385 protein-coding genes, 1 tRNA gene, 3 pseudogenes and 1 riboswitch (1 of these 390 only partly in view) are annotated in these 461,373 nt (G+C 61.9%); of the genes and pseudogenes, 203 read left to right on the forward strand and 186 right to left on the reverse strand.

Annotation, left to right across the window (positions count from 1 at the left end; genetic code table 11):
* The 4 genes from BOH68_RS07875 to BOH68_RS07890 all read right to left on the reverse strand — a co-directional run.
* Window positions 1-617 carry the 5' portion of an AzlC family ABC transporter permease gene (locus BOH68_RS07875; RefSeq protein ID WP_258038268.1) on the reverse strand. Its footprint begins 196 nt before the window's first position, so the window shows 617 of its 813 coding nt (coding positions 1-617); the start codon lies at window positions 615-617; its stop codon lies beyond the left edge, outside the window.
* A gap of 458 nt (window positions 618-1,075) precedes the next feature.
* Window positions 1,076-1,483, reverse strand: coding sequence for a DUF2069 domain-containing protein (locus BOH68_RS07880; protein WP_077376570.1), 408 nt, complete (start codon window positions 1,481-1,483; stop codon window positions 1,076-1,078).
* Complete coding sequence (gene wrbA, locus BOH68_RS07885) at window positions 1,484-2,131, reverse strand: NAD(P)H:quinone oxidoreductase (protein WP_077376567.1); 648 nt, start codon at window positions 2,129-2,131, stop codon at window positions 1,484-1,486. It abuts the gene before it with no gap.
* A gap of 24 nt (window positions 2,132-2,155) precedes the next feature.
* A complete protein-coding gene (locus BOH68_RS07890) occupies window positions 2,156-2,515 on the reverse strand; it encodes an ArsC/Spx/MgsR family protein (protein WP_077376564.1) in 360 nt (119 codons plus the stop codon).
* A gap of 99 nt (window positions 2,516-2,614) precedes the next feature.
* On the opposite strand from BOH68_RS07890, the gene BOH68_RS07895 reads away from it, so the two are divergent.
* The 6 genes from BOH68_RS07895 (at window position 2,615) to smrA (ending at window position 8,982) form a co-directional block, all read left to right on the forward strand.
* Window positions 2,615-3,913, forward strand: coding sequence for a YihY family inner membrane protein (locus BOH68_RS07895; RefSeq protein ID WP_077376561.1), 1,299 nt, complete (start codon window positions 2,615-2,617; stop codon window positions 3,911-3,913).
* A 358-nt stretch (window positions 3,914-4,271) separates the two neighbouring features.
* A complete protein-coding gene (gene potA / locus BOH68_RS07900) occupies window positions 4,272-5,399 on the forward strand; it encodes a spermidine/putrescine ABC transporter ATP-binding protein PotA (RefSeq protein WP_077376558.1) in 1,128 nt (375 codons plus the stop codon).
* Window positions 5,396-6,277, forward strand: coding sequence for a spermidine/putrescine ABC transporter permease PotB (gene potB / locus BOH68_RS07905; protein WP_077376555.1), 882 nt, complete (start codon window positions 5,396-5,398; stop codon window positions 6,275-6,277). The genes potA and potB overlap by 4 nt, the downstream gene beginning before the upstream one ends.
* A complete protein-coding gene (gene potC, locus BOH68_RS07910; protein WP_077376552.1) occupies window positions 6,274-7,056 on the forward strand; it encodes a spermidine/putrescine ABC transporter permease PotC in 783 nt (260 codons plus the stop codon). The genes potB and potC overlap by 4 nt, the downstream gene beginning before the upstream one ends.
* Window position 7,057: 1 nt before the next feature.
* The gene (locus BOH68_RS07915; protein WP_205632690.1) at window positions 7,058-8,134 is read left to right on the forward strand and encodes an ABC transporter substrate-binding protein; all 1,077 of its coding nucleotides are present in this window, start codon (window positions 7,058-7,060) and stop codon (window positions 8,132-8,134) included.
* A 206-nt stretch (window positions 8,135-8,340) separates the two neighbouring features.
* Window positions 8,341-8,982 carry a DNA endonuclease SmrA gene (gene smrA / locus BOH68_RS07920; RefSeq protein ID WP_308457333.1) on the forward strand — a complete coding sequence of 214 codons (642 nt, stop codon included), beginning with the start codon at window positions 8,341-8,343 and terminating at the stop codon, window positions 8,980-8,982.
* A gap of 140 nt (window positions 8,983-9,122) precedes the next feature.
* Here smrA and BOH68_RS07925 read toward each other — a convergent pair whose 3' ends face one another.
* Window positions 9,123-9,650, reverse strand: coding sequence for a hypothetical protein (locus BOH68_RS07925; protein ID WP_077376549.1), 528 nt, complete (start codon window positions 9,648-9,650; stop codon window positions 9,123-9,125).
* A 267-nt stretch (window positions 9,651-9,917) separates the two neighbouring features.
* Between BOH68_RS07925 and BOH68_RS07930 the strand changes: the two genes are divergently transcribed.
* From BOH68_RS07930 to BOH68_RS07940, 3 genes and pseudogenes are all read left to right on the forward strand, one after another.
* Window positions 9,918-11,939 carry a BCCT family transporter gene (locus BOH68_RS07930; RefSeq protein WP_077376546.1) on the forward strand — a complete coding sequence of 674 codons (2,022 nt, stop codon included), beginning with the start codon at window positions 9,918-9,920 and terminating at the stop codon, window positions 11,937-11,939.
* Between the two features lie 520 nt (window positions 11,940-12,459).
* Window positions 12,460-14,103 (forward strand): annotated as a pseudogene (locus BOH68_RS07935) (BCCT family transporter).
* 652 nt (window positions 14,104-14,755) lie between these two features.
* Window positions 14,756-16,423, forward strand: coding sequence for an AMP-binding protein (locus BOH68_RS07940; protein ID WP_077376544.1), 1,668 nt, complete (start codon window positions 14,756-14,758; stop codon window positions 16,421-16,423).
* A 169-nt stretch (window positions 16,424-16,592) separates the two neighbouring features.
* Here the strand turns inward: BOH68_RS07940 and BOH68_RS07945 are convergent, their stop codons facing one another.
* Window positions 16,593-17,840 carry a dicarboxylate/amino acid:cation symporter gene (locus BOH68_RS07945; protein WP_077376541.1) on the reverse strand — a complete coding sequence of 416 codons (1,248 nt, stop codon included), beginning with the start codon at window positions 17,838-17,840 and terminating at the stop codon, window positions 16,593-16,595.
* A 768-nt stretch (window positions 17,841-18,608) separates the two neighbouring features.
* On the opposite strand from BOH68_RS07945, the gene BOH68_RS07950 reads away from it, so the two are divergent.
* From BOH68_RS07950 to BOH68_RS07965, 4 genes are all read left to right on the forward strand, one after another.
* A complete protein-coding gene (locus BOH68_RS07950; RefSeq protein ID WP_077376535.1) occupies window positions 18,609-19,811 on the forward strand; it encodes a thiamine pyrophosphate-dependent dehydrogenase E1 component subunit alpha in 1,203 nt (400 codons plus the stop codon).
* An 83-nt stretch (window positions 19,812-19,894) separates the two neighbouring features.
* Window positions 19,895-20,863 carry an alpha-ketoacid dehydrogenase subunit beta gene (locus BOH68_RS07955; RefSeq protein ID WP_077377378.1) on the forward strand — a complete coding sequence of 323 codons (969 nt, stop codon included), beginning with the start codon at window positions 19,895-19,897 and terminating at the stop codon, window positions 20,861-20,863.
* 174 nt (window positions 20,864-21,037) lie between these two features.
* Window positions 21,038-22,717 carry a dihydrolipoyllysine-residue acetyltransferase gene (locus BOH68_RS07960; RefSeq protein WP_077376533.1) on the forward strand — a complete coding sequence of 560 codons (1,680 nt, stop codon included), beginning with the start codon at window positions 21,038-21,040 and terminating at the stop codon, window positions 22,715-22,717.
* A 28-nt stretch (window positions 22,718-22,745) separates the two neighbouring features.
* On the forward strand, window positions 22,746-24,695 hold the full coding sequence (locus tag BOH68_RS07965; RefSeq protein ID WP_077376530.1) for a serine/threonine protein kinase: 1,950 nt from the start codon (window positions 22,746-22,748) through the stop codon (window positions 24,693-24,695).
* 248 nt (window positions 24,696-24,943) lie between these two features.
* Here BOH68_RS07965 and BOH68_RS07970 read toward each other — a convergent pair whose 3' ends face one another.
* A complete protein-coding gene (locus BOH68_RS07970) occupies window positions 24,944-26,398 on the reverse strand; it encodes an aspartate ammonia-lyase (RefSeq protein WP_077377375.1) in 1,455 nt (484 codons plus the stop codon).
* A gap of 265 nt (window positions 26,399-26,663) precedes the next feature.
* Between BOH68_RS07970 and BOH68_RS07975 the strand changes: the two genes are divergently transcribed.
* A complete protein-coding gene (locus BOH68_RS07975) occupies window positions 26,664-27,596 on the forward strand; it encodes a LysR substrate-binding domain-containing protein (RefSeq protein WP_077377372.1) in 933 nt (310 codons plus the stop codon).
* Window positions 27,597-27,675: 79 nt separating this feature from the next.
* On the opposite strand, the gene BOH68_RS07980 is transcribed toward BOH68_RS07975, so the two are convergent.
* The 3 genes from BOH68_RS07980 to BOH68_RS07990 form a co-directional block, all read right to left on the reverse strand.
* Complete coding sequence (locus BOH68_RS07980) at window positions 27,676-28,803, reverse strand: bifunctional nicotinamide-nucleotide adenylyltransferase/Nudix hydroxylase (RefSeq protein WP_258038301.1); 1,128 nt, start codon at window positions 28,801-28,803, stop codon at window positions 27,676-27,678.
* A 387-nt stretch (window positions 28,804-29,190) separates the two neighbouring features.
* A complete protein-coding gene (locus BOH68_RS07985; protein WP_077376524.1) occupies window positions 29,191-30,144 on the reverse strand; it encodes a nucleoside hydrolase in 954 nt (317 codons plus the stop codon).
* 119 nt (window positions 30,145-30,263) lie between these two features.
* Entirely contained in the window at window positions 30,264-31,184 is a 921-nt protein-coding gene (locus BOH68_RS07990; RefSeq protein ID WP_077376521.1) for a ribokinase, read from the reverse strand.
* Window positions 31,185-31,354: 170 nt separating this feature from the next.
* Between BOH68_RS07990 and BOH68_RS07995 the strand changes: the two genes are divergently transcribed.
* Entirely contained in the window at window positions 31,355-33,286 is a 1,932-nt protein-coding gene (locus BOH68_RS07995; RefSeq protein ID WP_170877427.1) for a PDC sensor domain-containing protein, read from the forward strand.
* 177 nt (window positions 33,287-33,463) lie between these two features.
* Here the strand turns inward: BOH68_RS07995 and BOH68_RS08000 are convergent, their stop codons facing one another.
* Window positions 33,464-34,414 carry a D-2-hydroxyacid dehydrogenase gene (locus BOH68_RS08000; RefSeq protein WP_258038300.1) on the reverse strand — a complete coding sequence of 317 codons (951 nt, stop codon included), beginning with the start codon at window positions 34,412-34,414 and terminating at the stop codon, window positions 33,464-33,466.
* 389 nt (window positions 34,415-34,803) lie between these two features.
* On the opposite strand from BOH68_RS08000, the gene BOH68_RS08005 reads away from it, so the two are divergent.
* From BOH68_RS08005 to BOH68_RS08065, 13 genes are all read left to right on the forward strand, one after another.
* Window positions 34,804-35,028 carry an FmdB family zinc ribbon protein gene (locus tag BOH68_RS08005; RefSeq protein ID WP_077376513.1) on the forward strand — a complete coding sequence of 75 codons (225 nt, stop codon included), beginning with the start codon at window positions 34,804-34,806 and terminating at the stop codon, window positions 35,026-35,028.
* A gap of 143 nt (window positions 35,029-35,171) precedes the next feature.
* A complete protein-coding gene (gene aspS, locus BOH68_RS08010) occupies window positions 35,172-36,959 on the forward strand; it encodes an aspartate--tRNA ligase (protein ID WP_077376510.1) in 1,788 nt (595 codons plus the stop codon).
* 249 nt (window positions 36,960-37,208) lie between these two features.
* Window positions 37,209-37,787 carry a crossover junction endodeoxyribonuclease RuvC gene (ruvC, locus tag BOH68_RS08015; RefSeq protein WP_077376507.1) on the forward strand — a complete coding sequence of 193 codons (579 nt, stop codon included), beginning with the start codon at window positions 37,209-37,211 and terminating at the stop codon, window positions 37,785-37,787.
* Window positions 37,788-38,207: 420 nt separating this feature from the next.
* Complete coding sequence (ruvA, locus tag BOH68_RS08020) at window positions 38,208-38,822, forward strand: Holliday junction branch migration protein RuvA (RefSeq protein WP_077376504.1); 615 nt, start codon at window positions 38,208-38,210, stop codon at window positions 38,820-38,822.
* A gap of 204 nt (window positions 38,823-39,026) precedes the next feature.
* Complete coding sequence (gene ruvB, locus BOH68_RS08025) at window positions 39,027-40,070, forward strand: Holliday junction branch migration DNA helicase RuvB (RefSeq protein WP_077376500.1); 1,044 nt, start codon at window positions 39,027-39,029, stop codon at window positions 40,068-40,070.
* The gene (ybgC, locus tag BOH68_RS08030) at window positions 40,067-40,516 is read left to right on the forward strand and encodes a tol-pal system-associated acyl-CoA thioesterase (protein WP_077376497.1); all 450 of its coding nucleotides are present in this window, start codon (window positions 40,067-40,069) and stop codon (window positions 40,514-40,516) included. Before ruvB ends, ybgC begins: the two co-directional genes overlap by 4 nt.
* Window positions 40,517-40,694: 178 nt before the next feature.
* Window positions 40,695-41,372 carry a protein TolQ gene (tolQ, locus tag BOH68_RS08035; protein ID WP_077377369.1) on the forward strand — a complete coding sequence of 226 codons (678 nt, stop codon included), beginning with the start codon at window positions 40,695-40,697 and terminating at the stop codon, window positions 41,370-41,372.
* A gap of 14 nt (window positions 41,373-41,386) precedes the next feature.
* Entirely contained in the window at window positions 41,387-41,833 is a 447-nt protein-coding gene (gene tolR, locus BOH68_RS08040) for a protein TolR (RefSeq protein ID WP_077376494.1), read from the forward strand.
* Window positions 41,834-41,836: 3 nt separating this feature from the next.
* Complete coding sequence (gene tolA / locus BOH68_RS08045) at window positions 41,837-43,033, forward strand: cell envelope integrity protein TolA (protein WP_077376491.1); 1,197 nt, start codon at window positions 41,837-41,839, stop codon at window positions 43,031-43,033.
* Window positions 43,030-44,322 (forward strand): Tol-Pal system beta propeller repeat protein TolB, encoded by a 1,293-nt coding sequence (gene tolB / locus BOH68_RS08050; protein ID WP_077376488.1) that lies wholly within the window; start codon window positions 43,030-43,032, stop codon window positions 44,320-44,322. The genes tolA and tolB overlap by 4 nt, the downstream gene beginning before the upstream one ends.
* Window positions 44,323-44,392: 70 nt before the next feature.
* Entirely contained in the window at window positions 44,393-44,902 is a 510-nt protein-coding gene (gene pal / locus BOH68_RS08055) for a peptidoglycan-associated lipoprotein Pal (protein WP_065392600.1), read from the forward strand.
* Window positions 44,903-45,040: 138 nt separating this feature from the next.
* Window positions 45,041-45,811: a tol-pal system protein YbgF gene (gene ybgF, locus BOH68_RS08060; protein WP_077376485.1), complete on the forward strand. Its 771-nt coding sequence runs from the start codon at window positions 45,041-45,043 to the stop codon at window positions 45,809-45,811.
* Between the two features lie 151 nt (window positions 45,812-45,962).
* Window positions 45,963-46,727, forward strand: a complete 765-nt coding sequence (locus BOH68_RS08065; RefSeq protein WP_077376482.1) for a YciK family oxidoreductase — start codon at window positions 45,963-45,965, stop codon at window positions 46,725-46,727.
* 136 nt (window positions 46,728-46,863) lie between these two features.
* Here BOH68_RS08065 and BOH68_RS08070 read toward each other — a convergent pair whose 3' ends face one another.
* A complete protein-coding gene (locus BOH68_RS08070) occupies window positions 46,864-47,550 on the reverse strand; it encodes an HAD-IA family hydrolase (protein WP_077376479.1) in 687 nt (228 codons plus the stop codon).
* Entirely contained in the window at window positions 47,547-48,308 is a 762-nt protein-coding gene (ubiG, locus tag BOH68_RS08075; RefSeq protein ID WP_077376476.1) for a bifunctional 2-polyprenyl-6-hydroxyphenol methylase/3-demethylubiquinol 3-O-methyltransferase UbiG, read from the reverse strand. Before ubiG ends, BOH68_RS08070 begins: the two co-directional genes overlap by 4 nt.
* A 226-nt stretch (window positions 48,309-48,534) precedes the next feature.
* On the opposite strand from ubiG, the gene mtnA reads away from it, so the two are divergent.
* The 3 genes from mtnA (at window position 48,535) to BOH68_RS08090 (ending at window position 52,059) form a co-directional block, all read left to right on the forward strand.
* Complete coding sequence (gene mtnA / locus BOH68_RS08080; RefSeq protein ID WP_077376473.1) at window positions 48,535-49,653, forward strand: S-methyl-5-thioribose-1-phosphate isomerase; 1,119 nt, start codon at window positions 48,535-48,537, stop codon at window positions 49,651-49,653.
* A 231-nt stretch (window positions 49,654-49,884) separates the two neighbouring features.
* Window positions 49,885-50,769 (forward strand): UTP--glucose-1-phosphate uridylyltransferase GalU, encoded by an 885-nt coding sequence (gene galU, locus BOH68_RS08085; protein WP_077376470.1) that lies wholly within the window; start codon window positions 49,885-49,887, stop codon window positions 50,767-50,769.
* Window positions 50,770-50,772: 3 nt separating this feature from the next.
* The gene (locus BOH68_RS08090) at window positions 50,773-52,059 is read left to right on the forward strand and encodes a nucleotide sugar dehydrogenase (protein ID WP_077376466.1); all 1,287 of its coding nucleotides are present in this window, start codon (window positions 50,773-50,775) and stop codon (window positions 52,057-52,059) included.
* A gap of 103 nt (window positions 52,060-52,162) precedes the next feature.
* Here the strand turns inward: BOH68_RS08090 and BOH68_RS08095 are convergent, their stop codons facing one another.
* On the reverse strand, window positions 52,163-53,287 hold the full coding sequence (locus tag BOH68_RS08095; RefSeq protein WP_219815810.1) for an alcohol dehydrogenase family protein: 1,125 nt from the start codon (window positions 53,285-53,287) through the stop codon (window positions 52,163-52,165).
* A gap of 261 nt (window positions 53,288-53,548) precedes the next feature.
* A complete protein-coding gene (locus BOH68_RS08100; RefSeq protein ID WP_065392414.1) occupies window positions 53,549-54,133 on the reverse strand; it encodes a superoxide dismutase in 585 nt (194 codons plus the stop codon).
* A 606-nt stretch (window positions 54,134-54,739) separates the two neighbouring features.
* Here BOH68_RS08100 and BOH68_RS08105 point away from each other — a divergent pair.
* The 3 genes from BOH68_RS08105 to tamB all read left to right on the forward strand — a co-directional run bounded on the left by BOH68_RS08105 (window position 54,740) and on the right by tamB (window position 62,493).
* On the forward strand, window positions 54,740-55,879 hold the full coding sequence (locus BOH68_RS08105; RefSeq protein WP_077376463.1) for a coiled-coil domain-containing protein: 1,140 nt from the start codon (window positions 54,740-54,742) through the stop codon (window positions 55,877-55,879).
* 187 nt (window positions 55,880-56,066) lie between these two features.
* Window positions 56,067-58,154 carry an autotransporter assembly complex protein TamA gene (gene tamA, locus BOH68_RS08110; protein WP_170877426.1) on the forward strand — a complete coding sequence of 696 codons (2,088 nt, stop codon included), beginning with the start codon at window positions 56,067-56,069 and terminating at the stop codon, window positions 58,152-58,154.
* A gap of 160 nt (window positions 58,155-58,314) precedes the next feature.
* Window positions 58,315-62,493, forward strand: coding sequence for an autotransporter assembly complex protein TamB (tamB, locus tag BOH68_RS08115; RefSeq protein ID WP_170877425.1), 4,179 nt, complete (start codon window positions 58,315-58,317; stop codon window positions 62,491-62,493).
* Between the two features lie 185 nt (window positions 62,494-62,678).
* Here the strand turns inward: tamB and BOH68_RS08120 are convergent, their stop codons facing one another.
* Entirely contained in the window at window positions 62,679-63,155 is a 477-nt protein-coding gene (locus BOH68_RS08120) for a YchJ family protein (protein ID WP_077377363.1), read from the reverse strand.
* 49 nt (window positions 63,156-63,204) lie between these two features.
* Between BOH68_RS08120 and msrA the strand changes: the two genes are divergently transcribed.
* The gene (gene msrA, locus BOH68_RS08125) at window positions 63,205-63,843 is read left to right on the forward strand and encodes a peptide-methionine (S)-S-oxide reductase MsrA (protein ID WP_077376454.1); all 639 of its coding nucleotides are present in this window, start codon (window positions 63,205-63,207) and stop codon (window positions 63,841-63,843) included.
* Window positions 63,844-63,992: 149 nt separating this feature from the next.
* On the opposite strand, the gene BOH68_RS08130 is transcribed toward msrA, so the two are convergent.
* The 11 genes from BOH68_RS08130 to can form a co-directional block, all read right to left on the reverse strand.
* On the reverse strand, window positions 63,993-65,213 hold the full coding sequence (locus BOH68_RS08130; RefSeq protein ID WP_077377360.1) for an MFS transporter: 1,221 nt from the start codon (window positions 65,211-65,213) through the stop codon (window positions 63,993-63,995).
* Window positions 65,214-65,440: 227 nt separating this feature from the next.
* A complete protein-coding gene (locus BOH68_RS08135) occupies window positions 65,441-66,607 on the reverse strand; it encodes a dicarboxylate/amino acid:cation symporter (protein WP_077376451.1) in 1,167 nt (388 codons plus the stop codon).
* A gap of 243 nt (window positions 66,608-66,850) precedes the next feature.
* Complete coding sequence (locus BOH68_RS08140; RefSeq protein ID WP_077376448.1) at window positions 66,851-67,909, reverse strand: hydrolase; 1,059 nt, start codon at window positions 67,907-67,909, stop codon at window positions 66,851-66,853.
* A 188-nt stretch (window positions 67,910-68,097) separates the two neighbouring features.
* A complete protein-coding gene (gene pepQ, locus BOH68_RS08145; RefSeq protein WP_077376445.1) occupies window positions 68,098-69,462 on the reverse strand; it encodes a Xaa-Pro dipeptidase in 1,365 nt (454 codons plus the stop codon).
* A gap of 53 nt (window positions 69,463-69,515) precedes the next feature.
* The gene (locus BOH68_RS08150) at window positions 69,516-70,442 is read right to left on the reverse strand and encodes a LysR family transcriptional regulator (protein ID WP_077376443.1); all 927 of its coding nucleotides are present in this window, start codon (window positions 70,440-70,442) and stop codon (window positions 69,516-69,518) included.
* A 379-nt stretch (window positions 70,443-70,821) separates the two neighbouring features.
* Complete coding sequence (locus BOH68_RS08155; RefSeq protein WP_077376441.1) at window positions 70,822-71,889, reverse strand: ABC transporter ATP-binding protein; 1,068 nt, start codon at window positions 71,887-71,889, stop codon at window positions 70,822-70,824.
* Window positions 71,886-72,917, reverse strand: coding sequence for an ABC transporter ATP-binding protein (locus BOH68_RS08160; protein ID WP_077376438.1), 1,032 nt, complete (start codon window positions 72,915-72,917; stop codon window positions 71,886-71,888). Before BOH68_RS08160 ends, BOH68_RS08155 begins: the two co-directional genes overlap by 4 nt.
* A gap of 20 nt (window positions 72,918-72,937) precedes the next feature.
* Window positions 72,938-73,918 (reverse strand): ABC transporter permease, encoded by a 981-nt coding sequence (locus BOH68_RS08165; RefSeq protein WP_077376435.1) that lies wholly within the window; start codon window positions 73,916-73,918, stop codon window positions 72,938-72,940.
* A complete protein-coding gene (locus BOH68_RS08170) occupies window positions 73,915-74,961 on the reverse strand; it encodes an ABC transporter permease (RefSeq protein WP_077376432.1) in 1,047 nt (348 codons plus the stop codon). The genes BOH68_RS08165 and BOH68_RS08170 overlap by 4 nt, the downstream gene beginning before the upstream one ends.
* 330 nt (window positions 74,962-75,291) lie before the next feature.
* Window positions 75,292-76,887, reverse strand: a complete 1,596-nt coding sequence (locus BOH68_RS08175) for an ABC transporter substrate-binding protein (RefSeq protein ID WP_077376429.1) — start codon at window positions 76,885-76,887, stop codon at window positions 75,292-75,294.
* A 735-nt stretch (window positions 76,888-77,622) separates the two neighbouring features.
* Window positions 77,623-78,279 (reverse strand): carbonate dehydratase, encoded by a 657-nt coding sequence (gene can, locus BOH68_RS08180; protein ID WP_077376424.1) that lies wholly within the window; start codon window positions 78,277-78,279, stop codon window positions 77,623-77,625.
* Window positions 78,280-78,557: 278 nt separating this feature from the next.
* Between can and gorA the strand changes: the two genes are divergently transcribed.
* From gorA to BOH68_RS08200, 4 genes are all read left to right on the forward strand, one after another.
* Window positions 78,558-79,946, forward strand: a complete 1,389-nt coding sequence (gene gorA / locus BOH68_RS08185) for a glutathione-disulfide reductase (RefSeq protein ID WP_258038267.1) — start codon at window positions 78,558-78,560, stop codon at window positions 79,944-79,946.
* Window positions 79,947-80,352: 406 nt separating this feature from the next.
* On the forward strand, window positions 80,353-81,336 hold the full coding sequence (locus BOH68_RS08190) for a TAXI family TRAP transporter solute-binding subunit (RefSeq protein ID WP_217622094.1): 984 nt from the start codon (window positions 80,353-80,355) through the stop codon (window positions 81,334-81,336).
* A gap of 462 nt (window positions 81,337-81,798) precedes the next feature.
* Window positions 81,799-84,381: a TRAP transporter permease gene (locus BOH68_RS08195; protein WP_077376421.1), complete on the forward strand. Its 2,583-nt coding sequence runs from the start codon at window positions 81,799-81,801 to the stop codon at window positions 84,379-84,381.
* A gap of 395 nt (window positions 84,382-84,776) precedes the next feature.
* Window positions 84,777-86,177, forward strand: a complete 1,401-nt coding sequence (locus tag BOH68_RS08200; protein ID WP_077376418.1) for a PhoH family protein — start codon at window positions 84,777-84,779, stop codon at window positions 86,175-86,177.
* A 122-nt stretch (window positions 86,178-86,299) separates the two neighbouring features.
* Here BOH68_RS08200 and BOH68_RS08205 read toward each other — a convergent pair whose 3' ends face one another.
* Window positions 86,300-87,265, reverse strand: coding sequence for a DNA-binding protein (locus BOH68_RS08205; protein WP_077376415.1), 966 nt, complete (start codon window positions 87,263-87,265; stop codon window positions 86,300-86,302).
* A 328-nt stretch (window positions 87,266-87,593) separates the two neighbouring features.
* Here BOH68_RS08205 and BOH68_RS08210 point away from each other — a divergent pair, with 328 nt between their 5' ends.
* Window positions 87,594-88,862 (forward strand): tyrosine-type recombinase/integrase, encoded by a 1,269-nt coding sequence (locus BOH68_RS08210; RefSeq protein WP_258038266.1) that lies wholly within the window; start codon window positions 87,594-87,596, stop codon window positions 88,860-88,862.
* 112 nt (window positions 88,863-88,974) lie between these two features.
* Window positions 88,975-89,406 carry a SufE family protein gene (locus BOH68_RS08215; RefSeq protein WP_077376412.1) on the forward strand — a complete coding sequence of 144 codons (432 nt, stop codon included), beginning with the start codon at window positions 88,975-88,977 and terminating at the stop codon, window positions 89,404-89,406.
* Window positions 89,407-89,561: 155 nt separating this feature from the next.
* Here BOH68_RS08215 and BOH68_RS08220 read toward each other — a convergent pair whose 3' ends face one another.
* The 9 genes from BOH68_RS08220 to BOH68_RS08260 form a co-directional block, all read right to left on the reverse strand.
* A complete protein-coding gene (locus BOH68_RS08220) occupies window positions 89,562-90,272 on the reverse strand; it encodes an RES family NAD+ phosphorylase (protein WP_258038265.1) in 711 nt (236 codons plus the stop codon).
* The gene (locus BOH68_RS08225; RefSeq protein ID WP_077377345.1) at window positions 90,269-90,670 is read right to left on the reverse strand and encodes an MbcA/ParS/Xre antitoxin family protein; all 402 of its coding nucleotides are present in this window, start codon (window positions 90,668-90,670) and stop codon (window positions 90,269-90,271) included. The genes BOH68_RS08220 and BOH68_RS08225 overlap by 4 nt, the downstream gene beginning before the upstream one ends.
* Window positions 90,671-90,782: 112 nt before the next feature.
* On the reverse strand, window positions 90,783-91,058 hold the full coding sequence (gene yidD / locus BOH68_RS08230) for a membrane protein insertion efficiency factor YidD (protein ID WP_205632688.1): 276 nt from the start codon (window positions 91,056-91,058) through the stop codon (window positions 90,783-90,785).
* 67 nt (window positions 91,059-91,125) lie between these two features.
* A complete protein-coding gene (gene hisI / locus BOH68_RS08235) occupies window positions 91,126-91,572 on the reverse strand; it encodes a phosphoribosyl-AMP cyclohydrolase (protein WP_374700414.1) in 447 nt (148 codons plus the stop codon).
* A 123-nt stretch (window positions 91,573-91,695) separates the two neighbouring features.
* Window positions 91,696-92,520 carry a metal ABC transporter permease gene (locus tag BOH68_RS08240; RefSeq protein ID WP_077376406.1) on the reverse strand — a complete coding sequence of 275 codons (825 nt, stop codon included), beginning with the start codon at window positions 92,518-92,520 and terminating at the stop codon, window positions 91,696-91,698.
* Window positions 92,521-92,598: 78 nt separating this feature from the next.
* Window positions 92,599-93,429, reverse strand: a complete 831-nt coding sequence (locus tag BOH68_RS08245) for a metal ABC transporter ATP-binding protein (RefSeq protein WP_077376403.1) — start codon at window positions 93,427-93,429, stop codon at window positions 92,599-92,601.
* Between the two features lie 115 nt (window positions 93,430-93,544).
* Window positions 93,545-94,684 carry a metal ABC transporter solute-binding protein, Zn/Mn family gene (locus BOH68_RS08250; protein ID WP_170877423.1) on the reverse strand — a complete coding sequence of 380 codons (1,140 nt, stop codon included), beginning with the start codon at window positions 94,682-94,684 and terminating at the stop codon, window positions 93,545-93,547.
* 76 nt (window positions 94,685-94,760) lie between these two features.
* Window positions 94,761-96,098, reverse strand: a complete 1,338-nt coding sequence (locus BOH68_RS08255; protein WP_077376398.1) for a dihydroorotase — start codon at window positions 96,096-96,098, stop codon at window positions 94,761-94,763.
* A gap of 59 nt (window positions 96,099-96,157) precedes the next feature.
* On the reverse strand, window positions 96,158-96,625 hold the full coding sequence (locus tag BOH68_RS08260; RefSeq protein ID WP_077376395.1) for a Fur family transcriptional regulator: 468 nt from the start codon (window positions 96,623-96,625) through the stop codon (window positions 96,158-96,160).
* Between the two features lie 353 nt (window positions 96,626-96,978).
* On the opposite strand from BOH68_RS08260, the gene BOH68_RS08265 reads away from it, so the two are divergent.
* Entirely contained in the window at window positions 96,979-97,635 is a 657-nt protein-coding gene (locus tag BOH68_RS08265; protein ID WP_258038264.1) for a DUF1826 domain-containing protein, read from the forward strand.
* A gap of 74 nt (window positions 97,636-97,709) precedes the next feature.
* On the opposite strand, the gene BOH68_RS08270 is transcribed toward BOH68_RS08265, so the two are convergent.
* From BOH68_RS08270 to BOH68_RS08280, 3 genes are all read right to left on the reverse strand, one after another.
* A complete protein-coding gene (locus BOH68_RS08270) occupies window positions 97,710-98,726 on the reverse strand; it encodes an alpha-L-glutamate ligase-like protein (RefSeq protein ID WP_258038263.1) in 1,017 nt (338 codons plus the stop codon).
* Between the two features lies 1 nt (window position 98,727).
* Window positions 98,728-100,290 carry an inactive transglutaminase family protein gene (locus tag BOH68_RS08275; protein WP_077376389.1) on the reverse strand — a complete coding sequence of 521 codons (1,563 nt, stop codon included), beginning with the start codon at window positions 100,288-100,290 and terminating at the stop codon, window positions 98,728-98,730.
* 99 nt (window positions 100,291-100,389) lie between these two features.
* Window positions 100,390-101,220 carry an ATP-dependent zinc protease family protein gene (locus BOH68_RS08280; RefSeq protein ID WP_077376386.1) on the reverse strand — a complete coding sequence of 277 codons (831 nt, stop codon included), beginning with the start codon at window positions 101,218-101,220 and terminating at the stop codon, window positions 100,390-100,392.
* Between the two features lie 882 nt (window positions 101,221-102,102).
* Between BOH68_RS08280 and BOH68_RS08285 the strand changes: the two genes are divergently transcribed.
* A complete protein-coding gene (locus BOH68_RS08285) occupies window positions 102,103-102,669 on the forward strand; it encodes a DUF3833 domain-containing protein (protein WP_077376383.1) in 567 nt (188 codons plus the stop codon).
* On the opposite strand, the gene BOH68_RS08290 is transcribed toward BOH68_RS08285, so the two are convergent.
* The 6 genes from BOH68_RS08290 to nfuA all read right to left on the reverse strand — a co-directional run bounded on the left by BOH68_RS08290 (window position 102,666) and on the right by nfuA (window position 110,564).
* On the reverse strand, window positions 102,666-104,486 hold the full coding sequence (locus BOH68_RS08290) for an EAL domain-containing protein (protein WP_170877422.1): 1,821 nt from the start codon (window positions 104,484-104,486) through the stop codon (window positions 102,666-102,668). The genes BOH68_RS08285 and BOH68_RS08290 overlap by 4 nt on opposite strands.
* Window positions 104,487-104,802: 316 nt before the next feature.
* Complete coding sequence (locus BOH68_RS08295) at window positions 104,803-105,195, reverse strand: ectoine synthase (protein WP_065392486.1); 393 nt, start codon at window positions 105,193-105,195, stop codon at window positions 104,803-104,805.
* Between the two features lie 232 nt (window positions 105,196-105,427).
* Entirely contained in the window at window positions 105,428-106,690 is a 1,263-nt protein-coding gene (gene ectB / locus BOH68_RS08300; protein WP_065392487.1) for a diaminobutyrate--2-oxoglutarate transaminase, read from the reverse strand.
* A gap of 259 nt (window positions 106,691-106,949) precedes the next feature.
* Window positions 106,950-107,507 carry a diaminobutyrate acetyltransferase gene (ectA, locus tag BOH68_RS08305; protein WP_077376377.1) on the reverse strand — a complete coding sequence of 186 codons (558 nt, stop codon included), beginning with the start codon at window positions 107,505-107,507 and terminating at the stop codon, window positions 106,950-106,952.
* Between the two features lie 403 nt (window positions 107,508-107,910).
* The gene (locus BOH68_RS08310) at window positions 107,911-109,716 is read right to left on the reverse strand and encodes a diguanylate cyclase domain-containing protein (protein WP_077376374.1); all 1,806 of its coding nucleotides are present in this window, start codon (window positions 109,714-109,716) and stop codon (window positions 107,911-107,913) included.
* A gap of 257 nt (window positions 109,717-109,973) precedes the next feature.
* Entirely contained in the window at window positions 109,974-110,564 is a 591-nt protein-coding gene (gene nfuA, locus BOH68_RS08315) for a Fe-S biogenesis protein NfuA (RefSeq protein WP_077376371.1), read from the reverse strand.
* Between the two features lie 360 nt (window positions 110,565-110,924).
* On the opposite strand from nfuA, the gene metH reads away from it, so the two are divergent.
* The 7 genes from metH (at window position 110,925) to BOH68_RS08350 (ending at window position 124,054) form a co-directional block, all read left to right on the forward strand.
* A complete protein-coding gene (gene metH / locus BOH68_RS08320) occupies window positions 110,925-114,653 on the forward strand; it encodes a methionine synthase (RefSeq protein ID WP_077376368.1) in 3,729 nt (1,242 codons plus the stop codon).
* Between the two features lie 319 nt (window positions 114,654-114,972).
* Entirely contained in the window at window positions 114,973-116,301 is a 1,329-nt protein-coding gene (locus tag BOH68_RS08325; RefSeq protein ID WP_077376365.1) for an MATE family efflux transporter, read from the forward strand.
* 396 nt (window positions 116,302-116,697) lie between these two features.
* Window positions 116,698-117,798: an ABC transporter substrate-binding protein gene (locus BOH68_RS08330; RefSeq protein WP_170877421.1), complete on the forward strand. Its 1,101-nt coding sequence runs from the start codon at window positions 116,698-116,700 to the stop codon at window positions 117,796-117,798.
* Between the two features lie 232 nt (window positions 117,799-118,030).
* A complete protein-coding gene (locus BOH68_RS08335; protein WP_258038296.1) occupies window positions 118,031-119,161 on the forward strand; it encodes an ABC transporter substrate-binding protein in 1,131 nt (376 codons plus the stop codon).
* Window positions 119,151-121,622, forward strand: a complete 2,472-nt coding sequence (locus BOH68_RS08340) for a putative bifunctional diguanylate cyclase/phosphodiesterase (RefSeq protein WP_077376356.1) — start codon at window positions 119,151-119,153, stop codon at window positions 121,620-121,622. The genes BOH68_RS08335 and BOH68_RS08340 overlap by 11 nt, the downstream gene beginning before the upstream one ends.
* Window positions 121,623-121,854: 232 nt before the next feature.
* A complete protein-coding gene (locus tag BOH68_RS08345; protein WP_077376353.1) occupies window positions 121,855-123,507 on the forward strand; it encodes a nitrite/sulfite reductase in 1,653 nt (550 codons plus the stop codon).
* A complete protein-coding gene (locus BOH68_RS08350; RefSeq protein WP_077376350.1) occupies window positions 123,500-124,054 on the forward strand; it encodes a DUF934 domain-containing protein in 555 nt (184 codons plus the stop codon). The genes BOH68_RS08345 and BOH68_RS08350 overlap by 8 nt, the downstream gene beginning before the upstream one ends.
* A 139-nt stretch (window positions 124,055-124,193) precedes the next feature.
* On the opposite strand, the gene BOH68_RS08355 is transcribed toward BOH68_RS08350, so the two are convergent.
* A complete protein-coding gene (locus BOH68_RS08355; protein ID WP_077376348.1) occupies window positions 124,194-124,367 on the reverse strand; it encodes a DUF2970 domain-containing protein in 174 nt (57 codons plus the stop codon).
* 229 nt (window positions 124,368-124,596) lie between these two features.
* On the opposite strand from BOH68_RS08355, the gene BOH68_RS08360 reads away from it, so the two are divergent.
* Entirely contained in the window at window positions 124,597-124,956 is a 360-nt protein-coding gene (locus BOH68_RS08360) for a hypothetical protein (protein ID WP_077376345.1), read from the forward strand.
* 154 nt (window positions 124,957-125,110) lie between these two features.
* Here BOH68_RS08360 and BOH68_RS08365 read toward each other — a convergent pair whose 3' ends face one another.
* On the reverse strand, window positions 125,111-125,392 hold the full coding sequence (locus BOH68_RS08365) for a hypothetical protein (protein WP_077376342.1): 282 nt from the start codon (window positions 125,390-125,392) through the stop codon (window positions 125,111-125,113).
* Between the two features lie 399 nt (window positions 125,393-125,791).
* Between BOH68_RS08365 and BOH68_RS08370 the strand changes: the two genes are divergently transcribed.
* The 10 genes from BOH68_RS08370 to BOH68_RS08415 all read left to right on the forward strand — a co-directional run bounded on the left by BOH68_RS08370 (window position 125,792) and on the right by BOH68_RS08415 (window position 140,091).
* A complete protein-coding gene (locus BOH68_RS08370; RefSeq protein ID WP_170877419.1) occupies window positions 125,792-128,035 on the forward strand; it encodes a cache domain-containing protein in 2,244 nt (747 codons plus the stop codon).
* 341 nt (window positions 128,036-128,376) lie between these two features.
* Window positions 128,377-129,102, forward strand: coding sequence for a FadR/GntR family transcriptional regulator (locus BOH68_RS08375; RefSeq protein ID WP_167593009.1), 726 nt, complete (start codon window positions 128,377-128,379; stop codon window positions 129,100-129,102).
* Between the two features lie 66 nt (window positions 129,103-129,168).
* Window positions 129,169-130,317 carry a galactonate dehydratase gene (gene dgoD / locus BOH68_RS08380; protein ID WP_077376333.1) on the forward strand — a complete coding sequence of 383 codons (1,149 nt, stop codon included), beginning with the start codon at window positions 129,169-129,171 and terminating at the stop codon, window positions 130,315-130,317.
* A gap of 96 nt (window positions 130,318-130,413) precedes the next feature.
* Window positions 130,414-131,211: an SDR family NAD(P)-dependent oxidoreductase gene (locus BOH68_RS08385; RefSeq protein ID WP_077376330.1), complete on the forward strand. Its 798-nt coding sequence runs from the start codon at window positions 130,414-130,416 to the stop codon at window positions 131,209-131,211.
* Complete coding sequence (locus BOH68_RS08390) at window positions 131,208-132,203, forward strand: 2-dehydro-3-deoxygalactonokinase (RefSeq protein WP_077376327.1); 996 nt, start codon at window positions 131,208-131,210, stop codon at window positions 132,201-132,203. The genes BOH68_RS08385 and BOH68_RS08390 overlap by 4 nt, the downstream gene beginning before the upstream one ends.
* A gap of 28 nt (window positions 132,204-132,231) precedes the next feature.
* Window positions 132,232-132,846: a 2-dehydro-3-deoxy-6-phosphogalactonate aldolase gene (locus BOH68_RS08395; protein WP_077376324.1), complete on the forward strand. Its 615-nt coding sequence runs from the start codon at window positions 132,232-132,234 to the stop codon at window positions 132,844-132,846.
* Between the two features lie 40 nt (window positions 132,847-132,886).
* A complete protein-coding gene (locus BOH68_RS08400; RefSeq protein ID WP_077376321.1) occupies window positions 132,887-133,843 on the forward strand; it encodes an SMP-30/gluconolactonase/LRE family protein in 957 nt (318 codons plus the stop codon).
* Window positions 133,844-133,887: 44 nt separating this feature from the next.
* A complete protein-coding gene (locus BOH68_RS08405; RefSeq protein WP_077376318.1) occupies window positions 133,888-136,116 on the forward strand; it encodes an alpha-galactosidase in 2,229 nt (742 codons plus the stop codon).
* A gap of 44 nt (window positions 136,117-136,160) precedes the next feature.
* Window positions 136,161-138,149 carry a beta-galactosidase gene (locus BOH68_RS08410; RefSeq protein WP_077376315.1) on the forward strand — a complete coding sequence of 663 codons (1,989 nt, stop codon included), beginning with the start codon at window positions 136,161-136,163 and terminating at the stop codon, window positions 138,147-138,149.
* A gap of 556 nt (window positions 138,150-138,705) precedes the next feature.
* Window positions 138,706-140,091, forward strand: a complete 1,386-nt coding sequence (locus BOH68_RS08415) for a GntP family permease (RefSeq protein WP_077376312.1) — start codon at window positions 138,706-138,708, stop codon at window positions 140,089-140,091.
* 121 nt (window positions 140,092-140,212) lie between these two features.
* Here BOH68_RS08415 and BOH68_RS08420 read toward each other — a convergent pair whose 3' ends face one another.
* From BOH68_RS08420 to BOH68_RS08450, 7 genes are all read right to left on the reverse strand, one after another.
* Complete coding sequence (locus BOH68_RS08420; RefSeq protein ID WP_139345462.1) at window positions 140,213-140,533, reverse strand: type 2 periplasmic-binding domain-containing protein; 321 nt, start codon at window positions 140,531-140,533, stop codon at window positions 140,213-140,215.
* 155 nt (window positions 140,534-140,688) lie between these two features.
* Window positions 140,689-142,917, reverse strand: a complete 2,229-nt coding sequence (locus BOH68_RS08425) for an FUSC family protein (protein ID WP_170877418.1) — start codon at window positions 142,915-142,917, stop codon at window positions 140,689-140,691.
* A gap of 3 nt (window positions 142,918-142,920) precedes the next feature.
* Complete coding sequence (locus BOH68_RS08430; RefSeq protein WP_077376306.1) at window positions 142,921-143,838, reverse strand: efflux RND transporter periplasmic adaptor subunit; 918 nt, start codon at window positions 143,836-143,838, stop codon at window positions 142,921-142,923.
* Between the two features lie 220 nt (window positions 143,839-144,058).
* The gene (locus BOH68_RS08435) at window positions 144,059-144,298 is read right to left on the reverse strand and encodes a DUF1656 domain-containing protein (RefSeq protein ID WP_240499517.1); all 240 of its coding nucleotides are present in this window, start codon (window positions 144,296-144,298) and stop codon (window positions 144,059-144,061) included.
* 386 nt (window positions 144,299-144,684) lie between these two features.
* On the reverse strand, window positions 144,685-145,980 hold the full coding sequence (locus BOH68_RS08440; protein ID WP_077376303.1) for a TRAP transporter large permease: 1,296 nt from the start codon (window positions 145,978-145,980) through the stop codon (window positions 144,685-144,687).
* A complete protein-coding gene (locus BOH68_RS08445) occupies window positions 145,970-146,470 on the reverse strand; it encodes a TRAP transporter small permease (protein ID WP_255317572.1) in 501 nt (166 codons plus the stop codon). Before BOH68_RS08445 ends, BOH68_RS08440 begins: the two co-directional genes overlap by 11 nt.
* 218 nt (window positions 146,471-146,688) lie before the next feature.
* A complete protein-coding gene (locus BOH68_RS08450) occupies window positions 146,689-147,678 on the reverse strand; it encodes a DctP family TRAP transporter solute-binding subunit (RefSeq protein ID WP_258038294.1) in 990 nt (329 codons plus the stop codon).
* 753 nt (window positions 147,679-148,431) lie between these two features.
* Between BOH68_RS08450 and BOH68_RS08455 the strand changes: the two genes are divergently transcribed.
* The gene (locus BOH68_RS08455; protein WP_077376297.1) at window positions 148,432-150,033 is read left to right on the forward strand and encodes an MFS transporter; all 1,602 of its coding nucleotides are present in this window, start codon (window positions 148,432-148,434) and stop codon (window positions 150,031-150,033) included.
* 200 nt (window positions 150,034-150,233) lie between these two features.
* Here BOH68_RS08455 and BOH68_RS08460 read toward each other — a convergent pair whose 3' ends face one another.
* Window positions 150,234-150,980 carry an RNA polymerase sigma factor FliA gene (locus BOH68_RS08460; protein ID WP_077376294.1) on the reverse strand — a complete coding sequence of 249 codons (747 nt, stop codon included), beginning with the start codon at window positions 150,978-150,980 and terminating at the stop codon, window positions 150,234-150,236.
* Window positions 150,981-151,417: 437 nt separating this feature from the next.
* Between BOH68_RS08460 and BOH68_RS08465 the strand changes: the two genes are divergently transcribed.
* Window positions 151,418-152,554: a FliC/FljB family flagellin gene (locus BOH68_RS08465; RefSeq protein WP_077376291.1), complete on the forward strand. Its 1,137-nt coding sequence runs from the start codon at window positions 151,418-151,420 to the stop codon at window positions 152,552-152,554.
* A gap of 205 nt (window positions 152,555-152,759) precedes the next feature.
* Here BOH68_RS08465 and fliE read toward each other — a convergent pair whose 3' ends face one another.
* A complete protein-coding gene (gene fliE / locus BOH68_RS08470; protein WP_077376288.1) occupies window positions 152,760-153,119 on the reverse strand; it encodes a flagellar hook-basal body complex protein FliE in 360 nt (119 codons plus the stop codon).
* Between the two features lie 249 nt (window positions 153,120-153,368).
* On the opposite strand from fliE, the gene fliF reads away from it, so the two are divergent.
* The 13 genes from fliF (at window position 153,369) to fliR (ending at window position 165,083) form a co-directional block, all read left to right on the forward strand.
* Window positions 153,369-155,126 carry a flagellar basal-body MS-ring/collar protein FliF gene (gene fliF, locus BOH68_RS08475; RefSeq protein ID WP_077376285.1) on the forward strand — a complete coding sequence of 586 codons (1,758 nt, stop codon included), beginning with the start codon at window positions 153,369-153,371 and terminating at the stop codon, window positions 155,124-155,126.
* Window positions 155,119-156,117: a flagellar motor switch protein FliG gene (gene fliG, locus BOH68_RS08480; protein ID WP_077376282.1), complete on the forward strand. Its 999-nt coding sequence runs from the start codon at window positions 155,119-155,121 to the stop codon at window positions 156,115-156,117. The genes fliF and fliG overlap by 8 nt, the downstream gene beginning before the upstream one ends.
* On the forward strand, window positions 156,110-157,009 hold the full coding sequence (locus BOH68_RS08485; protein ID WP_077376279.1) for a FliH/SctL family protein: 900 nt from the start codon (window positions 156,110-156,112) through the stop codon (window positions 157,007-157,009). Before fliG ends, BOH68_RS08485 begins: the two co-directional genes overlap by 8 nt.
* Window positions 157,006-158,364 (forward strand): flagellar protein export ATPase FliI, encoded by a 1,359-nt coding sequence (fliI, locus tag BOH68_RS08490; RefSeq protein WP_077376276.1) that lies wholly within the window; start codon window positions 157,006-157,008, stop codon window positions 158,362-158,364. The genes BOH68_RS08485 and fliI overlap by 4 nt, the downstream gene beginning before the upstream one ends.
* A 55-nt stretch (window positions 158,365-158,419) precedes the next feature.
* Window positions 158,420-158,869 carry a flagellar export protein FliJ gene (gene fliJ / locus BOH68_RS08495; protein WP_127735356.1) on the forward strand — a complete coding sequence of 150 codons (450 nt, stop codon included), beginning with the start codon at window positions 158,420-158,422 and terminating at the stop codon, window positions 158,867-158,869.
* 58 nt (window positions 158,870-158,927) lie between these two features.
* Entirely contained in the window at window positions 158,928-160,328 is a 1,401-nt protein-coding gene (locus BOH68_RS08500) for a flagellar hook-length control protein FliK (RefSeq protein WP_077376271.1), read from the forward strand.
* A 181-nt stretch (window positions 160,329-160,509) separates the two neighbouring features.
* Window positions 160,510-160,998, forward strand: coding sequence for a flagellar basal body-associated FliL family protein (locus BOH68_RS08505; RefSeq protein ID WP_077376268.1), 489 nt, complete (start codon window positions 160,510-160,512; stop codon window positions 160,996-160,998).
* Between the two features lie 6 nt (window positions 160,999-161,004).
* On the forward strand, window positions 161,005-162,015 hold the full coding sequence (fliM, locus tag BOH68_RS08510) for a flagellar motor switch protein FliM (protein WP_077376265.1): 1,011 nt from the start codon (window positions 161,005-161,007) through the stop codon (window positions 162,013-162,015).
* Window positions 162,008-162,499, forward strand: a complete 492-nt coding sequence (gene fliN, locus BOH68_RS08515; protein ID WP_077376262.1) for a flagellar motor switch protein FliN — start codon at window positions 162,008-162,010, stop codon at window positions 162,497-162,499. Before fliM ends, fliN begins: the two co-directional genes overlap by 8 nt.
* A gap of 12 nt (window positions 162,500-162,511) precedes the next feature.
* Entirely contained in the window at window positions 162,512-163,072 is a 561-nt protein-coding gene (fliO, locus tag BOH68_RS08520) for a flagellar biosynthetic protein FliO (RefSeq protein WP_077376259.1), read from the forward strand.
* A gap of 80 nt (window positions 163,073-163,152) precedes the next feature.
* Window positions 163,153-163,851, forward strand: coding sequence for a flagellar type III secretion system pore protein FliP (gene fliP / locus BOH68_RS08525; RefSeq protein ID WP_103751439.1), 699 nt, complete (start codon window positions 163,153-163,155; stop codon window positions 163,849-163,851).
* 157 nt (window positions 163,852-164,008) lie between these two features.
* Window positions 164,009-164,278: a flagellar biosynthesis protein FliQ gene (fliQ, locus tag BOH68_RS08530; RefSeq protein ID WP_077376253.1), complete on the forward strand. Its 270-nt coding sequence runs from the start codon at window positions 164,009-164,011 to the stop codon at window positions 164,276-164,278.
* 13 nt (window positions 164,279-164,291) lie between these two features.
* Window positions 164,292-165,083, forward strand: coding sequence for a flagellar biosynthetic protein FliR (gene fliR / locus BOH68_RS08535; protein ID WP_077376250.1), 792 nt, complete (start codon window positions 164,292-164,294; stop codon window positions 165,081-165,083).
* A gap of 1 nt (window position 165,084) precedes the next feature.
* On the opposite strand, the gene flgL is transcribed toward fliR, so the two are convergent.
* The 11 genes from flgL to flgB form a co-directional block, all read right to left on the reverse strand.
* Window positions 165,085-166,338 carry a flagellar hook-associated protein FlgL gene (gene flgL / locus BOH68_RS08540; protein ID WP_077376247.1) on the reverse strand — a complete coding sequence of 418 codons (1,254 nt, stop codon included), beginning with the start codon at window positions 166,336-166,338 and terminating at the stop codon, window positions 165,085-165,087.
* 10 nt (window positions 166,339-166,348) lie between these two features.
* Complete coding sequence (flgK, locus tag BOH68_RS08545) at window positions 166,349-167,992, reverse strand: flagellar hook-associated protein FlgK (RefSeq protein WP_077376244.1); 1,644 nt, start codon at window positions 167,990-167,992, stop codon at window positions 166,349-166,351.
* A gap of 109 nt (window positions 167,993-168,101) precedes the next feature.
* The gene (gene flgJ / locus BOH68_RS08550) at window positions 168,102-169,511 is read right to left on the reverse strand and encodes a flagellar assembly peptidoglycan hydrolase FlgJ (RefSeq protein ID WP_077376241.1); all 1,410 of its coding nucleotides are present in this window, start codon (window positions 169,509-169,511) and stop codon (window positions 168,102-168,104) included.
* Window positions 169,511-170,647 (reverse strand): flagellar basal body P-ring protein FlgI, encoded by a 1,137-nt coding sequence (locus BOH68_RS08555; RefSeq protein WP_077376238.1) that lies wholly within the window; start codon window positions 170,645-170,647, stop codon window positions 169,511-169,513. Before BOH68_RS08555 ends, flgJ begins: the two co-directional genes overlap by 1 nt.
* Before the next feature lie 69 nt (window positions 170,648-170,716).
* Window positions 170,717-171,355: a flagellar basal body L-ring protein FlgH gene (locus BOH68_RS08560; RefSeq protein WP_127736814.1), complete on the reverse strand. Its 639-nt coding sequence runs from the start codon at window positions 171,353-171,355 to the stop codon at window positions 170,717-170,719.
* 112 nt (window positions 171,356-171,467) lie between these two features.
* Window positions 171,468-172,250, reverse strand: a complete 783-nt coding sequence (gene flgG / locus BOH68_RS08565; protein ID WP_077376232.1) for a flagellar basal-body rod protein FlgG — start codon at window positions 172,248-172,250, stop codon at window positions 171,468-171,470.
* Window positions 172,251-172,279: 29 nt separating this feature from the next.
* A complete protein-coding gene (locus BOH68_RS08570) occupies window positions 172,280-173,047 on the reverse strand; it encodes a flagellar basal body rod protein FlgF (RefSeq protein ID WP_077376229.1) in 768 nt (255 codons plus the stop codon).
* Window positions 173,048-173,171: 124 nt separating this feature from the next.
* Window positions 173,172-174,431, reverse strand: coding sequence for a flagellar hook protein FlgE (flgE, locus tag BOH68_RS08575; protein ID WP_077376226.1), 1,260 nt, complete (start codon window positions 174,429-174,431; stop codon window positions 173,172-173,174).
* Window positions 174,432-174,560: 129 nt separating this feature from the next.
* On the reverse strand, window positions 174,561-175,253 hold the full coding sequence (locus BOH68_RS08580; protein WP_077376223.1) for a flagellar hook assembly protein FlgD: 693 nt from the start codon (window positions 175,251-175,253) through the stop codon (window positions 174,561-174,563).
* A 69-nt stretch (window positions 175,254-175,322) separates the two neighbouring features.
* The gene (gene flgC, locus BOH68_RS08585; RefSeq protein ID WP_077376221.1) at window positions 175,323-175,811 is read right to left on the reverse strand and encodes a flagellar basal body rod protein FlgC; all 489 of its coding nucleotides are present in this window, start codon (window positions 175,809-175,811) and stop codon (window positions 175,323-175,325) included.
* Window positions 175,811-176,233 carry a flagellar basal body rod protein FlgB gene (flgB, locus tag BOH68_RS08590; protein WP_077376218.1) on the reverse strand — a complete coding sequence of 141 codons (423 nt, stop codon included), beginning with the start codon at window positions 176,231-176,233 and terminating at the stop codon, window positions 175,811-175,813. The genes flgC and flgB overlap by 1 nt, the downstream gene beginning before the upstream one ends.
* A 320-nt stretch (window positions 176,234-176,553) precedes the next feature.
* Between flgB and flgA the strand changes: the two genes are divergently transcribed.
* The 3 genes from flgA to BOH68_RS08605 all read left to right on the forward strand — a co-directional run bounded on the left by flgA (window position 176,554) and on the right by BOH68_RS08605 (window position 178,271).
* Window positions 176,554-177,330, forward strand: a complete 777-nt coding sequence (gene flgA, locus BOH68_RS08595; protein ID WP_170877417.1) for a flagellar basal body P-ring formation chaperone FlgA — start codon at window positions 176,554-176,556, stop codon at window positions 177,328-177,330.
* 198 nt (window positions 177,331-177,528) lie between these two features.
* Window positions 177,529-177,801, forward strand: coding sequence for a flagellar biosynthesis anti-sigma factor FlgM (flgM, locus tag BOH68_RS08600; RefSeq protein WP_167593006.1), 273 nt, complete (start codon window positions 177,529-177,531; stop codon window positions 177,799-177,801).
* Window positions 177,798-178,271, forward strand: coding sequence for a flagella synthesis protein FlgN (locus tag BOH68_RS08605; protein WP_077376210.1), 474 nt, complete (start codon window positions 177,798-177,800; stop codon window positions 178,269-178,271). Before flgM ends, BOH68_RS08605 begins: the two co-directional genes overlap by 4 nt.
* A gap of 204 nt (window positions 178,272-178,475) precedes the next feature.
* On the opposite strand, the gene BOH68_RS08610 is transcribed toward BOH68_RS08605, so the two are convergent.
* From BOH68_RS08610 to fliD, 18 genes are all read right to left on the reverse strand, one after another.
* Complete coding sequence (locus tag BOH68_RS08610; protein WP_139345461.1) at window positions 178,476-178,982, reverse strand: flagellar protein FlhE; 507 nt, start codon at window positions 178,980-178,982, stop codon at window positions 178,476-178,478.
* Window positions 178,983-179,052: 70 nt separating this feature from the next.
* Window positions 179,053-181,149 carry a flagellar biosynthesis protein FlhA gene (flhA, locus tag BOH68_RS08615; protein WP_077376204.1) on the reverse strand — a complete coding sequence of 699 codons (2,097 nt, stop codon included), beginning with the start codon at window positions 181,147-181,149 and terminating at the stop codon, window positions 179,053-179,055.
* Window positions 181,146-182,474: a flagellar biosynthesis protein FlhB gene (flhB, locus tag BOH68_RS08620; RefSeq protein WP_077376201.1), complete on the reverse strand. Its 1,329-nt coding sequence runs from the start codon at window positions 182,472-182,474 to the stop codon at window positions 181,146-181,148. The genes flhA and flhB overlap by 4 nt, the downstream gene beginning before the upstream one ends.
* A gap of 128 nt (window positions 182,475-182,602) precedes the next feature.
* Window positions 182,603-183,304 carry a protein phosphatase CheZ gene (gene cheZ / locus BOH68_RS08625; RefSeq protein WP_170877416.1) on the reverse strand — a complete coding sequence of 234 codons (702 nt, stop codon included), beginning with the start codon at window positions 183,302-183,304 and terminating at the stop codon, window positions 182,603-182,605.
* Window positions 183,305-183,350: 46 nt separating this feature from the next.
* A complete protein-coding gene (gene cheY / locus BOH68_RS08630) occupies window positions 183,351-183,740 on the reverse strand; it encodes a chemotaxis response regulator CheY (RefSeq protein WP_077376199.1) in 390 nt (129 codons plus the stop codon).
* A 194-nt stretch (window positions 183,741-183,934) separates the two neighbouring features.
* A complete protein-coding gene (locus BOH68_RS08635) occupies window positions 183,935-185,212 on the reverse strand; it encodes a protein-glutamate methylesterase/protein-glutamine glutaminase (protein WP_258038257.1) in 1,278 nt (425 codons plus the stop codon).
* A 160-nt stretch (window positions 185,213-185,372) separates the two neighbouring features.
* The gene (locus BOH68_RS08640) at window positions 185,373-186,239 is read right to left on the reverse strand and encodes a CheR family methyltransferase (RefSeq protein ID WP_077376196.1); all 867 of its coding nucleotides are present in this window, start codon (window positions 186,237-186,239) and stop codon (window positions 185,373-185,375) included.
* A 77-nt stretch (window positions 186,240-186,316) separates the two neighbouring features.
* Entirely contained in the window at window positions 186,317-188,125 is a 1,809-nt protein-coding gene (locus BOH68_RS08645) for a methyl-accepting chemotaxis protein (protein WP_077376193.1), read from the reverse strand.
* Window positions 188,126-188,358: 233 nt separating this feature from the next.
* Window positions 188,359-188,892 carry a chemotaxis protein CheW gene (locus BOH68_RS08650; RefSeq protein ID WP_077376189.1) on the reverse strand — a complete coding sequence of 178 codons (534 nt, stop codon included), beginning with the start codon at window positions 188,890-188,892 and terminating at the stop codon, window positions 188,359-188,361.
* A gap of 54 nt (window positions 188,893-188,946) precedes the next feature.
* Complete coding sequence (gene cheA / locus BOH68_RS08655; RefSeq protein ID WP_077376186.1) at window positions 188,947-191,082, reverse strand: chemotaxis protein CheA; 2,136 nt, start codon at window positions 191,080-191,082, stop codon at window positions 188,947-188,949.
* A gap of 74 nt (window positions 191,083-191,156) precedes the next feature.
* Window positions 191,157-192,098: a flagellar motor protein MotB gene (motB, locus tag BOH68_RS08660; RefSeq protein WP_077376183.1), complete on the reverse strand. Its 942-nt coding sequence runs from the start codon at window positions 192,096-192,098 to the stop codon at window positions 191,157-191,159.
* A 53-nt stretch (window positions 192,099-192,151) separates the two neighbouring features.
* Window positions 192,152-193,021, reverse strand: coding sequence for a flagellar motor stator protein MotA (gene motA / locus BOH68_RS08665; RefSeq protein WP_077376180.1), 870 nt, complete (start codon window positions 193,019-193,021; stop codon window positions 192,152-192,154).
* 234 nt (window positions 193,022-193,255) lie between these two features.
* The gene (gene flhC, locus BOH68_RS08670) at window positions 193,256-193,819 is read right to left on the reverse strand and encodes a flagellar transcriptional regulator FlhC (RefSeq protein ID WP_077376177.1); all 564 of its coding nucleotides are present in this window, start codon (window positions 193,817-193,819) and stop codon (window positions 193,256-193,258) included.
* Window positions 193,816-194,148 (reverse strand): flagellar transcriptional regulator FlhD, encoded by a 333-nt coding sequence (flhD, locus tag BOH68_RS08675; RefSeq protein ID WP_077376174.1) that lies wholly within the window; start codon window positions 194,146-194,148, stop codon window positions 193,816-193,818. The genes flhC and flhD overlap by 4 nt, the downstream gene beginning before the upstream one ends.
* Window positions 194,149-194,932: 784 nt before the next feature.
* Window positions 194,933-196,492 (reverse strand): hypothetical protein, encoded by a 1,560-nt coding sequence (locus BOH68_RS08680; protein ID WP_077376171.1) that lies wholly within the window; start codon window positions 196,490-196,492, stop codon window positions 194,933-194,935.
* A gap of 99 nt (window positions 196,493-196,591) precedes the next feature.
* Window positions 196,592-196,942: a flagellar protein FliT gene (locus tag BOH68_RS08685; protein ID WP_077376168.1), complete on the reverse strand. Its 351-nt coding sequence runs from the start codon at window positions 196,940-196,942 to the stop codon at window positions 196,592-196,594.
* Complete coding sequence (gene fliS / locus BOH68_RS08690) at window positions 196,939-197,340, reverse strand: flagellar export chaperone FliS (protein ID WP_077376165.1); 402 nt, start codon at window positions 197,338-197,340, stop codon at window positions 196,939-196,941. The genes BOH68_RS08685 and fliS overlap by 4 nt, the downstream gene beginning before the upstream one ends.
* A 90-nt stretch (window positions 197,341-197,430) precedes the next feature.
* Window positions 197,431-198,867 (reverse strand): flagellar filament capping protein FliD, encoded by a 1,437-nt coding sequence (gene fliD / locus BOH68_RS08695; protein ID WP_077376162.1) that lies wholly within the window; start codon window positions 198,865-198,867, stop codon window positions 197,431-197,433.
* Window positions 198,868-199,206: 339 nt separating this feature from the next.
* On the opposite strand from fliD, the gene rbsD reads away from it, so the two are divergent.
* The 8 genes from rbsD to BOH68_RS08735 all read left to right on the forward strand — a co-directional run bounded on the left by rbsD (window position 199,207) and on the right by BOH68_RS08735 (window position 208,556).
* A complete protein-coding gene (rbsD, locus tag BOH68_RS08700) occupies window positions 199,207-199,626 on the forward strand; it encodes a D-ribose pyranase (protein WP_077376160.1) in 420 nt (139 codons plus the stop codon).
* A 5-nt stretch (window positions 199,627-199,631) separates the two neighbouring features.
* Window positions 199,632-201,266, forward strand: coding sequence for a sugar ABC transporter ATP-binding protein (locus BOH68_RS08705; RefSeq protein ID WP_077377323.1), 1,635 nt, complete (start codon window positions 199,632-199,634; stop codon window positions 201,264-201,266).
* The gene (gene rbsC / locus BOH68_RS08710) at window positions 201,266-202,243 is read left to right on the forward strand and encodes a ribose ABC transporter permease (RefSeq protein ID WP_077376157.1); all 978 of its coding nucleotides are present in this window, start codon (window positions 201,266-201,268) and stop codon (window positions 202,241-202,243) included. Before BOH68_RS08705 ends, rbsC begins: the two co-directional genes overlap by 1 nt.
* A gap of 154 nt (window positions 202,244-202,397) precedes the next feature.
* Window positions 202,398-203,291: a ribose ABC transporter substrate-binding protein RbsB gene (rbsB, locus tag BOH68_RS08715; RefSeq protein ID WP_077376154.1), complete on the forward strand. Its 894-nt coding sequence runs from the start codon at window positions 202,398-202,400 to the stop codon at window positions 203,289-203,291.
* Between the two features lie 165 nt (window positions 203,292-203,456).
* On the forward strand, window positions 203,457-204,482 hold the full coding sequence (locus BOH68_RS08720) for a LacI family DNA-binding transcriptional regulator (protein ID WP_077376151.1): 1,026 nt from the start codon (window positions 203,457-203,459) through the stop codon (window positions 204,480-204,482).
* Window positions 204,483-204,620: 138 nt separating this feature from the next.
* Window positions 204,621-205,841, forward strand: a complete 1,221-nt coding sequence (locus BOH68_RS08725; RefSeq protein WP_258038256.1) for an MFS transporter — start codon at window positions 204,621-204,623, stop codon at window positions 205,839-205,841.
* 226 nt (window positions 205,842-206,067) lie between these two features.
* On the forward strand, window positions 206,068-207,273 hold the full coding sequence (locus BOH68_RS08730) for a dicarboxylate/amino acid:cation symporter (protein WP_077376148.1): 1,206 nt from the start codon (window positions 206,068-206,070) through the stop codon (window positions 207,271-207,273).
* 248 nt (window positions 207,274-207,521) lie between these two features.
* Window positions 207,522-208,556 (forward strand): substrate-binding domain-containing protein, encoded by a 1,035-nt coding sequence (locus BOH68_RS08735; protein ID WP_077376145.1) that lies wholly within the window; start codon window positions 207,522-207,524, stop codon window positions 208,554-208,556.
* Window positions 208,557-208,688: 132 nt separating this feature from the next.
* Here BOH68_RS08735 and BOH68_RS08740 read toward each other — a convergent pair whose 3' ends face one another.
* The 4 genes from BOH68_RS08740 to BOH68_RS08755 all read right to left on the reverse strand — a co-directional run bounded on the left by BOH68_RS08740 (window position 208,689) and on the right by BOH68_RS08755 (window position 213,386).
* Window positions 208,689-209,228, reverse strand: coding sequence for a hypothetical protein (locus tag BOH68_RS08740; protein ID WP_077376142.1), 540 nt, complete (start codon window positions 209,226-209,228; stop codon window positions 208,689-208,691).
* 306 nt (window positions 209,229-209,534) lie between these two features.
* A complete protein-coding gene (locus BOH68_RS08745; RefSeq protein WP_205632757.1) occupies window positions 209,535-211,076 on the reverse strand; it encodes a c-type cytochrome in 1,542 nt (513 codons plus the stop codon).
* 2 nt (window positions 211,077-211,078) lie between these two features.
* Window positions 211,079-212,692, reverse strand: a complete 1,614-nt coding sequence (locus BOH68_RS08750; RefSeq protein ID WP_077376139.1) for a GMC family oxidoreductase — start codon at window positions 212,690-212,692, stop codon at window positions 211,079-211,081.
* A gap of 109 nt (window positions 212,693-212,801) precedes the next feature.
* Complete coding sequence (locus BOH68_RS08755) at window positions 212,802-213,386, reverse strand: sugar dehydrogenase complex small subunit (RefSeq protein ID WP_077376136.1); 585 nt, start codon at window positions 213,384-213,386, stop codon at window positions 212,802-212,804.
* A 320-nt stretch (window positions 213,387-213,706) separates the two neighbouring features.
* Here BOH68_RS08755 and BOH68_RS08760 point away from each other — a divergent pair, with 320 nt between their 5' ends.
* From BOH68_RS08760 to BOH68_RS08775, 4 genes are all read left to right on the forward strand, one after another.
* Window positions 213,707-214,249 (forward strand): hypothetical protein, encoded by a 543-nt coding sequence (locus BOH68_RS08760; RefSeq protein WP_077376133.1) that lies wholly within the window; start codon window positions 213,707-213,709, stop codon window positions 214,247-214,249.
* A gap of 74 nt (window positions 214,250-214,323) precedes the next feature.
* On the forward strand, window positions 214,324-215,055 hold the full coding sequence (locus tag BOH68_RS08765; protein WP_077376130.1) for a helix-turn-helix domain-containing protein: 732 nt from the start codon (window positions 214,324-214,326) through the stop codon (window positions 215,053-215,055).
* A gap of 176 nt (window positions 215,056-215,231) precedes the next feature.
* A complete protein-coding gene (locus BOH68_RS08770) occupies window positions 215,232-216,467 on the forward strand; it encodes a DMT family transporter (RefSeq protein ID WP_077376127.1) in 1,236 nt (411 codons plus the stop codon).
* A gap of 200 nt (window positions 216,468-216,667) precedes the next feature.
* On the forward strand, window positions 216,668-217,687 hold the full coding sequence (locus BOH68_RS08775) for a DMT family transporter (RefSeq protein ID WP_077376124.1): 1,020 nt from the start codon (window positions 216,668-216,670) through the stop codon (window positions 217,685-217,687).
* An 84-nt stretch (window positions 217,688-217,771) separates the two neighbouring features.
* Here BOH68_RS08775 and BOH68_RS08780 read toward each other — a convergent pair whose 3' ends face one another.
* From BOH68_RS08780 to BOH68_RS08795, 4 genes are all read right to left on the reverse strand, one after another.
* Window positions 217,772-218,101 carry a HigA family addiction module antitoxin gene (locus tag BOH68_RS08780; protein WP_077376121.1) on the reverse strand — a complete coding sequence of 110 codons (330 nt, stop codon included), beginning with the start codon at window positions 218,099-218,101 and terminating at the stop codon, window positions 217,772-217,774.
* A 37-nt stretch (window positions 218,102-218,138) separates the two neighbouring features.
* On the reverse strand, window positions 218,139-218,453 hold the full coding sequence (locus BOH68_RS08785; RefSeq protein WP_258038255.1) for a type II toxin-antitoxin system RelE/ParE family toxin: 315 nt from the start codon (window positions 218,451-218,453) through the stop codon (window positions 218,139-218,141).
* A gap of 125 nt (window positions 218,454-218,578) precedes the next feature.
* Window positions 218,579-219,880, reverse strand: a complete 1,302-nt coding sequence (gene codB, locus BOH68_RS08790) for a cytosine permease (protein WP_077376118.1) — start codon at window positions 219,878-219,880, stop codon at window positions 218,579-218,581.
* Between the two features lie 547 nt (window positions 219,881-220,427).
* A complete protein-coding gene (locus tag BOH68_RS08795) occupies window positions 220,428-222,878 on the reverse strand; it encodes an FdhF/YdeP family oxidoreductase (RefSeq protein ID WP_077376115.1) in 2,451 nt (816 codons plus the stop codon).
* A 341-nt stretch (window positions 222,879-223,219) separates the two neighbouring features.
* Between BOH68_RS08795 and BOH68_RS08800 the strand changes: the two genes are divergently transcribed.
* Window positions 223,220-223,660 (forward strand): hemerythrin domain-containing protein, encoded by a 441-nt coding sequence (locus tag BOH68_RS08800; RefSeq protein ID WP_077376112.1) that lies wholly within the window; start codon window positions 223,220-223,222, stop codon window positions 223,658-223,660.
* Window positions 223,661-223,805: 145 nt separating this feature from the next.
* On the opposite strand, the gene BOH68_RS08805 is transcribed toward BOH68_RS08800, so the two are convergent.
* A complete protein-coding gene (locus tag BOH68_RS08805; protein WP_219815807.1) occupies window positions 223,806-224,609 on the reverse strand; it encodes a spermidine synthase in 804 nt (267 codons plus the stop codon).
* A 658-nt stretch (window positions 224,610-225,267) separates the two neighbouring features.
* On the opposite strand from BOH68_RS08805, the gene BOH68_RS08810 reads away from it, so the two are divergent.
* The 4 genes from BOH68_RS08810 to BOH68_RS08825 all read left to right on the forward strand — a co-directional run bounded on the left by BOH68_RS08810 (window position 225,268) and on the right by BOH68_RS08825 (window position 229,359).
* A complete protein-coding gene (locus BOH68_RS08810; RefSeq protein WP_077376109.1) occupies window positions 225,268-225,627 on the forward strand; it encodes a hypothetical protein in 360 nt (119 codons plus the stop codon).
* Between the two features lie 222 nt (window positions 225,628-225,849).
* On the forward strand, window positions 225,850-226,704 hold the full coding sequence (locus BOH68_RS08815) for an SDR family oxidoreductase (RefSeq protein ID WP_077376106.1): 855 nt from the start codon (window positions 225,850-225,852) through the stop codon (window positions 226,702-226,704).
* 333 nt (window positions 226,705-227,037) lie between these two features.
* Window positions 227,038-228,060, forward strand: a complete 1,023-nt coding sequence (locus BOH68_RS08820; RefSeq protein WP_077376103.1) for a patatin-like phospholipase family protein — start codon at window positions 227,038-227,040, stop codon at window positions 228,058-228,060.
* 111 nt (window positions 228,061-228,171) lie between these two features.
* Window positions 228,172-229,359 carry a hypothetical protein gene (locus tag BOH68_RS08825; RefSeq protein ID WP_219815805.1) on the forward strand — a complete coding sequence of 396 codons (1,188 nt, stop codon included), beginning with the start codon at window positions 228,172-228,174 and terminating at the stop codon, window positions 229,357-229,359.
* Window positions 229,360-229,411: 52 nt separating this feature from the next.
* Here the strand turns inward: BOH68_RS08825 and BOH68_RS08830 are convergent, their stop codons facing one another.
* Window positions 229,412-230,887: an aminotransferase-like domain-containing protein gene (locus BOH68_RS08830; RefSeq protein ID WP_077376100.1), complete on the reverse strand. Its 1,476-nt coding sequence runs from the start codon at window positions 230,885-230,887 to the stop codon at window positions 229,412-229,414.
* 416 nt (window positions 230,888-231,303) lie between these two features.
* Between BOH68_RS08830 and BOH68_RS08835 the strand changes: the two genes are divergently transcribed.
* The 9 genes from BOH68_RS08835 to BOH68_RS08875 all read left to right on the forward strand — a co-directional run bounded on the left by BOH68_RS08835 (window position 231,304) and on the right by BOH68_RS08875 (window position 242,661).
* A complete protein-coding gene (locus tag BOH68_RS08835) occupies window positions 231,304-232,728 on the forward strand; it encodes an APC family permease (RefSeq protein WP_077376097.1) in 1,425 nt (474 codons plus the stop codon).
* Window positions 232,729-232,886: 158 nt separating this feature from the next.
* A complete protein-coding gene (locus BOH68_RS08840) occupies window positions 232,887-234,380 on the forward strand; it encodes an NAD-dependent succinate-semialdehyde dehydrogenase (RefSeq protein ID WP_077376094.1) in 1,494 nt (497 codons plus the stop codon).
* Between the two features lie 124 nt (window positions 234,381-234,504).
* Entirely contained in the window at window positions 234,505-235,791 is a 1,287-nt protein-coding gene (gene gabT / locus BOH68_RS08845) for a 4-aminobutyrate--2-oxoglutarate transaminase (protein ID WP_374700411.1), read from the forward strand.
* Between the two features lie 365 nt (window positions 235,792-236,156).
* Entirely contained in the window at window positions 236,157-237,524 is a 1,368-nt protein-coding gene (locus BOH68_RS08850) for an amino acid permease (protein ID WP_258038293.1), read from the forward strand.
* On the forward strand, window positions 237,514-238,509 hold the full coding sequence (gene mmuM, locus BOH68_RS08855) for a homocysteine S-methyltransferase (protein ID WP_077376090.1): 996 nt from the start codon (window positions 237,514-237,516) through the stop codon (window positions 238,507-238,509). The genes BOH68_RS08850 and mmuM overlap by 11 nt, the downstream gene beginning before the upstream one ends.
* A 297-nt stretch (window positions 238,510-238,806) precedes the next feature.
* Window positions 238,807-239,460, forward strand: coding sequence for a DsbA family oxidoreductase (locus tag BOH68_RS08860; RefSeq protein ID WP_077376087.1), 654 nt, complete (start codon window positions 238,807-238,809; stop codon window positions 239,458-239,460).
* A 165-nt stretch (window positions 239,461-239,625) separates the two neighbouring features.
* On the forward strand, window positions 239,626-240,561 hold the full coding sequence (gene rihA / locus BOH68_RS08865) for a pyrimidine-specific ribonucleoside hydrolase RihA (protein WP_077376084.1): 936 nt from the start codon (window positions 239,626-239,628) through the stop codon (window positions 240,559-240,561).
* Window positions 240,562-240,577: 16 nt separating this feature from the next.
* Window positions 240,578-242,263 carry a GMC family oxidoreductase gene (locus BOH68_RS08870; RefSeq protein ID WP_077376081.1) on the forward strand — a complete coding sequence of 562 codons (1,686 nt, stop codon included), beginning with the start codon at window positions 240,578-240,580 and terminating at the stop codon, window positions 242,261-242,263.
* Window positions 242,264-242,433: 170 nt separating this feature from the next.
* Complete coding sequence (locus BOH68_RS08875; RefSeq protein WP_077376078.1) at window positions 242,434-242,661, forward strand: glutaredoxin family protein; 228 nt, start codon at window positions 242,434-242,436, stop codon at window positions 242,659-242,661.
* Window positions 242,662-242,806: 145 nt separating this feature from the next.
* On the opposite strand, the gene BOH68_RS08880 is transcribed toward BOH68_RS08875, so the two are convergent.
* The 3 genes from BOH68_RS08880 to BOH68_RS08890 all read right to left on the reverse strand — a co-directional run bounded on the left by BOH68_RS08880 (window position 242,807) and on the right by BOH68_RS08890 (window position 245,018).
* Complete coding sequence (locus BOH68_RS08880; RefSeq protein ID WP_139345460.1) at window positions 242,807-243,118, reverse strand: hypothetical protein; 312 nt, start codon at window positions 243,116-243,118, stop codon at window positions 242,807-242,809.
* A 77-nt stretch (window positions 243,119-243,195) separates the two neighbouring features.
* A complete protein-coding gene (locus BOH68_RS08885; protein ID WP_077376075.1) occupies window positions 243,196-244,212 on the reverse strand; it encodes an IS30 family transposase in 1,017 nt (338 codons plus the stop codon).
* Window positions 244,213-244,352: 140 nt separating this feature from the next.
* Window positions 244,353-245,018, reverse strand: a complete 666-nt coding sequence (locus BOH68_RS08890; protein ID WP_077376072.1) for a GntR family transcriptional regulator — start codon at window positions 245,016-245,018, stop codon at window positions 244,353-244,355.
* Window positions 245,019-245,438: 420 nt separating this feature from the next.
* Here BOH68_RS08890 and BOH68_RS08895 point away from each other — a divergent pair, with 420 nt between their 5' ends.
* From BOH68_RS08895 to madM, 4 genes are all read left to right on the forward strand, one after another.
* A complete protein-coding gene (locus BOH68_RS08895; RefSeq protein WP_077376069.1) occupies window positions 245,439-246,920 on the forward strand; it encodes a malonyl-CoA decarboxylase in 1,482 nt (493 codons plus the stop codon).
* Between the two features lie 163 nt (window positions 246,921-247,083).
* Complete coding sequence (locus BOH68_RS08900; protein WP_077376066.1) at window positions 247,084-248,643, forward strand: malonate--CoA ligase; 1,560 nt, start codon at window positions 247,084-247,086, stop codon at window positions 248,641-248,643.
* A gap of 334 nt (window positions 248,644-248,977) precedes the next feature.
* Window positions 248,978-249,451, forward strand: a complete 474-nt coding sequence (gene madL, locus BOH68_RS08905; RefSeq protein WP_077376063.1) for a malonate transporter subunit MadL — start codon at window positions 248,978-248,980, stop codon at window positions 249,449-249,451.
* Between the two features lie 10 nt (window positions 249,452-249,461).
* Window positions 249,462-250,223, forward strand: a complete 762-nt coding sequence (gene madM, locus BOH68_RS08910) for a malonate transporter subunit MadM (protein ID WP_077376060.1) — start codon at window positions 249,462-249,464, stop codon at window positions 250,221-250,223.
* Window positions 250,224-250,365: 142 nt separating this feature from the next.
* Here the strand turns inward: madM and BOH68_RS08915 are convergent, their stop codons facing one another.
* Together BOH68_RS08915 and BOH68_RS08920 are read right to left on the reverse strand one after the other, a co-directional pair.
* A complete protein-coding gene (locus tag BOH68_RS08915; RefSeq protein WP_170877415.1) occupies window positions 250,366-251,241 on the reverse strand; it encodes an alpha/beta hydrolase in 876 nt (291 codons plus the stop codon).
* A 155-nt stretch (window positions 251,242-251,396) separates the two neighbouring features.
* Window positions 251,397-253,568: a TonB-dependent siderophore receptor gene (locus BOH68_RS08920; protein WP_077376054.1), complete on the reverse strand. Its 2,172-nt coding sequence runs from the start codon at window positions 253,566-253,568 to the stop codon at window positions 251,397-251,399.
* Between the two features lie 808 nt (window positions 253,569-254,376).
* On the opposite strand from BOH68_RS08920, the gene BOH68_RS08925 reads away from it, so the two are divergent.
* On the forward strand, window positions 254,377-254,622 hold the full coding sequence (locus BOH68_RS08925; RefSeq protein ID WP_258038292.1) for a helix-turn-helix transcriptional regulator: 246 nt from the start codon (window positions 254,377-254,379) through the stop codon (window positions 254,620-254,622).
* 47 nt (window positions 254,623-254,669) lie between these two features.
* Here BOH68_RS08925 and BOH68_RS08930 read toward each other — a convergent pair whose 3' ends face one another.
* Window positions 254,670-255,476 carry an alpha/beta fold hydrolase gene (locus BOH68_RS08930; RefSeq protein ID WP_258038252.1) on the reverse strand — a complete coding sequence of 269 codons (807 nt, stop codon included), beginning with the start codon at window positions 255,474-255,476 and terminating at the stop codon, window positions 254,670-254,672.
* 258 nt (window positions 255,477-255,734) lie between these two features.
* Here BOH68_RS08930 and BOH68_RS08935 point away from each other — a divergent pair, with 258 nt between their 5' ends.
* The 8 genes from BOH68_RS08935 to BOH68_RS08970 all read left to right on the forward strand — a co-directional run bounded on the left by BOH68_RS08935 (window position 255,735) and on the right by BOH68_RS08970 (window position 265,812).
* Window positions 255,735-257,042: an O-acetylhomoserine aminocarboxypropyltransferase/cysteine synthase family protein gene (locus BOH68_RS08935; protein WP_077377308.1), complete on the forward strand. Its 1,308-nt coding sequence runs from the start codon at window positions 255,735-255,737 to the stop codon at window positions 257,040-257,042.
* Between the two features lie 352 nt (window positions 257,043-257,394).
* Entirely contained in the window at window positions 257,395-258,387 is a 993-nt protein-coding gene (locus BOH68_RS08940; RefSeq protein ID WP_077376043.1) for a TRAP transporter substrate-binding protein, read from the forward strand.
* Window positions 258,388-258,389: 2 nt separating this feature from the next.
* Window positions 258,390-258,983: a TRAP transporter small permease gene (locus BOH68_RS08945; RefSeq protein ID WP_225346708.1), complete on the forward strand. Its 594-nt coding sequence runs from the start codon at window positions 258,390-258,392 to the stop codon at window positions 258,981-258,983.
* Window positions 258,980-260,269: a TRAP transporter large permease gene (locus BOH68_RS08950; RefSeq protein WP_054556959.1), complete on the forward strand. Its 1,290-nt coding sequence runs from the start codon at window positions 258,980-258,982 to the stop codon at window positions 260,267-260,269. The genes BOH68_RS08945 and BOH68_RS08950 overlap by 4 nt, the downstream gene beginning before the upstream one ends.
* A gap of 3 nt (window positions 260,270-260,272) precedes the next feature.
* The gene (locus BOH68_RS08955; protein WP_077376040.1) at window positions 260,273-261,076 is read left to right on the forward strand and encodes an aldolase/citrate lyase family protein; all 804 of its coding nucleotides are present in this window, start codon (window positions 260,273-260,275) and stop codon (window positions 261,074-261,076) included.
* Between the two features lie 125 nt (window positions 261,077-261,201).
* Complete coding sequence (locus BOH68_RS08960) at window positions 261,202-262,935, forward strand: thiamine pyrophosphate-binding protein (protein WP_077376038.1); 1,734 nt, start codon at window positions 261,202-261,204, stop codon at window positions 262,933-262,935.
* 1 nt (window position 262,936) lies between these two features.
* Window positions 262,937-264,283 carry a Zn-dependent hydrolase gene (locus BOH68_RS08965; protein WP_077376035.1) on the forward strand — a complete coding sequence of 449 codons (1,347 nt, stop codon included), beginning with the start codon at window positions 262,937-262,939 and terminating at the stop codon, window positions 264,281-264,283.
* Window positions 264,280-265,812 carry an aldehyde dehydrogenase gene (locus tag BOH68_RS08970; protein WP_077376032.1) on the forward strand — a complete coding sequence of 511 codons (1,533 nt, stop codon included), beginning with the start codon at window positions 264,280-264,282 and terminating at the stop codon, window positions 265,810-265,812. The genes BOH68_RS08965 and BOH68_RS08970 overlap by 4 nt, the downstream gene beginning before the upstream one ends.
* Before the next feature lie 149 nt (window positions 265,813-265,961).
* On the opposite strand, the gene BOH68_RS08975 is transcribed toward BOH68_RS08970, so the two are convergent.
* Complete coding sequence (locus tag BOH68_RS08975) at window positions 265,962-266,966, reverse strand: LysR family transcriptional regulator (RefSeq protein WP_077376029.1); 1,005 nt, start codon at window positions 266,964-266,966, stop codon at window positions 265,962-265,964.
* Window positions 266,967-267,154: 188 nt separating this feature from the next.
* On the opposite strand from BOH68_RS08975, the gene BOH68_RS08980 reads away from it, so the two are divergent.
* The 5 genes from BOH68_RS08980 (at window position 267,155) to BOH68_RS09000 (ending at window position 272,811) form a co-directional block, all read left to right on the forward strand.
* Complete coding sequence (locus BOH68_RS08980; protein WP_170877414.1) at window positions 267,155-268,582, forward strand: sodium:solute symporter family protein; 1,428 nt, start codon at window positions 267,155-267,157, stop codon at window positions 268,580-268,582.
* Between the two features lie 678 nt (window positions 268,583-269,260).
* Window positions 269,261-270,250 carry a TRAP transporter substrate-binding protein DctP gene (gene dctP, locus BOH68_RS08985; RefSeq protein WP_077376024.1) on the forward strand — a complete coding sequence of 330 codons (990 nt, stop codon included), beginning with the start codon at window positions 269,261-269,263 and terminating at the stop codon, window positions 270,248-270,250.
* A gap of 10 nt (window positions 270,251-270,260) precedes the next feature.
* Window positions 270,261-270,812, forward strand: coding sequence for a TRAP transporter small permease (locus BOH68_RS08990; protein ID WP_077376021.1), 552 nt, complete (start codon window positions 270,261-270,263; stop codon window positions 270,810-270,812).
* A gap of 3 nt (window positions 270,813-270,815) precedes the next feature.
* On the forward strand, window positions 270,816-272,120 hold the full coding sequence (locus BOH68_RS08995) for a TRAP transporter large permease (protein ID WP_077376018.1): 1,305 nt from the start codon (window positions 270,816-270,818) through the stop codon (window positions 272,118-272,120).
* A 22-nt stretch (window positions 272,121-272,142) separates the two neighbouring features.
* Window positions 272,143-272,811 (forward strand): RraA family protein, encoded by a 669-nt coding sequence (locus BOH68_RS09000; protein WP_170877413.1) that lies wholly within the window; start codon window positions 272,143-272,145, stop codon window positions 272,809-272,811.
* A gap of 183 nt (window positions 272,812-272,994) precedes the next feature.
* Here BOH68_RS09000 and BOH68_RS09005 read toward each other — a convergent pair whose 3' ends face one another.
* The gene (locus BOH68_RS09005) at window positions 272,995-273,492 is read right to left on the reverse strand and encodes an OsmC family protein (protein ID WP_077376015.1); all 498 of its coding nucleotides are present in this window, start codon (window positions 273,490-273,492) and stop codon (window positions 272,995-272,997) included.
* A 157-nt stretch (window positions 273,493-273,649) separates the two neighbouring features.
* Here BOH68_RS09005 and BOH68_RS09010 point away from each other — a divergent pair, with 157 nt between their 5' ends.
* Window positions 273,650-274,741: a hypothetical protein gene (locus BOH68_RS09010; protein WP_077376012.1), complete on the forward strand. Its 1,092-nt coding sequence runs from the start codon at window positions 273,650-273,652 to the stop codon at window positions 274,739-274,741.
* Here BOH68_RS09010 and BOH68_RS09015 read toward each other — a convergent pair.
* From BOH68_RS09015 to BOH68_RS09025, 3 genes and pseudogenes are all read right to left on the reverse strand, one after another.
* The gene (locus BOH68_RS09015) at window positions 274,738-275,688 is read right to left on the reverse strand and encodes a DUF2971 domain-containing protein (protein WP_139345459.1); all 951 of its coding nucleotides are present in this window, start codon (window positions 275,686-275,688) and stop codon (window positions 274,738-274,740) included. The genes BOH68_RS09010 and BOH68_RS09015 overlap by 4 nt on opposite strands.
* 135 nt (window positions 275,689-275,823) lie before the next feature.
* Window positions 275,824-276,780, reverse strand: a complete 957-nt coding sequence (locus BOH68_RS09020; protein ID WP_139345458.1) for a hypothetical protein — start codon at window positions 276,778-276,780, stop codon at window positions 275,824-275,826.
* Between the two features lie 161 nt (window positions 276,781-276,941).
* Window positions 276,942-277,553: pseudogene (locus tag BOH68_RS09025) on the reverse strand (AAA-type ATPase lid domain-containing protein); the annotation flags it as partial.
* On the opposite strand from BOH68_RS09025, the pseudogene BOH68_RS09030 reads away from it, so the two are divergent.
* Window positions 277,550-277,879 (forward strand): annotated as a pseudogene (locus BOH68_RS09030) (transposase); the annotation flags it as partial. The pseudogenes BOH68_RS09025 and BOH68_RS09030 sit on opposite strands and share 4 nt — an antisense overlap.
* A 54-nt stretch (window positions 277,880-277,933) precedes the next feature.
* Here BOH68_RS09030 and BOH68_RS09035 read toward each other — a convergent pair.
* The 3 genes from BOH68_RS09035 to BOH68_RS09045 all read right to left on the reverse strand — a co-directional run bounded on the left by BOH68_RS09035 (window position 277,934) and on the right by BOH68_RS09045 (window position 280,750).
* On the reverse strand, window positions 277,934-278,512 hold the full coding sequence (locus BOH68_RS09035) for a hypothetical protein (protein ID WP_077376003.1): 579 nt from the start codon (window positions 278,510-278,512) through the stop codon (window positions 277,934-277,936).
* A gap of 273 nt (window positions 278,513-278,785) precedes the next feature.
* Window positions 278,786-280,444, reverse strand: coding sequence for a sigma-54 interaction domain-containing protein (locus tag BOH68_RS09040; RefSeq protein ID WP_258038251.1), 1,659 nt, complete (start codon window positions 280,442-280,444; stop codon window positions 278,786-278,788).
* Window positions 280,445-280,609: 165 nt separating this feature from the next.
* The gene (locus BOH68_RS09045; protein ID WP_170877412.1) at window positions 280,610-280,750 is read right to left on the reverse strand and encodes a hypothetical protein; all 141 of its coding nucleotides are present in this window, start codon (window positions 280,748-280,750) and stop codon (window positions 280,610-280,612) included.
* A 58-nt stretch (window positions 280,751-280,808) separates the two neighbouring features.
* Here BOH68_RS09045 and speB point away from each other — a divergent pair, with 58 nt between their 5' ends.
* From speB to BOH68_RS09065, 4 genes are all read left to right on the forward strand, one after another.
* Window positions 280,809-281,759, forward strand: a complete 951-nt coding sequence (gene speB / locus BOH68_RS09050; protein WP_077376000.1) for an agmatinase — start codon at window positions 280,809-280,811, stop codon at window positions 281,757-281,759.
* Between the two features lie 308 nt (window positions 281,760-282,067).
* Entirely contained in the window at window positions 282,068-283,384 is a 1,317-nt protein-coding gene (locus BOH68_RS09055) for a YjiH family protein (protein WP_103751438.1), read from the forward strand.
* A gap of 131 nt (window positions 283,385-283,515) precedes the next feature.
* Window positions 283,516-285,168, forward strand: a complete 1,653-nt coding sequence (locus BOH68_RS09060; protein ID WP_077375993.1) for a 5-guanidino-2-oxopentanoate decarboxylase — start codon at window positions 283,516-283,518, stop codon at window positions 285,166-285,168.
* Between the two features lie 84 nt (window positions 285,169-285,252).
* On the forward strand, window positions 285,253-286,719 hold the full coding sequence (locus BOH68_RS09065; protein ID WP_258038250.1) for an aldehyde dehydrogenase family protein: 1,467 nt from the start codon (window positions 285,253-285,255) through the stop codon (window positions 286,717-286,719).
* Window positions 286,720-286,874: 155 nt separating this feature from the next.
* On the opposite strand, the gene BOH68_RS09070 is transcribed toward BOH68_RS09065, so the two are convergent.
* The 3 genes from BOH68_RS09070 to BOH68_RS09080 form a co-directional block, all read right to left on the reverse strand.
* The gene (locus BOH68_RS09070) at window positions 286,875-288,704 is read right to left on the reverse strand and encodes a SulP family inorganic anion transporter (protein ID WP_077375987.1); all 1,830 of its coding nucleotides are present in this window, start codon (window positions 288,702-288,704) and stop codon (window positions 286,875-286,877) included.
* Window positions 288,697-290,010 (reverse strand): NAD(P)/FAD-dependent oxidoreductase, encoded by a 1,314-nt coding sequence (locus BOH68_RS09075; RefSeq protein ID WP_077375984.1) that lies wholly within the window; start codon window positions 290,008-290,010, stop codon window positions 288,697-288,699. Before BOH68_RS09075 ends, BOH68_RS09070 begins: the two co-directional genes overlap by 8 nt.
* Window positions 290,011-290,089: 79 nt before the next feature.
* Window positions 290,090-290,968, reverse strand: coding sequence for an MBL fold metallo-hydrolase (locus tag BOH68_RS09080; RefSeq protein ID WP_077375981.1), 879 nt, complete (start codon window positions 290,966-290,968; stop codon window positions 290,090-290,092).
* Between the two features lie 233 nt (window positions 290,969-291,201).
* On the opposite strand from BOH68_RS09080, the gene BOH68_RS09085 reads away from it, so the two are divergent.
* From BOH68_RS09085 to BOH68_RS09135, 11 genes are all read left to right on the forward strand, one after another.
* Window positions 291,202-292,674: a sugar porter family MFS transporter gene (locus BOH68_RS09085; RefSeq protein ID WP_258038249.1), complete on the forward strand. Its 1,473-nt coding sequence runs from the start codon at window positions 291,202-291,204 to the stop codon at window positions 292,672-292,674.
* Window positions 292,675-293,074: 400 nt separating this feature from the next.
* On the forward strand, window positions 293,075-294,076 hold the full coding sequence (locus BOH68_RS09090) for a substrate-binding domain-containing protein (protein WP_170877411.1): 1,002 nt from the start codon (window positions 293,075-293,077) through the stop codon (window positions 294,074-294,076).
* Window positions 294,077-294,131: 55 nt separating this feature from the next.
* Window positions 294,132-295,400 (forward strand): ABC transporter substrate-binding protein, encoded by a 1,269-nt coding sequence (locus BOH68_RS09095; protein ID WP_103751427.1) that lies wholly within the window; start codon window positions 294,132-294,134, stop codon window positions 295,398-295,400.
* A 205-nt stretch (window positions 295,401-295,605) separates the two neighbouring features.
* Window positions 295,606-296,454: a carbohydrate ABC transporter permease gene (locus tag BOH68_RS09100; protein ID WP_077375970.1), complete on the forward strand. Its 849-nt coding sequence runs from the start codon at window positions 295,606-295,608 to the stop codon at window positions 296,452-296,454.
* On the forward strand, window positions 296,454-297,359 hold the full coding sequence (locus BOH68_RS09105) for a carbohydrate ABC transporter permease (RefSeq protein ID WP_219815803.1): 906 nt from the start codon (window positions 296,454-296,456) through the stop codon (window positions 297,357-297,359). Before BOH68_RS09100 ends, BOH68_RS09105 begins: the two co-directional genes overlap by 1 nt.
* 87 nt (window positions 297,360-297,446) lie before the next feature.
* On the forward strand, window positions 297,447-298,472 hold the full coding sequence (locus tag BOH68_RS09110) for an ABC transporter ATP-binding protein (RefSeq protein WP_077375967.1): 1,026 nt from the start codon (window positions 297,447-297,449) through the stop codon (window positions 298,470-298,472).
* Window positions 298,473-298,581: 109 nt separating this feature from the next.
* Window positions 298,582-299,925, forward strand: a complete 1,344-nt coding sequence (locus tag BOH68_RS09115) for an MGH1-like glycoside hydrolase domain-containing protein (RefSeq protein WP_077375964.1) — start codon at window positions 298,582-298,584, stop codon at window positions 299,923-299,925.
* Window positions 299,925-301,187 (forward strand): AGE family epimerase/isomerase, encoded by a 1,263-nt coding sequence (locus BOH68_RS09120; RefSeq protein WP_308457331.1) that lies wholly within the window; start codon window positions 299,925-299,927, stop codon window positions 301,185-301,187. Before BOH68_RS09115 ends, BOH68_RS09120 begins: the two co-directional genes overlap by 1 nt.
* Before the next feature lie 358 nt (window positions 301,188-301,545).
* Window positions 301,546-302,841: a DUF3100 domain-containing protein gene (locus BOH68_RS09125; RefSeq protein ID WP_077375961.1), complete on the forward strand. Its 1,296-nt coding sequence runs from the start codon at window positions 301,546-301,548 to the stop codon at window positions 302,839-302,841.
* Window positions 302,842-302,926: 85 nt separating this feature from the next.
* Window positions 302,927-304,087, forward strand: coding sequence for a M20 aminoacylase family protein (locus tag BOH68_RS09130; RefSeq protein WP_077375958.1), 1,161 nt, complete (start codon window positions 302,927-302,929; stop codon window positions 304,085-304,087).
* Between the two features lie 119 nt (window positions 304,088-304,206).
* Window positions 304,207-305,286, forward strand: coding sequence for an NAD(P)-dependent oxidoreductase (locus BOH68_RS09135; protein WP_077375955.1), 1,080 nt, complete (start codon window positions 304,207-304,209; stop codon window positions 305,284-305,286).
* A gap of 49 nt (window positions 305,287-305,335) precedes the next feature.
* Here BOH68_RS09135 and BOH68_RS09140 read toward each other — a convergent pair whose 3' ends face one another.
* Window positions 305,336-306,256: a LysR family transcriptional regulator gene (locus BOH68_RS09140; RefSeq protein ID WP_077375953.1), complete on the reverse strand. Its 921-nt coding sequence runs from the start codon at window positions 306,254-306,256 to the stop codon at window positions 305,336-305,338.
* A 427-nt stretch (window positions 306,257-306,683) separates the two neighbouring features.
* On the opposite strand from BOH68_RS09140, the gene arfB reads away from it, so the two are divergent.
* The 4 genes from arfB to BOH68_RS09160 all read left to right on the forward strand — a co-directional run bounded on the left by arfB (window position 306,684) and on the right by BOH68_RS09160 (window position 308,678).
* A complete protein-coding gene (gene arfB / locus BOH68_RS09145; protein ID WP_077375950.1) occupies window positions 306,684-307,097 on the forward strand; it encodes an alternative ribosome rescue aminoacyl-tRNA hydrolase ArfB in 414 nt (137 codons plus the stop codon).
* Between the two features lie 105 nt (window positions 307,098-307,202).
* The gene (locus BOH68_RS09150) at window positions 307,203-307,910 is read left to right on the forward strand and encodes an SIMPL domain-containing protein (protein ID WP_077375946.1); all 708 of its coding nucleotides are present in this window, start codon (window positions 307,203-307,205) and stop codon (window positions 307,908-307,910) included.
* A gap of 73 nt (window positions 307,911-307,983) precedes the next feature.
* Window positions 307,984-308,286, forward strand: a complete 303-nt coding sequence (locus BOH68_RS09155; RefSeq protein ID WP_077375943.1) for a winged helix-turn-helix domain-containing protein — start codon at window positions 307,984-307,986, stop codon at window positions 308,284-308,286.
* An 83-nt stretch (window positions 308,287-308,369) separates the two neighbouring features.
* Window positions 308,370-308,678, forward strand: a complete 309-nt coding sequence (locus BOH68_RS09160; RefSeq protein WP_077375940.1) for a hypothetical protein — start codon at window positions 308,370-308,372, stop codon at window positions 308,676-308,678.
* A 101-nt stretch (window positions 308,679-308,779) separates the two neighbouring features.
* Here the strand turns inward: BOH68_RS09160 and BOH68_RS09165 are convergent, their stop codons facing one another.
* The 3 genes from BOH68_RS09165 to BOH68_RS09175 form a co-directional block, all read right to left on the reverse strand.
* On the reverse strand, window positions 308,780-309,115 hold the full coding sequence (locus BOH68_RS09165; RefSeq protein ID WP_103751426.1) for a hypothetical protein: 336 nt from the start codon (window positions 309,113-309,115) through the stop codon (window positions 308,780-308,782).
* Between the two features lie 338 nt (window positions 309,116-309,453).
* Entirely contained in the window at window positions 309,454-309,984 is a 531-nt protein-coding gene (locus BOH68_RS09170; protein WP_170877410.1) for a DUF1090 family protein, read from the reverse strand.
* Between the two features lie 380 nt (window positions 309,985-310,364).
* A tRNA-Pro gene (locus BOH68_RS09175) sits at window positions 310,365-310,441 on the reverse strand.
* Between the two features lie 211 nt (window positions 310,442-310,652).
* Here BOH68_RS09175 and BOH68_RS09180 point away from each other — a divergent pair.
* Both BOH68_RS09180 and BOH68_RS09185 read left to right on the forward strand, forming a co-directional pair.
* Window positions 310,653-310,928, forward strand: a complete 276-nt coding sequence (locus BOH68_RS09180) for a hypothetical protein (RefSeq protein ID WP_077375930.1) — start codon at window positions 310,653-310,655, stop codon at window positions 310,926-310,928.
* A 319-nt stretch (window positions 310,929-311,247) separates the two neighbouring features.
* Window positions 311,248-312,351 carry a GGDEF domain-containing protein gene (locus tag BOH68_RS09185; protein WP_127735216.1) on the forward strand — a complete coding sequence of 368 codons (1,104 nt, stop codon included), beginning with the start codon at window positions 311,248-311,250 and terminating at the stop codon, window positions 312,349-312,351.
* Window positions 312,352-312,529: 178 nt separating this feature from the next.
* On the opposite strand, the gene BOH68_RS09190 is transcribed toward BOH68_RS09185, so the two are convergent.
* The 4 genes from BOH68_RS09190 to BOH68_RS09205 form a co-directional block, all read right to left on the reverse strand.
* Window positions 312,530-313,069 carry a YaeQ family protein gene (locus BOH68_RS09190; protein WP_077375924.1) on the reverse strand — a complete coding sequence of 180 codons (540 nt, stop codon included), beginning with the start codon at window positions 313,067-313,069 and terminating at the stop codon, window positions 312,530-312,532.
* A gap of 160 nt (window positions 313,070-313,229) precedes the next feature.
* Window positions 313,230-314,480 carry an S-methyl-5-thioribose kinase gene (gene mtnK / locus BOH68_RS09195; protein WP_077375921.1) on the reverse strand — a complete coding sequence of 417 codons (1,251 nt, stop codon included), beginning with the start codon at window positions 314,478-314,480 and terminating at the stop codon, window positions 313,230-313,232.
* Window positions 314,481-314,693: 213 nt separating this feature from the next.
* Complete coding sequence (gene cls / locus BOH68_RS09200; RefSeq protein ID WP_077375918.1) at window positions 314,694-316,121, reverse strand: cardiolipin synthase; 1,428 nt, start codon at window positions 316,119-316,121, stop codon at window positions 314,694-314,696.
* A 171-nt stretch (window positions 316,122-316,292) separates the two neighbouring features.
* The gene (locus tag BOH68_RS09205) at window positions 316,293-317,798 is read right to left on the reverse strand and encodes a fumarate hydratase (RefSeq protein ID WP_077375915.1); all 1,506 of its coding nucleotides are present in this window, start codon (window positions 317,796-317,798) and stop codon (window positions 316,293-316,295) included.
* A gap of 463 nt (window positions 317,799-318,261) precedes the next feature.
* On the opposite strand from BOH68_RS09205, the gene BOH68_RS09210 reads away from it, so the two are divergent.
* Window positions 318,262-319,023 (forward strand): N-acetylmuramoyl-L-alanine amidase, encoded by a 762-nt coding sequence (locus BOH68_RS09210; RefSeq protein WP_258038248.1) that lies wholly within the window; start codon window positions 318,262-318,264, stop codon window positions 319,021-319,023.
* A gap of 207 nt (window positions 319,024-319,230) precedes the next feature.
* Window positions 319,231-319,587: a hypothetical protein gene (locus tag BOH68_RS09215; RefSeq protein ID WP_077375910.1), complete on the forward strand. Its 357-nt coding sequence runs from the start codon at window positions 319,231-319,233 to the stop codon at window positions 319,585-319,587.
* A gap of 154 nt (window positions 319,588-319,741) precedes the next feature.
* Here BOH68_RS09215 and BOH68_RS09220 read toward each other — a convergent pair whose 3' ends face one another.
* From BOH68_RS09220 to BOH68_RS09255, 8 genes are all read right to left on the reverse strand, one after another.
* Window positions 319,742-320,443 carry an ABC transporter ATP-binding protein gene (locus BOH68_RS09220; protein ID WP_077377287.1) on the reverse strand — a complete coding sequence of 234 codons (702 nt, stop codon included), beginning with the start codon at window positions 320,441-320,443 and terminating at the stop codon, window positions 319,742-319,744.
* 74 nt (window positions 320,444-320,517) lie between these two features.
* The gene (livG, locus tag BOH68_RS09225) at window positions 320,518-321,273 is read right to left on the reverse strand and encodes a high-affinity branched-chain amino acid ABC transporter ATP-binding protein LivG (protein WP_255304507.1); all 756 of its coding nucleotides are present in this window, start codon (window positions 321,271-321,273) and stop codon (window positions 320,518-320,520) included.
* Between the two features lie 82 nt (window positions 321,274-321,355).
* A complete protein-coding gene (locus tag BOH68_RS09230; RefSeq protein ID WP_077375907.1) occupies window positions 321,356-322,681 on the reverse strand; it encodes a high-affinity branched-chain amino acid ABC transporter permease LivM in 1,326 nt (441 codons plus the stop codon).
* A complete protein-coding gene (livH, locus tag BOH68_RS09235) occupies window positions 322,681-323,601 on the reverse strand; it encodes a high-affinity branched-chain amino acid ABC transporter permease LivH (RefSeq protein ID WP_043336883.1) in 921 nt (306 codons plus the stop codon). The genes BOH68_RS09230 and livH overlap by 1 nt, the downstream gene beginning before the upstream one ends.
* A 230-nt stretch (window positions 323,602-323,831) precedes the next feature.
* Window positions 323,832-324,932, reverse strand: a complete 1,101-nt coding sequence (locus BOH68_RS09240) for a branched-chain amino acid ABC transporter substrate-binding protein (protein WP_308457337.1) — start codon at window positions 324,930-324,932, stop codon at window positions 323,832-323,834.
* Between the two features lie 641 nt (window positions 324,933-325,573).
* Complete coding sequence (gene uvrB / locus BOH68_RS09245; RefSeq protein ID WP_077375901.1) at window positions 325,574-327,601, reverse strand: excinuclease ABC subunit UvrB; 2,028 nt, start codon at window positions 327,599-327,601, stop codon at window positions 325,574-325,576.
* 74 nt (window positions 327,602-327,675) lie between these two features.
* A complete protein-coding gene (locus tag BOH68_RS09250) occupies window positions 327,676-328,110 on the reverse strand; it encodes an OsmC family protein (RefSeq protein ID WP_077375898.1) in 435 nt (144 codons plus the stop codon).
* Between the two features lie 62 nt (window positions 328,111-328,172).
* A complete protein-coding gene (locus tag BOH68_RS09255) occupies window positions 328,173-328,364 on the reverse strand; it encodes a hypothetical protein (RefSeq protein WP_077375895.1) in 192 nt (63 codons plus the stop codon).
* A 272-nt stretch (window positions 328,365-328,636) separates the two neighbouring features.
* On the opposite strand from BOH68_RS09255, the gene ygfZ reads away from it, so the two are divergent.
* A complete protein-coding gene (ygfZ, locus tag BOH68_RS09260; protein ID WP_077375892.1) occupies window positions 328,637-329,710 on the forward strand; it encodes a CAF17-like 4Fe-4S cluster assembly/insertion protein YgfZ in 1,074 nt (357 codons plus the stop codon).
* 255 nt (window positions 329,711-329,965) lie between these two features.
* Here ygfZ and BOH68_RS09265 read toward each other — a convergent pair whose 3' ends face one another.
* The 5 genes from BOH68_RS09265 to BOH68_RS09285 form a co-directional block, all read right to left on the reverse strand.
* Window positions 329,966-332,722 carry an EAL domain-containing protein gene (locus BOH68_RS09265; RefSeq protein ID WP_170877409.1) on the reverse strand — a complete coding sequence of 919 codons (2,757 nt, stop codon included), beginning with the start codon at window positions 332,720-332,722 and terminating at the stop codon, window positions 329,966-329,968.
* 133 nt (window positions 332,723-332,855) lie between these two features.
* A complete protein-coding gene (locus BOH68_RS09270; RefSeq protein WP_077375886.1) occupies window positions 332,856-333,623 on the reverse strand; it encodes a TatD family hydrolase in 768 nt (255 codons plus the stop codon).
* 135 nt (window positions 333,624-333,758) lie between these two features.
* On the reverse strand, window positions 333,759-334,241 hold the full coding sequence (gene mscL / locus BOH68_RS09275; protein ID WP_077375883.1) for a large conductance mechanosensitive channel protein MscL: 483 nt from the start codon (window positions 334,239-334,241) through the stop codon (window positions 333,759-333,761).
* A gap of 329 nt (window positions 334,242-334,570) precedes the next feature.
* On the reverse strand, window positions 334,571-336,160 hold the full coding sequence (locus BOH68_RS09280) for a peptide chain release factor 3 (RefSeq protein ID WP_077375880.1): 1,590 nt from the start codon (window positions 336,158-336,160) through the stop codon (window positions 334,571-334,573).
* Window positions 336,161-336,294: 134 nt separating this feature from the next.
* A complete protein-coding gene (locus BOH68_RS09285) occupies window positions 336,295-336,762 on the reverse strand; it encodes a MerR family DNA-binding protein (RefSeq protein WP_258038246.1) in 468 nt (155 codons plus the stop codon).
* A gap of 122 nt (window positions 336,763-336,884) precedes the next feature.
* On the opposite strand from BOH68_RS09285, the gene BOH68_RS09290 reads away from it, so the two are divergent.
* Window positions 336,885-337,667 carry a cation transporter gene (locus tag BOH68_RS09290; protein WP_077375874.1) on the forward strand — a complete coding sequence of 261 codons (783 nt, stop codon included), beginning with the start codon at window positions 336,885-336,887 and terminating at the stop codon, window positions 337,665-337,667.
* A gap of 139 nt (window positions 337,668-337,806) precedes the next feature.
* Here the strand turns inward: BOH68_RS09290 and maiA are convergent, their stop codons facing one another.
* From maiA to hmgA, 3 genes are all read right to left on the reverse strand, one after another.
* Window positions 337,807-338,466, reverse strand: coding sequence for a maleylacetoacetate isomerase (maiA, locus tag BOH68_RS09295; protein ID WP_077375871.1), 660 nt, complete (start codon window positions 338,464-338,466; stop codon window positions 337,807-337,809).
* 136 nt (window positions 338,467-338,602) lie between these two features.
* Window positions 338,603-339,622, reverse strand: a complete 1,020-nt coding sequence (locus BOH68_RS09300; RefSeq protein ID WP_077375868.1) for a fumarylacetoacetate hydrolase family protein — start codon at window positions 339,620-339,622, stop codon at window positions 338,603-338,605.
* A gap of 75 nt (window positions 339,623-339,697) precedes the next feature.
* On the reverse strand, window positions 339,698-341,011 hold the full coding sequence (gene hmgA / locus BOH68_RS09305; RefSeq protein WP_077375865.1) for a homogentisate 1,2-dioxygenase: 1,314 nt from the start codon (window positions 341,009-341,011) through the stop codon (window positions 339,698-339,700).
* Window positions 341,012-341,259: 248 nt separating this feature from the next.
* On the opposite strand from hmgA, the gene BOH68_RS09310 reads away from it, so the two are divergent.
* From BOH68_RS09310 to BOH68_RS09330, 5 genes are all read left to right on the forward strand, one after another.
* Window positions 341,260-341,778, forward strand: coding sequence for a MarR family winged helix-turn-helix transcriptional regulator (locus BOH68_RS09310; protein WP_077375861.1), 519 nt, complete (start codon window positions 341,260-341,262; stop codon window positions 341,776-341,778).
* A gap of 117 nt (window positions 341,779-341,895) precedes the next feature.
* Complete coding sequence (locus tag BOH68_RS09315) at window positions 341,896-342,063, forward strand: DUF2256 domain-containing protein (protein ID WP_077375858.1); 168 nt, start codon at window positions 341,896-341,898, stop codon at window positions 342,061-342,063.
* Window positions 342,050-343,618: a DASH family cryptochrome gene (locus BOH68_RS09320; protein ID WP_170877408.1), complete on the forward strand. Its 1,569-nt coding sequence runs from the start codon at window positions 342,050-342,052 to the stop codon at window positions 343,616-343,618. The genes BOH68_RS09315 and BOH68_RS09320 overlap by 14 nt, the downstream gene beginning before the upstream one ends.
* Before the next feature lie 113 nt (window positions 343,619-343,731).
* On the forward strand, window positions 343,732-345,003 hold the full coding sequence (locus BOH68_RS09325; RefSeq protein ID WP_077375852.1) for an ATP-binding protein: 1,272 nt from the start codon (window positions 343,732-343,734) through the stop codon (window positions 345,001-345,003).
* Window positions 345,004-345,034: 31 nt separating this feature from the next.
* Complete coding sequence (locus BOH68_RS09330; protein ID WP_371861073.1) at window positions 345,035-345,571, forward strand: response regulator transcription factor; 537 nt, start codon at window positions 345,035-345,037, stop codon at window positions 345,569-345,571.
* Here the strand turns inward: BOH68_RS09330 and BOH68_RS09335 are convergent.
* The 7 genes from BOH68_RS09335 to BOH68_RS09365 all read right to left on the reverse strand — a co-directional run bounded on the left by BOH68_RS09335 (window position 345,568) and on the right by BOH68_RS09365 (window position 352,143).
* The gene (locus tag BOH68_RS09335) at window positions 345,568-346,356 is read right to left on the reverse strand and encodes an enoyl-CoA hydratase-related protein (RefSeq protein ID WP_258038245.1); all 789 of its coding nucleotides are present in this window, start codon (window positions 346,354-346,356) and stop codon (window positions 345,568-345,570) included. The two genes, BOH68_RS09330 and BOH68_RS09335, sit on opposite strands and share 4 nt — an antisense overlap.
* 316 nt (window positions 346,357-346,672) lie before the next feature.
* Window positions 346,673-347,446 (reverse strand): 3-hydroxybutyrate dehydrogenase, encoded by a 774-nt coding sequence (locus BOH68_RS09340; protein ID WP_077375843.1) that lies wholly within the window; start codon window positions 347,444-347,446, stop codon window positions 346,673-346,675.
* Between the two features lie 245 nt (window positions 347,447-347,691).
* Window positions 347,692-349,119, reverse strand: a complete 1,428-nt coding sequence (locus BOH68_RS09345) for an ATP-binding protein (protein WP_077375839.1) — start codon at window positions 349,117-349,119, stop codon at window positions 347,692-347,694.
* Window positions 349,116-349,778: a response regulator gene (locus BOH68_RS09350; RefSeq protein ID WP_077375836.1), complete on the reverse strand. Its 663-nt coding sequence runs from the start codon at window positions 349,776-349,778 to the stop codon at window positions 349,116-349,118. The genes BOH68_RS09345 and BOH68_RS09350 overlap by 4 nt, the downstream gene beginning before the upstream one ends.
* A gap of 97 nt (window positions 349,779-349,875) precedes the next feature.
* Entirely contained in the window at window positions 349,876-350,760 is an 885-nt protein-coding gene (locus tag BOH68_RS09355; RefSeq protein ID WP_077375833.1) for a hypothetical protein, read from the reverse strand.
* A 163-nt stretch (window positions 350,761-350,923) separates the two neighbouring features.
* Window positions 350,924-351,652 (reverse strand): LrgB family protein, encoded by a 729-nt coding sequence (locus BOH68_RS09360; RefSeq protein ID WP_077375830.1) that lies wholly within the window; start codon window positions 351,650-351,652, stop codon window positions 350,924-350,926.
* Window positions 351,649-352,143: a CidA/LrgA family protein gene (locus BOH68_RS09365; RefSeq protein WP_077375827.1), complete on the reverse strand. Its 495-nt coding sequence runs from the start codon at window positions 352,141-352,143 to the stop codon at window positions 351,649-351,651. Before BOH68_RS09365 ends, BOH68_RS09360 begins: the two co-directional genes overlap by 4 nt.
* A 256-nt stretch (window positions 352,144-352,399) precedes the next feature.
* Between BOH68_RS09365 and BOH68_RS09370 the strand changes: the two genes are divergently transcribed.
* Window positions 352,400-355,576, forward strand: a complete 3,177-nt coding sequence (locus BOH68_RS09370; RefSeq protein WP_170877407.1) for an EAL domain-containing protein — start codon at window positions 352,400-352,402, stop codon at window positions 355,574-355,576.
* A 184-nt stretch (window positions 355,577-355,760) separates the two neighbouring features.
* Here BOH68_RS09370 and BOH68_RS09375 read toward each other — a convergent pair whose 3' ends face one another.
* Complete coding sequence (locus tag BOH68_RS09375) at window positions 355,761-356,201, reverse strand: arsenate reductase/protein-tyrosine-phosphatase family protein (protein ID WP_077375822.1); 441 nt, start codon at window positions 356,199-356,201, stop codon at window positions 355,761-355,763.
* A gap of 345 nt (window positions 356,202-356,546) precedes the next feature.
* Between BOH68_RS09375 and BOH68_RS09380 the strand changes: the two genes are divergently transcribed.
* Window positions 356,547-357,929, forward strand: a complete 1,383-nt coding sequence (locus BOH68_RS09380) for an NAD-dependent succinate-semialdehyde dehydrogenase (protein ID WP_077375819.1) — start codon at window positions 356,547-356,549, stop codon at window positions 357,927-357,929.
* Between the two features lie 187 nt (window positions 357,930-358,116).
* Here the strand turns inward: BOH68_RS09380 and BOH68_RS09385 are convergent, their stop codons facing one another.
* Window positions 358,117-358,956: a cation diffusion facilitator family transporter gene (locus BOH68_RS09385; RefSeq protein ID WP_258038244.1), complete on the reverse strand. Its 840-nt coding sequence runs from the start codon at window positions 358,954-358,956 to the stop codon at window positions 358,117-358,119.
* 386 nt (window positions 358,957-359,342) lie between these two features.
* Here BOH68_RS09385 and BOH68_RS09390 point away from each other — a divergent pair, with 386 nt between their 5' ends.
* From BOH68_RS09390 to BOH68_RS09400, 3 genes are all read left to right on the forward strand, one after another.
* Window positions 359,343-360,272: a DMT family transporter gene (locus BOH68_RS09390; protein ID WP_077375814.1), complete on the forward strand. Its 930-nt coding sequence runs from the start codon at window positions 359,343-359,345 to the stop codon at window positions 360,270-360,272.
* Between the two features lie 94 nt (window positions 360,273-360,366).
* Complete coding sequence (locus BOH68_RS09395; RefSeq protein ID WP_077375811.1) at window positions 360,367-361,473, forward strand: endonuclease/exonuclease/phosphatase family protein; 1,107 nt, start codon at window positions 360,367-360,369, stop codon at window positions 361,471-361,473.
* Window positions 361,474-361,660: 187 nt separating this feature from the next.
* Window positions 361,661-362,161 carry a YehS family protein gene (locus BOH68_RS09400; RefSeq protein WP_077377281.1) on the forward strand — a complete coding sequence of 167 codons (501 nt, stop codon included), beginning with the start codon at window positions 361,661-361,663 and terminating at the stop codon, window positions 362,159-362,161.
* Window positions 362,162-362,269: 108 nt separating this feature from the next.
* Here the strand turns inward: BOH68_RS09400 and BOH68_RS09405 are convergent, their stop codons facing one another.
* Both BOH68_RS09405 and BOH68_RS09410 read right to left on the reverse strand, forming a co-directional pair.
* Window positions 362,270-363,133: a PA4780 family RIO1-like protein kinase gene (locus tag BOH68_RS09405; protein WP_077375808.1), complete on the reverse strand. Its 864-nt coding sequence runs from the start codon at window positions 363,131-363,133 to the stop codon at window positions 362,270-362,272.
* A 150-nt stretch (window positions 363,134-363,283) separates the two neighbouring features.
* Window positions 363,284-364,354, reverse strand: coding sequence for an NAD(P)-dependent alcohol dehydrogenase (locus BOH68_RS09410; RefSeq protein ID WP_077375804.1), 1,071 nt, complete (start codon window positions 364,352-364,354; stop codon window positions 363,284-363,286).
* 264 nt (window positions 364,355-364,618) lie between these two features.
* On the opposite strand from BOH68_RS09410, the gene BOH68_RS09415 reads away from it, so the two are divergent.
* Both BOH68_RS09415 and BOH68_RS09420 read left to right on the forward strand, forming a co-directional pair.
* Window positions 364,619-364,807, forward strand: coding sequence for a hypothetical protein (locus tag BOH68_RS09415; protein WP_077375800.1), 189 nt, complete (start codon window positions 364,619-364,621; stop codon window positions 364,805-364,807).
* Between the two features lie 418 nt (window positions 364,808-365,225).
* Window positions 365,226-365,720 (forward strand): LabA-like NYN domain-containing protein, encoded by a 495-nt coding sequence (locus tag BOH68_RS09420; protein ID WP_255317561.1) that lies wholly within the window; start codon window positions 365,226-365,228, stop codon window positions 365,718-365,720.
* A 150-nt stretch (window positions 365,721-365,870) separates the two neighbouring features.
* Here the strand turns inward: BOH68_RS09420 and BOH68_RS09425 are convergent, their stop codons facing one another.
* Entirely contained in the window at window positions 365,871-366,641 is a 771-nt protein-coding gene (locus BOH68_RS09425) for a UTRA domain-containing protein (protein WP_077375794.1), read from the reverse strand.
* Between the two features lie 574 nt (window positions 366,642-367,215).
* Between BOH68_RS09425 and BOH68_RS09430 the strand changes: the two genes are divergently transcribed.
* From BOH68_RS09430 to BOH68_RS09460, 7 genes are all read left to right on the forward strand, one after another.
* Window positions 367,216-368,304 carry an ABC transporter substrate-binding protein gene (locus tag BOH68_RS09430; protein WP_258038243.1) on the forward strand — a complete coding sequence of 363 codons (1,089 nt, stop codon included), beginning with the start codon at window positions 367,216-367,218 and terminating at the stop codon, window positions 368,302-368,304.
* Window positions 368,305-368,396: 92 nt separating this feature from the next.
* Entirely contained in the window at window positions 368,397-369,221 is an 825-nt protein-coding gene (locus tag BOH68_RS09435) for an alkaline phosphatase family protein (protein WP_077375791.1), read from the forward strand.
* On the forward strand, window positions 369,218-370,069 hold the full coding sequence (locus tag BOH68_RS09440) for an ABC transporter permease (RefSeq protein WP_077375788.1): 852 nt from the start codon (window positions 369,218-369,220) through the stop codon (window positions 370,067-370,069). Before BOH68_RS09435 ends, BOH68_RS09440 begins: the two co-directional genes overlap by 4 nt.
* Complete coding sequence (locus BOH68_RS09445; protein ID WP_219815801.1) at window positions 370,053-371,018, forward strand: ABC transporter permease; 966 nt, start codon at window positions 370,053-370,055, stop codon at window positions 371,016-371,018. Before BOH68_RS09440 ends, BOH68_RS09445 begins: the two co-directional genes overlap by 17 nt.
* Window positions 371,018-372,217 carry an ABC transporter ATP-binding protein gene (locus BOH68_RS09450; protein WP_077375785.1) on the forward strand — a complete coding sequence of 400 codons (1,200 nt, stop codon included), beginning with the start codon at window positions 371,018-371,020 and terminating at the stop codon, window positions 372,215-372,217. The genes BOH68_RS09445 and BOH68_RS09450 overlap by 1 nt, the downstream gene beginning before the upstream one ends.
* Window positions 372,218-372,224: 7 nt before the next feature.
* Window positions 372,225-372,926 carry an HAD family hydrolase gene (locus BOH68_RS09455; protein ID WP_170877405.1) on the forward strand — a complete coding sequence of 234 codons (702 nt, stop codon included), beginning with the start codon at window positions 372,225-372,227 and terminating at the stop codon, window positions 372,924-372,926.
* A 91-nt stretch (window positions 372,927-373,017) separates the two neighbouring features.
* The gene (locus BOH68_RS09460) at window positions 373,018-374,274 is read left to right on the forward strand and encodes a GAK system CofD-like protein (RefSeq protein ID WP_077375779.1); all 1,257 of its coding nucleotides are present in this window, start codon (window positions 373,018-373,020) and stop codon (window positions 374,272-374,274) included.
* A 117-nt stretch (window positions 374,275-374,391) separates the two neighbouring features.
* Here BOH68_RS09460 and chrA read toward each other — a convergent pair whose 3' ends face one another.
* From chrA to BOH68_RS09480, 4 genes are all read right to left on the reverse strand, one after another.
* Window positions 374,392-375,600: a chromate efflux transporter gene (chrA, locus tag BOH68_RS09465; RefSeq protein ID WP_258038242.1), complete on the reverse strand. Its 1,209-nt coding sequence runs from the start codon at window positions 375,598-375,600 to the stop codon at window positions 374,392-374,394.
* Between the two features lie 162 nt (window positions 375,601-375,762).
* On the reverse strand, window positions 375,763-377,082 hold the full coding sequence (gene arsJ, locus BOH68_RS09470) for an organoarsenical effux MFS transporter ArsJ (protein WP_077375773.1): 1,320 nt from the start codon (window positions 377,080-377,082) through the stop codon (window positions 375,763-375,765).
* A gap of 1 nt (window position 377,083) precedes the next feature.
* Complete coding sequence (locus BOH68_RS09475) at window positions 377,084-378,187, reverse strand: ArsJ-associated glyceraldehyde-3-phosphate dehydrogenase (protein ID WP_077375771.1); 1,104 nt, start codon at window positions 378,185-378,187, stop codon at window positions 377,084-377,086.
* Between the two features lie 104 nt (window positions 378,188-378,291).
* Complete coding sequence (locus BOH68_RS09480; protein ID WP_077375768.1) at window positions 378,292-378,741, reverse strand: ArsR family transcriptional regulator; 450 nt, start codon at window positions 378,739-378,741, stop codon at window positions 378,292-378,294.
* A gap of 390 nt (window positions 378,742-379,131) precedes the next feature.
* Here BOH68_RS09480 and trxA point away from each other — a divergent pair, with 390 nt between their 5' ends.
* The 6 genes from trxA (at window position 379,132) to dkgB (ending at window position 385,249) form a co-directional block, all read left to right on the forward strand.
* On the forward strand, window positions 379,132-379,455 hold the full coding sequence (gene trxA, locus BOH68_RS09485) for a thioredoxin (RefSeq protein WP_077375765.1): 324 nt from the start codon (window positions 379,132-379,134) through the stop codon (window positions 379,453-379,455).
* 192 nt (window positions 379,456-379,647) lie between these two features.
* Window positions 379,648-380,766, forward strand: coding sequence for an L-dopachrome tautomerase-related protein (locus BOH68_RS09490; RefSeq protein ID WP_077375762.1), 1,119 nt, complete (start codon window positions 379,648-379,650; stop codon window positions 380,764-380,766).
* Between the two features lie 212 nt (window positions 380,767-380,978).
* Window positions 380,979-382,160, forward strand: coding sequence for an MFS transporter (locus BOH68_RS09495; protein WP_024952175.1), 1,182 nt, complete (start codon window positions 380,979-380,981; stop codon window positions 382,158-382,160).
* A 108-nt stretch (window positions 382,161-382,268) separates the two neighbouring features.
* Window positions 382,269-383,183: a TIGR03571 family LLM class oxidoreductase gene (locus BOH68_RS09500; protein WP_077375759.1), complete on the forward strand. Its 915-nt coding sequence runs from the start codon at window positions 382,269-382,271 to the stop codon at window positions 383,181-383,183.
* Between the two features lie 73 nt (window positions 383,184-383,256).
* The gene (locus BOH68_RS09505) at window positions 383,257-384,267 is read left to right on the forward strand and encodes an alcohol dehydrogenase catalytic domain-containing protein (RefSeq protein WP_077375756.1); all 1,011 of its coding nucleotides are present in this window, start codon (window positions 383,257-383,259) and stop codon (window positions 384,265-384,267) included.
* Window positions 384,268-384,442: 175 nt separating this feature from the next.
* Window positions 384,443-385,249: a 2,5-didehydrogluconate reductase DkgB gene (gene dkgB, locus BOH68_RS09510; protein ID WP_077375753.1), complete on the forward strand. Its 807-nt coding sequence runs from the start codon at window positions 384,443-384,445 to the stop codon at window positions 385,247-385,249.
* A gap of 122 nt (window positions 385,250-385,371) precedes the next feature.
* Here the strand turns inward: dkgB and cydC are convergent, their stop codons facing one another.
* From cydC to BOH68_RS09535, 5 genes are all read right to left on the reverse strand, one after another.
* Window positions 385,372-387,087 (reverse strand): thiol reductant ABC exporter subunit CydC, encoded by a 1,716-nt coding sequence (gene cydC / locus BOH68_RS09515; protein ID WP_077375750.1) that lies wholly within the window; start codon window positions 387,085-387,087, stop codon window positions 385,372-385,374.
* A complete protein-coding gene (cydD, locus tag BOH68_RS09520; RefSeq protein WP_077375747.1) occupies window positions 387,068-388,852 on the reverse strand; it encodes a thiol reductant ABC exporter subunit CydD in 1,785 nt (594 codons plus the stop codon). Before cydD ends, cydC begins: the two co-directional genes overlap by 20 nt.
* Complete coding sequence (gene cydB, locus BOH68_RS09525) at window positions 388,845-389,843, reverse strand: cytochrome d ubiquinol oxidase subunit II (protein WP_077375744.1); 999 nt, start codon at window positions 389,841-389,843, stop codon at window positions 388,845-388,847. Before cydB ends, cydD begins: the two co-directional genes overlap by 8 nt.
* A gap of 4 nt (window positions 389,844-389,847) precedes the next feature.
* On the reverse strand, window positions 389,848-391,254 hold the full coding sequence (locus tag BOH68_RS09530) for a cytochrome ubiquinol oxidase subunit I (RefSeq protein WP_077377272.1): 1,407 nt from the start codon (window positions 391,252-391,254) through the stop codon (window positions 389,848-389,850).
* A gap of 626 nt (window positions 391,255-391,880) precedes the next feature.
* Window positions 391,881-393,164, reverse strand: coding sequence for a pyridoxal phosphate-dependent aminotransferase (locus tag BOH68_RS09535; protein ID WP_258038240.1), 1,284 nt, complete (start codon window positions 393,162-393,164; stop codon window positions 391,881-391,883).
* A 536-nt stretch (window positions 393,165-393,700) separates the two neighbouring features.
* Between BOH68_RS09535 and BOH68_RS09540 the strand changes: the two genes are divergently transcribed.
* From BOH68_RS09540 to BOH68_RS09560, 5 genes are all read left to right on the forward strand, one after another.
* The gene (locus tag BOH68_RS09540; protein WP_139345456.1) at window positions 393,701-395,893 is read left to right on the forward strand and encodes a TonB-dependent siderophore receptor; all 2,193 of its coding nucleotides are present in this window, start codon (window positions 393,701-393,703) and stop codon (window positions 395,891-395,893) included.
* 131 nt (window positions 395,894-396,024) lie between these two features.
* A complete protein-coding gene (locus BOH68_RS09545; protein ID WP_258038239.1) occupies window positions 396,025-397,089 on the forward strand; it encodes an iron-siderophore ABC transporter substrate-binding protein in 1,065 nt (354 codons plus the stop codon).
* On the forward strand, window positions 397,049-398,101 hold the full coding sequence (locus tag BOH68_RS09550) for a FecCD family ABC transporter permease (protein ID WP_077375737.1): 1,053 nt from the start codon (window positions 397,049-397,051) through the stop codon (window positions 398,099-398,101). Before BOH68_RS09545 ends, BOH68_RS09550 begins: the two co-directional genes overlap by 41 nt.
* Complete coding sequence (locus BOH68_RS09555; RefSeq protein ID WP_077375734.1) at window positions 398,098-399,255, forward strand: FecCD family ABC transporter permease; 1,158 nt, start codon at window positions 398,098-398,100, stop codon at window positions 399,253-399,255. The genes BOH68_RS09550 and BOH68_RS09555 overlap by 4 nt, the downstream gene beginning before the upstream one ends.
* Entirely contained in the window at window positions 399,252-400,076 is an 825-nt protein-coding gene (locus tag BOH68_RS09560; protein ID WP_077375731.1) for an ABC transporter ATP-binding protein, read from the forward strand. The genes BOH68_RS09555 and BOH68_RS09560 overlap by 4 nt, the downstream gene beginning before the upstream one ends.
* Window positions 400,077-400,205: 129 nt before the next feature.
* Here the strand turns inward: BOH68_RS09560 and BOH68_RS09565 are convergent, their stop codons facing one another.
* Together BOH68_RS09565 and BOH68_RS09570 are read right to left on the reverse strand one after the other, a co-directional pair.
* On the reverse strand, window positions 400,206-400,895 hold the full coding sequence (locus BOH68_RS09565) for a DUF6998 domain-containing protein (RefSeq protein WP_077375728.1): 690 nt from the start codon (window positions 400,893-400,895) through the stop codon (window positions 400,206-400,208).
* 52 nt (window positions 400,896-400,947) lie between these two features.
* On the reverse strand, window positions 400,948-401,490 hold the full coding sequence (locus BOH68_RS09570; RefSeq protein ID WP_139345455.1) for a hypothetical protein: 543 nt from the start codon (window positions 401,488-401,490) through the stop codon (window positions 400,948-400,950).
* Between the two features lie 158 nt (window positions 401,491-401,648).
* On the opposite strand from BOH68_RS09570, the gene BOH68_RS09575 reads away from it, so the two are divergent.
* Window positions 401,649-402,638 carry an IS481 family transposase gene (locus BOH68_RS09575; protein ID WP_456821144.1) on the forward strand — a complete coding sequence of 330 codons (990 nt, stop codon included), beginning with the start codon at window positions 401,649-401,651 and terminating at the stop codon, window positions 402,636-402,638.
* A 171-nt stretch (window positions 402,639-402,809) separates the two neighbouring features.
* Here BOH68_RS09575 and BOH68_RS09580 read toward each other — a convergent pair whose 3' ends face one another.
* Window positions 402,810-403,205 carry a hypothetical protein gene (locus BOH68_RS09580; RefSeq protein WP_139345412.1) on the reverse strand — a complete coding sequence of 132 codons (396 nt, stop codon included), beginning with the start codon at window positions 403,203-403,205 and terminating at the stop codon, window positions 402,810-402,812.
* Window positions 403,206-403,426: 221 nt separating this feature from the next.
* A riboswitch (guanidine-I (ykkC/yxkD leader) is annotated at window positions 403,427-403,532 on the forward strand.
* 53 nt (window positions 403,533-403,585) lie between these two features.
* Between BOH68_RS09580 and BOH68_RS09585 the strand changes: the two genes are divergently transcribed.
* The 7 genes from BOH68_RS09585 to atzF all read left to right on the forward strand — a co-directional run bounded on the left by BOH68_RS09585 (window position 403,586) and on the right by atzF (window position 413,962).
* Window positions 403,586-404,743: a putative urea ABC transporter substrate-binding protein gene (locus tag BOH68_RS09585; RefSeq protein WP_077371318.1), complete on the forward strand. Its 1,158-nt coding sequence runs from the start codon at window positions 403,586-403,588 to the stop codon at window positions 404,741-404,743.
* A 109-nt stretch (window positions 404,744-404,852) separates the two neighbouring features.
* Window positions 404,853-405,677, forward strand: coding sequence for an ABC transporter permease (locus BOH68_RS09590; protein ID WP_077371317.1), 825 nt, complete (start codon window positions 404,853-404,855; stop codon window positions 405,675-405,677).
* Entirely contained in the window at window positions 405,674-406,570 is an 897-nt protein-coding gene (locus tag BOH68_RS09595; protein WP_077371316.1) for an ABC transporter ATP-binding protein, read from the forward strand. The genes BOH68_RS09590 and BOH68_RS09595 overlap by 4 nt, the downstream gene beginning before the upstream one ends.
* The gene (locus BOH68_RS09600) at window positions 406,554-407,312 is read left to right on the forward strand and encodes an urea amidolyase associated protein UAAP1 (protein WP_077371314.1); all 759 of its coding nucleotides are present in this window, start codon (window positions 406,554-406,556) and stop codon (window positions 407,310-407,312) included. The genes BOH68_RS09595 and BOH68_RS09600 overlap by 17 nt, the downstream gene beginning before the upstream one ends.
* Window positions 407,313-407,403: 91 nt before the next feature.
* Complete coding sequence (locus tag BOH68_RS09605) at window positions 407,404-408,114, forward strand: urea amidolyase associated protein UAAP2 (protein WP_077371312.1); 711 nt, start codon at window positions 407,404-407,406, stop codon at window positions 408,112-408,114.
* A gap of 194 nt (window positions 408,115-408,308) precedes the next feature.
* A complete protein-coding gene (gene uca / locus BOH68_RS09610) occupies window positions 408,309-412,130 on the forward strand; it encodes an urea carboxylase (protein WP_077371310.1) in 3,822 nt (1,273 codons plus the stop codon).
* Entirely contained in the window at window positions 412,130-413,962 is a 1,833-nt protein-coding gene (atzF, locus tag BOH68_RS09615; RefSeq protein WP_258038142.1) for an allophanate hydrolase, read from the forward strand. Before uca ends, atzF begins: the two co-directional genes overlap by 1 nt.
* 205 nt (window positions 413,963-414,167) lie before the next feature.
* Here atzF and BOH68_RS09620 read toward each other — a convergent pair whose 3' ends face one another.
* Together BOH68_RS09620 and BOH68_RS09625 are read right to left on the reverse strand one after the other, a co-directional pair.
* On the reverse strand, window positions 414,168-414,851 hold the full coding sequence (locus BOH68_RS09620; protein WP_077371308.1) for a type 1 glutamine amidotransferase domain-containing protein: 684 nt from the start codon (window positions 414,849-414,851) through the stop codon (window positions 414,168-414,170).
* A gap of 210 nt (window positions 414,852-415,061) precedes the next feature.
* Complete coding sequence (locus tag BOH68_RS09625) at window positions 415,062-415,766, reverse strand: SDR family oxidoreductase (protein ID WP_077371306.1); 705 nt, start codon at window positions 415,764-415,766, stop codon at window positions 415,062-415,064.
* A 169-nt stretch (window positions 415,767-415,935) separates the two neighbouring features.
* On the opposite strand from BOH68_RS09625, the gene BOH68_RS09630 reads away from it, so the two are divergent.
* Window positions 415,936-416,877 carry a LysR substrate-binding domain-containing protein gene (locus BOH68_RS09630; protein WP_077371304.1) on the forward strand — a complete coding sequence of 314 codons (942 nt, stop codon included), beginning with the start codon at window positions 415,936-415,938 and terminating at the stop codon, window positions 416,875-416,877.
* 112 nt (window positions 416,878-416,989) lie between these two features.
* On the opposite strand, the gene BOH68_RS09635 is transcribed toward BOH68_RS09630, so the two are convergent.
* Window positions 416,990-419,182, reverse strand: coding sequence for an OsmC domain/YcaO domain-containing protein (locus BOH68_RS09635; protein ID WP_077371302.1), 2,193 nt, complete (start codon window positions 419,180-419,182; stop codon window positions 416,990-416,992).
* Window positions 419,183-419,534: 352 nt separating this feature from the next.
* Here BOH68_RS09635 and BOH68_RS09640 point away from each other — a divergent pair, with 352 nt between their 5' ends.
* From BOH68_RS09640 to BOH68_RS09650, 3 genes are all read left to right on the forward strand, one after another.
* On the forward strand, window positions 419,535-419,774 hold the full coding sequence (locus tag BOH68_RS09640) for a hypothetical protein (protein WP_077371300.1): 240 nt from the start codon (window positions 419,535-419,537) through the stop codon (window positions 419,772-419,774).
* Window positions 419,775-419,784: 10 nt separating this feature from the next.
* On the forward strand, window positions 419,785-421,311 hold the full coding sequence (locus tag BOH68_RS09645; protein ID WP_077371298.1) for a sodium:solute symporter family protein: 1,527 nt from the start codon (window positions 419,785-419,787) through the stop codon (window positions 421,309-421,311).
* A gap of 92 nt (window positions 421,312-421,403) precedes the next feature.
* The gene (locus BOH68_RS09650; protein ID WP_077371296.1) at window positions 421,404-422,822 is read left to right on the forward strand and encodes an amidase; all 1,419 of its coding nucleotides are present in this window, start codon (window positions 421,404-421,406) and stop codon (window positions 422,820-422,822) included.
* A gap of 101 nt (window positions 422,823-422,923) precedes the next feature.
* Here the strand turns inward: BOH68_RS09650 and BOH68_RS09655 are convergent, their stop codons facing one another.
* A complete protein-coding gene (locus BOH68_RS09655; RefSeq protein ID WP_258038141.1) occupies window positions 422,924-424,150 on the reverse strand; it encodes a glutamate carboxypeptidase in 1,227 nt (408 codons plus the stop codon).
* Window positions 424,151-424,206: 56 nt separating this feature from the next.
* On the opposite strand from BOH68_RS09655, the gene BOH68_RS09660 reads away from it, so the two are divergent.
* Window positions 424,207-424,503, forward strand: a complete 297-nt coding sequence (locus BOH68_RS09660) for a DUF4113 domain-containing protein (protein WP_139345411.1) — start codon at window positions 424,207-424,209, stop codon at window positions 424,501-424,503.
* Window positions 424,504-424,608: 105 nt separating this feature from the next.
* Here BOH68_RS09660 and BOH68_RS09665 read toward each other — a convergent pair whose 3' ends face one another.
* Complete coding sequence (locus tag BOH68_RS09665) at window positions 424,609-425,445, reverse strand: hypothetical protein (RefSeq protein WP_139345410.1); 837 nt, start codon at window positions 425,443-425,445, stop codon at window positions 424,609-424,611.
* 227 nt (window positions 425,446-425,672) lie between these two features.
* Between BOH68_RS09665 and BOH68_RS09670 the strand changes: the two genes are divergently transcribed.
* A complete protein-coding gene (locus tag BOH68_RS09670) occupies window positions 425,673-426,257 on the forward strand; it encodes an NAD(P)H-dependent oxidoreductase (protein WP_077371290.1) in 585 nt (194 codons plus the stop codon).
* A 154-nt stretch (window positions 426,258-426,411) separates the two neighbouring features.
* Here the strand turns inward: BOH68_RS09670 and BOH68_RS09675 are convergent, their stop codons facing one another.
* From BOH68_RS09675 to BOH68_RS09690, 4 genes are all read right to left on the reverse strand, one after another.
* Entirely contained in the window at window positions 426,412-428,508 is a 2,097-nt protein-coding gene (locus tag BOH68_RS09675; RefSeq protein ID WP_170877337.1) for a TonB-dependent receptor domain-containing protein, read from the reverse strand.
* Between the two features lie 74 nt (window positions 428,509-428,582).
* Window positions 428,583-430,100, reverse strand: a complete 1,518-nt coding sequence (locus BOH68_RS09680) for a PepSY-associated TM helix domain-containing protein (RefSeq protein WP_077371286.1) — start codon at window positions 430,098-430,100, stop codon at window positions 428,583-428,585.
* Window positions 430,101-430,211: 111 nt separating this feature from the next.
* Window positions 430,212-430,685 carry a hypothetical protein gene (locus tag BOH68_RS09685; RefSeq protein ID WP_077371284.1) on the reverse strand — a complete coding sequence of 158 codons (474 nt, stop codon included), beginning with the start codon at window positions 430,683-430,685 and terminating at the stop codon, window positions 430,212-430,214.
* The gene (locus BOH68_RS09690) at window positions 430,682-431,365 is read right to left on the reverse strand and encodes an SCO family protein (RefSeq protein ID WP_077371282.1); all 684 of its coding nucleotides are present in this window, start codon (window positions 431,363-431,365) and stop codon (window positions 430,682-430,684) included. Before BOH68_RS09690 ends, BOH68_RS09685 begins: the two co-directional genes overlap by 4 nt.
* 255 nt (window positions 431,366-431,620) lie before the next feature.
* Here BOH68_RS09690 and BOH68_RS09695 point away from each other — a divergent pair, with 255 nt between their 5' ends.
* Complete coding sequence (locus BOH68_RS09695; protein WP_077371280.1) at window positions 431,621-432,043, forward strand: VOC family protein; 423 nt, start codon at window positions 431,621-431,623, stop codon at window positions 432,041-432,043.
* A gap of 52 nt (window positions 432,044-432,095) precedes the next feature.
* Here the strand turns inward: BOH68_RS09695 and BOH68_RS09700 are convergent, their stop codons facing one another.
* From BOH68_RS09700 to BOH68_RS09740, 9 genes are all read right to left on the reverse strand, one after another.
* Window positions 432,096-433,262: a hypothetical protein gene (locus BOH68_RS09700; RefSeq protein ID WP_139345409.1), complete on the reverse strand. Its 1,167-nt coding sequence runs from the start codon at window positions 433,260-433,262 to the stop codon at window positions 432,096-432,098.
* 50 nt (window positions 433,263-433,312) lie between these two features.
* Window positions 433,313-434,194, reverse strand: a complete 882-nt coding sequence (locus BOH68_RS09705; protein WP_077371276.1) for a type II secretion system F family protein — start codon at window positions 434,192-434,194, stop codon at window positions 433,313-433,315.
* Window positions 434,191-435,054: a type II secretion system F family protein gene (locus BOH68_RS09710; protein ID WP_167592994.1), complete on the reverse strand. Its 864-nt coding sequence runs from the start codon at window positions 435,052-435,054 to the stop codon at window positions 434,191-434,193. The genes BOH68_RS09705 and BOH68_RS09710 overlap by 4 nt, the downstream gene beginning before the upstream one ends.
* A gap of 1 nt (window position 435,055) precedes the next feature.
* Window positions 435,056-436,492 carry a CpaF family protein gene (locus tag BOH68_RS09715; RefSeq protein WP_077371272.1) on the reverse strand — a complete coding sequence of 479 codons (1,437 nt, stop codon included), beginning with the start codon at window positions 436,490-436,492 and terminating at the stop codon, window positions 435,056-435,058.
* Window positions 436,489-437,256, reverse strand: a complete 768-nt coding sequence (locus BOH68_RS09720; RefSeq protein ID WP_077371270.1) for a tetratricopeptide repeat protein — start codon at window positions 437,254-437,256, stop codon at window positions 436,489-436,491. Before BOH68_RS09720 ends, BOH68_RS09715 begins: the two co-directional genes overlap by 4 nt.
* A 10-nt stretch (window positions 437,257-437,266) precedes the next feature.
* A complete protein-coding gene (locus BOH68_RS09725; RefSeq protein ID WP_077371268.1) occupies window positions 437,267-439,204 on the reverse strand; it encodes a pilus assembly protein N-terminal domain-containing protein in 1,938 nt (645 codons plus the stop codon).
* Between the two features lie 131 nt (window positions 439,205-439,335).
* Window positions 439,336-440,082 (reverse strand): SAF domain-containing protein, encoded by a 747-nt coding sequence (locus tag BOH68_RS09730; protein WP_077371266.1) that lies wholly within the window; start codon window positions 440,080-440,082, stop codon window positions 439,336-439,338.
* Between the two features lie 80 nt (window positions 440,083-440,162).
* Window positions 440,163-440,543 (reverse strand): hypothetical protein, encoded by a 381-nt coding sequence (locus BOH68_RS09735; RefSeq protein WP_077371264.1) that lies wholly within the window; start codon window positions 440,541-440,543, stop codon window positions 440,163-440,165.
* A gap of 270 nt (window positions 440,544-440,813) precedes the next feature.
* A complete protein-coding gene (locus BOH68_RS09740) occupies window positions 440,814-441,584 on the reverse strand; it encodes an extensin-like domain-containing protein (RefSeq protein ID WP_077371262.1) in 771 nt (256 codons plus the stop codon).
* 232 nt (window positions 441,585-441,816) lie between these two features.
* On the opposite strand from BOH68_RS09740, the gene BOH68_RS09745 reads away from it, so the two are divergent.
* Window positions 441,817-442,827: an LLM class flavin-dependent oxidoreductase gene (locus BOH68_RS09745; protein ID WP_077371260.1), complete on the forward strand. Its 1,011-nt coding sequence runs from the start codon at window positions 441,817-441,819 to the stop codon at window positions 442,825-442,827.
* A gap of 102 nt (window positions 442,828-442,929) precedes the next feature.
* Here the strand turns inward: BOH68_RS09745 and BOH68_RS09750 are convergent, their stop codons facing one another.
* Window positions 442,930-444,561 (reverse strand): BCCT family transporter, encoded by a 1,632-nt coding sequence (locus tag BOH68_RS09750; protein ID WP_077371258.1) that lies wholly within the window; start codon window positions 444,559-444,561, stop codon window positions 442,930-442,932.
* Window positions 444,562-444,950: 389 nt separating this feature from the next.
* On the opposite strand from BOH68_RS09750, the gene BOH68_RS09755 reads away from it, so the two are divergent.
* Entirely contained in the window at window positions 444,951-445,382 is a 432-nt protein-coding gene (locus BOH68_RS09755; RefSeq protein ID WP_258038139.1) for a hypothetical protein, read from the forward strand.
* A 233-nt stretch (window positions 445,383-445,615) separates the two neighbouring features.
* Here the strand turns inward: BOH68_RS09755 and BOH68_RS09760 are convergent, their stop codons facing one another.
* Together BOH68_RS09760 and BOH68_RS09765 are read right to left on the reverse strand one after the other, a co-directional pair.
* A complete protein-coding gene (locus tag BOH68_RS09760; RefSeq protein ID WP_077371256.1) occupies window positions 445,616-446,668 on the reverse strand; it encodes a capsular polysaccharide synthesis protein in 1,053 nt (350 codons plus the stop codon).
* Window positions 446,669-446,898: 230 nt separating this feature from the next.
* Window positions 446,899-447,627, reverse strand: a complete 729-nt coding sequence (locus BOH68_RS09765; RefSeq protein ID WP_077371254.1) for an HAD family hydrolase — start codon at window positions 447,625-447,627, stop codon at window positions 446,899-446,901.
* 262 nt (window positions 447,628-447,889) lie between these two features.
* Here BOH68_RS09765 and BOH68_RS09770 point away from each other — a divergent pair, with 262 nt between their 5' ends.
* Window positions 447,890-448,660 (forward strand): OBAP family protein, encoded by a 771-nt coding sequence (locus BOH68_RS09770; protein WP_077371252.1) that lies wholly within the window; start codon window positions 447,890-447,892, stop codon window positions 448,658-448,660.
* 206 nt (window positions 448,661-448,866) lie between these two features.
* On the opposite strand, the gene BOH68_RS09775 is transcribed toward BOH68_RS09770, so the two are convergent.
* On the reverse strand, window positions 448,867-449,061 hold the full coding sequence (locus BOH68_RS09775) for a DUF3008 family protein (RefSeq protein ID WP_077371330.1): 195 nt from the start codon (window positions 449,059-449,061) through the stop codon (window positions 448,867-448,869).
* 242 nt (window positions 449,062-449,303) lie between these two features.
* On the opposite strand from BOH68_RS09775, the gene BOH68_RS09780 reads away from it, so the two are divergent.
* On the forward strand, window positions 449,304-450,752 hold the full coding sequence (locus tag BOH68_RS09780; protein ID WP_077371250.1) for an amidase: 1,449 nt from the start codon (window positions 449,304-449,306) through the stop codon (window positions 450,750-450,752).
* A gap of 191 nt (window positions 450,753-450,943) precedes the next feature.
* Here BOH68_RS09780 and BOH68_RS09785 read toward each other — a convergent pair whose 3' ends face one another.
* Window positions 450,944-452,776, reverse strand: coding sequence for a dipeptidase (locus tag BOH68_RS09785; protein ID WP_240704312.1), 1,833 nt, complete (start codon window positions 452,774-452,776; stop codon window positions 450,944-450,946).
* Between the two features lie 267 nt (window positions 452,777-453,043).
* Window positions 453,044-453,934: a LysR family transcriptional regulator gene (locus BOH68_RS09790; RefSeq protein WP_077371248.1), complete on the reverse strand. Its 891-nt coding sequence runs from the start codon at window positions 453,932-453,934 to the stop codon at window positions 453,044-453,046.
* 134 nt (window positions 453,935-454,068) lie between these two features.
* On the opposite strand from BOH68_RS09790, the gene BOH68_RS09795 reads away from it, so the two are divergent.
* The 3 genes from BOH68_RS09795 to BOH68_RS09805 all read left to right on the forward strand — a co-directional run bounded on the left by BOH68_RS09795 (window position 454,069) and on the right by BOH68_RS09805 (window position 458,583).
* The gene (locus BOH68_RS09795; RefSeq protein ID WP_219815735.1) at window positions 454,069-455,184 is read left to right on the forward strand and encodes a 4-oxalomesaconate tautomerase; all 1,116 of its coding nucleotides are present in this window, start codon (window positions 454,069-454,071) and stop codon (window positions 455,182-455,184) included.
* A gap of 206 nt (window positions 455,185-455,390) precedes the next feature.
* A complete protein-coding gene (locus tag BOH68_RS09800) occupies window positions 455,391-456,524 on the forward strand; it encodes a Bug family tripartite tricarboxylate transporter substrate binding protein (RefSeq protein WP_077371246.1) in 1,134 nt (377 codons plus the stop codon).
* Between the two features lie 79 nt (window positions 456,525-456,603).
* Window positions 456,604-458,583, forward strand: coding sequence for a tripartite tricarboxylate transporter permease (locus BOH68_RS09805; RefSeq protein ID WP_077371244.1), 1,980 nt, complete (start codon window positions 456,604-456,606; stop codon window positions 458,581-458,583).
* 132 nt (window positions 458,584-458,715) lie between these two features.
* Here BOH68_RS09805 and BOH68_RS09810 read toward each other — a convergent pair whose 3' ends face one another.
* Complete coding sequence (locus tag BOH68_RS09810) at window positions 458,716-459,780, reverse strand: helix-turn-helix transcriptional regulator (RefSeq protein ID WP_077371242.1); 1,065 nt, start codon at window positions 459,778-459,780, stop codon at window positions 458,716-458,718.
* A gap of 395 nt (window positions 459,781-460,175) precedes the next feature.
* Here BOH68_RS09810 and BOH68_RS09815 point away from each other — a divergent pair, with 395 nt between their 5' ends.
* The gene (locus BOH68_RS09815) at window positions 460,176-461,288 is read left to right on the forward strand and encodes a CNNM domain-containing protein (RefSeq protein WP_077371240.1); all 1,113 of its coding nucleotides are present in this window, start codon (window positions 460,176-460,178) and stop codon (window positions 461,286-461,288) included.
* The last annotated feature ends 85 nt before the right edge of the window (window positions 461,289-461,373 follow it).

Genomic DNA, 461,373 nt, shown 5'->3' on the forward strand with positions numbered 1-461,373 from the left:
ACGACGAACAGGGCGGTGAGGGCAAATTCGATGCCGCTGCTGTCGAAGGTAAGCTGGCCGGCCGCCAGTCCCAGTGCGGTCCCCAATACCCACCACAGCTGGTTGAGCGCCGTAATGCGCAGCATCAGACGCTGATCATTGCGCCTGGCGGCCTTGTCATCCCGCTCACCGCTGCGCGGCAGGCTGGATAGCAGCGAGTAGGTCTCGTCGGTGAGACCGAAGATGAGATAGAGCTTGGCGATTCCGGCCTCGCGGAAACGCTCCAGCAATGACAGGCCATAGAACAGGTGGCGTGAGTTGAGCAGCAGGGTGGCGACGGCTACCTCCGTGACACCCGCTCCAGCGCCCAGCAGAGCGACCGCCAGGAACTGCCCGGCACCCGCCAGGATGATCACCGACATCAAGAGTCCCAGCCAGGGGCTCAGGGGTAACTGGGTGAACAGCACCCCGAAGGCGGCTCCCAGCGGGATATAGCCGAACATCACCGGTAGCGTCTGACGCAGCGCCTCACGCCATGCGCTGGCCGTGGTGATCGATTCAGGCTCGGCCATCTCCAGGGAGTGCGCACCGTCGTCGAGGGTGCGTGTCACGCCATCGGTGGTGGGTGTCGTAGGCATGAGGCGTACGGGGTTCCTGTCGGCTCAATGGGCATTGGCATCACGCAAGGCTGCGTGACGACCCGATCCCGAAGGGGGTCAGACGCATCAGCATAGCGTGACGATGATGGTGTGGCGATGCGGCCAAGGTGGCACTCTGCAGTGCAATCCTCTGGATTCTAGCGCCAATTGCCCAGCAAGCCACCGTCGAGCGCTGATCTGTCATTGGAATCCTCCGCCCATCTTCAAGGGATAAGCGCTGAGGTCGAGGAGAAAGGGGGAGAGGAAAAAGAGAAGCGGGAAGTTGGAAGCGGAAAGAGACAGGGACAGGGACAGAAATGAGCGAAGGGACAGGAACATCGAATGAATCGCCGGTCGTGCAGACAGAGCGCCAGGCCTGATGACAGATAGCGCCCAGGGGGCGCTATCTGTCAGGTCCTCGTCGGCGGCCTTTTACCCCATGGGGGCGCCGGCCCGCATCACGACTGAGGCTGACGCTTCAGATTGCGCGAGCGAAAGCGAGCATACGCCATGCTGGCGAGGAACAGGCCAAGTGCCGCCAGCGCCTCCAGTATGCCGACCACCCCATGGCCGGGTACGCTGGCCAGCATCACGCCCTGCATGAGATAGAGCAGACTGACGAAGGCCAGCCAGACGTGGCCGCGGGCGCGACGAGTCAGCACGGCGGGCAGGAAAAGGGCAATGGGCAGCAGGCGAATCAACAACGGCACCAGGCCGGTATTGTCACTCTGGGCCATCAACTGGATGCCACCTACCAGCAGGATGACGGCCAGGGCCGCGAAGCTCACGATCACGCCGCGGCGGCTCTTGGCCTCGAGGGTGTCGAGGCCCTGTTCACGTTCCATTCGTTCAAGCCAGGCGCGCATCTATCGGTTCTCCCTGAGGGGTTGCATGGCGAGGGCCAGACGCGCAATGCGCTTGCCTTGTGCGACGGCCAGGCGTCTCTCATGGTCGTTCACGTCATTGTCACCGCGCTTGCCGCTGACATGGGTGGTGCCATAGGGCGTGCCGCCCTGGGTGGTTTCCAGCAATTCAGTGGCACTGTAGGGCACACCCGCATAGACCATGCCGTGGTGAAGAAGAGGCACCAGCATGGTCATCAAGGTGGTTTCCTGACCGCCATGCAGTGAGCTTGAGGCACTGAAGGCGGTGGCGGGCTTGTCGATCAGTGCCCCGTTCATCCACAGCTCGCTGGTGGAGTCGAGGAAGTACTTCAGCGGAGCGGCCATGTTGCCGAAACGGGTCGGGCTGCCAAGTGCCAGGCCTGCACACTGACGCAGGTCATCGAGGGTGGCATACATGGCACCGCTGTCGGGGATTTCCGGCGTGGTCTGCTCGCAGGTCGTCGAGACTTCGGGGACACGGCGCAGGCGGGCCTGGATTCCCGGAATGGACTCGATGCCAGCGACGATCTGCTCCGCCAGGGTCTGGGTCGCACCGTGACGCGAGTAATAAAGCACGAGCACATAGGGTGTCGTATCGGGGGACGTACTGGAATGGGTGTCAGCTGACATGGGCGTCCTCAGGTCACGAAGGGATCAGGCGTCGTCGAGCAGGGCGAGTACATCCTGCGGTGGTCTGCCGATGATGGCGCGCTTTCCGTCATCGAGAATCGGGCGTTGCATCAACCTGGGCGTGGCAGCGATGGCGTCCAGACGTCGTGCATCATCGGGTCCCTCAAGGGCGAGCGCCTTCCAGTCACTCTCGTTCTCTCGCGTCAGGGCTTTCGCCCCGCCTTCGAGTCGAGCGGCCAGCGCACTCAGCTGCTCACGGCTCAACGGGGTGTCCAGGTAACGAATGGTCTCGAATTCGTCGCTTTTCAGGCGTGACTCCAGCAACGCGAGGGTTTCGCGTGACTTGGAGCAGCGCGGGTTGTGATAGAGTTTCAGCATTGGCATGACTGTCTCCGTTTCCGGACAGGCGGTAAGGCGAATGGACTGTGCCGTCAGTGATTCCTGACGGCAGCTTCACATCAGGGATGCATTGTAGAGGGGCGCATGAGAATGCCACAACTGCCACAACTCAAGCGGATGACGCCTGCCATCGGGGTCGTCCTCAAGCTGGTCTCACGTTTCAACTATCACGATGGCAAGAAGACTGCCTCCGCCTTGACCTATACCACCCTGTTCGCGGTGGTGCCTCTGATGACGGTGATCTACTCGATGTTCGCCGTCATCCCGAGCTTTGACGGTGTCGGGCAGCAACTGCAGACCACCGTCTTTGCCCAGTTCCTGCCCTCCACCGGCGAGACGGTGCTTGAGTACCTCAATGAGTTCTCGGGCCAGGCTCGCAATCTGACCTCCGTGGGCCTCATCTTTCTGTTCGTCACCTCGGTGTTGATGATGATCACCATCGAAGGGGCGTTCAATGCCATCTGGCAGGTACCGGAAGGGCGCAAGGGGCTGTCGAGCTTTCTGATGTACTGGGCGGTACTGACACTCGGGCCGCTGATGCTGGGGTCCGGTTTCCTGCTGTCTTCCTATCTGACTTCGCTGTCGTTCTTCGATTCAGCGGCCTCGATGTTGGGCGGCAAGGCGGTATTGCTGCGCCTGTTGCCACCATTGTTGAGCGCGGTGGCCTTCACCTTCATCTACGCCGCGGTACCCAATTGCAAGGTGCGCCTGCGCGATGCGGCCGTGGGAGCGGTGACGACAGCTTTGGCACTGGAACTGGCCAAGGCCGGGTTCTCGTTCTACGTCACGCAGTTCCCGTCCTATCAGGCCATCTATGGTGCCTTTGCGGCAGTGCCACTGTTCCTGCTGTGGGTCTTCCTGTCCTGGTGCATCGTGTTGCTGGGGGCGGAAGTGGCGGCCTGGATGGGGGAGCGCTCCAACGCTGACTGGCATCGCTGGCCACCGTTCTGGCAGACCCTGGGGGCCGTGATGCTGCTCAAGGATGCGCATGAACGGGGCGAGCCGCTCTCGGATGACAGCCTGACCGAGGTATTGGGCAGCCGCTATCGTCGTGTACTCAAGCCCTTGATTGAGGAGAACATCGCCAGCCAGACCCAGGATGGTCAGTGGGTGCTGGGACGTGATCTCAATCACTATACGCTCTGGGAGCTGGCGCGAGCGCTGCCCTGGGATCTGCCGGCAGGCGAGGCCGGCGAAGCGCCGCACCCTCGTCTGGAGCCGTTGCGAGAAGCGTTGGCTCAGGCGCGTCAGGCCGAGAAGGAACGCATGGACTGTGGGCTGGTGGAGGTTCTGCCCAGTGTCGGTGAGGTCGAATCTGGCTCTGCCCACACCGGCGACCCCCTTCCGACGAATCCGTCATCCACCTCCTCCATGGCGACGTGAGTTGTTCTTGGGTGAATGCGAGATGACAGCAGGCCCTCGAGTGGGCAGAATGCGCACCTCACGACCTGCCTGAGGCTGGAGGATGCAAGCTGCCAGGCAATGCAAAAGGCCCGACTCCGGTACGGGCCTTTTCATGTTTCGTCGCTCAGGATTTCTTGCCGCGCGCATCGCCATGACGGCATGGACAACGGCTTGCATGACCGCCGTGGCGCAGCGGTAAAGATCCTGAGCTGGACCTTCTGCGTGCAGGTCGCGCAGGAACTGAAGAAGACTCGACAGTGTGGCGCATCATTTCCGGCGCGCCATTTCATGTATCAGGGAGGCGCGCGCGTTTCCCGCTGGAGGTGACCCCCTGCCGATGAATAGCTCTGCTCCTGAGACGACCCCACTGGTCAAGTTGCGCTCCATCACCAAGACGTTTGGCGAGCGCAAGGTGCTCGACAGCCTGGATCTGGATTTGAAGGATGGTGAGTTCGTGACCCTGCTAGGCCCCTCAGGGTGTGGCAAGACGACCGTACTGCGCTTGATCGCAGGCTTCGAGGACCCTGATGCGGGTACCATCACGCTCGAGAACGCGGCATTGCAGCACACGCCTGCGCACCTGCGTCCGGTCAATACCGTCTTCCAGAGTTATGCGCTGTTTCCGCACATGAATCTTTACGACAACGTGGCCTTCGGGTTGCGCATGGAGAAGGTGCCCAAGGCCGAGATCCACGAGCGTGTGCGTGAAGCGCTGGAAATGGTGCAATTGGCGCATCTGTCCGACCGTCGTCCGGACCAGCTCTCCGGTGGCCAGCAGCAACGTGTCGCCATTGCCCGCGCCGTCATCAAGCGCCCGCGTGTCCTGTTGCTGGATGAGCCGCTCTCGGCATTGGACTATAAGCTGCGCAAGCAGATGCAGAATGAACTGAAGCGTCTTCAGCGCCGTCTGGGCATCACCTTCGTCTTCGTCACCCACGATCAGGAGGAAGCGCTCTCCATGTCCGATCGTGTGGTCGTGATGCGGGAAGGGGGGATCGAGCAGATCGGCACGCCGCGTGAAGTCTATGAGTCGCCGAGCACGTTGTTCGTGGCGCGCTTCGTCGGCGAGATCAATCAGCTGGCGGCACGCGTCGAGCGGCCTTCCACAACGCCGGGGCGCATCCACGTCGAGGTGCTGGGAAAGTCGCTGGAGCTGAGCAGCCACGGCCGCGAATACCTGGGTGGCGAGGCAGTGCAGGTGCTGCTGCGCCCGGAGGACATGCGACTCAAGTCCGCCGAGGACAGCGAAGGCTTCGCGGCCCGTGTCATCGAGCGCAACTACAAGGGCATGACGCTGGATACGGTGCTGGAGCTCGACAGTGGTCAGCAGCTGCTGGCCAGCGAGTTCTTCGATGAGGATGATCCGGACTTCGATTATCGTCTCGGTGAGCGCGTCAAGGTCAGCTGGGTGCCGGACTGGGAAATCATCCTGCCGGATGATGCCCCCGTGGAGGCGGGGGCATGAGTGTGGTGCGCAATCCCTTCAAGACGGCCACGCTGACCATCATCTGGGGCTGGCTGATCGTGCTGGTACTGGCGCCCACCTTGCTGGTGGTACTGGTCAGCCTGATGCCCGAGGGCAGTGGGCAGCTACTGAGTGGCGACATCTCGCCTGCCACGCTCTGGCAGGGCTTGCTGACCAATTACGGCCAGATGATCAGTCCGGTCTATCTGGGAGTGTTTGGCCATTCGCTGTGGATCGGACTGGTCACGACCCTGATCTGCCTGGTGCTCGGCTATCCGTTCGCCTGGATGATCTCGCGTGCCAGCCCCCGGATGCAGCCGCTGCTGCTGCTGCTGGTGATCATCCCGTTCTGGACCAACTCGCTGATTCGCATCTATGCCCTGCGCACGCTGATCGCGACCCGTGGGCTGCTCAATGATGTGCTGATGACTCTGGGGCTGATCGATACTCCCCTGCGGCTTCTGTATACCGAGGAGGCGGTGATCATCGGGCTGGTCTACATGCTGTTGCCCTTCATGATTCTTCCGCTCTACGCGGTGTTCGAGCAGCTCAGCCGTCCGACCCTGGAGGCGGCACGCGATCTCGGCGCCAATGGTCTGGCCACCTTCCGTCATGTGGTGTTGCCGCTGACCATGCCTGGCATCATCGCTGGCGTGCTGCTGGTGTTCCTGCCGGCGATGGGCATGTTCTATGTGTCGGATCTGCTGGGTGGCTCGCGTCATCCCTTGATCGGCAACATCATCAAGGGACAGTTCTTGGAAGCCAACAACTGGTCCTTCGGGGCGGCCATCAGCGTGATGCTGACACTGGTGATGGCCTTCCTGCTGCTTGCGTATTACCGCAGCGTGAAGCTCTTCAAGCGGGAGGTGACACTATGAGCCTGAGCCGCCCCCTGCGCGTGTTCAGTCGTTGCTACATGACGCTGATCTTCACACTGCTGTACGTGCCGATCCTGGTGTTGATCGGGATTTCCTTCAATGATTCGCGCAATCCATTCCTCTGGGGTGGCTTCAGTCTGCGCTGGTACGACAAGCTGCTGGGCAACGCCAATCTGATGGATGCTGCGCTCAATACCCTGTGGCTGGGCGTGACGGCGGCGACTCTCGCCACGCTGATCGGCACCCTGACCGCCACGGCGCTGTACCGTTATCGCTTCCGGGGAAAGCCGCTGCTCAACGGCATGCTGTTTACCGTGATGATGATGCCGGACATCGTGATGGCGATCGCGTTCCTGGCGCTGTTCATCGCCTTGGGTATCCAGCTTGGCTACCTCTCGTTGCTGGTCTCTCATGCCACCTTCTGTCTGCCCTTCGTGGTGATCACGGTGTATTCGCGCCTGTCGGGGATCAATCCGCAATTGCTGGAGGCCGCACGTGATCTGGGGGCCAGCGAAGCACGAGCCGTCTGGCATGTGCTGGTGCCAGCGTTGATGCCGGCGATAGCCTCGGGTTGGCTGCTCAGTTTTACCCTGTCATTGGACGATGTCGTGATCTCGACCTTCGTCACCGGTCCGACCTTTGAAGTTCTGCCGCTGCGTATCTATTCCATGGTGCGCCTGGGGCTCAAGCCTGAAGTGAATGCACTGGCAACTCTGCTGCTTGGATTGTCACTCTGTCTGCTGGTGATTTCCCAGTGGTTGATCAAGGAGAAAAAATAACATGCAAGGTTCCCGTTTCCCGCTGCGCGCCGCTGGCCTGATGGCTGCCGTCAGCCTGGCATCCGTGGCGACATCCGCCCCCGTTCTGGCCGCGGATGACAGCGACAAGGTGCTATACGTCTACAACTGGACGGAGTACATGCCCGATGAGGTCATCGAGCGCTTTGAAGAACAGACCGGTATCGATGTCATCTACTCCACCTTCGATTCCAACGAAGCGATGTACGCCAAGCTGAAGCTGCTGGACAGCGACAACAGCTACGATCTCGTCTTCCCGTCGACGTATTACATCGACAAGATGGCGCGCGAGAATCTGCTGCAGAAGCTGGATGTCAGCAAGCTCAGCCATTTCAAGGATCTCGATCCCAACCTGGTCGACCGCGACTTCGACAAGGGCAATCAATATAGCGTGCCTTACATGTGGGGCAGCGCCGGGATCGGTTACAACCCGGACTATGTCGAAGAGGGCGCGCTGACCAGCTGGAACGATCTGTGGGATGACAAGTATCGTGACAAGCTGCTGCTCTCCAATGACATGCGCGAGGTCTTCCATGTCGCGCTGGCAAGCCTGGGCTACAGCGGCAATACCACGGACCCGGACGAGATCAAGGCGGCGTACGAGAAGCTGACCGAGTTGATGCCCAATGTTCGCGCCTTCAACTCCGATGCGGCGCGAGTGCCGTTCATGCAGGGCGAGGTCGATGCCGGTCTGATCTGGAACGGTGAGGTCTACCAGGCCAATGAGGAAGGCGTACCGGTGAATTACGTCTATCCCGAGGAAGGCATCATTCTGTGGATGGACACCATGGCCATCCCGTCCAATGCGCGTCACGTCGATGCGGCCTATCAGTTCATCGATTATCTGATCAGCCCGCAAGTCAGCAAGGAGATCAGCGAATACGTGGGTTACACCACGCCGAGCCTTGCCGCCAAGGAGATGATGGACCCCGAGGTGCGTGACAACCCGGTGGTCTTCCCGACGCAGCAGGATCTCGCACGTGGCGAGTTCCAGACCGATGTCGGCGATGCGCTGTCGATCTATCAGAAGTACTGGGAACAGCTCAAGACGGGTCACTGATCCTGTCATGACGCCAGACGTGTGAACGCACGAATTTGGCATGGACGCTTGAGCTTGGCTGACGCCCCGAGGCATTCTCTGTCTCGGGGCGTCGTCGTTTGCGTCCTCTGCGCCCCCGGGTGGCCAACCATCGCCCCGGGCGCTGGCAGGTCTTGATGACGACCTGCTCCCTGATTGCCACGTCCTGGTGAAGACTGGAGGGTGCCATGTCACGTTTTTCCCCTGCAATGATGTCGGCAGCGCATTCGCGCGAGATCACCCCTGATGAAGCGGATGCGCTGTTCAGTCGTGAGATGCAAGGTGTTGCTCCTCTGACGCGTGGCAAGGATCGCGCGGATGTGGCCACGGGGCCCAAGGCACCGAGCGAAGCACAGCTGGCCCGTCGGGAAGAGGCCCAGAAGGCGCTGGGCAATGAGCTGGATGGGTTGTCAGACAGTTACGTGGAGCATCTGTCGCCGCATGATCCGGTCGAGTATCGGCGTGATGGCATTCAGGTGGGCGTGCTGGACCGTCTGCGTCAGGGCGGCTACCCCCCTGAGGCACAGCTCAATCTGATGGGTCGGCCCTTGATCGAGTGTCGTCGAGAGGTCCATCGCTTCATTCAGGATGCCTGGGGCAGTGAATTGCGCTCGCTGCTGGTGATCCATGGCAAGGGGCGTGATGGCGAATCGCATGCTGCCTTGATTCGCTCCTACCTGGTGCATTGGCTGCAACAGATGCCGGAGGTGCAAGCCTGGAGCAGTGCTCCGCAGCGTCATGGTGGCCTAGGGGCAACGCTGGTGATGTTGCGCAAATCCCGTGCGGCGCGTGACAACAACCGCGAACGTCACCAGAAGCGTCGCGGCTGACGCTTCGCTTCAGGGCTCACCACGCAGAACTCACGTCACCAGGCCTTCAGGTCTTCTGCGAGCAGGCAAGCAAAGGCCCGCCACGATGAGGTGGCGGGCCTTTTTGCATGCATGCGGAGGGGGGACTCGCGCCGGCTGACTCATTGCACGCTGTAGCCGCGTCCGCTGAAGCAGGCACTCAATGCGCGACGATAGGTGTCGGCATTGCCGGCGGTCACCGGGGGGGCGGCGGAATTGGCATCCGCGCCACTTTCCTGATTGGCCCAGCGATGACACTCGTAGCGATCCCTGGCCTGCTGGTCCTGGCTCTGCCCCTTGGAGGGATAGGCGATGACATCCACCGCGGGGGCGGAGAGCGTCGCCGGAGCAGGGGCCTGGACCGGCAGGTACTGTTGCTGGCTGGCCTCCCAGAGGTAATAGGTGCCCGCCGCCAGGTAGTAGAGAGTGGCGCCAACCCAGATGCCGCGAGCGCCTGCCGGCAGTCCATGCCCGTGGCCGGGGCCGCCCGGGGCCCAGCGTACCAGCGGCCCAGGGCCACTATGCCCGATGAAGATATCCGGGCCATCCAGACGTGGGTGCCCCGGACCGGCCATTGCCGATGCGGCCGGCAGGGCAGTCAACAGGGCAAGTGACAGCGCGAGGCTGCGCGTGGATCCTTTTCTGCTCATGCATTCAACTCCTCTGCATCAATCCGTCACGCCGATTATGCGCCTGCTGCGCTCGTTCAGTGTGCAAGCAACCCGCAAAGAAATGATATCTGATGATGTCGTGATACCCCGCAATGGCGTGTCCATGGCGTTGGGCGTGTTGCCATCAAGTGGTATTATCCGCGCCGCCATTGATGACGACTTTTCATTATGGATATGCGCGTTGAGGCGGCCAGGGGACATCAAGTGCCCACGCTGTCTCGCCAATACACCCACTAGGAAATGCCCATGCGTTCAACCCCTGCTGCGGGTGGCGGAGAGCCCGGCAAGGAGTCTCGTTCAGGCCTGTTTGCCAAGGTCAATCCGCCAGTCTTCTTCTGCGCCAACGCCATCATCCTGCTATTGGTGATCTTCACGGCAGTGTTCTCGGACACGGCCATGTCGGTATTTGACTCGGTCCAGCATTGGATCACCAATACCGTCAGCTGGTTCTATATCCTGTGTGTCGCGATCGTTCTCATTTCCGTGATCTACGTCGGTTTCTCGCGCCACGGCGAGATTCGTCTTGGTCCGGATCACTCGCTGCCGGACTACAGCAACGTCACTTGGTTCGCGATGTTGTTCTCGGCTGGCATGGGCATCGGACTGATGTTCTTCGGTGTCGCCGAACCGGTGATGCATTTCCTGAATCCGCCGACCGGAACCCCTGAAGAGGTGGAGACCGCCCGCGAAGCGATGAAGCTGACCTTCTTCCACTGGGGACTTCACGCCTGGTCCATCTATGCCATCGTCGCGCTGATTCTGGCCTACTTCAGTTATCGCCATGAACTGCCGCTGACGTTGCGCAGCGCGCTGTATCCGCTGATTGGTGAGCGTATCCATGGGCCGATCGGCCATGCGGTGGACATCTTCGCCATCGTCGGCACTGTCTGCGGGGTTGCCACCACGCTGGGCTACGGCGTGGCACAGGTCAACGCCGGGCTCTCGCACCTGACCGGCATGCCCAACAATGACTGGACCCAGGTGGCGATCATCGTCGTGATCACCGGCCTTGCGACCATCTCGGTGGTGACCGGGCTCGACAAGGGCATCCGCATCCTGTCCGAGGTCAATCTCGGGCTTGCCGTCGTGCTGTTGCTGTTCGTGTTGCTGCTCGGGCCGACCGCCTTCCTGCTCAAGGCCTTCGTGCAGAATTCCGGTTTCTACATGGCCGATATCGTCGGCAAGACCTTCGAACTCTACGCCTATGAGCCCAACGACTGGATCGGTGGCTGGACGCTGCTGTACTGGGGGTGGTGGATGTCCTGGTCTCCGTTCGTCGGCATGTTCATCGCGCGTGTCTCGCGCGGTCGCACCATCCGGGAATTCGTGATCGGCGTGCTGTTCGTGCCGGCCGGCTTCACCCTGCTGTGGATGACCATCTTCGGCAACACGGCCATCTCGATGATCATGGAGCAGAACGTCACGGCGCTGGTCGATACCGTCAACGACAACTATTCGCTGGCCCTGTTCACCTTCCTCGAGCAGCTGCCACTGGCGTCCATCACCTCGGTGATCGCGCTGGTGATGGTCATCGTGTTCTTCGTGACATCCGCGGATTCCGGCTCGATGGTGGTCGACATGCTGGCCTCCGGCGGGCGGGAAGATACCCCGACCTGGCAGCGTATCTACTGGGCCTTCGCGGTGGGCATTCTGGCGATCGTCCTGATGCTGGCCGGTGGGCTGGGCGCACTGCAGACGGCCACCATCGCCACTGCCTTGCCCTTCGGGATGATCCTGCTGGCGTCGATCTTCGGGCTGCTGCGCCAGCTCAATCTCGAGTCCGTCAAGCGGCGTTCACTGTCCGTCAACACGGCAGCGGCGACCCCGATGGGCGAGAAGGGCAACTGGCGCAAGCGTGCCCAGCACCTGATGAGCTTCCCGACGCGCGCCATGGTGCGGGGGTTCCTGCGTGGTACCGTCGCGCAGGGCATGCAGGAGCTGGCGGAAGAGCTGCGTGGTCAGGGGCTGGAGGTAGAAGTCACCATCAGTCGTGATCGCGTCTACTTCAATGCGCGCCATGGCGAGGAAGATGACTTCATCTACGGCGTGCGCATTCGCTCCCACCTACGTCCGGACCTCAATCTGGATCAGGAAGACGAAGGCGATGAAGAGGATTACTGTCGTGCCGAGGTCTTCCTCAAGGAGGGCGGCCAGTCCTATGATCTGATGGGCTACAGCAAGGACCAGGTCATCAATGATCTGCTCGAACAGTACGAGCGCCATATGCACTACCTGCACCAGCTGCGCCTGACCCAGTCTGCCGGCTGATAGCGAGTCTCTGCGCGAGACCGTCAGACCCCAAGCCCCCGTGAGTTGACTCGCGGGGGCTTTTGTCTGTCTGGATGAGCCGGACTGGATAGTGCATCTGTCGAGAGACGCCGTGACCTGAGGCCTCGTCTTCTCAGTTCAGGCATTAGCTCTGCTTATCCAGACGACGTCGAGATCTTATTTTTCTCGCGAGCGGGGGCCCTCTAGCATGGATTCTCCCCACAAAGTCGCATACCGGCGGGGGCCAGATGACATGCCGTGGTGGTGTCTCCTGCCAGGGTTCTCGCCCATGACTGACCGAAGGTGAACTCGGTCTGCCCGCAATGTCGCCATGACGCCTGAGGTTCCCTGAGCCCCAGTATCCGCTGTCATGAACCACGATACCGGTGTCATGAACAACGATAATAACAACCCGTCACGAGGTAGAAACATGCTGAAAGGAAAGGAACTGGATGCACTGATCGAGCAGCGAGGTGTCCTGAAGGGACTCAACTCGACGCTCGGTATCACCGCGATCACCATGACCGTGTTTTTCATTCTTTATGCGATTCTGTTGGGCAAGACGGCCAGCGATCAGTTTCTGGGTATCAAGTCCTGGATAGAGAGCACCCTGGGCTGGTACTACGTGCTGGTCATGTTCTCGACCTTCGTGGTCTGTCTTTACGTGATGTGTTCGCGTGTCGGCAAGATCCGGCTGGGGCGTGACGATGAACGTCCGGAGTTCAGCAATTTTGCCTGGTTCTCGATGCTGTTCGGCTGCGGTACCGGCGCGGGCATGCTGTTCTTCTCGATGTCCGAGCCCATGATCCATTTCGCGAGTGACTGGAGCGGGGGCAATCCGTTTCTGAGTGCTGACATCAAGGCGGCCGTCGCCGTCTTCTTCGAGGCCAAGCAGGCAGCCTTGGCGAGTGGGCTCATGCCGGGGGACGAAGGCTTCCCGGTGCCTGACAGCCGCGTCGCGGAAGCGGCGGCCGGTGGCATCAAGCTCACCGTCTTCCACTGGGGTACGATCGCCTAGACCATGTATGCCATCGTCGGACTGTCACTGGCCTATTTCGCCTTTCGCAAGGGCTTGCCGCTCTCGATGCGCTCGGCCCTCTATCTGCTGATCGGCAATCGGATCTACGGGCCCATCGGACATACCGTCGACATCCTGACCGTGTTCGGCACCATTTTCGGCATCGCCACCACGCTCGGCCTGGGCGTCGAGCAGATCGGCTCTGGCCTGATGTCACTGGGCCTCATCGAAGAGAAGTCGCGCATGGTGACCGTGGTCTCCATCCTGCTGATCAGCGCCATCGCCACTCTGTCAGCGACCAGCGGCGTGGCACGTGGCATCAAGCTGCTTTCCACCTTCAATACCTGGGTATGCCTCGGCATCCTTGCCTACTTCCTGCTGGTGAGCGATGCCAACTATCTGATCGCGAGCTCCATCACCGCGCTCGGGGATTACCTCACCGATGGCGTCTCGATGACACTGTGGACGGCGCGCACGCCGGACGAGCGCATCTGGCAGGGCGGCTGGACCATCTTCTACTGGGGCTGGTGGATCGCCTGGGCCGGATTCGTCGGCATGTTCATTGCCCGCATCTCGCGCGGCCGAACTATCCGTGAATTCATTCTCGGGGTGATGGTGATCCCCTCCATCGTGGCGCTGGTCTGGTTTGGCGTCATCGGCTCGGCGGGCATCTATCAGTCCCTGTACGGGGCCGACATGGGCATCTATACGGCTGCGGTCACCAACTGGGACTACGCCGGAACCCTCTACCACTCGTTCGAGGTGCTCACCCCCGGCAGCGCCGCGACCATAGCCAAGGTGGCGGCGCTGCTCGTGGTGATCATCTTCTTCGTCACGTCTGCGGATTCCGGCACCCTGGTGCTGGGACGTCTGCTGGCCTTCGGTCGTCGTCCTCCGGTTCAGCAACGCATCATCTGGGGCATGATGCTGGGCGCCGTGACCTTGATCCTGCTGTTGCTGGGGGGAGATCAAGCGCTCAAGTCCCTGCAGGCTGCCTCGATCGCCGGCGCCTTGCCGTTCACCTTCGTGTTGATCGCCATGATGATCGGGTTGTTGAAATCGCTGCGCGAGGACGGCGAATCGATGATCGAGAACGAAGAGCATATCCGCAAGATGATCGAGAACGAGGTCCGCGACCTCTCTTGAGTTGCCTGTTCCTGGCGTACGCGCCAGACGTATGCGCCTTACGTGTGCGTCCGGTGTGCAAGACATGAGGCCTCTGCCCCCTAGGCAGGGGCCTCGTTGTTTCTTGCGTTTAGATGAGAAGGCGAGGTCTCGCTCATCCATGTCAGCGATTTTCCGGCTTTAGGTCAGGGCTGTTTCCTCCCTGGGCTCAGGGCTGTTTCCCTGCTCCAGAGCCAGCCTGCGCATGTCACCAAGGTCGCAAGGCAATATCAAACGTACGTATGTTCCAATGCTGGCAGGTCCATCGATTCCACCAACGGCGCGCAGCATGGGTTTGCGGCTATGCTGTCGAAAGTGAAGGGCCCACAGGCTGACACCCACCCGACGGAGCCCCAGCAGCGCCTCACCACGATGTCTTACGACGTAGTCGCGCGACGACGTTTTACAACAACGTTTTACAACAACGTCTTACAACAACGTCTTACAACAACAAGGTAGCGGGGGCAGTGACGCCGAGCGCCCCACGTACTGTTCAAGGAGCAACGCCATGCATGATCCCCTAGCGGCTCGACCCGATGAGTCAGGCAAGTCCACTAACGACGTGACTACAGATCCTTCCCACGTGGCAGATGCCTCGCCCGACGCTTCGAGAGCACAGCCAACGACAGGCGACATGAGCGGCATGTCGTGCCTGCGCTCCTCGCGGGAAGTGGACTTCACCGGCCTTGATTCCCTGATGGACATGTTCGAGAACGCCTGTCGCACCCACGCCCAGCGGCCGGCCTTCACTTGCATGGACCGCACCATGAGCTTTGAAGAGCTCGAAACTTCCAGTCGCCAGCTGGCGGACTGGTTCCAGCACGAGACCGATCTCAAGCCGGGCGATCGGGTCGCCATCCAGTTGCCCAATACCTTGATGTTCCCGGTGGTGGCCTTCGCCGTCATTCGTGCGGGGCTGGTGCTGGTCAATACCAATCCGCTGTATACCGAGCGCGAGATGGAGCATCAGTTCAATGACTCCGGCGCACGGGCGTTGGTGGTGCTGGCCAACATGGCCGACAAGGTGGAGCGGGTACGCGAGCGTACCGGCCTTGAGTACGTGCTGGTCTGCGAACTGGGCGACATGCATCCACCGCTCAAGCGCCTGTTGATCAATGCCGTGGTCAAGCACGTCAAGAAGCTGGTGCCGAGTTATCGCTTGCCGGATGCCATCCCGCTGCGTCAGGCCATCTCGCAGGGCAAGGCCGAGCGTTGGGAGCGGCCGACACTGGCACTCGATGATGTCGCCGTCCTGCAATACACCGGAGGCACCACAGGCGTCGCCAAGGGGGCGATGCTTACCCATCGCAACCTGCTGGCCAACATGCTGCAGGGCAAGATGGCGCTGACCCAGGGGCTCTCGGCCGGGAATGAGACGCTGGTGGCACCTCTGCCGCTCTATCACATCTATGCCTTTACCATTCATCTGGCCTGCATGCTCAGCGAGGGCAACCATTCACTGCTGATTCCCAATCCGCGGGACATTCCGGGCTTCGTGAAGACGCTGCAAAAGCATGATTTCACCATGTTCGTGGGGCTCAACACCTTGTTCGTGGCACTGTGCAACAATCCCGGCTTCCAGGCACTGGATTTCTCTAAGCTCAAGATCACCACCTCGGGAGGCGTGGCGCTGACGCGCAAGGCGGCAGAAGAGTGGAAGCGGGTCACCGGCAGTGATATCTCCGAAGGCTACGGCATGACCGAGACCTCGCCGATCGTGTCGTTCAATCCGTTGGACGCCATCCAGCTGGGCACCATCGGGTGTCCGATGCCCTCGACGGAAGTGCGTCTCTACGATGAAGAGGGCGAGCTTGTCGCGATGGGGGAGCCCGGTGAGCTGTGCGTGAAGGGGCCGCAGGTGATGAAGGGATATTGGCAGCGTGAGCAGGCGACCAAGGATAGCTTCACTGCCGATGGCTTCCTGCGCACCGGTGACATCGCGGTCTTCCAGGACGATGGCTATATGCGCATCGTCGATCGCAAGAAGGACATGATCATCGTCTCCGGCTTCAACGTCTATCCCAACGAGGTCGAGGACGTGATCGTGCGGCATCCGGATGTCCTGGAGGCCGCTGCGGTATCGGTTCTTGATGAACGTAGCGGGGAAGCCATCAAGCTGTATGTGGTACTCAAGGACGGTGCGGAGCTTGAGGCGGATGCGCTGAGAGAGTGGTCGCGCAAGGAGCTGGCCAGTTACAAGGTGCCACGCCATGTGGTGTTCATCGATGATCTGCCCAAGACCAATGTCGGCAAGGTGCTGCGGCGTGAGCTGCGCGATTCCCCGCCGGAGGCGACAGTCTGAGAGGAAAAGGCGAGAGACTCCTGACGAAACAAGAAGCCCCGCTCGATGAGCGGGGCTTCTTCGTGTCAGCCACTGATCGTACGGCTGGGGTGTCTCATGAGTGGCATGTCCTATGTGACATGTCACCTGAGCCATCGGACGAAAGACGTCGCAAGCACTTCTGGTGGCGTCACTGCTTGTGCGGCGCGTTGTAGATCTCCAGATCCAGTTCCTTCTCGGACTTGCCGACGAGGGTGGTGACCATCAGGTCGCCCGCGACGTTGACGGTGGTGCGCGCCATGTCGAGGATGCGGTCGATGCCGGCGATCACGGCGATCGCTTCCAGCGGCAGACCTACCTGGCTGAGCACGATGGAGAGCATGATCAGCCCGGCACCGGGAACGCCCGCCGTGCCGATGGAGGCCAGGGTACCGGTCAGCACGATCATGCCGTAATCCATCACCGACAGCTCGATCCCGGTCATCTGCGCGATGAACAGCGCCACGACACCCTGATAGATGGCGGTACCGTCCATGTTGATGGTGGCGCCTACCGGCAGTACGAAGCCAGATACGCCTTCCGAGACGCCCAGATTCTTCTGGGCACAGCGAATCGAGATCGGCAGGGTGCCGGAGCTTGAGGCCGAGGAGAACGCCACGACCAGCGCATCGACGATGCCACGCAGGTAGCGCATCGGGTTCAGCTTGCCCAGTGTCGCCAACAGGCCGGAGTAGACCACCAGCACATGCACGATGCTCGCCAGATACGCCACGGCGATGACCTTGGCCAGCGGCAGCAGCACATCCATGCCGTAGTTGCCGGAAACATGCGCCATCAGGCCGAAGACCCCGAACGGGGCGAAGGCCATCACGAACTCGGTCAGCTTGTACATCACTTCCGCGAAGCTGTCGAAGACACGCACGACCGGTTCGCCCTTGTCGCCGATCATGATCAGCGAGACACCGATCCCGATGGCGAAGACGATGATCTGCATGATGTTGCCATTGGCAAGCGCATCAATGGGGTTGCTGGGCACCAGATCCACCAGGATCTGCACCAGAGACGGTGCTTCCTTGGTTTCCATGGCCTTGTCGAAGCTGAATTCGAAACCGGCACCCGGCTGGAAGATGGCAGACGCCAGCATGCCGATGGCAATCGCGAAGGCCGTGGTCAGCAGGTAAAGCGCGATGGTCTTGCCACCGATGCGCCCCATCTTCTGGGGGTCACGCATCGAGGTGATACCGACGACGAGGGTGCTGAATACCAGAGGTACGATCAGCATCTTGATGGCATTGATGAAGATATCGCCCAGCGGCTTGAAGACACTGGCGTTCTCACCCATGAGGGCGCCGGCAAGGATACCCAGCGCCAGGCCACCGAGGATCTTCTGCCATAGCGGCAGGCGGCGCCAGAGATTGGGACGTGAAGTGTTACTCATGTGGTTGTCCTTATTCGAGGTCGCGATCTCGATCGCTCATTGCACACAGGAGAACCCGAGCGCTGCTTGATAGGGGATGTCGCAAGTTGAGGCACCGTTTTAGTGCGGGAAGATTACCAGTCCACCTGAGTGGTCCCCTTGCATCTTTAGTCGTAATTTTGCGGTCCCATTGCAGGATTCTGCGTTTCCATACCAATCCTGCATAAGCTCATGCCGCGAATCGTTCCACCAAAGATGTAGCGCTCAGGCAGTACTATTCACTGCAATCACCTATCTTTTACGTTAACGTCAACTTTCTAGCGCTGGCTGGACAACCTTGACTACGCTGACAGCAACGAGGCATGACGGAAACCACGTCGCATCGGCGATTGCCGGAGAGCGTATTGCATCGCGAGTCCTCCTCGCAGCGCTTCTCTCTGCATTCCCGGGGTGGCTCAGCCAGACCATCTGCCTGCTCGCTCTCAAAAGGAGCGGGCGGGGGCCTCAGGCACCTGATCGGTAAAGAGGATGATGCGCATGTCCCATACAAGAACCACCGGCTCCTGCAAGGGCGATGGCTCCACCAGTGAGCCCGCCACTCGTGAACAGGCCCCCGCGGCCGCCTCTACATCGTCTGCGAGTGCAGCCAGGGCCTCAGCCTCGGACGCAGTGAAGGCTGACACGATGGCGTCGGGCTCTGAACCGACCGCACATCCCGAGTTGACGTCACTTCCCACTTCCCACCAGTTGGCGCCTGAAACCACGAATGTCCTGCATCGCATCGCCTTCATGACCGGTGATGAGCTCTGCATCCCTCTCTTCCAGCGTCTGCGCCAGGATGGCTCGCTGCATGAGGGAGGCGAAGAGGTCAGTTTCACGCGCGAGAAAGCGCTCAGGATCTATCACACCATGCTGTTCATCCGGGTATTGGATGAGCGCATGCTGGCTGCCCAGCGTCAGGGGCGTCTGAGCTTTTATATGCAATGCACGGGTGAGGAAGCCACGGTGATCGGCAGTGCGGCCGCGCTGCAGGATGACGACATGATCATGGCCCAGTATCGCGAGCAGGGCGCATTGGCGTGGCGTGGGTTCAGCTGTGACGAATTCATGAACCAGATGTTCGGCAATGAACGCGACTACGGCAAGGGACGCCAGATGCCGATCCACTACGGCTCGCGTGATCTGAACTACATGACCATCTCATCACCGCTGGCGACCCAGATTCCCCAGGCGACCGGCTACGCCTATGGTCAGAAGCTGGCGGGCAAGGGGCAATGCACCATTACCATCTTCGGAGAGGGTGCCGCGTCGGAAGGGGATTTCCACGCGGCCCTCAACATGGCCTCGGTACATCGTGTGCCGTGCATCTTCCTGTGCCGCAACAATGGCTACGCGATTTCCACACCGTCCTGCGAGCAATTCGCCGCAGATGGCATCGCGCCGCGCGCCTTCGGTTATCACATGCAGTGCATCCGCGTGGATGGCAACGATGTGATTGCCGTCTACGAAGCCACCCAGGCGGCGCGCAAGATCGCCGTCGAGACGAATCAGCCGGTATTGATCGAGGCGATGACCTATCGCCTGGCCGCGCATTCCTCCTCTGATGACCCCTCGGGCTATCGCAGCAAGAAGGAAGAGGCCATCTGGCGCGACAAGGACCCCATCCTGCGCATGCGACACTGGCTTGAGGCCCAGGGCTGGTGGAGCGAGGAGGAGGAGAAGGCTACCGGCGATCAATTGCGCCGAGAGGTGCTCGAGTCGATGAAGCGCGCCGAGAAACTGGCTCCGCCTCCGCTGGAGAGCCTGATCACTGATGTCTATGACACGCCGCCCCCCTTGCTGGAAGCGCAGATGGAAGACCTCAAGCAGCATATCCGCAAATATCCGCATGCCTATCCCAAGGGGGCCAGCAGCATGGGGTTCAGTGCCGATGAGATCGAGCAGAGCCGCAAGGCCCATCAGCAGCGCCAGCAGGGAGGCCAGCCGGCATGAGCGATTCGACCCCGACCACTGCCCGTCACGACGTCACTCCCGCATCGGGTGAGACAGCCGGCGCGAGCTCAGGCAAGAAGCAGATGAACATGCTGCAGGCCATCAACAACGCGCTGGACATCGCGATGGCGGCCAATCCACAGGTGGTGCTGTTCGGTGAGGACGTCGGCGTATTCGGCGGTGTCTTCCGTGCCACCAGTCATCTGCAGGACAAGTACGGCCGTGAGCGTTGCTTCAATACGCCCTTGACGGAACAGGGCATCATCGGCTTCGCCAATGGACTGGCGGCGCAGGGCTCGACCCCGGTCGCCGAGATCCAGTTCGCCGACTACATCTTCCCGGCGTTCGACCAGATCGTGAACGAGGCGGCCAAGTTCCGTTACCGCTCCGGGGATCTCTTCAATGTCGGCGGACTGACCATTCGAACTCCCTATGGCGGGGGCATTGCCGGCGGGCTCTACCACTCCCAGTCACCTGAAGCCTATTTTGCGCATACCCCCGGGCTCAAGATCGTGATCCCGCGCAACCCCCATCAGGCGAAAGGTCTGCTGCTGGCGGCGATCCGTGACTCCAATCCCGTGCTGTTCATGGAACCCAAGCGTCTCTATCGCGCTTCCGTGGGCGAGGTGCCGGAAGCGGATTATGAGCTGCCGCTGGGCGTCGCCGAGGTCATCCGTGAAGGCCGCGACATCACGCTTCTGGGCTGGGGAGCCCAGATGGAGGTCATCGAGAAGGCGGCCGCATTGGCCGAACAGGACGGTATCGACTGCGAGGTGATCGACCTGCGCAGCATTCTGCCCTGGGATTTCGAGACCGTATGTCAATCCGTGCTCAAGACGGGTCGCCTGGTGGTCAGTCATGAAGCACCGCTGACGGGAGGTTTCGCCAGCGAGATAGCGGCAACCGTGCAAGAGCGTTGCTTCCTGTATCTGGAAGCGCCCATACGTCGCGTCACCGGTCTGGACACACCGTTCCCACTGGTGCTCGAGAAGGAGCACCTGCCGGACGAGCTCAAGATATACGAAGCCATCAAGCAGAGCCTGAATTACTGAGCCCGAATGATGGAGCTCGAATGACTGAGCCTGAATGACAGAGCCTGAATGACAGAGCCTGAATGACTGAGCACGGACCTGGAATTGCTGACGGAGGCTCGATGATGTCGAGACCGCTCATGTCCAGGTGACGGCTTGTGTTTACGTGATGAGTTGCAGGGAGTGACGTGTGCCATGAATGATTTCATCCTGCCCGATATCGGCGAGGGGATCGTCGAGTGCGAGCTGGTCAAGTGGTTGATCAAGGAAGGCGATGTGATCGAGGAAGATCAGGCGGTCGCCGAGGTAATGACGGACAAGGCATTGGTGGAAATTCCCGCGCCTCACGCAGGTACCGTGGTTCGTCTGTATTGTCGGGAGGGCGAGATTGCCCGGGTGCATGCACCGCTGTTTGCGGTGGATGAGGCGGGTGAGTCGGATGGACAAGCAGCGCCAGCTGGCGATCACGCCCCGTCCGGAGCGAAGGCGCCGGGCACCGACAGCGCGGATCAGGCCGCTGGAGAGGCTGTCAGTGAACGACGTTCGCGTGATTTCATCCTCCCTGACATCGGGGAAGGCATCGTCGAATGTGAGGTGGTCACCTGGCATGTGGCCGAGGGTGACAAGGTCGAGGAAGACCAGACGATCGTCGATGTGATGACAGACAAGGCGCTGGTCGAGATCACGGCCTCCGAGCCCGGGCGTATCGTGCGCTTCCATTACGCTCAGGGGGAGAACGCCCGTGTCCATACCCCCTTGTACGCTTATGTGCCTGACAGCGATGACACGGCCGACGAGGCATCTGGCGTGGCGCACGAGGCAGTCACGGAGGCAGGGATGGCGCCGGCTGCAGCACAGCACGCTCCGTCTGGCTGTGCCTCAGGCATGTCCCCGGCCCAGGCACGCATTCCTGCCACGCCGGCGGTTCGTCGTCTGCTGCGCGAGCATGCGCTGGACATCAGCGCCATTGCGGGCTCTGGTCGCAACGGCCGGGTATTGAAAGAGGATGTGCTCGCCTATCTCGCGCGTGATTCCGCGACAGATCGCCCGACAGCATCTCCTGCAGATCAACGCCATCGGGACGTGGACCCCGCGGCTGCGGGGTCCTCCGATGTGGCGGTGGCCGAGCCGGTGGCGTGCGAGTCGCACGAGCCGCGTGCAGCGCGGCTGGAAGCCAGGCAGGTCCCCCTCAAGGGCGTGGCGGCCGTCATGGCCCGACGCATGGTGCAATCCAGCACCCAGATCCCCCATTTCCATTACGGAGATGAGCTCGATGTGACGGAGCTGCTCGCGCTGCGCGCGCGTCTCAAGTCACGGGCCGACAAGGAGGGGACTCGCCTGACGCTGATGCCTTTCATCATGAAGGCGATGGCATTGGCGGTGCTCGAAAAGCCGATTCTCAATGCAAGTCTCAGTGACGATGAAAGTCAGGTGCTCTATCACGCAAGCTGCAATATCGGCATGGCTGTCGATGGGGCCGCCGGCCTGATGGTGCCCAACGTCAAGGGCGTCGAACGCCTGAGCATCCTCGAGATCGCGCGTGAGGTGGCCAGACTGACCGAGGCGGCACGCAATGGTCGTGTCCCGCAGGCGGATCTCAAGGGTGGCACGCTGTCGATCTCCAACATCGGTGCTCTGGGCGGCACCTATGCGGCCCCGATCATCAATCAGCCCGAGGTCGCCATCGTGGCCCTCGGTCGTACCCAGCGGCTGCCGCGCTTCGATGTCGATGGCAATGTCTGCGCGCGCGACATCATGACGATCACCTGGGCCGGGGATCACCGCATCATCGATGGCGGTACCATCGCTCGCTTCAGCAATCTGTGGAAGCACTATCTGGAGCATCCGGATGAGATGCTGCTGTCGCTGGCATGACGGGGTTCGATGAGGGAGGCGCTTGTCCATGAGTGACACGCGCGCTCATGAGCGCCTGCAACAGTTCTATATCCCGGAAGAGCAGTCCATCTACCTGCTCTCGCATCATGATGCCAAGAAGCTCAAGGACTGGGTGGCACTGTGCATTGCCCAGCTCGAGGGGCTGGGCTATCGCGAAATCCATCTGGTGGGCAAGGGGGCTTATGGCTTCGTGTTTGCCGGGTGGCGCCCTGGTGAAGGCACGGCCATTCGAGAGGAGCACGTCTTCAAGTTCACGCGGGTCACCTTGCCTCAGGCGTTGCAGGACCGTCTGGAGGAAGAGGCCTTCATGCTCGACCAGGTCGCGCATCCGTTGATTCCGCGCCTGATCAGTTATCAGCGCGTTCGCCGCCAGTCGATACTGGTCATGGAGCGCGCGCCGGGCATCAATCTCGAGGAGTACTCGCTCAAGCATGGCCGCATGTCACCGCGTCTGGTGATCAGGGTCGCCAGTCAGCTTGCCGGGATTCTCAAGTCGCTGCGTGGGTCATCCGCAAGCCCCGACACGCCCGCGGTGGTGCACGGGGATATCAAGCCGTCCAACCTGGTCTTCGATGCCGAGCGTGAGCAGGTGGCATTGATCGACTGGGGCAGTGCCGTCTTCGCGCAACTCGACGAGCACATGCAATACCTCACGACCAATGTGATGCAGCTGATGTCGGATGATCTGCAGCAGACCAACGCGCGACTGGGCGATGTCTACTTCATCGGCGAGGAACAGCTCAATGGCGCGCTGTCCTCGCCTCGCTTCGATGAGCAAGGCGTGGCCGCGACACTCTATGCACTGGCGTCAGGGCAGTCGTGTCGCTTCGGCGTGCGGGCCATCCCGGCAACCTCGCTGGGACTGCCACGGGAGTTCGCGCGCATGCTGGATGGCATGCTGGCGGAAGACCCGATGCTGCGCATGCAGGCGGGTGACTACTTCCTGCGCGAGATGCCGAGAATGGCTCGTCTGGTCATGCCGGAACTGCCGACATCGCCGATACCCTCTCTGCTTCCCGTCTGGGTGCGGCCTGCCGCCCGCGACATCGACACCGTCGTCTATGCCTCGCGCAAATCCTTTCTGCGGGAAGCCTTCGAGATCGATGGCATGGACAGCGCGCAGGCCAACCTCGAAGACGGCGACCACGCCAATGCGCTGGATGCCGTCAATGACGTCCAGCTGGATCGCTATTACAAGAACTTCATGCAGGGCATGGGAGATACGGAGAAAGCCTTTCTGGCCGCGGTGAGCCGGCTGGGGAAGTATCCGATCGTCGGGGGACTGGCGATCCGCTGGGAGCCGCAGGGCATCTTCGTGGACACGGCGCTGCACCTGCATGACCCCTCGCTCAAGGCCGCCTTCGTGGTAGCGGTCAACAACATGGTGGCGCTGGCGCGTGCCATCTATCGACAGGGTGTGTTCAAGGCCTGTCTGTTCAATGCGCGTGATACCTTGCACCTGGAGCGCGACGACCCCGAGGACGCCTTCACGCTGCCGCAAGCCTCCCCTCGGCGTGAGGCACTCCGCTTTCCCTATGAAGTCAGCGCCGTTCCGGAGCTGGAGGATGAATCACGAGTGCACTCCTATTTCGAGGATGGCCCGGATCCCGAGGAGTTTCTGGCCCTGCCGGAACAGATCATGAACGCGCTGTCGGAACTCAATCAGATCCATCACACCGGAATGCTGATCTTCGAGGCATTGCCGCATCATCTTAAGATCCACAGTTATTACCGTCTGCTCGACCCCGGGCGTGAAGCCGATTTCGCGCATCTTCTGGATGTCATCCTGGCCGCCGTACCACTGATTTCCGGACTGGGGGTGTCGGGCTTCATGAAGATGCCCTACAAGAACACCAAGCACTTTGACCACGTCGAAGCGCAGCCCGAGCGCTTCTACCCGCGTGACCCTCGGGTCAACACGACGACTCGGCAGGATCCAGCAGGGCAGGCCAGATAGCAGCGTGACACTGGAGAGAAGCGAGGAAAGAGGCAAGAGGCAAGAGGCAAGAGGCAAGAGGCAAGAGGCAAGAGGCAAGAGGCAAGAGGCAAGAGAATCGACTTGTCTTGCCGCTATCCTGCAGACAAACGCCCCGCTCAGGTTTCAAGCCTGGACGGGGCGTTTTTCATTTCAGGCTGCGCGTCAGACCACGTTACGGTTTGGCGCTAGGATAACTCGTGATGAGTCATCGGAACGCTACTGCAGCTTCAATCCTTCATCTGGCGCGGCCGTGTCATCGCCTGCGGCGACAGCAGTGCTTCAAGGCGCGCCTCATCCAGCAGGCCTTCCTCGCGCACCAGCTCCAATACGCTGCGACCGCTGACCAGGGCTTCCTTGGCGATGCGGGTCGCGTTGTCATAGCCGATGTAGGGGTTGAGGGCAGTGATCAGGCCGATGGAGTTGTTGACCAGCTCCGCACAGCGATCCCGATTGGCCGTGATGCCGATCACGCAGCGATTCTTGAGCATGGTCATGGCTCGGCTCAGCTGGCGGATGGAATCCAGCAGCTTGTAGGCGATCAGCGGCTCCATCACGTTGAGCTGCAACTGACCGGCTTCCGCCGCCATGGTCAGCGCGGTGTCGTTGCCGATCACGTCAAAGGCGACCTGATTGACGGCTTCCGGAATCACCGGATTGACCTTGCCCGGCATGATCGAGCTGCCCGGCTGCTGAGGCGGCAGGTTGATCTCGTTGAAGCCGGTGCGCGGGCCGGAAGACAGCAGACGCAGGTCATTGCAGATCTTGGACAGCTTGACCGCGAGGCGCTTGAGCATGCCGTGGAACAGCACGAAGGCCCCCATGTCGCTGGTCGCCTCGACCAGGTCCGACGCCGGACGGAAGTCGATGCCGGAACGACGTGCCAATGCCTCGATGGCCAGGGCGCTGTAGCGCGGATCGGCGTTGATGCCGGTGCCGATCGCCGTGCCCCCCAGATTGACTTCCTTGAGCAGCTCGTTGAGGTTGGCGATGCGCTCGACATCTTCGCGCAGGGTGTTGGCGAAGGCGCGGAATTCCTGGCCCAGCGTCATCGGCACCGCATCCTGAAGCTGGGTGCGCCCCATCTTGACGACATCATCGAATTCCAGTGCCTTGCTGGCAAAGGCATTGGCCAGTTCGCTCAGCGCATCCACCAGCATCGAGTGGCTGCGCAGCAGGCCGACACGAATGGCCGTCGGATAGGCGTCATTCGTGGACTGCGCCATGTTGACGTGATTGTTGGGGTGCAGGTGCTGGTAATCCCCTTTGGGATAGCCAAGATATTCCAGCCCGAGGTTGGCGATCACCTCGTTGGCATTCATGTTGGTCGAGGTGCCGGCACCCCCCTGGATCATGTCGACCACGAACTGATCGTGATGATCGCCATTCATCAAGCGTGCACAGGCATGCTGGATGGCATCGTGCTCACGTGTCTCGAGATAGCCCAGCGCGTGATTGGCTTCCGCGGCAGCGGCCTTGACCAATGCCAGGCCTTCCACCAGACGCGGGAAGTGGGACAGCGGCACGCCGGACAGATGGAAGTTGTTGAGTGCACGCTGGGTCTGGACACCGTAATAGGCCTCTGTCGGGACCGGCTCGCGTCCCAGTAGATCCTTCTCGAGGCGGAAACCGTTTGCCAATGCCTCCTGCTCTGCATGGCTGAGGTCGGGCTGTGAGGATGGCATGGCGTTCTGAGCGGTTTCCGAGGCACTGTTCACTTGGGCGGAACTCCTGGCTGAAGTACACTGTTGCGCTTGAAGCGCGGTGAGGTGGACAAGGGTAACCAGCAGGATGCCCCGACGACCAATGCCTATCGCCGCTGCCGTATACGTCAAATGCATACGACGAAGGTAGTGATTCTCCCCCGTGAAGCTCACTGCCAGAGACAAGGCGCCACATGACCGGTTTTCACGCATATTGCCGGCATGATCGATATCGATGGGAGTTCGGGTGAACCTGGAAACAAAATGGCTGGAAGATTTCGTGGCGTTGTCCAACACGCGCAGTTTCTCCACCTCGGCTCGCCTCAGACATGTGACCCAACCAGCCTTCAGCCGTCGAATTCGCGCGTTGGAGCAGGCCGTGGGCACCACGCTGGTGGATCGTTCGACCACGCCTGTCAGCCTCACGCCGGAAGGGCAGTTGTTCCTGGTGACCGCGCGCAACCTGACCGAGCAGCTGTCCGAATGTCTGGCCCATCTACGGGGGCTTGGGATGGCCAACGAGACGCTGGACATCGCGGCGGCACACTCGCTGGCGCTGGCGTTCTTCCCCAAGTGGATCTCGCGCCTTCAGCAAGGGCTGGGGGAGTTGCCGACGCGGCTCTCCGCCATGAATGTCGGCGATGCCATCCATGCCCTGCGTGAGGGCAATTGCGATCTGATGCTGGCGTATTATGACCCTTACGCCAGCATGCAGCTGGATGCAGAGGCATTCCCCTCCTTCTCGGTGGCCAAGGTCAACATGCTGCCGGTCTGCGTGCCGCTGGAGAACGGCGAACCACGCTTCCCGCTGACCGGCCAGAGCGAAACCAGTCAGGACGCGATTCCCTTGCTCTCCTATACACAGGGAGCGTTCCTGGGGCGCAGCGTGAAGATGTTGCTCAAGAATGATCCATTGCGGCTTCGTCTGCGCACCGTCTATGAAATGGCGATGGCGGAGGGTCTCAAGGGCATGGCGTTGCAGGGAGTGGGCATGGCGTGGATTCCGGACTTCTGCATCCGGGATGAGCTGGAAAGTGGCAAGCTGGTGAGAGCCGGCAATGACGCCTGGGATATTCCGCTGGAGATTCGTCTCTATCGTTGCTCACTGGTTCACAAGCCGGGGATCGACAAGCTTTGGAAGCAGCTGATGAATCTGCCGCGAGATTTCCTTCAGGCCTGACAGGCCACACCCAGACACGACAACGGCAGGCCAATGGCCTGCCGTTGTCGTGTCTGGCAAAGCTGTCTCTATCGGTGAGTCAGAAACTGCTTTGCCCCGCATGCAAGCCCAGAAAGTTCTGGATGATGAAGAAGTGGTCTTCGAACAAGGTGTCAGGCTCCAGATCCGCCAGTGCCACCCAGCGAGCCTGCTCTTCGCTGTCCTTGCCACTGCTGCGCAGTTTCGGTAACTGCTGCTCCGGGCGCAGTGCGAAATAGAAGGCCTCTGCCAGCGTGCGACCGCGCCAGCTGCGATGAGGCTCATCGAACAGACGCTGCCCACGCAGTGAGCCGCGCAGGACAGGCTCTGGCACCTTGAGCCGCACGCGTTCTCTCAATTCGCGCAGGCAGGCGTCCAGCAGGCGCTCCTGCGACTGGACGAAGCCCCCGGGCAAGGCGTAAAGCCCCTTGCCAGGCGCCGCGCGTCGGGTGGTCAGCAGGATATGCCCTGATTGCACGACGACCGCATTGACCGTGATGAACAGGGGAGGATAGGGCGCGTCACTCCATGCCGCGCGATACTGCTCGAGCAGTCGCCGCTCCTCGACCAGACCCTGCCATGCCGTTTCCTCCAGAAAGCCGCGCAGATGTTGCGCGACGCTGCCGGGCAGCAACTCCAGTCCCTCGTTGTCCAGCCAGTCCTCGACTCTGGCCCGCTCGCTGAAGATCACATCGCGGATATGGCTCGCCACCATGCCCTCGTGGTAAGGCCCTGCCACGGATTCCCACTGCGGGAACAGACTCAGATAATAGCTGGAGCGTGCATTGTCATTGCCGTGGGTGGCCCCGATCAAGGCGATGCGTGGCATGCGATTGGCCTGCGGGCGTGCGATGTCACGCACCTTGCGCTGCACATCCCGCACCCAGACATCGTCGTTGTAGAGAGCATCCAGCAGCGGCACGATTTCCAGTCGGGCATTGGCATCTTCCCCGAAACAGCTGCGAATCATGCGGGTGCGTTCATCGAAGGTGAAAGGGTTGCGCAAGGAACGAGCCTGCCAGGCAGACCCCACCAGGACGATGACCTGGCGTGCACGACGCAGGGCCTCCTCCATGATCGCGACATGACCATGGTGAACGGGTTGGAAGCGGCCGATGAAGACGAGACAGTCATACTGACAGGCGTTGTCTGCCGAGCCCTCGGAGCAGAGCTGAGACGGTGCACGCATGGCGGGCATGAGAGACGATGAGGGCATGAAACGCTCCATGGAATTCTGAAGACTGCATCTGGGTGGCAGGTCGTGCGTCCCCGATAGCCTATCAGATAACGCGCATACGCTGAGCATGGCCTGGCAGTGTGCGATCTGTCTGCGTCTGCAGGCATCTACATATTATACCGTTATCTTTTGTCTTCGCACAGATATCGATCCTACCCACAACACTGTCATCGACGAGGTGGGAGAGGCGAAAGACGAGAGAAACGAGAGAGGCAATAGAAAGCGGAGAGAAGGCGAGGCATCACGCAGACTGGCTACCCCCCGCAAGGCATGCCTTGCGGGGGGCCAACCGGTATCGTCATGACCCGAGGTGCGTCACGAGATATCGGGAGTACAGGCTCAGGAAGCCTTGGCGGTCAGCACGTCTGTGATCCACTCGACGACCTGCTCACCGTTGGCATTGACGCAGACGTCGACCAGCGGTGTCTGGGACCATTGATTGCCGAGGAACTCGCGTCCTTGCGGCGCGAACAGGGTCTGGCCTTCCGCCAGCCCTTCGACTTCGACGCTCAGGTGGCCCCGCTCGACGGTGAACATCTCCGGCTTCATCAGCCAGGCCAGGGCACAGCTGTCGTGCGGACAGCAGCCATCGATGCCACGAGCTTCCTGGTAGAAGGCCTTGTAGAACTGATAGCTGCCGGACAGCACCTCGCCCAGGGCACCTTGCGCGACACGGATGCGCTCGACATGTGCCGGGGACAGCACGCAGCGGTGAGTGGCATCCAGGCCGACCATGGTCAGCGGCCAGCCTGCCGTGAGCACCTTGGAGGCGGCATGCGGGTCGTTGAAGATATTGGCTTCCGCGACCGGAGAGACGTTGCCGCCTTCACGGATGGAGCCACCCATCACGACCACCTGCTTGACCTTGGTGATGATGCTCGGGTCCAGTTGCAGGGCGGTTGCCAGGTTGCCCAGCGGGCCTACCGCGACGAGGGTGATCTCGCCCGGACGCGCATTGACCTGCTCGACGATGAACTGCGGTGCACTGATGGGCAACGCCTTGCCCTTGGGCTCCGGGATATCCATGTTGCCAAGGCCGTTGGCGCCGTGGATGTGCGCCGGTGCGGGGAACTTGTCCTTGACCAGCGGTTGGGCAGCACCCTGTGCGACCGGGATATTCTGGCCCGCCAGCTCCCCCAGCAACAACGCATTGGACGTGGCGGTCTCGATGGTGACGTTGCCGAAGGTGGTCGTCATGCCGAGGAATTCGATGTCCGGATGTGCTAGGCAGATGGCGATGGCCTGGGCGTCATCAACGCCCGGGTCGGTATCAAAGATGATGGGAGTCTTCATGATGTCCTCTTGCCGATAAAGCCATGAACCGGTGCCATCGGCACCTCAATCAGCGTGCCGTGGGCTGAGCCTCACCCTCAGGAAAGGCTCAGACCTGTCCGGTTCAAGGGGGTGATCGTTCAGTTGCTCAATGCGTCCAGGGGGGGCCACTTAGCCAGGGCGTCAGCGACATCGCTGCTGCCCGGAATGCTGGGAGCGGCGCCTTCACGACTGACACAGAGTGCGGAGGCCGTGCTGGCGCGACGCAGACTGTCTTCGATGTTCATGCCATCGATCTGGCTGGCCAGGTAATAGCCGATGAAGGTATCGCCGGCAGCGGTGGTATCCACCGCCTTCACGCGATGGGCAGGCAGCTGGATGCGCTGCTCGCCCAGCTGATAGCAGACGCCTTCGCTGCCCAGAGTCAGCACGACCTCGGTGGCGGGCAGGCGCTCATGCAGGGCATTGAGCAGCGTGTCGACCGGTGCGCTTTCTTCCAGCTCGACCAGTTGCGCCGCTTCGCCACGGTTCAAGAACAGCACCTGGCAATGCTCCAGCGGGAGATCCAGCACTTCAGCACCCATCGGCGCCGGGTTGAAGGCGATCTTCATGCCCTTGGCATGCGCCATCTCGATGACCTTGCCAAGCGCATTGCACTCGTTCTGAAGCAGCAGCCAATCGCCCTGGGTGACTCCGGAGAACAGCTCGGAAAGGTGTTCGTCGGTGAAGCCATGATTGGCACCAGGGTAAAGGATGATGCTGTTCTCGGCGTGATCATCCACCTGAATGATGGCGTGACCGCTGGCGCTGGCGCTCAGTTCGACCTGAGACGTGATGACACCGGCGCTCTCCAATGGCTCAAGCGCCCAGCGGTCGGCATTGCCGAGACGTCCCCAGTGGGTGACATCTCCGCCTGCGCGTGCCAGAGCGAGGGACTGGTTGGCCCCCTTGCCGCCCAATACCTGACGGAAGGAGTGACTCGCCAGAGTTTCACCGGGGCGAACCAGATGAGGGACCCGGTAGACGTGATCGATATTGATGGAACCGTAGTTGTAAAGCATGCAGCCTCCTTGGGGGCGAGCATCCTAGCAAAGCCTTGGCCGCCTGTCCGCAGTCCTGACACCAAGGTCTGACCTTTTGGACATGTTTGAGCGTTGAAGCGCGAAGTCCACGTATAGGCAAGAGAAGGCGCATACTCGATTCACTTATGGAGGAATCAGGAAATCCGCCAATGCCGGGAATTCAACGTACCCCCATCACCATCAAGAAATGGGTCTGGCGCGCGCTGTTTACCAGTACCATGATCCCGTTGCTGCTGGTAGAGACGGCGCTGGTGGCGGTGTACTTCCTGTCCAACGACGAGATACGTGATGCCAACCTGAATTACCTTCAGGCGCAGTCGAGCAGTGAGTTGAATCTGGCTATGTTGCGCGAGGCCAAGAGCCTCAATCGTCAGCTGGAACATATACAGGATCTCTCCACCGGCATGGCGGCTCAGACCCGCATGATTCGACTCGACAGTGCTTCTCCCGTCAGTGCGGAGCAAGCGGCTCGGCATGGATTCGAGCGCAGTGGCGCCTGGGCCAGCCAGAGGGATGAAGGGGATCAGGCCAGTGGCTTCCATGCCGTGCTGCCTGATATCGAGATCGATGTGCCACTGGCATTGCGAATGACGGCCGTGGACCCCCTGATGCGCAATATCGTCTCGACCCATCCCGCGGTCATCCAGACCTTCGTGACGCTGGCGAACTGCTCTGTGCGAATCTATCCCTATGTGGATCTCGTCGAGTTGTTGCCCCCCGATCACGATTGCCGAGACTTCTCCTTCTTCTACCTGGCCGCACCGGCCATGAATCCCGAGCGCCACACCGTCTGGACGGATCTCTATCAGGACCCCGCCGCCAATGGCTGGATGACGTCTGCTGTCACGCCTTTTTACGACGGTGACGAATTTCTCGGTGTGGTAGGCATCGACATGACCCTGGATGTCATCGTCAACCAGATTCTGGCCATGGAACTGCCCTGGAGCGGCTTCGCGATGCTCTACGATGCCAAGGGGCGCTCACTGGCGGTGCCGTCGAGGGGCGAATCTTTGCTCTCTCTGGCACCGGTCGAGCAGCCGGACGTCAGCATTCTCCAGGAGGAGGACGTGCTGCGGCCGGCGCAGATGGAGCTGTCCAGGCATCCCGTCTTCGCCACCCTGTCCGAGCAGATCCTCGGGCAGCGTCGTGGCTCTGCAAGCGTCTCGGTGGATGGCGAGCCCTTCAAGGTGGCCTGGGAGCATCTGAGCAGCAATGACTGGATCATGTTGAGCATGGTGGAGGAGTCCGCCGTCTTCTCGCGTACCGCCGAGATCGGGCGCAATTTTCAACTGGTCGGCATGGCGCTGGTGGGCGGCCTGATTCTCTTCTATCTGAGTTTCTTCCTGCTGATGAGCTGGCGCACCCACCACATCAGTCGCCATCTGTCCGTGCCGCTGGCAGAGCTCAGGGATCGCCTGCATCGTATCGGCATGGGGGCGGAGATCGAGTCTCCCGGGCAATGCGGTATCGTCGAGCTGGATGATGCCCATAATACGGCGGAAGAGATGTACCGACGTCTGCGCCAGACCCAGCAGGAACTCCAGGCCAGTGAGCGGCGCTTGCTCGACTCCCTGGAAGCCAGTGGTGACAGTCTGTGGGAGATGGATATTCCCGGGCGCATCATCCACATTCACCCCAATCTGTGGCGGATGCTGGGAGCGACAGGGCGTGAGCCGCTGGTGATGCGCGAGCTGGACTTTGATCGACTGATCCATCCGGACGACCTGGAAGCCGTGCATGTCCTGCGTCACCGCGTGTTCACCACCTTCGGCGATACCTTCGAATGTCAGTACCGCATGCGCGCCCCGGGAGAGGAGGATCTGCGGCACATCGAAAGCATGGGCTGCAATGCGCATTCTGATCTAACGGTTGAACCGGGCATCGAGCCGCAAGGCGGCGAGGGCCACCCGGCATCGTCGGCGAGTCGGCATGACGAGGATCAGGCGGCGGATGCCATTGATTGGGTATTGCTCATCTCGCGCGGGCGGGTAGTGACGTGGGATGCCGAAGGCCACCCCGTCAAGGCCGCCGGCATGCATATCCGTATCGACAGATCTTCATTCGCCAGCCATCTGCGCTGAGCGAACTCAAGAGTGATCTCAGGCTAGTTGCCATCGATGTCGCGTCACTCCTCTTGAATGACGCGGCAATCCCGACACCAGAAGGGGCCAGATGCCTTGCGCATCTGGCCCCTTCTGGTGTCTATCCATGCCTCTGCCAGCGGGCGGGCATCGGAGTGCAGCCACCTCGTCCATGTCTCAGACGTTTTCGCCGAGATAGGACTCGATATTGGCAAGACTCAGATCCAGTATGTTCTGACGCGCTTCACGACTGATCCAGGCATTGTGGGGCGTGACGATGAGGTTCCATCCGGCCTCAGACGCCGTTCGACTGTCAGCCAGCGCTGTCAGCAGGGCATGGCCCTTCCGGGGCGGTTCCTCCGGCAGGCTGTCGACGGCCAGTCCACCGAGGTGCCCACGCTTCAAGGCGGCAAGTGCAGCCTCTTCATCGATGATGCCACCGCGAGCACAGTTGATGAGCAGGGCTCCGGGCTTCAGCAACGCCAGGGCCTGCTCGTCGATCAGATGGTGTGTCTCAGGCGTCAGTGGGCAGTGCAGGCTGATGACGTCCGCTTCAGGCAGGAGGTGTTTCAGGCTCGGTCGTTGAGACGTCGACTCACTGCCCGGGCGCGCGGCGAAGGTGACGCGCATGTCGAACGCCTCTGCCAACCTGCCCACGGCAGTCCCCAGCTCTCCCTTGCCGACGATCACCAGATGCTTGCCGGCCAGTTGCAGGGTGGGGCGGCCCATCAGGCAGAAGGTATTGCTGCGCTGCCATTCACCGCTCGCGACATCTCCCTGGTAGCCAGGCAGTTGTCCGGCCAGTGCCAGCATCAACATCCAGGTGTGCTGTGCGACAGAGGCGGTGCCATAGGCCGCGACGTTCATGACGCGTATGCCTTGCGCCCTTGCCGCTTCCATGTCGATGTTGTTGGTGCCGGTGGCCATGACGGCGATCAGCTTCAATGCCGGCAGGGCCTCCAGATGCTGCGCCTCCAGGCGTACCTTGTTGACCAGCACGATCTCGGCACCCTCCAGACGCTCCACGACCTGCTCGGGCAACGTGGCATCATGGCAGACCAGCCCATTGACCCGGTCCTTCAGGCGGCTGAAGTCAAGGCCGTCGCCAAGTGATGCCATGTCGAGCATCACGGCCTGCGGGCCAGCATCAGCACCAGCGGAAGCAGTAGGGGGAGTTGCAGATGCGAGTTGGAGATCAGACATCGGTGTCCTCATGACGTGAGACGGCCGGGTGGCAGTGAATGAGGCCTGACCCTGGCCGGGCATGACGGCGCATTGCCGGGAATCTATCGAGGTGTTGCCCCGCAAGGGGCCGAGCACGCTATAATGTGGCCCTTTCGCTTTGACTTGAAAGACGTTCAACTGGCCTTATTGTACGCGTTCCGAAGCTGTGCTTGAGATGTCACTCATATTGATGTCTCCGGCACGTCTGATGCAAGGGCGCCGCAAGGCATAACATTGTCATGGTCCGCGACTCGCATTCTTGCGCTCGGGACCAGTATCGTCAGGAAAAAACCATGCCGATCTATGAATACCACTGCAAGGCCTGTGGCCATCGGATGGACAAGTTGCAGAAGATCAGCGCCGCGCCGCTGACGGAGTGTCCGGAATGCAAGACGGACCAGCTGGAAAAGCTGGTATCCGCCGCCGGTTTCCGTCTGGCGGGCAGTGGCTGGTACGAAACGGATTTCAAGTCCGGCAGCAAGAAGAATCTGGCCGGAGGTAGCGATAGCTCGTCCTGATGTCTCCCGTCATCAGGCCAGCTGTCATGCCTGCCATCCATGTGCTAGGTCATGCATGAGTGGCAGGCATCTCCAGCGTCAGGCCCTCTGAGACAGACGCGCACCAGTGCGTCGATCACGAATTTGAGCAACAAGGAATCAACATGCGCAGCCACTATTGCGGCAAACTGAACGAGACCCTGATCGATCAGGATGTCACTCTGTGCGGGTGGGTGCACCGCCGTCGCGACCACGGTGGCGTCATCTTCCTCGACATGCGCGACCGTGACGGTATCGCCCAGATCGTCGTCGATCCGGACACCGTCGATGCCTTCGCCACTGCCGACAAGGCGCGCAGCGAGTACGTCCTGCGCATCAAGGGCCGTATTCGCATGCGCCCGGAAGGCACCCAGAACCCGAACATGCCGACAGGCATGATCGAAGTGCTGGCCAAGGATGTCGAAGTGCTCAACACCGCACAGACGCCGCCGTTCCAGCTGGACGACCACAACAAGGTCGGTGAGGAAGTTCGCCTCAAGTATCGTTATGTCGACCTGCGTCGTCCGGACATGATCGACAAGCTGCGCCTGCGTTCACGCATCACCCACAGCGTGCGTGCCCAGCTGGAAGCCCTGGGCTTCCTCGACATCGAAACCCCGATTCTCACGCGTGCCACGCCGGAAGGGGCACGTGACTATCTGGTGCCGAGCCGCACCTATGCCGGCAGCTTCTTCGCGCTGCCGCAGTCTCCGCAGCTGTTCAAGCAGCTGTTGATGGTCGCCGGTGTCGATCGTTACTACCAGATCGCCAAGTGCTTCCGTGACGAGGATCTGCGCGCCGATCGTCAGCCGGAATTCACCCAGATCGACCTCGAGGCCAGCTTCGTCGACGAGAAGGACATCATGGGCATGACCGAGACCATGATCCGTGGTCTCTACAAGGAAGTGCTGGATGTCGAGCTGGGCGACTTCCCGACCATGCCGTATTCCGAAGCCATGCAGCGCTTCGGTTCCGACAAGCCGGACCTGCGCATCCCGCTGGAGCTGGTCGATGTCGATGACCTGATGAGCGGTGTGGACTTCAAGGTCTTCTCCGGCCCGGCCAAGGATGACAAGGGCCGTGTCGCCGCGCTGCGTGTGCCGGGCGGTGCCAGCCTGTCACGCAAGGAAATCGACGCCTACACCAAGTTCGTCGGCATCTACGGTGCCAAGGGCCTGGCGTGGATCAAGGTCAACGAGCGTGCCAAGGGCATCGAGGGTCTGCAGTCGCCGATCGTCAAGTTCATGGAAGACGTCGTGGATGACGTGCTGGACCGCTGTGGCGCCGTCGATGGCGACATCGTGTTCTTCGGTGCCGACAAGTCCAACATCGTGGCCGAGGCCATCGGTGCGCTGCGCGTCAAGCTGGGCGAAGACCTCAACCTCTACACCCGCGAATGGGCACCGCTGTGGGTCGTCGACTTCCCGATGTTCGAAGCCGATGCCAATGGCCGCCTGAGCGCGCTGCACCACCCGTTCACCGCGCCGTCCTGCACCCCGGAAGAACTCAAGGCCGATCCGGAAGCGGCACTGTCTCGCGCCTATGACATGGTCATCAACGGCACTGAGCTGGGTGGCGGTTCCATCCGTATCCACGACCAGGCCATGCAGCGTACCGTGTTTGAAGTGCTGGGCATCGGCGAGGAGGAAGCGGAAGAGAAGTTCGGCTTCCTGCTCGACGCGCTCAAGTTCGGCGCGCCGCCCCATGGTGGTCTGGCCTTCGGTCTCGACCGTCTGGTCATGCTGATGACCGGCGCCAAGACCATTCGTGAAGTCATCGCCTTCCCGAAGACCCAGAGCGCTGGCTGCATGATGACCGATGCCCCGGGGGAAGTCAGCGGTGAGCAGCTCAAGGAGCTGAACATCCGTCTGCGTCAGAAGGTCAAGGTTGAAGAGGAAGGCGGTCAGGCCTGATCCAGGCGAATGACCCCGGGGTGATCAACCTCTCCTGACAGGCGCCATCAGCGCCCGGGAGAGGGGGAGTCCCGCGCAAGCGGGCAAGTGACCCCCGGCAAGGCGGTGTGAGACTGTTACCTGCAGATGATGCAGGCAATGACAGTGTCGCACCGCCTTTTTTGTGGCATTGTGGCTGGTTATATACACAGTAAGCACGAAAGACGACAGGGATGGAGAGGCAATGAGTGTGAGACGTGAGGCGGTGGCATGATCATTCTTGGCATTGATCCGGGGTCACGCCTGACCGGTTACGGCGTACTGGACGTCTCGGCGGCTCAGCCCCGCTATGTGGACAGTGGCTGCATCCGCATGTCCCAGGTCAGCCTCGACCAGCGGTTGGCGCAGATCTACGCCGGTATCAGTGAAGTGATTGCCATGCATCGCCCGGCGGAGTTCGCCATCGAGCAGGTCTTCATGTCCAAGAATGCCGACTCCGCGCTCAAGCTCGGTCAGGCACGTGGGGCAGCCATCGTGTGTGCGGCGAACCACGGCCTGCCGGTATCAGAGTATGGGCCGCGACAGATCAAGCAGGCTGTCACGGGGTCCGGTGCAGCAGACAAGGCCCAGGTCCAGCATATGGTGACCCATACGCTCAAGCTGTCTGCAACGCCTCAGGCGGATGCCGCGGATGCTCTGGCCATCGCGCTGACACATTGCTTTGCACGCATGCGACTGACCCCGAGCAGCGCGCAGCTGGAGGCATTGGGTCTGGGGGCAGGTGCAGGGCGCAAGAGTACCCGCGCACGACGCAGCAGTAGCTGGCGTGACTTTGAGCCGGGCAAATGAGGTGTCTGCCGGTCACTTAGGGGGCTGGTCAGGGTCTGAAGAGTGTCTGGTCAGGGGCTGAAGAGAGTGGGGAGCAGACTCCGGCGTGTGCCGAAGACGGCCTCTACAGGCGAGAAGTGACAAGCCCGCTTGCGCCAGATACGCTATCGTTATCAATAAATTCCAATTTTTCAGTCACTTGTAGGCTTGTTTTCACGATGTCAGGCAGCATCTTGCGTTCTGCTGGCATCCGCATGCTGCCTGCATCTGGCCTCATGGCAACAAGTGACTGTCAGATTCATGCGACAAAATCGTCGTGACACTCGGACATGCCGCCTGCACGTTATCTTTGGTAGGCTTGCCCGCATCGCAACAACCCGTGCCGCCTGACACCTGATGTGATGAGCAGGCGGCACTGAAGACTCAAGGACAGCCCGAAACATGATTGGACGTCTGACTGGGCGTTTGCTCGAAAAGCAGCCGCCTCATCTGGTACTCGATGTACAAGGTGTGGGCTATGAACTTGAAGCCTCCATGAATACCTTGCTGGGTCTGCCGGCTGTCGGGGAGGACTGTCAGCTGTTCACCCACCTGGTCGTGCGTGAAGACGCCCAGTTGCTCTATGGCTTCGGCAAGGAGCCGGAGCGTCGTCTGTTCCGGGAATTGATCAAGATTTCCGGGGTCGGGCCGCGCCTGGCGCTGGCGATTCTCTCGGGAATGGAGCAGGCCGATTTCATTCGCTGCGTGCACGACGAAGACAGTCGGGCACTGACTCGCTTGCCCGGCGTCGGCAAGAAGACGGCGGACCGCCTGATCATCGAGATGCGCGACCGGCTCAAGCATTGGACGATTCCGCAGGACGATGGTCTGTCGGAAATGGCGCGCGCTTCGCAGCCACAGCCGCCGGTTACCCATCCCCTGGCCGACGCCGAAGCCGCTCTGGTCGCGCTGGGCTACAAGCCGGTCGAGGCGGCCAAGATGCTCTCGGGACTCGAGACAGGTGCCTCCACGGAAGCCCTCATCAAGGCGGCGTTGGCCCGCAAGATGGCCAGCTAGCGCACGTGTCTCGTGCCTGATAGCGTGAATGACAGAATAGGCACGATCTGATTGGATTTATTGACTAGGGAATGGCCGGCGACTGGGGTAGAAAGTGCGCGCTTGATTGCATTGGCGCAAGATCATTTCACTGCCTCGGTCTCACCGCCTCTCGCCACATGATTCATGTCTGCAGCATGAGTCATCAGGAGTTGAGCAAGCATCATGATGGAGTCGGATCGACTGATCTCCGCGGCCACGCATGATCCGGAAGAACGGATCGATCGCGCCAATCGGCCGCGAACGCTGAATGAGTATATCGGTCAGCCGATCGTGCGCGAGCAGATGGAAATCTTCATCAGTGCCGCTCGCGGTCGTGGCGATAGCCTGGATCACACCCTGGTATTCGGGCCCCCGGGACTTGGCAAGACCACTCTCGCACACATCATTGCCAGTGAGATGAGCGTGGACATCAAGTCGACGTCCGGACCGGTTCTGGAGCGGGCAGGTGACCTGGCCGCCATGCTGACGAATCTCCAGGAAGGCGATGTACTGTTCATCGACGAGATCCATCGCCTGTCACCGGCGGTCGAGGAAGTGCTGTATCCGGCGATGGAGGATTATCAGCTGGATATCATGATCGGTGAGGGCCCGGCTGCCCGCTCGATCAAGCTGGAACTGCCACGATTCACTCTGGTGGGGGCGACGACCCGGGCTGGTCTGTTGACCGCGCCCCTGCGAGATCGCTTCGGAATCGTTCAGCGCCTCGAGTTCTACGATATCGAGTCGCTGACCGGTATCGTCTCGCGCAGTGCGAAGCTGTCAGGCATGGAAGTGGAGATGGATGGCGCGCGCGAGATCGCACGACGCTCGCGAGGGACGCCGCGTATCGCCAATCGGCTGCTGCGGCGGGTGCGTGACTTTACCGAGGTGCGCGGCGATGGCCGTCTGACGCTGGATGTCGCGGACAAGGCGCTCAACATGCTCAATGTGGATAGCCACGGGCTGGATCATATGGATCGCCGGTTGCTGCTGTCGATGATCGAGAAGTTCGATGGCGGGCCCGTCGGTGTGGATTCGCTGGCGGCCGCCATCGGCGAGGAGCGCGATACCATCGAAGATGTGCTGGAGCCCTATCTGATTCAGCAGGGCTTCATGATGCGAACGGCGCGTGGGCGCGTGGTGACCAGTTCCGCCTATCAGCATTTCGGCATCACACCGCGTGAGACCCAGGCGCGTCTGACGCCGGGTGGGCAGGAGGACGCATGACGTCGTCTCTTCAGACATCCAGACCCGGCGAGGAAACGTTGACTGAGCAGACGGGCGATTTTCATCATGCGGTGCGGGTCTATATCGAGGATACCGATGCGGGTGGCATCGTCTATTACGTCAACTACCTGCGCTTCATGGAGCGCGCACGCAGTGAATGGCTGCGCGCACGTGGCTATTCCCAGCAGACACTTCTGGAGCGCGGTATCCAGCTTGTCGTGCACAGTGTGGCCAGTCGCTATCATCGTCCTGCGAGACTGGATGATCTGCTTCAGGTCACGGCAACGGCAGGTGAATTGCGGGGCGCGCGCCTTGTCTTTCATCAACAGGTGATGAAGGACGGGGTGATGTTGAGTGATGCCGAGGTGGTGATTGCCTGTGTCGATGCCAGCACATTGCGTCCGCGTCGATGGCCAGTGGAATTGCTGAACGCTCTTGAGGTCTGAGTCACCGATACCAGATTGACCGAGAGTCGCCGTGGTCAAGGCGTGAACGAGTGAGGCGCCGTTGCAGCCATCCTTCTGGTCGGATGTCAGGCGACGGAGTCGGACGAATGTTAAGGGTGTCGCCTCACCGGCGGCACTGACTGAACCAAGTAAAAGAGGGATTTCCGTGGAAGATTCGATGTCGATCATTTCGCTGTTCGCGAATGCCAGCCTGGTGGTGCAATCCGTCATGTTGCTGCTGTTGGCGGCTTCCATCGCCTCCTGGGTAGTGATCTTCCAGCGGGGGATGGCATTGTCACGAGCGAAACAGGCGTATACCGCCTTTGAAAAGCGTTTCTGGTCCGGAGTGGATCTCAATCACCTCTACCGTGAATTGCCCAGTGAAGAAGAGGCGACGCCGGGTGCTGCAGGCGTCTTCCGTGCAGGCTTTCGTGAGTACAGTCGTCTCAAGCCCAAGTCCAGCAATGCCGATGCGGTGATGGACGGCGTTCAGCGCAGCATGCGTGTCACGCTGTCACGCGAGGAAGAACGTCTCAATATCCATCTTCCGTTCCTGGCCACCGTCAGCTCCGTAAGCCCCTATGTGGGTCTGTTCGGGACGGTGTGGGGCATCATGGGCTCTTTCCAGGCACTGGGGACTGCACAGCAGGCCACTCTGACCACTGTCGCTCCCTGGATTGCAGAAGCGCTGGTCGCCACCGCCATGGGGCTTTTTGCCGCGATTCCGGCAGTCATCTTCTATAACCGTCTGGCCAGCCGTGCCGATCAGCTGCTGGGCCGTTATGAAGACTTCGCCGAAGAGCTTCACTCCATTCTGCATCGCAATCTGCACGGCCGTGGCAGCAACGACGCCTGAAAGGAGAGTCGAGCATGAAAGGACCTTACAGCCGGGGGCACAAGCGCAAGCTGTCCTCTGAAATCAATGTGGTGCCCTTCATCGATGTCATGCTGGTGCTGCTGGTCATCTTCATGATCACCGCGCCGATGATGACCCAGGGGGTACAGGTCGAACTGCCCAAGGTCACCTCCAAGCCCATCGACAATCCTGATGACGTGACACCGCTGATCGTCTCGCTGGATGACAGCGGCAACTACTACATCGATCTGGGCTCTGATCAGGACAAGCGGACTCCCGTCGCCCTGGATGACCTGGGCAGCAAGGTGGCCGCCATCGTGTCGGAAAAGCCCAAGACACCCGTGCTGGTCAAAGGCGCCAAGACAGCGCCATATGGTGATGTGATGGGGCTGATGAGCACTCTGCAGGGGGCGGGCGTTCCCAATGTCGGGCTGATTTCAGAACCGCCGAACGAGGGCTGATGGATGAGTCAGCCGGAAATCGAAAAGCGGGCAGGCTATGGATTACCCGTCGTGCTGGCCGTGGGTCTGCATGTGGTCATCCTGGTACTGACCCTGGTGAGCTGGCCTGAGTCCGAGCCGGATCAGAGCAGCACGACCATCGTCAACGCGACGCTGGTCAGCACCGAAACGACGACCAATCAGCCCCAACAGGCCAAGGCCAGCAAGGCGCGGGACGCCGCCGAAGAGGCCGATGAGCGTCAGAGTGCCAAGGAGGAGGCCTCCCGGGAAGCGGAGCGCGCTGCAGAACAGCAGAAAAGTGCTGCGCGCGAGAAAGCCGCGCAGCTCAAGGCAGAGCAGGCCAAGGCTGCCGAGCAGGAGAAGGCGGCACAGGCCAAGGCGGCTGAGCAGTTGAAGGCGGAACAGAAAGCGGCTGCCGAGGCGGCAGACAAGGCCAAGGCAGATGCAGCGCGTCGGGCGGAAGAAGCCAAGGCGATTGCGCTTGAGCGCAAGAAGGCTGAAGCTGAAAAACAGGCCAAGGCAGACGCCTTGAAGAAGGCGGAAGCCGAAAATGCGGCCAAGGCCAAGGCGGAAGCGGAGAAGGCCGCCAAGGAAAAGGCAGCCGAGGAAGCGCGCAAGAAAGCCGAGGCGGAAAAAGCCGCGAAGGCCAAGGCAGAGGCTGAAAAGGCGGCCAAGGCCAAGGCGCAGGCTGAAAAGGAAAAGGCAGCCAAGGCAGCCGCCGAGAAAGCGGCGAAGGAAAAGGCGGCCAAGGAAAAGGCAGCGGAAGAGGCTCGCAAGAAGGCAGCCGCGGAGGCCGCGCGCCAGAAGGCGCTTGCCGAGAAGGCGGCACAGGCATCAGCCGGGTCACTGGATAGTCTGATCGACAGCGAAAGTGACGCCATCAGTGGCGCCAAGCAGGCCGCACAGGCGGCCAATGGCTTTGAGAGTCTGCTCAAGAAGTATGTCGGGCAGAACTGGAATCGGCCTTCAGGTACCGTACCCGGCATGACGGTGACGCTGCGCGTCTCATTGCTGCCGACAGGAGAACTTGTTTCGGCTGCGGTCAGCAAGAGCAGTGGCAATGCCGCCTTTGATCGTTCCGCGATTCAGGCGATACAGAAAGCAGCACCGTTTACCGAGATGCAGGACCTGCCGGCTTCAGCCAAGAGCCAGTTCCGCAACTTCAATCTGTACTTCAATCCAGAGGACCTGGGCCGATGAGACGAGTGACTACATGGATGATGGCAGCCGCCATGCTGGTCGTGACCAGCATGGCGCGAGCGGACCTGACCATCGAGATCACCAAGGGCAATGACAGCGCGACTCCGATCGCCGTGGTGCCGTTCGAGAACCTGACGGGGGGAAGTCTCCCTCAGGATCTGGCCCGTATCATCTCGGATGATCTGGCGCGCAGCGGCCAATTCGAGCCGATCAAGCGTGACAACCTGATCGCGCTGCCGGGGACTACCCAGGATGTCTTCGTCAATGACTGGAAGCGTCTCGGCGCCAGCTATCTGGTGGTCGGGCAGGTCAAGAATGCGAGCAGCGGTGGCTACAGCATTCAATACGAGCTGATGGATGTGCTCGGGAACAAGCGCATGCTGGGAGAAGTCATCACGGGCAGTGATGGCCAGTTGCGTTCGCGCGCCCATTACATGAGTGATGAAATATTTGAGGAAATCACTGGAATTCGCGGTGCTTTCTCGACAAAAATCGCCTACATTACCGCCAATGGCGTGGGTGACAACATTCGTTTCGCACTGTATGTTGCCGACTCGGATGGCCATGGTAGTCAGGAGATTCTTGCATCCGATGAACCGATCATGTCTCCTGCATGGTCGCCGGATGGAAAGAAACTGGCGTACGTGAGTTTCGAATCAGAACGGCCTGCGATTTATGTTCAGGAGCTGGGAAGTGGTCGTCGTGCCAAACTGACCGGTTTCCGTGGCATCAATGGTGCTCCGGCCTGGTCTCCGGATGGCCGCAAGTTGGCGATGGCATTGTCAAAGGATGGTCAGCCCGAGATTTATGTGATGGATATCGCGTCACGCAAATTCCAACGTCTGACCAACAATCCTGCGATCGATACCGAGCCGGACTGGCTGCCGGATGGCAGTGGCATGGTCTTCACGTCTGATCGTGCCGGCTCGCCGCAGATCTATCGTCTTGATCTTTCCGGGGGTACTGAACGCGTGACGTTTACCGGAAACTACAATTCCCGTGGGCGTGTGTCGCCCGATGGGGAAACCCTGTTCATGATCAATCGCTCGGGCAACGGTTATCAGGTTGCCAAGCAGGATCTGAAGAGTGGTCGAGTGACATCCCTCACGGATACTCAGTGGGATGAATCTCCAAGTGTTGCACCGAATGGCACTATGGTGATATATGCCACTCAGCAAGGAACCCGTGGGGTCCTGGGCGAGGTCTCGGCAGACGGAAGAGCACAATTTTCCCTGCCGTCACCACAAGGCGAAGTGCGTGAACCTGCGTGGTCGCCGTTCCTGAACTAAACCACTAGAATGCATCCGAGTCACAAAGAAAGGCTTGGCATTCGTTTTCATTAGAGCAAGGAGTTTTACAATGCAGTTCACCCCGTATGCAAAAGGTCTGTTGGTTGCCCTGTCCCTGAGCGTCATGGCCGGTTGTTCCAGCAGCGGTGGCGCCCAGGACGGCGACATGGATTCAGCCAACAGCGGTGCCAACACTGCCGGCATGAACTCTGGTGCCAACACCAACGGCAACCAGATGAGCAACGCTTCCATGCCTGACGTGCGTACCATCTACTTCGCATTCGACAAGGACACCATCCGTCCTGAATTCGAAAGCGTCCTGATGGGCCACGCCCAGTACCTGAAGGCCAACACCAGCGCCAACGTTGTTCTGGAAGGCCACGCTGATGAGCGCGGTACTCGTGAATACAACCTGGGTCTGGGCGAGCGTCGTGCCAAGTCTGTCGCACGCTTCCTGACTGTTCAGGGTGTGTCTCCGTCCCAGATCGAGATCGTCTCCTACGGTGAAGAGCGTCCGGCCGTTCAAGGTCACGGCGAATCTTCCTATGCCAAGAACCGTCGTGTGGTCTTCGACTACTGAGTTCGGCAATCTCTCTGAGGTCCCTGCGGGATAACAGAGACGCTTGAAACTTGTGTTGAGCAGGCCTGAGTCCCAAGGGCAACCTTGAGGCTCGGGCCTTCTCGCACGGCAACATGATGATTCGGCGGAGCCGACAGCATGAAAGACAGCCTGAAATGGTTGTGCGGTGTGGGAGCCCTGGCGCTTCCGTTGTCAGTTGCAGCCGCACCCGCAGTGGAAGACCTTACCGTACAGTCCAACTCGCTTTATCAGCAGGCCAACACTCGCTTGAGTGGTGGCGGCACCCTGACCCTTCTCAACCAGCTTGATGAGCAGGCCCAGGAAATTGCGCGGCTGCGCGGGCGTGTCGATGAACTGGAATATCAGTTCAAGCGACTCACCGAGATGTCGCAGCAACGTTACCTGGACCTGGAGCAACGTGTTTCGGGAACAAGTCCAGCCGGTGAGAACGGTCAGGAGGTCGATGCGCAGACCGCAGCCGCGGTCAGTGGTGGTGCGGGCAGCAATGCCAGCAGCGCCAATGCCTCCAGTGGAGGGGATGCCCAGAAGGATTACGAGAACGCCTTTGCCAAGGTGCAGTCGCGTGATTTCGACGGAGCGATCGATGCCTTTGAATCCTTTGTGGTGGATCACGGGGATTCCAATCTCGCGGCCAATGCCCATTATTGGTTGGGGGAATTGTATTCCGCGAAGAATCAACTGGATGCTTCTGCCCAGGCCTTTGATACTGTCATCAGTGAGTTCTCGCAATCTAGCAAGGTGCCGGATGCGATGTACAAGCTGGGACTCGTCAAGGCGCGGCAGGGCAAGGCGCAGGAAAGTCGCAAGTTGCTCGAGGAACTGGTTCGCCAGTACCCCGACAGCAAGGCCGGCGGAATGGCCAAGGATTTCCTCGCCTCTGGCGCATGACGCCAGATGATGATGACAAAGCCCGCACTTGTTGACTGACAAGGCGGGCTTTGTGCGTTCTGACATGCGCCCGCATGTCATCGATACACCTCAGGCCTTGCCCTTCGGGTCAGCCTCTCGGCAAGGCCAGCGTTCAGGACGGGATATCCTCATGGCGGAATGCAAGATCGATTATCAGGCACCAGCGGATCTGCTGAAAGGGCGAATCATTCTCGTGACTGGTGCAGGCTCGGGCATCGGTCGTGAAGCAGCCATTGACTATGCCAGGCATGGCGCGACCGTCATCTTGCTGGGGCGCACCATTGCCAAGCTCGAGGAAGTCTATGACGAGATCGAAGCATTGGGGGCTCCTCAGCCAGCGATCTACCCGCTGAACTTCGAAGGGGCCACGCTCAAGGATTACCAGCAGATGGCGGAAACGCTCGACAAGGAATTCGGGCGACTCGATGGGGTGCTGCACAATGCCAGTCTGCTGGGCAAGATCACCCCGTTCGAGCAGTATGATCCGGCGTTGTGGGAGCAGGTCATGCAGGTCAACATCAATGGGCCTATCTGGATGTTGCAGGCGCTGCTGCCACTGCTGAAAGCGTCTCGGGATGCGTCCGTGGTGCTGACGAGTTCCAGTGTCGGCCGCAAGGGGCGTGCTTTCTGGGGGGCCTACAGTGTTTCGAAGTTCGCCACCGAAGGCTTTTCACAGCTGCTGGCACAGGAGCTCGAGAATACCAGTCAGGTCCGCGTGAATACCCTCAATCCCGGTGGGACTCGAACGTCGATGCGCAAGTCGGCCTTCCCGGCGGAAGACCCGGATACCCTGCGTACGCCAGCCGACATCATGCCAAGCTACCTGTGGCTGATCGGTCCGGAGAGTCGTGGCCGCACCGGCGAGATGTTCGATGCCCAGCCGCCCAGGACGTGAGATGTCCGAGCGGGTGACAGTGACGAGCACTTGATGGTGAGAAGTTGTCACTGACAGGATTGCCTGCAATGAAAACGCCGACGGCCATGGCCGTCGGCGTTTTCATTGGCAGGGCGTCAGGGTATCGCGCGCCGCGTCAGCGCAGTTCCGCTGCGCGCAGAGCGGCATTGATGACTTCTTCCGAGGTGTCGAACCACACATCGGCAGGCCAGGCGTCCACATCATCCCCGTCGCGGACGTAGCCATAGCGCACGGCGACCGCCAGCATGCCCGCCGCGCGCGCCGCCTGCATGTCGCGATCATGATCCCCGAGATACCAGCATCGTGACGGTTCGACGCCGAGGAGGCGGGCCGCCTCCCACAATGGCTCAGGATGGGGCTTCTTGACGGGCAGGTCATCGGCGCACAGCAGGCAGCCCGGAGTGAGCGCCAGGGACTCGATCAGCGGCTCGGCGAACTGACGCGGCTTGTTGGTCACGATCCCCCAGGGCAGGCCGTTGCGCTGACAGATCTCGATCAAGGCGTCATAGCCCGGGAACAGCTCGCTGTGGGCCGCGACATCACGGGCATAGAAGTCCAGCAGGTGTGCACGCTCCTCGGCATGCGAGGGATGATCGATGTCGTGACCCAGCGCCAGTCTCACCAGGGCGCTTCCGCCATGCGAGACCTCGGCGCGAATCACCTCATAGCTCAGTTCCGGCAAGGCATGATGGCTACGCAGCTCGTTGGTCGCACGCGCCAGGTCCGGCGCAGTGTCCACCAGGGTGCCATCGAGATCGAAGATCAGCGCAGCGGGACGGGGCAGTGCGGCCGGCAGACTCATGCGAGTTCGTCTTCCGTCGGGCGGCGCGTATGCATCAGATAGTTGACGCTGAGGTCGGCGGTGTTGAGGCGATATTTACGGGTCAGCGGGTTGTAGGTCATGCCGGTGGAACCCTCCATCTTGAGGCCCGCTTCACGCGTCCAGCGGCCAAGCTCAGCCGGGCGGATGAACTTGCGGTACTCATGCGTGCCACGTGGCAGCATCTGCAGCAGGTATTCGGCACCGATGATCGCGAAGGCGTACGCCTTGGGATTGCGATTGATGGTCGAGAAGAACACCTTGCCTCCCGGCTTGACCAGCCGCGCGCAGGCGTTGATCACCGAGGAAGGGTCAGGAACATGCTCGAGCATCTCGAGACAGGTCACGACATCGAACTGTCCCGCCATTTCCTCGGCGGCAGCTTCCGCGGTGGTCTGGCGATAATCGACTTCCACACCGGATTCCAGCTGATGCAGGCGTGCCACTGACAACGGGGCTTCGCCCATGTCGATCCCGGTCACGGTGGCGCCACGGTGAGCCATGGCCTCGGACAGGATGCCGCCGCCACAACCGACATCGATGACTCGCTTGCCCGCGAGTCCGGCATGGGTGTCGATGTAATCGACGCGCAGCGGGTTGATGTCGTGGAGTGGCTTGAACTCGCTGTCGCGGTCCCACCAGCGGCTGGCGAGCGCGGAAAATTTGGCGATTTCGCTGGCATCGACGTTGCCCAGATGATCCGGGGCAGTGGAATCTTGCTTGGCGTCGCTATGGCTCATGATCGGATCCTTACCGTTACGGAAGTGCATCGCAAGCATGCACGCCCCTGTACAGACGCGTCACCCTCGGGCACGATTCCTCCATTCTAATCCGCCTGTCGTCGCGGGTCAGCGGTAACTGCAAAAAACTCGTCATGACGGGAACTTGCAGATGGCCTCAGCCATTATCGCGCCGCGGTGTTCTCCAGTGCGAACCCCTTTGTCCGTGAGCCTACAGGGAAGTGTCATGAGCCTGATTCCAATTCGCTGGCTGACCCAGTCATACAATGCCACCGGTAGCGACGAAGATGCCTTGCCGCGACTGGCACTGCTGGATCAACGTCTGCTGCCGGGCGAGACCCGAGAGATCGAACTGCGGGATGCAGACGGCGTGGCTCGCGCCATTGCCGACATGGTAGTGCGTGGTGCACCGGCCATCGGCATCGCGGCCGCCTATGGTGTGGCACTGGAGGCGGTTCGCGCCGCACATGAGGGCGGGGCATGGGGGGTGCGTCTGGAAGCGGCCTGCGAGGTTCTGGCGGCTTCTCGGCCGACGGCGGTCAATCTGTTCTGGGCGCTGGATCGCATGCGTACGGTGATCGCTGCGCACGCCACGCGTGAGCTTGCTCCCCACGAGGCACTGTTGCGGGAAGCCGTGCGCATTCATGAGCAGGATCTCGAGGACAATCTGCGCATGGCGGAATTCGGTGCGCAGGTGATTGCCGCGTCCCTGTCGACCGACACCCCCCACTGTGAGGTGATGACGCACTGCAATACCGGTGCGCTGGCGACTGGGGGGCACGGTACCGCCCTGGGCGTGATTCGCACGGCGTACGCTCAGGGGCTGATCAGCCGCGTCCATGTCAATGAGACGCGCCCCTGGTGGCAGGGAGCTCGACTGACCGCCTGGGAACTGGTGCAAGAAAAGATTCCCGCCCGACTGGCCGTGGAGGGGGCCGCCTCGCTGATCATGCAATCCAGGGACGGCGATGGCGATGTGCGCTGGTTGATCGTCGGTGCGGACCGCATCGCGGCCAATGGCGACACGGCCAACAAGATCGGCACCTTCTCCTTGGCGGTCCAGGCGCGTGCCCACGGCGTCAAGGTGATGGTGGTGGCGCCCCTTGCCACCTTCGATGCCAGTCTGGACAGTGGGGCCGCCATCCCCATCGAGACTCGCGATGCCGATGAGCTGCGTCAGGCAGGAAATCGCAGGATCGCTCCCGATGAGATCGAGGTCTTCAATCCGGTCTTCGATGTCACACCGCATGAGTATATTGATGCCATCGTCACCGAGCATGGTGTGGTAGAGTCGCCCGATAGCGACAGTGTGGGTGCCCTGCTGGGGCGTGCCCAGCGTCGCTGAGAAGGCACCCTGTCCGCGGAGCGAAGGCTTCGCGTGGACTGGCCCGTCATGGACGTCTCAGACAGCCGATCTGATGGGCCAGTGTGGAAAATCTGCGGTCAATTCGCACTTTTTTGCCAAACTGGCATAATCCCTGCCTAGATTTCAGGACGGTCGCCATCTCGTCCGGGCGGCAGTAACTCGGTAGAGTCGTCACGATCTGCCACGACATAGACACAAGGAAGACGCTTCATGATACGCAAGGCTGTATTGCCTGTTGCAGGTCTCGGAACTCGTTGCCTGCCGGCCTCCAAGGCCATCCCCAAGGAAATGATCACCATCGTCGACAAGCCGGTGATCCAGTATGTGGTGGAAGAAGCGGTTGCGGCGGGTATCAAGGAAATCGTCCTGGTCACCCATTCCAGCAAGAATGCCATCGAGAACCACTTCGACAAGCACTTCGAGCTCGAGACGACTCTGGAAGCCAAGGGCAAGTTCGAGCTGCTCGAGGAACTTCGTCACATCATTCCGGATGACGTCAAGATCATCAGCGTGCGTCAGCCGGAACCGCTGGGTCTGGGCCATGCGGTGCTGTGTGCCAAGCCAATCGTCGGAGACGAGCCTTTCCTGGTGATGTTGCCGGACGTGCTGGTCGACGGCGAAGGTCTCGAGAAGAATGACCTGGCGCGGATGATGGAGGCCTATGAAGCCACCAATGCCGCCCAGATCATGGTCGAGAACGTGCCTCAGGAGATGGCCTACAAGTACGGTATCGTCGCCATCGATGGCGAGACGCCGGAAGCGGGCAAGTCCGCGATGATCAGCGGGATGGTCGAGAAGCCGGCACCGGGCACCGAACCCTCCACTCTGGCGGTGATCGGCCGTTACCTGCTGCCGGGTCGCATCTTCGAGTTGCTCGAGAATACCCCGCCGGGTGCCGGTGGCGAGATCCAGCTGACCGACGCCATCGATACCCTGCGTGATGACAAGGCGGTCGCCGCCTATCGCATGGCCGGCGATACCTATGACTGTGGCCATCAGCTGGGCTATCTGGAAGCCACCATTTCCTTCGCCAAGCGTCACCCGAAATTCGGGGAAGGCTTCCGCGAGCTGATGACCCGCTATCAGGAGAAATGAGCCATGCAGGTGCTGGTGCACGGAAGCGAACTGGCGGCTGCCACGGCCAGTGCCGCCTTGGCGAGTGTCGGCCACAATGTCTGGTGGTGGCCGCATGAAGACATGGACTGGGAGTCACTGGACCGGGTCGACTGGCTGAACAGTGAGCCGGGCTTGCGAGAGCGGCTGGACCGCCACGTCGAACGTGGCGATCTGACGCTGGTGAAGGAACTTGGTTCACTGCGTCGCATCGATGTGCACTGGGTGGCCGTCTCGCCGGATCAACGTGAGGGTGCTCTGGCGCGTATCGAGCAGGTCGTCGCGACACTCGCGGAGCCGACGGTGCTGGTCAACAATTCGACCTTCCCTGTCGGGACCACCGAGCGTTTCGAGGCGCTGCTGTCGCGGGATGATCAATATGCGGTGGCCTTGCCGGACATGCTGGAAGAGGGGCGCTCACTGGCGACCTTCGAGCGCCCCGCGCGCTGGTTGCTGGGCAGCGAGTCCGAGGTCGCGACACGTCGCGTCCAGGAGCTTCTGCGCGCCTTCAATCGTCGGGAAGATGTCTTCCAGATCATGCCGCGCCGCGCCGCCGAGCTGACCAAGCTGGCCATCAATGGCATGTTGGCGACCCGGATCAGTTACATGAACGAAGTCGCCGGGCTTGCGGATTCCCTCGAGGTGGACGTCGAGTACGTGCGCCAGGGCATGGGCGCCGACCCGCGCATCGGCTTCGGCTATCTGTATCCGGGCTGTGGCTTCGGTGGTCCCAACTTCTCGCGCGACCTGATGCGTCTGGCCGATGTCCAGCATGAGACCGGACGTGAATCGCTGCTGCTCGAGCATGTTCTCGACATCAACGAGGCCAAGAAGGAGACGCTATTCCGCAAGCTGTGGCAGCACTTCGATGGCGAGCTGCGCGGTCGCACCATCGCCATCTGGGGGGCGGCGTTCAAACCGGGCACGGCGCGTATCGACCATGCGCCGGTGTTGACGCTGCTCGAGGCGTTGTGGGCTCAGGGCGTACGCGTTCGTGTGCATGATCCGGCGGCGCTGTCCGCGTTGGGCGAGGCCTGTGGCGCACACCCCTTGCTGGAGCTGGTCGATGGCAACATGTACGACGCCCTCGAAGGGGCGGACGCCCTGATGCTGGTCACGGAATGGAAGTGCTACTGGAATCCGGACTGGCAGCGTCTCAAGCGTGAGCTGGGCGCGAAGCTGGTGCTGGACGGTCGCAATATCTATGACCCCAGCTACGTGGCCAGCCAGGGGCTGACCTACCGAGGCATCGGGCGTCGCGCGACGCCGTGACACCGTCTCGGCACCTGACGAATGTGCATGACATTCGCCTGGCATGAACAAGGCCCCATCCGGCAACGGATGGGGCCTTTTCCTTGGTCACTCCTGTGGCTCATCAGGCCCAGGGCTCAAGCACGAACTTGCCGACATGGGTCTTCTCGAGGAAGGCCTTCTGGGCCTTGGCGATATCCTTCAGCGGGAAACTCGCCGCGATCAAGGGGCGAATCTCCCCGCGCTCCACGTAGCGCACGAGATTGGGGAAGGTCGCCTTGCACCAGGCGGTGGTGCCCAGCAGGCGGAGATTCTTGAGGTACAGATCACGCAGGTCCAGGGTGACCATGGGCCCGGCGATGGCGCCGGTGGTCACCAGCCGGCCTCCACGTGACAACAGCTTGAGCATCACCGGGAAGGCATCGCCGGCGACATTGTCGACCACCAGATCGACGGATTCCTGCCCGAGTTCGGCGACCAGGTCCGCATGGCGATCAAACAGTCTGTCGACCCCCAGCGTGCGCAGGGCCTCATGCTTGGAAGCGCCTGCCACTGCATAGACGATGGCGCCACGTCGCTTGGCCAGTTGCAGGGTGGCGGAGCCCACGCCGCCCGACGCGCCGGTGACCAGTACGCGTTCGCCGGATGTGAGCTCGGCCTGTTCCAGCATGTTCTCCGCTGTGCCATAGGCGCAGGGCAGTGAGCCCAGTTCCACGTCGCTCCAGTCACATTCAATCGGGAAGACGTCACTGGCCCGGATACTGACGAATTGCGCGAAGGCGCCATCGAAGTCAGAGCCCATCCATTCGTTTTCCAGTGACTCCCAGCCTGCACTGCGCATGCAGGCCCGCACCAGTACGCGCTTGCCGAGCAGCGCTGTGTCGGCACCTTCGCCGAGCGCGACCACTTCACCGCAGCAGTCGGTTCCCTGGATCAGGGGGAAGGGCGTCTCGCCTTTCCAGCCACCTTCAGGCGGGACCGGCTTGTCGATTGTCGTCTCGCCAGGCGAGGTGTCGTGCTGGCTGCTGGCCTGGTTCGTGGCCGTGGTGATGCTGGAGGAATACCAGCCAAGGCGCGTATTGATCTCGGTATTGTTCATGCCAGCCGCCAGTACCTTGATCAGCACTTCCCCTTTGTCTGGCACAGGGACAGGCCGTTCTTGCGCCTCGAGGCGTTCATAGCCGCCGTGGCCGGTGGTCACGATGGCGAGCATGGTGTCGGGTAACGAGGACGTGGTATCGGATAGCATGACGTTCCCTCTGGGGATGACGGAAGAGTAGAGTGAATGTTCTACCTTGCAGGCTAGCAAATGGCGAGGCGGCATGTCATCTGCAAGCGCGCTTCGTAAAGAATCATCAGGCGATAGGGGAGTCAGAAACCAAAAGACCCCGCCGATTGGCGGGGTCTTTCCTTGCACCATCCTCTCACTCGAACGTCACTGTCAGGTCATATCATCCATGACGTCTGATGTGAGAGTGAAGTGAAGGTGCCATCACTCATGCCGGGTGTCTCAGGCTGCGAAGTTCTGTGCAGCGAAGTCCCAGTTGATGATGTTCCAGATGCTTTCCAGATACTTCGGACGCGCGTTGCGGTAGTCGACGTAGTAGGCGTGTTCCCAGACGTCGACGGTCAGCAGCGGGGTCTGGCCTGCCTTGGCGATCGGGGTGTCTGCGTCGTCAGTGTTGACGATTTCCAGCTCGCCCTGAGCGTTCTTGACCAGCCAGGTCCAACCGGAACCGAAGTTGCCGGCAGCGGAAGTGTTGAAGGCTTCCTTGAAGTCAGCGACGGAGCCCCACTTGGCCACGATGGCATCTGCCAGCGGGCCTGTCGGCTCGCCACCACCGTTCGGAGACAGGCAGTGCCAGTAGAAGGTGTGGTTCCACACCTGAGCTGCCTGGTTGAACAGGCCGCCCTGAGCGCTTTGGATGATGTCTTCCAGAGACTTCTCTGCGTCCGCAGTGCCTTCGACCATGCTGTTGAGCTTGGTGACGTAGGCCTGGTGATGCTTGCCGTAATGGTACTCAAGGGTCTCGGCGGAGATGGTCGGCTCGAGTGCGTTCTTTTCGTACGGCAGTGCCGGGAGTTCAAATGCCATGGGGGATAAGCTCCTTTTCCTCACCAATAGAATCTTGCTCTGACTTCGTTGGGGCAGGCATGAAGGCTTTCAAGCCTCCTTCAGTGTTCTCTTCGACGTCAGGCGACGAGGAGACAATCGCCAGGAATCCATTAAGCCAGCACATAATGGAAAATGTGCAATTAGCGTGAAAAACCTTGTGAATCCAGATAGCTACGAAGCCAGAGGCTGCGAGAGTCGCAGTGCTTTGCACTATAGCACTCGTGTTCCTGCAGGCCAACGCCGCCGGGACCTGCTGGCGGGAAAGCACCGAAGGATGTCGGTGAGCGATGTCAGGTATCGCGGGCGACGTCGCCGTCTGGCGGGAAGGTACAGTGCGGTTACATGAGAGGGACCGCGGGCCGTGCTGCTGGGGAACCTGATGAGATGGCCGGGGTCTGCTGTTAGACTCGGCAGAGCCGGCAACCGAAAACCGGCCAGTCAATCAGCGGGATACGGGCGTTTTCCCTCCAGGTGTCGCATGAGGCTCGAGCCTTGCCGCGGATGATGCCGACGCCTGTCGCTGGAACCTTGAGTCGATGTGCCAGTCATGGAGCCAGTATGCGGCAGGACACTACGGAACCTTCAATGGACAATTCCCGGGAGGAATCACTGATAGCACGGCGTGATGAAGCGCTGGCTCGTCATCCTGATGCAGCCCCGCCCCCGCGTCGTTGGCCGCTGTGGGTGTGCGTGCTGGCACTGGGAGGGGTGGTCGTCTGGCAGCAATGGCAATTGCAGCAGCTTCAGGACATGCGAGGCCAGCAGAGTGATCAGCTGAGTCGTCAGGTCTCGGGACTCAAGGGCGATGTCGAGAACGACGCCCAGCTGCTGGGGGATGTGGATGAGCGGCTTGCCCAGCTCACCACGCGGGTGGACGAGTCGCTGAGTGCGCGCATCGACGGCCTCACGCAGACCGATGAATCCCTTGCCGACAGCCTCGCTGAACAGCAGGCCGCCTGGCAGGAGCGTCTTGCCGCGCTCTCGGACACGCTGACGGCATCGCAGGACGCGCAGGCGAGTCGTCTCGCAGCGCTTGTCGAGTCCACCGAGGCCCAGCTCGAGGGACTACGCCAGGCGGGTGACAACCGCACCACCTTGCTGAGTGCCTTGCAGGGCTCCGTCAGTGCCCTTGAGTCCTTGAGCCGGGATGGGCGTGCGACGCTCAAGGCACGCCTCGACGCACAGGCTGGCACCCTGGCCCATCTCGAGACCGAGCTCAAGGCAGTCGAGCAAGCGCAGCAGCAGTCGCTGCCCCCACTCGAGCAACGCCTGAGCGATCAGTCCAGCCGCCTGGATCAGCAGGCCGCGCAGCTTGAGCGTCTCGCCTCGCAGTGGGACGCCCTCAGGCAGGCGCAGGATGAGGCGACGACAGAGGATCGCCAGGCAAGCTCGCAGGCGCTGACGGCCTTCAAGCAGTCCCAGCAGGAGGCGTTGGACGCGTTGCGCCGCAAGCTCGAGCAGCAGCAGGCGTCCCTGACGGGGTTGGTGGACTCCCGGCTCGCGCCGTTGAGCAAGACCCAGACGTCGCTGTCTTCCCAGCTGGGGGAGCTGCGACGCCAGCAGACAGCGCTCAGCGCCGGGCTGGAAGCCCTGGGTGAGGCATCCCCGCAGGACGAGCAGCTACGCTCCCTGGATGCCAGCCGTCGGCAGTTGAGTGGCCGTGTGGCGTCCATGTTGAGTCAGCTGTCCCGGTTGGAGCAGCGAGTCGCGCGCCTGGAGCGCTGAGCAGTGATGGAATCCTGGAGGGTCACGTACCCGTGAAGGACACGAACCTCCCCGAACCGGCCTGCGGCAGATGACATATGGTCAGTAACAGTGATGGACAGTACTCGCATGAGTACCTAACAAGGGACGTGCAATGAGTGGCGACAAGAATGGGAGAGCGGGTTCGCTCGAGCCTCGAGGCAAGGTGTTGAGCAACGACGCTGCACGCCGCTATCTGCGCTGGAGCAAGCCGCTGGTCCTGTGCACCGGCCTGCTGCTGGCACCACAGGCATTGGCGCTGGATGCCGCGGTGAAAGGGCTGAAAGGTGCCGCTGCCACCAACGTGGTCAATTATCTGGCGGGGCTGACGTTGGAGGAGGATGTCCCGGCCGAGCGCTACGAGGACGAGATCATCCGGCGCATCCAGGAAGCGCTGCAGGCCTTCGGTTACTACGATGCCCAGATCACTCTCCGCTATCCCGAGAAGGGGTTGCTGGGGGGCGATGATGTGGTGGTGACGGTGGATGCCGGTGAGCCGGTTACCATCGAGACACTGGAGCTGCGACTCGAGGGCGACGCCGCGCGCGACAAGGTCATGAAGAAGGCGCTGGCCGATGCCAATCTCGAGGAAGGCGATGTGCTGCGTCACTCTCGCTACGACAGCCTCAAGTCGACTCTGGCGTCGCTCAGTCTCGAGCGCGGCTATTTCGATACCTCCTTCTCCCAGCAGCGCATCGAGGTGCGCCCCTGGTTGCACTCGGCACGCATCTATCTGGTCATGCAGAGCGGTCAGCGTTACCGCTTCGGCGATATCACCTATCTCAACAGCCAGATAGAGCTGGATCGCGTCAAGGCCATGCAGCCGTTCCAGACGGGGGATTATTACGAAGCCGGCAAGCTGACCCAGTTCAACCAGCGGCTGAGTGAGGCAGGCTGGTTCCGCTCGGCCGCCATCAAGCCACAGCTCAATCCGGGCGCCGAACTCAAGACCACCAGTCCTGACAGCAAGATCAAGACGCGCAACGTCAAGACAGCCTATGCCGAGGCACAGGGGTATGAGGGGTCATGGCTTGCCGATGTCGAGCGGACTGACGTCGAGCAAGACAGTCAAAAAGGCAGTGAGAAAGACCGTGACACAGAGACGAATCGTCGTGCTGGCGCTGGCGCGTCCTCACGATCAGCCTCGTCGGTGCCTCCCGGGCAGGCGACCTTGGCCGCCGGCGGTGCTGCGAGTGAAGCGGGTACTGATCAAGCCTCCGGCAGCGACACGCCGGTACTGACTGGCGATGCGCTGGAGGCGGCGGTCAAGACGGCCAACGGTCCCATCATTCCCGTGGATATCAGCCTGATTCCCGCCGACCGCCACAAGTTCGAGACGGGCATCGGTTACGCCACGGATGTCGGGCCACGCCTGCAGTTCAGCTGGGAGGTGCCGTGGGTCAATCGCTATGGCCATAGCATGACCAACAGCCTGTTCCTCTCCTCACCGGAGCAGACCTTCGAGGGTGAATACCGCATGCCATTGGCTGACCCGCTCAAGGACAGCTATGTGCTGGAGTACGGGGTGGCCATCGTCGACGACGATGATGAGACCAGCAATGAAACGACAGTGCGTTTCGGGCGTGAGTGGAAATTCGACAATGGCTGGCAGCAGAAGATTTACCTGGGCGCGAGCTATGACGACTTCACCATCGCCTCAGATACTGGTCAGGTGTTTCTGCTGTATCCGGGGGTCAGCTGGACGCGGACACGAACTCGTCCCAAGGCCTTCCCCATGTGGGGGGATCGTCAGAAGCTGACGGTAGAGTACGGCAATCAGATCTGGGGGTCTGATGAAAACTTCGTGTGGACCCAGTTCGATACCAACTGGATCCGCTCCATCGGCAACAATCACCGTTTCGTGGCGCGTGCCGGTATCGGTAACCTCGATACCGATAACTTCCACGGCATGCCCAACTCCAAGCGCTTTTATGCTGGCGGCGACAGCAGTGTTCGCGGTTACTCCTACGAGAGCCTCTCGCCGGAAGATGATGACGGGGATGATGAAGGCGGGAGTTCCCTGCTGACCAGCAGTCTGGAATATGACTACCGCCTGACCGGTGACTGGTGGGGCGCGGCCTTCTATGACGCTGGTAACGCCTTCGATGGCTGGGATGCCCTGGAGCTCAAGACGGCGGCGGGCATGGGGATTCGCTGGATCTCCCCGGTGGGCCCGATTCGCCTCGATATCGCCCATCCCTTCGATGATGATGACAACGATTATCGCATTCACTTCTCGATCGGGCCCGAGTTCTGATCAGCAGGCCTGATCCGCAGGTCTGATCGGGGGGCGAGACGGAGTGCCTCCTGAAGCCGGGAAGTGTGATCGCTGTATGGACGCGTGATCGGCTCTCAAGCGCAGCAAGCGCCTGCTCAGCTCAATCAGCTGGGTGGGTGAGCTGATAAAAGATATGGAGATGTTGGAATTGTCTAATCCCTATGTACGTCGGGGCGGCCTGGTCATCCGGTTGCTGATATGGCTGCTCGTGTTCCTGATCGGGCTAACGATGCTGCTGGTCGGGGGCGTGTTGTCCCCGTGGGGCACAGGGCTCGTGCTCGATCAGGCACGCTCACGTGGCTTCATCGATTATTCGCAGGCCTCAGGCTCACCGCTGGAAGCGCTGTCGCTCAAGGACGTCTCGCTGGACCTGCCGGGGCTGGCCGTCAATGCCGACTCCCTGTCGCTGGCCTGGGGCGAGGACTGTCTGCTCCAGGGCAAGCTGTGTCTCGAGTCGCTTGAGTCCAGCGGGCTCGCTATCACCCTGAGTGATAGCGGTGCCAGCGAGGAGCCTGAGCCAGATAGCGGTGAGAGTCTCAACGTGCCCATCGTGGTGCCGATTCCCATCGAGGTGCGCAAGGTCGCCATTGATGACTTCGCCCTGGCGCTGGCGGATGGCAGTCGCGTCACCTTCGATCACTTCCATACCTCGGCCGCGCTGTCGGTGAGTACGCTGACGCTGGGCGAGACACGCCTGATCACCAGTCGTTTCATTCCGGCTGATGCCGTCGCGGCTCAAGCGACATCAGCGACGTCTGACACTGTGAGTCTCGAGGGGGTGAGCCTCACGCCTGAGGCGCAGCAAGCGGCGAGCGCAGTGGTCAACGCTCAGAGGGTGGCGCCTCAAGCCGAGACCGCCGCCAGGGCCATCTCGAACAAGGCCATCACGGATGATGCCGCAGAGCCGGCTGGCAAGACTGTAGACAAGACCTCAGATGAGACAGCGCAGGCCGGGCGCATCGCCTTGCCGGAGGTCTATATTCCGCTGACCATCGAGGTCCCTGATCTGGCCATTGAAGACTTTGCGCTCAAAGGGCCGAGCCCGTATGAGGTCAGCCGTCTGTCGCTGGCGCTCAAGGCGGAAGGGCATGACATCACGCTCTCGCGTCTCGAGGTCGACTCGCGTGACGTGAATGCCGATCTCGTGGCGCAGGTCACGCTCAAGGACGAGTATCCCCTGAGCGCCACGCTCAATGCCGAGACCCTGATCGACCCCGTGCGTCATGAAAGGCTGCGCCTGTCGCTTGAGGGCTCGCTGGCGGATCTTGAGGCCTCTCTCAAGGCCGACGGCCCGCTGGCCGCCGAGCTTGTGGCTAGCGCGGATGTGCTGGACAGTGATCTGCCCTTCGAGGCGCGTCTGAGCGCCGAGCGGATCACCTGGCCCCTTGCCGCCGCCAATGACGCAGCGGGTGATGCTGCTCTTGCGCCTCAGAAAGAGGCCCAGACTGCGGATCAGGACAACGCGGCCAAGCACATCGCCAAGAGCCAGTCTGCCTCCTTCACGCCTGACTATATTGTCGAGAATCTGGCACTGGTCGCCAAGGGCTCACTGTCAGGCTATACGACCACGCTGGATGCCATCATCGAGGGCCGTGACATTCCGCGTGCCACCGTGTCATTGGCAGGCGACGGCGATCTCGAGCATTACCGTTGGCAGCCGCTCAAGATCGCGCTCAAGCGTGGCTCCGCGACGACCCGCGGTGAGATCCAGTGGAAGGAAGGACTCCGGGTCGTGGCCCAGTTGGCGCTCGACAAGCTGCATCCCGAGGATCTGCTGCCGGCCCCGACCGGTGGAGGGCAGAAAGCCGTGCGCGGTGAGCTGAGCGGCAATCTCGCGGCCAGCTTCCATCAGCCACTGCAAGGCCCGTGGGCCGTCGATGTCAGCAAGCTGGATATCCATGGCACCTTGCTCGAGCGGCCGCTCACGCTGACCGGCAAGCTTTCAGGCAATGCCGACATGCAGTGGAACGTCGACGCGCTGGAGCTGCGCCAGGGGCAGAACCGCCTGAGCGCCAACGGCAAGATTGCCAAGACCATCACGCTTGCCGCCAATATCGATTTCCCGGCGCTCTCGACCCTGATGCCGGATGTCGCGGGTGAGCTCAAGGGCAAGATCGATGCCACGGGCACCCTCGACAAGCCGCGACTGGCGAGCAACTTCACGGGACGACGCCTGCAGATCGGGGAGAATCGTATCTCCGACATGGCGCTGTCCGCCGGGGTCGATGCCCGCAAGCGTGGTGTGGATGACCCGGCACTGGATATCGCCCTCAACGCCGACGGCGTTCGGGCTGGCGGACAGCAGATCGCGACGGTCGCGCTGACGCTGGGGGGCTTCCTGAGCGATCACACCTTGCAGTTCGATACCGAGATGGCCGGCGAGATGCCATTGTCACGTCTGGGACTGACCCTCAAGGGCGGGCTCGACAAGGCGCGTGAGCATTATCGTGGGGCGCTGTCTCCGCTGACGGCGAATACCGACTTCGGGGACTTCAACTTCGACACGCCGGCACGCTTCGATGCCAATCTCGCCAAGGGCACCGTGCTGGTGCAGCCGTTCTGTCTGAGTCGGGAACAGGGGGGGCAGATCTGTGTCGCCGAGCCCTTGAGTGCGGGCAATGACGGCCAGGCCGTGGTGACGCTCGAGGGGATTCCCCTGGACATGGCCCAGAGCGCCATGCCGGAGAGCTGGACCATCGGTGGTGCCACGGGCGGCAAGATCACGGCAAGCTGGAAGCAGGGTGGCCAACGCTGGAATGCGGATGCGGAGCTGGCAGGCAAGTTGACACTGGCCGGGGAAGACGCCGATGGCAATGCCTGGTCGCTGCCGGAAACCACCTTGCAACTGGCGTTGGAGGCCACGCCCGAGAAGGCTGATCTCGATACCCAGATTCGCCTCGACAGTGCTGGCGGCATCGGGCTCACCGTGTCGGTCCTCGACCCGGCGGGCGCAGGTCAGCTGGATGGCTCGCTGGCCATCCGCGACATCGATCTCTCTCCGTATCGTCCGCTGGTGGCGGGCATGACTCAGCTGGAGGGCAAGCTGGCGGGTGACGTCAAGGTCGGCGGCAATCTGAGCCTGCCGTCGTTGACCGGCCCGATCGCGCTGACCGGCGTCAAGGTACAGGGTGAGGGGCTGCCGGTGTCGCTTTCGGATGCCCAGTTCACCGTCGACTTCGATGGCAACAGTGCCGATATCGAGGGGTATCTGGTGGGCAATGATGCGCGCTGGGGTATCGATGGCGAGGCGGCCTGGCCGACCCTGGATGACTGGACGGCGGCAGTGAATCTCGACGGTGCGAAGAATCCGCTCGAGCTCAATATCGCCGGGATCGGGCGCATGCGCGTCGCACCGGATCTGCAGATCAATGCCAGCCCTACGCTGCTCAAACTGCGAGGTGACGTCAATGTGCCGTGGACACGCATCGAAGTGGACCAGGTGCCGCCGTCTGCCGTGTCACCCTCCAGTGACACCATCATCATCGAGCGACCCAGTGATGAGGACACCTCCAACCCGGCTGAGCTGGCGGATGGCAGCGATACCGCCAAGGCGCTCAATGAGGCCGGCATGGCGCTGGATGTGAGGATCGGCATCCATATCGGGCCAGATGCTCGCCTGGAGGCGATGGGGCTCAAGACCAGGCTCAGAGGCGATCTCGATGTGCGCCAGTCCAAGGGCGGTGTGCAGGTCTTCGGTGAGGTCAATCTCGTCGACGGGACCTACAAGAGCTTCGGGCAGGACCTGCAGATCAGCAAGGGGCAGGTATTGCTGGCCGGTCCGCCCTCGAGTCCGCGTCTGAATATCGAGGCGATCCGTGATCCTGACAACACCGAGGACGACGTGACCGCAGGGGTGCGTGTGACGGGGCTTGCCTCCTCACCCAGCATCGAGATCTTCTCGGACCCCTCGATGGATGAGTCGTCGGCACTGAGCTATCTGCTGCGCGGCGAAGGCCTGGACAGCGATACCAGCAGTGACAGTGCGGTCACGTCCGCCTTGATCGGCATGTCGCTGGCGCAAAGTGGTCAGGTGGTCGGACAGATCGGCGAAACCTTCGGCGTGAGGGATCTGAGTCTGGACAGTTCCGGCAGCGGGGATGACAGCCAGGTGGTGGTCAGCGGCTATATCGCTCCGGATCTGAAGCTCAGTTACGGCGTCGGGCTGTTCTCGCCGATCGCGGAGCTGACGCTGCGCTACAAGCTGTTCCGCAATCTGTATGCCGAAGCGGTATCCGGTACGGCGCAGGCCGTGGATCTGCTCTACAGCTTCTCATTGGGTCGCAGTGAGCTGGCGCCCAGAGTCGGCAAGGACAGATGACACGCCAGGCCAATTGATTGCCACAGATTCAGCCCCCATCGATAGCGTCGGTGGGGGCTGTTTCGTTTTGCAGGGCGTTTTCCTGGGCGTTTCGCAGGGCGCGTCTTGCAGGGCTTGCAGGGCTTGCAGGGCTTATGTCAGAGATCGTGATCGTGCGCGTCAGCACCAGGCGCTGACGGTCAGCGTCATGCCGTGCAGCAACGCTTGATCTTCTTGCCGCTGCCACAGGGACACAGGCTGTTGCGCCCTGGCGTCAATGTCTGCCACTCGGCATCACCGTCGACATAACGCCAGTGATGGCCATCATGATGAAATCGGCTAAGTTCCTGCAATCGTTGGAACTTTCCCTGCTCGAAGAAGGTGGCGTGAAAGCGTACCATGCCGGTATCGGCATCTTGTCCGCTGTCCAGAATCTCCAACGCCAGCCATTGCGGGCCAGCACCTTCCAGGTCGGCGCGTGATGGGCAATGTGCCGCGTCCCAGCTGTCGATGAGGAAGTCGCTCAGCGAGAGGCAGAAGGCACTGTAGCGGGCGCGCATCAATTGCTCAGGGCGTTCGGCGAGGGTGATGTCCGCATGAATCGGCTGACAGCAATCGACGTAGCGTCGTGCCTCAGCGGTGTTGGGCTGGCAGGGGCAGATCTTGGGGGGCAGAGATGACATCATTGAACCTATACACGATTGCACGACGCGACACAGGAGAGAGTCCGCCATGTGGAAGACGCAAGACAAGCAGGCCATTCCCTCGGCAGAAGATGCCTTGCCGGGGCGCGAACAGCCGCTGCAGATAACGGGTACCCATCACGTCAATGGGCGCTCGATTGTACCTCCCTATCCCCAGGGATGTGAGGAGATCGTGCTGGGACTGGGATGTTTCTGGGGCGCGGAGCGTCTGTTCTGGCAGCTGCCGGGCGTCGTGGTGACGGCCGTCGGGTATGCTGGCGGCCATACGCCGAACCCCACCTACGAGGAGACCTGTACCGGCAAGACCGGACACACCGAAGTGGTACGTGTGGTGTTCGATCCGACGGTCATCGGTCTGCCGGAAATCCTGCGTGCCAGCTTCGAAGCGCACGATCCGACGCAAGGCATGCGTCAGGGCAATGACATCGGTAGCCAGTATCGCAGTGCGATCTACTACGTCGATGACGCCCAGCGTGAGATCGTCGAGAAGAGCCTGGCGGATTATCAGCAGGCGCTCAATCAGTCCGGTCTGGGGCGGATCACCACCGAGGTCGCTCCACTCGAGACATTCTATTACGCGGAAGATTTCCATCAGCAGTATCTTGCCAAGAATCCGGGTGGCTATTGTGGCCTGAAGGGCACGGGGATCAGCTGCCCGATCGGCTAGCTGGCGGGCGGCGAGCGCATGTACGGTCTGCCCTGATTGCGCTGCCCTGAAGAAACGCGAAAGCCTCATGGTGACCGTCAGCACGACGCCTGCCATGAGGCTTTCTGGTTGCTGGGTCCGCCTGCTGGGCGACGGCCGATCGCCCGGTCTCAGTCCGTCGTGGGGGAGGCCTCATCCTGGCTGCGTGAGCGACTCACCAGCAGCCATGCCAGTGCCACGAGCGGCAAGGCGCCACCGATCGCCATGATGCCATTCCAGCCGAGATGGGCGTAGATCAGACTGGTCAGCGCCGAGCCGATCGCACCGCCGACGAAGATGCTGGTCATGTAGATGGCATTCAGGCGGCCACGGCTCTCGGGGTCGAGGGAATAGATGGCGCGCTGGCCGAGGACCATATTGGTCTGTACCGCGAAATCGAGCAGCAATCCTGTCATGGCCAGTGCAACGACCTGTAGAGTCATCGGCATCAGCCCCGTCGCGAAGCTGGTACTGGCGAGTACCAGGGCGCCTACGGTGGCAATCGAGGTGTGGCCTGCGTCTGCCAGGCGTCCGCTGATCGGGGCGGCGACAGCTCCCAACACCCCCACCAGGGCGAACAGCGCGACCTGCGTCTGCGAAAAGCCGTGTTCGTTGACCAGCTCGAGCGGTACGGCACTCCAGTAGAGACTGAATGCCGCGAACATCAGCCCCTGATAGAGGGAGCGACGACGCAGTACCGGTTCATCACGCAGCAACTTGACGAGGGTCTTGAGTAGCGCGGGATAGCTTGAGGTATGGCGTGGTTGGCGGCTGGGGACCACCCGCCATACCACGCCCCCGACCAGCAGCATCAAGGCGGCACCGACGAAGAAGATGCAGCGCCAGCCGAAGTGATCCGCCAGCAGGCTGGAGGCGGGCCGTGCCAGCAGGATGCCCAGCAGCAATCCGCTCATGATGTTGCCGACCACGCGGCCACGGCTGTGTTCCGCAGACAGGTGAGCCGCCAGCGGGATCAGGATCTGCACCGAGACCGAGCTGACACCGATCAGCAATGACCAGAGCAGAAACGAGGAGGGAGCCTCCGCCAGCCCCGCCAGTACCAGACTCGCCGCCGAGATCAGGATCGTGGTGATCAACAGCCGGCGGTTTTCCAGCAGATCGCCCAGCGGTACCAGAAACAGCAGGCCAAGCGCATATCCTCCCTGGGTCAGCGCCACGATGAGACTGGCGCTGCTTTCTGACAGTCCGATGTCGCCCGCGATCATGTTGATGATCGGCTGCGAGTAATAGACATTGGCGACGATCGCGCCGCAGCAGAAGGCAAACAGCATCACCAGGGCGCTGCTGATGCCGTCGCTGGGGGTCGAGGAAGAGGTGTCGGAGGGAGTCATGCGTGATTGCCCCGTGTCATGAATGAAATCCATCATCGTCACGGGGAAGGTGAATCCCCATGGCCGCGTCGAAAGAACAGCTCTGACATGCGGTCAAGGGGACGCGACCATAAGGGCTGGATGGCGCAACTCTGGATTCCAGTCGGTCATGGCGTCAGTCAGCACCGATGTCACCGGGCAGGCGGCCTGACCTTCTGCTTGAGGCGATGCCGCCTGTCGTCTCGGCTTCAGCGATACCGCTGGCGATCCTGTTCAGCTTCGGCGAAGCGGTCGATCCACTGTACCAGCGCACCGTCACCCGCCACATTGCAGGCCGTGCCGAAGCTGTCCTGCGCCAGATAGAGCGCCATCATCAGGCCGACGGCGGCAGCATCGAACCCCAGCAGACTCTGGAGCACTCCGACCGATGTCATCGCGGCGCCGCCAGGCGAGCCCGGCGCGGCGATGATGGTAACCCCGAGTGCGGCAATGAACGGCAACAACGACATCAGGTCGGGCTGCGGCAATGCCGGCGTCACCAGGATGACACCGATGGCGCAGATGGTTAGCGTGATGGCGCTGCCACACATGTGGATCGTGGCAAGCAGCGGAATGGCAAAGCTCGAGACCGAGGGCGAGATATGATTCAGACGCGTCTGGCGCACGGTCACGGGGATCGTCGCGGCGGATGACATGGTGCCGGCGGCAGTGAAGTAGGCCGGCAACATGTTGCGTAGCGCCACCAGCGGTGCACGGCCGGTACTCATGCCACTGGCGAGGTAGAGAAGACTCAGCCACAGCCAGTGCAGGGTCAGAGCGAGAATCAGGATCATGCCGAAGCTTTTCAGCGTGTTGGCCACCGTGCCGGCGATGGTCATCTCGCAGAAGAGTCCGGCGATATAGAAGGGCAGTGCCGGTATCAGTGCCTTGGCGATGAAGCGCTCGACGATGTCACGACCACCGTCGGCAAAATTGCGCAGGCCATCATGGCCGGTGGCGGAGATACCGATCCCGAACAGGAAAGCCGTGACCAGTGCGGTGCTGATATCGGTCAAGGGGGGGATGTCCAGCGCGAAATAAGGTTGGAGCACCATCGGGTGACTGGCGGGCATCTGGGTGTGGCTCACGATATGTGGCACCAGTTCGAGACCCACCACCGCCGACATCAATCCGGCCAGCGTGGTAGAGGCATATGCCAGCACCATGGTCAGTGCCAGCAGCCGCCCGGAGGAGCGCTCGAGACGTGCGATGCCGCTCATGATGAAGAACAGGATGATCAACGGGATGGCATACTCCAGCAGCTCGCCGAACAGCACCTTGAAGGTGAGCAGGCTTCGCACGAGGATGTCCGGGGCCCATTGACCCAGCAGTACACCGGCGACGATGCCGAGTACCAGACGAAAAATGAGGTTCATTATCAGACCAATAGCCTAGGTATCAGGCGCGCAGTCTACCATCCTCGTGGCATCGCGACAGTGCAATCCTTCTTCTCTCTATATACCGTTATCTTATCATTGTTTCCTTTCAAAGTAATGACGGCGTCTTCGGGCCGGAAGACGTCTGTGAATCTGACCCGCGAAGGTCTCCGTGTGCTCGTCCCACGATACAGGACGTCAGTCACGCGGCAGGTGCTCGAACGAGGCGGCAGGCAACGTCAGTTACAGCGTTTCCTGCTGAACACTGTGACGCTGACGGGAGTGTGACAATGCTGACCAATCCGTGAGCTGGCGCGTGATTCTGCGCGCCAGCCAGGACGACAGACGACCGCGCCGCCACTCGATGAAGCCGACATGCCCGCCGCGTTCGCTCAACTCGATCCGCACCGCTTCAGAGGGCTGCGGGAAGCGCGAGAACAGATCACGAGGCATGAAGGGATCGTCCAGCGACTGCAATATCAGGGTCGGTAGCTCGATGTCTCGCAACAGCCGGCCGGCCGAGGCGCGGGAGTAGTAGTCACTGGCCGAGGAAAACCCATGCAAGGGCGCCGTGACTTCGTTGTCATAGGCCCAGAAGCTGTTCAACTGCGTCAGCTGGTGTGCACCGATGGAGATGGGCAGCGGCCCGTTGGCCAGCTTGGCGGCCACCTTGGCTTTCATGCTCTTGAGCAGATGTCGCTGATAGAGTCGCGAGCTGCCCTGATTCAGCACGTCGGAGCTTGCCGCGAGATCCAGTGGTGCGCTGATCGCGATCGCCCCGGCGAGGTCCAGCCCATCTCCGCCTTGTTCCGCCACCAGCTTGAGCAGCATGTTGGCTCCGAGAGATACGCCACAGGCCACCTTGAGGGCATGAGGGTAACGCCTGCCCATCTCCCCCAGAACCCAGTAGGCATCCGCCGTGTCACCACTGTGGTAGGCCCGCGGCAGTCGGTTGGGCGATTGCCCGCACCCCCGGAAATGCATCAGCACGGGCCGCCACCCCAGACGCGCTGCCGCATTGAGCAGATCCCGAGCGTAGGGCGACTCCAGATTGCCTTCCAGGCCATGGAACAGCACGAACAGCGGGGCGTCATCGGACAGTTCAACTTCCCGTTCGCGACGGCTGTTGCCATCACTGGTCACCCAGGAGAGTTCGACGAAATCACCGTCCGGCAGGTTGAGTATCTCGGTGCGGCGAGACAGCGGGGCGCGGGGCAGCAGGCGGGGCAGCAAGGTCTGGACATGGCGATTGCGCAACCCCAGAGCGGGCCGGAACTCGGAGGTGAAGATCGAATGAGGCATGACGCTGACTCCAGAGACAGGAAATCCCGAGCAGGGGCATCGCGCGCCACATGCCAGGATTTCCTGACTTCCATTCAGTGATTCTTTACGTCTGATACCAGGACTGGCTGCATCATTTCATTATCCATCGGTCACTGCTAGTTGCACTGCAGCATGATGCGCCGTCGTCGGTCAGGTCACTGCGCTGCTCACAATCCGGTGTCGGGGCTGCGCGTCAGGTTCTCGGCGCCATCGGCGGTGATAACCAGATTGTCCTCGATTCTGACACCGCCATGAGGCGCCAGGGCGTCTACCAGTGACCAGTTGATCGCCTCGCCCCGTGCATCGTTGCGCAGTGGCTCGAGAAGCATGGGGATGATGTAGCACCCCGGCTCGATGGTGATGGCCATGCCGGTCTCGAGTACGCGGGTCAGGCGCAGCATCGGGTGACCTTCCGGAGGGTGACGCACCTCACCGCTGGTGTGATCCGGAATTCGACCCGCGACATCATGCACCTGAAGTCCCAGCAGGTGCCCGAGACCATGCGGACAGAAGGCGGCGGTGATGCCTTGTGCGACCTGCTCCTCGGCAGGCAGGGAAACCACGCCCAGTTCACGCAGCAGCTCCCCCAGCTCACGATGCATTTCCAGGTGAAGCTCGACGTAATCGACCCCGGGCGCCAGTCTGGCGATCAGGCGCTTCTGGAGTGCCTCCACGCCCTCGATCAGTGAGCGGTAAAGGGGCAGCGCGTCATCACCCGCCCAGCTGCGGGTGATATCGGAGGCATAGCCGTGCACGCTGGCACCGGCATCCACCAGCAGGCTGCGGCGGGAATCAGGCGTCTGCAGGCCATAGTGCTGGTAATGCAGTACCGCGGCATGTTCGTTGAGGCCGACGATATTGCCGTAGGGCACATCGGATTCGCGTTGGCGGGACGCGCCGAGATACGCCAGCTGGATATCGAGTTCCGCACCGCCTTCCATGAAGGTCCGCCGGGCAGCCAGGTGGCCACGGGCAGCGCGCAGGCTGGCCTCTCTCAGACAGGCGATCTCGAATTCGCTCTTGCAGACGCGCCCCTCGTCCAGCTGACGGACAAGCCCGAGCGGATTGGGCAGCGCCTCAAGCTCGCTGACCACCTCCGGCTGAAGCTCGGCGATCTCACCCACCAGCGCCACGCGGCCCTCGGGACGCTCCGGCAGTGTCGGCTTGCGCAGATGCACGATCTCGAAGCACGCAGCCCAGGGGGCGATGTCAGGTGTCGGCAACGTGGGCGACAGGTGCCAGAAATCATCAGGGGCATACAGATAGAGCGTTGGACGCTCACCCGGACGAACCAGCAGCCAGCTATCGCTCAGGCCTGCCATCGGCACCCAGTGAAGGAAGTGAGCATGGGACTTGAAGCTGGCATCCTGGTCATCGGCGAAATGCCGTTTCGGCTTGCCGCTATGCAGCACGATGGCGTCCAGATCATGCTGTTGCATGGCAAGCTCATAGCGCGCCTGCAGCGCCGCCAGATGCGCGCGATGTGCCTCGGCATGGGTCAGTGCGGGGTCATTCAGGCGAGGTTCGAACATCTGTCTTCCTTATGTCAATGTGGTTCAGAGCTGCGCTGTCGCCGGCGAGTCCTTCAGGTCAGTCCGCCGGACTCCGGTGGCTTGCCAAGCCGCGACCATAGCTCACTGACGCTGGCGTGACGTGGCTCGCGCGGGCGATAGAGTCGAATATGCAGTGGCAGATCCCAGCGTTCATCTCCGGCGCGCACCAGCTGCCCGCTGGCCATCTCCGCGGCCGCCAGACGCTGTGGCAACCAGCCGATGCCGTAGCCCTGCAGCACCAGTGCCTTGATGTTGGCTGCCTGGATGTTCTCGTTCATGGTCACCAGGTGTGCCTGGACGGGCACCTGAGCCAGGTGAGCCGTCAATGAGGTCGCGATGACGGCGCGGGGGTGAGGGCTGATGAACGGCAAGGGATTGCGACGCGTGCCCGGCAGGGGGTGAAGCGGGCTGCCATCCGCCTGGGGCGCGCATAGCGGAATGAAGCACTCCTCACCGACTACCAGGTATTGATAACTGTCCAGCTCAAAGCCGAGGTCCACACGTGCCTGAGGCCAGTAACACATGGCCAGATCACACTCGCCGCGATCCAGACCATGAAAGTAATCCGCCGCCAGCCAGCCCGTCGCACGCAGATAGGGAAACACCTGCTCCCGCAGCTGGTGCTGATCCAGCCATTCGGGCAGGAAATGTGATACCAGCGATTGCGGCGCACCGAGCGAGATCTTGCTGGCCTGCTGCTGGGCCATGTCCTGCAGACGTTCACGCGTGATGCGTACCCGCTCGGTAATCTGCTCGCACAGCTGGAGAAACTCATCCCCGGCAGGGGTGAGTGACAGTGGCAAGGTCTGACGATTGATCAATGTGGTGCCCATCTCCTCTTCCAGCAGTTTGATACGGCGAGAAAAGGTGGGCTGAGAGACATTCTGTGCATCGGCTGCCCGTGAAAAGTGACGGGTCTGAGCCAGAACGATGAAGTCTTCGAGCCAGCGTATTTCCATGGATTCGGTGTGCCTCGTCGGCCTGTCGACAGGCCATGTCAGGAGGTCGGGCGCACATCTCTGCGGACGTGTCACACCAGGGTATCTTGCGGGGAGGTCAATGGCGCCATGCCCGGCAGCGTTCATCGTGACGATTCGCTACCGGGCGGATTGACCCCTTGGTCAATATCGGATCTGCGAGATGTTGCCCTAGACCGAGAGTGGGATGCAATCGTCGATCCGTCGATGTCGACCCGAAAGTCCACGCCAGGCATGTCATCAGACGGCAAGGCAGTCGGCTTGCGCCGGCTGCCTTGGACATCGCCATCCGTGCCCCGAGGGCCGGGCCCTGAGGCACGGGGCAACTCACCACGGAGTGGCATCTGGGCAGGTGTCCTGCTCAGTCGATTCTGCCTTCCTCGACGGCATGGCAGGCCACCTGACCACCCTCGATGGCGATCAAGCGCGGGATCTCCCGACGGCAGCGTTCATTGGCATGCGGGCAGCGGCCATGGAAGACGCAGCCCGATGGCAGATTCACCGGGGTCGGCACCTCACCCTCCAGGCGGATGTGATTGGGCTTGTCATCATGCAGGCGCGGTATCGCCGACATCAGTGCCTGGGTGTAGGGATGTCTGGGGCGAGCGAACAGCGAGCGAGTGTCCGCCAGCTCACACAGGGTCCCCAGATACATCACGGCGACACGTGTCCCGAAGTGTTCTACCACGGCAAGATCATGGGTGATGAACAGGTAGGTCAGATCCCGCTGTTCCTGCGCATCCATCATCAGATTGAGCACCTGAGCCTGAATCGAGACATCCAGTGCCGAGATCGGCTCATCGGCGACGATGAACTCGGGGTCCACCGCCAGTGCGCGGGCAATCGAGATGCGCTGGCGCTGGCCACCGGAGAACTCGTGGGCATAGCGCTTGCCCCAATCCGGGTCGATCCCCACCGAGCGCATCACTTCCTCGATCTTGTCTCGGATCTCACCATCCTTCAGTGTCGGCTGGTGGAAGCGCAGTGGCTCCTCCAGCGTCTGCTGGATGGTCATGCGGGGATTGAGCGACGCATAGGGGTTCTGGAAGATCATCTGCATGCGACGGCGATAGGGCAGCAGGTCCCTGGGTGCCATGTCATCGATACGTGTCCCGTCGAACCGTATCTCCCCGCCACTGGGCTTGAGCAGCCCCATCACGGTACGTGCGACCGTCGACTTGCCACAGCCGGACTCGCCGACGACACACAACGCCTCGCCCCGCTTGACGTCGAGAGTGACGCCATTGATGGCATGCACGTACTCCTGCTTGCGCCGCAGGCGTCCCTTCTCGAAGGTCAGCTGTTCGAGGAAGTCACCGGACAGCGAGAAACGTTTCTCGAGATCGCGGATCTCGACCAGGGTGTCGCCGAGCGCGGCACTTGTCCCGCTGGCGAGACGCTCCTCTGGTGTAAGAATGGCCTGACTCATGCGTTCACCTCCGTTCGGGGAGCCTGGGAGGCATCGGTGACGATCGGGGTCCACGACTCTCCTTTCACCATCGCCTGCACCATGTGACAGGCCACCTTGCAATTGCCGGATGCCACGAAGGCGGGCACCTGCTCATGACAGACATCCGCCGCGAAATCACAGCGCGGATTGAAGGCGCAGCCAGCCGGAATCTTGGTCAGTGTGGGCATCGAGCCGCGAATCTGATTCAGGCGACTACCGGGCGTGGCCATCTGGGGCAGGGCGTTGATCAGCCCCTGGGTATAGGGGTGCTGGGCATCATTGATGATCTCGCGGGTCGGGCCCTGCTCGATCACGCGGCCCGCATACATCACCAGGGTGCGCTGGGTCACCTGGCTGACGACACCCAGGTCGTGGGTGATCAGGATCAGCCCGACATTGTGCTTCTCGCACAGCAGCAGCAGCAGCTCCATGATCTCGGCCTGGATGGTCACATCCAGTGCGGTGGTCGGCTCATCGGCGACGATGATGTCCGGGTCCAGCAGCAACGCGATGGCGATGATGATGCGCTGACGCATGCCACCGGACAGCTCGTGCGGGTACTGATCAAGACGCTTTTCCGGTGAGGGAATGAAGACCTGATTGAGCTTGTGCAGGGAGATGGCGCGCGCATCCTTGCTGGAGATGCGACGGTGCGCCTTCAAGCACTCGATCATCTGTTCGCCGATGGTCAGCACCGGATTCAGCGTCATCATCGGGTCCTGGAAGATCATCGAGATGCGATTGCCGCGAATCGATTGCATCGCCTTGGGCTTCATGGTGTTGAGCACTTCGCCATCGAATTTGATCTCGCCGCCGGCGATGTAGCCGGGCTTGGCGATCAGATTCAGGATGGTGAAGGCGGCGACCGACTTGCCGGCCCCCGACTCGCCCACGATGCCCAAGCGTTCGCCGCGTTCCAGCGTGAAACTGACGTCGCGCAGGGCGCGGACCTCGCCGCCTCGCATGGCGAAGCGGACATCGAGGTGGTTGACTTCAAGTAATGCCATTGTCTTGATTCCTCGCGGCTTCAGCCCTTGTAGAGGCGGGGGTTCATCACGTCACGCAGCCAGTCGCCCAGCAGATTGATCACCAGTACCAGCAGAATCAGCACGCCACCAGGAATCAGCGTGATCCACCAGCTGCCTGACTGCAGATAGTCGAAGCCGGATTTGATCAATGAGCCCAGTGACGGCTGGGTTTCCGGCATGCCGAGGCCGAGGAAGGACAGCGCCGCCTCCGAGATGATCGCGTTGGCGATCTGCACGGTGGAGATGACGAAGATCGGCGACAGGGTATTGGGCAGAATGTGGCGGAACATGATGCGGCGGGAGCGGAAGCCCATCACCCGTGCGGCATCGACATATTCCTTGCTCTTCTCCGCCAGCACGGACGCCCTGACGGTGCGCGCATACTGAGGCCATTCCGCCAGCCCGATGATCAGGATCAGCAGGATCAGCGCATAGTCCGAGAAGGCGGCGCCACCGAAGGTCGCCTTGATGATGGCACCCACCACGATGGCCACCATCAGGGTCGAGAACGACAGCTGGATATCCGCCATGCGCATCAGGAAGGCATCGACACGTCCCCCCAGATAGCCCGCCAGCAGCCCGAAGGTCACGCCGAGCAGCGCCTGCAGAATCACGGCACCGAAGCCGATCAGCAGCGACACGCGCGTGCCGTACAGAATGGTGGAGAGCAGATCCCGCCCCTGGGCATCGGTGCCCAGCAGGAAGGCCGGATCACCACCCGCCATCCACGCCGGCGGAAGCTCCGAGTTCATGATGTCGATGGTGGCCAGGTCATAGGGGTCCGCCGGGGCGATCCACGGGGCGAGAAAGGCCCCGAGCACCATGGCGATGAAGACCAGCAGGCAGGCCTGGGCCATCCAGTCACGCTTGAAGCTGTAGACCAGATAGGACTCACGGAAGCGCTGCCAGCGTCCGGGCACCGCGATGGAGCTGGTCTTCGGAGTGACGGGCGTATGGGTCTCGGAAGTGGAATGGCTCATGCCGATTTCCCCGCAAGCTTGACGGTGGGGTTGACCAGACCGTAGATCAGGTCGACGAGCGTATTGGTGATCACGAAGATCACGCCGACCATCATCAGGTAGGCCACGATCAGCGGAATGTCGGAGCGGGTGATGGCCTCGAGGAACATCAGGCCCATACCCGGCCACTGGAAGACGGTCTCGGTCAGGATGGTGTAGGCCACCATGGTGCCGATCTGCACGCCGCCGACGGTGATCACCGGCAGCATGGTGTTCTTCAGTGCGTGCAGGAAGTAGATGCGCTTGAGGCCGATCCCCTTGGCACGTGCGAACTTGATGTAGTCCGACTGCAGGACCTCCATCATCTCGGCGCGAATCAGGCGGATGAACAGCGGCAGCATGATCGAGGCCAGCGAGATGGCCGGCAGTACCAGATGCCAGAGGCCATCGGCGGTGAAGAAGCCGCTGGACCAGGGGCCTGCCACATGGACCAGCTCACCCCGCCCGTAGGAAGGCATGCCGCCATCGGTGGAGAGCATGCCGTTCAGCACACTGCCCCAGGGGGTATCACCGGGGAACCAGTCCACCGTGACGCCGATCGCGAACAGCTGGATCAACACGATGGCGGTCAGGAACACCGGCACCGAGATCCCGATGATCGAGGTGCCCATGAACAGGCGTGACAGCCAGTTGCGTGGGCGGATCGCCGCGAACACGCCGATGGGGGCAGAGAGCAGGATGATGATCAGGCTCGAGGCCATCACCAGTTCCAGCGTGGCGGGCAGGTGCTTGAGAATCACCTCGGTCGCTGGCTGCTTGTAGAAATACGAGGTACCGAGATCCCCTTGCAGGGCATTACCGGCAAAACGCAGATATTGGGTGATGAAGGGGTCGTTGAGCCCCATTTCATCGCGCATGACTTCACGCTGGGCTTCTGACACGGCCTGGCCGGTCATCTCGCGCAGCGGGTCGCCCAGGTTGTCCTGAATGGCGAAGCTGATGATGCTGATCACGAACATGACCAGTACGGCGTGCATCAGGCGTTTGATCAGAAAGGCAATCATGGATCGCCACCTTCCTCGTGAACATCACGGTCTCGCGCGCGGCGGCCTGGTCTGGCTGGCCAATCGCGCTGGGTGTCAGGAGTCCCGCCTGTCGCTGGCCTGTCATCGGGCACAGGCTCCCCAGCCCATCACCGAGAGGCGATGACCTAGGGGAAGGAACAGGCGGGGGTAAGTCGTCGCCTTCAGCCAAGCAGGGCAACCAGAGAGCTCACGTTGCCTATCTCCGGTTGCCTGACTTGCCTGTCGCGAGGGGTGTGCGTGGCCAGGAACATGGCACTGGACGATGCAAGACGGTTCAGTGCCTGTTGCTCACTCACTCACGGCGTGGGATCAGTCCTGGTCGATGACCAGATCACCCAGGTACGGGAAGTTCATCACGTTGAGGACCGGCTCGATGTTGACGCCATCACGCGCGCCCCAGGCAAGGTTCTGCCAGTGCAGCGGCACGAAGCCGGCATCGTCGTAGACGGCTTTCTCGGCAGCCTGCAACATCTTGGCGCGCTTCTCGGTGTCGGTCTCCAGATTGGCCTCGGTGACCATCTTGTCGACGTCCGGGTTGCAGTAGTTGCCGGAGTTGTACTGACCGACACCGCTGTCGGCATCCGGGCAGAAGGTCAGGAATTCGAAGAAGTTGGCGCTGTCTTCGGTATCCGAGTGCCAGCCGATCATCATCATGTCGGCCGCACGTGCATCATATTCCGGCCAGTACTGGGCCTTGGGCAGGGTCTTGAGGTCTACCGTGATGTTGATCTTGGCCAGCATCGAAGCGACGGCCTGAGCGATCTTGGCGTCGTTCACATAGCGGTTGTTGGGCGCCATCATGCTGATCTCGAAGCCATCCTCGTAACCCGCTTCCTTCATCAGCTCCTTGGCCTTGGCCACGTCATAGCGCGGTGTCAGCTCAGGATTATGGCCCTGATAGCCATCCGGCGACATCTGGGCGGCGGGGGTCGCGAAGCCCTTCATCAGCTTCTGGGCGATGCCTTCCTGATTGATGGCGTAGTTGACCGCCTGACGGACACGCTTGTCCTTGAAGGCTTCGACACGTTCCTGGTTCATCTGGAAGGTGATGATGCGGGTGCCGCCCATCTCGACCAGGTGCACGCCGTCCTGCTTGCGGATGCGTTCCAGATCGGTCGGCGGTACCGGCGCGATGAAGTCCATGTCGCCGGAGAGCAGCGCCGCGACACGGGTGGCGTTTTCCTTGATCGGCGTCAGCACGATGTCGTCGACATTGCCCGGGGATTCGGTATCCCAGTAATCCTCGAAGCGCTCGAAGCTGATCTTCACGCCTTGCTGACGGTCGGTGACCTTGTAGGGGCCGGTACCGGACTCGTTGCGTGAGGCAAAGGTGTTGGCGGCCTTGGCGATCTCATCCTTGGCCTTGCCGTCTTCGGTCTCGCCGGAATAGAACTTGCTGTCCATCGGGAAGATGTAGGTCGCGGCATTCAGCACCAGCGGGAAGGGCTTGTCGGTCACCAGATCCACGGTGTAATCATCCACTGCCTTGACGTCAGTGAACGGTGCGAAGATGGCCTTGAAGTCAGCACTCTTCCTGAGGCGCTCGATGGTCCAGACCACATCCTTGGCGGAGAAGTCATTGCCGGAATGGAACTTGACGCCTTCGCGCAGATGGAAGCGCATGGTGTTGTCATCGACACGCTCCCAGCTCTTGGCCAGACGGCCATCGAAGCCCAGGTCCTTGTTCCAGCGAATCAGCGGGTCATAGACCATGTGCGACAGCTGCAGAGTGCCGCCGGAGAGTTGCTCGTGGATATCGAGCGTGACCGGGTCTGCGTCGTAGGCCATGCGCAAGGTGACATCTTCGGCCAGGGCTGGTGTCGCCATGGCCAATGTCGCGCTGCCGATCAGCGCGCACAGGGTCTTCTTTTGGAAGAGGGACTGGAAGGCATTCTGACGGGTCATGAGCTTCCCTTTGCTTGTGATGTTTGGTTGTTCTTGTGGCTCTCTTCGCGTTGTCTCCCTCAGGGCGACACGCAAGGATGCGCTTTCACAGTAGTGAGACACGCCGCACAGAGACAATCGAAATGTTGACTAGCCAGATTCAGGCCGTGAATAGCGGTGTCGACAAAAGCGCAACACACACGTTGCTGGTGCATCACGAGGCAAGGGCGTCTTGCATGGCGTTCGTTGGACGATGGCAAGTGTCGTTCAGGACGGTTGGTTAAGTCTCTTGCCTGTGTCACGTGGGGAAAGCGTGACTGGTGATAGCATTCCGACAAAGGCGGTTGAAGGGATATTCTTATTCAATTCAATGGCTTGATGGCGATATGCATCCTTGCTCATCGAAAGGTGGCAAGAGAGCCACGCCATCGTGTCCTCTCGCGAGTCGGGCAGACGACGGAGCCTGTCTTGCGGAGATGACGGCGGGGAAATTCTTGACGAGGCGGTGTTCCCGGACGAGGAATCCGAGATTGCCTGGAAGGAAACGATGAGGCGCACCGTTCTGGTGCGAGGCTTGATTCGCGACTAAGGTCTAGTCGTTGTGCGCAGTCTCGCGGGCGTCATACACCCGAAATCAACGCTGCAACGTGACACGCCTCCCGAAAGGAAGGCGTGTGGGTCGCGCACCGCTGACGAGCCGAGAAGCCTCAGGCGTGGAGGCAGAGCAGGGTGCGCCTGCTCACTTACTCATTTCACTTACTCATTGCTGCCGGCGACAGGCGTCAGGCGGTCAACCCGATAGAGGTTCGGCACCTGGGAGAGACCGCTGATGGTGCACTCCAGGTTGTTGACGCGACCATCCGAGAGGCCATAGACCCAACCGTGGATCTGCAGATTCTGACCGCGCTCCCAGGCACGCTGGAGAATCTTGGTACGCGCCAGGTTCTGTACCTGAGAACGCGCATTCAGCTCACACATGCGGTCGACCTGTTCGTCCAGCGGCAAGTCCTTGAGCTCGGCGTGATGCAGGTTGTAGAGCTCGCGCAGACTGTGCAGCCAGTAGTCCACCATGCCGTTGTCCCCGCCGGTGATGGCAGCGCGTACACCACCACAACCGTAATGGCCGACGATCATGATGTGCTCGACCTTGAGGACATCCACGGCGTACTGGATCACGGACAACGCATTCATGTCGTTGTAGTGAATCAGGTTGGCGACGTTGCGGTGAACGAAGACTTCACCCGGCGGGAGATCGATGATCTGGTTGGCGGGGACGCGTGAGTCGGAACAGCCGATCCACAGATAGTCCGGATTCTGCTGGTCGGAGAGTCGCTTGAAGAAGTCAGGATCGCGCTCGGTCATGGACTTGGCCCAGACCTTGTTCTGCTCCAACAGCTTTTCAATATTGCTCATGGCGAGGGGACCACTTATCAGGATGACGGGGCAGGGGAAGATGTTGTACAGACATGCTTGCCGCCGCCAGGCCCTCTGCAATGCAATACGTCAACATCGCAGGCCATCGTGAGCGGCGCATGTTGTAACTTTTGTCTAACATCATTGGTATTTTTACCGCGCGATGACCTGCAGGGTCAACCAGCAGTCACGATGGCGGATGACCGCGGCCCACGTCATGGGGCTGCCGAGGGGCATGACTCCTGATACCATGTGGCCAATTTACCAAGGAGATTCCCGTGTCCGATCAGACCCAACAGCCTGTGACAGGCCAGTTTGACTTCGACCTGTTCGTCATTGGCGCCGGTTCCGGCGGTGTGCGTGCAGCGCGTACTGCCGCAGCCACCGGTGCACGCGTTGCCGTCGCGGAAGATCGCTATCTCGGCGGCACCTGCGTCAACGTGGGTTGCGTGCCGAAGAAGCTCTACTCCTATGCGGCTCACTACCATGATTCCTTCAAGGACAGCGCAGGTTTCGGTTGGAACATCGGCGAGGCTCCCCGGTTTGACTGGGCCACTCTGCGAGATCGCAAGACCGCCGAGATCACGCGCCTGAACGGCATCTACCGCAACATGCTCAACAACTCCGGCACCACGCTGATCGACGGCCGTGCCACGATCGCCGATGCCAACACCGTCGAAGTCAACGGCAAGCGCTATACCGCCGCGAAGATTCTGGTGGCTACCGGTGGCTGGCCTTTCCTGCCGGACTTCCCGGGCCGTGAGCATGCGCTGGACTCCAACCGCATCTTCGATCTCGAGCAGTTCCCCAAGCGCTTCTTCGTCATTGGCGGCGGCTACATCGCCGTCGAGTTCGCCAGCATCTTCAATGGCCTGGGAGCCGAGGCGCATCTGAGCTATCGCGGCGAGCTGTTCCTGCGGGGCTTTGACGATGAAGTGCGCGCCTTCACGCGCGACGAGATGGCCAAGAAGGGCGTCAACCTGCACTTCAACACCACCGTGCAGTCCATCGACAAGCAGGGCGATGTCTATCAGGTCAGCCTCAGCGATGGCCAGGTGCTGGAAGTCGACTGCATTCTCGCCGCGACCGGTCGCAAGCCGAACATCGATGATCTCGGGCTCGAGAATGTCGATGTCGAGCTGAATGCCGACGGTACCGTGCGCGTCAATGAGCGCTTCGAGACCACCACCCCCTCCATCCTGGCACTCGGTGACATCACCGGCGGGCCGGAGCTCACGCCGGTCGCGCTGGAAGAGGCCATGCATCTGGTTCGCGCACACTTCGGTGATGGCGTGGTCGGTGGCCTGGATTACGACACCATCGCGACGGCCGTGTTCTGTCACCCCAACATCGGCACCGTCGGCCTCAGCGAGGAAGCGGCGCGCGAGAAGTTCGACAGCATCCGTGTCTACACCGCCGATTTCCGCCCGATGAAGCACACGCTGTCCGGCAGTGACGAGCGCAGTCTGATGAAGCTGATCGTCGATGATGCAACCGACAAGGTCGTCGGCGTCCACATGGTGGGGGATGAGGCAGGCGAGATCATGCAGGGCATCGGCATTGCCGTACGTGCTGGCTTGACCAAGACCGACTTCGACCTGACGGTCGGTATCCACCCGACCGCTGCCGAAGAATTCGTGACCATGCGCAGCGTGACCCGCACTTGACGCCTCATGCAGGCGACGGTGAGGAAGCTCTGGGCTATTCCATGGGCAGCGTTACCATTCGTTGACATTCGTCAGCGATCGCCAGATTGAAAAAAACGCCTCGCGGCATCACCGCGGGGCTTTTTTTGTGCGCGAAGGGCGCTTGACCAGTGAATTTCTTGTCTGCCAGTTCAGGTCACCACATGATCTTGCCGGCGCATACACCTTTCGTAGCATAAAGCTTTTCCGTTACGTACCAGAGACATCAGCTATGCTAATCTCATCTCAGCGTCGAGCATCCACAAGTTGCTGAAATATCAACCTTGTCATGCAATGCGGTGATCAGGTTGTCTCCTTCGCAGTGTTCAGCCGGGATGCAAGACGGCAACACCAATAACAAGCCAGCAAAGGGAGTTTCAAGATGACCATGATCAAGAAGTCGTTGACAGCGGCGGTCGCGACCGCAGGTCTTGGCCTGATGGGGATCTCCGGTGGCGCCAGCGCCGCGGAGCAGACCTTCGTGACCATCGGCACCGGCGGTGTCACCGGCGTCTACTATCCGGCCGGTGGTGCCATCTGCCGCCTCGTGAATCGTGGCAAGGCGGAACACGGCATTCGTTGCAGCGTCGAGTCCACGGGTGGTTCAGGCTACAACCTGAACAGCATTCGTACCGGTGAGCTGGACATGGGCGTCGCTCAGTCAGATGCCCACTACAACGCCTATGAAGGCGAAGGTGACTTCGCGGACTTCGGCCCCAACAAGGAACTGCGCTCCCTGTTCTCCCTGCACCCGGAACCGTTCACCGTCGTTGCCCGCAAGGACAGTGGCGTGACCGAGTTCGATCAGCTGGAAGGCAAGCGCATGAACATCGGCAACCCGGGTTCCGGTCAGCGCTCCACCATCGACACCCTGCTGTCTTCCCAGGACAAGGATACCAGCGTCTACTCGGTGGCATCCGAGCTCAAGGCTTCTGAGATGTCCTCCGCGCTGTGCGACAACAAGATCGACGGCTACGTCTATGTCGTGGGTCACCCGTCCGGTTCCATCAAGGAAGCCACCACCACCTGTGACGCGACTCTGGTCAACGTCACCGGCGACGCGGTCACCAAGCTGGTCGACGAGAAGCCGTACTTCTCGGTCGCCACCATCCCGGGCGGCATGTATCGCGGCAACGATGACGACGTCACCACCTTCGGGGTGCGCGCCACCATCGTGTCCAGCACCGAAGTGGAAGATCGTGTCGCCTATGAGGTGGTCAAGGCCGTGTTCGACAACTTCGATCAGTTCCAGCGTCTGCACCCGGCCTTCCAGGTGCTGAACAAGGAAGAGATGGTCAGTGCATCGCTGACAGCTCCGCTGCACGATGGCGCCAAGCAGTACTACAAGGAAGCGGGCCTGCTGAGCGAGTGATGCGGTTGACTCGCTTGCCTGTCGCAGGCTGACCAGGCTTCACCACGGAGACCGCACATGTTGCGGTCTCCGTGCTTGTGCAGGAACCGTTGTAAAGACCTCACCTTCGTGACTCGTCGTCCTCATGAGTCGCAGCTCCTGCATGGCCAATGGATGGCTGCCGCCGGCGGGTCTGGTGATACAGCAAGGCGCATGATCCATCCCTGTCGGTCTGAGCGGTGAGCAGGTGGGAAAGGTGGTACCCCGAGCGTCGCTCGGCGCTGAGTCAGGAAATATCGTCCTGATTCAGCCAATTAATGGAAACATCCGTCAGGCCGGACATACTGAAGATGTAACCTGCTTGATAAGCATGTGGCTGTGCAGCGTCATCCTGGGTCGGGAACATGGCGGGTAGACGTAGATGCCGTTTCCTGATGATGCCTGCCAGTCATCGCCTGACTCGCGTTGATCGGATCATAAAAAATGACCAAAACTCAATCTTCACCGCCGTCCTCTGCGCCTGGCGCCGAGACGGATCATGATGCAGAAGTGCAGAAGATGCTCGAATCGGAGGTCGGCGGGCGTCATCCGGAAGGCTTCGTGGGGCGCCATTTCATGTGGTTGATCCCGCTTGCCTGGTCTCTTTTCCAGCTCTATCACGCCTCGCCCTTGTCGCTGCTGAACTCCGACACCGCGCGAGCCGTCCATCTCTGCTTCGCCATCTCGCTGGCGTTCGTGGCTTATCCCGCTTACAAGGGCGCGCCCGCCAATCGTATTCCTCTATATGACTGGGCGTTGGCGATATTCGCCGTGGCAGGCGTGGCCTACGTGCTCATCTTCAGTGACGAACTGGCGCGACGAGCGGGTGCCTATACCACGACGGACCTCGTGTTCTCGGGCATCGGCCTCCTGTTGCTGCTGGAAGCGACCCGTCGCGCGCTCGGGCCGCCGCTTGCGGTCGTCGCCACCGTCTTCCTGCTCTACAGTCTGTTTGGCGCCTACATGCCCGATGTCATCGCGCATGCCGGGGCCAGTCTCAACAAGCTTCTCGGGCATCAGTGGCTGACCACGGAAGGGGTTTTCGGTGTCGCGCTGGGTGTCTCCACCGACTTCGTCTTCCTGTTCGTGCTGTTCGGCGCCTTGCTTGAACGCGCCGGTGCCGGCAACTACTTCATCCGCATGGCCTTCTCGATGCTCGGTCACATGCGCGGCGGACCGGCCAAGGCTGCCGTGGTGGCGTCTGGCCTGTCGGGGATCATTTCCGGCTCTTCCATCGCCAACGTCGTGACCACCGGGACCTTCACCATCCCGTTGATGAAGAAGGTCGGCTTCCCTGGCACCAAGGCAGGCGCCGTCGAGGTGGCAGCCTCCACCAACGGCCAGCTGACACCTCCGATCATGGGCGCTGCCGCCTTCCTGATGGTGGAATATGTCGGCATCCCCTATCTGGATGTCATCAAGCATGCCTTGTTGCCTGCACTGATCTCCTATATCGCGCTGATCTACATCGTGCACCTGGAGGCGTGCAAGGCCGGCATGGAAGGCCTCAAGCGGACTCACAAGACCAGCCTGATGGCTTCGATGCTGACCTTCCTGACCGTCTTCATCGGCATGGGCGTGCTCACGCTGGTGGTCTATTACGGTATCGGCTGGATCAAGGGTCTGGCGGGTGATGGTGCGATCTATATCGTGCTGCCGCTGCTGCTGGCGTCCTATGTCGGCCTGATCGCTTATTCCGCCTGCTTCCCTCCGCTGGAGGAAGGGGACATCGATGAATTGCCGCCGGTGGGTCCGACGGTCAAGGTCGGTCTCTATTTCCTGCTGCCGGTCGTGGTGCTGGTGTGGTGTCTGACCGTCGAGCGCATGTCGCCGGGGCTTTCCGCCTTCTGGGCGGTGCTGTTCATGATCTTCATCACCGTGACCCAGCGCCCATTGGTCGCGATCTTCCGCAAGGAAGGCAATCTGGGGGGGGCAACCCAGCGTGGCGGTGAGGACCTGTTCCATGGTCTGGTCATCGGTGCCAAGAACATGATCGGGATCGGTGTCGCCACGGCGGCGGCCGGTATCGTGGTCGGTACCGTGACCCTGACCGGGCTCGGGCTCAAGATGACGGCATTCGTCGAGTTCATCTCGGCAGGCAACCTGATGCTGATCCTGATCTTCACTGCCGTGATCAGTCTGATTCTGGGCATGGGGCTTCCCACCACGGCCAACTACATCGTGGTCTCCACGCTGATGGCGCCGGTCATCGTCAATCTGGGCGCCGAGAACGGCCTGATCGTGCCGCTGATCGCCGTGCACCTGTTCGTGTTCTACTTCGGGATACTGGCAGATGACACGCCACCGGTGGGTCTGGCCGCCTTCGCGGCGGCGGCCATCGCCAAGTCAGACCCGATCAAGACCGGTATCCAGGGCTTCACCTATGACATCCGCACCGCGATCCTGCCCTTCATGTTCATCTTCAACACCAACCTGTTGCTGATGAACATCGATAGCTATTGGCATCTGGCGATCACCATCGCCTCGGCGGTCGCGGCGATGCTGGTCTTCGCGGCGGCCACGCAAGGTTATTGGCTGACGCGTACCCGCTGGTACGAGACCATCGGTCTTCTGCTGATCACCTTCACGTTGTTCCGTCCGGGCTATTGGTGGGACATGGTCTATCCGCCAGTCATCATGGCGGCTCCGCAGCAGATCGAGACCCTGATGGAGGAGGCGCCGGTCGATAGCAAGCTGCCGATTCATGTGTCAGGGATCAATCTGGATGGCGATGAGGTCTCCAAGACCGTGCTGCTGCCGGTGTCGGATGCCGACAGTGGCGAAGCGCGCCTGAGCGATGTCGGTCTGACGCTGGATATCAGCGACAAGCAGGTGCTGGTCAGCATGGTGGAATACGGTAGCGTGGCACAGCAGGCCGGTATCGATTTCGATTTCACCATCGATGGCATCCAGCAGACCGCTGAACGTCCACCGAAGGAAATCGCGATGCTGCCAGCCATCGTGCTGTTGTGGTTGATCGGCTGGTTGCAGGTGCGCCGTCGCCGTCGCGAAAGCGTCACTGCCTGATGCTTCGAGGTCTGAACGATCGAGACCCGTGACGTTGTGCACTCGCCAATGAAAAACCGCCCCTGACATCGTCAGGGGCGGTTTTTTTCATCTGTCCTTCCGCAGCGCTCCTGCTGACGATCTGCGGCAGGGGATGTCTGGCAAATGAAAAGTGGAGAGAGTCCAGTGGCTGCGTGCTCATGGCTGCACGAGATGCTCGGCCGGAAGGCCGGCAACATGGCCCGTGACAGATAGCAGATGAGAGTGCGGCCAGCATAGCCGGGGACAGATTATGCGCCTGCGTTGCGTGACCTGTCAGCACCCTGTGCGTGAAATCGAGCGCCAAATTGAAACATCTTCGACATATTCGGCGTGATAGCTTCAAAGGGCACACCCCAACGGAAGGCATGTCGCCAATGGTAAGAGTCGAGAAGCAGTCCCGTCGTCTGTACGTCCTCGATACCAACGTGCTGATACACGACCCCTCCGCCATCTTCCAGTTTGACGAGCACGATGTCGTCATTCCGATGACGGTGCTGGAGGAGCTGGACAAGCACAAGAATGGCCACAAGGAAATTGCCCACACTGCTCGCCAGATCAGTCGCACCCTGTCTGATCTCACCGCCGACATCACACCACAGGAGATTCTGCGCGGTATTCCACTGCCGGGCTCGTTGAATGGCGCCGGCAATCTTCATTTTCTCTCCGGTAGCATCGATCAGAGCGAGGCAAGCGCCGACAACCGCATTCTTGCCGAGACACGCAGTCTCGCGGCGCGCAGTCAGGATGCATCTGTCATCCTGGTGACCAAGGACATCAATCTGCGCATCAAGGCAGCGGCACTGGGCATGGCCGTCGAGGACTATCTGACGGATCGCGCCTTCAGTGACAGCGATGCCATGATCGAGGGCGTGAAGCTCTATCACGAGGCTGGGCCTGACGGTCAGGGCGTATGGGATGACCTGCAAGTGGATGTCACCGTCAGTCGCGAGAATCATCGCACCTTCTACACCCTCGCCGGCCAGATGCCCAAGGACTGGTATCCGGGAATGTTGATCGCGGATTGTGATCGTGGTGCCAGCTTCGAGGCCATCGTGCGCGAGCTGGACAATGATCACGCCTGCCTTGAGGTATTGCAGGATTTCCGCAACGAGCGTAGCGCCTGGGGCGTCAATGCCCATGACAGTCGCCAGAATTTCGCGCTCAATCTGTTGATGGATGAGAGCGTCGACATGGTCTCGATTGCCGGGAGTGCCGGGACAGGCAAGACCTACATGACCCTGGCGGCGGCATTTGAGCAGACTCTGGAGAAGAAACGCTTCGAACGTATCATCTTCACGCGTGCGCCGATCGCCATGGGGGAAGAGATCGGCTTTCTCCCCGGGACCGAGGAAGAGAAGATGTCGCCGTGGATGGGCGCCTTCCACGACAACATGGACAACCTGCTGCGCAAGGAAGGCGAAGGCACCAGCGCGTGGAACGAGGAGGCCACCCGTGCCTGGATTGGCAACCGTGTCCAGATACGCTCGCCGTCCTTCATGCGTGGGCGAACCCTCAGCGATACCTTTCTGATCATCGATGAAGCCCAGAACCTGACACCGAAACAATTGAAAGGGCTGTTGACCCGGGCTGGTGCCAACACCAAGGTCGTGCTGCTGGGCAATGTCGGGCAGATCGATACGCCCTATCTGACGGCCAATACCTGTGGTCTCGCGGTGGCAGTGCAACGCTTCGCCAATTGGCCGCATGCCGGTCACGTCACGCTCAAGTGTGTCGAGCGTTCGCGTCTGGCACTGGTGGCGGAAGAACTGCTGTAGATTTCTCGACAATGGTGAGCATGGTGTGATGAGAGTCATGAGGTGCGGGAACGCGCCACCCTCAAAACGAAGCGCCACCCCTGAGGGTGGCGTCTTTCATTGGTGTGAGTGTTGCAGGAACATCAACACACAAAGGGAGGAAGCGGCGCGAAGGCCAGGCGCTCCTTGAGCAACTTGTTTTCATGCGTGATCTGGCTCAGCTGTGCCTCCAGACGGGATTTTTCCGCCATGGACTGCTCCAGCTGAGAGCGCAGATCCTTGAGCTCCACATCACGCTGCTGTCGTAGCGTGGTTTCCTCGAAGCGACGACGTTCCTCTTCCTGAAGCAACTTCCGCTGCTCCGCCGTCTGGGCATCCAGGCGTTCCACGCGCTTCTCGAGCTGCTCGTGGCGGCGGCGATGCTGCTTGTCCAGCTCCTGCTTCTCCAGGCGCGCATCATCGAGCAGCTTCATTAGGCGCGTCTCACTGGCCTCGTGACGAGACTCTTCCTGCGCCAGGCGCTCCTTGAATTCGCTTTCCTGTTGCTGCACCAGCTGCTGATGACGCTCATGGTCATGCTCGCGTGTCCGCTCGAGTGCGGTGACATCTTCCTGGGCAAGCGTCAGGCGCTTCTCGAGCTTCTCCTGCAATTGCTGCCATTGTTCGCGCTCACTGGTCAAGGTCGCCAGTGTCTGCACGCGCTCCTCGAGACGCGCCTGTACTCCCGCTAGTTGCTCCGTGAGTGCGCTGAGCCGCTGCTCCGCATCCTCTGCGCGCCGCTGTGACTGCGCCTCGGCCTCACGGGCTGCCTCGGCTTGGCGGTCAGCTTCCTGCCGATAGTGCGCCAGGCTCTCGTTAGCCAGAGACTGGGCTTCACTCCATACCGTGGCCAGTGTCTCCGTCAGACTATCCGGCATCGCCTGGGTCAGAGGCTCATCACGTTTCTCGGCGCGACGTTGGCGCCATTCGCGCAGATGATCGCTGATGGTGGTGAAGCTGCCGGTCCCCAGCACTTCCCGAATCTTCTGCACGCTGGGCGCTTCACCACGTGCCATCAAGGATTCTATCGCTCGTTGTACATCCTCGTACTGGACGCCAATGCGCGCCATGGGAATCTCCGTCCGTATTCTGAAGTTGATGCTCAGCGGCCATTACGCCACGAAGTGACGTTCACTACCACTCCATTGGTCAGGATTCTGCGTGATATGCACAAGAAATCTTCCCTGTGCTCTCGCGGGCTCCCCTTTAGGCAGGCTTCTGACCGCTTAGCGTCATTGTAGCGGCTCGTCTGCTTGGAATAAAGATAATTACATATTACGTAATACGTAATTTACGTTACCATCGATGGCCATAATTCATGATTACGCGCCTTATCTTGAATTATCATGGGCGTAACGTCACAATCAGCCCCCAGGCAACGCGACAGGAGTCGAGACAGTGGAGAAGGGCGCACACGGTGGCATGGCCGCGTTGATCGGCCGCCTTGAGGGCGAGCTGGCCAATACCGCCAGCACTGCAGCCGTCACGCAGAGTGGCAATGCTGCACTCATCAAGGCGCAGACGGACATTGAGGCCGTGGCGGCGTGGCTCAATGAATATCGCCACAGCCCGCAGACCCTGCGCGCCTATCGCAAGGAAGCAGAGCGTCTGCTTCTGTGGCTAAGGGCGGAAGGTGAGCAGGGGAGAGGCGCCGCCCTGGCAAGTCTGGATCGTGAGCGGCTCGAGCACTTCGAGGCCTTTCTGGCCAATCCTCAGCCAGCGGAGGTCTGGATTGGCAGTGTGCGTTCCCGCAGGCACCCCGAGTGGCGACCCTTTCGCGGTCCGCTGGCTCCGGCCAGCCGCCGCCAGAGTCTGGTGATCCTGCAGGGGCTTTATGCCTGGTTGATCGAGGCCGGCTATCTGGCGCGCAATCCTTTCCGGCTGATGCGTGACAAGCGGCGCATGGACAATCGCACGCTGCGCATCGAGCGCTATCTCGAGCGTCCGCTATGGGATTGGTTGTGGGGGCGTATCGAGGCGCGCTGTGATGCGGTGCATTGTCACGTACCGACAGCCGGCAGCGCCTCTCTCGAGCGCGAGGTGTCGCGGGAGCGATTCATCGCGGAGCGCCAGCGGTTTCTGTTCGCGTTTGCCTACCTGATGGCGCCGCGTATCGCCGAGATGGCCGCCGCGAGAATGGGGGATATCATCAAGCGGGAAGGCCAGTGGTGGTGGCGAGTGATAGGCAAGGGCGCCAAGCTGGCCGAGATCCCGCTGCCGCCCCCGATGCTCGAGGCCCTGGTGCGCTGGCGACGCCTGCGTGGACTGAGTGACTTGCCACAGGCACTGCCCGCTGATGAGTCACTGCCTCTGCTCGCGCGGTTGGATGGCACGAACCCTCTGGGCGACAATCAGCTCTACCGGTTGATCAAGCAGACGTTTACCCAGGCCGCCCACGACATGCGCCAGCGAACGGAGCACCCCGGCGACGCCAGCGAGCTGATGGCACGCACGCTCGACCAGGCAAGCCCGCACTGGCTGCGTCACACCGCCATTACCCATCAGGCGCAAGCCGGGGTAGAGCTGCGTTTCCTGTCTCGCTCCGCCAGACACTCACGGCTGGATACCACCTCTCGCTACCTGCATGCCGAAGACGGCGAGTGGCAGCAGCAGATGGCAAGGCACTCGCTGGCGACGACGACGGCTACCCCTGAGGAGGAGGTGTGACTGCTGGCATGGCGCCAAGCCTCACGCCTCCCGTGCGTCCGTCGGAGTCAGGCGTTATCATGGCCGACAGCATATTTTCAGACACTCTTCAGTGACATCATCGGGAGTCAGCATGAGCGACGCGCAACAAGCCCAGGCGGAACTGGTCGAGGAATTCAGCTTCTTCGACAATTGGATGGACCGCTATCAGTACATCATCGACATGGGCAAGGCGCTGCCGGAGTACCCGGAAGAGTTGAAGGGGCCTGAGACCAAGATCGACGGCTGCCAGTCCAACGTCTGGATTCATCCTGACGTACGTGGTGAAGGCAGCGAGCAGCGTCTGCACTTCCAGGCCACCTCGGATGCGGCCATCGTGGCAGGCCTGATCGCTGTGGTGCTGCGCATCTACAACGACCGGACGCCGCAGGAAATCGTCGCCACTCAGCCGACCTTCCTCGCTGAGCTTGGCCTCGACAAGCACCTGTCGCCGACACGCTCCAATGGTCTGCATGCAATGCTCAAGCGCATATACGGTGTTGCCGAGCTGCACACCAACGCCTGACGCCTGGCGAGAAAAGAGGCCTGACGATAACCAAGACGCCCGCCATGCCGATCGAGACATCTCGATCGGCATGGCGGGCGTCTTTGGCATTGCGATTGTCATTGCCATGACGCGCTGACTGGACCCAGCGGGAGGTTCGCAGTGTCGTCACAGGCTCAGCGGTGCTCCTTGACCTCCAGCACATGCGTCATGGCCTGTTGCTGACCATCCCAGACGTAGCGCAGGTGGGGGCCCTGGATGGGGATGCTGACCGCCGGTGGACGCAGGATGGCCGCGCATTCGGCATCGGGCTCAACCTTGGCATGGCGGACGCTGGGGTAGAGCAGACCATGACTGCCGGTATCTCTCATCTTCGCCGCGAAAGCCTGGCCGGCCGGGTAGCTGGCCGTGTCCGGCTGGCATAGCTCGGCGTATCCCTGGCGAATGTCGTGCAAGGGTTGCGTCACGCGATTGACGTAACTGCGCATCGTCATTTCCTGGCTGGGTTGCGCGGTATCAGCCAGAAAGCGTGCCATGTGAAAGCGGGTTTCGCTGATGGCGGTGTCCAGGCTACTGGCGCAGTAGTAGACGCCGAAGCTGCCATCGGTGAAACGTGATGCGCGCCCGATGTGAGTGAAGGCCGCCATCACCGGTGTGGAGCCCGGCCCGCTGATGCGATCCTCGGGTGCGACACGGTTAAGATCGCCGGCCTCCTCGCGCAGACGATCATTGGTCAGCGCCTCGATGGCGAAGGCCATCTCCAGCTCATCAGGCTCGAGAATATCCTCGAACACCGAGATGGGCGGGAAGGCGCTGGAGATGACGCGCCAGGCGTTCTGCCAGTCAGGCAGTGTCAGGGCAGGTTGGGGCAGGGCGCTCATGCTCATCCACGCACTCCGTCGAGATAACGACGGGTGTCGGCCAGTGACACCACCTGCCCGGCCAGCATGTAGTCAAGCGCGCTCTGCCCATTGAAGGGAGCGGCACGATTGGGGCGGCGCACCCATTCATGGGCCATTTCAGGCGTGTTGCTGAACAGGATGCGCAACGCCTTGTGAATCCCCATCACATAGGAAATCCGCTCCAGGGTGTCATTGGGCAGGCGGACTTCCGGCAGCTTGCGGTACTTGTGATAGGTGGTGGTGCCGATGCCGCCGAGCAGCACGCGTTGATCGGCAGCGCTGCATTGCCATTTCTCCATGATGTTGAAGAAGGACTTGAGGGCAACGCGACCCGCGCTGGGGCTGGTCGGGGACACACGATCGACGGCGGTTGCGGTGGACATGGCGCTCTCCTGCTGACTGACGATGGCATCGCACATGACGCCTTTCACATGTGAAGTATATCACGACTTCACTTCACATGCGTAAATCAGCTCGCAGGAGCGTGCGACACCATCAGGGCGTGGGGCCTGAGTCGCGGTCATTGCCCGCGCAGCAGTCTGACGATGACTCCTTGCGTGGTGGCACGGGGTCCACTCCTCCGGGGCCACCGAGGGGATGACAGCGTGACAGGCGTCTGGCTGTCAGCCAGCACCCCTTGAGCGGCCCATGCACCTTGATGGCCTCGAGGCCATAACTGGAGCAGCTGGGATAGAAGCGACAACGCGGCCCCAGCAGCGGGCTGAGCACCAGCTGATAGCCGCGCAGCAGGCCGGTGAGCAGGCGCGTCATGCCAGCCGTCATAGCGCGCGACAGCGAGCCGCGAGCAGGGCGGGAATCGGGGTTTCGTTGACCTGACCTAGGCGTTGCCATACAGCGTGTCGGGATCAATGATCGGTGCATCGGTGATCTCTGCGCCTTCGGCGTCAAGGCGCCAGTAGAAGCAGCTCTTGCGTCCGGTATGGCAGGCAGGGCCGGTCTGATCGACCTTGACCAGCAGGGTGTCACCGTCGCAGTCAAGGTGGGTGCTGACCAGATGCTGCTGCTGACCGGAGCTTTCGCCCTTGCGCCACAGCTTGCTGCGCGAGCGCGAGAAGTAGCACACGCGTCCCGTGGTCAGCGTCTCGCGCAACGCCTCGGCATTCATCCACGCCATCATCAGTATCTCGCCGCTGTCATGCTGCTGGGCGATGGCAGGAATCAACCCGTCGCCATTCCACGGCAGGGCAGCCATCAGGTTGTCCAGCGCGACCTTCTCGCCGACGTCGGCATTTTCCAGCGACTTGAGCAGTCCATCCTGTGCCATTGAATCCATATCCTTGCAGAAGCTGTATCGAAGACTGGCCCCGCCGCGACGTTCACTGCGCAGGTTGCAGCGTTTCGGTTCGGAGGCCAGATCTCAAGAAGTCTCAGTGTAACAAGCCGCGACTCAGCGGCGCAGACCGCCACGGGCGCTACGCCAGATCAGCGAGACCAGATAGGCGATCCCCGCCACCAGTACGATGGTGGCACCGGCAGGCAGATCGAACTGCCAGGAAAGCGCCAGACCACCGGTGGTGAAGGCCATGGCCGCCAGACTCGCGATCACGATCATCATGCCCAGTGAGCGCGCATGATGGCCGGCTAGCGCGGCTGGCAGTGACAGCAATGCCAGCACCATGATCAGCCCGACGGCCTGCAGCAACAGCACCACGGTAATGGCGACCAGCACCAGCAACAGCAGATAGAGCGTCTTGACCGGCACTCCTCGCAGGCGAGCGAACTCTTCATCGAAGATCACGGCCGTCAGTGGACGGTGCACGACCAGCAGCACCAGTGCCAGCCCGCCCACCATCCAGGCCAGGGTGCCGATGGCGTCTGCGGGCACCAGCAGCAGATTGCCGAACAGATAGCTCATCAGATCGACCTTGTAGCCCGGTGTCTGACTGATGAAGAGGATGCCGGTGGCCATGCCGATGGCCCACAGCGCACCGATGACGGTGTCTTCCTGATCAAACCCCTTGAGGCTGATATAGCCGATCAGCAATGCCGCGAGGATGGCACTGATGAACGCACCGACGAGCGGGCTGGCCCCCATGAAGTAGGCGATCCCCATGCCGGCAAGCACCGTGTGGGCGATGCCGCCTGCCAGATAGCCGATGCGGCGTACCACGACATAGGGGCCGACCAGGCCCGCCGCGAGGCTTGCCAACAGGCCGGCGAAGAGGGCGTTCTGAAGAAAGTCCTGGCTGCCCAGGGCGGTGATGAAATTCATGTGTTGTAAGCCTAGAGCGCGGGGCAGGCGCCGTGAAAGAAATGAAACCCGCCAGGCAGCCTGTCACGGGCCACCGTATCAATGATGGTGATGAATCATCTGGACGTGTTCACCGTAGAGCCGCTCGATCGATTCGGCGGTCAGCGTCTCGGTGTCATGGACGATCATCTTGCGGTTGAGGCAGGCCACCCGGTCGACATAATCACTGATGAAGCCGAGATCATGACTGATCACCACGACGCTCATGCGATTGGCCAGCCGATTGAACAGCTCGAACAATGAACGCTCACCATCGCTGTCGACGCTCGCGGTGGGCTCATCCAGCAACAGCAATTGCGGCTCGGCCGCCAGTGCCCGGGCTATCAGGACACGCTGCAGCTGACCGCCGGAGAGGGCATCGATATGCCGACGGCGCAGATGACCGATACCGACTTCCTCCAGCACCGCACCGATCGCCTCACGATCCGCGCGCGGCCAGGGGCCCCATTGACGCTTGCGTCCCTGGCGTCCCATCAGCACGACGTCTTCCACCCGGATCGGAAAGCGCTTCACGAAATTGGCGAACTGTGGCACATAGCCGATATGGCGTGCGGCAGATTGGGGAGTGCGCCCCAGCACTCGGACACACCCAGCTGCCGGCTTGTGAAGGCCAAGCACCAGCTTGAGCAAGGTGCTCTTGCCGCCTCCATTGGGCCCGATCAGCCCCACGATCTCGCGGGCGCCGACCTGGAAGTCGACATCGTCGAGAATGACCTGCTCACCATAACGAAAGGTCACGCCGCGAATATCGATGGCATCCGGTGCATCCGCCGGGACCGGGCGAAATACCGGACCGACACTGCGCCCGGTGGCTGGTGCATCCGGATGGCTGTCCGGGCGCCGGCGCGCGACGGAGATGGGGCTGGCCATGACGAGAGGTACCTCTTTGCAACGCAGACGGGCGCGTGAGCGCCCGTCTGACTTTTTTATGGGGCAGAGCATTGTGCAAGATCGTGCCGCATGCGCAATACCTGGCCAGAAATTACTAACTGTCGGTCCGCTCGAAGCCTGCTTTCAGTGCTTCGGTGGCACGCTTGAGATTCTCGAGATAGTCCTCGGCCAACGGGTCCAGCACGGCGACTTCGGCATCCAGCGAGCTGGCGATGCGCTTGGCGGCCGTCTGGGAGAATTGTCCCGAGACGAAGATGGTGCCGATGTTCTCATCCTTGGCACGTGTGACCAGAGTGGCCATCTCGCGTGGTGTAGGCTCACGACCACTGACTTCAATGGCATGCTGCGCGAGTGAGTAGCGATCCGCGAAGTAGCCGAAGCTGGGGTGGAAGATCAGGAAGTTGCGACCCTTGTAAGGTGCCAGCGCCTGCGCGATCTGCGTGTCCAGCGTATTCAGGGTCTTGAGCAGCCGCTGCTCATTGGCATCGATTTCACCAGCATGTTCAGGCAGCTGGGCTTCCAATACCTTGGCAGTGCGCTCGACGACGGTCTGCATTCGCTGCGGATCCAGCCAGAGATGAGGGTCGGCTTCGCCGAGGTCTTCATGCTCATCATGGCCCGCGTGCTCGTCATGATCCGCGTGGTCTTCATGGCCATGCTCGTCATGATCTGCGTGGCCTTCATGGCCGTGCTCGTCATGCTCTGCATGGTCTGCGTGGTCTTCATGCTCATCATGACCCGCGTGCTCGTCATGGCCGGAGCCGTGATCATGATGATGAGCGTCTTCACTGCCGAAATGGCGCGTGTTGAGACCCTCTTCCAGATGCACGACCTGCATCTCGGCATTGTTCTTCTCGAGACGCGGCAACCAGACCTGCTCGAAGGGTACGCCGATGGCGAGATAGAGGGGAACCGTCGACAACTCGGCCACCTGGCGAGGGGTCGGATCATAGGTGTGCGGGCTGTTGCCCGGTTTGACCAGTGTCGTGATCTCGACATGATCCCCGGCCAGCTGATCGACCATCCACTCGATGGGCGGCACGCTGACGGCGACATGCAGTGGCGCACTGTCTTCGGCTTGCGCGTTGGGGGCTGCCAGAACGGCAAGCGCACCCAGCACGCTCAACGGCAGGCTACGCGCAGCCCGCGAACCCAGCGTGCGCTGGATCCGGGACAGCAGCTTTTCGCAGAACACTTGGCGAGAGGCCAGGGGAGAGCCCGCATGCATACTCATGACACCACTTCCTTTGCTAGTGATCACGGCATGATGCGGGCAAGGCGTGCCGAAGATCGACACGCCAGGACCACCATCAGCCGCGGTTGAACGAGAGACGCTGGCCGTTGGCCACCGGGTTGACGGTCTTGCCGTCATAGGCTTTCACGCCATTGACGAAGGTCGCATCGATGCGTGCCTTGAAGGTCACGCCATCGAAGGGGCTCCAGCCACACTTGTAGAGCACGTTGTCACGGGTGACGCTGGTCTCGCCATTCAGGTCGACCAGCACGAGATCCGCGAACGCCCCTTCACGGATATAGCCGCGATCGACGATGGAGAAGCGATCCGCGACGTTGTGGCTGGTCTTCTGTACCAGGGTTTCCAGGTCATAGATGCCGTCCTGAACCTGATCCAGCAGTGACAGCAGGGCATGCTGCACCAGCGGCAGACCGGAAGGCGCCTTGAAGTAGGGGTTCTGCTTCTCTTCCCAGGTATGCGGCGCGTGGTCAGTGGCAATGATGTCGATGCGACCATCCATCACGGCGGCACGCAGGGCGGCACGGTCTTCGGCGGTCTTCACGGCCGGGTTGCACTTGATCAGGCTGCCACGCGTGTCGTAATCGGCATCGCTGAACCACAGGTGATGCGCGCAGACCTCTGCGGTGATCTGCTTGCCAGCCATCGGGCCCGGCTTGAACAGCGCCATCTCTTCAGCGGTGGTCAGGTGCAGGACATGCAGCTGGGTGCCGTTGCGAGTGGCCAGGTCGATCGCCAGGCGTGAGCTCTTGATGCAGGCCTCGCGAGAACGGATCAGACCGTGCTCGGAGAAGGGCACGTCTTCCCCGAAACGCTCACGCCAGCGCGCCTCGTTCTCCAGAATCATCGGAGTGTCTTCGCAATGCGTGACGATGGGCGTCGGAGCATGCTTGAAGATACCTTCGAGAATCTCCGGATCATCGACCAGCATGTTGCCGGTCGAGGCACCCATGAAGATCTTGATGCCGCAGGTCTGATTCGGATCCAGCGTCTTGATCGCTTCCAGGTTGTCGTTGCTGGCACCCAGATAGAAGGCGTGGTTGGCATGCGCACGGCCGGCCGCCACGGCAAACTTGGCCTCCAGCGCATCGCTGTCCAGGGTTGCCGGCTTGACGTTGGGCATGTCGAAGAAGGTCGTGATGCCCCCGGCGACGGCGGCGGCCGACTCGGTGGCGATATTGCCCTTGGCGGTCAGGCCGGGCTCACGGAAATGCACCTGATCATCAATCATGCCCGGCAGCAGATGGCGGCCGGCAGCATCGATCACTTCACGCGCGTCCAGATGTGAGAGATCACTGCCGATGGCATGGATACGCCCGTCCTTGATGCCCACATCCAGAGTGGAAATGGTGCCTTCATTGACGACCTGTGCCTGCGAAATGCGGATGTCCAGCATGTGACGTCCTCCGTGGGAAGCAAATGTTATATCGTATCAAAAGCGCTCGCAAGCGCCATTCACTGAGCGGTTTCTACCATGTCAGCGACCTGAGAGGCGCATTTCTGGCAACGCCCCTCAAGTTCGACAGTCTGGCGTTCGATCGTGAAACCATGGCGATCTGCACTGGAGAGAAGGCGAGTGCCAAGATCATCGTCGTGCATCTCCTCGACTCTCCCGCAACCACGGCAGATCAGCAGCTGGAAACCGTGCTGATGCTCGGGACAGTGGCAGGCAAGGAAGGCATTGAGCGATTCGATGCGATGGACTAGGCCTTGTTCGATCAGGAAATCCAGCGCGCGATAGATCGTGGGCGGGCGGGCGGCACCGTGTTCCTTGGCAAGCTGATCCAAAAGGTCGTATGCCTTGAGTGCGCCATGACTGTTGGCGATCAATTCCAGCACACGTCGCCGGATCGGGGTGAAACGCACGCCACGCTTCAGGCATTGGCGTTCAGCCTGGTCGATCAGCGAAAGTTGCTCGGGCATGAAGAATCCTGGGTGTCGGGAATTCTGAGGATCGAGAATCCGGGATGACGAGAGGCCAGTGACACGTTGAGAGTGAATCAGATCAGCGTGTTACCTCAATGAACAGACTCTTATTCTAGGGCATTTGGGCGGTCTCGGGCCATATGCAGACTCAGGCTTGTCAGATAGCGGCAAGGTAGAGTGTTGTCACTGCACAACAAAGACATGTTATAACATAACAATAACGAGCGTGATTTCCCTCTTGCCTACCCACCGAGGCGCTTACCATGCACTCGATCACTCCGATCACTCCGATCACTCCGATCACTTCTCATGACACACCATCGGCTTCCCGGCCTGCGAAGGGCGGCAGGTTGGCCCAGTCAGCTGTCACGGCGAGCGGTTCGAAAGATTCGGCAACACCACACTGGCACATCGGCGAGAAGGCGCTGGATCTCGGGGAGATCTTTCGTCCGGAGGTGACGCTGGCCGTGATGCAGCGCCGCATCGATGCGGCATTGAAAATGGCGGTCAAGGCTCAGTCCTCGGGTGCCTACCCGCTGCGGATGCGCTGGCGCGGGCCTATCAATGACCTGCGTGAGGCGCTGGAGCGCTACCTACCCGCACCGGATGCCGGGGCTGCGCTGATAGAGGATATCTATGTGCTGGGAGAGGCCATCGGCGAGCTGTTCGACGTGCAGGATATCGGCATGCGGCTGGAAATGACCCAGAGCGCCATGTGCCCACGCTTTCATGTGGATCGCATTCCGGTCCGGTTGGTGACGACCTATGAGGGTCCCGGAACGCAATGGTTGCCGGAGCAGGCCGCCGATCGCCTGGCTCTGGGGCATGGCGTTGCCGGACACCGGGACATCTGTCGGGACCCGGAACAGATTCGGGAGCTGCGCCCGGGAAGCCTGGCCTTGCTCAAGGGAGAATGCTGGCCCGGCAATGAGGGGCATGGTCTGATCCATCGCTCGCCAGTCGTGCCGACCGGTAGCCGCCTGATGCTGAGCATGGACCCCGGTTGAGGGTCTCGTCCCGCGAACGCAAACGCCCCGTGACACTCGCGTGTCACGGGGCGTTGTTCTCTGCGGTCACGCCATCATTCAGGAATGGGGGCCATTCCGACGTTGGCCACGTCTTCCTTGCTGCGCGCGAAGTGCTTGCGGGCGAAGGCTACCCGTTCCGCGACAGGCACGCCATCGGGTTGACGTTCGATCAGCTCGAGACGCTTGCGCAGTCCTTCGCCATTGGCCATCTGGATGGCGAGGCCCGGTCGGGCATTGAGCTCGAGCAGCATCGGGCCATGGCGCCGGTCAAGCACCATGTCCGTGCCCAGATAGCCCAGTCCCGTCATCTCGTAACAGCCCGAGGCCAATTCGAGCAGGGTATCCCACTGGGGTACCTTGAGCGAGAAGATGTCATGTCCCGTATCGGGGTGGGCGAACTGCGGGCGATCATACTGCACGCCGCGCACGGCCCAGCCTGACCCGATATCCAGCCCGACACCGACCGCCCCCTGATGGAGGTTGGCCTTGCCATCCGAGGCTGCCGTCGACAGGCGCATCATCGCCATCACGGGATAGCCCTTGAAGACGATGACCCGAATGTCGGGAACGCCTTCATAGGTGAACTCGGCGAAGGCCTGATCGAAGGAAATCAAGCCTTCGACCAGCGCCACATCCGGTGAGCCGCCCAGCGAATAAAGTCCTGACAGGATGTTGGAGACGTGGCGCTCCATGTCGGCACGCGTGATGCGCGCGCCGCTGGGCTTCACATACTCTTCGCCATCATGGTGCTCGATGACGAGGATCCCCTTGCCGCCAGAGCCCTTGGCCGGCTTGATCACGAAACCTGCGTGATCGCGCACCATGTCGACGACCCGCTCGACCTCGAACTGGCTGGTGACCTTGCCGATCATCTCCGGCGAGGCCAGACCGTACTTCTGACACAGCAGCTTGGTCTGCAGCTTGTCATCCACCAGCGGGTAGAGGCGGCGGTCGTTGTACTTCGAGATATAGCCGATGTTGCGGCGATTCATGCCGACAACCCCCCGGGCACGCAGGGCGCCCGGTGTGGTCCAGTTGCGCGACCAGCGATTCATCCATGACGCGAGCATCTCAATCCTCCGTCAGCGGCTTGAAGCGACGCAATTCCAGCAGACGATAGCCGGTGTAATTGCCCAGCAGCAGGATGAAGGCCATCAGCACCAGCTGCAGACCCAGGAAGTTGAAGGTCAGGTGGCGCACCCACGGATTGTTCATCGCCAGATAGGCCAGCACGGCGGTCAGAAGGCTACCGCCACCTTGCTTGAGGACTTCCTTGGGGCCTTCCTCTTCCCAGAGGATCGACATGCGCTCGACGGTCCAGGACAGGATGATCATCGGGAAGAAGGTGATGGTCAGGCCGGCATTGAGGCCGAAGCGATAGGCGAGTACCGAGAAGATCGAGATGATCGCGATCACCGTGATGATCACCACCGAGACCCTGGCGACAAGCAACAGGTTGAGCCGCGAAAGGTAGCTGCGAATCACGAGCCCGGTGGCGACGATGAGCAGGAAACCGATCAAGCCGGTGATCAGGCTGGTCTGGATGAAGGCGAGGGCGATCAACACCGGCATGAAGGTACCGGAAGTCTTCAGGCCCACGAGCACTCGCAGCAGCACGACGACCAGTGCGCCGATCGGGATCAGCAGAATGGTCTTGAACAGGGCCTGCTCTTCCAGCGGCAGCGAGTGGATCGAGAAGTTGAGCAGCTCGTCATTGGCCAGCTTGTTGCGAACCGCGACGGCGGCCGGTTCGTTGTGGCGAATCATCGAGAAGCTGACGCGGGAATTGACGCCACCTTCCACTTCCAGCATCGGGGCACCGCGGCCTTCCCACAGCAGCAGGTTGTCAGGCTCACCTTGCTTGCCGGTCTCGGGGTTGATCAGCACCCAGTCAGTGTTGAGCTTCTCACCCTCGGGGGAGTCGATCTCGACAGCCTGATTGCTGTCAGGTGTCTCGGCGAAGACCTGCAGCCAGGAGCTCACGTTCTGGCGACGGCGTCCGTCTTCCAGGCTCAAGCCACTGACCAGGCGTGCGCTCACGCCCGCTTCATTGAGCAGACGCAGCATCAGCACCGGACGCTGGAACTGGGTCAGCAGCAGACGCGCGTTCTCACCCTGACGCTGATTGTCGAACTGCTTGATCAGTTCACGGGCGAAGGTGAAGGAGTCGGCGCTGCGGGTGCGCGCCTGCTCGATCACCTGAGCGGCAGCCGTATCATAGGGACGTTCCCAGGACACTTCCTGAGGCGCCGGCAGGCGCTTGATGGCAGCAGGCGTCGCGTTGTCGGACTCCAGCATGGTCACGGTGTAATACAGCAGCTGGGAGCCAGCGGCCTCACGGATCGACCATTCAGCACGACGGCCCGGCAGATCATCTAGGTACGACAACCCGAAGCCGGAGGAGGCCGTGTTCTCGGTCAGGACGCTATAGCCTTTCTGATTTTCCGGAAGCGCCAACGATGCCTTGACCGGACCGCCCGTTGCCGTGAAGGCGACCTGGGCCTCGATATCCCAGACTTTCTGTTGTGCACCCGGCACCCAGGGCACATCGAAGGAAATATGGCGGTAGGCGGTCAGGCCCACGCCAATCAGCATCAGCAGGCCGACCAGCAGGTAAAAGGAGAAACGCGACATGGGAGTCCTTGAGTATTATGCAGTCACAGGGTCTGGCACCCGGCCAGACCCTGTCAGTGGAGATGTTCGAGATCCGTGAACGTCAGGTGAGGGCGAGGGTCAGTCGCGATTTCCTTCATTCGGGTCCTGATCCTTGGCAGCGGCGGTGCTGGGAGCGCTGCCCGGGAATTCCGGACGCGGATTGATGAAGGTGCGGCTGACATCGACGGCTGCGATATCCATCATGAAACGACGGCCCAACAGCACCGGGTACGTCAGATCACGACGGTCATTCAGGGTGAATTCGACACGCTGCTTGATGTCGCCAAGCGTCATCAACATGCTGACCACAGGACGGTCTTCCCGGCCTGACGCCTGCACGATGGTCACGGTACGGCTGACCTTGGCTTCTACCCACTTGTCGCGCACCTCGGGGACGAAGTATTTGGCATCCTCGCGAAGCGCCAGCTTGAACTTGACCCACTTGTCGCCATCACGTTCGAACTCGGTGATGTCACGCGCCGACAATGAGGACGTGTTCGCGCCGGTATCGATGCGCGCCTTGAAATAGCTGCCGATGTCCGGAAAGCCGACCCACTCGACACGTCCGAGCAGCGTCTTGTCCATGATCGGGTTTTCAGAGGCGGTCTTGCAGGCCTGAACCACCTGCGGAGCTGCCGGCTGTTCCATTTCGGCATGCATGCGGCGTAATTGGCTGCCGACTTCCCGCATGTCGCGGCGCAATGAGCGGTTCAGTTCGCGCTGCTCGACAAGCTGTTGTTGCTGGACGTCGCATTGCCCGGCGATCTGGCTCTCCAGGGCATCGATGCGTTGCGAGAAGGCCTCCGGGGTCAAGACCGGCTTGGGGGGCTGAGGTTGCGCCGGAACACAACCTGCCATGACGATGACGCTGGACAATGACACGGGCAGCAGCAGCTTGCGGATCAGCATGATAAAGAGGGTTCCTGTTCAGCCTTGCTGACGATCTCGTCTTCACGAGTTCGCCTTGCATGATTCTTGTTCATCCATCTCGCACCGTACTTGCACGAGTGGATGATGGGAGGGAGCCCGGCCACCTTCAGTCGTCGTCTTCGCAGCGATCGCTGAAGGTGTGGCAAAGGGCGATGATACGTAGGCCGGATAGTCGCTGTCCATGATTCGCCACCCACGGCTGGTGCGCCCGGGAACGGCTTACGTCAATGCGTTGCCATTCACGGACAATCATTCAATCCAGCGTGATGCGAAGCGCTCATGACGCCTCTTGCCGTCGATTCCATCGCTCGACAGGCAAGAACGTCGCTCGTTGGGGACGTGCCTGTCCCAGCCGAGTTGACGGCTCCGGCTACCATACTTTGGCACTTATTTCATGGACTTGCACATTTCTCGCATCGTGAGTGCACCTTGTGGTGGGTGTCACAAGTCATCGAATGATCGGTGGGAGCACTGGAGACCTCAGTGGCGAAGTCTGTTCTCAACGGGCTGGTCGTGACACAAGGGCAGGAGAAGGCCAATCACTGACGTCAGCTGACGACAGGCAGACATGCTGCTGAACTTTTCAGGACATCAGGCACTCGAGTTGTGGTTCAGCATGGCGGGTATCGGTCATGCAAAGCGAACACATGACAGGCAGCATGATCGTCAGGGCGGGTCCAGTGAGACGTGAGTCTGGGCTTCTCGAATACTCGATTTAACATAATATATATTATACGAGCCTATGAGAATTCGACATCACGCCTGCGTTGACGATCCACTGCAAGCGTCGAGACACATCCAAATTGCTATTTGTAGAATCACTGCATAGTATCAGTACAAGTTTCCTAGTCGAGAATGTCGATGATTCGCTCCCGCTTGCGCTCCCTCGGTCTGATCACCCTGCTGGCCTCCTCGGCAAGTCTGTTAATGGCTTGCAGCAGCCCCTCAATCGATACCTATGCCGGTTCCGGTCCCGAGTTCAGAATCGACGAGTACTTCCTCGGGCACACACGAGGCTGGGGAATGGTTCAGGATCGTTCCGGTGAAGTGACTCGGCGCTTCGTGGTGGACCTACAGGGCACCAGGCAGGATGGACGATTGACCCTCGACGAGAACTTTCGCTACAGCGATGGAGAGACGCAGCATCGACAATGGACCTTCATCCCGACGGGTGACCGTCAGTGGCGCGGCACGGCAGCTGACGTGACCGGAGAAGCCACGGCAGCCAGCAATGGCCATGCTTTTCGCATGCAATATATTCTGCAGGTTCCCATCGATGGCAGTGTCTGGGAGTTCAACATGGATGACTGGATGTATCTGCAACCAGACGGACGCGTGTTGAATCGCACCTCGATGCGCAAACTGGGCATCGAGCTTGCCACCATCACCCTCGCCTTTCAGCGCTGCCCCTGTGAGAGCGGCCGCTAGAGGCGCTTGTTCAAGGGCGAATGTGCCTCGGCAAGCCACTGGGCATAGCTATCTTCCGGGAGCGCAGGTTGCCCGAAGGCATCGCTCTGAACCTGATCGAACCCGAGAGACTCAAGCTCCGATAGCTGCTGAACTCGCTTGCTACCTACCGCGATGGGCACCAGTCCCAGCGTTTTCATCGCACAGGTCCATGCCTTGATCAAACGTGTCTGATCCGGCTCATGCTGCTGAGGTACTGTGAAGCGTGGGTGCAGCTTGACGGCTACCGCCGGCATCCGGCTCAACAGACGCAGGTTGGCATTATCCCGGCCAAACCGATCAATGCAGAAGGATACTCCGTCACGGGTCAACGAGGTCATTGCCGCAATCAGTGCCTCTGGTGTCTCCGCGAAGCGTTCGCAGCCCGTGAGATCCAGGCGCAGATGCTCCCCCTTGAGGCGGTAAAGTCGCAGGATGCGTCTCAATGTCTCGGCGTATTCACTGTCAATCAGGCGCTTCGCCGAGAGATTCAGTGATACTGGCACTCCGAGAGACTCCGTGGAGCGCTGCGACTGCCAACGACTGATCATGGCGCACGTCTGGCGCAACACCCAGGTATTCAGTTCTTCGCCAAGGCCTGCGCGCTCAGCCATGCGCAACATCTGGTTCGCGGTGACCCAGCGCCCTCGAACCTGCCAACGCAGCAGCATCTCCATGCCGCACACCTTTCTCGTTCGGACATCCAGGATCGGCTGCGCATGCAGGCTGAGCTCATTGTCTCGCAAGGCCCGGGCGAAGCGATCGCCCAATGCGATGGCAAGGGTGACATTGCTGCTGAGATCGGCGACCTGAAGATTCTGCTGACACGGTGCCCAATGCGCCGCACTGGCAAGTTCCTCCTCGAGAAGTTCGACAAGCTCATGGGCCGTGGCCCCCTCGGGCGTGAAGGTGGCCGTTGCGACCAGGAGTTTGGGCCTCAGAGCACTGGAAAGATGCATCAGCCAGGGCTGAGTGATGAAACGTTGCCAACGCATGCCGCTGACAGACTGCCGCTGAGGCAGCAGGATGATCAGGGTATCGCTGCACAGACGACCCTTGATGACGTCTTCATCATCGAAGCTTTCATTGATCTGACTGGACAGTGACTGCATCACCTCCTGGAGGAAGACCTCGCCCTGGTGGTGACGCCAGTGTTCTGCCTCCGATACCTTGAGCATGATGGCCTGGTAGCTTTCACTCCCTCGGTTTTCCATCCAATGGGCAAATGTCTGAAGATAACGACGTCGTGTGCTGTAGCCGGTAATGGGGTCAATGCTGGCCTGAAGCGTGGCACGCGTTCGTTCCGTTAGGAGGCTGTCGCGCTGGATCAGCTCGTTTTCGACCAGCGTGGCACAGAGCCCCAGCCTTTCGAGTTGAGGCGCACTCAGCTCACGTGGTGTGTGATCGATGAGGCACAAGGTGCCCAATGGCAATCCTGAACTGTCTCGCAGCAAGGCGCCGGCATAGAATCGGAGATATGGCGGGCCGGTGACCAGGGGATTGTCATGGAAGCGTTCATCCTTGCTCGCGTCGTTGACGACGAGGTAGCGCTCTTCATGGAGCGCGTGGGCACAGAAGGCCAGGTCACGCCCCGTTTCACGTGCATCGATACCGCAGTGGGCCTTGAACCATTGGCGATTCTCGTCCACCAGTGACACGAGACAGATGGGGACATCGAAGATATCCGCGACCAGGCGCGTCAGGTCGTCATAACGCTTTTCATGCTCACTATCCAGTACGTGAAGCGCGTGGAGGCTATCGATTCGCTCCTGTTCGCGAGGATGAGGGGCTGCTGGCATGAACCCGGGACGCCCACCTGCCGCAATGGCGGGTGGGCTGACAGACGCGTTGTGTGGGGGGATGGCCATTGGCGAGAATCTCATCTGAGTGACCGAAATCGGGGTGACTCGGATGCCATTCAGCTTATCGTTGCCTGCATCGCGAAGGGAGACTGAGAGTCTCTGGTCAATTAAACGGTAAACTTTCGAATATTCGTGATGCAATATGGGGCCGCGCGCCCTGCTGCCCTGCTCCCACATACCACGAAGCCCCCGCAGCTTGGCTGCGGGGGCTTCGTGTGGTCAGGCCATGAATCTCGCGGTTCGTGACGCGGATTCAGGCTTCGGCAGGTGCGTAGGAGCCATCTTCACGGTGGACTTCCTTGCCGGTCAGACCCGGCGTGAAGACACATGCCAGATGCATGGTCTTGGTAGCACGCAGCAGGTGGTCGTCATGTTCATTGAGGATATAGACGTCACCCGGCTTGATCGGCCAGACCTTGCCATCCGCCAGTGTCTCTACCTCGCCCTCACCTTCCATGCAATACACGACTTCATAGTGGTGCTTGTAGTGGATATGGGTCTCGGTACCTTCGAAGATACGGGTGATATGGAAGGAGCACTTGCCACCATCTTCGTCGAGCAGCAGACGAGTGCTGTCCCAGTTGCCGTTCTCGGCCTTGACCAGACGATCCGTCTTGCGGGCTTCCTCGAGATTGCGAACGATCATCAACTTCTCCTCATTTGGGCGCTGTCATGACTCGACAGCTGACAGATGGCGATTCCCGTAGTGACATGAAGGCAATGGCGCTTGAACACGAAAGAGCCGCGGCGCAGAACGATGAGCGCCTTCTTCGGTGACAGGTGACAAGGGCCAGGAATCGCATGAGATGACCCGCGCCATGGCGGGCCTGGGAAGAACGGACGCCGATCAAGTGACCAGCGCCCGATACCGCAGAGACTCAGCGCAGGACGGCTGCCGCATTTTCCTCGATGATGTCGAGGGCTTCCAGCAGGTCTTCATCACGGATGGTCAGCGGACACAGGCATTTGACGACCTGCCCGGAGTGACCACTGGTCTCGATGATTAGGCCCTGCTCGAAACAACGTGAGGTGATGGCATCTGCCAGTTCACCTGACGCCACATCGATACCGCGCATCAAGCCACGACCTTTCTCGTGTGCCGCGAAGCCGTTTTCACGCGCCTTGGCGGCAATCTTCTGGAAGCGCTCCTCGACGATACGGCCCTTGCGCTGGATGTCGCGCTCGAACTTGTTGTCGCTCCAGAAGTGACGCAGTGCAGCGGCGCCGGTCACGAAGGCCAGTGCATGGCCACGGAAGGTGCCGTTGTACTGACTCGGCTTCCACTCATCCAGCTCCGGACGCATCATCACCATCGCGAATGGCACGCCAGAGGCCGACAGTGACTTGGAGTTGCAGACGATGTCCGGAACGATGTCGGCATGCTCGAAACTGAAGAACTTGCCGGTGCGACCACAACCCGCCTGGATATCGTCGATGATCAGCAGGATCTTGTGCTCCTTGCACAGGGCATCCAGACGCTGCAGCCATTCGATGGAGGCCGGGTTGATGCCACCCTCGCCTTGTACGGTCTCGACCAGTACGGCTGCCGGGCGGTCAAGACCACTGGAGGAGTCCTTCAGCAGCTTGTCGAGATACGCGACAGTGTCGACACCCTCGCCCATGTAACCATCGTAGGGCACGAACTGTGCGCCCTGGGCAGGCAGACCCGCTGCATCACGGAACTTGGCGTTGCCTGTCGTGGCCAGGGCGCCCATGGTCACACCATGGAAACCATTGGTGAACGACACGATGTTGTGACGGCCCGAGACCTTGCGCGCCAGACGGATGGCGGCTTCGACGGCATTGGTACCGGTCGGCCCCGGGAAGTGGACCTTGTAGTCCAGACCACGCGGCTTGAGGATCACTTCTTCCAGTGCTTCCAGGAAGTCGCGCTTGGCGGAAGTCCACATGTCGAGACCGTGGATGATGCCATCGCTGCTGATGTAATCGATCAATGCCTTCTTGAGCACCGGGTGGTTGTGCCCGTAGTTGAGCACGCCCGCGCCGGCCAGGAAATCGATGTAGCGCTTGCCATCCTCGGTGAACAGGTGGGCATTCTGCGCCTTGGTGAAGACGGTCGGGAAAGAACGAGAATAAGTGCGTACCTCGGATTCCATCTGTTCGAGTATCTGCGTATTCATGCTGTCACCTCCCTGGTGATGGATGGCCATGCTCGGCGCGGTGAAAGCGCTGGCGGCCATGCCAGAATGTAAAGACGATTCAACGAATGACACTGACCCACTTGCACACGATGACTTGGGGGTCGACAAGTGATGTCACGACTTTCCTGTCATGAACATCCAGCGGGTGAGACGTGATTCTCCTCGAGGTCCGACACGAGAATCGTGACGCCGCCTCACCCGAGACTTCTCCATGGCGTCTTGAGACACCATGGCTGGCTCAGATATCGCTCGGCAGGAACGGCCCGATACGTACCAGGTTCTCCGCGAGGTGCACGCCGCCCAACTGATCCGAGGAGAAATATTCACGCGAATGCAGGGGGACTTGCCAGCGCTCGGACAGACGCGTGAAGAGTGCCCAGGACGCTTCATTGTCAGGCGTGATGGTGGTCTCGAGGTGGCGCACATGGGCCATCTCCGGGCGCTTCATCACGGCTTCGATCAGACGACGTGCCAGGCCAGTCCCGCGGGCTTTCTCACCGACGGCAATCTGCCACAGGAAGAAGGTCTGCGGGGCATCATTGCGGGTGTAGCCCGAGACGAAGCCGACCACCTCACCCTCTTCATCCGTTGCCACGGCGCAGCTGTCACGGAACTGGGTTGCCAGCAGAACGTACGAATACCCTGAATTGAGGTCCAGCGGCGGGCATGCCTTGACCAGCTCATAGATGCCCCAGCCGTCATCAGTGGTCGGCTGACGGATGAACAGCGGCGTCGTGGCGCGGTTGATCACGGCATCATGGGTGTGGTGGGCAAGGCCCTGAATCGTGGAAGTCATTGTCATGGTTTTCATAGATTATTTCGCAGTTGGCGAATTCGCTATAAACCATAACAAACCGTTATGAGTCTTGCAAACCATAGTTTATTTGCGAAGCGCTCATGCATAACGGGAAATTATCGTTTATCACCCCATCGCATGAGCCGCTTCACGGGCAATCGCCACGCCTCCGCCCACCGCGCAGACGCCAGTCATGCCATGCCCCCTATCCTCCATCCCCTATCGCCAGCAGTGCCTGAGTGCAGTAAGCGTCACTGACAGCAGAACGACATATGGCGCCCGCAGGCGCCATATGGAGAAGAAAGGGTATGAAGAGATGCCGTCGCGGCAGGCATCGTGAAGACGTCACATGCGGTCTCTGACGATGTCAGCAGATCCCCATCGCACGTGCCCGAGCGACAGGTCAGCGTTTCACGGCCGTCGAGGAAGCGGCTCGCTTGGAGGAGGTCGCCACGATCTGCCCGAGTTCATCGTGGCGACTGAACTGGATGGCGCAGTTGCGGCCTTCATTCTTGGCAGCATATAGCGCCATATCGGCATTGTGAGTCAGCGCTTCACGTTGATTGCCGTGTTGCGGCGCGATCGCGATACCGATGCTGCACCCCACTTCCAGCTTGTGGTCTTCATAGAGGAAAGGCTTGCCCAATGAATCGATGATGCGCTGTGCCAGCTGGGCAAGTTCACCATGGCGCCCCAGATTTGCCTGGATGTCGGCATTGTGGACCAGTACCACGAATTCATCGCCGCCCAGACGTGCGACGAAGTCGTCCTTGCGCACCACCTGGTTGAGCCTTTCCGCGATCACCTTGAGGGCGACGTCACCAGCCGCGTGACCATAGGTGTCATTGATGGGCTTGAACTTGTCGATGTCCAGCATCAGACAGGCCATCTGACCGCCCTCTTCATTGACATCAGCCAGCCACTGCTCGCTTCTCTCATAGAAATGCTGACGATTGGGCAGGCCTGTCAGGGAATCATGCATTGCCAGCTGAGTGATGCGTTTCTTGTAGTTGTTGCTCTCGATGATGTTGTACTTGAACTTCTGGAGCGCCCGCGCCATCTGGCCGACTTCATTGGTGTGCTGAGTACTGTCGATCACCACGCTGACATCATCATTGGCCAGAGTGTTCATCGTCTGCGTGAGGCGGCGAATCGGCTTGAGCACATAGCGAGCGAACAGCCACATGGAAAGCCCGATCAGCACGGCGATCATGATCAGTGCCAGGCCATTGACGATAGGGGCCAGCGTCGCCAGCAGCTTGAGCGTCTTGCCGACCGCCGCCGAAGTGGCGGCGACGCGTTGATCGCTTTGATGATCCAGGACCGAAAGGCCCTCGATCGCTGGCGCGTCATCGACCTTGACGCGGGCGTCAAGCTCACTGGCTGACATGCCGGGCTGCTCATCATGTAGATGACTGATCGTCAGCAGGCGCTCGCTGTAGGCCTGAATGACACTGGCGATATCTCGGATCGCACGCTGCTCTGCCACGTTCATGCCCATCTCGCGGTAGGCCGCAAGCGTCTCACGCAGCGACTGGATGTCCTGGGCGGCTTGCTGTCCATAGATGGCGTCCCCGCGCAGAACATAGTTCTTGAAGTGGTGGATCATCTCGCCGTACCCCATGTCCCGACGCAGGTTGGCGACCAGGCGTGCCTTGCCCATGCCATCTTCCAGCGGATTGGCATTGTCACGGGATTCACGTATGGCGACGCTGCGCAGGGTGTCCAGCCCGGACACGGCCAGATAGTCATCCACGACGACCTGTCGGTCGATCTCGCGAACCGACTCATCAGTGGCCATCAGCTGACGAACCTTCAGTACCATGGCGTCGTAACGGTCCAGCGTCTCGTTCAGCCCATGGAGGGCCACTTCTTCCTGTTGACTGATCCCCAGACTCTGGTAGCGGAACAAGGCGCTGCGGGCTGCGCCGATTTCATTCTGGATCTCGGGAATCAACGCCTCATCATGTCGCAACACCAGGTTCTTGAAGTCGTGGATCATCCCGCCGAAGCCCATCGACTTGGTAAGCTGGCTCTCCAGGCGTGGCTTGTCGGCACGTGCCTGCTGATATTCGTGCCAGTCCGTTTCCAGTTCTGACACGTTGCGGGTGATGAAAGCCAACACGACCAGCAACACCAGCCCTGCCAGTGCGGAGAGTCCGCAGATGATGATGTTGATGGTGCGAAAGCGCATGTTGGCCAGGGTCATGTATGGCGGTCTCTTCACTGGTGGATACGGTCATCGGGCAAGCCGTCATGAGGCGTCAGCGTAGGCGCCATCTGCAGCATTCATCCTCACAATACCAGAAATCCTAATACTCGGATGTATTACGCGGGATCATTCCCGGCACCAGCCTCCCAATGAAAAGATCCCCCACCGCAACGCGATGGAGGATCTTCATCTGATCAAGCTGGTCGGGACGTCGCAGGCCATCGACAGGCGCCTTGAGGCATCACGTCAATGAATCAGTTGTAATAGGCATTGGTCGTATCGGTGTGATCGGTCACGTCACGAATGCCGGCGAGCTCGGGGATGCGTTCCAGAAGCGTCTTCTCCACGCCATCCTTGAGCGTCAGGTCAACGGCCGAGCACCCTTGGCACCCGCCGCCGAACTGAAGCACGGCAACCTGGTCGTCGGTCAGCTGCATCAGCTTGATCTCACCACCGTGTGCCGCCAGGCCCGGATTGATCTCGCTGTAGAGGATGTAATTGATGCGATCTTCCAGCGGGCTGTCCGCATTGACCTTGGGCATCTTGGCATTCGGTGCCTTGATGGTGAGCTGGCCGCCCATGCGATCCGCATTGAAGTCGACCGTCGCCTCTTCCAGGAACGGAACGCTGTGGGTGTCGAGATAGACCTTCAGCTTCGGAAGATCCAGAATCTCGTCGGTCGGCTCTTCTTCTCCCGGGCGGCAGTAGGCAAGACACGTCTCGGCATACGGAGTGCCCGGCTGGGTGATGAAGATGCGCACGCCGATGCCTTCAACGTTCTGCTTCTCGAGCAGCTCGGCAAGATACTCCTGGGCGCTATCGGTAATTTGGATGCTCTCACTCATGGCGCAGAGACTCTCTTGATGTCAGGTGACTAATGGCTCCATGTTAAGGAAATCCTGCTGCACTCGCAATCCTGAGCAAATCACTCGGGTTTGGCGCCATGGGCGCGGCCACTCCCGGGTGGGCTTTCCTAAAGCACTCATGTTGCGCATGAATCATGCTCATCGTGACGATTCTGAGGTCTGATACGATAGCCACATCTGGCAAGGCGAGGATGCCGCGAGCGGATCCTTCACCAGAGCCTCCCAATAGCAATGAGTTCGCGCCTGTGGCGTGTGGCTTGCCTGGCAAAGTCCTTGCTTGGCAAACAGAGTTACACGCCCGGGAAACAACGCGACAAGTCACGTACGCTGGAGTCCGTCATGGCGCAAGCCCACCCCCCTGTTCCCTATTCCCTGCCCCTGTCTGACGCGCTGAGACAGGCGCTGCAGGAGCGTATCCTGATCCTCGATGGTGGCATGGGCACCATGTTGCAGAGCTATGGGCTGGAAGAGGAAGACTTCCGTGGTGAACGCTTCGCCGACTGGCCCAGTGACATCAAGGGCAACAACGACCTACTGGCCCTGACACGCCCGGATATCGTCGAAGCGATCCACCGCGCCTATTTCGAGGCCGGCGCCGATATCGTCGAGACCAACACCTTCAATGCGACCCAGTTGTCGCAGTCCGATTACGGCATGCAGGCGTTGGTGTACGAGATCAATCTCGAATCGGCGCGACTGGCGCGCAAGGCAGCCGATGACGTGGCCGCCGAGACCGGCATCCCGCGCTTCGTCGCCGGGGTGCTCGGCCCGACCAGCCGCACCTGCTCCATCTCCCCCGACGTGAATGACCCCGCCAAGCGCAACGTCACCTTCGATATCCTGCGCGACAATTATCGCGAAGCTGCGCTGGCGCTCTTCGAGGGCGGCGCGGACCTGATCCTGATCGAGACCATCTTCGACACGCTCAATGCCAAGGCGGCGATCTACGCCCTGGAGGAGCTGTTCGACGAGGGTCACCCGCGCCTGCCGGTGATGATCTCCGGTACCATCACCGATGCCTCGGGACGCACGCTGTCCGGCCAGACCACCGAAGCCTTCTGGAACTCGGTACGCCACGCTCGCCCGCTGAGCATCGGCCTCAACTGTGCTCTTGGCGCCGAGGAGCTGCGCCCCTATCTGCGTGAGCTGTCCGAGAAGGCCGATACCTTTGTCTCCGCGCACCCCAACGCCGGCCTGCCCAATGAATTCGGCGAGTACGACCAGACCCCGGACGAGATGGCCGAGATCATCCGAACCTTCGCCTCGGAGGGTCTGCTCAACATCATCGGTGGCTGCTGTGGCTCCACGCCGGAACATATCCGCGCGATCAAGGGTGTGGTGGATCAATGCGCGCCCCGCAAGGTGCCCGAGATCGCCAGAGCTTGCCGCCTGTCGGGGCTGGAGCCCTTCAACATCCAGCCGGACTCGTTGTTCGTCAATGTCGGTGAGCGTACCAACGTCACCGGCTCCGCGCGCTTCCGTCGCCTGATCAAGGAAGAGGATTACACCACCGCGCTGGAAGTCGCCCTAGAGCAGGTCGAGAGCGGCGCGCAGGTCATCGACGTCAACATGGATGAAGGCATGCTGGAGTCACAGGAGGCCATGGTGCGCTTCCTGAACCTGATCGCCTCGGAGCCGGATATCTCGCGGGTGCCGATCATGGTCGACTCCTCCAAGTGGGACATCATCGAGGCGGGGCTCAAGTGCATCCAGGGCAAGGCGGTGGTCAATTCCATCTCGCTCAAGGAAGGCGAGGAAAGCTTCCGTCACCAGGCGCAGATCTGTCGACGCCATGGCGCGGCCGTGGTGGTCATGGCATTCGATGATGTCGGACAGGCCGACACCTATGAGCGCAAGATCGAGATCTGCGAGCGCGCCTATCGATTGCTGGTCGAAGATATCGGCTTCCCGGCCGAGGACATCATCTTTGACCCCAACATCTTTGCCGTAGCCACCGGCATCGAGGAGCACAACAACTACGGTGTCGATTTCATCGAGGCCACGCGCTGGATCCATGCCAACCTGCCGCATGCGATGATCTCCGGTGGTGTCTCCAACGTGTCCTTCTCGTTTCGCGGCAACAACCCGGTGCGTGAAGCGATCCACTCGGTATTCCTCTATCACGCCATCCAGGCGGGTTTGAGCATGGGCATCGTCAACGCCGGCCAGTTGGCGCTCTACGATGATCTACCCGATGAGTTGCGTGAGGCCGTCGAGGATGTGGTGCTTAATCGTCGTGATGACAGTACCGAGCGTCTGCTCGACATTGCCGACAAGTACAAGGGTGATGGCAGTACTGGCGAGAAGAAGGAAGATCTCGAGTGGCGCAGCTGGCCAATCAACAAGCGTATCGAGCACGCGCTGGTCAAGGGTATCACCGTCCATATCGAGGAAGATACCGAGGAGGCACGCCTGCAGGCTGCCCGGCCCATTGAGGTCATCGAAGGGCCGTTGATGGACGGCATGAATGTGGTCGGTGACCTGTTCGGTGCCGGCAAGATGTTCCTGCCCCAGGTGGTGAAGTCGGCGCGCGTCATGAAGCAGGCGGTCGCCCACCTGATCCCCTTCATCGAGGCCGAGAAGAGCGGCGAGACCCAGGCCAAGGGCAAGATCGTCATGGCCACCGTCAAGGGCGATGTCCACGACATCGGCAAGAACATCGTCGGCGTGGTGCTTCAGTGCAACAACTATGAGGTGATCGATCTGGGCGTGATGGTACCCGCCGAAAAGATCCTGCAGACCGCCATCGACGAGAAGGCCGATATCATCGGGCTTTCGGGCCTGATCACGCCATCACTGGACGAGATGGTCAGCGTCGCCAGGGAAATGCAGCGTCGGGGCATGCAGTTGCCGTTGCTGATCGGGGGCGCCACCACCTCCAAGGCGCACACGGCGGTCAAGATCGAGCCACAGTACGAGCATCCGGTCATCTATGTCACCGATGCGTCGCGCGCCGTGGGCGTGGCGTCTCGTCTGCTGTCACCCGAGCTCAAGCCCGACTTCGTCGATCAGGTGCGCAGCGAGTATGCCGTGGTGCGTGAGCGCAATGCCAAACGACGCCCGAAGGCTGCGGACCTTGACTATGCCCAGGCGCGCAAGCGCCGCTTCCAGCCTGACTGGGAGAATTACACGCCGCCGGCGCCAAGTTTCACGGGCCTCAAGGTCTTCGATGGGTATGATCTCAACGAACTGGTCGAGCGTATCGACTGGACGCCCTTCTTCATGAGCTGGCAGCTTTCAGGCAAGTATCCGAAGATCCTGCAGGATGAGGTGGTCGGAGACGCCGCGCGTGCCCTGTTCGCCGATGCCAGAGAAATGCTGCGCAAGTTGATCGATGAGAAGGTGCTGACCGCACGTGGGGTCATCGGTTTCTGGCCAGCCAACTGTGTCGACGACGATACCCTGGAGGTCTATGCCGATGAGTCGCGTACTCACGTCATCGAGCACCTCCACCACATCCGTCAGCAGATGACCAAGAACCGCGACGGCGTCTGTCACAGCCTCGCCGATTTCATCGCTCCCCGAGACAGTGGCAAGCCGGACTGGATCGGTGGCTTCGCCGTCACCACCGGGCATGGGGCGGATGAATTGGCCAGACAGTACGAGGAGGCTGGCGATGACTACAACGCCATCATGGTCAAGGCGTTGGCGGATCGTCTCGCCGAAGCCTTTGCCGAGCGCCTGCACGAACGTGTCCGCAAGGAGTTCTGGGGATATGACGCCGAAGAAGTGCTCGACAACGAGGCACTGATCGCCGAGCGGTATCGGGGCATACGCCCGGCGCCAGGCTACCCGGCCTGTCCGGACCACACCGAGAAGGCCACGCTGTTCCGCATGCTCGAACCTGAGACGCATGCCGGCATGGTGCTCACCGAGAGCTTCGCCATGTGGCCTGCCGCCGCCGTTTCCGGCTGGTACTTCGCCCATCCTGAGTCGAAGTACTTCTCCACCGGCAAGATCACCCGGGACCAGGTGCTGTCATTGGCGGAGCGCAAGCGCATGCCACTCGCCGAAATGGAGCGCTGGTTGTCACCGGTACTGAGCTACGATCCGGACAACGCCAGCTAGATCAGGTCGTATAAAGACTCGCCAAGCCGGCAAGAGTATCTCGCATGATCATGCAAAGGGCACCTGCCAGCGCAGGTGCCCTTTTGCGTGGGGCTGGCTGACTCAGCTGAGTCTCGGTCAGCGTCATGCACCGGATGCTGCCTGTGACACCTCACGCTATAATGGCCTCCTTTGTCCTTCCCTGCCCTCTGCCCTGCGAGCCGTCTGTGTCCCTGTTCTGCGCATCCATCCCGTCTGTCCTGCCCTGCGCGGCGGCATCGTCTGAAGGTGACCCTGGAGATTGCCGGCGGCGGTATTCACCGGCGAGGGGGCGTGTGTAATGTTGCCTGAACGCCAACGCAGCCTGAGAATTCTGAAGCTGGCACTGCCCATCATCGGTGGCATGCTGTCGCAGAGCCTTCTCAATCTGATCGATGCCGCCCTGGTAGGACAGCTTGGTGAGACGGCGCTGGCGGGAGTCGGAGTCGGGGGCTATGCCATGTTCATGGTCACGGCCTTGATCTTCGGGCTGTCATCCGCCGTGCAGGCCCAGACCTCTCGACGGCTGGGAGAATCTGCCCCCGAACGTTGCGGCGAAGGGCTGAATGCCGGACTGATATTGGCATTGTTGGTGGGCATTCCCGTGATGTTGGCCTGCCATCACTGGGCAGACACCTTGCTTCGTCTGATCAATGACCAGCCTGAAGTCCACGCAACGGCCACCTCCTACTTCCAATGGCGCGTCGCCGGCATCGTGCCCGTCGCCATGGCATTCTGCTTCCGCGGATTCTGGAATGGACTTCAGCGCACCGGTATCTATCTGCGCATCATGTTGATCACCCAGCTGATCAATGTGGTGTTGAGCATCATCTTGATCCATGGACTCTATGGCGCCCCCAAGATGGGCGCCGATGGTGCAGGTGCCGGTACGACACTGTCCCTCTTCGTGGCATTGGGCTTGTGGGTGCAGGCGACCCTGGGAGAGCGCAGACAACATGGCGTACTGCATGCCTGGCCGCCACTGAGACACTACCTGACGCTGCTCAAGCTGGCGGTGCCCCATTCCTTCCAACAGCTGTGGTTTGCGGCGGGCTATGCCGTGTTGTTCTGGATTCTGGGCAGGATCGACGCGGCCAGCGTGGCAGTGGGTCATGTGCTGGTCAATCTCTCCCTGCTGCTCATTCTGCCCGGAGTCGGTCTGGGGCTGGCGGCCATGAGTCTGGTGGGCCAGGCATTGGGACGCGATCACCATGAAGATGCCCATCGTTGGGGATGGGATACGGTGCGCATCGCCCTGCCTTGCCTCATGCTGCTGGGATTGCCGCTCTGGGCGGCACCGGAAAGCGTGCTGGGCCTCTTCCTGCATCGCCCGGAGTTGATCGCGCTGGGCAAGCTCCCGTTACAGCTGACCGCCGTGATGATCATCATGGACTGCGCGGCCATCGTGCTGGCTCAGGCGTTGCTCGGGGCTGGTGCCAATCGCACGGTCATGACCGCCACCCTGGCCATCCAATGGCTGCTCTTCCTCCCGCTTGCCTGGTGGTTCGGGGTGCATCTGGGGGGTGGATTGCTGGCCATCTGGTGTACTCAGCTCGGGTATCGAATCTTCAACTCCCTTGTCTTCAGTGCCATCTGGCAACGCAGAGAGTGGCAGTTGCTGCGGCTCTGAGTCTCGCCCTCTTCCTTCATCAAAGGGCCGTGGTGGCCTTGTCCTGTCGACCTCGAGATCGCCACGGGGGCATCACCGCCACATGGATTCCCTTTCATCTGGCATTGCCCCTGAATCGGTCTGGAGGACCGAAGTGTTGAAATCGGGTGATAGTGCACGGTTGTTGAGGCGTATGACATGCTGAGGTCTGGAGTATGTTGGTCATACTGCAAATCCTTGTCATCGGGTGCCGACATGTCGATCACGTCTAAATCAGGAGGTTGGATCAAGAGTGCGCGACGATGGATTCCCGTCGTTTGCGTCATGGCGTTCAGCCCCCCGATTGCCGCTTCCTCAGCCCCCCTCCCACCAGTCCTTGATGTTGCCTCGGCCAGCAGTCACTCGAGAATGGCCAGGGTGGCCGACGAGATGCCCCCCACGGCGGCGTCCCTCGCGCCCGGGCGAAATCTGACCGCCGTCTTCGTCAATCCGGGGCTGCCTGGGGAACGATTCTGGAATATGGTCACGGCGACGATGCAGGCAGCAGCTCGAGACCTGAATGTCTCGCTGGAAGTCGTATATGCCGAGCGAAATCCCATCCTCATGAAACGATTGGCAAGCGCGGCCCTGGCGCGTGCAACACCCCCGGACTATCTCGTGCTGGTCAATGAGGAGCAGGCCGCTTCCGACCTCCTGCCTCTGGCAGATGGCGGCTCATCACATATCGTGATGCTGTTGAACGGCTTGACCCCGGAGGAGCAGACAACTCACGGCGTCCCCGGCAGTGTCCACCCCTCCTGGATCGCCAGTGTCATTCCCGACAACCATGGCGCCGGGAGAAGGATGGCCAGCGAATTGATTGACGCGGCGCGTATCTATCCGCCCGGTGAAACGCGCCACGGGCTCGCCTTGATCAGCGATACCAGAACGCCAGCCTCCATCGCTCGCAATGCCGGGATGTTGAATGGCTTTGCTGAGCATGACGCCATCAAGATGACGCGCATTCTCGAGGCACGCTGGAACCTTCCGGATGCTGAGCGGCTCACGCATCACTATCTCCAATGGGCCGAACGCTCGGGATTGCACAATATCCTCATCTGGGCGGCAAACGACGCCATGGCGGAAGGTGCCGTCCGAGCGGTTGAAGCCAGTGGCATGCAGCCGGGCAAGGATGTGCTGATCGCGGGTCTCAACTGGTCGCCCGAGGGCATCGCCATGGTTATGGACAAGCGCATGGTGATGTCAGATGGAGGGCATTTCATGGCGGGAGCCTGGGCGATGGTGATGTTGAGAGACCACGCTGATGACACCCACTGGGCCCCCAGAACCGTGCACTTCCCGATGAGCCCCATCCATCAGGGAAATGTCGATATCTACGGCCCGTTGCTGATCCAGCCGGACTGGGAAACGGTGGACTTCACGCGCTTCAGATTGCAGACAAAGGAAGACGACTACGCGTTTGATCCGATGGCAGTGTTGGGACAGATGAAAGACTCGCCTGCGCCACTCGAACGATAGGACTGATCGAGCAGATCATGGTGCGGCCCCGGGAGAGGAACACGTCAGATCACCCGTCGCCAGGCAGCCCTCTCCCCTTCAGCTCGTCAGCCGCGGGGATCGACTTGCTTCGTGACAGCCTGTCACACGCGATAATGGAGTCATCATGATATTGACGCGACCTTCACTGGCTTCACGATGTTCGAGGATGTGCCGTGCCCTTACCCTGTTGGCATTGATGTCCATCTCAACGATGACTCAGGCCGAGAGCTTGCGTCCCATCAAGCAGGTCGTGTTTCTGAATCCCGGATATTCCACGGAAACGTTCTGGGCCCAGGCGATCATCGCTGCCTCGACGACCGCTGAATCCCTGGGGATGCATCTGGAAGTCTTCAGTGCCAGACGCAACACCGACGAATTCATTCGAATGGGAAAGCAGGTATTGAACCGAGAGAGCCCTCCGGATCTATTGATAACCACCAACAACCATGGACTGGCGGTTCCATTGATCGAGATCAGCCATGCCGTGCGCGTGCCCATGATCATCATCGTCAATAGCCTGACCCCCCGCCAGGCCAGAGCGTTGGGCAAGCCACTTGGCCGATATCCCTACTGGCTGGGCAGCGTTTCGCCTGATCATCAGCAAGGGGGGCACGACAGCATGGTGGCGCTCATCAATCGCCATGACGTCTTGCATGGCAAGTCGGATGGTCGAGGCATCGCTCTTGTCGGAGGGCTGCATGATGAGGCGACACGACTCCGGGTGCGCGGCGTACAGGACGCGCTTCTCAGAGCCCCCCATCTGTCCCTGGATCGGATATTTCAGGCCAACTGGAGTTATGAGGATGCCTACAGAAAGGTCGAAAGCTACTTGAGACATCAAACAGATGCCCGCCCCCTTCGCATGATATGGGCGGCCAATGACCTGATGGGCATCGCGGCCATTGATGCCCTCAAACACAATGGGCTTCGCCCGGGCAAGGATGTCGTCGTGGCTGGCATGGGATGGACCCGTGCCGGAATCGATCACCTGCGCTCAGGAGAGATGGAGGTCAGTGCTGGCGGGGGCGCCCTGGCGACCGCCTGGTCACTGGTCCTGCTCGCCGCGGTACAACAAGGAAGCCTTCAGGCACGTGATATCGGCACTCGCTATTACACCATGGGGATCGCGCTGGCTGGGGACCCGGAGGCCTTTCTGGACAGGATTCCTCTGGAAGTCCTTGCCCTGCAACCGATGGATCATCTGATCAATGAGGTCGCGACACTTCCCCCTGATGCCTCTCCCTTCCTTCCGATGCCCGCTCATGCCGCTTCATCGTCCAGCGTTGCAGCACCGAGTGCATTGACGGCCGTCCATCAGGGAGCACGCCGCCATGCGCAATGACGAGACACAGGACAGGCCTCACGACACGACAGAGGTGCATGAGGGTCATGAGGGCCACGATGCCTCGCCCCTGCGCTGGCGGATATTGCGCGTGCTGGCGCCCCTCATCCTGTTGATCTGTGCAGTCAGCGGCGTCGTGGGTTATTCACTGTATTCAAGTGAAACCATCGAGCACATGCACGAAGATCATCAAGAGATGATGAACATCACGGTATTGTCCCTGCCAAGTGCGATCTGGAACTTCGATGACGATGTCATTCACGCCTATCTGGAAACGCTGAGCAGTCACCCCAGCGTGCATGCAGTGCGCTACTACAACCATGAGGGCACTCTCGTCGAGGAGATCACCAAGCCGGGCGACGCCCTGGACCCGATGATACATTCCCAGGAGCTGGTCTATCGCAATTCTCTCGTGACGCAGGTCGTGGGGCGACTGGAGATGGAAAGCACCAATGCTCCCTTGCTTGCCAAGCAATACCAGGGAGGAGCGCTGCTGTTCGTTATCGCACTCTCGATCATCATCTGCGTTCTGCTGATCGTTTCCTGGCAATTGAAACGCTACGTGATGAACCCTCTCAACCGGGCGATCGCCAGCATGCGTCAGCTGGAGAATCCGCAGACGGCATTTCGCAGGATCCCGCTCACGCGCTCAAGAGAGATCAACAAGGTCATTGCACAGCTGAATAGCCTGGGCGAGCGCATCTTCATCATGATGGAGGCGCTGCGTGACAACGAAGAGCGCTATCAGCATTTCTATCGCGACACCCCTGCACTGCTCCTGGTGATTGATGCTCACGGTACGGTGCTGGATGTCAGCCAGAGGATGCTCGAGGTAACGGGGTGGAAGCGAGAGCAACTGGTGGGATCGCCCTTCGATACCTTGATCATCGGCCAGAATACTCATTGTATCGATCGCATCAGCTCGGCGCTTCGCAAGGGGGACGCGTGCGAGAACCATGTGATGACCCTCAAATGCCTCTACGAAGAGGACCGGCAGGTACAGGTGGTCATCCCGTCGGCTACCAATGACAGCGAACGCGGCACCATGATGCTGTTGTCGGACGTTACCGAATTGAAGCGGACCCAGAAGCGATTGCTGGAGCATGAGCTGATCGACCCGCTGACACAGCTGCCGAATCGTCTGGCCCTGAACTCACACCTTCAGACACTCATCAATGGCGGGGCTCCCTTCGGACTGCTGCTGGTCAATATCGATCGTTTTCACAGCATCAATCACCACCTCGGCCCTGTCGACGGCGACATCCTGCTCAAGGAAGCTGGAGAACGTCTGAAGAGTTGCACTCCAGCCTGGATGGGTCGCTCCGGCGGAGATGAATTCGTCATGACCTGTGACACAAGCGAATTGCGCGCCCTGGCGCGTCGGATTGAACTGGCCTTCTCGACGCCGCTTCTCAAGGTGGGGGAGCCCATCAACCTCAGTCTGAGCAAGGCAGGACTTGAAGTTTGCCAGGATGATGAGACACCCAGTCGTCTGATGCGCCTGCTCGAGCGCACTGTCATGGATATCAAGCACAAGGGAGGCAACCAGTACCGACTCTGTGTACGGGACAGCGCTCTGGAGGACGGTGAGCCACTGTTTCTCAAGGAGCGTCTGATTCGCGAGGCCCTGACCAGAGGTTGGCTCTGCCTTTACCTGCAGCCCATCTTCCAGGCGCAAAGTCCTGATCTCGATGCACCAACATTGCTGGGGGCGGAGGCACTGGTGCGTATCCATCATCCAGACCTTGGCTTGATTGGGCCCGATGAATTCATTACGGCAGCGGAGAAGACGGGGCAGATCATCGATATCGGAAACTGGGTACTGGAAGAAGCGGCCGTCATCTTGAGTGAATGGCAAAAGCAAGGTATCGAGACTCGCTACCTGTCCGTCAATGCCTCTGTCATGCAGTTCAGGGATCAGAGCCTGCTGCACAAGCTCGAATCATTGATCGAACGCCATCTGATACATCCTCGGCAGCTGATCATCGAAGTGACCGAAAATCTGATGCTCGACAATGAGGACAGCCTGCGCTTTCAGCTGGAGGCGATTCGCAAGCTGGGCGTGAATCTGTCATTGGATGATTTCGGTACTGGCTTTTCATGCCTTTCCTATCTTCACAACCTGCCCTTCGGCACCTTGAAGATCGACCGCTCATTCGTGATAAACGTACAGACAAGCCGGCGAGACAGGGAGCTTGCACGCATCATCGTCGACATGGGGCATTCGCTTGGCATGCAGGTCGTCGTGGAGGGAATCGAGGAACGGGGTCAGGCAGAGATCTTCAGGGCCATGGGAGTGCGCGCCTTCCAGGGGTATCACTTCGCGCGTCCGATGCCCCTGCAGGCCTTCAATGCCCGGTATTCATCGTCAAGTGAAACCCGCATGTGTCTTCTTCGGGCGGCGACACCCGACGATCAGAACCGCGACGGCCAGATAGGCACGGGCCGTGACGTGGATTGACGCCAGCGACATGATGTCATCCAGGGCCAGACGCGCATATTGCAGCCTCTGGCCTTTTCTTTCGTTCTTGCCGTAGGCACACTCATGGCATCTTCTTCATAACCCTATCATCGAAAAGTATGATTATTTATTCTTTTAAAGAATAAAAGATAGGGAGTAAGGTGACCGCAGCATCAACAAGACTCGCATCAGTGGTCGCCCACCTGATGCCCGACCGCAGGACACCCCTGACATGTATCGGTATGACACTTACGACCAGACCCTGGTCGACGAGCGGGTAGCTCAGTTCAAGGACCAGATGGACCGCTATCTGGCCGGCCGCCTGGGTGAGGAAGAATTTCGTCCCCTGCGCCTGCAGAACGGCCTCTACATTCAGCGTCACGCACCGATGCTGCGTATCGCCATTCCCTACGGCATGCTGAGCGCTGCACAGTTGCGCTCACTGGCTGCCATCAGCCGTCGCTATGACCGTGCCTATGGTCACTTCACCACGCGTCAGAATCTGCAGCTCAACTGGCCGAAGCTTGAAGATGTCCCGGCGATCCTCGCCGAGCTGGCCCAAGTCGAGATGCATGCGATCCAGACCAGCGGCAACTGCATCCGCAATACCACCACGGATCAGTTCGCCGGTATCGCGCAAGACGAGACAGTGGATCCGCGTCCCTGGTGTGAGCTGATTCGTCAGTGGTCCACCCTGCACCCGGAGTTCGCCTATCTGCCGCGCAAGTTCAAGATTGCCGTCACCGGCGCCAGCGCGGACCGTGCCGCGATCCAGGTCCACGATATCGGCCTGCGCCTGACACGTGGCGAGGATGGTCGCGTCAAGGCGACCGTGCTGGCAGGTGGCGGCCTCGGTCGTACCCCGATGGTCGGCGATGTCGTGCGGGAAGATCTCGATTGGCAGCACCTGCTGACCTATCTTGACGCCATCGTCCGCGTCTACAACCAGTGGGGCCGTCGTGACAACAAGTACAAGGCGCGCATCAAGATCCTGGTCAAGGCATTGGGCATCGAGGAGTTCCGCCGTCGTGTCGAGGAAGAATGGGCACACCTGAAGGATGGCCCCGAGACACTGACAGACTCGGCGGTTGCCAAGGCGACCGAGTACTTCCCGGAACCGGCGCGTCGTGCCGTCGGCGAGGACGCGATTGCGGCCTACGAGACACTGCGCAGCGAGAACCGGGCCTTTGCCCGTTTCGTGACCAACAATGTCGTCGGCCACAAGGTCCCGGGTTACAAGGCCGTGACCTTGTCACTCAAGCGCCGTGAACTCGCGCCGGGCGATGTCACCGCTGATCAGATGGACGCCGTGGCCGACCTCGCGGAAGAGTACGGTTTCGGTGAACTGCGTGTGACGCACGAGCAGAACCTGGTGCTGTCAGATGTGCCGGTCGATCAGCTCGAGAATCTCTGGAAGGCGCTGGACGCGCTGGGCATGGCCAACCCGACCGTTGGCACCCTGGCCGACATGATCTGCTGCCCTGGCGGTGACTTCTGCTCACTGGCCAATGCCAAGTCGATCCCGATCGCCCAGGCACTGCAGGATCGCTTTGAAGACCTCGATTTCCTGTATGATCTCGGCCCGCTGGATCTGAACATCTCCGGTTGCATGAACGCCTGCGGCCACCACCACGTCGGCAACATCGGCATTCTCGGTGTCGACAAGAAAGGCCAGGAGTTCTATCAGGTCTCGCTTGGCGGCCGCAGTGATGACAACGCGACCATCGGCAAGATTCTCGGCCCGTCGTTCAATGCCGAGGACATGCCGAACGTCATCGACAAGGTGTTGCAGGTATATGTCGAGCAGCGACTGGAAGATGAGGTCTTCGTCGATACTTACCACCGCATCGGCATGAAGCCGTTCAAGGAGCGGGTCTATGCCTGAGGTGACAGCGGAAATGACGTCAGCACGTGAATTGACTGATCAGCGTCAAGGCGGAGTCATCCGTCAGAACCAGCTGGTCCCCGAGGACGCCTGGCAGGTCGTGCGCCTTGATGAAGACGGTAACCTGCCAAGCTACCAGCAACCTGCCCTGCTGCCTCTGGCACACTGGCAGGCGCTGGTGGACGCAGGTGAAGTGGCTGACCAGCTTGGCCCCTGGCTTGCCAGCGATACCGAGCTGACACCGGAGCTGGGAGAAGCACTTGCCACTGCACCGCTGCTGGCAGTCGATTTCCCCAACTTCAATGATGGCCGTGGCTATACCCTCGCCCGCCTGATGCGAGAGCGGTATGGTTTCCAGGGCGAAATTCGTGCCATTGGCGATGTGCTGGTCGATCAGCTGCATTACATGAGCCGCTGTGGCATCGACGCCTTCCAGCTGCGCTCGGACCAGTATGTGGAAGATGCCTTGTACGCGCTGTCCATCTTCAGCGTGAGTTACCAGACAGGTATCGATCAGACGAGTCCGCTGTTCTCTCGTCGCTGGTAACCCTGACGACTAGCCAATGAAAGGCCCCGTGAGCTGGATGACACCAGTTCACGGGGCCTTTGCGTTTCAGGTCACATCTTTCGTTGCAGACCTTGTCGAGGTATCGGTCTCTATCATGGTATCGATGCCTATCGACAGGTCACGCCGCCATCACCGTGGCCAGCAACGCCATGCCCCCTACCAACAGGGCAGCCATCACCAGTCCTACCACCAGAAAGTCCAGCGCATGACCATGCTCGAAGTCACGTTTGCGGTTGGCTTCCTTCTGAACGCCGATGAATGCAGCAAGCACGGATTTGACTTCGTTGATCATGAGCACCTCCCAGAATGACGCATATCAATATGGTGGTGGAACAACGCTGCAAGGCGTGGCGGCAACCCCTGCGGACAACTACGATGAGGTGATGCTGCCTTTCGCGTCACATGCGGACCTGAATTCACTATTGGCCAGAATCTGCTCGAATACCAGTGAATCATGACACGGACGGGACACAAGACAGCAGCTTCCAGTGCATTATCCAGCCGCTGAAGGAGCTATCCTCATGGAACTTTCCGTCGTGCCATCTCTGGCTTTCAAACCCTTGACGGCACATCCGCTGTCCTGGATGAACCGTCCCGATGATCTCGTGCACCCTCTCGCCCCCTGGATGCGATGCCAGCAGATCTTCTGGTCGCTGGGGTTGCAGGCCTATCAGCAGGAACTGGCCTTCATTCAGCTCTGTCAACTCAAGGGTCTTGAGATGACTCAGGCGCTATTGGCAGGTGACTGGCAGGAGGCTCGGACCTCACCTGAATTGCTTGGCAAACTCGCCGAGGATGTCACCGAGCATGCGCTGACTCGCATGAAGCGACTGCAGACATTGAATGAAGAATTGCAGGATGCCATCTGGGAAGAGATCTGACTCGCATGACAGGAGCCTCCCCCGGTCTCCACGCAATGTGCCGGGGGAGAGATCACGCCAGAAATGCACAGCGAAAGAGTGCCTCTGGCGATGGCAAGGAGACTGGCACCGTGAGGATGGAGTGTGACGATTCAGGCAGGGACCATGGATGACATCAGTCTGCCCGTGTCTGGAACTCACTGAGATCGCACAGCCAGGCATGTGCCGTTTCACGATCCAGCCCGAATTCCGCGATCAGGCTCTCTAGACGCGCATTGAATTCAGCCTCACGCGCTTCAGCCGGGTCCGTTGCCTGGGGGCTGCTTTCTGACGTGGCGGGGGGAGTCGAGGGACGATCCAGCGCGTTCAACTCTTCAGCCAATGCCTTTTCAAGTTCATCAAACAAGGCACGCTGCTTGCGGGCGCTTGCGATGACCTTTTCATCATGTCGGTTCATGCATGGTTTCCACTATTGATCTTGTCGACAACAAGAAGAGAGGCTGAAACATTCAAGACAGCAAAATATCACACTATGCCCAAGGCTTCTGCAATGTCATATCGGCAACATGGGGGGAGTAACGGAATCAGGAGGCAACCCCTTGGGAAGAAAGCCGCCAGGGAAGTGATATCTTCTTGAAAGCCATGAAGAAAGCGCCTGTCATCATGCCCATTTCCCACCATGCTAGCAAGCACGCAAGGGACGCAGACCCGCCACCTTGAGACGGCAATTCCCAGGCAATCTCCCCATGTTGGGCATGGCGTTGACCAGACGCTCGGTGCGTGATCGACAAGCAACGAACGCTTTGTCGTTGTGGTGTATCCTCAGTGTACGAAAAATACACGGATGATGTATCTGATGATCAAGGATAATGATCTTTCCTCAGACAACACACCACCAGGGCGGACTTTCCTTGACGCCACGCGAGAATTCGCCGGCCTTTCGATTCGGCACTGGTTGGGGCTGGTAGCGCTCTCAGGCGTGGTGCTTGGCCTGGTGTTGATCATTCTCGAAAGAGACAGTCGCGAGATGGAAGCGCTGCATGCGGCCTCCACGCGTGACCTCATCACGAGCGAGAGGCGTCTGCAGGCAAGCCTGCTGGTCGAGCAGACGCTCGGCGTGATTGCCTCACGGCATCGAGATTACGAACATCGTCTGCAGCGACTGATGATGACGACGATGCGGGCCCCCTTCCTGGGAATCACCCACCTTACCGGTCGAGATCGGTCCTATATCAGTACCGAGCTCCTGCGTCAGTTCCCTGATCTTCGCATCAACCCGGATTGGATCGATATCGTTCAATTGCCCAGCAATCTCTATCCGGATTGGTGGTCCACCGAACTCAATCTGCGCCTGCACACGAGCAATGACAGTCCTCACTTCCTGCGCGGCACGGACGCTGGCCTGATCTTCGCCATCCCGAGCCAGCAGGGTCTGGGCAAGGATGGTGAGGTTCGACGTCTTCGCAACACCGCCTCGACCATCTGGACCCTGATTCATATCGACCCGCAGATGGTGGCATTCCTGGTCGCCAACGAGCTTCGTCAATCCCTGCATGCCAGCCTGGACAAGGGAGAGAGTCGCTATGTCTGGATCAATGAAATTCTGGATCCGACGGGCGGCCCCGGCTACGCCCGTCGCCTGATTCACCCGCTCTTGCCCGGCACCGAAGGCACGCTGCTCTCTACCGAGCATCGGGACAGCAGTGGACGCCAGCCTTACAAGACCGAACTCGAGGGTGTCCTGCAGGGAAGTGGCATCTTCTTCGATTACCGCTTCCCCCGCTCCCGTGAGGGGCCTGAAGAAGACAAGACGACCTATGCCGCGCTGTATCCGCCCTTCCAATGGATCGTGGCCAGTGGGGTCTACATGGGCGACATCAACAATGCGGCCCTGACAGCCCACGCGGACATCATGCAGGAGAAAAGTCGTCTGGAGCGCTGGCATCTCCTGCTGGCCCTCGGTGCCTGCCTGCTGCTGTTCCTGGCCATCGGTCATGCCCTCTTCCGGCAATCCCGCACCCGTCAGCGTCAGATGCGCCAACGCATGGGGCGTCTGGAAAACGAGCTTGAGCAGCGCGGTGAGGACAGGCTGATCAATACCCTGCAGATGATTCGCAATGGACGCTGCCCCCAGCGTGAAGGCAATGACCTCATCGTCGCCGAATACGTGACGGCCATCGCCAGAGAGCTGGGGCTTGAAGAGGCGCAGATCAGCGCACTGGAGCGCACGGCCATGCTCCATGACATGGGCCGACTGACACTTCCCGACACGCTGCTCAAGCCGATGGCGCAGCTTCAGTTCGATCAACAACAGTTGTTGCGTCAACAGGCGGATATCGGCAGCCGAGTGTTGAGAGAAGCGCTCAATGCGCCTCTGGAGGCCAGCCTGCTGAGTGAAAGCCAGCACTACATGCCTTACCGCCAGACGGGCTCGGAGGCAGCCTTGCTTTCGCGGTCTGCCAGTCCCGCGATCCTGGCGCTGGTCGTCCAGGTCCTGGAGCTGGTGAGATACTCGGGCCTGACTCAGGCGGAGGCCATCAGTGAAATCGAGCATTGCGCCTACCAACCCTTTGCGCCGGACATCCTTCAGGCGGCACGCAGGGTGTTGACCCGCAAGCCGATCCCCAGGGCCGAGCCACGCAGCGCGATTCCTGGCCCGCGTCAGATCGAGCGCCATGCGGACCAATGGCGTGACCAGACGACCGGTTGCTTCAACCGTGCCTTGCTGGAGACCTTGCTGGCAGGCTTGCTGCATGAAGGGCATGTCACTGTGCAGGGGATAACGCTTCACCATCTCCAGCTCGTCGGGACGCAGTCCCCTCTCACTACGGACCGGCAATTCGGTCCCCATCTGAATGCCTGTTTGTACCCGCTCAAGGTGTTCCATCTGGCCCCTGGCCACTTCGTGGTCCTGGAAGACGAGACCGAGGAAGCCTCGAGCGTTCCCGTGCTGACTCCAGCCACTCAGCAGCAATTGAGAAATGTACTCAGGACCTTCGAGACAGACGCGGAACTCGTCACCCGACAGAGACTTCTGTCCGGTGATGAGTCACTCAAGGACTGGCGACATCACATCGATCAGCTGATCGCTGATGACTGATGATTGATGGCAAGGTCTGAGGGGAGTCGACCGATCCCAGCGGCCTGCCCGAAGTCTCGGCATACCCCCTCCCCACCTCCCACGGCGACCTGGCTTGCCGGCAACGACCAAAGTTGCATTCGTTGAGGCTTGTTCAAATGTCTGACATTTATTAAGGTTCATTCAGACATTTACCGTAGCTTGCCCTGCGCACTACGTCAGCCACGAGGCCTCGCGTGACCATCTCTCGCCCAGACCCACTCTCTGAGACTTCCAGCGATACAGCGCCGGATCAGGATTCCTCTCGCCAGAAAGATTCACTGTCGCCGGCCATGACGGGCTCCAGACAGCCCGTAGCCAGCATGGAAGCCATCGCTGCCTGCCTGGCGCGTGAAATTCTGGCCGGCAAGTTCGAGCCAGACGACAACTTCCCGCGTGAAATGGACCTCTGCAAGCGCTTCGATGCCAGCCGTAACCGGCTGCGCAATGCACTGGCCCAACTGGTGGGGGCCGGGTTGCTGGAGCGCACTGCCGGCCGTGGCACCCTGGTGCGGCCGATGAGCGAATGGCAACTGCTGGATCCACTGATGAGCGACTGGATCAGCGGACTGGAAGGCATCAACCCTGCCCTGATGCGTGAGATCTACGCCTTCCGCCTGTCCGTCGAGCCCTATGTCAGCGCCCTGGCGGCGACCAAGGCCAACGCCCAGGACCTCGCAAGGCTGGAGCGCGCCTTCGAGGGAATGGTCGCGACCGCCAATGACGAGCAGCAGGCAGCACACAGCGAATTTGACGTGGCGTTCCACGAGGCCATCTACCGCGCCACCCACAACCTGGTGTGGGCCCAGCTGGGTAGCTTGCTGCGCCCTTCCATCAGCCAGTTGATCGAGTCCTCCCAGCAGGCGGCACAACAGCACGACCAGGCCCATCACCGTGCCAGTCTCGAGCGACATCGCGCCGTGATGGAAGCCATCCGCCTGCGTCAACCGGACATGGCGCGTACCTGTGCCGAGCGCGTGCTGGAAACGGCTGCGCGCGATCTCGGATTCGGCCTTGATCATCCGCGCCTCGAGACGCCGCGCTTCTGACCCACGACTTTTCCTTCTTCAATGCTTTCCAAGCTCGATACGAGCGTCATCCCAAGGAATCTCGACATGAAAATCACTCGACTCAAGACCTGGCAAGTTCCGCCACGCTGGTTGTTCCTCAAGATCGAGACCGATGAGGGCTGCTATGGCTGGGGGGAACCGGTCATCGAAGGGCGCGCCGCCACGGTGGAAGCCGCGGTCCACGAGCTGTCGGATTATCTGGTCGGCCAGGACCCGCGCAACATCGAGCACCTGTGGAACGTCATGTACCGCGCAGGGTTCTATCGCGGCGGCCCTATCCTGATGTCCGCGATCGCCGGCATCGACCAGGCCCTGTGGGACCTGAAGGGGCGTGATCTGGGAGTGCCCGTGCATCAGCTGCTCGGCGGCCCGGTGCGCGACAAGATGCGGATGTACGCCTGGACGGGCGGCGACCGCCCGTCAGAGGTCGGCGCAGGTGCCAAGGCGCTGGTCGACCAGGGCTTCACGGCCTTCAAGATGAACGGCACGCCGGAGATGCAGATCGTCGATTCCCACAAGAAGATCGATGACGCCGTGGCGCGTGTCGCCGAAGCGCGTGATGCGGTCGGCCCTGACGTGGGGATCGGCATCGACTTCCATGGCCGCGTGCACCGCCCGATGGCCAAGGCGCTACTGCGGGAACTGGAGCAGTTCCACCCGATGTTCATCGAGGAGCCGGTGGCACCTGAGCACCTGCCCGCGCTCAAGCATATCGCCGAGGGCATCGCGACGCCGATCGCCACCGGCGAGCGCCTGCACACCCGCTTCCAGTTCCGTGACCTGCTGGCGGACGGCATGGTCGACATCATCCAGCCGGATCTCTCCCACTGCGGCGGCATCAGTGAAGGCTTCAAGATCGCGACGCTGGCCTCGGCCTACGACGTGGCCCTGGCACCGCACTGCCCGCTGGGCCCGCTGACGCTGGCGGCTTCTCTGCAGCTGGATGCGGTGTGTCACAACGCCTTCATCCAGGAACAGAGCATGGGCATCCACTACAACAAGGACAACGACGTCCTGGATTACCTGGTCGACAAGGACGCGCTGGCGATCAAGGACGGATTCTGCGCCATTCCCCAGGGCCCGGGGCTCGGGGTCGAGATCGACGAAGCCTTCGTCGAGGAACGTGCCAAGGTCGGGCATCGCTGGCGCAATCCGGTCTGGACCCACGAAGACGGCTCCGTCGCTGAGTGGTAATGCCGAGCAAGCCGCAACGTACACACTGACAACACAGACGCCATGCCAGGACAGGCTCTCAGCCGAAGGTCTGTCACGCTGCAGAAGGGACTCATCATGACCCGTACCGCATCACCCCATACTGAACTCCCCGCCTTCGCGGACTTTCGCTACCCGGACCTCGCAGGTGCCAGCGTCTTCATCACCGGCGGAGGCTCGGGTATCGGTGCCGCATTGACCGAAGGCTTCCTGGCGCAGGGTGCCAAGGTCGCCTTCGTCGGGTTGTCCGATGCCAGCGAATTCTGTGACGCCATGGAGGCCCGATACGCCAATCGCCCCCTGTTCATCCGCTGCGACATCCAGGATATCGAGGCATTGCAGGCGGCTGTTGCACAGGCGCGCGAGGCCCATGGCCCGATAGGCGTTCTGGTCAACAATGCGGCCCGCGACACTCGCCATACGCTGGAGGAATGGACGGTGGAGCAGTGGGATGAATCCATCGCCACCAACCTGCGTCCCCAGTTCTTCACCGCTCAGGCGGTCGCGGCTGACATGCGGGCACTGGGAGGCGGCGCCATCATCAACCTGTCTTCCAACAGCTACATGCTGGGGCTGGGGGGCTATCCCACCTACGTCACCGCCAAGTCCGGCATCATGGGGCTTACCAAGGCGCTGGCGCGTGAACTGGGGCCAGACGCCATTCGCGTCAACTGTCTGATTCCGGGCTGGGTAATGACGGAGCGTCAGCGCGAGCTGTGGGTCAATGACAAGGACTTGAACGAGTGCATCGACCAGCAGTGCCTCAAGGAAGCGATTCCGGTCGAGGACATGATCAATCCTTGTCTGTTCCTGGCCTCCACCGCCTCACGCATGATGACCGGCCAACCGATGGTCGTGGATGGAGGTCGAGTGTGAGCGCCGTCCATGCCCTCCCCGCCTGGATCGCCGTGGATTGGGGCTCCAGCAATCTGCGTGCCTGGGCGCTGGATGATCAGGACCGGATCATCGCCCAGGCAAGCAGTGCCCGCGGCATGCTGGGTCTGGCGAGCGATGAATTCGAGGATGTCCTGCGGGTGGTGATCAATGACTGGCTGCCCGAGGACTCTAACTCAAGCATGCCGGTGTTGATCTGCGGCATGGCGGGCGCACGCCAGGGCTGGGTGGAAGCGGCCTACCTTCCGGTCCCGGGTGAGCAAGCCCCTGCCATCGATGTCCTGTCTGGCCTGGCAGAGCAGCTGACCCATGTGGCAACGCGCGACAGACGTATCGCCGTCACCATCGTGCCGGGGCTGTGTCAGCACCAGCCGGCCTTTGATGTCATGCGCGGCGAGGAGACACAGCTGGCGGGTCTGGTCGCCGCTCAGCCGGGCTATAGCGGGGCCGTCTGCCTGCCCGGCACCCACGCGAAGTGGGCACAGCTCGAGAACGGTTCGATCACGGGCTTCACCACCTTCATGAGCGGTGAACTCTACAAGCTGCTCAGTCAGGATTCGGTCCTCAAGCACTCCGTGGCGGGAGGGGATCTTGCCAATGAGCCACAGCGTCAGGCATTTCTGGCAGGCATCGATGCGGCCATGGCGGAACCGGCGCGCATGACGGCGGCGCTGTTCGGCATCCGTGCGCGGGATTTGCTCGATGAACGCCTCGATGATGAGGCCTCGCGCGCGGCCTTGCTGGGTGCGCGGCTTTCCGGTCTGGTACTGGGCCTTGAGTTGGCCGGTGCCACATGCCTGCAGCCGCAAGGGTCGCTGATCACCTTGATCGGTGATGACACCTTATGCCAGCGCTATCGGATCGCACTCGAGCATCTGGACTATCGCGTCAGCCTGGCCGCCAATGCCGACATGATTCTGGCCGGGCTCGGGCGCATTCATCACGCCTGTCAGGCACGCCTCGCCACTGACTGACACCCCCATCTTCCCCCTGGAGACTTCCATGAGCCTTCCCCTGGTTGCCATTCTGCGCGGCGTCACGCCGCAGGAAATCATCGCGATTGCCGACGAGATCATCGCGGCGGGCATCACCCGTATCGAGGTCCCGCTCAATTCGCCCCAGCCGCTGGTCAGCATCGCGGCGCTGGTCAAGCACTGTGCGACGGCCCATGACGGCCAGATCCTCATCGGTGCCGGCACCGTCCTGACGCCGGAGCAGGTGCGGGACGTGCATGGCGTCGGTGGTCGGCTGATCGTGTCGCCCAATGCCGATGTCGAGGTCATTCGCGAAAGTCGCCGACTCGAGATGGTGTCCATGCCAGGCATCGTCACGCCGACGGAGGCCTTCGCGGCCCTCGCCGCCGGTGCCTCAGGCCTCAAGCTCTTCCCGGCGACCCAGGTCGGTATCGTCAACATGAAAGCGATGCTGGCCGTGCTGCCCACAGGCACCGAGCTGTACGCCGTCGGGGGCATCGGCAGTGACAATTTCGCGCAATGGCGTGCGGCGGGTGTCCATGGTGCAGGTCTGGGAACGGCCATCTACACGCCGGGTCTGACGGCTTTTGACGTCGGTGAACGAGCACGCAAGCTGGTCTCCGCCTGGACGGCCGCCGACTGAGCCCCGGCGGCTCTCCCACAGGATTCACGAGGAGTAACGGATGACACGATCGACCTGCCTGGGCACGGCTGAGCGCCTCGTGGCCAGCCACTGCGAGCTGGGAGAAGGCCCCGGCTGGACACCCGCGTCAACCACCCTGCCTGCGCGAGTGCGCTGGCTGAACATCCTCGCCGGCGAGCTGCATCACGCGGCCGCGGATGGCAGTGACCACGTCATCACTCAGCTTGCGCGCCGCACCTCCTATGCGGCGCTCACCCTTGAAGGCGACTACCTGCTGGTCGGCGAAGGCATGCTGTCACGCTGGAACCCCGAGACAGGCGCCGTGGAGGATGTCATGCCCTTCGAGGCGGACGCCATGCCAGCGACACGCAGCAATGATGCTCGAGTGGATACCCACGGCAGTCTGTGGCTCTCGAGCATGGGCTGCAACGCCGAGACCGGGGCTGGCAGCCTCTACCGCCTGCATTGCGGTGAGCTGACCCGCGTCCTCGAGGGCCTGAGCATCCCCAATGCGCTGTGCTTCTCGCCGGATGGCCGCTTCGCCTATTTCACTGACACCGTTACCGGTCAGGTGATGCGCTGGACGCTGGACGCCGATGGCTGGCCACTCAAATCAGCAGGTGAAGGGTCAGCAAGTGAAGGGGCGGCAGGTGAATACGACGCCCCCGAAGTCTGGGCCGATCTGCAGGATTGTGGCGGCGGCCCGGATGGCGCCGTGATCGACGCCGACGGCCATATGTGGATTGCGCTCTGGGGGGCCGGCCGCGTGGCAAGGCTGGATCATGGCGGCAAGGAAATCGCCCATGTGACGCTGCCGGTCAGCCAGCCCTCGTGCCCGCTGTTCGGTGGTGAGGGGCTGAGCACGCTGTATATCACCACGGCGCATGAGGGCATGGCCACGCCGGATCATGCGGCGGGTGATGGTGATCTCTTCGCGCTGGACCTGTCAGCACACGGCTTCAAGGGACTGGCAGAACCGCCGCTGGTGCTGGGCTGACACTGCCATTCCGTCTCTGATCTTTCTTTATTTCTGGACCTCTCATGATGACCGCAGACGCCCCATCCACCCGACCTTCGGCAACGCCCGACGCGACATGGTCCCCCCAACAGCAATGGCTGAGCCTGAGCGCCGACGGCATCCAGCTGCAGCTGGATCTCGCCGATGGCCTGCTCAAGCTGGCCCACCTGGGGCGCATCGCCCCGGTCACGCCAGCCCAGCACCGCCTGATGAGCGCTGCTGCCACGCCCCAGGCAAGCCTCGATCAGCTGCCGCCCAATACCTTGTTCAATGATGCCGGGCTTGGTTTTGCGGGCTATCCGGCCTTGATCGGTGACCGTGATGGGCGTGATTGGCTCACCGACATGCGACTGAGTGAGGTGGCGTGCTCGACCGATTCACTGGGCGCGCATGCCCAGCTGACACTGGCGGATGCCACGAGCGAGCTGGAAGTTCTGCTGTCACTCACGCTCACCATCGAGGGGGTTCTGCGTCAGTCCACCACCCTGCGCAATCCTGGTACGGCCGACTATCGCCTCGAGTGGCTGGCGGCCTGCTGCCTGCCACTGCCGAACCGCTTCGAGCAGTGCCTGAGCTTCGGTGGCCGTTGGGTCCAGGAGTTCACCGAGACACGCCACGCCCTGAGTGAAGGCACCTTCACGCTCGAGAATCGCCGCGGGCGCAGCTCTCACCAGCGCGTGCCCTCCCTCATCGTGGGTACCGAGGGCTTCAGTGAGCAGTCCGGGGAGGTCATCAGCGCGCACCTGGCCTGGAGCGGCAACCATCGACTGCTGGTGGAGCGCCAGTTCGATGGCAGCACGCAACTGCAGCTGGGCGCACTGCTGTTGCCCGGTGAGCAGGTACTGGCCGCCGGTGCCAGCGTCACCACGCCGGAAGTCGTCATGGCGTGGTCGGACACGGGCATCAATGGCGCCAGTCAGCGCATGCATCGTACCTTGCGTGCACGACTTGACTGGCCGACGCCGAACAAGCCTCGCCCGGTCCACGTCAACACCTGGGAGGCCCTCTATTTCGATCACGACGCCGAGCGGCTGGAGGAGCTGGTCAACGCTGCTGGTGACGTCGGCGCGGAACGCTTCGTGCTCGACGATGGCTGGTTCGTGGGCCGCGATGGTGAGCGAGCAGCGCTGGGCGATTGGTACCTGGATCAGGGCAAATACCCCGAGGGGCTGGGGCCCTTGATCGCGTCCGTCCATGCCCGGGGCATGGAATTCGGTCTGTGGGTGGAACCCGAGATGGTCAATCCGGACAGCGCGCTCTTTCGCACGCATCCCGACTGGATACTGGCGCTGGAAGGCCGTGAACAGCCACTGGGGCGGTATCAATGCGTGTTGGATCTCACACGCGCTGACGTCACTGACTATCTGTTTGCGCGACTGGATGCCCTGCTCAGCGACTACCCGATCCGCTATCTCAAGTGGGACATGAATCGCGACCTCACCCACGCCGCGACCCAGTCCGGCGAGCGTCGCGGCATGCCTGCAGCGCATGCTCAGGTACAAGCGCTCTATGCGCTGATCGCACGTCTGCGCCAGGCGCACCCTGAGGTGGAAATCGAGAGCTGCGCCTCGGGGGGCGCCCGTACCGACCACGGCATTCTGCGCCACACCCATCGCGTCTGGACCTCGGACTGCAACGACCCGCATGAGAGAACGCACATCCAGCGCGGTGCCAGTCGCTTCCTGCCACCGGAGCTGCTCGGGGCTCATATCGGGCCGGAGCATGCACATACCACGTCGCGGCGTACCTCCCTTGCCTTCCGTGCCTCCACGGCCCTGTTCGGTCACCTGGGCCTTGAACTGGACGTCAGCCAGCTCGCGCCACGCGAGCGTGGGGAGCTGCGCGCCTGGATCGAGCGCTACAAGGCATTGCGCGGGCTGTTGCATGGCGGCGTGAGCTGGCGTCTGGACTGCCTGGATGACGGCCAGCATGCACATGGCGTGGTCAGCCAGGACGGTGAAGAGGCGATTTACTGCATCAGCCAGCTGGCCATGCCACGCCACGCCGTACCTGCGCCACAGCCGCTGGCAGGGCTCATCGCCGGGCAGCATTATCGACTCGAGCTGCTGGAACTGCCGGAACATCCCGAACGCCGCATGAAGCAGCTGCCGGCCTGGGTGCAGGCCCAGCTCTCGGGGGAGCCCGTCGTCGCCAGTGGCGAGATGCTGATGCGTACCGGGCTTGCCCTGCCGGTGCTCGACCCGGAACAGGCGATCCTGATCCACCTGACGGCGGCACACGACGTTGACTGAGCCTGTGCTCCAGCTATCACTTCACCGATTCAAGGATGACCTGTATGCAACTCGGCGTCTGTTATTACCCGGAACACTGGCCGCGTGAGCGCTGGGCGCAGGATGCCCGTGACATGTTCGAGGCCGGCATTCGCGTGGTGCGCATAGGCGAGTTCGCCTGGAGTCGGCTGGAGCCGCGCTCCGGAGAGCTGCGTTTCGAGTGGCTCGACGAGGCCGTTGAGGTGCTTGCGCGCGCCGGTCTCAAGATCGTGATGGGAACTCCGACGGCCACGCCCCCGAAATGGCTGGTGGATGCCCATCCCGAGATACTGGCCGTCGATGAGCATGGCCAGGTGCGGGGGTATGGCTCACGTCGCCATTACTGCTTCTCCTCGCCCGTCTATCGCACGCAGAGCGAGCGTATCGTGCGTTTGATGGCGGAGCGCTACGCCACTCATCCGGCGATCATGGCGTGGCAGACCGACAATGAATACGGCTGCCACGACACCATCCTCAGCTACTCTCGGGCGGCGCGCGCAGGCTTTCCTGAGTGGCTGGAACAACGCTACGGCAGTGTCGAAGCGCTCAATGAGGCATGGGGCGCGGTGTTCTGGAGCCTGGAGGTGACCGCCTTCTCGCAGGTCGAGGCGCCGGTCGGCACCGTCACCGAGCCACATCCGGCGATCGTGCTGGATTATCGTCGCTTCTGCTCCGACATGGTGGTCGAGTACAACCTGCTTCAGGTCCAGACGCTGCGAGACAGCGGCGTGAACGTCGATATCGTGCACAACTTCATGGGCCTGTTCACGGAGTTTGACCACTTTGACGTCGCCCGGGACCTGGACATTGCCAGCTGGGATAGTTACCCGTTGGGCTTTCTGGAGCGTGGTGCCCATCCCGAGGCCACCAAGGCGTTCTATCGCCAACAGGGCCACCCTGATTTTGCCGGTTTCCACCACGACCTCTATCGCGCCATGTGCAAGGGGCGCTGGTGGGTCATGGAGCAACAGCCGGGGCCGGTCAACTGGGCCATCAGCAATGCCGCCCCACTGCCCGGCATGGTTCGCCTCTGGAGCCATGAGGCCTTTGCCCACGGTGCGGAAGTCGTTTCCTATTTCCGTTGGCGTCAGGCCCCCTTCGCGCAGGAACAGATGCATGCGGGTCTGTTGCGTCCGGATGGTTCACCGGCCTCGGCCTGGCCGGAGCTGTTGCAGGTCCGCGATGAACTGGCTCGCTTGAGCGCAGAAGGCCTCAGTGGGCGCGAGATCGAGACCGAACAGGCCCCCGTGGCCTTGATGTTCGACTATGCCTCGATCTGGGCCTGCCAGATTCAACCGCATGCCGAGGACTTCGATGCGCTGGAACTGCATCTGAGCTGGTACAGCGCCCTTCGCAGGCTCGGTCTGGACATCGACATCGTCTCCCCTCGTGATGATGTCAGTGGCTATCCTCTCGTCGTGCTGCCCTGTCAGGTGATTGCCGACGATGCGCTTGCGGCACGCCTGAACGCTGCACGTGACAGCGGCAGCCGTATCGTGATCGGCGCACGCTCCGGCTCACGCACGGCAGACTTCCAGATACCCGATCAACTGGCACCGGGCGCCCTCGGCGAGCTGGCCGGCGTCACGGTCGATCGGGTCGATGGTCTGCGCCCCGGTGCCTGCCCCGGGGTCACCACGGCCAATGGTCATCATGGCCACGCGTTGCGCTGGCGAGACCTGCTCGACAGCACGCGAACCACGGCAAGGGTCGTGACTCGTTTCGATGATGGAGAAGCGGCTCTCACGGAGCGCGCAGGGGTCAGCTATCTGACCGCCTGGCTTGAAGAAGACACCCTCATGGCCGTGCTGGTCGAGGAATGTCGCAAGGCAGCCATCCTTACCACCGCCCTGCCGGAGGGTGTGCGCCTGCGCTGCAGAGGCAATCTGGTGTTTGCCTTCAACTATGCGCCTGAACCACGCTGGCTACCCGAAGGCCTGGTGCCGGAAGATGGCTGGATCTGCGGAGGCCAACAGCTCGCTCCCGCTGGCGTCAGTATCTGGCGCATGGCATGACGAGATGTCCAAGGCGATGACGGCAACGGAGCGCTTCAGTAGCCTTGCCATCATCCAGACAAGCGTCACGTACGTATGACTCCATGACCCCTGTCGGCCTCGCGACCGGCGGATGGTTCGATCGTTTCTGGCGGTGCCTCCGGGTACCGCCTTTTTCTTAAGGCGACAGTTGCCAACAAGAGTTTTCGTCAAGAGCTTGCCGCTGGCGGTGTTGAGAACACAGCCCCTTCCCGTGGCAGGTCTTCTGCTGACATGACGGTCTCTACAGTCCTGGAAACTCGCGGAATTGGCAGAATTTTTCATTCAAACGAAATATAACGGTATAAATTCTATCTGTTGTACCACACGCCTTGCCAACCCCCGATACGGGAGTCCCACGCTGCCACTTAAGCCGCATTGTCCTCTTGTCAGACAAACTCTACCGTGAGCCAGATGTCACTGTAGAACAGTCCATATAAAGAAATAATTACAGGAAACGCACCTGTTCACAGGACATACGTCGTCATTGGCAGACGGCACACCATGACTACAACGCCAACCACGAGATGTCCCCTTCATGAGCATTCTTGCCATTCTGATATCGCTGGGACTGTTGATGTTCCTGGCCTACCGCGGTATCACCGTTCTGTTGCTGGCACCTGTGATGGCGGCTCTTGCCGTCGTGCTTTCAGGTGATGCAGGCGCCCTGCTGCCCAGCTATACCGTCACCTTCATGAGCCAGCTGGGCGGTTACCTGGCCAAGTTCTTCCCGCTGTTCATTCTCGGTGCCTTGTTTGGCCAGTTGATGGCGGATTCCGGGGCAGCCCACGCGATTTCCGAGGGGCTGGTAAAGCGCCTAGGAACCCGCCATGTGATTCTCACCGTCGTGCTGGCCTGCGCCCTGCTGACCTACGGTGGCGTCTCGCTGTTCGTGGTCGCTTTCGCCGTCTATCCCATCGGTGCCCAGCTCTTCCGGCGCACCTCGACACCCAAGCGACTGCTGCCCGCGGCACTGGCGCTGGGCTCCTTCACCTTCACGATGACCGCCCTGCCCGGTACCCCGGCGATCCAGAACGCGATTCCGATTCCCTACTTCCAGACCAACAGCTTCGCGGCTCCCGGACTTGGCATCATCGCCAGTCTGATCATGCTGGGGCTGGGCACCTGGTGGCTGAAGGGCAGAGCCACGAAAGCTCAGGCGCAGGACGAAGGCTATGGCAAGCATGACAATGAAGCATTGAATGATGATGCGCCGGTGGCACGCATGAGCATGCTGGCAGCCGTGATCCCGCTGATACTGGTGATCGGACTCAATGCCCTGCTCACCTACCTGGTCTTCCCACGCATCGACTTCTCCTATCTCAATGACGCCTTCCCGGAGCTTGACCCGGCCGGCGCCACCGGCATGTGGTCGATATTGATCGCGCTGAGCTGTGCGTCACTCTGGCTGGTGGTGACTCGCTGGAAGCAGTGGGCTGACTTGAAGACGACGGTCAACAATGGCTGTTTCGGTGCCATGCTGCCCGTCTTCAACACCGCCTCGGAGGTCGGTTATGGCGCCGTGATCGCAAGCCTGGCCGGCTTTGCACTGGTCAAGGAGGCAGTACTGGGGCTCTACCCCGACAATCCGCTGATCTCGGAGGCCGTGGCGGTCAACGTGCTGGCAGGGATTACCGGCTCCTCCTCGGGCGGCATGAGCATCGCGCTCTCGACACTGGGCTCGACCTACATGGAGATGGCCGTCAATGCCGGGATAGACCCTGAATTGATGCACCGTGTGGCGGCACTGGCGGCTGGCAGCATGGATACGCTACCGCACTCAGGCGCAGTCATCACGCTGCTGGCCATCTGCAAGCTGACTCACCGCCAGTCCTACGGACAGATGTTCATGATGACCGTGGCGTTCCCGATGCTGGCACTGATCAGTGTCGTGACGCTGGGCAGCCTGTTTGGCAGCTTCTGACCACGACCTGCCTCTGAAAGCCAAGGGCGACAGAAACGACACAGGCCACCTCAAGGGGTGGCCTGTGTCGTTTCGATACCTGAGACATCTGTCTCAGGACGCCTTGATGGCACGGACAGTCTCAATAGACGTGATGCTGTTGGATCATGGGGACTTCGGCGCGGGCACGCGTCTTGATCCAGAGCGTCAGATCTTCCTTGTCGGCCCGGGGATTCTCCGCCACCCAGTCGACGATGCGCGAGGCAATGAACTCGGCGTAGAAGTCATCATCGAACTGCAACAGCATCAGGTCTTCACTGGCCTGGCTGACTCGCAGCAGCACTTCACTGCCGGGCAGCACATACAGGCTCAATTCGTGCAGGTATTGCGTCGTGAAGGTGACACGCTTGAAGCGATCAGGGGCATCACGACCACTGTTGCTGATGTCATTCATGAAAGCCATGATACTCCCCCGTAGTAGACATCTCATGCATTTCGCTCAGATATGAGCAGATATCTTCAATGATAGACCAGATGCTCTTGCCACGGTTGCTTTTATTAGCGTTTTTTAACGGACCATCTGACGCCTGAGCGCGGAACATTGATCAGGCGTCAGATTCACGCGTTCTGACGCAACGCATCACTCTCGAGCGTGAGTTGCACCCGCTCCAGCCAGCCCGCCAGCAAGGCTTGCTTGTGGCGACTCATGGCGTCCTGTTCGGCGATGGTCTGCGAGAATCGGCGCCCGGCCTTCTGAAGACGTCTGGGTCGCTTGCCCTGACTGCATCGCTCGAAATCCTCCGCCAGCGCCAGAATCAAGCTCTGCAAGGCACGCTGCACGGGCCTGGACATGTTCTCGCCAAGCTCCCGTCGCACGAAGCCTATTCCGCGGCCGATATCCATGCCTGTCAGGCCCAGAGACATCAGAGGCATTCCCTGCGGCTCGTCCGCGATCGCAGGTGAATCGGCCCCGCCCTGACGTGACTGCTGTTCCTGTTGACGGCTTTGCTCATGGCGGGCAAGACGCAGCAGGCGATCTCCCATGCGTCCCCCGAACCAGCTGTCCACCTGCTGAGCGGGGCGTTCGGCCAGCTCCCGGATATCACTTGCCGTTGTCTTGATCAGCTGGCGCTTGTCCCAGCCGGCCCCGGGTACCGGGATCAGGCGAAACCCGAGAATGGTCACGATCAGGCCGATCCCGGCCGCCAGACTCCGGTTGAGGGTATAGGCCACATCGAAGGTCATGCCGTTGTCGGGCATCACCAGCAGGATATTGAACACCACGAACGGCAGACAGATCCCCGCCAGCACCGGCACCACGGACCCCATCAGGCCGATGAACAACGGAACACTGAAGATCAGAATGAACGGCACGAAATGCTGGGCCTGACTCAACAGGACATTGCCGAACAACAGCACACTGGGCACGGCGAACAGCAGGCCTTTGAGCACCATGGGGATGATGGGGGCGGGGTCATCGCGACTGGCGAAGATACCGGAGAACAACGTGCCCAGCAGCATGGCCACCGCCCCATTGTCCCAGGCCGTCGCCAGCCAGAAGATGGAGGTAGTCCCGAAGATCAGCATGGCACGCAGCGCATTGGTCGCCGCTCGTCCGTGATCGCGATGCCAGCTCAGACTGGGCTGGCGCAATTGATGGCGACCGGGATGATTGATGACCTCACGTGCCTGAAGCATCACCAGCGCATGGCCCAGCACTTCCCGCAGACTATAGAGCAGCCGTGCCTCGAGGGCAGACAGATTGCGCTGACCGCGCGAGATTCTCAGGCATTCTCCGCGCAGCTCCTTCAAGGTGGCGCGTGCCTGCCCGATCCCCTGGTTGTCGGCCATGCTCTGAAAGGCGCTGCCAAGTCGCTGCATCAGGTCCTGTGTCGGTTGACTGAAGCGCTCCGGTTGCTGAACGGCCGGACGCGCGAGCTGATCGTCTTGCCCGTCGTCGTCGATGGGGTTGTGGTGCTCGGACTCACCGTCAACGCCAGTGGCGTGATAGCGCAGGAAGAATTCCGGGTGACGCAGCTGATGCAGTGCCTTGAGGGTGGCATAGAGGCGCATGCTCCGCCGGGTCAGCAGATGGACACCGCGGATACGCCCCTTGCCCTGAGGCCCCTCATATCGCGCGGAGTGGGCATCGATCTCGAGATTGTTGAGCGCCCCAAGGCCGGTCATCATCTGTTCGAGCATCGCCTGACGTTCGCGATTCTCCTCGGCATGACGTTGCTCGGCGCTCAGGTCATCCTGGGAGGGGTCCGAGAAGGCCAGCGCCATATAACGGAAGGTGGCGTTGACGGCGGTATCCGCCAGCTGCCCCAGATGGTCCCGCACACGTATCGGCCAGACCAGCGCACTGACCAGCACGGCGCACAGTGCACCGAGACTCAACTCACTGAGGCGAGCCAGCGCCACCGAGAAGAAGTTGCCGGGCGCCGAGGACGTCAGCACCACGATGATCATGCAGGCCACCGCCCCCATCACACAGCCATAGGAGAGGTTGTTGTGGGTGAGCGAAGCCCCGTAGATGCACAGGCCGATCCACAGGGTGACACTGCCCAGTGCCAATTCCGGCGCCTGGGCAAACAGCCCCATGATCACGACGGCGACACCGACACCCGCCACGGTGCCGGCGATCTGGCAGATGCCCTTCTCGACCACCATTCCCGACATCGGGCGTATCTGCAGAAAGGCCGCCGAGATCAGCGCCCAGTACGGGCGATCCAGATCAAAATAGAAGGCCGCATAGAGTGCCAGTGACATGGCAAGGACACCCTTGAAGGCGAACTTCAGGGCAAAGGAAGAGGGTCTGAGAAACGCCGCGAGTGCCGGAGACATCGATCAAGGTGCTCCGTGGCCGCTGTCCTCGGCATCGGTGATGTCACTGAGCAGCCGGACACTCGCCGTCATGCCTGCCGCCAGATTGACCCCGGACGCCCGTACCGCCTCGATATCATCGAACTCCACTCTCACCGGGATGCGCTGTGCCAGGCGTACCCAGCTGAAGGTCGCACTCACCTGCGGCAGCTGCTGGGCATTGGTCGCGGTATTGTCATCGGCGATCCCCTCACCGATTCCCACGACACGGCCCTTGAAGTCCTTGTTGCCGCTCATCAGCGTGATCTGGACCGGATCTCCCTTGCGCACATGCTGCAGCTTGGTTTCCTGGAAATAGGCGCTGAGATAGAAGGAGTCATCCTTGATCAACGCCATGACCGAAGTACCCGCCGTCACATAGTTGCCCTGCGTCAGGTGCATGTTGAGGATGCTGCCATCCGCCGGGGCGGTCAGCTGGGTACGGTCAAGATCCAGTTGCGCGGATTGAAGCGCCGCCTCGGCCTGCTGCACATCGGCGCGAGCCACCTCGGCCTCGAGACGAGCACTGTCACGCTCCTCTTCACTGATCGCTCGGTTGGTCAGACGACTGCGTCGATTGGCTTCATGCTCCTTGAGCCGCAAGGTGGCCTTGGCACTGGCCAGACTCGCCTTAGCCTGAGCCAGCGCCGCCGCATAGCGGGCCTGGTCGATCTGCAGAATCACGTCACCCTGCTTGACGCGAGTGGTGTCCGCCACGTTGAGTTCACTCACCCAGCCGGACACGTCAGGACTCAGCGTGATCACCTCGGCACGCACGCGAGCATCCCGCGTCCAGGGACTGTACATGTAGGTCTTCCACAGCCAGATGGCACACCAGACCGCCACGGCCACCAGACACAGGGTAATGACCCATTTCACGACTTTCTGTCGAGACTTGCTCATGCAGTTTCCTTGAAGAGTTGATCCTGACGGGAGCCTCGGCTCACACGAGGTTGCGCAGAGTGATGCTTGCCAGTGACGCCTGAGCTCGACCGCCTTCGAAGATGGGGTGACGTTGCGACAGTGACGCGACAGGTAAATGACGAGGGACATCTGACGCTTGCGACGCGAGCGCTGTCGCGATGACGATGAGTGACGGACCAGACGCGATTCGGTGAAGGCGTCAGGTCACCAGTGCGACGATTCCCGTCAGACAGATGATGAAGAGCGAGATGTCGAACCAGGCCTCGAACCATAGCTCATGATTGGCAAGCACCCGGTGCAGCAACGAGCGAATCAACCCGGCGATCACCAGCGCCGCCAGCGCATAGACCAGCATGGGGCTGATCAGGAATTCTCCCACCACCATCTCGTGCAGTGCATTGAAACCTGCCAATGGCATGTCAGGGGGTGTTTCGTTCATCGACACATGTCCTTGGAGATCCTCTGGAGGTGAGATCACGCATGCGGGGGGGCGATAGGCGAGATTGGTCGCCAGCATTGACGCTCAGTCAACGTCAACCTATGGAGGCAGCTCCGCCTGCATTCAAGGTCTGAAGCGCCGCTACCCCACAAGAATATATGCAGGCTAACATTTATCAGGCGAGTTGCCACGTGCCCGTGATGAGACGCGACAGTGCGCAAGTGCTTCCCCCTGCTGGATTTTCCAGTAGGCGCGCGGGTGAAGTCAGCGTCCGGGCAGAACATCTGGTGGGTGTGGCAGTCATGACAAGCGGCTTGCCTCTCGACAAGCCGCTTATGAAGGCTCCGTTCCGCTTTCGCACTCAACAACGCGCTCACTCGGTTGCGTTACACGGCATAACCGAGGATGCGCGGCAGCCATAGCGCCAGTTCCGGGAACAGCATCACCACTGCCAGGGCCGCGAGCATCGCCACGACAAAGACCATCGCCCATCCGACGGTCTTCTCGAGTCGAACACCGGCCACGCTGCTGGTCACCATCAGATTGACGGCCACCGGCGGCGTGAACTGGCCGATCGCGATGTTCATCGCCAGCAGAATCCCGAACCATACCGGATGCCACCCGAAGTGCTGCATCACCGGAATCAGCACCGGCATCAGAATCAGGTAGATGGAGACCGCATCCAGCAGCATCCCGGCGATCAGTACCGCCACCATCACCAGAATCAGCAGCGTCGTGCCGCTATCGGACAGCGTGATCAACCACTCGGCGAGATGGCGGAAGGTACCCAGCATGGTGCCGGCCCAGGCGAATATGCCCGCCAGCGCGATGATCAGCATCACCACCCCCGAGATCACCGCTGCTTCCCTGAGCAGTTCCCACACCTGAGAGAGCTTGAGCTCACGGGTGATGAAGAGCCCGACACACAGCCCGTAGGCGGCCGCCACCACCGCCGCTTCCGTGGGCGTGAAGAGGCCTGAGCGCAGCCCGCCGAGGATGATCACCGGTGCCAGCAACGCCGGAATCGCTGAGCGGAACGCCGGACCCAGCGCGATACGTTCCACCTGAGTCGGATCTTCCCAGCGATAGCGCCGCGACAGTACCCAGGCCGGTACCAGCAAGGCCACACCCACCAGCAAGCCCGGAATCAGCCCTGCGGCAAACAGCGCGCGCAGATCCACCCCCGGCACCACGATGGAATAGAGGATCAACGCGATGGAGGGCGGGATCAGGATCGCCGTGGAGGCCGAGGCCGCAATCAGCGTCGCCGAGAACGCCTTGGGGTAGCCCGCCCGTGTCATGCTGGGAATCATCACCATCGCCACCGCGGCCGCATCCGCCGGGCCGGAACCACTCATGCCGCCCATGATCAGACACACCAGCACCGCCACCAGCGCGAGGCCACCGTGACGCGGCCCGATCAACGCCTGGGCAAAGCGCACCAGCCGCGCCGCCACGCCGGCACGCTCGAACACCAGCCCCGTCAGGATGAACAATGGAATGGCGATCAGCGGATACTTGGCGATGCTGTTGTAGGTATTGGTCCCCAAGGTGGCCAGCATGCTGACCGGCAGACCCGCGACGATACCCACCGCCCCCGACAGCCCCAGCGCGAAGGCCACCGGCACGCCGAGTATCAACAGCGCGGCAAAGCTTGCGAGCAACCAGAGATCAGGACTCATGATCTGACTCCTTGTGCTGGTCGCGATCCACTTGCCGCGAATCAGGTCCTTGCTTCAAGCGATCAACACACTGCTGCAGCTGGCGCCAGGCCATCGCCACACCCAGTAGCGGCAGCCAGATCACATACCACCAGTTGGGCAGGCCCAGTCCCGGTGACAGCGACTCCCACTGATACTCCTCCAGCGCGAAGGTGCCGCCAAACCAGACGACCAATCCAAGCACGACAAGTACCGCCAGGGTCTGCAACACCACCACCAGTCGCCACAGCGGCAACGGCAGCACGTCTTCCAGCAGCGCGATACGAATATGTGCCTGACGGCGAATCGCCACCGAGGCGCCCGCCAGCGTCAGCAACACCAGCAGGAAGACCGAGAATTCCTCGGTGAAGGCAAAGGAGGCATCGGTGGCGTAACGCACCACCACGTTGGCCAGACTGATGATGCCGATCAGGCCCAGCGCCAGCGCCGCCAGCCAGGATTCCGGCCGCACGCATGGCGGTGGCCTGTCCGTGGGAGCAGGCGCTGCGCTCGTGCCAGTTTGATGTGAGGCTTGTTGAGACGGTTGTTGCGACTTTTGCGACATGACACGCGATCCACACGAACGCCGAGGCTGTCAGGCCCCGGCGTGGTTCTTCACTCAATAACGCGCACAGACCGCATTATTCCCGATGTCATCTGCTCCGTGATCAGCGGCGATCATGGCCAGACTCAGCGCGAGGCCTCGACCTCGGCACGTGCCGTCTCGACCAGCGCCTCACCGATCTTCGGTGTCCAGCTTTCGTAGACCGACTGGGTGGCGTCACGGAAGGCCTGCATCGCATCGTCATCGAGCTTGACGACATTCACGCCGCGCGCCTCGATATCCGCCAGCCGCTGGGCATTGCCTTCACGACTCATGGCGATCTCCCAGGCACCCGCTTCCTTGGCGGTCTCGGTCAGCAGAGTGCGCTCCTGTTCGCTGAGCGACTTCCAGACACGCTGGTTGGCGGCGAAGATCAGCGGGTCCGCCATGTAGTGCCAGAGGGTCAGATGGGTCTGGCCGACCTGATCGATCCGTGCCACATCGAACACCGACAGCGGGTTCTCCTGACCATCCACCGCACCGGTGGTCAGCGCCGGCTTGGCATCCGCCCAGCTCATCTGGGTCGGGTTGGCGCCCAGCGCCGTGAAGGTGTCCTGGAACAGCGGCGACCCCACGACACGAATCTTCAGGCCCTTCAAGTCGTCCGGCGTGGTGATTGATTTCGAGGAATTGGACACCTCACGGAAGCCATTCTCGCCCCACGCCAGCGGCATGATGCCCTTGGACTCGATGGCGGCGAAGACCTGCTTGCCCGACTCACCCTGAGTCAGCGCATCGATGGCGGCGTGGTCCGGCATCAGGAACGGCAGCGAGAACAGGTTGAGCTCCGGCACCTGGGGCGACCAGTTGATGGTCGAGCCCACCGCGAGATCGATCAGCCCCTGACGCATGGCCGAGAATTCCTTGGTCTGGTCTCCCGCCACCAGCTGGGCATTCGGATAAACACGCAAGGTGAGATCGCCACCGGAGCGCTCCTCTACCAGTTCCGCCCACTTCTCGGCCGCCTGCCCCCACGGGAAGGCATCCGACAGCACGGTGGAGACGGACAGCTCGCGCGCCTCGGCATCACTCGCCATCAGCGGTGACAGCAGAGCCAGGCCAAGCACGCCAGCCATCAGGGCAGCGCGACTCGGGGCGGCAACACGCGAAGAAGTAGAAGAAGTAGTGGAAGGAATACCAGACATCGAAGCGTGGCGATGCCATTGACGAGAGACGGTGTCAGCTCCGGAGGCGGAATCAGCGTTGGCGAGTGCGGCGGTCAGGGTCATGAATAACCTCTTGATTATGATGTTGTTGAGTGTGTCCTCGGGCAGATTCGCATCTACTTTGGTCGCTGACCATTCGACCATGCGACAGATCGGCGCTTTTTCGACGCTGAGGTGCTGTCTCACTCCACTCCCATAACTGTATATACATCCACCCCTCGGGTTTTCCGAGACTTTTTGCGCACGAAACTCTCGACCATGTGGTGTCATCAACGTGTGTTGCCAAGGAGTGTATCCAGCGATTCAAGAGGGCCAGCCTTGGTGCAGGCCCCGCCAACAGGGAGTTTCAGGATATTTCACTTTGCTTGATGCCGTGCCTTTTACAACACCAGCGTGTCCCCAGCCCCTCCGAGGTCAGAATTTCACGGGTGACTGTATATCCATCCAGCCAATTACATCATTGCGACAAATTTCCAGATCTGTCGCCTTTCATCCACGCAATGGCGCGCCACGGGTCGCAGACTGCGGATTCGGTCGGTAGACTGAGCGCCGTTCCCGCAAGGACCAACCACGACTGACCATCACCACGCACGCAAGTGTCGTACCTGACATCTCGTCGGCACCGCTCAAACGGTACCGACCTTGACCGATGAGGCCCCTTCCATGCCGCACCCCCAGCAGGAAGCCATACCCACTCCCACCTTCGAGACCGAGCCGCTCGACACGCCGCCCAAGCGACTGCAGCCGACCAGCAGTCTGGGCGCGGCGGTCGTTCTGTGGTCGCTGCTGCTGGGAATGGGGATGCTGATGCTGGCCAACGGACTACAGGGCAGTCTGTTGGGGATTCGTGCCTCCTCGGAAGGCTTCAGCAACACCATGACGGGCATCATCATGTCGGCCTACTTCGCCGGCTTCCTGCTGGGCTCGACGCTTGCACCGCGCAAGCTGCGTCGGGTCGGCCATGTGCGCACCTTCGCGGCGCTGGCCTCCATCACCTCGGTGTGCATCCTGATCCACGCGCTCTATGTGGTGCCCGAGGTGTGGATCGCGATGCGCTTCATCACCGGCTTCGCCTTCGCCGGCCTCTACGTGGTGGCGGAGAGCTGGCTCAACAGCCAGGCGACCAACCAGATGCGCGGCCGGCTGCTGGCCATCTACATGGTGATCACCTATCTGGGCATGGGCGGTGGCCAGTTGCTGCTCAACGTCGCCAACCCGAATACCTATCTGCTGTTCATCCTGGTGTCGGTGATCATGTCCTTGGCGCTGGTGCCGATGCTGCTGTCCGCCTCACCGCAACCGGAAGGCGCGCAGCCGGAGGCCATGGGGATCGTTCGTCTGCTGCGCCTGGCACCGCTGGGCACCCTGGGCGGCTTCGCCACCGGCATCGCCAACGGCACCGTCTTCGGCATGGGCGCGGTGTACGCCGACCGCGCCGGCCTGCCGGTACAGGAAGTCTCCTGGTTCATGGGCGCCTTCATTCTGGGGGCCGCCCTGCTGCAATGGCCGCTGGGCAAGCTCTCCGACAAGCTCTCGGCCAAGAAGGTGATTCTGGGCTGCAGTGTCGGGGCGATCGCGCTGTCCATCGGCGGCGTGCCGTTCAGTGGTGGCAGCATGCTGACCATGGCGCTGCTGGGGGCGGGGCTCGGCGGGCTGATCCTGACCCAGTACTCGCTGTTCCTGGCGGCAGCCAACAACCTGCTGACCACGCCACAGATCATCTCCGCCAGCGGCACGCTGGTACTGATGCATGGCGCGGGCGCGATTCTGGGTCCGCTCACCGCGGGCCTGCTGATGGAACGCTTCGGGGCCGTCGGCTTCCTCTATACCCTGACCGCCATCCACGTGCTGATCGTGATTCTCGCCGCCAGTGTCACCAGCAAGCCGCGTCAGGTGCTGGATGCCGAGGATGGCGATCACCCCGGTCACTATGTGGTGGCGCCCTCCACCACCAGTCCGCTGAGTGCCGCCTGGGTCGAGGAAGCCATCACCGAGCCGGAAACCGGTCAGCTGGAATTCGACTTCGATGCCGAACCTGAGCCGGAGCCTAGCGAAGAAGAACTTGCCGCCCAGCAACAGCAAGCGGCCTCTGAAGCAGAAGAAGGCGTCGTGCAGCAGGTCGACAATGAGGAAGGCGTGATGAACGACCGCGTCACCGGCATGGAAGACGACTGGCATCTGGATGGCCATATCGACGAGCAGGCCCAGCACCTCAGTGAAGAGGAGCGCCGCGTCAGGTCGGAGCCGGAGCGCGAGAGCTACTGATCACGCCTGACGGCATGCCAAGATTGACAATAAAAAAGAGATAACCAAGAACACCGCCCTGAGAGGCGGTGTTCTTGTTTGGAGCGGGCGAAATAGCGGCGGGCGAACAGGGACAGAAAAACAAGGGCAGCCGAAACAGCAAACGGTTCAGCGGGGGGAGAAAGACCAGGAAAACGAAGAAGGCTCAAAACGATAAGGGCTCAACGACGACGCTTGCCCGCCCGCGCTACCAGATGCGGTGCCAGCACACCCTGCAGCCGACGCACGGCCTGGGAATGCAGCTGCGAGACACGCGACTCGGTGACATCGAGTACCGCGCCAATCTCCTTGAGATTGAGATTCTCCTGATAATAGAGCGCCATCAACAGCTTCTCGCGCTCCGGAAGCCGTTCGATGGCCTCGGTGAGTGCTCGGCGGGTATCGGCCTCCTCCAGCGCCTCGTGGGGCAATGCGAAGGGTTCCACGTAGGGAGTGGAGATTCCGCCCGGCGCGGCGCCATTCTCATCCAGCATCTCGTCCAGCGACATCACCATGCCGTTGTTGGTATCCAGCAGCAGGCGTCGATAGTCCTCCAGCGCAAGCCCCATGGCAGAGGCGATCTGGGTCTCCTCGGGCGGATAGCCCAGGCGCTGCTCCAGCTGCTGGATCACGCTCTCAAGCTCGCGGCCGGCCCGGCGCACACTGCGCGGCAACCAGTCTCGCGAGCGCAGCTCATCGAGCATCGCACCGCGGATGCGCTGACTGGCATAGGTGGCAAAGCTGGCACCGTGGCCCTGCTCATAGCGGCCCACGCATTCACACAGCCCCAGCATGCCAGCCTGAATCAGATCCTCGAGATCGACACTCGCTGGCAAGCGCACCTGCAACTGAAGCGCGATCCGGCGCACCAGCGGTTGGTATTCAGAGTAGATATCCTGCTGGGCCATACGCCCACTGGCGGTATACATCGGCGTCCTGGTCCTCGCTTGCATCCCTCGGGGAAGGCGTTACCTCAGAGCATCACCCCAGTCTCGAGATCATGCTCCCAGCGTATTGTCGCGCGCGCGCCAGAATCCATTCCCTTGAATAACCGCCCTCAAGCACGGCTTTCCTGCCTTGCGTTACCACTGTGGCTTGGGGAAGGCAGACATGAAGAGACATTGAGTGACCGCGAGGCACGCACAAGCCCGCCAGCAGATCGACTGAATGGCGCGAGGATGTCACGAGAAGCGCCCGTAAGAAGAGCGTGCAAGGAAAGCCAGAGGGACAGCCGGAACGAGCAACGTCGAGAGGACGCAAAAAATTTCTAAAGTTCTGTCGTGACGCGACGATAACTGAAGCAACGGCACAGGAGTCGTTACTGGCGACACGCCATCTATCTCCCCATTACGACAGGAAGTGACACATGGCTTCAGTGATCAATACCAACACCCTTTCCATGGTGACTCAGCAGAACCTGAATCAGTCCCAGAACGCCCTGAACACCTCCATGGAACGTCTGTCCTCCGGCATGCGTATCAACAGCGCCAAGGACGACGCCGCCGGCCAGGCTATTGCCAACCGCATGGACTCCCAGATCACCGGCCTGTCCCAAGCACAACGTAACGCCAACGACGGCATCTCTGTCGCCCAGACCGCTGAAGGTGCATTGAATCAGGTCAACGATAACCTGCAGCGTGTGCGTGAACTGACCGTTCAGGCTGCTAATGGTACTAACTCTGCAGAAGATAAACAGTCAATCCAAGATGAGATAAATCTGCGCTTGGCCGAAATTGATCGTATATCCGAACAAACTAGCTTCAATGGCGTGGATGTTCTGAACACAGATGCATCATTAAGCATTCAAGTAGGTGCGAATGATGGAGAAACAATTGAAATTGATTTACAAAAAACCAACAAAAGTACTTTAGGGCTTGATGGGTTTAATGTAGGGACCCCCACAGAAGTAACTGAATTTACTACTACAACCGGCAATGTAACAACTACTGCAGATCTTAGCTGGAATGAAGGCACTGCTGATGAAGCCACTGCCCTTCTGGACGCTACTAGTCTTGATGAACTAAAGCTGACCACATATACAGATGCTGGTGGAGCTACTGCATATGCTATTGAAGATACCGATGGAAGCATGATCAAGGTAGATGGGACTGATGTTACTGTTGATGAATCAACGGGGATAGTTCAATTCACAGCTGGTTACAATCAAACTAAACTCGATAGTGGTAAAGCTGCATATCAAGTCGATGCTGATGGTGGGTACACGGGTACTGTAGATCCTCTCGAAAAGCTTGACGAAGCAATAAAACAAGTGGATGGCATGCGCTCCGACCTCGGTGCCGTGCAAAACCGTTTCGATTCTGCCATCACCAACCTGGCAACCACTGAAACCAACTTGGCCTCTGCCCAGTCGCGTATCCAAGATGCTGACTATGCAGAAGAAGTCTCCAGCATGACCACTGCACAGATTCTGCAGCAGGCGGGGACTTCCATGCTGACCCAGGCCAACCAGGTACCGCAGAACGTGCTGTCACTGCTGGGCTGATATCTGGCTCACATGCTGCCTAGGCCTGTCACTCAGCAAGAGTGGCAGGCCCGTCGCTGGCAGAGGATAGCGGCCTTGTTGATATTGGTCCTTTTAGTTAACAGCGCTCTTGTTATTTCAACCTCCGCCAGCGATATCAAGCAGCAACAAACAAAAAGGGCAGACGCATCGCGTCTGCCCTTTTACATTGGAATGCGGATAGGAATCACACCGCCATATTCATGATTTCCTTGTAGGCACTGAGCAACTTGTTGCGTACCTGCACCGTCATCTCGAATTCCAGTGAGGCCTTCTGGCCCGCCACCATGACCTGATCGAGGCTGACATCCGGGCTGCCCAGCTCGAAGGCCTTGGCCTGCCCCGCCGCGACCTGCTGAGACTGGCTGACGCGCGACAGCGAGTCCTTGAGCATGCCGGCAAAGTCCGACGACGCCTCAGTCATCTCGCCTGGCTGCCCGCTGCCCCCCGCGGCCTGAGCCGCCATGCGCTCAAGTTGCTGCACCCCGTCCTTCATGGCGGGTGACAGCGCGGACGTCACGCTCGCGCCAACTGATTCGATTGCCATCCCGCCTCTCCTGTCTCAACGCGCGCCATTCGTCTGCCGCTTTCAGTGGAGCTCAGCCTATCAGCCAAACGCAGAGCTGAAAGTCGCTAATACCCGCTTTTTGACACGCTATTCGTCTGATTGGTTACCCCGACAGCTTCGATAATGGGCACCGTGCGACAAGAGGGTGACACAACTCTCCTGCCTGCAGGCACCACCGCTGCGACCCCAGACCACGGCGCCGTCATCTTGCGCTAACCGGACATCTGCATGAGTACACCCAGCCAGTCAGCGCCCCAGGGGGCCAGCAAGCCCTCGGCGGGCAACGGCAGCCACACCGTCAATGACCTCAAGTCCCGTCTGGCGTCACTGCCACGCCTGCCCTTGATCATGGCGGCGGCGTTCTGCGTGGCCGTCATCGTCGCGCTGCTGCTATGGGGTACCCAACCACAGTGGAGCGTGCTGTACCGCGATCTGCCTGCCGATGAAGGTGGCGAGATCGTCACGCAGCTCGAGCAGGCCGGCGTGCCCTATCGTCTCAGTGATCAGGGCGCGACCCTGGAAGTGCCGGCAGACCAGGTCTATCGGCTGCGCCTGTCCATGGCACAGCAAGGTCTGCCCAGCCAGGGCGGCACCGGATTCGAGCTGATGGACACCCAGGCCTTCGGCATCAGCCAGTTCACCGAGCACGTCAATTATCAGCGCGCCCTGTCGGGGGAGCTGTCACGTACCATCGCAAGTCTCGAACCCGTCGCCAGCGCGCGCGTGCATCTCGCCCTGCCCGAGGAATCCGTCTTCGTGCGTGAGCGACGCCCGGCGACAGCCTCCGTGGTGGTCGAGCTGCATCGGGGTCAACAGCTCAAGGATCGCCAGATCCAGGCCATCCAGCATCTGGTGGCAGGCAGCGTGCAGGGCCTGGTGAGCGAGGACATCACCGTCGTGGACCAGAATGGCGAGCCGCTGTCGCGCCCGGCTGGCGATACGCTCAATCTCGATGGCAGCGCCCTGGAATATGCCCAGGCGCTGGAGCAACGCTACCAGTCGCGCATCAACGTATTGCTGACCCCGATTCTGGGACGCGACAACTTCCGTGCCGAAGTCAGCGCCCAGCTGGACTTCTCGCATTCCGAGCAGACGGAAGAACACTACAGCCCCAATCAGACCCCCGGCACTGCCGCCGTGCGCAGTGCACAGCTCAACAATGCCGGCGCGGGTGACATGGCGATGATCGGCGGCATTCCCGGGGCGCTGTCCAATACGCCGCCGGGTACCGCCGCCTCGCCCATCAATGCCGCGGATGACACCGGAGATGAGAGTGACACTGCCGCCAGCCACGCAACCGATGAGGAAAGGGGTGGCAACTATCAGCACAGCTCGATCACCAACTACGAGCTGGACAAGGTCGTGCGTCATACCCGTGAGCGGCTGGGGCGACTGGACAAGCTGTCGGTGGCGGTGGTCGTCAATCACCGAGGCGTGACAGATGCCAACGGCAATGTCACCTCCCGCCCGCTGGATAGCGAAGCGCTTGAGCAGATCAAGGCATTGGTACGTCAGGCCATGGGCTACAGCGAGCAGCGTGGCGACAGCCTCAGTGTGATCAATGCACCCTTCGTGATGGCAGGCAGCGCCAACGTGAGGCCGGATGACATTGCCGAATGGTGGCAGAACCCTGAACTCCAGGCGCTGGCCATCGAACTTGGCCGCTACCTGATCATCCTGATCGTCGCCTGGATTCTGTATCGCAAGTTGCTGCGGCCGCTGCTGACACCTCTGCTACGCCCGCAGAGTGACTACCAGACCATCGGGCAACCGGCGGGGCCCATGGGAGAGGGCCTATCTGCCGCAGGCATGGAGGCCAGTGTCGCTGTGCCGGGTGCCAGCCAGAGGGCTCCCTCGGGACAGGAGCCGCCCTCTCGTGGCCCCAGCACTTACCAGCAGAATCTCAAGGATGCCCGTGACATGGCCCGTGAGGACCCTCGCCTGGTCGCCATGATTCTCAAGAACTGGATGAGTCACCATGAGTAAGTCCCTGTCCAACCTGGAACGCAGCGCCGCGCTGCTGATGAGCCTCGATGAAGACAGCGCGGCCGAGGTCTTCAAGTTTCTCTCCACCGAGGAGATCCAGAAACTGAGCACCACCATGACCCACATGCCGCAGGTGTCCCATCAGCAGATGGCCAAGACCCTCGAGGATTTCCATGCTGACAGTGAGCAGTTCAGCGCGGTCAACATGCTCTCCAGCGACCATATCCGCGCGGTGCTGGTCAAGGCACTGGGTCAGGATCGCGCCAGCTCCCTGCTCGAGGACATTCTGGAAAGTTCCGGCAAGAGCAACGGCATCGAGTCGCTCAATCTGCTGGAGCCGGCATTGGCCGCCGAGATGATCCGCGATGAGCATCCGCAGATCATCGCCACCATCATGGTGCATCTGGAACGCCATCAGGCCTCACAGATTCTCGAGCAGTTCGCGGAAGCCCTGCGCAACGACGTGCTGCTCAGGATTGCCACCTTCAATGGCGTCCAGCCGGCAGCCCTGCAGGAATTGACCGAAGTACTGGCCAACATGCTCGATGGCCAGAACCTCAAGCGCAGCAAGATGGGCGGTATCCGTACGGCGGCGGAGATTCTCAACCTGATGCCCGGCCAGCATGAAGAGCAGGCTCTGGAAGCGGTACGCCACCACGATGAAGCCCTGGCGCAGAAGATCGTCGATGAGATGTTCGTGTTCGAGAATCTGGTTGATCTCGAGGACCGCTCCATTCAGCTGCTGCTCAATGAAGTGGACAACGACACCCTGGTGATCGCTCTCAAGGGCTCTGGCGACGCGGTACTGCAGAAATTCCTGCAGAACATGTCGCAGCGTGCCGCGGAGATGCTCAAGGACGACATGGAAGCGCGCGGCCCGGTGCGTGTCACCCAGGTCGAGGGCGAGCAGAAGAGCATCCTGCAGACCGTCCGTCGCCTGGCAGACAGCGGCGAGATCGTGATCAATTCGAGTGGCGACGCCTATGTCTGATCACCTCACCAGCAGCGCAGATGACGGCTGGCAGCCGCTGGAACTCGAGTCGCTGGACACGGCGCTGGAAGCGCGGCCAGACGCCACCGGCTCGCGACAGGCAAGCACGAGACAGACGGGGTCAGGCACTTCTCCGGATGCGGAGCTGCTCAGACGCATGACGCAACGGGCACGTGCCACGCTGGAAGCGCAGCGCCGCCAACTCGAACAGGCCGCCCATGAAGCAGGCTACGCCGCCGGCGAAGCGGCCGGCTATCAAGCCGGGCTGGAACGCGCACGCCAGCAAGCACAGGCGCAGGCCGAGCAGCAGGACAAGGCCGCTCGACAGGCGCTGGCCGAGCAGATGGCTCAGGTCACGCCGCTTGTCCATCACCTGCAACAGTCATTGACCAGCCTCGAGGAGCAGATCGGCGATGAGCTGGCGGCCCTCGCCGTCAGTGTCGGTCGGCATCTGGCCAGAGAGGCGCTCCGCGCGCACCCCGAGCATGTCGTCGAGAGCGTCCGCAGCCTGCTGGCCGCGGATCCACCGCTGCTCGGGCGCCCTCGCCTCTATCTGAATCCGGCGGATCTGCCGCGGGTCGAGCAGGCGATGGGCGCCGAACTTGCCCGCCTGGGCTGGCAATGTCTGCCGGATACCAGCCTCAGCGTCGGTGGCTGTCGTGCCGAGGCGGACAGCGGCTGTCACGATGCCAGTCTGGAAAGCCGACTGGCACTGCTTTCACGCCAGCTGCGCCAGCGCGCGGCCCCCACGGATGACACCACGGCAGGCGCACGTATCCTGCACCTGGAGCCGTCGCTGCAGGAGCCCCCCGAGAACGCCTTCGCGCCATCACCGGCAGCGCCGGCGGCGTCATCGCTGTCGTCTGACACCCTCGGGCGTCTGCCCTCATGAGCGATTCTGCCTCTCAGCAATGGCGCAGCGCCATGCAGGCCATCCGTCAGCGCGTCGAGACGCTGGAACCCCAGCTCACCACCGGGCGACTGGTGCGTGCCACCGGCCTGGTACTCGAAGCCGTCGGCCTGCGGCTGCCAGTGGGTGCCAGCTGCCTGATCGAACTGGGGCCGGGCATGTCGCCGGCAGAGGCCGAGGTGGTGGGCTTCGCCGACCAGACCCTCTACCTGATGCCCATCGACCCGCTCAGTGGCGTGGCGCCGGGTGCCAAGGTCATCCCCCTGGGGCATGGCAATGTCGGCGAACGTCGCTATCCGGTCGGCGACGCCCTGCTGGGGCGTGTCGTGGATGGCGTCGGCCGACCGCTGGATGGATTGGGGCCGCTGGAGGACGTCAGTCATGCGCCCCTGGAGGGTCAGCCGCTCAATCCCCTCGAACGCGCCCCCATCGACACGCCGCTGGACGTGGGGATTCGCGCCATCAATGCCCTGCTCAGCGTTGGCCGCGGGCAGCGCATGGGGCTGTTTGCCGGCTCCGGGGTCGGCAAGAGCGTACTGCTGGGGATGATGGCCCGCTTCACCAATGCCGATGTCATCGTGGTCGGCCTGATCGGTGAGCGCGGTCGCGAGGTGCAGGAATTCATCGAGCACACGCTCGGCGAAGAAGGCCTCAAGCGTGCGGTGGTGGTCGCGACCCCTGCTGACATGACCCCCCTGCATCGACTCAAGGGAGCCAGCTACGCGACACGCATCGCCGAATCCCTGCGCGATCAAGGCCGGGATGTGCTGCTGATCATGGATTCGCTGACCCGTTACGCCATGGCACAGCGCGAGATTGCCCTGGCCATCGGTGAGCCACCGGCCACTAAGGGCTATCCCCCTTCCGTGTTCGCCAAGCTGCCGGCACTGGTGGAGCGCACGGGCAACGGCCGGCGGGGCGGCGGGTCCATCACCGCCTTCTATACCGTGCTCACCGAAGGCGATGATCAACAGGACCCGATCGCGGACAGTGCCCGCGCGATTCTCGATGGTCATATCGTGCTGTCGCGGCGCATCGCGGAGAGCGGGCACTACCCGGCCATCGATATCGAGGCCTCCATCAGCCGCGCGATGTCCGCGGTGGCGCCGGAGCGCCAGCTGACCAGAGCCCGCCGCTTCAAGCAGCTGTACTCGAGTTATCAGCGCAATCAGGACCTCATCGCCATCGGGGCCTACCAGCCGGGCAGCGACAAGACCCTGGACAACGCGGTGCGCCTGCATGAGCCCATGGGGCATTTCCTGCAACAGGCCACTTCACAACGCGCCAGCCTTGCCGATAGTACTGACATGCTGGAACAGCTGCTGGCCCAGCAGTGACGCGGCTGTGTCGCGTCAGCGCTGCACCTTTCGCCATCACGAGGGAACGTCACGCATGACCCTATCCACTTCACGCTTTGACACCTTGACCCGGTTGAGCGAACGCCGCCGTGATGGTGCCGCACGCCAGCTGAATCAGCAGCGTCAGCGCCAGGACTCCGCCGCCAGCCAGCTGGCGACGCTGGAACAGTATCGACTCGATTATCGCCAGCAGATGCAGCAGCGCCTGGCCCAGGGTCTGGACCCGGCCAGCTGGCAGAATTTCCAGACCTTCATCGCCTCGCTGGACAATGCCATTGCGCAGTGCCGCCAGCGCGTCGCGATGGAGACGTCGCAGACGACCGCCCGGCATCAACGGCTGGTCAGCGAGCAGCGCACCCACGCGGCCTGGCAGGGCTTGGCGGAACGCGCCGCCCTGGAGACCAGTCGCGAAGTTCGGGCAAGCGAGCAACGTCGCAGTGACGAGATGGCCATGCAGGCCTGGCGGCGCCACGCCAGCCTCTGAGCCATGTGAGTGACAGCACGATCACTGCGCGTATTCCGGCGCATCAGGGAGAGCTTGCATGACCAATAGCCCCAGCATCCTGGCCACGACAGGGCCTTCCTCCTCGTCGATGGCCTTTTCAAACAGCCAGCCGCGCGATGCCCGGATCAGTCCCCCCGGTCAGGACTTCGAGCAGCATCTGGCGCAGGCTCGCAGTGAGGAGCAGCGCAGTGCGGAGCAGGCTCAGGAAGCTCGCCTGCAATCCCGCCATCAGCGAGCGCAGCCGACGAACGACGAGTCAGCTCGAGCACTCGAGGATGATCGCGCCGCCAAGGCTGGCTCAAGTACTGATTCAAGCGCTGACGCCACGACTGACGAGAGCTCTCGAGATCTTGCAGGCGCCACCGCCAGTCACGAGGCCGAGCCCCGCCATCCCTCCGATGACACCTCGGACCTCAATGGCGCGATACAGCACATGCAGGCCCTGCAGGAGATGACGAATCAGGCCCGATCCTCCTCCGGCTCCGCCACGCCGGATGCGCTCGCGGGCGCCAAGGGGCAGCAGATCCAGGCGTCTCTTCCGCGCAGTGACTGGTTCACCTCACTGCGCAGCGGCAAGGTCGGTGACGTCAAGAGCGAGGCAGGCAAGGCCGCGGGCACACCCACCACGTCTCCCCCGACAGACACGCCGCCCCTGTCGTCCCATATATCAACCGACGCCGTGAGCCGTGCACTCACTGCGCTGACTCCCGCAAGCCTGACTCAGGGCGAGGCGGGACCGTTCACCGCGCTCCCCGGCGAGGGAGGTGTCGCGACGGGGTCGCCGAGCCATCAGGTCGCGCTATTTTCCGGCATGCTGGGCGATGCCAGCAGCGCCTCCGGTGGCCACTCACTGACTGGCATGCCTCTCGCGGCCCCCGGGGTGACACCGCAAGGCATGCTGCAAGGCACTCTTCACGGCGTGTCCCCCACTGTCGGCAGCCAAGCCTGGCAGCAGTCCCTGAGCGACCAGGTGGTGCGCATGCAACTGAGCCGAACGCCCCAGGCGGAGCTGACGCTCAACCCGGCGGATCTCGGCAGGCTCAGCATTCACCTGAGCCTTGGCGAGCAGACGACCAGCGCGCACTTCGTCGCCGCGCATCAGCAGGTGCGTGCCGCGGTGGAAGCGTCCCTGGCGGACCTGCGTCAGGCGCTGGATGCGCAGGGCCATGCCCTCTCCGAGGTCACCATCAGTGGCGAGGACGATTCCGCTGCTCAGTTCCACTGGGGCGATGGCCAGCAAGGTGGGCGTGATGACGGCCACGGCGAGCGACAGTCCGGCGAGCACGCTCCCCTTTGGGCATCACGCACCGGGGGAGCCCCCTCATCAGACACTCACGACCGCCAGGCCTCCTCCCTTGGAGACCCGGCGCTTGCGAGCCGCCAATCCTCCGACCTGACGCTTGCCGCGCTCTCCTCTGGCCGCGAGTGGCAGGCATGATCTGCGGGATGAACTTGCGTGACGACATCGTGCGAGCAGAGGCCCCCGCGCCTGACCTGAGGCGCAGATGATACGACCATCACCCAAGTAAGCCCCCAAGCGTGGCCTTATTCCGCCCTTCGGCCTGGTGCCCGTCGGGCATACTGGCGCCAGCCACCGACCCCGGAGACCTTGCATCACGATGTCATCGACCACCGCTTCACAGAATCCATCCCGTACCTGGCTGATGATCGGTCTGATCAGCATGGTGACGGCCGTGATTGCTGCCCTGGCAGTGGTCTATTTCGCCTTGCCGGTCTTCAGTGACCGCCAAGCGAGCGAGGCGGACGACACGCCGGACGTCGTGGTCGAAGCGCCCCCCGTCTTCCTGCCGCTGGCACCGTTCACCGTCAATCTGGAGAGCCCGCGAGGCAATCGACTGCTCTATATCGGGGTGACCTTCAAGCTGGCCGACGAGGACGCCTCACGCCTGGTACAGTCACGCCTGCCTGAGCTCAAGAGCCGGATGTTGCTGTTGCTGTCAGGCCAGAACCCGCAAGAGCTGACCAGCCAGTCCGGCAAGCTGGCGCTCCAGACCACGCTGCGTGACGAGCTGTCTCGTCCCTACAGCGAAGGGGGCCAGCCACTGGCCATCACCGGCGTGCTCTACAACGACTTCATCGTGCAGTAATCCTCCATGGCTCAAGACGACCTGCTATCCCAGGATGAAATCGACGCGCTGCTCTCCGGTGTCAATGGAGAGCACGGCTCGGAGGCTGCCAAGGCCCCCGAGAAGGAGCGTATCCGCCCTTTTGACCCCGCACGCCAGCACCGCGTGATCCGGGACCGTCTGCATGCGCTGGACATCATCAATTCACGCTTCAGCCGCCAGTTCCGCATGGGACTGTTCAATCTGATTCGGCGCGGAGCTGACATCACGCCAGGGCCGGTGCAGTTTCTCAGCTACAACGAGTTCTCGCGCAACGTGCCGGTGCCCACCAACATCAATCTGTTCACCATGAAGCCCCTGCGCGGCACCTCGATGCTGGTCTTCCCGCCCAGTCTCGTCTTCATGGTGGTCGACAGCCTGTTCGGTGGTGATGGCCGCTTCGTGACCAAGTCCGAAGGCCGTGAATTCACCCGCACGGAACAACGTGTCATCCAGCGCCTGATGAGATTGGCCCTCACTGCCTATCAGGACGCCTGGTCGGGAGTGTTTCCGGCAGAGCTTGAGTACCTGCGCAGCGAGATGCAGGTCAAGTTCGCCAATATCACCAGCTCCCCCAACGAGATCGTGGTCTGCACCGGCTTCCATCTCGAGGTGGGCAATCACAGCAGTGACTTCCAGATCTGCCTGCCCTACTCGATGATTGAACCCCATCGTGAGCTGCTATCCAGCCCGCTGCAGGAAACGACCGCCGAGGGCGACAGCCAGTGGAGCGAGCGACTGCGGCAGGAAGTCCGCGCCACCGATGTCGAGCTGCATGCCGATTTCTGCACGCTGGAAACGACGCTCGGGGCACTGGCGGAACTGACGGTTGGTGACGTCCTGCCCATCGAACGCCCGGGCACCGTCAATGCCTACGTCAATGGCGTGCCAGTCCTGGAAGCCGGTTTTGGCAGCGCCAACGGGCATCGTGCCCTGCGCGTGAGCCGCATCATCAATCACCCGATCAATTCCGCATACGAGGACACCGGCGATGAGTGAGCCCAATTCGCCCGAAGAGCACACGTCACCCGAATCCCCGGGAAATGCCGGATCGTCAGCCTCGGGACAATCCCCCGATGACCCCTGGGCGGAAGCGATGACCGAACAGATGGGAGAGGAATGGGCCCAGGCCATGGAAGAGCAGGCGCCGAACGCCAGCGCCGCGCCAGGCTCAAGCGACATCTTCCAGCCGCTGGATGGCTCTGGAGGGGAGACGAGACCGCGTGAGCTGGACATGATCATGGACATCCCGGTCAAGATGACCGTGGAGCTCGGACGCACCCGCTTGACCATCAAGCAGCTGCTGGAGCTTTCCCAGGGCTCGGTGATCGAGCTGGATGGCCTGGCCGGTGAGCCGATGGACATCCTGATCAATGGCTATCTGATCGCCCAGGGCGAGGTCGTCGTGGTCGAGGACAAGTACGGTATCCGCATCACGGAAATCATCACTCCCAATGAGCGGGTACAGAAGCTCAACCGCTGAGGCTGTCTCTGCATGTCTGCCACTGCTCCCATATCCGCCGCCCTCTCGGAGTCTGATCTCGCCGAGACGACCACTGCCGCCGCCACCGACGCCCCCCCTGCGAGTGACATCCTCGCGGGTAGCACCACCGCTGCACACACCACGCAGACGCTGGCCCCTACCGAGCCCGGCTTCCGACATGACCCACAGGAATCGCCGCTCGGGGCGGCGAGTCTTGCCACCACGGGACTGGCGCTGTCAGGGGTGATCGCGCTGATCCTGCTGCTGGCCTGGCTGGTCAAGCGTCTGGGAGCCGGGGCCGGTGTTCACGGCACACGCGTACCGCTCCGCGCCCTGGCACGCCTGCCACTGGGCCACAAGCAGAGCCTGGTAGTGGTCGAGGTGGGGCATCAGCGCCTGATGCTGGGGGTGGGGCCGCAGGGCGTCAGCCATCTGGGGGATCTCGACGAGCAGGCACTCCCCGAGAACCTCGACTGCCAGTCCGGCGGCGAGTCTGGGTCTGATGCCGCACGCAAGCAGGGCTTCGCGGCGCTGTTGCAGTCACGTCTGACGAACAAGGCGGTCGAGCGATGACCGCGACATGCCACATCCCCCGACCAGCCGGCCGCGGGACGGCGACGCTCATCAAGGCGGGGCTTGCGATCCTGCTGGCCATGACCAGTCTGCCGACCCACGCCGATGTCCTGACGGGGCTGACCAGCCAGCCATTGCCCAACGGTGGCGAGCAGTGGTCGCTCAATGTCCAGACATTGATCCTGTTGAGCGGGCTGGCGATGTTGCCGGCGGCACTGCTGATGATGAGCGCCTTCACTCGCATCATCATCGTGCTGGGGCTGCTGCGCACGGCCATCGGTACCCAGTCGGCTCCCCCCAATCAGATTCTGGTCGGCATCGCGCTGTTTCTGACCTTCTTCATCATGTCGCCCATCATCGAGCGCATCCATGACGAGGCTTGGCAGCCTTACGACAGCCAGCAGATCGGCCTTCAGGAAGCCATCGAACGCGGCGGCGTGCCGCTGCGGGAGTTCATGCTCGGCCAGGTGCGTGAGCCTGACATCGCGCTGTTCGCGCGCCTGGCAGAACTCGATGAGATACAGGGACCACAGGAGGTGCCTTGGCGTGTCCTGTTGCCGGCCTTCGTGACCAGCGAACTGAAGACGGCCTTCCAGATCGGCTTCACGCTGTTCGTGCCCTTCCTGATCATCGACCTGGTGGTGGCCAGCGTCCTGATGGCGCTGGGGATGATGATGGTACCGCCTGCCACCATCTCGCTGCCCTTCAAGCTGATGCTGTTCGTGCTGGTCGATGGCTGGCAGCTGTTACTGGGGTCACTGGCCGACAGTTTCTACTGAGCTCTCGATGGAGGTTTCCTCTGATGTCGCGAGTGAGCTGGCTGGCCCGGCCCTCCCGATGGCCAGCAGCACCGGACCTCTGTGTCTGATCTTCTTTACATTTTCATCTTCGTCTCATCCCCGTCTTTTCTCCGCCTCATCGCCCATGGAGTCGCGCATGACACCTGACGTCATCACCAGTCTGGCCTCACATGCCATGTACATCACGCTACTGGTGGCAAGCCCGCTGCTGGCCAGCGCGCTGGTGATCGGGCTCGTGGTCAGCCTGTTCCAGGCCGCCACGCAGATCAACGAGATGACACTGTCCTTCATCCCCAAGATTCTCGGCGTCTTCGCGGTGCTGGTCGCGGCGGGCCCCTGGCTTCTGGAGACGCTGCTCGACTTCACGCGCAGCGTCTTCACGGGCTTTCCGCAGTTGATCGGCTAGGCTGGGAGCGCGCATGAACGGGTTGGACCCGAATCAGCTCCAGGCGATGATCGTCAGTGTCATGTGGCCGTTCGCGCGCCTGTCAGGCTTCATGCTGATCGCGCCGATCTTCGGGCACCGGAGTCTGCCGACCCCGGTGCGACTGCTGATGGCGTTCGGCCTGGCCGTGATCATCGCGCCATTGATCGACAGCCCACCGGCACCGGACATGCTGGGGCTGGTGGCCGTGTGGCAACTGGCACTGCAGATGGCGGTCGGCATGGCACTGGGTCTGGTGATGCGCATCACCTTCGCCATCGTCGAGGCGGCGGGGGAATTCATCGGTCTGCAGATGGGGCTGGCCTTCGCCAGCTTCTTCTCCGAGGACACCGGCACCAACACCCAGGTGCTGTCACGTCTGCTGGGCATGCTCGCGATGCTGCTGTTTCTGGCCTTCAACGGCCATCTGCTGGTGCTGGAAATTCTGGTGGGACATTTCCATGACATCCCGCTGGATCTCGCTCGGCTGGGGCCACCGGGACTGGAAAACCTGCTGCTCTGGAGCGCCAGCCTGTTCAGCGCAGGGCTGCTGCTGGCATTGCCACTGGTGGCATCGCTGCTGGCCATCAATCTGGCCATGGGCGTACTGAACCGCTCGGCGCCGCAGCTATCCGTCTTCTCCATCGGCTTTCCGCTCACCCTGCTGCTGGGCATCGCCATGCTGTGGCTGATGATGCCCGGCATGACGGATTGGCTGTCGCTGCTGTTCCGTCAGGCGTTGAGCGCCCTGCAGGCCGTGCATGCAGGGCTGGGAAGCGGTCTGTGAATCAGCGCAGATAATCGAACAGCGACATCGAGGAGATCTCGGAAAAGGCCTGCTGGGAGGCCTGCAGCCCGACCTGAGCCAGTGAATAATCAGAGATCGCGGCATTGTAATCCAGGTCGATCAGGTCAGAGCGTGTGGCGGCATAATTGATTTCGCGGTCATCACCGATGAGATCGAGAGCGTCCAGTTCATTGAGCTTGGTGCCGACATCGGCGCGTACGGTCAGCACGTTGTCGAGACTGTTGCGGAACTGGCGACTGGCGCTCGCGATGGCATTGTCGAACGCGGCTTGATCCTCGTCGGTCTCGATGGGCGTCGCCAGTGCCGTGATGAGGCTGTCCAGATTGGCGAAGACCTCGGCGCTGGCCTCTCCCTCCTCGACCACCAGCTGCGTTGCCTTGCCGGACGCCTGAGCTTCAAGCACCTGTTGCTCAACACCGGACAGCGTCATCGACAGGCCATTGAACGCAAGCGTCATGCCATCGCGGAACGCCACCGGTGATGCCAGCGGGTCGCCATCACCATCCAGCATCGTGATATCCGCACCGTCGGCATCGGTGATCGTGACGCCAGTCGCATCGATGTCGATGGTGTAGGAAGCGCCATCGACACGCGCGCTCGAATCGATCAGCTCCGGCCCCTTGAAGGTGATCGGCAATGACGACTCGCGGCTGCTGGTCTGGATCGCCAACGACTGGCTGCCGGATGCCACGCCAGCGAAGATCTGGCTGCCGGTGTGATTGACCTCCATCAGGCGCGAGCTGTCGACGCGCTGCTGGCGCTGCTGGTCATCTCCGCGATAGGTGCCGTCCTCAGCGAAGGGTGCCGTATCCCCCTGCAAGCCACCGAACAGATAGTTGCCATTGCCATCGGTGCTGTTGGCCAGCCCCAGCAGCACGTCTCGGCTGCCTTCGATCTCGGTGGCCAGCGCGTCGCGATCGCTGTCACTGAGGGTGCCATTGCCTGCCTGGACGATCAGGCTCTGGACACGCGTGATGGTATCGGTGACCTGATTGAGCGTACTTTCCTCGAGGGACAAGGTGTTGCGCGCCGTGGTCCGACTGTCGCTGAACTGCTCATTGACGGCCTGTGCCTGCGAGATCGTCACTGCCTGACTGGCGGCACTGGGGTCATCCGAGGGATTGACCACGCGCTTGCCGCTGGCGAGCTGCTCGGACACCTTCGAGAACGCGGCCTGCTGCTCCAGCATCGAATTGACGCCCTGGGCATAGAGGGTTTGGGTACTGATGCGCATCACGACCTCGTTAGCGGATGTTCAGGAGGGTATCCAGCACCGTTGCCGCGGTCTGGATGACCTGAGCGTTGGCCTGGTAGAACTGCTGATAGCGAATCAGGTCCGCGGCTTCCTCATCGAGGTTGACCCCTGACACCGACTGCTCGGCGGCCGTCAGCTGCTCGGTCAGGCTCTGTTGCGCCTCCAGATTGACCTGCACCAGCCGAGTCTGATTGCCGACATGGCTGACCAGCGAGGCGTATTGATCATTGAAGCTGCCGGCACTGCCCAGCGCGTCGCTGCTCTGCAACTGCTGCAACGCCAGGATATTGCGGTTGTCGAGGCTGCCGCTGCTCTCGCCCGCCGCGATGTCAGCGCCGTCATCGATCGCGACCCCAAACGTCGCCGCAATCTGGCGCGTCGGCTGGATGGTGAAGCTGTCACCCTCCTGCATGTTGGTGGCCGAGAGGATCAGCCCCTCATGTTGCATCAGGCCTTCGCTGTCCGGACTCAGACTCTCCACTGTGCCATTGCCCAGATTCTCGAGCCGGTATTCCCCGCCCTCCAGGCTCAGGCGATAGTCATCACCGGTCAGCGCGACACTGTAGAAGTCCTCACCCTCCTTTAGGGTCGCAGGAGCGAACTCGACCTCAAGCGCCGCATCGAGGGTGTTGCCGCTGGCGGGCAGGACCTCCGGCGTGCCGAGCGTGAAGAAGTCGCCGCCGGCGTCACCATTGGCATCGATCCCGTCGCCATGCTGGGCATTGAAGGTCAATGCCAGACCCGCCGCCAGTTGCCCCAACTGATTCTGGGCCGGCGCCAGACTCTCCTCACGAAAGCCCAGCAATCCGCCCAGCGTGCCGCCCTCAAGCTGGCCCTCTTCGAGACTCATCGGCATTCCCGGGGCCGCGCTGTAATTGACCACCACCCGACTGGCATCCTGAGGGTCCACCACCGCGACAAGATCATGGCTGTCGCTGCCATTGACCAGCAGCTGACCGTTGCCAAGGCTGATGCTCAAGCGCCCGTCCTGCTCCTGCACGTCGACACCCACCAGCGATTGCAACTCGGTGACCGCCTGATCACGCTGATCCAGCAGCCCCAGCGGCTCTTCTCCGGTGCGGGCACGCGTCATGGAAATCTGCTCGTTCAGCGAGGCGATCTGGGTGGTGGCGTTGTTGATGTCGCCGACCACATCGCCGATTCGCGCATTGACACCGGCATCCATCTCATCGAGATACCCCGCGAAGGCATTGAGTTGCCCGGCCAGGCTCTCCGCCGTGCCCAACATGCTCTCGCGGGCGGCAGGGTCGCCCGGCTGGCTGGCGACACCCTCGATGGCAGCGAAGAACTGCTGCATCAGAGGCGCCAAGCCAGCCTCTTCATCCGCCAGCAGATTGTCGATCTGGCTGAGATTGGCCTCACGGGTTTCCAGCGCCGCGCTGGCGCTCAGCGCCGAATCCAGCTGCGCCGAGAGATACGCATCCGTCTGGCGACTGATGGAAGACACGCTGACGCCAGAGACCGGGTTGGCCCCCGGCCCGCCACTCAGTTCCACCGTCTCGCGGCTATAACCCGGCGTATAGACGTTGGCGATGTTGTTGCTGTTGGTGGCAAGCGCGGTCTGGGCGGCCTGCAGACCACTGACACCGATACTCAACATGCTGCTGGCCATGACGTTTACCTGAAGCGAATGAAGAAGACAGTAGGAAGATGGGCACTCTGCCGCGACGTGCCGGGCATGCCTGACTATCGGCCAGTGCTGAGCGAACTTGAGTCACGACCTACTCCAGTAGCCCTCGAGAGGTCGTCATCGCAAGCGGAATCGCTCCGCTCTGCGAAGGCGTTGCCGCCGGGGCTGTCACCGGCATTGCCGTGTCATCGGCGAAGAGGGGCCTGGCCTCACCGGCGTCGCGCTGCCACAGCGGTGCGGAGGCAGCCAGCCATCCCGGCTCTTGAGTGTCCTGCGAGGCGCTGGCGGTTGAGGTGCCCGGGAGGGAGCGTTCCACCTCCGAAGACGGCAGCACGTCACGTGACGCCAGGCGAGGCGATGAAAGCTCGCGATCACCGCTGGCATCCAGCGGGCCGACACGTTGCATGATCGAGATCAGCTTGTCGGCATAGTGAGGGTCGGTGGCATAGCCTGCCGACTGCAGGGCACGCGCGGCGCTTTGCGCATCCGGAGACCGGGCGACATGGGCATAGCGCTCGGCCCCGCTCAGCAACGCGGCGTGGTCACGCAGCGCACTGGCCTGATCCGGATAGACCCGGAAGCTGTCTTCCAGCTGCAGCCGACGTCCCTCACGATATTCCGTGGTCAGTACCGTGGTGATGTCCCCCTGCCAGCTGATGCCGGCCTTGATGCCGAACAGGTTGTGGCTGTCCTGGCCGTCCTCGGTGTGGATGCGTCGCTCGCCCCAGCCGGTCTCGAGTGCGGCCTGCGCCAGGATCAACTCAGCCGGCAAGCCGCTTTCACGACTGGCTGCGCGCGCCGCTGGCGCAAACTCCGCCACGAACCGCTGAACGTTGTCGGGTTGCTGACGCTGGTGCGCGTTGAGCATCGACACATCAGCGGCCGAGCGTGCCGTCTGATGGCCTTGTGAAAGTCGCTCAGTACTCGCCCCGACAGCTCCCTGAGGTATCTCGGCATAGAGTCCCTGAACCTCCCGACCCGCCGATACCACCTCCAGCATCGCCATGAAGCCGCCAGGCGAGTCGGCGCCTTCGGCTTCCACCGCTGACAGCCAGTTCGCGTCCGCCCCCCCCTGCGCAGCGCCAAACTCCTTGGCGACGAGATCAGAGACAAGAGCGTGGGCAGACTCACTGGACGTTGTCTCAGGCGAGGAATCACCGCCAGCCGTGCCTGCCCGGGAGGACAGTTGCTGAATCAGGATCCGCGAAAGCCCCACCCCCTCCCCGACACTGGCCAGCTGCTGTGAGAGCTGCTGATCCAGCATCGAGGTCATCATCTCCTGCTGCTGGGAGCCGGTCAGCGCTGAGCTTTCGGTCGCCGAGCGCATCTGCTTGAGCATCATGTTGAGCATCAAGGCTTCAAATTGACGGGCACTCTCCTCAAGAGCCTGCTGCTGCCGCTCTCCGCCACTCGTGGCCGCCCCCTTGAGACTCGCAAGTCCCTGGGTATCGAAGGCCAGACGCCCGGCATCCACGCCGGCATTGCTCGTGGACAGCCCCATCAGATCACCTCGAGATCAGCACGCAGCGCGCCGGCTGCCTTGAGCGCCTCGAGAATCGAGACCAGATCCTGCGGGGTGGCCCCCAGGGCATTGAGACCGTCGACCACCTCGGAAAGGCTGGCCGTCCCCTCGACCATGCGCAGCGCACCGCCCTGCTGGTTAACGCTGATATCGGGGTCGTTGACCACTGCCGTCTGTCCCTGGGACAGCGGCGCGGGCTGACTGATCACCGGATTGGCATCGATCACCACCGAGAGGTTGCCGTGGGTGACGGCGGCACGCGCCAGGCGCACCTCGGAATTCATCACCACCGAGCCGGTACGGGCATTGACCACCACACGTGCGCGCGGCACGCCCAGTGACACCTCGATATTTTCCAGCCCGGCGATGAAACCGACCCGCTGGCTGATGTCGCGTGGCGCCTGAATCACGATGTCCCGATTGCTCAACGGCGAGGCCAGCGAGCCACCGAAGTGTCGATTGATCGCAGTGGCGACGTTCTGGGCATGATTGAAATCGCCCTCGAACAGATCCAGATGAATCACGCCATTCTCATCGCCGAGTCGGGTGGGCACACCGCGCTCCACCGTTGCCCCGCCAGGAATGCGCCCTGCCGTGAGCTGATTGACCTGCACGCTTGAGCCACCCGCCTGGGCCCCGGCGCCCCCGATGATCAGATTGCCCTGCGCCAGCGCGTAGACCTGGCCGTCCACCCCCTTGAGCGGTGTCAGCAGCAAGGTGCCGCCACGCAGACTCTTGGCATTGCCAAGCGAGGACACCACGACATCGATGGGCTGACCGGAACTGGCGAAGGCCGGCAGGCTCGCGGTCACCATCACCGCAGCCACGTTCTTGAGCTGCATGTTGGTGCCCGACGGAACCGTCACCCCCAGCTGGGAGAGCATGTTGGTCAGACTCTGCCCGGTGAAGGGGGCCTGGGTGGTCTGGTCACCGCTGCCATCGAGTCCCACGACCAGGCCATAGCCGACCAACGGGTTGTCGCGAACGCCACGTACCTGCGCGAGGTCCTTGATGCGGTCGGCCTGCACCGACTCCAGGGAGAACAGCAGGCCGGTCAGCAGCAGACAGGCTGAGAGTGCTGCGCGCAGTCGCACGGGGAGTATCAGCTCAAGCATCGGAAAGCGACTCGTCAAGAAAGGTCATGGTGGGAAGACACCCTGTCAGGCTCACGCCGGGCAGCGCCATCAGAACGGTGCCAGATTCAGGAAGAAGCGCTGCATCCAGCCCATGTTCTGGGCCTCATTGATATAGCCGTCGCCCACGTATTCGATGCGTGCGCTGGCCACCTGGGTGGACTGCACGGTATTGGCCGAGGAAATCGTGCGCGGGTTCACGACCCCTGAAAAGCGGATCGACTCGGTGCCCTGATTGATCGCGATGCGCTTCTCGCCACGCACCTCGAGATTGCCGTTGGGCTGCACCTGACTGACCGTCACGGTGATGGTGCCGGTGAAACTGTTGTTGGCATTCGAGCCACCGCTGCCGGTGAAGTCGTTGTCGCCCTCGATATCGGCATCGGTACCATCCAGCAAGCCGGTCATGAAGTCGGGAATGGCGCTCAGCGAGAAGCCGACGCTGCCATCGCGACTCGCGTTGCTGGCCGAGCTCTTGCTGGCACTGACGTTCTCATCCAGCAGAATGGTGATGATGTCGCCGATGGCACGCGGGCGTCGGTCCTCGAACAGCGGCTGATTGCCATAAAGCGGCTGGAAGATGGCGCCATTGGCCATCGGCTGGGGACGCGGCTGCAGCGTGGATTCCAGTGGCGTGGTGTCCACCAGCGGCTCGCTTGGGACATAGGCGCAGCCAGCCCCCAGCAGCATCGCGCCCAGCAGGCCCGCAATTCCTGCTCCACGCACAGACGCCCGCCGCACGGCCTGCCGTGACGCCTCTACCCTGCTCACCAGATCACACGAAAGCGACATGCCAGGCCCCTTACATCTGGACCAGACGCTCGAGCATCTGATCGGTGGTGGTCACGGCCTTGGAGTTGATCTCGTAGGCACGCTGGTTCTGGATCATGCCCACCATCTCTTCCACCACGTTGACGTTGGAGGTCTCGACGAAGCCTTGATAGAGCGTGCCAGCCCCATTGAAGCCGGGCACGCTGTCGCTGCGCGGCCCAGAGGCGTCCGTCTCGGAATAGAGATTCTCCCCACGACTGAAGAGGCCAGCAGGATTGATGAAGGTGGAAAGCTGCAGCTGCCCGACTTCGGTACTGTTGGTCGCGCCCGGCTGGGTGACACTGACCACGCCATCCGAGGCGATATCCACGCTCAGCGCATTGGCCGGGATGACGATCGCCGGGTCCAGCGGATAGCCACTGGCCGTCACCAGCTGGCCAGTACTGTCGAGCTGGAAGGACCCATCGCGGGTATATGCGCTGGTGCCATCCGGCAGCATCACCGCAAAGAAGCCCTGCCCGTTGATGGCGACGTCCTTGGAATTTTCCGTCTGCTCCAGATTGCCCTGGATATGCAGGCGCTCGGTGGCCACGGTTCGCACCCCGGTCCCCACCTGCAGGCCCGAGGGCAGCTCCGTGGTGGCGGATGAAGCCGCGCCCGGTTGGCGCAGATTCTGATAGAGCAGGTCTTCAAACACCGCGCGGGAACGCTTGAAACCATTGGTCGAGACGTTGGCCAGGTTGTTGGCGGTCACGTCCATCTGCATCTGCTGAGCTTCAAGGCCGCTCTTGGCCGTCCATAGGGCACGAATCATCTGATGGGCTCCGCAATCAGGCTTCGGTGTCAGTCGAGACCAAGCAGGCTATTGCCCCGCTCGGCCATGCGCTCCGCGGTCTCGATGCCTTTCATCTGCATCTCGAAACCGCGGGCATTGTTGATCATGGCGACCATGGCGTCGGTCGCCGAGACATTGCTGCCTTCCAGCGCTCCCGAGACGACACGCACCTCGGGGTCCGCCACCAATGGCACGGCCGGCACCCCCTCGGCGGTCAGCGGCTGGCGAAAATAGCCGTCCGCCCCACGCTCCAGCGGCAGCCCACCGGGCACGCTATCGGGGTTGACCAGCTTGAGCTGTGCCTGCAGCGCCATGGTGTCCGGTGCATCCGCCGCCGAACGAGCGCTCACGCCACCATCCGCGGCGATGTGAACGATGGCATTGAGCGGCAGCGCGATCGGCCCGCCATCGCCCATCACCGGCAAGCCACCCGATGTCAGCATGCCGTCGGCGTCGATCTGCAGGGCGCCGTTGCGGGTGTAGCGTTCCTCGCCATCCGCGCCCTGCACGACCAGCATCCCCGGGCCGTCGAGGGCGACATCCAGCGCACGTCCGGTGGACTGGATCGTGCCCTGTGCCATGGAGGCCCCAGAGGTGGTCAGCTGACTGGACACCCGCGTCGGCAGGCCCTCGCCCTGGACATCCACGGCGCGTGACAGGGTCAGCATCTCGCGAAAGCCCGTGGTGGAGACATTGGCCAGGTTATGCCCGGCGACATCCTGCGCCGCCAGACTTCGCTGGGCACCGCTCATGGCGGTGTAGAGCATCCTGTCCATCACCGACTCCTCCTTTCATCAATCGTTGCGGTCAGTCGCCGCCAGTCACAGTGGTCAGGCACGGCGGTCAGTGGCCAGGTGCCGCCGCCACACCGTGTCGCGACACATCACCCTTCAGCGCGGATCAACGCAGGTTGATCACGGTCTGCTGGACTTCATCCTGGACCTGGATGGTCTGGGCATTGGACTGGTAATTGCGCTGAGCGACGATCAGATCCACCAGCTCCGTGGTCAGGTCGACATTGGAGGCTTCCACCGCGCCGGACACGACATCGCCGAAGATACCCTCCCCCGGCACGCCCACCAGCGGCTCACCGGATTCCGCCGTCGCCAGCCAACCATTGTCGCCATTGGGCCTCAGCCCCTGATCATTGGCGAAATTGGCCAGCGCGATGGTACCCAGCGTCTGCTTGAGCTCGTTGGAATAGCTGCCGATGACCCGGCCATCATCCTCGAAGGACACCCCCACCAGGCTGCCCGAGGTATAGCCATTCTGGGACAGCGAGGTGACTTCATAGTCATTGGCGTACTGGGTGCTGCCGGAGAGATCGATGCTGAAGTTCAGATCCTGCGCCCCATTGGAGAGGGCATAGGTCATGGCCGTGGGGGTGTAATCCGCCAACTGACCATTGGCGGCGAAGCTGATCTGCTCGACCTGTGCATCGAACTCGACCGTCGGCGCCGTGCTGCCGGCATTCACCTGTGACTGGTAGTCGGCCGACTTGCCCGCGAAATCCATCACATGCTGGACATCCCAGGTGTTGTTGCCGGTCTTGGTATAGAAGGAGGTCACCACATGCTCGCCGCCCAGGCTGTCATACACCGTCATCGCCGAGGCGTAGTCATAACTGGCGGGGTCCATGGGATCGAAGGTAGTGGAGGTGGTCTCGGCCTCGGCGTCCAGATTAATGGAAACCTGCGCGCCGAAGATGCTGTTGGCCAGATTGTCCTGGGTGGCGCTGGCGGCCAGCGGCGCCGTCGGCACCTGCAGCACGACCGGCTCCCCGGTGACTCGCTCGCCCGCATAGCCCGTCAGCTGGGCGCCCTGTGCATTGACGATGAAACCGTCGGCATCGATGTTGAGCTGGCCATTGCGCGAATAGACGACCTGACCGGTACTGTCGGCAAAGCGCAAAAAGCCTTCTCCGGAGATCGCCAGGTCCAGATCACGCCCGGTGGTTTCCAGGGACCCTGTCGAGAAATCCTGGGAAATGGTGGCGACCTGCACCCCGATACCCGCCGCCTGAGAGCTGGTATAGAGGTCCGCGAACTGGGTCTCGGATGACTTGAAGCCCACCGTTTCCGAGTTGGCGATGTTGTTGCCGATCACATCCAGATTGGTCGCGGCAGCACTCAAGCCGCTCAATGCCTGTGAAAACGCCATGATCTGTCCCTTGTCTCGCTATGTGAATGAGATCCCGAGCAGCATCGTGATACTCGGGGTGGCCGCAGCCTCTTTCCAACAGCGCGTGTCGAGGGCTCAACGACTCGCCTCCCGCGCCGGCGCATGAGCTCAGAGCACCTGACGCACGGCCGCAAGTTCCACCACCCCAAGCTGCGGACCAAGGTCCAGCTGAGCCCCGCTCTCGGATTGATTGACGCCACTGACCACGCCATAACTCAGTGTCTGCAAGTCGCTGTAGGGCTCACCGCCACGCTCGGCACTCACCGCCAGCTGGTAGGCACCATCCCCGGCCTGACTGCCATCCTCCAGCAGACCATCCCAGACGAAGCCATGGATGCCGGCGTCCAGCGCCCCGAGTTCGAAGGTCTTGACCACGCTGCCATCCGCGGCGAGCACCTCGACCCTGGCATCATCCACCGCTCCTTCAAGCTCGATCCCGAAGGGCGTGGAGGTGGCATTGCCCACCAGCACGGCATCGCCAGCAACCAGCACGCCCTTGTCGATCAGGCTGGCGGCCTGCAGGGCTTCGCTGCTGGAAATCTGGGTGGTGATGCTCTCCAGGGTCGTGTTGAGCTCCTCGATCCCGCTGACCGTGCTGATCTGAGCCAACTGCGCCGTGAGATCGGAATTCGAGACCGGATCCATCGGGTCCTGGTTCTGCATCTGTGCCACCAGCAACGTCATGAACTGATCATTGAGCTCCTCGGTGCCGCTGGCAGACACGGCGCTGGCAGCCGCGCTCGAGGGGGTGGTGGAGGTCTGGTTCAGGCTGCTGAGCAGACTGGTATCTAGCGTCGCCATGCGATTACCCGGTAGCGGAGAAAGCGGTCAGAAGGCAGAAGCGAGGGGCAAGGCATCCCACGCCCGGGCTCACTCACCCAGCGTCAGTGTCTTGCGCAGCAACGACTTGGAGGTATTGAAGACCTCGACGTTGGCTTCATAGGATTTGGAGGCGGCGATCATGTCGACCATCTCGGCGATCGGGTCCACGTTGGAGAAACTGACGTAGCCCTGCTCGTCCGCCAGCGGGTGATCAGGACGATATTCCTTGCGTGCCGGCGCATCACTCAACACCACCGAGCTGACCTGAACACCGCCCATGCCGGCGCGCTGATCGAGAGGCTGGCCGAGAGTCTGGCCGGTGAAGGACGAGTTCATGCCCGCCAGGGCAGTGGCGGCCTGATTGGCCTGACGGGCAAGCGGTGCATATTCAAAGACCACCTGGCGGGCCTGATAGGGCTTGCCGTCGGGCCCGGCGACGCTGTCGGCATTCGCCATGTTGCTGGCGATGGCATTGAGTCGCTGGGATTGCGCCGCCATCGCGGAACCGGCGACATGGAAGAGACTGAAGTCAGGCATCAGCTGTTCTCCGATTGCATGGCCAGACGCAGGCCCTGGATCTTGCCGGTCAGCAGCTCAAGACTGGCTTCGTAATGCAGGCTGTTGTCGGCGAAACTGACGCGCTCGACGTCCATGTCCACGGTATTGCCATCCAGACTCGGCTGGGTGGGCACCCGGTACATGAGCTCGACGCCGGCCAGCGTTGCGGCTCCCTGCGCCGCCTGATGCCCGGCCCGCGGCGTAGCCAGGGAAAGGGCCGCAGGCGCGCCCGCGCTGGCGGACGTCGCCTTGGCGAGCGCCGAGGAAAAGTCAAAATCCCGCGCCTGATAGCCCGGGGTATCGGCATTGGCGATATTGCTCGCCAGCACCTGCTGACGCTCGGCGCGCAGGCCCAGCGCCTGCTGATGAAAACTCATGAGGGCATCAAGTCGATCAAACATGGGGTATCCCGGCCTTGCACCCTGGCGTGTCGGCCATGGGTGATGTCCATTGATCAGCTCACCATCGGGGAGCTTGACTCAAGCAGGAATGAGAATAGTCAGCCGGCGCGAGGATGAAGGTAGGAACAAGCCCCTTTATCGGGGCTATTTCTGGTAATGCCCGGTCGGTGGGCGTCATACAATCGTGTCACGCTCGGTTTGCATGCCGATGGCCAATGGCCGATGCCGATGCCGATCCCCGACAGCAGACACCGTCGACGGCAGGCCCTCCAGCCAAGAACAGCTCGGCGGGGCAATCCGATCACGACATGAGAGAGAGCATGACGCCGACTTCAGCAACTACAGCCTCCCACTGGCGCAGCGCAGGACTCGCCCTGCTCGTCGGGTGGGGACTGTGCGTGCCGACCGCCCATGCCGCGCCCTCCTCGTCGCCGGCACCGACACCTGAGCAGGCATTGCGTCACCAGCTGCAGGCGTTCTTCGCCACCCCCGAAGGCGACACCGTCACGATACGCCTGCCCAAGGATGCCCCGCTCGGCACGCCCGACGAGCCGGGCGTGCAATTGGAAGTTCGACGTCTTCCGGCACTCCTGGCTGACTGCATGCCGGCGACGCTCAGCGCCTATCCAGATGGCCATGACCGCCTGTCACCGGGCCTCAAGCGCCTGCAACTGGCATGTCCCGATGGCCAACAACACCTGCTGAGTCTGCGCCTGGAACGCTTTGACTGGCGCATGAGCGCCGCCCGAGCACTGGCAAGCGGAACCCCCCTGACCGCACAGATGCTGCGCCCGCGGCTGACGGCACTTGGCAAGCTGCGCGGCGAGGGTTTCGCGCAAGCCGGGCAACTGGCAGGATTTTCCACTCGCCGCCGCTTGCGAGCGGGGGACGTCATCCGCGACAGTAGTGTGCAAGCCATCCCGCTGGTGAACTTCGGGGATACGCTGACCTATCAGGTGGATGGCAAGGGCTTCAGCATGCAGCGCAGCGCGCGGGCTCTGGAGTCCGGTGCACTGGATGACCGCATCCGCATCGAGCTTTCGCCCGGCCACTGGGTGCGCGCTCGAGTGATCGGTCAGCGTCTGGTCGCCCCCTGAGCCGATGTGTCCGCCTCGCTCACGAACACGATGGCTCTGGTACCCGACGTCCCAGATGGCTCATCGAGGCTAAAGCTGGCTCGCCAGCCGCCGATACTCGATTGGAGTGCAGGATGGATGCCTGCGCTCGCAAAGGCACCGCGACACGTCCGCCTCTCATCAGCTGAAGCGGACGCCCATCATCACAGAGGACAGGCCATGAAGATCGAACACGGCGGCCCCCTGCAGCGCAGTGAGACTCACGGCACCCGTGAGCTGCGCCCGCAGGCAAGCCAGGAGACGGCGACCACCACGTCCCCCCCCGGCGACTCCACCCAGGTCGAGTTGTCGAGCAGCAGCATCGATGCCGGACAGGATATCGACCAGGCACGCGTGGACAGTCTCAAGCAGGCCATCGCCGATGGCAGCATCAAGATCGATGTCGATCGCATCGCTCAGGGTCTGATCGACGCCTTCGAGGGTGACGCATGACCCTCGCGACCGCCTCCCCCCTTGAGCTCGAGGCGATCTTTCATGGCCTCGAGCATGAGCTGAAGCACTTCATCGCCCTGCTGGAGCAGGAACAGCGACTGTTGGGACAACGTCAGCCCCAGACCAGCGCACTGGATGAGATACGCCAGGCCAAGCTGGCCAATGCCGGCCGACTTGAGGCGCTGGAAACTCGCCGACGTGACTGGCTTGCGCAGTCAGGTCTCTCCAATGACCCGCTGGAACTGCAGACGGCACTGGCCGGACAGCCGCTGCTGGCGCAAACGTGGTGGCAACTGGTCACCCTCACTCGCCGCGCCCAGGCGCGCAATCGCCTGAGCGGGGACCTGATCCGCCAGCGCATGGCGCTGCACAGTCGGATTCTCGACAGCCTGCATGAGCGGGCACCCGGTCACTATGGTGCCGATGGCCGCCCCGGCGCTGCGCCTGCACGGCTCAACGTCTCGGCGTGAGCTCCCGCGTCGCGCTCTCCCTTGTCACGCAGTCCCTCGGCGCCCGTCACTTGCCTCCTTGCCGTTCTCACTGTCCTTGCGGCTTTCACCGCCCATGAAAACGACAAGGCCCGGTCAATGACCGGGCCGAAATTCTGACCGCCTGCATGACTGGCGGATGCCTGCCGTGGGTAGCTACCACGCACGGGCGCAGGGCGTGAACGCTCAGCCCAGACTCTCCACCTCCAGCACCAGCTGGATGTCTTCCAGCTGCGCCGCGGGCGCCAGCACTCCACGACCATTGCGGTAGACCCGCAGAGAGAACGGCGCCGTGGCGAGAATGGTCTCCGGCAATGTCAGCTTTCCACGTCGTGCATCCAGCAGCGCGCAATGCGATGCCTGACACAGCATGACCTGCCATTCCCCGGGCGCCGAGGGCAGATGGTAGCGCCAGTGGATCGCCCCGATACGCGTCCTTTCAGGTGCCATCAGCCCCGAATCACGTACCGCAGGACCAATAGCCAACTTGCGGGTATACCATTCGCCCCGCTCACGAATGGTCACTGACTCCACGCTCATCATGACGGCGGCACTGCCCGCCTGTAACGATGGCACAGCACCGAACGCCCCCAGCAGCACCGCTGCGGCCATCACCATCGGCACCCGCCGGCCCGGCCGCCACGTCGCCGATTCCGTGTCTGGGCGAAGCAGGAAAGAAAAAGGGTGAAACACGTCTGACTCCTTGACGATGACTCATTCATTGATGGGGCCTTGCGGACGAGCGCCGCCCACCTGACTCCCTTCAGGCGGCACGCCCGCCGATCATCCGCGTGACGCGCAACTCTCTGTCGTCAGGGATTTCCGCCTGAGACAGCACTGCCAGATGCTTGAAACGCCGACGCAGGAACCGCGAGAGCAGCGGGCGCAGGGAATGCCCCACCACCAGCACGCAAGGATCTCCCTGCGCATCCTGAGCCGTCACGGCACTCTCGGCATGTTGCATCAGCGTATCGGCAAGTCCGGGCTCCAGGGCGTTGCCGTTGCCCAGCGCCTGCATCAACACCTGTTCCAGCTGAGCCTCGAGACCGATCACCCGCAGCACACGTTCCGCGCCGAACCAGTACTGGGTAATCGCACGTCCCAGCGCCACCCGCACCATGGCCGTCAGCTCTGCCGGGTCCTGGGTGCGGGGTGCGTGCTCGGCCAGTGCCTCCAGAATGCTGCGCAGATCGCGAATGGACACCTCCTCATCGAGCAGGGTGTGCAGAATGCGCTGCAAGGTGCCCTGGCTGACCAGCGCCGGCACGACTTCCTCCACCAGCCCCCCGTCCTGCGGCCCGAGCTTTTCCAGCAACTTGCTGACTTCACTGCGGCCCAGCAGCTGCGAGGCATGGCGTGACATCAGATGATTGAGGTGCGTGGTGATCACCGTGGCGGTATCCACCACGGTATAGCCGTAGACCTGGGCCTGCTCTCGGGTGTCCGGCTCGATCCAGACCGCTGCCAACCCGAAGGCCGGCTCGGTGGTGGCCACGCCCGGCAACTTGCCCGAGACCTTGCCGGGATTGATCGCCAGCCAACGCCCCGGATACGCCTCGCCCCGGCCGACCTCGGCGCCCTTGAGGCTGATGACATAGTGATTCGGCCCAAGTTCGAGGTTGTCGCGAATATGCACCACCGGCGGCAGGAAACCGATATCCTGGGCGTACTTGCGACGCACTCCCTTGATGCGCGACAGCAGCTCACCGCCCTGGCGCACATCCACCATGGCGATCAGCCGATGGCCAACTTCCATCGCCAGCGGCTCCACCAGCCGCACATCATCCCAGCTGGCCTCACTGACCTCCTGAACCGCCGCGGCTGGCGCAGGCGCCTGCTCCTGCGCTGATGCCTCGCCTTCCTGTCGTTCCCGTCGCCCAGCCCACCAGGCTAGCGCTCCCAGCATCACGGTGAAAAAGATGAACACCAGATTGGGCATGCCAGGTACCAGCCCCAACAGCCCCATCACACCGGCTGCCAGCCACAGTACCTGAGAACTCATGAACAGCTGGCCGATCATCTGCTGGCCAACATCCTCATTGGTGTTGACCCGCGAGACCATGACCCCGGCCGCGGTGGAGATCACCAGCGAGGGAATCTGGGCCACCAGACCATCACCGATGGTCAGCAGCGTGTAGGTGCGGGCTGCCTCATCCATGCTCAGCCCATGCTGTCCGACACCGATGATCAAGCCACCGATGATGTTGACCACCATGATCACGAGCCCCGCCACGGCATCACCGCGCACGAACTTGCTCGCGCCGTCCATCGAGCCGAAGAAGTCGGATTCCTCGGCCACTTCGCGACGCCGCTCACGCGCCTGGTCCTCACCGATGAGGCCCGCATTGAGATCGGCATCGATCGCCATCTGCTTGCCGGGCATCGCATCCAGCGTGAAGCGCGCGCCGACCTCGGCGATACGCCCCGCGCCCTTGGTGATGACCATGAAGTTGATGATCACCAGAATCGAGAACACCACCAGCCCCACGGCAAAGTTGCCGCCGACCAGGAACTGTCCGAAGGCTTCGATGACCTTGCCGGCAGCGTCTCCGCCGTTGTGTCCCTCAAGCAGCACGACGCGTGTCGAGGCCACGTTGAGCGAGAGCCGCAACAGGGTCGAGAACAGCAGCACGGCGGGGAATGCCGAGAAATCCAGCGGCTTCTGAGCGAACATGCTGACCATCAGGATCATGATCGACAGCGCGATGTTGAAGGTGAACAGCAGATCCAGAATGAAGGGCGCCAGCGGCAGCACCATCATCGAGAGGATCATCATGATCAGCATGGGCCCCGCCAGCACCTTCATCTGACCTGGCGTGCCGAGACCCATGCGATCCAGCAATGACAAGAGAGCATTCATGCAAACGGCTCGTCTGGCGGTGAAGACGCACGCGGATCGCGCGGCCTGGAAGAGGATGGTGTCGCTGGCGGCGTGCTGACGGAATCGTCTTCGCCGGCATCGGTGCCACCGGCGTCGATGCCACCGGCGTCGATGTCACCGGCGTCAGCGTTCGGGGATTCGTCAGCGCTCCCCGTGTGAGCTTGTGCCTCTGGCGGGACCTGCAGGTCCTGCGGCACCTCGAGGCCCTCGGGATCACGCGGCCGAAGCCCCCCGTGGTCTCGGGCGCGCTTCAAGCGCATGGCCCAGGCGAGCACCTCGGCGATCACCTGATAGAGGGCAAGGGGGATTTCCTGCTCGAGCTCGACGTGGGCATGCAGGGCACGCGCCAATGGCGGAGCATTCAGGACCGGCACGGCATGCGCCTCCCCGAGCTCGCGAATGCGCAGCGCTACCTGATCACGTCCCTTGGCCACCACGCGTGGCGCGCGCATGTCCGACTCGCGATAGACCAACGCCACCGCGAAATGGGTCGGATTGGTGACGATGACGTCCGCTCGCGGCACCTCCGTCATCATGCGTGCCCGCGCCATTGCCTGCTGCTGCTGACGAATGCGCGCCTTGACCTGAGGATCGCCATCCGTCTCCTTGTGCTCACGCTTGATCTCTTCGAGACTCATGCGCAGCTTCTTGGCATGGCTCCACAGCTGATAGGGGACGTCCATCAGGGTCGGCACGATCAGCATCACGACCGCCAGCGCCGTGCATCGCGCCACGAGCGTCAAGGCATCCGCCAGCGCGTTGTCCAGCGGCATCAGCATCAAGGCCATCAACTCCTGGCGCTGCGCATGCAGATACAGCACCACCACCCCGCCGACCAGCAGCGACTTGGCAATCGTCTTGGCCAGTTCGGCTAGGGCCTGACTCGAGAACATCCGCCCGATGCCCTTGATCGGATTGAGTTTGCCAAGCGAGGGAGCCAGCGACTTGGTGGAGAACATCCAGCCACCCAGCAGAATAGGCCCGACAAGCGCCAGCACGACCAGCAACGCAAACAGCGGCAACAGGGCGATCAACGCCTCCTGCCCCAGCATCAAGGCATTGGCGAGCATGACGCGACTATCCAGTGCCAGCGTGCGATCGAAACCGAAAGCCTGGCCCAGGATGCGCTCCAGGGTATCGCCCAGCACACCGGCATACAGCCACAACGCGCCGGCGCCACCGCCCAGCAACAGGAAGGTCGCCAGCTCGCGCGAGCGTGGCACCTGCCCTTCCTCGCGGGCCTTCTGCAGACGGTGAGGCGTCGCCTCTTCCGTCTTGTCGTCACTGCTCTGCTCGTCGGACACCTGCCGCTCCACTGCCGTCAGGCGACCAATGCCCGGGAATCATGCCCGCCATTGTGCCTCCCGACGTCAGGATCAAAGCGCGGAATAACGCCAAAAATCGACTCGGACTCATGTCGTCACTCGCTGCGTCAAAAGCCGAGGCTATCGAGCAGATCATCGACTTCATCCTGACCCTGGACCACATCGGGTCCTCCTGCCTTCACCTGAGGCCCGTTCAACAGCGAACTCCCGCTGATCCGGCGTGCCGTACGGGCATGCGCCTCGGGAGAGTTGTCAATCAACAGCTGCAGCAGCTGCTGTTCGATCTGTTGAATCACGTCCATCATGCGCTTGATCACCTGCCCGGTCAGATCCTGAAAGTCCTGAGCCATCATGATCTCGAGCAATTGCGCATTGGTGGCTGCAGCCTGCTCGGGGACCGCAGACAGATAGGCGCGGGTATCCACCACCAGCTCGCGCGCTTGATCCAGCGCCACGGGTTGCGCATACCAGGCATCCCAGCGAGCGCTCAGCCCCTGGGCATGACTCGCCAGGGCATCCTGAAGTGGCTGGGCACGTTCGCAGGCGTTCAGCGCACGATCCGCGGCCTTTTCCGTGGTGCTGGCCACGTAATTGAGGCGATCCCGTGCATCGGGAATGGCCTCCGCCGCACGCTCTATCTCACGGTCCAGACCCAATTCCCGCATGTTGTCACGCAACATGCGGGTCAAACGTCCGATACGCTGAATCAGCTCTTCACCAGTCTCCGGCGTGCCATCACTGTCAGCGGGCTGTATCGGCAACTCGGATTGCGTGGCCGGGGATACCGACATCTGTTCGGGATTGCTCATGCCTTTCTCCTGGCCGGCGGCCATCAGTCGACGACCGCACGGTCGTCTAGAGGCCGTGCTTCTCGAAGACCTTGGCCAGTTTCTCTTCCAGCACCGCTGCCGTGAACGGCTTGACCACATAACCACTGGCCCCCGCCTGGGCGGCAGCGATGATGTTTTCCTTCTTGGCTTCTGCCGTCACCATCAGCACGGGCAAGCTGGCCAATGCCTCACTGGCGCGGATCTGCCTGAGCATCTGCAGGCCGTCCAGATTCGGCATGTTCCAGTCCGAGATCACCAGCCCATAGCTTCCCTGGCGCAAGGCTTCCAGCGCCTGCTGACCATCTTCGGCTTCCTCTACATTGGTGAACCCTAGCTCCTTGAGCAGGTTGCGCACGATGCGACGCATGGTGGGAAAATCGTCGACGACGAGAATACGCAGGGATGTGTCAGCCATCAGTGGTCAGACTCTCTGTAAGTGAACAAGTGAACGTGAAGGGGCGCCCGCCAAGGGTCACGACGCCGGGTGCATCCGCCTCGCAAGCCTTGCGACCCGACCACCCTCAAGGCTGTCAATGCCGTCCTGTCAGTCACTTATCGACCCCGCGCGCGCAAACTTTACCGTGAATCCCCGGGGATTCGCTGACGGGCTCAGACACGCTGCGAGCGCCCCGAAAGCTGGGTCTGGGCCAGGAGGTGGGCACTGATTCGCGTCAGAGGCAGCACCACCTCCGCCGCACCCAGCGCATCTGCCTCACGAGGCATGCCGTAGACCACGCAACTCTGCTCATCCTGCGCGAGGGTATGTGCCCCTGCCTGACGCATCAGCAGCAGTCCTTGAGCGCCATCACGGCCCATGCCCGTGAGTATCACGCCCTGCGCATTGCGTCCGGCTACCCGTGCCACCGACTCGAACAGCACGTCCACCGAAGGACGATGACGATTGACCGGCGGACGCTGATCCAGCGCGATCACATAGTTGGCGCCACTGCGCGCGAGCGTCATATGGGAATCACCGGGGGCGATGTAGGCATGCCCGGGCAGCACGCGCTCTCCGTGCTCCGCCTCCTTGACGGCAATGCGGCAGAGGCCATCGAGGCGCTGGGCAAAGGAACGCGTGAACCCCGGCGGCATGTGCTGAGTGATCAGAACCGCCGGTGCATCGGCGGGCAGCGGTTCCAGCACGGCACGGATGGCCTCGGTGCCGCCCGTCGAGGCACCCAGCACGATCAGCTTCTCGCTTGAAAGCAGCGGACGACCCGCACCACGAGCGCGCGCCGCTCTGGCGTCAGATGCGTGGCTGCCCTGTGCGGGCGCGACATGGGCGGCATCCATCGGCGCAGGCACTTGTCGAACAGACGAAGCTGACGATTGTCGAGCGGGTTGTCGAACAGAGCACGGTGTCATGGGGCGGACCCGAGCCTGGGCTGCGGCACGAATCTTGTCGGCGATCACATCGGCATATTCCAGCATGCCACCCCGAATCCCCAGGCGCGGCTTGGACACGAAATCCACGGCTCCGAGCTCCAGGGCACGCAGGGTGATTTCGCCACCGCGTTCGGTCAGCGACGAGACCATCACGACCGGCATCGGCCGCAGGCGCATCAGGCGCTCCAGAAACTCGAGACCGTCCATGCGCGGCATTTCCACATCCAGGGTCAGGACATCCGGGTCGTGACGCTTGATCAGGTCTCTGGCCACCAGCGGGTCCGGCGCACTGGCGACCACCTCCATGTCTGGCTGCGCATTGATGATCTCGCTCATCAGCTCGCGGATCAGTGCGGAATCGTCGACACACAGCACACGAATCGGCACCGCGCTGCTCAAGGAACCGTCCGCCAGGGCGCCGGCCGCCGCATCGCCGCTGTCGAGTTCATGGCGACCGGACATTGCGCCATGCGAGGTCGATGATGAGGTTCGCTTGTACATCCTGTGACTCCCGGGCGGTCTATCGAGTAGGCCAGCGGTGGTGAATCGCCTCGCACAACCACGCCTGGCAATGATGACGAATCGTTGATGAATGCTCATGCGCCCCTCGGGCAACGCCGATCGTGGACCGATGCCCACCTACGCATGCCGAGACATGCTCTCAGCCGCTGGACAGGGGCTTTCCGTCGTGCGTGAAGATCTCCGCACGCTTGCGTTCCGACAGGGTATAGACGGTCTGGCCGCGCAGCGTGAAGGCGTCATTGAGCCAGGAGAAGTTCTCGGAATGGCCGGCGAACAGCAGTCCATCCGGCTTGAGCATCAAGGCAAAGCGATCCAGCAGGCGCGACTGCGTCGCCTTGTCGAAATAGATCATGACGTTGCGACAGAAGATCGCGTCAAATCCATTGCCCAGCCCCCACTGAGCATCAAGCAGATTCAGCTGGCGATAACGCACCAGACGTCGAATCTCGGGTTTGACTCGGACCAGCCCCTCTCGGCGACCGCTGCCGCGCAGCAAGAAGCGCTTGCAGCGCTCATCCCCCAGCTTGGCGATGCGCTCGAGGGGATAGACCCCGGCTTCGGCCTCGTTGAGGGCATCGGTGTCGATATCCGTGGCGATCAGCTCCACCTGGTCCGCAGCAGCGCCGAGCACCTCACGCAGTACCATCGCGATCGAATAGGGCTCTTCGCCCGTGGAGGCCGCCGCACACCAGATGCGCAACTTGCCCCCTCGCGCCTGCAGGCGTTGCTCGAGGAAATGACTCAGCAGGGTGAAGTGATGAGGCTCGCGGAAAAAGGCGGTGAGATTGGTCGTCAGCGCGTTGATGAAGGCTGGCCATTCATCCTTGGCTCCGGACGCGCGACCGCCTTCCAGCATCGCCAGATAATCGCTGAAACGGGTGAGCCCATGCAGCCGCAGACGGCGAGACAGCCGGCTGTAGACCATCTCGCGCTTGTGACGCGCCAGCACGATGCCCGCTCGCTGATAGATCAGACGCGCGATCCGGGCAAAATCGTCTTCCGTCATCTCCAGATCACGCGCAAGCCCTCCAGCCTCCTGCGCAGGGACTCGGGAGACACCTTTGCCTGAGTGGGGAGCGAAACCTAGAAGCTTTTCCACTGATCGCCGCCCTGATCATGTCCCGCAGGGTCAGCTGACCGGACGCTGTCACGGGCCGCCTCTGTCGGCACGGATGGCGAGCGCGCTGGCACGCGCTCAGGCCCTTCGCCACCGAAGCGAAACACGTTGACGGCATGCGACAGCCCGGCCACCGAGCCCTCCAGGTCCTGCGCGAGATGGGCGCTGCTCTGAACGCGCTGGGCGTTCTGCTGTGTCGCCTGCTCCATCTCGTTGATGGCCATGTTGATCTGCTCGATCCCGCCGGATTGTTCCCGCGAGGCCGCGGAGATTTCGGCGATCAGATCATTGACGCGCGAAATGCCCGCCACGATGTCCACCATGGTGGCACGTGCCTCATCGACACGGGTGCCGCCTGCATGAATCTCGCGTTGAGTCGTGTCGATCAGCGACTTGATCTGACGAGCCGCCTCGGCACTGCGTGAGGCAAGGTTGCGCACCTCACCGGCCACGACGGCGAATCCGCGCCCATGTTCTCCGGCTCTCGCCGCTTCCACCGAGGCATTGAGTGCCAGCAGGTTGGTCTGGAAGGCGATCGAATCGATGACCTTGATGATGTCAGCCATCTGCCGCGAAGTGGCGGTGATGCCTTGCATGCGTTCGACCACGGCCTGCATCGCCTCGTCCCCCTCGCGGGAGGCACGGGTGGTCTGGTCGGCCAGACGCGATGCCTGGCTGGCATTGTCGGCGTTCTGGCGGACCGTGCCGGTCATCTGCTCCATGCTGGCAGCCGTTTCCTCAAGCGAAGCGGCCTGCTGTTCGACGCGGGACGAGAAATCCTGATTGCCGTGGCTGATATCCGTCGCGGCCGGTCGCACGATACTGATCCCGGCATTGACCTCACTGACGATCCCCACCAGCGACTTGCGCATGCTGTCCAGTGACTGGACCAGCCGTGCCACCTCATCACTGCCCTCCAGCACCATCGATTGGGATAGGTTGCCGGCCGCCACCTGGCGTGCGAAATCCAGCGTGCGTCTCAGAGGGCGTACCAGGCGCTGATAGGTATGAACCCCCAGCAGGCAGGTCAGCAGCACGGTGATGCCAAGCCCACCAGCCACCAACCACTGCGCGAGTTGCAGCCGGGTCTGCTGGGCATGCTGCCGGGCTTCCAGCGCCTGTATTCTCTCCAGCCCCCCGGCTGCACCGGCCAGCTGACCTTTGAGCTCTGCCGCCAATGTCTGGGAATGCACATGACTCGATTCCAGCAGTTCCAGCGCTGAAATGCCCAACACGAGGCTCGCCCCGACCGGCAGCAACACCAATGACGCGATACGGCGTGCCAGTCGCCACCGCGTAAATCGCCGGAAGATGCCCGACACACCGGTGCTGATGATCTGTCCGCGCAACAGACGATAGCCACCCTCACCCGCCTCCATGGCCCGATAGGCACGCTCGGCACGCTCGATCTGCTCACGGCTGGCCTTGACCCGTACCGAGGCAAACCCCATCACCTCGCCGTTTTCCATCAACGGCGTGACGCAGGCATCCACCCAATAGAAGTCGCCATCCTTGCGTCGGTTCTTGACCAGCCCCTGCCAGTTCTTGCCACTCTTCAGGGTGGACCAGAGATTCTCGAAGGCCGCCTCGGGCATTTGCGGGTGCCGCACCAGATTGTGCGGCGCGCCGATCAACTCATCGCGCGTGAAACCACTGACCTCGATGAACACCGAGTTGGCGTAGGTAATTCGCCCCTGAAGATCCGTTCTGGAAATCAGATAATCATGCTCGCCAATGGGATATTCCCTGGCAGTCACCGGCTGATTGTTTCGCATGTCCCTTCATTGCCCTCGCGACGAACCTTCGATAGCTGCACCACTTCCCTGGACACTCCCGCCTGCCTCTGCCAGTCACTATCGGCCGACGCCACCGAAACTTGAATCTCGTCACGCAAGGCCTGCCCGCCGCCGACAGACCACAATCGTCAGCTGTCACACGACAGACGCCGCCACCTTTTCGGATGGCGGCGTCTGTCGTGTGGGCGGCTTGAGTGAACACCGGGGAGGAATCAGACCACTGCGGTCTCAGGGTCCATCAAGGCCATTTCCTCGCTGGTCATCATGCGTTCGATGTCCATGATCAACAGCATGTGTTCATTGACCGTCGCCAGTCCTGCGAGGAAGTCACTTTTCAGGCGTGCTCCGAATTCAGGCGGCGGCAGCAGCTGGTCTGCCGCGAGGCTGATCACGTCCGAGACACCATCCACGACGATGCCCACCACACGCGCCCCGAGGTTGATCACGATCACGACGGTCTGTGCGGTGTACTCGGCTGCCCCGAGATTGAATTTCAGACGCAGATCGACGATCGGTACGATGACACCACGCAGATTGGTCACGCCCTTGATGAAGGCCGGCGCATTGGCGATACGCGTGACATTCTCGTAACCGCGGATCTCCTGGACCTTGAGGATATCGACGGCGTAATGCTCCTCGCCAAGGCTGAACACCAGATACTGGCCGCCGTCACTGGCGCTGCTGGCGTGATCCTGCGCCAGACCGACATCTGAGTGCTGGATGCTCGAAAACCGTGTGCTCGTCATGCTGATATCCTGTCAGTGAAGTTGGCGTCACCCGCCGATGAAACGTGATGGACGTCAGGCCAGCGCCAGCGCGCCGTCCTGACGTGCCGCCAGCTGCCCGCCCTGGCGTCCGAGCCGATGCAGGTCATGGACATCCAGGATCAGGGACACACGCCCATCTCCCAGAATGGTCGCCGAGGACACGCCAGGCACCTTGCGATAGTTCTTCTCCAGATTCTTGACCACGACCTGTTGCTGCCCGATCAGCTCATCGACCAGCAAGGCATATTGGCGACCCTTGCCTTGCACCACGACCACGATGCCCTCTTCAGGCCGTGTTCTGGCACCCGGCACGTCGAAAACCTCATGCAAGGCCACCAGGCCGAGATACTCTTCGCGCACCTTGAGCAACCGGTCACTTCCCACCATGCTGAACAGCATGTCACTCGTCGGCTGCAGGGATTCCACCACCGCGGACAGCGGCAGAATATAGATCTCCTCGCCGGCGCGAATGGCCATGCCTTCCAGAATCGCCAACGTCAGCGGGAGCACGATCCGCGTCGTGGTGCCGCTGCCCTTGCGCGACGCAAGCTCGACATGCCCACCCATCGCCTGGATGTTGCGCTTGACCACATCCATCCCCACGCCCCGCCCGGAGACATCACTGACCTGCTGTGCGGTGGAGAAGCCCGGCGCGAAGATCAGCTGCCAGACCTCGTCATCGCTCAAGCCGTCATCCACCGCCATCCCGTGGCTGCGCGCCTTGGCCAGAATGCGCGCGCGATCCAGCCCGGCGCCATCGTCCATGACCTCGATGACGATGTTGCCACCCTGGTGGCGCGCCGATAGCGTCAGGGTACCCTGGGCGGACTTGCCCTGAGCCTGGCGAACATCAGGCAATTCAATGCCATGATCGAGACTGTTGCGCACCAGATGGGTCAGCGGGTCGATGATCCGCTCGATCAGACTCTTGTCCAGCTCGGTGTCATGGCCATGACTGACCAGCTCGACCTGCTTGCCGAGTCGTCCGGCAAGGTCACGGATCAGCCGCGGGAAACGCGAGAAGACATAATCCATCGGCATCATGCGCACGGACATGACCGCTTCCTGCAGATCACGCGCATTGCGTTGCAGCTGGCTGATGCCACTGACCAGCGCCGCCTGATCCAGTGGCGAGCTGGCGCAGGCTGTCTGTTCGAGCATCGACTGCGTGATGATCAGCTCGCCCACCAGATTGATGATGGTATCCACCTTGTCGACCCCCACCCGAATCGACCCTTGCTCCTGCGGGACATCCGTGGCACGTCGTCCACGTGATTGACGGCGATCCGCTGGCTCAGTCGGTGGCTCGAGGGCTTCCATGGGGTGGCGGACCGGGGCGGACACCTCCACGGCCGGCACCGCCTCTACCGCCTCTACCGCCTCTACCGCCTGTACCGAAAGACGGCATGATCCAGCCGAGGGCGCCACGTCAGACAGCGGTTCGATGAGAATCTGCTCAGGCTCGATCACGAAGCACAGCACGGCTTCGATGTCGTCGGCAGCCACGGTGGTGGCAAGAACGACGGTGCAGACCTGCTCATCTCCCTGGACGCCAAGTACCTCCCCGAGATTGCCCAGCTCCTCGATCAGCAACTCCCTGTCACGGTCAGGCACGAACATGAGACTGATCTGCATGCGCGGCTCTCCCTCGGCTCCCGGCACCGCGTCAGGGCCGGGATCGACGGCGAGAGGCGCGCCCTGCTCCCCCCCAGGCTCTCCGTCAGCATCGGGCTCTCCCTGCTGGCTCTCAGATGAGTCGTGCTTGGCGGGCACGTGCTGGAGCATCTCCTCCTCGGCCAGTTGCTTGAGCACACTGACGATGTGCGCATAGGCCTCCGGATCTGGCGTCTGCGCATTGCGATACGCTTCCAGTTGATCTTCCAGCATGTCCTTGGTCTCCAGGAAGCGATCGATATGCGCCGCCCGCAGCACAAGTTCTCCACGGCGCGCATGGTCAAGCAGGTTCTCGAGATGATGGGTCGTCTCTTGCAATACGCTGAAGCCGAAGGTCGCAGCGCCGCCCTTGATGGAGTGGGCAGCACGAAAGATCGCATTGAGCTGCTCGGCATCCGGGGTCTCGACATCCAGCGCCAGCAGCTGCTTTTCCATCTCCGCCAGCAGCTCCCGCGCCTCCTCGAAGAAGGTGTCGTAAAATTCACTGATGTCCATGTGCGCTCTCGGTTGGCATCCGTTGACCTGCCTTCTGTCTTTCGGGGTCAGCTCTCGGGGGCTAGCTTTGAGGGCTAGCTCTCAACCCCAGTCCGGGCATCACGAATCTCGCCGGGACTTGCTAGCTGTTCGAGGCGCGCCCTGAGGCTGTCGATGTTCTCTGCCGGGCGCGGATTGACCCCGTTGCTGTCAGTGATTTCGCGATAGGCGGTGTGACTGAGCACCATCAGGCTGATGCGTCGGTTCACGGCGGCCTGCGGGTCCTGGCTGTCCAGACTGATGCGTGACCCCATTCCGACGACACGCACGATGCGATCGACCGCCAGCCCATGCGCGACCAGCACTCGGCGCGCGACATTGGCACGATCAGTGGACAGCTCCCAGTTGCCATAGCCTCCCTCACCGACAAAGGGACGATTGTCGGTGTGTCCGGTGATGCTCAGGTGATTGGGCAGGCGCGCCAGAATCGGCGCCAGCAGGGACAGCAGTTGGGAAAGCTGTGCCGAGGGCTGCTTGCTGCCAAGGGCAAACATCGGATGCTGATCACTGTCCGTGATCTGGATACGCAGGCCTTCCGCGGTCAGCTCGATCTGCAGCTGCTCGCGCAGCTCAGCAAGCGATGGGTCTTCACGCATCTGCTGCGACATGATGCTGTCGATCTCGTCACGGATATCCGCGAAACGCGCCTCTTCCGCCAGTGCCTGACGCTGCATGCGCGAGACATCCGCGCCCTTCTCCCCCTGGACTTCCTCGGCCATGAATCCCCCACCGGGAATGGCACTGCTGGAGGCGGAGTTGCGATCACCGCCCAGCAGCGAGATTTCCAGCGGCGCACCGAAGTAGTCGGAGATTTCCCTGAGGTCTTCATCAGAGGCATTCGAGATCACCCACATCACCAAGAAGAAGGCCATCATCGCCGTCATGAAGTCGGCGTAGGCAATCTTCCAGCCGCCGCCGTGATGGCCCTTCACGATCTTGGGTCGCTTGATGACGATCGGTCTGCGCGTCTCACTCATGCGCCGTCTCCCCGTGTCTCGGCGTCCCCGTCGTCGGGATGCTTGCGCTCATGTCAGCCGGCTCCCTTGTTCTTGATGTCGCGAACATGTTCTTCCAGCTCATTGAAGCTGGGGCGCTCGGCGGTGAACAGCGCCTTGCGGCCGAACTCGACGGAAATCTGCGGCGCATAGCCATTGAGCGAGGCCATCAGGATGACGCGGATGCACTGCATCATCTTCACGGCCTCATGCACTTCGTGCTGGATCTTGTTGGCCACCGGCGTCACGAACCCATAGGCCAGCAGAATCCCCAGGAAGGTGCCGACCATGGCATTGGCGATCAGGACGCCAAGCTGAGCAGCGCCCTGATCCGCGGAGGCCAGCGCATGCACGACCCCCATGACGGCAGCCACGATCCCGAAGGCAGGCAGTCCGTCCGCCACCGCAGACAACGAATGGACCGGGATCTCGGTCTCGTGCTTGAAGGTCTCGATCTCATGCTCCATCAGGGATTCCAGCTCGAAGGGGTCCATGTTGCCGCTGACCATCAAGCGCAGATAATCCGTGATGAAGTTCATCAGAATCGGGTCCGACAGCACGCGCGGATACTCCGCGAACAGCGCACTCTCCTGGGGATTGTCGATATCCTGCTCGATGGCCAGCATGCCCTGCTGGCGCGACTTGGAAAGCAGCAGATACAGCAGGCTGATGACTTCCATGTACAACGACTTGTTGTAACCGCGCGTTCGCTTGAGTCTGGAGAACGCCTTGCCGGTCGCCTTGATGGCCTTGCCATTGTTGCCCGCCAAGAAGGCACCTACCGCCGAGCCGAAGATGATCAACAGCTCAGCGGGCTGCATCAGCACCGCCAGATGCCCCCCCACCATCAGATACCCACCCAGGGTCGACCCGATCACCACCAGATAACCTATGAAAAGCAACACAACCACCCCCTTGGCATGCGATCGACCTCACGTCTCAACGGTTATCGGCCGCACGTGGGAGGTCTTGAGGGTCATGTGGGAAAACGTTCACGCATTGCCTTGCCGGCCGTTGCAGGCACAAGACGTGAGAGCGCCCACAACCAGAGACGCGCCGCTGCCTCACTCAGGGCAACAAAAAAGGCTCACCGGGAGGCGAGCCTTTCTATCGTGACACTAAAGGGACCAAGAGGCGCATCAGCCGAGCTTGACCGCGAGTGCCTCGCGCTGCATGTCCTGCTCCCGAGCCTTGCGACGCGCCGCTGTCTTCCCGGCACGGGAAGGCGGCTGGCAGATACCGCACACGTAATCCTGCGAGGGGGTATGGGCATGAATCACGAAGTGGCCGGTACAGGTCTGGCAGGTCGCCAGGTCCAGCAGTTCACTCTCGAAGAAGCGCACCAGTGTCCAGGCGCGGGTCAGCGCCAGTACCGGCTCCTCCTCCCCCACGTGCTCGAGGTAGAAGCGATACGCCTTGACGAAGGCATCCATGCGCGGCACACCCTGGGAGCGCAGGCGACGATAGAAGCCATGGAAGAGGGACGCGTGCAGGTTGGGCTGCCAGGTCATGAACCAATCCGTGGAAAACGGCAGCATGCCCTTGGGCGGGGAGACGCCGCGCACCTCCTTGTACAGCTTCACCAGACGCGCACGACTGATTTCCGTCTCTGTCTCGAGCACCTGCAGACGAGCCCCCAGCTCGATCAATTCGACCGCCAGCTGCAGCTGCTGCAATTCATCCACCAGACTCTTCTGACTCATTGTCCAGCACCGCCCAGGCGGGTGACCGAGCCCGCCTGACGTGCATTCAACAACATGGCCGTGTGCATGGCACCGAAATCCTGGTCGCGCCCCCCCTGAAGCACTCCCTTGAGCTGAGCCGCATCATCCAGGGCCAACTCACACAACAACTGATTGCAGGAAGACAGCGATACCAGCTGACTGACACTCATCCCGGACAATATATCTGCCATTTCCTGACTGAGGCCAAGACGTACCCTTGCCATATCGACATCTTCGGCCAGCAAACGCTGCACGAGAAGAAGATAGGAGAGATTGACACTCTGGATATCGTTGAGAAGTGAAGACATAAAGGTTCCCTGAATAGCCTGATCTTATCGAGATCAACACAAGAAAACGGCTGATCCATCGCCAGACCTTATGATTTAGATGTAGTGACCCTACATTTCTGGTATGTCATTTCTGCGGGACATGAAAATCATTACCTGAGTAACACCTCATGTACTGGCGATTCTAATACCAGTATCGCGATCAAACCAGCGTTATCCTGAACAACCCTTTTCAAACGCTGTGATCGATAAGAAGAAACAGCTCAAAAAAACCACGAAAAGCAGGCAACTCCTGCAAAATAATGCGAAAAATACGCCATAAAAATATTCTGCAACATATGGATGAGAAACTTAATCCCAAAAAGAGCAGACTACCCTCTTGCACTGTCACAACATGAGAGCAAGGTTGAACAAACCTTGTATTGCAGATTGATGAAATGACGCGCCATATAGACCTGCCATCGCATTACCGGGATTGTCGGATAGTGCCAATCACCCCACACCCTCTTCCTGGCCTGACATGACGCTTGATCAGGGCAGGATGCGGCTGCCCGACAATCCGCATATCTCGGATCAGGCGGCTGAACAGGCATTGGGACGATGACGAGTCTGTCGGGACGATTCCCAGTGCATTTATTGATCCAGATCAACAATGGGTTACCGTCGATAACGCCCTACCCTGCATCAAACTTAAACAATTATAATATTCTAATTATAAAGGCGTTCTTGCCCACGGTTATTTCAGGAATCCCGGTGTCCTGCGCAGCCACCGGCATGCCATGCACGCCAAGACCTGCGTACGATCTCAGGGGGCTTCTCGCCCATCCGCCCTGGGCCCTTTACCACTCGTCCCCTTGTGTGACCAGAGGTGGGCAATCTCGACGATGCATTGAAACAGCGCCTGGGGGATGGTGCGACGCGCAGGCAATCCCTGCGCAAGCAGCGCCACCAGCTCTGGCGAGGCATGGACGGGAAGCCCCACTTCAGTGGCGTGCTGCTGAAGACGCGTGCCCAGGGATTTTGCCAGACCGCAGGGGAATGCTCGCTCTGCGGGCTCTTGGGGCTGAGATCGGATATCGACGTCGGCAGCCCCGTCTTCGCTGCCACTGGCGGTCTCGAACATTGCCGGGCCATCAGCGTATCGCGGCGGTCCCATTGCCTCACCAGGGCGGCGTACGTGAACGCGAGGGGCAAGGGCGTGCAATGCCTGAGGCAGGCTCTCGAGCAGTGCATCCCGCGCAACGCCATGCCGTGACTCCAATATCACGACAAGCGCCACTGGCGATGCGAGTTGATACCACAGAAGCGTGGCCTCCAGCACGGCTCCCTGCTCGGCCGTGAAGGTCATGACGACCCGCCACTGGGCCACGGCCTCCTCTTCACTGTCCGCCTGCCCCGCCAACGCCGTCACACCGGCAACAGGCAAGACCTCTCGGGGCCCCTGCTTGCGTGACCCCATGCCTCGCGGTCGCGTAGTCGGCGGAAAGTAGAGGCTGAAGAAGGCATGCAATCCAGGCAACAGCAGCCCCTGCCAGTTGAGAGGTTGCCCCAACACCAGACGCAATTGCTGCTGAAGCACGCCTGGGTCAGCGCCCTCCCACTCATCGACATCTGTGGCGATCGCAGAGCTGGCGTGCTGCATCCCCTCACGGTAGGCGCTCACCGCCTGTGACTCGCGAGTCGCAGGCTCCCTGCGCGAGGCAAGTGCCGGGTATGCCATCAGCGCCGTGGGTATCGCCATCCCCGAATCCGGGCGTGTCGACACCCACGGCGGCGACACCCGAGACTCCGAGACCGGCAGATAGCGTGCCTGGGTCAGCAGCAGCGCCTGACGCCAGGCAAGCAAGGCATCCAGACGGGCCGTCGAGGTCTGGGGATGAGCCCTGAGGTCGGCAAGCGGGGTCCGTCCTTGATACCAGTCCAGCAGGTCAGCCTCATAGAAGAGACCGCTCTGACTGATCTGCTGGCGCAATGCCGCAGCCAGAGGAACGTGCGGGGTGGCCGTGGCGATCTCGTAGGCAAGCCCCGGCAATGGGCGGCCACTCGCGAGCCACTCCTGCAGGGAGATCCCTGCCGGCATCTTGATACCGCTGGCAGCGGAAGACGTATCGGCAGGCAGGCGACTCAACGCCTCGAGTAGATCAGAGATCAGATGGGCACGATCCGTCAGCTGCACGGCGGCCGCCGGCGACTCAAGACCCGACGAACGGCGGGATGCGTCGGTGTTGGGCTGAGCCCCACCGGCAAGGCCCGGCGTGCGCGTTACCGGAAAGACAGTCCCCGAATCCGCCGCCGGGGGTGGCTGGGCCGTGCGGCCCAGCACCTGGTGGAGCAACCCATCGATCAAGGGAGTGATGCCCGTCATCTCAGCGCCTCCCCTGGTGTAGTGGCGTCATGCGCGGCGCTCAACGCTAGATAGGATGACGCTCGGCATTGCCAATGGCCTCATCCGGCCCGAACCGACTCAACTGAGATGCTGGCGATGTCCGTAACTGCGCGCCAGCTTGCGCCGAGTCCCCACATCGCCAAGCACTTCCTGCAACTGCGCCTTGCGCGCATTGAGCAGCGTCGTCAGCTCCGCCTCCATGCTCGTCAGCCCCTTCAGCTGACGCTCAAGATACTCACGAGCCTCCGCGCTGCCGGAATCCGGCATGCGCAGCGATTGCATCTGCTCGATATAGCGCGTCTGACCCTGTATGACACCCGGCCAGTCTCCTGCGCGCGCTGCCACCAGCATGTTGGACATCTGAGTGAAGAGCGCATCGCATAGAGCGGACGCTTCATCCACTGATGGCGCATCGATTTCCATGATCATGACTGTCCCTTGTCGTGAGCCGCGATCTGACGCCAGGCCTCGCCCAGCTCGCTGAGCAGGCGGCGCGCTTCATCCAGCTTCTCCACACTGTTGGACAGATTGGCCTGGAGCAGCAAGCGGGCAATGTAGTCATACATCCGATCCAGGTTGGCGGCGACATCCGCTCCCTGCTCGTGATCCAGACAGGCACGCAGCCCATCGGTGATGATGTTGATGGCCTTGGTCAGAGATTGTCCCTTGGCCACGATATCACCTGCCTCCATCTGCAGACGGGCCGCGGCCAAGGTGCGATCAGCTCCCTCGAACAGCATCACGATCAGCTGGTGGGGACTGGCAGACAGGACTCCGGATTCCACGCCGACACGGGCGTAGGCATTGGCCCCACGATAGCGACTCATGACGTTTGTCTTCCTTTGTTCATAGCGTATTCAAGGCCTTCAACAGCCTGATGTCAGATGTAGGATGGCGGCGTTTGATCACCTGACCGGCTAGTCGGTCAGGTTCCAGCTGTTTTCCAGAGTTTCCAGCTGTCCCGTCAGGTAATCGCTGGTCGAGGTCAGATTGGCGACCAGAATGTCCAGCGCAGTGAACTGCTCCCGGTAGCGCTCGATGGTGGCGTCAATGGTGGTCTCGGTCTGCTCGTACTGACTCTCGAGACTTTCCAGCGAGCTTTCGATGCTTTCGGTCGTGTTCTCGAGGGTACCGTCATCGCCGACCACCTGATCCAGCAGGCCAGCCATCTGACTTGCGAAGCCCACGCTTCCCGCTTCGCTGTCCGAGATGAAGAAGCCGGACATGGCGGCCAGCTGCGTGGCATCCGCCTCATCGACCATGGCGCTGTCGAACTCAAGCTTGCCATCGTCCGTGCGAGTGACTCCCAGCGAGGACAGCGCATAGAAGTCCCCCTCACTGGTGAAATTCAGCGCCGAGGTGAGCCGGCTCTCGATGGTTCGCAGCGTCGAATCGCCCAGCAACTCGCCCGCCGTGCCTTCATCGGCATTGAAGGCGGTGTAGTTGTCGATGGTCTTCTGCAATTCGTTGTAAGCGGTGACGAAGGCCTGCAATGCCGAACTCGCCTTGTCCGGGTTCTCGGCCACCGTCACCGTGCTCGGTGTCGTGGTCACGTCGCTCAAGACGAGGCTGAGGCCATCCACGGCATCGTCGATCTCATTGGAGGTGCTGTGCATGGCGATGCCATTGACACTGAAGCTGGCATCCAGCGGCTCCACCACCTGCTCGACCTGACTCGCGGATGGCGCGGCGGGGTCGAAGCCAAGCAGGTCCTCCAGCGCCGGCTCTTCACCGCTGGTCGACAGGCTGATGACGGAGTCCTTGCCGGTCTCCCGGGAGGTCAGCACCAGACGATACGGCGAGTCAGAGCCGTCGTTGACGATGGAGGCGCTGACCTCAAGCCCTGCCGCATTGATGGCATCTCGGATGCCTTCCAGACTGTTGTTGCTGGAGTCGATCACGATCTCGGCGGTGCGCTCGGCGTCCGCCACATAGCCATCGTCACTGCCGAGACTTCCAAGCGAGAGCGTCAGCGTGGTGGCCGTCCCGCTCCCGATGGCCTCATCGCGATGGGTCTGCCCCCCGGTCGCCAGGCTCTGCGCCTGCGCCAGCTGGGAGACCGAGACCGAATAGCTGCCCGGCTCCGCGATATTGGTGGCGCTGGCACTGACGCCACTGCCACTGGCGGTGGTCGTCATGCCGGCATAGATATCGGGATCAGCCAGGGACGCTGCCGCCGTGTCCAGCGACTCCAGACGACTCTGGATCGTCCCCCAGGCCGACAGCTCCGCCTCGTAGCTGGCCTGCTTGTTGGCAATCGGCGTGAGCTTCTGGCGCTCGGCGCTCTCCAGGTCACTCAGCAGGCCATTGAGGTCAAGCCCTGACCCTATCCCCAGCGATGAAATCGTCGCCATAAGCCTTCCCCTTGAGCATTAGCGATATTCTGGCATGCCGTTCGCAGCGCCATCGGGCGAAAAAGCACGCATACCACACGCATTTGTGTCCCGGTTGCTGCATTTATCGGCCACATCAGCAATCACTTGAGTCCCGTGGCGTCATTTCTTCATCACCGATTCTCGCCCCCGCTCGCTCGCCTTCTGCGCCGTCCACTACAAAAAAGTAGTCGCTCTACAGGGGCTACGACGTTTCGCCTACCGCGCCGCAAACGTTTGCGCGTCATACTGTCGCCCATGGTGAACCCGTCAGGTAAATGACTGGATCGACTCGCCCCTGCCTCATTCAAGGACTGAGACGTGAAACGACAAGGCCTACTCAACGCGCCGCTCAGCGGGCACATCGCTCGCCTCGGCCATACCCAGACCCTGGTGATCGCCGATGCCGGCCTGCCGATTCCCGCCGATATCCCCTGTGTGGATCTGGCGGTCATTCCCGGGCTGCCGGCCATGCTGCCGGTGCTCGACGCTCTGCTTGCAGAGCTGTGCATCGAAGCCGTGACCCAGGCCAGCGAGCTGGCGCTCAAGAGCCCGGAGCTTCACGACGCGCTCTCGACCCGCCTGGCCTCACTGGAGCAGCGTGACGCCCAGCCGCTTGAGCGCCATGTGATCGAGCACGAGGCCTTCAAGGCCGAACTCCCCAAGGCCAGCGTGATCGTGCGCACCGGTGAGTGCACGCCCTACGCCAATCTGATCCTGCATTGCGGAGTTCCCTTTTGATGGGCATGCAGACGCAAGATGTCGCGCATCCGGCCCTGCAAGCGCCCAAGGTCAATGAGGACGCTGCCCCGCGCGTGCTGATGGCATTGCGCGGCATCGACAAGGGCTTCTCCGGGGTCAGCGTGCTCAAGGGCGTCGACCTGACGCTACGCGCCGGCCGGGTGCATGCGCTGGCTGGCGAGAACGGCGCAGGCAAGTCGACGCTGATGAAGATTCTCTCCGGCGTGTATCGCTATGACGCCGGCACCCTGTGGCTTCGCGATGAAGAAGTCATCTTCACCACCCCACGCCAGGCCATGGACAGTCGTATCGCCATCATTCACCAGGAACTCAATCTAGTGCCGGGCCTGTCCGCTGGCGAGAACATCTTCCTCGGGCGGGAACCACGTACTGCGCTTGGCACCGTCGACTGGAAGCGCCTGCATGCCGATGCCCGCCAACTGCTGGATCGCCTGCGCCAGACATTGGATTCACGCACCGCCGTCAGTGAACTGAGCATCGGTCAGCAGCAGATGGTGGAGATCGCGCGCGCCCTGTCGCTTGACGCCGAGATCATCATCATGGATGAGCCCACCGATGCCCTGACGGACATCGAGACGGACATCCTGGCCGAGGTGGTCGCGGAGCTGCGCGGTGAGGGACGCTCACTGGTGCTGATCACCCATCGTCTCAACGAGATCTTCAGCATGTGCGATGAAGTCGCCGTGCTGCGTGATGGCCAGATGATCCACCAGGGGCCGACGGCGGAACTGGATGAGGATGGCTTGATTCGCCTGATGGTCGGCCGTGAACTTGCCGAACGCTATCCCTATACGCCCGCCAGTCCCGATGGCGAGGTGATGCTGGAGGTGAAGGAGCTTCACGCGCCGGGCGTCAATGGCATCAGCTTCTCGGCACGCCGCGGTGAGGTGCTCGGCTTCGGCGGCCTGATGGGCGCAGGACGCACCGAGCTTGCGCGCGCGCTGTGCGGTGATACCCGCATCGCGGCGGGAAGCGTGACCTTCAACGGACAGTCCGGGCAGTTCCCCTCGCCGGCCGCGGCACTGGCGGCAGGCCTGGTCTATGTGCCGGAAGATCGCAAGCAGTCAGGACTCATTCTGGCGCACTCGGTGGCCAGCAACATGTCTCTCAGTGCCCTGCCGAACTTCTGCGGTGCGCTGGGGCGCATTCGTCACGGCGAGGAAGCCGCGGCGGTCGAGCAGTTCGTCAAGAGCATGCAGATCAAGATCAGCGATACCGCCCAGGCGGTCGATACGCTGTCCGGTGGCAATCAGCAGAAGGTGTCGCTGGCCAAGGCACTGATGCCGGCACCGGAGCTGGTGATTCTCGATGAGCCGACCCGCGGTGTCGATGTCGGCGCCAAGCGCGAGATCTACCTGCTGATCAACGAGCTCAAGCGTCAGGGCAAGTGCATCCTGCTGATCTCCTCCGAAATGCCCGAGCTGCTGGGTCTGGCGGATCGCATTCTCGTGGTGGCCGATGGCCGGATTTCCGGTGAATTCAGCCGCGAGAACGCCACCCAGGAAGCGATCATGACAGCCGCCTCCGGTCTCGAGAGCCCGCTGAGTGCCAGCACTGGCGCCACCCGAGCGACCCCTCCACACACGTCTTCTGATTTCCCCCACGAGATGCCGAACTGATGTCCACTCCCACTTCCTCCGCCGCCAGCGACCGTCGACTCGACATCATGCGCCTGCTGGTCGACAACAAGGCACTGATCGCGCTGGCACTGTTGATCGCCGTCAGCGCCGGCCTGTCCGACAACTTCCTGTCTGCCGACAACCTGCTCAACGTGCTGCGCCAGACCAGCATCAACGCCATCATCGCCATGGGCGTGACCTTCGTCATTCTCACCGCCGGTATCGACCTGTCAGTGGGTGCGGTACTGGCACTGACCGGCGCCTTCGCCGCCTCGATGACCGCCGCCGGCCTGTCACCGTGGCTGAGCGTGCCCGGCACCATCATCGCCGGTGCCGCACTGGGCGCAGTCTCGGGTCTGTTCGTCGCCTTCGGACGCATCCAGGCCTTCATCGTCACCCTGGTGGCGATGACGGTACTGCGCGGCGCGACGCTGGTCTATACCGATGGTCGCCCGGTCTCCATCGGCGTCAGTGAAGCCGCCGACAGCTTCTGGAATCTGGGCGGCGGCTACTGGATGGGCGTCCCGATTCCCATCTACATGATGTTCTTCGTCTATGTGCTGTGCTGGGGCGTGCTGCATCACACCCGCTTCGGCCGTCACGTCTATGCGGTCGGCGGTGGCGAGAAGGTGGCACGCCTGTCCGGCATCAACGTCAATCGCATCAAGATCAGCGTCTACGCCATCGCGGGTGCCTTCGCGGCACTGGCGGGTGCCATCCTGGCCGCCCGTCTGGGTTCGGCACAGCCGAATGCCGGCACCGGATACGAACTCGACGCCATCGCCGCCGTCGTCATCGGGGGCACTAGCCTGATGGGTGGTCGAGGCCGCATCTTCGGCACCTTGATCGGCGCACTGGTGATCGGGGTCTTGAACAACGCGCTGAACATCATGGGGGTCTCAAGCTACTTCCAGATGATCGCCAAGGGCGCCGTCATCCTGCTCGCGGTACTGATCGACAGCCGCGCCCAGAAATAGTCTCGAACGCGCGCGAAAGACGCTTGCGATTTCATTCCCGGCAGCATCGAAGACCCTCGACCCCGTGCGCCAACCACGGGGTCATGCATCGCCAGGGTCGCCGACAACGAAGACGCCAGACGATGGCGTCGACAACAATGAAAGGAACCACGCCATGAAAAAACTGCTCGTTTCCTCGCTGACCACCGCCATCACCGCCGCCGGTCTGAGCATGATGCCGGTGCAATCCGCCATGGCGGACAAGATCGCGCTGGTCGTGTCCACACTCAACAACCCGTTCTTCGTCAGCCTGCAGCAGGGTGCCAAGGACAAGGCGGCGGAGCTCGGCCATGAGCTGATCGTGCTGGATTCCAGCAACGACGCCGCACGTGAGCTGTCCAACGTGGAAGACGCCCTGTCACGTGGCGTGGACCTGCTGCTGGTCAACCCGACCGACTCCGACGCCGTCGTCTCCAGCGTGCGTACCGCCAATGCGCACAACGTGCCGGTGGTGACGCTGGATCGTAGCGCCAACGGCGGCCGGATCGCCGCCCACGTGGCCTCCGACAACGTCGCGGGTGGCGAACTGGCCGGCAGCTTCATCGCCGAGAAACTCGGCGGAGAAGGCAAGGTCGTCCAGCTTGAGGGCGTGGCCGGTGCCTCCGCGACACGTGACCGTGGGGAAGGCTTCCTCAAGGCCATCGAGGGTCACTCGGACATCAGCCTGATCGCCAGCCAGCCGGCCAACTTCAATCGCACCCAGGGCCTCAACGTGATGGAGAATCTGCTCCAGGCGCATCCTGAGGTGAATGCCGTCTTCGCGCAGAACGATGAAATGGCGCTTGGCGCACAGCGCGCGCTGCAGGCGGCCGGCAAGGACATCCTGCTGGTCGGTTTCGACGGCACCGATGAAGGCATCAAGGCGGTTCAGGCCGGCAAGATGGACGCGACCATCGCGCAGCAACCGTCACTGATCGGCAGTCTCGGCGTGGAAGTCGCCGACAAGCTGCTCAAGGGCGAGGACGTCGACAAGACCACCGACGTGCCGCTCAAGCTGATCACCGAGTAAGCGCGAGCCCGCGAGACGTGACACCAAGACGCCGGCCTCGTGCCGGCGTCTTCGTCACCGCTCTCCACCGGCTCCACCGACACGCGACGACATTCACATCGACAGACGTGACGACAGGCGTCAGAACAAGACGCATCATTCCACCAGGGACAGGGGACAGGCAGCGTGATTCGACTCAAGGATGTGGCGGCACGGGCAGGCGTTTCCGTCACCACCGTCTCACATGTGGTGAATGCCACTCGGCCCGTCGCCAGGGACACCGAAGCGCGGGTGCGCGAGGCCATCGCGGCACTCGGCTATCGGCCGGACAGCGTGGCACGCGCGCTGAAATCCAATCGCAGCCGCACGCTGGGGATGATCGTCACCAGCGCGCACAACCCGTTCTTCGCCGAGGTGATCCGTGGAGTCGAGGACCGCTGCTATCAGGCAGGCTACAGCCTGATCCTGTGCAACAGCGATGACATCGATGCCAAGCAGCTCAGCTATCTCGAGACACTGCGCGATCGCCGCATCGATGGGCTGGTGGTGATGACCGCCGAGAACGGCGAGGGCTTTCTGCAGGCTCTCAGCGCCCTGCCGCTGCCGACGGTGATGATGGACGCCGACCCTCAGCCGGGCTGGGACATGACGGTGGTCAATGATGACTCGCGCCTGGGGGGCAGGCTTGCCATCGAGCATCTGATATCCCGCGGACTCGAGCGCATCGCGCTGCTGACCGGCCCACGCGATCACGCCCGCTCGCGGGAGCGCCTGTGCGGAGCACTCGGGGCGCTCAAGGCCGCCGGCCTGGGCGTACCGGAGGACTGGCAGGTCGCCACCGACCTGATGCTGGAAGATGGCCATCGCGCCGCTCACCTGCTGCTGGCGGACCCCGGGGATCGTCCGGACGCCATCTTCGCCTTCAATGACCTGCTGGCGCTGGGCTGTCTGCGCGCCGCGCAGGATCTTGGCCTCGAGGTCCCACGCGAGCTGTCGATCATCGGCTACGACGACATCGAGATCAGCGCCTACCTCAACCCGGCACTCACCACCATCCGCCAGCCGATCTATGATCTCGGCACCACGGCGGTGGAACAGCTCATCGCTCGCCTGGAGGGTTCCCCCTTCCCGGGCCAGACCCAGCTGGCCCCCACGCTGGTCGTGCGCGAGAGCGTTTCGAGGGTAGACCGGGCCTCATCAGGCTCGCGCTGATAACAGCTCGGCATCAAAGATATCCATTATCAACATTTCTCTTATAGGTGATGGCGACATACCGTAGGCCACCTTGATCGACGCCAGATCAGCGCGTCAGATCCGCACATCAGCACAATGCGCAAGAGGAGCCTTTCGGTGAGCCATCAAGACGAGACGACCACGGAGACCCCCGAGTCCTCCCCCATCAGTCGCGGCCTGCTGTTGCTGATGGCGATTGCCGTGGCCGCCACGGCAGCCAACCTGTATTACAACCAGCCGCTGCTGGCCGACATGGCGGCCTCACTCGGCGTCAGTCAGGGCACCATCGGCATGATTCCCTCGGCCACGCAGTTCGGTTATGCCGTGGCGATCCTGCTGATCTCGCCGCTGGGCGACACCATGGACAGACGCCTGTTGATCCGCAATCTGTCCATCACCCTGGCCGTGGCCTCGCTGGGCGTCTTTCTTGCCCCGAGTCTCTGGCCATTGCTGGTGGCGAGTTTCGTGGTCGGTCTGGGTGCCAACATCACCCAGCAGCTGATCCCGCTTGCCGCGTCACTCTCCACACCGCAGAGGCGCGGCAAGGTGATCGGCACGCTGATGACGGGGCTGACCATCGGCATCCTGCTCTCGCGCACCCTGAGTGGCAGCATCGCCGAGTACTGGGGCTGGCGCAGCGTCTTTCTGGTCGCCGCCATCCTCGCCATCATCATCGGCGTGTCACTGTATCGTCAGCTACCGAGTCGTGCCCCTGCGGTGCAGATGGCCTATCCCAGGCTCATCGCCTCGATGTTCACGTTGCTGAAACGCCATGCGCTGCTGCGCGAATCCGCGCTCACCGGCGCACTGTGGTTCGCGGCCTTCAACGCCATGTGGGCGACACTGGCACTTCATGTCACCGACACGCCCTTTGATTACAGCGTTCAGCAAGCCGGACTGTTCGGCATCATCGGACTGGCGGGGATCATCGGAGCCAAGGCGTCGGGACGTCTGGTCAATCGTGTCGGCGCAGGCCCCTTGATCAGCCTCGCGCTCACGATGGTGGTGGCCGCCTTCGCGGTACTCGGCCTCTGGGGAGACAGCCTGACGGGGCTGATCGTCGGCATCATCCTGATGGATCTCGGGGTCTTCGCCGCCCAGATCCCCAATCAGGTGCGCGTCTTCTCCATCGACCCCGAGGCGCAGAGCCGCATGAATGCCGTCTACATGCTGTGCTATTACACCGGTGCCGGCCTGGGCTCGGCCGTCGGGGTCAAGATGATGAGCCTCTTCGGCTGGCAGGGCATGGCAGTGTTCGGGCTGACGCTCGGGGCGCTGGCGCTCGGGCATCACCTGCTCAGACAGCGCCGGCCAGCGGCGCCCTCCCACAAGGACTGAACGTTCCTCTCAAGGGGACCGTGGGCCCCGACGACAGCGAATGCCGCCATCACTCACGGACTGCGGCAAATGACGCCATGATTCAGGTAGTCGATTCAGGTACACTCTGCGCGCCATTTCGGTGCGTGGCCTGACTGCGACGACCTGCAGTCCGCCGACCAGCGAGATGGTACGCGATTCACGGCCTGTACTCAGGGCAAGAACCCGTCAAACTCTCGAGATCCACATGAAGCTCATCGTCAAACTTGTCCTCGGCATCATCGCCGGTCTTCTGATCGGTCTGATGGCCCCGGATATCGTGGTCCGCGCGGCGCTGACCGCCAAGGTCATCATCGGCCAGCTGATCAACTTCACCATCCCGCTGATCATCCTGTTCTACGTGATGAGTGGCATCGCCTCTCTGCCGAAGAATTCAGGCGCCATGCTCGGACGCACCGTCGGCATGGCCTATGGCTCCACCATTCTCGCTGGCATCTTCGCCTTCCTGGTCGCCAGCAATCTGCTGCCGGGCATGCTGTCCGGCATGGCGCCCGTGGCCGAAGGCCGCGACGCACTGGCCCCCTTCCTCGATCTCGAGATTCCGGCCGCGTTGCCGGTGATGACGGCGCTGGTACTGGCCTTCGTCTTCGGTGTCGTCATCAGTCGTCGGGAGCTTCCGACCCTGAAAAGCGCAGTATTTGAATCACGTGAAGTGGTCGACGTGTTCCTCAACAGCGTCATCATCCCGCTGCTGCCGCTGTTCATCGCCGGTACCTTTGCCGAGATGGCCTATGAGGGCAAGGCGCTGTCGACACTGGATACCTTCTGGAAGGTGCTGGTGCTGGCCATCGTGATGCACTGGATCTGGTTGAGCACGGCCTATCTGATCACCGGGCTCGTCCAGCGTCGCTCGCCGCTGGGACTCCTGCGCAACATGCTGCCCGCCTATCTGACGGCGCTGGGCACCATGTCCTCCGCCGCGACCATTCCGGTCAGCCTGCGTCAGACCAAGGCCAACGGGGTCAGCGATGAAGTGGCGGATTTCAGCGTGCCGCTGTGTGCCACCATCCATCTGTCAGGCTCCACCATCACCATCGTGACCTGCGCTACCGCCGTGATGATGATGAGCCATGACCTGGCCATCGCCAGTCTCGGCGAAGTCGTCCCCTTCCTGATCATGCTGGGCCTGACCATGATCGCCGCGCCCGGTGCGCCGGGCGGCGCCGTGATGGCCGCACTGGGCGTGCTGGGCAGCATGCTCGGCTTCGGCGAGGCGGAACTTGGCCTGATGATCGCGCTGTATCTGGCACAGGACAGCTTCGGCACCGCCACCAATGTCACCGGCGACGGCGTGATCGCGCTGTGGGTTGACCACTTCGCCCGCCGCGATGGCGTCGTCGCGGACAGCGATGCCCGAGCGCTTGATGAGCAGACCGCGCGTTCACGCTCCTGAAGCAGGCCACCCGAGCGTCACGGACTGATCTCCAGGGCGTTCGGGGCAACCGCTGCACACGAAAAAGCCCCGTCACTCGAGAAGTGGCGGGGCTTTTTCGTGTGCAAGGCTTCCACATGCTCAAGGTGAGGCATGACGCCGCGCCGCGCCTGACACCATGCCCGCAAACGGCTACCATGAGCGCCCACGCGTGAGCGCTGTCATGGCGGTGAGTTACCGCCTCTCTGTTACCGTTGCCGGAGTGCCAGATGTCCCTGCTTGACTCTTTCCCCCTCACCTCGCGTGCCCAACGCCTGCCCCTGCGACGCACACTGGCGGCCTGGTGCCTCGCCGGTGGCAGCTTGATGCTGGCGCAAAAGGCCAGCGCCCTGGAGATCGGCATGCCTGCCGATGCCGGTGTCAGCGCCAGCCCTGCCGTCGTGCTGGAAGCCGAAGGTACCCTCGAGGACTCATTGCGCGAGCCGCTGACCCTGACGCAATTCGCCAGTGCGGATGAGGTGATGAAGGGGCTGCGTGATGGCACGCTGGACGCCGCCTACCTGACGCCCTGGAACCTCAAGGCACTGGCCGAGAGCGGCGTGCCGCTGCGGGTACTGGATGGCGCGGACCTGGATGATGTCAGCCTGGTCGCACGCGATGAGCTGATCCGCTATACCAAGCTGTTCGAGCCGCAGGAAATGCTGATTCGCTTCCTGAATGACACCACGCGTGCAGTGCGGGTGGTGATCAGCGACAGTGATGCGCGCTCGCATCTGGCGCTCAAGCAGTGGATCGAGGTCAAGGTCGGTTCCAGCATGCAGCTGGTGAGCCCACGCTCGCTGGAAGCGCTGGAAGGTGATGAGTACACCGGCGATGCGCCCAAGGCGCTGATCAATAGTCGCAAGATGCATGCCGCCTTCCTGGGTGGCGATGACGCCTCCCGTCTGGTGGCCCTGCACCCGCTCTCCAAGGACTGGCTGCCGCGCGCCAACATGCTGGACCTTCCGCGCATGCTGCTGGTCAGCCGCGCCGACATCGCCGATGACGCTCTCGATGCCGAGCTTCAACAGCTGGGCCAGGCCCACGCCGCGGCACAACGCACCCTACATCAGGAAGACCCGACGAAGGCTGCCTTCATGCTCAAGCAGGAGTGGCCGGCCCAAGCCGGTGAAGCGCCAAGCCTGCCTCAGGTGGTACATGCGCTGAATGGCAATGCGCTTGCCGTCAGTGACATGCGTCAGGCGCTCAATGACTGGCTGGGTGAGCAGCAGGCCAAGGTCACCTGGCCCGAACTCCAGCCGTGAGTGACAGTCGTGAGCCGCCTTGATCCCAGGCCGTCTTGCCCCCAGGCCGCCTCGGACCTTCAGACGCCAGGCGCGTCAGCCAGAGACAAAAAAACCCGCCAATTGGCGGGTTTTTTCATTCATCAGCGACGATCAGGCGTCCAGCGCTTCCGCGATCTGGGACTGAGCCTTGGGACCGATACCCTTGACCTCAGCGATCACGCCGTCAGCGTGGGCCTTGCGGACCTTGGCGACGTCATCGTAGCCGGCTTCGGTCAGCGCGCGGATAGCTGCAGCGTTCAGACCCAGGTCTTCCAGGGAAGCCGCGTCTGCGGTGTCCTCGGACTCCGCCTGCTCTTCAGCGGCTGCCATCGGCATCATGCGGGACTGGGCGATGGCCTGTTCACGGGCCAGACGCGCCTTGTACTGCACCAGCTTCTGGTTGAACTCGTGTTCGACCTGCTTACGGTGCTTGTCAGAGGCTGCTGCCTTCTCGCTCAAACGCTCGTTGCGAGCACGCAGGTCCTCGACTTCCTTCTTTGCCTTGTCACGGGCATTGCGGAGCTTGTCGGCTTCCTTGCTGGCTTCACGCAGCTGACGCTCCAGCTCCTTGATGCGGGCGTTCTGGTCCTGCTTGGTGTCCTGCTCCTGAAACAGGGATGCAAGCTGATCGTCAAGAGTAGCGTCGGTCATACTGCTATGTTGCCTCGAATAATTGATAAAGAGCTAAAGTCTGGGCGCACATTCTACCGCAGTTCTTCAGTTTGTGCTGCATTTGAGCGCAACCGAGCGAGATGAATGTGATGTCGGTGTCCTGCCTGGCGCAATTTTACCCCATCCTCACCATAGCGCCAGCACTGGTTGTCTCTGGCGCCGGGTGAGCCTATCGGCCAGTCGTCGTGGCGGTCTTCACGCATGCCTCGACGACTGGCCAGGCAATTCCTGCCCCCTTCTCACGTCACGTTCACATTCACGCAAGAGGGGGCGATCAAGGGCGCCTCAGTGCTTGCGCCATTCTTCCAGCTTGTCCGCCAACTGCTGGCGACGCGCATCAGGCGCCGCGAGAGAGGCACTCTGGTGACCTTCCCCGAAGCGATTCTCCAGGTAGTCCATCAGATTGATCAGCTCGCCGTCGGTCAGGTTGTCATCAAAGGCCGGCATGAAGACGCTGTGACCATTGTTCTCGCGCTGCACGCCATTGAGAATCGCCTGCGCCAGGTTGTCCGGATAGACACTGCCGGTCACGCTGTTGTGGAACAGCGACGGGTAGTAACCATCCTGGGTGCCGGCGCCATCCGCCCCGTGACACATGGCACAGTGGCCCAGATACAGGCGCACACCCGGGGTGGCATCCGTCAGCTGGCCGATCAGCGCTTCGTCATCCGGGCGCTTGTCGAGTGGCTGACCGCGCAGCAACAGGACATCGTCAGCCGGTGCCCCCTGATTGAACCGCGTGGCGACCTGAGGCTCGCTGGCCTGCTCGGCTTCCGCCTGGCGATCGCCATCATTGATCGCCTCGCCCTGCTCACCCTTGCCATTCACGGCCGGGATGGACTTCAGATAGACGGCAATGGCACGCAGATCATCTTCGCTCATGTGACGCATGGAGTGCGTGACGACATCCGCCATCGGGCCGCCGGCCTGCGCCTTGCCCTTGAGATTGCCGGTGGCGAGGTAGGTCTGGATATCCTGCTCACTCCAGCTGCCCAGACCATCCTGCATGTCCGGCGTCAGGTTGAAGGCGCGCCAGCCTTCTATCATCGCACCACCGAGATAGCCGTCCTCATCGCCTGTCAGCGCCTTCTCCTGGAAGGCGATGCCACGCTCGGTGTGACAGCTGCCACAGTGTCCCGGCCCCTGGACGAGATAGGCGCCACGGTTCCAGTCGGCGCTCTTCTCGGGGTCATCCTGCCAGGGCTCCAGCGGCGAGAAGATCTCTTCCCACAGCGCCATCGGCCAACGCATGTTGAGCGGGAACGGAATCTCGCTCTCACGGTTCGGCGTGGCGCTCGGCGTCACGTCATGCATGTTCCAGGCATAGAGTGACTTGATGTCGTCATCGGTCAGACGTGCATAGGACGGGAACGGCATCGCCGGATAGAGATTGTGCCCATCGGCCGCCTCACCTTCGCGCAGTACACGGGTGTACTCCTCGAGGGTGTAGTTGCCGATGCCATGTTCGGTGTCCGGGGTGATGTTGGTGGCGAAGATCTTGCCGACCGGCGTCTCGAAACCGAGGCCGCCGGCGTACTCATCACCGTCTTGCGTACTATGACAGGCAGCGCAATCACTGGCGCGTGCCATGTACAGGCCCTTCTCGATCAACGCCGGATCATTGGTGGCGGCCTTGTCGGCCTCCACCTGCCTGGCGTGCTCATCTTCACCACTGCCACAGGCGCTGAGCAACAGCGCACTGGAACCGGCAATGGCAGCAAGACGAATTGCACGGGCCAGACGCGCGGGACGGGCCGTGAGGCGGGCACCTCGGGCATTCTCATCAATGGCATCACGAATGCCAGCAGTACGGGCGTGCGGGACCATGCTTATATTTCCTGTTCGAGCAGATCGGCAATACGAAGAGACAAGGCGGCAATCGTCAGAGTGCAGTTGACCGAGCCGACTGTCGGCATGCTGCCGGAGCTGGCGACGAACAGATTGTCGTGGCCATGCACTCGGCAATCGCGGTCCACCACGGATTGCGTCGGGTCATCTCCCATCAGGGTCGTACCGCAGATATGCTGGTTGTTGGAGAACTCATCACGGAACGCGATGTCCGTGCCTCCCATCAGCTTGGCGATGCGTGCATATTGCTCCCGCGTATGCACGGCGCTGCGCTTGACGTAATCATCGATAGCATAACGGAATTCCGGGCGCGGCAGACCAAGTGCGTCACGTTTTTTTGACGGCGTGATGCGATTGGCTGGCTCGGGCAGCAGCTCATGGAAGCTGTCGAACTGCACATAACGGCTGGCACGATTGTCGATCTGCGCCTGCAGGTCCGCGCCCAGCCTCAGGGGTGTCTCCGCCAGCACCTCGGTGGTCATCTGCTGAGTCCGGGCGATGTTGGAAAGGTGCAGCTTCTTGGAGGCGAATTCACGGCGGAAATCCCCGTCACGCCAGGTGATGATGGACGTCATCTCTTGGGGGCCACGGCCGGCCCACAGTGCCTCATCGGCCAGAAAGCTCACACCGGTACCCGGGTGATCCATCAGATGCCGGCCGACCATGTCGTTCTGGTTGCCCACACCGTCGGGGGTATGCGCATTCACCGACATCTGCATCAGCTTGGGCGTCTCGATGCCATTGGCCGCCAGCACCACCTTGGGTGCGCTCAGTCGATGCTGCTTGCCTTGCGGGTCGAGATAGCGCACTTCGCGGATCTTGCCGCTGGCATCGCTTTCCAGATGATGGACGATGGCATTGTCGATCAGTCGGGCACCGGCGCGCTCCGCCTTCTCGACGTGAATGATGCCGGAGTACATCGCCCCGATCGGGCAGATCGGCATGCAGTTGTTGTTGCCGCAGCAGGTCGGGCGGTCATCGTAGGGGCGGCTGTTGCGCGCCACCGGCTCGGTGACCATGTCAAAACCGTGGGGATTGATGCGCTCGCTGACCCGCCGTTCGTTCCACGACAGCGGCAGAGGCGCCATCGGATACTCGGCGCTGCGCGGGCTGCCGAGATCGACATCATTCGGCCCCCAGACACCCAGCGCCACCTCGGCCCGGAAGTAGTAGTCTTCCAGGTCCTCATAGGCGATCGGCCAGTCGAGACCTACTCCATATTCGCTCTTGAGACGAAAATCGCTGGGCAGGAAGCGCCAGGCCGAGGCCGCCCAATGCCAGGTGGTACCGCCGACGGCGCGGATATACTGCGCGTCATAGGGCTGCTCACCCTTCTGGACGAGATAGTCGGCATTGTCGCCGTGCAGCATGGGATGCGGTGCCGCCTTGCTGGCGGGATACGGCCCCATGAAGTCCATCTTGTCGGCCTGATTGCGAAAGCGCTCCACGATCTGCCAGCGCTCCAGGCGCGGGCCGGCCTCCAGCATGATGACCGCCTTGCCGGCTTCGGCCAGACGATGCGCGATCAGGGCACCGGCAACGCCGGAGCCCACCACGATCACGTCAGCGTCATACGTACGAGCTTCCTCAGCCATGCGGGGTTCTCCTCAAGGTGCTTTGCGTCACCGCAGCGGGACTGCGATGTCGTCAGGGCATTCGTTGCCGCCCGCTCTCATGGCGATGCTGGCAGATGAACGAGTGGGTTCAGGCAGGACGCTCGGCCCAGAAACCGGGACGATTCGGGCAATAGGTCCGCACGACCTGGACATCGCGGGGGCCTGCATACATGCCGGCATGTTCAAAGGCGATCACCTCGGCCTGCGGGTCGGTGGCAGATTGCCCTACCGTCCCCAGCATCCAGGCCTGCAGCACGCGGCGCACCAGTGCCATCTCGGCTTCGCTCACGTCATCCTCGCGCAGATATTCACGCTGCTCCCCCAGGGCCAGGAGACGATCTCTCAGGTCCACCAGCGTGCCAAGGCCCGGCACGCCATCGACGGGCGTGCGCGCCAGCGCCTCGAAGAACCGCTGCCCGAGGCGCTCATTGAGGACTCTGTCACTCAAGAGCCATGCCGAGAGGGACATGAAGGCGGCAAAGGCGCCATCCTCATCCGTCTCCCGGGCACTGCTGGTGACCGTTTGCGCCAGCGCCGACAATGGCAGGCTGGTCAGTGTCGCGGCACCGACCCCGAGCAGACCACGCTTGAGCAGGCGACGCCGGGAAGCATCGACGCGTGCGATGTCATGAGTCGAATCAGGCAAGGCATCGGTCTCAGGCGAAGTCGTCATGGGGCTCTCCGGGCAATCATGGGAACAGATACGCACACTCGAGCACGCTGGCAGGCCAGCAGCAGGTCAAGCGGGAAACATTAACATTGGGTGAATGGTAACAATTGGCACCCCCCTCATAGACGAAAGACTAATGAATCATGCGTTCGCACTTGCGCAACTCTGTCATCGCGCTCGATGCAACCCGAGCGAACGCGGCAGGCCCCACCCCTCGCCCCGGGAGCGTGGCTTACGTCTTTCGCGGCGGCTGACGTTTTCAGTCATCTCGCGGCACAGTAGGATGTGGGCTTGATCCCTTCGTCATTCCAAGGATGGCCATCATGCTTCGCACCCTGCGTACCCCTCTCGCGTTGATTCTCACCACCACTCTGCTGGCAGGTTGCGAGAGCGCGTCCCGTATCGCCGACAGCATTTCCCTTCCGGACTTCGGCAGCACCACTGCCTCCGAGGACGGCGATCAGCGCGTCAAGCGGACAGTGGCCTTCCCGGAGGCGGAGTACGCCAAGCTCGACAAGACGGGAACCTCGGTCATCAAGGGCCGCATGTCCTATGACTGGCAGGGTCAGACGATCCATGCCAACCAGGCCGGCATCTCCATTGCCCCCGTCACCACCTACTCCGCGGAAGCCGCGGAACTGGCGCTGGCCGGCAAGACGGCAGAGCGCGCCGACCCGCGTGCCCAGGCCTATACCCATATCGTGCGCACCGACAGCAATGGCTACTTCAATGCCACCGGCCTGCCCGCCGGCACCTTCTATGTCGCCGGCGTCATCAAACTGCCCGATGGCACCCGCAGCCCGCTCATCCTGAGCCAGGTACAGGTCGGGCGTGGTCAGACACGCAACATCGAACTGAGCCGCTGAGCGTGCTGAGCCCAGACTCCCGCGAGCCCCGGGCCTGCCACCCTGAGGGATGATCGACGAATGACCACGACACCATGACGGCACTCTCGTTACGTTCCTACACGCCACGCGCCGATGTGCATGATCACCAGTATCCGCAGCTGGTGCTGCCGATCCGGGGCCATCTCGACATCCAGGTCGGCGGCTACACCGGAACCGTGGTCACCGGCGAATGCGTGATCATCCGCTCGGGCGAGACCCATCAGTTCCAGGCCCATGACGCGGCACGCTTCATCGTCGCGGACCTGGATTACCTGCCCGACAATCTCGCCGCCACTCGGCGCGTGGTGTTCTCCATCAGCACCCTGCTGATGAACTATCTGCTGTTTCTCGAAGCCCAGCTGCAGGGCAAGGTCGATGCCCGGATCGACCGTCTGGCCATCGAGCTGTTTCTGGGCCTGCTGGAGCGGCAGACCTGCGACAAGCGTGTCGATCGGCGTCTGCTCAGAGTGCTGGATGTCATGAACGAGCAGCTGGATCAGCCGCATGACGTGGCATCACTGGCGGCCCTGGCGCATCTGAGCCCTACCCAGTTCCACAAGATCTTTCGTGACAACCTGGGCGTCAGCGTCAAGCAATACCTGACAGCGCGGCGCATGGAGCGCGCCCGTGCGCAGTTGATCCATTCCGACCTCAGTGTCCAGCAGGTCGCCGAGGCAGTGGGCTATCAGAACCTGTCGGCCTTCACGCGGCGCTTCTCTCACCATTTCGGCATGACGCCGCGCGAGATGACTCGCCAGTACTCCAGCCTGACCATCTCCAGCTGAGCGTCTTCCCCTGACCTTCTTCAGCACCTCTCCCGCCCTTGTCACGGCGTTTCAGACGCCTGCTGGCTCACTTGGCTGTCTCCAGCAGAACGAAGCGTAGTTTCAGCACAATATCGATTCGCAATGAAGCGTAATCTCGTGGTCACCGAATCACCTTTCATTGCGAGCCATCAACCATGCAACACCGCATCGCGAACGCTTCGCTCTCCCCGCTGCTCCAACATCAGACCGGCAACCTGTGCGTACTGCTGGCTGCCTGCCTGTGGGGAACCACCGGCACGGCCGCCCACTTCAATCAGGGTGTGAGCCCGCTGGCCACTGGCGCCTTCGCCATGGGGGTGGGCGGCGTACTCCAGGCCATCCTGTCACGCCACCATCTTCGCGCCGAGGCACACAAGCTGCTCGCACAGAAACATCTGGTGGCCTGGGGCGCTCTGTTCATCCTCTGCTATCCCCTGGCCTTCTACTCGGCCATGGAATACACCGGTGTCGCGATGGGCACCGTCATCACCATCGCCACGGCCCCCTTGGCGGCCGCCGCACTGGAATATCTGCTGGACCGCAAGAAGGTCACTGCCAGCTGGTATGCCGCGCTGACGCTGGGAATGATCGGCGTCGCGCTGATGGCCATCGGCGAGACCGCGTTGCCTGAAGCCACGCCACGGCTGGAAGCGCGTGGTGAGGGGGCGATGCTCATGGATGAGCGCAAGCTCATCGGCATCGCCCTGGGGATCGTGGCCGGCGCAAGCTACGCCACCTATTCGGTGCTCGCCAGACGCATGATGTTGCAAGGCACCCACGGGCGTGCGGCGATGGGCTGCCTGTTCGGCACCGCCGGTGTGGTGCTGCTGCTCGGCCTTGGAGCCGCCAGCCTCATCCACGACCCGCGCCTGTTCGCCACGCCGGTGAATGCCAGTGTCGCCATCTACATGGCGCTGATTCCCATGCTGCTGGCCAGCCTGGTCTTCGGGCGTGGACTGGCCAGCGTGCCCATCAGTCGCGTCACCATGCTGACCATGTTCGAGCCGCTGGTGGCAGGCGTTCTGGCGGTCGTGGTGGTCGGCGAGCAGTTCACCATGATGGGGGCGATCGGCATGCTGTTGATCATGACCTGCCTGATGCTACAGCTTCGCTCCCGTGCCCCCAGGACCCCGACGGCCAGTCCGCAGCCAGCGCCCACCGCATGGGCAAGGGCCTCCCACGCATCACGACGCCCTGACCTTGAGGCAGAGCGGGCGTCTGATCTGGAGACTGACCTGGCGACGGGGCTCTGGACTGGCAACGATAGCGGGCAGGAGCCCGCCTGCGAAAGCGTCGCAATGCTCGACTACCCCGCAGAGAGCCAGCACGGCTGGTCCCCATGCGGCAGTGGAGTCCGGCGACAGGACACCACGTTGAACGGATCTCACTGAACGGATCTCACTGAACTGGCCTCACTGAGCCGGTCTCACTGAGCCGGTTGCGCTGAGCTGACGACGGGGCGCAGACCGCAGTGACTCCCCGCGTTGTCGTGATCATGACAGAAAGTGGTTTCAGCACACTCTGCGTGCTCGCGGCATGCATGGCGAGCCGACGAGAAAGAGCGCACCTCTCACGCCAAAGGAATGCCTGGATGACAACGATCTCTCCTCTGACCTCCCAACCCTCGAAGTCGGGAGTGCTGGGCAGCCTGGCGGTGCTGTTTGCGGCGCTGCTGTGGGGCACCACCGGCACGGCGGCCCACTTCAATCAGGACGTCAGTCCGCTGGCGACCGGTGCCTTCGCCATGGGCGTTGGTGGCCTGCTTCAGGCAGTGATCGCACGGCCCTATATCTTGGGCTGCCTGGGCCTTTTGATGGCGCAGAAGCGCTGTGTATTGCTCGGCGCCGTGTGTGTCGTCATCTACCCGCTGGCCTTCTACACCTCGATGCATCTGGCGGGCGTCGCCATCGGCACGGTGATCACCATCGCCACGGCGCCCCTGGCGGCCGCGATACTGGAGCGCCTGTTCGGTCACCATCGACTCACGCCGAGCTGGTATCTCAGCCTCGCGCTGGGCATCGCCGGGGTGGTGATGATGGCATTGGGCGAAACGGGCCATCAGGGCATGACGACACCCCTCGCCGCGGGGCAGAGTGCTGACGGTCGCCTTGCCTTCACTGATGAACTGGCGCGCCTGGCAGGTATCGCGCTGGGCATCATCGCCGGGGTGACCTACGCCGCCTACTCGCTGATCGCACGGCACATGATGGAAGGTGGTATCCACGCTCGCGCGGCCATGGGCAGCCTGTTTGGCGTCGCCGGCATCGCGCTGATCGCAGGCCTGGGCCTCAGCATGCTGGTGGCAGACCCGCGCCTGTTCGCCACCCCCGGCAACGCAGGCGTGGCACTCTACATGGCACTGGTACCGATGTTCCTCGGCTATCTCGCCTTCGGCTATGGCCTCAAGACCATCACCGCCAGCAAGGCCACCCTGCTCACGCTGTTCGAGCCGCTGGTCGCCGCGCTGCTCGCCGTCACCATCGTCGGCGAGCATATCGCTCCGCTCGGCTGGACCGGCATGGTACTGATTGCCGTCTGCCTGGTGATTCAGGTGAGGCCGAAACGATCTGAAGAATGCCTGGAATCTGAACAACAGAAAGCCCCAGCCTGAGGATCAGGCTGGGGCTTTCTGTGTTACTGGGCATGTACCCACGGGATTACGCCGTCTCGATCACTCGCCGTGAAGCGTGCGACGTCAATGCGAGGCAAGCTCGGCGGCATCAACTTGCGGCGTTATGCGGCGTACGCCCTTGGCATCCTGCGCGTAGGCACGATGGCGCACATCCCAAAGCTCCACAGCATGCTGGATGTTGAGCCAGAACTCCGGCGTATTGCCTAGCGCAGCCGCCAGCTTGATGGCCATCGGAGCCGTCAAGGTCCCCTTGTCATGAACGATACGGCTCAGGGTATTTCTGTGCACTCCCATCGCCTCGGCCAGTGTGCGAATGTCGATCTCCATCGGCTCCAGAAACTCTGCCGTCAACATCTCGCCCACCGTCAGTGGGCGCCGCTGGGTGTTTCTCATCGCTGCTACCTCCTCTAGCCCTTGTCAGCATGCGGGTCTAGATATGTTGATGGGCAATCCCTGCCTCCCATCGAAAGATGAGTCGATACTGCTTGTTGACGCGAATCGAGCAATAACCTGCGAGATTGCCCTGCAGATGCTCGAAACGATTGCCTGGCGGAATCCTCAAATCAGACTCCTGGCTTGCGGCATCGAGAATCTGCAACTTGCGATAAAGCGAACTTGAGAGCGCCGCAGGTATCTTGCGGTGGCCAACATCTTGCTCGTAGAAGCTCTCGAGCCACACATCCCTGAATTCCACCGCCATGGCAGCACCTTTTTCCACCATTCTATGCACAACCATGTTGTGCATCAAGTGACTCTCCCCTGAGGTGACTCTACCCTGACGTTTCTCTCCCCCATGAAAAACGCCCAACGAGTCCAGGACTCGTTGGGCGTGTCGTATTCCTCTGCCCTTCACATCAGGCGATCAGTCACTCATGCCGCCGTCTTGTCGGCCAGTTCGACCTTGGCAAGCTTGATCAGCCCGCCGTAGACGACGAAGGCGACCACGACACCCACGACCGGCGGCATGAAGGGGGAGCTCCAGGCACACAGGCAGGCGATGGCGTAGGCGGCGAGGCCCGGCCAGTGGTAATCCACCTTGGGCATCTCGGCGAGACGCGGATACTGGCCTCTGTGGCCGAGCCAGAAGTTGGCCATGATCACGCCGCCGATCGGTGGAATGAAGGTGCCGAGCAGAATCAGGAACGGGATCAGCCACTCATACATGCCGAGTACCGCCAGCACCGTGCCGATGGCCGCGCCGCCCAGGGTGACACGCTGACGATGCGGTGTGCGCAGCAGGTTGCAGCCGGCGATGGCGAAGTTGTAGATGGTGTTGTCCTGGGTGGTCCAGATATTGAGAAACAGCATCAACACCGCGAGGCTGACCAGCCCCTGGGCAATCATCACATCGACGATATCAGCCTGCTGATAGATCATCGCGCCGAGCGCACCGGTCAGCACCATCAGACCATTGCCGACGAAGAAAGCCGCCAGCGTGGCGATCACGGCGATCTTCGGCGAGCGTGCGAAGCGACTCCAGTTGGTCGCCTGGGTGCCGCCACTGATGAAGGTACCGATCACCGCCGTGATGGCGGCCGTCCAGCTCATGGAATCCGTGGGCGTCAGTGCCGCGAGTCCCGCCATGCCCCCGACATCGACCATGCCGGTATAGAGACTGAACAGGATGAACAGCAGCATGGCCGGCACGGCAACCCGCGAGAGCATGTCCAGGCCGCGATAGCCGATCATCGCCGTCAGGCAGAAGGCGAAACCGAAGATGACCATCAGCGGCGTGGTCAGCCATTCCGGCAAGCCGAGTGTCTTGACCAGCACGATGGCGATGGTCGCGGTGCCCCAGGCGTACCAGCCGATCTGGGTGAAGCCGAGCACGAAGTCCGACAGACGGCTGCCCTTCTCGCCAAAGCACAGGCGGCCCATCAACACCGAGTTGAGGCCGCTCTTGCAGGCGATGTAGGCCAGCGCCGCCGCATAGCTCCCCAGCAGCAGATTGCCGATCACGATGATCCACATCAGCTCATTGAGTTCGAAGGCCGCGCCCAGTGACCCACCGGCCCACATGGTGGCGGTGAAGAAGGTGAAGCCGAGCAGCACCATTGAAGTGGAGAGCAGCCCACGTCGTGCCGAAGCGGGGACTTCGCTCAAGGGATAGTCATTGCCTGCGGCCGGAGCCAGCGGTGAGGTCTGTGAAGTTGATGAGCGGTCATCTGCCATGCGGGGTATCCCTCGGACTCGTGCATCGCGCCGAGTCTCTTCGTGTGAGGCCGTGTCAGCCGGAGTTAAGGTGCCATGCTCTCTCGCCATCTGGCAGGTCGCTCTCATGGAACGCTGCGCTCGACGGGCAGCGCGTCGGTCGATGAGAGCCTGCCAACCGCTGGCGAAGTGCGGATGAGCGGGACTGGCGGTCGCCACCCTACCACCACGCAAGAAACGCGCCAGTCCTTGAGATGCCCGCGTACCTGTCCGCGGACTGCCCGGCGCCATAACTTGTCCTTGGCGTCAGGATCTCGCGCTGAAGGGGGTGTGAGGCAGCCATTGGCGCAGCAATGCCCTCTCTGACGTATCGCTTGCGTCACTTGGCCGGTGATGGCGCAAGATCCCCGTAAGATGCCCTCAATATGGCAGTGATCCACAAAAACGCCACGCGGCGCACTCTTTCAGTGCAGCGCGTGGCGTTGATCGCATCGTCCTTCCCTCACGTCATAACCTGACGCCGAGTGCAGGATGCAAATTTTTTCAGACATTCCCGGTCAGAGGGGCCTCAAGCGCTTGCCAGCACTCCTTCACTGGCATTGACCTCTTCGCTGTCCATCAGACGCAATCTGACAGGCACCGATTTCGAGGCCGGCGTATTGCTGCGCGCATCACGGTGATCCAGCGGAATCAGGTCATTGGTTTCCGGGTAATACGCTGCCAGACAGCCGCTCGGGATATCGTAGGCCTTGAGCTTGAAGCCGGCCATGCTGCGCTCGACACCATCCTCACTCACGGTTTCCATACGCACGCGCTGGCCCTCGGACAGGCCGAGCGTTTCCAGATCCTGCGGGCTGATCATCACCACCATGCGCGTCCCGTAGACGTCCCGATAGCGGTCATCATTGGAATAGACGGTGGTGTTGAACTGGTCATGGCCCCGCATGGTGCTGAGCAGGAAGGTACTGTCCATGTCCAGCGTCTCGTGGGTGACCTTGTCGAGGCCCTGTTCATCGGTGCCAAGTCCCTCGGGGAACAGGAAGTTGGCGCGCCCGGAGTCGGTGTGCCAGATGCGCTCACGCGGGGCGATGCGGATGTGGAAGCCCCCCTGCGCCAGGCGAGCATTGTAGTCCGGGAAGATCTGCGGGAAGACCTGTTCGATACGGTCGCGAATGCGCGCGTAATCCGCCTGCAACCAGTCCCAGTCCAGGGTGGGATGCGCCGGCAGAGTGGCCTTGGCCAGCTGACAGGTGATGGCGATCTCGGAGTGCAGGCTGGCATCCGCCGGCGCCATCACGCCGCGCGAGGGCGAGACATTGCACATGCCGTCCTCGACACTGGTGGTCTGCTCCGCGCCCTTGCCATCGGCGCCGGCCTGCAGATCCCGCTCGCTGTGACCCAGCGTCGGCAATACCCAGCCGTGCTTGCCGGGATGCAGATGACTGCGATTGAGCTTGGTGGCGATATGCACCGTCATGTCCAGCTCGTGCACCTTCTCCACGATGCGCTTCTGGTCCGGAATCGCGCGGAAGAAGTTGCCGCCCATGCCGATGAAGGCCCGTGTCTCACCGCGCAGAATCGCTTCACAGCATTCGGCGACATCATGGCCGTTGTCCCGTGGGCACTGGATGTCGAAGACGCGATCGAAGGCATCCAGCATCGCGCCGTTGGGGAGGTTCTCGATACCGACGGTGCGATCCCCCTGCACGTTGGAGTGGCCGCGCACCGGACAAGGCCCGGCGCCCGGCTTGCCGATATTGCCGCGCAACAACAGCAGATTGACGATCTGCTGGATGGTATCGCCACCCCGCGCATGCTGAGTGATGCCCATGCCCCAGCAACAGATCACGCGCTCGGCTTCCAGATAGGTCTGCGCCGCCTGTTCCAGTGACTCCCGCGACAGGCCGGACATCTCGACCAGATCCTGCCAGTCGAGCTTGCGGCAGTGATCGGCGAAGGCCTCGAAGCCGTGGGTGTGCTGGGCGATGAAGTCATGATCCAGCAGCCCCACCGTATGCGGATTGCGCTCACGCAGTGCATCGTCGGCCTCGATCACGTACTTGCACATCGCCTGCACGGCAGCGAGGTCACCGCCGATGCGCAGTTGATGGTACTGGGTGCTGATCTCGACGCCCTTGCCGCTCAGCATGTCCCTGGGCGATTGCGGGTCGGCAAAGCTCACCAGCGCCCGCTCGCGCAGAGGATTGAAGCTCACCACCTCGGCACCACGGCCACGCGCCTCGTGGAGATCGCCCAGCATGCGGGGACTGTTGGTGCCGCTGTTCTGACCGAAGATGAAGATGGCATCGGCCTGCTTGAAGTCCTCGAGGTTCACCGTCGCCTTGCCGATGCCGATGGATTCCGGCAGTGCCCGGGAGGTGGTCTCATGACACATGTTCGAGCAGTCGGGGAAGTTGTTGGTGCCGTACATGCGCCCGAACAGCGAGAACAGGAAGGCCGCCTCGTTGGAGGTGCGCCCCGAGGTATAGAACTCGACCTGGTTCGGGTCGTCATACTGTTTGAGACGCTCACCGATCTCGGCGTAGGCCGCCTCCCAGCTGGTGACCTCGTAGCGATCCTCAGCCGCGTTGTAGCGCAGCGGGTGCGTCAGGCGCCCTTCCTTCTCCAGATGATGATCCGTCCACTCGCGAAGCTGGCTCACGGTGTTCTGAGCGAAGAGCTCATCGCTGACGCGTTCACGCGTCGCCTCCCACGCCAGCGCCTTGGCACCGTTCTCGCAGAAATTGGCCCCCTTGGGCTTGTCACCATTCGGCCAGGCGCAGCTCGGACAGATGAAGCCATCCGGCTTGTTCATCTTCATCAGGCTGACATGCCCGGCGATCGGCAGGTGCTCCTGCCAGAGGAATGTCTCCACTGCCTTGAGCGATGGCCAGCCGCCGCCCGGCGGACGATCAAGCTGGCTGCCGGAAAGCTCGCGGGAAAGGTCAGGCGCATGGGACCCCTTGTGGCCGAAGGTGCTGGAAGAAGCGGGCCAGGACGTGGGCGCGTCGTGTGACATGTCAGAACTCCTGCGCGGTGCGTGCTCGATCAAGAAAGAGAAAGTAGCAGGCAAGATATGAGCGATACCTCATCTCTTGCTCTCGCGCGGGGGATTTTCAAGGGCAGCCGGCGTTGCGCCCTTGAAGTTCTTTCGATCCGCCACCAGAGTTGTACATACCTGACACAATGAGCTCGAGAAAATGCGCTGACACGGCGAGCCCCTGACAGACGTGAGCCGTCCTCTGGAATGCTGGAACTCCAAAAGCTTGAAGGGAGAAGCTGAGAGTCCGGCAAGAAGAGAGACAGGCCACGCGTCTCGCCCAGCCACTCGACAAGCTGACGCTGATGAGGAGCCCGAACATGACCATCTTTGAAGCCCTGCGCGAGACCCACGACGAACAACGCCGCCTGCTGGACATGCTGCTCAAGACCGAAGGTGACAGCGAACCGCGCGATGACCTGTTCAAGCGCCTCAAGGAATCGCTCACCAACCATGCGGGAGCTGAGGAGCGCGCGCTCTACATCCCGATGATGGAGCACGACATGACGCAGGAAAAGGCGCGTCATAGCGTGGCCGAGCACCATGAAATCGATGAGCTGGTCGAGAAACTCGAGACGACGGACTACAGCTCGCCGGGCTGGCTGGCCGCCGCCAAGCAGCTTGAGCATCTGGTGACTCACCATCTGGACGAGGAAGAGCAGGAAGTCTTCCAGCTGGCCGGTCGCGTCTTCGACGACGCCACCAAGCAGCGACTCGCCGATGAGTACCTGAAGGACATGAAGGCGCGCGAAGCGGCCTGATACGTCGCCTGATGCCTGACGCCTGACGCTCGACAATAGCCAGGCAGGACATGACACGGGCTGGCCACATGACGTGGCCAGCCCGTTGTCGTTGATGGCGGTCGAGAAGTTGAGCGAAAGAGGCTGACGCCCCGGCCGCACGACATTACCGGCGGCGGCTGCCTTTCGCCCCGGCACCCTTGAATGAGCCACCAGCACGCTTGCCCTTCTTCTCTCCCTTGCCCGCCCCTGGCCCGGTCTCGGAGGTCGCGGAACGTCCGACATAGCGGGCGATCCAGATCGTATGCCTGGCTCCGGACGTGCCATGGGCATACACCTGACGTGCCTCGGCCTTGAAACCGGCCCGCGACAGACGCTGCGAGAAGCGCGCATCGGCCGTGGCCGACCACACTGCCAGAATGCCGGCAGGTCGCAGTGCCCTGGCGCATACCGCCAGCCCTTCCGCGCTGTAGAGCCAATCATTGTCGTCAGCGGTCAGCCCCTCCGGGCCATTGTCCACATCCAGCATGATGGCATCGAAACCGCCAGGTGCTTCGCGCAGCACCTCGGCCACATCGCGATTCTCGACGGTCGTGCGCGGATTGCGGATCGGATACCCCGCCTTGGCCCCCAGCGGGCCGTCATTCCAGGTGATCACGCCCGGCACCAGCTCGGCGACCACCACCTCGGCATCTGCCTTGAAGTGCGCAAGCGCCGAGGCCAGCGTGAAGCCCATGCCCAGACCGCCGATCAGGACACGCTGCGGCGCCGACGGCGTTCCGCGACTCTTCAGCAGGCCAGCAGGAATCTCTGCCAGCGCGTCTTCCGAGCCATGCATGCGGGTATTCATCAGCTGCCCCCCCTTGCCGCTCTCGATCTTGATGACGAAGTCCTCACCATACTCGAACAGACAGAGCGAATCCGTGGTACCGGGGATCGGGGCGGTATCGAGCAGCACAAAACGTTTCATGGCATATCCAGGCTAGAAGAGATCACGCGACAATCGATACCTGCAGGCAACTCCAGCCGGGGCGACGCGCATTGACGCAATATCCCGCTGGCAGGCATCTGCATGATCCAGAGGAGCGTTATCCTACCAGCCATGCGCGTCATGGCGATAATGAGCCAGTCACTCCACAGGGATACCTGCCAGAAAGGACAACAGCAGTGGCAACGGTTGAGAGACAACAGAGCCCCTGCAACAGAACTGGCACATTCTCGTGGTATCTCTAATACTGGCTAGGTGGTTACGAAAATCCACAATCGTTAATCAATGGAAGTTGCATAATGCAAAACGCTGGCGCGAAGGTGCCAGACACGCGGCAGCGATGCTCTCTGGCTTGAGCGCCAGCCAGACCACGGCCTGCTCGGGAGATCGTGCCCGCCACGCACGTCACTCGGATCATTGCCTGACCCCGCCTTGAGGCGACACACTATGGGGAAAGGCGGTCTGCGGGACAGGCGAGATGGTGATTTCGCACGACGATTCACGCACGCAAACAACGACACCTATAACAGCGACGCCTGACAGAAAGACACTCTCACGTGGCGGCATACGCCGCCATGACCAGCGAATGACACGCATCATCCGCACTCGGGACACCGAGTGCCATCTAGGGGAACCACCGATGCCACACACCAACCCAGAGCAACTGGCGACCATCAGTGCCGAAAAGGTAGAGGAACGCTTTCGCGGTCTGCATCCCATCGTCGCGCTGGTGTCAGCCACGCGACTGATGCAATACCTGGAGCGTGAGGGCCTGATGCTGCAGGCACACCGCCGCCTGTGTGCCTGCATCATCCGAGAGGCCCTGCCCACGCTGGAAGCCGGTCCGGGGCATGACCCCGAGAACCTGCCAGAGCTCAATGTCCAGGCCTCACCCCTGCAACGGGAGCAGGCGCTTGCCCCCGCCGTGGCCTCCGTCTCGCCGCAGGGGGCCCCCACCCCGGCGACCGTGCACGACAAGCCACAGGGCGTCGTTTCCTGAGCCGTTGACACCTGGCCTGAGCCGAAGGTGACACCCCCGCCCGTTGCTTTCCCCTGAGCAACGGGCGTTTTCATTGGTGGCTTGACCCGGCCCCACATGAACATCAAGTTTTTTGAATGTAGGGGTTTGAATCCGCACGAAGATCCACATGTCATTCAGGTAGGCGTTCGCGTCTGAAGGCGATTGCGTCGTCATCATGATTCACGGACAAGGAGTGACAGCATGAGTCAACTACAACCCCCGCAGCATCAGGATCATCAACCGGGTGATGAACATCGCATGCAGCCTCGCCCCGAATATATCCGGGAAGGCTATCAGGGCAGCGGAAAGCTCAAGGGCAAGGTCGCCGTCATCACCGGAGGCGACAGCGGCATCGGGCGCGCCGCCGCCGTCCACTTCGCGCGCGAAGGGGCCGACTGCATGATCACCCACGTTGGCAGCGAGGAAAAGGACGCCGAGGAAACCATCCGACTGATCGAGGCCGAAGGTCAGAAGGCCAGCCGCATCGCCGGTGACATCGGTGACCCGGCCTTCTGCCGCAAGGTGATAGAAGGCACGCTGGAGGAATTCGGCAAGCTCAACATCCTGGTCAACAACGCCGCCGAGCAGTACGACTGGAATGACGTGACCGAGATAGATGACGAGCAGCTCGAACGCACCTTCAAGACCAATCTCTTCAGTCACTTCTATCTGATCAAGGCCGCCGTCCCGCATCTTTCCAAGGGCGACTCCATCATCGCCACCTCCTCGGTCAACGCCTTCAAGGGCAATGACAGCCTGATCGATTACAGCGCCACCAAGGGGGCCATCCAGGGGCTGGTACGCTCGCTGTCCGGCACGCTGATGGACCGCGGCATCCGCGTCAATGCCGTGGCCCCCGGCCCGGTCTGGACACCGTTGATCCCCGCCAGCTTCGAGGATGACAAGGTCGCCGAATTCGGCAAGCAGGTACCGATGGAGCGCCCCGGGCAACCCAGCGAGATGGGCCCGGCCTACGTCTATCTGGCCAGCGACGATTCAAGCTACATGTCGGGACAGACGATCCACCTCAATGGTGGCGTCGTGCTCAACACCTGATCACGATGCGTCCTCGAACGCTTCACTGCGCCAGCGACTGGTGATCACTGTCCGGCCAGCGACGAGACGATCACCACGCAGCAACACCAAAGGCCACCCGATCCGGGTGGCCTTTTTCACATTGCCATAGGGGTCTGCTCAAGGAATGCGTGCCGCGTCTCAGCGCTTGTGCCGCGTTCGAATCACCTCTTCTCCCGGCCAGCATCAGGCCCTCCTGTCGCTCCGTATCAGGCATTTCACACGGCTGGACAGCGTTGGCCTCTCTATTCTGGTAGCAGCCCAGGGAATGCCATGGGCAGGAAAGGAACGTCACTCGCGCTGCAGGAGGCCTGCATGTCCAAGCTGATTCTCTCGCTGGATGGTGGCGGCATACGTGGGGCAGCCACCGCCCGGTTTCTGATGCATGTCGATGCGACACTCAAGCGCGACCACCAGACCACACTGCGCGACTGCGTCGATTTCTACGCAGGCACCTCTACCGGCAGCCTGATCGCGCTGGCGCTGGCTACCACCGACATGAGCCTCGAAGACATCAGCGGGCTCTACAGCGCAACCAATGCCAGGAAGATCTTCGTCGACAATCGTGGCTGGTTCGAACTCGATGGGATCAATGCGCCCAGGTACGAGGCCCGGGGCAAGAGCGCGATGCTCAAGAAGCATCTCGGCCAGGCCAAGCTCCGGGATGTCCCTGACGGCAAGCAGGTCCTCGTCGTCACCTACGGGATAGAGAGACGCCGCCCGCATGTCTTGAAGTCGAGCAAGCGCGAGCATCACAAGCTGCTGGCCTGGCAGGTCGCGGATGCCTCGAGCGCCGCGCCCACCTACTTCCCGACCCGCGACATGAAACTCGGGACGGACAATGAGCAGACCTGGCTGATCGATGGCGGCGTGATCGCCAACAACCCGACCATGTGCGCCATCGCCGAGGCCTGTCGACTGTGGCCGCATGACACCCGGCGCGTGCTGTCGATCGGTACCGGGACGCGCACGCGCAAGATCAACGGCCCGGATTCCCAGCATTGGGGCGCGGTGCAGTGGATGCTGGAAGGCAGTCTGATCGACGTGCTCTCCGACGAGAAGGTCGTCGGCTATCAGGCCATCACCATCTCGCCGCCGGGCAGCTACATCCGCGTCAACGCCGAGATGCGCCCGCAACCGGGATTGCCCAGGGCGCCTGACGATGCGATGGACGACATCAGCGTCACCAATATCCAGCGCCTCATGGGCATGGGCGACTTCTGGTTCGCGCAGTACGGCGAGGCAGCGGTGGCGCTGATCATGGACCACTATCGTGGCCCGTCGCTGGACCGCATCGACCCCGCCACCGGCAAGCCCGAGGCCTATGAGCCTCACTGAGCACGCCTTGCGCGACGCGAACTCGGAGACGCCTGTCAGCGATTTTGCTACTCTGCGCTGCCATGCTCCACGCCGACCCGAGTGTCCCCGATGCCCCAAGGTAGTTCGCAAGTGTCTCGCCGCCCCGCCACCCGCCTCCTGATAGCGCTCAGTCTGTCATTGGCGACCCTCGCGCCCACCTTGACGCCGGGTATCGCCCTGGCAGCCGACGACATGCACTTCGACCAGCCGGAAGCCTTCGCCACCTTGAAGAAGGCGGTCGGCTATTTCGATGAGATGGACACCTTGCCGGAAGAGGCATGGATCAGCCGCGATCAGGCCTCCGCGCGCAGCGATATGAACGAGATGATCAAGGAAGCCATGCAGGCCCTCGACGTGCCGGAACTCTCGACACTGCGCAGCACCTATCGACAGGTCGAGGACAAGATACGCGAATCGCGCCGTGAGATTTCCGAGTTGAAGGAGAAGCGTATCCTGGCGCCCGACACCGAGGTCTCGACGCTGACCCGCTTCACGCCTACCGATACCCTGCGCGAATTCACCGCCAGCACGCGCGGCGATTACGATCTGCTGATCGCCGCGCATGAGAAGAACATCGCCGCCTATCAGGGCGAGCTGACCACGCTGGAAGGCAAGCTGGCCGCGCGACTCGAGGAGATCGGCATCACCCTGACGCCGGACCAGGTTCAGGTGTGGCTGTCCTCGGTGGTCGGCGATGATGTGCTGACCATGAGTGTCGTGTTCGCCAGCATCAAGTCGGTGGCCCAGCAGCTCGCCGAGTTGACCCGCGACAGCGGTGAGAACCTCGACTACGCGCGCCGTTATTACGGCATGGTGGTCATGCTTCACCGCATGATCGTGACCATGCAGCAGGACTTCATCACGCGCGTGAATGATGAGGTATTGCCGCAACTGCAAGGCTTCGCCGACGAAGCCCAAGCCACCACGCGCGAAGCCCGCACGCTGATCAAGCAAGGCGGATCACGTGAGAGTCTGGAGAACAACATCCGCGCCAATGCGCTGACGCTCAAGACGATCAACCTGTATCGCTCGCTGGTGAGCGAACAGCGCGACCGCGTCAAGACATCGCTCACCAAGAGCGAACGCGAGCTTGCGGTGGCGACCAATACCTATCGCACCGTCAAGCTCAGCGCGCATGTCGCCGACCTCATCCGCCAGGGCGTCAAGACCTTCGACACCCTCGCCGGCCTGCAGGTACCGGTAGCCACCAGCTTCGAGAACAGCGCCATGCGCGAGGAATTCCGCAAGCTGACCGAGCGCATGCAGCAGGCAAAATAACATACGCGCTCAGCGTCGATATCACGCCTTCGCCCTGCCGGCGAAGGCATTTTCAATTCTGGCGTCGGATATCACGCATCGCCAGGATACTCTCGAGGGTACGCCGTAGGCGCGCCACCTCGTTGACAAGGCTATCTCCCGCCAGCATCCCCACCCCGAGCACCAGGCCACGACGAGAATCATTGGCACTACATACCGGACTCAACGGCCGCACAATCAGATGCTCTTTCATGAGCAGCTGTGCGACACGTTGATCATCAATGTCAGACTCCAGCTGTACGCACAGGCTGATCCCCCGTGATGGCGGCGAAACACTGACCACTCCCTTCACCTGACACAACTGGTCGTGCACCACCTGTTGGCGACCCAGATAATCGCGCTGGATGCGCTGATACCAGGCATCGAGATCACCATCGGAGATGAACTGGGCCAATACCGCCTGATCCAGCATACGTCCCTCGCGGAATACCTCACTGCGCAGCCGATTCATCGGCCCGGCCAGCGCGCGCGGCACCACCAGATAGCCCAGCCGCAGGCCAGGAAACATCAGCTTGGAGAACGAGCCGACCAGCAGGCGATTGTCGGCGTCCGGGTCAAACAGCAGCTGATCATGGTCATCGCCACTGAACTCGTAGTCATCCTCGAGGATATAGGCGGGCTGACAGGCCTCGCAGAGCACCAGCTTGTCACGCCGTGAGGTAGGGACACTCAAGGGATAGTGATGCGAGCCGGTGAAATAGGCGATCTGCACCGGACGACGCTCCAGCAGGGCGATCTCGTGGCCCGGGGCATCGGCGGTGTCATCCCGGGGCCGCCAGGGAATCAGCTGGGTCTCGAGTCCGGCGGCCAGAAAGACATTGCGTGCCCCCCAGTAGCAGGGCGACTCCATCACCACCCGCTGGCCGGCGTCCGCCAGCGCCAGCGCGCACAGCTCGATGCCGTGGTGGGTGCCCTCGGTGATGATGATCTGCTGGGTATCACAATCGATGTTGCGCCAGCGGCGCAGAAAATCCCGAATCTCCCGCTTGAGCGGGCCATAGCCACCGCTGGAATACGACAGCAGCAGCGCGTTGTGGGGCACCGTGACGCTGGCATACAGCTGACGCCACTTGCGCATCGGAAAGCGCGCGATATCCGGAATGCCCGGCACGAAGGCGCCACTCTGGATCAGACTCGCCCCCTGCCCGCCCAGCACCCGGCGTGCGCGAGTGGAGAGCGGCAGTGGCGCAGGTGCCTCGGGCGAGGCGCTGCCGGGTCTCGCGGCATATGGGCGGCGCGTCCAGGTGCCCTGACCCTGCCCGGTGTGCAGATAGCCTTCCTCGATTAGCGACTTGATGGCCAATGACAGGGTGTTGCGTGCCACGCCCAACGCCTCGCACAGCTTGCGATGCGCAGGCAGCCGTACCCCCACCGGCCATTGCTCACGAATCATCTCGAGCAATGCCTGCTCCAGCCGCACCTGCTTGCCCAGGGCCTGCGACTGGCGGCGATAGCACTCGATCAATGGCTCAAGCGTGGCCAGTTCCATGCAGGTCTCCCGATATCGTTCATGTAGCACGTAACGTCCATACGCTGCATAGATCACGTGAGCAACCAGCCTGGCTGTCGGGGTACAGCGCCCATTCATCCCTGATTATCCGCAGTCCACCAAGATTGGTCCAGTCAAACGCTCAATTGGTCTATTCGCCTGAACAGTGGCCGCTGATAGCGTGTCCCTCAGGCGCTGCCTACTGACTGATGCTCACAGCCCACGATGGCTAGATCGCTCCTGCGATGTCGACAGGAGCGAATTTTTCCCACAAGCCTCAGCCAGCGACAGGACTGACCTTGCACCTGCTTACCCGCCAGCACCTTTGGCAGAGGACAGCAGACGCGCACGAAAGACATCTTCAGGTCCGGCACCGCCATATAACAAATTCCAAGATCGACTCGGACGCATCCCCCATGACCCAAACAACTCCCCCTGCAGAACAACTTGTCAGAGTCCTCGCCCGCGGCGACGTTCTGGCCCTTGCCTTCGGTGCCATGGTCGGCTGGGGCTGGATCGTCCTGACCGGCGGCATGATTCAGGATGCCGGCAGCATCGGTGCCATCATCGCCTTCATCATCGGCGGCATTGCCGTCGTGCTGATCGGCCTGACCTATGCGGAACTGGCCGCCGCCATGCCCAAGGTGGGTGGCGAACACGTCTACAGCTACCGTGCCATGGGACATTTCTCGTCCTTCCTGTGCACCTGGACCATCATTCTCGGCTACCTGAGCGTGGTGTCCTTCGAAGCAGTGGCTCTGCCGACCGTCATCGAGAACCTCGCACCCGGCTATGCCGTCGGTCACATGTGGACCATTGCCGGCTGGGACGTCAAGGCCACTTGGGTCGCCGTCGGGGTCGGTGGTTCGCTGGCCATGATGGCCATCAACTACGTCGGCATCACCACCGCGGCGCTGCTGCAGAAGGTCGTGACCGGAGTGATCCTGATCGCCGGGGTACTGTTCGTGACCGGCGCCCTGTTCGAGGGGGACGTCGCCAACATGACGCCGCTGTTCACCCAGTCTGAGGGTGGCGTGACGGCTGGCATCATCGCGGTACTGGTGCTGGTGCCCTTCCTGTTCGTGGGCTTCGATGTCATCCCCCAGGCCGCCGAGGAGATCAATCTGCCCTACAACGCCATCGGCAAGGTACTGATGATGTCCGTGGTACTGGCAGTGGTGTGGTATGCGCTGATCATCCTGGCCACCAGCCTGGCACTGGATCACGACGCGCTCGTCGACAGCTCCCTGAGCGTGCCGGACGCCATGCAGGCGCTGTTCAACACGCCATGGGCCAGCAAGCTGATGATCCTTGCCGGTATCGCCGGCATCATCACCAGCTGGAACGCCTTCTACATCGGTGGCTCGCGCGCCATCTACGCCCTGGCGCATGCCGGCATGCTGCCGGCCGCCCTCGGCAAGCTGCACCCGAAACACAAGACACCGACCAACGCCGTACTGCTGATCGGCCTGCTGTCCTGCATCGCGCCCTTCTTCGGTCGTCCGGCACTGGTTTGGATCGTCGATGCCGGCGGGCTGGGTATCGTCATCGCCTATCTGTTCGTCGCGATCTCGTTCCTGATCCTGCGCATCCGCGAGCCCGAGATGCCACGTCCGTTCCGCGTGCGTCACGGCAAGCTGTGCGGTGTGCTGGCCATCCTGCTGTCCTTCGGCATGGCCTGTCTGTACCTGCCGGGCAGCCCTTCCGCACTGACCGGCACCGAGTGGATGATCTTCGGCGCCTGGATGGCACTGGGCCTGGTGATGTACGCCATCGCCCTCAAGCAATTCGGCCGTGAATACAGCGACCGCATCATGGCACCGGCCTTCACCGCTCACTGAGCAAAGGCCTCGTCATGTGACCGCCGGGCAGGTCCGTCCGCCTGCCCGGCCCCATCGGACTCGACTACCGCGAGCCGATATCAGGACAGTCCGCGCGATTCGCCAGCGCTGTCCACTCAATGAATGCACTGCACGCCAGACCGCCAGAGGAGCTTCACATGCCCCGTTCCGCCCTCCCGATCAGCGACTTCCTGAAGCGCTACGTCAACTCGGAAACCAGCAGCGACGTCTTCGTCCCGGCGCTCATTGGTACCGAGCACCGCGAGACCGGCACCACCTTCAACGTGACCAATCCGGCCACCGGCGAGCAGCTGGCCCGTGTCGCCGAGGTCAGCGCCGATGACACCCGTGACGCCGTCGCCGCGGCCGAGGCCGCCGGCAACGCCTGGAAGAAGGTGCCGGTGAAGGAGCGCTCCGCCCTCTTGCGTCGCTGGTTCGACCTGGTGCTTGAGCATCGGGAAGACCTCGCCCAGCTGATGACCCTGGAACAGGGCAAGCCGCTGGCGGAATCGCGTGGCGAGGTGACCTATGGCGCCTCCTTCATCGAATTCTTCGCCGAAGAAGCCAAGCGCATGGCCGGTGAGACCCTGCCGTCCCACGGCGCCGACAAGCGCCTGATGGTGCTGCGCGAGCCCATCGGTGTGGTGGCGGCCATCACGCCGTGGAACTTCCCGCTGGCGATGATCACCCGCAAGTGCGCGCCGGCGATCGCCGCAGGCTGTGCCGTGGTCATCAAGCCGGCCGAAGCCACCCCGCTGACCGCACTGGCACTGGCGGATCTGGCACTGGAAGCCGGCCTGCCGGCAGGTCTGATCAGTGTCGTCACCGCCATGAAGCCGATCGCCATCGGCGAGGTGCTGACCACCGACCCGCGCATCCGCAAGGTCTCCTTCACCGGCTCCACCCCGGTGGGCAAGACGCTGATGGCGCAGTGTGCCTCCACCGTCAAGAAGACCGCGATGGAGCTGGGCGGCAACGCGCCGTTCATCGTCTTCGATGATGCCGATGTCGATGCCGCCGTCGACGGTGCCATCGCCTCCAAGTTCCGCAATGCGGGCCAGACCTGCGTGTGCACCAACCGCTTCCTCGTCCAGGACGGCGTCTACGATGCCTTCGTCGAGAAGCTCGCGGCGCGGGTCGCCGCCATGCAGGTCGGCGATGGCCTGGTCGATGGCAACACCATCGGTCCGCTGATCAACGGCGCTGCCGTCAGCAAGGTGCAGAGCCACGTCGATGACGCCATCGGCAAGGGCGCGCGCCTGGTCACCGGTGGCAAGCCGCACGCCCTGGGCCACAGCTTCTTCGAGCCCACCGTGCTGGCCGATGTCACCACCGAGATGGTGGTGGCGGATGAGGAGACCTTCGGGCCGCTGGCACCGGTGTTCCGCTTCCACAAGGATGAAGACGCCATCGCGATGGCCAATGACACGCCCTTCGGCCTGGCCGCCTACTTCTACGCCACCGACTACCGTCGCATCTGGCACACGCTGGAAGCGCTGGAATACGGCATGGTCGGGGTCAATGAGGGTCTGATCTCCACCGAGCTGGCGCCCTTCGGCGGTATCAAGGAGTCCGGTCTGGGTCGTGAAGGCTCCCATCACGGCCTGGAAGAGTTCACCGAGCTGAAGTACGTCTGCATCGGCGGCCTCTGATTTTGTGAGGACGCCTCGCGACGATGCCTCGAGAGGACGTCTCACAACGTTATCCCACCACGTTTACTAGACAACGGTGGCATGGCCCACGCCATGCCACCGGCAACAAGAAAAGGAACCTGACATGAGCCACTCTCAGCTGAGCAACGAACAACTCGACGTCCTCAAGCACAAGTACGTCGCCAAGGGTGCCGTCACCGCCACGCCGCAGTTCGCCGATACCGCGCTGAACGCCGAGATCTGGGATGCGGACGGCAACCGCTGGATCGACTTCGCCGGCGGTATCGGCGTGCTCAACCTGGGTCACCGTCACCCGAAGGTCGTCGCCGCCGTCAAGGCGCAGCTCGACAAGGTCATGCACACCGCCGCGGGCGTGATCTCCTACGCCCCGTACGTGCAACTGAGCCAGAAGCTGGCCGAACTGACGCCGGTGCGTGGCCCGGAACGCAAGACCCTGCTGGTCAATTCCGGCGCGGAAGCGGTCGAGAACGCCATCAAGATCGCACGTGCCGCTACCGGCCGCAGCGGTGTCATCACCTTCGACGGCGCCTTCCACGGCCGCACCATGATGACCCTGGCGATGACCGGCAAGGTGCTGCCGTACAAGAACGACTTCGGCCCGATGCCGGGTGACATCTTCCGTGCGCCCTACCCGAACCCGATTCACGGCATCAGCGAAGAGCAGTCCCTGAACGCCATCCGCACCCTGTTCAAGACTGACATCGCACCGCACCGCACCGCCGCCATCGTCATCGAGCCGGTGCAGGGCGAAGGCGGCTTCTACATCGCCTCGCCGAGCTTCCTCACCGCACTGCGAGAGCTGTGTGACGAGCACGGCATCCTGCTGATCGCCGATGAAGTGCAGTCCGGCTTCGCGCGTACCGGCAAGCTGTTCGCGATGGAGCACAGCGGCGTCGAAGCCGACATCATGACCATGGCCAAGAGTCTGGCCAACGGCATGCCGCTGTCAGCCGTCGTCGGTACCGCCGAGGTGATGGATTCCTCCGGCCCGGGCTCTCTGGGCGGCACCTACAGCGGCAACCCGCTGTCCTGCGCCGCGGCCCTGGCCGTCATCGACGTCATCCGCGAAGAGAACATCCTGGAGCGCAGCACCCAGATGGGCGAGCAACTGGCCGCGCGTTTCGCCCAGTGGGAAGAACGCTTCGCGCATGTCGCGCACTCACGCAACCAGGGTTCCATGGCGGCCTTCGAGCTGGTGGACGCCGATGGCAAGCCGGACCCCGCCGCGACGGCGGCCGTATGTGCCAAGGCCAAGGAGCTGGGGCTGATCCTGCTGTCCTGTGGCTTCTACTCCAACTCCATCCGCGTGCTGGTGCCGCTGACGGTCGAGCCGGAAGTGCTGGAAGAAGGTCTCGACATCGTCGAGAAGGCGCTGGAAAGCCTCGCCTGATCCACGGCCTGTCATGAGACAGGCGAGCCAACCAACGGCCACCTTCGGGTGGCCGTTGTCGTTTCCAGCGCCACTCGCTGCACTGGAGGGAAACCCTGGGCCGAGAAATGAATCGCAAGCTCATTACCCATCTAACCATATAGCCAATCAACCCAAGCAGCCTTTTGTGGCAACTAATTGATTAAATTATGATATTCGCTGCATTTCTGCGTATTCCCGACCGATTCTCGCCATGCCACACGCCATCGTGAACGACGGCTGCCAGAGAGAGACCTTTCTCATCGGCAGCACCTCGAGTGACCCCTACCATGACTGACAGCAACGCCCACGACTTCAAACGCAGCATGCAGTAGCGCCACCTGGTGATGTTGTCCCTCGGCGGTGTCATCGGCACCGGCCTGTTTCTCAGCTCCGGCTATACCATTCAACAGGCCGGTCCGGCGGGGGCGGTGCTCGCCTATCTGATCGGCGGCCTGGTGGTCTATCTGGTGATGATGTGTCTCGGCGAGCTGGCCGTGCACCACCCCGAACCCGGCGCCTTCAGCGCCCACGCCACCCGCTATCTGGGCCCGGCCACCGGCTACACCGTCGCCTGGCTCTACTGGCTGACCTGGGCCGTGGCACTGGGCTCGGAATTCACCGCCTCCGCCGTGTTCATGGGCCGCTGGTTCCCCGGTGTCGAACCTTGGATCTGGTGCGGCATCTTCTCGCTGATCGTGTTCGGCATGAACATCGTCTCGGCGCGCTTCTTCGCCGAATCCGAATTCTGGCTGTCGTTGATCAAGGTCGCCGCGGTGATCGTGTTCATCGCCGTGGGCGCCGCCGCCATGTTCGGCTTCACCTCACTCTCAGGCAATACCGAGGCGCTGGGCGTCACGCGCATCCTGCAGGAGGGGGTGTTCGATCACGGCGTGATGCCGATCCTGATGACACTGCTGGCCGTCAGCTTCGCCTTCTCCGGCACCGAGTTGATCGGCATCGCCGCGGGCGAAAGCGAGAATCCCGAGAAGAACGTGCCCCTGGCGATCCGCGCCACCCTGTGGCGGCTGATCATCTTCTTCATCGGCACCATCATCGTCATCGTCGCCCTGTTGCCTCAGGACAGCGCCGGTCTCAAGGAAAGCCCCTTCGTGGCGGTCTTCCAGCTCACCGGCATCCCCTACGCGGCGGACATCATGAACTTCGTAATCATCACCGCGCTGCTGTCGGCGGCCAATTCCGGTCTCTACGCCGCCTCGCGCATGCTGTGGACCCTGGCGGACCAGAAGACGCTGCCCCGCGTGTTCAGTCGCGTCAATCAACGTGGCATTCCGGTACCCGCGCTGCTGATCACCATGCTCGGCGGTCTGCTGTCGCTGCTCTCGAGCGTCTATGCCGAAGACACCCTGTATCTGGCGCTGGTGTCGATTTCCGGGCTTGCCGTGGTGCTGGTGTGGATGGCGATCGCCGCCAGCCAGTTCAGCTTCCGCCGCCAGTGGCTGAAGGCCGGCCACAGCGCCAGCGAGCTGACCTACCGCGCGCCGCTGTATCCCATCGTGCCGATTGCCGCCTTCCTGTTCTGCGCGCTGGCGTGCATCGGTATCGCCTTCGACCCCAACCAGCGCATCGCGCTCTACTTCGGCGCGCCCTTCGTGGCGCTGTGCTATCTGGTCCACTTTCTGACCCATCGCTCGTCTACCGACGCCGCCAATCCCCCGACTCCGACCCCGCAGGAGGCCCTCGATGCCCGCTGATGCCACCCGCAATCCGCTGAGCGCCATCACCGCCCAGCAGCCCTTCCTGATCGTCGATGGCGCCCTGGCCACCGAGCTTGAGCGTGCCGGATTCGATCTCAACGACTCGCTGTGGTCGGCCAGGGTGCTGGCCGATGAGCCGCAGGCGATCGTCGATGTGCACCGCGCCTACTTCGAGGCCGGTGCCGATGTCGCCACCACCGCCAGCTACCAGGCCACGCTCGAGGGCCTGATGGCGCGCAGCCTGAGCGAGACCCAGGCCAGCGCGCTGATCCAGCGCTCGGCCACCCTGGCCGCCCAGGCCCGCAGCGAGTACCTGGCCGCGCACCCGGAGCGTCTGGACTGCCCGCCGCTGGTCGCGGCCTCGGTCGGCCCCTATGGCGCATATCTCGCCGATGGCAGCGAATACCGTGGCGGCTACGCGCTGGACCGCGCCGGCCTGCGCGACTTCCACCGTGCTCGTCTCGCCACGCTGCTCGATGCCAAACCCGACATTCTCGCCGTCGAGACACTCCCCTGCGCCGAGGAAGCACTGGCCGTGTGTGATCTGCTGCGCGATGACTTCCCCACGGCGCGTGCCTGGATCGCCTTCAGCGCGCGCAACGCCACCGAATTGAGCGACGGCACGCCGATCCGTGAGGCCGTGCGCGCCATCGCCGACTGCGAGCAGGTGGTCGCCATCGGCGTCAACTGCACCGCGCTTGAGTACATCGAATCGCTGGTGCGCGAGATTCGCGGCGAGACGGACAAGGACATCGTCATCTACCCGAACTCCGGCGAGGTCTATGACCCGGTCACCAAGACCTGGTCTGCCGCCTGTGCCGTCTCGGTAGATTCTGATGGCGACGGCTCTGACCACGACCATGACCTCGCCGGCTGGACACCGCGCTGGCTGGCCGCCGGCGCCACGGCCATCGGTGGCTGCTGCCGCACCGGCCCGGACGATATCCGCGCGCTGGCGGATCTGCGCAAGGCGCTGGGCTGATCAAGACTCTGGGCTGATACCTACGCTGAGTCCGACGCAGTGGATACACAGCGCTGAACTCCAAGCACTGAGCTCCAAGCGCTGAACTCCAGGTACTGAATCATTAGCGCTGAACACGAACGCCCTGTCCGGTCACAACACATGATCGGTCAGGGCGTTTTCGGTAGCGCCCCAGGCCCAAAATCTCTAGGATGGCAGGACACTGATGAGCGATTGCTCAAAATCATTCCGACGTGCTCTCACAGCGACCTTCAAGCTGCAATGAGGAGCGCATAAGAGATCAGCAGGAGAATCCCCATGTCACAGCTCGATATCCAGGTCGCCTACGACGTGGTCTGCCCCTGGTGCTGGATCGGCAAGCGTCATCTTGATGACGCCATCGCGCAACTCGACTTCAAGGATGAGGTGCGCGTGAACTACCTGCCCTTCCAGCTCAATCCGTGGGTGCCACGTGAAGGCATGGCGCGCGCCGACTACCGCGCGCAGAAGTTCGGCAGTGTCGAGCGTGGCGCGGAGCTGGATGCCCAGGTGGCCCAGTCAGGCGCGCAGAGCGGCGTCACCTTCCGCCACGCCCTGATGGAGCGCACGCCCAACTCCACCGATGCCCAACGCATCGTCTGGCGCCAGCAGTCCGCGGGCCTGGCGGAGCGCCCGTTGCTGGAAGCGCTGTTCACCGCCTACTTCCACGATGGCAAGGATGTGGGAGACCGTCAGGTGCTGGCCGAGATCGCAAGCCTGCACGATGAGAATCTGAGCGTCGAACAGGCGCTGACCTTCCTCGAATCCGGCGGGGGCGAGCAGGAAGTCGCCGCCCAGCAGGAAGCGCTGCGCAACGCCGGTATCCAGTCGGTGCCCAGCACCATCGTCGGTCAGTACTACGTGCCCGGCGCCCAGCCGGTGGAAGTGCTGGTGCAGATGCTCAATGAGGCGCGTGCCCAGCAGACGGATTGATCTGCCACGCACTGACGCCAAGCGCTGACGCCAAGCGCGAATGCCATGAACGGACAGACGACACGCCCTTCGCAAGGATGGCGTGTCGTTTTGCGTTCAGGCATAAAGGAAAGGCTGATTGAGGCAAGCCACGACAACAATACGACTCACGACAAGGACTTCTGCATGCCGCGCCCCATCATTCTCGATTGTGATCCCGGCCACGACGATGCCATCTCGCTGATTCTGGCCCTGAGCTCAGACGCGCTCGACGTGCTGGCCGTCACCACCAGCGCCGGCAATCAGACGCCCGACAAGACCCTCAACAACGCGCTGCGCGTGCTCACCCTGCTGGGGCGGCATGACATTCCGGTCGCCGGTGGTGCGCCCAAGCCGCTGGCGCGTGAGCTGATCATCGCCGACAACGTGCATGGCGAAAGTGGCCTGGATGGCCCCAAACTGCCGGACCCCGCCTTAGCCCCCGTCACGCAGAGCGCCATCGAGCTGATGGCCGAGAAGGTCCGTGCCTGTGAGCAGAAGGTCACGCTGGTGCCCTCCGGCCCGCTGACCAATATCGCGCTGTTTCTCTCAGCCCACCCGGAGCTACACCACAAGATCGACAGCATCGTGCTGATGGGGGGCGCGGCAGGTGTCGGCAACTGGACCCCCGCCGCCGAGTTCAACATCTTCGTCGACCCCGAAGCCGCCGACATGGTGTTCAAGTCCGGCCTGCCCATCGTGATGTGCGGGCTGGATGTCACCCATCAGGCGCAGATCATGGATGAGGATATCGAGCGTATCCGCGCCATCGACAACCCCGTCGCCCAGTGTGTCGCCGAGCTGCTCGACTTCTTCATGATCTACCACCGTGACCCCAAGTGGGGCTTCAGCGGTGCGCCATTGCATGACCCCTGCACCATCGTCTGGCTGCTGAAGCCTGAGCTGTTCACCGCTGTCGAGTGCTGGGTCGGGGTCGAGACGCAAGGCGAGCACACCCAGGGCATGACGGTGGTCGACCGTTACCAGCTCACCGGCAAGCCACACAACGCCAGGGTATTGTTCGATATCGACCGCCAGGGTTTCGTTGACCTGATCGCGCAACAGCTCAAGCGCTATCAATGACTACCGATGACTATCGATGACTACCGCTGATCGCCACGCCAGTGACACCGCGCAACAGGCGCACGTCCATAAGCACGAGCATGATTACGACTACCTCATCGTGGGCTCCGGCTTTGGCGGCTCGGTGTGCGCGCATCGCCTGACCGAGAAAGGCTATGACGTCGCTGTCATGGAGCAGGGCAAGCGCTGGACACCTGACAACATGCCCCGCTCCAACTGGCGGCTGAGCCGCTGGCTGTGGCGGCCGATGCTGGGCCTGCGCGGCTTCTTCACCATGAGCTTCTTTCGCCATGTGATCGTGCTGCATGGCAACGCAGTGGGTGGTGGCTCAATCACCTACGCGCAGACCCTGCTGGTGCCGCCCGACAAGGTGTGGGACAACGGCCAATGGGCGGGCCTCAATGACTGGCATGCCGTGATGCCAAAACACTACGCCACGGCGCAGAAGATGCTCGGAGTGACGACCAATCAGATCATCGCCCCGGCGGATCTCAGCCTGAAACGCATGGCCGCGGTCACGGGCTGTGAAGATACCTGGTACCCCACCGAGGTCGGCATCTTCTTTGGCCCCGAGGGAGAAAGCGGCACGCCGAGCGCCGGTAGCGCGCATGCAGACCCCTACTTCGATGGCGAAGGCCCAGAACGTAAAAGTTGCATCGGCTGCGGTGGCTGCATGATGGGCTGCCAATATGGTGCCAAGAACACGCTGGACAAGAACTACCTGTACCTGGCCGAGAAGTACGGCGCCCAGGTGCATGCCGAAACCAGGGTGATCGATGTCGTGCCACTCAATGGCAAGGCCGATGGAGCAGACGGCTATGCCGTGACGACGGTGCCCTCCACCTTCGCTGGTCTCTATCTGGGCCGGGGCAAGCGCCGCTTCACCTGCCAGTCCATCGTCTTTTCCGGCTCATCACTTGGCACACAGGAGCTGTTGTTCAAACTCAAGGACAAGGGTTCATTGCCGAATATCTCCAATGCCTTGGGCAAGCGGGTACGCACCAATGCGGAGTCATTGATCAGCTGTCGTATTCCGGACAGTCGCGATGACATGTCCAAGGGCATCGCCATCGGCTCCGGCATTCATATCGATGAATTCACCCATATAGAAGCCACTCGCTACCCTGCTGGCTCTGATTTCATGGGCCTGTTGTTTACCACGATGGCCAAGGGCAAACCCGGCTGGACACGCCCCTTCTCGTGGCTGGGCGCGATGGCGAAGATAGTCGCCGCCAATCCGCTGCGCGCGATGAAGTTCCAGATGCCATGGGGCTTCGCGAAGGAGACGATCATATTCCTGTGCATGCAGACGGCCGAGGGCCATCTCAACATGAGGCTGAAGCGCCTATGGTACTGGCCGTTTCGCAAGGCGCTGGTCACTGAAGGCAAGCGCATCGCGACCTTCATTCCGGAAGCCAATGACTTTGTCACTCGCGGAGCCGAGGCCATCGGTGCCATCCCCGGCAGCAATATCACCGAGATACTGTTCAACATCCCGACGACGGCGCACTGCATGGGCGGCGCGGCGATGGCAGCCACGCCTGAGGAAGGAGTCTGCGATGGGCAAAACCGAGTATTTCATTACCAGAACATGCTGATCTGTGACAGCTCGATGCTCGCCGCCAACCTGGGCGTCAATCCCAGCCTGACCATCACCGCCCTGGCGGAACATACGATGAGCCATATCCCGCGCAAGGGCTGATCTTCACAACGCCCGGTGTGGAAAGTGCTGGTGCATGAAGTGCTGTTGCAAGGGGTGCTGGCGCAGGAAGTGCTGGTGTAGAGAGAGAACGACGACTGGTATCATTGCCCGCCAACATCTCAGGCGAGGTGCATACAACGCGCGGGATCGATCAACACAGGAGCACAGCAATGAAACGGGTGTCACTTTTCACCATGGCAAACTGCCCGCACTGCCAGACAGCCAAGCAGTATCTGGAGCAGCAGAAAATCGGCTTCCGCCTGGTGGACGTCCGATCCCCCGCGGGCCAGAAGGAATTCGCCAAGACAGGCTTTCGCAGCGTGCCTGTCCTGAAGATTGGCGATCAGTTCCTGAAGGGGTTCAGCGTGAAAGGCTTCAATCAGTTGTATAAGGGTTGAGCGATATTCCTATAACCTGGGTAAATGAATACTTCTCACATACACTAAAAACAAGCATAAACCTCCTGCCCATTAACTAAGACTTACATGCAAGGCGGGTTACGTTGAGCTACATCCCCGATTTGCCCAGGTCACGTAATGTATATTAGTCAATGCGTGTAAATCTCATGACAGAGGGTTTGAGGCCATATTTCTCACACCATGTGTAGAAACGCTTGTGGTCATGGGTAATATAGAATTTAGAGTCAATTTCAGCCATAAGAACAACTCCGTAAACAGAAACCAAAAAACCATTCTCTTTAGTAAACAAAAGGCAGTCTGTTAATTGTTTTGTTGCAGCTTTTTTATTGAGGTTATTTTTTCTACACAAGAGTTCAAACGATTTACTAGCATAATCAATTGCGCCACCATTAACAAGGAAGTCCATAAAAAAATCTTGCATAAATTGAGTGGCCATAAAAGGCTTCCACTCTGTCTCTTGCTCATCTAATATAAAATTCTCATGGGGCGGATGCAGGCTCTGAGTGCAACACCCTATTGAATTGAGGGTGGTGCTTCATTGTGCTTTGCCATCAGTTCATTCATCACCTCGATAGGGCATTTGAAGTCGAAGCGTTTTCGAGGCCGCATATTCAGCTCGAAGGCAATGGCATCCAGCTCTTCCTGACTGGTCAGTGACAGATCCGTTCCCTTGGGGAGATACTGGCGAATCAGCCCATTGATATTCTCGTTGCTGCCTCTTTGCCAAGGGCTGTGAGGATCACAGAAGTAGATGGCGACGCCAGTATTTTGCGTGATAGCGGCATGCTTGGCCATCTCCCGTCCTTGGTCATACGTCAGGGTTTTTCGTGCTGCCAATGGCATTTTGTTCAGCGCGGCACTGAAGCCCTCTACGGCTGAGGTCGCAGTCGCATCATGCATCTTTGCCAGTATCAAGTATCCGCTACTGAGCTCTACAAGAGTGCCAACCGCTGAGGCATTGCCTTTTCCCTTGATCAGGTCGCCTTCCCAATGCCCAGGCATCTCGCGCTTGTCCACCTCGGGCGGGCGAAGGTGAATGCTGACCATGTCGGGGATCTGACCTCGCCGGTCCGTCTCACCACGTCGAGGCTTACGCGTACTTTTGCCATGCCGCAGGCAATGGATGAGCTCTTTGCGCAGTTGCCCAACCGGCAGCGCATAGATGGCGGTGTAAATCGTCTCGCGACAGACGTAGGCGTCTTCAAGCTTGGGTAGATTCATGCGTCGAAGCTTGCCGGCGATCTGCTCAGGAGACAAGTAGCGGCGAAGGAGGTACTCGACAAGCTTGAACCGCTCACTACCGATGGAAAGCTTACGCTTGGGCCGGCAAAAGCGCCGATGCTTGAGTCGGGACGCTTGCGCGCGTTCAGCTTGGTAGTCGTTGCCCGGCTCACTATTTCGACGAATTTCGCGGCTGATAGTGGAGGGAGAACGACTCAGGCATCGAGCAATGGCTCGGAGGCTCAAGCCTTGAGAGAGGCAAACCTGGATAGTGGCACGATCAGTAATGCTGAGTTCTGAGTATGACATGAGCGCAATACCTTACAGGGAAACTCAGGTGTTGCACTCAGAATCTGCGGCCAAGCTCTAATATCTGTGCTACTGATTCGATCATGTGCCATCTCCATGCTTATATCTTTATGTTGAAGCCTATATAAAAATTCCGACTACTATCCCACCTCATGCAACCGCTCTATATTTGCTACTAGATCGGTAAACCTCTCCCCTTGGATATGCACATGATCCTTCAGTGCCTGTTCCGCAGCCGTGGCGTCGCCAGCTTCGATGGCGGCGACTATGGCTTCGTGTTCGGCGTAGGAGCTGTGCATGCGGTGGCGGACATGAAGTTGCAGGCGGCGGTATGGCTTGAGGATGGCGTGCAGTCGCGTGGCTTCTTCGGTGAGGAAGGCATTGTGGCTGGCGCGATAGAGACAGTGATGAAAGAGGCCGTTCTCGTAGTAGTAGCCATTGGCGTCGTCGGCTTCCAGGCGTTCACGGCAGGCGGCGTGGGCGTCCTTGAGTTCCGAAAGCTCCTGCGTGGTGATGCGCCGTGCGGCGAGTCGGCCGCACATGGCTTCCAGTTCCGCCATGACTTCAAAGCGTTCCACCAGCTCCGAGACACCCAGCTGCGTCACGAAGGTGCCACGCTTGGGCACCACCTTCACCATGCCGGAGGCGGCGAGCTGCTGCAGCGCCTCGCGGATCGGCGTGCGGGAACACTGATACTCGCGGCCCAGCGCTTCGGGGTCGAGCTTGGTGCCCGGCGGGAAGCGCCCTTCGACGATGGCATCTTCCAGTAGGTCTCGCAGGCGTTGCGCATGAGACATCTTGATCATCATCGTCGTCCTTGTACTGTGGCCTGACGGCGCTTCTCTCGAAAGCGGCCCTTGAATCCCTGTGAGCCTGAGCGCTGGAACACTGGAGAGCCTGAGAGCTCGAAAGCCTGCAAGCTCGAGCGCGACGGCCTCGTCATTGCGATGATGCTTGATGAGCCATCACTGAGTCACCGCGAGCCCGCCCAGCACCACGCCGTTCTCACAGCATTCTGCCCTCGCTCTCCTGCCTCCATTGAACAGGGAAGTGGCCGTGCAGGAAACTGACTTTAGTCTAGTCATGTATGGGATTCCTTGACGCTACCACACGATGCGCCTATCTGTTGTATACAACAAGACGACGCAAATATTTAAGCTTCAGACGCCATACTGAGAGCTTGAGCAGTGAACACGTCGCTTCGTCCCGCGCCTTGAGGAACCGCCATGAACATCAATCTGAGCTTTCTGCAGGATCTGCTGACCCATGTCGGCCAGCGTGCCCGCCAGCAGGTTGGCCTCTCGCCCGGCGCCGGCAATGAAGACACCGCCCTCGCCCGCCTGACCGAGAGCTGTCACAACCTCACCGAGAGCAGCGGTGAAGCCTCGCGCATCATGATGGCCCAGCGGGCGCTTGAGGATTATCAGCAGCTGGATCACGAGCAGCGCCTCGCCTTCTTCCAGCTGCTGGCCGAGCACTACGCCGCCGATGAAGACCGTATCCACGCCGCCTACGCCGCCTATCGCGACGCCCCGGACAACGCCAATCTCAGTGCGCTGTTCGCCGCCAGTGAACCCAGACGCCAATCGTTGCTGCGCCGCCTGAACCTGTGCCCCGGCGGCACCTATGAAATCGTGCGCATGCGTGCCGACCTGCTCAAGCTCATCAAGCAGCATCCGGAATTGAAGCCGCTGGATGCCGACTTCGCGCATCTGTTCGCCTCCTGGTTCAATCGTGGTTTCCTGATGCTGGAGGCCATCGACTGGAACACCCCCGCTGCGGTGCTGGAGAAGATCATCCGCTACGAGGCGGTGCATGCCATCCAGGACTGGAGCGACCTGCGCGGGCGTCTCGACCCCGAGGACCGCCGCTGCTACGCCTTCTTCCACCCGGCCATCGGTGACGAGCCGCTGATCTTCGTCGAGGTGGCGCTGTGCAAGGGCGTGCCCAACAACATCCAGCATCTGCTCGCCAACAGCGGCCAGACCACCGAACGCGAGGCGGACACCGCCGTCTTCTACAGCATCAGCAATTGCCAGAAGGGCCTGAAAGGCATCTCGTTCGGCAACTTCCTGATCAAACAGGTGGTGCAGGAGCTGCAACGCGAACTGCCCAATCTGAGCCGCTTCGTCACCCTCTCGCCGGTGCCCGGTTTCAGTCAGTGGCTGACACGCGCGCGTGATGAAGAAGGCCTGGAAGTCTCCGACCTGCTGGCTCATCACCTGCAGCACGATGACTGGATGAATGACGAGGAGGCCCAGCAGAAGATGGCGCCGGAACTGCGCGCCCTCGCCGCCCACTACCTGGTCAACGTCAAGCACCGCAGCGGCCAGCCGATGGACCCGGTCGCCCGCTTCCACCTCGGCAACGGTGCCAGCCTGCATCGCCTCAACTGGCCGGGTGACACCTCCCCCAATGGCCGCCAGCAGGCCCACGGCCTGATGGTCAACTACCTCTATGAGCCACACCGCATCGAGCAGAACCACGAGGCCTTCAGCCGCAACGACAGCGTGGTATGCAGCAGTGAGGTCAAGAAGGAATCGAAAGCCAACAAGGAGCTGGCCAAGGCGCCGAAGCGCGAAGCCAGGAAGGAAAGCGATTCCCTATCCAGTTCGCCCCTGCCATCAAAAGGGTCCGAGCAGTCGCCCGCGACCAGATCGACCACGGATGCCAGCGACAGCAAGCCAACGCCGTCACTCGAGGAATAAGCCACTCGAGGAAAGCGTCACACAAGGAATGAGCCACTCGGCAGGCACGTCACCTGCCGGTGCACGCCTGATCAGAACGTCGCCTGCGTCAACGTCTCATGACAAACCAAGGCTCATGACAAGACAACGCCTCACTACAACAACAACGCCATTGGAGCCAATGATGTCTCACGCCAACCACGCCAACCTCTATCTGCAATTCGTGCGCAACTTCGATGAGCGCCCGGATGCCACCTTCCTCGATACCGTCGAAGGCCACGGCTACACCTTCGCCGAGGCACGCAGCGCCGCCGGTCAGATGGCCACCGCGCTACGCGAGCTGGGCGTGACCCCGGGCGACCGCGTCGCGGTGCAGATCGACAAGAGCTGCGAGACCGTCATCCTGTATCTGGCCTGCCTACAGGTCGGCGCGGTCTATCTGCCGCTGAATACCGCCTACACCGGCGAGGAAATCCGCTACTTCCTGGGCGACGCCGGCCCGCACCTGTACGTCTGCCAGCCCAAGGTGCTGGAGACGGCACGCGCACTGGGCAAGGAATGTGATGTGCCGCGTGTCGAGAGTCTGGGCACCGAGCAGGACGGCACCCTGATGGAGCAGGCCCGCCAGTGCAGCGCAAGCAGTGAAATCGAGCCACGCGCCGCCGATGATCTCGCCGCCATCCTCTATACCTCCGGCACCACCGGGCGCAGCAAGGGCGCGATGCTGACCCACGCCAATCTGGCCTCCAACTGTCAGGCGCTGGCCGAGACCTGGCGCTTCACCCGAGATGACCATCTGATCCACGCCCTGCCCATCTTCCACACCCACGGCCTGTTCGTGGCCTGCAACATCGTGCTGACGGTGGGCGCCTCGATGACCTTCCTGCCGAAGTTCGATGCCGAGCAGATTCTGGATCTGATGGCGCGCTCCAGCGTGCTGATGGGCGTGCCGACCTTCTACACCCGCCTGCTGGAATCCGAACGCCTCAATCGCGAGACGACCGCCGGCATGCGACTGTTCGTCTCCGGCTCCGCGCCGCTGCTCAGCGAGACCCACAGTGAGTTCAGTGCACGTACCGGCCACGCGATTCTCGAGCGCTACGGCATGACCGAGACCAACATGAACACCTCCAATCCCTACGACGGCGAGCGGCGTCCCGGCACGGTGGGCATGGCGCTGCCCGGCAGCGAAGTCCGCATCACCGACCGCGAGACAGGTGCCACCTTGCCGCGTGGCGAGACAGGGCTGATCGAGGTGCGCGGTGCAAATGTCTTCAAGGGCTACTGGAAGATGCCGGAGAAGACCGCCAGCGAGTTCCGCGAGGATGGCTTCTTCATCACCGGGGATCTCGGTCATATCGATGCCGATGGCTATCTGTGCATCAGCGGCCGCGACAAGGACCTGATCATCTCCGGCGGCTACAACATCTACCCGAAGGAGGTGGAGCTGCTGATCGATGACATGCCCGGCGTCAACGAATCGGCGGTGTTCGGCGTGCCCCACCCGGACTTCGGCGAAGGTGTCTGCGCGGTGGTGGTCATGCAGGCCGGCCACCAGGGCAGTCTCGATGAAGCGGCGGTGCTCACCGCCCTCAGCGACAAGCTCGCCCGCTACAAGCAGCCCAAGCGCGTATTCTTCATCGATGGCCTGCCACGCAACGTGATGGGCAAGGTGCAGAAGAAACAGCTGCGCGAGGAATATGCACAGCTGTTTGCCCCTGAGCCGGCCCGCTCACACGCCTGAACGACAGCCACCGGAGCGTCTATCTCGTCATTCATCAAGACGTTCATCAAGACGCTCATCGAGACAACCGGCTTGAGGTATCAAGCAACATGAACCTGCCGGCAGCCGATCACGCCAATCGTCGCTGCCGGTAGCCCCTCTCACCCTTGAACTAACGAGTGATATTGACCCGCAAGACCCTGACATGTCGGCAGAGGATGGACATTCGCTGTTCGCCCATCTGCCGACAAGGATTCACGCCTGCAACACGCTTGAATTCTCGTGGTACCTGAAACGCCACAACACAAGCAACGCCAAAAAAACGCGACAGACAACAACAAGAAGGTAATACGCCATGGTGATCTACGGAGTTGCCCTGCTGGCAGGGTGCATGATGGCCGGTCTCGTGATCGGTGATCTGCTCGGAGAAATGCTCAATATCGATTCCAATCTCGGCGGTGTCGGCATCGCCATGCTGCTGCTCATCTTCATCACCGGTGTGCTGAAGGACCGCGGCAAGATGGCCGACAGCACCTCCAGCGGCATCAATTTCTGGAACGCGATGTACATCCCCATCGTGGTCGCGATGGCCGCCAGCCAGAACGTGGTCGCGGCCTTCAGCGGCGGCATGGTCGCGCTGGTCGCGGGCGTGCTGGCGGTGGTGCTGGGGCTTGCACTCGTTCCTCTGCTGACCGGCAAGCGGCCGGAAACCGCACTGGAAGAGGCTCCCCTGCCCGACGAGAACCGCCCCAGAACCTCAGTGACGACAGGCGCCCCGGTGCTGGATCGCAGTCGCCATGCCTCCCCCACTCCTGCTCACAAACACTGAGGGCTGACCCATGATCGATTCACTCGTCCATCTCTTCGACAAGTATCATCTGGTCGCTGCCTTCGCCGTGATCGGACTGGCGATGTATGTCGCCTACTGGATCAGCAACAACCTGACACGCGGCAAGCTGCACGGCTCCGCCATCGCCATCATCCTCGGCCTGGTGCTGGCCTACGTGGGTGGCGCAACCACCGGCGGCAGCAAGGGGCTCTCGGATGTCACGCTGTTCTCGGGGCTGGGCCTGATGGGGGGCGGCATGCTGCGTGATCTCGCGATCATCGCCACCGCCTACGGGGTCAATCTCAAGGAAATCCGTCAGACCGGCTTTCGGGGTGTCATCGCGCTGTTCGTCGGCGTGCTGATCTCCTTCGTCGCCGGTGGTGGCGTCGCCATCGCCTTCGGCTATACCGATCCTGTCGATATCACCACCATCGGTGCGGGCGCGGTCACCTACATCGTCGGCCCGGTCACCGGTGCCACGCTGGGCGCAAGCTCCGAAGTGGTCGCGCTGTCGATCGCCGCCGGCCTGGTGAAATCGATCCTGACCATGGTCGCCACGCCAATGACGGCGCGCCTGATCGGGCTCGACAATCCGCGCTCCGCGATGATCTTCGGTGGCCTGATCGGCACCACCAGCGGTGTCGCGGCGGGCCTCGCCGCCACCGACGCCCGCCTGGTGCCCTACGGTGCCATGACCGCCACCTTCTACACTGGCCTGGGCATCCTGCTCGCCCCGACGGTGCTGTTCCTCGCGGTACGTGCGGTGATGTAAGCATCGCTCTGACACAAGCAGCCCTGAAGCAAAACGACGGCGGCATCAGCCAGGACGAAGAATGTCCCATGCTGATGCCGCCGTTTGCTTTCACTCTCTACTCCATTTCACTGCTTACGTTGTTCAGCTCATGCATCCGCGATCAACGTGGCCTCATCAATCGTTCCATCACTGCCCGCGCGGCGGGCCACATCACGCTGCCGTGGTCTTCGCCCTCGATCAGTCGCCACTGGACGGCTACCTGCGGACAGTGCTCGCGCAGCTGGCGTGCATGCTCATGGGCGTTGTCGATCATCGCGCGCTGGACACGCAGCCTGTCACGCTCAGGGTCCTGCCGCCTGGGCTGCGGCGATTGCTCTCGTCCGCCAGCGGCGATGTACACCGGGCCCGCCGCCTCGGAGCAGGCAAGACGCAGCGGCCAGCTGGCCGGGTCATTCTCCTGCCGCCACCACAGCGAAGGGCTGATCGCGAAGATCGCCCCGAAGGCCTCGGGCGCCTTCTGCTGGGCATGGAGCGCGAACAGGCCGCCGAGTGAGTGGCCGACCAGCGCAGGCCGCGTGAGATCGAGCGGATAGCGTGAGGCCAGTGCAGGCGGCAGACCCTGGGTCAGATAGTCGAGGAAATCCTTGCCACCGCCGGTACCCTCTGGCGCCGTGCCGGTGGTGAGCGGTGGCGTGAAATCCTTGAAGCGTGCTTTAGAGATAAAGGCTCTGTCAGGGCCGCGACCGCCACTCCCCGCATAACCGACCGCGACGATGGCGAGGTCTGACGGCGCCTTGTCAAATCCACGGCGTCCCAATATGTCGCGCGCTGCCGTGAACAGATCCAGATGGCGATTGCCATCCAGCACCAGCAGTACCGGATAGCCGCCCTCGGGCGGTGCGATCTGCGGCAGCGCCACCTGGATCAGGTAGTCATGTCCCGTGGTGGATGAGTGCTGCGTGAATGCGGTCGTCGTTCCCTGCAGCACCCTGGCGTCTCCCATGTGGCTCATGACGGGGGCGGATGACAGCAGCACGCCTGACGTCACTCCTGTCATCACCCACCGACGTCCCCAGCCACGCAGTCGGTCGTGCAAGCGGTGGTGCCATCGGTCATGCAACGGTGGACGAGCGCGAGAAAGGCGCCCCTGTCCTTCCCACACTGCCAGTGTCGTCTTGATGAGTGTCATGCTCAGAACTCGTACTTCATGGTCGCGACGGCGCTGGCCGGACGTCCCACGAAGTTGAAGACACTGGCCGAACCGGCGCGCACGTAATATTCACGATCGAACAGGTTGTAGACGTTGAGCTGGCCACTGAGTTTGGGCGTGAACTGATAGCCGAGCATGGCATCGAACACCGCATAGCCCGGTGCCTGGATGGTGCCCTGGGTGCTGTCGAAATCGCTCAGTGCCGTCATCCCGGCACCGACGGAAACGCCATCCAGCAGGTTGCCCTCGAAGCGATACTGGGTCCACAGATTGACCATGTTGTTGGGCATCAGCATCAGCAGTGCATCGGAGCTGCCGGCCTCCAGCACCTCGGAATCCATGTAGGTGTAGCCGAAGATGACATCCCACTGCGGCGTGATGTTGCCGGCCAGTTCAAGCTCCGCACCGGTGATGCGCATCTTGCCGGAATCCACCGAGTAACTGACGCTACCGTCGGTCGAGGAGGCAGCGCGGTGGCTATCGGTCAGCTGGAAACCACTGATACGCGCATTCAGTGCGCCATCCAGATAGCTGCCCTTGATCCCGATCTCGTATTGCTCGCCTTCGCGCGGGTCGATCAGGTCGCCATCCTCGCCTTCGCGGGTCTGTGGCTCGAAGACTCTGGAGTAGCTGGCATAGAGGGAGTGGTCGGCGTCCAGGTCATAGACGAGTCCGCCATAGGGCGTGACGGCGGTGTCCTGCATGTCGCTGCTGCCGCCATTGAGCTTGTCTACGGTCTCGGCCGAGAACTGGCTGACCCGCGCCCCCAGTATCACCGCCAGCGGTGCCACGGGACGCAGTGTCACCTTGCCGTACAGGCCCTGCTCCTCCAAGGTGGTCTCGGTGCGCGACAGGCTGTAGCCGCTCACGCCATCACGGGCATTGCCGAGTATGTCGACATAGGACAGAGAGTTCAGCTCGCTGATGCTGGCGCTGGAGCCGGTCAGGTTGCCGGTGCGCGCCGCGGTGGTATCCGAGTCCGATGTCTTGTAATCGACCCCGACCACGAATTCGTTCTGGTTGCCGAAGGCATCGAAGCCCTGGGTGTAGCTGGCATCCACGCTCACCGAGGTCTCATCGGTGAAACCGGCATAGCCCGCGACACTGCTCAAGTCGCCGGTATCACTCAGTGCCGAGCCACTGTAGGCGTATTCGTAATCCGCATTGCGATCACTGTAACGCGCCGCCAGTCGGCCATAGCCGCGTGAGCTGAAGCGGTGGGTAAGCTCGGCGATCACATCGGTGGCATCGCTCTCGAAGCTGTTCCAGTCCGTGCCGTAGAATGCCGAACGGCGGCCATAGGTGAAGTTGTTGTCACCATCGACCGGCTGACCCTGATTGACGGTGATGTCCTTGGTGTTGTGGATCACCCCCAGTGACAGCTCGGTATTCTCGTCGAGATCGATATCCAGCGCGCCATAGAAATCATTCAGCGTGTTGTCGTTGTCATCCACCCATTGCGCCTGCTCGGTGGAGCGGGTCACCAGGCGTCCGCGGATACGGCCCTGCTCATCGATGGGCCCGGAGAGATCGACACTGACGCTTCGGTCTTCCAGCGTACCGACACTGCCGCTGATGGCGCCCTGGAAGGTATCGGTCGGGCGCTTGCGCACCAGATTGATCACACCGCCCAGCTCACTGGTGCTGTTGAACAGGCCGGACGGCCCACGCATAACCTCGACCCGGTCGATGGCGGTCAGGGAAGGCACCGAGCCCGTCAGACTCGACATCGGCGGGGACAGCCCATCGATGCTGTAGGCATCGTATTCATAGCCGCGCGCGAAGATCGAGGAACGACCGCTGTCATTGTTCAGCACCCGCACACCCGGCGTACGTGCCGCCAGCTGATCCAGCGTGATGAAGTTATGGTCCTCGATGGCATCATGGGTCACCACGCTCACCGACTGCGGAATGTCGCGCAGCGAGGCCGGCACCTTCGAGCCCACCTTGGCAGCGTCAACACTGTAGCCGCCGCTCTGCTCACTGGACGCCATGTCATACAGACGCAGCCCCGTCACCCGCTGGGTATCCAGCACCATCGTCGCGTCTTCCGCCTGTGCCGGCAGACTGACCGGCACCACACCTGCCCCGATCATCAGACGACGCGTGCCTGCCCCGCACAGACCGCGTCCTCGTGCATTCACCTTCTTCATCGTGTCCCCTTGCCTGTCGTGTCCTGGATCATCGCCACTAATGATAACTATTTGCATCTGACGTGCTGACGGGGCATTTTGGCACTCTAGGACGACAAAAACCTTTGCGGAACCCTCCCTGATGTTTGCAGGTGCGACAAGATGAGCCTTACCCCCCCTCCCGGCCTCGCCAGTTCTCACACCTCGGCAAGCGCACGCCACCGGATCATCGAACTCGATCACGTGCATCGCATGGCGCGCGCGCTGACCAGCGACCACCAATGCCAGCCAGCCGAGGGCCAGTCCGCTGACGGCGCCTTGATCGGCAACATGCATCTACAGGAAGCGCAGCCGGGACTGTTCATGCGCCTCAACCGCATCCGCAAGCGGGCGGATCTGATGATTCGCTCCCGCATCGAGCCATCGCTGAAGATCGCCGTGGTATGGCGTGGCGAGCCCAGGGTCAGTTTCGGGCCACAGCGCCATGCGCTGAAACCGGGCCGAGCGCTGTGCATCGCCCTCGACGAGCCCACCGAATTCCGGCTGCAAAGCCCCAAGGGGGCTTATGAGCACAGCGCCATCCTCACGCTGACGCCGGCCTGGCTGAAATGGCACCTGAACGTCTCACGTGCCAGTGAGGTGATGTCCCACATGCGCCATCTGGCGCATTTCCACTGGTGGCCGTCCCCGCGTCTGCTGGAACGATTGGACACCTTCAGCCGACAGCGACCCACCTCCCCGGGAGACGGCAGACTGGAAGGAAACGCTGGAAGAATGGATCCACAACGGGGAAGTCGCCTATCAAAGTCAGGCGGAGATCGCCGCTCGTCTGGGCATGAGCGTGCGCCAGTTGCAGCGCCGCTATCGCGACGCCTACGGCAAGACCATGACGCAGGACCTGAGACGACGACAATTGGTCCGTGCCGCTCATCTGCTTCAGGACCGCAATGTCACGGTGGAGGCCGCGGCCGAAATGGCGGGGTATCGCAGCGCCGCCAATTTCGCCACCGCCTTTCGTCGCCAGTTCGGCGTGCCACCCAGTCAGCGGCCTGTCATTGACAACAGCGCGGTGTAGGGTGGGTCGACATGCAAGGGGGGACGGTCAGGGCAAGGCGCTGGATGTCAGGCGTATGCGGCAAGGAAGCGGACAAGTCGTGTCATCACTTCCTCTGGCTGTTCGCGATGCGGAACATGTCCGCAGTCGTCGAGAAGATGCAGCTCAGCGCCGCGCCCCGCGTTCTCGGTCAGGCGCGCCGGCTGGGAAGCACTTCCGTACTCATCCTGCGCGCCATGGATCACCAACAGCGGACAACGCAACGCTGCCAGAGAGGCATCGAGACACCAGTCACGAAAAGCGGGGGCCAGCCAACTATCGATCCAGGCGCTGAGCACCCACTCGGTCCTGGAGCCGTGATATCGGGCAAGTCGTGCGCGCTGGTCGGGCTCGGCAAACAGGCGTTGCGCTTCACGGATACCATTCAGGGTCAGCTCCTCGACCATCGCCTGCGCCGCCAGCGTGATGACAGCCTGACAACGCACATGATGTGTCGCGGCGCCGGCGATGGCCATGCCCCCGCCGACACTGTGGCCAAGCAGGATGAAGCGCTCCAGCGCGAGCCCCTCGATCACGGCCTGCAAGTCGCCGCGAGCCTCCTGCTCGATGAAATCCAGCGGCATGGGGTGATGGCGTGCCTCCGAACGGCCGAAGCCTGCTCGGTCGTAGGCGATTACCTCGCGTCCGCTACTGACCGCCAGCGTTGCAGGAAAGCCTCGCCACAGCGCCACGCATCCCAGTGAGTCATGCAGCAGAATGATGGGCGCACGCACTGGGTTAATGGCCGGGACGGCAGGCTGCCATCGGGCCACGAACAACGCACCATACGGGCCTTGCAACCAGTTCTGCTGGTATATGATGTCTTGTGATGTCACATCCATGTCTCCTGTGCCCACCATGATGGAATCTCCGAGCTGTCGCTCTCAAGACACTGCCACAGCCCGCGCCGGGAAACGCTTAGACATCCTGATGACCCATTGCTAATGTTGGGCGTCGTCGCGGTATGCGCCCCTGTTGGTGTTGGCGGCAGATCGCAAACAGCACGAACGAAAAGCGCACGAACGAAAAGCGCACGACAGAACAAGAACTTCGCCACGCTCTCGCACAAGGACACTGTCATGTCGGTTGACAACATGAAGCTGGAATCCCTCGCCCTGCATCACGGCTATACCTCGGAATCCACCACCAAGGCCGCGGCGGTGCCGATCTACCAGACCACTTCCTACACCTTCGATGATACCCAGCACGGCGCGGATCTCTTCGACCTCAAGGTGCCGGGCAACATCTATACCCGCATCATGAACCCGACCAATGACGTGCTGGAGCAACGCATGGCCGCCGTCGAGGGCGGTATCGCAGCGCTGGCGGTGTCATCCGGCATGGCGGCGATCACCTATGCCATCCAGGCGCTGGTACAGGTCGGCGACAACATCGTCAGCACCAGTCAGCTGTATGGCGGCACCTACAACCTGTTCGCCCACAGCCTGCCGCGTCAGGGGGTCGAGGTGCGCATGGCGGCCTTTGATGACTTCACCGCACTCGAAGCACTGATCGATGACAAGACCAAAGCGGTTTTCTGCGAGTCCATCGGCAATCCTGCCGGCAACATCGTCGATCTCGAGCGTCTGGCCGAGATCGCCCACAGGCATGGCGTGCCGCTGATCGTCGACAACACCGTTGCCACCCCGGTACTGTGTCGCGCCTTCGAACACGGCGCCGATATCGTGATCCACTCGCTGACCAAGTACATCGGCGGCCACGGCACCACCGTGGGTGGCATCATCATCGATTCCGGCAAGTTCGACTGGGTCGCCAACAAGGACCGCTTCCCGATCCTCAACGAGCCGGACCCCTCCTACCACGGCGTCGTCTACACCGAAGCCTTTGGCCCGGCTGCCTATATCGGTCGCTGTCGCGTGGTGCCGCTGCGCAATACCGGCGCAGCACTGTCACCGCAGAGTGCCTTCCTGCTGTTGCAGGGCCTGGAAACCCTCAGCCTGCGCATGGAGCGCCACTGCAGCAATGCGCTCGCACTGGCCGAATACCTTCAACAGCACCCGAGCGTCAGCTGGGTCAACTACGGTGCCCTGCCGGACAGCCCCTATCACGCCACCTGCCAGAAGATCACCGGCGGCAAGGCCTCCGGCATCATCAGTTTCGGTATCAAGACGGACGCGACAGGTGACGACAAGGCCGAAGCCGGGCGCATCGCCGGCGGCAAGTTCATCGATGCGCTGCAGATGATTCTGCGCCTGGTCAATATCGGCGATGCCAAGTCACTGGCCTGTCACCCGGCCTCCACCACTCACCGCCAGCTCAACGAGGAAGAACTGGCCAAGGCCGGCGTCTCGGCGGATCTGGTGCGCATCTCGGTGGGGATCGAGCACATAGACGACATCATCGCCGATGTCAGCCAGGCACTGGACAAGGCGGTGGCCTGACGCGGGAGCGGTTCTTAAACGACAGTCAGGCGACATTGAGGCGCCAACCAGGCAGTCTCAGTCATATCTCAGCGCCCGCGAAGACTCGCTTCTTCGCGGGCGCCTTGTGTTGCGTATCCCGATGACTGTACTTCTCTCAGGCCTGCCAGACCTGCAAGAGACAACAAGAAAGATAACGGTATATATACAGCTAGGCCGTCATGTCGGCGGGACATCCAGACTCAGCATAAATCTGATTAATACCAAGAATAAAAAATCGAAACTACCGAAATACACGAGCAGAACACACTCTTGGCTCAAGGCGCACACAGAGGCGCCTGTCACGACGATAACAACTCCAAGAGGTGTCCCGATGAAATCCGTCCAGTTGAAGCCAGCCCTGCTGACCACCGCCATCGCGGTGGCATGTGCCTTGCCGCTGAGCGCCGCTCAGGCCCAGGATATCAAGCTCGGCCACGTGCTGGCGCCCACCCATAGCTGGAACATCGCGGCGGAAGGCTTCGCCAAGGATGTCGCCGAGGCCACTGATGGCCGCGTCAATTTCCAGGTCTTCCCCAGTGGTCAGCTCGGCAACGAGAAGACCGTCGTCGAAGGCATGCAGATCGGCAGTGTGCCGGCCGGCGTGATCGGCTGTGGTTCCTTCCAGCCGCTGGATGCGCGCTTCGGCATCGTCGAACTGCCCTACTCCTGGCCGGATCGCAAACACGCCTACGCAGCCTATGACGGCAAGCTGGGCGATGCGCTCGAGGACATCGCCGACGAGCACAACATGAAGATCCTGTCGTGGTGGGAGAACGGCTTCCGTCACGTCACCAACAACCGTGGCCCCATCACCACCCCGGAAGACCTCGCGGGTCTTAAGATTCGCGTCACGCCGGACAAGATGCGTCTGGATACCTTCACCGCGCTGGGCTCAAGCCCCGCACCGCTGTCCTTCGGTGAGCTCTACTCCGCGCTGCAGCAGGGCGTGTTCGATGCCCAGGAAAACCCGCTGGCCATCATCTATTCCTCTTCCTTCAGCGAAGTGCAGGACTACGTCTCCCTCACCGGTCACGTCTGGGCCCCGGCGTGTCTGACCATGTCCAACTTCACCTGGAACCAGCTTTCCGAGCAGGATCAGGCGGCAGTGCAGAAGAGCGCCGACGAATGGCGTGACAAGCAGCGCGCGATGACCCAGAAGGATGACGCCGAGCTGGTCGCCAAGCTGGAAGAGGCCGGCATGCAGGTCAACGAGGTCGATACCGCGCCCTTCAATGCCAAGGTGCAGGGTGTCTGGGCCGAGTACACCGACGTCTTCGGGCCTGAGCTGATGGGCCTGGTCGAGCAATACCGCAAGGGCGAGTGACGATGTCTTCCGCCACTCCCTCCGTCAAGCCGCTGGCCGTGTTGTGTGCCGTGCGTACCTTGATGATCACCCTCTCACGTTGGAGCTGCCGGGGCTGTCTGGCCCTGGCTGCCAGCGGAGTCGCCGCGCTGTCGGCACTGGTGATCTGGACCGTCTTCATGCGCTGGGTCATGGGTCAGCCGCCGCACTGGGCAGAAGAGTTGCCGCAGCTGGTACTGGTATGGACCACCCTGCTGGCCGCGGTGTCCTGCACCCGCAACCGCACGCATCTGAGTGCAGGCCTGCTACCGCTGCTGGTGCGCTCGGTGCGTATCCAGCGCATCACCTGCCGCATCACTGACGTCATGATCCTGATCATGCTGATGATGCTGGCCAAGGCAGGCATGGACCTGACCGCCATCACCATGCGTCAGACCACCACTGCGCTGCAGATCCCGGCCGGTATCGTCTATCTGTCCGTGCCGCTGTGCTGCACCGCGATGGCCCTGATCCAGCTTGAGCATCTGTTGAGCCCTTCGGCCATCGCAGCCGAGATTCACGAGACAGATACCACTGCGTCTGACAACGCTTCATCTCGCCAAGGAGATGCCCCATGACACTCGGCGCCCTGGCTCTGCTCGGCGTCTTCGCGCTCGGCATCCTCATCGACATTCCCATCGCCTTCGCGCTGTTGATGTCGGCCCTCTTCTACCTGCTGGCCTTCGGTGCCGCGCCCATGATGGTCTCGGCGCAGCAATTCGTGGCCGGGATGGAAAGCTTCACCTTGCTGGCGATCCCGCTGTTCGTGCTCGCCGCCCAGTTGATGAACCGCGCCGGCCTGACCGAACGCCTGGTACGCCTGTGCATGGCGATGGTCGGTGACATCCGCGGCGGCCTGGCAGTGGTCGCGGTGCTCGCCTGCATGATGTTCGGCGCGCTGTCTGGCTCCGGCGTGGCGGACGTGATCGCCATCGGCAGCATGCTGCTGCCCACCATGGCCCGCAACGGCTATGACAAGGGCTTCAGCAGTGCGCTGGTCGGTACCGCCAGCTCCATCGGCACCGTGATTCCGCCCAGCATCGTGATGATCGTCTATGGCACCACCTCCAATACCTCAGTGGGCCAGCTGTTCATGGGCGGCATCATCCCCGGCCTGATGCTGACCGTCGCGCTGGTCGGCGTCGCTCTCTACATGTCACGCAAGCATGGCTGGTCGGGCGGTGTCGCGGCCCGTGTGCCCGGCGAGCGTCGCCGCGCCCTGCTCAGCGCCATGCCGGCCCTGATGGTGCCGGTGATGATCATCGGCGGTATCCGCTTCGGGGTCTTCACGCCCACCGAAGCCGCCGCCTCCGCGATTCTCTACGCCATCATCATCGGCACCTGTGTCTATCGCAGCCTGACCTGGCGCGGCTTCCTGGACAGTGTCCGCGCAACCGCCGAGACCACCGGCGCCATCCTGCTGATCATCGGTGCGGCCGGCATGTTCGCCTGGGGCCTGACCTACGAGCAGGTGCCGCAGGCCATCGCCCAGCTGATCGGCGAATTCACCGACAGCCGCATCAGCGTCCTGCTGCTGCTGACCGCCGTGCTGCTGGTACTGGGCTCCTTCATGGAAAGCGTGGCGATCATCATCATCGTGACGCCCATCGTGATGCCGCTGCTGGCGCAATACGGCATCAGCCCGGTGCACTTCGGGGTACTGCTGACCGTCAATCTGGCCATCGGCGCCAATACGCCGCCGCTGGGGATCGACCTGATGGCCGCCTGTCGCATCGCCGGCATCAACGTCAGCGACTCGCTGCGCCCGCTGGGCCTGATGCTGGGCGCGATGCTGACCGTGCTGATGCTGATCACCTTCATTCCGGAACTCGTGCTGTTCCTGCCCAACCTGATGGAGGGCTGAGTGATGACCACCGCCATGGACCACAAGCTTCCCCAGCGCTGGCTGTTCGTGCCGGGTGACGACGCCGCCCGTCTGCAGGCCGCCCTCACCAGCGGCGCCGATGCCATCGTGGTCGATCTCGAAGAGTTCACCCCGGCCGCCGGACGCAAGCTTGCCATCAGTCGCTTTGCCGACTTCGCCAGACGCGCCCGTGCCCTGAAGGTGTGGCCGGCCGTGCGCCTCAACCTGCTGGAGCACGGCGGTCGTGAAGAACTGGCAGAGCTGATCAGCACCACCCTGGGCGATGCCACCGGCACGCCCGCCGCCATCTTCCTGCCTGCCGTCGAGCAACGCGCCCAGCTGGCCGCGCTGGATGACGCCCTCGCCGAGCAGGAAGCCCTGCATGGCCTGCCACGGGGCAGTCTGAAGAGCGTCGCGACGCTGGAAAGCCAAGCCGGACTGCTGGCCGCCGAGGAACTGCTCGCCGCGGGCGATGACACGCCACGCCTGCTGGGAGCGCTGATCGGTACCGGGGACCTGGCCGCGGATCTGGGCCTGATGCCCAACCAGCCCGCCGCCACCATCACCGAGACGCTCAAGCCGTGGCGTCAGCGGCTGGCGCGGGCCTGCAAGACCCATCGCCGACTGGCCATCGATGGCCCGTGGCGCTGGAAGCACGGGCTGGGCACCGACCAGCACTGGGCCAATCAGCAGGGGCTGCAGGCGCGTTGCGTCATCTACCCCGAACAGCTCGAGGCGCTTTACGACCTCATGCCCGCTCGCGGCGCTGACCCGATGCCCGTCGACAGCACCGCGCCTCAGACCTGAGCCGCTGCCCTGCTGAGCGCCGCACCGAATTCATTACCGCGTCAAAACTACCGACGTCTCAACACCGATTTCTCAACATCCGAATTCTCAACATCCGAATTCTCAACAACAACGAGAGCACTCCCATGACTCAGGCCGCGAACACTTCCTCCGCTTCCACTCTGCCGCTGCGCAATGGCGGGCAGATCCTCGTCGATCAGATCCGTCTGCACGGTACCAAGCGTGTCTTCCTGGTGCCGGGCGAAAGCTACCTGCCGTGCATCGATGCGCTCAATGAGCACAAGGGCGCCATCGACCCCATCGTCTGCCGCCAGGAAAGTGGCGCGGGCTACATGGCCGAAGCCTACGGCAAGCTGACCAACGAGCCGGGCGTCTGCTTCGTCACCCGTGGCCCGGGCGCCACCAACGCCTCTATCGCCGTGCACACCGCCTATCAGGATTCCACACCGATGATCCTGTTCATCGGTCAGGTCGGTGGCGACTTCATCGAGCGCGAAGCCTTCCAGGAAATCGATTACCGCCGCATGTTCGGCGAGATGACCAAGTGGGTCGCGCAGATCGACGACACCTCGCGCATTCCGGAATACATCGCCCGCGCCTATCAGGTGGCGCGCAGCGGTCGTCCAGGGCCGGTGGTGCTGGCACTGCCGGAAGACACCCTGTGGGGCGAGGCGCAGGTCGCGGACGTCAAGCCGCACCCGCGCCTGATGACCTATCCGGGACAGCCGCAGCTGGATGAGCTCAAGGGCCTGCTCGCCAGCGCCGAGCGCCCCTTCCTGCTGGTCGGCGGCAGCGGCTGGACCCGCGACGCCCAGGTCGCGCTGGAAGGCTTCGCCCAGCGCTTCGACATCCCCACCGGTGTCGCCTGGCGCCGTCTGGAATGCGTCGATGCCGAACTGCCGCAATTCGCCGGTCACGTCGGCATGGGCATGCACGCCGAGCTGCGCCAGCAACTCCTCGAGAGTGACTTGGTGATCGCCGTCGGTACCCGCATCGGCGAAGCCACCAGCGAAGGCTATAGCTGGATGCAGTCACCGGTGCCGACCCAGAAGCTGGTGCATGTCTATGCAGACCCGGATGAGCTGGGGCGTGTCTATCAGCCGACGCTGGCCATCAATACCGACGTCAACGGCTTCGCGCTGGCGCTCTCCACCCTGTCACCGGACAGCGCGCCACGCTGGTCCGGCATCACCCGCGAGGCGCGCGCCGCCTATCTGGCCACGCTTGAGGAACAGCCGTCGCCGGGCCCGCTGAGCCTGGACAAGGTCAGCCTGACCGTCGACCGCATCCTCGATGGCAAGGGCTGCATCAGCGTCGGCGCCGGCAACTACGCGCTCTACGCCCACCGCTACGTGCGCTTCCGTGGCCTGGGCAGCTCGCTGGCCCCGACCGTCGGTTCCATGGGTTACGGCCTGCCCGCCGCCATTTCCAGCAAGCTCGAATTCCCGGAACGCCCCGCCGTCTGCTACGCCGGTGATGGCTGCTTCCAGATGAATCTGCAGGAACTGGGCGTGGCACTGCAGTACCGCCTCGGCATCGTGGTGCTGGTGTTCAACAACGGTATGTGGGGCACCATCCGCGCCCACCAGGAAAACGACTTCCCGGGCCGCGAGATCGCCCTGACCTTCACCAACCCGGACTTCGCCGCGCTGGTCACCGCCTACGGCGGCCTCGGTCAGGTGGTGGAGAAGGACGAGGACTTCGAGGAAAGCTTCACGCGCGCGCTGGAATTCGCCGACCGCGAGCATCTGCCGGCCCTGATCGAGCTGCGTTATGACCCGGACGGCATCGCCCCGGGCAAGCTGCTGAGCGGCATCCGCGAAGACGCCCTGACACGCAACGACAAGGCAGGTATCTGACATGAGCACATCCTCAACTCAAGCGACTCAAGACGTGCTGGACTCCCTCGCCCTGCGCGTCGATGGCAAGCGCCTGTGGGACGCGCTTATGACACTGGCCGAGATCGGCGCGACGCCCAAGGGCGGCAACTGCCGTCTGGCACTCACCGAAGAAGACCGCGCCGGCCGCGAGCTGGTCACCGGCTGGCTAGAGGCCGCTGGCCTGACACTGCGCGTCGACGAGATCGGCAACATCTTCGCCCGTCGTCCCGGCCGCAATGACAGCCTGCCGCCGGTCGCCACCGGCAGCCATATCGATACCCAGCCCACCGGCGGCAAGTTCGACGGCTGCTTCGGCGTGCTGGCTGGCCTGGAAGTCATGCGCGTGCTGGATGAACACGGCATCGAGACCGAAGCGCCGCTGGAAGTGGTGATCTGGACCAACGAGGAAGGCAGCCGCTTCGTGCCGGTGATGATGGGGTCCGGCGTGCATGCGGGCCTGATCCCGCTGGAGAAGGCACTGGCCGCCACCGACCGCGACGGCGACAGCGTTGCCGCGTCGCTTGAGCGCACCGGCTATGCCGGCGACGTGGCGGTGGGCAGCCATGATTTCGGCGCCTATTTCGAGGCGCATATCGAGCAGGGCCCGGTGCTGGAGCAGGAAGAGATCACCATCGGCGCCGTCACCGGCTCGCTGGGTCTGCACTGGTTCGACGTGGTGGTCAGCGGTCAGGAAGCCCACGCCGGCCCGACGCCGATGCCCTACCGCCGCGATGCGCTCAAGACCGCCTGCGCGCTGGTCAGCGACATCCTGACGCTGGCCGATGACTACCAGCCCAACGGCCGCGTCACCTGTGGCGAATTCAATGTGCATCCCAACTCGCGCAACGTGATTCCGGGCCAGGTGCGCTTCAGTGTCGACCTGCGCCACCTGGAACCGGCGGTACTGGCCGAGATGCACGACCAGCTCAAGGCGCTGTGCCTCAAGCATCACGCCGCCAACCAGAGCGACAAGCAACGCGTGGACATCGAGCTGATCGAAGTGCAGCACATTCCGCCGACGCCCTTCGCGCCGGAACTGATCGAGATGGTGCGCAGTGCAAGTCAGGAACTGAACCTCAGCTTCCGCGACATGGAAACCGGTGCCGGTCACGACGCCGTGCAGATCGCCGGCATCAATCCGGTGGCGATGATCTTCGTGCCCTGCGAGGACGGCATCAGCCACAACGAGAGCGAGAACGCCGAGCCTGCCGATCTCGAAGCCGGTGCCAACGTGCTGCTGCTGGCGATGCTCAAGCGCGCCGGTGTCGTCAGCCGCGGCTCTCTCGCCGACAGCGCCAACACCACGACCGCGGAGAACGCCCAATGAGCACTGCCACTGCTTCGACCACTGCCGCCCCACTGACCCATGCCGACTGGCAGCAGCGCGCGGCAGCGCTGACCTTCGAGACCCGTGCCTTCATTGACGGTGCCTATATGGAAAGCACCGGCTGCGACACCTTCCCGGCCTGGAATCCGGCCACCGGCGACGTGCTGGCGCATGTCACCGCCTGCACCGAGCAGGACATCGACCGCGCCGTGATGGCGGCGCGGCGTGCCTTCGACTCCGGCGTGTGGTCGCGCCAGTCACCCCAGGCGCGCAAGGCCGTGTTGCAACGCTTCTCGCAGCTGATCCGCGAGCATGCCGAAGAGCTGGCGCTGCTGCAGACATTGGAGATGGGGAAGCCGATCGGCGACAGCCTGGGCTTTGATCTGGCGGAAACCGCGCGCTCGGTGGCCTGGTATGCCGAGGCCATCGACAAGCATTACGACGAGATCGCGCCCACCGGCGAGAACGTGCACGCCACCATCACCCGTGAAGCGCTGGGTGTGGTCGCGGCGGTGGTGCCGTGGAACTTCCCGCTGATGATCGCGTCGTGGAAGTTCGCCCCGGCGCTGGCGCTGGGCAACAGCGTGGTACTCAAGCCGGCCGAATCCTCAAGCCTGAGCGCGCTGCGTCTGGCGGCACTCGCCGATGAAGCCGGCCTTCCGGCGGGCGTCTTCAACGTCACGCCAGGGCTGGGCGCGGTGGCGGGCCAGGCGCTTGGCCTGCACATGGAAGTCGATGCGCTTGCCTTCACCGGCTCCACCGCCACCGGCAAGCGCTTCATGCGCTACGCCAGCGACTCCAACTTGAAGCGGGTGTGGCTGGAATGCGGCGGCAAGTCGCCGCATATCGTGTTCGCCGATTGCCCGGATCTCGACATGGCCGCACGCGCCGCGGCAGACGCCATCTTCATCAATCAGGGCGAAGTCTGCATCGCCGGCTCCCGCCTGTACGTCGATGAGGCCATCTTCGATGACTTCATGCCGCGTCTGATCGCCTGCGCCCGTGCCATGCCGGCCGGTGATCCGCTCGACCCGGCCACGCGCATGGGGGCACTGGTCAGCGCGGACCACCACGAGAAGGTGCTCGGCTTCGTCGAGACGGCGCTCTCGGAAGGCATGACGCTGCACCAGGGCGGCCGCGCCATCACCCCTAGCGACGCCACCTCCGGCGGCTGGTATCTGGAGCCGACCATCGTGGAAGGCGGCCAGAACAGCACCGTGATGCGCGAGGAAATCTTCGGCCCGGTGCTGGGCGTGACCCGCTTCAACGGCGAGGAAGAAGCCATCGAACTGGCCAATGATTCCATCTACGGGCTGGGCGCTGGGCTGTGGACGCGGGATCTGGCGCGTGCCCATCGTGTCTCGCGGCGTTTGAAGGCGGGGCTGGTGTGGGTCAACTGCTACGCCGATGGCGATATCAGCGTGCCCTTCGGTGGCGTCAAGCAGTCCGGGTTCGGGCGTGACAAGTCACTGCACGCGCTGGACAAGTACTCCGACCTGAAGACCACCTGGATCAATCTTGCCTATTGAGCCGTCGGTCGGCCCTCGAGGGGCGCCCCCGAAGCGCCGCTGCCACCTGGACTGACTGGTGACAGCGGCGCGGGCCATTCAGAACGCGCTCCAGGACGGGCTTGAGGACGGGCTTGAGAGCAAGGTCTTGATCGAGCGCCAGGGGTGACTCAAGTGGCGGGCGCGCCGTCACTGGCCAGCACGGCATTGGGGTCCGGCAGCTGCATTTCCAGACCGCGATGCAGGCGTTCTTCCAGCGGCACCTTGGCCAGCGCGTTGTGCAGGAAGTCGACGAAGGTGGATTCGGCGGCGCTGAAACGCGCCTCACGGTGCCACATCAGGTGCAGGTCGATATCGGCCACGCCACCGTAGGGTGGCAAGGGCCACAGCTGCTGCTGCTCGACCTCACGCCGCACGATGTGCTCCGGCATGCAGCCGATGCCCCAGCCGGCCAGCACCATGCGGCGGATTTCCTGCAGGCTGCTGGATTGACCGATCACCGGGCCCTGCAAGCCCTCGCGGGCGCGGAACATCGCCAGCGGAGACAGCACGCCATCGAGCTGCTCGCTGCCGAAGGAGACATAACGCTCATTGCGCAGCGCCTCCAGCGGCAGATTCTGCTGACCGAAGAGCGGATGCATGCGACCACAGAAGTAGCGGTAATTCTGGCGCGCCAGCACCTGGGACATCAGTGGCTCCGGTGTCTGCTGCGCCAGGCAGATGCCCAGCGCGCCCTGGCGCTGCAACAGGCCCTGCTGCACCTCGTGACTGGACATCTCCTGGATCGAGAAGGTGACCTGGGGGAAACAGCGATGAAAGCGCGCGAACACGCTATCAAGGAATCGGCACTCGATGCCGGTAATGAAAAGGAGCGAGACATGCCCGGAAATCTCCGTATGACTGTTGCCCACCTCAGAGGCGAGACGCGCCACGTTGGCGTAGATCTCCACAGCCTCGCGATAGACCACCTGCCCCGCCCCCGTCACGCGAAAGCTGTGACTGTCTCGTTCGATCAACCGTTGCCCGAGGCGCTCTTCCAGACGCTTGAGTGACAGACTCACCGCCGGCTGGGACAGATAGAGACGGGCAGCCGCTCGACTGACACTTTCCTCCTGAACGATGACGATGAAGGTTCTCAGCAGGTTCCAGTCCAGAGTGTCATGGATGGGTCGCATGGCGAGGATTCCTGTCCAGAAAAATGACGCACCCGGCGTGGCAATGGCCACGCAACGTCTTCGTGACGAGCCAGGTAGCATGGAAGTCAGCACTGCCTCGCCATTGCCATCCACTTGAGTGATATATTGCCTTTCTCTCAAGCTGGCAATGACGATCAATACAACATCAACAATGCGGAAAAATGACAATGTTCGATAGCCGAGAAACCGAGATTCTCTCGATCATGATCATAGCATGTGGCCTATTTCTGATGGGGCTTTCGCTGTATTTCTTTCGCCGTATCAAGACCTATGATGACTACAATGTCGCCGGCCGTTCCACCGCGACCTTTCCGCTGATCTGCACGCTTGTCGGCACTGCCGTCGGCGGCTCCACCCTGCTGGGCTTCGTCTCCAAGGGCTACACCTTCGGCATGGGGCAACTGTGGCTGCCAGTGGGCATGACCGTCGCTGGCATCGCGCTGTACTTCTTCATCGGCAAGATTCACGCCGAAGGCCGGCGCCTGGAGATGGTGACACTGGCCGACTTTCTGGTCAGCCGTTTCGGCGAGGGGGTCAGACTCCCCACTCTGCTGAGCATCCTGTGCGCCTACGCGGCCATCACCGGCATGCAGTTCGTGGCGGTGGCCACGGTGCTCAAGCTGGTGTTCGGCCTGGCGCTGCCGGTAGGTATCCTGCTGACCTGGGCGCTGCTGACCGCCAAGACATGGCTGGGCGGCCTGATGGCGGTCATCTGGTCGGATGCAATTCTCGGTACCCTGCAGACACTGGGCATCTTCTTCCTGCTGGTCACCGTCTACTACGCCAGCGGCAGCTGGGAGATCATCAGTGCATCGCCCACACCACAGGGCAGCCCTGACTTCCTGAGCCTGACCGGCATCTCCGGCCATGAACTGGCGGTCTACATGCTGACCATCGGCGCCTATCAGTTCGTGCGCCAGGACCTGTGGCAGCGCTTCTGGGCCGCGCGCAGCCTCAAGGCGGCACGCACCGGCTACGCCGTGGCCATCGTCTTCACGCTGCTGGTCGGTGGTGCCGTGGTGTTGATCGGTGCCTTCGCCAGGCTGGGGCTGGACATCGCGGTGGCCAATCCGGACCTGTCCTTCTACGCCATCATCAAGGCCACCCTGCCACTGCCGCTGATGGTCAGCATGGTCGTGGTGCTGCTGGCGACCATCATCTCGTGTGCGGATTCGTTCTTCATCGCCGGCGCCTCGTCGATTGCCAATGTCGTGATCAAGCCGCGCATGAAGGGCCGTGATGATGCCTTCATGCTGCGCATGAGCCGTCACTCGGTGATCGCCATGTCCTTGATTTCGCTGGGTCTGGCACTCTACGCCCCGCGCCTGCTGGATATCTGGATTCTCGGCAGCGCGATGCTGGTCTGCGGGGTACTGGTGCCGACGGTGGTGGCCCTGTGTCGCCGCTCGTCAGACCCGCGCGGCGGGGTGATCATGATGTGGGGCGGGCTTGCCACCGCCATTCTCTGGCAGCTGCTGGGCCATCCCTTCGGGCTGCATCCGGTGATGATCGGCCTGCCGGTCTCGCTGGCACTGATGCCGTTGGCGCTGCGCAAGCCGAGCCTCAGCCTCGCGACCGACACCGCCACGCGCTGAGCCTGATGAGCGGGGCTCGCGCCGCTGTCAGACACTGGGGCACGCCTCGTCATGCATGACACATGATGCAACATGCACGATGCATGAGACCTGATGCATAGGACCTGATGCATGCAACATGAAGCCCCGGTTCCCGATGCTGTCATCACGACATCGAGAACCGGGGCCTTGTTGCGATCTTCGCTCGATGCTCTACGGTTCTTGTCTTTCTTGCAGTGGTGTCTGTTCTTTCCTCTTCTTCTCCCCCCCCTTCCCTTGCGTTCTCACCTTGTATTCCATCGCTTCCCACCAGATTCATCCCCCTTTATCGACCAGAAGTATTCTGGGCTATCTGCCAGTATCACTCTGGATTCTCTACCAGGATCATCTCGTGTTGCCTTGTGGTTCGCACCGAGACTTTGCCTTGAATTGCCGAACTATGCCCCTCGAATTTACGCTGTAAGTCACTGGACCAAACACACAGGTTTTCTTACATAAATCTCGCAAATACTGCATATTGAAATTTGAAAGCCCAAAAGGGTGATGATTCGTTGACCGCAGCCAAGGCGGCTCATAGATTGAAGACGTACCATCAACGACAAGTCGCAAGGGACGCCGCTGCACCTCCTGGCTATCTGATCCCACCAGGTACGTGCAGACAGCATCGCCCGACACAATAACGATAAAGTGGAAACTGCTATGAAAACCCTCAAGCCCGCCCTGTTGCTCCCGCTGCTCGCCCTCCTCCCGGCCACCCAGTCAATGGCCACCGAACTGCGCATGCTGTCCAGTTACGACCAGACCACCGCCTATTCCCGTGAAATCGCCCAGCGCTTCATCAAGGAAGTCGAAGCCAATGACGCCGCCGACCTCACCATCCAGCTGACCGGCCCGGACGTCGTGCCGCCCTTCGAGCAGCTGCAGCCCGTCGCTGCCGGTGTCTTCCAGCTGCTCTACACCCACGCCGCCTATCACACCAACACCACTGGCGTCGGCGCGGCGATGGATGGCGTGGCGGTGAATCCGAAGCAGACGCGTGAATCGGGCCTGTGGGACATGGTCGATGAGCACTACAACGGCCTGGGCCTCAAGCTGATCGCGATTCCGCCGCTGGGCAGCCACGGTTTCCAGTACGTGCTGAAGGAGCCGATCACCGGCACGCCGGGTCTGGACGGCCGCCGTCTGCGCGGCAGCCCCACCTATACCAATGTCACCAAGGGGCTGGGCGGTACACCGGTGCTGATGTCCAGTGGCGACGTCTACTCGGCGATGGACCGTGGCGTGATCGACGGCGCGGCCTGGGGCCTGAACGGCGTCAAGGACATGGGCTGGCAGGAAGTCGCCGGCTATTACTCCAAGCCGACCTTCGGTCAGACCTACAACTTCGTGCTGATGAACCTCAACGCCTTCAACAGCCTGACCCCAGAGCAGCAGAAGGTGCTGCTTGACGAGGGCCGTCAGCTGGAGACCGAGATCGTCCCGGTGCTGGATGAACTGGCGATCGAGGAATGGAAGGCACTGAACGAGGCTGGCATGCAGGCCACCGAATTCGCCCCGGAAGACGCCGAGCGTCTGGATGCCCTGGTCACCGACGGTATCTGGCAGCTGGGCATCGACAAGTCGCCGGAAGCCGTGACCGCCATGCGCGAGCTGGCGATCGAGAAGCATCTGACCACCGTCAGCGAGTAAGGAATCCACCATGCCAACCCTGCTTGCACGTGTGCATGACGGCGTGACGCGAGCAGGCTTCCTTCTGGGCGGTGTCACCCTGTGTGGCATCGTCCTGTGCTTCTGGCTGGAAGTCATCGCGCGCTATTTCTTCAATTCGCCCACCCTGTGGTCCGGCGCGATGGTGGCCTACCTGCTGTGCCTCTCCATCTCGCTGGCCGCGCCGGAACTGGCACGTACCCATGGCCATATCGCCATCACCGTGCTGCCGGAACGCCTCAGCCCTGCCACCCGCGCCCTCTATGACCGCCTGCTGGCGCTGATCACCGGTGGCGTCTGCGCCGTGGCCGGCTGGATCTGCCTGCAGGAAAGCCTGCGTCAGTTCCAGTACCACACCACCACCGCCATGGGGCTCGATATCCCCAAGGTCTGGGTGTCCTCCTTCATCGGCTACGCGTTGATCAATGCGGCCCTCTACTTCCTGCGCCACGCCTTCACGCGCGCCGCGCCCGAGGCGACCCCATCGGACGACTCCGACTCCGCCGCCTCCTCGGCGACCACCGACGCCAGAAAAGGACCCTGAGTCATGGAATGGTATTTCTCTCTGGGCCTGGCCATCGCCTTGCTGATGGGCCTGTTCGCCCTCGGCATCCCCGTCTTCGCCGCCTTCCTGACCATCAACGTGCTGGGCACGCTGTGGTTGATGGGCACCGCCGGTTTTGGCATGTTCGCCAACAGTGTCTACGACAGCATGACCTCGGAGACGCTGACCACCATCGCGCTGTTCGTGCTGATGGGGGAGCTGCTGTTCCGCTCCGGCTCCATCGATGTGATCTTCGACTCGCTGGATGCCCTGATGGGCCGCATGAAAGGCCGCCTCTACTTCTTCGTCGTCGCCCTCTCGACCCTGTTCGGCGCCCTGTCCGGCTCGGCACTGGCCGTGACCGCCATGCTCAGCCGCTCGGCGCTGCCGACCATGCAGGAGCGCGGCTATGACGACAAGCTCTCCATCGGCCTGATTCTGGGCGGGGCGAGTCTCGCGCCGATCATCCCGCCGAGCCTGTTGGTGATCATCATCGGCTCGATGGTGGATGTCTCCATCGCGCGGCTGCTGATCGCCGGTATTCTGCCCGGCATCCTGCTGGCTGCGCTGTTTATCCTCTACGTGAAGGTGCGCATCACGCTGGACCCGCGCCGTGCGCCGCCGGTCGATGAAAGCGGTGGCGGCACGGCAAAGGAAAAGCGTCGTGCCCTGATCAACATGCTGCCGTTCAGCATCATCATCTTCGCCGTGCTCGGGTTGATCCTGCTCGGTATCGCCACACCGTCCGAGTCCGCTGCCACCGGCGTGCTGGGGTCGCTGCTGGTCGCCGCCTACTACCGCAAGTTCTCCTTCAAGATGGCGGGCGAAGCGGTGATGTCGTCGCTCAAGGTCAGCACCATGATCATCCTGATCCTGGCGTGCTCGAAACTGTTCTCGCAGCTGTTGAGCTTCACCGGCGCCACCAGCGGGCTGGTGAGCAGCGTGACCGGGCTGGATCTCGACCCGGTGTGGATGCTGCTGATCCTGATGCTGATTCCGCTGATCGCCTGCATGTTCATCGACCAGATCGCCTTCATGATGGTGGTGATTCCCATCTACGCGCCGTTGGTCAAGCTGTATGGCTTTGACCCGGTGTGGTTCTGGACGCTGTTCTTGATCAACATCTCGGTGGGCAGTCTCACCCCGCCCTTCGGCTACAACCTGTTCGCGGTGAAAGGTGCCGCCCCCGCGACCCCGATGCAGACCATCTACGCCGCCGCCTGGCCCATCGTCATCTGCTTCCTGTTCGCGATGCTGATGCTCTACTGGGTACCGGCACTCACCACCTTCCTGCCCAGCCTGATCTGACCGACCACGCCGAGAGACTTCCATGTACCAACTCAATGACATGCCAGACCAGGTCGCGCCGGAGCTGCTGGCACAGCTCACCCAGTGCGAGACGGCCACCATCGGCCACTTCCACACCCACGGCTTCGTCGAACCGGCGATTGCCTGCATGCTGCCCCAGGTACGGATTGCCGGCACCGCCGTCACCGTCTCGCTGCCACCGGAAGATGGCACCCTGCTCAACCACCTGATGCGTCTGGTGCGCCCGGGCGATGTGCTCATCGTGCATCGTCAGGGCGATCGCCACCGCGCCTGCTGGGGCGGCGTGATGACCACGGTCGCCTCACGCCTGGGCGTGGCAGGCGTGGTGATCGACGGCATGGCCACCGATGCCTTGACCATTCGCGACAAGCACTTCCCGGTGTGGAGTCGCGGGGTCGCCTCGCTCACCACCCGCTTCGCCGGGATCGGCGGCGCGCTCAACGTGCCGGTCAGCATCGGCGGTGTCATCGTCAATCCGGGCGATGCCATCCTCGCAGACGAAAGCGGTGTCATCGTCATGGCCCCCTCAGAGGTCTCCGCCATCGCCAGCCACGCCATCGAGGTGCAAGAAGCGGAAGACGTGCTGCTGGCGAAGATCGCCGAGGGTGCCTGCCTGCCCGACCTCACTGGCGCAAGCCAATTGATCGAGGAAGTGAACGCACGCAGCTGATCACCCCGCTTGATCAGGTCGCGAGACGCTGTTTCCTTAGAGAGATGCTGATTCTTTGGAAAGACGCTGTTTCTATAGAGAGATGCTGAAAGCAAAAAAGGCCACCAGATTGCTCTGGTGGCCTTTCGGGTTCTGACACGGTCAGTCTGACACGGTCAGTCTGACTCGGACTGAAGCTGCCCATCACTGATGGGTGATCACCGCCTCGCAGCTGACCGGGAAATTCAGCGAATTGGCGATGAAGCACAGCGCATGCGCCCGGTGGTGCAGCTCAAGGGCGAGCGCGATATTGTCGCCGGCGGCCAGGGTGATCTCAGGGCGCAGCACGATGGCGGTGAAGCGGCCTGACTCGGCAGCTGGATCGCCTTTGCCGCCACTGGTGCCTTCCCGCATCGTGCCCTCGGCGTGATCGAGATAGGTCATGACACGAATGCCAGCGTCGGCACACAGATGCAGATACCACAGCTTGTGGCAGGCCGAGACGGAGGCCACCAGCAGGTCTTCAGGATTCCAGCGCGCACCGTTACCCCGAAAGGCGGGGTCCGCGGAGCCTTCAAGGCTCGGCTTGCCACTGACACGGGCCTCGAAATCTCGCTCATAGGCGGTGTAATGCGTGGTGCCCTCGCCGCGATTGCCGGTCCACTCGAGATCAACCGAATAATGGTGTTGTCTGGACGTCATTGTCTGGGGGTCTCTTCACAAGGGGAGCGCGGACGCCGGCATGACGTGCCGCCTGATACTTCCGCATGATTAGTCTTCCAATCAGGGAGGGGAAGCAAGAAGTCCCCACACCCCGATGATAGGATTGGCACATTCGCACTCTGACAGGATGTCACGCATGGCGTTTGCAGCTGGACGACGGTTTACCGGGATTCCCGGGCTGGCAATCGCCGCCCTGACAGTCGGGCTCGGCCTGGGCTCATGTCTCATGACTCCCGGTGCCTCGGCACGCGCCGACGCCGCACAGTTCCGCCCCACGCCTCGGGTCATCAATACCCTGAGCAGCACCTACGGCTTCGTCATCGCTCAGGATATCACGCTGGCGCGCATCGCCGAGACCTATCCTGAACTCGCGCATGACGCTGACCTTGCCTCCGCCTACTTCGCGAATGCCTTCCCCGATATCACCAAACGTCTCGCGGACAACCTCGAAAGCCTGATGGGGCGCGAGCACGCACGCGAAGTGCTCGACGGGATTCGCCGGCAGATGCAGAAGGAACTGGCCCCGCAACTGACCGCCGACAAGCTGACCACCGACTTCGCCGCCCGCTTCATCGAGGCCATCCGCCTGCGTGCCGAGGGCGAATACCTGCCCTCACCCTTCAAGGAATTCCTGCTGGCGACCAAGTACCAGATAGAGCCGGTGTACGAACTGTACGACGGCTATTTCCAGGAATTCCATTCCAAGGGCCATGCCAAGTCGCTTGGCATCAACCTCGCGCTGCACCTGCCCGCCTCGTGGTCTGCCGCCGAGGGTCGCCTGCCGCATATCGTGCAGAAGTGGCAGAGTCAGGCCGGTACCGGCACCGACATGATCATCCTCGAGATCTATGACCTGCATGGCGACACCGTCAGTGACGCGCAGCTCAAGGTAATGGCCTCCACCAATACGCTGGCCCAGTGGGCGCCCATCAACAGTCAGATGCTCGACTCCGGCCTGACCCGAGTGGATCACCGTCAGGCCTACTGGTTCGATATCGCCATGACACAACGACACCAGGGCACACCCATAACCTCGCAGACCCGCGAATACGGCCTCTTCCTCGACGACAAGCTGGTCCGTTTGCACTGCACCAGCTACCACCCCGCCGCTGACGGCACCACCTATGCCAAAGCCAAGACAGACTTCACCGTGGAGGAAGGCTTCAGCGAGATCAAGCCGTTATGTGAAGGAGTGATGGGAAGTTTGGTGGTGATGGAGGGAAGTTAGAGCTCATCGGGTATTAGCCTGAATTCACACTTATGTATTTTCATTTGATACATTTTAATGTTTTTATTAGAGCAGATTTTAATCAGAACATCTTTATCCGACCGTGAAATATTAGCACCGAAATATACTGCTTTTGTCTTTCGCATAGGGTATGCACACCGTTCAGGACACATATTATGTGCAAAGATCAACCTCCACTCTTTTTCATACCTCCAAACATCGGACTTGATTAATGCCGCCAATGTAAGATGCAAGTTATTGGAATACTCTGAAGCGCCATTCACGTAATGCTCTGTCGCATCAAATAACTTATTTGTATAAACTACAGGATAGATAAATCGACGCCGGTAATCGTCTTTTGTATATACATCAAAATCATACTCTATACAAAATCCTTTATGATAATTAGCATAATGCGACCACATCAGCATCGAATCGTTTTTAGCAGAAAAGGAGCAGAGCTTAAAACTTCTAGACAACATGTCAGAGCTTTCGCCAGTGAGTTTATCATATAGCGCAGACTGCAATTTAAAACTAGCATCTCTAAACAAGTCCTTACTGCTTTCGTTCTCCCCTTCAAGTATTATATCTATTACATGCTCATACGAGTCCGTCACTTTTCTTAACCTATCCATTTGATCTGGAGTAAGTGTCATATCACTTTTACTACTATTAATAAGTTTTTCTATTGTAGGTGCAAACGTGGATTCAAAAATCTTTTTTGCATCGATAGTGTGTGTGCAATCGTAAGGGTCATTAAAATCTTTTGGATCAGCTAACCATATTGTACTATCAGTAAGGTTTTTTACAGAACTCTCATTCACATCTCTATATTTAAACAAACTACTTGGTATATTAATATCCTTTAGAGTAAAAGCTGACTCGAGATCAACATCCTTCGAGTTTAACGGAAAAGCGTTATCAACAAATTCTTTGATCCAATGCATGTATTCCCCTAATTGCAAAATTTAACCGTACGAAAATCAAAAGGTCACTCTTGAAAACCAACCCATATTATTCGAGGAATAAGCCATTATATCTACACTGCACCACAGAATCATTAATATAACTTAGCAGCCAGCTTATTCCTTCACAATAAAAACCTCTCCTTTCGGAACTATCAAAGTAACTTTACCGCCATCCTTTTTTTTACTCTTATCATCCATATCCTCATCAACTTCAATAACTATATTATCCCCAAGGCCATTCATCAAAATATTCACCCCTTTTATGGATTTATATAATGGGCCAAACTTACTATCAGATATAATAACTCCATGTAAATCAGCGTATACATCATAAGGCTTTTTAACATGGACGATCACATTTTCGGAACGTAAACCAAGTGTATTCATTGAGCCTACAAGTATCCTGCTGCCCATTCCCCCAAAACCGACAGTAATAATAACCATCAAGAAAAAAATCACTCCACTAAAAACCAATAAGTCATTCGGGGAATGGGTGCTTTTAACGCTACCACTCTGATAGTCATGCAACTTTGTTCTTCTTTTCACGAACATTATCCAAAGGCATAACATTAATCCATTCACGAACGAGATAAGTAACAAGTTTAGAAATGATATTGATAAAAATGAATATATAATCGCTCCAGCACCCATATCATCTATATCTGAGGGCCAACTAAAGCCCAAAATAACAATAAAGCCCAAAAGAGCCACAAATACGACGAACATATTAAAATATTTAACATTATACACTTCTTTTTCTTCGCCATACTTACACCTCTTTATATTAAGAATCTTAACACAACACTTTAAAAATAATGATATTACGGATACAAGCACAACCCCTAGTGAAATATTTGGTATCATAAACATTGCGAATAAAAAAGAGAACACAATCGCACAAAGTATAAAAACTAGCCCATCTCCCAAAGTTACTCCAGAAGGAAAGTAACCAATATCGAGACAATAAATCAAGAAAATACTTACACCAAGAAATAATCCTAGTTTAAACAGAATAGTTAATATAGATGAGATAGAATCTATCTTACTCTTTGAAAAGAGATCATGCAACATAACATCCTCATATAAGACTGAGATGGTTAGATTGAAAACAAAACATCATAATAATATATTATTTATTTTCTGCACCACCGAAGTCATAATGGGCCCTACTACCCTCGCTATTGCATTGATACTGGGCAGTTTCGCAACCGTATTGCCTAGCATGAAGTATGTCATCTCAATAAAACTCCCTTAAGCTTCCTTACAACAGACGGCTGACTAATCCCTGCCCTCTTCGCTATTGCATAGGTGTTGGGCAATTCCGCCGCCATCTCGCATAGCCATTGTGCTTCGATGCGCGCAAGGCCTTCCTTGAGCGTTTCGTTGGGGCCGAGTTTGGGGACAGGCATGGCTACCGCCCCCTCAGCGGCAGGCGCTGAGAGGGAATTGGGACTATGAGAGTTATCGGCAGTGGGAAAACTTTCAGTAACGCCTATTCCATTAGATTTGTCATTACTGAAGCCAAATGAATTGCCTAGTCCATTAGCGTTATTCGTGGAACAAGTGTTGAGCAGTGATTTCACTGAGTCGCTGTCAATGACATCACTGGGCGCACTTAGCCAGGCGCGTTCCAGCCAGTTTTCCAGTTCACGGATATTGCCGAGCCAGTCCTGACGCATGAGAACAGGCCATAACGAGGCATCGAGAAGTTTGCGGCGACCGTGACGTCGATTGAGGCGTGAGAGGTGTTGCTCTATCAGGGCGGGAATGTCTTCGCGGCGTTCGCGCAGCGGCGGCAGGCTGACGGGGAGCACATTGATGCGGTAGTAGAGGTCGAGGCGGAACCGTGGCTACCGAGACGGTCATCTATGCATTCGACCAGTTTGCCGATCAGAAAGTCCCTGATACCTTCGCCGTCGTGGTGCTGGACAATGCCAGCATGCATCACTCCAAAGTGTTCAGGCGGATGATGGTTGAGTGGATGTCGCAGCGTGTGTGCTTGACCTACCTATCGGCGTACTCGCCGGAGCTGAATCTAATTGAGATTCTCCGACGGCAGATGAGGTATGCATGACTGCCACTGAGTGCATATCTAGTATTTGAGCACCTATGCGATGAGGTACACCGCCTGCTCGACGGTTATGGCGCTGAGTGCATGACTAATTTTTGAATAGGCATTTAACTCCCTCATATGTTGAGTGAGGGAGTTAACAAATTATATGGATTATCGCCCAAGCATAAAGACGACAGGCGTTGCGAAGTATCCCAACACGCCAATAAGCGCATAGGCATAATGAACATGCGATTTGCTGATTAAGTAACCATTACCAAAAATTGAGATTCCAAGGTAGCCAAAGCCAGAGACGATCACCAGTACAATGGTATTATACATGTTGTTACTAGTGGAAGTTAAGCCCATGGCCAGAATCGCAGCTGCTATTATCTGACCGACTATAATACAGTTACATCTCAACTCAATTTTCTCTTTGAGAGCTTCTTTGTCTTTCGATTTCGAGCTTTCATCTGTCAATTCGGAGCCAGGGCCCGCAATCTTGCCCGTGGCCGGGGGGGCTTCTGGAGCCTTCTCCTGGTTGGCCGTATTCGCCTCATCGGGAGTTGCCCCAGACTTTGCATGAAACCCGATATACATGATGACAATCCCAAGCACCGCCAAAATACGTGACGGTGTCGGGTCAGTATTGGCGAAATGATGCCAGAAGGCACCCACGAGGAGAAACACCCCAGACCAGACCAAGATTGGATTGGGAGTTTTCTTCACCTTACGCTGTGTGGGGTTGCTCATGAGGCACTCCCCAACATGGCATCGTGCACCTCATTCTTCTCGGGGAGCTTTATTTTTATCGTAGAAGGTAAATCCTCAGCAGAGGCTTTGGAAAGTATTTTTTCAGACATAACGCATTTCTCTGATAGCGGTGTAATGTGGAACGTCTAGCATTCAATCTCAAATAGTACAATAGATCCCTAATAAAGTGAATATAATTGTATTTCAGGTAGCTGTCGGGCCCCGTGTGATTGACTAATCGATTGGTCATAACATAGATCCGACACATGGAAATTATTTTAACAACATATGCTTCAACTTCCTCACCACTGACGGCTGACTGATCCCTGCTCTCTTCGCTATCGCATAGGTACTGGGCAGCTCAGCAGCCATCTCGCGTAACCATTGCGCTTCTATGCGCGCCAGGCCTTCCTTGAGCGTTTCATTGGGGCCGAGTTTGGGGACTGGCATGGCTACCGCCCCCTCAGCGGCAGGCGCTGAGAGGAAATTGTCACTATGTAAGGTATCGGCAGTGGGAAAACTTCCAGTAACGCCTATTCCATTAGATTTGTCATTACTGAAGCCAAATGAATTGCCTAGTCCATTAGCGTTATTCGTGGAACAAGTGTTGAGCAGTGATTTCACTGAGTCGCTGTCGATGACATCACTGGGGGCGCTGAGCCAGGCGCGTTCCAGCCAGTTTTCCAGTTCGCGGATATTGCCGAGCCAGTCCTGGCGCATGAGGATGGGCCATAGCGAGGCGTCGAGGAGCTTGCGGCGACCGTGACGTTGATTGAGGCGGGAGAGGTGTTGCTCGATCAGGGCGGGAATGTCTTCGCGGCGTTCACGCAGCGGCGGCAGGCTGACGGGGAGCACATTGATGCGGTAGTAGAGGTCGAGACGGAACTGGCCCTGCTCTACGCGGGCGGCGAGGTCTTGATTGGTGGCGACGACCAGTCGGAAGTCGGCGCGGCGGGTGGTGGTGTCGCCCAGGCGGGTGATCATCCCGTCCTGAATCACCTTGAGCAGCTTGGTCTGGGTGGCCAGCGGCAGCTCACCGATTTCATCCAGAAACAGGGTGCCGCCTTCGGCCTGTTCCATCAGGCCCGCCTTGCCGCGATTGCCCGCGCCGGTGAAGGCACCGGCTTGATAGCCGAACATCTCGGACTCGAACAGGCTTTCGGGGATGGCGCCACAGTTCACCTCGATGAAGGGGCCGTCGGCGCGTTGGCTCCAGCGATGCAGTTGATGCGCGAAGGCCGTCTTGCCGACCCCGGATTCGCCCAGCATCAATACCGTGGCGTTGGTGGGCGCGACCCGCTTGAGCAGCAGCGCTATCTCACGCATCACGGGGCTTTTGACCTGTAGCTCGCCCAATTCCAGCGCGGCGTCTTCACACTCTGCCTGCTCGCGCGCAGCCTGCTCACATAGGGCACGCCCCTGCTGCTGCGCGTCATGGGTGGTCTGCTCGGCACCGGAGCGCGCACTCCCCACCGCCCCCCAATCACTTTCCCCCGCACTCCCCCCGCCCAGCTCACTGCCCCGCGAGTTGCGCCGCAGGTGATCCGTGAAGCGCTGCTGGAGCACGGCATATTCCTGCTGCAGCAGCTGGATATCGGTGAGATCCATCGAGCGGCTGACCACGCACTCAAGCTTGCCCGCGACGAATACCGGATGCGCCTGCGCCACCACCCGGCGCCCGGTGGCGGTGAGCTGCATCATCTGCAGCGTTCTCCCCGTGCGCAGCACCTCCAGGCTGATGGAGGGCTTGAGCACCCCGCTGGCTTCCAGGTCATGCACGTTGGCGGCACACAGCGCCTCACGCGTCATGCCATAGACCGCCGCGGCGCCGGGGCTGACATCCAGCACCTGGCCATCCGCATTGACCACGAAGTAGTGATCGTGAGCGGTGTCGATGATGGTCTTGAGAATCTGGTGGTCGAGCTCTGACATGGCGGGCACCTCATGGTCGAGCCTGTGGATCGGGGCGGGTCTTTCTAGCAGTTCTTTCTCGCACTGCGCTAAAAGACACTCTCGATGATGCCTGAATGTGATCCACAAATGAATCAGTGATCCATTTTTGAATCAGTATTGGCGCACGAGTGATCCACAAATGAATCACTCGACAACCACCTCTTTAGAAAATCCAATAAAATCAATCGACTGAAAGTTGGCATGGTTACTGCAAAGCTGGGGTATGCGCCAAGGAGAATCGCCGGCTTTCATGACACCGTCCGGCCGGGCGATCAGGCGAACCATCACAATACCCTGCACGCCGTCAGCGTATCGCGAGCGACTCAAGACCCTGGAGAGACAGATGAGCGAATTCAATCAGCCACTGGGCGGCAACGACATGCCACGTTTCGGCGGCCCGGCCACCATGATGCGCCTGCCGGCTCAGGAAACCGCGGAAGGCCTGGATGCCGCCTTCATCGGCATTCCGCTGGACATCGGTACCTCCAACCGTCCGGGCGCGCGTCTCGGCCCGCGGCAGATCCGTGATGAATCGCGCATGCTGCGCCCCTACAACATGGCCACCCGCGCCGCGCCCTTCGACAGCCTGCAGGTGGCGGACATCGGCGATGTGCCGATCAACACCTTCCACCTGCCCAAGAGCATGGACATCATCGAGAAATTCTACGATGAAGTGCTCAGCCACGATTGCGTGCCGCTCACCCTGGGCGGTGACCACACCGTCACCCTGCCGGTGCTGCGCGCCATCGCCAAGAAGCACGGCCCGGTCGGCCTGATCCACATCGATGCCCACGCCGACGTGAATGACCACATGTTCGGCGAGCCCATCGCCCACGGCACGCCGATTCGTCGCGCCCAGGAAGAAGGCCTGCTCGACAGCCACCGCGTGGTGCAGATCGGCCTGCGTGGCACCGGCTACTCCGCCGATGACTTCGACTGGTGCCGTCAGCAGGGCTTCCGCGTGGAAACCGCCGAGATGTGCTGGTTCAAGTCACTCGCCCCGCTGATGGCCGAAGTGCGTGACATGATGGGCGATCGCCCGGTGTACATCACCTTCGACATCGACGGACTGGACCCCTCCGTCGCCCCCGGCACCGGCACCGTGGAAGCCGGCGGCCTGACCATGCCCCAGGGCATGGAAATCGTGCGCGGCGCACGTGGCCTCAATATCGTCGGCGGTGACCTGATGGAAGTCTCCCCGCCCTACGACACCAGCGGCAACACCGCGCTGATGGGCGCGACCCTGCTCTACGAGATGCTCTGCGTACTGCCGGGCGTGCAGCAGCGCGACTGAGTCGCACCGCACCTCCATTGCCAGTGAAAGACCCCGCCGAAGGGCGGGTCGCGTGCCAGGGGCCTGTCCCGTCCCTGGCACGTGAAGAATCCCCCGCGAAGACGGCATGTCGCATGCCGAATGACCGATCAGAGCCTGACCATTACAACAAGATCAAGGTGACCCGAATGACAACCAGCATCGACCCGACGGCGGAGCACGCACCATCCCAGCATGACTCCGCGTCTGACTCCGCCGCGACCCCAGCGGCCCGCCCGAAGAAGGACCTGATCGCCACCCGCCCGGTGCCGCTCACGGCCAGGGGACTGATGAAATTCCTGGTGCCGTCACTGCTCGGCGTCAGCTTCTTCCTGGTGCCGTTCAGCGTTGGCGACACCATCAACATCGGCATGGGCCTGATGGCCGATTGGCTCAAGGCCACGCTCGGTAGCGCCTTGCCCGCCATCGCCGTCGCGGTGCTGTGTCTGTCGGTGATCCTCACCGGCTTCGTCAAGCTCGCCAAGCCGAACTGGGCACGTCAGGGCGCAGCGCATGAGCTGTTCGATGTCGCGCCGGTGTGGTTTGCCATGCGCACCCTCGGCGCCATCTTCGCGCTGATGACCTACTTCCAGTGGGGGCCAACCGCCGTCACCGCGGCCTTCACCGGCGGCGTGATGCTCAATGATCTCGCCCCTGTCCTGCTGACCTTCTTCTTCTTCGCGGCCATTCTGCTGCCGCTGCTGGTGGACTTCGGCTTCATGGAATTCATCGGCAGCCTCGTGCGTCGCCCGTTCCGCGCCATCTTCAATCTGCCGGGACGCAGTGCCATCGATGCCACCGCCTCATGGATGGGCTCCGGCACCGTCGGCGTGCTGATCACCACGCAGCAGTACGAGCAGGGCTTCTACAGCAAGCGCGAAGCGGCGGTGATCGCCACCAACTTCTCGGTGGTCTCGATCGCCTTCGCGTTGCTGGTCACCAGCTTCATGAACATCAATCACCTGTTCGTGCCCTTCTATCTGACCGTCGTCATCGCGGGCCTGATCGCCGCCGTCATCGTGCCGCGTCTGCCACCGCTGTCGCGCAAGCGTGATGACTACCACGAGCCGGTCGGCTGTCAGATCAGTGAAGAGAACCAGAGCGACTGTGGCGTGCTGCGCTACTCACTCGGCATGGCCGTCGCGCGTGCCGGGCATGCGCCGGGCCCGCTCAAGCTGGTGAAGTCAGCCGGCTTCAACGTGGCGGACATCTTCCTCGGTCTGCTGCCGGTGGTGATCGCCATCGGGACCGTGGCGCTGATGCTGGCCGAGTTCACGCCGGTCTTCACCTGGCTCTCCTACCCGATGATTCCGCTGCTGGAACTGCTGCAGATTCCCCACGCGGCAGAGGCAGCCCCGGCGACGCTGGTCGGCTTTGCCGACATGTTCCTGCCGGCGGTGCTGGCCAAGGACATCGACAGCGAACTGACCCGCTTCGTGATCGCCTGCCTGTCCCTGACCCAGTTGATCTACATGTCCGAGATCGGTGCCCTGCTGCTCAAGTCGAAGATTCCGCTCAAGATCTGGGAACTGGTGGCCATCTTCGTGCTGCGCACGCTGATCACCCTGCCGATCATCGCTGGTATCGCCCACGTCTTCGTATTCTGAGCCGAGGCCAACACGCCGCAAGAGCGCTGTGCCACCACCAGCCTCCTGTTCCTTGGGCTCCTGTTCCTTGGACTCCTTTCCTCATGACTTCCGGGGGCGCCACGGCGCTCCCGTCTGCCGGATAGCCTGCCATGACCTGTGCTGAACTCCTGATCCGACTGCTGCGTGACACCTACGGCGTCGATACCGTCTTCGGTATTCCCGGCGTACATACCGTCGAACTCTACCGGGGCCTGGAGCCGGATGCCGATCCCGCTGCGCGCACCATTCGCCACGTCACCCCGCGCCATGAACAGGGCGCCGGCTTCATGGCCGATGGCTATGCCCGCAGCACCGGCAAGCCCGGAGTGTGCTTCATCATCACCGGCCCGGGGATGACAAACATCACCACCGCGATGGGCCAGGCGCTGGCCGACTCCATCCCGATGCTGGTGATCTCCAGCGTCAATCGCTCCGACACCCTCGGGCGGGGCCAGGGGCGTCTGCATGAGCTGCCCAGCCAGCAGCAGCTGGTCTCGGGCGTGGCGCGCTTCAGCCACACCCTGCTCGACCCGTCCGCGCTGCCGGAAGTGCTGGCCCGTGCCTTTGCGCTGTTCGAGGGTGCCCGCCCCGGCCCGGTGCACCTCGAGATTCCCATTGACCTGTTCAATGCCGAGATTCCACTGCCTGCCGGCCGTAGCACCCATGACGTCACGCGCTCACGCATCGGGCGTCTCGCGCCGGACCCGACGCTGATCGACGAGGCCGTGGCCCTTCTGACAGGCGCCCAGCGCCCGCTGGTACTGCTGGGCGGTGGCTGTGTCGCCGCGCCCGAGGCCGCGCGTCAACTGGTGGAGGCGCTGGATGCTCCCACCGTCACCACCATCAATGCCAAGGGCCTTCTGGGCAGCGCCCACCCGCTGGATCTCGGCGCCAATGCCGCACTGCCTGCGGTACGCGATCTGGCGCGCGACGCCGATGTGGTGCTGGCGATCGGCACCGAGCTTGGCGAGACCGATTACGACGTGGTGTTCGATGATGGCTTCGTGATCGGCGGAGAGTTGATCCGCATCGATATCGACCCCGAGCAGCTGGCACGCAATCATGCCGCCGCGCTGGGTATCGTCGCCGATGCCAGCCTGGCGCTGGAGACGCTCGCCGACCGGCTGACCGACCTCGAGGGCAACCCGCAAGGCACAGGTCGCGGCGCGCAGATCACCGCCGCGACGCTGGAAGCCCTCGCCCTGCCGACCGACCCGGCCTTCGCACCCTACGTGCCGCTGTTCGACACTCTGCAGCAAGCGCTGCCGGAGGCCATCTGGGTCGGCGATTCCTGCGCCACGGTCTACGCAGCCAACCACCTGCTCAGCCAGCCGGCACCGCGCCGCTACTTCAATGCCTCCACCGGCTACGGCACGCTCGGCTACGGCCTGCCCGCCGCGATGGGCGCGACCCTGGGCCGCCCGGACCTGCCGGTGATCGCGCTGGTCGGCGATGGCGGCATCATGTTCACGCTGTCGGAACTCGCCTGCGCGGTAGAAGAACAGCTGCCGGTCGTCATCGTGCTGTGGCACAACCAGGGCTATGAGGAGATTCGCCGCTTCATGGACAACGCCGGCGTCACGCGCCTGGGCGTCGACATCCAGGCCCCCGACTTCCAGCTGCTGGCCCGCGGCTTCGGCTGCGCCGCCGTCGCCATCGATTCCCCCCAGGCGCTGCAGGTTGCCTTGAACGAGCGCGACGCTAGCGCCCCGCTGCTGGTCGAAATCGACGCGGCCGGGTGGCAACGCTCGATCGCCGGCTGAGTCCGACTCGGCGCATCGCATCTCTTCACAACATTGATAAATGACCGCCAGTCCCCCGTATGTCACTGGCGGCAAGGAACTCCCATGTCAGCTACCTCAATGCACAAGCTCGATCAGCAGTTCATCAACAACGAGTGGGTCAAGTCCCATGGCGAGCGCCGTCTGGCGGTCAACAATCCTTTCGAGGAAACCGTCATCGCCGAGGTGACGGCGGGTGATGCGCGTGATGTACAGGCCGCCGTCACGGCGGCTGCCAATGCCTTCGAGGGCTGGCAGGCACTGAGTGGCGCCGAGCGTGCCGTCTATCTGGAGGCCTTCGCCGAGGGGCTGACATCTCGCCGGGAAGCGCTGGTGGAAATGTCGTGCCGCAACAACGGCAAGATTCGCGCCGAGGCCGAGATCGATCTCGATGACGCCATCGGCTGCTACCGCTATTACGCCGAGCAGGCACGCGCGCTGGATGCCCGTCAGGGCGCGGTGGTAGCGCATGATGTCGAAGGCTATGCGGCGCACAGCTATCAGGAGCCGGCCGGCGTGGTGGGACTGATCACGCCGTGGAACTTCCCGCTGGTCACCAGCGCCTGGAAGGTCGCGCCGGCGCTCGCCGCGGGCTGCACCCTGGTGATCAAGCCGTCTGAAGTGACGCCGCTGCCGGAACAGGTGATGGCCGAGATCGCCCTGGAAGCCGGACTGCCGGCAGGCGTGTTCAACCTGCTGCACGGCGATGGCGAGGGCATCGGCGCGCCGCTGACGCGTCATCCGCGCATCGACAAGATTTCCTTCACCGGCAGCAATGTGGTCGGCGAGAAGGTCATGCAGGCCGCGGCCTGCGGCACGCGCGGCGTCTCCTTGGAGCTTGGCGGCAAGTCGCCGATCATCGTGCTCGACGATGCCGACATCGACGACGCCGCTGACTGGGTGATGGCCGGCATCTACTTCAATGCCGGGCAGATCTGCTCCGCCACCTCGCGCCTGCTGGTGCATGAGGCCATCGCCGATGATTTGCACACCGCGCTTGCCAGCCGTATCGACGCGCTGGTGCTGGGTGACCCGCTGGACGCCGCCACCCAGATGGGACCGATGACCAGCGCCCGCCAACGTGACACCGTGCTGGGCTATCTCAATGTGGCGCGCGAGGAAGGCCTGACGGCGCTGCGCGATGACACCCATCGCAGCCTGCCGACCAAGGGCTACTTCGTGGCGCCGACGCTTTACACCGATGTCCCGGTGGAGAGCCGTCTGTGGCGTGAGGAGATCTTCGGGCCGGTGCTGTGCTCCCGTCGCGTGGCGGATGAGGCCGAGGCGATTCGCCTCGCCAACGACAGCGATTTCGGGCTGGTGGCCACGGTGGTCAGTGGTGATGCCAGGCACGCCCAGCAGGTCGGCCGCCGTCTGCGCGCAGGCGTGGTGTGGTACAACAGCGAGCAGCTGCCGCTGGTACAGGCCAGCTGGGGTGGCTTCAAGCGCAGCGGCATCGGCCGCGAGCTGGGCCCGTGGGGCCTGGCGGGCTATCTGGAGGTCAAGCACATCATCGGGCCGGTACTTGACTGAACGTATTGACTGAGCGTCTTGCCTGATCAGATGACAAAAACGCCCCGCCTCGGCAATCCCCGAGGCGGGGCGTTTTCGTTTACGGTTTTTACTTCACCACTTTTCCTTTACGGCTTCCCTTCACGGCTTTCCCATGAAACCAGCGCCTTCTCCTATCAGCCGGCCGCCGCCGTCTGGCTGACCCCATCCCGTGCGCAGCACTGGCCACAATGGCTGCCGTGGATGCTCAGCGCCTGCCAGGCATCGAAGGTGCTCAGATAGATCTCGCCGCCGAGATTGACCGGCAGTTCAGAGCGCTTGAGGCGGTCCATCACCGGGCCCTTCACTTCGCTCAGATGCAGCGACACCCCGGCTGCCGTCAGGCGTTCATTGATGACCTCCAGGCTTTCCAGCGCGGAGGCATCGATCAGGTTGACCGCCTGGCAAGCCAGCACCAGATGCCTGAGCGACGGCTGCTGTGCCACCAACGCCAGCACGGTGTCTTCCAGATAGCGCGCATTGGCGAAATACAGGCTCTCATCGATGCGCAGTATCGCCAGCTCCGGGTCGGTCTCGACCTCATGTCGCTCGATATTGCGAAAGTGCTCACTGCCCGGCACGCGTCCGACCAGCGCACTGTGCGGCTGGCTGGTGCGCTTGAGATAGAGCCCCAGTGACACGAGGATGCCGACGATGATGCCGCTCTCCACCCCCTGCACGAGGGTGATGATCAGCGTGATCATCAGGGCCGCCCCATCGCCCTTCGAGTAGCGGAATGTGCGCCTGATCGCCCCGAGGTCGATCAGACTGCTGGTGGCGACGATGATGATGGCCGCCAGCGTCGCGCGTGGCAGCCACGCCAGCCAGTCCGTCAACCACAGACTGGCGAGCAGAATGCCGATGGCCGTGAAGGCCCCCGCCAGTGGCGTGGCTGCCCCGGCATCGAAGTTGACCACCGAGCGCGACAGCCCGCCCGAGATGGGCATGCCGCCGCTGATGCCTGCGCCCATGTTGGAGAGCCCCAGCGCGATCAGCTCCTTGTCGGGGTCGATGCGCTGACGCCGACGCGCGGCGAGGGTCTGGGCCAGTGCCAGTGACTCAACGAAGCCGACCACGCTGATCAGCAGCGCCGACACCAGCAGTCCCGACCAGTCATTGCTGACAAGAGACGGCAGGCTCAGGGTGGGCAAGCCGCCGGGCACGCTGCCGACCAGTGCCATGCCCTGCTCGCCAAGCCGCAGGCCCCAGGCCAGCAGACTGGACAGGATGACGGCGAGGATCGGCGTGGTCTTGCACAGCATGCCCGCCGCGCTCTCGCGCATCCCGAGGGTCATCAGGCCCTGCTTGAGATGACGACGCGCCAGCGTCAGGGCGGCCCAGCAGCCCAGCCCGAGGGCCAGTGTCGGCCAATGCACGCCGGCCCCTTGCGGCAATGACAGCCACGACTCCCCCATCTCGAGCAGATTGCCGCCACTCAGGCGCAGGCCGCTCATGGGCCCGAGCTGGCTGGCGATGATCAGGACACCGGAGGCCGTCATGAACCCGGAGATCACCGGGTGGCTGATGAAATTCACCAGCGCCCCCAACCGCAACAGCCCCATCGCCACCAGCATGGCACCGGAGATGAGCGCCAGCAGCAGCGCAGCGGCGAGCATCTCGGGCGTCGAGAGCGCGGCACCATCGGCACCGCTCATGCCTGCGATGGCAGACGCCGTCATCAACGAGATGATTGCCACCGGCCCGACGGCCAGCGTGCTGCTGGTGCCGAACAGCGCATACAGCACCAGCGGCAACATGCTGGCATACAGGCCGACCTGCGCCGGCAGCCCCGCCAGCAGCGCATAGGCGAGTGCCTGCGGCACCAGCATGACACTGACGATCACCGCCGCCAGCAGATCTCGCCCGAGACTCTGGCGATCATACTGGGCAAGCCAACCCGCCAGCGGCAGCCAGCGGGCCAGCGCGCCGCGCGAGCGGGCGTGGGTCAGCTCGGACGGCTCAGACATCGCGTGACGCCGGACGCGCCAGCCACTCATGGCCCTTGAGCATCAGGTTCCAGTAGATGAACGGCAGGCCGCGTGCCTTGAGCTGCCAGGCCAGGCGCGTCGGACGGGTACCGTCATTGAGCCACTTGGGGAAGGTCGGCTGCAGCTCACCGCCGTAGCCGAATTCCGCCAGCACGATGCGTCCGTTCTCCACCGTCAGCGGGCAGGAGCCATAGCCACGATAGCCCGCCGCCAGCGAGTCGCCGGCCAGGGTCGCGAGCAGATTTTCCACCACCACCGGCGCCTGCTTGCGCACGGCCGCGGCGGTCTTGGCGTTCGAGGTACCGCTGATATCCCCCAGTCCGAAGATGTCGGGATGGGTCATGTGCTGCAGGGTCTCGGGTTCAAGCTCCAGCCAGCCAGCGGCATTGGCAAGCCCGGAGTCCTTGATCAAGGCCGGCGCCTTCTGCGGCGGTACCACATGCAGCATGTCGAAGGACTGCTCGACGATCTGCGGCTCACCGCCTTCCTCGGCCGCCGCCACCTCGAAGCGCGCCGTCTGCGCTTCCCCATCCACGGCGATCAGACGCTGATGGAACTGCACCTCGATGCCATAGCCCTTCACGGCCTCTTCCAGCGCCGGCACATAGGCCGGCACGCCGAACATCACGCCCCCGGCGTTGTGGAAGGTGACCTCCAGCTGACCGAGCACATCTTCACGCTGCCAGTGATCGCAGGACAGGTACATCGCCTTCTGGGGGGCGCCGGCACACTTGATCGGCATCGGTGGCTGGGTGAACAGCGCACGACCGCTGCGCAGGGACTGCACCAGCTGCCAGGTATAAGGCGCGAGATCATAGCGGTAATTGGAGGTGACGCCATTCTTGCCCAGGGTCTCTTCGAGGCCTTCGATGGCCGCCCAGTCCAGCTCAAGCCCGATGGCCACCACCAGACGCTCATAGCGAAGCTTGCGCCCATCCCCCAGCGTGACCTCATGCGCATCCGCGTCGATGCCCACCACGGACTCGCGATACCAGTGCACGCCCTTGGGCATCACCTTGGACATCGGCCGACGAGTGGACTCCGGGGTGAAGATCCCGCCGCCGACCATCGTCCAGCCCGGCTGGTAGCTGTGCTGCTCCGATGGCTCGACGATGGCGATATCCATGCCGGCCTGACGCTTGAGCAGGCTGGCTGCCACGGCAATCCCGCCGGCCCCTCCTCCCAGAATCACCACCTTGTGGGCATTGGGGGGCACCGTGACGGTCGTCTCGCCCCTGGTTGCTGGTGACGGTGATGAGGCTGAATCGCTGGCGGGATTGTTCATCCGTGACTCCTTGAAAAGAAAATTGGCATAGACACGTAAGAAGTCTACGTCATTTATTTACCTGTGCAGGCGGCGAGGGTCAGAAACGATTGAGCGGAATCTTGAGATAAGCCTGATCATTGGCGTCCTGAGGCGGCATCTGGCCGGCCCGCATGTTGACCTGGACCGCCGGCAGCATCAGGCGCGGCATGCCAAGCCCGGCATCGCGCTTCGAACGCATGGCCACGAAGGCCTCTTCATCAATCCCGGTGTGCACGTGGATATTGTGCTGGCGCTGCTCCCCGACCGTGGTCTCACAACAGAAGCCCTCGCGCCCTTCGGCGGAATAGTCGTGACACAGATACAGGCGGGTGCTGTCAGGCAGCGCCAGTACCTTGTGGATCGAGCGGTACAGGGTGCGCGCATCACCGCCGGGGAAGTCACAGCGCGCGGTGCCGTAATCGGGCATGAACAGCGTATCGCCGACGAAGACGGCGTCACCGATCACATAGCTCACGCAGGCCGGCGTATGGCCCGGAGTATGCAGCACGCGGCATTCAAGCCCGCCGATGGCCAGGCTGTCGCCCTCTTCCAGCAAGCGGTCGAACTGACGTCCGTCACGCGCGAAACCCGCCTCGGCCGCGAAGATGTCCGCAAAGATGTCCTGCACCTCACGGATACGTGCCCCGATCGCCAGCTGGCAATCAAGCTTGTCTTTCAGGTAGGCGGCGGCCGACAGGTGGTCGGCATGGACGTGGGTCTCGAGAATCCATTCCACCTCCAGCGACTCGTCCGCGATGTGGGCCAGCAGAGCATCCGCCGACTGCGTGGTGGTGCGGGCTGCGGGGTAATCGAAATCCAGTACCGGATCAATGATCGCGCAACGCCGGGAGTGCGGGTCACGCACCAGATGCGTGAAGGTATTGCTGTCTTCGTCGAAGAAGCTCTCGACATGGGGCTGCAGTGTCGGGGTTGTCATCCTTCGGCCTCCTGAGTCAATCAAGGGTGAATGGACCTCAGCCTACGCCTGTCCGGGCGCGAACGCAAAAATAGAATAACGATAAAACCATTTGGAATAACGGTAACACCTAATTGATAATCTATTGATATCAGCCATCAAAAAAGGCACGTGACGGAGCCTCGGATATCGCCAGGCGCGCCTCTCACCCTAAGGTATAGCGGATAAACGATATCGCTCACGTTAGGCTATTATTGTCAGGTGACACGATTCACCTATACACTCTTGAACGATTAACCTCCGCGAATCGCTATCTTTCCTTCACGCCTCATTGGATGAGCTACGCCATGCCACGCATTCTTCAATGGTCGATCACGGTCGCTCTCGCCGGCTTCCTGTTCGGCTTCGATACCGCTGTCATCTCAGGTGCGGACACCTCTCTGCAGAGCCAGTGGGGTCTCAGCGACCTCATGCACGGCCTGGTCATCATGTCGATGGCACTGTGGGGCACGGTCATCGGTGCCATCTTCGGCAACTGGCCGACAGATCACTTCGGCCGCCGCGCGACCCTGATCGGGATCGGGATCCTCTATCTGGTCTCGGCGCTGGGCTCGGCGCTGGCCACCGACCCTTACGTGTTCTCGTTCTTCCGCCTGCTGGGGGGCCTGGGTGTCGGCGCGTCCTCCGTGGCAGCGCCCATCTACATCTCCGAGATCGCCCCCCGCGAGCGCCGGGGCGCGCTGGTCGGGCTCTACCAGTTCAACGTGGTGTTCGGGATCGTGATCGCCTTCGTCTCCAACTACTTCATCGGCTTCATGGACGGCGAGAACTGGCGCTGGATGCTGGGGGTGGAAGCCGTGCCGGCCGCGCTCTACCTGCTGATGATCTGCAAGGTACCGCGCAGCCCGCGCTGGTTGATCCTCAAGCGCAATGACGAGGCGGCCGCCGCCGAGATCATCCGACTGATCAATCCCAAGGCCGACATCGCCGAGGAAATCGCCATCATCCGTGGCACGGAAAGCGAAGAAAGTGCCAAGCAGCACACCCGCCTGTTCGCCTGGCGCTATCGCCTGCCGATCCTGTTCGCCTTCCTGATCGCGGCCTTCAATCAGCTCTCCGGCATCAACTTCATCATCTACTACGCGCCGCGCATTCTGGCCGAGGCGCAGTTGGAATCGAGCGCCGCCCTGCTTTCTACAGCCGGGATCGGGGTCATCAATCTGGTCTTCACCATGCTGGGGATGTCACTGATCGACAAGCTGGGCCGCCGCACCCTGATCCTGATCGGCTCGGCCGGCTATCTGCTGTCGCTGTGCCTGATCGCCTGGGCCTTCCATCTCGAGGACTTCTCCGCCATGGGCGGCTATGGCGTGCCGATCCTGCTGGGCGTGTTCATCGCGGCGCATGCCATGAGTCAGGGCACGGTGATCTGGGTGTTCATCTCCGAGATCTTCCCCAACAAGGTACGCGCCATTGGCCAGTCCTTCGGCAGCTCCGTACACTGGATCTTCGCGGCACTGATCGCGTTGCTGATGCCCACCATCCTCAGCCACTTCAGCGGTGGGCCGGTGTTCGCCTTCTTCGCCTTCATGATGCTGCTGCAGCTGATCTTCGTGCTGTTCTTCATGCCCGAAACCAAGGGCGTCTCGCTTGAGGAACTTCAGGGCCGCCTGGTTCGTCCCACCCGACGCGAGCAGGCCGCAGCGCTGGAACCACAGAGCCGCTGACCCCGCGACGGCCCGCCTCTCGGCTGACACATGCCAACCCCACGACGCCCCGCCCTGCGGGGCGTTCTCGTTGCTGCCCTCTTGATTGCCCTCTTGATTGCCCTCTTGGTTGCCCTCTTGGTTGCCCTCTTCAGCTCCCTCGTCAGTACCTTCTTCAGCCCCTTTGAGTGACCGGTTCACGATGTCGTGAAACGTTCAATCAGCGTGTCATCAGCGCCAACGTAACAGGCAGGCGCAACGTCTGAAAATTACGAATCATTACTGACATATCCTTTGGTATCGAAAGCATTGCGGGGGCGCCAAATTTAGTGAAATGATCCATCCGAAACGTTTCGGAAGATGCTTTTCAGCGATTTCACGACCTGACACCTTGCCAGACACCTTGCCAGAGGCCTGCACCATGCCACCGAAGATCACGCTGAAATATCTCGCCACTGAACTGGGGCTCTCGGTGACCACCGTCTCTCGCGCCCTGGGGGGGTTCGAGGATGTCAGCGTAGCGACGCGTGAACGAGTCCAGGCCTTCGCCAACGACGTGGGCTATCAACCCAACCAGAGCGCACGCCGTCTGAAGACCGGCCGCACCTCCTCGGTGGGCTACATCATGAACGGCGCCCAGGGCGACTTTCGTGACCAGTTCAACACCCGCCTGCTGGTGGCGCTGGGGCAGGCACTGCACGATGCCGCACCGGAGCACGACCTCATCGTCACCACGGTGCCGGAAGACCGCGACGAGCTGGAGACCTACAAGCGTTTCATCGATGGCGGCAAGGTGGACTCCTTCGTAGTGGCGCGTACCTGCATCCAGGACCCGCGCGTCGATTTCCTGCTCGACAGCGGTGTCCCCTTCGTCACCCACGGTCGCACCGGCCGCGCCGACGAGCACGACTGGGTCGACATCAATGCCGCCGATGGTTTCCTGCGCGCCACTCGCCATCTGGTCCAGCAGGGACATCGCAACATCCTGTTCCTCAACTTCTTCAGCGATCTCTATACCGCGGTGGAGCGTGAGACCGGCTACCTGCAGGCCATGCGCGAGGCCAACCTCGCCCCCAGCTCGCGCCATTGCCCCCACGGTTACGCCAGCGCCTATCAGGTCGCCAGAGAGGTGCTGGCGAGTGCCGATGCCCCCACCGCCTTCGTGTGTGCCAGCGACATCTTCGCCTACGGGGTGATGGAAGCCGTCAGCGAGAGCGGGCGGGCGCCCGGCCGGGATATCGCCATCATCGGGGCGGACAACCTGCCACCGCTGATGTACCAGCAGCCCAGCCTGAGCACGCTGGACATCTCCTTCGAGACCGTCAGCCAAGCGCTGATCGAGCTGGTACTGGCCCCGCGAGAGGGTGTGCCGCGCCACCGCTGTTTCGATTACGAGCTTCTGCTGCGCGATACCACTGCCTGACGCGCCGCCCGTGAACGCTGCCTCTTCATCCCACTACCCGCCCCGGGAGACACCCATGCGCAAGATGCCGACCGCCCTCGCCGTGATGGCACTGTTGGGCAGCACCTCCGCCCTCGCTGACCTCACCTTCTTCAGCACCCAGGCAAGGCCGCTGGAAGAAGCCCAGCAGATGCGCGAGATCGCCCTGGCCCCCTACGCCGAGTCCATCGATTACATGCCGCAGGAAACCGGTACCTTCCTGTCACGACTGGAGGCGGAGAAGTCGAGTCCCGAAGGCGCGCTGGACCTGCTCGGCGGCCTGCATGGCGAGCTGGGCTCGCTGACGCCCGGCATTCTCGCGCCACTGGATACGCTGGCAAGCACGCTCAAGGACAAGGGCATCAGCGAGCAATACCTGACGCTGGGCAAGCTGGGCGGCGAGCAGCAGCGCTACATCCCCTGGATGCAGGCCACCTACATCATGGCGGCCAATCGCAAGGCGCTGCCCTACCTGCCCGAAGGCGCGGATCTCGATGCACTGAGCTATGACGAGCTGCTGGCCTGGGGACGCAATCTCGAGACCGCCACCGGCCAGCCCAAGCTGGGCTTCCCGGCCGGTCGCAAGGGGCTGATCCACCGCTTCCTGGAAGGCTATCTCTATCCCTCCTTCACCCATTCGGTGGTGCGCGAGTTCCGCAGCGCCGATGCCGTGGCCATGTGGCAGAAGTTCCGCGAGATCTGGGCGGTGACCAATCCACGCTCCACCGCCTACGGCTTCATGCAGGAACCGCTGCTCAATGGTGAGGTATGGGTGGCGTTCGATCACACCGCGCGCCTCAAGGATGCCTTCAACAAGCGACCCGATGACTTCGTGGCCTTCCCGGCGCCGGCAGGCCCCAGCGGACGCGGTTACATGCCGGTGGTGGCAGGGCTGGCGATGCCGGCCAATGCCTCCGACCCCGCAGCCAGTCGCAAGCTGATCCGCTATCTGATGACGCCCGAGGCCCAGATTCGCACCCTGCGCGCCACCAACTTCTTCCCCGTGGTCACCGCTGAATTGCCTGATGATCTGCCCGCCAGCATTCGCATGTCCGGCAAGGCGGTGGCGACACAGTCTTCCGCCGAGGATGCCGTGCTGTCCCTGCTGCCCAGCGGCCTGGGGCAACAGGCGGGCCTGTTCAACAAGATCTACCGCGATGCCTTCGTGCAGATCGTGCTGCGCGACGCCGACATCGAGGAGACGCTGGATATCCTCGCGCCGCGCCTGCAGACGCTGATCAACAAATCAGGCGCAGGCTGCTGGCTGCCGGACACGCCCAGCGACGGCCCCTGCCCGGTCAAGTAATTCGCTCACTCGAGCCGTCGCTCGACAGCACTGACAGAACGCATCACTCGCATCACTCGCATCACTCGCATCACTCGCAATACAAGCAGCAGCAACGGCACCCCTCGACGGGTCGCCATGACGGTACGCCAACCCCTGTCATGCCGATCCGGTGCCCCGAACCCCTTCCGACACGCCATCACAACAACGTCAAAGGTGAGCAAAGATGAAGCACGATCGCTGGCTACCTTATTACCTGATCGCCCCCAGCCTGCTGTTCATGGGCGCCTTCTTCCTCTACCCCTTTCTGGAGATCTTCGCCCAGGCCTTCACCCAGCCTGACGGCGGCGTGAGCCTCGCCAACTTCACGCGCATCTATCAGGACTTCAATTTCTGGCCCTCGCTCAAGAACACCCTGCTGCTCACCGGTGTCGTGGTGCCGGTCCAGCTGGTGCTGGCCATCGGCATGGCGTTGATGGTCACAAAGATGAACAAGGGGCGCGACAGCATCCTCTACATCTGGACCATCCCGCTGGGCATCTCCGATCTGGCCGCCGGCATCATCTGGCTGGCGATTCTGGAACAGTTCGGGTTTCTCAACAGCTTCTTGAGCGCGGTCAGCGTGATCGATGCGCCAACCTCGTGGCTCAACTATCAGAACGCCTTCGCGCTTTTCCTGGCGGTGGTGGTCGCGGAAATCTGGCGCGGCACCGCCATCGTGCTGGTGATCCTGGTGTCGGGCATGGGGCTGATCCCCAAGGAATATGACGAGGCCGGTCAGGTGTTCGGCGCCAGCTACTGGCAGCGCCTGTGGAAGATCACCCTGCCGATGCTGCGCCCGAGCATCCAGTCGGCACTGATTCTGCGCACCCTGCTGGCACTGGAAGTCTTCGCGGTGGTGATGATGCTGGGCGGCAGCGACATGCCGGTACTGATGAGCGAGACCTTCGACTGGCAGTTCCTCTATCAGCAGACCGGCGCCGCCTCCGCCTACGCGGTGTTGATCATGCTGATCTCGGTGGTCATCACCGGCTGCTACCTCAAGTTCCTCAACGTTCCGAAGGAGGCACGCTGATGAAATCCACGACATCCGAGACCATCATGCCGGCTCCCGTGTCTTCTCGTTCCGATTCCCAGGCCCCGGCGCAGGCGCAGAGCGCACACAAGCCACGCCGTCATGACATGGCCTGGAAATGGCTGTTCCGTGCCGGTGTCGCGATTCTGGTGCTGTGGGTGCTGGTGCCCATCGCCCTGCTGATGCTCAACAGTGTCAGCACCCCGGAGCAGATCAGCGGCTGGCCCAAGACCCTGACCCCGGCGCTGAGCTTCGAGACCCTCGACTTCTTCTGGCACTACCAGGGCGTGATCAGTGCGCTGGGCAACTCGCTGCTGGCCGCCGCCTTCACGATGGTGATCGCCATCGTGCTCGGCGCTCCCGCCGGATATGCGCTGGCCCGCTTCGTGTTCCCGGGCATGAACGCCTTTCGTCTGGTCATCATCCTGTCGCGGGCCTTCCCGATGCCGCTGCTGGCGCTGCCGCTGGCCGTCATCTTCATCCAGGTGGGCATCGATGACTCCATCCTGGGGCTGGCGATGGTCCACGCCACCCTGGCACTGCCCTTCGCGGTGCTGATCACCTCGAGCCTGTTCATGGGCATTCCGGTGGAACTCGAGGAAGCCGCCTGGCTGATGGGCTGCAACCGCTGGCAGGCCTTCCGCCGCGTGGTGCTGCCGCTGGCCGCGCCGGGCATCACCGCCTCTGCGGTATTCGCCTTCGTGATCTCGTGGAACGAGGTGTTCGCCTCGGCGATTCTCACCGTCGAGAACCGCACCCTGACGGCCTTTCTGGTCCAGAGCCTTTCCGAGTCGCCCGCCGAGATCAAATACGCCGGCGGCCTGATCCTGGTCGTCCCGGCGCTGCTGTTCCTGTTCGCGATCCGCAAGTACCTGTTCAGCATGTGGGGCATTTCCAACCGCTAGCGTACGGCCCTTCATCCGGCCAATGCATGACGACGGCGGTCACCTGTCCATCCAGCGCCGTCGCTCACGATTACAAGGAGTCCGACCATGTCAGCCATCCAGATCAGTGCCGTACGCAAGCAGTTCGGCAAGCAGGAAATCCTCAAGTCCATCGATCTCGAGATCCGTGACAAGGAATTCACCGTGCTGCTCGGCCCGTCCGGCTGCGGCAAGTCCACCCTGCTGCGCATCATCGCGGGGCTGGAGTACGAGAGCAGCGGCTCGATCCGCATCGGCGAGCGTGAGATCACCTCCCTGGCACCGAGGGATCGCCGCATCGCGATGGTGTTCCAGAACTACGCCGTCTTCCCGCACATGACGGTGGCGGAGAACATCGCCTTCGGCCTGCGCGTGCGCAAGGACAGCGAGGCGCACATCCAGCGCAAGGTGAAGGAAACCGCCGAGCTGATGCACATCGAGGACCGTCTGGATCACTACTCCGGCCAGCTCTCCGGCGGTCAGCGTCAGCGGGTCGCGGTCGCGCGTGCCCTGGCGATGGAACCGGAAGTGCTGCTGATGGATGAGCCGCTCTCGAATCTGGATGCGCTGCTGCGCCTGGAGATGCGCGCCGAGCTCAAGACCATCCTCGCCGCCTCCGACACCACCACCATCTACGTGACCCATGATCAGGTCGAGGCCATGAGCCTGGCCGACCGCATCGCGGTCATGAAGGGGGGCCAGATCGAGCAGTACGCGCCGCCCTCCGAGATCTACCACTACCCGGCGACCGAATTCGTCGGCAGCTTCATCGGCAATCCACCGATGAACTTCATCGCCCCGGATGCACGCTGGCACCAGGCCGCCCCGGCCGCCAGCCAGATCCACAGGTGCGGTATCCGCCCCGAGGACTTCGAGGTGCGTTTCGAGCCCACCGAGGACTTCGCCCCGGTCCGTGTGCTGGTCACGGAGCTGCTGGGCTCCCACAAGCAGCTGACTGCTCGCTTCGGGGACGAGATGCTGCGCGTCAACGTACCGAGTGACCTGGAGATCGCCAATGGCAGTGACATCCACATCCGGCCGCTGGCCGAGAAGATGCGCTTCTATGACCACAGCGGCCAGCTGATGTCGGCGTGAGGCGTGTTGATCCCCTTCGACCCGACATTTGACCCCGAGCCTTTGATTGCGAACCTTTGATCCAGAACCTTTGATTTCGAACCTGTCATCCCGAACGGAGCCGACTTACATGAATGCCAAGCTCGACGCGCTCAGCGCTCACGACGTTCTCAAGCTCAACGACCTGGGCGGCTACACCGTCCCCACACGCGGCCTCTATCCCTTCCAGTGGAACTGGGACGCCGCCATCACCGCACTGGGCTGGATGGCGGCCGGTGACGAGGCACGCGCCTGGCGTGAGATCGAGCGTCTGCTGGAAGGCCAGTGGGACAACGGCATGGTGCCGCACATCGTCTTCCACGGTGACGCGGAAACCTACTTCCCGGGGCCGGAAGTCTGGGGCGTTAAGCGCAGCCCGGCGACCAGCGCCATCTCCCAGCCGCCGGTGCTGGCCAGCGTCATGAAACTGCTGTTCGAGGAAGGCCGTGACCGCCGGCTTGCCGAGGAGAAACTGGCCGCCACCCTGCCCGGCGTCATCCGCTATCACCTGTGGTTCTACCGCGACCGTGATCCGGAACACACAGGCCGCGTGTGCAGCTATCACCCCTGGGAGTCCGGCATGGACAACAGCCCCCAGTGGGATGGCCCGCTGGCTGGCGTGCCACCGGTCGATGCCGAATACGTGCGTCGCGATACGGGGCTGGTCGATCCGTCCGAGCGCCCGCACAAGTACGAATATGATCGTTACATCTATCTGGTGAAGTTCTTCCAGCAGAACGAGCACGACGCCGAGGTGCTGTATCGCGACTGCCCGTACCGCGTCGAGGACATCAGCCTGATCTCCATCCTGCACCGTGGCACGCGCGACCTGATCGCGCTATGCGAAGAGGATGCCGCCGGTCTGGGCCTGGTCAACACCCACGGCGAGGCGCTTTACAGCCTCAAGCAGTCGCTGGCGCGCACCGAGGAAGGCGTGCAGGCGCTGTGGAGCGATGAGCTGGGCTGTTTCCTGAGCCGCGATGCGCGCGCCAACGTGCTGCTGGAGCACGTCACCACCGCCGGTATCCTGCCGCTGTTCGCCGGGGTCGCCAGCGGTGCCCAGGCGCAGCGCATGGGCGGCTTGCTCGAGGACTGGCTGGAACAGGCGCCCTTCGGTGTCGCCTCCACCCACCCGGCCAGCACCCGCTTCGAACCCAAGCGCTACTGGCGCGGGCCGAGCTGGCTGCACATCAACTGGATGCTGGCCATCGGCTGTGAGGAATATGGCATGTCCCGCGAGGCCGACCGGATCAAGCAGGCCAGCCAGCAGTGCATCGCGGCGGCAGGCTACTATGAATACTTCAATTCGGTGACCGGCGAAGGCTGTGGCGGTCGCGACTTCTCCTGGACGGCAGCGATGGACCTCTACTGGCTCAACCCGCTGGAGAGCTTCACTGCCAGCAAGGCGGCGTCCGGCGTCGAGGAGGTCTCCTGATGACTCAGCACGCCTCTCAACAGATGCAGGCGCCGCAGAAGGCACCGCTGTCACGCCAAGCAGTACCGCCCATGCCGGCAACGTTCGCCAGTCGCGGCTTTCTGGACGCGCATATCCGCTCGATCATGGACTTCTATCTGCCGCGCGCGGTGGATCAGGAACGCGGCGGCTACTTCCAGGCGTATCGTGATGACGGCAGCGTGTATGCACCCGCAGCGCGTCATCTGGTCAGCAGCACGCGGATGATCTTCAACTTCGCGATGGAATATCTGCGCACCGGTGACCAGGCGTGTCTGGCCGCGACCCGTCATGGCATCGATTATCTGCGCGAGGTGCATCTCGATCCGCAGACCGGTGGTTACCTGTGGTCGCTGAGCGAGCAAGGCGAGGCGGATCATACCAACCAGTGCTACGGACTGGCGTTCGTGATGCTGGCCTACGCGACGGCCTGGCGCGCCGGTATCGAGGAGGCCCGCGGCTGGCTGCACGAGACCCACGCCCTGATGGAGCAGCATTTCTGGTCGGAGCATCACGGTCTGTACGCCGATGAAGCCAGTGCCGACTGGCAGACACTGTCTGACTACCGTGGCCAGAACGCCAACATGCACGCCTGTGAAGCCATGCTGGCCGCCTTTGAAGCCACGAATGACGAACGCTATCTGGAGCGGGCCATGACCCTGGCCCGCAATATCTGCCAGCGTCAGGCCGCCAAGGCCGATGGCCTGATCTGGGAGCATTACGATCGCGACTGGAACGTCGACTGGGACTACAACCGCGACGACCCCAAGAACCTCTATCGTCCTTGGGGCTTCCAGCCGGGCCACCTGACCGAATGGGCCAAGCTGCTGCTGATGCTCAAGCGTCACCGCGATGACGACTGGCTGCTGCCGACCGCGAAGCGTCTGTTCGATACGGCGATGGATCTGGCCTGGGACGGCGAACGTGGTGGGCTCTACTACGGCTTCGCGCCGGATGGCACCATCTGCGACGACGAGAAGTACTTCTGGGTGCAGGCCGAGAGCCTGGTGGCCGCAGCGCTGCTGAACGAGGCCACCGGCGAGTCGCACTACGCCGAGTGGTATGCACGCCTGTGGGGCTACGCCTGGCAGCACTTCATCGACCATCGCTACGGCGCCTGGTATCGCCTGCTGAATGCCGACAACCAGCGCTTCGATGATCTCAAGAGCTCGCCCGGCGCCAAGTGTGACTATCACAGCCTCGGCGCCTGCCATGAGCTGCTGCGCGTGATCATGGACGACTGAGCCCTGTCGCACTGCGACTGCACCACCCGACACCCCGCCCTGTGCGGGGTGTCCTCGTATGAGGAGAGCCTTCTCTGCCCATCGCCGTCCGCCAGCATGCTCTATTTATTCGTACACCTATCATGTTTCTTTAGCACGCCGCTCGTGACAATACTGAAACCCGCTGATCGCTCCACCAGAGGGCGACAGGCTCGGGGTCTCCCCGAGGCGGTGCCCGTGTCTGAGTCGTCGTGACACCACGTCACGACCCAAGCGCGCACTGGACAGGAAGGCGCCTCACAAGCCGTTGCTATTCAAGCAGTTATTACACAAGAAGCTACTACACAAGCAGTCACTACAATAACAAGCGGAGTCCCACATGCCCCTCGCTCAACTCCTGGACTGGCGGTTGCATCTGCTGGTCGTGGTGCTATCTCTCGGCGCCGAACTGATCGGTATCCTCAAGTTCCCTCTCGGCCCCGGCACCCTGCTGCTGTTGCCCCTGTTCTATGCCTTCATTGCGGCTGTGCTGTGCAATCCGCACCTGTTCAGCGGCACGAAACGTGTCATCCCGCCGGTGATCAGCGCGGCGGCAGGGCCGGTCATCCTGCTGTCGATCATGCCGTTCATCGCCCGCTTCGGCTCCACCATCGGCCCGGCCATCGAGCAACTGATCTCGGCAGGTCCGGCGCTGATCCTGCAGGAGCTGGGCAATCTGGGCACCATGCTGATCGCGATGCCGATCGCGGTCGTGGTGCTCAAGATGGGCCGTGAGGCGATCGGCGCGACCTACTCCATCGCGCGGGAACCCAATATCGCGATCATCTCCGACAAATACGGCCTCAAGGGCCCGGAAGGTGTCGGCGTGATGGGCGTCTATGTGGTGGGTACCATGTTCGGCACCCTGTGGTTCGCGCTGATGGCGGGCTACCTGACCTCGCTGGACATCTTCGATCCGCGTGCGCTGGCCATGGCGTGTGGTGTCGGCAGCGGCAGTATGGTGGCGGCATGTTCCGGCGCCATCGCCGGTGCCCTGCCGGAGATGGGCGACGAGCTGCTGGCCTTTGCCGGCGCCAGCAACCTGCTGACCTATGCCACCGGCCTCTACGTGTCCCTGTTCATCGCCCTGCCGGTCGCCGAGCGCCTGTTCCGCTTCTTCAGCCGCAAGCGGGCTGGTGACAATGGCGCCATGAATGACGAGGAAGCCAAGCTCGCCTCAGACGCGCTGGTTGAAGATCGCCCGGAGAACCAGCTGGGCAAGACAGCCATGGTCGTCGCGGCCGTCTGTGTGGTCGGCTGGGTGGTCAACACCATCAACGGTGCCAGCCTGATCGACGCCGCCCCCGGCATGCTGATCCTGTACGTGATGACCATGCTCGGCCTTGGCGTCGCACGCCTGATGCCCTTCTATCTGCCGGCCATCGCCTGGGTGTCACTGGTCAGCATTCTGATGACACTGCCATGGTTCCCGGGCAGCGGCTGGATCACCGAGCAGCTGAGCTTCGTCAACTTCCTCGCCATCGTCACGCCGGTACTCGGCTACGCGGGTCTGGCGCTGAGCAAGCGCGAGTTCAGCATGTTCCGCCAGGCTGGCTGGAAGCTGGTGATCATCTCGCTGCTGGTCTTCACAGGCACCTATATCGGCTCGGCGGTCGTGGCGCAGGCACTGCTCTGATCACACGGGCTTCGCAGGTTGCTTCCCCCTCTCTCAACACATTCAAGCCGGCACTCCAGGGTGCCGGTTTCCACAGGAATTCAGCATGCAACTACCCGACAAGATCGACGAGGCACTGCTGCGCAGCTGGCGCCATGAGTTTCATCAACATCCCGAGACGGCCTTCGAGGAGCACCGCACCTCGGCGCGTGTCGCCGAGATCCTGCGTGCGGCGGGTCTCGAGGTCACCACCGGACTTGCCGAGACCGGCGTGGTGGCGGTGCTGGATGGCAATCTGGGGCCAGGACGTACCATCGGTCTGCGTGCCGACATGGACGCGCTGGATGTCACCGAGGCCAACGCCGTCTCACATTGCTCGCACACACCCGGCAAGATGCATGCCTGTGGCCACGATGGCCATACCACCATGCTGCTGGGCGCGGCCTGCATGCTGGCGCGTGATCCTGACTTCGCCGGGCGCGTGGTGTTCGTGTTCCAGCCCGCCGAGGAAAACGAAGGCGGCGGACGCCGCATGGTCGAGGATGGCCTGTTCGAGCAGTTCCCGATGGAGGCCATCTACGGCCTGCACAACTGGCCGGGACTGGCGCTGGGCGAAGCCGCCGTGCATGACGAGGCGGTGATGGCGGCCTTCGATGTCTTCACCCTGACCTTGAGCGGTCATGGCTGTCATGCGGCCATGCCGCATCTGGGCAAGGACACCATCCTGGCGGCCTGCCAGCTGGTGACCCAGCTTCAGGGGCTGATCAGCCGCGAGACGCCGGCCCACAAGACCGCGATTCTCAGCATCACCCAGTTCCATGCCGGCGATGCCTTCAACGTGATGCCGGAAGTGGTCGAGCTGCGTGGCACGCTGCGATGTTTCGACCCGGCACTGCGGGCGCACCTGCAGCAGCGCTTCCATGATGCCGTCGATGCCATGGCGACCTTCCATGGCCTCAAGGTCGAGTTCGACTATCAGCCACGCTACCCGGCGACCCTCAATACTCCGGGACACGCCGAACGCTGTGCCAATGTCCTGGCGCAACTGCCCGGCATCCAGAAGGTCCATCGCGATCTGCCACCCTCCATGGCCTCGGAAGACTTCGCCTATCTGCTGCAGGAGTGCCCCGGCGCCTATATCTGGCTGGGCAACGGCGAGGACAGCGCCTCACTGCACAACCCCAACTACGACTTCAACGACGCTGCCACCCCCATCGGGGTCAGCTATTGGACGTCACTGGTGCGCGAGTTGCTGACGCGCGATTGATGGCCACATGCCCTTGGCGGCAAGCGCGATGCGGATGACGTCGCCAGGCGCGGCGTTGAACTTGATCAAGGACCATCGCAATCTACATAGTGTCATGACGCTGGTGAGGAAGGAGCGACATGAAAATCAGCGTGATCGGCAGGGAAGCCATTGGCGCACGGAGCCGTACGGCGCTCTCAAGGGCAGGGTTTGAGGTGGCGGGCGAAGTGGCAGACAAGCTGACGGACCAGGTGACGGCCGAGACGGCGGGCGCTGCGACCGCCACGGTGGAGCAACGCTGCCACGCGCCTCATGAGCAGAGCGAGGCCGAGCGGTGGTTCGATACGCATGCACGGCCGCGTGAGCGATTCACCAGCGAGGTCTACCTGCTGGCGCTGGCAACCTCCCAACAGGTGCAGAAGGTACTGACTGGCAAGGAAGGCCTGCTGCGACTGGCACCGCCGGGCAGTGTCATCGTCGATCTCTGCCGGGGCGATGTGAACATCAGCCGTGAGCTGGCCGTGCAGACCCGGCTGGCTGGCCATCACTGGCTGGAAGCGGCTTCCAGTCGCGACCCTCGCGATGAGAGCGAAGGCCACCTCACGCTGCTGGTCGGCGGTGATGACGCCACCGTGCAACGCATGACGCCCCTGCTCGAGGCCATCGCTACCCGCCACCTGCACGTCGGGGATGCCGGCTGTGGGCATGCGGCCGTGCTGGCCAATGACTATCTCCACGCCGCCCATCTCATCACCACGGCAGAGGCGATCGCGATGGCCTATCGCGCCGGGGTGCGGCCTCACGCCTGCATCGATGCCATCAATCTGGGGGCCGGCCGCAGCGCCGTCAGCGAGGTGAATTTCCCGCGTTGGGTGCTGCCGGGAGATTATGATTCCGGTATCTCCACCGGTGCCCTGCGCCGCGACCTGCGCCTGGCGCGCAGCTACGTGACCACTCTCAAGCTGCCTTCCGGGCTGATGAAGGCGGTCTTCGATCGCTGGCAACCACCCGAACTGTGCCCGGCGGATGAAGATGACATCCATCATCTGTGTGATCGCTGGCTCAGTGATATTCCCGCTCAACTGCGTCACACCTCATCACCTGCCACCGACGCCCCGAGCACGCCGACCGACGCCAGGGCGCCTCGCTCATCAGGTCGCGATGCCTCGGCGCCGGGCAGGGTGACGGATGGCTCCCGGCCGCCTGCCGAGAAAGCCTGAGCCCTCCCCCATCGTGGGCTGACGCGTCTTGTCTTCACCCCCGACAGGCTTACTCCTGACGGGGGCCACTGAAGGCCGTGATCCAGCGCTCCAGGTGGCGCAGAAGTTGCAGACTGGCCCGTGGCATGCGCCGTCCGATCCGCGTGATGATGTGGGCGCGTGCCTGGCGAAAGGCGCTGCATTCCACATCACGAGCGATCAATACGCCCTCCTCCAGCTCTCGCGCAGCCGCGAAGGCCGGCAGCAGCGTAATGCACAGCTCCGAGCGTGCGGCCTGCTTGAGCACTTCCATGGAATTGGTCTGCATCACCATGTGGGGACGTACGCCCGCGTCACGAAAGCCGTCATCCATCAGCTGACGCACTCCATGGGTGGGGCCCCACAACGCCATGGGATGCGCTGCCACCTCTTCCAGGGTCAGCGCATGGTTCACCGCCGCCAGCGGATGCTCTGGGGACATCATCGCCACCAACGGTTGTGGGCTTGAATGCCAGAAGCGCAATTGAGGGTGCACGCGTTCGTGGTACATCAGGCCGATATCCGCCTCATCCTCGACCACACGGTCGATGATGCTCTGCATGCTGCCGGTATTGACCTTGAGGGTGATCCCCGGGTACTGCGATCGGAAGGCGCGCAGGGGGATGTTGACGAGATCGCCCACGAAGCCTTCGCCGATGATCAGGCGAATCTCGCCGGTTTCCAGCCGCTGGTAGGCATCCAGACGCTCACCGAAGCTTTGATCCAACTGTTCGCGCTGCTGAATGTAGTCCAGCAGCATCTCGCCCACTCGTGTCGGCTGAACGCCATCACGGGTTCGCTCGATGAGCGTGGCGGCCATCGCCTCTTCCAGCAATCCGATCTGGCGACTGACCGCTGACGGCGCGATATCCAGACGAGCGGCGGCCTGCCGGATCGACCCCGCTTCAATGGTGACCTGAAAATAGACGAGGCGTTGATGCGGAATATCCATGAGTGAACGCTGCGCAAGAGGTTGAACTGAGGCCAGACATCCCGCATGTCGATGACCCTACGGAGGAACGTCTCGAGGACCACGACCCGATGCCTTGACGTCGCGGGGACTGGAAAGCACGTTCGAGAAGAGCGCTTGACACGAGAAAGACTCACGTGGATGCAGAGGCCGGCTATCAGCCGCCCGGCGGTCAGCGACTCCTGCCTCACTACGCAACAGCGTACCAGATACATGCCCGAGAAGGCGGAGTGAGTGTCGCCTGCCGTGATATCTTCGCAACCAGATTGTGCCAGACGAGGATATTCCCCTCTCGGCTGACTCTGCCGGCCGACTCTCGGGCGATTCTGAAGCCCGACGTTGATTGCGGTAACATGACCCCACGACCGCGACAGATTCGATGCGGCTCCCCACGACAAGGAGATATGCCATGTTGACCATCTCCAGTTCGGTGACACTGGCGGATTGGGAAATCGACCTCACCCAGATTCGTGCTCAGGGCAATGGCGGCCAGAACGTCAACAAGGTGGCGTCAGCCGTCCACCTGCGGTTTGACGTGCAACGCTCCACCCTGCCCTCGTTCTACAAGGAACGCCTGATGCAGTTGTCGGATCAACGCATCAGCAAGGACGGCATCATCATCATCAAGGCCCAGAGCCATCGCACCCTTGAACTCAACAAGGAAGATGCTCTGGCACGCCTCAAGGCGCTGATCCTCGATGCCGTCAAGGTACAGAAAGCACGCCGCGCCACTCGCCCCAGCAAGGGCGCCAAACGGCGGCGAGTCGACAGCAAGACTCGCAAGGGCAAGATCAAGGCGATGCGCGGCAAGGTTCAGGACTGATCCGGCGCCCACGGCGGATCGACACATTCAGCGCTGATCGGCAGGCTCGAGGCTTGATCAGACAGGCTCGGCAACGGGCCTTTCACCTCTCAAGGAAGATGTGACATGCGCACTCTCGCAAGCTCACTGGTATTGGGCGGCCTGCTGGCCGTGGGGATGGTCTGGAGTGGCAGCTATCTCAAGGAAGCGGCACAGGTCTGGGAGGCGTCCAACCGGGTGGTGACGGTCAAGGGCCTGGCCGAGCGCGACGTCAAGGCAGACCTGGCTCTCTGGCCACTGCATTTCAGCGTCAATGCCAACCACCTGTCCGACCTGCACGAGGCGCTGGCTGATGATGAACGCAAGATTCGCGACTTTCTCACCGCACGCGGCTTCCGGTCCGAGCAGATCAGCGTGACGTCACCGCAGGTAACCGACCTGCATGCCAATAGCTACAACGCCCAGCGCCCTGACGAGCGCTACCGCGCCGAGGCCACGGTACTGGTGCGCTCGCCCGAGGTGGATCTCGTCAAGCAGAGCGCTTCCCGTACCGGCGAACTGGTGCGTGAAGGCATTCTGCTGTCGGCGGACTATGCCTACCGCACCGAATTCCTGTTCACGGGGCTTGCCGCTCTCAAGCCGGAGATGATCGCGGCAGCCACCGCGGATGCACGGCGTGCCGCGCAACAGTTCGCCGAGGATTCCGGCAGCCAGGTGGGGCATATCAAGCATGCAAGCCAGGGCTACTTCTCGATCTCGGATCTCGACAGCTATACCCCCGATATCAAGCAGGTCAGGGTCGTCACCACCATCGACTACACGCTCAGTCACTGACCTCCCGGCGGGCGGGCGATCGCCCCCGCCGCTCCTTATCGCCTTTCATGATTTCCTCGACAGCGGAGCCTGCATGTCCGACACCGTTCTCAGCAAGACCCAGACCAGCTTCTATCGTCGCCTGTTCGTGGCGCATCTCATCGCCCACGAGATCGCCAGCGTGCCGGACATCATCGAGGCCACCGGCATGCCGAGGCGCACCGCCCAGGACACCATCTCGGCACTTGCCGAACTCGAGATTGTCTGTGAATTCCAGCACGCGGAAGGTCAACGTCACAACATCGGTCACTACGTGATTCGGGACTGGGGGCCAATCAATGCCCAATGGGTCGCCGACAATGCCGCACGATTGCAACGGGTGCTTGGCTACGCGTGATTGATCGCCACGCGCGATTCGATGCACTGCTGACGCTGGGCGTCTGCACGACATGGCCGAGACATTCTGGAGGGAGTTGAGACATGTTGACGGCGGACATCTGGACAAGCGCGCTCGAGCACGCGGTCATCGCCGTGATCATCCAGCTAATGCTCTGGCCAGTCTTCACGCTGTGGTCGTCTGGCGCCATTGCGGTCGCCATCTTTCTGGGCCGGGAAATCGCCCAGCACGAGTACAAGGGGGGCGGCCCCAAGGCAGTCGCCTGGGATCATGGCCTGCTGTACCACTGGAACTGGGACTCCAGCCTGGACGTGGCCCTGCCGCTGGTGTCATGCGTGATCTGCGCGTCACTGGTGCAGGCTGCAAGACATTGGCGCAGGCGCTCTGCCTGAGCCGGAACGGCTGTGTCATCCCCGCCTCGATACCGCTGCCCCGGCATCGAGTCATCCTGCCTGTACCGCAATTCCCATGTGCACGTCAGTGGCACGCACTCTCAGCCAGAGTACGCCACTGGGGATACCTCGACCTGACGCTTCCTGCGTCGGATCGGGTGCTGCGCACGACTCTTGAGATACTCCGCCAGCGTCTTCGGCTCGATGCTGGGATGCTGATAGACGTAATCCTCCGTGATGATCGACAGGAATTCGGCACTGCGTGCCCCCGCGACCTCTATCCCCAGCACGAAGTCCTGTCCCTGATGCACCTCGAACAGGAAGTTGGGGGCTTGCGCCGCACAGGTCCTTGCCACGTAGCCATCCCCCAGGCTTTCCTTGAGGATGGAACGCTCCGGGTTGAACCGACTCTCCATGTAAATGCTAACCGTTTTCATTCTCACCTCCCTTGAAGGCAAGCCAGTATATACTAGAAATCTAATACTCACAGCATCAAGAAAGCCATGCGAGGATGACCCGGCCTCGCAGATCGAGCCTTTCTTGATCTTGATCAATAAGCGCAATAACTCAGCAATATCAATATGTTGAAATGATATAACACGACCGGATGCAAGCCCTGACTCACTCTCGCTCACCGTATCAGATGCTCATGTCCTTTCATCCCGCGACAAAAGAAGAGGCCAACCGAACTCTCGGCTGGCCTCTATCTGGACTCTGGTCGAGACACTGGCGGACGAGGACGTCAAACCGGCTCATGTCTCTCTTATGAAAACGATCAAAGACTTCCATCGACAGCCAATTCACCTCTCGCCTCGCTCAGCGCTTTCTGGGCTTCCGTCAATTTCTTCTCTTTCTTCTCTATCTTGTCCTTGTCACCATCCGACAAGGCGTCTTCCAGCTCCTGTCGACGCTCCCCGACCTCCTCCTCCCTTTCGCGGATCTTCTGCTCTCTTTCCTTGTGCAAGGTGGATTCATCACAGCCATTTTCCACAGCCGCGAGCGCTTTCTTCAAGCCTTCCACCTTATGGGCATTTCCCTGCGCATTGGCATCCTCGAGCTCCTGCTTGATCGAATCTGCCTTGTCCTGACAACCACTCACGAGTTCTGGAGAGGCCGCGGACACGGAAGATGCCAAGGCACTCAGCCCCATGGCAATCAATGCCAATGCGATAGCTCGGCCGAGGGTAGCGTCTCTGGACATGATCTTTTCCTGGGTGGGGGGGTCTCGACCCACCAGTACCGTAATCGCTAATAGAAGACAAGCGAGAAGCACTGTCACGAGTTCACTGACAGCCAGCCATTGCACCAGGAAACCACAGAACCTGGAAACCACAGAACCTGGAGACCGGCATCCATGCCCGCGAACCGATAGCCCCTTGAACCACCAGAGGGTCGAGCGAAAGATCGTCAGCAAGTGAGCAAGGACGAAATTATGACAATAAAGTAGAACGAGAGGACGAGAGGACGAGAGGACGAGAGGACGAGAGGACGAGAGCAGAAGGATAGCGCTCGAGAAAGGACAACAGACCATGAGCGCTGCCAGCGCTCTGAAAGAACGCAAAGAAGCCAGCTCAATGAGCTGGCTTCTTTGCAACGATGACCGAATGAACTTGGATCATATAGGGATCATCGTTCGGAATTCAGAGGCTTTCAAGCGAATGAAAATCTTCTGACCCCCTTCAATTCTGGTCGGGACGACAGGATTCGAACCTGCGACCTCTGCAACCCCATTGCAGCGCGCTACCAAGCTGCGCCACGTCCCGACTTCGTCCTTGAAAGGCTTCCCCCTCAAGACGAGACGTAATGTACCGCATTGATCTCAAAAAGAAAAGCCCGATATGAACATTTCTTGTCATTCGTCGCGCAAGCGCGTGACTCGCGACCCGTGGCGCTCCGGAAAAGATTGAATTCTCCCATGGGACGAACCATGTTCTAGTCATGACCCCATCAGTACCACTTGATAGGAAGGATGACATGGCGAACGTTCATTTCACTCTCACGACGCACCTGAAGAACGGGCAAACCGTCAGCGGCGACCCGGTCAAGGTCAGTGCCAGTAGCACGCCGCAAACGGGCAACACGATACAGAAAGGGGACTGGCCGGCACTGGACGCCCTGTCACCCAACTTCCCCGTCACCGTCACGAAAGTGGAAGAAGATGATGACGGCAACACCCTCGTGGCACTCACCGAGTCGGACAAGCCTGACCCCTCGGACCCGGACAGCTATCGCTACACGCCGTGGAAATAGCCCCGGACAGGCAGCCACACGAGAAAAGATGCATCGGCCAGCCATTGGCAGTATCGTCCAGGCAGCATGAGGACTATCTCATGAAAGCCGAGCCTGTCGCCGGGCCACTGCTGCCCTGCCGCCTGTCATCGAGGACAGGCGGCCCCTGAGGCGATGGTGAGTCACGCTCCCCGCACAGGCGAGAAACGTTGGGGCACAGTGAAACCGGAAACGGCTTTCCTCAAGTAGGCTGACACTGAACAACGACCAACGTCACATGAGCCTTCATCATCAGCCGATGCCTGAAGCATCCGATTGGCCCAATTACCGTCGAGGTACCATGACTCGTCTTGCAAAAATGGTAGGCACCAGCTGGCGCTGGTTGGTTGGCGAGAATGGCTCCGCACGACAGATTCTGCACCACGGGTTTCTGGTATCCGCCGTCCTGATCGGCCTGTTTTCCGCTGTCTTCAACTATCTGATGGAGCTGACGGTCCCCGCGTACAGCGTGGCGCTTGCCGTCATCAGTCTGATGGTCATGGTGATGTGGTATCGCTCACGTTTCCACGGGGAGTTCAGCCGTATGTCCTGGCTGTTCTGCACGCTGGTGACCTTCGTGATGCTGCCGGGCAACTGGGTCTTCAATCACGGCGCCTCGGGCCCGACGCTGCTGTTCTATCTCATGGCCGCCGCTTACGTGCTGGGGGTTCTCCCGCCGGACCGTCTGCGTCGTGGCGTCATCATCAGCGGCCTGATGCTGATGCCCTGGATTCTGCTGTGGGGGGAGATGGCCAACCCGCAACTGGTCTCCTCCTACGCGAGTACCGCGATGCGCAGCCTGGACATGGGGGTCAGCTATACCCTGGCGTTCGGACTGCTGAGCCTCGTGATCGCCGGTTATGCCAAGCGCATTCGAGAGGAGCGTGATCTGGCACGCGCCTATGCAAAGAAGCTTGAGCGCCTGAGCCGACTGGACAGTCTGACCGGGCTCTACAATCACCGCACCATCCATGAACACGCCGAACACCACCTCAGCGGACGCGACATCAGCTGTCTGCTGATCTGTGATCTGGATCACTTCAAGCAGATCAATGATGCCCACGGCCACCCCTACGGCGACCAGGTCCTGGCGCACTTCTCGATGCACATCCAGACGTTGAGCCGAGAATACTCAGGCAAGGCCGGGCGTTATGGGGGAGAGGAATTCATGATCCTGCTGCCGGGCAATCTTGCCGTGGCCCGAGAATTCGATCGCCAGTTGCGTGAAAGCTGTGAGGCGTCTCCCCTGGCCCACGGCGTGATCCGCTTCAGTACCGGGGTCAGTGAACGGCGCCATCCGGATACCCTCAGCAGCTGGGTGCAACGCAGCGACGAGGCGCTCTACCACGCCAAGGCCAGCGGCCGTGATCAACTCATCGTCGATCACGACATCAGCATGGTGTGAGGCCAGGCCTCTCCGGCAGTCAGACTTGCCTGCGTTGCGAGCCGTTCGCCACGATGCACCCCCTACGATTCGCCCTCTACGAGACAGCCCCCGCAAATCAAGATTTGCGGGGGCTGTCTCGTGGTATCTGACCTGAAGGTTCAGGGGCAGTCAGCCAGTGCCGCGAACGGCATGTCGCTCAGCGCTCCCCTTTCAGCCACTCCAGATTGATCTCGTGCTGCCCATTGTCATCGGTGATGAAGATGGTGCCCTCGGAGATCATCATGGTCCACTTGATGTTGCGTGGCAGGGATTCGGTGATGGCGTCCAGTGCGCCCTCAGGAACCGCGGCAATGCTCAGATTGGACAGTCCAGCCACTGCCGGCACCACCTTGGTTTCCCAGACGCGCAGGCTACCGTAGGCGAGCAGCGAGGTGCGCTCGGTGCGCCGCGAACACCAGGTCAGGCGCTCGGCATCCGGCTGGCCGACTTCGATCCAGTGCAGCACGCGGCCATCCAGGCTCTTCTCCCACAGCGCCGGTTCATCGACGTCCGACAGACCACGCCCGAATGCGATGTTCTCGCTGTACCACAGCGCATGGCCCAACAGGCGAACACACAGACGCAGCTCGGTTTCAGAGGGGTGACGGGCAACGGTAAAACGCAGGGTCTCGTAGACACCACGATCAAGGTCGGTCAGCGAGAGATCAACCTTGTAAGGCGTGGAAGACAGGGCCATGAAAGTCTCTTATTGAAAAGCGGATGCTCGGCAGGACATCTCCCGCCAGCGACCCACGCAGCCAGGACAAGCCTGTCTGCGTGGCGATGAAAGCGCAGAGTCTACCCTAGCCGGCGCCGCAACGCTTGCGACGAGCGTCAAAGCCCTGACGCTGCATGCCTCACCCCAGCAGACGCGCGACCACGCCATCCGCCGCCGCGAGGCCTTCCAGCGACTCACGCGCAAGGATGAGCTCACGCCCGAGTGCCAGGGCACGGCGCTCGGAACGCGCCCGCACGGCATCATCGTTGATCGACTCAAGCTCCAGCACGTGCGCAAGTCCGATGGTGCGACGAATCAACTCACAGCCCGCATAACCCAACGCATCACGCAGGATACGGCTCAGCAATCGTTCCGCCACCCCGGGTGCCGCAAAGCTGGCATCCGACGTGTGGGCAGCCTGCTCACGATACTCGCGGGCAAAGCTTTCCCAACTGGCGACCGCCTGGGCACGCAACTGCGCCACATAGTCACGCCTGTCGCCCTCCTCACCCTCGAGTTCGGTATGCGCGCAGGCTGCCAGCCACAGCGCCGCCAGCCAGCTGCCGATATCGAAGCCCGCCGGACCGAAGAAGCCGAATTCCGGGTCGATGACCTTGGTGCTGTCTTCTCGCACGAAGATCGATCCCGCATGCAGGTCGCCATGCAGCAGCGCCTCGGGCGTGGACAGGAAGCGCTGCTTGAGCTCCGCCACTTCCACTTTGAGTGCCGCGTCCTGCCACAGGGCTTCGGCATCGCTGCGCAGCGCCGGATTGATGCTGTTGCGCTCGTGATCGCAGAAAGGATCCACGAAGAACAGGTCTTCCGTAATCTTGCATTGATCGGGATTGGTGAAGCGTGCGACGCGCGCCTTCTTGTCGTGGGCATCGAGTGCCAGATCACTGCTGCGATAGAGCGTCGTGGCCAGAAAATGCCCCATCTGCGCGCCCAGCTCAGGTAACACTGTGCGCTCAAGGAAGGCGTGTCGCAGATTGCGGTGATCGCCGATATCTTCCATCACGATCGCCGAGCGGGCTTCCTCGAAGTGATAGAGCGCCGGCACCAGCTCAGGCGCACAATCGGCCTCGAACTGCAGCGTCTCGGCCTCGATGCGCACCCGCACCAGCGACAGCGGCCAGCTTTCGCCGATGATGCGCACCCAGGGCAGCCCCTGCTTGACGATCACCGAGGTTGAGCGGTCCGGCGTGCAGACGCGATAGACATAGTTGATGTTGCCATCGCCGATCTCCTCGACCAGCAGGTCACTGGCCGTCGCAAAGCCCGGCAACTGATCATTGACATGCAGGCGTGCGAAGGCAATGACATCAGCGTCATCCCGGAATTGATACTCGATGGAAGGTGCCTGGCTGGCGTGAGGGTCTTGAACGGTCATGGCAGGTCTCAGCGCGGAATCATGAAGCCGCCGTCCTGGATGCCCTCTCCAATGCATGGCGAGAGAAGCATCCAGGCTCTCAGTTTATTCCAAAAAGAAATAAACAGGCGATTAGTTATAGCGAGAAGATGCCTGCAATGGCCACGAATGACAAGACCTGCCGAGTGAGTTTCGTTCAACTCGGCAGGCGGCAGGTTCATGCAGTGTGCGGGGTCACTGGATCGGGGCCAGCAGATAGGCCGCCCGCGACACCAGCTTGCGCCACATGGGCCGCGCCTCCAGCTCCTCGCAGCTGATCTCGCGACAATGACGGAAGTCCTCTTCGAGCATGGCCTCCACCTCTGCCGCGAACTGGTGATCCGGCACGAAGGCCGTGACCTCGAAGTTCAGACGGAAGGAGCGATTGTCGAGGTTGACCGTCCCGATGGTCGCCGTGTGGCTATCCATCAACATCACCTTCTGATGCAGAAAGCCCGGCTGATAGCGGAAGACGCGCACGCCCGAGCGAATCATGTCGGAGAGGAACGAGAAGGCCGACAGGAACACCAACAGATGATCGGGACGTTCGGGGATCATCACCCGCACATCCACGCCTCTCAGCGCTGCCAGCTTCAAGGCATCCTGCACGCCCTGGTCCGGCACGAAATAGGGGCTGGTGATCCAGATGCGGCTGACCGAGGAGTGGATGGCCTGCTGAACCAGCAAACTGGCTGTCTCGCGACGGTCCGCCGGGCCGGAAGGCACGATCACCACGTGCTGACATTCTTCACAGCTGATGCGCGGCTCCCACTCCAGCGACAGCACCTCGCCAGTCGCCCAGTGCCAGTCCTCCCAGAAGGCCTCCTGCAGCCCCATCACGCTGGGTCCTTCCAGCTTGAGGTGAGTATCGCGCCAGGCGCCGTAGCGTTCGGAATGGCCCAGATACTCATTGCCCACATTCAGCCCGCCGACAAAGCCCACTCGGCCGTCGATGACGGTGATCTTGCGGTGATTGCGGAAGTTGATCTGGAAGCGGTGCCGCCAGCCCCGCGAAGAGTTGAAGGCACTCACCTCGCAGCCGGATTCCAGCAGATCATTGAGGTACCCATCCGGCAGCTTGCGCGAGCCGATCTCGTCATACAGGAAACAGACCCGCACGCCACGTTCGGCACGCTTCATCAGAGCCTGCTTGAGCCGTACACCGAGCTCATCATTCCGCACGATGAAGAACTGGATGAGGATGTAATCCTCGGCCGCCTTGATGGCCGCGAACAGGGCATCGAACGTCTCCTCGCCATTGATCAACAGCTTGGCGCGATTGCCGGTGGTCACCGGCATCATCGCCAGACGTTCGATGGCATCCAGGTGCGTGGGGTTGCCGCCCAGCGGACGCGAGAGCCAGGGGGAGAGCTTGGGACGAAAACGCATCAAGACGCGTCGCATCGTCGAGTCACGCTCCTCGCGGGCACTGACATAGCCATAGAAACGGGGACGCCCGAATACCCAGTAAAGCGGCAGGGCGACGTAGGGGAAGGTCAGCAGACACAGAATCCAGGCAATCGCACCCTGTGAGGTACGACTGGACATCAGGGCCATGACGGCGGTCATCGCACCCAGAATGTGACTGCTCAACAGCAGAAAGCCAAGTAACCAGGCGGTCATTGCAGCTCCATTGCAGGCGTCAGGGTCGCCAGATTATGCCACAGCTGCGCTGGCAACGATGCCTCGGCGTGGCAGAGTCCAGATGCGCAGAACCCCGCCGATGTCATGACACGGGCGGGGTTCCTGGCTCATGTCCTCAGGGACATGACGTGCACATCACGCAGACGGCCTTCAGGCGCGGCTGGCGATGATTTCCTTCCACTTGGCCGGGCCGGTCTGGTGCACGGAGACACCTGCACTATCGACCGCCACGGTGACCGGCATGTCCTCGACCTCGAATTCGTAGATCGCTTCCATCCCCAGGTCTTCAAACGCCAGCACGCGGGACTTCTTGATCGCCTGGGCGACCAGGTAGGCGGCGCCGCCGACCGCCATCAGGTAGCTGGACTTGTTGTCACGGATGGCGTCGATCGCGGTCGGGCCACGCTCGGCCTTGCCGACCATGCCCAACAGGCCGGTCTCTTCCAGTAGCGTACGCGTGAACTTGTCCATGCGGGTCGCGGTAGTCGGGCCAGCCGGACCGACGACTTCGTCACGGATCGGATCGACCGGGCCGACGTAGTAGATGAAGCGACCTTTCAGATCCACCGGCAGCTGCTCACCCCGTGCCAGCATCTCGGTCATGCGCTTGTGGGCCGCATCACGGCCGGTCAGCAGCTTGCCGTTGAGCAGCAGGGTGTCGCCCGGCTGCCAGCTCTGCACTTCCTCGGGCGTCACGGTGTCGAGGTTGACGCGCTTGACGCTGTCGCCCGCTTCACGGGTGATTTCCGGCCAGTCCTCGAGCTTCGGTGCCGGCAGTTCTGCCGCGCCGCTGCCATCCAGGGTGAAGTGCACGTGACGGGTCGCCGCGCAGTTCGGGATGATCGCCACCGGCTTGTTGGCCGCGTGGGTCGGGTAATCCATGACCTTGATGTCGAGCACGGTGGTCAGACCGCCGAGGCCCTGTGCGCCGACACCCGTCGCGTTGACCTTCTCGAACAGCTCGAGACGGATCTCTTCGGCACGGTTGGAGGCACCACGCTTCTGCAGTTCCTGGATATCGATCGGCTCTAGCAGGGATTCCTTGGCCAGCTGCATCGCCTTCTCGGCGGTACCGCCGATGCCGATGCCCAGCATGCCGGGCGGACACCAGCCAGCGCCCATCTTCGGAATCTGTTCCAGCACCCAGTCGACCACGGAGTCGGAGGGGTTGAGCATCGCGAACTTGGACTTGGCTTCGCTGCCGCCGCCCTTGGCCGCGACGTGGATCTCGACGGTATCCCCCGGCACCAGCTTGTGGTGGATGATGGCCGGCGTGTTGTCCTTGGTGTTGGCACGCTTGCCGTCCGGGTCTGCCAGCACGGAGGCGCGCAGCACGTTGTCCGGCAGCAGATAGGCGCGGCGGACGCCTTCGTTGACCATGTCATCCAGGCTCATCTCGGCCTCGAAGCGCACGTTCATGCCGACATGGACGAAGACGGTGACGATACCGGTGTCCTGACAGATGGGACGATGACCCAGGGCACACATCCGGGAGTTGATCAGAATCTGCGCGATGGCATCCTTGGCGGCCGGATTCTCCTCACGCTCGTACGCCGCGTTCATGGCGTCGATGAAGTCCTTCGGATGGTAGTAGGAGATGTACTGCAGCGCGTCGGCGACGCTCTGGATCAGGTCATCCTGGCGGATCACGGTCATCAGGATCGGCTCCTCAAGGGCAAGCGATGGAAAAGACAGGCACACTGGCGCCCAGGGCGTCAGGCCGATTACTGTTGTCAGGTACAGAAATCGCGCCACCATGGGGCGGGCGCCGGGTCAGGTGGCCGGGATTATACCTCAAGCGAGCACGCGGCGGCAGAGCGAATCCTGCAACCCGCATGTCAGGACATCCCAGCTCATCCAGCGCAAATGTCGGGCATGGAGACTGCCATCATGCCCCGCGCGATGACCCCCGATTCACTGCCACCTCTTCACTGCCACTTCCCCTCACGAGCGACTCATGACATCAGGCTTCAACGCGTTTCGCCCTCTCACCTGCTTGACGATAGCCTCGCTGACGCTGCTGTCGGGCTGCATGCAGCATTCCCGGTCGGACACTGACGAGGCCTCAGGGAGCTATCAGCGGATGGAGGCCAGCACCGAGAGTCAAAGCAATTCTCGCGTGCGCCATCTGGTTCTGCATTACACCGATGATGACCTCACAGGCTCTCTGATCAGCCTTACCGGCGCTGACGTCAGCGCGCATTACCTGCTCTCGGCACCTGCAGATGGCGAAGCGCTTCCCCGTGTCTACCCGCTGGTGTCAGAGAACCGCCGCGCCTGGCACGCCGGCATCAGCCAGTGGGGTGAGCGCGGCAACCTCAACGACACCTCCATCGGCATCGAGATGGTCAATGCCGGGCCCGAAGCGCTCACGCCCCTGGCACCCGGGCAGACGGAGACCCGAGCTTCCGGCGTGGCAAGGCGCTGGTCCCCTGATCGGCACTTCGCGGCCTGGAACGAACAGCAGATCGCGGCCTTGATCGCGCTGGCCTCCCCCATTGTGCGCCGCCATGACATCAAGGCGGGGGATGTCGTCGGACATTCCGACATCGCCCCGGACCGCAAGACCGACCCGGGCCCGCGCTTCCCCTGGCGCCGTCTGCATGAAGCCGGCATCGGGGCCTGGCCACGGGATGCCGACGTCAGCTGCTTTCGACGACAGATGGCCAGCGATGGACTGCCCGCGGAGAAGACCTTGATCGCGGCGCTCGCCCGCTATGGTTATCCAGTGGAGGCCGAGCGGCCCTGGATGGCGATCGCCGCGTTTCAGGCACACTTCCGCCCCGGGGCCATCAGTGGCCAGTTTGATGCGGAAAGCGCCGCGATCCTGCTGGCCCTCAACACGCGCTATCGCCAATCGACGACCTGTCAGGCCCGGTGAACCGGGGAATTTCCGTCATCCAATCGTCATTCATCTGTCACATTGCTGCCGCAGCATCGACACTTCCCTGACACCTGGAGCGGTGTTGCATGGCACTTTACCAACGGCCGTCTACTCTGGGTACAGACATGACCAGAGAGGGTCATGGATCCAAACGCTTGCGACTGGCGAGGAGACGCCGGAACCCCCATCCCGATGAGGTTCATCATGGCCGATAACATTCTCAGTGCAGTACCCGATACGGCAGACGACATGCCAACCACCCCTCTCCCCGGAGCGCTCGGGTTCGTCGTCTGTGATGACAAGCGCATCTATGGGGCAGGCATGAGCGAGGAAGACTGTCTCGACAATGCCCTTGAATGCCTGTGCGGCTTCTGTGAGCGCCGCGCGCTCAAGAAGATGCTGGAACTGTGTCAATCCGGTGTGCGCTATCCGCTGCGCCAGCTTCCGGCCAGCCAGGCCTGCGTGAGCAATTGCCAGGTCTCCGGCCCCACCGATCATTATCGTATCCATGACGGCGTCGCCTATGCTCCCGAAGAATTCGTGACACCTCTCTCGGCGTAAGCCATTCACGCCACTTTTACCCGCCCCCTGGCTCGCACCCTGCATCGCATCCTCAAGAAAGCGCCCCTGCCACCGAGAGTTCAGTGACAGGGGCGCGTTCTGTTGCATTGCCATCCTCTGGTGAGACGCGACAGCGAATCACGTGCCGGGCCTCTCAACCGCCGAGATAGGCGCGACGCACGTCGTCATTGGCCAGCAGCGCCTTGCCGCTGTCCGCCAGCACGACACGTCCGTGTTCCAGTACATAGCCGCGATCGGCGATCGACAGGGCGCGATGCGCATTCTGCTCCACCAGGAAGATGGTGGTGCCCTGCTCACGCAGCTGCTCGACGATCTCGAAGATCTGCCCGATCACGATGGGTGCCAGCCCCAGCGAGGGTTCATCCAGCAGCAGAAGTCGCGGCCGACTCATCAAGGCACGCCCGATGGCCAACATCTGCTGCTCGCCACCGGACATGGTGCCGCCGCGCTGATGGAAGCGCTCCTTGAGGCGCGGGAAGAGCCCCAGCACATGCTCGATGCTGCGTTCGTTCTCCTCCTTGCTCTGGTAATAGCCGCCCATGGCAAGATTCTCCTCCACCGTCATGCCGGTGAAGATGCGGCGACCTTCCGGCACCACCGACAGGCCACCACGCATCACGCGCGCCGTGGGTGTGCCGGTGATCTCCTCGCCCTCGAACCACACCCGCCCGCTGGTCGGACGCGGATCGCCACAGATCGACTTCAAAAGCGTCGTCTTGCCGGCGCCGTTGGCGCCGATCAGCGTCACGATCTCGCCCTGCCCCACGGCCAGCGAGACATCATTGAGCGCCTGCACCGGCCCGTAATGTGTCGTCAGGTGCTCGAGCGCCAGCATGGCATCCCGCGGCGCGAGTGCCTCGCTGGCAGGCACGGTCTCTGGCATGACTGCATCAACATGCTCACTCATGCTCATTCCTCCCCCAGATAGGCCTTGATCACGGCATCGTTGCGTCGAATGTCATCCGGGCAGCCATCCGCCAGCGGCTGACCCTGATTGACCACGTAGATGTGATCCGAGATGCCCATCACCAGACTCATGTCATGCTCGATCAACAGCACCGAGATACCCTCATCGCGGGTCAGGCTGACGATCAGATCATCGAGATCCCGGGTCTCGTTGGGGTTGAGGCCGGCCGCCGGCTCATCCAGCATCAGCAGCCGTGGCCTGGCCACCATGCATCGCGCGATCTCGAGTCGCCGCTGCTGCCCATAGGCCAGATTGCCGGCCTCGCGATTGGCGAATTCGAGCAGACCGACACGCTCCAGCCAGTCACCGGCATGCTGCATCAGCGCCTTTTCACTGCGACGATAGCCCGGCGTCTTGAACAGGCCCTTGAGGAGATTGCGTTCGGCGTGCATGTGCTGCGCCACCAGCAGGTTCTCGATGACCGTCATCTCCTTGAACAACCGCACGTTCTGGAAGGTGCGTACCATGCCAGCCTGGGCGATCCGGTACCCCGGCAGGCGATGCATGGCGCGATTCTGGAAATACACCTCGCCGCCGGTGGGCTGATAGAAGCCGGAGATACAGTTGAAGACGGTGGTCTTGCCCGCACCATTCGGTCCGATGACCGATACCACCTCGCCCGGATGTACCTCAAGCGTCACGCCGTCCACGGCCTTGAGGCCACCGAACTGCATGGTGAGATCACGTACATCCAGCAGCGGTGCCCCGCCCTCGGCGCGTGCCTGGCGGTGTGAGGAAGCGGCTGGCGCCTCATTGTCGAATGCTTGCTTGTCATGTGCGTCAGCCACGGTCGAGCTCCATCTGCGGTCGTTTGAGCGGCACCAGGCCTTGAGGACGCCACACCATCATCAGCACCATCATCAGCCCGAACAGCAACATGCGATATTCATTGAACTCACGGGCCAGCTCCGGCAACAGCGTCATGGCGATCGCCGCCAGGATGACGCCCAGCTGGGAGCCCATTCCGCCCAGCACCACGATGGCGAGAATGATCGCCGACTCGATGAAGGTGAAGGACTCGGGACTGATGAAGCCCTGACGCGCGGCGAAGAAGGCACCGGCGAAGCCCGCGAAACTCGCCCCGATCGTGAAGGCCGAGAGCTTGATGCCGGTGGGATTCATGCCCAGTGAACGGCAGGCGATGTCATCCTCGCGCAGCGCCTCCCACGCCCGCCCGATGGGCATGCGCAACAGCCGATAGATCACGAACAGCGTGATCAGCACCAGGATCAAGGCCAGCAGGTACAGATAGATCACCTTGAAGGCCGGGTCGTAGTCGATGCCGAAGAACTCATGGAAGGCGATGTTGCCCTCATCGGCTCGCCGCGAGAACTCGAGATTGAAGAAGGTCGGCTTGGGTATGCGCGCGATGCCATTCGGGCCGCCGGTCAGCTCCGTCCAGTTGTTGAGCAGGATACGGATGATCTCGCCGAAGCCCAGCGTCACGATGGCCAGGTAGTCACCCCGCAGCCGCAGCACGGGGAAGCCGAGCAGATAGCCGAACAGCGCCGTCATCAACCCCGCGATGGGCAGCGCTTCCCAGAAGCTGAAGCCCAGATAGCTGTTGAGCAGTGCGTAGGTATAGGCTCCGACCGCATAGAAGCCCACATAACCGAGATCCAGCAGCCCCGCGAGACCCACCACCACGTTGAGCCCCAGGCCCAGCATGATGTAGATCAGCGTCAGGGTCGCGAGATCCACCGCCGAGCGGTTGGACAGAAACGGGAAGATCAGCAACGCACCGATGGCCAGCATGATCCACAGCTGACGCTTCTGACCGCTCATCACGTCGGGGACGCGGAAACGTGATGGCTTGCGGGTACGCGCACGCCATTCCTCGATCTGTGGCCGCACCAGCTGGTGCAGGAAGACGGCCAGTGACGCGGCCAGCAACCAGCCCCAGGTGTCCATGCCCATCAAGCGTACCGTGGTGGTGATACCGGTGGACTCGAGCTGAACCCCCAGTACCGAGCCACCCAGCACGAGAGTCAACACGGCGGCCGCAAGTGCCGACCACCAGGGACGACGATAGGAGGGCTGTGGCGGAATCGTCTCGGCGGGCGAGGTGCCCGCTGTCTTCAGAGTCTGTTTCGCAAGCTTGGGCATCAGATCTTCTCCACTTCGGGCTTGCCGAGAATCCCGGAGGGACGGAACAGCAGAATCAGGATCAGCAGTCCGAAGGCCACCACGTCCTTGTATTCCGTGGACAGATAGCCGCCGGTCAGCGCCTCCGCGACGCCCAGCAGCAGGCCACCCAGCATCGCGCCGGGGATACTGCCGATACCGCCCAGCACCGCCGCCGTGAACGCCTTGAGCCCGGCCAGGAAGCCGATGTAGGGATTGACCACGCCGTAGTACATGCCGAGCAGCAGTCCCGCCACGGCGGCAAGCGCCGCCCCGATCACGAAGGTCATCGAGATGATCATGTCAGTATTGATGCCCAGCAGACGCGCCATGCCGGCATCCTGGGAGCAGGCACGACAGGCACGCCCCAGGCGCGAGCGCGAGATGAACGACGACAGCAGCAGCATGCACACCAGCGTGACGCTGAAGATGATCACCTGCATGTAGGACAGATTGACCGCGAAGCTTTCCAGCCCGAACTCCCAGCCGCCCGGGATCAGGCTGGAGATCGCCATGTCCCGCGAGCCCTGGGCCAGACGCATGTAGTTCTGCAGGAAGATCGACATGCCGATCGCCGAGATCAGCGCGATCAGACGCTTGGAGCCTCGCACCGGGCGATAGGCCACCCGCTCCACGGCGAAACCGTAGGCACAGGACACCAGCACCGCCACCAGCAAGGCGGCCGCCATCAGAAAGAAGGGGTTGGCGATGCCCAGCATGCCCAGCGCCGCGATGACGATGAAGGTCACGTAGGTGCCGATCATGTAGATCTCGCCGTGGGCGAAATTGATCATGCCGATGATGCCGTAGACCATCGTGTAGCCGATGGCGATCAAGGCATAGGTACTGCCGATGGTCAGGCCATTGATGACCTGCTGCAGGAAGTAGAGGATGTCTTCCATTGAAACGACCCTTGGCCGCGACAGTGTTGGGCTTTTGGCCGGAGACTGTCAGGGAAATGCCGCATGCGCGACGACGACGGGAAGGCACGGCGATGTTGCATCGCCATGAACTCGACCGAACGGAGAGGCCCGCCATGCCACGCGGCATGACGGGACAGCGTGTCGGCATTGATCCGCCGGGCCTCATGACAGGTCACGAGACCGCAGCGAGTGCTGATATCAGCCGCTGATCAATGTGCCGCTTCGCTCTTGGTACCGTCGGCGTGCCAGTTGTAGACGACGAAGTTGAAGTCCTTCAGATCGCCCTTCTCATCGTATTCGACCTTGCCGATGGGCGTGTCGAAGCTGTTGGCCTTGAGATATTCCGCGACATCATAAGGGTCAGTGGAATCGGCGCCCTTGATGCCATCGGCGATCAGCTCCACTGCGGTGTAGGCCGGCATGACGAACGGACCGGAAGGGTCCTGCTCCTTGTCCTTGAAGGCCGCGACCAGATCCGCGTTCTTCGGGTCATTCTCGAAGGCCGGCGGCAGTGTCACGTACAGACCTTCCGAGGCCTGGCCGGCAATCTTGGAAATGTCCGGATTCCCGACCCCTTCCGGCCCCATGAAGGGCGCGTCGAAGCCCAGCTCACGCGATTGACGCAGCAAGAGGCCCAGCTCCGGGTGATAGCCGCCGTAGTAGACGAAGTCGACGTTCTCCTTCTTGAGCTTGGAGATCAGCGCCGAGAAATCCTTGTCACCCGCCGTGATGCCCTCGAACAGCACCACATCGATACCCGCTTCCTCGACGGTATCGCGCACGCCGGTGGCGATACCCTCCCCGTACTGCTGCTTGTCGTGGATCACGGCCATGTGCTTGGGCTTGATCGTCTCGGCGATATAGCGCCCCGCAACCGGCCCCTGCAGCGAGTCCAGACCGATGGTGCGGAAGACCAGCTCATAGCCATGCTCGGTGATGGTCGGACTGGTGGACGCCGCCGTGATCATCATCACCCCTTCCTCGGCGTAGATGTCCGAGGCCGGTTGCGTCGCGCTGGAGCACAGGTGGCCGATCACGTACTGGACGCCGTCATTGACGATCTGGTTGGCGACCGCCACCGCCTGCTTGGGATCACAGGCGTCGTCGTATTTGACGCCCTTGAGCATCTCGCCGTCGACGCCGCCGGCGGCATTGATCCGCTCGATGGCCATCTCGGCACCGATGAACTGCATGTCACCGTACTGGGCGACCGGCCCCGTGACCGGGCCTGCCATGGCGATGGTGATATCTGCCTGAGCCTGGGTGGACATCGCCGCGGCGACCCCGAGAGCGAGAAGAGACCTGCGCATCATGATGAGAATTCCTGTTCCCGATTATTGTTGTACTACGGCCGGGCAGACCTGACGGGTGCCTTGCGGCAGCATTGCGCTGCCCGAAAAGGACTGGCGACAATCGCTGTCATTCGCTGACCTTGTCCGCCGCCGCCAGCCATCAGGCAGGCGACTCGCGACGCCAGGAATGCCTTAAAAGCATTATTGGCAGCAGCGAATACGCATGTAAAGCGACCGTTTGAGCGCTCATGAATGCAGGCCAAGGCCCTACCAATAGCGAAAAAGACTGTGCTTTCCATTCTGGCCAGACAATCGTTGGCATTGACGATGAAAGCCAGTCATTGGCGTATGTAAAGACGCAGTTGACAGGAATTCCCTCTTCACTTGCACCATCAGGTCGCATTGCTGCACCCACCTCGGCTACGCCCAAGGTTGTAGGAAAAGCAATCCTGCCGCCCTCCCGAGGCAACCGGTTGCCCCTAAGCCATGCACTGAGCTGCAATATGATGATCTACGACGCAATAGACAAGATAACGGGATAACCTGCTGATGGCACCTCCCCGTCAGATACCCGCCAGCCCTGAACGCCACGCGCCCGACGATGGGTGACATCGTCGGGCGCGCAGGGTCATGCCTTTACTGGAGGATGGAGAGTAGCGTCAGCCCAGCGCGAGCAGGCGATTGCGCACGTCATTGATCTGATCGCGCAGTCGACCGGCCTCCTCGAATTCGAGATTCTTGGCCGCCGCGAACATGGCATCTTCCAGCCGGCTGATTTCCTTCTCGAGTGCCTGAGGGCCTTGAGCCGCCAGAGCCGCATAGTCCGGCGTCTCTTCCGCCACCTGTCGCTCGTTGCCCTTGCGACGACTGCTCTTGCGTCCCGGTGCCTGGGCACCTTCCATGATATCCGCCACCGATTTGGTGATGGTACGCGGCGTGATGCCGTGCTCTTCATTGAAGGCCATCTGCTTCTCACGGCGGCGCTCCGTCTCGGCTATCGCACGCTGCATGGAATCGGTGATGCGATCGCCATACAGAATGGCCTTGCCGTTGGCGTTGCGCGCCGCACGGCCGATGGTCTGGATCAGGGAGCGCTCGGAGCGCAAAAAGCCCTCCTTGTCGGAATCCAGGATCGCCACCAGCGAGACTTCCGGGATATCAAGGCCCTCACGCAGCAGGTTGATGCCGACCAGCACATCGAACTTGCCAAGACGCAGATCCCGGATGATCTCGACGCGCTCGACGGTGTCGATATCCGAGTGCAGATAGCGCACCCGAACATCGTGCTCTCCCAGATACTCGGTCAGGTCTTCCGCCATGCGCTTGGTCAGCGTGGTGATCAGAACGCGCTCACCGACCTCGGTGCGCGCCTTGATCTCGGAGAGCACGTCATCGACCTGGGTCGAGGCAGAGCGCACCTCGATGACCGGATCAAGCAGCCCCGTGGGACGGACGACCTGCTCCACCACCTGCCCGGCATGCTCTTCTTCATAGGTACCGGGCGTCGCCGAGACGAAGACGGTCTGCGGCAGGATGCTTTCCCACTCCTCGAATTTCATCGGGCGATTGTCCAGCGCCGATGGCAGACGGAAGCCGTATTCGACCAGCGTCTCCTTGCGTGAACGGTCTCCGCGATACATCCCGCCGACCTGAGGCACGCTGACGTGGGACTCGTCGATGAAGACCAGCGCGTCCTTGGGCAGGTAATCGAAGAAGGTCGGCGGCGCATTGCCGGGATCACGCCCGGACAGATAGCGCGAGTAGTTCTCGATGCCGTTGCAGTAGCCCAGCTCCATCATCATCTCGATGTCGTAGAGGGTACGCTGCTCCAGACGCTGCGCCTCGACCAGCTTGTCGTGCTTGCGCAGGTAATCGAGGCGCTCGACCAGCTCTTCCTTGATGTGATCGACCGCGGCGACGATGGTCTCGCGCGGCGTCACGTAGTGGCTCTTGGGGTAGATGGTCATGCGCGGCACCGACTCGGCCACTTCGCCAGTCAGCGGATCGAACAGGCGGATGGAGTCGATCTCGTCATCGAACAGCTCGACACGCACGGCCTGCTCCTCGGAGTCCGCCGGGAAGATGTCGATCACGTCGCCGCGCACGCGATAGGTACCGCGCCGGAAATCCATGTCGTTGCGGGTGTACTGCAGCTCCGCCAGGCGCCTGAGGAAACCGCGTTGGTCGATCTGCTCACCACGATTGAAGTGCAGACGCATCTTCAGGTACTGATCCGGGTCACCCAGGCCGTAGATCGCCGAGACGGAGACCACGATGATCGCATCGCGCCGCTCCAGCAGCGCCTTGGTCGCTGACAGGCGCATCTGCTCGATGTGGTCGTTGATCGAGGCGTCCTTCTCGATGAAGGTATCCGAGGACGCGACATAGGCTTCGGGCTGGTAATAATCGTAATAGGAGACGAAGTACTCGACGGCGTTATCAGGGAAGAACGACTTGAACTCGCCATAGAGCTGGGCTGCCAACGTCTTGTTGGGCGCCATCACGATCGCGGGGCGCTGCAGACGCTCCACGATGTTGGCGACGGTGAACGTCTTGCCCGAGCCGGTCACACCCAGAAGCGTCTGATGCGCAAGACCCGCTTCCAGGCCAGTGATCAGCTTCTCGATGGCAGCCGGTTGATCACCGGCTGGCTTGAACTTGGAATTGATGCGAAATGGTTTGCTCATGCGCTCTCAATGGTGGCGGTCATGCCGCTCTTCAACTGACGGTGGCGGCCAGACTTGCGAAAGGACACCGCGCCCTACTCGGGTGATATCTCGCGACTCGTCACACTGACCCGGGTGCTGGTCATCAGTCGATGGATGGGGCAACGCTCGGAAATCTCGAGCAGGCGCTGACGCGTCGCCTCATCGAGTTCCGCACCATCCTCGGCCTGGAAGTGCATGCTGACGCTCAGACGATACTCCGCGTTCTCACCTGCGCGACGCTCATCACTGTCATCACGGTCCACCGTGGTCACGATGGACGCGAGTGGCAGCCCCTTGCGCCGCGCATACATCAACACGGTGATCGACTTGCAGGCACCCAGCGAGAGATCAAAGTAGTCGTGCGGGTCCGGCGCACTGTCCTCGCCACCCACCACGGTGGGCACATCCACCAGCAGTTCCTCGAAGCTCGCGACCTGAACCCGATGGACGAAGCTGCCAGCCTTGCGGGTAATCACCTCGATGCTCATGCACTACCTCCTTGTCGTGGACTCTCGCGAGACGCATCCGAGCCTGCTGGCGAGCAGAGCGCTCACTTCACCTTGTAACCCGCCTTCTCGACGGTCTTGACTACGGCGTCATACCGCACCTGCCCTTCGACCTCGGCAAAGCCACGCCCGACCTCGGCCTCCTTGACCCCGTCCATCATCATCAAGGCAGTGGTGACCTTGTTGACATCCTTGACGCTCTCGACACCGATCAATGTAAGGGAAAAGCTGGCCATCTCGTGATTCCTGTCTCGCTGGATAAAAAGGATCGCAGGCGCGATCAAACCGCCAAGAATACCACGTTTGACGAGGGCTCCCCCACGCATGCCAGCGAGTCGTCTCAGGCTTTCATGCCAGTGGTTGCCCCCGAAAGATGCCGTGTTGCCCTGCCGGGGGCTGACAGCTGACCACTGCCGCGTGACAATGCCTGCATCGAATGTACCGCTGGCAATTCTCAGGCATTGAACCGCCTGCGGCGGACCCCTCCTTTGCGACAGGATAGCGCGACATGACTGACTTCAAGACCCTGATGCAAGCCCACGGCTTTCACGCGACACAGGCGGGCAAGCTTGCCCCCGAGTCGCCGCTTGCCCCCGAGACCGATGGCGCCGGGAGTCTCACGCCCCTCTCCTGCTTCGAGGTACTCGCGGTCATTGGCGCGGATGGTGAGCGCTTTCTCCAGGGCCAGACCTCGCAGCAGCTTGCGCTGGTGGATGGCTCACTCGCTCCGCTGACCGCCTTCTGCACTCCCAAGGGGCGGATTCTGGCGATGGCCCAGCTGATGCGTCTCAGCGAGGATTGCCTGTGGCTGCTGATGCCGACGGGCACGGCGGAGCCCCTGCGCGCGCACCTTGCCAAGTTCGCGCCCTTCTACAAGGTGAGTCTCGAGGTCCGGGAGGATAGCGTGGTCGTGGGGCTCACGGGAGAGCCCGCCCTGACCCGGGCGGCCGAGCAACTGGCCGATACTGCCTCCTCACAGCACACCGCGCTTGGCCCGCATGATTTCGCCATGTTGGCAACCCCGGATGCCGTGCTTGCCCGCCAGCCGAGGGCAGAGACGGTACGAGGCGTACTGGTCGGTTCTGATGCGCAGGTGACCCGACTCAGCCGTACACTGCTCGATGGCGGCATCAACACCGGTGACGAGAATCACTGGGCGTGCGAGGACATTCGTGCCGGCCTGCAGTGGGTGGACTCGGAGCAGACGGATGCCTGGCTGCCGCAGATGCTCAACCTGGAAGCGCTGGCGGCCATCAGCTTCAAGAAGGGGTGCTATACCGGTCAGGAAGTCGTGGCCCGCGCCCACTTCCGTGGTCAGGTCAAGAAGCGCCTGCAGCGCCTGACGGCGGAGCCGGTCACTCCTCTGCCGCAGCCGGGCGGCAAGGTGGTCTCGCCAGAAGGCAAGGCCATGGGTGAGATCCTGCGGGTCGCCAACAATGCCGATGGCAGCCTGGAAGTGCTGGCGGTGGTGAGCCTGCGCGATGAGGAAGCCCCCCTGACCCTCGAGACTGGGGAACCCTTGCGCCGCGCCCCGCTGCCCTATCCGCTGGAGCGACGTGACCCGGAACAGCTCAAGGCATGAACTTGAAGGCGTGAACTTGAAGACATGAGCTTGAAGACATGAACTTGAAGACATGATCACCAGGCAGCGCTGCCAGCCGTGACACGGATGCCACGGCTGGCCTGGTTAGCCACCTGCGGCGTCATGACAGACAGGCCCCGGCGAAGCGATTCGTCGGGGCCTGTCTGTATCAATGCCTGGCTGTGTCAAAGGCTGTCCTTGGCAGCATCCGGCTGCGACAGAGCCTGGGCATGTCGAAGCGCGAGAGCCGGGACCCTAGCCCGCTTCGCCAGTGACGCTGGCCGGCAACCAGTGCTTGCCGGCCTTGAGATGCTGGATCAGCTGCTCGGACGGCAGAGGACGCGAGTAGAGGAAGCCCTGATGAAGATGACAGCCGCGTGCCAGAAGCGCCGTGCGTTGCTCAGGGGTCTCGATACCCTCCGCCACCACGGCCAGATGGAAGGCCTCCCCCAGTCCCAGCATCGCATCAATCATCGCCCGCCCCTTGTCGGTATCCATCGCGACCACGAATTGCCGATCGATCTTCACCTTGTCGAACGGCAGTTGCTGCAATTGCGACAGGGACGAGTACCCGGTCCCGAAATCATCAAGTGCCAGGGCGACACCCTGTGAGCGAATGCGCTGGAAGAGGATGGCCAGACTCTGGATATCTTCCGGCAGCTGACTCTCCACCAGCTCGATGGTCAGTTGGCGACATAGCTCAGGCCGCTGGAACAGCCTCTTGAGATCCGCCAGAAATCGCTCGTCCATCATGTGCCTGACCGTGACATTGACGCTGAGATGCAGCGCATGACCGGCGTCATGCACACGGATCAGGGTGGCGATGCTCTCCTTGATGACCCAGCGCCCCAGGGCCACATCGAGGTTGGCGGATTCGATGATCGGCATGAAGTCGCCGGAGCCCAGCAGACCATGCTCCGGATGCTGCCAACGCACCAGCGCCTCGGAAAGCACGAGGGATCCATCCCGTCCATCGACGATCGGCTGCAGATGTAGCCGCAGCTGGTCCTGCTGCAATCCCTCGACGAATTCCGCTTCGAGCTGCTTGAGACGCCTGACTTCTCGTTCGGCCTCTTCATCGAAGAAGTGCCACTCGCGATTGAGCTGAAGCGTGTCGTGCAATGCGCGCTCACAGCGATAGACCAGCGCATCCATCTGCTCACCATCCTCGGGAAAGCGACTGATGCCGAGGCTGGGCAGCAGATAGATATCCTCGCCGTTGAGCGACACCTTGTGACGTACCGCCACCAGCAGCATATCCAGCCAGCCGCAGATGCCGCCCCGCGCGGCCTCGAGCAGCCGTCGTGGCACCATGATCAAGAGACGATCCGTCTCCAGACGTGCGACATGGCCTGATGTGCCCAGCAAGGGGTCCAGTCGACGTTGCAGCAACTCCAGCTGGCGATTGCCCGCCTCCGGCCCCGCATGCTCATAGAGCTCCTGCAGTCCGCCGATACGCAATGCCATCAGCACGAAACCATCAAGCCCCGAGACACGTCCCAACTGATCGATACGCAGCTTGATCAAGCGCAGCATGCCTTCACGACTCAATAGCCCGGTGTCGGTATCCGTCTCGCGCTCCTGCAGCACCTGCTGCTGGAGCAGCAAGCGCTCCTGCTCCAGTCCACGAATGATCAAGGCATTCAGGGTTCTGTCCAGCACCGGCATCATCAGGCTTTCCTCCAGCGCCTGACCACGACTGGCGACCAGCAGCAGCTCGCTGCGACCGGGATGCGGCGAGACGGAATAGCCCAGCAGCTGGGTCGCCCCGAGACGCTGACACAGCAGCTGGGTACTCTCCTCGGTGGACGCGTCTACATTCGTGGCACGATTGGCCACGATCCGCCCGGCCGGCAATCGCCACAGAGGGTCACGCCGCAACGAGACACTGCTCAACCATTCCCGCTCATCACGACTCTCGACGATCAGATAGCCTGCGTTGGGGTTGCCCACCTCGCGCCGATAGATGATGACTTCTGCTCCCGTCATCTCTCGTACCCGACGCAGATAGCCGGACAAGGTAGCCAAGGCATGCTGGGGATTGTGCGCTTCATGCGGCAATGCCAGAAACCGCTCGTTCAGGGCAAGATGCTGCTCAAGCTGAGCTTCACGCTGCAGGCCCTGCGCGGCCCAATCTCGACGACGGCGCTGATCGCGCCACAGCATGCCGCCTGTCGCGATACTCGCCAACACGATGACCAGACTCAAGGCCCCCAAGGGCGCTCCCAATTGCCTGAGCATCGCGGTGACGTCATCTGCATCCTGCCAACAGGCCATGGCAGCATGCTCATCGAAGCGCTTCATGGCCGGCAGGTCGCTACAGACGAGAGCGGCTTCCCCGCTCATCTGGCGTGACTGACTGACGACTTCGAGTCTTTCCACTCCCAGGGAAGCGGATGATTCGCTGAGCAACTCCGGGCGCATGGGGACCCCGAATACCAGCATGCCCTGCTCCTCCCGTGAAGGAAGCGCGTCTTCATCCGCATAGAGCCCGTGCACGCCCACCAGCCAGGCCCGCCCGTTCAGCACCAACCAGGCGATGACGGATCGCGTCGGGGTCTGGCGAGCCTTCTCGATCAAGGGGGCCATGGCGCGGCGCCACGCAAGCGGCTGAGCCCCCTGCCAATCATCGGACTCAAGCCCCGGACGTCGCTCCTGCCAGACAGCGGCCTTGCCATTTCCTCTGATGGCCCCGACGAGATGGATCCCCGTATTGATCGAGAACTCGGGCCCGTACATGTAGTCCAGCCACTCAGGGTTCGGGGCAGGCAAACGCAGGAACTCCTCGGTGGCCTCTTGCCAATCGCCATGCTCGCGCAACTGACCTTCCAGGGCTCGCTGGCTGGCCTGGGCCCACATGGTGACGCGCTGACGCGCCGCGTCCTGCTCTCCTGCTCTCAGTTGCTGTATCTGACTGATGCCCAGCCAGGCGGTGGCAAGAACAGAGGCAATCAGCAGAAGCGGTATCAGCCACAGACGATGGCGGGGCTCCCGGGGCGGGCCTTGCCTCAAGGAGGCGCGTACGGACTTGTCAGAATCCGGTCGCGGATGAGCAGACGTTCTACGAGGCATTGAGTTACCGATGATGACGCGATCTCCTGAATCCCGTGGCACAGTGCTGCCGAGGTGCTGGGTTCAGTCTAGATCAGGCGCTCAGTTGAAGAATACGCTGCACGGTGCGGCTGGTCGTCTCGCTGATGGCCTCCAGAGTGGACTCACGCAGCGATACCACACTCCTTGCCACCTCCGCCACCCTGGCCGGTTCATTGCGTTGCCCCTGAAAGCCCTGCAACGGCATGTCGGGGCTGTCGGTCTCCAGCACGAAGCCATCCTCCGGCAATGACGCCACGACTCCCCGCAGTTTGCGGGCACGCGGGTAGGTCACGCTGCCGCCCAGCCCCAGCACGAAACCGAGCTCGAGAAAGCGCTCAGCCTGAACCTGACTGCCCGCAAAGGCATGAATGATGCCGCCCCGGGTGAGGTGCGCGTTCTTGAGCCGCTTGGCCACTTCGTCATTGGCACGCACGCAATGCACGATGACAGGCAGGGAGAATTCGCGTGCCATGCTCAGCTGGGCCTCGAACAGCTGCCATTGGGCGTCATGATCGGCCAGTCGCGCATCGAAGCCGCATTCGCCCAACGCGACGATCTCGCCAGCATGCTGATCGAGGGCCTGATGAAGCGCCGCCAGCGCGCTCTCGCCATGCTCGGACAGAAAATAGGGATGCAGCCCCAGGGCACCGAAGATACGCGGGGATGACTGCACGAGTTCCAGCACGTCCGCGAAGCTGGCCACCGTGGTGGATGGCACCACGAACCTCGACACACTCTCATTCACGGCACGCGAGATGACCGCGTCACGATCCTGAGCGAAGATGGGAAAATCCAGATGGCAATGGCTGTCGATCAACATGCAATATCCCGGTGATGGTCGTACTGCCATCGTGCTATATCAGCCAGTGACAGACAAACGAAGGGACCGGCCTGGTGGCCGGTCCCTTCGTTTATCGATGTTGCTCTGTCAGCCATCGTGACTGGCAAAGCTAGCCTAGGCCGCCTCCACCGGCGCTACCGGCGCCAGCTCGGAGGTGCAATGACCACAACGGGTCGCCGCCAGCGGCACCTTGGAAAGACAGTACGGGCAGTCCTTGTCGGTGATCTCTTCCGGCGCTTCTTCGGCTTCCTTCTTGAGCTTGTTGATCTGACGGATCAACACGAAGACGGCCAGCGCCACCAGCGCGAAGCTGATGATGGCATTGATGAACAGTCCATAGTTCAGTGTCACGGCCCCCGCATCCCTCGCAGCCTCCAGACTGACATAGGGAGCCGCCTGAGCCCCTTCCTTGAGCACGAAGAAGAAGTTGGAGAAATCGACGCCCCCGATCAAGAGTCCGATCAAGGGATTGAGCATGTCACCCACCAGGCTCTTCACGATCAGCGTGAACGCCCCCCCGATGATGATGCCCACCGCCATGTCGACGACATTGCCCTTGACCGCGAAATCGCGGAATTCCTTCATGAAACCGGCCATAGCCCCACCTGCTGATGATTGTTGTTGTCCTGTCGCGACCGACGCGTCCCTTTGGGTCATGCGTCTGTCAGGCCAAGGCATGCGCCCTGTGACTGCCTGCGTCGCTGGCCATCCCCATGTCTTTCGCAAGGGAGTATGCGGCCAAAGTCATCGATCTTGAGTTGGTGTGGCTAACGCTTGAGGACACGTTCAACCCGAAAGCACGAACGCCGCCCCTAGGGGCGGCGTTCGCATCAATCCTGAATCGGTCAGGGGGCCTCGGAGATGGCCTCGTCAGGCACCAGAGCCACTCGGGTGCGGGCCACTCGGGCATCCCCCCCTGAACCGTCTCAGTGCTCGCGGGTGGCGCGGAAGGTGATGTCCGGCCAACGCTCCTGCGTCAACTGCAGGTTGACGCGAGTCGGCGCGATGTAGGTCAGGAAGCCGCCGCCATCGTAGGCGAGATTGGCGCTGGCCTTGCGCTTGAAGTCCTCAAGCATCTTGGTGTCATCGCAATAGATCCAGCGCGCCGTCTGCACGTTCACCGCTTCATACATGCACTCGACCTTGTACTCTTCCTTCAGACGGTGAGCGACCACATCGAACTGCAGGGTGCCCACGGCGCCCACGATCAGGTCATTGTTGTCGAACGGCTGGAAGACCTGGGTCGCGCCCTCTTCGGAGAGCTGCTGCAGGCCTTTCTGCAGCGCCTTCATCTTCAGCGGGTCCTTCAGGCGTACCCGCTTGAACAGTTCCGGCGCGAAGTGAGGGATGCCGGTGAAGCGCATGTCTTCCCCCATGGTGAAGGTATCGCCGATCTGGATGGTGCCGTGGTTGTGCAGACCGATGATGTCACCCGGCCAGGCCTCTTCCACGTGGGAGCGGTCCGCCGCCATGAAGGTCAGGGCGTCAGGAATCTTGACATCCTTGTTGATGCGCACGTGACGCATCTTCATGTTCTTCTCGTACTTGCCGGAACAGACGCGCAGGAAGGCCACGCGGTCACGATGCTTCGGGTCCATGTTGGCCTGGATCTTGAACACGAAGCCGGTGAAGCGCTCGTCATGGGCCGTGACTTCACGGGTATCGGTATCACGCGACTGGGGCGGCGGCGCGTATTCGACGAAGCCATCCAGCATCTCGCGTACGCCGAAGTTGCCCATGGCGGTCCCGAAGTAGACCGGTGTCAGATCACCGCGACGATAGGCCTCGAGATCGAATTCGTGAGAGGCGCCGCGCACCAGCTCGACTTCCATGCTCAGTTCTTCGATGAGATCTTCGCCCAGCACTTCAATGGCTTCGGGGCTGTCGAGGCCCTTGATGCGCACGTCATCGGGGATGCGGTTGCCCTGGCCCTGCTTGTAGAGATGGATCTCGTCATTGAGCAGGTGATAGACCCCCTTGAAACCCTTGCCGACGCCGATCGGCCAGGTCATCGGGGCACACTGGATGTTGAGGACCGTCTCGACTTCATCCATCACCTCGATGGGATCACGCGTCTCGCGGTCCATCTTGTTGACGAAGGTCAGGATCGGCGTGGTGCGCAGGCGACAGACTTCCATCAGCTTGATGGTACGGTCCTCGACACCCTTGGCACCGTCAATGACCATCAGCGCCGAGTCGACGGCCGTCAGCGTCCGGTAGGTATCTTCCGAGAAGTCCTCGTGCCCGGGCGTATCCAGCAGATTGACCATGCGGTCCTTGTAGGGGAACTGCATCACGGAGGTGGTCACGGAGATGCCACGCTCCTGCTCCATCTTCATCCAGTCGGAGGTCGCGTGGCGATCGGCCCGCTTGCTCTTGACCGAGCCGGCCATCTGGATGGCATTCCCGAACAGCAGCAGCTTCTCGGTGATGGTGGTCTTGCCCGCATCCGGGTGAGAGATGATGGCGAATGTACGGCGAACATCCGCCGCCTTGGCAATCTGGGAATCTGACATGGGCTGAAAGGCATCCGGCTCGACGTGAGGCACGCCGCGCGCACTGTTAGGTGAATAGCAGAACGAAACGAATGGCGCGCATTGTAGCGGCTGGCGAGGCTCGGCAACAGAGGCGGGCCCATCTCACTCGACAATCACTCCTCTGTCTCCGCGACGGCCGACAAGCGCTCGACGATACGGCATTGCGCGATCACTCCCCCGGCACAGCAGTATGTCAGACGTTGCAATTCCTCTTCCATGGCAGCGAGATCTCGCTGGCGCTGCTGTACCTCGGCCAGCTGCGCCTCGATACGCGCATCGATCTGATGACACGGCAACGCCTGCTGATCCGCCAGCCCCAGCAAGGCGCGGATATCATCCAGCGAAAACCCCAGCCGCCGACAGCGGCGGATGAAGGTCAACCGCCGCAGTTGCGTACTGCCATACTCGCGATACCCGTTGGCGGCCCGCCGCGTCGGAGACAACAGGCCCTGCTTCTCGTAATAGCGGATCGTCACCGCCTGAACGTCAGAGGCGCTGGCCAGCTGACCGATGCTCATTGCCGCCTCACCGTGTGATGAAGGATGCGCCGTACCTTCCTGAGCAGACTCTCTGGCAGTCATCGATGGCTCCTCCTCTCGCGATATGTTGCACGTCGATGCATCAGCCGTTTCGTCAGCCGACTTGACCTTATAGTCACTATAACCCCCATGCTGTCAGCAACACGACAGGAGGCCAAGACCCCATGAAAAGCTGCTGCGAAAGCAAATCCGGCGAACTGGCAGAGCTCAGAGCCTCTCAGGGCAAGGTGTTGAAGATTCTGCTGGCACTGAATGCCAGCATGTTCTTCGTCGAATTCACCGCCGCCTGGTGGCTGGGCTCCACCGCCCTGCTGGGGGATTCGCTCGACATGTTCGGCGATGCCAGCGTCTACGCTCTGACCCTCTATGTCCTGCACCGCAGCGTACGCGCACGGGCGTTGAGCGCGCTGGTAAAGGGCGTCGTGATGCTGGTGCTGGGCGTGATCGTCCTTGGCGAGGCAGGGCATCAGGCACTGCACGGCGTGGCACCGGCCGCCCACGGCATGGGCGCCTTCGCCCTGCTGGCACTGGTCGTCAATCTCATCTGCTTCGGCCTGCTGTGGCGCTTCAAGTCGGATGATCTGAACATGCGCTCCACCTGGCTGTGCTCACGCAATGACATCATCGCCAATGCCTCGGTCTTCGGGGCCGCGATATTGGTGGGATGGACAGGCTCTCGCTGGCCGGACGTGCTGCTGGGCGCTGCGATCGCCGCACTCTTCCTGCAATCCGCCTGGCAGGTGATTCGCGATGCGCGAGTTGAGCTGCGCGAGGCGAAACAGGCCACAAACGCGCAGGCATCAGATGAGCAGGCAGCCAGCGATCAGGCATCGTCCTGCGCCACCAGCAGCTGTTGTGCACCGCCCACGGCTGCCACCGTGGTCGAACAGTCCCCCGCCAGCGGCTGCTGTTCCGGCAAGGGCGGTGGTGGAAACACCTCTATCTGACACGACTCAGGTGTCATTCCCGCCGCTCTGCCCAGCCACTGACATGCCCTCGAATGCCATCATCCGCGTGCAGTCCGCCTGAAACGACAGCGCCCCGTCGAGCTCGACGGGGCGCTTTAGTGTCTGGATATCGCCAAGGTCAGGGGGCCGGAGAGTCGGGTTGACGCTCAGGATGCGCCTGCTGGAAAGCGTCCAGTGACTGGCAGGCCGCCTCGATGGCCAGAATCCTCGGATAGTCCTCGAGTTCACACTCGAAGCGGCGCGCATTGTAGAGCTGGGGCATCAGGCAGGCATCCGCCATGCCCGGGCTATCGCCATGGCAGAAACGCCCTGCACTTTCCGCCAGCATCACTTCCAGACGCGCTAAACCTTCGGCGACCCAGTGGCGGTACCACTCAAGGCGCTGCGCCTGGGTGACCACAAGGCGATCTGTCAGATAATTGAGCACGCGCGGATTGTTGAGCGGATGCATCTCACAAGCCATGAACTGGCACAGTGAGCGCACCTTCGCACGCGCCTCCGGCGTTGAGGGCAGCAGCGCCGGGGCGGGCCAGCGCTCCTCCAGATATTCCATGATCGCGAGCGACTGGGTCAGGGCCGCAGGTGTTTCCGTATCTCCCACCATCAGGGTCGGCACCAGCCCCTGGGGATTGATGGCCAGATACTCCTCGCTGCGCTGTTCGCCCTTGAGCAGGTTGACCGGCACCTGAGCGACCTCAATCCCCTTAAGCGCCAGCGCGATTCTTACTCGATAGCTGGTAGATGAACGGTAATAGCCATACAGGCTTATTGAACTCATGCTGCACTCCCCTGTGACGCGGTTGGAAGCCGGCCGCTCATTCGCACTGCCTCGCACCCAGTTGGCTTGAGGCTTACCGGCACACGACGTCTTCCCGAGACGTGTCTTCGAGAAGCTCTACCTGATGAGGCCGCCTTCAGGCGTCCAACGGCGTCACCTGCTGATCAATGGCGCCGAAGATGCTCTGGCCATCGCGATCGAACATCTCGATGCGGATACGATCACCGAAACGCATGAAGGGCGTGCGAATCTCATCGAACAGGATCTTCTCGACCATGCGCACCTCCGCCAGACAGCTGTAGCCCACGCCCCCTTCGCTGATCGGCTTGCCGGGCCCGCCATCCTTGCCGGGATTGGATACGGTGCCGGAACCGATGATCGCGCCGGCCCCCAGCGGGCGAGTCTTGGCGGCATGCGCCACCAGCTGCGGGAAACTGAAGATCATGTCTGGCCCGGACTCTGGCTCTCCGAACGTCTCACCATTGAGATGCACGCTCAGCGGCAGATGCACGCGCCCCTGCAGCCAGGCATCCCCCAGCTCATCCGGCGTCACGGCGAGGGGCGAGAAGCTAGACGACGGCTTGGCCTGGAAGAAGCCGAAGCCCTTGGCCAGCTCATCGGGGATCAACCCACGCAGACTGACGTCATTGACCAGCATCACAAGGCGGATGTGGTTCTCGGCCTGCTCCGGACTGACCTGCATCGGCACATCGTCAGTGATGACGGCGATCTCGCCTTCGAAATCGATGCCATGCTCCTCACTGACACACACGATATCGGCGTTGGGGGCCAGGAAGCTGTCGCTGCCGCCCTGATACATCAGCGGGTCGTGCCAGAAGGTCTCGGGCATCTCGGCGCCGCGTGCCTGACGAACCAGTTGCACATGATTCAGATACGCCGAGCCATCCGCCCATTGATAACTGCGTGGCAGCGGCGAATGCAGAGTCTTCATGTCCAGATCGAACGCATCAGCCAAGGTGCCATCATTGAGCGCTGCGTAACGCTTCTCGAGCGCTGGTGTCAGCGAAGCCCAGTCCTCCAGCAGCGCCTGCAGCGTCGTGGCGACATCCGCGACCTTCACGGCGCGGGTCAGATCACGGGAGACCAGCAGCAGTGTTCCATCGCGGGAACCATCCTGGTGAGTGGCGAATTTCATGACTGCCTCCTTGAGAAGCTTGAGGGATGAAAGAACGTGGGTAGACCAGAGCGGGATGGCATGCACATGCCAATCTCAGCGCTGCTGGGGAGTGAAATGAGACGCCAACCCCTGCCAGACCGAGCCGTAGTCGCGCTGACGAGCGCTCGACGACAGGGCCTGTGGGGTGGGCTGGAACAGATAGCGACTCTCGAACATGAAGGCGAGCGTATTGCCCTGATAGCGGGGGGCGAGTTCCGCCTGAGTGGCGGCCTCGAAGGTGGCAGCGTCAGGGCCATGCGGGGTCATGGCGTTATGCAGACTCGCGCCTCCCGGGCGGAAGCCTTCGCGCTTGGCGTCATATTCACCATGGATCAGTCCCATCAGCTCGCTCATCAGATTGCGATGGAAATATGGGGGGCGGAAGGTGTTCTCGGCGACCATCCAGCGCGGCGGGAAGATCACGAAGTCGAGATTGGCGACCCCGGCGGTGTCCGATGGTGATGTCAGCACGGTGAAGATCGAGGGGTCCGGATGATCGAAGCTGACCGTGTTGAGGGTATTGAAGGTCGCCAGATCATATTTGTAGGGCGCGTAGTTGCCATGCCAGGCCACGACATCCAGTGGTGAGTGATCCAGACTCGCGCACCAGAAACGCCCGCCGAACTTGGCCACCAGCGTGAAATCACCGGCTTCGTCCTCGAAACGCGCCGAAGGTGCGAGGAAATCACGCGGGTTGGCCAATCCATTGCTGCCGATGGGCCCCAGAGAGGGCAACTCGAGAGGCGCGCCATAGTTCTCGGCCACATAACCTCGACAGCCCTCCGCGTGTCCCGCCAGCGGATTGAGCTGAAACTTGATACCACGCGGGATCACCACGATCTCGCCGCTGGCGACTTCCAGCAGGCCCAGCTCGCTGCGCACCTCAATGGCACCCTGTTGCGGCACGATCAGCAATTCGCCGTCGGCATTGTAGAAAAAGCGCTGCTGCATGCCGCGAGAGAAGGCATAGAGGTGCGTGGCACAGCCCTGCTGCGCCTGGGCATCTCCATTGACCGCCAGCGTGATCAGGCCGTCCAGAAAGTCCCCTGTCGAGCATGTGATGGGGTCCCAGCGCATCGGATTGGGGTCCGGCACTCTCTCGGCCAACGGTGCAGTGGCGACCTGCGGCATCTCCATGGGCTGGTAGGCGCCCTGCACGACCGAGGGCCGAATGCGGTAAAGCCAGCTGCGTAGGTTGTGACTGCGCGGTGCCGTGAAGGCCGAGCCACTCAACTGCTCCGCGTAAAGGCCGTAGGGGCAACGCTGGGGAGAGTTCTGGCCCTGAGGCAAGGCGCCAGGCAACGCCTCGGTGGAGACATGATTACGAAAACCGGCGTGATAATGGCACTCAGCGTTGCGCTCGCGCATGACGATTCATCTCCTTGTGGGCTCGCGGCTCCTGAAGATCTGGGGCATCCACGGCACGACATACCGCCAACCCCTCTAAATAGTTACATATGAAACCATATAGGCAGACCCACACCCTGGCAATCGCCGTATTACTAGACTTTTGTCTTGCTCGCTCTCGAAGGTGGTAACATCGGTAACCTGATCCACCTGAAACGTTTCAATGCGACTCAGTATGCCAACCCTCTCACCGAGTCAGGTAACTTTCGATGCAACGCACTGATGACACTCCCGAAGCTCGCGATGCCCTTGACGGGGAACCCCCACAAGACACACCCCGCTGCGAGCTGGATCTTGACCAGTTCCTGCCCTATCGCCTCAACCGTCTGGCAGAGCGAACCAGTGAGGCGCTGTTCGTCCGTTATGGTGAGCGCTTCGCCATCAATGTCGCCGAGTGGCGTCTGCTGGCCTGGCTGAGCCGTGGCTCGCCATTGACGGCCCGGGAAATCAGTCAACGGACTCATATGGACAAGGTGCGCGTCTCTCGGGCCGTCAAATCTCTGGAAAGCCGTAAACTGATCCTGCGCCGGCCGAGCGAGCAGGATCAGCGTGCGCAGTTGCTCGCCCTCACTGCCGAGGGTGAGGCCATGCTCGCCGAACTGATCCCCGAGGCCCAGCGCTTCGAGGATGAGTTGCTGAGCGCCGTCAATGCACGCCAATACCGGGATCTGCTGCTCACCATGCAGACCCTGGAGCGTCAATTGGATCAGCTGCCAGGCAACGACTGAGACTCGCGGGAGGCAGCAGGTGCGCCACCTTGTGCCCCATGAGATTCTCGACAGGACACTCGCACTTCGTACAAGTATGGTATAAATCACGTACTGGTTTTATGGAGTCGTCCCCGCATGCATCGCAAACCGCACCTGCCAAGCAAGTTGTGTCAGACCTGTCAGCGCCCCTTCACATGGCGCAAGAAGTGGCAGGACTGCTGGGAAGACGTACGTCACTGCAGTCAACGCTGTCGACGCAATGCGCGTCAGGCAGCCCGGGAGACACACCATGACCAGCACTGATACCTGGCTTGTCTGGCTAGACGATGACCTGCGTCTCGATGACAACCCCCTGTGGCAGGCCGCGCTCGAGGAACACCCGGCGCATCTGCTGGTGGTATACATCCTGCCGGAGACGACCTTCCAGCCCGTTGGCAGTGTCAGCCCTGATGCTGCCAGGCTGCAGCCACTCAGCGTTGCACGTCAGCGCTTCCTGCTGGAGAGCCTCGAATCCCTGCAGGCAGGGCTTCAGACCCTGGGCAGTGATCTGCTGATCCTCCAGGGTGACGCTGCACATCTGATACCCGAACTCGCCAGGCAGCATGCGTGCCGAGGCGTCATCGCGCGACACGCCACAGGTCTGGTGGAGCGACGCCAGCAGCAGGCAGTGGCCGCCAGCTGTCGCCTGCGGCAGGTCAATAGCGGCTTGCTCCTGAACGAGGACGACTTGCCCTTCACGCTCAGTGAGCTTCCTGAAACCTTCAGCGCCTTTCGTCGCAAGCTGGAAAAGGCCTATCCGGATATCCAGGCCATGCCCGCTCCGGTGGCGGCGCCTTGCGCGCTGCCGAGCTGGCCGGCACAGGCGCCGCGGGGCGTGCAAGGCAACGCCAGACGACTCCATGCGGCCAGGGACTGGCAGAGCGACCCGCGGGGAGATCATGCCTTCCTTGGGGGTGAGCCCGCAGCGCTGCAGAGACTCGAGCATTATCTAAGTCCTGAACATGCCGGCCAGTACAAGACCACCCGCAATCGCCTCAGCGGGACAGATTTCTCGACCCGTTTCTCTGCCTGGCTGGCACTGGGGTGTCTCTCACCACGACGCATACTCGACAGGTTGCACACCTTCCAGAAGACACTGCCTGAGCTCTGCGAGACCCCACAGGCAGCGTTCAAGGACAGCGACTGGATTCGCGTCGAGCTCTTGTGGCGGGAGTACTTTCATTGGGATACCCGCCAGCTGGGGAGGCAGGTCTTTCTGGCGGGAAGGCCCGGTTCAGACTCGCTGCGGCACGAGGCGTGCGCTGCGATACCGGATGCGCTTTCACGCTGGCAGGCCGGAATGACCGGCGTGCCCTGGGTGGATGCCGGCATGCGCGAGCTGGCCGCCACCGGCTGGCTGAGCAACCGCATGCGCCAGAACGTGGCGAGCTATCTGATCAAGGATCTTGGCGTGGACTGGCGGCTGGGTGCCGCCTGGTTCGAACATCAGCTGCTGGATCATGATGTCGCGTCCAACTGGGGCAACTGGCGCTACCTGGCAGGCGTGGGACGCGATCCACGTGCGGACCGTCATTTCAACATGATGAAGCAGGCTCGCCAGCACGACCCGCTCGGCCATCACGTCACCCGCTGGATACCCGAACTGGAAACGCTGCCGGCCGGCATGCAACGCCATGCTCCCTGGATTGCCTGGTCATTTCGCGTGACGCCCGGGGCGTCGGGAGGCATCAACGGGACGACGCAGTCCGGCTACCCGCGCCAGCCATTGCACCTTGTCGATGCCTGGCAGCCCCACCTCAGCGACGTCACACCGACACGTGTGAAGCCATGGCTGAGTGGTTCCTTCGAACGGGGCTGAGAGGAAACTGTCAGCGGACACAAGCCGTCGGGCCATTGACGCTAACTGGCCGTCAGGACTGCACTTTACTGGCCTTATTCACTATCATGGCCGCATTCCTTGCAGGAGTCGTCATGAATCAGCCGCTACCGCCGCCACTGTCCACACCGCACCGCAATCTGATCCGTCTGACCATCGCGCGCGGCATCACCTGGACAGGCTTCCTGATCCTGATCATCTTCGGGATCGAGATCATCGGCTTTCAGCTCAATGTCCTCCCCGTCATCTCGGTCATCATCGCGATGGGCCTGGTCAATGTCGCCAGCTGGTGGCGTCTGGGTCAGACGCATCCGGTCACTGACACCGAGAACCTGCTGCATCTGCTGGTGGATATCGCCGGTCTGACGATGCTGTTCTTCAATACCGGCGGCTCCACCAACCCCTTCGTGCCCTACTATCTGGTGCCGGTGACCATGGCGGCCGCCACCTTGCCCTGGCGCTATGCCTGGATCATCGCGGCCGTCGGCATGGGCTGTTACAGCTTCCTGATGATGTTCTACGAACCCGTACCGCAGCTGGCCACCTACGAACTCGGCGGGCGCATCAGTCTGCACGTCATCGGCATGTGGCTGAATTTCGGCCTGTCGGCATCGCTTGTGACCTATTTCATCTTCAAAATGGCTCATGCCCTGCGCACGCGAGACCAGGCGTTGTCCACCACACGAGAAGCGGCTCTGCGCAGCGAACAGGTATTGGCAGTCGCCAGCCAGGCCGCCGGCACCGCGCACGAACTGGGCACCCCGCTCTCGACCATGGCGGTGCTGTTGAGCGAGATGCGCGAGGATGCCAAGGACAAGAACGACCCGCAGCTGGAGGAGGATCTCGCACTGCTGCGCAGCCAGGTCGACACCTGCAAGCAACGCCTGCAAGCGATGGTGGCCGCGGCCGACCGTCGTCGCATGGAGCAGCCCCAGGCGCTCAACGCCGCGCGCTGGCTGGAGGAAATCGTGCAGCGCTGGCTAGTGGTACGCCCGGATGTGCAACATAGCGTCGAAGTGGATGCCTCCGCCCGCAAGGCTCAGATCCTGGTCGATACCACGCTTGAGCAGGCGCTGATGAACCTGCTCAACAATGCCGCGGATGCCTGCCCCGATGATATCGAGATCACCTTGGAACGGCGGGATGATGAGGTCACCATCGACATTCGTGACCATGGTGCAGGCGTTCCCATGGCAGTCGCGGACCAGCTCGGTGAGACCTTCATCTCCACCAAATCCAAGGGGATGGGCATCGGCCTGTTCCTGACCCACGCCACCATCAATCGTTTCGGTGGTGGCGTCAGCCTGTACAACCACGAAGACGGCGGCACCTTGACGGAAGTGCGCCTCCCTCTTTATCTGAACTGATGGCGGCAAAGACCGCCCAAGTGAGCCCCTGATGAGCGAAGAAACCCGACTGCTGATCATCGACGATGACGAATTCTTCTGCCAGGTGACGGCACGTGCCATGACACGCCGCGGCTATGCCGTGGAGGTTGCCCGGGACGAGGCACAGGCGCTGAGTATCGCGCGCAGCCATCGCCCCGAGCTGATCACGCTGGATCTGAAGCTCGAACAGAGCTCCGGCCTCAAGCTGTTGCCCGAGCTGATCGCCTTGTTGCCGGAAGCACGCATCGTGGTGCTGACGGGCTACTCCAGCATTGCCACGGCAGTGGAAGCCATCAAGCTGGGTGCCGTGAACTACCTGTGCAAGCCCGCCGATGCCGACGAGATACTTCACGCCTTCAAGCGCGAGGGAGGTGATCCGGAAGCCGAGATCTCCGACAACCCGCCCTCGGTCAATCGCCTGACCTGGGAACACATCCAGAAGGTGCTCAACGAGCACGACGGCAACATCTCTTCCACGGCTCGCGCCCTGGGGATGCACCGCCGCACGCTGCAGCGCAAACTGCAGAAGCGACCGGTGAAGCGCTAGCGCTTCATTCGGGCCAGCAGGGCCGCCACGGCAGCATGATGCTCCGGGTCCTGATGGCATTGGCCCTGAAAACTGGCACACAGATCCAGGAAGTCGTCCAACCGCATCTCGGGGGCACGACGCATCAGACGCTTGGTCAGCCGTGTCGCCTGACGCGGCTGACTCGCCATCTGACGTGCCATCTCCAGGGCACGTGTCATCAGGTCCTCCTCTGCACAGACTTCCAGCACGATCCCCAGTGCCAGCGCTTCCTGCGCCGAGACGATACGCCCGCTGAAGGTCAGCTCACAGGCACGCTGATAGCCGATCAGACGTTGCAGCAGCCAGGCGCCCCCATCACCGGGGATCAACCCCAGCGACAGGAACGTCTCGCCGAAACGTGCCTGGTCACTGGCCAGGCGAATGTCACACATGTTGGCGAGATCAAAGCCGGCCCCGATGGCCGGACCATTGACCGCCGCGATCACGGGCACCTCGATGCCCAGCACCGCAGGTGTCATTCGCTGGATACCGCGGCGATAGCGCGCCGCGACCTCGGCGGCATCTCCAGCAAAATCCCCCTTTCGCTGCGCCATGTCCTGCACATTGCCTCCGGCAGAGAAGGCGCTGCCCTCGCCGATGATCACCAGGGCACCCACGCTGTCACAGCCATTGACCCATTCGGCCACTGCCAGCAGATCCTCCACCAGCGCAGTCCCCGTCAGAGCATTGCGCACGTCGTGACGGGCGAAGGTCATGACGGCGACACCGTGCTCGAGACTGAGATGACTGTCGACAAGGGTCACGGGTACAGCCGCTGACCTCTGCCGGGCGCAGCAGGCGTCAGTGGAATCGCGTGGGGATAAGGTGGCGTCGTGAGTAGCGTCGTGAGCAGCGGCGTGAGTCGTGTCATGTGGCGAAGCGGTCATGGCGGATTCCTGACGTCATCAATGGCCGTCACGAGCGAGGGCCCTCAAGGGGCCTGTCAACTCGCACATACGAGAAGACCCTTGTCCTCCGTGCAGCGTCATGCGGCGGGAGAGACAAGGGCCTGTCGGTCTTGCCGGTGGTTCACGCAGCGGGCAGGCGGGCTGCCGACCCCCACGCGAGGTGTCACGCGACTTACTGTGCCGTCCAGCCGAGATCCATGTTGAAACTGGAGCCCGTCACTGAGCCTGCCTTGTCGGAGGCCAGCCACACCGCCATGTCAGCGACTTCGGCGGGGTCGATCATGCGCTTGATGGCGGCCCCCTTGAGCATGATCTTCTCGATCACCTCATCCTCGGGCATGTCATTGAGCCTGGCCTGTTCGGCGATCTGCTTGTCGACCAGCGGAGTGCGCACATACGCCGGGCAGATGGCATTGGCCGTGATACCACTCTCGCCGCCTTCCAGTGCCGCCGTCCTGGTCAGCCCCATCAGACCATGCTTGGCGCTGACATAGGCCGCCTTGCCGGGCGAGGCGACATGCGCGTGAATGGAGGCCATGTTGACGATGCGGCCATATCCATTCTTCTCCATGTGCGGCCAGGCCGCCTGAATCAGCGTGAAAGGTGCCGTCAGCATCAGCGCGATGATCTGATCCCACTTGGCCTGCGGGAACTCCTTGATGCGCTCGACGTGCTGGATACCGGCATTGTTGACCAGGATATCCAGGCGACCGAAGCGTGACACCGCTTCCTCGACAGCGGCCCGACATTGCTCGCCATCCGTCAGGTCTGCCTTGAAGAATGCAGCGCCTGCCTTGTCGGCGACCTCTGCCCCATCGTCACTGAAATCCACGGCAAGGACCTGATGACCGGCCTGGCACATCGCTTCCATGATGGCGGCGCCGATACCACTGGCAGTCCCCGTGACAAGGGCGACGCGGGTCGGGGCTGACTGTTGTTCACTCATGAAGGTCTCCTTCGGGCTGATGTCATGCCGCAGGAATGCCCAGCCCCAGACAGGGACCGGGTGGCATCGGATGCTGCTCTGCAACATATAGTGAAGATAGCGCTAATAAAGCCACCTTCGCCACCCGACCATCGCCTTGTTGGCCTGTCGGCGACAGCATGCATGGCGTTGAACCCCATGGAGCCTGCATGCCAGAGCCGTGATGCAACTTGCGCAACCGCCAGGGCGCAGCATGCAACGCGAGCTCAGCCGAAGTGCAATCGAGCTGACAGACCGGGCGACGCCGCACTCCCCAACGGACTGTCATCCAGGGTCAGTTCCGCTCCCAGGCGCTCGGCCAGTTCATCGACGATCGAAAGGCCCAGCCCTGACCCCGAGGTGTTCTGCCCCGCCAGACGCACGAAGCGCTCCCGGACCCGCTGACGCTCACGGGGCGGAATGCCGGGGCCGGTATCCATGACTTCCATGATCAGACCATCGCCGAGAGAGGTCTCGCGGCGCCGAATGCTCAAACGCACTTCCCCCCCCTCAGGCGTATAGCGCAGCGCGTTGTCGAGAAGATTGCGCAGCAGCACATAGAGGCCGTTCTCGTGGCTGATCAACTGCGCGTCGGGCGTGACGTCGACGAACATCCCGACGCCACGCTGGCGCGCCATGGGGCCGAGATCCCGCGCAAGTTCATGCGCCAGATGCCCGAGATCGACGTGACTGCGCGGCACCTCGGCACCACTCTCCAGCCGCGACAGCGTCAGCAGTTGCTCCACGACACGCGTCATGCGATTGACACCGTCGACGATCATGCGCGCCGAACGCCGCGAATTCTCATCGGTGGCATCCGCCTCGACATTCTGGGCATGCACCTTGATGCCGGCCAGGGGCGTTCTCAACTCGTGAGCCGCATTGGCAGTGAAGCGACGCTCCTTGTCGAGCGTGTCGGCCAAGCGTCTCAGCAAGCCGTTGAGCGCATCCACCATCCCGCGAATCTCGTCCGGCGCCTCACTGGCATCAAGTGGCTCTAGATAGCCGGGCTGACGGGCGGTGATCTGTCGGCTGATACGCAGCACGGGACGGAATCCCCGAGAGACGGCGACACCGATCAGCAAGGCGATCACCAGCAACCCGACCACCAGCGCCAGCACGTTGTGCAGTGCGATCTGCCCCGTCAATTCATCTCGTACGTCTTCCCGCTGAGCGGCCGTGACCCAGATGCCGCTGTCAGGGAAATACAGCGTGAAGGTGAACCAGTCGTGATGATCCGTGTGCTGCTTGGCATAGCCGGGCAACGGCAGATAGTCGAGCATGACCGAGGGAGTGGAGAGCCCCAGCAAGGGCTGACCGAGTGCATCCCACATCTGGAAGACCAGCTTGTCTTCATAGACATGACCGAGGGGCGACTTCTCGTGCCCATCCGCGAAGCTCAGGGATGGCGGTCGCAGACTGAACTGCCCCGAGGTCATCTCCTGAAGTCTTTGCTGACGCGCCACCGGCGACAGCGAGGCCAGCTCGGATTGATAGAGGCGGCCCAGCATGCGGGCATTCTGGGCCAGCTGTGCATCGAACAGCTCATCGATCTGCTCACGGGCATCGAAGTAGCTCCAGGTGGCAGCTGCCCCCAGCACGATGATCACCCCTCCGATGAGGCTGCGCCGCAGAAAACTGCGTATCGACTTCACGCGGACTCCCCCAGTCGGTAGCCGACCCCGCGTACGGTCTTCACCACGCCGGCCCCGAATTTGCGGCGAAGATGATGCACATGCACCTCGATGACATTGCTTTCCACATCCCCATCCCAACCATATAACTGCTCGACGAGCTGGTCCCGACTGAAGACACGACTGGGATGGAGGAGAAGAAACTCCAGCAGATCGAATTCGCGCCGTCCCAGCGTCACCTCGGCGCCGGCCAGGGTGACGGAACGACCGGCCTGATCAATGCTCAGGGCCCCCAGTTGCAGGCATCCGTTGGCCTGACCCGCATGACGCCTGACCAGCGCGCGCAATCGGGCCACCAGCTCGGCAATGTCAAAGGGCTTGACCAGATAATCATCCGCTCCGTTGTCCAGGCCACGCACTCGGTCACTGATATCATCTCGTGCCGTCAGAATCAGCACCGGCAGAGTGTGGCCCCGGCGGCGCAGCGCGGTCAGCACCTCGAGACCGTCCATGTCCGGCAAGCCAAGATCCAGCACCAGGACATCAAAGGAGGAATGCTTGAGAGTGGCCACGACATCGCCCCCCACCCGCAACCATTCACTGCTCATGCCTTCACGACTCAAGGCATGACCGATACCTTCACCCAACAGTGGATCATCTTCCACGAGCAGCACGCGCATGGGGTCTCCTGATGACAAGCGATACGTGAGAGGGAGCTGGGGATATCCCATGCCCCACTGATGACAGATGACGAGAGCGGGATGGCAGCATCATCGACTAGGCGCGATTCCCGGCTCTCTCCGCCCATGACCTTTGCAAGCCCCAACCCCTGCCCCGTCGTCTTGCGCCGAGGACAGCGCGGCGCTCCTGGCGGCGAAACACGATGCGTTGAAGCGCTTCGCGAATGGCCTCCAGGCCCGAGTCCAGCATGCGTTCCGGTTGGCCGAGAATGCGGCGCAATGCCCAGCCACCTCGAAGTCTCATGCGAGCCAACGCCCCCGGTGCTCGCAACAGGCAAAGCGGATACACCATCTGCTCGACCTGACGCTCGATGCTGATGGGGTGGCATCCTTGATGCCGCGCCAGTTGCATCAGTAGCGGAGACTCTTCCCCGGTGATCAGAGGGGGAACGTGAAGCCTGACATGCTGGTGGGCACAGGCGGAGACCGGGGCGAACAAGTGGCCATCCGGCTGCAGTATGAACTCGACCAATTCCTCCCGCCCCGCCGTGACAAGAGAGGCCGAGAGACATTCCAGTACCCGCTGGCGCACGCCAGGCTGCCAGCCAGAGCCATGCAGAACATGCATGGCACGCCCGGCCTCCAGCTGCCACTCACCATCACCCGGCAAGCTCACCAGGGTGTGAGGACGCGACGCGGGCGTGATGCTGAGCAGCTGCTCACACAGCGACTCGCCGGTGACGTCCGAGACGGCGAGGGTCAGACAGCGATGCCGTTGCCCCAGAGGAGTCGGCAGCAGCTGGCACAGAAGCGCGAGATCATCTCCAGGGCGCTCCACCAGTGTCAGCGTGGCGCCATGGCCCGCCAGCTGCCAGCATATCTCCCGGCAACTCGAGGCCATGGGCGCTTCGACGAGCAAGCGATGACCGGCCAGCCGAGAACTTTCGACAGAACCACCACGGGAGCGAAACGGACGGTACATGGCAACATCCTTGGTCGGGGCATCGTCGATTCGACCATGCCAGGCTGAATGACCTACACGATGCCGACCAACGCTTAACGAAAGATTAAGCAGCGACTCTTTCCTTGCCCTCTGACGGAAGACTTGATGTCCCTTGCCGGCGCCAGACGCCGATGCCCAAGGCTTACAACCCGAACAGATGGACCAGCGGCGGCAGAATGAAGGCCGTCAGGAGTCCCGTCAGTCCCATGGACATGCCCGCGAAGGCACCGGCCAGGGTGCTGAGTGAAGAGAAGCAGTAAGCCGTGCCGATCCCATGGGCAGACAGGCCCATGGTAAAGCCCTTGACGGTATCATCACGCGCACCTGACAGCCGCAGCATCAGCGGTCCGATCACACAGCCAAGCGTCCCGGTCAACAACACCAGCCCTGCCGTGAGTGAGGGAATGCCGCCGAGCTTTTCCGCGATCCCCATGGCGATCGGCGAGGTCACCGACTTGGGTGCCAGGCTCAGCGCCACCGGTGTATGCGCCCCCAGGACCAGGGCCAGACCGAGCGTGGTGGTCACTGCAGTGGTGATGCCGACGCAACAGGCCGTCAGCAGAGGCCAGAGCATCTGCTTGACGCGGTCAAGATGATCGAACAGCGGCACCGCCAGTGCCACCGTCGCCGGCCCCAACAGGAAGTGAATGAACTGGGCGCCTTCGAAATAGGTCGCGTAGTCGGTATCCGTCATCCAGAGAAAGCCGATGATCAAGGCAATCGACACCAGCACCGGATGGGCAAGAGACGCGCCACGAGCCAGGCGGTTGATCACGGTCGCCAGCAGAAAGGCCGCCAGCGTCAGCAATAGATGCAGCAGCGGAGAGGCACTGAGATAGACCCAGAGAGCATCCAGAGGGGCGAGATTCACTGTTCCCCTCCCTTGCCGGCCATCGAACCTTGCAAAGATGAACGACGATCTATCAGCCGCTGCAACAGCCAGGCTGTCACGAACTGCGTCACGGCGATGGATACCACCAGCGTCACCGCGATGGCGAGCAGATCCTGAGCGATGAGATCCAGATGCACCATGACCCCGACGCCTGCCGGGACGAACAACAGCGAGAGATGCGCCAGCAGGCCATTGCTGGCAAGCCTGAGACTGCCGGGCACTCGTTCACGCAACATGGCGCGAAGCAGCTGACGTTGACCGGCATCGTTGTCCGAGATGCGCACGGCGTCACCTTCCCTGTCCGGCGACGGTATCAATCGCTTGCGCAGACGGCCACGCACCATCAGCGCCAGCAACAGGATCAGCATGCCCAGTACCGGTCCAGGCACCGGCAATACGAGGGCACGTCCCAGCACCTCGCCCACGAACTGACATGTCAGCAGAATGCAGAACCCCTTGATCAACTCCATCTCCGGCCAGTCTCCCCCATCAAGGCACTCATCTGACGTGCGGTAAAAGGTCGAATTGTGCCATAGATGACCAATCACGGCACGGTGATACCGGGCCGTGACCCGCCATGCGCGCGACGTGGCAGCACGGCGCAGCCCTGGGGTGCACGTCGAAAGCCCGGCAGTGGCGGCAACGCTGGCTTATGGTAGTGTTCTGACTCGACTGAACCGCCACCTTCTCCGGCAAGGACACGCCTACGCGATGCCAGAATCCTTGATGCTTGATACTTCCATCACTTCGGAATGGGTCGAGACACTTCGACGCGAAGAGGACCATCAGGCCCGCATGCTGCTGGAGCTGGCAGCGGATCTCGCCGGGACTCCCCTCGCCTTGATCAGCCTGCGCAACACACGTCATCTCAAGCGTTGGGTAAGCCTGGACGACAGCATTCCCGATGCCCTTCCGCTGCACGATAGCCTGTGTGGTCTGGCCGTCATCAAGGGAAGGCCTCTGGTGACGCGCGATGCCTATCAGCATGCTGAACTGCGCGATACCTGTTCGGTGAAGGGGGATGGCATACGCTTCTATATCGGACTGCCACTGCATGATGCCACTGGCGCGGTGGTCGGATGCATGAGCATGTTCGACACCTCTCCACGCCAGTCGCTGCCCGACGATGACACCCTGGCGCGGCTTGATCAGCTCGCTGGAATGATCAGCGAGGCGCTGAAGCGCCTCATGCAGAGTGCCCAGCTCAGTGCAGCCTTGCGCGACAGCTATACCCGCGCCAACTGGATACTGCGCAGCATTTCCGATGGCATCATCGAATGGCAGCTAGGCAATGAACGCCTGACGATATCGCCACGCCTGGAAATGCAGCTGGGCTACAGCGCCGGAACCCTGGACAGCCGACTCGAGGCGCTGCATGAAAGAGTCGCCCCCGAGATGCGCGAAGAGTTCCAGGCGCTTCTCGCGATAAAGCGCCTGCAGGAGACCCCGTTCAGCATTGAACTGCGCATCCGCACCCGCCAGGGAGACTACCGCTGGTTCAAGTTGCGTGCGCAGTTCCAGGTGCGTGATGACGCGCCCTATCGCTTTATCGGCTCTCTGCTCGACATCCATCAGCAGCACATGGCCGCCGTGGCACAGGCCGACAAGCTATGTCGCTACGAACGTCAGCAGGCCGTGCTGATACGACTCGGCAACGCCCACCATGCCGAGGGCACTCGGCTCGAAGACCTGATGCCATGGATCTGCCAGCAGGTGGCGGATGCCCTGCAGGTACGCAAGGTCAGCTTCTGGAAGATGAATCCCGAGGGAACCCGGCTGTCACTGAGTCATGTACACGACGGTGAACTGCCTGCCCCGCACGATGCGACCTCTCGGGCGCACCCCCGAGAGCTGTGTGACAGCCAGCTGGGAGAGTATTTCACCGCCCTGAAATCCGAGCGCATCCTGGCGATCAGCGATACCCAGCAGGCCAGCAGCGGGCTGTTGTTCAATGGCTATTTCAGCACGGACCTCCAGGCAATTCTCGATAGCCCCGTGCGCATCTCCGGCAAGATTCGCGGGGTGATCTGTTGCACGGAGTGTGGCGGTCCACGCGAATGGGCGGAGGATGAGCTCGCCTTCCTGAGCTCGGCCTGTGATCACGTCTCACAGCTTGCCACCGAGCTTGAGCGTCACGCGACCCAGGAGCGACTGCGTGCCAGCGAGCGTCGCTATCGCGCCACCTTCGAGCACTCCGCCGTCGGGATGGCGCACATGTCCAAGGCGGGTCAGTTGTTGAGGGTCAACCAGCGACTCGAGGACATCCTCGGCTACCCGAGCACCACGCTCGAGGGCTGCTATATACGCGAACTGATCGAGCCGGAAGACTTGGCATCGCTGCAACGACGCCACCTTGCCTTGATCGAGGGCGGTATCAGTCACTTCACCCAACGCTGCCGCTTCCTTCATGCACGGGGCAACACGGTGCATGCCGACGTCAGCGTCTCCTCCGTCGATACCACCCCGGTGCAGGACGGCTATACGCTGGTTGCTCTGGTCGACAAGACCCATAGTCACACCATGTCCCAGCGACTGATCCATGAAGCCAACCATGACAGCCTGACAGGACTTCTGAACCGCGCCGCCTTCCGTCGCAGATTGACGCAGTTCTGTGACGTCGTGCGCGAGGACCACTCGCATCATTGCCTGGCCTATATCGATCTTGATCAATTCAAGGTCGTCAATGATACCTGCGGACATTCCGCGGGCGATGCCCTGTTGATCCAGCTGGTTGACGTCATCGGCAATGATCTACGCCCACAGGATCTTCTGGCCCGTCTCGGGGGCGACGAATTCGGTCTGTTGATGCCCGGCATGACACTGGACGAAGCGGAACCGCTGCTGGAGCGACTGCGCCAGAGCGTGGCCAATTTCCGATTCATGTGGGACGACAAGCTGTTCAGCGTCAGCGCCAGTATCGGCCTGGTCAGCATCAGCAACGGCCAGAGTGATCCGCATCATCTGCTCAGCGCTGCCGATGCCGCCTGTTATGAAGCGAAGGACGCTGGGCGCAACCGCGTGCATCGCCATAGCGTGAGCGGAGACGAAGTCACTCAGCGGATGGAGGAAATGCACTGGGTCGCCGAAATCACCGCCGCGGTGGAAGCGCAACGTCTCGTGCTCTATCAGCAGCCCATCGCCAGCACACGCACCAGGCCGGGCACCCCTGATGAGCAGCACTATGAAGTGCTGGTGCGCATGCTGGGGCGTGACGGCAGCATCATCGCCCCCGGGGCCTTCCTGCCCGCGGCAGAGCGTTATGGGCTAGCTGCCACCATCGATGAATACGTCATCCGGCATTATCTGGCCTGGCTGCAGTCGCAACCTGCCCACCTGGCCAGCCTGACACGGGTGTCGCTCAACCTCTCGGGCCACTCCATCAGCAGTCCCAATTTCCGCGACATGCTGGTCAGCCTGGTACGTGACAGCGGGATTCCCGGCCACAAGCTGTGTTTCGAGATTACGGAAAGCGTGGCCATCACTCGCCTGGGCGATGCTCGCACCTTCTTCGATACCCTGGGAGAGCTGGGGTGCTACTTCGCACTGGATGATTTTGGCAGCGGCGTATCGTCCTTCGGGTATCTCAAGAGCCTGCCGGTGAATTATCTCAAGATCGATGGTGCCTTCATTCGTGACATGGACACCAATCGTGTCTCCTACGCCATCGCGCGCGCCATCGCCGAGGTGGCCCGCGAAATGGGCATGCAGACCATCGCGGAATTCGTTGGCAGCGAGGAGGTACTGGCATGCGTGACGTCCATCGGGGTCGACCACGTCCAGGGCTATGCCATCGGCAAGCCTTCCCCGCTGGTGGCAGAAAACTCGACGCTGGCTCACAAGGCTTGTGTGATGACATCGCAAGGCATCGCCAACAACCGCCCGGGGACGCAGCTCACGTCTTGAGCGACGCTAACGATCACGCTCGCTGTGGTCCTTTCGATATCATGTGGCAGCCCTCGACACGGCCCCTCTCTCATGAAGGCGGAGTCTGGACGAACCTATAAAAGAGACTGACCGCATGGCAATCAGTCTCTTCGTCAGGGTTGTATAGATGCTTGTTCAGACATCAGCAAGAACTAGACCTTGGTTACGACAGTTTCTTCACCCACAGCGCCGCAGCGTCCACGAGTTTCTGGTGCGCGTGCCGGAAGGCCTCTTCACTCTTGCGATAGGGATCCGGAATCTCTTCGCCCTGCCCCCCCGCCAGCCAGCGGCCGAACATCATCGTCTTGCCACTGACTTGCGGGGCCATCTGGTTGATGGCACGACGATGACCATCGCTCATGACCAGAATCAGATCCGCCGCCGTCAACATCTCGACCGATACCTGCCGCGCACGATGCCCATCAACCTCCAGACCGGACTCGAGAGCGAATCTAGCCGCCGTGGGTTCGACAGGATGATCGACCAATGCGCCCACACCCGCCGAGTGAACCGTCTTGCCCGGCAACGCTTGCTTCAGCAGTGCCTCACCGACCGGACTGCGACAGATATTGCCGGTACACACCACCAGAATATTGTTGAACACGCTGACTTCCTCTTCCTTGTGACGCTTGCACTCATGTCGATGGCCCGGGGGGAGATGCTTACCCGCGTCCGGACACCAGAGGGCCATTGTCGCATGCCGGCAGCCCGTGCGGCAGGCTTGCGAGGCTCGATGGACGCAGCCTGTGACGTTTCAAGGGGGACGCGCGTGCTCGAATGGCAACACTGAGATGACGCCAGATCGATCACCTCGGCTCTTGAAGGTCAGCGACGGCATCTCCAGTTCTTGTCGCGTAGCCAATGAGGTGGCTGATCCAAGGTCGATGTCGCTCATGTGATATCTGCCGCTCGGCCACTCGCTGAACCAGCACCCAGATAGGGAGGCAAGATGAGCAACAAGACACTGACCGCGACCAATCCGGCCAATGACAAGGTTCTCAATGAATACGCCACGCTGAGCAAGGACGAGGTTCAGCAGAAACTGGAACAGACGCGCAATGCCTATCCGCAATATCGTCAGCTCTCGCTGGAAGAACGTGCTAAACGTCTGCACGCACTGGCAGACCTGATAGATCAGCGCCAGCAGGACATTGCCACCTTGATCGCCCATGAGATGGGCAAGCCGTACCAGCAGGGCATCAGCGAGACGCAGATCTCCTCCAGCATCGCGCGTTTCTACGCCGACAACCTGCCCACGTTGATGGAAACCGAGCAGCGCGACGTCGAGGGTGCCGTCAGAGCGAAGATCGTCAAGGACCCCATCGGCGCAGTGCTGGGCGTGATGCCGTGGAACTATCCGCTCTATCAGGTCATCCGCTTCGCGACCCCGGCACTGGCAGGTGGCAACGTCTGCCTGATGAAGCATGCCTCCAACGTCCCGGGTTGCGCTGAGCTGATCACCCAGCTGTTCCACGAGGCCGGTTTCGAAGATGGCGTCTTCACCTGGCTGCCGGTGGGCTCGGAGATGATCGAAGACATCATCAATGATCCTGTCGTGCAGGGCGTGACCCTCACCGGCAGCGAGGAGGCAGGCCGCAAGGTCGCCGAGCAGGCCGGTGCGGCGCTCAAGCCCAGCGTGCTGGAACTGGGGGGTATCGATCCGTTGATCGTGCTGGATGACGCCGACATCGAGCGCGCGGTGGATCTCGCCATCGCCGGACGCTTCGACAATACCGGCCAGAGCTGTGCCGCCTCCAAGCGCTTGATCGTCGACAAGTCGATCGCCGAGGACTTCTCCAGACGTCTGATCGAGAAAGTGAAGGACATGCGCATGGATGACCCGCTCAGCGAAGGGGTCGATATCGGTCCGATGTCACGCAAGGACCTGCGCGATGACCTGCATGATCAGGTGCAGCGTGCCATCAAGGCCGGCGCCAAGCTGGAATGCGGTGGCGAAATTCCGGATCGCGAGGGTGCTTGGTATCCGCCGACGGTGCTGACCAACGTCACCCAGGGCAATCCGGCCTTCAACGAAGAGCTGTTCGGCCCGGTCGCTTCCGTGGTGGTCGCGGAGAACGAGGCGCATGCCATCGAGCTCGCGAACGACTGCCCCTACGGTCTGGGCAGCACGGTGGTGGCCAAGGACGACGAGCGCGGCGAGCGTGTCTCGCGTCAGCTGGAAGCCGGCATGAGCTTCGTCAATCGCCCGACCACGCCTTTCGCCCAACTGCCCTTCGGCGGTGTCAAAGGCAGCGGCTATGGTCGTGAGCAGAGCGAATATGGCTTCGGTGCCTTCATGAACATCCGCACCGTCTATGTTGCCAAGCACTGAGGTGACACGTCATCGATGTCCTTGAGCACTTAGCTCTCGAGGCATCGATGTCGCGACGTCAGGCAGCCCATGGGCTGCAATCAACAACGCCCCGCTTTTCAGCGGGGCGTCTTGCGTCAGAAGGCTCCCAGGCTCTGCACGAGCGCCGGCATCACTTGTCCTGTCTGCGTACCGTCAGCCGTCTCCATCAACGAGACACGCAGCCCTGCAGACAGGCTTCGCCTTCCAGCTGCACCGTGACGTGCGAGATCGCATGGGTATCGAGCAGATAGGCCTGGACCCGCTCAAGCACCTCGCCGGGAATGCCGGTATCGGCCACCACCACATGCAGGCTGGCAACCGGGGATTGAGGCGTCAGGCCCCACAGATGGAGATCATGCACACCATCCACTCCCTCCAGTGTCAGCAGACCCGCCTGGATTTCCTCGTGGTCAAGTTGCTCCGGCGTCCCTTCCAGCAAGGTATGCGCCGAGCGTTTCACCAGCGACCAAGCACCGCGCAGTATCAGTACCGCTGCGAGCATCGACAACAACGGGTCGGCCTGATTCCAGCCGGTGGTCATAATGACCAGCGAGGCAATGATGGCCGCCACCGAACCCAGCAGGTCGCCCATGACATGCAACAGGGCGCCGCGGAGATTGAGATTGTCCTGATCTCCCTTGTGCAATATCCAGAATGCCGCGATGTTGACGACAAGTCCGAGCACGGCAATCGCCAGCATCGGCCCTGCCAGCACGTCAGACGGCAGCCACAGGCGCTTGAGGGCAGCCATCACGATCGCGACTCCGATGACCAGCAATGTCAGGCCATTGACGAACGCGGCGAGCACCTGAAAACGCGCATAGCCGAAGGTCAGCTTGCGGGTCGCTGCGCGATGTCCGAGGCGAAACGCTCCCCACGCCAATGCCAGCGACACGGTATCACTGAGCATATGGCCGGCGTCCGCCAGCAAGGCCAGAGAGCCCGCTACCAGCCCGCCGACGACTTCCGCCAGCATGAACCCGCCGGTCAGCCACATCGCCAGCATGACCCGCCTTTCGCTGTCAGCAGTCACTTCAGGTGCATGATCATGATGTCCATGACCGTGGGAATGGCCGTGGGAATGGCCGTGGGAATGACCATGGTGATGACCATGCGCATGCACGTGCCCGGATTCATGCCCATGATCTTTCGATGTCGTGTCCTGCGACGGTGTCGCCATCCAGCCTCCTGACCACCATTCCTGCATTCGTGAAAAGTCGCGAGATCGATCGCTGCAACGCTATCGATTCCCTCCGCATTAGGCTTATCCTGCCACGGAATTCAAGCTCCATTGTTGAATTTGCAAGTTCCGATATATGACAGCACCGCCTGTATCAGCTTGTTAGGATAGAGATCTGCCATTCCCATGCCCAAAGGAACCGACGCCACCCCATGAGCACCACTACCGAGACGACGCCTTCCCGCTCGCCTTTCAAGGCCGATCTGTTGCTTCTGCTGGTCACCATCATCGCCGCCGCAGGCTGGATCTTCTCCAAGGAAGCCATGGCCGGTATGCCTCCGCTACTGTTCATCGGCAGCCGCTTCCTGCTGGCAGGCCTAATCCTGGCGATCTTCGACGCTCGCTCGCTGAGACAGCTCTCCACTACTCGCAAGCTGCGCGCCAGTGGAGTCGGCGTCCTGTTTGGCGGTGCCATGGCCTGCTGGTCATTGGGGGTGGCACTGTCCGAGCAGCTCGGCGTGATCGCGTTCATCAACAGTTTCGGGATTCTGATGGTACCGGTGCTCGCCCGCCTGCTGTTCAAGGACAGGCCGCCGATGAGCACCTGGATCGCCCTGCCCACCGCCCTGCTCGGTTTCGCTCTGTTGGGCATGGGACAACCCGGCGCTACGGAAAGCTTTCATATTGAACCGGCACAATGGCTCATCTTCGGGGCTGCCTGCCTGTTCGCCCTAGTGTTCAACTTCAATTCACGTCTGGTGCGCAATATCCCGGCCCTGCCGCTGACGGCCATCCAGCTGATGACCACCGGCGTCACCTGCCTGATGCTGTCGGCCATCAGCGAAAGCTGGCCGTCCGGCATCAGTCTCGACATCCTGAGCTGGTTTCTGGCCAGTACTCTGATCGCCAGCACCCTGCGTTTCTTCCTGCAGATTTACGCACAGAGCCTGACCACGCCCAGCCATGCCTCGGTCATCCTGATGCTCGAAGCGGTCTGGGCGGCCCTGATGTCGGCTGCCTGGTTCGGAGAGCGCATGACCCTGATCCAGATGACAGGCTGCGGACTGATCTTCATGGCCCTGCTGATCAATCGCTGGCAATGGATCGCGCGTCTCTGGCGTCAGCGACGGGTTGCCTCGTGAGTAAAGCGTCCTGACTTGAGTGTCAGGCATGTCGCCACCATGTCTGACGCTTGAGCGTTTGATTTCCCGCCCCATTCCTGTCACCGGAGCCCTCATGATCCCCACGCTACTCGGCGTACTCACGCTGCTGATGGCAGCCTTCACCCTGCTGCCACTCACGCGCCTGCGGCATTGGTCCGTCCGCATCATGGACTTTCCCCGCCTGCAGCTGGCGGTACTCTGGGCGGCCCTGCTGGTGGCCGACCTTCTCGTCGGCGAGCTCTCGACAGGACTGCGGCTGACGCTGGCTTTCATCGCACTGGCAGGGCTCATCTACCAGGCGCAGTGGATCATTCCCTACACCCGGCTCGCCCGCTGTGAATCGGGCGTCGCGCAGCACAGTGATCCCGCACGTCATGTGCGTCTGTTGACCGCCAACGTGCTGACCAGCAACCACGACAGCGACGCCCTGCTGGCGATCGTCAGGCGCGAGCAACCCGACGTTCTTGTCACCCTGGAGTCCGATGGCTGGTGGGAAAGCCGCCTGGATGTCCTGGAGGGAGATGAGCCGGAGCATGGCTACCGGCATACGCTCAAGTGCCCGTTGGACAACCTCTACGGTATGCATGTCTATTCTCGTCTGCCCCTGCACGACGCCAGCATCGACTACCTGGTCGAAGATGACGTGCCCTCGATGCATGCCCATCTGGAGCTCAAGAGCGGCGATCGCATACGCGCTCATTTCCTGCATCCCGCACCGCCCAGCCCGACCGAAAACGAGGAGTCCAGTGAACGAGACGCGGAGCTTGTCATCGTGGCCAAGAGCGTGGCCGAGAGCGAGCAGCCCATCATCGTGACGGGAGATCTCAACGACGTGGCCTGGTCTCGCACCACACGCCTGTTCCGCAAACTGTCCGGCCTGCTGGACCCACGCGTCGGCCGTGGCATGTTCAATACCTTCCATGCCAGCATTCCCTTGCTGCGCTGGCCATTGGACCACCTCTTCCATAGCCGGCATTTCAGCGTGGTGCGCGTGGCTCGCATGGAAGCCTTCGGCTCCGATCATTTCCCGCTGCTGACGGAGCTGGCACTGACCCCGAACCAGAAGACGAACCACGTCGATGAAAGGCCCGAGCCTGACGCGGAGGATCACGCCGAAGCACGTGAGACCGCAGAAGACGAAGACGTCAGTCATCAGGATGTCCCGACGCCCGGACGTTGATCACCGAAGTCGGCTCGCGGCTCTGCCTGCCGCCCTGACTCACGCCCTGTCTGCCCCCCCCCCCCGGCCGGGAAGCGCGCCGGGATGGAGCGGCACCCCACCCTGATCTGGTATGCTGCGCGTCATTGACGCCATGCATGGCGCGCCACGCAACTTCAAGACATCCTCAAAGACCGGACCCACGCCCGTGACCAACAACGACATCATCCGTCGCCTGCGCTACGCACTCAATCTCTCCGACAGCGACATGATCAACACCTTCGCCGCCGCCGACCACGAAGTCACCCGCGCCCAGGTCAGTGACTGGCTCAAGCGCGATGACGACGATGCCCAGCAGCGCATCAAGGACATCGATCTGGCCAGCTTTCTCAATGGCCTGATCAACGTGCGGCGGGGCAAGCGCGAGGGTGCTCAGCCCGCACCGGAAAAGCGTCTCGATAACAATCTGATCCTGCGCAAGCTCAAGATCGCCTTCGAGCTCAAGGACGATGACATGCTGGATCTGCTGGCGCTGGCCGGTTTCGAGATGATCACCAAGTCGGAACTGTCCGCCTTCTTCCGCAAGCCGGACCATCGCCACTACCGCGAATGCAAGGACCAGATCCTGCGCAATCTGCTCAAGGGCATCGAGCTGCGTCACCGTCGCCACGACCCGGAGACCGAGCAGCACGCCGTCGACCCCGCCTGAAGCCTCCGCTAGCCAGACACGACAACGCCGCTTCACGATGAAGCGGCGTTGTCGTGTCTCAAGGCATCATCACCGGGCCTGATGCCCGGCGCTCCACCCGTTCAGCGTCTAGTCATCATCGCCGTCTTCGGCACTCTTCAGACGCGCCTTGCGTTCCTGCTCCTCTTCCATGGCGGCCATGATGTTCTCGAGCAGCGCATCCACGTCCGGTGCCTCGGAGTCATCCTCGAAGAGACCCGTCAGCTCGACATCGGGGTCCATGTCACCGGCCTCGAACAATGCCCATATCTCATCAGCGTAGCGAGTCTGGGCAAGTTCCGGAGCGAACATCGCATAGTAGGCGGTGATGTTGGCGACATCGCGCGCCAACATGCTCTTGGCATTGTTGTTGGCCGCTGCGTCCACCGCCTGCGGAAGATCGATGATCACCGGGCCGTAGTCATCGACCAGCACATTGAACTCGGACAGATCCCCGTGCACCAGGCCGGCATGCAACATGCGAACGATGTAATGCATCATCAAGGCGTGGTCTTCACGCGCCTGTTCCGCCGACATCGAGACATCATTGAGGCGCGGTGCCACATTGCCATCGTCGTCGGTGACCAGCTCCATCAGCAGCACACCGTCAAAGCAGCCGTATGGCTGAGGCACGCGCACACCGGCATCGGCCAGACGATAGAGGGCATCCACCTCGGCGTTCTGCCAGGCGGCTTCCTGCTGGTCGCGTCCGAAACCGGAGCCCTTCTCCATCGCCCGCTGACGACGGCTGTTGCGTACCTTGCGGCCTTCCTGGTAGAGCACGGCCTGCTTGAAGCTGCGCTGGGCAGCATCCTTGTATACCTTGGCGCAGCGAATCTCTTCTCCGCAGCGCACCACGTAGACCGAGGCTTCCTTGCCACTCATCAAGGGGCGAAGCACTTCATCGACCAGTCCGTCATCTATGAGCGGCTGGATTCTCTTTGGCGTTTTCATCGCGTTCTTATACGCGTTTTCGCCTCGATCGGGAATCACCCCATCACAATTTTGTGACATGACAGACTCGAAAGCCCCCGGCATCCAGAAGGATACCGGGGGCTTTTTTCATGACATCACACCAGACCTGGCATGGTATGACGACAGGTGTCAGGCGTTCTTCAAGCTCTGCATGTCGATGACAAAGCGGTATTTCACCTTGCCCTGCTGCATGCGCTCCCACGCCTCGTTGATATTCTGGATGTCGATCATCTCGATATCGCAGGTGATGTCATGCTCGGCACAGTAATCGAGCACTTCCTGGGTCTCCGGCATGCCGCCGATCAGCGAGCCCGCCAGCACACGACGCTTCATGACCAGATTGCCGCCCTGCAGAGCGGGGTCTACCTCCTGCACCAGCCCGACGAGAATATGGGTGCCGTCGTACTTCAGTGTATTGAGGTAGGGGTTGAGATCGTGCGGCACCGGTACTGTATCGAGCAGGAAATCGAAGGTTTCGGTCGCGGCGGCCATCTGCTCATCGTCGCTGGACACGATGACGTGATCGACGCCATTTTCGCGCGCTTCCGCTACCTTGGCTTCACTGCGCGTGAACAGGGTGACTTCACAGCCCATCGCCTTGGCGAACTTGATCCCCATGTGGCCCAGGCCACCCATGCCGATCACGCCGACCTTGTCGCCGGACTTCACGCCATAGTGGCGCAGCGGAGAATAGGTCGTGACACCGGCACACAGCAGCGGCGCAGCCACCGCCGGGTCCAGCTTGTCAGGGATGGACACCACGAAGCGCTCGCTGACGACGATCCTGTCGGAATAGCCGCCTTGCGTGAGGCTGCCATCGTGGCGATCCGGGCTGCCGTAGGTCATGGTCATGCCCTCGAGGCAGTATTGCTCGAGCCCCTCGTGACAAGCGCTGCACTCACGGCAGGAATCTACCATGCAGCCGACACCGACCATGTCACCCACCTTGTACTGGCTGACATCATCGCCGACCTGGGTGACTCGCCCGACGATCTCGTGACCCGGCACGATGGGATACTGGGTGAAGCCCCAGTCATTGCGACCGACGTGCAGGTCCGAATGACACACACCGCAATACAGGATCTCGATGGCTACATCATCCGGGCGCGGCTGACGACGCTCGAAATTCCATGGCGCCAGATCGGCGGAATCAGACTTGAGTGCGTAGCTTCGGGTGTTGCCGTCAAAGGTGTTCGCCATGCCAGCTCTCCTTGCATCATGAAAAGTATCAACGTGAAGAAGGAGGTGTCGCCGCCTGGATCACTTTTCAACGCCCTGACTCACTGTCTGCTGGCATCTCTGTGTTGGTGTGATCGCAACAGCGCCGCTGGTGTATCACGACATCACGAACATATCACGCAGCGAAATCACCACTTCTTAATTACTTCTGACGCGATCAAGCAGGAAAAACGCAGTCGTGTTATCATACTCTTCCACCCCTCACGTCTCGGAACGGAGTCCCGCATGGCCAACACTCGTACTGCTGCCAAGAAGAAAGCACCCGCTGCTGTTGAAACATCCGCCTCGCTGGAAGCCCAGATGCAAGCCTTCCTCGATCGTGGCGGCAAGGTTGAAGTGATTGAATCCGGCGTTAGCGGTCAGATCATCGGCCACAAGCCGACCAAGCCCTCCAATCCCGCTGCCGGCAACTGATGCTTCCATCAGGCCCAGACTCGGCCTGATCGTGGCAAGCTGTCAGAAGATCGCCAGCCGCTGCTCGCCATGATTGGCAGCGGCCGGTCTCTGCCCTCCTCTCGAGATGGCGCTACCAGGAACAGCTCTGCTTTCAACAGCTCTGCTTTCAACCGATAGCACCAGACAGGTCAGTGTAGACAGATCAGAGCAGACAGGTCAGAGAAAGACAGATCCGCTCTCATTGCATGGTGTCAGCAGCACAAGCACTCATCGTCGGAGCCAGGCGCAATGCCTGAGTCATCCCGCGACACCTGAACGACTCCCACGCCGCACGCGCCTCCAGTACCTGCCTGCTCTGCTTCAGGCACATCATTCAGCCTTCCGGTCCCTGTGACAGCCAATGTCGAACTCTCCCACGCCCGCAATCCAACCGTCCTTGCCGACATCCGACTCGCCCACGCGCCTCGCCGTCTTCATCGATGTCCAGAATATCTATTACACCACCCGCGACACCTTTGGCCGGCAATTCGATTACCGCCGACTGTGGGCCGAGCTGGAATCCCTGGGCAGCATCACGCATGCCTACGCCTATGCGATTGACCGTGGTGACCCCAAGCAGCAGCAATTCCAGCAACGCCTGCGTGAGATAGGGTTCGAGGTCAAGCTCAAACCCTTCATCCAGCGAGGAGATGGCTCGGCCAAGGGCGACTGGGATGTCGGCATCACGATCGATGTGATGGAAGCCGCCCCCGACGTCGACGAGATCATTCTCGCCTCCGGCGATGGTGACTTCGCCCTGCTGCTGGAGCATGTCGCAGCGCGCCATGCCGTCACGACGCGTGTCTACGGCGTCGAGGCACTCACTGCCCTCGCCCTGATGCGCAGCGCTGATCACTTCCGCGAGATAGATAACACGCTGCTGATGCGCTGAGGGCTTGCCCCCACGATGCCCCACGGCCACATCACGCACGCCATTACCACAACGCCCGCAAGCCTTCCCGTCAGAGGAGGACTTGCGGGCGTTTTCGTCGAGTTGAAGGAAAGTCCCGGACACTGGTGGCGTATGTCGCCAGATTGCCCTCTAGCGTTGTGGTGCGGCGGATAACGTCAACTCGATGGCATCGTGACGCCAGTGTTCATCATCGCAGTCCACTGCACGGCCATTCTGATCGAAGTTGATCCGCGTGATGCGCTGCGCCGGGCTACCCGGTGCCGCATTCAGGGCGACGGCCGTCTCGGCGTCGAACACGCTGGAGGCCAACTCGAAGCTCACGCGCCGGATGCGAATGGCGTACTGGTGAAGGTAGAGCGTGGTCAGCGAATGCGCCGAGAGATCGAAATCGAGAATGCCGGGGAAGCAGTCGCGTCGCAGGTGATGACAGACGTGCAGCACCCGCCGGCCATCCATGCGCCGCACTCGCGTGATGCGATAGACCCCGGCACCCCGTGCAATTCCCAGACGCTGGGCGATCACCTCATCAGCGGGAACTACCTGAGCGGACAGCACCTCGGTGGAAGCGACCCGCTGCTGCGACTGCACCATCTCGTGAAAAGGCAGACATGCCAGCAGGTCATACCTGAGGCGCGGCGGCGAGACGAACCAGCCGCGGCGGTTCTCGCGATAGATTCGCCCTTCCGCTTCCAGCTGCAGCAAGGCATCTCGCAAGGTGACTCGCGTGGTGCCGAACCGCTCGATCATCTCACGCTCGGACGGCAGACGCTGCGAGGCATGCAGCGGCGCTGCTTCAAGATGGTTCAGCAGCCTGCCCTTGAGCCCGGTGACGGGCAAATCCGCCGTGCGCGTCAGGGAAGTTGCGTCGTCACCTGTGGGCTCGATCGATGATGAAGGCATGCGAAGTTCCTGAAAGATAACGAAAGAGAGCGATTTCTGGCGAGTCACTTGCATGTCATCCAAGGTGTCCATCATGACAAGGCCCGAGAATCGCGATCGCTGTGGTCTAGTGTAGACGTCGCCAGACGAGTCAGCCCACGCTCGCCGAGCATCATGACACAGGCATGACGATCCGGTGACAGCACAAGGCCATCCTGTGTGATGCGCGTGAGAATCCGAGGCGGATGCCTATCATCGGGACACGCTCTCATGCAGGGAATTGTCAGAAAATCAGCCGGCACCACGCAGCGTTGCGTCAAAACATGTACCACTGATGGCTGATGGCTGATGGCTGATGGCTCATTGCCACGACACTGACATAGTGACGACGCGCGACTGTCACAACCGCTGCGTAAAGTCATGTCAGCCCCGAGACTGAACTAGACCACAGAAATTGAGGTGGCAGGTCTCGAGGAAGACTGCGCAGGACAAGAACCAGCTTTGACCCCATCTCGCCTGCCTGCTCGCCTCGGTGACTCGCTGGCCAGGAATGCACTCTCGCATCCGTTGATTACCCCGTCTGGGAGGATTGTCATTGAAGTCGTTCACCGCTACCTCGCCCCATACCGCCGGCCTGATGGTCTCGGCCCTCATGGCCACCCTGCTGAGCAGCGCCTCCGTCAGTGCCGCTGAAGTGCCGGACGCACTGCTCAAGGCCGCCCAGGCAGAAGGCCGCGTCGACAGCGTCGGCATGCCGGACAGCTGGGCCAACTGGAAGGACACCTGGGCAGACCTCGAGTCGAAGTATTCCATCGCGCACAGCGATACCGACATGAGCTCCGCCGAGGAAGTCGCCAAGTTCAAGGCCGAAGGCGAGAACGCCACGGCAGATATCGGTGACGTGGGCTTCGCCTTCGGCCCCATCGCGGTCAAGCAGGGCGTGACTCAAGCCTACAAGCCGACCACCTGGGACGAGATCCCCGACTGGGCCAAGGATGAAGATGGCGAGTGGATGCTGGGCTACACCGGCACCATCTCCCTGATGATCAACAAGACACTCGTCAGTGAAGATCAGCGCCCCGCTTCCTTCGCGGATCTCGCCAATGGTGATTACAAGGTCTCCGTCGGCGCGGTCGGCAAGGCGTCCCAGGCCAACAACGCCATCCTGGCCGCAGCCTTCGCCAATGGCGGCAGCGAGTCAGACCTGACGCAGGGTCTGGAAGTGTTCGCCGAACTGGCCCGCCAGGGACGCCTGTCACTGGCCGAGCCGAGCATCGCCAACCTGGAGAAGGGCGAGGTGGAGGTCGCACTGCTGTGGGACTTCAACGCGCTCAACTATCGCGATCAGATCAACCGCGACACCTTCGAGGTGGTCATCCCCTCGGATGCCTCCGTCACCTCGGGCTACGCCACCATCATCAACAAGCATGCCGCTCACCCGAACGCCGCCAAGCTGGCACGTGAGTACATCCTGTCAGATGCCGGCCAGCTGAACCTGGCGGCAGGTTACGCCCGCCCGATCCGCGCCGAGCACCTGACCCTGCCGGAAGACATCGCCGCCAAGCTGCTGCCCAACGAGCAGTACGCCAATGCCCGCCCGGTACAGGACTTCGCCGGCTGGGAAGCCAGTGCCCGACAGCTGCCGCGTCAGTGGCAGTCCCAGGTACTGATCCACCAGCAGTGACCCCCGGCCTCTGTCCAGAGCGGATAGAGCGCGCACCATCCTGACAGACGGCACCGTCCACACGGTGCCGTCTTGAGCTTCACGGAGTCTTCATGTCCCAGCGTGTCATTCTTGTCGTGCTCGATGGCCTCAACCATGCCGTGGGTCGGCATGCCATGGGCTATCTGAGCGCCCTGGTCGAGGCCGGTCGCGGGCAGTACCAGTCGCTGGAGTGCGAACTGCCAGCGATGTCGCGACCGCTCTATGAGTGCCTGCTGACCGGTGATCTGCCCGTCGACTCCGGCATCGTCAACAATGGCATCGTGCGACGTTCGCGAGGCGTGAGCCTGTTCGACCTCGCCAGTCAGCAGGGCCGACGCACCGCGGCAGCCGCCTATCACTGGGTTAGCGAACTCTACGTCGCCGCCCCGTTCGTGCCAGCCAGACACCGACTGCTCGACAATCCCGAATCCGCCATCCAGGCGGGGATCTTCTACTGGCAGGATCACTACCCGGACGACCACGTCTTCAGCGATGCCGAGATGCTGAGACTGCGTCACGACCCGGACTTCCTGCTGGTGCACAGCATGAACATCGATGACGCCGGCCATCGCCACGGCGGTGAGTCCGCGCAATATCGCAATGCGGCGCGTCATGCCGATGTCGCCTTGGCCGACTACCTGCCCTGCTGGCTGGAGGCCGGCTATCAGGTGATGGTCACCGCCGATCACGGCATGAACGCCGACCGTTCACATTCCGGGCTTCTCGAAGAAGAGCGCCGAGTGCCGCTCTGGACCTTCGGCAGCGCCTTCGCCCGCAGCCCCGCCCGAGACCTTCGCCAGCGCGAGCTCTGCGGCACTCTGGCTAGCGTGCTGGGACTGGAGCACGACAAGGCCAGCAACACATCCCTGCTGGCAGGCCCTGGAGGGGACGCATGATGCCGACATTCCTCAGGCGAGTGCTGACCAGCCCCGCGATGTGGCTGCTGCCCTTCGCCATCCTCTTCTTCGCCTTCCAGATCGCCCCGCTGATCTGGGTGATGATCAGCGCCTTCAAGACCCCCGCAGGCTGGGGGCTGGCCAATTTTCAGGAAATCGCCACCTCCCCCTTCTTCCGCCAGGCCATCGGCCGCAGTCTCGAGATCTCGCTGATGTCCAGCGTGCTGGGACTGGCGATCGCCGCCGTGACCTGTCACAGCATGCACCGCTGCGGGCTGGGCCTGACGCGCGCGATGATCGCCTTCACCAACATGACCAGCAACTTCGCCGGCGTGCCGCTGGCTTTCGCCTTCATCATCCTGATGGGGGCCAACGGCATGCTGACCTTGATGCTGGAGCGCCTGGGCATCATCGATGACTTCAATCTCTATTCACGCACCGGCCTGATCGTCATCTACACCTGGTTCCAGATCCCGCTGGGCATCCTGCTGCTCTACCCGGCCTTCAGCACGCTCAAGGGCGAGTGGCGCGAAGCCGCCAGCCTGCTCGGCGCCAACCGTCTGGCCTACTGGCAGCACATCGGCCTGCCCGTGCTCTGGCCGTCGCTGGCTGGCACGCTCACCGTACTGTTCGCCAATGCCATGGGCGCCTATGCCACCGTCTATGCGCTGGTGAACACCAGCTACAACCTGATGACCATCCGCATCGCCAATCTGGTCTCCGGCGACCTCTTCCTGCAGCCGGAACTGGCCAGCGCACTGGCGATGGTACTGGTGGTCATTCTCGTCATCGTCACGCTGATCCAGCAGTGGCTCATGCGCAGGAGCTACCATGTCACTTCCCGCTGAACTGCCGTATCGCCATGGCAAGCCGCTGCTGCCCAGCCTGATGGCGCGTCTGCGCGGGCTCAATCCCTACAGCGTGGTGGTGGGCAGCGTCTTCACGCTGCTGGCACTGCCGCTGGTGGCCACGCTGTTCTACGCCCTTGCCACCCGGTGGGGCGCCAGCCTCACGCCCGATGGCCTGACGGTGAAGTGGTTTCTGGAGCTGTGGACCACCCCCCGCTTTCTCGCCGCATTCGGGCGCTCCCTGCTGGTCGCCGTCGGCGCCCTGATCCTGTCACTGCTGTTGATCGTGCCGGTGGTCTTCCTGGCCCATACCCGCTATCCGCGCCTGGATGGCTGGATGAATGGCCTGATCCTGCTGCCCTTCGCCGTGCCACCCATCGTGTCCTCGGTCGGTCTACTGCAGCTGTATGCCGGCGGCCCACTGCCGATCATCGGCACGCCCTGGATCCTGATTCCCACCTATTTCACCATCGTGCTGCCCTTCATGTACCGAGCGCTGGCCAACAGCCTGCGAGCGCTGGATGTGGCATCGCTGATGGAAGCCGCCCAGTTGCTGGGCGCCAGCCCGCTGCAGGCCTTCTTCCAGGTGGTCCTGCCCAATATCCGGGTCGGCATCCAGATCGCCGTCTTCCTGGCCTTCTCGTTTCTGGCCGGTGAATTCGTGTTCGCCAACATGCTGGTCGGCACCCGTTTCGAGACGCTGCAGGTCTACCTGAACAACATTCGCGGGGCCAGCGGCCACTTCACCAGTGCGCTGGTCATCACGCTGTTCGTGTTCACCCTGATTCTCACCTGGCTGGGCAACCGCCAGCCCGCCGAGCAGGCGATGCCGGAAGATGACGCCGAGGAGGCGCTGGCCACCGCCATGACGGAAGGTCTCCCCGCCACGCCCGCGAAAGCTGGCCCTGCCGCCCCCCATTCCCGTACCGATTCACGAGGGCACCGCTGATGCTTGCCACCGATATCCCGCAGACCCACTCTCGCCACGACAGCGATGGCCTGCTGACCAGCGCGTTGCGTGAACAGGCCGCCGACCAGCAGTACCTGACGCTCAAGGGCCTGGCCAAGCGTTTCGGCAAGACGCGCGTGTTCTCCGACATCGATGCCGAGATCGCCCGTGGCGAGTTCATCACCCTGCTCGGGCCCTCTGGCTGCGGAAAATCCACCCTGCTGCGCGCCATTGCCGGGCTCAACGACGTGGACAGCGGCGAGATCATCGTCGATGGTCACGACATCACCCGTCTGCCGCCCCAACGGCGCGGCATCGGCATGGTCTTCCAGCACTATGCGCTGTTCCCCAACATGCGCGTGGCGGACAACGTCGCCTTCGGCCTGCGCATGAAGAAGGTGCGCCCCGAGGAGCGCGAGCGTCGCGTCACGGAAGTGCTGCGACTGGTGGAGCTGACCGACCAGGCACAGCGCTATCCACATCAGCTGTCCGGTGGCCAGCGACAACGCGTGGCACTGGCGCGCGCGCTGGTGGTCGAGCCCCAGATCCTGCTGCTCGATGAGCCGCTCTCGGCGCTGGATGCGCGCATCCGCCGTCATCTGCGCGATCAGATTCGCGACATCCAGAAGAGTCTCGGCCTCACCACCCTGTTCGTCACCCACGATCAGGAAGAGGCCTTGCTGCTCTCGGATCGCATCTTCCTGATGCATCAGGGCAGCATTCTCCAGCAGGGCAACGCAGCATCGCTCTACACCCGACCGGTAGACGCCACGGCCGCAGGCTTCATGGGCCATTACAATCTGATCGGCAGCGAGCTTGCCCGCCCCCTGCTCGGCTACCTGTGCGATAGCCCGCAGGTCGCATTGCGGCCGGAGGCGCTCTATCTGCAGCCGGATAAGATGACACGCCCCCTCCTCCCCGGGCACCTGGAGGCTGGCCTCGACTTCCCGCTCCAGCCATTGCCGGCCAATGTGGGGCCAGCGCTGCCCGGCGTCATCCTGCGCCATCAATTGCTGGGCAACATCGTGCGCTACGAGGTGGATTGTCAGGGACTGCGTCTCAACGTCGATGTGCTCAACCGCAGTGCCCGCCAGCTGCTGCCCGACCATCTGCGCGTGCAGGTGCATGCCGATCTCGACGAAATCCAGGCGCTGGGCACGCACGACACTGGCGACAGGTCACGGGTGGCAAATGGGTGAAATGCACATGAGTGAAGCGCCTGGGGGGGAAGTGCGCGGGCTGGCCATCTTCGATCTCGATGACACCCTGCTGGATGGCGACGCCACGGGGCTGTGGACCGAGTGGCTGATCCAGCTGGGCTGGATCACGGACCCCGAGCGATACCGCGCCATCTGGACGCAACAGATGGCAGACTACGCCACGGGCCGACTCGACATGGAAGCGCACCTGAGCCATCTGCTCTCCCCGCTGGCCGGTCGCACCGTCAGTGAAGTCGAGGCCGAGGTGGGCACCTTCCTCGATACCGAACTGCTGCCGCGCCTCTACCGTGAGGGTCGCGAGCGCATCGCATGGCATCGTGATCAGGGCCATCAGGTCGTGATCATCTCGGCCTCGACAGCCCAGCTGGTGGCACCGCTGGCAGAGCGACTGGCATTGGATGCCGCGCTGGCGACTCGCCTGGAGGTCAAGGATGGCTGCTACACGGGACGCGCCCGGGGCATCCGTACCTTCCGCGATGGCAAGCTTGCGGCCTTGACGCACTGGCTGGCAGAGCATCTCGGCCCCGATGGACACAGCCTCCCCACCTGGGGCTATTCGGATTCACGCAATGATCTGGCGTTGCTGGAGTTCGTCGATCACCCGCATGCGGTCTGTGCCGACCCGACCCTGGAAGCCATCGCCACGCAGCGCCACTGGCCGCGCCTGCGTTGGCAAGGTTACGACTGAGGGACTGAGCGCTTTCACTCCCGAAACAGGCGACGACTGACGCAAAAAAAGGCACTCTATGCCCAAGACGAAAGGCAAAGGAAGCCGCAACATGGCAGAGGTCAGGGTCAGTCGGACCGCAAGGGTCCCGGATCCATTACGCGTCAGGCGTTATCACAAGGCACCGGAGGTCGGCCCCCGTGTGCTGTTCTTCAGCGGCGGCACGGCGCTGACGGGCATCTCGCGCACCCTGACGCGCTATACCCATCATAGCATCCATCTGGTGACGCCCTTCGATTCCGGTGGCAGCTCCGCCAAGCTGCGTGATGCCTTCTCGATGCCGGCCATCGGCGACCTTCGCTCACGCCTGATGGCGCTGGCCGATGACAGCGTGCTGGGGCACCCGGAGATCTACCGGTTGTTCACGCACCGTCTGCCTGCCGAAGCACGCCCGGAGATGCTGCAGGCCACTCTGCGGGAACTGGCGGCGGGCCGTCATCCGCTCAGCATGGCCGTGGCGGAGCCCATGCGCACGCTCATCTGTCATCAGCTGGGCTTTCTGATCGAGGCCATGCCGGCAGGCTTCGATCTGCGCGGCGCCAGCATCGGCAATCTGATCATCGCCGGCGGCTACCTGAACCATCATGAGCAGCTCGACCAGATCATCTTCCTGTTCTCCAAGCTGGTGCATGTACGCGGGACGGTGCGCGCCATCATCAATACCGACTGCCATCTGGCCGTCACCCTGGAAGATGGGCGCAGAATCATCGGCCAGCACCAGATCACCGGCAAGGAAGTCGCGCCACTGGAGAGCCCCATCGCGCGCATTCAGCTGGTCGAGGCCAGTGCGAAGGACAATACGACGGACAGCACCACAGAGCGAGACACGCACAATGACGGCGGTGCCATCGTGCCCGTGCGGCCTGCGCTGCACCTCAACAACCGTCAGCTGATCGATTCCGCGGAACTGATCTGCTTTCCGCCGGGCAGTTTCTACTCCAGCGTCATCGCCAACCTGCTGCCCAGCGGGGTGGGACGCGCGATACTGGCCAACCCCTGTCCCAAGGTCTACATCCCCAACTGCAGTCCGGACCCGGAGCAGACCGGCAAGACACTCGAGCAACTGGTCGCGACCCTGATCGAGACCCTGTGTGCGGACCTGGATGTCTCACGCAACGACTGCCCCAACGAGCATCTGCTCAACATCGTGCTGCTGGACAGTCAGCGTGGCGACTACCCCGGCGGCGTCTCCGTCCCCGCGCTGGAGCGCATGGGGCTGACCGTGATCGACACTCGCCTGATCAGCGAGCAGAGCGCGCCCTACTACGACAACGAACTGCTGGTCACCGCCCTGCTGTCACTGGTATGACGACCGCCACGCGCCGCCTGGCATGACAACCGCCTCGTATGAACAGAACGCCCCCGCCTGCCAACTTGCAGACGGGGGCGTTCGTTTTCAGGCTGTGCTCTGAACGGGAGGACAGGCTTACATCACCCCACGTACCGCCCCGAGAATCACCATCGCCAGCACCAGCTTCCAGGGTGCCAGCGCGAAGCGGGTCAGCGCGATGAAGGCCGCCAACGCGATGACGACGTCCAGATGACTCAGCACACTGGTGGTCCACAAGGGGTCATACAGCGCCATGCCCAGCACGCCGACGACCGCCGCATTGGCGCCCGCGAGCGCAGCGCGTGCTGCGGGCCGTGCACGCAGGCGCCCCCACAGGGGTGCCACGCCGATCAACAGCAGAATCCCCGGCAGGAAGAGACTCAACAGCGCAATGATGGCGCCGAGCACTGCCGAATCCCCGCCCACCTGGGCCATGCCCGCTCCCAGCCAGGCGGCGAAGGTGAACAGTGGCCCCGGCACCGCCTGCGCGGCCCCATAGCCGGTGAGAAAGGTATCGGCCGCGATACGCCCCGTCTCGACGGTGGAGGCCTCCAACAGCGGCAGCACCACATGCCCGCCCCCGAATACCAGCGCCCCGGCACGGTAGAAGATCTCGACCAGACTGCCGGAGGCCAGCAGCGGCAGCGCGATCAACAGCGCGAAGAAGGTGATCAGACAGGCGCGAGCCAGGCGCGTCGAGACCGGCAGCGACAGCCCCGCTGCCCCCGCCTGCTGGCGAACAAGGGCCGCACTGTCATCACGACACAGCAGGCTGCCGAGCAGCGCGCCCAGCGCGATCACTCCGACCTGCGTCCAGGCGCTCTGCGCCAGCGCCAGGCCCAGCATGGCCAACAGCGCCAGCCCGGCGCGCCGTCGGTCCGGGCACAGCGTGCGCGCCATGCCCCAGATCGCCTGGGCAACGACCGCCACCGCCACCAGCTTCAAGGCGTGGATCACCCCGGAAGCCAGCGGTCCTTCGAGGCTGGCCGCCACCAGCGCCAATGCCAGCAGTGCCAGCGCAGACGGCAAGGTGAAGCCGACCCAGGCGAGCACCCCACCCATCACCCCGCCACCACGCACCATGCCCAGTGCAAAGCCGACCTGACTGCTGGCCGGCCCCGGCAGGAACTGGCACAGCGCGAGCAGCTCGGCGTAGGCCGCATCACTCAGCCAGCCGCGCCGGCGGACCAGCTCCGCATGGAAGTAGCCCAGGTGCGCGATCGGCCCGCCGAAGCTGGTCAGCCCCAGCGTGAGGAAGGTGAGCAGCACGTCCCGATATCGCTCGCGAGAGGATACGGCGGTCACACCGTCGGCCTCGTGCGGCGCCTGCCTGGTTGAAACACGATCGTGACTGGATGACATGTGGCGTCTCTGTAGAAGGTGGCGCTGGGGGCATGGACAGGCGTCGGGGGATCAGGAAGTGATCCCTCAGGCGACACCTTGCAAGGTACTCAGGTACTCAGGTACTCAGGTACTGCCGGCAGGCGAATCGGATGTTGCGTGTGACTCCTGCGGCAAGGCAAGGGCCATCACGGCACTCGCCGCCACCAATCCGGCCGACCACCACAGGCAGGCTTCCAGCCCATAGGCCTGATAGAGCCATCCGGACAGCAAGGTGCCCAGCAGGCGCCCCATGGCGTTGGCCATGTAATAGAAGCCGACATCCATCGACACGCCTTCATTGCGCGCGAAGCGCACGATCAGATAGCTGTGCCAGCTGGAATTGACCGCAAAGACGGCCCCGAACACCAACAGGCCGATGATCAACCATTCCAGTGGCGCCAACCCCAACAGGATGGCACCACTGATATCGGCCGCCTGTGGCGCATCCAGCGGCAGGCTGGCCATCAGCGCCGGCAGCAGGGCCAGGCCGGCCGCCAGCGACACCGTGACCCAGCGGACGCCGGTGGCGCCGTTCAAGCGGCGTGAGAGCGGACCGGTGATGCGTGGCGCCTGGGTCTGGACACCGCCATAGCCGATCACCCAGGCGGCCATGAGCACGCCGACCGTCCAGAAATGCCAGCCATGTACCTCGGCCAGATACACCGGCAAGGCCACCACGAACCAGACGTCACGGGCCGAGAACAGGCACAGTCGAGCCGCCGAGAGCACATTGACCGCCCGCGAGGTCGAGAACATCTCACGGAATGCCGGCTTGCGACTGGCCTTGCTCTGCCCCAGTGATGCCGACAGCTTGCGCAGTGACAGCACCAGCACGCCTGCCAGCATCAGCCACATGACCATGACGGTGCCCTGGAAGCCGATGAGACTGAGCGCCGCCCCGCCCAGGAAGAAGCCCAGTCCCTTGAGCGCATTCTTGGAGCCGGTGAGCAACGCGACCCAGCGATACAGCGCGCTCTGCGATTCCTCCACCGGCTGCCCCTTGGGCACCAGCACCTTGATGGCGCTCTTGGCGCTCATCTTGTTGAGGTCCTTGGCGATGCCGGACAGCGCCTGGGCGATCATCACCCAGATGACCGTCAGCATGGGTTCCGGCACCAGCAGCATGCCGAGCGCCACCAGCTGCATCGCAAGCCCCGCATTCATGGTGCGATTGAGGCCGAGCCGTGCCCCGAGCCAGCCGCCGACCAGATTGGTGACGACACCGAAGGCCTCGTAGAACAGGAACAGCATCGCCACGTCCAGCGCCGAATAGCCCAGCGAGTGGAAGTGCAGCACCACCAGCATGCGCAGCGCGCCATCGGTCAACGTGAAGGCCCAGTAGTTGCCGGTCACCAGCAGGTACTGGCGCACCTCATGGGGCAGCTCTTGCAGGCGGGCAAGCATGTCAGCGCTCCTGTGTGCTGGCGTCGGTCAGATCACCCAGGCCGACTTTCAGTGCCAGTTCCGCGGTGCGATTGGCGTAGCCCCATTCGTTGTCGTACCAGGCGTACAGCTTGAGCTGGGTCCCCGCGACCACCATGGTCGAGAGCGCATCGATGATGCTGGAGCGGGAATCGGTACGGAAATCGATCGACACCAGCGGGCGTGTCTCATATCCCAGCACCCCGGAAAGCTCGCCTTTTGCCGCAGTTTGCAGCGCCTGATTGACCTCCTCCACCGTCACTTCGCGATCGAGCTCGAACACCATGTCGGTGAGAGAGGCATTGGCCAGCGGCACGCGAATGGCGTGGCCGTTCAGTCGGCCTTCCAGCTCCGGGAAGATGGCGCTGATCGCCTTGGCGGAGCCGGTGGTCGTCGGAATCAGGCTCATGCCGCAGGCCCGCGCACGGCGCAGATCCTTGTGCGGCGCATCCAGAATCGTCTGAGTATTGGTGATGTCGTGCACGGTCGTCATGGAACCATGGCGAATGCCGAACTGCTCCTGAATCACCTTGATCACCGGCGCCAGACAGTTGGTGGTACAGCTGGCCGCCGTCACGATGCGATGCGTCTGGGCATCATAGAGATGATCGTTCACGCCCATGACGATATTGAGTACGCCCGCTTCTTTGACCGGCGCGGAGACCACGACACGCGCCACGCCCTGCTCGAGATAGGCATTGAGCACCTCGGTGCTCTTCTTCTTGCCGGAGGCCTCGATCACCACGTCACAACCCGACCAGTCGGTGTCACTGATCTCACGCTGGCTGGAGAACGTCGTGCGCTGACCATCGATGATGATGCTCTCATCGTCACTGGTGATTCCCGCGCCCGGCGACCACTGGCCATGTACGGAATCGAATTCCAGCAGATGGGCGAAGGTCGCGGCATCGCCACCCGGGTCATTGATGCGCACCACGTCCAGCGCGACATCCTCGCGCAGCTTCCACAGCGCGCGCAGCGCAAGCCGGCCGATACGGCCGAAGCCATTGATGCCGATACGCAGAGGTGGCAGACCAGCGGGCAGCGTCAGTGAAGCGCTGTAGGACGGAGCATCGTGAGCAGGCATCGTAATTTCCTCGTGAGGGTCAATGTGGGATCAGGGGTGTGACGTGTTTCAGGCGGGGGGCTGGGCAGACGCCTGCCTGCCTGCGATGGATATTGGCAGGCGCGTCAACTGGCGCAGCGCTCGGGACGATTGGGCATGGCCGCCAGCCACTGACGCCAGCGCGCCACCTCCTCCTGCTGTGCCTCGCAGGCCGCCATCAGGATCGCGTGTCGCCAGCCCTGCATGGCGGGGCTCAGCCGGTAATACACCCACTGTCCGCGTCGCTCGCTGCTCAGGAGTCCGCAGTCGCGCAGCTGTGCGAGATGGCGCGAGACCTTGGGCTGCGAGATGCCGGGGCGCTCTCCACCTGCGTGGGGCATCTCGCGTGCCGGCATGTCCTGCTCACGCCGCTCCAGCAGCCAGATCAGCTCGCAGACACACAATTCTCCCGTCTCGCTCAGCAATTGCATGATGGTCAAGCGGGTATCTTCGGCCAGACATTTGAATATCCCCAACGGGGTCAGGGAAGCGGCAACGCCATCCTCCAGCGCCGCATCGTGACTTGACGACTTCATGACAGCTTCCTTGGGCAGAGTGCGAGAGATGCGAGATCGGTGACGATTCGATATATGGAAAATCATATATACGATTTTCCATATATCAAGTGACACTGTCATGTCAGCCGCGTGACGGCGTGCATGTCTCACTGATGTCACACGCTGACGTCACTCGCTTGGCTCGTTCGGTATCAGAACAGAACAGAACAGAAGAGAAGACAGGCGAAAAATCCTCCTCGCCAGCGGTCGCGGCAAGCCTCCACTGTTGCTTGATCGGCACGCATATGTTTCTGCTGACATGAGAGAATGCGCTTGCGAACGAAAGTCCAGGGGCGTTAGTGTGTGCCCATCCGGCACGTGCGGTGCCAATCTGAATCACGCATCCTCAGGGGTGCACAGGAGAGTCAAATGGCTGATTTTGCGCAAGTGGTAGACAGCAACTACACCCAGGAAGTCATCGAGAGCGAGCAGCCGGTGCTGGTGAAGTTCTGGGCGCCGTGGTGCGGCCCGTGCAAGATGCTCGACCCGATCGTCGAATCCATCGCAGAAGAACAGGGTGACGCCCTCAAGGTCGTTGCCATCAATGTCGACGATGCACCGGATCTCGCTGCGCAGAACGGCGTCCGCGGTCTGCCGACCATCGCCCTGTTCAAGTCCGGCGAGAAGATCGAAGCCCTGACCGGCGTGCAGCCGAAGGAAAACTTCGATGCCATGATCGCGCGTCACGCCTGATCACATCAGCGCCGGGTCTGCCCGGCCTCGAAAACGCCCTCTCGCAGGGCGTTTTTTTTGGACAGCACTGTGACTTGAGTTACCCTACCTGTTTGATTTAATTGATAATTGTAGGCGATGAAACATGCCGTCTCCCGAGACGAGACGCTGAAGACGACCGTCACATCCGCCTCACCAGACAAGGAAGCATTGATGCACAACGCCGTCCGTTCGACCCGATATCTGGGCGTGTTCGCCCTGCTCTCAGGCCTGCTGACGGGCTGCGCCACCGGCCATTCCACCCTGCCCGCCACCACCTCGTCCCTCAAACCCGGCCCGGCCTACGGTGAGATGCGCTCGGTGGCCGTGATGCAGATACGTCCCGGCAACGTCGCCGTGACACCCGCCGGACGAGTCTTCGCGACCATCCACCCGATGGATGGCGATCACGACGTGCAGCTGGTCGAGATCACCGGACAGAACAGCTATCGTGCCTGGCCCTCACCCGCCTTCCAGACCCACGCCGGCCGCTACAGCGACGCCACCATCGACTCCCCGCTGGGCATCTATCAGGACGGCCAGGGAGGCCTTTGGATCACCGACATGGGCCTGCATCTGGGCAAGACCCGCCTGTGGGGCTTCGACGTTGCCTCGGGCAAGCTGATCACCAAGCTGACCCTGCCCACTGATATCGCCCCTGAAGGCAGCTTCGTGCAGGACCTGGCAGTGGATCGCAGTCGCGGCGTGGCGTATCTGGCCGATATCGCCAACCTGGGCCTGATCACCGTCGATCTGGCCTCCGGCGAGGTGTCCCGATTCAGCCAACACGCCGCACTGCAAGCCGAGCCAGACGCCACCCTGAAGATCGATGGCCGTGACATCCCGTTCAATGGCAAGCCCGCCAAGGTGGGCGTCGACCCGATCACCCTGTCCGATGACGGCGAGACGGTCTTCTTCGGTGCCATGACCGGCCACAGCTGGTACAGCGTCCCGGCCAGACTGCTGCGTGAAGATGCCGATCACGACACCATTGCCGCCGCCATCACGCGTGTCGGCGACAAGCCCATCTCGGACGGTGCGGATACCGCCGGGGGCATACACTACTTCACCAACCTCAATCAGCATGGGCTGGATGTGCTGGGGGCGGACGGCAAACTGACGCCGCTGGTCCGCGACGAGCGCCTCGACTGGCCGGATGGCGTGCGCATGGCCGCTGACGGCTGGCTGTATGTCACCGTCAATCAGCTGGACAGCACGCCGCCCTTCGCAGGCGGAGAGGACGAGGGTCAGCCGCCCTACCATATCTACAAGGTCTGGCCGACGGACGACTGAGCCAGCAGCCTCTCGACACGACAACGCCCGTGCTCCTTCAGTGGAGTGCGGGCGTTGTCGTGTTGGTCCCCTGAACGGCGGAGGCCATGTCCACACGCGGATATTTTCAATAATCACAAAGGTCTTTTGCGAATCACTCCGTTTATCGCAAAACTCAACCACGGCAGACTGCACAGCATCCAAGACCCACCCATTGCTGATGGAGAACTGCCATGCCTCTTGCCCTGCTGGCGCTGACGTTGAGCGCCTTTGCCATCGGGACCACCGAATTCGTGATCGTCGGACTGGTGCCCACCATCGCTCAGGATCTGAGCGTCTCTCTGCCTTCCGCTGGCCTGCTGGTCAGCCTGTATGCCGTCGGTGTCGCCATCGGTGCCCCCGTGCTGACCGCCCTGACCGGCCGCTTCAATCGCAAGCTGGTGCTGCTGGGACTGATGGCGCTGTTCATCGCCGGCAACCTGCTGGCCTGGCAGGCACCCAGCTACAGCTCGCTGATCACGGCGCGCATCCTGACTGGCCTGGCCCACGGGGTGTTCTTCTCCATCGGCTCCACCATCGCGACAAGCCTGGTGAGCAAGGACAAGGAAGCCAGTGCGATCGCCATCATGTTCACCGGCCTGACCGTGGCACTGGTCACCGGCGTGCCGCTGGGCACCTGGATCGGTCAGCACTTCGGCTGGCGCGCCACCTTCCTGGTTGTCTCGGTGCTCGGCGTGCTGGCATTGATCGGCAGCGCCATCCTGGTGCCCAACAATCTCAAGAAGAACGTACCGGCCACCTTCGCCCAACAGCTCAAGGTGCTGACCCATCCGCGCCTGCTGCTGGTCTACCTGATCACCATTCTCGGCTACGGCGGCACCTTCACGGCCTTCACCTATCTGGCTCCGCTGCTGCAGGACGTCAGTGGCTTCAATGAAGGCGCCATCAGTCTGATCATGCTGGTCTACGGCGTCTCGGTGGCCATCGGCAACATCCAGGGCGGCAAGCTGGCTGACCGCATGGGCCCGATTCGCGCCCTGACCCTGATCTTCGGTGGCCTGATCGTCATCCTCGGCGTGCTGACCTTCACTGCCGCCAACCCGATCACGGCCGTGATCACCATCCTGATCTGGGGTGCCTTCGCCTTCGGCAACGTGCCGGGACTGCAGGTCTACGTCGTGCAGCAGGCCGAACGCTTCGTGCCGCAGGCCGTTGACGTGGCCTCCGGCCTCAACATCGCGGCCTTCAACATCGGCATCGCGCTGGGCTCCATCGTCGGCGGCCAGGTGGTCTCCGGGATGGCACTGACCGACACCGCCTGGATCGGCGCGCTGATCGTCACCGCCGCCCTGCTGCTGACCCTGCTGGCCGGTCGCCTCGACAAGCGTCACGCGTCTTCCATCGCGACCGCCTGATCCGCCCTGCAGCCTACCGCCATCACGACGTGCCCCCGATTCCGACAGCTCAGCCTGCTGGCTCGGGGGCACCGTCGTCTACCCACCTGCTTGCTGAAGGAGTCCACCATGATCTCCCCGACCCGCCCACTGGATCACCTCACCCAGGGCCCCCTGACCCTCGGCGTCGAACTGCCTCTGGACAATGACTGGGTGCGCACTGACAGAGCCCCCTCCACACCCTTCGGCGTCCCTGACATGCGCGCCCATGCCGAGCTGATCGGCCAGGTCGACAGGCTCGGCTTCCGCGCCGCCTGGCTGCGTGACGTGCCGCTGTTCGACCCCGCCTTCGGCGATGCCGGCCAGGTCTTCGAGCTGTTCACCTATCTGGGCTATCTGGCCAGTCACACCGACAACCTGCTGCTGGGCACTGCCGCCGCGGTGCTGCCGCTGCGCCAGCCGTGGCTGGTGAAAAAGGCCGCCGCCAGCGTGCAGGCCCTGAGCGAAGACCGCCTGCTGCTGGGCGTCGCCAGTGGCGACCGACCGGCGGAATACCCGCTGTTCGGTGAGGAGTTCTCCACCCGCGGTGCCGCCTTTCGCCATGCGGTGGACGTCATCAAGGGCCAGGCGGATGACGCCTTGCGTGACGGTCAGGCCATCCTGCCTGCCGCGACGCGTCCGCCGCTGTTGAGCGCCGGGCTCTCCCAGCAGACGCCCGAGTGGATCGGTCGCGAGATGGACGGCTGGCTGGCCTACCCGGGCACGCCACAGGATCACATCCGCCGCGTGGCACTCTGGCGTCAGGTCGCCGGTGACAAGCCCTACGTCAGTTTCATCCACCTCAATCTGGAAGATGACCCGCACGCCCCGGTGCGTCGTCATCGCTTCGGGTTGTCGAGTGGCCGCCTTGCCCTCATGGAAGAACTGTCAGCCATGCAGGATGCCGGAGTGAATCACATCGGCTTCCATCTGCGCCGCAATCGCCGCCCGCTCACGGAAACCCTCGAGGAACTGGGCCGTGAGGTGCTGCCGCACTTTTCATGAGGGCTGACGGGTCGCGCTGCCCTGCCCCCGCCATGGCGGAAAGGATTCACCATTCACGCTTGAAGGAGATCCCATGTCAGATTCCACGGAAACCACCACCCCGCAAGACATCCGTCACGGCACCACCAGAGCGCCCGCCTGGGTATGGCAGGGGCCGGGAGAGCCTGAGGCGCTCGAGCATACAGAGGTGGACATCGGCGCACCGGGAGACGACGAGGTACTGGTCGCCACGCGTGCCATCGGCCTCAATCCCGTCGACTGGAAGTTCATGGCGATGGACACCGAGCTGTGGCAAGCCGGTCAGATTCCCGGGGTCGATGCCTCGGGTGAGGTGGTCGCCTGCGGCGCGAATGTCACCCACGTCTCCCCGGGAGATCGCATCGCGGTCCACACCACCCTGGCGGGGCCGGGGACCTTCAGCAAGCGCCTGCGCGTCCCGGCGCGGGCCGTGATGCGCCTGCCCGTTACCCTGGGCTTCAATGACGCCGCCGCCTTCCCCTGCCCGGCGCTGACCGCATGGCTCGCCATCGAGAAGCTGCCCGTCAAGGCCGGTCGACGCCTGCTGATCACCGGTGCCTCCGGCAGCGTGGGCCGCTGGCTGATCCAGCTGGCCCGACAGCGCGACTTCCACGTCATCGCCGTCGCCTCCGAGAAGCGCCACGCGGACCTCAAGGCGCTGGGCGCCGACGAGACCCTGACGGACGCCGAGCAGCTGGACGCCCCGGTCTACGCCGTGATCGATACCGTCAATGGGGATCACGCCCGCAAGATGACCCGCCACCTGGGGGCCAACGGCCATATCGTCTGTATCCAGGACCGTCTGGAGCAGGCGGCCGCGCCGGCCTTCGATCGCGCCATCTCGCAACACGAAGTCGCACTCGGGGCACTGCACTGGGCGGGTGACGATGAGGGCTGGGCACGCCTGGTCGCGGCGGGGGAAGGTCTTCTGGAAGCGATCGCCGATGGCACCCTGAACCAGCCGGCGCCCTGCATCGAATCATTCACGGCGCTGCCAGCCTGCCTTGCCGAGCTGAAGCGTGGCGAACGCCGAGCGCTGAAATTCGTGATCACGGCCAACGAATGAGCGGAAAGGCAGAAGGCACGCGGCCTGGGTGCCATTGTTGCGACAGTGGCACAGGACTGATGCAGCGTCGCGTGGTTGTCATGTCGCTGATCAAGCCCCAGTCATGAGGGGAACACACATGGATACGCGCCCTTCACTGCACCAGACATCGGGCGCCCTCAACAGGAGTTATTGCATGTCGACTACCCTACCGAATCCCGGATTTGGCACCTTCCGTCTCGAGGGCGAGACGCTGCGTGACAGCCTGAATACCGCACTGGACACCGGCTATCGCCACATCGATACCGCCCAGTTCTATGGCAACGAAGCGGAAGTCGGGCAAATCATCGCCGACAGCAAGGTGCCGCGCGAAGAGCTCTTCATCACCACCAAGATCTGGCACGACCGCCTGGTGCCGGGTGACATGGAGAAGAGTGTCGAGGAGAGCCTGGAACGCCTGCAGACCGATCACGTCGACCTGCTGCTCATCCATTGGCCGTCGCCCAACGATGAAGTGCCGATGGAAGATTACCTGCCGGTACTGGCCAAGCTGAAGGCAACGGGCAAGGCACGCCACATCGGGGTGTCCAACTTCACCTGCGAACAGCTGGAACGTGCCGTGGGCATCGTGGGGCGTGACGAGCTGCTCACCAACCAGGTCGAGGTCCACCCGTTCCTGCAAAACCGCAAGGTGATCGACAAGTGCCACGAGCTGGGCATCGAAGTCACTGCCTTCATGCCGCTGGCAGTCGGCAAGGTGATGGACGATGACACCCTCAAGGCCATCGCCGAACGTCATGACGCCAGCCCGGCGCAGATCGCCCTGGCATGGCTCAAGATGCAGGACATCGTCACCTTCCCGTCCTCCACCAAGGCGAAGAACATCAAGAGCAACTTCGAGGCCTTCTCCATGTCACTGACCGGTGAAGATATGGCGAAGATCGCCGAGCTGGATCGCGGTGAGCGCATCGCCAACCCGGACTTCGCCCCTGACTGGGACTGATGGCCCTCAGGCCTGTGCCTGATGCCACGTCAGAGAAATGAAAAGGCCTCCCTCGGGAGGCCTTTTGCGTTGCTGTCCAAGGATACTGGCCGACAGACTTCGACGCCGCGGCCGGCAATCGCTCAATCCTTTAGCCGCCAGACCCAAGTGATGCTCTGCGTACCGGGACGCGGCGATGCCAGGTCATGCTCATGCAGCAGATAGATCACCGTACGCGCCTTGAACCAGCCCTCCAGACGCTGTGCCATGCGCTGTGCCGTGCGCGCATCCAGCCCGGAGAAGGGTTCATCCAGAATCAGCAGCCCCGGATCCGTCAGTACCAGGCGCGCCAGTCCCAGGCGCCGCGCCTGCCCGCCCGAGACCTGCCGACCGCCCTCACCCACTCGGGTGGCGAGGCCCTGAGGCAGTTGCGCCACCCATTCGGCGAGATCCACCGCCTCCAGTGCCTGCCAGACATCCTCATCACTGGCCTGACGCGCGCCCAGCCGCAGGTTGTCGGCAAGGCTGGCATCCAGCAATTCCACCTGTTGGGTCAGGCATCCCACGGCATGGGCCAGTGACTCGGGCGAGCAGGCGTCGATAGGCTGTCCGTTGAGCGTGATGCTGCCGCTCTGCAGCCGGGTCTGGCCAGTCAGCAAGGCCGCCAGCGTGGACTTGCCGGAGCCGGAAGCACCGCAGATGGCCATCTGGGTGCCGGGGGTGATCTCGAGAGTGATCTCGTCAAGCGCCTCGAACCAGGCACCGGGATAGCGCCACGACACCTGCTGGATCTGCACCTGCACGGCACCGCTGGCCAGGGTCTGCCGACCTTCCAGCGGCCGCGTGGCGGAGGACAGCTCATTGAGTCGCTCGGCAGCGCCCAGGGTAGCACCGGCCTGAGTGAAGGCCGCCGGCAATCCCGCCAGGCCCTCACTCAACGCCATGGCCGCCAGCGGCAGCATGACCATCACCGCCGGCGTCAGTCGCTCATCCGTCATTCCCTGCATGGCGGACGCCAGCAACAGCAACCACGACAGGCCGATCACCAGACTGGCCAGCCCATTGCCGATGGCCGTGATCACCGCCAGTCGCCACTGATCTCTCAACAGGCGGGTCTCGATCTCATCCAGGCGCTGACGGGCACTGCCCAGCGCCGCATAGGCCTCAAGCTCCGCCTGACCACGCAACGTCTCCATCAGCGCCGAGCGCAACGACTCCAATGTCGTGACGCGCCGCCGACTGGCCACCAGCCCCCAGCGCGCCTGCCCCAGCGTCAGCCAGGCCCAGCCCAGCACCAGGAACCCCGCCAGCCACGCCGCCGTTGCCGGCAGCCAGACAGCGACCAGCGCCACCAGCACCGCGATCAGACCCAGCGCCATCAGCGGCGGAGCCGCCAGACGCAGGTAGAGCGCATCCAGGGTGTCGATATCCGCGGTGAGGCGATTGAGCCAATCACTGGAGCGCCGCGCCGCCACCCGCGCGGGGTCCATCGTCACCAGTGCGGCGAAGGCAGTGCCGCGCAGGCTGGCCAGCAGACGCAGGATGGTGTCGTGGTTGTAGAGCCGTTCCAGATAGCGCGACACGGTGCGCGAGACGGCGAACAGCCGAATGCCGCTGCCGGGGGTGTAGACATCCAGCGTCATGCCCGCACCGGCGGCCAGCGCGGCCCCCGTCAGGGCGGAGGCGGTGATGAACCAGCCGGAGACCGCCAGCAGGCCGAGCGCCGAACAGGCCGTCAGCATCATCAGCACCACGCCGAGTATCAGACGGCGACGGTATTGATCATGCAGGCGCCACCAGGGGGCCAGACGCGTGAGCGCCTCGCGCAGGGTCACGCCGTCAGTCTCGGGATGCGTCACGCTCGTCCTCCTGTTGGCTCGTCGCCGTGGCTGTCATTGGCAGGATTCGCCCCTCCTCCAACACCAGATGGCGCGTCGCCATGGCGATCAGCGCCGGATGGTGGGTCGCGATCACCAGGGTCCGCCCTTGAGCGCTCAGCCGCTCGAAGCCCGCGATCAGATAACGTTCCGTCTCGGCATCCAGACTGGCGGTGGGCTCATCAAGCAGCACCAGCGAGGCATCGCTCAGAAACACCCGCGCCAGCGCCAGCCGCTGTGCCTGCCCACCGGACAGCCCGCGCCCGCCTTCGCCGAGCGGTGTCGCGATGCCTTGCGGCAAGGCGGCAAGCTCGGCCTTGAGCCCTGCGCGCTCAAGCGCGGTGATGATCTCGGCGTCACTGGCCTGCGGCGCGGTGATACGCAGATTGTCGGCGAGACTGCCCTGCATCAGCAGCGGACGTTGATCCATCCAGGCCAGACGCGTGGCGGGGGCTATCTGACGCTGCCCCCTGTCCGGTGCGACGAATCCGGCCATCACCTGAAGCAGCGTCGACTTGCCCGCCCCGGAGGCCCCGCTGACGACCAGCACCTCGCCCTGCCTCAGCGCCAGCTCCAGCGGGCCCAGTACCTGCCCGCGCTCGGGGTGGCTCAGACAGACATCCCTCAGACACATCAGCTCGCCCGTCGCGTCTGGGCGGGTATCGGCGTGGCGAGGCGGCGCCATGTCGGCAGCCTCGAGAATCTCCATCAGCGTCTCGGAGGCGGCCAGCGCCGAGGCGCGATCATGGTAGAACTGCGACAGGGTTCTCAGCGGCTGGAAGAACTCGGGGGCCAGCAGCAGGATCACCAGCGCACTGAAGAGGGTCAGCTCATCGGCCGGCCCGATGGGAATGTCACCAAGCAGGCCGAAGCCGATGTAGATGGCGACCACGGCGATGGACACCGAGGCAAAGAACTCCAGCACCGCGGATGACAGGAAGGCGAGCCGCAAGGTGCGCAGGCTGCGCTTGCGGTAGTCATCGGCCACCAGCGTCACCTCGCGGGTCGCCAGCTCCCCCAGCCCGAACAGGCGCAGGGTGGTGATGGCACGCACGCGATCCACGAAGTGGCGCGACAGCCGCGCGACCGCCTGGAACTGGTCACGATTGAGCGACTCGGCCCCCATGCCGACCAGCGCCATGAACAGCGGTATCAGTGGCGCGGTCAGCGCCAACAGGATGGCCGCCAGCCAGTCCAGACTGACCACGATGGCCAGAATCAGCAGCGGCGTGATCACCACCAGACGCATCTGCACATGAAAGCGCGCGAAGTAGCCTTCCAGGGCTTCCACCTGCTCCACCCAGCGCTGGGCGAGATCGGCGCTGTGATACTGGGCGGCGCGCACCGGCCCCAGCGTCTCGAGTGCCGTCAGTACCTCGCCACGAATGGCCTGTCGCAGTCGCTGGCTGGCACGCTGGGCCAGCAGCTCTTGACCACCACTCGCCAGCACCCGCGCGCCCAGCAACCCCAGCAGGCCGATGAAGGGCCACCACAGCGCCCCCAATGACTCGGGATGCTCGATGGCTTCGGTGATCACCCAGGCCGTCAGTACCAGCTGGGCGACCGTCAGGATACCCGCCACGATCCCGGACAAGGCCGCAAACCCAAGCAGGCGACGCTCTCGCGTCGCCTGCTGTCGGAGCCATCTGCCTGCCTGGCGTCGTTCCCGGGAGCCTCGGTCAGGCGTGACCCGGTCTGGCGTGACCCGGCCAGCCTTGCCGACCGGGGCCTTGAGTGACTCAGTGATAGCCGACCCCCTGTACCTTGCCGCGGAACACCCAGTAGCTCCAGGCGGTGTAGCCCAGCACCATCGGAATGACGAACAGCACGCCCAGCAGCAGGAACAGCTGCGACTCCGGCGCGGAGGCCGCGTCCCACAGGGTGATGTCCGGCGGCACCAGATACGGCCACTTGCTGAAGATCAGCCCCAGATAGGTGAACAGGAACAGTCCCAGCGTCGCGACGAAGGGCTGCCCTTCTTGACGCTTGTTGACCGCCCGCCAGATCAGCGCCGCACAGCACAGCGCCAGCACCGGGAAGACCCAGAACACGCCCAGATGGTCGAACCAGCGTTCCCGCACATACTCATCCACGAACGGGGTGTAGAGGCTGATGACCGCGAAGCCCACCAGTACGGCGATCAGCAGCTTCGGCGTGATGCGATAGGCCCATTCCTGTACCTCACCCTCGCTCTTCATGATGGTCCAGGTGGCGCCCAGCAGCGCATACCCCGCCACCAGCGCAAGCCCAGTGATCACGGTGAACGGTGACAGCCAGTCGAAGGCGCCGCCCACGTAGACATGCCCTTCGGTGGCGAAGCCCTGGATGTAGGCGCCGACCACCACGCCCTGACAGAAGGTCGCCAGGAAGGAGCCGCCACTGAAGGCGATGTTCCACCAGTGACGATTGCGCGAGGACTTGAAGCGGAACTCGAAGGCGATCCCCCGGAAGATCAGCCCCGCCAGCATCAGGAAGACCCCCAGATACAGCGCCGGCAGCAGGATGGTGTAGACCGCCGGGAAGGCCGCCAGCAGCCCGGCCCCGCCCAGCACCAGCCAGGTCTCGTTGCCGTCCCAGATGGGCGCGACCGAGTTCATCATCACGTCACGGGCGTGCTCATCGGGTGCGAAGGGGTACAGGATGCCCACCCCCAGATCGAAGCCATCCATCAGGATGTACATCATGACGCCGAAGCCGATGATCAGCGCCCAGATCATTGTCAGATTGATCATTTCCATCAGCTCAACTCCTTACCGTGCGGCTGGCATCATCGTCCAGACTCTCGTGCGCGGCGGACAGCGGGCGCATCGCGGTCTCGACATCGTCATGGGGCAGTTCCGGTTGCATGCCACCACGGATGACGCGGGTCAGGTAGTAACTGCCGGTCACGAAGACCACCAGATAGACCAGGAAATAGCCGATCAGCGTGGTAAGCACCATCCAGCCGGTGAGTGACGGCGTGATGGCCTCCTGCTGGGTCATCATCTCGTAGACCAGCCACGGCGAGCGCCCGGCCTCGGTCACGAACCACCCCGCCAGCACGGCGAAGAACGGCGCGATGGACATCAGACGCAACGTCTGCAGGAAGGGACGCGAGCGATAGAGCTTGCCATCGCGGCGCAGGAAGACACCGATGAAGGCCACGGCGATCATCAAGAGCCCCATCGCCACCATCACGCGGAACGACCAGAACACGAACCACACCGGCGGCTGCTTGTCAGGTGCGACCTCCTTGAGCCCCGGTACCACGCCATCGGGGTCGTGGGTCAGGATCAGACTGGCCAGCTTCGGGATCGCGATCTCGAAGTGGTTCATCTGCGCCTCCTTGTCCGGCCAGGCGAACAGCAGGAGCGGCGCGCCCGACTGGGTCTCCCAGTTGCCTTCCATCGCGGCGACCTTGGTCGGCTGATGCTCCAGCGTGTTGATGCCGTGCATGTCACCCACCACCGCCTGCGCCGGTGCCAGCACCAGCAGCAGCCACATGCACATGGACAGCGCACGCTTGTTGGCGTCGACATCGCGCCCGATCAGGAGATACCAGGCACTCACCCCCGCCACCACGAAGCCACCGGTCAGGAAGGAGGCGATCGCCATGTGGGCGAAGCGATACGGCAGGGAGGCATTGAAGATGGCAGCGGCCCAATCCTTGACGAAGAAGTGGCCGTCCACCATCTCCACTCCCGCCGGTGTCTGCATCCAGCTGTTGGTGGAGAGAATCCAGAAGGCGGAGATGAAGGTGCCCAGCGCCACCATCAGGGCCGCGAACAGATGAACCCCTTCCGGCACCTTGCCACGCCCGAACAGCAGCACGCCGAGGAAGCCTGCCTCAAGGAAGAACGCCGTCACCACCTCATAGCTGAGCATCGGCCCGATGAAGTTGGAGCTGGCATAACTGAAATTGCTCCAGTTGGTGCCGAACTGGAAGGCCATCACGATGCCCGAGACCACCCCCATGGCGAACACGACGGCAAACACCTTCACCCAGAAGGCGGCAAGTCGGTCCCAGGCGGCATTGCCGGTCTTGTAATAAAGACCGTGCAACAAGGCGACATAGGAAGCCAATCCGATGGTGAACACCGGAAAGACGGCGTGGAATGACACGACAAATCCGAACTGTATTCGCGACAGGATCACGGGATCCAGTTCCATGGGCAACTCCTCACGATAACGATCATCAGGATGGCTGGGCATGTTCCTTCTGGCGGGAACTTGTCCGACAGCGGTTTCAAGTTGTTGACGCATCGAGGGCGGAAAGATCTCTCGGAGATATCCCACATCGAAAGAGAAATGATCCGGCACTCACGAGGTCATGAGTCCAAGCATAGAAGTCTGGCAGGTCGGTGTCGCATAGCATGTTGTCGCAGGACAAATTGCCGCAGCGACCCGATGCCCCATATAGAAAAACTCAATAGGACGGTCTTCTCGCAATATTTGACCATGAACATTGCCTCAGGCGGCAAGCTCTCCTTGATCGCTCATCGCCATGATGAGCGCCTGCAGGCCTTCACGACTTGATCCATATCAAGCGCTGAGTTGAATCAGCGCAAGTGAGAATGTTGTAGGAATAATCTGGGATGTGAAAGCAAGTACAAGAGCGAATAACGGCGAAGCGCTTTGCGACAGAGAAACGGGGTCAAGATAATGTGGAGGTTTAGAACAGAGAAGCAGGTCACGCGAGAACCGAGCGAACCATACCGAACACATCGAGACACCTGATTGCCGGGGTGTCTCGATGCATGCCGGTTTCTGCTGGCTTCAGCAAGAGCCGATGCGGATCACACCACGCCTTTCGCCTTCATCTCGCGCAACACGGCTGACACGTAGTGCATTTCCGCCGGGGTGCCCAGCGACATGCGACACCAGCCGTCTGCCGGCGGGAAGGCACGGCCGATCAACACATGACGCGCCTTCATGTCCGCCTGGAATTCCTTGAGCGGCCTGGAAATGCGATGGAAGACGAAGTTGGTCTGACTGGGCAGATACTCCCAGCCCAGCTCATCGAGCGTCGCGGTAAAGATGGCACGCGCTTCGTCGTTGCTCTGCTTGCTGTGGGCCAGAAACTCCGGTGACTGCATCGAGGCCGTCGCCGCCATGACCCCGGGGTAGGACAATGTCATGGCGTCATCTTCCACGTAATGCGAGACATGCTCGAGACGCTCGGCGTCGCCCACCGCATAGCCGACCCGCAGCCCCGCCATGGCATGGATCTTGGAGAAGGTCTTGAGCACCAGCACGTTCTTCGCGCCCCCCGCCACCAGACTGTCCGCAGAGCGGAAGGCCGGGTCATTGACGAATTCGGCATAGGCCTCATCGATGATGAACAACGTGTCGGAGCGGCTGGCATTGACCCAGGCGTAGAGCGCATCGCTGGAGATGATGGTCGAGGTCGGGTTATTGGGATTCACCAGATAGACGATGGACGGGCCGGCGTGGTCCGCCACGGCCTGCTGCATGTCAGAGAGCTTGAACGACCAGTCCTCACGCGAGGATGGCACCTTGTTGATCGCCAGATCATAGAAGCCGGCGTACAAGGCACCATCGCCGTAGGTGAGTTCCGGGATGACCAGCTGAGTGTCCGGGGTCGCATGCGCCAGCACACTGGCCCGAATCGCATCGGATGAGCCCGGCGTGAACAGCACGCTTTCAGGGGTCACCTTGTGATGCGTCGCCACCAGTGACTGCAACTTGCCCATGTGGGCGAAGGGATAACGATTGGAATGCGCGATGGACGCCGAGGCCGCACGCTGCGCCGAGGGGGCCATGCCGAGGGCATTCTCGTTGTAGTTGAGTCGCACCGGCGCCTTGGCGGAAGGCGTGAGCGTGGCCGCCGTCGCGGGGGCCTCCTTGGCGAAAGCCTGCGGAATGCCGGGGAGGAACTGTCCGAGGGCCGCGCCGGCAAGCGCTGCGCCACTCATGCCCAAAAAGCCGCGCCGTGAGGGAGACGCCGGCCGCGCCTTGCGCGCCGTCTCGCCGGCGCCCGGCCCTGTCATGCCTTGCTCATGAGGGCTCTGCTGTGGCCCAACCGCCTCTGCTACCACCGCCTCTGAAACGTCAGTCATGTCATGTCCTTGTCGTTATATTTATTGATACTTTATGAGCAAAACCAACATATAAGACTTTCGTAAGCCTCACAATCCATCACGCGGTTGCGCCGCCGTAACCCGATGCCCCGCTTCTCGCAACGCCGCCAGGGGCCACTGCCGGCGGGCATGTCTTTCCCTTGCCCCTTTTCCTTTTCCCTTGCCCGTTATCAGCGAGCCGCTTTTCGCCGGCCGCTTTTCGCCGGCCCCTTCCCTCGCACTTCCCTCGCACTTCTCTTCAGTACCTATCCAGCACCTCTCCAGCACCTCTCCAGCACCTCTCCAGCGCCTTTCTTCAATGCCTCCCTTCAGTTCTTCTCAGCAGTTCTTCTCAGCAGTTCTACTCAGCAATTTTTCTCACCAACGCCGGCAGCATGGGCATCGACGTGCGAAAAGTTCCTCGATTCGTGCAAAGTCTGGCGCTGCGCAAAGGTTTTCTGGCATTTCGCAAAACATCGGCCGCTCCTCACAGTGAATAATAATCATTCTTATAAAAGCACTCAGGGAACGCCAACGTGTCACATCCATCCGCGCCATCTTCACTGCCGCTGTCTCGACTAACCCTCGCCATCGCGCTGGCTAGCGCTGCATCTCCCAGCCTGGTGTCGGCTGACGAGACGCGTGAGCTACAAGCCATGACCATCGTCGGTGAAGCGCAGACCTCCACCACCGAGTTGACCCGTGACTACACGGTCGGCGCCAGCACCCGCGCCAATGGCCTGACGCTGTCACCGCGCGAGACACCGCAGTCGATCAGCTTCCTGACCCGCCAGCAGATGGAGGATGAGGCGCTCACCAGCACCACGGAAGCCGTCAACCGCCTGCCGGGGGTGTCCTCCAATCGTCTCGATGGCACGCGCACCAACTTCCAGTCGCGTGGCTACTCGATCCGCAATTTCCAGTTCGATGGCCAGCAGAGCAACACCAGCAGCTTCTGGCCCTTCGGTGACGCCGAGTGGGACACCGCCATCTATGACCGCGTCGAGGTGATTCGCGGGGCTACCGGCCTGATGACCGGGGTGGGCGACCCCTCCGCCACCGTCAACTTCGTGCGCAAGAAGCCGCTGGAGGAAGCCGCCGCCAGCGTGACCGGTGCCGTGGGCAGCTGGGACCGCCGCCGTGGTGTGGTGGATATCAGCACGCCGCTGGATGACGCCGGCAAGGTCGGCGTGCGCTTCGTGGCCGCCAAGGACCGCTCCGACAGCTTCATGGATGACGTGGAGAATGATCGCGAGACCCTCTACGGGGTGATCGCCGCGGAACTGACACCGGATACCGAACTGAATGTCGGCGTCGAATACCAGCGCTACGACCAGGACGGTGCCTATCTGGGCGTGCCGCTCTACTACACCGACGGCTCGCGGACCGATTTCGATCAGTCAGTCGCCAACAATACCGAGTGGGCCCACTTCTTCACCGAGAACACGCGTGGCTTCGCGGACCTGACCCACTACTTCGCCAATGGCTGGAAGGCGACCGCCGCCTACAGCCACGGCGACGCCAATTACGGGCTGACCTACAACTACCGTGGCGGTTACGTCGACCGTGACAACGGCATCCTCTACTACGACACCAACCGCCAGGTGCCCACCGGCTCCTATCTGCTGGACTACCGCGGAGACCGGACCCAGAAGAACCTCAACCTGAGCGCCGAAGGCCCCTTCGAGCTGTTCGGACGCGAGCATCAGCTGGGCTTCGGCTACATGCAGCTGAAGGAAGAGTACGAGATCTGGAGTCGAACCCCGGCGAGCAGCGTGCCGGCGCTGGGCAGCTTCACCGATCGTGACGACCCGGCACTGGCCGAGCCCGAATGGGGCGAGTGGGGCCTGAGCGATGACACCGAGACCAGGCAGGAAGGCTTCTACGCCGTCACGCGTTTCTCGCTGGCAGACCCCGTGCATCTGATCCTCGGTGCCCGCCTGACCGATTGGGAGATCGACCAGGACTATCGCGGTGAGCGCAGCTATGAGTACAACGACGAGTTCACGCCCTATGCCGGCCTGGTCGTCGACATCACCGACAACCTTACCGCCTACACGAGCTACACGCAGATCTTCAACACCCAGAGCGAACGCGCCCCCGATGGCGCCCTGCTCGATCCGCTGGAAGGCACCAGCTATGAAGCGGGCCTGAAAGCCGAGCTGTTCAATGATCGCGCTGACGTATCCTTCGCCGTCTTCCGCAGCGAGCAGGACAATCTGGCCGTCGAGATCCCCGGCGTCTATGTCGCGGGCACCACCGATCAGGCCTACACCGAATCCGACGGCGCGGTGGTGGAAGGGTTCGAGCTGGAAGTGGCCGGTGAAGTCGCCCCGGGCATCAACCTCTCCGCCAGCTACGCGCTGGTGGATGCCCAGGATTCCGATGGCACCCAGCTCAATACCAGCTATCCACGCCAGCAGGCCAAGGTCTACGCCACCTGGCAGCTGTCCGGTGACTGGTCACGCCTGACCCTGGGCGCCGGCGGCACCTGGCAGGGCGACACCTATCGTGACGCCGATACCCCGACCGGCACCGCCAAGGTCGGTCAGGGCGATGTCTTCCTGGCCAACGCCATGGCGCGCTATCGCATCAATGACCACTTCAGCACCCAGCTCAACGTCTCCAACCTCTTCGATGAGGAGTACTACACCCAGCAAGGCTTCTACAGCCAGTACCTCTATGGTGCGCCGCGCAGTGCCCTGCTGAGCATGACCTACGACTTCTGAGGACAGGCGCGTCATTTCTCATGGCCAGCCTTTCCGATGGCCAGCCTTTCCGATGGCCAGCCTTTCCTCTGGACAGCCCCTCACGATGTAGGGGCTGTCATCCGCGACCCGATTGAAAAAAGGATTCTCCCTTGCGACTCACACGACTTTCCTGCGCCATTGGCCTGGCCATCATGGCCGCCAGTCTCGTGCCTGCCGCCCAGGCACAGGCGTCAGCGACGTCTCACGCTGACACCCCCTCCACGGTATCGGCGTCTGACGCCTCACCAGCGGCAGGGCACGCCCAGCACTACCCGATCACCCTCCAGCACGCCTTCGGCACGACGCTCATCGAGGAAAAGCCGCAGCGCATCGCCACCGTCGCCTGGGCCAATCATGAGGTGCCGCTGGCACTCGGCGTGGTACCGGTGGGCTTTCCGCGCCAGGCCTTCGGGGATGACGACGATGACGGCATGATGCCGTGGGTCAAGGCGCGCCTGGAGGAGCTTGACGCCGGCGAGTACACGCTGTTCGACGAGGGCGATGGCATCGATTTCGAAGCGGTGGCCGCCAGCCAGCCGGACGTCATCCTGGCGGCCTATTCCGGCATGAGCGAGGCCGACTATCGGACACTGGGCAAGATCGCACCGGTGGTGGCACGTCCGGGGCCGCGCTGGTCCTCCAGCTGGCGCGACATGATCCGCCACGACAGTGCCGGCATGGGCATGGCCACCGAGGGTGAGGCGCTGATCGAGCGTCTCGAGGCCCGGATCGCCGAGAACATCGCGGATCATCCCGAGATCCAGGGCAAGTCGATCATCGTGATCAGCCACATCGACCCCACCAATCTGAGCCGTATCGCCTTCTACAACGACAACGATGCCCGAGTGCGCTTCTTCCACGAGCTGGGCATGGTCTCGCCGCCATTCGTCAGCGAGACCGCCGTCGAGGGTCGCTTTGCCGGTCAGATCAGCGCCGAGCGCCTCGATGAGCTGGCCGATGTCGATATCGTGCTGACCTACGGTGGCCAGCCGCTGATCGACCGCCTCAACGAGCATCTGCTGACCTCCCGCCTGCCCGCCATCCAGCAGGACGCCGTGGTGCTGCTGGAGAACGGCCCGATGGGCACTGCCGCCAACCCCACACCTCTCTCGATTCCCTGGGTACTCGACGACTATGTTGACCAGCTGTCCGTCGCCGCCCGCAAGGGCGAGTGATCTCACGCCGCTATCGGCCAGCCGTCAGCGGCGCTGGCTGGGCACCCTGCTGCTGTGGCTGGCGCTGTGTGCAAGCCTCGCCCTGTCGGTGGCCTTCGGTGCGCGGGTGACCCACTGGGCCGACATCACGGGGCTGCTGGACGGCTCGCTGGATTCGATGGCCGAGGCCGCCGTGGCCAGCCGCCTGCCGCGCACCCTGCTGGCCATGCTGGCCGGGGCGGCGCTGGGCGTGTCGGGCGCCGTGATGCAGGGTCTGACCCGCAACCCGCTGGCAGACCCGGGGCTGCTCGGCGTCAATGCCGGGGCGGCACTCGCCGTGGTGATCGGCATCGCCTGGTTCGGCATCCAGCAGGCCAGCGACTATCTGTGGCTGGCCATTCTCGGGGCGGGGCTGAGTGCCGTGATGGTCTATCTGATCGCCAGTCTCGGGCGTGGCGGGGCGACCCCGCTGCGCCTGGCACTCTCCGGGGCCGTCATCTCCGCGGCGCTGAGCTCTCTGAGCACGGCCATCATCCTGCCGCGCGCCGACATCGGCGGGCTGATCCAGTCCTGGTTGATCGGCGGTGTCGGCGGCGCGACCTGGGCACAGATCACCCCGGCGCTGCCCTTCCTGCTCAGCGGCCTGCTGATCTGCGGGCTCTCGGCGCGCCGACTCAACCTGCTGGCGCTCGGCGATGACATGGCCAGCGGGTTGGGCGAACGCGTGGCGCGGGTGCGGGTGATGGCGGCACTGGGCGCGATTCTGCTATGTGGTGGCATCACCGCGGTATGTGGCCCCATCGCCTTCGTCGGGCTGGTGGTGCCGCATGTCTGTCGCCTGATGGCGGGCAGCGATTACCGCTGGATTCTGCCGCTCTCGGCGCTGGCCGGTGCCCTGCTGCTGACCTCGGCGGACATTCTCGGACGTCTGATCGCACGCCCCGCCGAACTGGACGTGGGCATCATGACGGCACTGGTCGGCGCACCGTTCTTCATCTGGATCGTCCGTCGCCACAAGGTGAAATCACTGTGAGCCTTCTCCAGCCAGACGCCTCGTCTGCGACGCACCCCACCTCGCGTGCCACCCTGACGCGCCTGCGGCGTGCCCGACAGCGCCAGCGCCGCCTCACGCTCTGGGGATTGCTGGCCGTGGTGCTCGCCGTCTTCAGCCTTGTCCTGATGCAGGGACAGCGCTTCATTCCCCCACTCACGGTGCTTCAGGTACTGCTGGGCGAGAACGTGCCGGGGGCCAGCTTCATCATCACCGAGCTGCGCCTGCCGCGTGCGCTGGTCGCGATTCTCTCGGGCTGCTGCTTCGGACTGGGCGGCGCCGCCTTTCAGGCCATGCTGCGCAATCCGCTGGCCAGTCCGGACATCATCGGCATCAGTGCCGGTGCCAGCACGGCGGCGGTATTCGCCATCGTGATGCTGTCGCTGAGCGGCACGCTGGTGTCATTGCTGGCGATTGCCGCCTCGCTTGGCGTGGCGCTGCTGATCTACACCCTCTCCTGGCGCAAGGGAGTGGCCGGGGCACGGCTGATACTGGTCGGTATCGGACTGGGCGCCATGCTGCAGAGCATCACCGCCTATCTGCTGACGCAGGCGCCCAGCTGGTCATTGCAGGAGGCGCTGCGCTGGATGACCGGCAGCCTCAACAGCATCACTCTGAGTCAGCTACCACCACTTGCCGTGGCACTGGGCCTGCTGGGCAGCTTGCTGCTGATGATGAGCCGGCATCTGGACGTCATGCGCATGGGCGATGACATGGCCAGCGGTCTCGGCGTGCGGCTCTCGCTCACGCGCTTCATCATCATTCTCTCGGCGGTCGGGCTGGTCGCCTGCGCCACGGCGGTGGTCGGCCCGGTGGCCTTCGTCGCCTTCGTCAGCGGGCCCATCGCAACGCGCCTGTTCCGGCGGCGCGGCTCCATGCTGATCCCGGCCGCCCTGATCGGGGCATTGTTGATGCTGGTCGCGGACTTCATCGGCCAGTTCCTGCTGCCTGCGCGCTATCCGGTGGGCGTAGTGACAGGCGTGCTGGGCGCACCGGTGCTGCTGCTGTTGCTGATGCGGGAACATCAAGGGCCGGGCACCTCAGGGCGCAGACAACGACGCGGCAGGCAGCCGACGCCGCCATCTTCCTCCTCCGCTCCTCACCGCCCGTCATCTCAGCGAGTCGTTTCCTCATGACCCACCCTTCCCTGTGCGTGAATGGCCTGACGGCAGGCTATGCCGAGCGGCCGGTGCTCGAGTCGATAGACCTCGACATCGCTCCGGGCGAGATCACCGTGATCGTCGGCGCCAATGCCTGCGGCAAGTCCACCCTGCTGCGCACGCTCTCGCGCCTGCTGCCTCCCTCGCGGGGCGAGGTGCTGCTGGATGGCAGGTCGATCCACCGCCTGCCGGCACGTCAACTGGCCCGCCAGCTGGGGCTGCTGTCCCAGTCACCGATCGCCCCGGAAGGCATCACGGTGCTGGATCTTGTCAGCCGAGGGCGTCACCCGCATCAAGGGCTGTTCCAGCGCTGGACGCGTGACGATGACACCGCGGTGCTGGCAGCCCTCAACGCCACCGACACCGCCGCACTCGCCGAGCGAGCGGTGGATGAACTCTCCGGCGGCCAACGCCAGCGTGTCTGGATTGCCATGGCGCTCGCCCAGCAGACGGACATTCTGCTGCTGGATGAGCCCACCACCTTCCTCGACATCAATCATCAGGTGGAAGTGCTCGACCTGCTGACGGACCTCAACCACGCTCGCGGCACCACCATCGTGATGGTGCTGCATGAACTGAACCTGGCCGCACGTTACGCGGATGTGCTGATCGCCATGTCAGACGGCCAGATTCATGCCAGTGGCCTGCCCGAGCAGGTACTCACACGCGAGATGGTCAAGGAGGTATTCGGGCTGGAAAGCCACATCACCCCGGACCCCGTTACCGGCAAGCCGATGATGGTGCCCGTCGGACGCCATGGGATGAAAGCCGCAAGGAACGAAGCCATGTCGAGCTGATCACGCTGTTGGATAGGCCAGAGCACATTCAATGCAACACAGTCCACATGAGACATCAGAATCGGTATCACTGAACAAGGGGCCGCCATGGCCCCTTGTTCAGCGCTTCATATGATGACTCTCTCGCGACTAGATATGCGACGACTCACTCAGACTCTTGATAACCAGACTACCCAGCTGACGGGTGTTGTGCGGATTGCCGTTGCCATTGACCAGCGGCAGATTCAGTTGTCTTGCCAATTCACGCAGCACTGGCTGAACAGGGCTCACTGCCTGCATCCCCTGACCATCATCGCGCTCGACTTCGATGCTACCGTTCTCAAGTTCGCGAACAAGACAAGATGCGAACATGACTTCACGCACGGCTTTCAGCTCGCTGCGTGGCTTCGTAGTCTTGGCCAGTCGAGACAACGAGATGCTCTGTTTGCCTGCGCGTTCCTGTGACATCAACGACCTTGTCTCTTCCACTGTGGCATCCAGCAACTTCTCGATCTGCATCTCTTCCGTATTGATACGCAGGATGATGATGCGCTCCACTTCCTCCAGCGAGCGGGGATTGAAAGCAACATGGCCTCCACCGCCCATCATCGCAGTGGTCTTGACCGAGATTCGCTCACCGTCACCGCTTACCACGTCATAGCCACGCTGGTTCACCTCGGTCGCCATCTGACCATTGGTGATCAATGCAGCGTAAAGTTCACCAATGCGTCCGCAAAGATGACGTAGCTCGGTCGGCGGCACGCCCCAATTCAGTTCTCGTTCAAACCAGGCCATCGCTTCACCCAAGGATTGGATGATCTGCATCTGTGAAAGTGCCATGAGGCCATTCCTATAAACACAACACCAAAATTTAAAGATGCCTTAATGAACATCATGACTTATCATCATTGATTGTAGACCAAGATAGGACATGCTCAGCTTGCATAGTCACTCTTATAACATGCGCGGATTTTAAATCAGCATTATCAGGCTCATCTATAGAACTTTTCACCTCATTAACTGTAGAGCCTACCCTCTCATCAGATGCATTATCTGTAGAGTATGCCTCCTCATCATAGGCGTTATTTCTCATAATAGCATTGCTAGAAATCTCCAAGTAGTACTCTTCACCTAATCGTGACAATATCAACACATCCTTTATATAACATATATCACTTCCACCAACACCCTTTAGACCAACCTCCTTCAAGATCAAACAACCATCTTTATCAAAGACCACCTTGGTAGCTTTTATATCACCAAATTTGTATAATTTCATTACGGCTTTAGGTATTATCTCTATCGAAGAGGTACCTATGAAAAACATAACAAGTATCATAAACCCAATAACAGCATTCTTTTTTAATTTATTTTCATTTATCGTGTTATTAGACAAACTAGAGTTTGCTATTGGAGCTGCTACAAGCACGTTCATAAAAAGTAAAAACAATGAAAGAATAGCAATCAAAAATAATATTTTAGTGTCAGAATAGCCCTCTAACTGTAGGGTGCCGGATGATCGGATTTCACAACGAAGCTATCCTTTGTTAGCCTCGCGTGAGCTCATCAAGCAATTTATTCAGGAAAGGCTTCATGGACATCAAGCTGCATAAGCAAGCGACGACGACACCGAAAATTCGTGCCGACATCCAAGCAGCTCCTGCCGGTATGACCAACAAAGATCTTGCTCGTCAGTTTGGGGTCAGCGTCTCAACTATCCAGCGCTGGCGTCATCGTGATGATGTCCTGGATCGTTCCCACACACGTCATAACCTACTGGCGACTCTGACCTCAGAGCAGGAAGAGATAGTCATCGCCGCTCGTGAGTTACTACGGCTGGGACTCGATGATCTACTTGTCGTTGCTCGTGAATTCCTGAACCCCAAACTGTCACGTTCCGCGCTTCAGCGCATGCTCAAACGGCGTGAAGTGCCAACTCTCGCCAAGCTGGCACGTCGAGACGCGGAAGGCAACGAGAAGCCTAAGCATCGGCCTTTTAAGGATTATGAGCCCGGGTATGTGCACATAGATATCAAGCATCTGCCCCAAATGCCTGACGAAGATCACAAGCGTTATCTCTACGTCGCGATTGATCGTGCCACTCGGTGGGTGTATCTGGAGGTCAGATCAAGTCAATCTGCAAAGGATGCCCGGGCGTTCATGAAGCGTGTGGAAGAGGAGGCTCCCTTCACGATTCGAACCGTGCTCACGGACAATGGTAAATCCTTTACCGATCGCTTCACCGTGGGCGGCGAGCGTAAGCCCAGTGGGCATCATCTTTTCGATCAGGAATGTCAGAACCATGGCATTGAGCATCGACTGATCAAGCCAGGCAGACCCCAAACGAACGGAATGGTGGAGCGCTTCAATGGGCGTATCAGCGATGTGCTGGCGACTCGGCGCTATGACTCAAGTGAGGATTTAGAACAGACTCTCGAGCGGTATTGCTGGTTATACAACCACCATATTCCTCAGAAGGCACTACACCACAGGGCACCTGTTGCAGCAATGAAGGAGTGGCAGGCCGAACGACCGGAGCTGTTTACCCAGACTGTAATCAATCAGGCGGAACCCGACATCTAACAAGGAAACGGACAAGATAAAGAAAAAAGGGATAAGTGCCAGGATAGAACTTAACAACAAAGCAAAAAACAAAGAGAAGCACTCTTTAAATCCAGCCCATAAGGTAACATCACTGTTGCTTAGAGCATACGAACAATACATAATAAAAACTAACGGAGAAACAATATATAATCATGTTTTATAAAACCAGCCTCCTAAAAAAGATGTAACAAAGATTAGCACCGGCAAAGCAAACCAGAAGATTAACAACCAGACTGTTGTGACTGCTTCTTTATTTTTCCAGCGTCGGCTGAAATTAGTCTCTTCGCCTACTTCATGCCAGTAATAGTCCCAAAATATACCTGGCATTATTCCCATTAAGACAACGAATAATAATAAAAATATCGACGTAGCCGATACTGCAGCTAAAAGAGATATAGAGGAAGTCATATCAAAATCTGGCATATATCCAATATAAATATAATAAAGCACAAATACAGCAGCGCCAAACATTAAGAAAAAAGACCAAAAAACGCTGGCAACATTACTATATATATACTCTTTAACTTTATCTTTATCTAAAAACATTAGCCTCACTCCTTGAAGCAGTTTTACTCACTGAAGAAGCAAATTTAGTGCGTTTTTCTTGAGAAATCACCATTGTGGTGCAACTAAAGCTTTTCGTTGGCTCTTTATAGGCTGAGCTAATCATGCAAGCAATTGAATTATAATAATAATTCAAATTCGGCACGCTTCCTGCTAGACATTCAGCGAGGCACCGATAGGCATACAACAATCGAAAATCTAGACCAATAGAGCGCTAGGGTTCCGGTGATCGGCATTGCCGTCACGACTGGTCCGAGAGCACTCGACCTCCAGCTGGGGGTTACACGGCGGGACAAAAGCCCGGGAGACGCAACGCCTGAAAAGGTCGGCGCCTCTCACTTTTTCCGCCGGAGATAACGACAATGACCCAGCCCGCTCGCCTTTCCCCGTCTACGACTTCCCTCTCGGATGCCAGCGCTCAGGCGCCATCCGCTGCTGTCGCATCTGATTCCCCTGCGGTATCCGCCGACTCCAGCAAGACCTCCCGACATGCCGTGCTGGCCGGCGCCCTGCTGCTTGGCGCATCGCTGAGCCCGCAGGCCATGGCGCAGGATTCCTTCAGCGTGTGCTGGTCGGTGTATGCCGGCTGGATGCCGTGGGAATACGCGGATACCCAGGGCATCGTCGACAAGTGGGCCAAGAAGTACGACATCGACATCGATGTCGTGCAGGTCAACGATTACGTCGAATCCATCAATCAGTACACCTCCGGCAATGTCGATGGCTGCGCCATGACCAACATGGATGCCCTCACCCTCCCCGCCGCCAGCAGCGTGGATTCCACCGCGCTGATTCTGGGTGACTACTCCGATGGCAATGACGGCGTGATGGTACGCGACGGCGATTCCATCGAGTCCCTGAAGGACCGTGAGGTCAATCTGGTGCAGTTCAGTGTCTCCCACTACCTGCTGGCACGTGCGCTGGACAGCGTCGACATGAGCGAGCGCGACCTCACCACCACCAATACCGGCGATGCCGACATCGTAGCGCTGGCCAGCAACACCGACACCCAGGCGGTGGTGACCTGGAACCCGCAGCTGGCCACGCTCAAGGACATGCCCGGCTACACCGAAGTCTTCAACTCCAGTGACATCCCCGGCGAGATTCTCGACCTGATGGTCGTCAATACCCAGACACTGAAGGACAACCCGGACTTCGGCCACGCGCTGGTCGGCGCTTGGTATGAAGTGATGGAGAAGATGAAGGCTGGCGACGAAGCCGCGCTCTCCCAGATGGCCGATGCCGCCGGCACCGACCTCGCCGGCTATCAGGCCCAGCTGGCCGCGACCCACATGTACTACACCCCCGCCGAGGCCGTGGCCGCCTTCAATGCGCCGAGCCTCAAGGACACCATGCAGCACATCGCCGACTTCAGCTTCGCTCAGGGGCTGCTGGGCGAAGGCGCGCCGGATGCCGGCTTCATCGGCATCGAGACGCCTGCCGGCATCGTCGGCAATGAGGGCAACGTGATGCTGCGCTTCGACCCGAGCTACACCGCCGCACTGGCCGACAGCCTGTAACGCCACGCGGTGGATGCCGCACACCAGCCGCAGGAAAGCTGTCTCTGTGGCTGGTGAACCGACCGCCTCCCTCGACCGCACCTCTCGTTCGCACCCGTGGAGCCCGCGCATGAAACGCCTGATCAATCTGACACCCTCCCGTGGTGGCCGCTGGCTGCTCGGTGGCCTGCCCTTCGCGCTGCTGGCCATCCTCTACATCGTGCAGTCCAACCAGCGACTGCTCGACAACCCCAACGACCGCCTGCTGCCGTCCTTCGCGTCCATGGGCGAGTCCTTCGCCAAGCTGGCCACCGAGGTCAACGTGCGCACCGGCGATCTGCCGCTGTGGACCGACACCTTCGCCAGCCTCGAACGCCTGCTGGCCGGCGTGCTGATCAGTGCGCTGATCGGTCTGAGCGTCGGCCTGCTCACCGGCGGCCTGCCGCTGCTGCGCGCCAAGCTGTCACCGCTGATCACCGTGCTGTCCCTGATTCCGCCGATGGCGATCCTGCCGATCCTGTTCATCGCCTTCGGGACGGGTGAGCTGGCCAAGATCGCGCTGATCGTCATCGGCATCACGCCCTTCCTGATTCGCGACCTGCAGAATCAGGCCCTGCGCCTGCCCGATGAGCAGCTGATCAAGGCCCAGACCCTGGGTGCCAGCTCCTGGCAGGTGCTGACCCGCGTGCTGCTGCCGCAGCTGACCCCGCGCCTTCTGAGCGCCACGCGTCTGGCACTCGGCAGCGCCTGGCTGTTCCTGATCGCCGCGGAAGCCATCGCCGCCCAGGACGGCCTCGGCTATCGCATCTTCCTGGTGCGCCGCTATCTGGCGATGGACGTCATCCTGCCCTACGTGGCCTGGATCACGCTGCTGGCCTTCCTGCTCGACCGTCTGCTGGTGCTCGTCTCTACCCGCGCCTTCCCCTGGTACCACGCTGAGGAGAGCCAATCATGAGCCTGATACACGCCAAGGGTCTCGAGAAGCACTACGGCCAGCAGGTCGTGCTGGAACGCATGAACCTGACCGTCGAGGCCGGGGAATTCATCACCCTGGTCGGCGCCTCCGGTTGCGGCAAGACCACCTTCCTCAAGCTGCTGCTGGGCACCGAGGGCGTCTCGCGCGGTGAGCTGCTGCTGGACGGCAAGCCCATCCCCGGCGAACCGGGGCCGGACCGCGGCATCGTCTTCCAGAAGTATTCCGTCTTCCCGCATCTCACGGTGCTGGGCAACGTGATCATGGCCGAGGAGCTGGCGCGCGCCCCGCTGACCGGCAAGCTGTTCGGGGCCAAACGTCGCGAGGCACGGGTCGCCGCCGAGAAACGCCTGGCGGAAGTCGGCCTGTCCCACGCGCTGGACAAGTACCCGCATGAGCTGTCCGGCGGCATGCAGCAGCGCCTCGCCATCGCCCAGGCGCTGATGATGAAGCCGCGCATCCTCTTGCTGGATGAGCCCTTCGGCGCACTGGACCCGGGCATCCGCAAGGACATGCACCAGCTCATCCTGCGTCTGTGGGAAGAACAGCAGCTGACCATCTTCATGATCACCCACGACCTCAAGGAAGCGTTCGAGCTGGGCTCACGCGTCTGGGTGTTCGACAAGGTGCGTGTCGACCCGCAGGCCCCGCAGGCTTATGGCTCGACCATCACCTATGACCTGCCCACCGAGCGCAGCAAGGCCAAGGCGTCGTCTCAGCAGCCGGGCTCTGTCCAAACGAGCTCTGTTCAAAAGAGCTCTGTCCAAGCGGGCGCTGACCAACCGACGCCCGAGCACGAAACGCTGACGACGCCAGCCCACTCCGTTTCCCAAGCCACTCTCACCGGAGGCCAAATCAATGAACATACCGCTTGATGCCGCGACCACCGCCCGCGCCAGCTTCACCGCGAAGTATCAGACCCATCTGCCCGGCGGCCATCACTGGTCGATGCGCATGCCGCGTGGCAGCGCGCTCAAGCTGACCGCCCGCGAGGCCAACGCCAATGTCGGCCTGGTGATGTACAACCCGCTGGATACGCTTGAGCGCCTCAATCTGCCGGATACCCTCAAGGGTCAACACACCTTCCGTCTCACCGAAGGGCACTGCCTGTATTCCGACATGGGCCGCATCTTCGCCTCCATCATCCAGGATGATCTGGGCTGGCATGACAGCGCCAGCGGCAACCTGATGGAGCAGCACTTCGCCGCCAAGGGCTGGCACAAGAAGGCTTACCAGCAAGCCTTCAATGACTTCACGCCCACCGGCCACGACAGCCTGCTGATCGAGATGGCCAAGTACGGCCTGAGCGAGCGCGACCTGTGCGCCAACCTCAATCTGTTCTCCCGCGTGCGCGCCGATGAAGACGCCAACCTGCACTACGTCACCGACCACTGCGCCGCCGGCGACAGCGTCACCCTGCGCTTCGAGATGGACACCCTCGTCCTGCTGCACACCTGTCCGCATCCGATGGACCCCGCCGAGGAATATCCGCTGCGCGGCGTGGACATGACCTTCGGCACCGTGACACCGATGGACGAGCACGACGCCTGCTATCTGTCGCGCCCCGAGAATGCCCGCGCCTACGCCAACAATCAGCTCTATCACCTGGCGGGCTGAGGCGCCCCCCGACAGCAGATGGACGCCACGCCGACGGGCCTAGTGGCAACTGGAAACGACGCCCTCGATGACAAGGACAAAGGACAATCCCATGTGCACCTCGACGCTTGAACACCCCCATGCCCACACCCCGGCCACGACGGACGACGCCCCGCTGAGCTACGCAGACCCGGCCGAGCAGCCGCGCGAGCTTGAGCGCACCATCGAGGCCGGCGATCACTTCATCGGCCTGGTGCGCGCCGGTCAGCACCTGCGCATCACTGACCTGCACGGCAATCAGGCCGCCGACACCCTGTTCTTCTCGGCTGACGACACCGCCGAGCGCTACAGCGCGATGGACACCGTGCGCGAGCAGGGCAAGGTCTACCTGACCACCGGCAGCGTGCTCTATTCCACCCGTGGCCGCCCGCTGCTGACCATCACCGGTGATACCTGTGGCCGTCATGACACCCTGGGTGGTGCCTGTTCCAGCGAATCCAACACCGTGCGTTACGACCTGGAAAAGCGTCACATGCACTCCTGTCGTGACAACTGGATGCTGGCCATCGCCCGCTACCCGAAGTACGACCTGACCAAGCGCGACATCGGCCACAACATCAACTTCTTCATGAACGTGCCGGTCACCGCCGATGGCGGCCTGAGCTTCGAGGACGGACTGTCCGCCCCGGGCAAGTACGTCGAGATGGTCGCCGAACGTGACGTCTACGTGCTGCTCTCCAACTGCCCGCAGCTCAACAACCCCTGCAACGGCTACGACCCGACACCGGTCGCCATCCGCATCAGCGACTCGCCACTGAGCTGAACCGCTGAGCTGAACCGCCGAGCTGACAGCGACGCTTTCGAACACGCATACGACAAGAAACGGCCGAGCCACCCCTGACGATGTCATCTCTCTTGCATCACTCGTCAGCTCCCAAGGCTCTGCCCGGCTACCGGACGACCGGCAGCTCACAGTTTGAAGGCGGGACGACCCGCCGCCGGAAGGATGACTCCGTCATGTTCCATAAGGTCCTGATTGCCAACCGTGGCGCCATCGCCACCCGAATCCAGCGCACGCTGCGTGCCCTCGGTGTCCAGAGCGTCGCCGTCTACGCAGAAGCCGATCGTGAATCCCCCTTCGTGCGCGAGGCCGATGACGCCTACAGCCTCGGCGAAGGTGCTGCAGCCGAGACCTATCTCGACATCGACAAGCTGATCGCCATCGCCCGCGAGAGTGGTGCCCAGGCCGTGCACCCGGGCTACGGTTTCCTGTCCGAGAACACCCGCTTCATCCAGGCCTGTGACGCCGCCGGCCTGGTCTTCCTCGGCCCGACCGTCGAGCAGATCCACGCCTTCGGCCTCAAGCACGAAGCGCGCACCATCGCCGAGAACGCCGGCGTGCCGCTGGTACCCGGTACCGGCCTGCTGGACGACGTCGAGAGCGCACTGAGCGAGGCCGCCCGTATCGGCTATCCGGTGATGCTCAAGTCCACCGCCGGCGGCGGCGGCATCGGCATGCAGGTGTGTGAGGATGACGCCTCCCTCAGTCGCGCCTTCGATTCGGTCAAGGGCCTGGGCGAGCGCAACTTCGGGGATGGCGGCGTCTTCCTGGAGGCGTATATCGCCCGCGCCCGTCACCTGGAAGTGCAGCTGTTCGGTGATGGTAAAGGCACGGTGATCGCCCTCGGCGAGCGCGACTGCTCCAGTCAGCGCCGCCACCAGAAGGTCATCGAGGAATGCCCGGCACCTAACCTGCCCGAGCGCGTTCGTGAAGAGATGATCGCCACCGCCATCCGCCTGGGCGAAGCCGTCAATTACCGCAGCGCCGGTACCGTCGAATTCATCTATGACGCCGAGCGTCAGGCCTTCTACTTCCTGGAGGTCAACACGCGCCTGCAGGTCGAGCATGGTGTCACGGAGCTGGTGTGGGGCGTGGACATCGTCGCCTGGATGCTCAAGCTGGGCGCCGGTGAGCTGGACGATCTCGCAACGCTGGCCGCACCGCTGTCCCCCAAGGGTCACGCCATGCAGGCGCGGGTCTATGCCGAGAATCCGCAGCACGATTTCCGCCCCTCCAGCGGCCTGCTCACCGAGGTGGAGTTCGCCAATGACGCCGTGACCGCCGCCCTCGCCGAGGGCAGCCAGCTGCGGGTGGATCACTCCATCGAGGCCGGTTTCGAGGTCCCGGCGTGGTTCGACCCGATGCTGGCCAAGGTGATGGTGCACGCCCCGACCCGCGAGCAGGCACGCGGCGATCTCTCCAGGGCACTGGCCGCCTCTCGCCTCTACGGCATCGAGACCAACCGCCAGTGGCTGTCGCACCTGCTGGAAGACCCGCGCTTCCTCAATGTCGAGATCTACACCCGCTGGCTGGAAGGTCTCGAGTGGGCAGCACCGACCTTTGAAGTGATCGTCCCCGGCACCCTGACCACCGTGCAGGACATGCCGGGTCGCCAGGGACACTGGGATGTGGGCGTGCCGCCCTCCGGCCCCTTCGATGACTACGCCTTCCGTCTCGGCAATGCGCTGCTTGGCAACGCGGCCGATGCCGCAGGCCTCGAGATCACCCTCAACGGCCCGACCCTGCACTTCCACCGCGCCACGCGCGTGGTGCTGGCCGGTGCGCCGCTGCCCGCCACGCTGTCCGTTTCAGCACCTGTAGCCGGCTCCGATGAGACCGCGACTCACGATCTTGCCCTGTGGCAGGTGCATGAGATCGCCGCTGGCAGCACCCTGAGCCTGGGCAAGGTCGCCGCCGGCGCGCGCAGCTATCTGCTGATCGCCGGGGGCATCGACTGCCCGCAGTATCTGGGCTCGCGCGCGACCTTCACCCTGGGCCAGTTCGGCGGCCATGCCGGACGTGCCCTGCGCAGTGGCGACACCCTGCCGCTTGCTGATCTCGCCGAGTGCCCCCAGCCCGCCCTGACCCGGCTGCCCGAGGCGCTGATCCCGCAGGGCGCTAGCATTATCGATAATGCGCAAGGCAAGACCTCAGGTCGCGAATGGCAGATCGGCGTGCTCTACGGCCCGCACGGTGCGCCTGACTTCTTCACCGAAGACGACATCAGCACCTTCTTCGGCCACCGCTGGGAAGTGCACTACAACTCCAGCCGTACCGGCGTGCGTCTGATCGGCCCGCGTCCGCAGTGGGCACGTGCCGACGGCGGTGAGGCCGGTCTGCACCCCTCCAACATCCACGACAACGCCTACGCCTTCGGCACCATCGACTTCACCGGCGACATGCCGGTCATCCTCGGTCCGGACGGCCCGTCGCTGGGCGGCTTCGTATGCCCGGCCACCGTGGTGCGTGCCGAGCGCTGGAAGCTGGGCCAGCTGGCCGCCGGTGATCGCATCCGTTTCGTTGCGCTGACTCTGGATGAGGCTCGCTCCATCGAGGTGCAGCAGGACGCCGTGATCACCGCCCTCGCCAGTGGCAAGCTCGACGCACTGGAGTCACCTCTGGCGGCGACCAGCACCACGCTGAGCGCCATCGCTGAGCAACGTCCGCGTCTGGACGACTCCCCAGTACTCAAGCGCCTGAGCGCCGAGCAAGGCGGCGAGCAGATCGTCTATCGCCGCGCCGGGGATGACTTCCTGCTGATCGAATTCGGCCAGATGGAGCTGGATATCGCGCTGCGCTTCCGCGCCCACGCCTGGATGCTGTGGCTCAAGGAGCATCCGCTGCCCGGCCTGATGGAGATGACACCGGGCATCCGCTCGCTGCAGCTGCATTACGATCCGCGCAAGCTTGCCCTCGCCACGCTGATGACGCACCTCGAACAGGCCGAAGTCGCGCTCAAGGATGTCGAGGACATCGAGATCGAGGCGCGCACAGTGCACCTGCCGCTGTCCTGGGATGACCCTGCGTGTCAGCAGGCCATCGACAAGTACCAGCGCTCGGTGCGCCCGGACGCCCCCTGGTGCCCGAGCAACCTGGAATTCATTCGCCGCATCAATGGTCTCGCCGATGAGGCGGCGGTACGCGAGACGGTGCTCAACGCCCGCTATCTGGTGATGGGCCTCGGCGATGTTTATCTCGGCGCGCCGGTGGCCACGCCGCTGGACCCGCGCCAACGCCTGGTGACCACCAAGTACAACCCGGCACGCACCTGGACCGCCGAGAACTCGGTGGGTATCGGCGGCGCCTATCTGTGCGTCTATGGCATGGAAGGTCCGGGCGGCTATCAGTTCGTCGGCCGCACGCTGCAGATGTGGAATCGCTATCGCCGCACCGAACACTTCACCAGCCCGTGGCTGCTGCGCGTGTTCGACCAGCTGCGCTTCCACCCGGTCAGCCATGAGGCGCTCGAGCAGATCCGTCGTGATCACCCTCAGGGGCGTTACGACCTGAAGATCGAGAAGACCCGCTTCCGCCTCGCCGATTATCAGGCGCAGATCGCCGAGCATCAGGCCGAGACCGATGCCTTCCGTGAACGCCGTCAGGCCGCTTTCCAGCAGGAAATCGACGACTGGCATGCACGCGGCCAGTTCACCTTCGAGGATCAGATCAACGAGGTGCAGGAAGCCGACAGCCTGAGCGATGACGAGCTGGGCATCGAGACGCCGGTCACCGGCAGCCTGTGGAAGCTGGAGGTCGCCGAGGGCGATCTCGTCGAGGCCGGCCAGGTGGTGGCGCTGGTCGAGTCGATGAAGATGGAAGTCGAGATTCGCACCCACACCGCAGGCCGTGTCGTTCGCCTGCCGATCAAGGAAGGCAGCGGCGTCGCCCCCGGCCAGCCGCTGATCGTGCTGTCGACCGCCGTGGAAGCCACTGATCCAGCTGATGCCAGCGCACCAGACAACGCCCAATCGACCCTGTCCTCCGAGGAGACGCTGTGATGATGACCCATACCCCGCACAACCTGAGCATCACGGCGCTGAGCAAGGCCTATCAGGCCGGAGAGCTGACGCCACGCCAGCTGGTGAATGAACTGCTGGCCGCGCAACCCGAGCAAGACGCCGCCTGGATCACCCGCCTGAGTGCAGATCAGCTGGAACCCTATCTGGCGCGTCTGGACGACGTGGCGCCCGAGTCACTGCCGCTCTACGGCATCCCCTTCGCGATCAAGGACAACATCGATCTCGCCGGCGTGACCACTACCGCCGGTTGCCCGGAATTCGCCTACACGCCAGACGATGACGCCTTCGTGGTCGCCAAGCTCATCGCGGCCGGTGCCATCCCGCTGGGCAAGACCAATCTGGATCAGTTCGCCACCGGCCTGGTCGGGGAGCGCGCCCTGGCGGTCTACGGCACCCCGGCGAATGCCTTCGACCCCGCCTATGTGCCGGGCGGCTCCAGCAGTGGTTCCGCCGTCGTCACCGCCCAGGGGCAGGTCAGCTTCGCGCTGGGCACGGACACGGCGGGCTCCGGGCGTGTGCCGGCCTGCTTCAACAACCTGGTGGGCGTGAAGCCGACCCTCGGCCTGCTCAGCGCGGGCGGTGTGGTGCCGGCCTGCGCCACCCTGGATACCATCTCGATTTTCGCACTCGGCTGCGATGATGCCGCGCGGGTGTTGTCCGTCACCGCACAGTTCGATGCCGACAACCGCTGGACGCGCGAGCACGACTTCGCCGTGCATGGCCAGACCTACGGCCTCCTGCCGGATCTCGCCGGCCTGCGCATCGGCGTGCCGCCGCGTACCCAGTGGCATACCGACGCCGATTACAGCGGCTACATGGAAGTGGCGATGCGTCAGTGCAAGGCATCAGGGGCCGAGCTGGTCGAGCTGGATTGCAGCCCGCTGCTGGCCGCCGCGCGCCTGCTGTATGAAGGCCCGTGGGTGGCGGAGCGCTATCACGCGGTGCGCGAGCTGATCGAGCGCAACCCTGAGGCACTGCATCCTGTCACGCGCGAGATCACCCTCGGCGGTGCCACGCCGCTGGCCGTGGATGCCTTCGATGCCCGCTATCAACTGGCCGAATACCGCCGTCAGGCCGATGCCCTGCTCGCGCAGGTGGACGTGATGCTGGCCCCGACCACGCCGCGTCTGCCGACCAAGGCGGAGCTGGCCGAGGCACCGATCGCGGTCAATTCGGAACTGGGCACCTGGACCAACTTCATGAACCTGCTGGATCTGAGCGCACTGGCCGTGCCGGTCGGCTTCAATAGCCAAGGCCTGCCCGGCGGCGTGACACTGTTCGCGCCCGCCTTCGAAGACCTGCAACTGCTGAGCATCGCGCGGCTGCTCGAGAAGGAGTTCTCGCTGCCGCTGGGAGCCAGCGCCGTTGCCCGTCCCCAGGGACGCCTCGCCGACAGCGATCTGCCGATGGCGAAGAATGGCCGACTCGAGATCGCGGTCTGCGGTGCGCATCTCACTGGCATGCCGCTCAATCACCAGCTCACCCAGCGCGATGCCCGCCTGGTCGCCCGTACTCACAGCGCCCCCCGCTACCGCCTCTATCAACTAGATGACGCCACACCCGCCAAACCGGCCATGCTGCGCGCGCCAGAGGACGGTACCAGCATCGCGCTGGAAGTCTGGTCACTGCCCATCGCCAGTGTCGGCAGCTTCCTCGCCGGCATCCCCTTCCCGCTGGGACTGGGCCAGATCGAACTCGAGGACGGCCGCTGGGTCTCAGGCTTCATCTGCTCGGTCTCCGCTGACAGTGGCGTACCGATGACGGACATCAGCGAGTACGGCGGCTGGAAGGCGTGGGTGGAGCGCGGGTGATCCGCACTCGCTGACAACCTCTCGTCGAAGCTGGATGCCAGACACGCAAAAGCCGCTACCGGATGACCGGTAGCGGCTTTTTTCATGCACTCGTCAGATCAGGCAGCGTCCGAATCATGAAGCACCTGTTGCTCGAGGTGTCTGTCTCTCGAAGTACTTGTGTCTCGCAGTACTTGTGTCTCGCAGTGCTTGTCGCTCAGGGCGCTTATTGCTCGAGACTCTTGAGCAGCAGTTCCGCGACACCTTCAGACGACATCGGATTCTGACCGGTGATGATCAGCCCATCCTGGATGGCGTAGGAGGTGAAGTCGTCCTTCTTCTCATAGATGCCGCCCTTCTGCTGCAGCGCCTCTTCCACCAGGAACGGCACGACGTCAGTGAGGCCGACACCGTCTTCTTCGCCGTTGGTGAAACCGGTGACATGCACGCCATCCACGAAGGGAGTGCCATCCGGCTTGCGAGCATTCAGCAGCACGGCCGGGGCGTGGCAGACAGAGCTGACCGGCTTGCCGGCCGCGTGGAACTGCTCGATCAGACGGATGGAATCGGCGTCGTTGGTCAGATCCCACAGCGGGCCGTGGCCACCCGGGTAGAAGATGGCGTCGAAGTCCTCGACCTTCATGTCTGCCAGTACGGCGGTGGTGGCGAGGTCCTGCTGAGCGGCAGTGTCCTTGTCGAAGCGGCGAGTGGCATCCGTCTGGAAGTCCTCGCCCTGGCTTGCCGGGTCCAGCGGCGGCTGACCGCCCTTGGGAGACGCGAGTGTCACCTCGACACCGGCATCCTTCAGCAGGTAGTAGGGAGCCGCCAGCTCTTCCAGCCAGAAGCCTGTCTTCTTGCCCGTGTCACCCAGCGTATCGTGGGATGTCACTACCACCAGAACCTTGCTCATGATGCTCTCCTTTACGCGCGGGATAGCCCGCAACGGTCACTTCACGAAATTTGTCGGCGAGGTGATGCTCGCCCTGTGTGGAATCAAGCTTACGGCTCACGTCACCATCGTCATAATCGATAGTCCAGATAGCCACTATCGCTCATACAAATAGCTGTCCTGCGAAAGCGTGCTCAGCGAAGGCGGAAGCCCGCTGTCGAGCGAACCGGCTCACCAGGTCGGCACCAGGTGCACTTCGCGGATATTGGCACGCGGTGAGGCACTGATGGCGTAGAGCACGGCATCCGCCACATCCTGCGGGTCCAGCTTGTCCGGCTTGGGCTCATCGAAGAAGGCGGTGTTGACCATGCCCGGCGTGATGGTGGTGCAGCGGCCTTGCCATTCGGCCATTTCTATCGCCAGATTCTGGCCGAAGCCGTAGGCGAACCACTTGCTGGCGCTGTAGATGGAGCCCGCATGATTGGCGCGCCCAGCCACGGAACTGGTGAGGATGAAGTGGCCCTTGCGCTCTCTCAGATGCGGCAGGGTCGCGTGGGCGGTCCACAGCAGCGCATTGATGTTGATGTCGACGACTCGCTTCCACTCCTCGGGATCCCCGTTCTCGGTGCCAGCCTGGCTGACGCCGGTACCGGCATTGGCGAACGCCACATCCAGATGGCCATGATGGGCGACGGCCTGTTCGACGACCTTGGCGAGCTGATCGTAGTCCGTCGCATCCGCGGCGATCGCCAGCACCTTGTCGCTGCCCAGCTCCTCGACAAGCGCATCGAGCCGCTCCTTGCGGCGGGCGGTCACGACGACCTTGTGCCCGGCCTTCACCAGAGTGCGTGCGGTGGCCTCACCGATACCGCTGGAGGCACCGGTGATCAGAATGATCTTTTGACCTTCGGCTTGCATCTGCTTCACATCACTCATGGATCGCTCCTGTGGGTCGCATTGATCTCTCGCCGTGTCATTGAGACCACCCTACCGCCTGAGCCTCCCATCGTGATAATCGATAGTCCGGATAGCTGCTATCATCCAGACAAATAGTGCTCACTCGTCCGAGTGCAGCCGCGACACTCCGCCTGCTCTGGTAGTCATCATGAAGCTCAATTACGACCTCAACCTCCTGCGCACCTTTCATGCGCTGTATCTCGAGCAGAACGTCACCCGCGCCGGCGAGCGTCTGCACCTGAGTCAGCCCTCGGTGAGCGCGGCGCTGTCGAAACTGCGCGAGCTGTTCAATGACCCGCTGTTCATTCGTGATCGCCAGCGCATGCGCCCCACCGAGAAGGCCGACCATCTGTTCCCGACCATCGAGGCGGCGCTGACCGACCTCGACGGCCTGATCAACAGCGAGCGACACTTCGACCACACCACCGAGAGCCGTCATTTCGAGATCGCCGCCAACGACTACTTCGAGGTGCTGATCCTGCCGCAACTGGCGACGATCCTGCGTGAGCAGGCCCCCGGCATCACCCTCCAGGTACGCAGACTGTCACAGGACATGAGCGAGGCTGGCGTGATGAGCGGCACGACGGATCTCGCCTTCGGGCGTCAGGTCGATCCGCCCGAGAATCTGGTGGTGCGTGAGGTGATCACCGAAGGCATCGACTGCCTGGTGGGCAATGGCCATCCCCTGCTGGAGCGGCTGGATGGCGAGGGCCGCATGACCAAGGCGGATTTCGAGCACCACGCCCATGTGCTGGTTCAACCGCATGCCCGCCTGAAAAGCGGTATCTTCAAGCAGCTTGAGGGTCAGGGGCTGAAGCGCGAGGTAGCGCTGGCCGTCACCTACTTCATGGCCGTGCCTTCCCTGCTGGAACGCTCGCCGTTGATCGCGAGCCTGCCCACCGGGCTGTGCCAGCATTTCTGTCGTCAGTTCGCCGTCACGCTCGTGCCGCCACCCGTGGCCTTCGCCTCCTTCCCCTTCCATCTGAGCTGGCATCGCCGCTATCAGAAGGACCCGGCGCACCGCTGGATCAGGGAGCAGATCATCGCGTGTTGTCAGCGTCTGGCAGAGGGTCAGAAGGTGCTGTCCTGAGACACTGGTACGCATACGCAAGCCCCCGGAAACGAAAACGGCCCCTCACCATCCAGTGAGGGGCCGTTCTTTTCATGCCACAGGTCATGCCACAGGATTCAGCAGGCGAGCATCAGGCCTGCTCGGCCGCCAAGGCAGCACGATGGGCGTGCAGCTTCTGGTAGCTTTCGATCAGACGCAGGTGGCGATCCAACCCTTCCAGCTGCATGTTGGTGGGCTCCAGACCATGGAAGCGCACCTCACCCTGCACGGAGCCGACCACGGCAGCGATGGTGTCTTCACCGAACATGCGGCGGAAGTTGTAGAGGTAGTCCTCGAGCTCCAGCTCATCGTCGAGGGTGATCTCCAGCACGGCCTTCATGGCCTGGTAGTAGAGGCCGCGCACGACGGTGTTGTCGTTGTACTGCAGGAACATCTCGACGCGATCCAGCGCATCCTCGTGCTGCCCCAGCGCGAGATTGATCATCAGTTTCAGCTCGAGAATCGTCAGCTGACCCCAGATGGTGTTCTCGTCGAACTCGATGCCGATCAGCGTCTTGATGTCCATGTGCTCATCAAGCTGGCTCTCTTCGAGACGCTCGCCCAGGTCCGCCAGCTGATCGTCATCGAGACGATGCAGATTGAGGATGTCCTCGCGGTAATCCAGCGCCATGTTGGTGTTGTCCCACACCAGGTCCTCGACCGGATAGACCTCGGAATAGCCCGGCACCAGGATACGACACACCGGCGCGCCGAGGTCCTCGTGCACCGCCATGTACGATTCCTTGCCGATCTCATCGAGGATACCGAACAGGTTGGCGACCTCTTCTTCATTGCTGCCGGAGAAGTCCCACTCGACGAACTCGATGTCGGTATTCGAGCTGAAGAAACGCCAGGAGACGAGACCTGATGAGTCGATGAAGTGCTCGACGAAGTTGTTCGGCTCGGAGACGGCCAGCGAGTTGAAGGTCGGCGGCATGAAGTCGTTGAGACCCTCGAAGCTGCGGCCCTGCATCAGCTCGGTCAGGCTGCGCTCGATGGCAACCTCAAAGCTCGGATGCGCGCCGAAGGAGGCGAAGACACCGCCGGTCTTCGGGTTCATCAAGGTCACGCAGGCCACCGGGAACTGGCCGCCCAGCGAGGCGTCCTTGACCAGAATCGGGAAGCCCTGGGCTTCCAGTGCCTCGATGCCCTCGACGATTTCCGGGTACTTGGCCAGCACCTCCTGCGGCACGTCCGGCAGGGTCAGTTCCTGCTCGAGAATCTCGCGCTTCACGGCACGCTCGAAGATCTCGGACAGGCACTGCACCTGGGCTTCTGGCAAGGTGTTGCCGGCGCTCATGCCGTTGCTGAGGTACAGGTTCTCGATCAGGTTGGACGGGAAGTAGATCGTCTCGCCATCCGAGCGACGGGTGAACGGCAGAGACACGATGCCACGGTCCGCACGCCCGGAATTGGTGTCGATCAGATTGGAGCCACCCAGCTCGCCGTCCGGATTGAAGATCTCGAGGCAGTAATCGTCCAGCACGCCTTCCGGGATCTCATCGTTCGGGCCCGGCTGGAACCACTTCTCGTTCGGGTAATGCACGAACTCGCTGTCAGCGATGGCTTCGCCGAAGAACTGATCGTTGTAGAAGAAGTTGCAGCTCAGACGCTCGATGAACTCGCCCAGCGCCGAGCACAGCGCGCTCTCCTTGGTCGAGCCCTTGCCGTTGGTGAAGCACATCGGCGAGGCGGCATCACGAATGTGCAGTGACCAGACGTGGGGCACGATGTTGCGCCAGGAAGCGATCTCGATCTTCATGCCGAGATCATTCAGAAGGCCCGTCATGTTGGCGATGGTCTGCTCCAGCGGCAGATCCTTGCCCTCGATCCAGGTGCTCTGTCCTTCCGGCGGCTCCGCCATCAGCAGGGCCTGGGCGTCCTCGTCGAGGTTGTCGACCGTCTCGATCTCGAAGCCCGGGCCGGTCTGGACGACCTTCTTCACCGTGCAACGCTCGATGGAGCGCAGGATGCCCTGGCGGTCCTTGTCGGACAGCTCTTCCGGCAGCTCCACCTGGATCTTGAAGATCTGGTTGTAGCGGTTTTCCGGGTCGACGATGTTGTTCTGCGACAGACGGATGTTCTCGGTCGGGATGTTGCGCGCCACGCAGTACACCTTCACGAAGTAGGCTGCGCACAGCGCCGACGACGCCAGGAAGTAGTCGAACGGGCTCGGCGCCGACCCATCGCCCTTGTAGCGGATGGGCTGATCGGTGATGACCGTGAAGTCGTCGAATTTCGCCTCGAGCCTCAGGTTGTCGAGAAAGTTGACCTTGATTTCCATGAACGATGCACCGCTGTGAAGAGTATGGGCGCCAGCACGCCGGAGGCGGCTACGCGATGGGCGCCATTATCCAGATTTTGGGGGCCTGCGTCGCGGGTGAGACGAAAAGCGGAAGACTTGCGCACTCCTGCTGTCGCCAGCCGCTGAGGGAGGCCGGCGGATCTTCTTCACTTCCTGAAACATCCGGTGCAATCGCCGCCACTTTCTTGACGGTACGGGGATTGTCACCTATTGGTTAATTTATACGCATAAATACAATAATTGATGCATTGCCATGTTCCGCCCCCTGTCATTGTCCACGACAGGTCACACCCCCCCCCCCCCCCCACCAACCACAATAAAGGGGTATGCAATGATGAAGCGCTTCACGACCCGCAAGGTCGCCATCTACGGCAGCATGCTGTTCGGGTTTTTCATGCTCGAGAGCCCGATGATCCTGATGGCCAACAAGATCGAGCCCATGGTGATGGGTATCCCGTTCTTCCTCGTCTGGAACCTGGTGTGGTGGGGCTTCCTGACCGCCGTGTTCCTGTATGCCTACCTGACCAACTGGGGTAGCGCCAAGGCCCCTTCCACCGGCGGCAAGCGCTGAGGAGCTCATCATGACGGGAAGTATCTTGATCATCGCGGCCTTCATGATCATCCCCTTGATCGTCGGGCTCGTGTCCGCGCGAAAGTCCCAGACGACAAGTGAAGATTTCTTCGTGCAAGGGCGGGCCATGGGCAGCATTGCCGTGTTCTTCACGGTGGCGGCCACCTGGTGGAGCGCCTTTGCCTTCCTCGGTTCCAACGCCACCTTCTATACCAGTGGCCCCATCTATCTCACCGCGCTGGCGTGGAACCTGCTCTTCGGCTTCATGTACTACTGGGTGGGCAAGCGTGTCTGGTATCTCGGCAAGCGCTTCGACTACCTGACGCCGTCAGACCTGATGGGCGATTTCTACAACAGTGAAGCGCTGAGAATTCTCGTCGCCGTCATCACGCTGATCTTCACCGTGCCGTATCTGCAGATCCAGCTGACCGGCGGTGCGTATCTGATCGAGGTCGCCTCCGGTGGCGTCGTGCCCTTCTGGCTGGCCGCGCTGCTGTTCTACTTCATCATCATTGTCTATGTGTGGGTCGGCGGGATCCGCGCCATCGCCTGGACGGATGTGATCTACGGGGCGCTGCTGTTCTTCGGCATGATGTATGCGGGCTATTACATCGCCGGCCAGGCAGGTGGCCCGACCAGCATGTTCGCGCAGCTTGCCAGCGACTCGCCTGCGCATCTGACCCTGCCGGGGCCGAATGGCAACATGGGCTACTCCATGTGGTTCTCGCTGTTCGTGATCGTGGCCATCGGCGCCTTCATGGGCCCCCAGATCTGGCTGCGCATGTATTCGGTGAAAAGCGGCAAGCTGTTCGGCTTGATGCCCTTTCTGCTGGGGCTCGCCGCCTTCGCCTACTTCGGCTCGGTACTGACGGGCTATACCGGGGTACTGCTGGAGCCTGGCCTGGAGAATGCTGACCAGATCCTGCCCATCATGCTGATGAACTATGCGCCCTACCTGCTGGCCTCGCTGATCATGGCGGCTGGGGCCGCCGCGGCGATGTCCACGGCCAACTCCCAGATCCATGCGGTATCGACCGTCGTCACCATGGATATCTACAAGCGCTACGTGAACCCGCAGGCGAATCAGGAACGCATCGTCCATATCGGGCGCCTGTCCCTGGTGGGCTTCTCTCTCGCGGCCTACATCCTGGCCCTGACCGTTCCGGGACTGCTGGTCACCATCGGCATCGCGGCACTGGCGGGTACCGCTCAGCTGATCGTGCCGACACTGGGCGCCATCACCTGGCGCAAGGCGCACCCGCAAGCGGCCTTCTGGGGCCTGAGCCTGGGCATCGTGACCGTCCTGTGGCTGTCCTACGGCGCCAGTGTCAGCAATCCGCTTGGCCTGCATGCCGGTATCTGGGGCCTGATCCTCAATGCGTCAGCCTTCGTGATCCTCAGCCTCGCCCTGCAGCGCAAGGATGCCGAGGTGGTGGAACGCTTCGCCCAGGCGCGTCGGGATTACACCGCGGAATATCACCCGGAGCAGCTGGAAGACGCCGAGGCTGGTCCATCTCAGGTGATCGAAGCCCGCTGACTAGAACAAAGGGCCTGCATCACGCAGGCCCTTTTCGTTTCCGAGCACATTCAGCCACTCGATTGATTGCTACCCAATGGACAGGATCGGCCATGAACCCAGTCTCTACTCCCACGCAATTATCTGAATTGACAGCGATTGATGCCCTGGCACTGTTTCGACGAGGCGAGCTCTCCCCCGTCGAGCTGACCCGAGACTGCCTGGAACGTATCGACACGCTCAACCCCAAGATCAATGCCTTCGTGCACATCGCCCATGATGGGGCAATGAAGGCGGCGAAAGACGCCGAAGCCCGCTGGATGAAGGGCACGCCATGCGGCCCACTGGATGGCGTGCCGACCACATTGAAGGACCTCACGCTGTCGCGCGGCATGCCGACCCGGTACGGCTCCGCCACCACATCCACGGACGGAGGCAGTGATGTCGATGCCCCGGTGGCTGCGAGCCTTCGCAAGGCAGGCGCCGTGTTTCTCGGCAAGACAGCCTCACCGGAGTACGGCTGGAAGGGAGTGACGGACAACCCGCTGCACGGCGTGACACGCAATCCCTGGAATACCGCGCTGACCTCCGGTGGATCCTCGGGTGGAGCTGGAGCAGCGGCCGCGCTCAACCTGGGCATGCTGCATCAAGGCAGTGATGCAGGTGGGTCGATCCGCATTCCCAGCAGCTTTACCGGCACCTTCGGCCTGAAACCCACGTTTGGCTGGATTCCCCAGTGGCCGACCAGTGCCATGTCGACCCTCTCACACCTGGGACCAATGACGCGCACGGCCTCCGATAGCCTCCTGATGCTCGAGAGCATGGCGCAGCCCGATAGCCGTGATGGTCTGCTTGGCGATCCGGACAGCCTCAGAATGGACACCCGAGCGCCAGTCTCGCTGCAAGGCTGGAAGATTGCCTACAGCCCGACCCTGGGTTACGTGGAAGTCGCGCCAGACATACGCAAGCGAGTGGATAACGCCGTCGCTCAGCTGTCCCGACTGGGCGCGGAGGTCATCGAGATAGATCCGGGCTTCTCCTGCCCGCTGGAGACCTTCAATACCCTGTGGTTCGCGGGTGCCACCCAGGTAGTCGAGAAGATGACCGACAGCCAGCGAGATCAGATGGACCCGGGCTTGCTGGACATTGCAGCGCGCGGGAGCAACATTTCCTTATCGCAATATCTGGCGGCAAGACGAGAGCGAACTGCGCTTTGCGCACACATGCAATCCTTCCACGAGCAATGGGACCTGCTGATCACTCCTACACTGCCCATCTCACCTTTCACTGCCGGCCACAACGTACCGCCGGGGGGGAAATATCACGACTGGATGGAATGGACCCCCTTCAGCTACCCCTTCAACCTCACTCAACAACCCGCTGCCTCCCTCCCCTGTGGGCTGGATGACCAGGGACTGCCTGTCGGCCTGCACATTGTCGGAGGAAAATTCCAGGACATGAAGGTGATGCATGCCGCCAGGTTGCTGGAGGAGATGCTTCCTGAACTTGTCTATCCCAAGCTCTCGCAATGAAACGGTCATGAGAAAGGCAACGCATAAAAAAACGGCACTGTCATCGACAGTGCCGTTTTTACATCAACAGGTTCTATAGAAAATCGCCGGCTGCTTTCTGATCAATCCGCCTCGGAAAGCTGCATGATCATGCGTGTCGTCAGATAAAGGCGTGGCACGATGCTATCAACCAGCACAAATTCTTTGTCGCTATGATAGCCGCCCCCGACGAGTCCCAAGGATTCTAGCACTGCGGGTTTCTCGGAATCAGCATGGTAGGCGTAGGCCGCATCGGTGCCGCCACCTATCTCGACCGCTTGCAGTGTCTGCCCCAGCTCTTGATAGATCTTCTGAGCCTGCTCGGCCAGCTTCTGACTCTGCGGATTTTCAGGTAGCGGCGGGCGTCCCTTCTCGAGGTGGAACTCCACTTCGGTGTCATCGATCAACTGATTCTTCGTGATGGACTGCGCTTCCTTCAAGACGCGCTGATACTCGCTGCTATCGAAGTAGCGCATATCACCTTCTGCCTTGGCATGCTCGGGAATCACGTTACGTTTGACGCCACCCTCGACAATCGTCCAGTTGAGTGTCGTCTCCTTGTCCGCATCACCCAGTTCATTCAACTGCAGCAGCTGATGAGACAACTCCATGATGGCGTTGCGCCCTTCTTCAGGTGCGCCACCGGCATGGGAGGCACGGCCTTTTACCTCGAGAAATGCATAGTTGATGCCCTTGGTGACGACGGTCACGGCATCGACTCCCGGATCAGCAAAGGTCGGCTCGAATACCAGCACGGCGTCTTGATCAGTCGATAGCTCATGAATCAGTTCATGCGAACCGGGGGAGCCTTTCTCTTCATCAGGATTGAAGACGACCGTCACCTGACCATAGTCATCAAACCCAAGCGTCTTCAGCGCCTCGAGACTGTGCAGAATAACGGCTGCACCGCCCTTCGCATCGCCCACGCCAGGACCATAGGCACGCCCATCCTCGATGCGGAAGGCACGCTGCGTAGCGGCGCCTTCATCGAAGACAGTGTCATAGTGAATCATCAGCATGATCTTGCGACTGCCATCTCCCTTGAGGCGACCGACAATCGTGTTTCCGCCATATGTCTCGGCAGGATACGTTTCCACCTGTGCACCAAGCGCCTTGAGATGCTTGGTAAGCATTGCCTCGACATCGCTCAAGCCTGCTTTGTAACCCGTGCCAGAATCCACATTGACCAACGTTTCGAGTGTCGAAAGCAAGGGGGCTCTTTGCTGCTCGACGGCATCCTGCACATCCTGATGATCTGCAGCTTGTGCATTGGCACTGCACAACCCATATGCCAATCCCATCGCCAGCATCGATAACCGCATTTTCCACCTCGAATATTGTTATATAAGGAATATATGAAGGTAAGGTGGATAGCCTGGAAACGCAAACCCGTGGGTCGTCAGTGCTCATCTTTCGTGACGCTCATGGCACAGTTTCATCACGTGAGGCTGCACGCCCTCTCAACCGACGGCTACGCGAACAGCTCTCGCTGCTCGACATCAAAGCGGATATCGCCAAGCGTGAACGCAGTCAGCAACTGGTGGCGACACTTGACGCCATGAATCAGAAGATGGGCCGCGGCACCGCATGCCCCGACGCCGCCAGCCAACGGCGCTGCGCCCCCTACACCACCAACTGGCAGGAATTGAAGCAGTTGCGTTAGTGGTGCAATAACTCGCAACCAATTTTTATGGCTTTTATGATCTATAACAACTACAAGAATCACAAAAAAATGTTTAAGCCTTGCGCCAGGCCACTGAAATTACCTTTACAACCTAGCAACCTCAGTTACAATAACATCATCGATCTCATTAATTAACAATATACGAAGCTGGGCTTCTAAGTGCTGAGCTTCATTTAACTCTTCCCATAACGCGAGAGAATTATTTTTATTGTTTCTTTCTTGCTCACTACTGTAGGCAACGATGACTCTTGCAGATAGATTTCCTCCAATTCTATAAGAGAGAAACCCATCGCTGTCAATCTTTAGATATCCAAGAGAAACAGGATCTTCCTCAGAACCCTTAATGGCCTCAACATGTTTTTGACATTTTTCGTATAAATATTTAGCTTTATTGTAAAACTTACTATTGGAAAACAAAGAATTCAACTCATTAACTTCCTTATAGAAACCTGAACTTTCCTTAGGCCGTATAGGGTAACGTGCTCCACCTAAGACAAGCTCCCCCATCCTATTAAGGATTTTCTCATCACTATCACTAATAGGTAATTCTATAAAATCTGCCACTTTAACGAGCTGATGACTATGTTTCTTTAGGATCTTAGAAAGATACACACGAGGGATATTTCGATAAATGCTAACAACACCTGATTTCAACATCATCTCTAAAGAATAACCCATAAGCAAAACACTTGACTTATATAGCGAAGTGGCTTTCCTTAAGCTTTCAACATCAATCATATTTAAATTTACACCACTAGGAGCCGCCATAGTAGCGCTATTAATAATATTATCTGCGAGCGTCCTCAATTCAATAGACGAAACATAATGGATCTTAGCCTCTTTTCGCCAATCGACACTACTAAATTCGCCATTCTCCTTGTGATCGCCTTGTATTGGTGAAATATAAAATTTGCTACGCATAAACACCTCAATAAAATTATAAATCATAACAACCATATTAATATAAACGTGCACACCATACTGCAGAAAGCATGAAAGGGGGTGAATATCTAAATGACCTACCCCATTTGACCGGATTGTTGCACCTACAGCAAAGGTGTTTTACATCAGCGCCGCTTTATCAATGACTTGCGAACGCTCATGCTGCGCTCCATTGCTGAAAAGCCAACAGTTCTGGAGTACCTAGCATGAAGATACTATTGATCAACGGCGGCAAGGCCTTTGCCCATTCCAATGGCGAGCTCAATGCGACCCTGCATGAGCTGGCACGCGGTGAGCTGGCCGAGCTGGGCCATGAGGTGCGCGAAACCGTCATCGTGGAAGGCTTTGACGCCAAGGCGGAGGTGGAGAAACAGCTGTGGGCGGACCTGATCATCTACCAGACCCCGGGTTGGTGGATGGGCCTGCCGTGGACCGTGAAGCAGTATCTCGATGATGTCCTGACAGAAGGCCATGGTGCCTTGTATGCCAGCGATGGCCGTCACCGCACCAACCCGACCCAGGGCTACGGCACGGGTGGCTTGATGCAGGGCCGCAGCTACATGCTGTCACTGACCTGGAATGCGCCCCTCGAAGCCTTTGATGAAGCGGGCAACTTCTTCGAAGGCAAAGGCATCGATGCCGTCTACTATCCCGTGCACAAGGCGATGGAATTCCTGGGCATGTCGGCACTTCCGACCTATCTGGCCACTGATGTGATCAAGAATCCCGATCTGGAGGCTTACACGCGGGCCTATCGTGAGCATCTGCGCGCGCATATCGGCCGCGCCTGAAGGCTCTGAGGAGAACCCACCAGCGCTGAGAGCCATCAAGCTGTAACTTGCCTTGAACAAGAAGCCCGCCATCAGTCATGTTCGACGACCGATGGCGGGCTTCTCGCGCTCTAACGGATAACGACCAGCGCTCACTGTTGCAGTGACGCGGACCTCAGAAACTCCAGCGGGCATGCGTCCAGAAGATCCGCCCGGGCTCATTGACGCGCACGTCGCCTTGCAGCGGATCATCGTAGAAGCGATTGACGTGGTAGGCGTAGGCCTTGTCGAACAGGTTGGAGATGCCGGCGCTCAGCTCGATGGCGTCAGTGACACGATAGCCCCCTTCCAGCCCGACGATGCCGAAACCTGCCGTCTTCTGTTCGCTGTCGGAGATGCGTGATTGGCGTGCTGCCGTATCGAGACGTGCACCGGCCCACCAGGCATCGGCGTCATAGCGTGTCGCCAGATAGCCATTGAACGGTGCCACCTGGGACAACGGCGTGCCATCGCTCAGGTTGGTGCCGTGGGTGGCGGCGACGCCTGCCGAATGCCGCCAGCCATGCTGCTGCCAGCTGGCCTCCAGCTCGAGACCATAGATCTCGGCTTCGACATTGTCATAGGTGGTCAGCGAGTCCCCTTCGCGCAACTCGATCCAGTCATGCACCCGGTTGTAGTAGGTGTCCGCCGAATAACGCCAGGCGCCCTGCCTGACTGCCACGCCCAGTTCGAGCTGCTGATGGACCTCGGGCTCAAGCTCGGGATTGCCCAGCCAACCGTCAGTCTCGGACTGGCGGTTGTAATAACGCTCGGTGGCGGTAGGGAAGCGCACGCTGCGACTGAGCGCCGCGTAGCCTTTCACCTCATCATTGACGCGATGCTCCAGGCGCGCCAGCGCACTGAATTCCCCATCCCGCTGACTGGCCTCGACATCCTCTCCGTACTGATCCCTCCAGGCGGAGATGGCCGAGGCATTGCTGCCCACCACCTCATCGGCATCTCGCGCATCGCTTAGGGAGACGTCATAGCGCGCGCCAGTCACCAGACGATTGTCCTGATCCAGCGTGGTATCCAGCTCGGCAAATACGCCACCGCGCGTGCGCAGGACATCCGGCCAGGTCTGACTGTCCGAGAGGCTGTCCAGCGACATGCCCATCCGGGAGTCGGCGTTGCTTTCCAGACGCTCGGCGTCAGCGCCCAATGTCAGTGTCGCGTCACGCCCGGCGACGGTCAGCGGGATATCGCCCTGGGTGCTGGCATACCAGGTCTCGGTGGTCGCGCTGGAGAACATGGCCATGTCGCTCATGTCCATGTCCATGTCTGAGCTCATGTCCATGCTGGAACTCATGTCCATGCTCGATCTGGAGTCATCAACGTCACGCAGGGTGACGTTATCCATGTCGTGCACGACGCGAGCATGGTTGATCTGCGATTCGGTATGCGAGAAAGGCCCGACGTTATCGATGGTCAACTTGAGGTACTGGCGGTCCATGTCACTGCGTGGCGCATCCATGGTGGGATAGAGCGCATCGTCGATCCTGACGACAGCGACCCCCGCTTCGATGGCGACATCCTCGGTGGCGAAGGCGCCGACACGGACACTGCCATTGTCGCTACGATAGGCACCAGACTGGGTATCGCCATTGCCATCCTCGTAGTTGTTGCGCTCGGAATGCTCGACGTCCAGCGCAGCCCAGACATCGCCCTGCTTGGCGGTCAGCGACAGGGTCTCGCTGGTGGCATCATCATTGCTGCGCCAGCCGGCCCCCAAGGTGCCATGCACGCCGTCATCGTCGGTGCGTGATGGCGTGTGACGCGTCACCTCGACGGTGCCTGCGGCAAAGCTGGGACCACGACTGACGCTCTGCGCGCCCTTGTAGAGGGTGAGATCTGACTGACTGCCGGTGGTCGCATAGCCCAGCGTGGTGTCCATGCCGCCGGGGCAGGCCGGATAGAGCGGCGCCCCATCGACCTCCTGAATCAGGCGTTCACCGCCCTGCGCCCGAAAGATGGCCGAGACACCATGACTGCCCAGACGAGAGCCACTGACGCCGTTGACCTCACGCAACTGCTCACCAATATCCAGATTGCCCTTGGCATGCCCCTGGCTTGACTCGACGATGGGGCTGGCCATGGGTGCCTCGGCCTCGACATGCACCAGAGGCAGTTGCGAGACGGAGCTCTTCTCGGCGTGGACGCCAAATGAGGCACTGCTCGCCAATACCGCCGCGACCGTCACTGGCAGACGCCGACGACTGGGCAGACCGCTCATGGCCTGCGCGAGCGGAGAAGACGGAAGTGATGGGAAGACGGTTGAGGGAAGTGATGAGAAGACGGATGACGGCTTCATGCGCTGGCCTCCGCCGCATCGTGGTGACGAGAGGCACTGACACGAATCCACAGCCAATCGAGCAGGCCCATCACGATCAGCGAGAGGCCGACCAGCGGGAAGATCACCCCGATGATCATCATCAGGCCCCAGACACCGGCGATACGCTTGCGCTCCCTGGGCAGCGGCGGGATACCGATACCGCCCACCGGACGACGCTTCCACCACATCACGCCTGCCCCGACGCTCATCATCACCATCGCGAGACACGCCATCAGCAGAATCAGCTGATTGATCAGGCCGTACTGCTGCCCCAGATGCACATTGATGCCCCACTCCAGCGCCCGTCCCAACGGCCCGTAGTCGGCGTAATGCATGTCGAGCAGCACATCGCCGGAGTAGCGATCCACATGCACGACCTGCTGGCGCTCCAGCGCATCCGGATACACGGAGCCGGTATAGACGCCCTGAGCGGTGCTCGGCAGATTGATGGCATAGCCCGGTGCCAGACCCTCGCGAGCGAAGATGCGTTCTGCCTCGTCGAGACCGATATCGGCGTGGGCAATCGCGGCAGCGCTCAGTGGCACAGCCGCTTTCGCCGGCGCGGAACTTGCGCCAGAGCCGCCGTGACCGGCGTGCTCACCCTCGTCGACAATGAGATCAGCGGCGTCACCCGGCAAGGAAGATAACGGGATAACGGCTTGTTCAAGCGACCAGCTGGTCAATTCCTGATCCACCAGGCGGGCATCCGACATCGGCGTGTTCACGCGCACGCCATCGGGGTACCCATAGTTATGCCCATTGGCCAACTCGTTGACCTTGGCCCCCCAGACCATCGACCACGGCATGCCGGTCACGGCGAGAAACACGATGAAGCCGGCCGCGATGATGCCACACACGGCGTGCAGGTCCCGCCACCACAGCCGGCGGGCCGGCGTGGTCCGCAGCGTGACCACACCCCCTTTCTGCCCCCGCGGCCACCACAGATATAGCCCGCTGAACACGAGCAGGATCGACCACCCGGCAGCGATCTCCAGCGCCGCGTTACCGATCGGCCCCGTGATCGCGAGGCTATGCAGACGACGCACCGTCCACATGATGCTGTCGCGGTAGGCCATCTGCCCCTGGACTTCGCCGCTGTAAGGATTGACGTAGACGGCCTGCTTGCCACTGCCATCGGCTGCCACGATATCGACTTCCGTGGTCAGGTCACAGGCGGGAGATGGCACGACGCGCACCGGCGTACCCGGAAGACTCGCGAGCGCCTGATCCACCTGCTCGCTCAACGGCAGGCTTGTCACTGCCGGATTCTGAGCACTCTGCGTGACGGGCGTGTTGACCTTCATCAGGTCGGAATGGACGAATTGGTCGATGCCATCGCGGAACAGGTACAGGCCTCCCGTCACGGAAAGCAGTACCAGAAACGGCAGCACCAACAGGCCGGCATAGAAATGCCAGCGCCATACTGCCCGGTAGATATCGCTGAACCCCCGCCCGGCGCGGCTGGCGGTTCCAGTGTCTGTAGCGGTCTTCATTGCACAAATTACCCATCAGCAGGCGCCCCACGTGCGACGGATCCAGGGTCCGTCGGTCAACGCGGGGTCACCGAACATGGTCTGGAGCCGTCACGACGGCCCCGGAAGCGTTCACGCAAACACTGATGGGAAAGGCGGTGCCCGCCCGGGAGGACGTAGATGGACACCGATCTCCCGTCGGGAGACCGGCAATGGGCGAGGCGTGGCGTCTCGCCCGAGGACTGCCAGCATCAGTACCAGCACGGCGGCGATCAATGCCAGCGTGAAGGCGGCCATGCTGGCCAATGGGCAATCCGAGGCGGCAGAACTGTGGGTGATCTGCGCCTGGGAGCCACTTTCGCGTGCCGCGCGAGTGATCCAGTCGCTATCCCCGCTGACCCAATGCCCGGCGCCGGGGCTCTCGAAGACAGCGTGATCATTCACCATCACCACACGTGGCGCCGCCAGTGGCATCACCAGCATCGCGGCCAGCGCCAGCAACATCACGAAGACCGCGTGGCCATTGGCCGCCGTCAGGCGTGACAGTGCACGGTGGAAGGAGACGGACTCATCTCGAGTCTGGCGCGAGCATGGAGCCGACATCATGAGGCCGACTCCGCTGGCACATCATGCCCCGCGCCCTGATCTATCGAGTCGTGCACCGAGTCATGCACCGAGTCGAGCAGCTGTTCGATGCGATCGGCCAGCTGGGCCGGCGTCTGACTGAGCGGCAAGGTATCGCGCAGACGGCCCTGATCATCGAGGACGAGAATCGCCACGCTGTGGTCGATCATGTAGTCGTCAGCAGGATGAGCGGCTGGACCGTGCTCGCGCACATGAAACTGGAGGCCCAAACGCTGCGTCAGGGTCTTGAGACTCTGCTCATCGTCCGGGGCCGTGCGAAGGCCTGTCACCGGCAGGTGGAAGGCGGAAAGATAGCGAGTGAGGACAGGCAGGGTGTCGCGGGCGGGGTCCAGGGTCAGGAACAGCGGGTGCAACCTGTGTTGATCCTGAAGGTCCATGCGCTGCCAGACCATCTGCAGACGCGCCAGAGACAGCGGGCAGATATCCGGGCAATGGGTGAAGCCGGGGATCAACAGGCTCAGATGCCCGGATTCATCACCGGCCAGCGTGCCGGGAGTCAAGGTGCCGCGCGTTGAAGACAGTTCCAGCGTCGTCGGCCAGGCCTCGCGCGGTTGATGGGAGGCATTGAACCCCATCACCAGCACGATCAACATGATAGCGAGAGCACTGAGCCCCATGAGGGCCAGTTTGCGCAGCGACATGAAAGCCCCGGAAGCATGGCAATGAGCGTCACCGCACGATGCGGTGCGCCTGGACGATGGGTACTGACTCTGTCAGTTGCACGGATGCTAACGGTTCAGTCGCGAGATACGACAAATGCGACAAGTTGCCACGCCACGCTCGGTGCACGCTGCGATAGCGACAAGCCATCATGACCATCATCAGATTCAAAGTGCGTCGCCCTCGGACTGCCACGACACTAGGCTCATTCCCTCCCTCTTGTCATGAGGTCCCCCATGATTCAACGCCTGTCCCTGCACCCAGCCATTCTGGAGGTGCGCGATCTGGAAGCCGCCTGCCGCTTCTTCCAGGAGACTCTCGCCCTGCCCACATTGCTGCGCAACGCGACCAGCGCGACGCTCGAACTGCATCACGCACCCGATGGGCAGACCAGTGTCCTGTTGTTGCAGTTGAGCGCAGAGCAACCGGACAGCCGCAAATTGACCCTGGAGGTGGATCGCGATGACTTCCCCCATGTCAGGTACCTGCTGCAGGCCCACGGCGCACACTTGATGGAAAGCCACGGCAGCAGCGCCCCGGGCTGTGCCTGGCAGGTCCTGGACTGTGTGTTGCCTGATGGGCATCGCCTGCGCGTGGTCAGCATCAACCCCGAGCGCTGCGCGCCGGTGATCAGCCGAGGTGTCAAGAACGCGCAGTGAAAGACGCGCAGTGAAAGACACGAAATAAAAGACACGCCGATGGCTCATGCCGCTAGCGCCCTTCTCCATCCGGCGAGGTTCTGAACCAGACATTGCCTGCGCTGCCTGGTGACCGCAACTGGAAGGGCGCTGCCAGTCCTTCGAGCGCATTGTCGGAGGGATTCTCGGCAGAAGGCACGCTTTCCGCCAGCTGGAAGCCCCCTTCCGCGGAGCATTCAAGCGTGCCGGGGAGCAGGTTCGTCACCTGCTGCAGCAAGGGCTCGATCAGTCCCAGATCAGTGGTAGCTCGCAATTGATCGAACAGCGAACGTACCAGTGCGGTCACCAGGTCACCGTCCTCCTGAAGCTGCGTCCCCACGGGACAGTACAAGGTTCCCACCTCCACTTCTGGAACACAGACTCCCAGCAGACTACAGGTGGGCAATGCATTCACCGTGCCCAGGGTCGCATCCACCAACGCATCCACCGGGCCGAGGTAATTGGTGAGAATGTCATCCTGCGCGACGGTCCCGGGGGGTGGCGTGCACAGGTCGAGCACCCCGGTGCTCAACAGACAGCTGGTATCCGCCGGCGGATTCTGTTGCTCTTCCAGCGTGAACGTCTCGCAAGGCGTCCCCGCGATCACCTTCTGCGATATCCAGCGCGACTGCACGTCCCTGCCGCTGAAAGGACATTGCTGGGGTGTTCCACGATAGAGAAATCCCGGCAAGGCGGCAGGTTCGCCAGGGCCGATGGCATAGACAGGTCCGCCCTGCAGCGCATGCAGATAGCTGACACTGCCGGCACTCACGTCACCGGCGATATCACGGCTGTCGGTCGCTTCATCACTGGCGGACTTGAGACAAGGGTCACCACTGCAGTTGGCAGTGGCGTAATAGAGTGGCTCACGACTGGAGAAGCGGTCATCCCGTATCCCGATCAAGGCGCGACTGACCACGGGAGGCTGGCTGCGATCGAAATACAGAATGCGCGGGGCGTCATGCTCATCGACATCGAAGACCTCACCCAGCGCGCGCCCGTTGGCATCCTCGACCACCAGCTCGCGTGACTGCTGGGTCATGTAATGCTTGAAGAGGGCATCCCGTATCGCTGCCAGCCCGACCAGCGAGCCGATGATCAGGATCGAGGTGATCAGGATCAGCTCGATGGTAATGATAAAACCGCCCTGTCTGCCAGGCGAATGGCATGCGTGAGTGACCGACCTCTTATCTGCCGCCATGTGCTTTCCCCCGAGATGATTGTGCTGGCGAGGCTGTCGGCCTCGCCGCATTACCACAGCTCTCTCATCAGGATCAGAACCTCCTGAACGCGCAGACTGGCCGGAAAGATCACCAGCACGAAGAACAAGGGGCCGCCGACGAGCAACATCGGAAACAGCGCCTTGACGCTGCGTTGCTGCATCGCCTTGCGCTGGCGCTCGCTCTGTTGGCGCGCCAGCTGGGCGGCAAAGGCTTCCAGCACATCATGCAAGGGGTTGCCCATCCGGTTGCCCGCCACCAGCAACATGGCGAACTGGTGCAATTCGCGGCTGCCAGTGCGCCTGGAAATTCGCGAGGCAGCTTCCTTGAGCGACAACCCGCCTTCCAGTTCTGCACTGAACAGTTCGAGCTCGAAAGCCAGCGGATGGGCAGGCGGCAGTGCCTGACGAGCAGCTTCGCGCAACGATGCGGCCAGCGACAGGCCATGGCGCTGATACGCCAGCGAGACAGCCAGCAGATGGCCCAGCGCCGCGGCAATGCGTGTCTGGCGTTCACGCCGACGCTGCCCCAGCCACAGATGCGGCAGGAGGATTCCCATCAGCAGGCCCGCCAGACCGCCAAGCCCCGTACCCATAACACGCAGAACCAGCAAGCCCAGCAGAACGGGCAACATCAGCTGGAATACCCACCACCAGACCACGCGACGCGACTCCAGCCCGGCCTGACGCATGCGCCGTCGTGGCGTGAGTGAGCGGCCTTGTCGGATGTCTTCGGGATTGCGCAACAGCTCCTGCAGCACCTGCGCGATGCCGCTCTGCTCCAGACGAACCCTGAAGGTGCTCTGCAGGGCCAGATACAGCGCCAGCAGCGCGCCCAGCACACACAGGATGATGATGTCCGGCAGGTAGGCGTCGGGGAGCGACCATGACGGCAGCGAGGCAAGGACATTCATGGCTGCTTCCTCATCATGTGACGCAGCCAGGCAAAGCCCAGAATCTGGCAGCACACGGCGCCCAGCAACAGCACGCTGCCCAGCGGGTGCTCCAGCAGCAATCTCAGCCAGTCCGGCTCCTTCCAGAGAATGAAGGGCACGATGGCGTAGGGAAGCAAGGCGATCACCAGCAGGGAGTAGCGCGCACCGGACAGTTCGGTACGCAGCTGACGGCGCATCTGGTAACGCTCATGCAGCGTGGGCAGCAGAGAGGGCAGCAGGCTTGCGAAGCTCATGCCACGCCGCTCGGCGCTGATCATCGCCGCCGTGAACAGCCTGACGCTCTCGCAGGGGTAGAGGCGCAGCATCCGCTCGCAGGCCTCGTTCAGTGACAGTCCCATATCCAGCCGATAGACAAGCTGCATCAGTTCGCGGCGTGAGGCCTTGAGGGACGATGCCCCCGCCAGGCGCAGCCCGTTGCGCAGGTTGTCTCCCAACTTCAGGCTCGCTTCCAGCATGTCCAGCGCCTGGATCAGATCCCCCTCGAAGCGGAAGATGCGCCGACTGGCGAATTCATGCAGCAGGAAGCCGACCAGCAACAGGCTCGTCATCAATGCCAGTGAGGCGAGCAACAGGTTGCCGGGGAACCAGCCGAGGAAGATCACGAAGATCATCACGCTGCTTCCCCACACGCCCGCCACGAACAGCACCGGCCGCATGCTGATGTCCAGCAACGCCAGCAGGCGCTCGAGACGCGGCATCTCTCGGCGGTGCATCAGCCCGAGCGTGGTATCCGCGCCCATGAAACGCTGCGCCCTGATCATGCTGATGATCAACCACAGGGCAGACAGCGCGATGCAGACCAGCAGCAGGATCAGCATGTCAGTTCCCCTGCGGTGACGGGCCCTGGCACCAGCCATCCCTGACACCGCTTGCCAGGGAGGCCCCGCGCGATGCCAGATGCGCGAGGAAGGCATCCAGCACCTCCGGGTCGGCCTGATAGGCGTCTTCATCACATGCCTCACCGGCCGGCATGCCTGCACGACGCTGCAACAGCTCACGAGGACGCGCCTCACCCAGCCAGGCCAGGCTGGCAAGCTGACGGTGGCCATCGGCATCGCGCTCGAGATGCACGATCAGCGCCCCGCTCAGACGCACCATCTCCTCGATCACCTGACGGTCCGGGTGAGCACTGCTCATCAAGGCCAGTGCCAGCATGCGCACCGGCACATCCAGCGCGCCATTGGCATGCAGGGTGGTCAGGCTGCCGTCATGCCCCACCGTCATGGCCTGCAGCATCTCGAAGACTTCACCACCACGTGCCTCGCCGACGATGATACGGTCCGCGCGCATCCTCAATGCCGCGCGCAGAAGCTCCCCCAGCCCCTGTGGGCGCGGCGTGTCTCCGGCGACGGGATAGCTTTCCAGCCTGACGACATGCGGATGCTGCAGATCCAGCTCGGCGCACTCCTCCACGCTCACCAGCCGCTCGCGCGCATTGATGTAACCGGCCAGATGGTTGAGCAAGGAGGTCTTGCCGGCTCCGGCACCGCCGCTGATGACGATGTTGAGCCGAGCGACCACGGCCGCTTCCAGCAACGCCAGCAGGCCCGGACTCAAAAATCCGCTGTCCACGAGCCTCGCCCCGGTGAGATGGTGCCGGCGGAACCGGCGAATCGAGACGAGGATGCCATCGGGGGTCAGGGGTGCGCAGACCGCATGCAGACGACTGCCATCGGCCAGACGTGCATCCACGATGGGGTTTGAGGCATCCAGGTGCTTGCCGAGCGGCGCGATCAGGCGCGCGACGAAGCGCTGCAGATGCGCCTCGTCATCGAAACTGAGTGAGGTGGCCTCCAGTCGCCCGCCTCGATCCACCCAGATCTCATCAGCGCCATTGACGAGGATGTCACTGACGCTCTCATCACTCATCAACTCGGTGAGCGGACCGAAACCACAGAGATCATTGGTCAGACTGGCCAGCAGTCGCTCGCGACTGGGCCCATCGAGCTGGATCTGGTACTCCTCGCAGAGCACGGTGAGCGAGGAGGCCAGACGCTGCTTCACCCCTTCCAAGGCAGTCTGATGATCTCCCTCCAGCTCACCCTGGCGCGTCCCAAGACGACGGTAACGCACGGCCTGTCCCTGCTCATCGGCCAGACGCGTGACCAGTACGCGCTTGAGACGATCCATGATCTCGGGCGCGATCAAGGCACATGTCTCAGCAACCGGCACCTCCTCGGCTTCGCTCACTGCGAGGCGTTCAGCATCCTGTGAGGACGCTCGGCTACGTCGCATGCGTGACAGTGCGCCGTTCATGAGGAAATCCTCATCCCACCAGCCGCTGCCTTCAGGGCATCGCCCCGACAATGCCCTGCCGTCGCCAGGCGCAGCAGATGGGCACGTGCCGGTTGATGGTCCTGCCTGCGGGCCAGACTGGCATCGAACTGACGGCAGGCGTCCGCCAGATGCCCCTGCGCCTCATTGATCAAGCCGCGGTGATACTCCACCCGCCAGGCAGGCGCCCCGAGACGCGAGGCCAGCGTCAACTGCTGCTCGGCATCGTCATAACGCCCCTCGACATAGCCCACCGCCGCCAGCCCTTCATAGAGACCGGCATAATTCGGGTGCAGCAACATGCCACGTTCGAGCACGTTGCGCGCCAGGGTCGTGTTGCCCTCTTCCAGCGCCAACTGACTGCGCAGCACGAAGGCCTCCGGCGGGTGCGAGGGCCCGATGCTCATTTGATCGAGGAAGAACTGGGCCTTGTCTCCACGTCCCGCCGCATGACTCAGCAAGGCATTGAAGTACAGGACTTCGGGATTGCGCGGGTACTCGACGTGCAGCCGCTCCGCTTCCCGCAGCAGGCGCTGGCAATCCACCATCGGGCTTGCCACATCCTCAAGCTCCAGACAGGTTCGGCCCTGCACCATCAACTGCTGATAGCGCTCGTTGAGGTACTCGAGGCGATCTCCGGCATCCGGGCGAGACTCCCGCATGCTGTCGATGGAGCCACAGCCAGCCAACCACCCCACCATCACGCCCAGTACCCCAAGACGACACACGGATTCACGAATGTTCATGACGGACTCCTCAACGCGAAGATGGCAGACGACTCAGCGGCATGTCGGCAAGACGGCTGGCACCATCCGGGAAACTCCACTGGGCGACTTCATTGATCGGCTCCCGTATCAAGGTGGGGGTCACGATGATGACCAGCTCCTTGTCGACATCGGAACGATTGAAGGAGCGTGTCATCCAGCCGAGCAGCGGGACATCACTGGCGCCGGGCACGCGGTCTTCCTGGCCACTCATGTCACGCGAGACCAGTCCGCCCAGAATCAGCGGCTGCCCGTCGCGCAGGCGCGTGGTGGTGCGCAGGCTGCGCACATTGAAGGCGGTACTGTTGAGTTCGGAGCCGGTGCTGTCGGCAATCTGCTGAGTCAGCAGGGTGTCCGGCGTCGAGATGGTAGGCAGCACATCCAGCGTGATGCGATCATTTTCATCGACCAGGGCACGCACGCTGAGCTGGACCCCGAACGACTTGAAGTCAGTCCCGCTGAACACCCCGTTGGTGTTGGCGCCCAGAGTGTCATCCTGGCCCACGCCGGAAGGCGCGAAGGCGGAGGGAACCGGAATCTCGCCGCCGACCTGGAAGACCGAGCTCTCGCCGGCCAGCACCGTCAAGGTCGGGCGTGACAGCGTGCGAGAGATGCCTTCGTTCTCCATCAGGCTGAACAGCAGGTCAAAGGCGATGTCACTGCCGCCGATCTGCAGGTTGTTGATCAGGGTGCCATCCAGAATCTGCAGGGCATTCTCGAGCCCCGAGGCACCGGCGGCGCCGGTCTCGCCCAGCGCCAGCGGACCACTGGCGTTGTAGCCGTTGGTCATGATGCTCAGGTCCGGACGCCAGGCCTTCATGCGCGAGCGATTGACCTCATGCATCTGGATCGCCACCCGTACCTGCGGCACGTCACGGACCTCGATCATCGAGATGAGGCGCCCGCCCGCGATGGAAAGCACCTTGGAGCGGGCGATATTGTTGCGAATGTTGTTGCTCAGGCTGCCGCCACCACCGACACCACTACTGGAGGTGATCGAGCCTCCGTAGCCCCCGGCGCGAGCGTTGTCCCCCATCAGCGCCCCGGACTCATCCGCCAGCACATCGATCCCCGCATCACCACCGGCCAGCGGACTGCCCCCGACAACGCGCGCCGCGACATTCAGAATCCGCGTCAATGCCACCTGATCACGCACCTCCCCTTCCAGCAGGAAGGTATCGAAGAGATCATTGGGCATCTCACCGAATTGCAGCCGCCTGACCGTGACCTCCTCTCCCCCCAGCGACGCGATGGCCTCCTTGAGCTTGTCGGCAATCGGCTTGGGCTTCTGGGTCACCTTGATGAGGTTGATGACCGGGCTTGCCATGCTGGTGCTCATGCCCATCGTCGGTGCTCCCGCTGGCATTCCCGCGGCAGCAGGCTGGATGCCACCCCGCTGACCGGAGAGCAAGTAATCCATCGCGGCCTGCTGGGCGGCCTGACGATAGTCCGCCGTGGGCACCTTGCCGCGCATCACCAGTACAGGCCTGTCCGGGGCGGAATGAATGGAGATGGAGGGGTGAATCTCGCGCAGCGCACTGCCCAGGACACTCAGATCCGGGCTCACGCTGAACAGAAAGGATTCGTTGCTGCCATCGGCGTACCACACCATCACCGTGGTACGACCGACTTCCTTGCCCAGCATCAGGACTTCCCGGCCGCCGATCACCTCGACCTCGATGATGCTCTGCTTGCCGACGGCAATGCGTTCGATGTCCTTGCCGAAGGCCAATCGCGCGTGCGTCCACTGCACCAGGGTGCGCGAACGGGAACTGCCGCTGCTGTAGGCCGTATCCACATTGATGAGTCCTTGAGCAGGTGTGCTGTCGTTACCCATCTCGGCGGCCACAGCATACTGCCCAGCACAGGCAAGCGACAGGCAGAGAATGACGCCAGAGCATTCTGGGAGAAAAGCGGTAAGCTTGCTCATATCATCTCCAGGCGATAGTGATGTTGCCGACGTGGCCAAGGGGGCGGTCGCAAGAAAAGAGGTATTGCACGTGCCTTTATGAAGTTAACTCATCAGTACATTTAAATATCATTGAAACCTTGACCAAGGGCTTACAACCTTATTTCCACCTTCCGACGTTGCAATCCCTGATAAATCTCGATTTGACGCGTCTGAACGGCAGGTGCGATAGGTAAACGATGCTTGACCTCCTTGCCATGCAACACCAATGACACTCTTTCCTGCACGCCCAGGCTTGCAAGCCGGAAGATATCCTCAGGAAGAGCCGCGATGACCAGGCCGGATGTCTGGCTGGAAGACTTGCCGATGACCTGAGGTGACAGCGATGACAGGGGGCCACTCTCCACCGGAGAAGGCTGCGGATTGTTCATGGTACCCATCAGGCGAACCTGCTGTGCAATGACACGAACTCGCCCGTTCAGGCTACCGATGACATCGAAGGTATCACTGGGTTTTATCTGTGAGACGGGGAAAGAATGGCTCGCCATGGGGAGCGAAAAAAGTACTCTATCCTCAGGAATGTAGTGCGAGAGACTTTGACGTTTCACCGGCTGGAGATCCTGGGACTGGATGACATCCCCTGGCAGACGATTGCGCGTCATGACCTTACCGATTGCCATGCTCATGTCCTGCAACCCTCCTGCCACATCCTTCATCATCTTGAGTTCCAGCATCTGAGGGGTGACGATCTGACCCCGAGCGATGAGATCGTTGGCCACCAGCACCTCTTCAGCCCCCACACGCTCGTACTGTCGATACCCCAACAGGCTTGCCATCGAGGTGGATATCAGGAAAACGACCATAGCGATCGTCGTGCTGCCATTGAGACGAATGTTCATGGCATCCTCCGATATTCAGTTAAGGCATGGCGGGCGGGCCGGGCATCCTGACGCTGATACCCGACCCGTGGCGATGTCGATTACGGAGTGAAGCTGCTGGCACTTGCCGCATCATCCGCAGCGCCACCAGTACTTGGCCCCGAGCCATTTGCAGCGCCGGACTCGGTGAAGTCGACCGCCACGAAATCAAAGGTAACTTCGTCACCGGCATTGGTATCGGTACTGTCAATGAAGCCCGAACCTTCCAGGAATGCCGTACCTTCCGCGTTAACCAGACCATCAAATGCATAGGATTGATCAAGCTGGCCGATAGCTTCTGCCACATCTTCCATTTCAGCCGTCAATGAATCTCGCATGGTGACCAATCCGACGACCATGCCGATTACCATGACGGAAAGAATCAGCACCAACTCGGTCGTCATCACGAAACCTGCCTGGGACTTCTTGGTTATCTTTTTCATCTGAGAATCTCCAGTGAGGATATCTACGTCAGCGTCGCTTTCCTGTCCGACAATTCGTGGCCACCGTCAGACTTTCATCTGCATCGTCTGCCCACGCCATGAAGATTAATGGGTTCTGAGAGTTTCAACTGCAAAATAATGTGTCGTGCCATGTCACACCGGAAATGGCGAAGTCATCAGACATGAAAAAGGCACTGTGCGAGTCGCATCAGTGCCCTTTTCGATCAAGGTTGGCCGGCTTGGCAAGCGCCGCTCAGACGCCGTGAGGAATCACCGGCAGAATCGCCAGCCCCGTGTGCCAAGATGGAAATGATCACGATGTGCCGCGTTGTAATCTGGCCCCAGCACGGTGCCGAAGCTCTCGCAGGCAGCGTCTTGCACGGCGCGCAGGAAACGCCCCGGGGCAGCCTCATCCTCTGGTGCCGTCCAGTCGCGTGGCAGGCGGACCTGACGCCCATCCGCCAGCGTGAAGCCTGAGACATCCAGCGCACCTGCGGTGGCATGCTCACTGCGACGTGCGTTCTCACGCCCATAGATATTGCGACAGGCATAGCTCCCCAGATGGGCCACCTGCGCCACCCTACTCCCCATCACCTCCTGCGCCGCCGTCTGCAGGCCATGGCGCTCGAAACGCAACCAGCTCACGGCCAATGGACAGCTGGCGATGAAGGACTGGTTGAAGCGAACGCCCTGCCCCTTGCCCGTGTCCCCGGGCACGGCATGCATGCGCACGCTGTTGATGAGCCCACAGCCACTGTCACTGGAGCGATCCGGCAGAAAGGTCACCCGTTGCGGGGCTTCCCGCTCGAGAAAGGCGCGACAGGCGGCCGGGTCATCGTTGAGTCGTGAGAGCTTCCAGCCGGTCAGCATGCCGGGCGGGTCGCCCAGTTGCAGGGGCGTCCACGGCAGATGATGCGCGGGTATCCAGCGTGACAGCACGAGGATGTCCCGCTGAAGCGCGACGCCCAACAGGATGACTGCCAGGCAGGTCAGCGTGACCCACCGGCCCTTGTGTCCTGCCTTGCGTTGCGGTCTGTCCATGACATGTCTCCTCTTCGTGACTCGAGCCCCTCGTCGCCGCGTTAGGCTCCCGGCATGCCCGAGACATCTCCCATGCATGCCATATCAGAAACAGTGAAATGAAGGATGAGGCGCTGCCAGACACTCGCCTGTCCACTATGCTGGGCGCAATCCAGCAGAGCGGTCAGACGCACCCTGATGGGCCGCGATTCTCTGGCTGCCTCTGCACGGCAACGCGATTTCAGGAGCGAACATGACGACAGCATCCACCTCACGACTGGGCAGGATACCGCTCTCGGTGCTGGACCTTGCCCCCATCCGAGACACCGGCAGTGTTGCCGAAACCTTCCACAATAGCGTCAGCCTCGCCCAGCATGTCGAAGCGCTGGGCTTTCATCGCCTGTGGCTGGCCGAGCATCACAACATCGATGGGATCGCCAGTGCCGCGACATCAGTGCTGATCGGCCATGTCGCCGGCAAGACATCACGTCTGAGAGTCGGCTCCGGCGGCATCATGCTGCCCAACCATCCCCCTCTGGTGGTGGCCGAGCAGTTCGGCACCCTGGCCACGCTCTATCCTGACCGCATCGATCTGGGACTCGGGCGAGCGCCGGGCTCCGATGGCATCACCATGCAGGCGATGCGCCGCGATCCCTCCGCCGGCGTGCACGACTTCCCTCAGCGGCTGGCCGAGCTTGAGCAGTACCTGGGCGAGGCTTCCCCCGCCCAGCGCGTCAAGGCCATGCCAGGTCAGGGCACTCATGTGCCCCTGTGGCTGTTGGGGTCGAGTGATTTCAGTGCACGCCTGGCGGCCGAGAAGGGACTGCCCTTCGCCTTCGCCGGCCAGTTCGCGCCCGGCTACATGCTGGAGGCCATCCGGCTCTATCGCGAGAACTTCACGCCCTCCGAGGTGCTGGACGCGCCCTACGTGATGCTAGGCCTGCCGTTGATCGCCGCCGAGAGTGATGAACGCGCCCACTTCCTGGCCAGCACCCAGCAACAGAAGTTCCTCAACCTGATCCGCGGCGAGAGCACGCGCGCCCTGCCACCCCGCGAGACGCTGGACTGGTCAGCGCGGGAAGAAGCCATGGTCGGCCAGAATCTGGCAGCCGCCATCATCGGTGGGCCTGAGCGCATTCGCCGCGAACTCGAGCACTTGCTGGAAGTGACGCAGGCGGACGAATTGATGTTCAACTCGGACTTCTATGACCACGCGGACCGTCTGAAGAGCTACGAGATACTGGCCGAGGTCGCCAGGCGTTGACCGAAAGGGGATTTCCCCACCACGCCCCACCCTCCTGCCCCACGCAAGACGCCGCCCACATGACATGTGAGCGGCGTCTTGCTGTCAGAGCACGGGCTCGGCTCAATGATGATCGCGCGGGTTCACTCGGCGATTCTTGACGTCCGGCGCACGACGGATGCGGTCTTCCTCGGCCAGGCTATCAGCCTCGAAGACATCCGCACCGACCGGTGTCTCGCCATGACGGCGATAGAGCTGGCTGAGCATCTGGCGGCGGTCTGCACGCAGCTCCTTCACCAGCACCACGATCATTCCGTAAAGAATGAAGGTGAAGGGCAAGGCCGAGAGGACCGAGGCCGACTGCAGGCCCTTGAGACCGCCCGTCGAGATCAGCGTCAGACAGATGGCCGCGATCAACACGCCCCAGACCACACGCTTGTAGAGCGGCGGGTTGATCGAGCCGGCGTCCGTCATCTGCGCCACGATATAGGAAGCGGAATCCGCCGACGTCACCAGGAACACGAAGATCAGCAATATCGCGACAACGGACAGCACATTGCTGAAGGGCATCAGATCGAACATCTCGAACAGCGCGGACGTGATGTTGGCATCCGTTGCGGCAGCCAGTCCGACATCCCCGCCCAGCTCCATGTTGAGCGCCGCGCCACCGAAGACACCGATCCACAGACAGGCCAGCAGCGGCGGCACGATCAGCACTCCCACCACATATTCCTTGATGGTACGTCCCCGCGAGACACGCGCCACGAAGGTGCCGACGAAGGGTGACCAGGCGATGACCCATGCCCAGTAGAAGACGGTCCAGGAACTGTTCCAGTCATTGCCGTCATAGGGCGACATGCGCAGACTCATGCCGATGAAGTTCTGCAGATAATCGCCGATCCCCAGCGTGATCGTCTTGAGGATATCCAGCGTCGGCCCGGTGAACAGCACATAGAGCATCAGCGCGATGCAGATGCTCATGTTGAGGTTGGACAGTCGCTTGATGCCCTTGTCGAGCCCGGACCAGGTCGAGGCCATGTAGGCACAGAACATCACCCCCATGATGATGAACTGCCACTGCCAGCTCTCCTCCACTCCGAAGACGAAGTGCAGACCACCATTCATCTGCAACACACCAAGCCCCAGCGACGTCGCGACCCCCATCACGGTGGCCACCACCGCGAAGACATCCAGAACTGGCCCGTAGCGGCGCACCTTGGGGTGCTTGGCCGTCACGGACGACAGCACCGAGGAGACCAGCCCCGCCTGCCCTTTCCTGAACTGGAAATAGGCGATGATCAGCCCGACGACCGAGAAGGCGGCCCACTGATGGACGCCCCAGTTGAAGAAGGCATATTGGATGGCGTAGCGCGCGGACTCAGGCGTCTCCCCCGGCATGTCACCGAAGGGAGGCTTCAGATAGTGCTGCATGGGCTCTGCCATGCCGTAGAACACCAGCCCGACCCCGAACCCCGCCGCCAACAGCATGCTGACCCAGGAAAAGAAGCTGTAGGAAGGCCGACAATCCTGCGGCCCGAGGCGGATCTTGCCGTATTTGCTCAGCGCGAGGCTGACCAGAAAGATCACGAAACCAAAGACGGAAATCAGATAGAACCAGCCGAACATGCTGGTCACGGCGCCAAGCGCCTGATCAGCCAATTCACCGAAACGGGTGGGGAATCCTGCCCCCAACGCGACCAGACCCAGAATGATGATGACTGACGCGCTGAATACGCGCTTTCCTCCAGATGTCATATATCGCTACTCCCTGTTAGCTGTGACAGCGGTGAGGTGGATCGCGCACCAGCGAGAAACGAGTAGCGCTATCGCCAACGAATATTCGCAGTGCCTTGTAGACATGACCCTGATTCCCCAGAACTTCAAGGGCCAGCGACGGAAAACTTGCGTCTGGCCGGCGCTGCGTGCGCCGAGGGGCAGTCAGATGACGGGCATCATCCTGATGTCGGAAAGCGGTGTGTGAATTCATGGCAGGCGAAGCTTGCCAGATGATTCCTGACAGGCAGCTCATGACAGGCAGTTTTTGGCAGGCGGCTCCTGACGGGCATTGGCGAACACGCCGAAATACTTCTACATTACTTGTACACAAGTGATAGAAAGATGACCTGCCACGGAGAGAATCCCCAATGCCTGTTCAAGCCTCCACCTCGCGCCACACGGCGAACACCGAGAATGCCACCCTCCCTACAACGCCCCCTGACACACTGCATGTCAGCTCACCTGCCGAGCGGCAGGCTGAGGCCAGCATGACGCTCGACTCCCTGTCGCGCGCCCTGCAACAGGGCATGGTGCCGGTCGTCGAGGTCATGTCATTGGATGGCATCTACAAGGTGCGCATTCATCACTGCCACGGCATTTCCGATCTGACTCGCCTTGATGGCAAGGCCCTGTGGTTCAAGGGCACGGGAGAGATACGCGATCTGATGAGATCGCGGGGCATCAGTCACGGCGTGCTGACCTGGGCGGATCAGTGGGGGGATGAGATGATCGGCATGGTGTCGCGCTCCCTCAACCAGGAGGAGTTGCTGGCCTGGGGTACGAGGATCTGCTTTCGCTAGCGATCACACGCCCAACGCCTCGCAGGCTCTGTGGGGCTCTCCGGCAAGCACACCTTCTGCCACCAGCTCCCGCCGCTACGTCTCATGACAAGACAGGCCCCCGGAGAGACTCCGGGGGCCTGTCTTGTCGTCTTGCTTTCTTGCGTCACGCTCGCATCACCCTCCCGCCGACGCCGCTGACCTCGCTTGTCGACACCCCTGGATAGACACCGAGGGATGGACACTGGCCAGGCTCAGATCTCGGCCGCTTCTGGCGCAGCCTCGGGATGCCTTTCCAGCAGCGCCAGCAGGTGGGCCTTGCGTGCCTTGAACAACTCACGGTGCTCGTAGTCTCGCTTGTAGGTCTGCTTGGAGACCACGGCCGTCTCGAACACCTCGAACGGTGCACCATTGCTGGCGAAGCGGTTGTCCAGCGCCATGAACGCCTCGATCAGAGAGGGCGTGTAGTGCTGACGCAGGCTCTCGTTGAAGAAGTAGCCCACCGAGAAATACGGCATGAAACCGTGGCGCTCCGCGTCCCGAACGAAATCGGCATACAGCAGCGTGGGATGCTGACGTCCGATCCCCAGCTTCGCGTGATTCTTGGCACGATTGGACACGAACACGGCCGTCTGGCGTGGCTGGAACAGATGCTCCACGAACAGTGCCAGAACCCGCGTGACCACCGGGGACCCTTGCCGGGCGGCGATGAACCAGGCTTCCACGGGCCGGCTGGGTGCCTTGTGCTGACGGAAGGTGAAGACGCCATGTCTGGCGGTGGCGCCGGGCAACCATGTCTCGAGCGGCGCCAGGCAGAACGTCGTGGCATCCGCCCAAATGCCACCGAAGCAACTCAACAGATAGAGTCTGAGAACATCCGTCTTCATCGCCATCGACAGCCTGACGGTGGATAGCTCGAACGCCGCCATGAGGTCCACGCCCAGCACCTGCTCGAGATTGTCAGCGTTCAACAGTCGCACTTCGTGATCCGGATTCTGTCTCTGCCAGGATGCCACGCTCAACTGCACCACTTCCGGCGCCTCTTGTAGCGGGGCGTGCCAATACATCCAGATGATCTTCTCGACGCCCTGCTGCTCTTCACTCGTCTGGTGTCCGCTCGTCTGGCATTCGCACGCGGCGCGCAGATGCTCAAGCGCCGCAGAGGCTTGCTGATGCCGAGGGGTGCCGGGCTCAAGCTGGTCAATGCCGTAATGGGCGTCGTAGCGACGACTGAACCAGGGGACACGCTTGCGCAGCCAATAGCCCTTGTTTTCAAAGGTATCACTGGCAATGAAGGCGTTGATCATCACGATTTCCGAAAGACGAAGAGGTAGCTCCAGAAGCCACGAGGGAGCGATGAATGGACAGGACTGCCGGCATCTCGACACGCGAAGATGTCAGGCACAGCGGCTTGCGGCGCTGTGGCGACACCCTTGTGACACTTTTTCGATGACGGCACTCCCGCGATGTTACAACAGCCGGCCAGTGCCGTCCTGCGAGTTCATGATGTCAATCGTTCACCTCGGACGGCATCGTGTCATGCCGGCTCCTGCACCTGGTGGCCTGCCTCCCGGCAGCGTTCGGGGAATTCCTCCCAATGCTTGATGAGCTGCCAGGCGCCGGTATCCCGCAGCACCTCGGCGTGGCCCGGCGGAATGTGGCTGGCCCCCAGATGCCCCACGACCTTGAGACCCGCAGCCACGGCTGCCTGCATCCCCGTGCGGCTATCCTCCACCACCAGGCATTCCTCGGCGGAACGCCCCAGCGTCTTGAGGGCAAGCAGATAGAGGTCGGGCGCCGGCTTGGGGTTGATGACGTCATCGGAGGTGAAGATCGGCAGTTCGCTGTCTCCATTGGCTGCGGCGATCTCGTCCAGAATGCCACGCAGCCCCGAGCTCTCGAGATTGATCTTCATGCGTGAGGCGGAGCTGTTGGACACCACCGCCAGGGGCAGGCGCTGATCGCGAATCCACTCGAGCGTCTTCACCACGCCCGGCATGGCCTCGAGGCCATTGGCGAGACGCTGATCCACCTCCAGACGAACCTGCTCCAGGGCATCGGCCGGCAGGCGATGCTGACTGCGGCCTTCCAGGTCCACCAGGATGTCACGCGTCATCATCCCCAGGCAGCGATCCAGCTCATGCTCGATCTGCTCGCTCGTGCCGAGATCCGGCAGCCACAGCGGCAGCTTCTCCTTGAGCACGCCGTCGGCAATGATCTCGCTATCGACCAGGACTCCATCACAATCAAATATCAGCTGTTTCATTCAATCTCCAGGCAATCAAAGGGAGGTGCATGGCATCGGCCTGTCACCCGAGGGGGCTTGTCAGGGCAACGATGACGCCATGACAGTCATCATTTCTCTCATTCATGAGGGCGGAGGCGACACAAGGCAATCCTTGAGCACGAATTGCCGTGTTCCGAACGTCACCATCGCGCATCCCTTGACCTCGCCAAGCAAGATGCACTGCAATGAGAAGGTGTGACAGGGATTCTCACTTACTCGAGACGACCACGCAGGAGGAAGTATGCATCATCGTACGTCCACCCCATGCCATCACGCCTCACACTCCACGCGCGGCTTCGGCACTGGCCTGCTCGCTGGCGCGGCCGCGGCGACCGCCTTCTTTCTGGGACGCCGTCTCAACAGTGCTCGCAAGGTCAGCAGCGGCCATCCGCTCAAGCACCAGGTGCTGGACGCGGCCTCGCAGGTTATGCAGCGCAAGTACCCGATGGAAGCGATGAGCACCTACCTCAACGGCTTCCACCATTACGCCGATGACATGGGCCGCCAGGTGGAAGCCAGTCATTTCTGCATCCACCTGGAACATGATCTCCACCAGTGCGTCATCTTCGATTCCAACCGCAGCGACGCACGTCTGATCGGGATCGAGTACATCATTAGCGCCGAACGTTACGAGCGTCTCCCCGAAGAAGAGAAGCCGCTCTGGCACAGCCATCACTATGAGGTGAAGTCCGGCATCCTGGTGGCTCCGGGCATCCCGGAACTGGCCGAGCGCAGTTACTTCGAGGATCTGGTCACGACCTACGGCAAGACCTTCCACACCTGGCAGATCGACCGCGACGACTTCCCCTACGGGATTCCGCAACTGATGATGGCCTTCACCCGTGACGGCCAGATCGACGAGGAGCTTATGAAGCGCCGCGATGAACGCCTGGGCATCAGCACCGAGGAGCGCCGCAGCAAGCGTGCGGATATCGCGATGCCCAAGGTCAGTCCGAAGGCCAATGGCGGCCCGACACCGCCTGACAGCGAGTCGCATCAGCCGCCTCACTAGAGCCTGGACGACCAGCGCTGACCCTCTCTCGACAGCGAATGACGCGACTCATGACAGCACTCATGACAGGGCGCCCGGCAATTGCCGGGCGCCCTGTCATCTGAGCAAACCACTCGGGGTGGCTTTTTCTCGGCACCACCTCGATCGTGGCGGTCGTGCTGGTTGTCGTTCTGGTCGTCGCGCTGGTTGTCGCTCTGGTTGTCGTGCTAATCGTCGCTCTGGTTGTCGTGCCGCGGTTTTCCCTCACGTGAGGTGGAGGCCATCTTCTCGAGTTCCTCCTCGCTCATGGAGTCGTACATCGAACGCGCAGCGCCCTCCAGCTCGCTCGCCTTCTGCTCTCCCCGGCGCGCGGCCAACGCCGCTCCTGCTGCCATCTGCTGTGCTCTGGACTTGGCTGGCATGACTCTCCTCCCATCACTCTGGATGAATTTCATGCGCCATGATCGGCGCCAACGAGCCTGACGCGGTGACTCGCTGTCATGCTCATTCACCGCCATGCGGCTCTCCCGCGAGCTTTTCAAGCCTCGACAAGCCTTGAGTTTCTCCCCGCTGACCCAAGGCCATGAACAACAGGCCACGCCTTGTCAGCGATGCGCCATATGCCATCCATCGATAGGCCCCGTTCACCCGCAGGAGAGCCGCCATGCCCGACGCCGAATTCCCCCACGACCTGACGCCACATTCCGCCCAGGATGACCTGACCACCCTGGACGCCGAGCAGCTGTCGCGCGGCTATCAACGTGGCCAGTTCGACCCGCTGCAAGTGACACAGGCAGTGCTCGCCCGTATCGAGCGACTCAATCCGGCGGTCAACGCCTACGTGCATGTCGCGCATGATACGGCGCTGGAGGCGGCGCATCACGCCAGACAGCGCTGGCAGGCGGGCCAGCCCCTGAGCCCGCTCGATGGCATCCCGACCTCGCTGAAGGATCTCACCGATGTCGCCGGAATGCCGGCGCGCGAGGGCTCGCTCACCACGGTAGCCACGCCCTGTCAGCAGGACGCCCCTCCGGTGCGGCGCCTGCGCGAGGCAGGCGCAATTCTGCTGGGCAAGACCCATACCCCCGAGTTCGGCTGGAAGGCCGTCACCGACAATCGCGTGCATGGCGCCACCGGCAATGCCTGGAATACCGCGCTGACCCCGGGCGGCTCTTCAGGGGGTGCGGCCACCGCCGCCGCCCTGAACCTGGGAGTCCTGCATCAGGGCGGGGATTCCGGCGGGTCAATTCGCATTCCCGCCGCCTTCAGTGGTGTCTTCGGCTTCAAGCCCACCTTCGGCTGGACAGCCCAGTGGCCTCCCGCCCAGGCCGCGCCCCTGTCCAGTATCGGGCCGCTCACCCGCAGCCCGCGCGACGCCGCCGCCATGCTCAATGTCATCGGCCGTCATGATGCACAGGACCCCTACGCCACCCGCGGACAACCCGAGGATTGGGGCGTGGAGATCGGCACGCCACTGACAGGACTGCGGATCGCCTACTCCCCGCGCCTCGGGCAGGCCGATGTCGACCCCGAGATCGCCAGTCGGGTAGCACGCGCCGCAGAGCGTCTGGCGGGGCTTGGCGCCGAGATCGTGGAGGTCGATCCCCCCATCGACTCAAGCCTCGAGATGTTTCGCAAGATCTGGTTCACCGCGTCGCTAGGGGTCTGGGAAGGCTGCGATGCCCGCCAGCGCGAACAGCTCGACCCCGGCCTGGTCGAGAATGCCATGCGTGCCCGCGACTGGACCTCGCTGGAGTTGTTCGAGGCCTTCGAGGCCCGGCACCGGCTCACCCAGCAGCTTGAGCGCTTCCATCAGGACTACCCTCTACTGCTGACGCCGAGCGTCGCCGTCCTCCCCTTCGCCCTGAATCATCAGGTGCCGCCCGCCAGCCAATGGCACGACTGGGAGGAATGGGCGCCGTTCTCGTACCCCTTCAATCTGAGCGGCCAACCCGCCGCCTCGGTCCCCTGCGGATTCACCTCGCAGGGGCTGCCGGTCGGCTTTCAGCTGGCAGGCGCCAGGCACGCTGACGTCCATCTCCTGAAAGCGGCCACCGCCTATATGGACGCCTACCCGACCGCGCACCCCGCCGAGCCCTACCGCCCGAGGTGAGATCGCGCGGCCGCACTGGCCGACCGGCGACCTTCACAGACGACAACGCCCGCCACTGCCCCTTCATCAGGGGCGGTGGCGGGCGTTGACATGTGATGCCTGTCACCCAGGCAAGAGGCAATTTCCAGGGCTATTTCAATATGCCATGCAAAAGGCGATTCACATGACGGCGGCCCCGCGAACTCACCCGATTACTTGAGCGAATCCTGATTGCCGATGCGGGCCATCATCTCGGTGAACATCTGGATGTCCAGCAGCAGATTGTCGACACGCTTGAACTCTTCAGAGGTATGTCCGGTATAGGTCTCGCCCGGCATCGACGGCCCGAAGTTGATCGCATTGGGCAGCAGCTTGGCGGTCGTGCTCCCCGCCGAGGAACGCGGCTCGGCATCGAGTCCCGTGGTATCGCCGAAGATGTTGAGCAGCGTCTGGAGCCAGGCACCGCTGGGGTCACGCAGCATCCAGTCGCGAATCTCGACGTTCAGCGCCACGTCCATGCCCTGCTCCCTGGCATAGGCTGTGAGCTTTTCCTTGATCACCTGGCTGAGTTCCTCAGGCGACTTCTCGCCCGCCGGAGCCCGCACGTTGACCGCGACACGCAGCGCGTCGTCCTCCTTCTCCAGATAGGTCGGCGTCACCTTGAGCGGCCCCATGAAATCATGGGAGTAGGCAATACCCAGCAGCTTGCCGTGATAATCCAGCCCGTAATTGTCATTCAGGTAGTGCACGGCATCTTCATAGGCACTGTCCTGGAAATCGATACCGGAGGTGGCCAGCAGTCCCGCCAGTCGTGTCACCGGATTCACGCCATTGGCCGGTGCCGATGAGTGGGCCGACTTGCCCGTCACCGTGACGATGACATCCTCGCCCTTCACTTCACTGGCGACGCTGAAATCCTTGCCGTGCTCGTTGACGTAACGGCTGCCAAGCGCTTCCAGCTTGTGGTTGAGCGCCTTGGCACCTGCGGCATCACTGGCGTGCAGAGTAGCGACGGAGCGCTCGGGAATCTGGTTGGTCGCAAGTCCCCCCTTGAAGGAAGTGATCGCCGGCAGGGCATCCGCCGCCTGCCCCGTCTGTGTCTCGCGTGCCAGCGGGAAGCGCGCATCGATGGTGCCGAAGCCATTCTCGGCAGTGATTGCCGGATAGCCGCTGTCCAGCACGATGTTGTATTCGGGCAGCGCGTTGTGCGCCTTGTAATAGGCGAAGCCCTCACCGCCGGTCTCTTCCGTCGTCTCGATCATCAGACGAATGGTGCGCTTGACCGGCACCGCATTCTCCTTGAGAGACTTCATGGCATACAGCGCCGCGGCGATGGAGGCCTTGTCATCCTCGGTGCCACGCCCGTACAGCTTGCCATCGATCTCGGTGACCTCGAACGGATCCAGGTGGGTGCCATCCTCAAGCGTCCAGCCCTCCTGGTCCGCCGGCACCACATCCCCGTGGGTGAGAATGCCGAAAACATCCTCCCCCGTCCCCTTGAGCTCCACCTCGAAGACACGGTCATCCACGTTGCGGAACGTCAAGCCGAATGCCTCGGCCTTGTCCTTGATCAACTCACCGAAACGCGAGATCTCGGGGTTTTCATGCTGGGGTTTCTCACCGACCTTGAAGGTCGGGATCGCGACCATTTCCTTGAGCAGCTCCTGGACGTCATCGCCATACTGCAGTCGGTTGTAGACCCCCAGCAGGCGATAGACGTTGACGAAGTCATCCCCCTCCAGCGACTCGCCGGCCAGATAGTGGTCAATGGCACCGGAAACCGCGCTGTCTTCCTGATTGCGTTCCGCGACCTGCTTGAGGAAACCGTTGAAGTCTGCCGCCAGTGTCTCCTGCCCCTGCTCGACCAGACTGGCCAGCTGCTCATGCTTGAGCGTGTGCTCGCCCTGCGGCGCGCGCTTGCCAGTGTCATCGGCTGCCATCGGCTCATCTGCGCTGACAGGCAGCGCGCTGCCAAGCCCGAGCGCCAGGCCCAGCGCAAGGGCTGTCTGACGGGAGGTGGCGTGAGTGGCTATTCGGGTACTCATGGGCATGTGCATCCTTGTATTGGGCAGGTATCCACGTCATCAATGGCCTGACGGCAGGAGGTGGGAGCAAGCCCCTCACCGACCTGCGCCATCAGGCGGATCCCGCGACATCGAGACGCTGTCATCGGCCACGCCGTCGAACATGCTGGCCGTGACCTGTTCCTTTAGTGAAACACAAAAAACTTATACATAAACAACTCATATATTGAACCGAGGCTGGCCAGCCCCTGTACGCCTGACACTCATGGGCCCTTCCCTTGCGTGTGGTCAGTTCCAGCGCTTGAGCAGAATCTCGATGAACAGCTCCGCGATCGGTGACAGGGATTCCCCACGGCGCCGCAGCAGGCCAATGGTGCGATCAATGCGTGGCTCGGGCAGCTCACGCTGACACAGCACCTCGTGCTCCGGCCCGGGCATCGCCATCGACGGCAGGATGGCGACGCCAAGCCCGCTCTCGACCAGCCCCAGCGAGGTCGAGAGATGCTGGACCTCGTAGAAGCCGTCCAGATGCAATCCGGCGGACAGCAGGGTGTTGTCGAGCAGAATGCGGTTGCCGCTGTCACGCGAGACGGTGATCAGGCGCACATCATCCAGATCGCTCCACTCGACGCGCTGTTTCTGTGCAAGCGGATGGTCGCGACGCAGTGCCAACACGAAGGGATCACGATAGATGGAGGTGAAATCCACTGCCGGATGGTGGGCACTGACCATGTTGATACCAAAGTCTGCCTCCCCCGAGACCACCCTTTCGACCCCTTCATTGGCACTGACATCCAGGATGCGAATCCGGATGCCGGGGTACGCGGTGTTGAACTCGCGCACCACGCTGGGCAGGAAGTAGAAGGCTGCCGTGGGCAGGCAGGCGATGGTCAGCACCCCCTTGCGGTGGGTGGCCAGCTCGCGAACGCCCACCAGAGAGGATTCGTAATCTTCGAGCAACTTACGGGCTTTTGGCAGGAAATCACGTCCAATTGGCGTCAGTCGGCTTCTCCGCGTCGTACGCTCCAGCACTTTTGCACCGAGCACTTCCTCCAGTTTCTGGATACGGCGCGACAGGGCCGGCTGCGAGATGTGCAGTCGCTCCGCCGCTTCATTGAAGGAATGATTCTCGGCCACTTCGACAAATGCCGACAGATCCAGAAACTCCAATCTATGCATGCAACTATCCTATTGATTCATTATTCGGATTAATGCGCGTAATGGTGACAGTATAGTTTTTATTTGCATTTGATGCATAGATCATCGGCTGTGATGCTTCAGAAAGGCGCAAACAGACAGGAGCGCGTTCCAACATGATGCATTCACTTCCTTGCATGATCCTACGTGGCGGTACCTCTCGGGGCCCCTTCCTGCGTCTGGATCACCTCCCCGCCGATGACGACGGCCGTCGCGAAGTCCTGCGCCAGGTCATGGGCTCCGGCCACGCATTGCAGATCGATGGGCTGGGCGGCGGCAATTCGTTGACCAGCAAGGTCGCCCTTGTCGGCCCCTCCACGCATCCTGAAGCGGATATCGACTATCTGTTCGCCCAGGTCGATGTGGAAGGCGACAAGGTCGATTTCTCGCCGAACTGCGGCAACATGCTGGCCGCGGTCGGCCCCTATGCCATCGAGACCGGCATGATCCCGGCAAAGGGTGACCTGACCCGTCTGCGGATTCACAACCTCAATACCCGCACCCTGATCGACAGCCAGGTCCCGACACCCGATGGTCGCGTCGCCTACCAGGGCGACACGCGCATCAGTGGTGTGCCCGGCGCCGGCAGCGCCATCAAGCTGGGCTTTCTGGGCGCTGTCGGTGCCAAGACCGGCAAGCTGCTGCCCAGCGGTCAGGTCATCGACGTGATCGAGGGCGTAGAGGTGACCTGCCTCGACTCCGCCACGCCGGTGGTACTGATCGAAGCGGCAAGTCTGGGCTGGGCAGGCAACGAAGCGCCGGCCGAGATGGACGCCAACCGTGACGCGATGGCACGCCTCGAGAAGATTCGCCTCAAGGCGGGGGAATTGATGGGCATGGGTGACGTCAGTGACTCGGTGCTGCCCAAGCCGGTGATTCTCTCCGCTCCGCGCACCGAGGGCGGCACCCTGTGCGCACGCTACTTCGTGCCGCATCGCTGCCATGGCGCGCTGGCCGTCACGGGGGCCATCACGCTGGCCGTCGCGACCAGCCTCCCCGGCACTCTGGCCAACCGCGTGGCGCTGGCCGCCGGCACCCTGACACCGGGGACTCTGGCGGAGAAGGTGAAGCTCGAACACCCGGCCGGGTTCCTGGACGTCGAGGTCGAACACGCCGATGACGACCCGATGACCCCCAGCCGTGTGTCCCTGCTGCGCACGGCACGCAAGATCATGAGTGGCGAGGTGTTCTTGAACCTCCCGGACTCGCTGGAAATGCCTGAACGCGCCTGAGCGCAGTCCGCGCGCGTGCAGGATCGCCAGGCTTTCACGATCGCATGCACCTCTGCGCCGACAGCGCCTCGACAAGCGTGACGAAAGTACTGCAGAAGATTGATTTACAATGCATTTGATTGAAATGAAATGACCTCTCTGCGCCGCCATGCAGTTAGCGCATCACTGATTGACAACGCATTCCAACAATAATCAGGAGTCAGACCATGTCCCTCATCGTGTCTACGCCCAAACGCCATGCCCTCAAGCGCCATGCCCGCACCACCGCCCTGGCCGTCATGCTGCCCGTCATGGGCCTTCTGCCGCTGTCTTCCGCCGTGCACGCCGCGGCGGAAGTCCCTGACACCCTGACCTGGACCGTGCCCTTCGGGGTCGGGGGCGGCACCGATGTCTGGGCACGCTTCATGTCCAACTGGGTAACCAGGGACCTGCCGGGCAACCCGGCTGTCGTCATCGACAACGTGCCGGGGGGCGGTTCCATCACCGGCGTCAACCTGTTCAGCAAGCGTGCCGGCGATGACGGCGACGAGATGGTCGTCACCTCGGCCTCTACCCAGTATCCGGCCATGCTGCGCGACCGCCGCGTGCGTTACGACTATGCCGACTGGGAACCGATCCTCGCCGCCCCGACAGGCGGTGTCGTCTATGCCTCAAGCTCGCTGGGCAAGGACAGCGCCAGTGCGCTCAAGGCCCTCGCCTCCCAGACGGTGAAGTTCGCCGGCCAGAACCCGACCGGGCTCGAGATGCCGGTGTTGATGGCGTTCGATCTGCTCGACTTCCAGGTTGATCCGGTCTTCGGCATGAAGAGCCGTGGTGAAGGTCGCCTGGCCTTCGAGCGTGGCGAAGTCGCCCTCGATTTCCAGACCACCTCCGCCTACAGGAGCAACGTCACGCCGCTGGTCGACGCCGGCCAGGCCGTGCCGCTGTTCAGTCTCGGCGTGATGGATGACGAAGGCCACATCGAGCGCGACCCGTCCTTCCCGGACCTGCCGACCTTCTCCGAGCTGTATCTGGCGCAGGAAGGCCATTCACGCGATGACGAGGCCTATCAGATCTTCCACAAGTTCTTCGCCTCCGGTTACGCCATGCAGAAGATGCTGCTGGTGCCGAAGGGTGTCGATCCAGCACTGCTGGAGCAATACCGTCAGGCGGCACGTGACATGGCCAAGGACCCCGAGTTCCTCAAGGAAGCGGCGGTGAAGGTCGGTCCTTATGGCCTGATGGTCGGCAAGGCCGCAGCGGCGCAGTTGCAAGACGCCATGCAACTGAGCGAAACCCAGCACGAATGGGTCAAGCACTGGCTGATGGAACGACACGGTATTCGCCTGCAATCTCGTTGAAGCCCACTGACGCTCTCCAGCGCCATGACGCTGGAGAGCGCAAGAAGCACCAGAGAAGAACAAGAGGTTGAGCAACGCCATGATCGACACCCTCCTGTCCAGCATTGGACACGTCTTCACGCTGACGCATCTGCTATTCATGATGATCGGCATCTTCGTCGGCCTGCTGGTCGGCATCATCCCCGGCCTGGGCGGCATCGCCGGCATGGCGCTACTGCTGCCGTTTCTCTACGGGCTCGACCCCGGTTATGCACTGGGCATGCTGATGGGCATGGTCGCGGTCATCCCGACCGGCGATACCTTCGCCTCGGTGCTGATGGGCATTCCCGGCTCCAGCGCGTCGCAGGCCACGGTGCTTGATGGCTTCCCGCTGGCCAAGAAAGGCCAGGCGGCGCGTGCGCTGACCAGTGCCTTCCTGTCCTCCCTGTGTGGGGGCGTGATCGGTGCCATCATCCTGACCGGCTTCATCCTCGTCGCGCGCCCCCTCGTACTGGCCTTCTCGTCAGCAGAGCTGTTCGTGTTGACGCTGCTGGGTCTGACGATGGTGGCGGTGCTGTCCGGCAAGAACCTGTTCAAGGGCACGGCGGCCTGTGGTCTTGGCCTGCTGGTCGGTGCCATCGGCGCCGCACCGGCGACCGGCGAGTACCGCATGAATCTGGATATCGATTATCTGTACGACGGGGTGCCGCTGATCGTGCTGGGTCTGGGCATCTTCGCCCTGCCGGAGATCGTCGAGCTGCTGCTGGGACGTGGCAGCATCGCCAAGGACGGCAACACTGACCTGGGCAAGGGCTGGTCTGCCGGCATCAAGGATGTGGTCAAGAACAGGTGGCTGGTCGCGCGCTGCGCCGGGATCGGCAGCCTGATCGGTACCATCCCGGGTCTGGCGGGTTCCGTGGTCGACTGGATCACCTACGGCTTCGCGGTCAAGACCGCCAAGGACCCGAGCCAGTTCGGCAAGGGCGACATCCGCGGCGTCATCGCGCCGGAGTCCGCCAACAATGCCTGCGCCTGTGGTGCCATGGTGCCGACCCTGCTGTTCGGGGTGCCAGGCTCCGGCACGGCGGCGGTCTTCCTGGGCGGGCTGTTGCTGCTGGGTCTGGAACCTGGCGTGTCGATGATCACCACCAATCTGGACATGACCTACACCATCATCTGGTCTTTGGCGCTGGCCAATATCCTGGGCGCGGGCCTGTGTCTGATGCTGGCGCGTCCGGTCGCGCAGCTGACGCGTGTACCCTTCGCCATTCTGGCCCCTGCCATCACCGTGCTGATCCTGTTCGCTGCCTATCAGGCCAGCCGCTCGCTGGGTGACTGGGCCGCGCTGGGCATGATCGGCATGATCGGTGTGCTGTTCAAGAGTGCTGGCTGGTCGCGTCCGGCCTTCCTGATCGGCTTCGTGCTGGCACCGGGCGCCGAGAACTACTTCTATCAGAGCATGCAGTTCCACGGCGCCGAAGCCTTCCTGCGTCCGGGCGTGCTGATCATTCTCGGCCTGATCCTGCTGGCATTCTTCCTGCCGGTGATCCGCAAGGCGATCATGCGTCGTCGCCAGACCCATGAAGTGGTCGAGACCGCGCCGTCGCCGGAAGAGGATGTGCTGGAATCGCGTGGCTTCGGTGGCGTCGACTTCCTGCTGCTGTTGATGATGGGCGCAGCCGCCCTGTGGGCGCTCTACGACGTCAAGGATTTGATGCCACTCGGCAAGGCCTTCCCGACGCTGGCCGCCTTCATCACGCTGCTCTCGGTGATCGCCGTGGTCTTCAACGGCTGGCGTCGCGGCATGATTCTCGTCAAGCAACCGGCCTTCAAGGCAGTGGGTGTGGTACTAGGCTTCTTCGTGCTGATAGGCGTCAGTGCGCTGCTGGGCTTCGTCTCCACCGCCGTGCTGTTCTGCCTGGGCTTCCAGCTCACCATCGCACGCAAGTCACCGCTGTTCGCAGGGCTCTTCGCGCTGGGCGTGGCAGTCTTCCTGCTCGGCATGCAGGCGGCGATGAACCTGCACTACCCGACAGGCCTGCTGGATGACGTGGTACTGCCGATGATTCCCTTCCTGTAAGGCCTCTCGCGCCGCAGACAGCCACGCAACGCAGCGCAAGAGACACCAGGCAACGACAAGAGAACGGGCACCCTGAGGGTGCCCGTTCTCTTTTCACGCCCGACCATGACGAAGGCTGACGGCCAGCAGTGCTCAGTCAGCCCGCTGCGGCCGAGCCCGCACAGCCTGGGGCGAGAGCCCGAAATGACGTCGGTAGGCCGTCGCGAAGTTGCAGGCATGCGCATAGCCGACACGATGCGCCACCTGCTGCACACTTATGCCCTGCAACAAGGCCTGACGTGCGCGCTGCATGCGACATTCGCGCTGATACTGGCTCAGCGAGCAACCATAGGTCTCGCGAAACTTCTGGCGCAGACTCGACGCGCTCATGCAGGCAAGCCGCGCCAGTTCCGGCAAGGCATGCTGACGCTCCGGCGCCATCTTCAGCCGCTGACGCACCGCCTCGAGATGTCGACAGGCGCCGTGGGGTCGCGATGGGGACGGTAATGGTGAGGAAGAAAAAGCCGGCACGCCCTGCACCTCACCAGCACCCCGCTTGAGTGCCGCCCCCAACAACTGCAGCGCAATCCCCTGCCACTCCAGCATCTCCCCCTCGCAGGCGGTGACCACAGGCGTCTCGCACTCCCCGCGTGCGCCATCACTGCCAGGGACTCTGACACACTCATCCAATTGCTGATGAAGCCAGCGCCCCGGCGTCCAGCCCATCGGTCTGGAAAGGCGCGTGCACGGCAATTCATCCCAGTTCGCCAGCCCGCGTCGCACCTGCAGCGACTGGCTCGCCTCGCCCTCCAGATGCAAGCTCAAGCAGCGCAGGCGACCTTCAGGGTGGTAGCTCTTCAGCGTCGGCGGCACAGACTGCGTTCTCGCCGGGCGAAAGATTCCCCCCTGCCCCGCGAGCAAGTCGACCCCCACGCCGTCCACGCCAGATAGCGTCAGCCGTCCTTCCAGCACCAGGCAGAGATAGAGGCCCTCGTGAAACTGATGCTGGCCATGATAGGCGCATGATACCTCGAGATCACACAGCGTCAGATGCGCATCCCGCCAGGGATGCAGCTCCTGCACCTGTCCCTCGCAATGCGGATATTTCGCCATTCGCCAGCCGCGCCGCTCGCTGGGCGGTGCGGAGCTCTGTTGAGGTGGGGCCATGGCGCGGCGAGTGGCCCGACTGTCGGCAGTGTCTCCAAGCGGCTGTGACATGTCGCTGCAAATCCCTGCAATGTGAATCCTGATGAAGGCATACCGCTTGCTGCGGATCGCACTGACGGCTGAAGAGTCGAACGGTGCCACTCAACGGCCATGTCAGGCCGAGGCTTTCGAATACGGCCGAGGCGACAAAATACAATGATTACCGAAAGCAAAACAATCTCATTATCATATAAGTATTGCATCTTGTCTCATCTAAAGCCCTGTTATCTCTTGCAGACCTTTTGCATTCCTCTTGCAGTCCTCTTGCATCCCTGGAGTCAACGGCACTTTGCCGCACAGACTGGCAAGCTTGGCCAGCAGGCTGAAAACTCTGCGAGAATTCACGGGTTTGACAGTGCTGTGCCTTATGTCACTAATGGATGCCTTTCCCTCAAGGAGCACGCCTCATGTTTCTGTTGATCCTGTTTGCCGCCATCGCGATTGGCATCTCATTCGTCTGCTCAGTGCTCGAGGCGGCGCTGCTGTCGCTCTCTCCCAGCTATGTGGCAAGCCTGAGAGACCAACATCCCAAGCGCCACGCCGCACTGGCCAAGCTCAAGGACAATATCGACAAGCCGCTGGCCGCCATCCTGACGCTCAACACCATCGCGCATACCGTCGGTGCCACGGGGGTGGGCGCGCAGGTATCGGTCGTCTTCGGGGAAGCCTGGGTCGGCGTGGCCTCGGCGGTGATGACGCTGCTGATCCTGGTGGCCTCGGAAATCATTCCCAAGACCATCGGTGCTACCTACTGGCGTCAGCTGTCGCCGATGCTGCCCGGCGTGCTCAATGCCATGGTCATCGCGCTCAAGCCGCTGATCTGGCTGTCGGAGTTGATCACCTCGCGCATCGGCAAGGATGCTCATGACATCGATGTGCGTGGCGAGATCAAGGCACTGGCCCAGATGGGGCTCGACAAGAAAGCCCTGGAAAATGATGAACAGCGCGTCATCACCAACATCCTCAATCTCCACGAGATGAAGGTGCGTGACGTGCTGACGCCGCGCCCTGTCTGCCAGACGGTCAGTCCCGAGATGAGCGTGGCCGAGTTCAATGACCAGTTGACGGTCTGGCCCTTCAGCCGCTACCCGGTGATGACCGCCGATGAAAGGACACTGGGCATGATCCACCGCGCCGATGCGCATCAGGCCGAACCCACCACTCCGCTCAAGGACCTGATGCGCCCTATCAGCGAACTGCACGCCGAAGACAACGTCGAACAGGCCTTCGCTCGCATGCAGCGCGAGCGCCAGCACCTGTGTGTCGTCTACGACAATCTCGGCAACTGGCTGGGGGTCATCACGCTGGAAGACGTGATGGAGACGATTCTCGGCGAGGACATCATCGACGAGACGGACAACGTGGCCAATCTGCGTCGCTTCGCCCGCCAGCGCTGGATCAAGCGCATCGGTGCCGTCCCCTCGACACCGGACGACGCCCGAGAGAGCTCTTCACAGAACGACACATCACCGACAGAACACAAGGCATCAACGGAGGACTCCAAGCCCGGCCAGTCGTGACATGGACTGCGCGAGCCTCGCACGCGTCAGGCGTGAAACCACCGCCACGCTGAACGACAGAAGCCCCGTGACAGCCAGACAGGAG

This window comes from Cobetia sp. MM1IDA2H-1 (genome assembly GCF_002916775.2).
GTDB lineage: Bacteria > Pseudomonadota > Gammaproteobacteria > Pseudomonadales > Halomonadaceae > Cobetia > Cobetia marina.

Bases quoted from the DNA above. Each gene is read 5' to 3' on its own strand.
- BOH68_RS09070 (WP_077375987.1), bottom strand. From the start codon at position 288,704: ATGTCTGAGCCGTCCGAGCTGACCCACGCCCGCTCGCGCGGCGCGCTG.
- BOH68_RS09100 (WP_077375970.1), top strand. From the start codon at position 295,606: ATGAAGCACGATCGCTGGCTACCTTATTACCTGATCGCCCCCAGCCTG.
- ygfZ (WP_077375892.1), top strand. From the start codon at position 328,637: ATGACTGACTTCAAGACCCTGATGCAAGCCCACGGCTTTCACGCGACA.
- dctP (WP_077376024.1), top strand. From the start codon at position 269,261: ATGAAAACCCTCAAGCCCGCCCTGTTGCTCCCGCTGCTCGCCCTCCTC.
- BOH68_RS08940 (WP_077376043.1), top strand. From the start codon at position 257,395: ATGAAATCCGTCCAGTTGAAGCCAGCCCTGCTGACCACCGCCATCGCG.
- BOH68_RS08880 (WP_139345460.1), bottom strand. From the start codon at position 243,118: ATGGCCACTCAATTTATGCAAGATTTTTTTATGGACTTCCTTGTTAAT.
- msrA (WP_077376454.1), top strand. From the start codon at position 63,205: ATGTGGAAGACGCAAGACAAGCAGGCCATTCCCTCGGCAGAAGATGCC.
- BOH68_RS09380 (WP_077375819.1), top strand. From the start codon at position 356,547: ATGAGCAACAAGACACTGACCGCGACCAATCCGGCCAATGACAAGGTT.
- dkgB (WP_077375753.1), top strand. From the start codon at position 384,443: ATGTCGACTACCCTACCGAATCCCGGATTTGGCACCTTCCGTCTCGAG.
- BOH68_RS09455 (WP_170877405.1), top strand. From the start codon at position 372,225: ATGAGTGAAGCGCCTGGGGGGGAAGTGCGCGGGCTGGCCATCTTCGAT.
- BOH68_RS09745 (WP_077371260.1), top strand. From the start codon at position 441,817: ATGACGACAGCATCCACCTCACGACTGGGCAGGATACCGCTCTCGGTG.
- BOH68_RS09765 (WP_077371254.1), bottom strand. From the start codon at position 447,627: ATGAAACAGCTGATATTTGATTGTGATGGAGTCCTGGTCGATAGCGAG.
- BOH68_RS09385 (WP_258038244.1), bottom strand. From the start codon at position 358,956: ATGCTGGCGATGTGGCTGACCGGCGGGTTCATGCTGGCGGAAGTCGTC.
- BOH68_RS08500 (WP_077376271.1), top strand. From the start codon at position 158,928: ATGACCAATAGCCCCAGCATCCTGGCCACGACAGGGCCTTCCTCCTCG.
- BOH68_RS07895 (WP_077376561.1), top strand. From the start codon at position 2,615: ATGAGAATGCCACAACTGCCACAACTCAAGCGGATGACGCCTGCCATC.
- BOH68_RS09130 (WP_077375958.1), top strand. From the start codon at position 302,927: ATGCAACTACCCGACAAGATCGACGAGGCACTGCTGCGCAGCTGGCGC.
- BOH68_RS08355 (WP_077376348.1), bottom strand. From the start codon at position 124,367: ATGATCAACGAAGTCAAATCCGTGCTTGCTGCATTCATCGGCGTTCAG.
- tolQ (WP_077377369.1), top strand. From the start codon at position 40,695: ATGTCGATCATTTCGCTGTTCGCGAATGCCAGCCTGGTGGTGCAATCC.
- BOH68_RS09040 (WP_258038251.1), bottom strand. From the start codon at position 280,444: ATGTCAGAGCTCGACCACCAGATTCTCAAGACCATCATCGACACCGCT.
- BOH68_RS09155 (WP_077375943.1), top strand. From the start codon at position 307,984: ATGTCCGACACCGTTCTCAGCAAGACCCAGACCAGCTTCTATCGTCGC.
- BOH68_RS09370 (WP_170877407.1), top strand. From the start codon at position 352,400: ATGCTTGATACTTCCATCACTTCGGAATGGGTCGAGACACTTCGACGC.
- BOH68_RS09620 (WP_077371308.1), bottom strand. From the start codon at position 414,851: ATGAGCAAGGTTCTGGTGGTAGTGACATCCCACGATACGCTGGGTGAC.
- BOH68_RS08190 (WP_217622094.1), top strand. From the start codon at position 80,353: ATGATCAAGAAGTCGTTGACAGCGGCGGTCGCGACCGCAGGTCTTGGC.
- ruvC (WP_077376507.1), top strand. From the start codon at position 37,209: ATGATCATTCTTGGCATTGATCCGGGGTCACGCCTGACCGGTTACGGC.
- BOH68_RS09735 (WP_077371264.1), bottom strand. From the start codon at position 440,543: ATGAAAAAGATAACCAAGAAGTCCCAGGCAGGTTTCGTGATGACGACC.
- BOH68_RS08005 (WP_077376513.1), top strand. From the start codon at position 34,804: ATGCCGATCTATGAATACCACTGCAAGGCCTGTGGCCATCGGATGGAC.
- BOH68_RS09190 (WP_077375924.1), bottom strand. From the start codon at position 313,069: ATGGCCCTGTCTTCCACGCCTTACAAGGTTGATCTCTCGCTGACCGAC.
- potB (WP_077376555.1), top strand. From the start codon at position 5,396: ATGAGTGTGGTGCGCAATCCCTTCAAGACGGCCACGCTGACCATCATC.
- BOH68_RS08645 (WP_077376193.1), bottom strand. From the start codon at position 188,125: ATGCGAAACAATCAGCCGGTGACTGCCAGGGAATATCCCATTGGCGAG.
- BOH68_RS09285 (WP_258038246.1), bottom strand. From the start codon at position 336,762: ATGACTGCCAGAGAGTCTGCTCAGGAAGGTACGGCGCATCCTTCATCA.
- BOH68_RS09315 (WP_077375858.1), top strand. From the start codon at position 341,896: ATGCATCGCAAACCGCACCTGCCAAGCAAGTTGTGTCAGACCTGTCAG.
- BOH68_RS08165 (WP_077376435.1), bottom strand. From the start codon at position 73,918: ATGAGCCATTCCACTTCCGAGACCCATACGCCCGTCACTCCGAAGACC.
- fliJ (WP_127735356.1), top strand. From the start codon at position 158,420: ATGACCCTATCCACTTCACGCTTTGACACCTTGACCCGGTTGAGCGAA.
- BOH68_RS08955 (WP_077376040.1), top strand. From the start codon at position 260,273: ATGACCACCGCCATGGACCACAAGCTTCCCCAGCGCTGGCTGTTCGTG.
- flgG (WP_077376232.1), bottom strand. From the start codon at position 172,250: ATGATTCGTGCCCTATGGACGGCCAAGAGCGGCCTTGAAGCTCAGCAG.
- BOH68_RS08375 (WP_167593009.1), top strand. From the start codon at position 128,377: ATGGAAGCCATCGCTGCCTGCCTGGCGCGTGAAATTCTGGCCGGCAAG.
- BOH68_RS09350 (WP_077375836.1), bottom strand. From the start codon at position 349,778: ATGCGCGTGCTGCTCGTGGAAGATGATCCACTGTTGGGTGAAGGTATC.
- BOH68_RS08215 (WP_077376412.1), top strand. From the start codon at position 88,975: ATGAGCGACGCGCAACAAGCCCAGGCGGAACTGGTCGAGGAATTCAGC.
- BOH68_RS09570 (WP_139345455.1), bottom strand. From the start codon at position 401,490: ATGAACGTGCTTGTAGCAGCTCCAATAGCAAACTCTAGTTTGTCTAAT.
- galU (WP_077376470.1), top strand. From the start codon at position 49,885: ATGATACGCAAGGCTGTATTGCCTGTTGCAGGTCTCGGAACTCGTTGC.
- BOH68_RS08440 (WP_077376303.1), bottom strand. From the start codon at position 145,980: ATGAGTCCTGATCTCTGGTTGCTCGCAAGCTTTGCCGCGCTGTTGATA.
- BOH68_RS08405 (WP_077376318.1), top strand. From the start codon at position 133,888: ATGATGACCGCAGACGCCCCATCCACCCGACCTTCGGCAACGCCCGAC.
- BOH68_RS09805 (WP_077371244.1), top strand. From the start codon at position 456,604: ATGATCGACACCCTCCTGTCCAGCATTGGACACGTCTTCACGCTGACG.
- BOH68_RS08130 (WP_077377360.1), bottom strand. From the start codon at position 65,213: ATGACTCCCTCCGACACCTCTTCCTCGACCCCCAGCGACGGCATCAGC.
- BOH68_RS09795 (WP_219815735.1), top strand. From the start codon at position 454,069: ATGATGCATTCACTTCCTTGCATGATCCTACGTGGCGGTACCTCTCGG.
- BOH68_RS07950 (WP_077376535.1), top strand. From the start codon at position 18,609: ATGACCGGTGATGAGCTCTGCATCCCTCTCTTCCAGCGTCTGCGCCAG.
- BOH68_RS09680 (WP_077371286.1), bottom strand. From the start codon at position 430,100: ATGAAGACCGCTACAGACACTGGAACCGCCAGCCGCGCCGGGCGGGGG.
- BOH68_RS09575 (WP_456821144.1), top strand. From the start codon at position 401,649: ATGGACATCAAGCTGCATAAGCAAGCGACGACGACACCGAAAATTCGT.
- BOH68_RS08225 (WP_077377345.1), bottom strand. From the start codon at position 90,670: ATGTCCACCGCAACCGCCGTCGATCGTGTGTCCCCGACCAGCCCCAGC.
- BOH68_RS09440 (WP_077375788.1), top strand. From the start codon at position 369,218: ATGATGCCGACATTCCTCAGGCGAGTGCTGACCAGCCCCGCGATGTGG.
- BOH68_RS09625 (WP_077371306.1), bottom strand. From the start codon at position 415,766: ATGAGTGATGTGAAGCAGATGCAAGCCGAAGGTCAAAAGATCATTCTG.
- aspS (WP_077376510.1), top strand. From the start codon at position 35,172: ATGCGCAGCCACTATTGCGGCAAACTGAACGAGACCCTGATCGATCAG.
- BOH68_RS08310 (WP_077376374.1), bottom strand. From the start codon at position 109,716: ATGACCCTGGCCAACATGCGCTTTCGCACCATCAACATCATCATCTGC.
- BOH68_RS09330 (WP_371861073.1), top strand. From the start codon at position 345,035: ATGAGCGAAGAAACCCGACTGCTGATCATCGACGATGACGAATTCTTC.
- tolB (WP_077376488.1), top strand. From the start codon at position 43,030: ATGAGACGAGTGACTACATGGATGATGGCAGCCGCCATGCTGGTCGTG.
- BOH68_RS08415 (WP_077376312.1), top strand. From the start codon at position 138,706: ATGAGCATTCTTGCCATTCTGATATCGCTGGGACTGTTGATGTTCCTG.
- BOH68_RS09220 (WP_077377287.1), bottom strand. From the start codon at position 320,443: ATGCTGGCGCTCGAGCACCTGACGACACATTACGGGCCGGTGCAGGCG.
- BOH68_RS08105 (WP_077376463.1), top strand. From the start codon at position 54,740: ATGGACAATTCCCGGGAGGAATCACTGATAGCACGGCGTGATGAAGCG.
- trxA (WP_077375765.1), top strand. From the start codon at position 379,132: ATGGCTGATTTTGCGCAAGTGGTAGACAGCAACTACACCCAGGAAGTC.
- BOH68_RS08560 (WP_127736814.1), bottom strand. From the start codon at position 171,355: ATGCTGCTGGGGGCTGGCTGCGCCTATGTCCCAAGCGAGCCGCTGGTG.
- BOH68_RS09705 (WP_077371276.1), bottom strand. From the start codon at position 434,194: ATGAATGTCCTTGCCTCGCTGCCGTCATGGTCGCTCCCCGACGCCTAC.
- BOH68_RS09205 (WP_077375915.1), bottom strand. From the start codon at position 317,798: ATGACCGTGATCCGCCAGGATGACCTGATCCAGAGCGTCGCCGACGCG.
- BOH68_RS08465 (WP_077376291.1), top strand. From the start codon at position 151,418: ATGGCTTCAGTGATCAATACCAACACCCTTTCCATGGTGACTCAGCAG.
- BOH68_RS08090 (WP_077376466.1), top strand. From the start codon at position 50,773: ATGCAGGTGCTGGTGCACGGAAGCGAACTGGCGGCTGCCACGGCCAGT.
- mtnA (WP_077376473.1), top strand. From the start codon at position 48,535: ATGAGCCTGATTCCAATTCGCTGGCTGACCCAGTCATACAATGCCACC.
- BOH68_RS07915 (WP_205632690.1), top strand. From the start codon at position 7,058: ATGCAAGGTTCCCGTTTCCCGCTGCGCGCCGCTGGCCTGATGGCTGCC.
- BOH68_RS08325 (WP_077376365.1), top strand. From the start codon at position 114,973: ATGTTGCCTGAACGCCAACGCAGCCTGAGAATTCTGAAGCTGGCACTG.
- BOH68_RS09790 (WP_077371248.1), bottom strand. From the start codon at position 453,934: ATGCATAGATTGGAGTTTCTGGATCTGTCGGCATTTGTCGAAGTGGCC.
- BOH68_RS09320 (WP_170877408.1), top strand. From the start codon at position 342,050: ATGACCAGCACTGATACCTGGCTTGTCTGGCTAGACGATGACCTGCGT.
- can (WP_077376424.1), bottom strand. From the start codon at position 78,279: ATGAGCAATATTGAAAAGCTGTTGGAGCAGAACAAGGTCTGGGCCAAG.
- flgC (WP_077376221.1), bottom strand. From the start codon at position 175,811: ATGCCTGACTTCAGTCTCTTCCATGTCGCCGGTTCCGCGATGGCGGCG.
- BOH68_RS08485 (WP_077376279.1), top strand. From the start codon at position 156,110: ATGTCTGATCACCTCACCAGCAGCGCAGATGACGGCTGGCAGCCGCTG.
- BOH68_RS08120 (WP_077377363.1), bottom strand. From the start codon at position 63,155: ATGTCATCTCTGCCCCCCAAGATCTGCCCCTGCCAGCCCAACACCGCT.
- BOH68_RS09635 (WP_077371302.1), bottom strand. From the start codon at position 419,182: ATGGAAATCAAGGTCAACTTTCTCGACAACCTGAGGCTCGAGGCGAAA.
- BOH68_RS08260 (WP_077376395.1), bottom strand. From the start codon at position 96,625: ATGCCCGAGCAACTTTCGCTGATCGACCAGGCTGAACGCCAATGCCTG.
- BOH68_RS09110 (WP_077375967.1), top strand. From the start codon at position 297,447: ATGTCAGCCATCCAGATCAGTGCCGTACGCAAGCAGTTCGGCAAGCAG.
- yidD (WP_205632688.1), bottom strand. From the start codon at position 91,058: ATGACGCGCCTGCTCACCGGCCTGCTGCGCGGCTATCAGCTGGTGCTC.
- BOH68_RS09640 (WP_077371300.1), top strand. From the start codon at position 419,535: ATGATGAAGCGCTTCACGACCCGCAAGGTCGCCATCTACGGCAGCATG.
- BOH68_RS08250 (WP_170877423.1), bottom strand. From the start codon at position 94,684: ATGAGTATGCATGCGGGCTCTCCCCTGGCCTCTCGCCAAGTGTTCTGC.
- BOH68_RS09140 (WP_077375953.1), bottom strand. From the start codon at position 306,256: ATGGATATTCCGCATCAACGCCTCGTCTATTTTCAGGTCACCATTGAA.
- fliF (WP_077376285.1), top strand. From the start codon at position 153,369: ATGAGTACACCCAGCCAGTCAGCGCCCCAGGGGGCCAGCAAGCCCTCG.
- BOH68_RS08810 (WP_077376109.1), top strand. From the start codon at position 225,268: ATGCCACACACCAACCCAGAGCAACTGGCGACCATCAGTGCCGAAAAG.
- BOH68_RS08155 (WP_077376441.1), bottom strand. From the start codon at position 71,889: ATGAGTCAGGCCATTCTTACACCAGAGGAGCGTCTCGCCAGCGGGACA.
- rbsB (WP_077376154.1), top strand. From the start codon at position 202,398: ATGAAAAAACTGCTCGTTTCCTCGCTGACCACCGCCATCACCGCCGCC.
- BOH68_RS08885 (WP_077376075.1), bottom strand. From the start codon at position 244,212: ATGTCATACTCAGAACTCAGCATTACTGATCGTGCCACTATCCAGGTT.
- fliR (WP_077376250.1), top strand. From the start codon at position 164,292: ATGAACGGGTTGGACCCGAATCAGCTCCAGGCGATGATCGTCAGTGTC.
- BOH68_RS09600 (WP_077371314.1), top strand. From the start codon at position 406,554: ATGAACATACCGCTTGATGCCGCGACCACCGCCCGCGCCAGCTTCACC.
- BOH68_RS09690 (WP_077371282.1), bottom strand. From the start codon at position 431,365: ATGTCGCTGCGCAAACTGGCCCTCATGGGGCTCAGTGCTCTCGCTATC.
- BOH68_RS09055 (WP_103751438.1), top strand. From the start codon at position 282,068: ATGAAATTCCTGGTGCCGTCACTGCTCGGCGTCAGCTTCTTCCTGGTG.
- BOH68_RS07965 (WP_077376530.1), top strand. From the start codon at position 22,746: ATGAGTGACACGCGCGCTCATGAGCGCCTGCAACAGTTCTATATCCCG.
- BOH68_RS08255 (WP_077376398.1), bottom strand. From the start codon at position 96,098: ATGCTGGACATCCGCATTTCGCAGGCACAGGTCGTCAATGAAGGCACC.
- BOH68_RS08360 (WP_077376345.1), top strand. From the start codon at position 124,597: ATGGAACTTTCCGTCGTGCCATCTCTGGCTTTCAAACCCTTGACGGCA.
- ectB (WP_065392487.1), bottom strand. From the start codon at position 106,690: ATGAATACGCAGATACTCGAACAGATGGAATCCGAGGTACGCACTTAT.
- cheA (WP_077376186.1), bottom strand. From the start codon at position 191,082: ATGGACATCAGTGAATTTTACGACACCTTCTTCGAGGAGGCGCGGGAG.
- BOH68_RS09135 (WP_077375955.1), top strand. From the start codon at position 304,207: ATGAAAATCAGCGTGATCGGCAGGGAAGCCATTGGCGCACGGAGCCGT.
- flgA (WP_170877417.1), top strand. From the start codon at position 176,554: ATGACGCCGACTTCAGCAACTACAGCCTCCCACTGGCGCAGCGCAGGA.
- BOH68_RS09645 (WP_077371298.1), top strand. From the start codon at position 419,785: ATGACGGGAAGTATCTTGATCATCGCGGCCTTCATGATCATCCCCTTG.
- flgB (WP_077376218.1), bottom strand. From the start codon at position 176,233: ATGTTTGATCGACTTGATGCCCTCATGAGTTTTCATCAGCAGGCGCTG.
- rbsC (WP_077376157.1), top strand. From the start codon at position 201,266: ATGTCCACTCCCACTTCCTCCGCCGCCAGCGACCGTCGACTCGACATC.
- BOH68_RS08220 (WP_258038265.1), bottom strand. From the start codon at position 90,272: ATGAGCATGAGCGCCCTGCCCCAACCTGCCCTGACACTGCCTGACTGG.
- BOH68_RS08420 (WP_139345462.1), bottom strand. From the start codon at position 140,533: ATGGCTTTCATGAATGACATCAGCAACAGTGGTCGTGATGCCCCTGAT.
- BOH68_RS09605 (WP_077371312.1), top strand. From the start codon at position 407,404: ATGTGCACCTCGACGCTTGAACACCCCCATGCCCACACCCCGGCCACG.
- BOH68_RS08780 (WP_077376121.1), bottom strand. From the start codon at position 218,101: ATGAGAAACACCCAGCGGCGCCCACTGACGGTGGGCGAGATGTTGACG.
- BOH68_RS08820 (WP_077376103.1), top strand. From the start codon at position 227,038: ATGTCCAAGCTGATTCTCTCGCTGGATGGTGGCGGCATACGTGGGGCA.
- BOH68_RS08100 (WP_065392414.1), bottom strand. From the start codon at position 54,133: ATGGCATTTGAACTCCCGGCACTGCCGTACGAAAAGAACGCACTCGAG.
- BOH68_RS07930 (WP_077376546.1), top strand. From the start codon at position 9,918: ATGCGTTCAACCCCTGCTGCGGGTGGCGGAGAGCCCGGCAAGGAGTCT.
- BOH68_RS09180 (WP_077375930.1), top strand. From the start codon at position 310,653: ATGGCGAACGTTCATTTCACTCTCACGACGCACCTGAAGAACGGGCAA.
- BOH68_RS09395 (WP_077375811.1), top strand. From the start codon at position 360,367: ATGATCCCCACGCTACTCGGCGTACTCACGCTGCTGATGGCAGCCTTC.
- BOH68_RS07980 (WP_258038301.1), bottom strand. From the start codon at position 28,803: ATGCGTGCACCGTCTCAGCTCTGCTCCGAGGGCTCGGCAGACAACGCC.
- flgM (WP_167593006.1), top strand. From the start codon at position 177,529: ATGAAGATCGAACACGGCGGCCCCCTGCAGCGCAGTGAGACTCACGGC.
- BOH68_RS09505 (WP_077375756.1), top strand. From the start codon at position 383,257: ATGTCAGATTCCACGGAAACCACCACCCCGCAAGACATCCGTCACGGC.
- BOH68_RS08175 (WP_077376429.1), bottom strand. From the start codon at position 76,887: ATGACCCGTCAGAATGCCTTCCAGTCCCTCTTCCAAAAGAAGACCCTG.
- BOH68_RS09405 (WP_077375808.1), bottom strand. From the start codon at position 363,133: ATGAAAACGCCAAAGAGAATCCAGCCGCTCATAGATGACGGACTGGTC.
- metH (WP_077376368.1), top strand. From the start codon at position 110,925: ATGGCGCAAGCCCACCCCCCTGTTCCCTATTCCCTGCCCCTGTCTGAC.
- BOH68_RS08435 (WP_240499517.1), bottom strand. From the start codon at position 144,298: ATGAACGAAACACCCCCTGACATGCCATTGGCAGGTTTCAATGCACTG.
- BOH68_RS09300 (WP_077375868.1), bottom strand. From the start codon at position 339,622: ATGAAATTCGCCACTCACCAGGATGGTTCCCGCGATGGAACACTGCTG.
- BOH68_RS09785 (WP_240704312.1), bottom strand. From the start codon at position 452,776: ATGAGTACCCGAATAGCCACTCACGCCACCTCCCGTCAGACAGCCCTT.
- BOH68_RS09595 (WP_077371316.1), top strand. From the start codon at position 405,674: ATGAGCCTGATACACGCCAAGGGTCTCGAGAAGCACTACGGCCAGCAG.
- pal (WP_065392600.1), top strand. From the start codon at position 44,393: ATGCAGTTCACCCCGTATGCAAAAGGTCTGTTGGTTGCCCTGTCCCTG.
- BOH68_RS09015 (WP_139345459.1), bottom strand. From the start codon at position 275,688: ATGCATTGGATCAAAGAATTTGTTGATAACGCTTTTCCGTTAAACTCG.
- BOH68_RS09565 (WP_077375728.1), bottom strand. From the start codon at position 400,895: ATGGCACTTTCACAGATGCAGATCATCCAATCCTTGGGTGAAGCGATG.
- BOH68_RS08200 (WP_077376418.1), top strand. From the start codon at position 84,777: ATGGTAAGAGTCGAGAAGCAGTCCCGTCGTCTGTACGTCCTCGATACC.
- rihA (WP_077376084.1), top strand. From the start codon at position 239,626: ATGCCGCGCCCCATCATTCTCGATTGTGATCCCGGCCACGACGATGCC.
- pepQ (WP_077376445.1), bottom strand. From the start codon at position 69,462: ATGTTCGAACCTCGCCTGAATGACCCCGCACTGACCCATGCCGAGGCA.
- BOH68_RS09670 (WP_077371290.1), top strand. From the start codon at position 425,673: ATGAAGATACTATTGATCAACGGCGGCAAGGCCTTTGCCCATTCCAAT.
- BOH68_RS08730 (WP_077376148.1), top strand. From the start codon at position 206,068: ATGAAGCTCATCGTCAAACTTGTCCTCGGCATCATCGCCGGTCTTCTG.
- BOH68_RS09480 (WP_077375768.1), bottom strand. From the start codon at position 378,741: ATGAAGTCGTCAAGTCACGATGCGGCGCTGGAGGATGGCGTTGCCGCT.
- BOH68_RS09185 (WP_127735216.1), top strand. From the start codon at position 311,248: ATGACTCGTCTTGCAAAAATGGTAGGCACCAGCTGGCGCTGGTTGGTT.
- BOH68_RS09020 (WP_139345458.1), bottom strand. From the start codon at position 276,780: ATGTTGCATGATCTCTTTTCAAAGAGTAAGATAGATTCTATCTCATCT.
- BOH68_RS08280 (WP_077376386.1), bottom strand. From the start codon at position 101,220: ATGCTGATCCGCAAGCTGCTGCTGCCCGTGTCATTGTCCAGCGTCATC.
- dgoD (WP_077376333.1), top strand. From the start codon at position 129,169: ATGAAAATCACTCGACTCAAGACCTGGCAAGTTCCGCCACGCTGGTTG.
- BOH68_RS09710 (WP_167592994.1), bottom strand. From the start codon at position 435,054: ATGCTGATCCTGCTGCTGGTCTGCATCGCGCTGTCTGCCCTGTGGTTG.
- BOH68_RS09410 (WP_077375804.1), bottom strand. From the start codon at position 364,354: ATGGCGAACACCTTTGACGGCAACACCCGAAGCTACGCACTCAAGTCT.
- BOH68_RS08335 (WP_258038296.1), top strand. From the start codon at position 118,031: ATGACTCAGGCCGAGAGCTTGCGTCCCATCAAGCAGGTCGTGTTTCTG.
- fliQ (WP_077376253.1), top strand. From the start codon at position 164,009: ATGACACCTGACGTCATCACCAGTCTGGCCTCACATGCCATGTACATC.
- BOH68_RS08875 (WP_077376078.1), top strand. From the start codon at position 242,434: ATGAAACGGGTGTCACTTTTCACCATGGCAAACTGCCCGCACTGCCAG.
- maiA (WP_077375871.1), bottom strand. From the start codon at position 338,466: ATGAGTTCAATAAGCCTGTATGGCTATTACCGTTCATCTACCAGCTAT.
- cheY (WP_077376199.1), bottom strand. From the start codon at position 183,740: ATGGCTGACACATCCCTGCGTATTCTCGTCGTCGACGATTTTCCCACC.
- BOH68_RS08460 (WP_077376294.1), bottom strand. From the start codon at position 150,980: ATGTATACCGCCAGTGGGCGTATGGCCCAGCAGGATATCTACTCTGAA.
- fliE (WP_077376288.1), bottom strand. From the start codon at position 153,119: ATGGCAATCGAATCAGTTGGCGCGAGCGTGACGTCCGCGCTGTCACCC.
- BOH68_RS09240 (WP_308457337.1), bottom strand. From the start codon at position 324,932: ATGCGCAGGTCTCTTCTCGCTCTCGGGGTCGCCGCGGCGATGTCCACC.
- BOH68_RS08800 (WP_077376112.1), top strand. From the start codon at position 223,220: ATGACCATCTTTGAAGCCCTGCGCGAGACCCACGACGAACAACGCCGC.
- BOH68_RS08205 (WP_077376415.1), bottom strand. From the start codon at position 87,265: ATGGCGCGCATTGGCGTCCAGTACGAGGATGTACAACGAGCGATAGAA.
- BOH68_RS09495 (WP_024952175.1), top strand. From the start codon at position 380,979: ATGCCTCTTGCCCTGCTGGCGCTGACGTTGAGCGCCTTTGCCATCGGG.
- BOH68_RS09535 (WP_258038240.1), bottom strand. From the start codon at position 393,164: ATGACTGACGTTTCAGAGGCGGTGGTAGCAGAGGCGGTTGGGCCACAG.
- madM (WP_077376060.1), top strand. From the start codon at position 249,462: ATGATCGATTCACTCGTCCATCTCTTCGACAAGTATCATCTGGTCGCT.
- BOH68_RS08835 (WP_077376097.1), top strand. From the start codon at position 231,304: ATGACCCAAACAACTCCCCCTGCAGAACAACTTGTCAGAGTCCTCGCC.
- BOH68_RS09750 (WP_077371258.1), bottom strand. From the start codon at position 444,561: ATGACATCTGGAGGAAAGCGCGTATTCAGCGCGTCAGTCATCATCATT.
- BOH68_RS08170 (WP_077376432.1), bottom strand. From the start codon at position 74,961: ATGATTGCCTTTCTGATCAAACGCCTGATGCACGCCGTACTGGTCATG.
- BOH68_RS08605 (WP_077376210.1), top strand. From the start codon at position 177,798: ATGACCCTCGCGACCGCCTCCCCCCTTGAGCTCGAGGCGATCTTTCAT.
- BOH68_RS08340 (WP_077376356.1), top strand. From the start codon at position 119,151: ATGCGCAATGACGAGACACAGGACAGGCCTCACGACACGACAGAGGTG.
- BOH68_RS09655 (WP_258038141.1), bottom strand. From the start codon at position 424,150: ATGCTGGCGATGGGATTGGCATATGGGTTGTGCAGTGCCAATGCACAA.
- BOH68_RS08950 (WP_054556959.1), top strand. From the start codon at position 258,980: ATGACACTCGGCGCCCTGGCTCTGCTCGGCGTCTTCGCGCTCGGCATC.
- BOH68_RS09095 (WP_103751427.1), top strand. From the start codon at position 294,132: ATGCGCAAGATGCCGACCGCCCTCGCCGTGATGGCACTGTTGGGCAGC.
- BOH68_RS08455 (WP_077376297.1), top strand. From the start codon at position 148,432: ATGCCGCACCCCCAGCAGGAAGCCATACCCACTCCCACCTTCGAGACC.
- BOH68_RS09280 (WP_077375880.1), bottom strand. From the start codon at position 336,160: ATGTCAGATTCCCAGATTGCCAAGGCGGCGGATGTTCGCCGTACATTC.
- BOH68_RS08635 (WP_258038257.1), bottom strand. From the start codon at position 185,212: ATGTACAAGCGAACCTCATCATCGACCTCGCATGGCGCAATGTCCGGT.
- BOH68_RS07925 (WP_077376549.1), bottom strand. From the start codon at position 9,650: ATGAGCAGAAAAGGATCCACGCGCAGCCTCGCGCTGTCACTTGCCCTG.
- BOH68_RS08000 (WP_258038300.1), bottom strand. From the start codon at position 34,414: ATGCTCGACATGGCATCACTTGGCGACGGCCTTGACTTCAGCCGCCTG.
- BOH68_RS09160 (WP_077375940.1), top strand. From the start codon at position 308,370: ATGTTGACGGCGGACATCTGGACAAGCGCGCTCGAGCACGCGGTCATC.
- BOH68_RS08815 (WP_077376106.1), top strand. From the start codon at position 225,850: ATGAGTCAACTACAACCCCCGCAGCATCAGGATCATCAACCGGGTGAT.
- cydB (WP_077375744.1), bottom strand. From the start codon at position 389,843: ATGGAAATGATCAATCTGACAATGATCTGGGCGCTGATCATCGGCTTC.
- BOH68_RS08410 (WP_077376315.1), top strand. From the start codon at position 136,161: ATGCAACTCGGCGTCTGTTATTACCCGGAACACTGGCCGCGTGAGCGC.
- flgL (WP_077376247.1), bottom strand. From the start codon at position 166,338: ATGCGCATCAGTACCCAAACCCTCTATGCCCAGGGCGTCAATTCGATG.
- BOH68_RS07940 (WP_077376544.1), top strand. From the start codon at position 14,756: ATGAGCGGCATGTCGTGCCTGCGCTCCTCGCGGGAAGTGGACTTCACC.
- BOH68_RS09450 (WP_077375785.1), top strand. From the start codon at position 371,018: ATGCTTGCCACCGATATCCCGCAGACCCACTCTCGCCACGACAGCGAT.
- BOH68_RS09010 (WP_077376012.1), top strand. From the start codon at position 273,650: ATGGCGTTTGCAGCTGGACGACGGTTTACCGGGATTCCCGGGCTGGCA.
- BOH68_RS08740 (WP_077376142.1), bottom strand. From the start codon at position 209,228: ATGACCGACGCTACTCTTGACGATCAGCTTGCATCCCTGTTTCAGGAG.
- BOH68_RS08970 (WP_077376032.1), top strand. From the start codon at position 264,280: ATGAGCACTGCCACTGCTTCGACCACTGCCGCCCCACTGACCCATGCC.
- BOH68_RS09230 (WP_077375907.1), bottom strand. From the start codon at position 322,681: ATGCCCAAGCTTGCGAAACAGACTCTGAAGACAGCGGGCACCTCGCCC.
- BOH68_RS09365 (WP_077375827.1), bottom strand. From the start codon at position 352,143: ATGGAGTTGATCAAGGGGTTCTGCATTCTGCTGACATGTCAGTTCGTG.
- BOH68_RS08450 (WP_258038294.1), bottom strand. From the start codon at position 147,678: ATGGCTGGCGTGCTTGGCCTGGCTCTGCTGTCACCGCTGATGGCGAGT.
- flgJ (WP_077376241.1), bottom strand. From the start codon at position 169,511: ATGGGGCTGTCCACGAGCAATGCCGGCGTGGATGCCGGGCGTCTGGCC.
- cheZ (WP_170877416.1), bottom strand. From the start codon at position 183,304: ATGAGCAATCCCGAACAGATGTCGGTATCCCCGGCCACGCAATCCGAG.
- BOH68_RS08580 (WP_077376223.1), bottom strand. From the start codon at position 175,253: ATGGCGACGCTAGATACCAGTCTGCTCAGCAGCCTGAACCAGACCTCC.
- uca (WP_077371310.1), top strand. From the start codon at position 408,309: ATGTTCCATAAGGTCCTGATTGCCAACCGTGGCGCCATCGCCACCCGA.
- BOH68_RS08765 (WP_077376130.1), top strand. From the start codon at position 214,324: ATGACGGCACTCTCGTTACGTTCCTACACGCCACGCGCCGATGTGCAT.
- BOH68_RS09415 (WP_077375800.1), top strand. From the start codon at position 364,619: ATGGCCAACACTCGTACTGCTGCCAAGAAGAAAGCACCCGCTGCTGTT.
- BOH68_RS09665 (WP_139345410.1), bottom strand. From the start codon at position 425,445: ATGCGTAGCAAATTTTATATTTCACCAATACAAGGCGATCACAAGGAG.
- mmuM (WP_077376090.1), top strand. From the start codon at position 237,514: ATGCCCGCTGATGCCACCCGCAATCCGCTGAGCGCCATCACCGCCCAG.
- BOH68_RS08290 (WP_170877422.1), bottom strand. From the start codon at position 104,486: ATGCCAGCAGCCCCTCATCCTCGCGAACAGGAGCGAATCGATAGCCTC.
- BOH68_RS09550 (WP_077375737.1), top strand. From the start codon at position 397,049: ATGTTGACCAGCTGTCCGTCGCCGCCCGCAAGGGCGAGTGATCTCACG.
- ybgC (WP_077376497.1), top strand. From the start codon at position 40,067: ATGACGTCGTCTCTTCAGACATCCAGACCCGGCGAGGAAACGTTGACT.
- gabT (WP_374700411.1), top strand. From the start codon at position 234,505: ATGAGCCACTCTCAGCTGAGCAACGAACAACTCGACGTCCTCAAGCAC.
- BOH68_RS08830 (WP_077376100.1), bottom strand. From the start codon at position 230,887: ATGGAACTGGCCACGCTTGAGCCATTGATCGAGTGCTATCGCCGCCAG.
- BOH68_RS09045 (WP_170877412.1), bottom strand. From the start codon at position 280,750: ATGGTTCGCCTGATCGCCCGGCCGGACGGTGTCATGAAAGCCGGCGAT.
- BOH68_RS08770 (WP_077376127.1), top strand. From the start codon at position 215,232: ATGCAACACCGCATCGCGAACGCTTCGCTCTCCCCGCTGCTCCAACAT.
- BOH68_RS09810 (WP_077371242.1), bottom strand. From the start codon at position 459,780: ATGTCACAGCCGCTTGGAGACACTGCCGACAGTCGGGCCACTCGCCGC.
- BOH68_RS09560 (WP_077375731.1), top strand. From the start codon at position 399,252: ATGACCCACCCTTCCCTGTGCGTGAATGGCCTGACGGCAGGCTATGCC.
- BOH68_RS08850 (WP_258038293.1), top strand. From the start codon at position 236,157: ATGTTGTCCCTCGGCGGTGTCATCGGCACCGGCCTGTTTCTCAGCTCC.
- BOH68_RS09725 (WP_077371268.1), bottom strand. From the start codon at position 439,204: ATGAGCAAGCTTACCGCTTTTCTCCCAGAATGCTCTGGCGTCATTCTC.
- BOH68_RS08095 (WP_219815810.1), bottom strand. From the start codon at position 53,287: ATGCTATCCGATACCACGTCCTCGTTACCCGACACCATGCTCGCCATC.
- BOH68_RS09580 (WP_139345412.1), bottom strand. From the start codon at position 403,205: ATGTTTTTAGATAAAGATAAAGTTAAAGAGTATATATATAGTAATGTT.
- BOH68_RS09700 (WP_139345409.1), bottom strand. From the start codon at position 433,262: ATGGCGGCAGATAAGAGGTCGGTCACTCACGCATGCCATTCGCCTGGC.
- flhA (WP_077376204.1), bottom strand. From the start codon at position 181,149: ATGAATGCTCTCTTGTCATTGCTGGATCGCATGGGTCTCGGCACGCCA.
- BOH68_RS09815 (WP_077371240.1), top strand. From the start codon at position 460,176: ATGTTTCTGTTGATCCTGTTTGCCGCCATCGCGATTGGCATCTCATTC.
- fliI (WP_077376276.1), top strand. From the start codon at position 157,006: ATGAGCGATTCTGCCTCTCAGCAATGGCGCAGCGCCATGCAGGCCATC.
- BOH68_RS08975 (WP_077376029.1), bottom strand. From the start codon at position 266,966: ATGCGACCCATCCATGACACTCTGGACTGGAACCTGCTGAGAACCTTC.
- BOH68_RS08760 (WP_077376133.1), top strand. From the start codon at position 213,707: ATGCTTCGCACCCTGCGTACCCCTCTCGCGTTGATTCTCACCACCACT.
- hmgA (WP_077375865.1), bottom strand. From the start codon at position 341,011: ATGCGCGAGCGCAACGCTGAGTGCCATTATCACGCCGGTTTTCGTAAT.
- BOH68_RS09255 (WP_077375895.1), bottom strand. From the start codon at position 328,364: ATGGCCAGCTTTTCCCTTACATTGATCGGTGTCGAGAGCGTCAAGGAT.
- BOH68_RS08240 (WP_077376406.1), bottom strand. From the start codon at position 92,520: ATGAATTTCATCACCGCCCTGGGCAGCCAGGACTTTCTTCAGAACGCC.
- BOH68_RS08750 (WP_077376139.1), bottom strand. From the start codon at position 212,692: ATGGCTGAGGAAGCTCGTACGTATGACGCTGACGTGATCGTGGTGGGC.
- BOH68_RS07890 (WP_077376564.1), bottom strand. From the start codon at position 2,515: ATGCCAATGCTGAAACTCTATCACAACCCGCGCTGCTCCAAGTCACGC.
- mscL (WP_077375883.1), bottom strand. From the start codon at position 334,241: ATGGCCGGTTTCATGAAGGAATTCCGCGATTTCGCGGTCAAGGGCAAT.
- BOH68_RS09755 (WP_258038139.1), top strand. From the start codon at position 444,951: ATGCCTGTTCAAGCCTCCACCTCGCGCCACACGGCGAACACCGAGAAT.
- BOH68_RS08870 (WP_077376081.1), top strand. From the start codon at position 240,578: ATGACTACCGCTGATCGCCACGCCAGTGACACCGCGCAACAGGCGCAC.
- BOH68_RS09165 (WP_103751426.1), bottom strand. From the start codon at position 309,115: ATGAAAACGGTTAGCATTTACATGGAGAGTCGGTTCAACCCGGAGCGT.
- BOH68_RS08570 (WP_077376229.1), bottom strand. From the start codon at position 173,047: ATGGACAGGATGCTCTACACCGCCATGAGCGGTGCCCAGCGAAGTCTG.
- BOH68_RS09715 (WP_077371272.1), bottom strand. From the start codon at position 436,492: ATGAACGGCGCACTGTCACGCATGCGACGTAGCCGAGCGTCCTCACAG.
- fliM (WP_077376265.1), top strand. From the start codon at position 161,005: ATGGCTCAAGACGACCTGCTATCCCAGGATGAAATCGACGCGCTGCTC.
- ruvB (WP_077376500.1), top strand. From the start codon at position 39,027: ATGATGGAGTCGGATCGACTGATCTCCGCGGCCACGCATGATCCGGAA.
- BOH68_RS09005 (WP_077376015.1), bottom strand. From the start codon at position 273,492: ATGACGTCCAGACAACACCATTATTCGGTTGATCTCGAGTGGACCGGC.
- fliS (WP_077376165.1), bottom strand. From the start codon at position 197,340: ATGAGTCGCTATCGTGGGGCCAATGCCTACGCCCGTGTCGGCGTGGAA.
- wrbA (WP_077376567.1), bottom strand. From the start codon at position 2,131: ATGTCAGCTGACACCCATTCCAGTACGTCCCCCGATACGACACCCTAT.
- arfB (WP_077375950.1), top strand. From the start codon at position 306,684: ATGTTGACCATCTCCAGTTCGGTGACACTGGCGGATTGGGAAATCGAC.
- BOH68_RS08400 (WP_077376321.1), top strand. From the start codon at position 132,887: ATGACACGATCGACCTGCCTGGGCACGGCTGAGCGCCTCGTGGCCAGC.
- BOH68_RS08680 (WP_077376171.1), bottom strand. From the start codon at position 196,492: ATGACGGGCATCACTCCCTTGATCGATGGGTTGCTCCACCAGGTGCTG.
- flhD (WP_077376174.1), bottom strand. From the start codon at position 194,148: ATGTCTTCACTTCTCAACGATATCCAGAGTGTCAATCTCTCCTATCTT.
- flgK (WP_077376244.1), bottom strand. From the start codon at position 167,992: ATGGCCAGCAGCATGTTGAGTATCGGTGTCAGTGGTCTGCAGGCCGCC.
- BOH68_RS09695 (WP_077371280.1), top strand. From the start codon at position 431,621: ATGATTCAACGCCTGTCCCTGCACCCAGCCATTCTGGAGGTGCGCGAT.
- BOH68_RS09080 (WP_077375981.1), bottom strand. From the start codon at position 290,968: ATGACAACCCCGACACTGCAGCCCCATGTCGAGAGCTTCTTCGACGAA.
- tamB (WP_170877425.1), top strand. From the start codon at position 58,315: ATGTTGGAATTGTCTAATCCCTATGTACGTCGGGGCGGCCTGGTCATC.
- motB (WP_077376183.1), bottom strand. From the start codon at position 192,098: ATGAGTGAGACGCGCAGACCGATCGTCATCAAGCGACCCAAGATCGTG.
- BOH68_RS09685 (WP_077371284.1), bottom strand. From the start codon at position 430,685: ATGATGTCGGCTCCATGCTCGCGCCAGACTCGAGATGAGTCCGTCTCC.
- BOH68_RS08705 (WP_077377323.1), top strand. From the start codon at position 199,632: ATGCAGACGCAAGATGTCGCGCATCCGGCCCTGCAAGCGCCCAAGGTC.
- BOH68_RS07945 (WP_077376541.1), bottom strand. From the start codon at position 17,840: ATGAGTAACACTTCACGTCCCAATCTCTGGCGCCGCCTGCCGCTATGG.
- cls (WP_077375918.1), bottom strand. From the start codon at position 316,121: ATGACCGCCTGGTTACTTGGCTTTCTGCTGTTGAGCAGTCACATTCTG.
- BOH68_RS09590 (WP_077371317.1), top strand. From the start codon at position 404,853: ATGAAACGCCTGATCAATCTGACACCCTCCCGTGGTGGCCGCTGGCTG.
- mtnK (WP_077375921.1), bottom strand. From the start codon at position 314,480: ATGACCGTTCAAGACCCTCACGCCAGCCAGGCACCTTCCATCGAGTAT.
- BOH68_RS09355 (WP_077375833.1), bottom strand. From the start codon at position 350,760: ATGTACCGTCCGTTTCGCTCCCGTGGTGGTTCTGTCGAAAGTTCTCGG.
- BOH68_RS08345 (WP_077376353.1), top strand. From the start codon at position 121,855: ATGTATCGGTATGACACTTACGACCAGACCCTGGTCGACGAGCGGGTA.
- BOH68_RS09475 (WP_077375771.1), bottom strand. From the start codon at position 378,187: ATGCCTGCTCACGATGCTCCGTCCTACAGCGCTTCACTGACGCTGCCC.
- hisI (WP_374700414.1), bottom strand. From the start codon at position 91,572: ATGGCACAGGATGGACTGCTCAAGTCGCTGGAAAATGCCGACGTCGGC.
- BOH68_RS07960 (WP_077376533.1), top strand. From the start codon at position 21,038: ATGAATGATTTCATCCTGCCCGATATCGGCGAGGGGATCGTCGAGTGC.
- BOH68_RS08965 (WP_077376035.1), top strand. From the start codon at position 262,937: ATGAGCACATCCTCAACTCAAGCGACTCAAGACGTGCTGGACTCCCTC.
- smrA (WP_308457333.1), top strand. From the start codon at position 8,341: ATGTCACGTTTTTCCCCTGCAATGATGTCGGCAGCGCATTCGCGCGAG.
- BOH68_RS09500 (WP_077375759.1), top strand. From the start codon at position 382,269: ATGATCTCCCCGACCCGCCCACTGGATCACCTCACCCAGGGCCCCCTG.
- arsJ (WP_077375773.1), bottom strand. From the start codon at position 377,082: ATGCTTGCCCGCCTGCAAGAGCTGCCCCATGAGGTGCGCCAGTACCTG.
- BOH68_RS08920 (WP_077376054.1), bottom strand. From the start codon at position 253,568: ATGAAGAAGGTGAATGCACGAGGACGCGGTCTGTGCGGGGCAGGCACG.
- BOH68_RS07990 (WP_077376521.1), bottom strand. From the start codon at position 31,184: ATGCTTTACAACTACGGTTCCATCAATATCGATCACGTCTACCGGGTC.
- BOH68_RS08275 (WP_077376389.1), bottom strand. From the start codon at position 100,290: ATGTCGCGTTTCTCCTTTTACCTGCTGGTCGGCCTGCTGATGCTGATT.
- BOH68_RS09650 (WP_077371296.1), top strand. From the start codon at position 421,404: ATGAACCCAGTCTCTACTCCCACGCAATTATCTGAATTGACAGCGATT.
- BOH68_RS08150 (WP_077376443.1), bottom strand. From the start codon at position 70,442: ATGGAAATACGCTGGCTCGAAGACTTCATCGTTCTGGCTCAGACCCGT.
- BOH68_RS09460 (WP_077375779.1), top strand. From the start codon at position 373,018: ATGGCAGAGGTCAGGGTCAGTCGGACCGCAAGGGTCCCGGATCCATTA.
- BOH68_RS08555 (WP_077376238.1), bottom strand. From the start codon at position 170,647: ATGCTTGAGCTGATACTCCCCGTGCGACTGCGCGCAGCACTCTCAGCC.
- fliG (WP_077376282.1), top strand. From the start codon at position 155,119: ATGAGTAAGTCCCTGTCCAACCTGGAACGCAGCGCCGCGCTGCTGATG.
- BOH68_RS08960 (WP_077376038.1), top strand. From the start codon at position 261,202: ATGACTCAGGCCGCGAACACTTCCTCCGCTTCCACTCTGCCGCTGCGC.
- BOH68_RS07985 (WP_077376524.1), bottom strand. From the start codon at position 30,144: ATGAAGACTCCCATCATCTTTGATACCGACCCGGGCGTTGATGACGCC.
- BOH68_RS09060 (WP_077375993.1), top strand. From the start codon at position 283,516: ATGACCTGTGCTGAACTCCTGATCCGACTGCTGCGTGACACCTACGGC.
- BOH68_RS09310 (WP_077375861.1), top strand. From the start codon at position 341,260: ATGCAACGCACTGATGACACTCCCGAAGCTCGCGATGCCCTTGACGGG.
- flgE (WP_077376226.1), bottom strand. From the start codon at position 174,431: ATGGCGTTTTCACAGGCATTGAGCGGCTTGAGTGCTGCCGCGACCAAT.
- BOH68_RS08840 (WP_077376094.1), top strand. From the start codon at position 232,887: ATGCCCCGTTCCGCCCTCCCGATCAGCGACTTCCTGAAGCGCTACGTC.
- BOH68_RS08755 (WP_077376136.1), bottom strand. From the start codon at position 213,386: ATGACGACTTCGCCTGAGACCGATGCCTTGCCTGATTCGACTCATGAC.
- BOH68_RS09065 (WP_258038250.1), top strand. From the start codon at position 285,253: ATGTCAGCTACCTCAATGCACAAGCTCGATCAGCAGTTCATCAACAAC.
- atzF (WP_258038142.1), top strand. From the start codon at position 412,130: ATGATGACCCATACCCCGCACAACCTGAGCATCACGGCGCTGAGCAAG.
- BOH68_RS09585 (WP_077371318.1), top strand. From the start codon at position 403,586: ATGACCCAGCCCGCTCGCCTTTCCCCGTCTACGACTTCCCTCTCGGAT.
- BOH68_RS08650 (WP_077376189.1), bottom strand. From the start codon at position 188,892: ATGACGAGCACACGGTTTTCGAGCATCCAGCACTCAGATGTCGGTCTG.
- livH (WP_043336883.1), bottom strand. From the start codon at position 323,601: ATGGAAGACATCCTCTACTTCCTGCAGCAGGTCATCAATGGCCTGACC.
- ruvA (WP_077376504.1), top strand. From the start codon at position 38,208: ATGATTGGACGTCTGACTGGGCGTTTGCTCGAAAAGCAGCCGCCTCAT.
- BOH68_RS08890 (WP_077376072.1), bottom strand. From the start codon at position 245,018: ATGATCAAGATGTCTCATGCGCAACGCCTGCGAGACCTACTGGAAGAT.
- BOH68_RS08195 (WP_077376421.1), top strand. From the start codon at position 81,799: ATGACCAAAACTCAATCTTCACCGCCGTCCTCTGCGCCTGGCGCCGAG.
- BOH68_RS08745 (WP_205632757.1), bottom strand. From the start codon at position 211,076: ATGGTCCCGCACGCCCGTACTGCTGGCATTCGTGATGCCATTGATGAG.
- BOH68_RS09530 (WP_077377272.1), bottom strand. From the start codon at position 391,254: ATGGAACTGGATCCCGTGATCCTGTCGCGAATACAGTTCGGATTTGTC.
- BOH68_RS08640 (WP_077376196.1), bottom strand. From the start codon at position 186,239: ATGACGGAAGACGATTTTGCCCGGATCGCGCGTCTGATCTATCAGCGA.
- BOH68_RS09720 (WP_077371270.1), bottom strand. From the start codon at position 437,256: ATGAACATTCGTGAATCCGTGTGTCGTCTTGGGGTACTGGGCGTGATG.
- BOH68_RS09120 (WP_308457331.1), top strand. From the start codon at position 299,925: ATGACTCAGCACGCCTCTCAACAGATGCAGGCGCCGCAGAAGGCACCG.
- tolR (WP_077376494.1), top strand. From the start codon at position 41,387: ATGAAAGGACCTTACAGCCGGGGGCACAAGCGCAAGCTGTCCTCTGAA.
- BOH68_RS08430 (WP_077376306.1), bottom strand. From the start codon at position 143,838: ATGAGCAAGTCTCGACAGAAAGTCGTGAAATGGGTCATTACCCTGTGT.
- potC (WP_077376552.1), top strand. From the start codon at position 6,274: ATGAGCCTGAGCCGCCCCCTGCGCGTGTTCAGTCGTTGCTACATGACG.
- fliD (WP_077376162.1), bottom strand. From the start codon at position 198,867: ATGGCGACGATTTCATCGCTGGGGATAGGGTCAGGGCTTGACCTCAAT.
- BOH68_RS09340 (WP_077375843.1), bottom strand. From the start codon at position 347,446: ATGAGTGAACAACAGTCAGCCCCGACCCGCGTCGCCCTTGTCACGGGG.
- BOH68_RS07955 (WP_077377378.1), top strand. From the start codon at position 19,895: ATGAACATGCTGCAGGCCATCAACAACGCGCTGGACATCGCGATGGCG.
- BOH68_RS07970 (WP_077377375.1), bottom strand. From the start codon at position 26,398: ATGCCATCCTCACAGCCCGACCTCAGCCATGCAGAGCAGGAGGCATTG.
- BOH68_RS09290 (WP_077375874.1), top strand. From the start codon at position 336,885: ATGAAAAGCTGCTGCGAAAGCAAATCCGGCGAACTGGCAGAGCTCAGA.
- BOH68_RS08735 (WP_077376145.1), top strand. From the start codon at position 207,522: ATGTCCCTGCTTGACTCTTTCCCCCTCACCTCGCGTGCCCAACGCCTG.
- BOH68_RS09325 (WP_077375852.1), top strand. From the start codon at position 343,732: ATGAATCAGCCGCTACCGCCGCCACTGTCCACACCGCACCGCAATCTG.
- fliN (WP_077376262.1), top strand. From the start codon at position 162,008: ATGAGTGAGCCCAATTCGCCCGAAGAGCACACGTCACCCGAATCCCCG.
- BOH68_RS09270 (WP_077375886.1), bottom strand. From the start codon at position 333,623: ATGTTGATCGACAGCCATTGCCATCTGGATTTTCCCATCTTCGCTCAG.
- speB (WP_077376000.1), top strand. From the start codon at position 280,809: ATGAGCGAATTCAATCAGCCACTGGGCGGCAACGACATGCCACGTTTC.
- BOH68_RS09730 (WP_077371266.1), bottom strand. From the start codon at position 440,082: ATGAACATTCGTCTCAATGGCAGCACGACGATCGCTATGGTCGTTTTC.
- BOH68_RS09000 (WP_170877413.1), top strand. From the start codon at position 272,143: ATGTACCAACTCAATGACATGCCAGACCAGGTCGCGCCGGAGCTGCTG.
- nfuA (WP_077376371.1), bottom strand. From the start codon at position 110,564: ATGAGTGAGAGCATCCAAATTACCGATAGCGCCCAGGAGTATCTTGCC.
- BOH68_RS08505 (WP_077376268.1), top strand. From the start codon at position 160,510: ATGTCATCGACCACCGCTTCACAGAATCCATCCCGTACCTGGCTGATG.
- BOH68_RS08270 (WP_258038263.1), bottom strand. From the start codon at position 98,726: ATGCTCGCGTCATGGATGAATCGCTGGTCGCGCAACTGGACCACACCG.
- BOH68_RS09775 (WP_077371330.1), bottom strand. From the start codon at position 449,061: ATGCCAGCCAAGTCCAGAGCACAGCAGATGGCAGCAGGAGCGGCGTTG.
- BOH68_RS09445 (WP_219815801.1), top strand. From the start codon at position 370,053: ATGTCACTTCCCGCTGAACTGCCGTATCGCCATGGCAAGCCGCTGCTG.
- BOH68_RS09215 (WP_077375910.1), top strand. From the start codon at position 319,231: ATGGCCGATAACATTCTCAGTGCAGTACCCGATACGGCAGACGACATG.
- madL (WP_077376063.1), top strand. From the start codon at position 248,978: ATGGTGATCTACGGAGTTGCCCTGCTGGCAGGGTGCATGATGGCCGGT.
- fliP (WP_103751439.1), top strand. From the start codon at position 163,153: ATGACCAGTCTGCCGACCCACGCCGATGTCCTGACGGGGCTGACCAGC.
- potA (WP_077376558.1), top strand. From the start codon at position 4,272: ATGAATAGCTCTGCTCCTGAGACGACCCCACTGGTCAAGTTGCGCTCC.
- BOH68_RS09800 (WP_077371246.1), top strand. From the start codon at position 455,391: ATGTCCCTCATCGTGTCTACGCCCAAACGCCATGCCCTCAAGCGCCAT.
- BOH68_RS09150 (WP_077375946.1), top strand. From the start codon at position 307,203: ATGCGCACTCTCGCAAGCTCACTGGTATTGGGCGGCCTGCTGGCCGTG.
- BOH68_RS09125 (WP_077375961.1), top strand. From the start codon at position 301,546: ATGCCCCTCGCTCAACTCCTGGACTGGCGGTTGCATCTGCTGGTCGTG.
- BOH68_RS08425 (WP_170877418.1), bottom strand. From the start codon at position 142,917: ATGTCTCCGGCACTCGCGGCGTTTCTCAGACCCTCTTCCTTTGCCCTG.
- BOH68_RS08370 (WP_170877419.1), top strand. From the start codon at position 125,792: ATGATCAAGGATAATGATCTTTCCTCAGACAACACACCACCAGGGCGG.
- BOH68_RS08395 (WP_077376324.1), top strand. From the start codon at position 132,232: ATGAGCCTTCCCCTGGTTGCCATTCTGCGCGGCGTCACGCCGCAGGAA.
- BOH68_RS08995 (WP_077376018.1), top strand. From the start codon at position 270,816: ATGGAATGGTATTTCTCTCTGGGCCTGGCCATCGCCTTGCTGATGGGC.
- BOH68_RS08990 (WP_077376021.1), top strand. From the start codon at position 270,261: ATGCCAACCCTGCTTGCACGTGTGCATGACGGCGTGACGCGAGCAGGC.
- BOH68_RS08140 (WP_077376448.1), bottom strand. From the start codon at position 67,909: ATGCCTCATTCGATCTTCACCTCCGAGTTCCGGCCCGCTCTGGGGTTG.
- BOH68_RS09105 (WP_219815803.1), top strand. From the start codon at position 296,454: ATGAAATCCACGACATCCGAGACCATCATGCCGGCTCCCGTGTCTTCT.
- tolA (WP_077376491.1), top strand. From the start codon at position 41,837: ATGAGTCAGCCGGAAATCGAAAAGCGGGCAGGCTATGGATTACCCGTC.
- BOH68_RS08900 (WP_077376066.1), top strand. From the start codon at position 247,084: ATGTCTCACGCCAACCACGCCAACCTCTATCTGCAATTCGTGCGCAAC.
- BOH68_RS09675 (WP_170877337.1), bottom strand. From the start codon at position 428,508: ATGAGCGGTCTGCCCAGTCGTCGGCGTCTGCCAGTGACGGTCGCGGCG.
- BOH68_RS08295 (WP_065392486.1), bottom strand. From the start codon at position 105,195: ATGATCGTTCGCAATCTCGAGGAAGCCCGCAAGACGGATCGTCTGGTC.
- BOH68_RS08685 (WP_077376168.1), bottom strand. From the start codon at position 196,942: ATGATCATGGAAATCGATGCGCCATCAGTGGATGAAGCGTCCGCTCTA.
- BOH68_RS08285 (WP_077376383.1), top strand. From the start codon at position 102,103: ATGATTCGCTCCCGCTTGCGCTCCCTCGGTCTGATCACCCTGCTGGCC.
- BOH68_RS08160 (WP_077376438.1), bottom strand. From the start codon at position 72,917: ATGGCATTACTTGAAGTCAACCACCTCGATGTCCGCTTCGCCATGCGA.
- BOH68_RS08895 (WP_077376069.1), top strand. From the start codon at position 245,439: ATGAACATCAATCTGAGCTTTCTGCAGGATCTGCTGACCCATGTCGGC.
- BOH68_RS08350 (WP_077376350.1), top strand. From the start codon at position 123,500: ATGCCTGAGGTGACAGCGGAAATGACGTCAGCACGTGAATTGACTGAT.
- BOH68_RS08775 (WP_077376124.1), top strand. From the start codon at position 216,668: ATGACAACGATCTCTCCTCTGACCTCCCAACCCTCGAAGTCGGGAGTG.
- uvrB (WP_077375901.1), bottom strand. From the start codon at position 327,601: ATGAGCAAACCATTTCGCATCAATTCCAAGTTCAAGCCAGCCGGTGAT.
- ybgF (WP_077376485.1), top strand. From the start codon at position 45,041: ATGAAAGACAGCCTGAAATGGTTGTGCGGTGTGGGAGCCCTGGCGCTT.
- BOH68_RS09740 (WP_077371262.1), bottom strand. From the start codon at position 441,584: ATGGACAGACCGCAACGCAAGGCAGGACACAAGGGCCGGTGGGTCACG.
- BOH68_RS07995 (WP_170877427.1), top strand. From the start codon at position 31,355: ATGCCGGGAATTCAACGTACCCCCATCACCATCAAGAAATGGGTCTGG.
- BOH68_RS08385 (WP_077376330.1), top strand. From the start codon at position 130,414: ATGACCCGTACCGCATCACCCCATACTGAACTCCCCGCCTTCGCGGAC.
- BOH68_RS08935 (WP_077377308.1), top strand. From the start codon at position 255,735: ATGAAGCTGGAATCCCTCGCCCTGCATCACGGCTATACCTCGGAATCC.
- ubiG (WP_077376476.1), bottom strand. From the start codon at position 48,308: ATGAGCCATAGCGACGCCAAGCAAGATTCCACTGCCCCGGATCATCTG.
- BOH68_RS08805 (WP_219815807.1), bottom strand. From the start codon at position 224,609: ATGAAACGTTTTGTGCTGCTCGATACCGCCCCGATCCCCGGTACCACG.
- BOH68_RS08070 (WP_077376479.1), bottom strand. From the start codon at position 47,550: ATGAGTCTGCCGGCCGCACTGCCCCGTCCCGCTGCGCTGATCTTCGAT.
- codB (WP_077376118.1), bottom strand. From the start codon at position 219,880: ATGGCAGATGACCGCTCATCAACTTCACAGACCTCACCGCTGGCTCCG.
- BOH68_RS09760 (WP_077371256.1), bottom strand. From the start codon at position 446,668: ATGATCAACGCCTTCATTGCCAGTGATACCTTTGAAAACAAGGGCTAT.
- BOH68_RS08135 (WP_077376451.1), bottom strand. From the start codon at position 66,607: ATGAACCTCATTTTTCGTCTGGTACTCGGCATCGTCGCCGGTGTACTG.
- BOH68_RS09770 (WP_077371252.1), top strand. From the start codon at position 447,890: ATGCATCATCGTACGTCCACCCCATGCCATCACGCCTCACACTCCACG.
- BOH68_RS09630 (WP_077371304.1), top strand. From the start codon at position 415,936: ATGAAGCTCAATTACGACCTCAACCTCCTGCGCACCTTTCATGCGCTG.
- BOH68_RS07880 (WP_077376570.1), bottom strand. From the start codon at position 1,483: ATGCGCGCCTGGCTTGAACGAATGGAACGTGAACAGGGCCTCGACACC.
- BOH68_RS08980 (WP_170877414.1), top strand. From the start codon at position 267,155: ATGTTCGATAGCCGAGAAACCGAGATTCTCTCGATCATGATCATAGCA.
- flhC (WP_077376177.1), bottom strand. From the start codon at position 193,819: ATGAGTCAGAAGAGTCTGGTGGATGAATTGCAGCAGCTGCAGCTGGCG.
- BOH68_RS09115 (WP_077375964.1), top strand. From the start codon at position 298,582: ATGAATGCCAAGCTCGACGCGCTCAGCGCTCACGACGTTCTCAAGCTC.
- BOH68_RS08065 (WP_077376482.1), top strand. From the start codon at position 45,963: ATGGCGGAATGCAAGATCGATTATCAGGCACCAGCGGATCTGCTGAAA.
- BOH68_RS09090 (WP_170877411.1), top strand. From the start codon at position 293,075: ATGCCACCGAAGATCACGCTGAAATATCTCGCCACTGAACTGGGGCTC.
- BOH68_RS08795 (WP_077376115.1), bottom strand. From the start codon at position 222,878: ATGTCACACGACGCGCCCACGTCCTGGCCCGCTTCTTCCAGCACCTTC.
- BOH68_RS08785 (WP_258038255.1), bottom strand. From the start codon at position 218,453: ATGCACAACATGGTTGTGCATAGAATGGTGGAAAAAGGTGCTGCCATG.
- BOH68_RS08945 (WP_225346708.1), top strand. From the start codon at position 258,390: ATGTCTTCCGCCACTCCCTCCGTCAAGCCGCTGGCCGTGTTGTGTGCC.
- fliO (WP_077376259.1), top strand. From the start codon at position 162,512: ATGTCTGCCACTGCTCCCATATCCGCCGCCCTCTCGGAGTCTGATCTC.
- BOH68_RS09035 (WP_077376003.1), bottom strand. From the start codon at position 278,512: ATGAGCAACCCCACACAGCGTAAGGTGAAGAAAACTCCCAATCCAATC.
- BOH68_RS09250 (WP_077375898.1), bottom strand. From the start codon at position 328,110: ATGAGCATCGAGGTGATTACCCGCAAGGCTGGCAGCTTCGTCCATCGG.
- BOH68_RS08365 (WP_077376342.1), bottom strand. From the start codon at position 125,392: ATGAACCGACATGATGAAAAGGTCATCGCAAGCGCCCGCAAGCAGCGT.
- BOH68_RS09435 (WP_077375791.1), top strand. From the start codon at position 368,397: ATGTCCCAGCGTGTCATTCTTGTCGTGCTCGATGGCCTCAACCATGCC.
- BOH68_RS09490 (WP_077375762.1), top strand. From the start codon at position 379,648: ATGCACAACGCCGTCCGTTCGACCCGATATCTGGGCGTGTTCGCCCTG.
- BOH68_RS09390 (WP_077375814.1), top strand. From the start codon at position 359,343: ATGAGCACCACTACCGAGACGACGCCTTCCCGCTCGCCTTTCAAGGCC.
- BOH68_RS08245 (WP_077376403.1), bottom strand. From the start codon at position 93,429: ATGGCCAGCCCCATCTCCGTCGCGCGCCGGCGCCCGGACAGCCATCCG.
- BOH68_RS09075 (WP_077375984.1), bottom strand. From the start codon at position 290,010: ATGAACAATCCCGCCAGCGATTCAGCCTCATCACCGTCACCAGCAACC.
- BOH68_RS09780 (WP_077371250.1), top strand. From the start codon at position 449,304: ATGCCCGACGCCGAATTCCCCCACGACCTGACGCCACATTCCGCCCAG.
- BOH68_RS08860 (WP_077376087.1), top strand. From the start codon at position 238,807: ATGTCACAGCTCGATATCCAGGTCGCCTACGACGTGGTCTGCCCCTGG.
- BOH68_RS09425 (WP_077375794.1), bottom strand. From the start codon at position 366,641: ATGCCTTCATCATCGATCGAGCCCACAGGTGACGACGCAACTTCCCTG.
- ectA (WP_077376377.1), bottom strand. From the start codon at position 107,507: ATGACTTCCACGATTCAGGGCCTTGCCCACCACACCCATGATGCCGTG.